The sequence below is a fragment of the Paraburkholderia sp. RL17-380-BIE-A genome (assembly GCF_046028085.1).
In the GTDB taxonomy this organism is placed as follows: Bacteria; Pseudomonadota; Gammaproteobacteria; order Burkholderiales; family Burkholderiaceae; genus Paraburkholderia.
In genome coordinates, this window is sequence record NZ_JARESQ010000004.1 from 115,343 (window position 1) to 460,191 (window position 344,849).

Annotated in this window: 304 protein-coding genes, 7 tRNA genes, 1 other RNA gene and 4 pseudogenes; 128 read left to right on the forward strand and 188 right to left on the reverse strand. The window is 63.6% G+C overall.

What is annotated here, in order from left to right; genetic code table 11:
* Positions 1-277: 277 nt before the first annotated feature.
* Positions 278-865 carry a BPSL1445 family SYLF domain-containing lipoprotein gene (locus tag P0D68_RS07965; protein ID WP_408184687.1) on the forward strand — a complete coding sequence of 196 codons (588 nt, stop codon included), beginning with the start codon at positions 278-280 and terminating at the stop codon, positions 863-865.
* Positions 866-1,171: 306 nt separating this feature from the next.
* Here the strand turns inward: P0D68_RS07965 and P0D68_RS07970 are convergent, their stop codons facing one another.
* The 11 genes from P0D68_RS07970 to mltG all read right to left on the reverse strand — a co-directional run bounded on the left by P0D68_RS07970 (position 1,172) and on the right by mltG (position 13,159).
* Entirely contained in the window at positions 1,172-2,239 is a 1,068-nt protein-coding gene (locus P0D68_RS07970) for a glycosyltransferase family 4 protein (protein WP_408292786.1), read from the reverse strand.
* A 230-nt stretch (positions 2,240-2,469) separates the two neighbouring features.
* Complete coding sequence (locus P0D68_RS07975; protein ID WP_408292788.1) at positions 2,470-3,651, reverse strand: AAA family ATPase; 1,182 nt, start codon at positions 3,649-3,651, stop codon at positions 2,470-2,472.
* 115 nt (positions 3,652-3,766) lie between these two features.
* Entirely contained in the window at positions 3,767-5,179 is a 1,413-nt protein-coding gene (gene otsA / locus P0D68_RS07980) for an alpha,alpha-trehalose-phosphate synthase (UDP-forming) (RefSeq protein WP_408184686.1), read from the reverse strand.
* 418 nt (positions 5,180-5,597) lie between these two features.
* Positions 5,598-6,821, reverse strand: coding sequence for a mechanosensitive ion channel family protein (locus P0D68_RS07985; protein ID WP_408292791.1), 1,224 nt, complete (start codon positions 6,819-6,821; stop codon positions 5,598-5,600).
* A 383-nt stretch (positions 6,822-7,204) separates the two neighbouring features.
* The gene (locus P0D68_RS07990; RefSeq protein ID WP_091794320.1) at positions 7,205-7,561 is read right to left on the reverse strand and encodes a Rap1a/Tai family immunity protein; all 357 of its coding nucleotides are present in this window, start codon (positions 7,559-7,561) and stop codon (positions 7,205-7,207) included.
* 541 nt (positions 7,562-8,102) lie between these two features.
* Positions 8,103-8,837 (reverse strand): ankyrin repeat domain-containing protein, encoded by a 735-nt coding sequence (locus tag P0D68_RS07995; RefSeq protein ID WP_408292794.1) that lies wholly within the window; start codon positions 8,835-8,837, stop codon positions 8,103-8,105.
* A 67-nt stretch (positions 8,838-8,904) separates the two neighbouring features.
* The gene (locus P0D68_RS08000) at positions 8,905-9,696 is read right to left on the reverse strand and encodes a TatD family hydrolase (protein ID WP_408292797.1); all 792 of its coding nucleotides are present in this window, start codon (positions 9,694-9,696) and stop codon (positions 8,905-8,907) included.
* A 34-nt stretch (positions 9,697-9,730) separates the two neighbouring features.
* Positions 9,731-10,264, reverse strand: a complete 534-nt coding sequence (locus tag P0D68_RS08005) for a GNAT family N-acetyltransferase (RefSeq protein ID WP_091794327.1) — start codon at positions 10,262-10,264, stop codon at positions 9,731-9,733.
* A 135-nt stretch (positions 10,265-10,399) separates the two neighbouring features.
* On the reverse strand, positions 10,400-11,434 hold the full coding sequence (locus P0D68_RS08010; protein WP_408292800.1) for a DNA polymerase III subunit delta': 1,035 nt from the start codon (positions 11,432-11,434) through the stop codon (positions 10,400-10,402).
* 94 nt (positions 11,435-11,528) lie between these two features.
* The gene (gene tmk / locus P0D68_RS08015) at positions 11,529-12,149 is read right to left on the reverse strand and encodes a dTMP kinase (RefSeq protein WP_408293623.1); all 621 of its coding nucleotides are present in this window, start codon (positions 12,147-12,149) and stop codon (positions 11,529-11,531) included.
* Entirely contained in the window at positions 12,149-13,159 is a 1,011-nt protein-coding gene (gene mltG / locus P0D68_RS08020; protein ID WP_408293626.1) for an endolytic transglycosylase MltG, read from the reverse strand. The genes tmk and mltG overlap by 1 nt, the downstream gene beginning before the upstream one ends.
* 78 nt (positions 13,160-13,237) lie before the next feature.
* Here mltG and ygfZ point away from each other — a divergent pair, with 78 nt between their 5' ends.
* Both ygfZ and P0D68_RS08030 read left to right on the forward strand, forming a co-directional pair.
* Positions 13,238-14,311 (forward strand): CAF17-like 4Fe-4S cluster assembly/insertion protein YgfZ, encoded by a 1,074-nt coding sequence (ygfZ, locus tag P0D68_RS08025; RefSeq protein ID WP_408292803.1) that lies wholly within the window; start codon positions 13,238-13,240, stop codon positions 14,309-14,311.
* Between the two features lie 88 nt (positions 14,312-14,399).
* Complete coding sequence (locus tag P0D68_RS08030) at positions 14,400-15,245, forward strand: NRDE family protein (RefSeq protein ID WP_408184680.1); 846 nt, start codon at positions 14,400-14,402, stop codon at positions 15,243-15,245.
* A gap of 46 nt (positions 15,246-15,291) precedes the next feature.
* Here P0D68_RS08030 and P0D68_RS08035 read toward each other — a convergent pair whose 3' ends face one another.
* From P0D68_RS08035 to P0D68_RS08060, 6 genes are all read right to left on the reverse strand, one after another.
* The gene (locus P0D68_RS08035) at positions 15,292-16,251 is read right to left on the reverse strand and encodes an alpha/beta hydrolase (RefSeq protein WP_408292806.1); all 960 of its coding nucleotides are present in this window, start codon (positions 16,249-16,251) and stop codon (positions 15,292-15,294) included.
* A 112-nt stretch (positions 16,252-16,363) separates the two neighbouring features.
* Positions 16,364-17,257 (reverse strand): SDR family oxidoreductase, encoded by an 894-nt coding sequence (locus P0D68_RS08040; protein WP_408292809.1) that lies wholly within the window; start codon positions 17,255-17,257, stop codon positions 16,364-16,366.
* A gap of 58 nt (positions 17,258-17,315) precedes the next feature.
* The gene (locus P0D68_RS08045) at positions 17,316-18,314 is read right to left on the reverse strand and encodes an NADP-dependent oxidoreductase (RefSeq protein ID WP_408184677.1); all 999 of its coding nucleotides are present in this window, start codon (positions 18,312-18,314) and stop codon (positions 17,316-17,318) included.
* Positions 18,315-18,430: 116 nt separating this feature from the next.
* Positions 18,431-18,916, reverse strand: coding sequence for a PaaI family thioesterase (locus tag P0D68_RS08050; RefSeq protein ID WP_091794342.1), 486 nt, complete (start codon positions 18,914-18,916; stop codon positions 18,431-18,433).
* Positions 18,917-19,286: 370 nt separating this feature from the next.
* Positions 19,287-19,676 (reverse strand): hypothetical protein, encoded by a 390-nt coding sequence (locus P0D68_RS08055; RefSeq protein ID WP_091794346.1) that lies wholly within the window; start codon positions 19,674-19,676, stop codon positions 19,287-19,289.
* 200 nt (positions 19,677-19,876) lie between these two features.
* Positions 19,877-21,367: an aminotransferase-like domain-containing protein gene (locus P0D68_RS08060; protein ID WP_408292813.1), complete on the reverse strand. Its 1,491-nt coding sequence runs from the start codon at positions 21,365-21,367 to the stop codon at positions 19,877-19,879.
* Between the two features lie 178 nt (positions 21,368-21,545).
* Here P0D68_RS08060 and P0D68_RS08065 point away from each other — a divergent pair, with 178 nt between their 5' ends.
* Positions 21,546-21,920, forward strand: a complete 375-nt coding sequence (locus tag P0D68_RS08065) for a hypothetical protein (RefSeq protein WP_091794348.1) — start codon at positions 21,546-21,548, stop codon at positions 21,918-21,920.
* Positions 21,921-21,990: 70 nt separating this feature from the next.
* A complete protein-coding gene (locus P0D68_RS08070; protein ID WP_408292819.1) occupies positions 21,991-22,494 on the forward strand; it encodes an LEA/WHy family protein in 504 nt (167 codons plus the stop codon).
* Between the two features lie 111 nt (positions 22,495-22,605).
* Here P0D68_RS08070 and P0D68_RS08075 read toward each other — a convergent pair whose 3' ends face one another.
* The 3 genes from P0D68_RS08075 to P0D68_RS08085 form a co-directional block, all read right to left on the reverse strand.
* Positions 22,606-23,784: an acetyl-CoA C-acyltransferase gene (locus P0D68_RS08075; protein WP_408292822.1), complete on the reverse strand. Its 1,179-nt coding sequence runs from the start codon at positions 23,782-23,784 to the stop codon at positions 22,606-22,608.
* 223 nt (positions 23,785-24,007) lie between these two features.
* Positions 24,008-26,092: a 3-hydroxyacyl-CoA dehydrogenase NAD-binding domain-containing protein gene (locus tag P0D68_RS08080; RefSeq protein ID WP_408292825.1), complete on the reverse strand. Its 2,085-nt coding sequence runs from the start codon at positions 26,090-26,092 to the stop codon at positions 24,008-24,010.
* A gap of 149 nt (positions 26,093-26,241) precedes the next feature.
* Positions 26,242-27,930 carry a 3-(methylthio)propionyl-CoA ligase gene (locus tag P0D68_RS08085; RefSeq protein ID WP_408292828.1) on the reverse strand — a complete coding sequence of 563 codons (1,689 nt, stop codon included), beginning with the start codon at positions 27,928-27,930 and terminating at the stop codon, positions 26,242-26,244.
* A gap of 199 nt (positions 27,931-28,129) precedes the next feature.
* On the opposite strand from P0D68_RS08085, the gene P0D68_RS08090 reads away from it, so the two are divergent.
* The 5 genes from P0D68_RS08090 to P0D68_RS08110 all read left to right on the forward strand — a co-directional run bounded on the left by P0D68_RS08090 (position 28,130) and on the right by P0D68_RS08110 (position 32,042).
* Positions 28,130-29,686, forward strand: a complete 1,557-nt coding sequence (locus tag P0D68_RS08090) for a protein adenylyltransferase SelO (RefSeq protein ID WP_408292831.1) — start codon at positions 28,130-28,132, stop codon at positions 29,684-29,686.
* Between the two features lie 129 nt (positions 29,687-29,815).
* Complete coding sequence (gene msrB / locus P0D68_RS08095; RefSeq protein ID WP_091794360.1) at positions 29,816-30,238, forward strand: peptide-methionine (R)-S-oxide reductase MsrB; 423 nt, start codon at positions 29,816-29,818, stop codon at positions 30,236-30,238.
* 160 nt (positions 30,239-30,398) lie between these two features.
* Positions 30,399-30,929 carry a septation protein A gene (locus P0D68_RS08100; RefSeq protein ID WP_091794362.1) on the forward strand — a complete coding sequence of 177 codons (531 nt, stop codon included), beginning with the start codon at positions 30,399-30,401 and terminating at the stop codon, positions 30,927-30,929.
* A 1-nt stretch (position 30,930) separates the two neighbouring features.
* Positions 30,931-31,251, forward strand: a complete 321-nt coding sequence (locus tag P0D68_RS08105) for a BolA family protein (protein ID WP_408184670.1) — start codon at positions 30,931-30,933, stop codon at positions 31,249-31,251.
* 11 nt (positions 31,252-31,262) lie between these two features.
* On the forward strand, positions 31,263-32,042 hold the full coding sequence (locus P0D68_RS08110; RefSeq protein WP_091794366.1) for a peptidylprolyl isomerase: 780 nt from the start codon (positions 31,263-31,265) through the stop codon (positions 32,040-32,042).
* Between the two features lie 153 nt (positions 32,043-32,195).
* Here P0D68_RS08110 and P0D68_RS08115 read toward each other — a convergent pair whose 3' ends face one another.
* The 3 genes from P0D68_RS08115 to purL form a co-directional block, all read right to left on the reverse strand.
* The gene (locus tag P0D68_RS08115; protein WP_408292835.1) at positions 32,196-33,488 is read right to left on the reverse strand and encodes a HipA domain-containing protein; all 1,293 of its coding nucleotides are present in this window, start codon (positions 33,486-33,488) and stop codon (positions 32,196-32,198) included.
* On the reverse strand, positions 33,478-33,765 hold the full coding sequence (locus P0D68_RS08120) for a helix-turn-helix domain-containing protein (protein WP_408292838.1): 288 nt from the start codon (positions 33,763-33,765) through the stop codon (positions 33,478-33,480). Before P0D68_RS08120 ends, P0D68_RS08115 begins: the two co-directional genes overlap by 11 nt.
* Before the next feature lie 296 nt (positions 33,766-34,061).
* Positions 34,062-38,147, reverse strand: coding sequence for a phosphoribosylformylglycinamidine synthase (gene purL, locus P0D68_RS08125; protein ID WP_408292841.1), 4,086 nt, complete (start codon positions 38,145-38,147; stop codon positions 34,062-34,064).
* Positions 38,148-38,459: 312 nt separating this feature from the next.
* Between purL and P0D68_RS08130 the strand changes: the two genes are divergently transcribed.
* From P0D68_RS08130 to pgi, 4 genes are all read left to right on the forward strand, one after another.
* Entirely contained in the window at positions 38,460-40,115 is a 1,656-nt protein-coding gene (locus P0D68_RS08130; protein ID WP_408292844.1) for a M35 family metalloendopeptidase, read from the forward strand.
* Positions 40,116-40,381: 266 nt separating this feature from the next.
* Positions 40,382-41,680 (forward strand): FAD-dependent oxidoreductase, encoded by a 1,299-nt coding sequence (locus tag P0D68_RS08135; RefSeq protein WP_408292847.1) that lies wholly within the window; start codon positions 40,382-40,384, stop codon positions 41,678-41,680.
* Positions 41,681-41,839: 159 nt separating this feature from the next.
* Entirely contained in the window at positions 41,840-43,429 is a 1,590-nt protein-coding gene (locus P0D68_RS08140) for an NAD(P)H-hydrate dehydratase (protein ID WP_408292850.1), read from the forward strand.
* 257 nt (positions 43,430-43,686) lie between these two features.
* Complete coding sequence (gene pgi / locus P0D68_RS08145) at positions 43,687-45,309, forward strand: glucose-6-phosphate isomerase (protein ID WP_408292853.1); 1,623 nt, start codon at positions 43,687-43,689, stop codon at positions 45,307-45,309.
* Positions 45,310-45,504: 195 nt separating this feature from the next.
* On the opposite strand, the gene P0D68_RS08150 is transcribed toward pgi, so the two are convergent.
* Positions 45,505-46,191: an ABC transporter ATP-binding protein gene (locus tag P0D68_RS08150; RefSeq protein ID WP_007182003.1), complete on the reverse strand. Its 687-nt coding sequence runs from the start codon at positions 46,189-46,191 to the stop codon at positions 45,505-45,507.
* Positions 46,192-46,219: 28 nt separating this feature from the next.
* On the opposite strand from P0D68_RS08150, the gene P0D68_RS08155 reads away from it, so the two are divergent.
* Together P0D68_RS08155 and P0D68_RS08160 are read left to right on the forward strand one after the other, a co-directional pair.
* Positions 46,220-46,894, forward strand: a complete 675-nt coding sequence (locus tag P0D68_RS08155; protein ID WP_177204985.1) for an arylesterase — start codon at positions 46,220-46,222, stop codon at positions 46,892-46,894.
* Positions 46,895-47,012: 118 nt separating this feature from the next.
* On the forward strand, positions 47,013-47,354 hold the full coding sequence (locus tag P0D68_RS08160) for a hypothetical protein (RefSeq protein WP_091794382.1): 342 nt from the start codon (positions 47,013-47,015) through the stop codon (positions 47,352-47,354).
* A 101-nt stretch (positions 47,355-47,455) separates the two neighbouring features.
* On the opposite strand, the gene P0D68_RS08165 is transcribed toward P0D68_RS08160, so the two are convergent.
* From P0D68_RS08165 to tig, 8 genes are all read right to left on the reverse strand, one after another.
* On the reverse strand, positions 47,456-49,393 hold the full coding sequence (locus P0D68_RS08165) for a SurA N-terminal domain-containing protein (protein WP_408292857.1): 1,938 nt from the start codon (positions 49,391-49,393) through the stop codon (positions 47,456-47,458).
* Positions 49,394-49,479: 86 nt separating this feature from the next.
* Positions 49,480-49,556, reverse strand: a tRNA-Asp gene (locus P0D68_RS08170).
* A gap of 47 nt (positions 49,557-49,603) precedes the next feature.
* Positions 49,604-49,679, reverse strand: a tRNA-Val gene (locus tag P0D68_RS08175).
* A gap of 66 nt (positions 49,680-49,745) precedes the next feature.
* On the reverse strand, positions 49,746-50,018 hold the full coding sequence (locus P0D68_RS08180) for an HU family DNA-binding protein (protein ID WP_091794386.1): 273 nt from the start codon (positions 50,016-50,018) through the stop codon (positions 49,746-49,748).
* 340 nt (positions 50,019-50,358) lie between these two features.
* On the reverse strand, positions 50,359-52,782 hold the full coding sequence (lon, locus tag P0D68_RS08185) for an endopeptidase La (protein ID WP_091794388.1): 2,424 nt from the start codon (positions 52,780-52,782) through the stop codon (positions 50,359-50,361).
* 203 nt (positions 52,783-52,985) lie between these two features.
* Positions 52,986-54,257 (reverse strand): ATP-dependent Clp protease ATP-binding subunit ClpX, encoded by a 1,272-nt coding sequence (clpX, locus tag P0D68_RS08190; protein ID WP_007182009.1) that lies wholly within the window; start codon positions 54,255-54,257, stop codon positions 52,986-52,988.
* Positions 54,258-54,440: 183 nt separating this feature from the next.
* Positions 54,441-55,094, reverse strand: coding sequence for an ATP-dependent Clp endopeptidase proteolytic subunit ClpP (gene clpP / locus P0D68_RS08195; RefSeq protein WP_007182010.1), 654 nt, complete (start codon positions 55,092-55,094; stop codon positions 54,441-54,443).
* A gap of 190 nt (positions 55,095-55,284) precedes the next feature.
* On the reverse strand, positions 55,285-56,631 hold the full coding sequence (gene tig, locus P0D68_RS08200; protein ID WP_091794390.1) for a trigger factor: 1,347 nt from the start codon (positions 56,629-56,631) through the stop codon (positions 55,285-55,287).
* A 557-nt stretch (positions 56,632-57,188) separates the two neighbouring features.
* Here tig and P0D68_RS08205 point away from each other — a divergent pair.
* Positions 57,189-58,334, forward strand: coding sequence for a glycerate kinase (locus P0D68_RS08205; RefSeq protein WP_408292862.1), 1,146 nt, complete (start codon positions 57,189-57,191; stop codon positions 58,332-58,334).
* Positions 58,335-58,396: 62 nt separating this feature from the next.
* Positions 58,397-58,849 (forward strand): MarR family winged helix-turn-helix transcriptional regulator, encoded by a 453-nt coding sequence (locus P0D68_RS08210; RefSeq protein WP_091794395.1) that lies wholly within the window; start codon positions 58,397-58,399, stop codon positions 58,847-58,849.
* Positions 58,850-58,876: 27 nt separating this feature from the next.
* Here P0D68_RS08210 and P0D68_RS08215 read toward each other — a convergent pair whose 3' ends face one another.
* Together P0D68_RS08215 and P0D68_RS08220 are read right to left on the reverse strand one after the other, a co-directional pair.
* Positions 58,877-60,337, reverse strand: a complete 1,461-nt coding sequence (locus P0D68_RS08215; RefSeq protein ID WP_408292865.1) for a DUF3999 domain-containing protein — start codon at positions 60,335-60,337, stop codon at positions 58,877-58,879.
* Entirely contained in the window at positions 60,334-60,570 is a 237-nt protein-coding gene (locus P0D68_RS08220) for a DUF2339 domain-containing protein (RefSeq protein WP_408292868.1), read from the reverse strand. The genes P0D68_RS08215 and P0D68_RS08220 overlap by 4 nt, the downstream gene beginning before the upstream one ends.
* Before the next feature lie 170 nt (positions 60,571-60,740).
* Between P0D68_RS08220 and P0D68_RS08225 the strand changes: the two genes are divergently transcribed.
* On the forward strand, positions 60,741-61,028 hold the full coding sequence (locus P0D68_RS08225; RefSeq protein ID WP_091794399.1) for a hypothetical protein: 288 nt from the start codon (positions 60,741-60,743) through the stop codon (positions 61,026-61,028).
* Positions 61,029-61,117: 89 nt separating this feature from the next.
* On the opposite strand, the gene P0D68_RS08230 is transcribed toward P0D68_RS08225, so the two are convergent.
* A tRNA-Leu gene (locus P0D68_RS08230) sits at positions 61,118-61,204 on the reverse strand.
* A gap of 220 nt (positions 61,205-61,424) precedes the next feature.
* Between P0D68_RS08230 and P0D68_RS08235 the strand changes: the two genes are divergently transcribed.
* A complete protein-coding gene (locus tag P0D68_RS08235) occupies positions 61,425-62,249 on the forward strand; it encodes a squalene/phytoene synthase family protein (RefSeq protein ID WP_408292871.1) in 825 nt (274 codons plus the stop codon).
* Between the two features lie 135 nt (positions 62,250-62,384).
* Here P0D68_RS08235 and P0D68_RS08240 read toward each other — a convergent pair whose 3' ends face one another.
* The 3 genes from P0D68_RS08240 to P0D68_RS08250 form a co-directional block, all read right to left on the reverse strand.
* Positions 62,385-63,590: a DUF1501 domain-containing protein gene (locus P0D68_RS08240; protein ID WP_408292874.1), complete on the reverse strand. Its 1,206-nt coding sequence runs from the start codon at positions 63,588-63,590 to the stop codon at positions 62,385-62,387.
* Between the two features lie 92 nt (positions 63,591-63,682).
* Positions 63,683-65,281, reverse strand: coding sequence for a DUF1800 domain-containing protein (locus tag P0D68_RS08245; protein ID WP_408292877.1), 1,599 nt, complete (start codon positions 65,279-65,281; stop codon positions 63,683-63,685).
* A gap of 262 nt (positions 65,282-65,543) precedes the next feature.
* Positions 65,544-65,864: a hypothetical protein gene (locus P0D68_RS08250; protein WP_091794408.1), complete on the reverse strand. Its 321-nt coding sequence runs from the start codon at positions 65,862-65,864 to the stop codon at positions 65,544-65,546.
* Positions 65,865-66,093: 229 nt separating this feature from the next.
* On the opposite strand from P0D68_RS08250, the gene ompR reads away from it, so the two are divergent.
* From ompR to P0D68_RS08270, 4 genes are all read left to right on the forward strand, one after another.
* Positions 66,094-66,828 (forward strand): osmolarity response regulator transcription factor OmpR, encoded by a 735-nt coding sequence (gene ompR / locus P0D68_RS08255; protein ID WP_006048917.1) that lies wholly within the window; start codon positions 66,094-66,096, stop codon positions 66,826-66,828.
* Between the two features lie 101 nt (positions 66,829-66,929).
* Positions 66,930-68,279 (forward strand): ATP-binding protein, encoded by a 1,350-nt coding sequence (locus P0D68_RS08260; protein ID WP_007182020.1) that lies wholly within the window; start codon positions 66,930-66,932, stop codon positions 68,277-68,279.
* Positions 68,280-68,464: 185 nt separating this feature from the next.
* The gene (locus tag P0D68_RS08265; RefSeq protein ID WP_091794410.1) at positions 68,465-69,013 is read left to right on the forward strand and encodes a peroxiredoxin; all 549 of its coding nucleotides are present in this window, start codon (positions 68,465-68,467) and stop codon (positions 69,011-69,013) included.
* A 78-nt stretch (positions 69,014-69,091) separates the two neighbouring features.
* Positions 69,092-69,616, forward strand: a complete 525-nt coding sequence (locus tag P0D68_RS08270; RefSeq protein WP_091794412.1) for a carboxymuconolactone decarboxylase family protein — start codon at positions 69,092-69,094, stop codon at positions 69,614-69,616.
* A gap of 58 nt (positions 69,617-69,674) precedes the next feature.
* On the opposite strand, the gene ispF is transcribed toward P0D68_RS08270, so the two are convergent.
* Together ispF and ispD are read right to left on the reverse strand one after the other, a co-directional pair.
* Positions 69,675-70,154 (reverse strand): 2-C-methyl-D-erythritol 2,4-cyclodiphosphate synthase, encoded by a 480-nt coding sequence (ispF, locus tag P0D68_RS08275; RefSeq protein ID WP_408468259.1) that lies wholly within the window; start codon positions 70,152-70,154, stop codon positions 69,675-69,677.
* 45 nt (positions 70,155-70,199) lie between these two features.
* Positions 70,200-70,913, reverse strand: coding sequence for a 2-C-methyl-D-erythritol 4-phosphate cytidylyltransferase (gene ispD / locus P0D68_RS08280; RefSeq protein ID WP_091794416.1), 714 nt, complete (start codon positions 70,911-70,913; stop codon positions 70,200-70,202).
* 121 nt (positions 70,914-71,034) lie between these two features.
* On the opposite strand from ispD, the gene mfd reads away from it, so the two are divergent.
* The 4 genes from mfd (at position 71,035) to mscL (ending at position 77,545) form a co-directional block, all read left to right on the forward strand.
* Positions 71,035-74,517 carry a transcription-repair coupling factor gene (mfd, locus tag P0D68_RS08285; protein ID WP_408292883.1) on the forward strand — a complete coding sequence of 1,161 codons (3,483 nt, stop codon included), beginning with the start codon at positions 71,035-71,037 and terminating at the stop codon, positions 74,515-74,517.
* 152 nt (positions 74,518-74,669) lie between these two features.
* Positions 74,670-75,920 carry an acetylornithine deacetylase gene (argE, locus tag P0D68_RS08290; RefSeq protein WP_408292886.1) on the forward strand — a complete coding sequence of 417 codons (1,251 nt, stop codon included), beginning with the start codon at positions 74,670-74,672 and terminating at the stop codon, positions 75,918-75,920.
* 54 nt (positions 75,921-75,974) lie between these two features.
* Positions 75,975-77,009 carry a threonine/serine dehydratase family protein gene (locus tag P0D68_RS08295; RefSeq protein WP_408292889.1) on the forward strand — a complete coding sequence of 345 codons (1,035 nt, stop codon included), beginning with the start codon at positions 75,975-75,977 and terminating at the stop codon, positions 77,007-77,009.
* An 89-nt stretch (positions 77,010-77,098) separates the two neighbouring features.
* On the forward strand, positions 77,099-77,545 hold the full coding sequence (gene mscL / locus P0D68_RS08300) for a large conductance mechanosensitive channel protein MscL (RefSeq protein WP_091794425.1): 447 nt from the start codon (positions 77,099-77,101) through the stop codon (positions 77,543-77,545).
* A gap of 101 nt (positions 77,546-77,646) precedes the next feature.
* Here the strand turns inward: mscL and P0D68_RS08305 are convergent, their stop codons facing one another.
* The 3 genes from P0D68_RS08305 to P0D68_RS08315 all read right to left on the reverse strand — a co-directional run bounded on the left by P0D68_RS08305 (position 77,647) and on the right by P0D68_RS08315 (position 81,899).
* The gene (locus P0D68_RS08305; RefSeq protein ID WP_408292893.1) at positions 77,647-79,620 is read right to left on the reverse strand and encodes a hybrid sensor histidine kinase/response regulator; all 1,974 of its coding nucleotides are present in this window, start codon (positions 79,618-79,620) and stop codon (positions 77,647-77,649) included.
* A gap of 83 nt (positions 79,621-79,703) precedes the next feature.
* Positions 79,704-80,207 (reverse strand): response regulator, encoded by a 504-nt coding sequence (locus P0D68_RS08310; protein WP_408184648.1) that lies wholly within the window; start codon positions 80,205-80,207, stop codon positions 79,704-79,706.
* 81 nt (positions 80,208-80,288) lie between these two features.
* Positions 80,289-81,899 (reverse strand): sensor histidine kinase, encoded by a 1,611-nt coding sequence (locus P0D68_RS08315; protein ID WP_408292896.1) that lies wholly within the window; start codon positions 81,897-81,899, stop codon positions 80,289-80,291.
* A 401-nt stretch (positions 81,900-82,300) separates the two neighbouring features.
* Between P0D68_RS08315 and P0D68_RS08320 the strand changes: the two genes are divergently transcribed.
* Positions 82,301-82,795: a hypothetical protein gene (locus P0D68_RS08320; protein WP_091794435.1), complete on the forward strand. Its 495-nt coding sequence runs from the start codon at positions 82,301-82,303 to the stop codon at positions 82,793-82,795.
* A gap of 288 nt (positions 82,796-83,083) precedes the next feature.
* Here the strand turns inward: P0D68_RS08320 and P0D68_RS08325 are convergent, their stop codons facing one another.
* Positions 83,084-83,209, reverse strand: coding sequence for a hypothetical protein (locus P0D68_RS08325; RefSeq protein WP_408184646.1), 126 nt, complete (start codon positions 83,207-83,209; stop codon positions 83,084-83,086).
* Positions 83,209-85,728: an AsmA family protein gene (locus P0D68_RS08330; RefSeq protein ID WP_408292900.1), complete on the reverse strand. Its 2,520-nt coding sequence runs from the start codon at positions 85,726-85,728 to the stop codon at positions 83,209-83,211. Before P0D68_RS08330 ends, P0D68_RS08325 begins: the two co-directional genes overlap by 1 nt.
* Before the next feature lie 201 nt (positions 85,729-85,929).
* Between P0D68_RS08330 and P0D68_RS08335 the strand changes: the two genes are divergently transcribed.
* A complete protein-coding gene (locus P0D68_RS08335) occupies positions 85,930-86,658 on the forward strand; it encodes an ABC transporter ATP-binding protein (protein ID WP_408292903.1) in 729 nt (242 codons plus the stop codon).
* A complete protein-coding gene (locus P0D68_RS08340; protein ID WP_408292905.1) occupies positions 86,655-87,461 on the forward strand; it encodes an ABC transporter permease in 807 nt (268 codons plus the stop codon). Before P0D68_RS08335 ends, P0D68_RS08340 begins: the two co-directional genes overlap by 4 nt.
* A 31-nt stretch (positions 87,462-87,492) precedes the next feature.
* Here P0D68_RS08340 and P0D68_RS08345 read toward each other — a convergent pair whose 3' ends face one another.
* Together P0D68_RS08345 and P0D68_RS08350 are read right to left on the reverse strand one after the other, a co-directional pair.
* Positions 87,493-88,050 carry a DUF6013 family protein gene (locus P0D68_RS08345; protein ID WP_091794443.1) on the reverse strand — a complete coding sequence of 186 codons (558 nt, stop codon included), beginning with the start codon at positions 88,048-88,050 and terminating at the stop codon, positions 87,493-87,495.
* Positions 88,051-88,433: 383 nt separating this feature from the next.
* Entirely contained in the window at positions 88,434-89,456 is a 1,023-nt protein-coding gene (locus tag P0D68_RS08350) for a zinc-binding alcohol dehydrogenase family protein (RefSeq protein ID WP_408292908.1), read from the reverse strand.
* Positions 89,457-89,621: 165 nt separating this feature from the next.
* On the opposite strand from P0D68_RS08350, the gene P0D68_RS08355 reads away from it, so the two are divergent.
* Positions 89,622-90,575: a LysR family transcriptional regulator gene (locus P0D68_RS08355; protein ID WP_408292911.1), complete on the forward strand. Its 954-nt coding sequence runs from the start codon at positions 89,622-89,624 to the stop codon at positions 90,573-90,575.
* Between the two features lie 230 nt (positions 90,576-90,805).
* Here the strand turns inward: P0D68_RS08355 and P0D68_RS08360 are convergent, their stop codons facing one another.
* The 4 genes from P0D68_RS08360 to P0D68_RS08375 all read right to left on the reverse strand — a co-directional run bounded on the left by P0D68_RS08360 (position 90,806) and on the right by P0D68_RS08375 (position 96,910).
* Positions 90,806-91,108, reverse strand: coding sequence for a hypothetical protein (locus P0D68_RS08360; RefSeq protein WP_408292914.1), 303 nt, complete (start codon positions 91,106-91,108; stop codon positions 90,806-90,808).
* A gap of 43 nt (positions 91,109-91,151) precedes the next feature.
* Positions 91,152-94,382 carry a non-homologous end-joining DNA ligase gene (ligD, locus tag P0D68_RS08365; RefSeq protein ID WP_408293630.1) on the reverse strand — a complete coding sequence of 1,077 codons (3,231 nt, stop codon included), beginning with the start codon at positions 94,380-94,382 and terminating at the stop codon, positions 91,152-91,154.
* 47 nt (positions 94,383-94,429) lie between these two features.
* Entirely contained in the window at positions 94,430-95,440 is a 1,011-nt protein-coding gene (gene ku / locus P0D68_RS08370) for a non-homologous end joining protein Ku (RefSeq protein ID WP_408292917.1), read from the reverse strand.
* Between the two features lie 231 nt (positions 95,441-95,671).
* A complete protein-coding gene (locus tag P0D68_RS08375; protein ID WP_408292920.1) occupies positions 95,672-96,910 on the reverse strand; it encodes a cytochrome P450 in 1,239 nt (412 codons plus the stop codon).
* Between the two features lie 294 nt (positions 96,911-97,204).
* Between P0D68_RS08375 and serB the strand changes: the two genes are divergently transcribed.
* Entirely contained in the window at positions 97,205-98,044 is an 840-nt protein-coding gene (gene serB, locus P0D68_RS08380; RefSeq protein WP_408292923.1) for a phosphoserine phosphatase SerB, read from the forward strand.
* Between the two features lie 107 nt (positions 98,045-98,151).
* Here serB and P0D68_RS08385 read toward each other — a convergent pair whose 3' ends face one another.
* The 18 genes from P0D68_RS08385 to P0D68_RS08470 all read right to left on the reverse strand — a co-directional run bounded on the left by P0D68_RS08385 (position 98,152) and on the right by P0D68_RS08470 (position 117,955).
* Positions 98,152-98,283, reverse strand: coding sequence for a hypothetical protein (locus P0D68_RS08385; protein ID WP_286161944.1), 132 nt, complete (start codon positions 98,281-98,283; stop codon positions 98,152-98,154).
* A 49-nt stretch (positions 98,284-98,332) separates the two neighbouring features.
* On the reverse strand, positions 98,333-98,608 hold the full coding sequence (locus P0D68_RS08390; RefSeq protein WP_408292926.1) for a hypothetical protein: 276 nt from the start codon (positions 98,606-98,608) through the stop codon (positions 98,333-98,335).
* Positions 98,609-98,801: 193 nt separating this feature from the next.
* Positions 98,802-99,986 (reverse strand): cystathionine beta-lyase, encoded by a 1,185-nt coding sequence (locus P0D68_RS08395; RefSeq protein WP_408292929.1) that lies wholly within the window; start codon positions 99,984-99,986, stop codon positions 98,802-98,804.
* 142 nt (positions 99,987-100,128) lie between these two features.
* Entirely contained in the window at positions 100,129-100,770 is a 642-nt protein-coding gene (locus tag P0D68_RS08400) for a hypothetical protein (protein WP_408292932.1), read from the reverse strand.
* Between the two features lie 44 nt (positions 100,771-100,814).
* Positions 100,815-101,999 carry a beta-ketothiolase BktB gene (gene bktB, locus P0D68_RS08405; protein WP_408292934.1) on the reverse strand — a complete coding sequence of 395 codons (1,185 nt, stop codon included), beginning with the start codon at positions 101,997-101,999 and terminating at the stop codon, positions 100,815-100,817.
* A gap of 67 nt (positions 102,000-102,066) precedes the next feature.
* A complete protein-coding gene (locus tag P0D68_RS08410) occupies positions 102,067-103,017 on the reverse strand; it encodes a sugar kinase (RefSeq protein ID WP_408183266.1) in 951 nt (316 codons plus the stop codon).
* 3 nt (positions 103,018-103,020) lie between these two features.
* Complete coding sequence (gene rimO / locus P0D68_RS08415; protein WP_408468267.1) at positions 103,021-104,406, reverse strand: 30S ribosomal protein S12 methylthiotransferase RimO; 1,386 nt, start codon at positions 104,404-104,406, stop codon at positions 103,021-103,023.
* Between the two features lie 81 nt (positions 104,407-104,487).
* Positions 104,488-105,510: a tRNA dihydrouridine synthase gene (locus P0D68_RS08420; protein ID WP_408293292.1), complete on the reverse strand. Its 1,023-nt coding sequence runs from the start codon at positions 105,508-105,510 to the stop codon at positions 104,488-104,490.
* A 342-nt stretch (positions 105,511-105,852) separates the two neighbouring features.
* Positions 105,853-107,442, reverse strand: coding sequence for a hypothetical protein (locus P0D68_RS08425; RefSeq protein ID WP_408293295.1), 1,590 nt, complete (start codon positions 107,440-107,442; stop codon positions 105,853-105,855).
* 144 nt (positions 107,443-107,586) lie between these two features.
* A complete protein-coding gene (locus P0D68_RS08430) occupies positions 107,587-107,991 on the reverse strand; it encodes a GtrA family protein (RefSeq protein ID WP_408183255.1) in 405 nt (134 codons plus the stop codon).
* Positions 107,992-108,927, reverse strand: a complete 936-nt coding sequence (locus P0D68_RS08435) for a glycosyltransferase family 2 protein (RefSeq protein WP_408468270.1) — start codon at positions 108,925-108,927, stop codon at positions 107,992-107,994.
* Complete coding sequence (locus P0D68_RS08440; RefSeq protein WP_408293299.1) at positions 108,920-109,771, reverse strand: class I SAM-dependent methyltransferase; 852 nt, start codon at positions 109,769-109,771, stop codon at positions 108,920-108,922. The genes P0D68_RS08435 and P0D68_RS08440 overlap by 8 nt, the downstream gene beginning before the upstream one ends.
* Before the next feature lie 535 nt (positions 109,772-110,306).
* A complete protein-coding gene (gene phaR / locus P0D68_RS08445; RefSeq protein ID WP_408183249.1) occupies positions 110,307-110,936 on the reverse strand; it encodes a polyhydroxyalkanoate synthesis repressor PhaR in 630 nt (209 codons plus the stop codon).
* Positions 110,937-111,069: 133 nt separating this feature from the next.
* Positions 111,070-111,810, reverse strand: coding sequence for a 3-ketoacyl-ACP reductase (locus P0D68_RS08450; protein ID WP_091794475.1), 741 nt, complete (start codon positions 111,808-111,810; stop codon positions 111,070-111,072).
* A gap of 183 nt (positions 111,811-111,993) precedes the next feature.
* Complete coding sequence (locus P0D68_RS08455; protein ID WP_091800549.1) at positions 111,994-113,175, reverse strand: acetyl-CoA C-acetyltransferase; 1,182 nt, start codon at positions 113,173-113,175, stop codon at positions 111,994-111,996.
* A gap of 176 nt (positions 113,176-113,351) precedes the next feature.
* Positions 113,352-115,181 carry a class I poly(R)-hydroxyalkanoic acid synthase gene (phaC, locus tag P0D68_RS08460; RefSeq protein WP_408293636.1) on the reverse strand — a complete coding sequence of 610 codons (1,830 nt, stop codon included), beginning with the start codon at positions 115,179-115,181 and terminating at the stop codon, positions 113,352-113,354.
* Positions 115,182-115,817: 636 nt separating this feature from the next.
* The gene (gene pgeF, locus P0D68_RS08465) at positions 115,818-116,675 is read right to left on the reverse strand and encodes a peptidoglycan editing factor PgeF (protein WP_408293304.1); all 858 of its coding nucleotides are present in this window, start codon (positions 116,673-116,675) and stop codon (positions 115,818-115,820) included.
* The gene (locus P0D68_RS08470; RefSeq protein WP_408293307.1) at positions 116,672-117,955 is read right to left on the reverse strand and encodes an RluA family pseudouridine synthase; all 1,284 of its coding nucleotides are present in this window, start codon (positions 117,953-117,955) and stop codon (positions 116,672-116,674) included. The genes pgeF and P0D68_RS08470 overlap by 4 nt, the downstream gene beginning before the upstream one ends.
* A gap of 38 nt (positions 117,956-117,993) precedes the next feature.
* Here P0D68_RS08470 and P0D68_RS08475 point away from each other — a divergent pair, with 38 nt between their 5' ends.
* Positions 117,994-118,854: an outer membrane protein assembly factor BamD gene (locus P0D68_RS08475; RefSeq protein ID WP_091794483.1), complete on the forward strand. Its 861-nt coding sequence runs from the start codon at positions 117,994-117,996 to the stop codon at positions 118,852-118,854.
* Between the two features lie 149 nt (positions 118,855-119,003).
* On the opposite strand, the gene rlmD is transcribed toward P0D68_RS08475, so the two are convergent.
* The 6 genes from rlmD to surE form a co-directional block, all read right to left on the reverse strand.
* Entirely contained in the window at positions 119,004-120,422 is a 1,419-nt protein-coding gene (rlmD, locus tag P0D68_RS08480) for a 23S rRNA (uracil(1939)-C(5))-methyltransferase RlmD (RefSeq protein ID WP_408293310.1), read from the reverse strand.
* A 264-nt stretch (positions 120,423-120,686) separates the two neighbouring features.
* Positions 120,687-121,463: a 3'-5' exonuclease gene (locus P0D68_RS08485; protein ID WP_408293313.1), complete on the reverse strand. Its 777-nt coding sequence runs from the start codon at positions 121,461-121,463 to the stop codon at positions 120,687-120,689.
* Between the two features lie 4 nt (positions 121,464-121,467).
* Positions 121,468-122,550, reverse strand: a complete 1,083-nt coding sequence (rpoS, locus tag P0D68_RS08490) for an RNA polymerase sigma factor RpoS (protein ID WP_091794490.1) — start codon at positions 122,548-122,550, stop codon at positions 121,468-121,470.
* An 11-nt stretch (positions 122,551-122,561) separates the two neighbouring features.
* Positions 122,562-123,497: a peptidoglycan DD-metalloendopeptidase family protein gene (locus P0D68_RS08495; RefSeq protein ID WP_091794492.1), complete on the reverse strand. Its 936-nt coding sequence runs from the start codon at positions 123,495-123,497 to the stop codon at positions 122,562-122,564.
* Between the two features lie 5 nt (positions 123,498-123,502).
* Positions 123,503-124,603, reverse strand: a complete 1,101-nt coding sequence (locus P0D68_RS08500; protein WP_408293317.1) for a protein-L-isoaspartate(D-aspartate) O-methyltransferase — start codon at positions 124,601-124,603, stop codon at positions 123,503-123,505.
* Positions 124,600-125,358 (reverse strand): 5'/3'-nucleotidase SurE, encoded by a 759-nt coding sequence (gene surE, locus P0D68_RS08505; RefSeq protein WP_091800552.1) that lies wholly within the window; start codon positions 125,356-125,358, stop codon positions 124,600-124,602. Before surE ends, P0D68_RS08500 begins: the two co-directional genes overlap by 4 nt.
* A gap of 236 nt (positions 125,359-125,594) precedes the next feature.
* Here surE and P0D68_RS08510 point away from each other — a divergent pair, with 236 nt between their 5' ends.
* Positions 125,595-126,569, forward strand: a complete 975-nt coding sequence (locus P0D68_RS08510) for an NADPH:quinone oxidoreductase family protein (protein WP_408183231.1) — start codon at positions 125,595-125,597, stop codon at positions 126,567-126,569.
* Between the two features lie 149 nt (positions 126,570-126,718).
* Here the strand turns inward: P0D68_RS08510 and P0D68_RS08515 are convergent, their stop codons facing one another.
* From P0D68_RS08515 to ffs, 8 genes are all read right to left on the reverse strand, one after another.
* Positions 126,719-127,543: an ABC transporter permease gene (locus P0D68_RS08515; protein ID WP_007182066.1), complete on the reverse strand. Its 825-nt coding sequence runs from the start codon at positions 127,541-127,543 to the stop codon at positions 126,719-126,721.
* A gap of 86 nt (positions 127,544-127,629) precedes the next feature.
* On the reverse strand, positions 127,630-128,442 hold the full coding sequence (locus P0D68_RS08520; protein WP_091794501.1) for an ABC transporter ATP-binding protein: 813 nt from the start codon (positions 128,440-128,442) through the stop codon (positions 127,630-127,632).
* A gap of 118 nt (positions 128,443-128,560) precedes the next feature.
* Entirely contained in the window at positions 128,561-129,598 is a 1,038-nt protein-coding gene (locus P0D68_RS08525) for an ABC transporter substrate-binding protein (RefSeq protein WP_091794503.1), read from the reverse strand.
* Positions 129,599-129,664: 66 nt separating this feature from the next.
* Positions 129,665-130,906 (reverse strand): CaiB/BaiF CoA transferase family protein, encoded by a 1,242-nt coding sequence (locus P0D68_RS08530; protein ID WP_091794505.1) that lies wholly within the window; start codon positions 130,904-130,906, stop codon positions 129,665-129,667.
* A 59-nt stretch (positions 130,907-130,965) separates the two neighbouring features.
* Complete coding sequence (recR, locus tag P0D68_RS08535; protein ID WP_011488245.1) at positions 130,966-131,562, reverse strand: recombination mediator RecR; 597 nt, start codon at positions 131,560-131,562, stop codon at positions 130,966-130,968.
* Between the two features lie 277 nt (positions 131,563-131,839).
* Positions 131,840-132,166, reverse strand: a complete 327-nt coding sequence (locus P0D68_RS08540) for a YbaB/EbfC family nucleoid-associated protein (RefSeq protein ID WP_007182071.1) — start codon at positions 132,164-132,166, stop codon at positions 131,840-131,842.
* 67 nt (positions 132,167-132,233) lie between these two features.
* Complete coding sequence (gene dnaX / locus P0D68_RS08545) at positions 132,234-134,975, reverse strand: DNA polymerase III subunit gamma/tau (protein WP_408293324.1); 2,742 nt, start codon at positions 134,973-134,975, stop codon at positions 132,234-132,236.
* A 242-nt stretch (positions 134,976-135,217) separates the two neighbouring features.
* Positions 135,218-135,316: signal recognition particle sRNA small type (gene ffs / locus P0D68_RS08550), an RNA gene on the reverse strand.
* Between the two features lie 463 nt (positions 135,317-135,779).
* Between ffs and trxA the strand changes: the two genes are divergently transcribed.
* The 8 genes from trxA to P0D68_RS08590 all read left to right on the forward strand — a co-directional run bounded on the left by trxA (position 135,780) and on the right by P0D68_RS08590 (position 144,741).
* A complete protein-coding gene (gene trxA, locus P0D68_RS08555; RefSeq protein ID WP_006048864.1) occupies positions 135,780-136,106 on the forward strand; it encodes a thioredoxin TrxA in 327 nt (108 codons plus the stop codon).
* A gap of 237 nt (positions 136,107-136,343) precedes the next feature.
* Positions 136,344-137,612, forward strand: a complete 1,269-nt coding sequence (gene rho, locus P0D68_RS08560) for a transcription termination factor Rho (protein WP_006048863.1) — start codon at positions 136,344-136,346, stop codon at positions 137,610-137,612.
* Positions 137,613-137,832: 220 nt separating this feature from the next.
* Entirely contained in the window at positions 137,833-138,384 is a 552-nt protein-coding gene (locus tag P0D68_RS08565; RefSeq protein WP_408293326.1) for a MerR family transcriptional regulator, read from the forward strand.
* Positions 138,381-139,937, forward strand: a complete 1,557-nt coding sequence (locus tag P0D68_RS08570) for an MFS transporter (RefSeq protein ID WP_091794516.1) — start codon at positions 138,381-138,383, stop codon at positions 139,935-139,937. The genes P0D68_RS08565 and P0D68_RS08570 overlap by 4 nt, the downstream gene beginning before the upstream one ends.
* A 15-nt stretch (positions 139,938-139,952) precedes the next feature.
* Positions 139,953-140,786, forward strand: coding sequence for a M90 family metallopeptidase (locus tag P0D68_RS08575; RefSeq protein ID WP_408183214.1), 834 nt, complete (start codon positions 139,953-139,955; stop codon positions 140,784-140,786).
* A gap of 238 nt (positions 140,787-141,024) precedes the next feature.
* On the forward strand, positions 141,025-141,291 hold the full coding sequence (locus tag P0D68_RS08580; protein ID WP_007182076.1) for a type B 50S ribosomal protein L31: 267 nt from the start codon (positions 141,025-141,027) through the stop codon (positions 141,289-141,291).
* A 310-nt stretch (positions 141,292-141,601) separates the two neighbouring features.
* Entirely contained in the window at positions 141,602-143,359 is a 1,758-nt protein-coding gene (locus P0D68_RS08585) for an ArnT family glycosyltransferase (RefSeq protein WP_408183211.1), read from the forward strand.
* A 2-nt stretch (positions 143,360-143,361) separates the two neighbouring features.
* A complete protein-coding gene (locus tag P0D68_RS08590; protein WP_408468277.1) occupies positions 143,362-144,741 on the forward strand; it encodes an MATE family efflux transporter in 1,380 nt (459 codons plus the stop codon).
* Positions 144,742-144,930: 189 nt separating this feature from the next.
* On the opposite strand, the gene P0D68_RS08595 is transcribed toward P0D68_RS08590, so the two are convergent.
* Complete coding sequence (locus P0D68_RS08595) at positions 144,931-145,380, reverse strand: carboxymuconolactone decarboxylase family protein (RefSeq protein ID WP_408183206.1); 450 nt, start codon at positions 145,378-145,380, stop codon at positions 144,931-144,933.
* Complete coding sequence (locus P0D68_RS08600) at positions 145,332-145,826, reverse strand: MerR family transcriptional regulator (RefSeq protein WP_091794527.1); 495 nt, start codon at positions 145,824-145,826, stop codon at positions 145,332-145,334. The genes P0D68_RS08595 and P0D68_RS08600 overlap by 49 nt, the downstream gene beginning before the upstream one ends.
* 331 nt (positions 145,827-146,157) lie before the next feature.
* On the opposite strand from P0D68_RS08600, the gene P0D68_RS08605 reads away from it, so the two are divergent.
* The gene (locus P0D68_RS08605; protein ID WP_408293335.1) at positions 146,158-146,733 is read left to right on the forward strand and encodes a ComEA family DNA-binding protein; all 576 of its coding nucleotides are present in this window, start codon (positions 146,158-146,160) and stop codon (positions 146,731-146,733) included.
* A gap of 194 nt (positions 146,734-146,927) precedes the next feature.
* Positions 146,928-147,380: pseudogene (locus P0D68_RS08610) on the forward strand (YidB family protein); the annotation flags it as partial.
* 178 nt (positions 147,381-147,558) lie between these two features.
* Here P0D68_RS08610 and clpB read toward each other — a convergent pair.
* Together clpB and P0D68_RS08620 are read right to left on the reverse strand one after the other, a co-directional pair.
* A complete protein-coding gene (gene clpB / locus P0D68_RS08615; RefSeq protein ID WP_091794533.1) occupies positions 147,559-150,156 on the reverse strand; it encodes an ATP-dependent chaperone ClpB in 2,598 nt (865 codons plus the stop codon).
* A gap of 120 nt (positions 150,157-150,276) precedes the next feature.
* On the reverse strand, positions 150,277-150,777 hold the full coding sequence (locus tag P0D68_RS08620; RefSeq protein ID WP_408183199.1) for an Rrf2 family transcriptional regulator: 501 nt from the start codon (positions 150,775-150,777) through the stop codon (positions 150,277-150,279).
* A gap of 303 nt (positions 150,778-151,080) precedes the next feature.
* Here P0D68_RS08620 and P0D68_RS08625 point away from each other — a divergent pair, with 303 nt between their 5' ends.
* Positions 151,081-151,626, forward strand: coding sequence for a group III truncated hemoglobin (locus P0D68_RS08625; RefSeq protein WP_408293339.1), 546 nt, complete (start codon positions 151,081-151,083; stop codon positions 151,624-151,626).
* Positions 151,627-151,797: 171 nt separating this feature from the next.
* On the opposite strand, the gene P0D68_RS08630 is transcribed toward P0D68_RS08625, so the two are convergent.
* From P0D68_RS08630 to P0D68_RS08655, 6 genes are all read right to left on the reverse strand, one after another.
* The gene (locus tag P0D68_RS08630; protein ID WP_408183194.1) at positions 151,798-152,274 is read right to left on the reverse strand and encodes a molybdenum cofactor biosynthesis protein MoaE; all 477 of its coding nucleotides are present in this window, start codon (positions 152,272-152,274) and stop codon (positions 151,798-151,800) included.
* Between the two features lie 36 nt (positions 152,275-152,310).
* Positions 152,311-152,568, reverse strand: coding sequence for a molybdopterin converting factor subunit 1 (gene moaD / locus P0D68_RS08635; protein WP_091794541.1), 258 nt, complete (start codon positions 152,566-152,568; stop codon positions 152,311-152,313).
* Positions 152,569-152,594: 26 nt separating this feature from the next.
* Positions 152,595-153,836 carry a molybdopterin molybdotransferase MoeA gene (locus tag P0D68_RS08640; protein WP_408293639.1) on the reverse strand — a complete coding sequence of 414 codons (1,242 nt, stop codon included), beginning with the start codon at positions 153,834-153,836 and terminating at the stop codon, positions 152,595-152,597.
* 270 nt (positions 153,837-154,106) lie between these two features.
* On the reverse strand, positions 154,107-155,558 hold the full coding sequence (gene thrC / locus P0D68_RS08645; protein WP_091794543.1) for a threonine synthase: 1,452 nt from the start codon (positions 155,556-155,558) through the stop codon (positions 154,107-154,109).
* Between the two features lie 8 nt (positions 155,559-155,566).
* Positions 155,567-156,898, reverse strand: coding sequence for a homoserine dehydrogenase (locus tag P0D68_RS08650; protein WP_091794545.1), 1,332 nt, complete (start codon positions 156,896-156,898; stop codon positions 155,567-155,569).
* Between the two features lie 154 nt (positions 156,899-157,052).
* Entirely contained in the window at positions 157,053-158,303 is a 1,251-nt protein-coding gene (locus P0D68_RS08655; RefSeq protein ID WP_091794547.1) for a pyridoxal phosphate-dependent aminotransferase, read from the reverse strand.
* Positions 158,304-158,840: 537 nt separating this feature from the next.
* Here P0D68_RS08655 and P0D68_RS08660 point away from each other — a divergent pair.
* The 12 genes from P0D68_RS08660 (at position 158,841) to P0D68_RS08715 (ending at position 172,365) form a co-directional block, all read left to right on the forward strand.
* The gene (locus P0D68_RS08660; protein ID WP_091794548.1) at positions 158,841-159,215 is read left to right on the forward strand and encodes an Mth938-like domain-containing protein; all 375 of its coding nucleotides are present in this window, start codon (positions 158,841-158,843) and stop codon (positions 159,213-159,215) included.
* Between the two features lie 397 nt (positions 159,216-159,612).
* Entirely contained in the window at positions 159,613-161,352 is a 1,740-nt protein-coding gene (locus P0D68_RS08665; RefSeq protein WP_408293344.1) for a glycosyltransferase family 39 protein, read from the forward strand.
* Positions 161,353-161,377: 25 nt separating this feature from the next.
* Positions 161,378-161,749, forward strand: coding sequence for an SMR family transporter (locus P0D68_RS08670; protein WP_091794552.1), 372 nt, complete (start codon positions 161,378-161,380; stop codon positions 161,747-161,749).
* Positions 161,750-161,992: 243 nt separating this feature from the next.
* The gene (locus tag P0D68_RS08675; protein WP_091794554.1) at positions 161,993-163,144 is read left to right on the forward strand and encodes a DegT/DnrJ/EryC1/StrS family aminotransferase; all 1,152 of its coding nucleotides are present in this window, start codon (positions 161,993-161,995) and stop codon (positions 163,142-163,144) included.
* A gap of 6 nt (positions 163,145-163,150) precedes the next feature.
* Entirely contained in the window at positions 163,151-164,194 is a 1,044-nt protein-coding gene (locus P0D68_RS08680) for a glycosyltransferase (protein WP_091794556.1), read from the forward strand.
* Positions 164,191-165,126, forward strand: a complete 936-nt coding sequence (locus tag P0D68_RS08685; protein ID WP_408183178.1) for a formyltransferase — start codon at positions 164,191-164,193, stop codon at positions 165,124-165,126. The genes P0D68_RS08680 and P0D68_RS08685 overlap by 4 nt, the downstream gene beginning before the upstream one ends.
* Positions 165,123-166,169 carry a bifunctional UDP-4-keto-pentose/UDP-xylose synthase gene (locus P0D68_RS08690; protein WP_408183176.1) on the forward strand — a complete coding sequence of 349 codons (1,047 nt, stop codon included), beginning with the start codon at positions 165,123-165,125 and terminating at the stop codon, positions 166,167-166,169. Before P0D68_RS08685 ends, P0D68_RS08690 begins: the two co-directional genes overlap by 4 nt.
* Positions 166,170-166,179: 10 nt before the next feature.
* Positions 166,180-167,073, forward strand: coding sequence for a polysaccharide deacetylase family protein (locus P0D68_RS08695; protein ID WP_408293349.1), 894 nt, complete (start codon positions 166,180-166,182; stop codon positions 167,071-167,073).
* Positions 167,074-167,213: 140 nt separating this feature from the next.
* Positions 167,214-167,675, forward strand: coding sequence for a peroxiredoxin (locus P0D68_RS08700; protein ID WP_073426815.1), 462 nt, complete (start codon positions 167,214-167,216; stop codon positions 167,673-167,675).
* Between the two features lie 356 nt (positions 167,676-168,031).
* Positions 168,032-169,888: a PhoH family protein gene (locus P0D68_RS08705; protein WP_408183164.1), complete on the forward strand. Its 1,857-nt coding sequence runs from the start codon at positions 168,032-168,034 to the stop codon at positions 169,886-169,888.
* A gap of 205 nt (positions 169,889-170,093) precedes the next feature.
* Positions 170,094-171,323, forward strand: coding sequence for an NlpC/P60 family protein (locus P0D68_RS08710; RefSeq protein WP_408468280.1), 1,230 nt, complete (start codon positions 170,094-170,096; stop codon positions 171,321-171,323).
* A 235-nt stretch (positions 171,324-171,558) separates the two neighbouring features.
* Entirely contained in the window at positions 171,559-172,365 is an 807-nt protein-coding gene (locus P0D68_RS08715) for an SDR family NAD(P)-dependent oxidoreductase (protein WP_091800557.1), read from the forward strand.
* Between the two features lie 70 nt (positions 172,366-172,435).
* On the opposite strand, the gene P0D68_RS08720 is transcribed toward P0D68_RS08715, so the two are convergent.
* The 10 genes from P0D68_RS08720 to P0D68_RS08765 form a co-directional block, all read right to left on the reverse strand.
* Positions 172,436-173,446, reverse strand: a complete 1,011-nt coding sequence (locus tag P0D68_RS08720) for an inorganic phosphate transporter (RefSeq protein ID WP_091794568.1) — start codon at positions 173,444-173,446, stop codon at positions 172,436-172,438.
* On the reverse strand, positions 173,446-174,072 hold the full coding sequence (locus P0D68_RS08725; RefSeq protein WP_091794570.1) for a DUF47 domain-containing protein: 627 nt from the start codon (positions 174,070-174,072) through the stop codon (positions 173,446-173,448). The genes P0D68_RS08720 and P0D68_RS08725 overlap by 1 nt, the downstream gene beginning before the upstream one ends.
* 127 nt (positions 174,073-174,199) lie before the next feature.
* A complete protein-coding gene (locus P0D68_RS08730; protein WP_012432804.1) occupies positions 174,200-175,585 on the reverse strand; it encodes a replicative DNA helicase in 1,386 nt (461 codons plus the stop codon).
* Positions 175,586-175,729: 144 nt separating this feature from the next.
* Positions 175,730-176,182, reverse strand: coding sequence for a 50S ribosomal protein L9 (gene rplI / locus P0D68_RS08735; protein ID WP_091794572.1), 453 nt, complete (start codon positions 176,180-176,182; stop codon positions 175,730-175,732).
* Between the two features lie 27 nt (positions 176,183-176,209).
* Positions 176,210-176,485, reverse strand: a complete 276-nt coding sequence (gene rpsR, locus P0D68_RS08740; protein WP_007182109.1) for a 30S ribosomal protein S18 — start codon at positions 176,483-176,485, stop codon at positions 176,210-176,212.
* Positions 176,486-176,487: 2 nt separating this feature from the next.
* Positions 176,488-176,787 carry a primosomal replication protein N gene (gene priB / locus P0D68_RS08745; RefSeq protein ID WP_007182110.1) on the reverse strand — a complete coding sequence of 100 codons (300 nt, stop codon included), beginning with the start codon at positions 176,785-176,787 and terminating at the stop codon, positions 176,488-176,490.
* 50 nt (positions 176,788-176,837) lie between these two features.
* Positions 176,838-177,212 carry a 30S ribosomal protein S6 gene (gene rpsF / locus P0D68_RS08750; RefSeq protein WP_006048823.1) on the reverse strand — a complete coding sequence of 125 codons (375 nt, stop codon included), beginning with the start codon at positions 177,210-177,212 and terminating at the stop codon, positions 176,838-176,840.
* A gap of 305 nt (positions 177,213-177,517) precedes the next feature.
* Positions 177,518-178,480, reverse strand: a complete 963-nt coding sequence (locus tag P0D68_RS08755; RefSeq protein WP_408293359.1) for an anti-sigma factor family protein — start codon at positions 178,478-178,480, stop codon at positions 177,518-177,520.
* Positions 178,470-179,210, reverse strand: a complete 741-nt coding sequence (locus tag P0D68_RS08760; protein WP_408293362.1) for an RNA polymerase sigma factor — start codon at positions 179,208-179,210, stop codon at positions 178,470-178,472. The genes P0D68_RS08755 and P0D68_RS08760 overlap by 11 nt, the downstream gene beginning before the upstream one ends.
* Before the next feature lie 268 nt (positions 179,211-179,478).
* Entirely contained in the window at positions 179,479-180,393 is a 915-nt protein-coding gene (locus P0D68_RS08765) for a LysR family transcriptional regulator (protein WP_408293365.1), read from the reverse strand.
* Between the two features lie 301 nt (positions 180,394-180,694).
* On the opposite strand from P0D68_RS08765, the gene gcl reads away from it, so the two are divergent.
* The 4 genes from gcl (at position 180,695) to P0D68_RS08785 (ending at position 185,377) form a co-directional block, all read left to right on the forward strand.
* Positions 180,695-182,470, forward strand: coding sequence for a glyoxylate carboligase (gcl, locus tag P0D68_RS08770; RefSeq protein WP_408293368.1), 1,776 nt, complete (start codon positions 180,695-180,697; stop codon positions 182,468-182,470).
* Positions 182,471-182,584: 114 nt separating this feature from the next.
* On the forward strand, positions 182,585-183,394 hold the full coding sequence (gene hyi / locus P0D68_RS08775) for a hydroxypyruvate isomerase (protein ID WP_091794583.1): 810 nt from the start codon (positions 182,585-182,587) through the stop codon (positions 183,392-183,394).
* 107 nt (positions 183,395-183,501) lie between these two features.
* A complete protein-coding gene (locus P0D68_RS08780) occupies positions 183,502-184,410 on the forward strand; it encodes a 2-hydroxy-3-oxopropionate reductase (RefSeq protein WP_091794585.1) in 909 nt (302 codons plus the stop codon).
* Between the two features lie 565 nt (positions 184,411-184,975).
* Positions 184,976-185,377, forward strand: coding sequence for a DUF3597 domain-containing protein (locus tag P0D68_RS08785; protein WP_091794589.1), 402 nt, complete (start codon positions 184,976-184,978; stop codon positions 185,375-185,377).
* A gap of 154 nt (positions 185,378-185,531) precedes the next feature.
* On the opposite strand, the gene P0D68_RS08790 is transcribed toward P0D68_RS08785, so the two are convergent.
* The 6 genes from P0D68_RS08790 to P0D68_RS08815 all read right to left on the reverse strand — a co-directional run bounded on the left by P0D68_RS08790 (position 185,532) and on the right by P0D68_RS08815 (position 191,857).
* The gene (locus tag P0D68_RS08790) at positions 185,532-186,575 is read right to left on the reverse strand and encodes an asparaginase (RefSeq protein WP_408293373.1); all 1,044 of its coding nucleotides are present in this window, start codon (positions 186,573-186,575) and stop codon (positions 185,532-185,534) included.
* Between the two features lie 78 nt (positions 186,576-186,653).
* Positions 186,654-187,580: a CysB family HTH-type transcriptional regulator gene (locus P0D68_RS08795; protein ID WP_408183132.1), complete on the reverse strand. Its 927-nt coding sequence runs from the start codon at positions 187,578-187,580 to the stop codon at positions 186,654-186,656.
* A 97-nt stretch (positions 187,581-187,677) separates the two neighbouring features.
* Complete coding sequence (locus P0D68_RS08800) at positions 187,678-188,736, reverse strand: sulfate/molybdate ABC transporter ATP-binding protein (RefSeq protein WP_091794594.1); 1,059 nt, start codon at positions 188,734-188,736, stop codon at positions 187,678-187,680.
* Complete coding sequence (gene cysW, locus P0D68_RS08805; RefSeq protein WP_408293377.1) at positions 188,736-189,773, reverse strand: sulfate ABC transporter permease subunit CysW; 1,038 nt, start codon at positions 189,771-189,773, stop codon at positions 188,736-188,738. The genes P0D68_RS08800 and cysW overlap by 1 nt, the downstream gene beginning before the upstream one ends.
* Complete coding sequence (gene cysT / locus P0D68_RS08810; RefSeq protein WP_091794598.1) at positions 189,770-190,672, reverse strand: sulfate ABC transporter permease subunit CysT; 903 nt, start codon at positions 190,670-190,672, stop codon at positions 189,770-189,772. The genes cysW and cysT overlap by 4 nt, the downstream gene beginning before the upstream one ends.
* Before the next feature lie 144 nt (positions 190,673-190,816).
* Positions 190,817-191,857, reverse strand: a complete 1,041-nt coding sequence (locus P0D68_RS08815) for a sulfate ABC transporter substrate-binding protein (RefSeq protein WP_091794600.1) — start codon at positions 191,855-191,857, stop codon at positions 190,817-190,819.
* Between the two features lie 311 nt (positions 191,858-192,168).
* Here P0D68_RS08815 and lexA point away from each other — a divergent pair, with 311 nt between their 5' ends.
* The 3 genes from lexA to P0D68_RS08830 all read left to right on the forward strand — a co-directional run bounded on the left by lexA (position 192,169) and on the right by P0D68_RS08830 (position 194,050).
* Positions 192,169-192,819, forward strand: a complete 651-nt coding sequence (gene lexA / locus P0D68_RS08820; RefSeq protein ID WP_091794602.1) for a transcriptional repressor LexA — start codon at positions 192,169-192,171, stop codon at positions 192,817-192,819.
* Positions 192,820-192,949: 130 nt separating this feature from the next.
* Positions 192,950-193,294 carry a hypothetical protein gene (locus P0D68_RS08825; RefSeq protein ID WP_408183119.1) on the forward strand — a complete coding sequence of 115 codons (345 nt, stop codon included), beginning with the start codon at positions 192,950-192,952 and terminating at the stop codon, positions 193,292-193,294.
* 96 nt (positions 193,295-193,390) lie between these two features.
* Complete coding sequence (locus P0D68_RS08830) at positions 193,391-194,050, forward strand: DUF2939 domain-containing protein (RefSeq protein ID WP_408293382.1); 660 nt, start codon at positions 193,391-193,393, stop codon at positions 194,048-194,050.
* Positions 194,051-194,135: 85 nt separating this feature from the next.
* Here P0D68_RS08830 and P0D68_RS08835 read toward each other — a convergent pair whose 3' ends face one another.
* Positions 194,136-194,600 (reverse strand): universal stress protein, encoded by a 465-nt coding sequence (locus P0D68_RS08835; protein WP_091794608.1) that lies wholly within the window; start codon positions 194,598-194,600, stop codon positions 194,136-194,138.
* A 283-nt stretch (positions 194,601-194,883) separates the two neighbouring features.
* On the opposite strand from P0D68_RS08835, the gene nodI reads away from it, so the two are divergent.
* Both nodI and P0D68_RS08845 read left to right on the forward strand, forming a co-directional pair.
* Positions 194,884-195,798, forward strand: a complete 915-nt coding sequence (nodI, locus tag P0D68_RS08840) for a nodulation factor ABC transporter ATP-binding protein NodI (RefSeq protein ID WP_408293385.1) — start codon at positions 194,884-194,886, stop codon at positions 195,796-195,798.
* 99 nt (positions 195,799-195,897) lie between these two features.
* Complete coding sequence (locus P0D68_RS08845) at positions 195,898-196,725, forward strand: ABC transporter permease (protein ID WP_408293388.1); 828 nt, start codon at positions 195,898-195,900, stop codon at positions 196,723-196,725.
* An 88-nt stretch (positions 196,726-196,813) separates the two neighbouring features.
* Here the strand turns inward: P0D68_RS08845 and P0D68_RS08850 are convergent, their stop codons facing one another.
* Both P0D68_RS08850 and P0D68_RS08855 read right to left on the reverse strand, forming a co-directional pair.
* Entirely contained in the window at positions 196,814-197,236 is a 423-nt protein-coding gene (locus tag P0D68_RS08850) for a hypothetical protein (protein ID WP_091794614.1), read from the reverse strand.
* 318 nt (positions 197,237-197,554) lie between these two features.
* Positions 197,555-198,517, reverse strand: a complete 963-nt coding sequence (locus P0D68_RS08855) for a LysR family transcriptional regulator (protein ID WP_408293392.1) — start codon at positions 198,515-198,517, stop codon at positions 197,555-197,557.
* Positions 198,518-198,777: 260 nt separating this feature from the next.
* Between P0D68_RS08855 and P0D68_RS08860 the strand changes: the two genes are divergently transcribed.
* Both P0D68_RS08860 and P0D68_RS08865 read left to right on the forward strand, forming a co-directional pair.
* The gene (locus tag P0D68_RS08860; RefSeq protein ID WP_408293395.1) at positions 198,778-200,181 is read left to right on the forward strand and encodes a M20 family metallopeptidase; all 1,404 of its coding nucleotides are present in this window, start codon (positions 198,778-198,780) and stop codon (positions 200,179-200,181) included.
* Between the two features lie 115 nt (positions 200,182-200,296).
* Positions 200,297-201,580, forward strand: a complete 1,284-nt coding sequence (locus tag P0D68_RS08865) for an MFS transporter (protein WP_408293398.1) — start codon at positions 200,297-200,299, stop codon at positions 201,578-201,580.
* 149 nt (positions 201,581-201,729) lie between these two features.
* Here the strand turns inward: P0D68_RS08865 and P0D68_RS08870 are convergent, their stop codons facing one another.
* Entirely contained in the window at positions 201,730-202,782 is a 1,053-nt protein-coding gene (locus P0D68_RS08870; protein ID WP_408293401.1) for an NADP(H)-dependent aldo-keto reductase, read from the reverse strand.
* Between the two features lie 147 nt (positions 202,783-202,929).
* On the opposite strand from P0D68_RS08870, the gene P0D68_RS08875 reads away from it, so the two are divergent.
* Both P0D68_RS08875 and P0D68_RS08880 read left to right on the forward strand, forming a co-directional pair.
* The gene (locus tag P0D68_RS08875; protein ID WP_091794623.1) at positions 202,930-203,142 is read left to right on the forward strand and encodes a DUF3820 family protein; all 213 of its coding nucleotides are present in this window, start codon (positions 202,930-202,932) and stop codon (positions 203,140-203,142) included.
* A 219-nt stretch (positions 203,143-203,361) separates the two neighbouring features.
* The gene (locus P0D68_RS08880) at positions 203,362-203,607 is read left to right on the forward strand and encodes a hypothetical protein (RefSeq protein WP_408293408.1); all 246 of its coding nucleotides are present in this window, start codon (positions 203,362-203,364) and stop codon (positions 203,605-203,607) included.
* Between the two features lie 28 nt (positions 203,608-203,635).
* Here the strand turns inward: P0D68_RS08880 and cysC are convergent, their stop codons facing one another.
* Positions 203,636-204,175, reverse strand: a complete 540-nt coding sequence (cysC, locus tag P0D68_RS08885) for an adenylyl-sulfate kinase (protein ID WP_408183099.1) — start codon at positions 204,173-204,175, stop codon at positions 203,636-203,638.
* The gene (locus P0D68_RS08890) at positions 204,172-205,764 is read right to left on the reverse strand and encodes a tetratricopeptide repeat-containing sulfotransferase family protein (RefSeq protein ID WP_408293411.1); all 1,593 of its coding nucleotides are present in this window, start codon (positions 205,762-205,764) and stop codon (positions 204,172-204,174) included. The genes cysC and P0D68_RS08890 overlap by 4 nt, the downstream gene beginning before the upstream one ends.
* A 346-nt stretch (positions 205,765-206,110) precedes the next feature.
* Here P0D68_RS08890 and P0D68_RS08895 point away from each other — a divergent pair, with 346 nt between their 5' ends.
* The 3 genes from P0D68_RS08895 to P0D68_RS08905 all read left to right on the forward strand — a co-directional run bounded on the left by P0D68_RS08895 (position 206,111) and on the right by P0D68_RS08905 (position 207,778).
* Positions 206,111-206,476 carry a hypothetical protein gene (locus tag P0D68_RS08895; RefSeq protein WP_408468286.1) on the forward strand — a complete coding sequence of 122 codons (366 nt, stop codon included), beginning with the start codon at positions 206,111-206,113 and terminating at the stop codon, positions 206,474-206,476.
* 136 nt (positions 206,477-206,612) lie between these two features.
* Positions 206,613-207,614 (forward strand): tRNA dihydrouridine(20/20a) synthase DusA, encoded by a 1,002-nt coding sequence (gene dusA, locus P0D68_RS08900; protein ID WP_408293417.1) that lies wholly within the window; start codon positions 206,613-206,615, stop codon positions 207,612-207,614.
* Between the two features lie 88 nt (positions 207,615-207,702).
* Positions 207,703-207,778: transfer RNA gene (locus P0D68_RS08905), tRNA-His, on the forward strand.
* A 101-nt stretch (positions 207,779-207,879) separates the two neighbouring features.
* Here the strand turns inward: P0D68_RS08905 and P0D68_RS08910 are convergent.
* Entirely contained in the window at positions 207,880-208,125 is a 246-nt protein-coding gene (locus tag P0D68_RS08910) for a hypothetical protein (protein WP_091794635.1), read from the reverse strand.
* 158 nt (positions 208,126-208,283) lie between these two features.
* Positions 208,284-208,508 carry a hypothetical protein gene (locus tag P0D68_RS08915; protein WP_091794638.1) on the reverse strand — a complete coding sequence of 75 codons (225 nt, stop codon included), beginning with the start codon at positions 208,506-208,508 and terminating at the stop codon, positions 208,284-208,286.
* 311 nt (positions 208,509-208,819) lie between these two features.
* On the opposite strand from P0D68_RS08915, the gene P0D68_RS08920 reads away from it, so the two are divergent.
* Positions 208,820-209,086 (forward strand): hypothetical protein, encoded by a 267-nt coding sequence (locus tag P0D68_RS08920; protein WP_091794641.1) that lies wholly within the window; start codon positions 208,820-208,822, stop codon positions 209,084-209,086.
* A gap of 215 nt (positions 209,087-209,301) precedes the next feature.
* Here the strand turns inward: P0D68_RS08920 and P0D68_RS08925 are convergent, their stop codons facing one another.
* Both P0D68_RS08925 and P0D68_RS08930 read right to left on the reverse strand, forming a co-directional pair.
* A complete protein-coding gene (locus P0D68_RS08925; RefSeq protein ID WP_408293421.1) occupies positions 209,302-209,544 on the reverse strand; it encodes a DUF6566 family protein in 243 nt (80 codons plus the stop codon).
* Positions 209,545-209,655: 111 nt separating this feature from the next.
* Positions 209,656-209,853, reverse strand: coding sequence for a hypothetical protein (locus tag P0D68_RS08930; RefSeq protein ID WP_408293424.1), 198 nt, complete (start codon positions 209,851-209,853; stop codon positions 209,656-209,658).
* 172 nt (positions 209,854-210,025) lie between these two features.
* Between P0D68_RS08930 and P0D68_RS08935 the strand changes: the two genes are divergently transcribed.
* Positions 210,026-210,352, forward strand: coding sequence for a hypothetical protein (locus P0D68_RS08935; protein WP_408293427.1), 327 nt, complete (start codon positions 210,026-210,028; stop codon positions 210,350-210,352).
* Between the two features lie 8 nt (positions 210,353-210,360).
* On the opposite strand, the gene P0D68_RS08940 is transcribed toward P0D68_RS08935, so the two are convergent.
* Genes P0D68_RS08940 through ssuD form a run of 4 tightly spaced genes read right to left on the reverse strand, consistent with a single transcriptional unit; the run spans position 210,361 to position 213,681 of the window.
* Positions 210,361-210,576, reverse strand: a complete 216-nt coding sequence (locus P0D68_RS08940) for a TOBE domain-containing protein (RefSeq protein WP_011488137.1) — start codon at positions 210,574-210,576, stop codon at positions 210,361-210,363.
* Between the two features lie 47 nt (positions 210,577-210,623).
* Positions 210,624-211,625 (reverse strand): ATP-binding cassette domain-containing protein, encoded by a 1,002-nt coding sequence (locus P0D68_RS08945; RefSeq protein ID WP_408293430.1) that lies wholly within the window; start codon positions 211,623-211,625, stop codon positions 210,624-210,626.
* Entirely contained in the window at positions 211,622-212,464 is an 843-nt protein-coding gene (gene ssuC, locus P0D68_RS08950; protein ID WP_091794653.1) for an aliphatic sulfonate ABC transporter permease SsuC, read from the reverse strand. The genes P0D68_RS08945 and ssuC overlap by 4 nt, the downstream gene beginning before the upstream one ends.
* A gap of 56 nt (positions 212,465-212,520) precedes the next feature.
* Positions 212,521-213,681, reverse strand: coding sequence for an FMNH2-dependent alkanesulfonate monooxygenase (gene ssuD, locus P0D68_RS08955; protein WP_091794655.1), 1,161 nt, complete (start codon positions 213,679-213,681; stop codon positions 212,521-212,523).
* 625 nt (positions 213,682-214,306) lie between these two features.
* Between ssuD and P0D68_RS08960 the strand changes: the two genes are divergently transcribed.
* The gene (locus tag P0D68_RS08960; protein WP_408293433.1) at positions 214,307-214,732 is read left to right on the forward strand and encodes a hypothetical protein; all 426 of its coding nucleotides are present in this window, start codon (positions 214,307-214,309) and stop codon (positions 214,730-214,732) included.
* Positions 214,733-214,862: 130 nt separating this feature from the next.
* Here P0D68_RS08960 and P0D68_RS08965 read toward each other — a convergent pair whose 3' ends face one another.
* Together P0D68_RS08965 and P0D68_RS08970 are read right to left on the reverse strand one after the other, a co-directional pair.
* Positions 214,863-215,996 (reverse strand): enoyl-CoA hydratase/isomerase family protein, encoded by a 1,134-nt coding sequence (locus P0D68_RS08965; RefSeq protein WP_408293436.1) that lies wholly within the window; start codon positions 215,994-215,996, stop codon positions 214,863-214,865.
* 46 nt (positions 215,997-216,042) lie between these two features.
* Positions 216,043-216,936, reverse strand: coding sequence for a TetR/AcrR family transcriptional regulator (locus tag P0D68_RS08970; protein ID WP_408293439.1), 894 nt, complete (start codon positions 216,934-216,936; stop codon positions 216,043-216,045).
* A 133-nt stretch (positions 216,937-217,069) separates the two neighbouring features.
* On the opposite strand from P0D68_RS08970, the gene P0D68_RS08975 reads away from it, so the two are divergent.
* Positions 217,070-218,068, forward strand: a complete 999-nt coding sequence (locus P0D68_RS08975; protein ID WP_408293442.1) for an NAD-dependent epimerase/dehydratase family protein — start codon at positions 217,070-217,072, stop codon at positions 218,066-218,068.
* Between the two features lie 197 nt (positions 218,069-218,265).
* Here the strand turns inward: P0D68_RS08975 and P0D68_RS08980 are convergent, their stop codons facing one another.
* Complete coding sequence (locus tag P0D68_RS08980) at positions 218,266-218,559, reverse strand: DUF1488 family protein (RefSeq protein WP_091800569.1); 294 nt, start codon at positions 218,557-218,559, stop codon at positions 218,266-218,268.
* Positions 218,560-218,735: 176 nt separating this feature from the next.
* Positions 218,736-219,014: a hypothetical protein gene (locus P0D68_RS08985; RefSeq protein WP_091794662.1), complete on the reverse strand. Its 279-nt coding sequence runs from the start codon at positions 219,012-219,014 to the stop codon at positions 218,736-218,738.
* Between the two features lie 299 nt (positions 219,015-219,313).
* Here P0D68_RS08985 and P0D68_RS08990 point away from each other — a divergent pair, with 299 nt between their 5' ends.
* Together P0D68_RS08990 and P0D68_RS08995 are read left to right on the forward strand one after the other, a co-directional pair.
* Positions 219,314-219,505: a hypothetical protein gene (locus P0D68_RS08990; RefSeq protein ID WP_091794665.1), complete on the forward strand. Its 192-nt coding sequence runs from the start codon at positions 219,314-219,316 to the stop codon at positions 219,503-219,505.
* Between the two features lie 72 nt (positions 219,506-219,577).
* The gene (locus P0D68_RS08995; protein ID WP_408293446.1) at positions 219,578-219,967 is read left to right on the forward strand and encodes a hypothetical protein; all 390 of its coding nucleotides are present in this window, start codon (positions 219,578-219,580) and stop codon (positions 219,965-219,967) included.
* A gap of 43 nt (positions 219,968-220,010) precedes the next feature.
* Here P0D68_RS08995 and P0D68_RS09000 read toward each other — a convergent pair whose 3' ends face one another.
* Both P0D68_RS09000 and P0D68_RS09005 read right to left on the reverse strand, forming a co-directional pair.
* Positions 220,011-220,343, reverse strand: coding sequence for a DMT family transporter (locus tag P0D68_RS09000; RefSeq protein ID WP_408183291.1), 333 nt, complete (start codon positions 220,341-220,343; stop codon positions 220,011-220,013).
* A gap of 10 nt (positions 220,344-220,353) precedes the next feature.
* Entirely contained in the window at positions 220,354-220,851 is a 498-nt protein-coding gene (locus tag P0D68_RS09005; RefSeq protein ID WP_091794674.1) for a heme-degrading domain-containing protein, read from the reverse strand.
* Positions 220,852-221,089: 238 nt separating this feature from the next.
* Between P0D68_RS09005 and P0D68_RS09010 the strand changes: the two genes are divergently transcribed.
* The 7 genes from P0D68_RS09010 to P0D68_RS09040 all read left to right on the forward strand — a co-directional run bounded on the left by P0D68_RS09010 (position 221,090) and on the right by P0D68_RS09040 (position 226,639).
* Positions 221,090-221,166 (forward strand) — tRNA-Met (locus P0D68_RS09010).
* A gap of 412 nt (positions 221,167-221,578) precedes the next feature.
* A complete protein-coding gene (locus P0D68_RS09015; protein ID WP_408293448.1) occupies positions 221,579-222,124 on the forward strand; it encodes an NUDIX hydrolase in 546 nt (181 codons plus the stop codon).
* 9 nt (positions 222,125-222,133) lie between these two features.
* The gene (gene aat / locus P0D68_RS09020; RefSeq protein ID WP_408183019.1) at positions 222,134-222,871 is read left to right on the forward strand and encodes a leucyl/phenylalanyl-tRNA--protein transferase; all 738 of its coding nucleotides are present in this window, start codon (positions 222,134-222,136) and stop codon (positions 222,869-222,871) included.
* Positions 222,872-222,985: 114 nt separating this feature from the next.
* A complete protein-coding gene (locus P0D68_RS09025; RefSeq protein ID WP_091794680.1) occupies positions 222,986-223,807 on the forward strand; it encodes an arginyltransferase in 822 nt (273 codons plus the stop codon).
* A 79-nt stretch (positions 223,808-223,886) separates the two neighbouring features.
* Positions 223,887-224,948, forward strand: a complete 1,062-nt coding sequence (locus P0D68_RS09030) for a quinone-dependent dihydroorotate dehydrogenase (RefSeq protein ID WP_408293451.1) — start codon at positions 223,887-223,889, stop codon at positions 224,946-224,948.
* Between the two features lie 129 nt (positions 224,949-225,077).
* Entirely contained in the window at positions 225,078-225,872 is a 795-nt protein-coding gene (locus tag P0D68_RS09035; RefSeq protein ID WP_408293454.1) for a cystine ABC transporter substrate-binding protein, read from the forward strand.
* A gap of 107 nt (positions 225,873-225,979) precedes the next feature.
* A complete protein-coding gene (locus P0D68_RS09040) occupies positions 225,980-226,639 on the forward strand; it encodes an amino acid ABC transporter permease (RefSeq protein WP_408293456.1) in 660 nt (219 codons plus the stop codon).
* A 127-nt stretch (positions 226,640-226,766) separates the two neighbouring features.
* Here the strand turns inward: P0D68_RS09040 and P0D68_RS09045 are convergent, their stop codons facing one another.
* The 6 genes and pseudogenes from P0D68_RS09045 to P0D68_RS09070 all read right to left on the reverse strand — a co-directional run bounded on the left by P0D68_RS09045 (position 226,767) and on the right by P0D68_RS09070 (position 232,761).
* Entirely contained in the window at positions 226,767-227,765 is a 999-nt protein-coding gene (locus P0D68_RS09045; RefSeq protein ID WP_408293459.1) for a Gfo/Idh/MocA family protein, read from the reverse strand.
* A gap of 147 nt (positions 227,766-227,912) precedes the next feature.
* The gene (locus P0D68_RS09050) at positions 227,913-228,632 is read right to left on the reverse strand and encodes a FadR/GntR family transcriptional regulator (protein ID WP_408293462.1); all 720 of its coding nucleotides are present in this window, start codon (positions 228,630-228,632) and stop codon (positions 227,913-227,915) included.
* A 334-nt stretch (positions 228,633-228,966) separates the two neighbouring features.
* Positions 228,967-229,533, reverse strand: a complete 567-nt coding sequence (locus P0D68_RS09055; RefSeq protein ID WP_408293465.1) for a flavin reductase family protein — start codon at positions 229,531-229,533, stop codon at positions 228,967-228,969.
* Positions 229,508-229,666 (reverse strand): annotated as a pseudogene (locus P0D68_RS09060) (hypothetical protein); the annotation flags it as partial. The gene P0D68_RS09055 and the pseudogene P0D68_RS09060, both read right to left, overlap by 26 nt.
* A 36-nt stretch (positions 229,667-229,702) precedes the next feature.
* Positions 229,703-231,607: an alpha/beta fold hydrolase gene (locus tag P0D68_RS09065; RefSeq protein WP_408293467.1), complete on the reverse strand. Its 1,905-nt coding sequence runs from the start codon at positions 231,605-231,607 to the stop codon at positions 229,703-229,705.
* A gap of 161 nt (positions 231,608-231,768) precedes the next feature.
* Positions 231,769-232,761 (reverse strand): glycosyltransferase family 2 protein, encoded by a 993-nt coding sequence (locus P0D68_RS09070; protein WP_408293470.1) that lies wholly within the window; start codon positions 232,759-232,761, stop codon positions 231,769-231,771.
* A gap of 336 nt (positions 232,762-233,097) precedes the next feature.
* Here P0D68_RS09070 and P0D68_RS09075 point away from each other — a divergent pair, with 336 nt between their 5' ends.
* Complete coding sequence (locus tag P0D68_RS09075) at positions 233,098-234,558, forward strand: oligosaccharide flippase family protein (protein ID WP_091794695.1); 1,461 nt, start codon at positions 233,098-233,100, stop codon at positions 234,556-234,558.
* A 44-nt stretch (positions 234,559-234,602) separates the two neighbouring features.
* Here P0D68_RS09075 and P0D68_RS09080 read toward each other — a convergent pair whose 3' ends face one another.
* Genes P0D68_RS09080 through P0D68_RS09105 form a run of 6 tightly spaced genes read right to left on the reverse strand, consistent with a single transcriptional unit; the run spans position 234,603 to position 242,609 of the window.
* The gene (locus P0D68_RS09080; protein ID WP_408293473.1) at positions 234,603-235,757 is read right to left on the reverse strand and encodes a glycosyltransferase family 4 protein; all 1,155 of its coding nucleotides are present in this window, start codon (positions 235,755-235,757) and stop codon (positions 234,603-234,605) included.
* Positions 235,754-238,168 carry an NHL repeat-containing protein gene (locus P0D68_RS09085; protein WP_408293476.1) on the reverse strand — a complete coding sequence of 805 codons (2,415 nt, stop codon included), beginning with the start codon at positions 238,166-238,168 and terminating at the stop codon, positions 235,754-235,756. Before P0D68_RS09085 ends, P0D68_RS09080 begins: the two co-directional genes overlap by 4 nt.
* A 13-nt stretch (positions 238,169-238,181) precedes the next feature.
* Positions 238,182-239,339, reverse strand: coding sequence for a glycosyltransferase family 4 protein (locus tag P0D68_RS09090; RefSeq protein WP_091794705.1), 1,158 nt, complete (start codon positions 239,337-239,339; stop codon positions 238,182-238,184).
* The gene (locus P0D68_RS09095) at positions 239,336-240,514 is read right to left on the reverse strand and encodes a glycosyltransferase family 4 protein (RefSeq protein WP_408293642.1); all 1,179 of its coding nucleotides are present in this window, start codon (positions 240,512-240,514) and stop codon (positions 239,336-239,338) included. The genes P0D68_RS09090 and P0D68_RS09095 overlap by 4 nt, the downstream gene beginning before the upstream one ends.
* An 11-nt stretch (positions 240,515-240,525) precedes the next feature.
* A complete protein-coding gene (locus tag P0D68_RS09100; RefSeq protein ID WP_408293479.1) occupies positions 240,526-242,076 on the reverse strand; it encodes an O-antigen ligase family protein in 1,551 nt (516 codons plus the stop codon).
* On the reverse strand, positions 242,076-242,609 hold the full coding sequence (locus P0D68_RS09105; RefSeq protein ID WP_091794713.1) for a GNAT family N-acetyltransferase: 534 nt from the start codon (positions 242,607-242,609) through the stop codon (positions 242,076-242,078). Before P0D68_RS09105 ends, P0D68_RS09100 begins: the two co-directional genes overlap by 1 nt.
* Before the next feature lie 349 nt (positions 242,610-242,958).
* Here P0D68_RS09105 and P0D68_RS09110 point away from each other — a divergent pair, with 349 nt between their 5' ends.
* The 9 genes from P0D68_RS09110 to P0D68_RS09150 all read left to right on the forward strand — a co-directional run bounded on the left by P0D68_RS09110 (position 242,959) and on the right by P0D68_RS09150 (position 255,616).
* Entirely contained in the window at positions 242,959-243,210 is a 252-nt protein-coding gene (locus tag P0D68_RS09110) for an acyl carrier protein (protein ID WP_408182993.1), read from the forward strand.
* Positions 243,207-244,490: an acyl-CoA dehydrogenase family protein gene (locus tag P0D68_RS09115; protein ID WP_408293486.1), complete on the forward strand. Its 1,284-nt coding sequence runs from the start codon at positions 243,207-243,209 to the stop codon at positions 244,488-244,490. The genes P0D68_RS09110 and P0D68_RS09115 overlap by 4 nt, the downstream gene beginning before the upstream one ends.
* A gap of 1 nt (position 244,491) precedes the next feature.
* Positions 244,492-245,556 (forward strand): amino acid--[acyl-carrier-protein] ligase, encoded by a 1,065-nt coding sequence (locus P0D68_RS09120; protein WP_408293489.1) that lies wholly within the window; start codon positions 244,492-244,494, stop codon positions 245,554-245,556.
* Positions 245,553-246,629 (forward strand): DUF1839 family protein, encoded by a 1,077-nt coding sequence (locus tag P0D68_RS09125; RefSeq protein ID WP_408293492.1) that lies wholly within the window; start codon positions 245,553-245,555, stop codon positions 246,627-246,629. The genes P0D68_RS09120 and P0D68_RS09125 overlap by 4 nt, the downstream gene beginning before the upstream one ends.
* Positions 246,630-246,669: 40 nt before the next feature.
* Positions 246,670-249,306, forward strand: coding sequence for a glycosyl hydrolase 2 galactose-binding domain-containing protein (locus P0D68_RS09130; RefSeq protein WP_408293495.1), 2,637 nt, complete (start codon positions 246,670-246,672; stop codon positions 249,304-249,306).
* Between the two features lie 631 nt (positions 249,307-249,937).
* Positions 249,938-250,672 (forward strand): Crp/Fnr family transcriptional regulator, encoded by a 735-nt coding sequence (locus tag P0D68_RS09135; RefSeq protein WP_006048767.1) that lies wholly within the window; start codon positions 249,938-249,940, stop codon positions 250,670-250,672.
* Positions 250,673-250,707: 35 nt separating this feature from the next.
* Positions 250,708-252,093, forward strand: coding sequence for an undecaprenyl-phosphate glucose phosphotransferase (locus tag P0D68_RS09140; protein ID WP_408182983.1), 1,386 nt, complete (start codon positions 250,708-250,710; stop codon positions 252,091-252,093).
* Between the two features lie 2 nt (positions 252,094-252,095).
* Positions 252,096-253,049, forward strand: coding sequence for a glycosyltransferase family 2 protein (locus tag P0D68_RS09145; RefSeq protein WP_408182980.1), 954 nt, complete (start codon positions 252,096-252,098; stop codon positions 253,047-253,049).
* 158 nt (positions 253,050-253,207) lie between these two features.
* Complete coding sequence (locus tag P0D68_RS09150; protein ID WP_408293499.1) at positions 253,208-255,616, forward strand: polysaccharide biosynthesis tyrosine autokinase; 2,409 nt, start codon at positions 253,208-253,210, stop codon at positions 255,614-255,616.
* 352 nt (positions 255,617-255,968) lie between these two features.
* Here the strand turns inward: P0D68_RS09150 and P0D68_RS09155 are convergent, their stop codons facing one another.
* The 3 genes from P0D68_RS09155 to P0D68_RS09165 form a co-directional block, all read right to left on the reverse strand.
* A complete protein-coding gene (locus tag P0D68_RS09155) occupies positions 255,969-256,391 on the reverse strand; it encodes a helix-turn-helix domain-containing protein (protein ID WP_408293502.1) in 423 nt (140 codons plus the stop codon).
* A complete protein-coding gene (locus P0D68_RS09160) occupies positions 256,388-256,687 on the reverse strand; it encodes a type II toxin-antitoxin system HigB family toxin (protein WP_408293505.1) in 300 nt (99 codons plus the stop codon). Before P0D68_RS09160 ends, P0D68_RS09155 begins: the two co-directional genes overlap by 4 nt.
* A 255-nt stretch (positions 256,688-256,942) precedes the next feature.
* A complete protein-coding gene (locus P0D68_RS09165; RefSeq protein ID WP_091794745.1) occupies positions 256,943-258,160 on the reverse strand; it encodes a glycosyltransferase family 4 protein in 1,218 nt (405 codons plus the stop codon).
* A gap of 168 nt (positions 258,161-258,328) precedes the next feature.
* Here P0D68_RS09165 and P0D68_RS09170 point away from each other — a divergent pair, with 168 nt between their 5' ends.
* Entirely contained in the window at positions 258,329-259,657 is a 1,329-nt protein-coding gene (locus tag P0D68_RS09170; protein WP_408468299.1) for a glycosyltransferase family 4 protein, read from the forward strand.
* Positions 259,658-259,739: 82 nt separating this feature from the next.
* Here P0D68_RS09170 and rpiA read toward each other — a convergent pair whose 3' ends face one another.
* On the reverse strand, positions 259,740-260,435 hold the full coding sequence (gene rpiA / locus P0D68_RS09175; protein ID WP_091794751.1) for a ribose-5-phosphate isomerase RpiA: 696 nt from the start codon (positions 260,433-260,435) through the stop codon (positions 259,740-259,742).
* A gap of 246 nt (positions 260,436-260,681) precedes the next feature.
* Between rpiA and P0D68_RS09180 the strand changes: the two genes are divergently transcribed.
* Together P0D68_RS09180 and P0D68_RS09185 are read left to right on the forward strand one after the other, a co-directional pair.
* Complete coding sequence (locus P0D68_RS09180; protein ID WP_459252014.1) at positions 260,682-260,954, forward strand: aggregation-promoting factor C-terminal-like domain-containing protein; 273 nt, start codon at positions 260,682-260,684, stop codon at positions 260,952-260,954.
* A gap of 2 nt (positions 260,955-260,956) precedes the next feature.
* Entirely contained in the window at positions 260,957-261,430 is a 474-nt protein-coding gene (locus P0D68_RS09185) for a hypothetical protein (RefSeq protein WP_408293512.1), read from the forward strand.
* 194 nt (positions 261,431-261,624) lie between these two features.
* On the opposite strand, the gene rlmB is transcribed toward P0D68_RS09185, so the two are convergent.
* The gene (rlmB, locus tag P0D68_RS09190; protein ID WP_011488090.1) at positions 261,625-262,368 is read right to left on the reverse strand and encodes a 23S rRNA (guanosine(2251)-2'-O)-methyltransferase RlmB; all 744 of its coding nucleotides are present in this window, start codon (positions 262,366-262,368) and stop codon (positions 261,625-261,627) included.
* Positions 262,369-262,555: 187 nt separating this feature from the next.
* On the reverse strand, positions 262,556-265,057 hold the full coding sequence (gene rnr, locus P0D68_RS09195) for a ribonuclease R (RefSeq protein ID WP_408182966.1): 2,502 nt from the start codon (positions 265,055-265,057) through the stop codon (positions 262,556-262,558).
* Between the two features lie 338 nt (positions 265,058-265,395).
* Between rnr and P0D68_RS09200 the strand changes: the two genes are divergently transcribed.
* Positions 265,396-265,482: transfer RNA gene (locus tag P0D68_RS09200), tRNA-Leu, on the forward strand.
* A 251-nt stretch (positions 265,483-265,733) separates the two neighbouring features.
* Positions 265,734-265,820, forward strand: a tRNA-Leu gene (locus tag P0D68_RS09205).
* 144 nt (positions 265,821-265,964) lie between these two features.
* Here P0D68_RS09205 and P0D68_RS09210 read toward each other — a convergent pair.
* Both P0D68_RS09210 and P0D68_RS09215 read right to left on the reverse strand, forming a co-directional pair.
* A complete protein-coding gene (locus P0D68_RS09210) occupies positions 265,965-267,296 on the reverse strand; it encodes a chloride channel protein (protein ID WP_408182963.1) in 1,332 nt (443 codons plus the stop codon).
* 155 nt (positions 267,297-267,451) lie between these two features.
* Entirely contained in the window at positions 267,452-267,826 is a 375-nt protein-coding gene (locus tag P0D68_RS09215; protein WP_408182960.1) for an MAPEG family protein, read from the reverse strand.
* Positions 267,827-268,236: 410 nt separating this feature from the next.
* On the opposite strand from P0D68_RS09215, the gene P0D68_RS09220 reads away from it, so the two are divergent.
* The 8 genes from P0D68_RS09220 (at position 268,237) to P0D68_RS09255 (ending at position 280,574) form a co-directional block, all read left to right on the forward strand.
* The gene (locus P0D68_RS09220; RefSeq protein WP_408185997.1) at positions 268,237-269,457 is read left to right on the forward strand and encodes an MFS transporter; all 1,221 of its coding nucleotides are present in this window, start codon (positions 268,237-268,239) and stop codon (positions 269,455-269,457) included.
* A gap of 361 nt (positions 269,458-269,818) precedes the next feature.
* Positions 269,819-270,694, forward strand: coding sequence for a TetR/AcrR family transcriptional regulator (locus tag P0D68_RS09225; protein WP_408293517.1), 876 nt, complete (start codon positions 269,819-269,821; stop codon positions 270,692-270,694).
* A 488-nt stretch (positions 270,695-271,182) separates the two neighbouring features.
* Positions 271,183-273,681, forward strand: a complete 2,499-nt coding sequence (locus tag P0D68_RS09230) for an acyl-CoA dehydrogenase (protein ID WP_408293520.1) — start codon at positions 271,183-271,185, stop codon at positions 273,679-273,681.
* Positions 273,682-273,840: 159 nt separating this feature from the next.
* Positions 273,841-275,256 carry a 3-oxoacyl-ACP reductase gene (locus P0D68_RS09235; RefSeq protein ID WP_408293523.1) on the forward strand — a complete coding sequence of 472 codons (1,416 nt, stop codon included), beginning with the start codon at positions 273,841-273,843 and terminating at the stop codon, positions 275,254-275,256.
* A gap of 2 nt (positions 275,257-275,258) precedes the next feature.
* Complete coding sequence (locus P0D68_RS09240) at positions 275,259-276,179, forward strand: MaoC family dehydratase (protein WP_091794780.1); 921 nt, start codon at positions 275,259-275,261, stop codon at positions 276,177-276,179.
* 166 nt (positions 276,180-276,345) lie between these two features.
* Complete coding sequence (locus P0D68_RS09245) at positions 276,346-277,647, forward strand: acetyl-CoA C-acetyltransferase (protein ID WP_408186001.1); 1,302 nt, start codon at positions 276,346-276,348, stop codon at positions 277,645-277,647.
* A gap of 85 nt (positions 277,648-277,732) precedes the next feature.
* A complete protein-coding gene (locus P0D68_RS09250; protein ID WP_408293527.1) occupies positions 277,733-279,511 on the forward strand; it encodes an AMP-binding protein in 1,779 nt (592 codons plus the stop codon).
* A gap of 37 nt (positions 279,512-279,548) precedes the next feature.
* On the forward strand, positions 279,549-280,574 hold the full coding sequence (locus P0D68_RS09255) for a DUF1571 domain-containing protein (RefSeq protein WP_408293529.1): 1,026 nt from the start codon (positions 279,549-279,551) through the stop codon (positions 280,572-280,574).
* Here the strand turns inward: P0D68_RS09255 and P0D68_RS09260 are convergent.
* The 6 genes from P0D68_RS09260 to P0D68_RS09285 all read right to left on the reverse strand — a co-directional run bounded on the left by P0D68_RS09260 (position 280,571) and on the right by P0D68_RS09285 (position 284,901).
* A complete protein-coding gene (locus P0D68_RS09260) occupies positions 280,571-280,978 on the reverse strand; it encodes a hypothetical protein (protein WP_408293533.1) in 408 nt (135 codons plus the stop codon). The genes P0D68_RS09255 and P0D68_RS09260 overlap by 4 nt on opposite strands.
* A gap of 37 nt (positions 280,979-281,015) precedes the next feature.
* Complete coding sequence (locus P0D68_RS09265; protein ID WP_091794795.1) at positions 281,016-282,593, reverse strand: FAD-binding oxidoreductase; 1,578 nt, start codon at positions 282,591-282,593, stop codon at positions 281,016-281,018.
* A 39-nt stretch (positions 282,594-282,632) separates the two neighbouring features.
* Positions 282,633-283,118: a hypothetical protein gene (locus tag P0D68_RS09270; protein ID WP_408186005.1), complete on the reverse strand. Its 486-nt coding sequence runs from the start codon at positions 283,116-283,118 to the stop codon at positions 282,633-282,635.
* Between the two features lie 243 nt (positions 283,119-283,361).
* Positions 283,362-284,213, reverse strand: coding sequence for an anti-sigma factor (locus tag P0D68_RS09275; protein ID WP_408186036.1), 852 nt, complete (start codon positions 284,211-284,213; stop codon positions 283,362-283,364).
* Positions 284,213-284,743: a sigma-70 family RNA polymerase sigma factor gene (locus P0D68_RS09280; RefSeq protein ID WP_408186006.1), complete on the reverse strand. Its 531-nt coding sequence runs from the start codon at positions 284,741-284,743 to the stop codon at positions 284,213-284,215. Before P0D68_RS09280 ends, P0D68_RS09275 begins: the two co-directional genes overlap by 1 nt.
* 14 nt (positions 284,744-284,757) lie before the next feature.
* Positions 284,758-284,901: a hypothetical protein gene (locus P0D68_RS09285; RefSeq protein WP_177204988.1), complete on the reverse strand. Its 144-nt coding sequence runs from the start codon at positions 284,899-284,901 to the stop codon at positions 284,758-284,760.
* A 352-nt stretch (positions 284,902-285,253) separates the two neighbouring features.
* Here P0D68_RS09285 and hfq point away from each other — a divergent pair, with 352 nt between their 5' ends.
* Positions 285,254-285,787, forward strand: a complete 534-nt coding sequence (hfq, locus tag P0D68_RS09290) for an RNA chaperone Hfq (RefSeq protein WP_408186007.1) — start codon at positions 285,254-285,256, stop codon at positions 285,785-285,787.
* 20 nt (positions 285,788-285,807) lie between these two features.
* Here hfq and P0D68_RS09295 read toward each other — a convergent pair whose 3' ends face one another.
* Positions 285,808-286,035, reverse strand: coding sequence for a hypothetical protein (locus tag P0D68_RS09295; RefSeq protein ID WP_091800581.1), 228 nt, complete (start codon positions 286,033-286,035; stop codon positions 285,808-285,810).
* Positions 286,036-286,368: 333 nt separating this feature from the next.
* Between P0D68_RS09295 and P0D68_RS09300 the strand changes: the two genes are divergently transcribed.
* Entirely contained in the window at positions 286,369-286,566 is a 198-nt protein-coding gene (locus tag P0D68_RS09300; protein WP_091794806.1) for a hypothetical protein, read from the forward strand.
* 245 nt (positions 286,567-286,811) lie between these two features.
* On the opposite strand, the gene P0D68_RS09305 is transcribed toward P0D68_RS09300, so the two are convergent.
* From P0D68_RS09305 to P0D68_RS09370, 14 genes are all read right to left on the reverse strand, one after another.
* Complete coding sequence (locus P0D68_RS09305) at positions 286,812-287,540, reverse strand: DUF2968 domain-containing protein (RefSeq protein WP_408186008.1); 729 nt, start codon at positions 287,538-287,540, stop codon at positions 286,812-286,814.
* 47 nt (positions 287,541-287,587) lie between these two features.
* Positions 287,588-288,979 carry a sigma 54-interacting transcriptional regulator gene (locus P0D68_RS09310; RefSeq protein WP_091794812.1) on the reverse strand — a complete coding sequence of 464 codons (1,392 nt, stop codon included), beginning with the start codon at positions 288,977-288,979 and terminating at the stop codon, positions 287,588-287,590.
* Positions 288,980-288,989: 10 nt separating this feature from the next.
* Positions 288,990-290,780 carry a TadG family pilus assembly protein gene (locus tag P0D68_RS09315; protein ID WP_408293541.1) on the reverse strand — a complete coding sequence of 597 codons (1,791 nt, stop codon included), beginning with the start codon at positions 290,778-290,780 and terminating at the stop codon, positions 288,990-288,992.
* Between the two features lies 1 nt (position 290,781).
* A complete protein-coding gene (locus P0D68_RS09320; protein ID WP_408293544.1) occupies positions 290,782-291,180 on the reverse strand; it encodes a DUF3613 domain-containing protein in 399 nt (132 codons plus the stop codon).
* A 63-nt stretch (positions 291,181-291,243) separates the two neighbouring features.
* Positions 291,244-292,095 carry a tetratricopeptide repeat protein gene (locus tag P0D68_RS09325; protein WP_408293547.1) on the reverse strand — a complete coding sequence of 284 codons (852 nt, stop codon included), beginning with the start codon at positions 292,093-292,095 and terminating at the stop codon, positions 291,244-291,246.
* A gap of 9 nt (positions 292,096-292,104) precedes the next feature.
* Positions 292,105-293,103, reverse strand: coding sequence for a type II secretion system F family protein (locus tag P0D68_RS09330; RefSeq protein WP_408293550.1), 999 nt, complete (start codon positions 293,101-293,103; stop codon positions 292,105-292,107).
* A 2-nt stretch (positions 293,104-293,105) separates the two neighbouring features.
* On the reverse strand, positions 293,106-294,167 hold the full coding sequence (locus P0D68_RS09335; RefSeq protein ID WP_408293553.1) for a type II secretion system F family protein: 1,062 nt from the start codon (positions 294,165-294,167) through the stop codon (positions 293,106-293,108).
* Positions 294,160-295,578 (reverse strand): TadA family conjugal transfer-associated ATPase, encoded by a 1,419-nt coding sequence (locus tag P0D68_RS09340; RefSeq protein ID WP_408293556.1) that lies wholly within the window; start codon positions 295,576-295,578, stop codon positions 294,160-294,162. Before P0D68_RS09340 ends, P0D68_RS09335 begins: the two co-directional genes overlap by 8 nt.
* Before the next feature lie 3 nt (positions 295,579-295,581).
* Complete coding sequence (locus P0D68_RS09345) at positions 295,582-296,823, reverse strand: fimbrial protein (RefSeq protein ID WP_408293559.1); 1,242 nt, start codon at positions 296,821-296,823, stop codon at positions 295,582-295,584.
* 132 nt (positions 296,824-296,955) lie between these two features.
* Positions 296,956-298,371, reverse strand: coding sequence for a type II and III secretion system protein family protein (locus tag P0D68_RS09350; protein ID WP_408293562.1), 1,416 nt, complete (start codon positions 298,369-298,371; stop codon positions 296,956-296,958).
* 42 nt (positions 298,372-298,413) lie between these two features.
* Positions 298,414-299,364 (reverse strand): Flp pilus assembly protein CpaB, encoded by a 951-nt coding sequence (gene cpaB, locus P0D68_RS09355; RefSeq protein WP_408293565.1) that lies wholly within the window; start codon positions 299,362-299,364, stop codon positions 298,414-298,416.
* 91 nt (positions 299,365-299,455) lie between these two features.
* The gene (locus P0D68_RS09360; protein WP_408293568.1) at positions 299,456-299,953 is read right to left on the reverse strand and encodes a TadE/TadG family type IV pilus assembly protein; all 498 of its coding nucleotides are present in this window, start codon (positions 299,951-299,953) and stop codon (positions 299,456-299,458) included.
* Positions 299,950-300,450, reverse strand: coding sequence for an A24 family peptidase (locus P0D68_RS09365; RefSeq protein ID WP_408293571.1), 501 nt, complete (start codon positions 300,448-300,450; stop codon positions 299,950-299,952). The genes P0D68_RS09360 and P0D68_RS09365 overlap by 4 nt, the downstream gene beginning before the upstream one ends.
* 160 nt (positions 300,451-300,610) lie before the next feature.
* Positions 300,611-300,778 carry a Flp family type IVb pilin gene (locus P0D68_RS09370; RefSeq protein ID WP_408293574.1) on the reverse strand — a complete coding sequence of 56 codons (168 nt, stop codon included), beginning with the start codon at positions 300,776-300,778 and terminating at the stop codon, positions 300,611-300,613.
* Between the two features lie 656 nt (positions 300,779-301,434).
* Between P0D68_RS09370 and P0D68_RS09375 the strand changes: the two genes are divergently transcribed.
* From P0D68_RS09375 to P0D68_RS09390, 4 genes are all read left to right on the forward strand, one after another.
* Positions 301,435-302,988, forward strand: a complete 1,554-nt coding sequence (locus P0D68_RS09375; protein WP_408293577.1) for a collagen-like triple helix repeat-containing protein — start codon at positions 301,435-301,437, stop codon at positions 302,986-302,988.
* A 177-nt stretch (positions 302,989-303,165) separates the two neighbouring features.
* A complete protein-coding gene (locus tag P0D68_RS09380; RefSeq protein WP_408293581.1) occupies positions 303,166-304,551 on the forward strand; it encodes a collagen-like triple helix repeat-containing protein in 1,386 nt (461 codons plus the stop codon).
* Positions 304,552-304,834: 283 nt separating this feature from the next.
* On the forward strand, positions 304,835-306,544 hold the full coding sequence (locus tag P0D68_RS09385; protein WP_091794854.1) for a ShlB/FhaC/HecB family hemolysin secretion/activation protein: 1,710 nt from the start codon (positions 304,835-304,837) through the stop codon (positions 306,542-306,544).
* Between the two features lie 258 nt (positions 306,545-306,802).
* Entirely contained in the window at positions 306,803-307,288 is a 486-nt protein-coding gene (locus tag P0D68_RS09390) for a DUF2147 domain-containing protein (protein ID WP_091794857.1), read from the forward strand.
* 206 nt (positions 307,289-307,494) lie between these two features.
* On the opposite strand, the gene P0D68_RS09395 is transcribed toward P0D68_RS09390, so the two are convergent.
* The 5 genes from P0D68_RS09395 to P0D68_RS09415 all read right to left on the reverse strand — a co-directional run bounded on the left by P0D68_RS09395 (position 307,495) and on the right by P0D68_RS09415 (position 315,161).
* Positions 307,495-307,944, reverse strand: a complete 450-nt coding sequence (locus P0D68_RS09395) for a transposase (protein ID WP_091794861.1) — start codon at positions 307,942-307,944, stop codon at positions 307,495-307,497.
* Between the two features lie 160 nt (positions 307,945-308,104).
* Entirely contained in the window at positions 308,105-309,202 is a 1,098-nt protein-coding gene (gene zapE, locus P0D68_RS09400) for a cell division protein ZapE (protein WP_091794865.1), read from the reverse strand.
* Between the two features lie 95 nt (positions 309,203-309,297).
* Entirely contained in the window at positions 309,298-310,728 is a 1,431-nt protein-coding gene (gene lpdA, locus P0D68_RS09405; protein WP_408186025.1) for a dihydrolipoyl dehydrogenase, read from the reverse strand.
* Between the two features lie 150 nt (positions 310,729-310,878).
* Complete coding sequence (gene odhB / locus P0D68_RS09410) at positions 310,879-312,159, reverse strand: 2-oxoglutarate dehydrogenase complex dihydrolipoyllysine-residue succinyltransferase (protein ID WP_408293586.1); 1,281 nt, start codon at positions 312,157-312,159, stop codon at positions 310,879-310,881.
* A 140-nt stretch (positions 312,160-312,299) separates the two neighbouring features.
* Positions 312,300-315,161 carry a 2-oxoglutarate dehydrogenase E1 component gene (locus P0D68_RS09415; RefSeq protein WP_091794874.1) on the reverse strand — a complete coding sequence of 954 codons (2,862 nt, stop codon included), beginning with the start codon at positions 315,159-315,161 and terminating at the stop codon, positions 312,300-312,302.
* A 554-nt stretch (positions 315,162-315,715) separates the two neighbouring features.
* Here P0D68_RS09415 and P0D68_RS09420 point away from each other — a divergent pair.
* A complete protein-coding gene (locus P0D68_RS09420; protein WP_408293589.1) occupies positions 315,716-316,774 on the forward strand; it encodes a hypothetical protein in 1,059 nt (352 codons plus the stop codon).
* Between the two features lie 163 nt (positions 316,775-316,937).
* Here P0D68_RS09420 and typA read toward each other — a convergent pair whose 3' ends face one another.
* Positions 316,938-318,764 carry a translational GTPase TypA gene (gene typA / locus P0D68_RS09425; RefSeq protein WP_091794884.1) on the reverse strand — a complete coding sequence of 609 codons (1,827 nt, stop codon included), beginning with the start codon at positions 318,762-318,764 and terminating at the stop codon, positions 316,938-316,940.
* Between the two features lie 318 nt (positions 318,765-319,082).
* Here typA and P0D68_RS09430 point away from each other — a divergent pair, with 318 nt between their 5' ends.
* The 4 genes and pseudogenes from P0D68_RS09430 to P0D68_RS09445 all read left to right on the forward strand — a co-directional run.
* Complete coding sequence (locus tag P0D68_RS09430; protein WP_091794887.1) at positions 319,083-319,601, forward strand: MarR family winged helix-turn-helix transcriptional regulator; 519 nt, start codon at positions 319,083-319,085, stop codon at positions 319,599-319,601.
* Positions 319,602-319,650: 49 nt separating this feature from the next.
* On the forward strand, positions 319,651-321,159 hold the full coding sequence (locus P0D68_RS09435) for an efflux transporter outer membrane subunit (RefSeq protein ID WP_408293593.1): 1,509 nt from the start codon (positions 319,651-319,653) through the stop codon (positions 321,157-321,159).
* 79 nt (positions 321,160-321,238) lie between these two features.
* A complete protein-coding gene (locus P0D68_RS09440; RefSeq protein WP_091794894.1) occupies positions 321,239-322,477 on the forward strand; it encodes an EmrA/EmrK family multidrug efflux transporter periplasmic adaptor subunit in 1,239 nt (412 codons plus the stop codon).
* 1 nt (position 322,478) lies between these two features.
* A pseudogene (locus P0D68_RS09445) lies at positions 322,479-324,071 on the forward strand (DHA2 family efflux MFS transporter permease subunit); the annotation flags it as partial.
* A gap of 131 nt (positions 324,072-324,202) precedes the next feature.
* Here the strand turns inward: P0D68_RS09445 and truB are convergent.
* The 9 genes from truB to P0D68_RS09490 all read right to left on the reverse strand — a co-directional run bounded on the left by truB (position 324,203) and on the right by P0D68_RS09490 (position 337,202).
* Entirely contained in the window at positions 324,203-325,138 is a 936-nt protein-coding gene (gene truB, locus P0D68_RS09450; protein ID WP_408293596.1) for a tRNA pseudouridine(55) synthase TruB, read from the reverse strand.
* Between the two features lie 104 nt (positions 325,139-325,242).
* Positions 325,243-325,608, reverse strand: coding sequence for a 30S ribosome-binding factor RbfA (rbfA, locus tag P0D68_RS09455; protein WP_042324072.1), 366 nt, complete (start codon positions 325,606-325,608; stop codon positions 325,243-325,245).
* A gap of 333 nt (positions 325,609-325,941) precedes the next feature.
* Positions 325,942-328,905, reverse strand: coding sequence for a translation initiation factor IF-2 (infB, locus tag P0D68_RS09460; RefSeq protein ID WP_408293599.1), 2,964 nt, complete (start codon positions 328,903-328,905; stop codon positions 325,942-325,944).
* A gap of 93 nt (positions 328,906-328,998) precedes the next feature.
* Positions 328,999-330,474, reverse strand: a complete 1,476-nt coding sequence (nusA, locus tag P0D68_RS09465; RefSeq protein WP_091794906.1) for a transcription termination factor NusA — start codon at positions 330,472-330,474, stop codon at positions 328,999-329,001.
* Positions 330,471-330,929: a ribosome maturation factor RimP gene (gene rimP, locus P0D68_RS09470; RefSeq protein WP_064269683.1), complete on the reverse strand. Its 459-nt coding sequence runs from the start codon at positions 330,927-330,929 to the stop codon at positions 330,471-330,473. The genes nusA and rimP overlap by 4 nt, the downstream gene beginning before the upstream one ends.
* 536 nt (positions 330,930-331,465) lie before the next feature.
* Entirely contained in the window at positions 331,466-333,325 is a 1,860-nt protein-coding gene (gene rluB, locus P0D68_RS09475; protein ID WP_408293602.1) for a 23S rRNA pseudouridine(2605) synthase RluB, read from the reverse strand.
* A 64-nt stretch (positions 333,326-333,389) separates the two neighbouring features.
* Positions 333,390-334,598 carry an SMC-Scp complex subunit ScpB gene (scpB, locus tag P0D68_RS09480; RefSeq protein WP_408293605.1) on the reverse strand — a complete coding sequence of 403 codons (1,209 nt, stop codon included), beginning with the start codon at positions 334,596-334,598 and terminating at the stop codon, positions 333,390-333,392.
* 370 nt (positions 334,599-334,968) lie between these two features.
* Positions 334,969-336,195: a pyridoxal phosphate-dependent aminotransferase gene (locus tag P0D68_RS09485; RefSeq protein WP_408293645.1), complete on the reverse strand. Its 1,227-nt coding sequence runs from the start codon at positions 336,193-336,195 to the stop codon at positions 334,969-334,971.
* Between the two features lie 104 nt (positions 336,196-336,299).
* Positions 336,300-337,202: a LysR family transcriptional regulator gene (locus P0D68_RS09490; RefSeq protein WP_408293608.1), complete on the reverse strand. Its 903-nt coding sequence runs from the start codon at positions 337,200-337,202 to the stop codon at positions 336,300-336,302.
* Positions 337,203-337,611: 409 nt separating this feature from the next.
* Between P0D68_RS09490 and P0D68_RS09495 the strand changes: the two are divergent.
* Both P0D68_RS09495 and P0D68_RS09500 read left to right on the forward strand, forming a co-directional pair.
* Positions 337,612-338,007, forward strand: a pseudogene (locus P0D68_RS09495) (transposase); the annotation flags it as partial.
* Between the two features lie 302 nt (positions 338,008-338,309).
* Positions 338,310-338,564 carry a hypothetical protein gene (locus tag P0D68_RS09500; RefSeq protein ID WP_408186033.1) on the forward strand — a complete coding sequence of 85 codons (255 nt, stop codon included), beginning with the start codon at positions 338,310-338,312 and terminating at the stop codon, positions 338,562-338,564.
* 384 nt (positions 338,565-338,948) lie between these two features.
* Here the strand turns inward: P0D68_RS09500 and P0D68_RS09505 are convergent, their stop codons facing one another.
* Positions 338,949-339,272, reverse strand: a complete 324-nt coding sequence (locus tag P0D68_RS09505; protein WP_091794922.1) for a hypothetical protein — start codon at positions 339,270-339,272, stop codon at positions 338,949-338,951.
* A 266-nt stretch (positions 339,273-339,538) separates the two neighbouring features.
* Between P0D68_RS09505 and P0D68_RS09510 the strand changes: the two genes are divergently transcribed.
* The 3 genes from P0D68_RS09510 to P0D68_RS09520 all read left to right on the forward strand — a co-directional run bounded on the left by P0D68_RS09510 (position 339,539) and on the right by P0D68_RS09520 (position 341,282).
* Entirely contained in the window at positions 339,539-340,258 is a 720-nt protein-coding gene (locus P0D68_RS09510; protein WP_408293612.1) for a YdcF family protein, read from the forward strand.
* Positions 340,259-340,505: 247 nt separating this feature from the next.
* The gene (locus P0D68_RS09515; RefSeq protein WP_408186035.1) at positions 340,506-340,745 is read left to right on the forward strand and encodes a hypothetical protein; all 240 of its coding nucleotides are present in this window, start codon (positions 340,506-340,508) and stop codon (positions 340,743-340,745) included.
* Positions 340,746-341,024: 279 nt separating this feature from the next.
* The gene (locus tag P0D68_RS09520; protein ID WP_007182306.1) at positions 341,025-341,282 is read left to right on the forward strand and encodes a hypothetical protein; all 258 of its coding nucleotides are present in this window, start codon (positions 341,025-341,027) and stop codon (positions 341,280-341,282) included.
* An 86-nt stretch (positions 341,283-341,368) separates the two neighbouring features.
* Here the strand turns inward: P0D68_RS09520 and P0D68_RS09525 are convergent, their stop codons facing one another.
* Positions 341,369-341,659, reverse strand: a complete 291-nt coding sequence (locus tag P0D68_RS09525; RefSeq protein WP_091794931.1) for a putative quinol monooxygenase — start codon at positions 341,657-341,659, stop codon at positions 341,369-341,371.
* 546 nt (positions 341,660-342,205) lie between these two features.
* Here P0D68_RS09525 and P0D68_RS09530 point away from each other — a divergent pair.
* A complete protein-coding gene (locus P0D68_RS09530) occupies positions 342,206-343,525 on the forward strand; it encodes an EAL domain-containing protein (protein ID WP_408186815.1) in 1,320 nt (439 codons plus the stop codon).
* Here P0D68_RS09530 and arfB read toward each other — a convergent pair.
* Complete coding sequence (gene arfB, locus P0D68_RS09535) at positions 343,522-343,926, reverse strand: alternative ribosome rescue aminoacyl-tRNA hydrolase ArfB (RefSeq protein ID WP_091794934.1); 405 nt, start codon at positions 343,924-343,926, stop codon at positions 343,522-343,524. The two genes, P0D68_RS09530 and arfB, sit on opposite strands and share 4 nt — an antisense overlap.
* A 151-nt stretch (positions 343,927-344,077) precedes the next feature.
* On the opposite strand from arfB, the gene P0D68_RS09540 reads away from it, so the two are divergent.
* Positions 344,078-344,719, forward strand: a complete 642-nt coding sequence (locus P0D68_RS09540; RefSeq protein WP_408293617.1) for a VC0807 family protein — start codon at positions 344,078-344,080, stop codon at positions 344,717-344,719.
* The last annotated feature ends 130 nt before the right edge of the window (positions 344,720-344,849 follow it).

The following is a 344,849-nucleotide window of genomic DNA, read 5'->3' on the forward strand; positions in this document are numbered from 1 at the left end:
GTCGATGCGCTCACGGGTACCCTTCCATTGAGCCCAATCAAATCAGGCACGATTTCCCCGGAACCATTCCAACGCGCGGCGCGCGCGGCTACGCCGCAGGCTCCCGCAGCAGTCAAAATTACAGCACGACGTCTTACGATTTGCCCGAAACCCCCGTCACACAAGGCTCTTGGCCTGCCAAGGAAGCGCGCCATTTGTGCTTGCGTGTGATATAACTCAAAGGCAACCCGGCAATATCAAATGAGGTTGCGCCCCGGAACCATGACGGAGAAAAACGATGCAAAGACGAAACTTCATGTTGAAGACTACCGCTGCGCTCGCTTTCGGAGGCCTTGCACTCGCTGGTTGTACGACGAACAAAGGCAACCCTGACACACCCGCCACCGACGCATCCAAACGCCAGTCGATCGACGCTAGCGTCGAAGGCACCATGTCGCGGCTCTTCACGACCGTGCAAGGCTCGCGCGAACTGGTCTCGAAGGCGCGCGGCGTTCTCGTTTTCCCGTCGGTACTTCAGGTGGGCTTTATCGTCGGCGGTCAGTACGGCGAAGGCTCGCTGCGGGTCGGCGGCGGCACGGTCGGCTACTACAGCACGATTTCCGGTTCGTTCGGCTTTCAGGCAGGTGCGCAATCCAAGGCGATCATCTTCCTGTTCATGACGCAGGATGCACTGGATAAATTCCGCAATGCCGACGGCTGGTCGGCGGGCGGCGACGCCTCGGTCGCGCTGGTGAAGATGGGCGCAAACGGCGCGATCGACACCAACACGGCAACGGCGCCGGTCGAGGTGTTCGTGCTCACCAATGCCGGCCTGATGGCCGATGTATCACTGCAAGGCACCAAGGTCTCGCGTCTGAAGATCTAACGCGCGCGGTCCGATTGCCGGTCTGCGGGGTGTGCGTCTGATCCGCCGGGTTCCGTGAGCAGCGGTGGCCGGATCAGACGCAATCCCACGCGGACCGCCTGTGCATTGCAAACAACGCGGCACGCGCCGCGCCGGTGAGCTTTTGTGGGCCGAGGTTCAGCGCGGGCGTACCGCATGGCCTGACGCACAAGTCCCGGCCGTCCGCGGCGCCTCGCTGTTCCGAGTGATGCGGCAATAAAAAGCGGCGGTGCGCACCACGCATCGCCGCTCTTTTTTATCCCGCCGCGTTGGCTGAATCCCTTCGGATCAGCTTCCCGACGTATCGATCACCTTGAAGCGCGAACGCTTCTGCGCGCGAATCACCGACTGATACGCGTTCACATACTGTTGAGCCATGCGGTGCGAGGTGAAGCGCTCCTCGAAGCGCTGCCGCACGCCCGCACGCGGCATCTTGTGCAGACGATTGACCGCCGCCACGGCGCCGATCTCGTCTTCCACGATAAAGCCCGTCACGCCGTCTTCCAGCACTTCCGGCACCGAGCCGCGGTTGAACGCGATCACCGGCGTGCCGCATGCCATTGCTTCGATCATCACGAGACCGAACGGCTCGGGCCAGTCGATCGGAAACAGCAACGCGTGCGCACCGGACAGGAACTCGGCCTTCTGATGATCCGCAATCTCGCCGATGAACTCCACATAGGGCAAATCCAGCAACGGACGGATGTCGCGTTCGAAATACTCGCGGTCGGCCGCGTCCACCTTCGCCGCAATGCGAATCGGCATACCGCAACGGCCGGCAATCCGGATCGCCGTGTCGACCCGCTTTTCCGGCGAAATCCGGCCGAGAAACGCCAGGTACTTCTGCTCGACCGGTTGCGGCGTATAGAGCTGCTCAGGCAAGCCGTGATACACGGTGGTCAACCACTTGGCCTGCGGCAGCGGATGGCGCTGCGCGTTCGAAATCGAGATCACGGGCGCCGTGTTAAAGGTGTCGAATACCGGCTGTTGCTCCGGCAAGTCGAGCCGGCCGTGCATGGTCGTTACGAACGGCGTTTCCTGACGCTTGAAAACCGAGAACGAGTAATAGTCGAGGTGAAAATGCAGAACGTCGAAGTCTTCGGCCTGGCGGCGCACCAGTTCCATCAGCAGCATATGGGGCGCGACGCGATCGCGAATGCCCGGGTCGAGCCGCAGCGCGCGCGGCCAGACGGCTTCGAGCTTCGCGCTGGTCACGGAATCGCCGCTTGCGAACAGCGTCACGTCATGGCCGAGTTCGACCAGCGCCTCGGTGATGTACGACACGACGCGCTCCGTGCCGCCGTAAAGCTTCGGCGGCACCGATTCGGTCAGAGGGGCGATCTGCGCAATCTTCATATTGTGTCTCCGTAAGCTGACGGGCTTGCGCCTTGGGCGGTGCACGTCAGCGGCGCTGCGTATGACAGCGCCGATACCTCCGATCAATGCAATGGTCGCGCTCGGGCGCGATGCAGGACCGGCATCGATGCATTATTCACTACGGGACAACAAAAAACCGCCAATCTTGCATTTTCTCGGCGCTGTTACATCCAGCTTACATGCGGCGCGCCGCCGATACGATTGTGCGGTTATCTCGCCGGCCATTTCCACGGCGGCAAATCTCGATCGTCCGGGTCGGCGATACGGGTCGCGCCGAAGTGTTTCTCCAGCACGATCGACTGGCTCGCCTCCTCGCGCTCGAGCGACGCGATCAGCCGCGCCGCGTGCGACACCACCAGCACCTGCGAATGCGTGGCGGCTTGCGCGATCAGGCGGGCGAGCGCCGGCAGCAAATCCGGATGCAGGCTCGTTTCGGGTTCGTTCAGCACGAGGAGTTCGGGCGGACGCGGCGTCAACAGCGCCGCGACCAGCAGCAGGTAGCGCAAGGTGCCGTCCGACAGCTCCGCGCCTTTCAGCGCTCGCAGCAAGCCATGCTGCTGCATCACCACTTCGAAGCGGCCGTCCTGGGTCGCGATGTCGAGGCGCGAGCCTGGAAAGGCGTCGTCGATGGCGGCGTCGAGCGCGGCCGGGTCGCCGATCTCGCGGATAGTTTGCAAGGCCGCGGCGAGGTCCGCGCCGTCGTTCGCGAGCACCGGCGTGTGCGTGCCGATCTGCGGCAGACGCGCGGGCGCTTCGGCGTCGGTGCGGAAATGGTCGTAGAAGCGCCACGAGCGGATCTGCTCGCGCACCGTGACCATCTCGGGCGCGGTGCGTGGATCGGAGAACTCCGTCATCATGCTGTCGAAGCTGGCGACGGGTTGCGGAATGGTTTGCCAGTCGCCACGCTCATCGCGCGTGCGCAACGCCGGGCCGTGCCGGTCCACCAGCAAGGCTGAAGGCCGCAGCACCGGGCCGCTCCAGATGCATTCACGCTTGATGACTGGATCAAGCGTGAACTTGCTGGGAATGGGAGGTGACGGCCGCTCTGGCGCCGGCAGACCGAGATCGATCGCATAGCCGAACTGGTCGCCGGCAAAGCCTAGCCGCAGACTCACAGGCTCGTTGCGCCGCGTGCCCTCGACCGGAAACTCGCCGGCCAGCACCGCCCGCGAAAAGCGCTCAGGACCAGCCCACAACGTGGATGGCAGGCCGCCCTCGCGCGCCAGCGAAGTAATCACCCCGCCGCGCGCCGTCTCCGCCAGCAACCGCAGCGACCGATACACGCTCGACTTGCCGCTGCCATTGGCGCCTGTGATCACGTTCAGGCGGCCGAGCGGCACGATCAACTCGCGCAGCGACCGGTAACCCGCGACAGCCAATGTGGTCAACATGCGTCCGCCTGACGTTCAGCCGCGTATGCGTGCGCGCTCCATGGCGCCGCTACGCGCCCGCACGCGGCGAAACGTCCGCTCGACGAGCGGGCCACGCACTGGTCGATACATGCCGTCATTTATGCCCGCCGCCCTTGCCCGGCTTCTGCACCGGCACGCTGCGCAGATCGCGCAGGAAGGTATCGCGCCAGACACCCAGATCGTTCTTGCGCAGCGCCGCCATGTTGATCTCGTGGCGCCGCTGACGCGCGTCGAGCGGCATCTGCAACGCGCGCTGCAACGCTTCGCACATGCCGATTGCGTCGTGTGGATTGACGAGCAGCGCGCCCGTTAGCTCCGCCGCCGCGCCCGCGAAAATCGACAGCACCAGTACGCCGGGGTCGTCGGGATTCTGCGCGGCGACGTATTCCTTCGCGACCAGGTTCATGCCGTCGTGCAGCGGCGTCACAAAACCGATCTGCGATTCACGAAATAGCGACATCAGCTTCCAGCGGTCGTACTGCTGGTTCAGATAGCGAATGGGCGTGTAATCGAGTCCCGAGTAACGGCCGTTGATGCGCCCTGCTTCGTACTCCAGATCCTGGCGAATCTTCTGGTAGGTGGCGACGTCCGAGCGCGTGGGCGGCGCGATCTGCACCAGCGTGACGTTGCCGCGCCATTCCGGCGAGCGCTCCAGCAGATGCTCGAAGGCGCGGAACCGCTCGACGAGCCCCTTCGAATAATCCAGCCGGTCGACGCTCATGATCAGCTTGCGGCCTTCCAGGCTCTGCTTGAGGTCGAGCACGTGCTGACGGCTTTCGTAGCGCTTCGCCTGCTCGGCGATTTCGTCGGGGAACACGCCGATCCGGTACACGCCGGTGCGCAGCTTGCGGCCGAATGCTTCGACCACGCCGTCCGCGCCCACCGTACCGCGGGCGTGGCGCGTGACGTAATCCTTGAACGCGAGTTCGTCGGTGGCGGTCTGGAAGCCCAGCAGGTCGTAGCACGACAGCGACTTCACCAGTTCTTCATGCGGCGGAATGTTGAGCAGGATCTGCGGCGCGGGAAACGGAATATGCAGGAAGAAGCCGATGCGGTTCGTCACGCCCTCGTTGCGCAGCGCCTCGGCGAACGGGATCAGATGGTAGTCGTGAATCCAGATCACGTCGTCGGGTTCGAGCAGCTTGATCAGCTTGTGCGCGAGCCACGCATTGACGCGCCGGTAGCCCGCGTACTCCTCGCGCTCGTAGCGTGCGAGGTCGTTGCGGTAGTGGAACACCGGCCACAGCGTCGCGTTCGAAAAGCCGCGATAGTACTGGTCGTAATCCTTGCGCGTCAGACCCACGGTCGCGAAGGTCACCGCGCCGTCCTGCTCCAGCGTCGGACCCGCGTTGGCGACGGTCTCGCTGACCACGTCGCCGCTCCAGCCGAACCACACGCCTCCGGCATCTTTCAGCGCACCGAATACGCCGACCGCGAGGCCGCCGGCCGATCCTTTGGTTTCCGTCGGCGTTGCGACGCGATTCGACACGACGATGAGTCGGCCCATGTTGCATGTCCTCCTTGGTTCGCGCGGCGCGCTCGCGTATCGATCATCGGGTCTTTCGCGATGTCTCGTCTCGTGCGCCATCGCGCGAGGAGAACCCAAAACACAATGAGACACGCGAAGCCGCGCCGGCTTCGTGAGTGAGTGGACGGTTCGACCGCTTTAGTGCCCGATCAGTTGCATTCATCGGCGTCGGCGTGCCACAGTCTGGCGGTTTCGTGGTCAAAGCCGTGGTTAGAGCCGCGATCGAACCTGCCGCCGGACTGCTGTCAAGCCGCCGTCAAAACGCCCTCAAGCCGCATGTTTGATCGCCTGTTTGATCGCCTGTTTGATCGCCTGTTTGACCGCTTGTCTGACCGCTTGTCTGGCCGCATGCCTGATTCGCTGTCTGATCGCTGTCAAGCCCGCCGTCAGACCGCCGTCAAACTTTTTCCTTCACATGCTGCGGCAGTTCGCCCGCCGGCGGCCTCGCGGCGCGACTCGCCACCGGATCGGCCTCGGTGTGCGCGGCCGTGCTGCCGGCCGGCGTCTGCGTGCTGCGCGGCACCCAGTCGAGCGCTTCGCCTTTGCCGGCTTCGAGTTCCGCCGACACTTCCGCGCGCGCCCGCGGCAGGTACTGCGGGTAGTGCTTCTGAATGTAGTCGAGCAATCCCTCGCGCACCCGGCAGCGCAAATCCCAGTTCAGGCCGGAATCGAGCGAACTGACGAGGGCGCGCAATTGCATCGAGCGCTCGGTGCCGTCCGTCACCTGCAACACCTGCACGCGGCGATCCCACTCGGGCGCGTCCTCGACGATGCGCGCGAGTTCTTCGCGCAACGGCGCGAGCGGCATGCGGTAGTCGACGTAGAGAAACACCGTGCCGATGATCTGCGAACTGCTGCGGGTCCAGTTCGAAAACGGGTTTTCGATAAACCATTGCAGCGGGACGATCAACCGACGTTGATCCCACAGACGCACCGATACATACGTGCCGGTGATTTCCTCGATACGCCCCCACTCGCCCTGAATCACGACGACGTCGTCGAGACGGATCGGCTGCGACAGCGCAATCTGCAAGCCGGCGATCAGATTGCCGAGCACCGGCCGCGCGGCGATACCGGCGACCAGTCCCGCCACACCCGCGGACGCCAGCAGGCTCGCGCCGATCTGCCGGACATTGGGGAACGTCATCAATGCGCCGCCCACGCCGACGATCACGATCACGAACATCACCGAACGCGCGAGCACGCGCGCCTGGGTATGGATGCGGCGCGCCTGGAGGTTGTCGGCGGTATCGAGCGGATGGGCCTGAATGATCGCCTCGCCGATCGCCGCCGCCGAGCGCACCGAGAGCCAGGTGATCGCGCCGATCAGCGCGATTGCGGCGGCGTCGCGCAACGGCGTGATGAAGGTCAGCGTGTCGGGCGCTTCCCAGCCCACTGCCTCCAGCGCGAGGATCACGAGCATGAATAGCGCAGGCCTGTCGATATAGCGCAGCACCACGCTGGTGAGCGGATAAGGCCGCGCGAGCCGCGTCACGATACGCGCGCCGACCCGATGGATGCCCACGGCCAGCACCACCGCGATCACCGAGACGATCAACGCGCCGAGCCACGTGTGCAGCGGCGCTTCGGCGATACGGCTGAGGTCGTCGAGAGTAGGCATGAAGGGGAATGTCCTCCTGGCATGAGTGCTGAGCTGGGCCGGCGCGGAATCGGCCACCGGCATGGCCGCGGTGTGGCTGCGGAGTGGCGAAAGGCGCCCGGCTGCCGGGCGGCGCCGGTCGCCAGGTGCCGCTGAAGCGGACGCGAGGCCGCACGACTGCACGGCCTGCCTACTGACATCTTAGATTGTTCTTCCGCGCGATCCGCGAAAGGTGGCGAGGCCAGCCGCCTCTGCAAGCGGACAGCCGGCGTTGAGACCGAATCTCAGGTGGAGCGGTGAGAACCGCTCCGAAGTGCCCACGGCTGAAAAACCGGAAAACCCTCATGGGCCGAAACGCCCAACACGCCGGATGCCGACGCGCAGGGCATCAGCCGTGCTTCATTTCAACTGCCGCTCTTGCAGGGAAACGCTTTACCGAGCCCGAGCGAGATCGCCGTGCTGGCGTTATAGCCGGCGACGATCGGATTCTCAGCGATATATTTGCGCACCGCGTCGGTCAGCTGCGCCGAGCGCGCGTCCTGCGGCAGGCAGAAGTACTGGCCGACGCGCGGGCCGGTCGTGCCGCCGATCGCGTCGATGGTGTTGAAGATGCCGTCAGCGGCGCCTTCGATATAAGCGGCGCACGCGCTACGCGATGCCACGTCCGTCTTGGTGCACAGCTTGTTGAGGTCGCCTCCCGTAAACGCGGCTGCCGATAGCGGTACGGCGAGCGCGCTGGCGAAAATCAAAGCCCGCAGCATGGTGTTCCTTTCCAGGGTCGTTTATCAGGCGGTCTTTCGCCGCATCCAAAGGGCGCGCACATGTGGCGCGCCAAAGTCGACATTCTGCACTGTTTTGCGAAGCGCAAGCGTGCGCGCCACCGCTATCTTCAGGCACTTTTTTTAAGCCGGGTGAGTTGGCGGCGGCAAGTGCTCCGGCACTTGCGTGCTCCAGCGGTACCACGGCAGCGTTTCGCGGGCTGCGCCCGTCGCGGCAGGCAGACCGAGCGGGCTTTTGACAGGAGCTCAGATGGCTGTCAGTGCGGGTGGGCCTTCGATTGGCGCTTCAGGCGGCAGGCAGAGCGCGTGGACCTTCGACCCGCGCTCCGGGCCGCCGACAGAGCGCGTAGATCTTCGACTCGCGCTCCAATTCGCCCGCCAGAGCGCATACACCTTCGGCTCGCGCTCCAGACTGCCGACGGAGCGCATACACCTTCGACTCGCGCTCCAGCCGCCGGCAGAGCGCATAGACCCTCTACCCGCCCCAAGCCGCCGGCAAACCGGCCGCCGCGAGCCGCGCGCACTATTTCTGTTGCATCTGCTGCAGGCGCGCGGTCAACCCTTCGACCACGTCCGGCTCCTTGTAGGTCTTCGCGAAATCGAGCGCCGTCATGCCGATCTGGTTCTTCACCGTCAGGTCCGCGCCGTTGTCGAGCAACAGCTTCACGGTCGACACGTGGCCGCCGCGCGCGGCCATCATCAGCGGCGTGGTGCCGTTCGGCGAGCCGGCGTCGACGTAGGCCGAATGGTCGAGCAGCACCTTGACGATGTCGTCGTTGCCGTTCGCCGCCGCGTAGTGCAACGGTGCCCAGCCCTTCTTGTTGACCTCGGCGTCTTTCGCGATCAACTGGTTGACGAAGGCGAGATCGCCGTTCAGCGCGGCCATCATCATCGCGTTCTCGCCGGCCTTGTCCTGAATCTCGATGTTGGTCTTCGGATTGGCGAGCAGCGCAGCGCCGACTTTGTCCGATTTCTCGCGCGCGGCCAGCACCAGCAGCGGAATGCCCTGGTTATCCACGCTGTTCGGGTCCATGCCCTTGGCGAGCAACTTGTTGACGCCGTCCACGTCGTCGAACTTCACCGATTTGATCAACGAATCGACCGGCGCCGCCTGGGCCGGCGACACCGCCAGCGAAGTCAGCGCGGCACAAACGAGCGCAGCGGCGAACGTGAAGCGCGAGACGCCGCGCCGTGCCGAAGCCAGCGCGCCACGCGTTGTCACGCCTGCGTAAGTGTCCTGCTGGGCACTCAACGACATCGAAATTTCTCTCATATTTAACTTTAGGAAAATTCCCTATCCTCTTGATATTTATCGACTTTACGCCTCACGCACCAACCGGCGCGGGAATCTTGAAAAGGCGGAAGAAGTTTTGCGTGGTCGCCTCGGCCAGCGCCGCTTCCGGCATGTCGCGTTGTTGCGCGATGAACCGTCCGACATAACTTACGTACGCTGGTTCATTAGGCTTGCCGCGATACGGCACGGGCGCGAGATACGGCGAGTCGGTTTCGATCAGCAAACGCTCCAGCGGCACGCGGCGCGCGACGTCCTGCACGTCCGTCGCGCTCTTGAACGTGACGATGCCCGACAACGAGATGTAAAAATTCTGCGCAAGCGCCTGTTCGGCGACATGCCACGGCTCGGTGAAACAATGCATCACGCCGCCCGGCTCGCCTGCGCGCTCCTCGGCCATGATGCGCAGCGTGTCTTCCGACGACGATCGCGTATGGATGATCAGCGGCTTGTTGGCGGCGTGCGCCGCCCGGATATGGGTGCGAAAGCGCTCGCGCTGCCATTCCATGTCGGCGATGGTGCGGCCTTCCAGCCGGTAGTAGTCGAGGCCGGTCTCGCCGATCGCGACCACTTTGGGATGCGCGGCCAGTTCGACCAGTTCGGCGACGCTCGGCTCGCGCATGTGCTCGTGATCCGGATGCACGCCGACCGACGCGTACACGTTGTCATAGCGGCTGGCGATATCCAGCACGGAAGGCAGCGTTTCGAGATCAACGGACACGCACAGCGCATGCGTGACCGAATGGCTGCGCATGTTCTCGAACACCTGCGGCAGGCGGTCGGCGAGTCCTTCGAAGTTGATATGGCAATGCGAGTCGACAAACATGGGGGTGTCCTGCGTAGGGCTGGCTCGAAGGGAATCAGGCGGCGGCCGGAGCTGTCGCGGCGGCGTCGAGGCGTTTGCCGAGAATCACCAGATCGCGCTCCACGCCGTCCAGCACGGCCACGCGCGGCAACGAGCCCCACGTGTCGAAACCGAAGCCGCGGAACAGGCGCAAGCTCGCGTCATTGTGGCCGAAGATGAAGCCAAGCACGGTATCGATGCCGAGCGCCGGCGCCGCCGCTAGCGAAGCCGCCAGCAATTGCTTGCCGAGACCCTTGCCACGCGCGCTTTCGTCGAGATAGATGCTGACTTCGGCGGTGCGCAGATAGGCCGGGCGGCCGTAAAAGTCCGAAAAGCTCAGCCATGCGATCACGCGGCCGGGCTGTTGCGAGTCTTCCACCACCCACAACGGACGCTTGTGCGGGCCATGCGCGTGAAACCAGGTCAGCCGGCTTTCGACGCTGACCGGCTCGAGATCGGCGGTGACTTGCCGCGACGGCACCGTCGAGTTGTAGATGGCGACGATAGCGGGCAGATCGTCGAGCGTGGCATCGCGGTAGGAAAGGCTCATGGTGCGTTGAACGTGAGATGGAAGCGGATAATGGACGAACGGCGGACGAACGGCGCAGGACGAATGGCGGGCCGGCGCCGGCTGTGAGGCGCGGCGCGCCAGCGGCCGAGAACGCGCCCCGCACGCAGCGGCGGCTTACGCGAACAACTCGCGATAGCCGATAAACAGCTCTTCGAACACCAGCCGCGCATTCAGCGGATGGTTCTCGACGGCGCGTTGGCGCGTCACAGTGCGCATGAAGCGCGCGAACGCGCTGGCGTCGGCCTGCGACGCGCAGCGCGTCAATGCCGCCGAGGCTTGCGGGAAGTAACGGGGCGCGCCCGCCGTGCGCTGCGCCAGCAAATCGTACATCCAGCGCTGCAGCCAGCCTAGCACCAGCGGCACAGGCAGCTTCTGCAACGCCTCGCCGCAGGCGAAGGCGTCGCACTGCGGGCCGGCGGCCAGTTGCTTGAGCGTCCAGTCGCGCAGCGTGCGGTTCTCGTCGCTGGCGAGCGCGAGCGCCGTGAGCGGCGCGCCGCCGGCTTCGGCGAGCAGCGCGGGCGCCTCGGCCACGCCTTGCGCGGCAAGCCACTTCGTCGCCACGTCCGGCGCGGGCATGGTCATCGGCCACTGGCGGCAGCGGCTGATGATGGTGGGCAACAGGCGATCGATACGCGCCGACACCATCAGGAACACGACTCCCGCCGGCGGTTCTTCGAGCGTCTTCAGCAGCGCATTGGCCGCGGCGATATTCAGCCCTTCCGCCGGATACAGCACGACCACGCGCGCGCCGCCGCGGTGCGAGCCCACGCCGACGAAGTCGAGCAAACCGCGAATCTGCTCGATCTTGATTTCCTTGCTGGGCGTGCGCGTCTTCTTGCCTTCGTCGGCATCGGCCTTGTCGGCTTTTTCGTCCGCGGCGTTGTTCAGGCCCGCTTCGGCGGCCAGCGCCTCGGGTACGACGATCCGGTAGTCCGGATGATTGCCCTGCGCGAACCAGTTGCAGGCCACGCACGCGCCGCACGGCTCCCCGTTGGCCTGCTGAGCCTCGCACAGCAAGCCCTGCGCGAGATGCTGCGCGAAGCGCAGCTTGCCGATGCCCGCCTGCCCATGCAGCAACAGGGCGTGCGGCCAGTGGCCGCGCAATTGCTGCAGGCGGTTCCAGTCATCGGCTTGCCACGGATAAATCATTGTTTCTCTTTTTGATCAAACGGTTGCAGACGTTACATGCAGTACCGCATGAACTCTGAAAACCGATATAAACCACGGTTATATTCTTTTTAAATCAAAGAACTGCGATCAATTCTTCAAGTCTTCTCTGAATCTGCGTAATGCTCTGCGCGGAGTCAATGATAGCGAACCGGTACGGCGCTTCTTCGGCGCGGCGCAGATATTCGGCGCGGGTGCGATTGAAAAATGCCGCCGATTCGCTCTCGAAGCGATCCGGATCGCGTGCCGCACTGCGCCGCTCGCTGGCGATTTCGGGCGCGAGGTCGAACAGCACTGTCAGGTCCGGCTGGAAACCGCCCTGCACCCAGCGCTCCAGCGTTTCCAGCTTGTCGCGCGGCAGTCCGCGGCCACCGCCCTGATAGGCGAAGGTCGCATCCGTGAAACGGTCCGACAGCACCCAGTCGCCGCGTGCGAGCGCAGGCTCGATCACTTCGGCCAGGTGCTGGCGGCGCAGCGCGAACATTAGCAGCGCCTCGGTTTCGAGGTCCATTTTCTGATGCAGCACGATTTCGCGGATCTGCTCGCCGAGCGGCGTGCCGCCCGGTTCGCGCGTCATGACGACCGCGCGGCCGGTGCTTGCCACTTTCCGTTCGAGGCGCTCCCGAAACCAGCTGAGGTGGGTGGTCTTGCCCGCCCCGTCGATGCCCTCAAACGTTATGAATTTGCCCCGCGCCATCATTGCCCTCGAATGTATTTGTCCACGGCCTTGTTGTGATCGCCGAGGGTGTCGGAAAAGATACTGCTGCCGTCGCCGCGCGAGACGAAATACAGCGCGGTGCTGGGTGCCGGGTTCAGCGCCGCCTGCAGCGACGCCACGCCGGGCAGCGCGATGGGCGTTGGCGGCAGCCCCATGCGGGTGTAGGTATTGTAGGGAGTGTCGGTCTGCAGGTCTTTCTTTCTGATGCGTCCGCTGTAGCTGTCGCCCATGCCGTAGATCACGGTCGGGTCGGTTTGCAGCGGCATACCCACGCGCAGCCGGTTCGCGAACACCGCGGCCACCATGGGCCGGTCGGACGGCTTGCCGGTTTCCTTTTCGATGATGGACGCCATGGTCAGCGCGTCGTACGGCGTCTTGTACGGCAGATTCGCCGCGCGCGCGGTCCACGCCTCGTCCAGACGCAGGCGCATCAGACGGTAGGCGCGGCGGTACACGTCGAGGTCGCTGGTGTTTTTGTCGAACAGGTAGGTGTCGGGGAAAAACAGTCCCTCGCCATTGCCGATCGACGCCTCCGGTGCGTTGATCGCGTTCATCAGGTCGGCGTCGCTCATCCCGGCCGTGTCGTGCTTGAGCGCCGGATTGGCATCCAGCTCGGCGCGCATGCGCTTGAAGGTCCAGCCTTCGATAATGGTCGCCACGTATTCGTTGACGTCGCCGCGGGCGATTTTCTGCAGCACCTCATACGGCGTCACGCCCGTCTTGAACTCGTAGTTGCCCGACTTCAGCTCGCTTTGCAGTCCGAGCAGCCGCGTCATGATGACGAACAGCTCCGCTTCGACCGGCACGCCGCCGCGATTGAGTTGCAGCGTGACGCTGCGCAAGCTGCTATGCGGCTTGACCGTGACATCGAGTTGCGCAGGGGTCAGATCGAGTGGGCTGGTGGCCCAGTGGTATCCGCCAGCAATTGCGGCTGCGGCCAGCACAACGACGAGTGAGCCGGCAATGAAACATTTCTTGAACAGGGACATGCGAAACGTGGCAGGGTTGGACTGCATATAATACTTGTTTGCCTTAGCCAAAGTCAGAATTGACTGTTCCCGGAATCCATGAACACACCGCTCGCTACCGCTTCAGGCACGCCTCCAACCACAGCTCCTACGGCAGCCGCCGCCACACCGGCAAGTCTTCCCGCGCTGCCGCGCCCCTCCGCCGATGAATTCGACGCGCTCGTTCAGCAAGGCGCGTATATGCCGCTCACGCAGTTCGGCGTGATCGACGCCACCGGCGACGACGCGGCAAGCTTCCTGCACGGCCAGTTGACCAACGACACCCAGCACCTCGACGCCGCCAATGCGCGCCTGGCCGGTTACTGCTCGGCCAAAGGGCGTCTGCTGGCGTCGTTCCTCACGTGGCGCAGCGGCGATACGATCCGCCTGCTGGTGTCGAAAGACGTGCAGGCCGCGGTGCAGAAGCGGCTCTCCATGTTCGTGCTGCGCGCCAAAGCCAAACTCACTGACGCGAGCGGCGAACTGGCGGTGATCGGTCTTGCCGGCGACGTGCGCAAGGCGCTCTCGAATGTGTTCGACGCGCTGCCGGACGGCGTGCACGTGAAAGTGGACGGCGCGGCGGGCTCGCTGATTCGCGTACCGGACGCGCTCGGGCGCCTGCGTTATCTGTGGATCGGCCCGAAGGCGCAGATCGAGTCGCACCTGCCCTTGCTGGACGAGAAGCTCAAACGCGTCTCGCCGGCCGTGTGGGACTGGCTCGACATTCGCGCGGGCGAGCCGCGCATCACCCAGCCGGTGGTCGAGCAGTTCGTGCCGCAAATGGTCAATTTCGACGTGCTGGGCGCGGTGAATTTCCGCAAAGGCTGCTATCCCGGCCAGGAAGTGGTGGCGCGCAGCCAGTATCGCGGCACGATCAAGCGGCGCACTTCGCTCGCCAATGTGGCTGGCGAACTCGACACGGTGCGCGCGGGCGCGGAACTGTTCCATTCCGACGATCCGGGCCAGCCGTGCGGCATGGTGGTGAACGCGGCGTCGGCGCCGGAAGGCGGCGTCGATCTGCTGGTCGAGATCAAGCTCGCGGCGCTGGAAAACGGTTCGGTACATCTGGGCGCGGCGGACGGCCCGGCGCTGCGCTTCCTTACGCTGCCCTACGGGCTGCCCACCGAAGTCTGACATTCTCGCGGGGAACGAAGCGGCGCAGTCAGGCGCCGCTTTTTACTGGCCTTTTCAACTGCAACGCCTCCACCGGGAGACGCCCCCGATGTGCCTGATCGTGTTCGACTGGCGACCCGACGCGGTCGACGGCCCGCTCTTCACGCTTGCCGCCAATCGCGACGAGTTCTTTCGCCGCACGGCCGAACCGGTCGGCTGGTGGCACGACGCGCCGACGGTGCTGGCCGGGCGTGATCTGCAAGGCGGTGGCACGTGGCTCGGCTCGTCGCGCGACGGCCGCTTCGCCGCGCTGACCAATTACCGCGCGCCGCACGAAATGCGCGCCGACGCGCCGACCCGCGGCACGCTCGTCAGCGACTGGCTGAGCGGCGCCACGCGCGACTCGAATGGCAACCCGCACGGCACGCCGCTCGCGTACCTGCGGCACGTCGCGCAAACCGGCGACATCTATAACGGGTTCAATCTGCTGGTGGGCGACTGGACGCGCCGCGAACTCGCCTGGTACTGCAACCGTTCCGAGCGCGCGCCGACGCTGCTCGAACCCGGCACGCACGGCATCTCGAACGCGGTGCTCGATACCGCGTGGCCGAAGCTCGTCAAAAAGCGCGCCGAACTGGGCACGCTGCTCGCGCGCAACGCGATGCCGCCGCTCGAACGCCTGATCGACCTGATGCGCGATCCGCGCCTCGCCCGCGACGACGAACTGCCGTCCACCGGCATTCCGCTTGAACGCGAACGGGCGCTGTCGGCTGCATTCATCGAAACGCCGGAGTACGGCACACGCGGGACGACCGCACTGCGCGTGACCCTGCACGGCGAAGTGATCAGCGTGGCCGTCGCCGAGCGCAGCGACGACAACGGCTCGCATCGCATTGCGCGGCCCGGCGACTTCGAGCGCAGCTTCGCCTTCAATATCGAACGCGAGATCGCGTGACCAGGGTCCGGTGGCTCGTTGGCCGCCGACAACCCGGTGAACGCCCTCAGTCGGAATCGAAAGCCGCGCGCAAGGCCGCGGCGGCATCCGCATGCGCCTGCGCGACGTCCGGCACGAAACCGCCCATCTTGAAGAACTCGTGGATCATGCCCGGATAGCGCTTGAGCGTGACCCGGTTACCCAGCGCGTGCAATTTCTCCGCGTAGGCGTCGCCCTCGTCGCTCAAGGGATCGTATTCGGCGGTGGCGATCCATGCAGGCGCGACGCCGCTGAATTCGGGCGCGCCAAGCTGGCCGTCCAGCGGCGCGAAACGCCAGTCGTCACGGTCGCTGCGCGCGCGCACGTAGTGGTCGAAGAACCATTGAATCGTGTCGCCCGACAGCAGAAAGCCGTTGGCGAAGCGCGAGTGCGAATCGGTTTGCTGATGGCCGGTCGTGCCCGGATAGATCAGCAATTGCAGCGCGAGCTCGATACCGGCGTCGCGTGCGAGCACCGCGCAGACCGTGGCCAGCGTACCGCCCGCGCTATCGCCGCCCACTGCCAGCCGGCCGGCGTCCAGCCCGTATTCGGCTGCGTGCGCGTGCAGCCAGCTCAAGGCGTCGAAAGCGTCCTCGACGGCAGTGGGAAATTTGTATTCCGGTGCGAGGCGATAGTCCACGGACAACACCGCGCAATTGCCGTCGCGCGCGAACATCCGGCACAGCGCATCGTGCGTATCGACGCTACCCACCGTGAAGCCGCCGCCGTGGTAATACACGAACGCCGGCGCGGGCTCGGCCCAACTCGGCTCGACCGGATGGTACAGACGCGCACGAATCGTCGCGCCGTCGCGTGTCGCGATTTGCAGATCTTCGATCGCGAACATCGGCGCGCTCGCGATCTCCAGAATCGGCGCGCTTTTTTCGTACGAGGCCCGCGCGTCCTGCGCGGTCATTTCATGGAGCTTCGGGCGCCTGGCCCGCTCGATCATATCGAGCACCTGCTCGATCTTCGGATTCAGCGGCATGGTGCGTCTTATGGCGCATAAGCGCCGAAGGTTTGAAATAAACCGGCGCGGTTCAAAAAGAAACCGGCGCCCTGGATCTCAGCGGGCGCCGGCGATATGGCAAGCGTCCCGTCTAGCCGGCGTTGTTCACTTCCGGCTTCAGCGACATTGGATCAGTGGGATTGCGCAACTGCTCGATATCCTCGTGGCGCAGCTTCACCGTTGCCATGATGCCCGGATGCGTGACGATGTAAAAACGCCGCGCCGCGATCGCTTCGAAGGTGATGTCTGCGACGTCGTCGGCACTCAGCTTGCCTGACTGCACCGCGCGCTGCAGCTGCTTGCCCGCGGCGATCTGCGAGCGGGTCGGGCCGCTGTCGTTGCGCAGATCAGCAGGCCGCGCGCGTTCCGCATTGGCGATGCCGGTCGGCACGAAGGCCGGGCACAACAGCGAACAGCCGACCTGGCCGCCTGCCGTTCCCGCCTGCGCGGCCTGCGCCAGCTGCAGGTCGTGATACAGCGTTTCGGTGAGCGACACCACCGCGTGTTTCGACGCGTTGTAGATGCCCATGGCGGGCGGCGACAGCAAGCCCGCGACGGACGCCGTGTTGACGATATGCGCGGGCTCGTTCTGCGCCAGCATGATAGGCGTGAACACCCGCACGCCGTGCGCGACGCCCATCACGTTCACGCCGAACACCCACGACCAGTCGTTCGCCGAGCTTTCCCACAGAAAGCCGCCCGCGCCTACGCCTGCGTTGTTGAACAGCAGATGCACCTTGCCGTAGGCGGTCAGTGCAGCTTGCGCGAGCGCTTCGACCTGCGCCGCGCTCGCGACGTCGGTCGGCACGCCGATCGCTTCGGCGCCGCCGGCGCGCAATGCGTCGACGGTTTGCGCGAGCGCGTCGGGATTCACGTCGGCCAGCACGAGCTTCATGCCGAGCGAGGCGCCCTTCTGCGCGAATGCGCGGCCGAAGCCGCTGGCCGCACCGGTGATCACCGCCACCTTGCCTGCGAAATCGAACATCGTGTCACTCCATTGGATTGAGCGGCGCCTTGCGTGGGCTGCCCGACTGCCGCCGCGCTCAGATCAGCTTGACGAGTTGCTTGCCGAAGTTCCTGCCTTTGAGCAGGCCAATGAACGCCTCAGGCGCCGCATCGAGTCCTTGCGCGATGGTCTCGCGATAGTGCAGCTTCTTCTGCGCAACCAGCGTGCCGAGTTGCGTGAGCGCTTCGGGCCATACGTCCATATGCTCGCTCACGATGAAACCCTGCACCAGCAGACGCTGCGTGAGCATCAGCGACGGATGCTTGAGCGGCAACGGCTGGCCGTCATAGCCCGCGATAAACCCGCACAGCGCGATCCGGCCGAATGCGTTCATACGCGCGAGCGTCGCGTCGAGCACTTCACCGCCGACGTTCTCGAAGTAGCCGTCCACGCCGTCCGGCGTCACCGCCTTGAGGTCCTGATAGAGATTGCCGGCCTTGTAGTCGACGCACGCGTCGAAGCCGAGCGTCTCGGTGACATAGCGGCACTTGTCCGCGCCGCCGGCAATGCCGACTGCGCGCGCGCCGGCCAGCTTCGCCAGTTGGCCGACCACGCTGCCCACCGCGCCGCTCGCCGCGCTGACCACCACCGTCTCACCCGCTTTCGGCGCGATGATGCGGTTCAGGCCGTACCACGCCGTGACGCCGGGCATGCCGACCGGGCCGAGATAGGCCGATAGCGGCACATGCGTGTCGTCGACTTTCTGCAGGCCCGTTCCGTTCGACGTGCCGTATTCTTGCCAGCCAAACATCGCGACGACTTTGTCGCCGACTGCGAACTTCGGATTTTTCGACTCGACCACTTCACCCACCGTGCCGCCGATCATCACTTCGTTCAGCGGCTGCGGCGGCGCATACGACTTGCTGTCGTTCATGCGGCCGCGCATGTAGGGGTCGAGGGACAGGTAGTGATTACGCACGCGCAATTCGCCTTCGGCCAGCGGCGCGAGCGGCGTTTCGACGAGGCGGAAATTGTCGGGGGTCACGGCCCCCTGCGGGCGCGATGCCAACACGAGTTGGCGGTTGATCTGGGTCATGGCGATCGTCTCCATAAGTTGCCGATGGGATCGGCGGATGATTCGAACGGCTTACACGAAGGCGGAGCCAGGAGGCGCAGGCGCCTCCCTGACACGCGCGCGGTTCAAGGCGGCGCTCAGCCGTCGCTCGGACCGGGTTTCGCCGACGGGTCGCTGCGCAAACGCTGTTGCCTCACTTCGCGGCCGACGGCGAGACGCCGCATGTATTTGAACGTGCCGAGCGCCTTGGCGACGAAGTGGCCTTCGCTGTCGCGAATCTCGCCTTCGCAATAAGCCATGGTGGTCGAGCGGTGCAGCACGCGGGCGGTGGCACGTAATTCGCCGCGGCCAGGCTGCATGAAGTTGACCTTCATTTCGACCGTGACCACGCCCACGCCGTCGCCCGCGAGACTGCGCGCGGCCATGGCGAGCGCGATGTCGGCGAGCGTCATGGTGACGCCGCCGTGGGCGACGTCCCACGTGTTCATATGATCCGGCTGCAACGGCAGCGCGACTTCGCTAGCGCCGTCCGCGGCCGACACTAACTGCGCGCCTAACCGGTCGACGAACGGGCTCTCGAGCAGGGTTTCGGTGCTCGCTTTGGATGAAGGCGAATCGGTCATGGCTGTTTTCGAATTTCGTGGACAGTGCGTTCATGCGGTTGATGCAGGACGCGAGAATGCCTTCGGCCGAGGCAAACACTAAGCCTATCAAACTTACACCTTCGATGGAGCTTTATCAGGAGGTCGGGCCGGCAGGTAACGGCACAGGCGATGCCGGTAATGGCTCGCTCGCGAGCATTGCGCTTCGCTGTGAATTGCGCCGGCAGGATCGAAACGAAGGACGATTGGAGGGGTGGTGACCCGATTGGGCTCCGCGAGTTGCGCCAGGCGGGTACGGAGTTTATCGACGATAAATCAGAAAGTGGCTGCCAGACGCGCAGACACACCATCGAGGTGGGCGCGCGAATGCGACGCCCACCGGTTCAGCGATCTAGTGGCTGAAGTCAGCCCCCAACCAACCCGCTGCAGTGGTTTTAGCATGAGTGACGGCGCCTTGTGCGTCGGGGAAAATGCCAAGCTCGTCCCACCGTTCTTCCGCCGCGAAAGGCCCCTTGATTCCAAGCGCCTTCTGAATGCTCAACTGCGCCGCATACCTGCCGTCCTCGAGAGGCCGGGCCGTTGCCACCACTTTGTGCGGGAGTCCTTGCCGCACGGGTTGAATCAGTTCCAGAGGACCACCTGCCGCGCCCACATCGATCAGCTCGTTGCGCGTGTTGCAGTCGGGGCAATAGAAGAAAAACGCGTTGTTATCCCGATTCGGTTTGACCTGTTTGCGGGCCAGCACAGCTCGACACTCGACGTTTTCGCAAATGAATGGCATATCGGTCTCCGTGATGATTTTCGAATCGTGGCGCGGTGCAGATCGCCATTGGCCTCCGGGAAACGATCTGCCAGAAGCCGCCGGGGAGCAATCAGCAGATGACCGGATTGCTAATGGCGGGGAGATGCCACTAGCCGGGCAATATGCTTTTTCAGGTACTTGTCAATTGTACGTCGGCGCCACGTCCGTGCCGCGCCGGCTCACTCTGCGTGCGTCGCCAGACGCGCAGCCAGCCGCCCTAGCCTGCGCACGGCATCGTCGGCGCGATCGAGATCCGTGCTTGGTGAACTGAGCCGGATGAAATGATCGAAACGCCCCGCGTTCGAAAACACCGTCCCCGGCATCACGCGAATGCCGTCGTTCAACGCCGCCTCGAAGAGCGCCGCCGACGACATCTCTCGCGGCAATTCGATCCAGAAAAACATCCCGCCGGCCGGCGGGGTGAAGCGCGTGCCATCCGGAAACGAAGTGGCGATCGCCGCCGCCATCCGTTCGCGCTGAAGCCGCAGCCGCTCGCGCAGACGCCGCAAATGCCGCTCATACGCGTTCGTCTCCAGAAACTCGGCGAGCACGACTTGCGACAGCTGTTCGTTGTGACGCGACTGCGCGAACTTCAGCATGCCGATACGTGGATGCCAGCGGCCGCCATTGATCCAGCCGACCCGCATGCCGGGTGCCAGCACCTTGTTGAACGACGTGCAGTGGATCACGGTGCCGTCCGTATCCCAGGCCTTCAACGATCTGGGCGGCTGTGCCGCGTCGGCCAGCTCGCGATATGGATCGTCCTCGATCAGCGCAATACCGGCTCGCGCGCACAGTTCGACGAGCCGCGCCTTGTGGGCGTCGGGCATTACGCTGCCGAGCGGGTTCTGCAGGTTCGGCACCACGACTACGGCCTTGATGTCGGGATGCGTGTGCAGCGCGAACGCCAGCGCTTCGATGGCGAGGCCGGTGGTCGGACTGGCGGGAATTTCGAGCGCGCGCAAGCCGAGGCTTTCCAGCGCCTGCAGCAGACCGAAAAAGCACGGCGATTCGACCGCGACGGTGTCGCCGGGTTGAGTCACCGCTCGCAATGCAAGATTCACGGCTTCGATACCGCCGTGCGTCATGATGATGTCGTCCGCGCCGATCTGGATGCCGGCGTCGAGCGCGCGGCGCGCAATGATCGCGCGCAAGGCCGGATCGCCCTGGTCGTGCCCGGCGGCGGTCAGCAAGGTGGGCCGCTTGCGCAGTGCACGCAGCGCGGCTTTCTGCAATGCATCGGTGGGATAGAGATCGGGCGAGGCGGTCGCGCCGCCGAGATTCAGCGCGTCCGGATGTCGCTGCAATCTCGACACGATCGCGGAAATCGCCGAATGGATGCCGACGAACTGCGCGGCGCCCGGCAGCACCGCCAGATCGGGCTCGGACGCGGCCGGCAACGCAGCCGTGGGCGGCACACGCACGAAGTAACCGGCGCGCGGACGGGCGTCAATCAGCGCGGCGCGTTCCAGTACGCGGTAGCTCTCGGTCGCGGTCGCAAGACTGACGCCGTGCCGGCGCATGAATGCGCGCATCGACGGCATTCGGTCGCCCGGGCGCAGCACGCCGCTGCCGATCGCGCGGCGATATTGATCGGCCAGCTGCCGGTACAGCGGCTGGTTATCGGGCAGCGGGTCCGCAGCCTGCCGGGTCAGAATGGATTGAATCATCCGCCGATGGTGCGGACAGTTCGCGCGTCGCAACAGATACACATCCGCACGATTCCAGCCGATACAGCGCACTAAACCGCGTTGCTGTACCGGTTCACATTGCTGATGGCTGCGGCTGTTTTCATTTGAGCGGACTCAATAAGCTGAGTGGCATGAAAACGCTTTGAAGGAAACGGCCATGTCTCTTCGTCAATGTCGCTCCGATCCGGCGCGCCGCACTGCTTCTCGTCTCGCCGCAGGTCAAATGGCCGTGCATGAGTTGCGCGCCGGCACCTCGATTGTCGCCGTCGAAGGCGATCTTCAGCTCGCGTTCCGCGATCACGCTCTCGCGTGGCTGGGCGACGCCGTGCCTGTCACGTCGATCACCTTGCACGAGGGCGAGTGCTTCGTGACGCCGCAACGCGGCGTCGTGTCGATCAGCGGCGTGCGTGCGAACGCTGCCGCGTTCGTCGTGCAGCCCTCGCGCGCTCTTCACGACGGCCGCAGTCTGATCCGTCAAACCGCGCGCCATCTGGCCAGTCTCGTCAAAACACGCCTGCGGCGCGCAGCCTGAAACGCCGCTCGGCGGCCAACACGGCCCGGTACAATGCATGATCCAAGCCGCTTGTTTCGAGGTGCAGGTCATGTCCTTCTTCCGCGCGCTGCTGTTAGGCCGTTCCATTCGTCTGGCCACGGTCCTCGCCATCGTCACGCTAACGCTCAACGGCTGCGCGGGCCTGTTCGGCGGCGATCCATTGCGCGTGAACGTGGCCGGTATCGAACCAATCGACGGCCAGGGTCTGGAGATGCGCTTCAACGTAAAACTGCGCGTGCAGAATCCCAACGATTCCACGATCAGCTTCAACGGCGTGTCGCTCGATCTCGAACTGAACGGCAAGCCGTTCGCAAGCGGCGTGAGCGATCAGGCCGGCAGCGTGCCGCGCTTCGGCGAAACGGTCGTCAATGTGCCGTTGACCGTGCCGGCATTCGCCGCGGTTCGCCAGGCGTTCGCCTTCGCGGGCGCGGCGCAGTCGGGGCAAATTCCGTACATTCTGCGCGGCAAGCTCGCGGGTGGCCTCACGGGCACGACGCGATTCGTCGATCAAGGCACGTTGAGCCTGCCGTCGACCGGCATGGCGTTGCCGTGATACGGGTAATCGGGGTCTACACCGCGCGCGGATAAAAAAACGAGTGCCGCGGGTTCGTCGCCGTCGCGCCGAACCACACGGTACTCGCCGTTCTTTACCGCTCGAACGGGATCACACCACTTCGAACAAACCCGCCGCGCCCTGCCCGCCGCCAATACACATCGTCACGACGACGAGCTTCGCGCCGCGCCGCTTGCCTTCAATCAACGCATGGCCGGTCAAACGCGCGCCCGATACGCCATACGGATGGCCCACCGCAATCGCGCCGCCGTTCACGTTCAGGCGATCGTGCGGAATACCGAGCTTGTCGGCGCAATACAGCACCTGCACCGCGAACGCTTCGTTCAGCTCCCACAGGTCGATGTCCTCAACCTTCAAACCCGCCTGCCTGAGCAGCTTCGGCACCGCGAACACCGGGCCAATGCCCATCTCGTCCGGCTCGCAACCGGCCACCGCGAAGCCGCGAAAAATCCCGAGCGGCTGCAAGCCTTCGCGCTCCGCCACCTTCGCGTTCATCACCACGCAAGCCGACGCGCCATCCGAGAACTGGCTTGCGTTGCCCGCGGTGATCACGCCGCCCGGCATCGCGGTACGAATCTTCGACACACCCTCGAGCGTCGTGTCGGCGCGAATGCCCTCATCGCCGCTGACGGTCACTTCTTTCGTGAAGAGACGGCCGGTCGCCTTGTCGGCAACACCCGCGAGCACCGTCAACGGCACGATCTCGTCCTTGAACTTGCCGGCTTCGAGCGCGGCGGCCGCGCGCTGTTGCGAACGCACGCCATATTCGTCCTGGCGTTCCTTTGAGATCGAGTAGCGTTTCGCCACATTCTCCGCGGTCTGCAACATCGACCAGTAGATTTCGGGCTTGTTCTGGCTGAGCCAGCCTTCGGTCATCATGTGCCGGTTCATCTCGTTCTGCACGCACGAGATCGACTCCACGCCGCCCGCCACATACACGTCGCCTTCACCGGCGATCACGCGTTGTGCGGCAAGCGCGATAGTTTGCAATCCAGACGAACAGAAACGGTTCACCGTCATACCCGGCACGCTGACCGGCAAACCCGCGCGCAGCGCGATCTGCCGCGCGATGTTCATGCCCGTCGCGCCTTCCGGGTTGGCGCAGCCCATGATCACGTCCTCGACGCGCGCCGGGTCGAGCTTCGCGCGCTCGACGGCAGCGCGAGTGACATGGCCGCCGAGCGTCGCGCCGTGCGTCATGTTGAAACCGCCGCGCCATGATTTGGCGAGGCCCGTGCGGGCGGTCGATACGATTACGGCGTCAGTCATGCGTGTCTCCTGTGTCGACCAGAGTTAGCGCTTTAGCTGTCGCCGGAGTTCGCGCTTTAGCGCGCCGCTCCAGCCCCATGCAAAGCTCGTCACTCCGGTCTCGCGCAGCGCGCTTTGGTCCCATACGAGTTGGTGGATACTTGCAAATTGCAAATGTCGTTAGTGGCGCTGACCGGCGCATCGCCGGCCAGCGCCGCGTCAGTCATTTCACTCGCGCCGTGATTCAGCCGTTGAATCCGCGTCCCTCGGCCGCCAGTGCCGCGATGCGCGGCGCCAGTTGCCAGGCATCGCCGTTCGGCTGCGCGGCATAGCGGCGAATCGCGCGCTCGACGTTGTAGAGGCCGACCGTGTCCGCGTACAGCATCGGGCCGCCGCGATAAAGCGGAAAGCCGTAGCCGGTCAGATAGACCATGTCGATGTCCGACGCCTTCGACGCGATACCCTCTTCGAGAATCTTCGCGCCTTCGTTCACGAGCGCGAACACGAGGCGCTCGACGATTTCCTCGTCGCTGATCTTGCGGCGCTCGGCGTTGGCTTCCTTCGAAAACGCAACGATCATCTCGTCGACCACTTTCGACGGATACGCGGTGCGATCACCCGCCTTGTAGTCGTACCACCCGCCGCCCGTCTTCTGACCGAAGCGCCCCGTCTCGCAGAGCCGGTCGGCGATCTTCGAGTAGTGCATCTCAGGCTGTTCCTGATAGCGGCGCTTGCGGATCGCCCAGCCGATGTCGTTGCCGGCCAGATCGCTCATGCGGAACGGACCCATCGCGAAGCCGAACTTCTCGATCGCGCGATCCACCTGCGCGGGCAGCGCGCCTTCTTCGAGCATGAAGAGCGCCTGGCGGATGTACTGCTCGATCATCCGGTTGCCGATAAAGCCGTCGCACACGCCCGAGACAACCGCGGTCTTCCTGATCTTCTTGGCGAGTTTCATGACGGTGGCGAGCACGTCCTTCGCCGTCTCCTTACCGCGCACCACTTCGAGCAGCTTCATCACGTTGGCCGGGCTGAAGAAGTGCATGCCGACGACGTCCTGCGGTCGCTTCGTAAAAGCGGCGATCTTGTCGACGTCGAGCGTCGAGGTGTTCGAGGCGAGGATCGCGCCTTCTTTCGCCACTTCGTCGAGACGCTTGAATACCTGCTCTTTCACGCCGAGTTCTTCGAACACGGCTTCGACGATCAGGTCGGCGTTTTTCAGGTCGTCATAGGAAAGCGTGGGCGTGATCAGCGCCATGCGCTGGTCGAGCGCTTCGGGCTTGAGCTTGCCCTTCTTGACGGTCGCTTCGTAGTTCTTGCGGATCGTGCCGAGGCCGCGGTCCAGCGCTTCCTGCTTCGTTTCCAGCAGCGTGACCGGAATGCCCGCGTTGATGAAATTCATCGCGATGCCGCCACCCATCGTGCCCGCGCCGATCACGGCCACCTGCTTGATATCGCGCACCGGCGTATCGGAAGGCACATCGGGAATCTTGCTCGCCGCGCGTTCACCGAAGAACGCGTGACGCAACGCGCGGCTTTCCGGCGTCTGCACGAGTGCGATGAAGCAGTCGCGTTCGAAAGCGAGGCCCTTATCGAAGCCGTTTTGCACGCCCGCTTCCACGGCGTCGATACATCTCTGCGGCGCGGGGAAATTCTTCGCGACCGCCGCGACGCTGTTGCGCGCGAACTGAATGAAGCCGGCGGCGTTCGGATGCTCGATCTTGCGCTCGCGCACCTTCGGATGCGGGCCGGCTTTGGCACCCACCTTGCGGGCGAACGCGAGCGCGGCTTCGGCCAGATCGCCTTGCGCGAGTTCATCGAACAGACCGGAATCGGCGAGTTTCTCCGACATGACGGGCGCGCCGGAGACGATCATGTTGAGCGCGGCTTCGAGACCGATGGCGCGCGGCAAACGCTGCGTGCCGCCCGCGCCCGGCAGAATGCCGAGCTTCACTTCCGGCAGCGCGATCTGTGCGCCGGGTGCGGCGATGCGGTAATGCGCGCCGAGCGCCAGTTCCAGCCCGCCGCCCATCGCGACGCTGTGAATCGCGGCGACCACCGGCTTCGCGCTGCCTTCCACGGTCTTGATGACGGTGGCGAGCGTCGGCTCCTGCATCGCTTTCGGCGTGTTGAATTCGGTGATGTCGGCGCCGCCCGAGAAAGCTTTGCCCGCGCCAGTCAGCACGATCGCCTTGATGGCCGGATCGTTCTGCGCGCGCTCGATCCCGTCGACGATGCCCGCTCGCGTCGACAGGCCGAGGCCGTTGACGGGAGGATTGTTCAGCGTGATGACGGCCACGCCGTCATGGGTTGTGTAGTCCACTGCCATCTGCCTGCCTCCATGCGATCCATGCAATAAGGCGTCGCTCAGGCGCGCCGCCCTTCCGGTTCATCGAGTCGGAGTGTCGATCCGATTCATTGTCTGATTTTCCGGGGTCAGCAGGCAGAATACACAAAAAAGCACGCTCGTTCAATTTGTCAGGAGACGGGGTTTCCCCTGGCAAGCGGCGTGAGCGGGCAGTCCTTTTCGTCTTCGAGCGCGGACGGCAGAACATGGTCGCGGAAGATGTCGCGCAGCTTGAGTTTCTGCAGCTTGCCGGTCGCCGTGTGCGGCAGTTCGTCGACGAAGGCGACGTCGTCGGGAATCCACCATTTTGCGACCTTGCCGTCGTAGAAGGCGATCAGCTCCTCGCGCGTCACGTCGAAGCCACGCCGCTTGACGACCACCAGCAGCGGCCGCTCGGTCCATTTCGGATGCGCGCACGCAATGCACGCAGCCTCGGCCACGGCCGGATGCGCGATCGCGACGTTTTCGATGTCGATCGAACTGATCCATTCGCCGCCGGACTTGATTACGTCTTTCGAGCGGTCCGTGATTTGCAGAAAGCTGTCGCGGTCGATGGTGGCGACGTCGCCGGTCGGAAACCAGCCGTCGATGAGCGGCGAGTCGTCCTTGCGGAAATACCGGTCGATCACCCACGGCCCGCGCACATGCAGATCGCCGAACGCCACGCCGTCCCACGGCAGATCGCGGCCGTCTTCGCCGACGATTTTCATATCGACGCCATAGAGCACGTGTCCCTGCTTCTCCAGCAACTTGCGCTGCTCTTCCAGCGGACGCTGACTTTGTTCCCACGTCAGCTTCGCGAGCGTGCCGAGCGGCGACATTTCGGTCATGCCCCACGCGTGGATCACCTGCACGCCGTAGTCGTCTTCGAACGTGCGCAGCATGGCCGGCGGACACGCCGAGCCGCCGATCACCGTGCGATTGAGCGACGAAAAGCGCACCTTCGCTTCACGCAGATAATTGAGCAGGCCGAGCCACACGGTCGGCACGCCGGCTGAATACGTGACGCGTTCACTTTCCATCAACTCGTACAACGACTTGCCGTCGAGATCCTTGCCGGGGAACACGAGCTTCGCGCCGGTCAGCGGCGCCGAGTGCGGAATGCCCCACGCGTTCACATGGAACATCGGCACGACGGGCAGCACGCAGTCGCGCGCGGACAGACTCATGGCGTCGGGCAAGGAGGCGCCGAACGCATGCAGCACCGTCGAGCGATGCGAATACAGCGCGCCCTTCGGATTGCCGGTGGTGCCGGACGTATAGCACAGGTACGACGCTTGCCGTTCGTCGAGCGGCGGCCATTCGTAATCGCCGTCCTGCGCGGTGACGAGCGTCTCGTAGCTGAGCGCCGGGGTCTGCATGGCGGGCCGATGCGCTTCGTCCGCGAGCGCGATCCAGCCGCGCACTCTCGGGCATTGCGGCGCGAGGACATCGATGAGCGGCGCGAACGTGGTGTCGAACAGCACGTAGGCGTCGTCCGCATGATTGATGATGTACGCGATCTGATCGGGAAAGAGACGCGGATTGATCGTGTGACAGACCGCGCCGAAGCCGGTCGTGCCGTAATACGCTTCCAGATGCCGGTAGCCGTTCCATGCGAGCGTGGCGATCCGCTCGCCGGGTTCGACGCCGAGTGCGATCAAAGCCTGCGCGAGCTGCTTCGCGCGCTTTTCGCAATCACGATAGGAATAACGATGCAGGTCGCCTTCGATCCGCCGCGATACGATTTCAGTGCTGCCGAAATGCCGCGCGGCGTGCGCGAGCAACGAAGGCACGGTGAGCGGCACGTCCATCATCTGGCCAAGCAGCGGCGTCGTCATAAAGGGGGGTCTCCTCGGCTTGATTGTTTCAATCGGTTTGCAGCTCGGGGGGCGCGCCTCAGCCTCGACGCGCCGTCAGCAAAATGCAGAGGAAATGCGGCAAACGGCTCCTGCAGGCTCGATGCGGCAGGGATACAGGGCCGGCCAGCAGCTCCGCGGGCGCGGACTTACAATATCGGTTAATCCAGAGGCGCTCAACATGTCGTTTTCCCCAAGCATTGCAGGGTTATCCGGGCCTTTGTCGGCTCTTTCCGACTCGCTCACCAATGTGCCCGAGAGCGCGTTCGCGCGGCTCGGCAGCGTCTTTATGACGCGTCTGCCCGCGGCGCCGCTCAGCGCGCCGTACGTGGTCGGGTTCTCCGCTGAAACCGCCGCGCTGCTCGGATTAGAGCCCGGTCTCGAGAACGATCCGGGCTTCGCCGAGCTGTTCTCCGGCAACGCCACGCGTGAATGGCCGGAGCAGGCGCTGCCTTACGCATCGGTGTATTCAGGCCACCAGTTCGGTGTGTGGGCGGGCCAGCTCGGCGACGGCCGCGCGCTTGGTCTCGGCGAAGTCGAACATAACGGCCGGCGCTTCGAGCTGCAGCTCAAAGGGGCGGGGCGTACGCCCTATTCGCGCATGGGCGACGGCCGCGCGGTGTTGCGTTCGTCGATCCGGGAGTATCTATGTTCGGAAGCGATGCACCACCTCGGCATTCCGACCACGCGCGCGCTGTGCGTGATCGGCTCCGATCAGCCGGTGCGGCGCGAGACGGTCGAAACGGCCGCCGTGGTCACGCGTGTGGCGCCGAGCTTCGTGCGCTTCGGCCACTTCGAGCATTTCTATTCGAACGATCGCACCGACGCACTGCGTGCGCTCGCCGATCATGTGATCGAGCGCTTCTATCCGCATTGCCGCGAAGCCGACGATCCGTATCTCGCGCTGCTGAACGAAGCGGTGATGTCGACCGCCGACCTGATGGTCGAGTGGCAGGCGGTCGGCTTCTGCCACGGCGTGATGAACACCGACAACATGTCGATCCTCGGTCTCACGATCGACTACGGTCCATTCGGTTTCATGGACGGCTTCGACGCCGGCTACATCTGCAACCACTCCGATTCGCAAGGCCGTTACGCGTACAGAATGCAGCCGCAGATCGCTTACTGGAACCTCTTCTGCCTCGCGCAAGGCCTGTTGCCGCTGCTGGGCGAAAAGCATGAGGAAAGCGTGCGCGGCGACAAGGCGATTGAAGACGCGCAGCGCGTGCTCGGCGGCTTCAAGGACCGTTTCGCGCCGGCACTGGAGCGGCGCATGCGCGCGAAACTCGGCCTCGAAACCGAACGTCCCGGCGACGACGCCCTCGCCAATCGCCTGTTCGAAGTGATGCACGCCAATCGCGCTGATTTCACGCTGACCTTCCGCAATCTGGCGCGCGTATCGAAGCACGACGCGAGCGGCGACGCCACGGTGCGCGACCTGTTCCTCGATCGCGCCGCCTTTGACGCCTGGGTGAACGACTATCGCGCGCGGCTGTCCGAGGAAACACGCGACGACGCCGCCCGCGCCATTGCAATGAACCGTGTGAACCCCAAATTCGTACTTCGCAATCATCTGGCGGAAACGGCAATCCGCCGCGCGAAAGAGAAGGATTTTTCCGAAGTGGAACGACTGGCGGCCGTGCTGCGCCGTCCGTTCGACGAACAGCCCGAGCACGAAGCGTATGCCGGGTTGCCGCCGGACTGGGCGAGTTCGCTGGAAGTGAGCTGCTCGTCGTGACGCGACGCATACCGGCTGATTTCGCGCGATTCCAGCCGATCGCAGCCGATTGTGTGTAGACACGCAGCGAGCGGAATCCGCCTGAGCATCTAGCCGCCCCCAAAACAAGCCCGAGACAGGAACCCGACCATGAACAAGCCCGACGAACTCAACACCGACGCCCCCGCCGTGCAGAAAGACGACGCCGAATGGCGCAAGCAGCTCTCCGACATCGAATATCAGGTGACGCGCCACGCGGCCACCGAGCGCCCGTTCACAGGCCGCTATCACGACCACTGGGACCGCGGCATCTATGACTGCGTCTGTTGCGGCACGCCGCTGTTCGAATCGGACACCAAATTCGACGCCGGTTGCGGCTGGCCGAGCTACTTCAAGCCGATCGACGGCGAAGTGATCGCCGAGAAAACCGACCGCTCGCACGGCATGCTGCGCATCGAGGTGCAATGCAAGAACTGCGGTGCGCATCTGGGCCACGTATTCGAAGACGGACCCGCGCCGACCGGCCTGCGCTACTGCATCAATTCGGCTGCGTTACAATTCGAGCCCAAGTAACGCAGCGCGGAGTCCGGCACGTTGCCGACCGGCGTCTGCTCGATCGCGCGCACGCCGGCCGCGACACCCTTCATCCGGCTTGCGAGCCGGTCGATCCGGTCGACCCGTTCCGCACCGCGTCCCTATTCTCCGATTCGCTCTCCGATTCCCCGACCAGATAATGAAATTCCTGTTCGATCTGTTCCCGATCATCCTGTTCTTCGTCGCCTTCAAGATCTGGGGCATTTTCACGGCGACGGCAGTGGCGATCGTCGCCACGCTGGTGCAGATCGCATGGGTGGCTTTCCGCCACCGTAAGGTCGACCCGATGCTGTGGGTGAGCCTCGGCGTCGTCACCGTGTTCGGCGGCGCCACGCTCGTGCTGCACAACGACACGTTCATCAAATGGAAGCCGACCGTGCTGTACTGGGCTTTCTCGGTCGCGCTGATCGTCTCGCAACTGGCCTTCAACAAGAACCTGATCGAGGCGATGATGGGCAAGCAGATCACGCTGCCGCATGCGATCTGGGGCAAGCTGAATGTGGTGTGGGCGATCTTTTTCGTGCTGCTCGGACTCGTCAATCTGTTCGTCGCGTACAACTACACGACCGACCAGTGGGTCAATTTCAAGCTGTTCGGCGCAACCGGCTGCCTCGTCGTGTTCATCGTCGGACAGAGTTTGTGGCTGTCGAAGTATATGAAGGAAGAATGACATGACGAGCAATGCCGATGTATTCATGCACGCCACCACCGCCGAGCGCGCCGCGCTGATCGAGGCCCGCCTCGTCGCCGCCCTCGCGCCGGTCACTTCCATCCAGATCACCGACGACAGCGCGCAGCACGCAGGCCACGCCGGCGCCTCGGCCGGCGGTCATTTCAGTGTCACGATCGTGGCTGCCGCATTTGCCGGCAAGGCCCGCGTGGCGCGGCATCGCATGGTGTATGATGCGCTGGCCGATGCCATGCAGCGCGGCATTCACGCCCTTGCAATCACGGCGTACACGCCCGAAGAATTCGCTTTGTTGCCCCGCTAGGAAAATTTTCGATGACCTTGAAGAAAACCCGCCTCTGGGTATTGCTGGCTGCATTTGCGGCCGCACCTGCATTCGCACAGAACATCGCCGTCGTGAACGGCACGCCGATTCCGAAAGCGCGTGCCGACGCGCTGATCGATCAACTGGTCCATCAAGGCCAGCAAAATACGCCGCAACTGCAAACGGCTGTCCGCGAAGAGCTGGTGAACCGCGAGATCCTGATGCAGGAAGCGCTGCGCCGTGGCCTGCCGAACCGTCCGGACATCAAGGCCCAAATCGCCGTCGCCCAGCAAACCGTCGTGCTGCGCGCGCTGATCGAAGATTTCGTGAAGAACAACCAGCCGACCGACGCCGAAGTCACCGCACGCTACAACGCGCTGATCAAGGACGCAGGCGGCAAGGAATATCACCTGCACCACATTCTCGTGGACAACGAACAGCAGGCCAAAGACCTGATCGCGAAGATCAAGGCCGGCGCGAGCTTCGAAGACCTGGCCAAGCAATACTCGAAGGATCCGGGATCGGGCAAGAACGGCGGCGATCTGGACTGGTCGGACCCGAAGGCCTACGTACCTGAATTCGCGGACGCGGCCACGCATCTGCAGAAAGGCCAGATGACCGACACGCCGGTGCATACGCAATTCGGCTGGCACATCATCCGTGTCGACGACGTGCGCAGCATTACGCCTCCGCCGCTCGAACAGGTGCGCCCGCAGATCGTGCAACAGATCCAGCAGGAAAAACTGCAAGCGTTCGAAGAAGGTCTGCGTAAGAACGCGAAGATTCAGTAAGCGGAGTTGGCCGCTGGATCAACGTGGCGCTTCGCATTAGCGCTTCTGCTGAACAGCGGCATTCGAGTCTGCGCAAGGCGCTGTTCGGTCAATGACTGAACAGCGCTTTTTCATTTGGGATTGGGATTGACCGTCCCGGCGTAACCGCCGCACTTACTTGCGCAAGGCTGCGCTCATCTCCGCAAGCGGCATCGCCACGATCGAGTCGAGCAGCCGGACTTCGCCGGCATGCGGCCGCGCGATCTCGTCGACGGCGCGCCGCGTGTCGGCCACACGTGCGTCGAGCGTGACGAGCATGTCATCCAGCAGCTTTTCCGAGCCCTTTGGCGCGAGACGAAGCGCCTCGCCGAATGCAAGCATGTTCTTTCTGGACATGTCTGCGAACTGCGTGGCGTCGCCCACGGGCATGGTCAGGTCGCAGCGCGGCCAACGGTCACGCTGTTGCGGCTGGTAGGTCGGCGTATGGTAGACGACCGTGCTCACCAGATCGTAAAACGGAGCCAGCATGTAGCCGCGCGGGCTGACAAAGAACGAGAGGTTCTTCAGATGCGAGTCGGCGTTGCCAATCAGCACGTTGAAGACCGCCCATCGAAAAACATCGAGACGCGCCATTGCCCGAGTGCTCGTTTTTTCGATGGCATCACTGAGTACCTGCGCCGTCGCGTTCTGATATTTGAAGCTGCGGTCGTAGTTCAACAACTGCATGGCGTCGACGGTATGCAGTCGCCGAGCCGGCTCGCTGGTCGTGTCACGGTCAAAGCGATCGATCACGTAACAGGCCGAAGGCACGCGCAAGAAATGCGTAGGCGGTACGCGCACACCCATTGCGCGGGCAAGACGCATGCAGAAAAATTCGTTGATCGCCGAGTGGGGATAGCCCGTGCTTCGCATGTCGGGCTTGAGCAGATGCATGGACGGCTCACTGCCCACAGGCTCGAAGAGCGCGTAATCCGGCGCGTCGCCTCGCAAGGTCAGAAGCAGCTTCTGTTGGGCGCCCGCCGCGGACATGCGTTTAGGTGCCGTGGCGGTAAGCGCATGCTGCGGCATGACCTGGATGCGCGCCTCCAGATTCGCGTATGACAAAGGCTGCAGACCGCTCGATGCCTCCTGTTCACCCTCTGCAAGCAGCGTCAAGGCACCCGCCGATTCACGGCCGTAATAAGCAAGCAGCCCCCACGCATCGCTCGCATCGACTTTGGCTTCGCGAGCGAGCGCAATGCGCATTTCCTCTTCCGGCAACAGGTTGTCGAAGAACCATTGCACAGGCCGCTGGCTCGAGGCGTCTATGAAAGGCTGGGCATTCAGCGGGAATGCGGGTGAAAGCGCAAACGCGTCCTCACGACCCAGCCAGTCCTTGTCGTAGGTAAATGACCAGATACCGTTGTCATCGCTGACGGTGCCCACGCGCAGGCCGTTCGCATAGGCGACGAGCGTTCTAGCGGCCATGCGTAGTCCGCCTGCGATGAAGCGCCTTGGTGGCCGAGCCTGGGGGAATGTCCACGGAAACTTGCGCGCGCAGCCTGATGCCCAGTTCGCTGAGGAGATGCAGCACCTTGCCGATCTGCGCTGTGGGCTTACCGGCCTCGATATGCGTGATGAACTTGGGCGACAGACCCGTCGCAATGGCGACGTCGTCGCGTGTCAGCCCTTGGGCGAGCCTCGATGCCCGGACAAGATCGCCGAGCGCCGTCATGTCGTCAATGAAAACGTCGGATTGCGGCACTGTCACCCCTTTGTACGTTCGTACCCGCTCGGGAACATTATGCCACGGTACAAGGGTGTCGACCTGATTTCGTACCCGAGCGGGTACGAAATGGCGTATTAGCGGTTTATGCGTCGATTTCGTACCCGATCGGGTACGAACAGCAGAAGATTGTGGAGCGCACGCCTTTCACGTACCAGAGCGGATACGCGGCGGGTGTCGCTCGTCTTTCTCACTACTGCGGCAAAACGGGCGGCGCGGGCCCTGACCGGCTTGCTCGCGCCACGGCGGCGCAGCCGCCGCGGCGCGTCACATCATCAACCCAGCCAGCGGCGCGCGTTCTGGAATACGCGCATCCACGGGCTCGCGTCAGTGCCGCCCTCGCCCCAGCCTTCCGGATGCCAGCTCATCTGCACCGCGCGATGGACGCGCTCCGTGTGCGGCATCAGCACCGTGAAGCGACCGTCCGGCGTCGTCACCGACGTGATGCCGTTCGGCGAACCGTTCGGGTTGAACGGATACTGCTCGGTCGCCTGACCACGGTGATCGACATAGCGCATCGCCACCGCGACCTTCGACGCATCGCCTTGCTGCGAGAAGTCCGCGTAGCCTTCGCCGTGCGCGATCGCCACCGGAATGCGCGAGCCTTCCATGCCGTTGAAGAAGATCGACGGGGATGCCTGCACTTCGACCAGCGAGAAGCGCGCTTCGAATTTCTCCGACTTGTTGCGCGTGAACTTAGGCCAGGCTTCAGCGCCCGGAATCATCGAGGCGAGGCTGCTCATCATCTGGCAGCCGTTGCAGATGCCGAGCGCGAATGTGTCTTCGCGGCCGAAGAACGCGGCGAACATGTCGGCCAGTTGCGCGTTGAAGCGGATCGCCTTCGCCCAGCCTTCACCGGCGCCCAGCGTGTCTCCGTACGAGAAGCCGCCGCACGCCACCGCGCCGGCAAAATCCGCCAGATTGGCGCGGCCGGTCAGCAGGTCGCTCATGTGCACGTCGTGCGCGTCGAAGCCGGCGCGGTCGAATGCGTAAGCCGTTTCGAGGTGCGAGTTGACGCCCTGCTCGCGCAGAATCGCCACACGCGGACGCGCGCTCCTGCCGATGAACGGCGCGGCGACGTCTTCCGTCGGATCGAAGCTCAGCACCGGCGTGATGCCAGGATCGGCCGCGTCGGCGAGCGCCTCGTATTCGGCGTCGGCGCAAGCCGGGTTGTCGCGCAGCCGCGAAATCCGCCAGCTCACTTCGCTCCACGTGCGATGCAGTTCGGTACGCGGCGCTTCGTAAATCTTCTTGGCGTCGCGATAGATTTCGATCGTGTCGCGCTCGTTGAGCTTGCCGATCACATGCGAGCACGCCGACAGGCCGTGTTCGCGCAGTGCGCCCAACACCGCGTCACGCTCGGTCGCGCGCACCTGAACGACAGCGCCGAGTTCCTCGGTGAACAGCGCGCGGATCGTGCGGTCTTCGCGGCGGCCGCTGGTCTGCTTCGCCCAGTCCTTGGCGTCGCCGTAATCGGATTCATGGGTCGGATCGAGCACCAGCATGTCGACGTTCAACGACACGCCGACGTGGCCCGCGAACGCCATTTCGCACACCGTCGCCCACAGGCCGCCGTCCGAACGGTCGTGGTAGGCGAGCAGCTTGCCGTCCTGGTTCAGGGCCTGGATCGCGGCGAAGAAACGCTTCAGGTCTTCCGGATCGTCCACGTCCGGCACCGTGTCACCGACCTGCTGCGTGACCTGGGCGAGAATACTGCCGCCCAGGCGATGCTTGCCGCGGCCGAGGTCGATCGCGATCAGCACCGATTCGCCCACGTCGCTCGCGCGGCGCAGTTGCGGCGTGAGATGGCGGCGCACGTCTTCGACCGGCGCGAACGCCGAGATGATCAGCGAGACCGGCGCGACCACTTCCTTCGCGACGCCGCGGTCTTCCCACTTGGTGCGCATGGACAGCGAATCCTTACCGACCGGAATGCTGATGCCGAGCGCCGGGCACAATTCCATGCCGATCGCCTTGACCGTGTCGTACAGCGCGGCGTCTTCGCCCGCTGCGCCGCACGCGGCCATCCAGTTTGCCGACAGCTTGAGCTTGTCGAGCGACGCGATCGGCGCCGCCGCGATGTTGGTCACCGCCTCGCCGACCGCCATGCGGCCCGACGCCGGCGCGTCGATCACGGCAAGCGGCGTGCGCTCGGCCATGGTCATGGCTTCACCACGGAAGCCCGCATAGTCCATGGTGGTGATTGCGACGTCGGCCACCGGGACTTGCCACGGGCCGACCATCTGGTCACGCGCGGTCGTGCCGCCCACCGAGCGGTCGCCGATCGTGATCAGGAACGACTTGCTCGCCACCGTGGGGTGACGCAGCACGCTAGTCGCCACATCCGACAGCGCGAGGCCGGTGACGTCGACCGGTTCGAGCTTCTGCTCGACGCGTTTGACGTCGCGATGCATGCGCGGCGCCTTGCCGAGCAGCACTTCCATCGGCATGTCCACCGGTTGGTGCGCGGTGTCGTCGTTCTGTTCGGAGTCGATCAGCTTGAGTTGACGCTCGGCGGTGGCCGTGCCGATCACGGCAAACGGGCAGCGCTCGCGCTGGCACATGGCTTCGAAGGCCGGCAGATCGGCCGGCGCGATGGCCAGCACGTAGCGTTCTTGCGCCTCGTTCGACCAGATTTCGCGCGGCGACAAGCCGCTCTCTTCCAGTTGAATCTTGCGCAGGTCGAAGCGCGCGCCCTTGCCGGCGCCGTCCACCACTTCCGGGAAGGCGTTGGAGAGACCGCCCGCGCCGACGTCGTGAATGCTCAGGATCGGGTTCTTCTCGCCGAGCTGCCAGCACGCATTGATGACTTCCTGCGCGCGGCGTTCGATTTCCGGGTTGCCGCGTTGGACCGAGTCGAAGTCGAGTTCAGCGGTGTTCGTGCCGGTCGCCATCGAACTCGCCGCGCCGCCGCCCATGCCGATGCGCATGCCCGGACCGCCGATCTGGATCAGCAGCGAGCCTTCCGGCAGATCGTGCTTGTGCGTGTGCTGGTCCGAAATATTGCCGATGCCGCCGGCGATCATGATCGGCTTGTGATAGCCGCGCACCAGACCCGCGACATTCTGCTCGTAAGCGCGGAAATAGCCGCCCAGGTTGGGCCGGCCGAATTCGTTGTTGAACGCGGCGCCGCCGAGCGGGCCGTCGATCATGATCTGCAGCGGCGAAGCAATGCGGTCGGGCCGGCCATACGCTTCGTGCTTGTCGTCCGGATTGCGGTGCGCGAGCGGCTGTGCGGCATCGCGCGCGTTTTCCCACGTCTCGACGCCGTCCGGCAGTTCCAGATTCGACACCGTGAAGCCCGCCAGACCCGCCTTCGGACGCGCGCCGCGGCCGGTCGCGCCTTCGTCGCGGATTTCGCCGCCCGCGCCGGTCGCGGCGCCCGGGAACGGCGAGATCGCGGTCGGGTGGTTGTGCGTCTCCACCTTCATCAAGGTGTGCGTGAGTTCGGTGCTGCGGCGATAGTGCTCCGGCAATTCGCTCGCGCCGAGGTCGGCGGGCGTGCGCGGGAACCAGCGCTCGGCCATGCCGCCCGCCATGATCGCCGAGTTGTCCGAGTAGGCGACGATCGTGCCTTGCGGATTGAGCTTCTCGGTATTGCGGATCATGTTGAACAGCGAGATGTCCTGCTTTTCGCCGTCGATGGTCCAGTCCGCGTTGAAGATCTTGTGGCGGCAGTGTTCGCTGTTGGCCTGCGCGAACATCATCAGTTCCACGTCGGTCGGGTTGCGGCCGAGCTTCGTGAACGCGTCCACCAGGTAGTCGATTTCGTCCTCGGCGAGCGCGAGGCCCAGTTCCGTGTTCGCCGCCACCAGCGCGCCGCGGCCCTGGCCGAGCACGTCGACGGTTTGCAGCGGCTTGGCCGGCAGTTCGTCGAACAGGTGCAGCGCGTGGTCACGCGACGGCGACACGCTCTCGGTCATGCGATCGTGCAAGGCCGCCGCGACGGCCGCGCGGGCTTCGTCGGAGAGCGCCTTCTTGCCGCCCAGCAGGCCGCTTTTCAGCGTGACCGTGTACTCGACGCCGCGCTCGATGCGACGCACCTGCGTGAGGCCGCACAGATGCGCGATATCCGTTGCCTTGCTCGCCCACGGCGACACCGTGCCGAAACGCGGCACCACGAGGAAGGTCTCGGCCGTGCCGCGCTCTTTGGTTTCTTCGAGCGGATCGCCGTAGTGCATCAGCGCTTCGATCTTCGCGTTGTCTTCAGCGGAGAGCGGCGTCTGGGCGTTGACGAAGTGCAGGTATTGCCCGCGCACGCCGGTGATGTTCGGATCGATGCGCGTAAGCGTTTCGAGCAGGCGGGTTTGACGGAAATCGGAAAGGGCCGAAGCGCCGGGGAAACACGAGAAGTGGGCCATGGACTTGACGTTGCGTCGCTAATGATGCCGATGAGTGATGCCGATGAATCGCGCGTGAAGGCGACGTGAGGCGGAACGGAAGTCCGAGATTATACCCCGGGAACGGGCTTCCGGCGGCCACGCGGCGTGTCCGGGCGGCCGGCGGCCGCGTGCTTGCGAATGTGTTCTTCCGATACGACATCCCGTCGACATGCCGATGCTTTAATCGACGCGCAAGTGGGGCAATTCATTCGCCCGGACGCGTCGGCGGGGCCGCGTGATGCGCGAACCCACCCGCGGCGCGAACCGCAAACTCATCTGAACAGGCATGTCATGAACGTGAACCGCTATGGCAGTACCCATCAGACTTCGCATCCGCTGGCCTTGATGCAGCCGCCGCGGGGCATGGCCGCAGCACCCGCGCGGCAGGCGCCTCGCATCCATGCGCCGGACGAGACGCTACGTGCGCCGATTGGCAATGCGCCGGACTGGACTCCACACGGCAAGACGGACGACCGGGCACCGAGGGTTGGAGGCGGGGCTGAGCCGCTTGAGCGCATCGCCGGCACGGCGGTGCCGTATACGCTGGACGGTTCGGGTGAGCGGGTCCGGGACACCAAGGACGCCAAAGGCAATCCGGTTCGCGACACGTGGGACGCGGATGGCAAGCACACTCGCGACAGCGTGGACGTCAAAGGTGCCCCTATTCATGACACGTGGGACTCGGATGGCAAGCACACTCGCGACAGCGTAGACGTCAACGGTGCCCGCATTCGCGACACATGGGACTCGGACGGCAAGCACACTCGCGACAGCGTGGACGTCAACGGCGAACACATCCGCGAGAGTTGGGACGCCAACGGCGAACACATCCGCGAGAGTTCGAACGAAAGCGGCAAACATGTTCGCGACAAATGGGATTCGAGCGGCAACCATATACGCGACACGTGGGACGCGAACGGCAACCACATCCGTGACGTCTGGGACGTAAACGGCAAGCACAAACGCATCGCCTGGCACGAAAAGCCCGACAACATACCTCCTTCGACGGACGCCGAGGGTCTCACGCCCGAACCTGCGGGCCACACGATGCCTCCACCCGTGGCCGGCGGCGCTCCGGCGTCATCGCCACTCCCGGGTAATGGCGACGGCGGCAGCGAGCTGCCGGCAACTGGCGGCGGCCAGCCCTCAGCGCCAATCGGCAACGGTGGTGGTCAACCCTCCGCGTCTATCGGCAACGGTGGTGGTCAACCCTCCGCGCCTATCGGCAACGGCGGCGCCCAACTCCCCGCGCCCATCGGCGATGGCGGCGGCCAGCCCTCCGCGCCTACCGGCGATGGCGGCGCCCAACTCCCCGCGCCCATCGGCGATAGTGGCGGCCAGCCCTCCATGCCCACAGGCGGCGACAGTGGCGACATCCAGGCGCCCGACAACAACAGCGGCAATACCGACTACGATCAACCCGCCCCCGGCTCCGCGCAGACCCCGGCGCTGATCGGATTCACGCCGGCGCAAGGCGGCATAGTGAACCGCGCCTATCAACACGTGAAGCGCATGATCGACAGCGCGCTCGACAAGCTCGAATCCGGTCATCCGGACAGCAACTTTGCGCGCTGGTTCGGCAGCCCGACTCAGCGGAACGTGCAGAAAGTCGAACAGGTCTTCACCCGCATGCAGCACGCCATGTCGCACGACCGGTTCACCTTCGTCCTCGGCGCTGCGCACGACAACTCGGAGCTGGCGCACGTGCAATCCAGTGCGCCGCATCAGATCAACCTCAAACCGCATTTCTTCGATCACGCGTTCGGCGCCAACACGCCGGAAGCGACGATCGCCCATGAATTGAGCCATTTCCCGTACATCGGCAACACCAAGGATCACCTGTATGGCCCGGCCGCCGTCGCCGGCCTCGCGGCACGGAACAGCGACATAGCTACCGACAACGCCGAAAACTACGGCATGTTCATTCGCGCGCAGGCAACGGCATGAGCCTCTGAGCAGCACCGGCACTCGCCGCGGCCGCGACGGATCACGAAGGACGACGACGCGTCCCGTGCGCTCCGGGGCCCTCGCCGTTCCGCCCGCCGCGGCCGGAGCCCGCGCCGCGCGCGTGGCAGGCGGGCCGGTTTGACTGCTATCATTCGCCCTTTCACCAGATCGGCGCGGACGGCCCGAGCAGGCCGGGCAGCGCGCCGCATGTCACGCTCAATGGGAATACGCCGCTTCGGCGCCCCGTCGGCAAATCGAATCAGAACATGGATGTCATCGTCATTGGCGGCGGGATTGCGGGCGTCGCCACCGCTTATCAACTGCGCGCGGCCGGCCACCGGGTATGCGTCGTCGAGCGCCACGCCACTGTCGCGCAGGGCGCGACCTACGGACACGGCGGCACCGTCCTGCCCACCCCGCTGGACGTCTGGTTCGGCCCGACCTTCATGGCGAGCCGTCAAAACGCCAAGAACGGCGTAGTCAATAAAACCGGTTTCAACGGACCGGCGCGCCAGCTGGTCAAACAACTCGCCGAACTACAGGACCCCGACGCTTTCGGCCATCAATTCGGACTGCTGCGACCGCTGATCGAGCTGTCGCGCGACACCATGGCCGACATGGAAGCGCGCTTCGGGCTCGAGTTCGAACAGGCAAGCGGCGTGCTCTATCTGGTGCGCTCTGAACAGGAGTGGCAACAGACGCGGCCGGCCCTCGGCCTGCTCCGGCTCTTCGAAGTGCCGCACCACGAGTTGACACCCGAGCAATGCGCCGCGTTCGAGCATTCCGTACGCACGGAGCCGGAATTCGCGGGCGGCGTGCTGTTCGACCAGGAGCGCACGGCCAACTGCCCGCTGTTCACGAAACTGATCAAACAGACGCTGGATACCCAGGGCGACGTCCAGTTCATGCTGGGCAGCGAAGTCTCCTCGATCCGCCTCGAAGGCCAGCGCGCCGCGGTCGAGTTGGCGCCGCGGCCGGGCGCGGCATCCCGCTCGCGCGAAGTGGATGTCATCCACGCCGACGCCGTGGTCGTGGCCGCGGGCCACGGCAGCCTGCCTCTTCTCGAGCGCCTTGGCTTGCGGCTGCCGCTGCATCCGCTGCGCCTGCACACGCTGGTCGCACCGATCGCGCATGAGGAATGCGCGCCGCACGTCGCCATCGTGGACGCGGTGAAGCGGATCGCGATCAGCCGGATGAACCATCGCCTGCGAATCGCGGGCGGCGCGGTTTTGCAAAGCGCCGGCCAGATCGACAAGCCGCTGGGCGAAGCCGTGACGAAAGAAGCGCTCGCCCTGCTCGGCCAGGCCACGCACGACTGGATTCCGGGCGCGGCGCGCATCTCCGCGGCCTTGCCGTGGGAAGGCGCCAAACTGCTGTCGCCGGACGGCTTGCCGGTGATCGGCAATGCGCTGCATCCGCGCCTTTTCGTCAATGTCGGTCACGGCCCTGCGGGCTGGGGCCTCGCCTGCGGGGCCGGCAAACTGGTTGCCGACCTGATTTCGGGCGGCACGCCGGACGTTCCCGCGGACACGCTGGCCGCATTGCGCGCGGACCGCTTCCACTGAACGAGGTGGGCGCGCGCATGAGCGGGCCGCTTCCACTGACTGTGAGGCGGGCGCGCGCATGAGCGCGCCGCAAGAGGCGCCCGCCGGGCGCCTATCGGCACTACCATAGCGATTCCCAAGCTTTCTCACCTGGCTCCAGGTGAACCGCCGAGCCCCGCCATGACAGATGCCGACCACACGCCGCCAACGCTCATCAGCCCGCACAACCGCGCATTGCCGCTACTGACGCTGACTGATCTGCGAATCGCGGAATCCCAGGCGGCGACAGCGTTGCCGCAGCACACGCTGATGTCGCGCGCCGGGAAATCCGCCGCGAGCTTCCTGCAGGAGCAGATCACCCGCGACACCTCGATCGGCAAATCCAGACAGAAGGTGTGGCTCATCGCGGGGCCGGGCAATAACGGCGGTGATGCGCTGATTCTCGCGACGGAACTGCACGAAGCCGGCATTGCCGTCGAACTGTGCATGCCGGTCGAAGTAAAACCGGACGACGCCCGCTGGGCTCTCGATACGGCGCGCGCGGCGGGCGTCGCGATCACCGCAACAGTGCCCGCCTCGCTCGACGGCTATACGTGGCTCGTGGACGGCATGTTCGGCATCGGTCTGACACGTCCGCTCGAAGGTGTCTTCGCGGACGTCGCGCGCCGCCTCTCGCAACGAACAAAAACGCGCCCCCGCAAAGGCGGCGTGCTGGCGCTCGACGTGCCGAGCGGACTCGACAGCGACACCGGCACGGTCGTAGCCAATGGCGACGGCGCCGCCGTCCATGCCACGCATACGATCACCTTCATCGGCGCCAAGCCGGGACTCTTCACCGCGCAAGGCCGCGACCTCGCGGGCGCGGTCACCGTCGCGCCGATCGGCGTGGACACCAGCGGCCGTACGGCCGTCCAACTGAACGCGCCCGAACTCTTCTCCGCCTATTTGCCGCCGCGTGATTTCGCGACCAACAAGGGCAGCTTCGGCAGCCTTGCCGTGGTCGGCGGCGACACCGGCATGTGCGGCGCGCCGATTCTCGCTTCGCGCGCGGCGCTTTACAGCGGCGCGGGCAAGGTACACGTCGCGCTTCTGGGCGAAGGCGCCCCGCCCTACGACCCGCCGCACCCCGAACTCATGCTGCATGCGATCGACGCTCTACCACTCGATCAGATGGACGCGCTCGCAGTCGGCTGCGGCATGGGTCATCGCGACCGCGCCACCCAGGTCATGCACGACGTGCTGCGCCTCGACGTGCCCAAGCTGTTCGACGCGGACGCGTTGAACCTGATCGCGAAAGATCCCTCGCTCGCCGCCGAAGTCACCGCGCGCGGCGTACAGGGCGATCCGTGCATCCTCACGCCGCACCCGCTCGAAGCCGCGCGCCTGCTCGGCACCGACGCGCCGGGCGTGCAGCGCGACCGCCTCACCGCGGCACGCGCGCTTGCCGCACGCTTTGCCAGCGTCGTGGTCCTGAAAGGCACCGGCACGGTCGTCGCGGCACCGGACGGCCGTCTCGCGATCAATCCGACCGGCAACGCCGCGCTCGCGACGGGCGGCACCGGCGACGTGCTCGGCGGCATCATCGGCGCGCTGCTCGCGCAACATCTGCCGCGCTACGAAGCGGCGCTTGCGGGCGTCTATCTGCACGGCCTCGCCGCCGACACGCTGAGCGCACAAGGCCACGGTCCCGCGGGCCTGACCGCGGGCGAACTGGCGCCGATGGTGCGCACCTTGCTGAACCGTCTGTTCTATCCGGCAGCGGAGTCCTGAAAGCGTTCGTCCCAACCTATGGGCGCACCGTCCAAAGCGCTGCCGCCCGTCACGCAACGCCGTTATACTGACTGACTGCGCCGCGCGTCGGAGCAAGCACGGGTGACGACTAAGTTTCCCCGAAATTTCGGCCGAAGCTTCGCCGCCACCCGCGGCGAACCCGGCCGCGCGGCCTCGCTCTAACAGCATCGTTGCATCATCCTCGGCAGCGCTTCACGCGCGCGCCTTTCTTCGTGCCCCTTGGTTAGACGGACGCTATGACCCAGAACTCGCTCCCCTCCTGGTCCTCGCTGCAAACGCATTACGAGAAGATTCGCGATGCGCACCTGCGCGACTGGTTCGCCCCCGAGAACGATCCCGCTCCTACCCGTGCCGAGCGCTTTGCGTTCGCGGGCGGCGGTCTCGCGGCCGATTTCTCGAAGAACCGCATCACCGACGAGACGCTGAAACTGCTCGTGCAACTCGCGCGCGAAGCCGGCGTCGAAAAACGCCGCGACGCCATGTTCGCGGGTGAAGTCGTCAACCCGACGGAAGGCCGCGCCGCGCTGCACACGGCGCTGCGCGCCACGGATCCGAAAGCGCCGTTCTACGACCAGATTCAGGCCGAGCGCGCCAAGATGGCCGCGTTCTCCGATCAGGTGCGCAGCGGCGAGTGGAAAGGCTATACCGGCAAGCGGATTCGCTACGTGGTGAACATCGGCATCGGCGGCTCGGACCTCGGGCCGAAGATGGTCGTGCACGCGCTGCATCATCTGGCCACACCGGAGATCACCACGCACTTCGTGTCGAACGTCGACGGCGCCGATCTGTACAACGTGATGCAGCAGATCGATCCGGAAGAAACGCTCGCGATCATCGTCTCCAAGACTTTCACCACACTCGAAACCATGACCAACGCGCGCTCGCTGCGCGACTGGTTCGTCGAGAAAGGCTGCCCGGAAAGCGCGCTGGCGAAACACTTCGTCGGCGTGTCGGCCAATCCCGCGGAAGTGGTCAAGTTCGGCATCGCGAAAGAGAACGTGTTCGAGATGTGGGACTGGGTCGGCGGGCGCTATTCGTTGTGGTCGGCGGTGGGGCTGTCGATCATGATCGCGATCGGACCGCAGCAGTTCGGCGAACTGCTCGCGGGCGCCGACGAGATGGACCAGCATTTCCGCGACGCGCCGCTCGAAAAAAATCTGCCGGTGCTGCTCGGCATGATCGGCATCTGGTATCGCAACTTCTTCGGCTCGCAAAGCTACCTGGTCGCGCCGTATTCGGAAGCACTGCATTTCCTGCCCTCGTATCTGCAACAGCTCGAAATGGAGAGCAACGGCAAGTCCGCGCGCCTCGACGGCGCGATGGTCGACTATCCGACCGCCGCGGTGACGTGGGGCGAACCGGGCACGAACGGTCAGCATGCTTTCTTCCAGATGCTGCACCAGGGTCCGACGATCGTGCCGATCGATTTCATCGCCGTGTTGACGCCAGAGCATCCGCTCGTCAGCCATCATCCGAAGCTGCTCGCTAATTGCTTTGCGCAAAGTGAAGCGTTGATGCTCGGCCGCACGCTCGAGGAAGCGAAGAAAGTGGCCGGCGCGGACAAGCCGGAGCTGGCGCCGCACCTTGTGTTTCCGGGTAACCGCCCGACCAGCACGCTGCTGGTCGATGCGCTCACCGCACGTTCGCTCGGCGCCTTGATCGCGTTATACGAGCACAAGGTGCTGGTGCAAGCCTCGGTGTGGAATATCAACCCGTTCGATCAATGGGGCGTCGAGTTGGGCAAGATCCTCGGCAAGGTGGTCGAGGCTGATCTGACCGCGCCGAGCGTCGATGAAAAGAAGCATGACTCGTCGACGTCCGCGTTGATCGCGCGGGCACGCGCGGCGTTGAAGAAGTGACGGTGAGCGGCACGGCGCATCGCGCCGTCGAGTCGGTGATGGGCCGGTGATGAATTTGCGCTGAATGTGTTTCGACTCTGCGCTAAAGCTGTTCAGTGCGCTCACCTGCCGACACAGTAGCTTCCGCAATGAAAAAGCGGGCCCCTGTGGCCCGCTTTTGCTTTGGCAGCGACGCCCGTTGCGCCCACGGCTCGCTCACACGAGACGCCCCGCCTCGATCGTCACCGTCGTATCGCAGCGGCGCGCCAGTTCGATGTCATGCGTGACGAGAATCAACGTCGCGCCGTTCGCGCGGTTCATTTCGAACATCAGATCGATCACCGCGTGACCAGTGGCCGCGTCGAGACTGCCGGTCGGTTCGTCGGCGAACAGGATCGCCGGATGCGTGACGAACGCACGCGCGAGCGCCACACGTTGTTGCTCGCCACCCGACAGCAGCTTGGGGTAGTGACCGGTCCGCTTGCCGAGGCCCACCTGCTCCAGCAAGCCACGCGCACGCGTCGCAGCTTCGCGGGTGCTGATGCCGCCCTGCAGTTCCAGCGGCAAGGTGACGTTTTCGAGCGCCGTTAAATGCGGCATGAGTTGAAACGACTGGAACACGAAACCGACGGAGCCGCTACGCAATGCGGCCCGCTCGTCTTCGTTCAGCTCGCCGAGTTCTCGGCCGAGCAGCCGAACCGAGCCCGAACTCGCGCTGTCCAATCCTGCGAGCAAGCCGAGCAGCGTAGACTTGCCCGACCCGGATGCACCGACAATCGCCACACTGCTGCCGGCAGCGATAGCAAGATCGATGTCGTCGAGAATCGTCAGTTCGCCCGTTGCATCCTTAACCTTCTTGCACAAACCCCGCACTTCAATGACTGGATCAGTTTTGTTTAGCATGGTGAAGCGTAGGTTGAAAGTGCGTGCCATGACGTCTCGCGCCACGGCGCTGACGAAGGCTTGCGGCTGCACCGTGATGGCCGCCACCCTGTTTTCAGCGAGCTTCGCGGCCCGGGCCGCCAATGCGCCCGAACCGGTCAAGCCGGTGATCGTCGTGCTCGGCGACAGCATCTCCGCCGAATACGGCCTGCCCCGCGACACTGGCTGGGTTGCGTTGATGCGCCAGCGCCTCACCGACGAGCGAATCGATTATAGCGTCGCCAATGCGAGCATCAGCGGCGACACCACGAGCGGCGGACGCGCCCGCTTACCCGCGCTCATGCAGCGCCTGAAGCCGAGCATCGTGATCGTCGAACTCGGCGCCAACGACGCATTGCGTGGCGTGCCGCTTTCCACCACCGAAGACAACCTGCGCACGATCATCGAGCAGGCTCAGCAAGGTCACGCGAAAGTCGTACTGATCGGCATGTATGTGCCACCCAATTACGGCCCCGACTACACGCAAAAGTTCCACGGCCTGTACGGCGAGTTGTCGAAGCAACTGCGCGTGCCACTTGTGCCGTTTCTGCTTGCCGGCATCGCCGACAAACCGGAGATGTTCCAGGCCGATCAGATTCATCCCACCCAGCAGGCACAGCCAGTGCTACTTAACAACGTGTGGCCCGCAGTCAAGCCACTCCTTCGCACAAGTTCGCCGCGCTGAAAAGCCTGCTAACAACTTGTTTCCAGAACTTCGGGAACGCGGATCGGTAAGTTCTCTCTGACACTTTCGTAATCCCGTGTAGCCCGGCTCGATTTTGAGCGACTTTTGAGGAGATAACGTGAAATATTTACCGTTAATCGCTTTGACCGTGGCAATTTCCGCCTGTGCCGCTCAACCGCCTGCTGGCGTTCAGTCCGTTGGGCAAAGCCAGCAGCCGCCTAAGGCTGTTGCCACCTGCATCGCGCAAAAATGGGCAGACAGCTCGCAGCAACAAGTCGTGTCGCAAGACACGCTGGCTAACGACCAAGCCATGGATGTGTATGTTCCGGGTCAGCAGCCGCCTAACGGCGCCGCCGCTGTCGTACGTCCTTCGTACACCGGCAAGGGCACGTGGGTCGGCTTCCGCGCCAATGGCGCCGCGGGCAGCGACGCCACGAGTGCAATCAGCGGCTGCCTGTAACGCGCTGCTGCCAACCGTTTGACGAGCTTGCACTCGTCAAATGAAAAAGCCCCGCCATAGCGGGGCTTTTTTGCGTTCGCGCGTAGGCTTACGCGTGGGCGTTACTCGCCGCTTGCTTGCGCATTGCTGCTGTCGAGCGAACCGTAGAACTTCACCTTGGAACGCGCGCGCACCGCTGCGACATACGCCTCTGCTTCAGATTGCGCATCGACCTGCGCGATCTGTTGCTGTGCTGCGGCCAAACGCTGCGGATCGACCGTCGTGCCGGCTACCACCGCGTTCACACGATAGATCGCATAGCCGTCGTCACCCAGATCCACACCGACATAAGCGGGCAATTTTTGCGCGTCCGCCTTGTAGATTGCACTCAATGCCGCCGGCGGCACGCCCTGCGCGTCGTTGCGCGATACCTTAAGCGACGACGAGAATCCCGTGGTCGCCTTCGACTTCTCGAACTCGGCGAGTTTGGCCACGCCGTCTTTGTGAGCCGCGTCGTTCGATTGAACCGCGATCACCTTTTGACGCACGGCGTCCTTGACGGCCTCGAGTGACGGCACCGCTGCCGCCTTGTAGTCGGTCACGCGCGCCGCGATCAACGTATTGCCGCCGACGTCGATGGCCTGCGTGTTGTTGCGCGCCGTCACCGCGTCGTTCGCGAACACCGCGGCGAGGAACTTCGCGTTGTTCAGCAGGCTGTCAGGTGCAAGCTTCGGGTCCGGCTGCGGCGTGACGGTAGCGGTTTGCAATTGCAGCTTGTACTTGTCGGCAGCCGGCTGGAGGCTCTTCGCCTTTTCGTAGACGATCGACGTGAAGCCTTCTGAATCGTCGCTGAAAGCCTTGCTTGCCAACTGCGTCTTCAGGTCTTTCGAGATCTGATCTTTCACTTCGTCGAACGGCTTCGTAACGGCCGGCTTCACGTCTGTCACCTTGACGATGTGATAGCCGAAGTCGGTCTGCACGATGCCGCTGACTTCGTCTTTCTTCAGCGCGAATACAGCGTCGTCGAACGCCTGGCCGCCCGCGATCATGCCGCGGCCGAAGTAGCCCAGATCGCCGCCCTTCGACGCCGAACCCGGATCCTGCGAATTCTGCTGTGCGATCTGCGCGAACTGGTCCGGATGCGCCTTGATCTGCGCGAGCAACTCGTCGGCCTTCTGCTTCGCCTTGGCCTTGTCGGCCGCGCTCGCGTCTTTCGGCGCTGCGATCAGGATGTGGCTCGCACGCACCTGACCGTCGGTACGGTAGTGCGCGATGTTGTCGTCGTAGAACTTTTTCAGGTCGGCGTCGCTCGGCTGCACGGAAGCGGCGAGCGTTGCCGGCGACATCACGAGATACTGGATCGTGGCGGTGGCCGGCGTGGCGAATTCATTGCGATGCGCGTCGTAATACGCTTGCAGTTGAGCGTCGGTAGGCTGCACCTTCGCCGCGTAATCGCGCGGATGGAACGCGATGCCCTGCACTTCGCGCTGCTGTTCCGCGAGTTCGGTCAGATGCTGCGCGAGCGTCTTCGACGTGAACGCACTGCCTTGAATGCTGGCCGGCAACTGTTGCGTCGCGATGCTGTAGCGCACGCGTTCGTCGTACTGGTCGGGCGTCATGCCTTGCATGGCGAGCAGCTGCTTGTAGCGGTCGACGTCGATCGTGCCGTCAGGATTCTTCAGCGACGAGATCACCGGATCGTTGAGCAGCACGCGACGCACGGCGTCGTCAGATGCGGTCAGGTGCAGGCGCTGCGTTTCATCGGCCAGCACACGCTGTTCGATCAGGCCGTCGAGCATCTCGCTGCGACGCTCCGGCGTGTCGAACGACTTCATGTCGAACTGAGCGCCGAGCATCTGACGGGCACGGTCGAGTTGCTGACGCATCGCGTTATCGTATTCAGCGCGCGTGATCTTGTGACCGTTGACGCTCGCGACGTTTGCACTTTCGTCAAAGAAGCCGCGAAAGCCCTGAATACCCACAAAACCCAACCCCGGCACAATGACGAGGATGAGCATAAACATCATCAGGCGTTTGTGATTGCGGAAAAAATCGAGCATGCGTGAGGAGTGCCAAAAACAGAACGCCCGATCTTACAACAGCGGGCAATAAAAAAGGCGAACCGGAGTTCGCCTTTCGAGGATACTGGCGGAGTGGACGGGACTCGAACCCGCGACCCCCGGCGTGACAGGCCGGTATTCTAACCGACTGAACTACCACTCCTTATGCAGCAACTGCGCTGCGCTGAAACATTCAGCCGAATCTGAAACTGGTGGGTGCTGAGAGGCTCGAACTCCCGACCTACGCCTTGTAAGGGCGCCGCTCTACCAACTGAGCTAAGCACCCGTTTCACGATTCAGTGCTGCCGCTGCGTGACTTCTGTCTACCGACTTCCCTCAAGCAGCGAGCCCATTAGTTTAGCGCATCCTTCAGAGCTTTGCCAGGCCTAAATTTAGGAACCTTTGCTGCCTTGATTTTGATGGCGGCGCCGGTGCGCGGATTGCGCCCGGTGCGCGCGGTACGCTTGCCGACCGCGAACGTGCCGAAACCGACCAGCGTGACCGAACCGCCCTTCTTCAACGTACCTTTGACACCACCGATCACCGCGTCGAGTGCACGGCCTGCCGCTGCCTTCGAAATGTCGGCTTCCTGTGCAATGTGATCGATCAATTCCGTCTTATTCATCCCAACCCCCGAGAATGTTATGGCGATCGTGACGGCGCTCTATAGCGCCTGATATCACGCGGCCGGCGGCCAACGCCGGGCGCAATCATTAGAATTGGCCGAAACCCTTGTGTCAAGCGGGGTTGAGCCTGATTCGAGTGGTTTTCAAGCGGGCTTTTTATAACCGGATGTTGCCGCAATTCGATGCGCACACAACCAATCGGCCGACGCATCAAGGCTTTGCTCAATAGATGGGAAAACGTGTCTCACGAAACTACTCGCCGACATTGAGCGAACAATAAAAAACCCGCGGCCGTGACCGCGGGTTTTGTTCCAGCAAGCAGCTTCGTTGCAGAGTGCGTTAGTGCTTCACGACTTCAGTTGCTGCGGCGTCTTTGCCAGGCTCCGCTGCAACCGGCGCAGCAGGTTTCGGCTCTTCATCCGGCAACGCCGACGGCACACGTTCGAGCGCAAGTTCGAGCACCTTGTCGATCCACCGGACCGGCACGATTTCGATTGCGTTCTTCACGTTGTCCGGAATCTCCGTCAGATCCTTAACGTTTTCTTCCGGAATCAGCACCAGCTTGATACCACCGCGATGCGCCGCCAGCAGTTTTTCCTTCAGGCCACCGATCGGCAGAACTTCGCCACGCAGCGTGATTTCGCCCGTCATTGCGACATCGGCACGCACCGGAATACCGGTCAACACCGACACCAGCGCGGTCGTCATCGCGATACCGGCAGACGGACCGTCTTTCGGCGTCGCGCCTTCCGGCACGTGGATGTGAATGTCCTGCTTCTCGAACGCTTCGTCCTTGATGCCGAGACGACGCGAGCGCGAACGGACCACCGAGCGTGCCGCTTCGACGGATTCCTTCATCACGTCGCCGAGCGAACCCGTACGGATCACATTGCCCTTACCCGGCATCACCGCGGCTTCAATGGTCAGCAGATCGCCGCCCACTTCCGTCCACGCAAGACCCGTGACCTGGCCAACCTGATTTTCCTTCGCAGCCAGACCGAAGTCGTACTTGCGCACGCCAAGGAACGTGTCGAGGTTGCTGCCGTCCACCTTCACCGCGCCTTCCGCCTTCTTCAGCAGAAGCATCTTCACGACCTTGCGGCAGATCTTCGAAATTTCACGCTCGAGCGAACGTACGCCCGCTTCACGCGTGTAGTAACGAATGATGTCGCGGATCGCGGTTTCCGTCACATCGACCTCGCCGTCCTTGAGGCCGTTGTTCTTCTTCTGCTTGGGCAAAAGATAACGTTGCGCGATGCTGACCTTCTCGTCTTCCGTATAACCCGACAGACGGATCACTTCCATCCGGTCGAGCAACGGCGGCGGAATGTTCAGCGAGTTCGACGTCGCCACGAACATCACGTCCGACAGATCGAAATCCACTTCAACGTAGTGATCGGCGAACGTATGGTTCTGTTCCGGATCGAGCACTTCCAGCAGAGCCGACGACGGATCGCCGCGGAAATCCTGACCCATCTTGTCGACTTCGTCGAGCAGGAAGAGCGGATTGCGCACGCCGACCTTCGTCAGGCTTTGCAGAATCTTGCCGGGCATCGAACCGATGTACGTACGACGGTGGCCGCGAATCTCGGCTTCGTCGCGCACGCCGCCGAGCGCCATACGCACGAACTTGCGGTTCGTGGCGCGAGCGATCGACTGACCCAGCGACGTCTTACCAACACCCGGAGGCCCAACGAGGCACAGGATCGGCGCTTTAACCTTGTCGACACGTTGCTGGACCGCGAGATACTCGAGAATGCGTTCCTTCACTTTCTCGAGACCGAAGTGGTCTTCGTCGAGCACGCGCTCCGCATTCGAGAGGTCGTTGTTGACCTTGCTCTTCTTGCGCCACGGCAGGCCGATCAGCGTGTCGATGTAGTTACGCACGACGGTCGCTTCAGCCGACATCGGCGACATCAGCTTGAGCTTTTTCAGCTCGGCGTCGGCCTTCTTCTTGGCTTCCTTCGGCATGCGGGCAGCCGTGATGCGCTTCTCGAGTTCTTCGAGGTCCGCACCTTCTTCGCCTTCGCCGAGTTCCTTCTGGATCGCCTTGACCTGTTCGTTCAGGTAGTACTCGCGCTGGCTCTTCTCCATCTGGCGTTTGACACGCCCGCGGATGCGCTTTTCAACCTGCAGGATGTCGATCTCGGCTTCGAGTTGCGCGAGCAGATGCTCGAGTCGCTCGATGACCGGGAACATTTCGAGGATGTGCTGCTTCTGGTCGAGCTTGAGCGGCAGATGCGCCGCGATCGTGTCGGCCAGACGACCGGCTTCGTCGATACCCGACAGCGACGTCAGGATCTCCGGCGGGATCTTCTTGTTCAGCTTCACATACTGGTCGAACTGCGACACGATCGCGCGGCGCAGCGCTTCGGTTTCAGCGCTGTCGGCGTGGTCGGGTTCGAGCGGCATGACTTCGCACGAGAACTGCGTTTCCTGTTCTTCGATGGAAAGCGTTTTCGCGCGCTGCAAGCCTTCGACCAGCACCTTGACGGTGCCATCGGGCAGCTTGAGCATTTGCAGGATGTTAGCAACGCACCCTACTTCGTACATGTCCTTTTCGGTCGGCTCATCTTTCGCAGCCGTTTTTTGGGCGACGAGCATGATGTGCTTGCCGCCTTCCATCGCTGCTTCGAGAGCCTTGATCGACTTCGGGCGGCCTACGAAGAGCGGAATCACCATGTGCGGGAAGACGACTACGTCACGCAGCGGGAGCAGCGGGAGCGTAATGCGTTCCGGCGGAAGGAGTTGGGTTCCTGACATTTCATTTCCCCATGAGTGGAATCAGTTCGTTCGATAGGTGAGGCCAGCAGAAAAGATTGCAAGCCTCCGCGTGTGGGAAAAGTTCAGTGACTCCGAAGGTTCAGTGACTCCATAGTGAAAACAACCATCCTGACCACACGATAAACGAAAAAAGCCGTTCACGTTGCCATGAACGGCTTTTTTTGCAAGAACCCGAAAGCCGATCAGTTCGAACCCGCGACCTTGGGCGCGTCTTCGTAGATCAGTAGCGGTTTGCCGTCGCCGTCAATAACGTTGTCGTCGATGATGACCTTGCTAACGCCTTTCATCTGCGGCAGGTCGTACATCACATCAAGCAACGCCTGTTCCAGGATGGAGCGCAGACCACGAGCACCCGTCTTGCGACGAATTGCCTTACGCGCCACAGCCTGCAACGCGGCCGGGCGAATTTCGAGCTCGACGCGTTCCATATTGAACAGCTTGTGGTATTGCTTCACCAGAGCGTTCTTCGGTTCGACGAGGATTTTCATCAACGCGACTTCGTCGAGCTTGCCGAGCGTGGCCACCACCGGCAGACGGCCGATCAGCTCGGGAATCAGGCCGAACTTGATCAGATCTTCCGGTTCCACTTCGCGCAGCACTTCGCCGGCGTCGCGGTCCTGCTTGCTCTTCACGCTTGCGCCGAAGCCAATACCAGTCTTCTCGGTACGATCGACGATGACCTTTTCGAGGCCGTCGAACGCGCCGCCGCAGATGAACAGAATGTTGGTGGTGTCGACCTGAATGAAGTCCTGATTCGGATGCTTGCGCCCGCCCTGCGGCGGCACCGACGCCATCGTGCCTTCAACCAGCTTTAGCAGCGCCTGCTGTACGCCCTCACCCGAAACGTCGCGGGTAATCGACGGGTTGTCGGACTTGCGGCTGATCTTGTCGATTTCGTCGATGTAGACAATGCCGCGTTGGGCCTTGTCGACTTCGTAATTGCAGTTTTGCAGCAGCTTCTGAATGATGTTCTCGACGTCTTCACCGACGTAGCCGGCTTCCGTCAGCGTGGTTGCGTCGGCAATCACAAACGGAACGTTCAGAAGGCGCGCGAGCGTCTGTGCGAGCAATGTCTTGCCGGAGCCGGTCGGGCCGATCAGCAGAATGTTGCTCTTGGACAGCTCGATCTCATCCTTCTTGTCGAGATGCTTCAGGCGCTTGTAGTGGTTGTACACCGCCACGGCGAGAATTTTCTTCGCGCGCTCCTGACCAATCACATACTGGTCGAGGATTTCACGGATTTCCTGCGGACTCGGCAGATCGGACTTGGACAAGCCCGCCTCGATGCCCGCACCTGCAGCCTCATCGCGGATGATTTCGTTGCACAGGTCGATACATTCATCGCAGATGAACACCGACGGGCCGGCAATCAGCTTTTTGACTTCATGCTGGCTCTTGCCGCAAAACGAGCAATACAACAGCTTTTCGCTGTTAGAACCTTTCTTGTCCGCCATAGATGTGTGAGCCTCCGGACACTCGATTACATAATACGCCGTTTGCCCCCGCCTCGCAGTTTGGGCGCGGCAGGGACTGAGCCAAGGTGACGGCGTTTGCCGCAGGCGCTCGGACGAGTCTTGATTGTTTCACAATCGATCGGCTAACGGTTTTGCCCCAATTCGGGGCAAAACCGCACCAGATCAAGGACGCTTGTGCGCCACCTGGTCAACCAGACCGTAAGCTTGCGCGTCGTCGCCGGACATGAAGTTGTCGCGGTCGGTGTCGCGTGCAATACGTTCGACCGGTTGGCCGGTGTGATGCGCCAGCAGATGATTCAGCCGTTCCTTCAAATACAGGATTTCGCGCGCCTGAATTTCAATATCCGACGCCTGACCGCGAGCACCGCCGAGCGGCTGGTGAATCATCACCCGCGAATTAGGCAGAGCAAAACGCTTGCCCTTCGCGCCCGCTGCCAGCAGGAACGCGCCCATACTGGCCGCGAGACCCATGCACAGCGTAGAGACGTCCGGCTTGATGAACTGCATCGTATCGTAAATCGCCATACCGGCGGAAACCGAACCACCCGGGCTGTTGATGTAGAAACTGATGTCCTTGTCCGGGTTCTCGCTTTCCAGGAACAGCATCTGCGCAACCACGAGATTAGCCGTCTGATCGTTCACTTCGCCGACCAGGAACACAATGCGTTCCTTCAGCAGACGCGAATAAATGTCATACGAGCGCTCGCCCCGGCCGCTCGTCTCCACGACGATCGGCACCAGACCGAGCGCCTGCGCTTCGAGATCCCGCGACGACTGGGAGGTCAACGTGTCCAGCATTTGAGCGCGAAAGGTCATGCAGTGGATCCTTGTCTGAAATATTCTGAATATTACATGCTAGACAGGTGTGGTCGACGACCCCGTATTCAAGTGCGCAATGCGTGCGAGCGGGATGCCTGTGCCTCACACAACGCTCCACACTTTTGCAGCACAAAAAAACGGCGTGCGGGCCGTCGCTCCGACAGCCGGCACGCCGTTGCAGCGACGCTTACGCTTGCGCCGTTGCGCTTGCCAGTTCTTCGAAGCTCACTTCCTTGTCCGTCACCTTAGCCTTGCCAAGGACGAAATCGACGACGTTGGCTTCAACGACGTACGCTTCCATTTCGGCAAGGCGTTGCTGGTTGGAATAATACCAGCGGACGACTTCCTTCGGGTCTTCATAGCTTTTCGCGAATTCGTCCACTTCGGCACGAATCTGCTCCGGCTTGGCTTGCAGTTCGTTGGCCTTGACCAGCTCGGCCAGCACGAGGCCCAGCTTGACGCGGCGCTCAGCCTGTTCCTTGAACATGGCAGCCGGAATCGGTGCGTCTTTGGCGTTCGGCACGCCACGTTGCTCCAGATCCTGACGCGCCATTGCGACGAGGCGTTCCTGATCCTGCTCGATCAGCGCGTTCGGTACGTCGAGTTCCGAAATCTTCAGCAGCGCGTCCATCACCTGGTTCTTGACGATGGCTTGCGTGCGGCGCTTCGCTTCACGTTCGAGATTGTCTTTGATCTCAGCGCGCATCTTGGTCAGGTCGCCGTCTTCGATACCGAGCGACTTGGCGAATTCACCGTCGATTTCCGGCAGATGCGGCCACTCGATCTTCTTCATCGTGATCGTGAATTGCGCGGTCTTACCGGCGACTTCCTTGCCGTGGTAGTCCTCGGGGAAAGCCAGGTCGAATTCCTTCGCTTCGCCGACCTTCAGGCCAGTGGCTGCCTTTTCGAATTCCGGCAGCATGCGGCCTTCGCCCAGCACGAACGCGAAGTCTTCAGCGCTGCCGCCCTGGAACACTTCACCGTCGATCTTGCCGACGAAGTCGACCGTCACGCGATCGCCTTCTTTGGCCGCCGTGTCCGCGCCGCCGTCACCGTGCTCGCCGGATTCGCCGCGAGCGTGGAAGTGCACGCGCTGCTTGCGCAGGATCTCCAGCGTGCGGTCGATTTCCGCTTCGCTGATGGTGGTCGTGGTGCGCTCGATTTCCGCCGTGGCGACGTCGCCCAGCTTCACTTCCGGATACACCTCGAATGTCGCGTCGAACGCGTAGTCGCCTTCAGTGGCGTCGGTCTTCGGCGCGAAGCTCGGCTGACCAGCGACGCGCAGGTTTTCGGCGCGGCTGATGTCGAAGAATTCCTTGCCGACCTTGTCGCTCAGCACTTCGGCTTCCACCTGGCCCGAATACTGTTGCGTCACCATCTTGAGCGGCACCTTGCCCGGGCGGAAACCCGGCATGCGCACGTTCTTCGCGAGTTGACGGATACGCGAGTCCACTTCCTTCTGCACGGCGTCCTTCGGCAGGGAAATCGTGACGCGGCGTTCGAGCTTGCCGAGGTTTTCAACAACGTTAGCCATGGCTTCAATCGTCCTAAAATTATTCGAGCGAATCAGTTATCTTCTCCGTGCCGCTTTTCGATGCTGCGCGGTGTCGCGCAGTGTGGCGATCACGTCTTTAGCATCGATTGCGCGCCTGCGCCGCGGGCTTGCAGGCCACCGGCAGCACGGTTGGGTCCAAAGAGCCGAATATTTTAGCAAACTATTTGCGCGACTAGCCGGGATTCGATGAATGCGCGCTTTTTTATCGGGATTTTGATCGGTTTCCGGCCGCTTTCCGATCTGTTTGATGCCAGTTTCTGCCCCGTTCCGGTGCGCCCCCGGCGGCGTGCCGCCGCCCCTGCGCCACCTGCTCTCACGCGCAAGCCGGGCGCTTTGCGCCACTTCACATCGATCATTCAGCGTCGCCGGACTGATGCGCCGCGCGGTTGCGCGCGCCGCCGCCGACAATGCCCGCTATGCCGTTCGACATATTCAGTCGGCGCGCCCATGCTGATAAGCTAATGGACGCGCTCGGGGCTGCGCCCGCATCGTCATTTCACCCGCCCTCGCAACGACTCCAACCATTCAGAGACACCATGCCGAATTCGCCGTCCTCGCCCGTCGTCGTCATTGCTCCCGATTCCTTCAAAGGCTCGCTTAGCGCGGAACAGGTCGCGCAAGCAATCGCGTCGGGCATCCAGCGCGCCCGCCCCGACGCGAGCGTGCGCATCTGCCCGATGGCCGACGGCGGCGAAGGTACGCTCGACGCCATGCTCACGAGCGGCGGCGAGCGCCGCAAGCTAATCGTGCGCGGCGCGGCAGGGCCGGTGCGCGAAGCGCTCACGGGCCTCCTTGCGGATGGCAGCGCGATTATCGAAACGGCGGAGATCGTCGGCATTACGGATCCGGTGGGAATGGGCGTGCCCGTCGAGGCGCGTAGCACACGCGGCATGGGCGAAGCGATTCGCGCGCTGATGGACGCCGGCGTGCGGCGCTTTTTCGTCGCGCTTGGCGGCAGCAGCACGAACGACGGCGGCGCGGGCCTGCTGGCGGGCCTCGGCCTCAAGCTGTTCGACGCGCAGGACAAGGAACTCGACGCCACACCGGAACAACTCGCGCGGCTTGCGCGAGTGGACGTGTCGCAACTCGACGCGCGCCTGGCGGACACACTGTTCGTCGGCATGTCGGACGTCGACAATCCGCTTACTGGCGACCACGGCGCAACCGCGGTGTTCGGTCCGCAAAAGGGCGTGAAACCCGAGCAGATTGCTTCAATCGACGCAGCGCTTGCCCGCTTCGCCGATCTGCTCGAACCGGCGCTCGGCCGCACGGCGCGCGACCAGCCCGGCGCGGGCGCGGCCGGCGGCCTCGGCTTCGCGCTGCATATGCTCGGCGCGCAGTTCGAACCGGGCGCGGAAACCGTCGCGCGGCAAATCGGTCTGGACGCCGCGCTTGAAGGCGCGAACTGGCTGATCACCGGCGAGGGCCGCTCGGACGTGCAAACGCTGCACGGCAAAGCGCCCTTCATCGCGTGCCGTCATGCGCAGGCAGCGGGCGTGCCCGCCACGCTGCTCTCGGGCGGGGTCGACTCCGCGGCCTTGCCGCGCCTTGCCGAATATTTCAGCGGGTGCTTCTCGCCGGCACCCGGGCCGATCACGCTCGAGCTCGCGATTCGCGACGCGGCACGCCTTCTGGCGGACGAAGCCGAACAGTTGACGCGCCTGAAGTACGGCACGCGTTGACCGGCAGGACGGTTGCGGCAACAATCACAGCGCCGCGACCGCTCACTCACTACGGGAAGACCATGAAGGCACCCAAAGCCGGGCTCGAACAATTCCTCACGTACCGTCTGCATGTTCTCAACAAACTCGCCGAGCGCGGCATCAGCGAACGCTATCAGGACAAGCTCGGCGTCACCTTGCCCGAGGCGCGGGTGATTGCGTCGGTGGGATCGTTCGGGCCGTTCTCGATCATGGAACTGGCAAGGCATGCCAATCTCGACAAAAGCCAGGCAAGCCGCGCCGCTGAAGCATTGATCAAACAAGGACTCGTGAAGCGCGAAGCGAGCGCCGAAGACGGCCGTGTCGTGCTGGTCTCCCTCACGCCCGAGGGCCGCGCGTTGTATCGCAAGGTGATGCCGATCGCGCGCAAGTGGAACGGTGACATGTTCGGCTGCCTCGACGAGCAGGAACAACTCGCGTTCGGCCACGCGCTCGACAAGATCATCGGCACGATGACCGCGCGCGAGGAAGAGTGACCGGCGCGGCATAGGCGCGCGCCGAGTTCAACCGTTGCCGCCTTGCCCGTTTGTGTCACCCGTGGCGGCATCGTGAGTCGTCGCGCTCGCCACACCGGACCCTGCGGACCCACCAGACACACCACCAGACGCCACGCCCGCTCGAACCTGAGCGCGTCGCGCGAGTCGCCAGGCGATCGCCCCGAGCGAACCGACGGCCAGCAGCAGCGCCGCCCATAGCAAATAGCGGCGCATCGCATCCGGATTGTGGCTCGCGGCCTGCGCGCTCGCCGCCTGCTCCGCAGATAGCGCGTCACCCAGACGGGCCGTCGCGGGCACCGCTGAGGCACCCATCAACAGCTCGCTCCGGCTCACCGCTGCGGATGCTGTTGCCGCGCTCCCCACGGCCAGCGTGAACGGTGCGGCGCCACGCGCGGCGAAAGTCAGCGTGGCCGGACGCCAGCCCGCGGCAATAGTCAGCGCTCCGCTGCCGAGCCCACCGTTGCGCGTGTCGACCACCACACGCCATTGCCGATCCGCGTCGGGCGTCAATTCGAGTGAAGGATTGCTCTGCTCCACCGCGCCGTTGTGCAAGCGGAACAGCATCGCACCTGCGACTTCGCGCCACGGCGCCTCCAGCCCCGAGCGGGAATAGACGACGGCAGGCGCGACGGTATTTGGCTGAGGCAGATTCAGCCGCAGCCGGTCGACGGGATACGGGCCACCGGTGTTGAAGAAGTACTCGCCGGGCTTCACGCCCGCGTGGGCGACGATGCCTTCGCGCCACGCCCGCTCCGCGCGTTGCACGGGCTCGACGGCAACCGCCTGCACCTCCATCTCCATCGAGTCGACGTACGGCGCGCCGTCGAGCCAGCGCAAACGCAGGTACCGCGCAGGTGTGCCGCCCAGTTCGATCCTGTCCTGACTCAGCGTGCTGCCGTTGTAGCTGACCTTGAGGAGTTGTGCGTCGCCCGCGGGTTGCCAGTGACGCAAATCATCACTGGCTTCCACGCCCACGCGCCCCTGGTAATTGTCGTCGCGCAGATGCACGAGCAACGCGCTCACGCGACTCGTGCGCGACAAGCGCCCGGTATCGATTACGTCCGTGTCGTGCTGCGCGCGGGACGGCGGCGCCGACGTTGCGCGCAACGAACCATCGCCGGCGATCATCACTCCGAGCGGCGCGCCAGCGCTTTTGGCGGCCGTGGACGGCAACGGAAACCAGCGCGCCGGACGCAGCGTGGGCGGCGTGCGAGCGGGTTCGCGAGGCGCGTCGAGCGAGTACGGCACCGGCTCGCCCGCACCGTTGAAGATGCGCACGTCACCCAGATCGCTGCGCTGGCTTGCCGCGTAGACGGCTGCCGGCAACGTCATGCTGTAATGCGCGGCGCCCTCGTCGAGTTGGAGCGCAAAGCGTTGAGCGAAATCATCCGCCGCAAATGCGGGCGCGCACGTCCATGCCGCGACGATCGCAACACCCCAGCCAGTCAATGCAAAGACATGTTTCATTGTTCAGTTTCCAGGACCATAGCCTTGGGCGGCAACGGCGAGAAGAAGCCGATGAAGCCGATCAACAGCAACATCGACCCGATGCCGATAAACGATGCGGTCCTCTCGATTTCCGTCACGTGGGACAGGTCGAACAGAACCCGCTTGAGCAAAGTCGCCGCGAGCAGCACGGCGCCAATGAGCCAGAACAGCCGGCTCAACCGGCTCACCCGGCGCTTCGCCCAGATCGTCACGGCGAAGCGCGCACACCGTCCAGAATACCGATATTGACGCCTGCACGAGCATGAAGTGACATTGCATCGAGCGCATACGGCAGGCGGCCACGATAAGCCGCCAACCATGTCAAAATTCGGCACCGGCCCTCGAGCCTTCAATCTCCCACATTTCATCCAAGGAAGTTGCAGTGGACATCAACAAACAGGTCGCGGCCCTCACCGCTTCGGAACTCCAGACGGCCGGCGCAAGCCAGGCTACGGCGATCGCGGTCAGTGTGCTGCTGCGTCATCTTCGCTCGCCTGAGCTCGCGAAGCTATTGTCGTCGGCCTTCGAAAATCACCAGGCGGTCATGCTGCAAACGCCGTGGCCCGATCAGATGTTGCAGGCATTCGAATCGACCCGTCGTTTTCTCGAAGGCGCCGCACAAGCGGATCTGCCAGGCACGCAAGCGCCCGCGCAAACGCCGGACGCCTGAGCGCGGCCGAATCGCGCCGGCGGCATCGCCGAAAAAGCAAAAAACCCCGTCAGCCCAAAGACTTGACGGGGTTTTTCACTACGAATAAATGGTGCGAGGGAGGGGACTCGAACCCCTACACCCTTGCGGGCGTCAGGACCTAAACCTGGTGCGTCTACCAATTTCGCCACCCTCGCAGCCGGGCAATGCGCGATGCGTTTGCCCGTTGTCCTGCATACTGTCGACCGCGTCTGAAACACGCGCCCGAAAGCGTAAGCGCGAGATTCTAACCGATTGATTCGCGCTTGTCTGCATTTGCCCGGCATCTGTCGAAGCGGCGCCGATGCTACAATTTTTGGCTTGATGCACGCACGACGTGCCCCCTCTTCGCCTGCCCTTCCCCACATTCCCAATCCAGTGAATTTCGAAGAATATTGCCAGCAGAAAGCGGCGCCGCCCGGATCGAGCACTTACTATGCGCTTCGGCAGGCGCCCGCGGCCAGCCAGCCGCTGTTGACCGCGCTGTTCGCGCTGCGCCGCGAGTTCGAGGAAACGGTCAAGGAGACGAGCGATCCGGCCATTGGCCGCACGAAACTCGCGTGGTGGCAAAACGAAATCGCCGCGCTGGCTTCGGGTTCGCCGTCGCATCCGGTGTCCAAGGCGCTGGCCGCGCATCTGCCCGACGTGAAAGCCGAGTATCCGGCACTGCAAACGTTGCTCGCCGGGTTCGAAATGGACCTCGACCAGGCCCGTTACCTCGATTACCCGAACTTGCGGCGCTACGTGCGAGGCGTGGGCGGCACGTTCGCCTCGCTGGTCGCGCGCGCCACGGCGAAAGACGCCGCTCAGGCGTCGAACTGGTCCGCACCGCTCGGCGAGGCGCTAATGCTTGCGCAATTCGTCGTGGAAACGGGCCATGACGCGCGCCACGGCCGCATCTATATTCCGATCGACGAAATGCAGCGCTTCAATGTCACCGCCGCGGATCTGATCAATCGGAAATACACCGAGGCATTCACGGAGTTGATGCGCTTCGAGACGAAGCGCGCCCGCGATGCACTGCAAAACGCCCTCGGCGCCGTGCCCGCCAACGAGCGCCGCACGCAGCGCACGCTCGTCGCGCAAGCCGCCTTGGCGTCGGCTCTGCTGGATGAAATCGAACGTGACGGCTATCACGTGCTGCATCAACGCATCGCATTGACGCCGATTCGCAAGCTTTGGATCGCGTGGCGCGCAAAGTGACCGGGCGGTGCGTCGGTCTGGCGTCGGAAGCGTTCGGCGTCTCACTCACCTCGTCGCTAGAAAAAGACGTCGGTAGACGGGTTCCCAAAAAACCGTTGCCGAGGTGTCGTCAAAGGGTGTCGACAAAAGCTGCCGTCAAACCCGTAGCAACGGCAGCGGCTCGAACCGCTGCTGCAGAATCGCCGGCGCGTCGAGCCCCCACCACGGCCCGAGCACCGTGGCGTAAAGCTGCCGGAAATCGACGCCGACCGGCAAGTTGCCATTGCCGTCAAGCCGCGCCAGCACCGGCGGGACGCCGTACAGACCACCTCGCACGCGTCCGCCCATGACAAAATGCGGCGCCACGGTGCCGTGGTCCGTGCCGTTGCTCTGGTTCTCACGCGGACGCCGGCCGAACTCGGCATAAGTCATCACCAGGGTATCGTCCCAGCGACCGAGTTCGACGAGCGCCGATTTCATCGACGCCACTCCTTCCGCGAGCTGTTTGAGCAGCACCGCCTGCTGACCCGGCTGATTCTGGTGTGTATCGAAACCGTTCAGCGTCAGGCGGATCACCGCAACGCCGTGGTCGTTTTTTGGTGCGTCGCCGGCCGCGAGCACTTGCATCGCTGCCTTGATCGAACTGCCAAAAGCTCCACCCGGAAACACGGTTTTCAACTGAGGCTGCCCTTGCGTTGGACGCAGCCGGTCGGCGGCTCTCACAATGTCGTTTTCGACGTCGAGAATATGCGCCAGCTCGGGATTGCGCTCGTGCAGCGATACGGGCGTGGCGAGCCGCGAAGCCGCCACGAACTGCGCCGGATTGACCAGCGCGATGGCGCGCGCGCCGTTCGCGAGCGGCCCCATCTCGGCGCTGCCGATCACCACGCCGTCGGCGGCGAACCCGGCGGGCACCGGCATTTGTGCAAACGCGCGGGTGAGCCATCCTTCGCGCAGATACTGGTCGGAACGCGACGCGGTGTCCCAGATCTCGATCGAACGGAAATGCGACAGGTTGGGCTGGGCATAGCTCACGCCCTGCACGATCGCCAGTTGCCGGTCGCGCCACAGCGGCATGAGCGGTTGCAAAGACGGATGCAATCCGGTGCGCTCGTCGAGTTGAATCGCCTGCTCGCGTTTGATGCCGATGTTCTTGCGCAACTGATAGTAAGCAGGATCGGCAAACGGAATCACGGTATTCAAACCGTCGTTACCGCCTTTCAATTCGATGAGGATCAACAGGTTCTCGTAGCCGCGCGCCGACGATGCGCGCGGCTCCGCCGACTGCGCGCCGTATGCGTGCGGCAGCCAGAACGTGACGCTCGAAGCCGCGCACATCGAGAGAAAGCTGCGTCGTTTCATCCTGCACCTCGTTCGATTGTCACGGCGCGGGTCATGTCCGCTTCGACAGTCCCGTTCTTTTTCACCGTTTGGCGCGTGCCTGTTTCAATGGCTCACTTCAATTGATACGCCGGGTCCATCAGCAATGCTTGCAGATAGGCGCCCGCGGTCGAATCGGTCTCGATCGCGTCCACCGGCGTGAGCGGCAAGACCGCGTGCTGCAACTGCAACTCGGCCGACAATCCGGGCCGCGCCGTCGGCGCGGTGTTGTAACGCGCGAGCCATGTTCCAATGTCGAAGCGTACGCCACCTTTGCCACCCTGAGCGGCATGCGCCGTTGCGCGCTGCAGCGGCGCTGTGGTCTGCATGCCGGACATCGCGTCGCTTGCCGCGATCCTCGCGCCCGCCAGATTCGCCGTACGCAGTGGACCCGCGGCCTCGGTGGCGCGGAACAACTGCTCGACGAACTGCTTGCGGGCAAGCAGTGTGGAACTGTTGATCCATGTCGTGCCGCCCGGCCATCCTTTGACGTTCGGCGGATAGAACAGGTTTTCGCCGAGCGTGCGGATTTGCGCGGCAAACGGCGCGGTATTCTCATAGCCGATGTCGAATGCGCGCAGCGTGCCGACCACGAACTCCGCCGGCGACTTCACGAGGACGCCGCGATGATCGTCCTCCCAGAACGCGTCGCTCAGGAAAATGCCGCGCAACGCCACCTTGATGTCGTAGCGGCTCGCGCGGAAGCGCGCCGCGATCGGCGCGATACTCTGCGGGTCCGGCGTATCCGAGACGAACTCGCGCCACAATTTCGTGGTCACGAAGGTGGAGGTCTCTGGCTGCGCCAGCAGAATATCGAGCACCTGATCGCCATCGAACGGCCCGGTCTTGCCAAGCACGGTCTTCTCACCGTCGTCATGCTGGTTGGAGCGCCACACGTAGGCCTGCGTGTCGGGATCGAGACTCCACCCGGTGTACGCGCGCGCCGCCTCGGACACGTCACGTTGCGAGTAATGCCCCTCGCCAAGCGTGAACAACTCCATCACCTCACGTGCGAAATTTTCGTTAGGCTTGCCCTTGCGATTACTCGCGCCATCGAGGTACTGCAGCATCGCAGGATCTTTCGCGACGTCGTGCAGAAGCTCGCCGAAGTTGCCGAGCGCGTTTCGGCGCAACAGCATGTTCTGCAGCGCCATTTGCTGCGGATACTGCACCTTGTCTTGCCCCGACGTGAAGTGGTTATGCCAGAACAGCGTCATGCGCTCGGTAAGCGGCGACGGTGTGGCCAGCATCTCGCGCACCCACCATGCGCGTAATAGTTCGTAACGCTGCCCGCGCAATCGCTGCGCTTCGCGACGCTGATCATCGGTCCATGCCTTGCGCGTTTCGCGTGTCGGTATCGGTTCGAGGACCCAGTCGGGCCGCGGCGTGACCGCCTCGGTTCTGGCGCTCGCGAGCACTGTGTCGACGGCCTGCACTCGCGTGAGTCCGACGTATTGCGCGAGCTCGGCGGCATCTGGTGCGAAGCCGACGCGCGTCAGAAAGAAGCGCGCGTCGTCGGCATCGAGAATGCTCTGCTCGCGTTCGGAAGCCGCACTGTCGCCTGCAGTGGGCGCATGATGAGTGCGATGTCCGACATGCGACGCTGCCGACGGCACGGCGGCGGGCGGCAAACCCACGGCCGCAGCCGGTAAACCGATTGCCAGGACCGTCATGGCAGTGGCCCATGCTGCCAACCTGCGGCGGCAATTACCACCTGTGAGCAATCTCATCATCGATCATCCGGATTGACGGGACACGTTGAACAAGCGGCGGCGCACGCAATGCATGCACGGCGCGCTTCGCATTGACGATTCAACGGCAGACGGGGCGGGAAGTTGACGAGGGAAGTGCAACGAATTTTTTCACGCACGGCGGAACGCGAAAGATGTTGCGGGACGAAGAGTGAAGCGCGTGCCAACGCAGGCACGAAAATAGCTATCGCTTATAGAGTTCGCGGACAGCGTCTTCGATATGCTGCCGTAACAGACGCCGTTCGTCGGGCGTCATATGACCATCACGACGGCGTTGATCGAGATCGGGGGGAACAGCGGTGCGCATAATCACATCCGACGCGGGGCGTTCGGTCGCGGGATCGTGGCGATTGGATCTGCCTGGCTTAGGCGAGCGCTCGCTCGCAGCTCTGTCGGCCGAAGGCTGGGCATGGGCGAGCGTTGGTACCAGTGAGCCTGCAAGCGTACCGGCTACCGCCAGTGCAATCACGCTGAGGCGCACATTCGGCCAAACCCCTCCCTTCATGTTGTTCCCTTCGTGGCGCGGCAACCGGCTACCTCAAATGCGTATACAGACCCCGGTAACGGGCCGGGTACGAGAGTTTTATTCGAGTGAAGTATCCACCGAACAGCCGCATTCAGTAAAGGAGTCTACCTGCCCCCGCTTTACGTCGTGCCACACTGCGGGTAAATTTTGTAACTGACTGTAACCCCGAAAACGATGCAAACGCGCACCACTTTCTAATCGCGCTAAGATGCCGACCATGGAAACCAAAAACCCTTCGAAAATTCTCGTCGTCGACGACGATCCGCGCCTGCGCGATCTGCTGCGCCGCTACCTCGGTGAACAGGGCTTCAATGTCTATGTCGCCGAGAACGCTCCTTCCATGAACAAGCTCTGGGTGCGTGAGCGCTTCGACCTGCTGGTGCTCGATCTGATGCTGCCCGGCGAAGACGGTCTGTCGATCTGCCGCCGTCTGCGCGGCAGCAACGACCGTACGCCGATCATCATGCTCACGGCCAAGGGTGAAGACGTCGATCGTATCGTCGGGCTCGAGATGGGCGCCGACGACTATCTGCCCAAGCCGTTCAATCCGCGCGAACTGGTTGCGCGGATCCACGCGGTGTTGCGCCGCCAGTCGCCTTCGGAGTTGCCGGGCGCGCCGTCCGAAACCACCGAGGTGTTCGAGTTCGGCGAGTTCGCCTTGAATCTCGCTACCCGCACGCTCACCAAGGCCGGCCAGGAAATTCCGCTGACCACGGGCGAGTTCTCGGTGCTCAAGGTGTTCGCGCGTCATCCGCGCCAGCCGCTGTCGCGTGAAAAGCTTATGGAACTCGCACGCGGCCGTGAGTACGAAGTCTTCGACCGCAGTCTCGACGTGCAGATTTCGCGTTTGCGCAAGCTGATCGAACCTGATCCGGGCAGCCCGCGTTTCATCCAGACGGTTTGGGGTCTGGGTTACGTGTTCATCCCCGACGGTGCAGCCTAAGTTTGCTCTCACCTCCAGTGTCGACCAGAGTGGGCGCTTCAGCGCTAACTCTGGTCCCATGCAAGGCCATTGCCTGCTTTGATTTCAGATAAGAAGGGCCCATGCGGATCGACCGGCGCCTCCTGACGCTCGCGTTCGGTGGCCTTTTCTGGCGGACCTTCCTGTTGATCGCGCTGTTGATCGCAGTCAGTCTCGCCGCGTGGTTCCAGAGCTTCCGGGTGATCGAACGCGAGCCGCGCGCGCAGCGCGTGGCGTTGCAGCTCGTCGCCATCGTCAAGCTCACGCGCACCGCACTCCTCTATTCCGATCCCGACCTGCGGCGCGCCCTGCTGCAGGATCTGGAAAGCAATGAGGGTGTGCGCGTGTACCCGCGCGAAACCACCGACAAGTACAAGCTTCAGCCCGACGAGTCGCTGAACCGGCTGATCGAACACGACATTCGCGGCCGCCTCGGCGACGACACCGTGATCGCGCAAAGCGTGAACGACATTCCCGGCGTGTGGATCAGCTTCAAGATCGACGACGACGATTACTGGGTCGCGCTCGACCGCGATCAGCTCGACAATGCCACCGGTTTGCAGTGGGCGGGCTGGGGCGTGTTCGCGCTGGCGTTGTCGCTGTTCGGCGCGGCATTCATCACGAGTCTCGTGAATCGTCCGTTCGCGCGCCTCGCCATGGCCGCTCGCAAAGTCGGCTCGGGGCAATCGCCAGAGCCGCTGCCCGAACGCGGCATGGGCGTGGCCGCGGAAACCAATCGCAGTTTCAACCAGATGGTGCAGGACCTCGAACAGCTCGAGGCCGACCGCGCGCTGATGCTCGCGGGTATCTCGCACGATCTGCGCACGCCGCTCGCGCGGCTGCGTCTCGAAACCGAAATGAGTCCGTCGGATCAGGCCACCAAAGACGCAATGGTCGACGACATCGAACAGATGGACATGATCATTGGCCGGTTCCTCGATTACGCGCGGCCGGTACAACGCGTGCCGGAACCTGTCGACCTTTCCGTGATCGCAGGAGAACTGGCCGCGCGCATGCAGAGCGAAGACAGCATGCGGCTGATTACGCGGCTCGCGCCGTCGGCGGTGATCGAGGCCGATGAAACCGACATGCGGCGCGTGGTCGGCAACCTGCTGGAAAACGCGCGCAAATACGGCCTGAGCGACGGCGACGGCATTCCGCACGTGATTCTCGAAACGCGGGTGTCGCACTCACGGGTTGAACTGTCCGTGGTCGATGAAGGGCCGGGCATTCCAGAAGACCAACTGGCGCTTGTCACACGGCCGTTCTATCGTGTGAATTCGGCGCGCACCCAGGCGAACGGCACTGGACTCGGCATGGCCATCGTTCAGCGCCTCGTAGGCCGTTACCGCGGCGCGCTGCGCTTGCGAAACCGCACGCCAGGACCGGGGCTCGAAGTGACTATCGAGTTTCCGCTGGCCAAGGGTGTCTGAGCGCAACAGCCTCATCCGCCCTTTTCCGCCATCTGCCGCACTGGATAACAACTATTTCGATAATTAGTTAAAAACTATTGGATTAATAGATCAATAGATTTATAGTGAATTACGTGTAACGCGCTCGTCTGCACGAGCTGGTAGCCTCAACATGCTGTTTTTCCAACACACGAAGGAGCACTCGCATGAAAACCGTTGGCGATAAACTCGAAGCGTTCACCGTCACTGCTGCAAAGCCGGGCTTCAACCATCCTGAGGAAAACGGCGTCTCGGCGTTCGAAGACATCACGGAGCAGTCGTTCCCGGGCAAGTGGAAGATCATTTATTTCTACCCGAAGGACTTCACGTTCGTGTGCCCGACGGAAATCGTCGAGTTCGGCAAGCTGGCCAAAGATTTTGAGGAACGCGACGCGGTGCTGCTGGGCGGCAGCGTCGATAACGAATTCGTGAAGCTGGCCTGGCGCCGCGAGCACAAGGATCTGGACAAGCTGAACCATTACGCGTTCGGCGACGTGAAAGGCGAGTTGATCGACCAGCTCGGCGTGCGTGACAAGGAAGCAGGCGTCGCGCTGCGCGCCACCTTCATTGTCGATCCGGACAATACGATCCAGCACGTTTCGGTGAATAACCTGAACGTCGGCCGCAACCCGGAAGAAGTGCTGCGTATTCTGGACGGCCTGCAAACGGACGAGCTGTGTCCTTGCAACCGCGCAGTCGGCGGCGCAACACTCTAAACCGTGCTACCTGTCAAAAGCCCGCTAAGCTTGAACGAGCCGCGGGCTTTTTTATCGACGAACTGATAGGAGATCTCAATGGAATTCCTGGCTTCGATTAAGGCGCGTGTGCCTGACTATGCGAAAGACATCCGGCTGAATCTGGATGGGACGATCGCGCGCTCATCGCTCGAAGGCAATGACGCCGTCGGGGTCGCGCTAGCGGCCGCCTTCGCCGCGAAGAGCACGGTGATCGTCGACGCGATTCGCAATGCCGGCGTGTTGTCGCCGGAAGAGACCCAAGGCGCGCTGACGGCCGCTGCGCTGATGGGCATGAATAACGTCTGGTATCCGTACGTCGAGATGACGGAAAGCGCTGACCTGAAGTCGCAGCCGGCGCAGTTGCGCATGAACGCTTATGCGTCGCACGGCGGAGTGGATAAGCGGCGCTTCGAGATGTATGCGTTGGCGGCGTCGATCATCGGCAAGTGCCATTTTTGCGTGAAGTCGCACTTCGACACGCTGGTCGCCGAAGGCATGAGTTCCACGCAATTGCGTGACGTTGGGCGGATCGCCGCGGTGATCAACGCGACCGCGCAGTGCATTGCCGCCGAAGACAAGTAAGCCTCGATATGCGCGCAGTGCGATGCCGTTCCCGCTGCTGCGCGCGTTCTCAAACCAATCAGTTCTTGACCAGCAGAACCGCGGCCTGAGCCTCAATGCCCTCGCCTCGGCCCAGGTAGCCGAGCTTCTCGTTGGTCTTGGCCTTGACGTTGACGCGCTCGCCCGGCAAATCCAGGTCGGCGGCGATATTGGCGCGCATGCCCTCGATATGCGGCGCCAGCTTCGGCGCCTGCGCCACCACGCTGCTATCGACGTTGGCGATGGAGAAGCCCGCCGCCTTCACGCGCGCGACGCATTCGCGCAGCAAAACCCGGCTGTCCGCGCCTGCGAACTTCGCATCGGTATCGGAGAAATGGCGGCCGATATCGCCCATCGCGGCCGCACCGAACAGGGCATCGGTAATGGCGTGCAGCAACACGTCCGCGTCCGAATGACCGAGCAGGCCACGCTCATAGGGAATCGTCACGCCGCCGATAATCAACGGGCGTCCCGGCACCAGCGCGTGCACGTCATAGCCTTGCCCAATTCTGAAATCCATATGCGTCAAATCCTCAAGTCCGCTCGTTAAATTTGAAATCGCCCGTCATGAAGCCGCGGGTCGGCTGAGAATCGCCTCGGCCAGATCGAAGTCTTCCGGATAAGTCACCTTGAAGTTGCGCAAGCTGCCCTGCACCAGTTTCGGCGCATGACCCAGCCACTCGATCGCGCTTGCTTCGTCGGTCAGGTCGTGACCGTCGGCCTGCGCGCGCAGGATCGCCTCGCGCAACATGCCGATGCGGAACATCTGCGGCGTCTGCGCCTGCCACAAGCCGTCGCGCGCTTCGGTGCGCGCGATCCGGCCGTCGGTCGAGTTCGCGTCGATCCGTTTGAGCGTGTCCGCGACCGGCAAGGCCATGATGCCGCCCACCGCGTCGTCCTTCAGCGCGCCGATCAGCGTGCGGATCAGCGCGGGGGTAATGCCGGGGCGCGCCGCGTCGTGCACCAGCACCCAGTCGTCGTCGTGGGCGCCGAACTCGGCGAGCGCGTGCAGGCCGTTGAGCACCGAGGCCTGGCGCGACGCTCCACCGCTGCGGCGCACGGCGAAACGCAAGCCGCCGAAGCGGCGGGCGTCGAAATGGGCGTCATCAGGGGCGATCACGACGAGGGTTTGCGCAAACTCGCTGCAGGCGTCGAACGCCGCCAGCGAGTAATGCAACATGTCGCGGCCGGCGACAGTGCGATATTGTTTGGGCATCGCGGCGCCGGAACGGCTGCCGGTGCCTGCGCACGGAATCAGGGCAAATAGACGGGAAGTCACGAGTGCGGATGCCGCGAAGTCAAAGTAAAGGACGGATTTTATAATAGGTCCTTCGCATCCACGCCCCGACACGCGTAAACTTGCCGGTCACGTGTGAGCCTGAGGCCGCTTTTTCTCATCTATGCCAGACATCGCCGCATCATCGCAGTACTCCCCGCCCGTCGCGCTCGTCAAGGCCGGCCAGCGTTTCGCCTTCGACGGCACGCACGGCTCGTCCGACGCGCTGCTGATCGCCCGCTACCATCTCGCCTATCGCGAGAAGGTGCCGCTGCTCGCGGTCGTGTGCGAAAGCGCCGTCGATGCGCAGCGTCTGGCGCAGGAAATCGGCTTCTTCGCGCCCGAGGCGCGCGTGCGCCTGCTGCCGGACTGGGAAACGCTGCCTTACGATACCTTTTCACCGCACCAGGATCTGGTCTCGGAGCGTCTCGCCACGCTGCACGATCTGGGCGAAGGCCGTTGCGACATCCTGCTGGTGCCCGCCACCACGGCGTTGTACCGCATGCCGCCCGCGTCGTTCCTCGCGGCTTATACGTTCTCCTTCTCGCAGGGCCAGCGCCTCGACGAAGCCAAACTCAAGGCCCAGTTGACGCTGGCCGGCTACGAGCACGTGAGCCAGGTGGTGCGCCCGGGCGAGTACTGCGTACGCGGCTCGCTGCTCGATCTCTATCCGATGGGCTCGCCCTTGCCCTACCGGATCGACCTGTTCGACGACCAGGTCGACTCGATTCGCGCGTTCGACCCGGACACCCAGCGCAGCCTGTACCCGGTGAAAGACGTGCGCCTGCTGCCGGGCCGCGAATTTCCATTCGATGAAGCCGCCCGCACCGCTTTTCGCAGCCGCTGGCGCGAGACCTTCGAGGGCGACCCGAGCCGCGCGTCGATTTACAAGGACATCGGCAACGGCGTGCCGTCCGCGGGCATCGAATACTATCTGCCGCTCTTCTTCGACGAAACCGCCACGCTGTTCCACTATCTGCCAGAAGGCGCGCAACTGGCGTTCGTCGGCGATCTGGACGCGGCGATCAGGCGCTTTACCAACGACACGAAGCAGCGCTACAACTTCCTGTCGCATGACCGCGACCGGCCGATTCTGGAACCGCAGCGGCTGTTCCTGTCGGACGAAGATTTCTTCACGTTCGCCAAGCCCTTCGCGCGGCTCGCGCTGCCTGCCAACGCCGGCGGCGGCTGGTCCACTCCGTTGCCGAACCTCGCTATCGACCGTCACGCGGAAGACCCGGTAGCGGCCTTGCGCACGTATCTCGACACCACGCCGAATCGCGTGCTGTTCGCCACCGAATCGGCAGGCCGGCGCGAAACGCTGCTGCAGTTGCTCGCCGACAATCACCTGAAACCGGCGTCGAGCGACAGCTTCCAGGACTGGCTCACGAGCGACGAGCGCTTTTCATTGGGCGTCGCGCCGCTCGCCAACGGTTTTGCCGTGCCGGTCGACGGCATCGCGATCATCACCGAGACCGAGCTCTATGGTCCGCTTGCGCGTCGTGCGGGGCGCCGCCGCCAGGAACAGGCGAGCAACGTCGATTCGATGGTGCGCGATCTGTCCGAGCTCAAGGTCGGCGATCCGGTCGTGCATTCGCAGCACGGCATCGGCCGCTATATGGGCCTCATCACCATGGATCTCGGCGAAGGCGAGACCGAGTTTCTGCACCTCGAATACGCCGGCGACAGCAAGCTGTATGTGCCGGTCGCGCAGTTGCACGTGATCTCGCGCTATAGCGGCGCCGATCCGGAAAGCGCGCCGTTGCACTCGCTCGGCTCGGGCCAGTGGGAAAAAGCCAAGCGCAAGGCGGCGCAGCAGATTCGCGATACCGCCGCCGAATTGCTGAACCTGTACGCCCGTCGCGCGCTGCGCGAAGGCCATGCATTCGCACTCGAACCGAAAGACTACGTGAAGTTCGCGGAGAGCTTCGGCTTCGAGGAAACGCCGGACCAGGCCGCCGCGATCGCGGCCGTGATCGGCGACATGACGAGCGGCAAACCGATGGATCGGCTCGTATGCGGCGACGTCGGCTTCGGCAAGACGGAGGTCGCGTTGCGGGCCGCGTTCATCGCGGTGATGGGCGGCAAGCAGGTGGCACTGCTCTCGCCCACCACGCTGCTCGCCGAACAGCACACGCAAACTTTCAGCGACCGTTTCTCCGACTGGCCGGTGCGGATCGCCGAACTGTCGCGCTTCAAGTCGACCAAGGAAGTCAACGCGGCGATCCAGCAGATCAACGAGGGCACGGTCGATATCGTGATCGGCACGCACAAGCTGCTCTCGTCCGACGTGCAGTTCAAGCGGCTGGGCCTCGTGATCATCGACGAGGAACACCGTTTCGGCGTGCGCCAGAAAGAAGCCCTGAAGGCGTTGCGCGCCGAAGTAGACGTGCTTACGCTCACGGCCACGCCGATCCCGCGTACGCTCGGCATGGCACTCGAAGGCCTGCGCGATTTCTCCGTGATCGCCACCGCGCCGCAAAAGCGCCTTGCGATCAAAACCTTCGTGCGCCGCGAAGAAGACAGCGTGATTCGCGAAGCCATGTTGCGCGAGTTGAAGCGTGGCGGCCAGGTGTACTTCCTGCACAACGAAGTCGAGACGATCGAGAATCGCCGGCAAATGCTCGAAGCGTTGGTGCCCGAAGCGCGTATCGCGGTCGCGCATGGTCAGATGCATGAACGCGAACTCGAACGCGTGATGCGCGACTTCGTTGCGCAACGCGCCAACGTATTGCTGTGCACGACGATTATCGAAACCGGCATCGACGTGCCGAGCGCCAACACGATCCTGATTCACCGCGCCGACAAGTTCGGTCTCGCGCAACTGCATCAGTTGCGTGGCCGTGTGGGCCGCTCGCACCACCAGGCGTATTCGTATCTGCTGGTCCACGATCCGCAAGGGCTCACCAAGCAGGCGCAGCGCCGCCTCGAAGCGATCCAGCAGATGGAGGAACTCGGCTCGGGCTTCTATCTGGCCATGCACGACCTGGAAATTCGCGGCACGGGCGAAGTGCTCGGCGACAAGCAATCGGGCGAGATTCACGAGATCGGCTTCCAGCTTTATACCGACATGCTGAACGACGCCGTGAAGGCGCTCAAGGAAGGCAAGGAGCCCGACCTCACCGCGCCGCTCGCCGCGACCACGGAGATCAACCTGCATGCGCCGGCAATTTTGCCAGCGGACTATTGCGGCGATGTGCAGGAGCGTCTGTCGCTCTACAAGCGGCTGGCTAATTGCGAACACAACGATTCGATCGACAGCATTCAGGAAGAGTTGATCGACCGTTTCGGCAAGCTGCCGCCGCAAGCGCACGCGCTCGTGGAGACGCATCGTTTGCGGCTTGCCGCGAAGCCGCTGGGCATTTCGAAGATCGATGCCGGCGAAGCCGTGATCGGCTTGCAGTTCATTCCCAATCCGCCAATCGACGCGATGCGGATCATCGAGATGGTGCAGAAACACAAGCACATCAAGCTCGCGGGCCAGGACAAGCTGCGTATCGAAACGCGCAGCCCCGATCTTGCGGTACGTGTTGCCACGGTCAAGGAAACCTTGCGCGCGCTCGGCACTCCGAGCCGCGGCACGGCCGCCAGTGTCGCCGCACGCTGAGGCTGCGGACCGCGACGGCCTGGCGCCGCGTTGAAAAACCGTGGTACGTGTAGCATTTTTCGTTCATGCTGCGGTGCGCAAACGCGCACCGCAGCGTACGGACGGGCTTTTTTTTGGGTATGATCGAAAGACTCAAATGCCGGAGTCTTGTCATGTCGCACGTCGCTGAATCAGCGCAGTCTTCCCCTTCTCCCGACTCTGTTTCGAATCCCGCCTCCTCTGCGTCACTACCCGCTTCACTGCCTTGGGTCACCCGTCTCGTGTCGATGGACACGGTCAGCCGCAATCCGAATCTCGGCCTGATCGAAATCGTGCGCGACGAACTGCGCGCCGCTGGTATCGAGGCCACGCTCACGCACGACGAAAGCGGCAAATGGGCCAACCTGTTCGCGACGATTCCCGCACACGACGGCGAAACGAACGGCGGCGTGGTGCTGTCGGGTCACACGGACGTCGTACCCGTGGACGGCCAGAAATGGGACAGCGATCCGTTCAAGCCGGAAATTCGCGGCGACAAACTCTACGGCCGCGGCACCTGCGATATGAAAGGCTTTATCGGCGCGGCGCTCGCGCTCGTGCCGGACATGCAGCGCACCAAACTCGCCAAGCCGATTCACTTCGCCCTGTCGTTCGACGAGGAAGTGGGCTGTGCGGGCGCGCCCCTACTGATTGCCGACCTGATGAAGCGCGGTGTGAAGCCAGACGGCTGCATTGTCGGCGAGCCGACCAGCATGCGGCCCATCGTGGCACACAAAGGCATCAACGCCTACCAGTGCTGCGTGCGCGGTCAGGCCGCGCACTCGTCGCTCACGCCGAAGGGGTTGAACGCGATCGAATACGCCGCGCGTCTGATCTGCTACATCCGCGACATGGCCGACCAGTTCCGCGAGCAAGGCCCGTTCGACGAACTGTACGACGTGCCCTTCACCACCGCGCAAACCAGCACGATCGTGGGCGGCAATGCGATCAACACGGTGCCGGCCGAATGCAAGTTCCAGTTCGAATTCCGCAACCTGCCCACGCTCGATCCCGAGCCGATTTTTGCGCGCATCGATCAATACGCGCGCGAAACGCTGCTGCCGAAAATGTTGCGCGAGCATCCATCGGCGGCGATTGAGATTACAAAGATTGCCGCTGCGCCCGGCCTCGATTCGTCTGAACAAGCCGCCATCACGCAACTGGTGCGCGCGTTGACCGCCGATCAGGACAAGCGCAAGGTCGCTTACGGCACGGAAGCCGGTCTCTTCTCGCTGGCGGGGATTCCGAGCATCGTATGCGGTCCGGGCAACATCGAACAGGCGCACAAGGCCAACGAATTCGTCGCGCTGGATCAGCTGGTGGCGTGCGAGCGCTTCCTGCAGAAATTCATTCACAGCATGTCGGTCGACGCCCACGCGCACTGAAACCGAGCCGCCTGAAAACAGTCTTACTCATACCGACTTTCGTACACCCACGCCATGTCAACTGCCGCGCCGCAACACACCGACCATACGATCGACGGCGAGCCGATCCCCACGCTCGACGACATCGCCGCGCAGCACTTTGCGTTGACGCCGTGGGTGACGCGAACGCCGGTATTCGACAGGGTGGACTTTCCGTCGCTGGAAGGCACGCTGGTGAATTTCAAGTTCGAACTGCTGCAGGCGGGCGGCAGCTTCAAGGCGCGCGGCGCGTTCACCAATCTGCTCGCACTCGACGAAGCCCAACGCAGCGCGGGCGTCACGTGCGTGTCGGGCGGCAATCATGCGGTGGCGGTCGCGTATGCGGCCATGCGCCTTGGCATCAGCGCCAAGGTCGTGCTGTTTCGCGCGGCCAATCCGGCGCGCGTGGCGCTGTGCCGGCAGTATCGCGCCGAGATCGTATTCGCGGAGAACATTGCCGAGGCATTCGAACTGGTCCGCCGCATCGAGGCGGAAGAAGGCCGCTATTTCGTGCATCCGTTCAACGGCTATCGCACGGTGCTGGGTTCGGCCACGCTCGGCTACGAGTGGGCCACGCAAACGCCCGATCTCGAAGCGGTGATCGTGCCGATCGGCGGCGGCGGCCTCGCCGCCGGTGTCGCGACGGCCATGCGGCTCGCGAATCCGAACGTGCATATCTATGGCGTGGAGCCGGAAGGCGCGGACGTGATGGGCAAGAGTTTCGCCGCCAATCACACGGTCAAGATGGGCCAGATGCACGGCATTGCCGATTCGCTCATGTCGCCTCACACCGAGGAATACAGCTACGAATTGTGCCGCCGTCATGTCGATCAGCTCGTCACGGTATCCGACGACCAGTTGCGCGCGGCGATGCTCACCTTGTTCGGACAACTGAAGCTTGCCGTCGAACCGGCCTGCGCGGCAGCCACCGCCGGCTTGCTCGGCCCGCTGCGCGAACAGTTGCAAGGCAAGCGCGTGGGCGTTCTGTTGTGCGGCACCAATACCGACCCGGTCACATTTGCAGCGCATATCGAGCGCGCGCGGCATAGCGAGTCACTGTTTCCTCAATAAAGAAACAAACGTCGCGTTCCTGGCCAAAAGACTAGCCTATCCTTCTCAGGTTGGTATCATTCGAACATCGACTTCTGGGAGGAACCTCTATGAGCATGGTCAAGGAATTCAAGGAATTTGCCCTCAAGGGCAACGTGATGGATCTCGCGGTCGGTGTGATTATCGGCGGCGCGTTCTCCACCATCGTCAATTCGATTGTCAAAGACCTGATCATGCCGGTTGTCGGGGTTGCCACCGGCGGCCTCGATTTCTCCAATAAGTTTGTTCGCCTCGGCGACATTCCTCCCAGCTTCAAAGGCAGCCCCGAGTCGTATAAAGACTTGCAAACGGCGGGCGTCGCCGTATTCGGTTATGGCTCGTTCATTACCGTACTGATCAACTTCCTGATTCTCGCGTTCATCATTTTCCTGATGGTCAAGTTCATCAACAATCTGCGCAAGCCGGCTGAAGCCGCACCGGCAGCACCGCCGCCGACACCGGAAGACGTGCTGCTGCTGCGCGAAATCCGCGATTCGTTGAAGAACTCACCGCGTTAAACGTTCCGGCACGTCAGCCGCCGGCAAAGCAAAAGGCCTGTTGCGAGTCAATCGCAACAGGCCTTTTTCATATCGTGAGCCGATGCGCGCGGCGCGCACCCTCAAATCTCTTTCTGCTCCTTCCGACTGACCGCGCCTTCGATCATCGTCTCGAGCTGGCTGAAATTGACAGGCTTGGTTAAATGCGAAGTAAAGCCGGCACTGAGGCAACGACGCACGTCTTCGTCGGTGCCGAAGCCGGTCAACGCCACCGCGGGCGCGTCCGAGTGTTCGCGGAACGCCTTGATGAAGTCGAGGCCCGTGCCGTCGGGCAAACCCACGTCGCTGACAACCAGATCGAAATTCTGCACTTGAGTAGCGGCCAGCGCGTCGTCCACCCGGCCCACCGTCGTCACCTCGTGGCCGAGGCTGCGAATCAGTTGCGCCATGACCTCGGCGGTGTCCACGTGATCTTCGATCAGCAGGATGTTCAGCAAACCGGCTGGATGCACCGCGTCCGGCACCACGACGGGTGAAGTCACCTCCGGCGGCATGGCCGTCGGCAAGGTGATCGTGAAGGTTGCGCCGCAATGTGCGCCGGGGCTTTGCGCGGTCACCGTGCCGCCGTGCACGTCGGTCAGCGCCTTCGTGATCGCGAGCCCGAGGCCGAGGCCGCCGAACTGCCGCGTCATGTTCTGGTTGCCCTGCTCGAAAGCATTGAACAGTTTGCCGATCTGCTCCGGCTCGATGCCGATCCCCGTATCTTCGACCGAGATCTGCACATGCATGCGTTCGTCGCGCGTGCGTACGTAAATATGGCCGCCGTCCGGCGTGAACTTGGCGGCATTGCGAATCAGGTTCCACAGCATCTGTTGCAGCCGGGCGCGATCGGCCAGCACGTAATGATGCCGGGCGTTCTTGTGAACATGCACGTCCTGCTCCTTGACCTGGATCTCGCTGCGAAACAGTTCGAGCACGCTGTCCATCACGTCGTGCACGTCGACGGTTTCCAGCGTGAGGCGCAATTTGCCGTTCGCCACTCGCGTCAGGTCGAGCAGGTCGTCAATCAGCCGCGCTTCGAGTTCGACGTTGCGGCGGATCATGCGCACGCTCGCGCGCGCCTGATCGGGCAGCCCCGGAATCATCTCCAGCACGCTGGCGCCCGCGAGCACCGGCGTGAGCGGCGTGCGCAATTCATGCGACAGCATGGCCAGAAAGCGGTCCTTGGCGCGGTTCGCTTCTTCGGCAATCTGGCGCGCGGCCTGCTCCGACGCGAGCAGCCGCTCGCGCTCCTCGATCGCCTCGCGCTGCGAATGAATGTCCGTGCAACTGCCGAACCATTTGCTGATGTTGCCTTCGGCGTCGCGCATCGCCACCACCCGGGCGTCGAACCAGCGGTATTCGCCGTCGTGGCGGCGAATCCGCAGCTCGTGCCGGTAGTCGCCGGCGTTGCCCGACACCGCCTTGAGCCAGCTCCGGCGAATCGCTTCGCGGTCGTCCGGATGCACGGCGTCGAGCCAGGCGAGACCATGCGAGCTGCCTTCGGCAAGGCCCGTGTAGTCGTACCACTGCTTCGACAGAAAATCGCAGTCTCCCGCGGCGTTGCAGGTCATGACAAGGTGCGGCAACGCCTCCGACAAGGTGCGGTAATGCTGCTCGCGATCGCGCAACAGCAAAGCTTCGTCCGACGCTCGCTGCAGACGCACTTGCGAGAGCACCCGTTCGACGGCTTCGGGAAGGTAATCGAGGTAATCGCCGGATTTCGGCACCACGTCCGACACGCCCGCGCGCAGCGCTTCAATGACGCGCGATTCGTCGGTAAAGCCGGTCACGAGGATGGCGGGAATCCGCACGCCTTCCGCGCGCAACCGGCGAAAGAAGTCGAGGCCGGTCTCCGGCCCGCTGAGTTGATAGTCGAGCACCAGCAAATCGGGGCCGCCGCCCGCGAGCCGCTCACGGGCCGCGTCGACGCCGGCGCAGATGGCGACCCGGCAGCCGGCGCGCTCGAGCGACTTGCGCGCGAGCCGCAGGATGCCTTCGTCGTCATCGACGACGAGCACGTAGGCGGCATGCTGCGTGGACACGTCTTCGGTCATGCGGAGTCTTCTCTGGCTAGGATCTTCAAGTGGTCTCTATCTTGTCACGAGCGGCTTTCGGCCACCTTCATGCGAGTGTTGCATTACGGCGCCGCGAGGCGCTGCCCGGACGGCAGTTTGACCACTTGCAGGAAAAACCCGAGGCGGCGCACGGCTTCGATGAACGCATCGTATTCGACCGGCTTCGTAATGTAGACGTTGCAGCCGAGTTCGTAGCAGCGCGCGATTTCCCGCGGATCGTCGGTGGTGGTCAATACGATCACCGGCACGGCGGCCGTCTGTGGCGATTCTTTGAGACGTCGCAAGACTTCGAAGCCGTCTACCCGCGGCATTTTCAGATCGAGCAGGACGACGAAATTCATCAGATCTTCGCGGGCGGGGCAAGATTTGCCCGCCTGGTCGACGCCGGCACTCGCGGCGGCGTCCGCCGGCGCCGGGCCGAAGAAATAATCGAGGGCCTGCTGGCCGTCGTGAAAGCGCACGAAACCGTTCGAAATGCCGGCACGGCGCAAATTGCGCTCCACGAGCGTGGCGTGGCCGTCGTCATCTTCGATCAGAACGATGCTGACCGTTTCCCCGTGACTCATATGCTCTCCGTGCTGAACGATGCGTGGATGCCCGCCCGTGATTATCTTCGCTGCCGCCGCGTCTGCGCGCTCATGTCATGTTCAAAGGCGTGCGGGCTGTTCCGGCAATACGACGAAAAAGGTCGAACCCGCGCCTTCCGCCGATTCGACCCACACCCGCCCGCCATGCCGCTCCACCATGCGCCGCACCACCGCGAGGCCGATGCCGTCGCCTTCGGCGACGTCGCCGTGCAGGCGCTGAAATGCCCTGAACACTTTCGACATATACGCAGCCGGAATGCCGAGGCCGTTGTCGCGCACATAATACGTGCGCATGCGCACCGCGCGCGGCTCCGTGTCCTCGACCGGCTCGGGTTCCAGCGCGCCGACTTCGATGCGTCCGTTGCGCGCCGGATCGAGATAATTCAGTGCATTGCCGATCAGGTTGCTGAAAATCTGCTCGATCGCGCCCGGGTCGCCCCATGCGGGCGGCAGCTCGCGCACGGTCACCACGGCCGAGCGTTGGCCAATCACGCCTTGCAGCGCGTCGACCACCCGGCCCACCACGCGCCCGACGCTCACGCGCTGCCACTGATATTCGAGCCGGCCGGCGCGCGAGATCCGCAACAGCGCGTCGATGATGGCGGCGGCTTGCGTCACCGCGGTGCGCAAATAGTGCAACGACTCGCGCACGTCGCCATCGAGAATATGCACCATGCGTTTATGCTCGGCTTCCGGCAACCTGGCCGCCTCGACGACGCTATCCAGTTCGTTACAGGAGACCTGCAACTCCTTCGAGAAACCTTGCAGATTCACCAACGGCGAGCGCAGATCGTGCGACACGCTGTAGATGAACATTTCATTGTCTTGCGTCTCCTGACGCAACTCCTCATTGACGCCGGCCAGTTCACTCGCGCGCGCTTCGAGCCGCGTTTTCAACGTGGCCTGCTCAGCCTCGGCCTCGCGCAGACGCGTGCCGGTCTGATGCAGCACCCTGTCGAGCGCGGCGATTTCATCGCTGCCCGATAACGGCGCGGCGAGCGTGCGCCCACTGCCCAGACGCTCCGCGTTACCGGTCAACACTTCCAGCCGGCGGCCGATGCTGCGCGCAAACACCACTGCGGTGGCCGCCCAGATCAGCATCGAGCCCAGCACGGCGCCGATCAGCGCGTATTGCTGACGCGCCCGCCGTCGCGCGAGCGCCGCCGAGCGGTCCGCGTCGAGCCGCGACGCTTCGTCGCCGAACGCCGCGAGTTCCTCGCGAAATAGCGCGATCTGCTGCGGCAACGCGCCGGTCTCCAGCGCGGCGAACGAATTCGGCGCGTGCCCCGCATGCAGCGCCTGCGAGATCGCGACAGTCTGCGCGCGATAGGCGTCGATCGCCCGCTGCATCTTGTGCACGCGCTCGACCTGTTGCGGCGCATCGGCAACCAGCACTTCGAGCTTCGACAGACGATCGCCGAGATCGACCCAGACGGTGTGACGGTCGATCAGCGATGCGTCGCCGATCACCATGGCGGTGCGAACCCGCGCCGCCTGACGCAACAACGGATCGACAATGGCCGACGACTGATAAAGGATCTGCTTGCTGTTGGTAACCCACTGCGCGGCCTGCGCTGTCTGCTCCTGGGTATCGAAGACGACGCCGAGAAGCGCCAGCTCGACCGCGCTTGGCACGGCGATCAGCAGCAGACCCTTCGTGAATAGTTTCATGTTCGCCCGAAGGGTCGCAAAGGGTCGCTCCGGCCGCGGCGCTCGCAAAGCCGGCCATGCCGCGCCGCGCTGGCGGCCTTGGCGGTGACGGGATCGGCGAGCATGGCGCAGTGCAGCCGGACGGGCCATTATCGACGTGAATTGGAGATATTTCAACGTAGCGGCAAGATGCGCTCGCCCACACAAAAATGACTTTTTTATTGGTATGAGATGTTTTTTCCGCGCCTCGTGCGTCTATGATGGAAACAGATGTGCTGGGAAGCGAAAGCGCGCGGCGAGGCGGTTCGGCATGATTCGTGCGGGAGGCGGTGGGGCGGCGCAGTCGTCGAATCACCGTGAATCCGGCCTTGTCGTATGCTATAAAAGATCGACGTGCGGCGCGCGAAGCCGGGAGTGGTCGCATGAGGACGCTGCGTTTCTTGCAATTCTTTTTCAGGCGAATTTTTATGTCCTTCCCGAAAAAGCGTAGACGCGCGAAGGTGGACGGCGATGAGTCGTTCCTCGCGGTACTACGGCATTTCAAGCCGTTCGGTCAGCTCGACACCAAAATTGCGCGCGCTCGCGCGCAAGACGAGCCGGTCCTTTATGCGCACGTGCTGCCTGGGCTCGACGTCCTCTTGTGCAGTGTCCGTGGCGCACAACCGCCCTATCCGGCTCCCGCCGAATTGCGGCGCCGCTGCATCGAATCCATTACCAATGCACTGGAGCAACCGCTCGACGGGCTCGAGAACGGCGGTTACTGGTATGAGGCGGATGGCTTCGGTTTCCTGGTGTTCGCCAGCCGGGCTCGCGGCAAGATTCTCACGGAATTCGGCGCGACCCGCATTGGCGGCGCCCGTCGTGGGGTTCGCCGTCAGGACGCGGCCGGGGATGCGGCTCCGCGATCGCTGCGATAGACGGCTGCGCCCGACCTCAACGGTGGACAATCAAGTTCGCAACGCCAGCGCCTGATCGTGGATTAGATCAGGTGCTGGCGTTGTGTCGTTCCGCGTTGTGTCGTTCTCCGCTGTGTGCCGGTTGCGTCGTTCTCCGCTGTGTGCCGGCTGCGTCGTTCCGTCACGTGGTCGCGTTACGACATTCCGTGACGTCATGACGTGACGCTTAAGTCGCCTCATTGCCGCTTCTCATTCGACCCGCGCAACGAGCCGGCCCAATCGCGTCCACGCATGCCGCACTCGCCGATCTCATTTCGTCGCGATGTCATCCATGCGGCCGCGCACTGGCGGCACGCTGATCAGCCACAGAAAAATCAACGACAGGCCGCCGCCCAGGCTCCAGCTCAACCACTCCGCAGGCAGAACGAAAGGCATCAGCTCCCCTTGTATGCAGCCGCGCTAGCCGGCGACATCACCGCCGGCTTCTTATCCGCGGCAGCGGGCGACGATGCGCCACCCGAAGACTTGTTGACCGGCGCGCCATCCAGAGAAATAGCGGCCTTCGGCTGCTGCTTCACGCCCGGCGGCGGCGCCGTCGGCGCCTGCCGGACCTGCGCCAGCAACTGGTTGCATGGCAACGGCTTATTGTTGCTCGGCGCGAGCAACGGAATCAGCGCCGCGAACGGATTGATCAAGCCGAGACCGACGGCCGCGCCGCCGCGCAAAGCGAGCGCGGCAGCGTTCACGCCAACTTGCGGATCCTTGAAGGTGCCTTTCACATAGAGCGGCGAGCGCAGCGAGAATACCCGGAAGCCCTTGGTATGCGGATGCACGCCCAGGTCCATCGACTCGTCGCGCAGATTCACATTGCCGTCGATGTCGATCACCGCGTCGTCCGTATCGAGCGCGAAGACACGCGAATCGAGCACGCCATTGGTGGCGACAAAATCGGCGGCCGCGCAGTTGATCTTCACGTCGCGATTGCCGAACAGCTTTTCATACACGACGTTCGCCACGTTCAAGCCGGCCGCTTCCATCAGCAGGCGGCTTACCGTGCCGTCCGTCACCAGCGCCTTCACCTCGCCGTTCGAGGTGGCCGCGAGCGCGGCCGGCGAATTGCCCGTCGCCGTCAGCGCGGCGTCGCCGTTGATTTCGCCGAGCGCGTTCTGCATCGTCTTGAAGTTCGGGAACAACTGCTTGAGCTTGAGATGCCGCGCCGATGTGGCGAAACGGCCCTTCAGCGGCGTCGCACTGCCGTCCAGATGGACGTCCGAAGCGAGCGTGCCGCCCGCCACGCCGAACTTCAACGGCTCCAGCGAGAGCACGCCGTCGGTCATCACGATATGCGTGTACAGATCCGTGATCGGCAGATTGACGTCCTTGACGATGCGCCGGCCGGTGAACTTCACGTCGGCGTCGATCGCCTTCCAGCGGTCGGTGCGGAATTCTTCGACCGGCAGCGCCTTGTGGGAAGGTTGCGCCGTTGCGTCGCCGCGCTTGGCCTTGCTCGCGTTCGAATCCGCGCCGATCACCGGCGCCAGATCCGAGAATTGCAGCAGATGCGAGACCAGTTCGCCCTGCAACAGCGGACGCGGTTCACGCGCGGTATAAGTCAACGAGCCGTTCAGATCGCTGCCGCCGACCCGGCCTGTAAAATTTTCATACTTGAAGACGCTGCCGCTGGACTTGAACTGGCCGACGAAGCGTCCTTCGGTCGCATACGGCGGCGTGTCGGGAAGGGTCACGCCCGTCAGCGAATAGAGACGCGCCATGCTGTTGCCTTGCAGCCAGAGGCGCAGATCGACCGCAGCAAGATGCGCCGGGTCGGTGATCGTACCGACGAGACCGACATGCAGATCGCCCGCCTTGACATCGGCCTGCACCGGGAACGGCCGGTTTGCGTCCTGCAACGCCAGCACGCCGCCGACCTTACCGCTGCCCGACACCGGCGTCTTGTTGTAAGTCCCTTTGACGGTCCAGCCGATGGCGTACGGTGGAATCTCCCGTTTCGCTGCTGCCTGAGCCTCGGCACTGCTTGCACCGCTTGTACCGCTTGCTCCGCTCACACCCGTAGCCGGTGCCGACGCCACGACCGCGTTGCTCGCGCCCGCGCCAACGGCAGCGCTGGCGCCTTTCGAGCCGCCCGCGACCATCGCACCCGAGGCGCCCGTGGCCGCCGTCGTACCCGACGCCGTGATATCCGTGGCCGATGCGCCCGAGGCCGCCGCTGCGGAAGCCGCTGCGGCTTCTGATGCCGCTTGCGCATTCGCCTGCGCGGTCAGCTTGTTCGCGCCCGACTTGCCGATCGCTTCCGCCGACGCGCTGCGCGACGCCGCTTCCTGCTGCTTCATCGCCTCACCGATCGGAATCGGCTGACCGAGCGTATCGACGACCATCTGCAAGTCGACTTTCTTCTGCTGATCGGACAACGCAATGTTGCCCTTGGCGAAAGCGATATCGTGCAGATCGAGTTTCCATTCGGAAGGCCCGCTGGACGAAGCCAGTTTGAAGGTCCAGTTGTTGCGCCCGTCGAGCAGGCGCTCCAGGTCCACAGAGGGATTCACGAGGTTGATCGCGGGAATCACGATATCGTGCGCGAGCAGCGGCAATACCTTGACCTGGAAGTCGATCTCGTCGAGCGTGGCGAATTGCGGCTGCCTGGTCCAGTCCGGATTGCCGACGGTAATGTTGGCCGCCGAAAAACGCGGCCAGGGCACCCAGCCGCGCCAGCCGGTCTCGCCCACCGGATGCCGCCAGCCCACTTTGAGGTCGCCGTTAATGGCGAACGGCCTGCCGATCGCCTGCGTGACTTTGTCGTTGATATAGGGCCTTGCCCGGTTCCAGTCGAAAGTCAGGATGAAAATGGCCAACGCCACAATCAGAATGACGATGATCGCCAGCAACCATGCGATGATTTTTCCGATCCGTCTTCCGATCGTGCTCGACACTGCCATTGATAGGCTCCGCTGTTGGTTCCAGGTTGATCACCGACCAGCACGTTGCGTGCCCGCTGCGTGGCCGTCAAGTGCTAGTGCATTGCCGTTTTATCATGCTGCACCGCCGGCCGCGCATTCACTGCGGGAACGGTTGCTAACGAGTCATTACCCCATCACCGCGAGCTTCGACCTCATGCATTGCCTATTACGGTCCCACTTATGACCGACGTCCCTTTGGTTTTCGCTGACGGCATCGCGCGGCGCGATGCCGTGCGCGGCCAGACGCTGCTGCAACCAACCACCTTCGCGTTGCATGCGGGCGACCGCGTCGCGGTCACCGGGCCGTCCGGTTCGGGCAAGAGTGTGTTCCTGCGCGCCCTCGCCCTGCTCGATCCGCTCGATGCGGGACGCATCATGTGGCATGGCGCGGCGGTGGAACGCGCCGCCATACCGCGCTACCGGCGCAACGTCGCGTATATCCGGCAGCGGCCCGCGCTGCTCGACGGCAGCGTGGAAGACAACCTGCGCTATCCGTTCGAACTGCGCGCCTATCGCGACGTGCGTTTCGATCGCGCGCGCGCCGCGAGCCTCGCCGCTCAGGCCGGCCGTGGCAACGACTTTCTCGACAAGAGCGCCAGCGAACTGTCCGGCGGCGAGGCGCAGATCACCGCGCTGATTCGCGTGTTGCAACTGGCGCCCGAGGTCCTGCTGCTCGACGAACCCACCGCCTCGCTCGACCCGGAGTCGTCGCGCGCGATCGAAGGTCTGGTGCATGCCTGGTTCGACGCCGATCCTCTACGTCATGCGTCGATCTGGGTATCCCACGATCCGGCGCAAGCCATCCGCATGAGCGAGCGGCACCTGGTCATGCGCGCGGGCGTCCTCGGCGAAACGGCGCGGCAGGAAGAGCCGACCGAGCGTCACGATCATCCGGAGTTCGGCCAATGACATTGCAAAACCTGAGTCTCTGGGATGTCGCGATTGCAGCGTTGCTGATCGTCGTGAACGGAGTCGTCTCGGTCGCGTTGAAGCTCGATCTCGAACGCAAGCTGGCATGGGCCGCCGTGCGCACCGTCGTACAGTTGCTGGCGATCGGCTACGTGCTCGGCTGGGTGTTCCGTTACGACCGTTGGTACGTGGTGCTGCCGCTCATGATGCTGATGACGCTGATCGCCGGCTTCGCGGGCGCGCAGCGCGGCAGCCGCACCTATCGCGGACAACGCGCAGACAGTGTGCTGTCGATCTGGATCAGTTCGTGGCTGGTGGCCGCGGTCGGGCTGTTCGTCGTGATCCGCATTCACCCGTGGTACGAGCCGCAGTATGCGATTCCGATTCTCGGCATGATCCTCGGCAATACGCTGACCGGCGTGTCGCTCGGTATCGAACGGATGACCGAGGAGTTGACCGCGCGGCGCGACCGCGTCGACATGGCGCTCGCGCTCGGCGCGACGCGTTGGGAAGCCGCGCAGGCGCCGGCGCGGCAAGCGGTGCGCGCGGGCATGATGTCGACGCTCAATCAGATGGCCGTGGTCGGCGTGGTGAGCCTGCCCGGCATGATGACCGGCCAGGTGCTGGCCGGCCAGTCGCCGCTACAGGCCGTGCGTTATCAGATCGTGATCATGTTTCTGATCGCCGCGTCGTCGGCCCTCGGAACGGTGGGCGCGGTACTGCTCACGTACCGCCGGCTCTTTTCGGCGGAGCACCGGTTTCTGTCCGCGCGGCTCGTGGAGCGGACCGCGGCGCGGCGTTAAGCGCGCCCGCCTGCTTTTGCGCGCGCCCCACTCAACGCTTCGCGCTGATCGCGATTTCCGTGCCGTCGCTGAGCGTGAGCGTTTTCGTGCTGCCGTTGACAGGCATCGTGAATCGCACGATCTGACTGACGCTGACGTCGTTCGGACACTTGAGCGTTTTGCCGCCGCTCGTCACTGATTTCACGCCGTGCGGTGTCTGTGCCTGGAAGCTCAATTGCACGGTTGCGGTGCCGTCAGCGGCGACGACCGGCGCAAAACGGATCTGGGTCTGGCGAATCATCGCGCCGTTGGTATCGAGCGGCAGCGACGCGTAGTTCGGGCATGCATCCGTGGCGGGAACCGGGCCGCCAGGCGGCACAGTCTTCCACGTGAAGTCATCCGATTCGCCGGAGCGGATCGTGCGGGTTTCCTGCGAATTGCCGAACTGCTTTGACGTGACGCGAACCGTGTAGCGGATCGGGCCGTCGAGGGCGGACTGGGACGTGACCGTGATCGGCGTGGCCGCGTGGGCCGCCGGCACCAGCATGCCGGGCGCGAGCACGCAAGCGAGAGAAGCGACAACTGAAACGGCGGAGAGTCTGAAGCTCATACTGTCACCTCGTTGTTGTGCCGCTGCGCGCTCGCTTCAGCACGACTGCCCACGCACCGCGTGACTGGATGAAGCCGGTCGATGCCTGGCCAGCCGGGGCTGCGAGACACGCAGCTGTTTTAGCATGATGCCCCGTCAGTCTAACGCCAAGCGAAGCCGCGCGCGCTGCCCGCGAATCGGGTGTTAACCCGCTTGCGGCAACGCGTTTTCTGCGCGCGTGGCCGCACAGGCACGCGCGAGCGCACGCCGCGCCGTTCTGCTACAAATCGTCACGCACGCCGCGAGAACGCGCCGCTTGACCTACCTCAAATGAAAACGGCCGGCGCGCATGGCTGCGACGCCGGCCGTATGAGCGAGGCTTGCTGGTTCAGGCGCAGTGCGGCTTAGTCTGCAAAGCCCGTCAGCACCAGCTTGCCGATGGCCCGCCCTTCTTCGAGCAGTTGATGCGCGCGGCGCAGATTCGCCGCGTTGATGGCGCCGAGGTCCTGACCGACCGTTGTGCGCAACGTGCCCGCGTCGACGAGACGCGCCACTTCAGTCAGCAGTTTGTGCTGCTCGATCATGTCGGGCGTGCCGAACATCGAACGGGTGAACATGAATTCCCAGTGGAACGCGGCGCTCTTCGCCTTCAGCAGTTCGACCGGCACCGGTTTGCTGTTTTCCACAATCGTGCAGATGCCGCCTTGCGGCTTGATGACTTCGGCCGCCGCGGGGAAGTTCTTGTCGGTGTCGTTGAACATGAGCACGTAATCGACCTCGTCGATCCCCAGCTTTTTCAATTGCGCGGGCATATCGCCGAAGTGATCGACGATGTGATCCGCGCCCAGTTCCGTCGCCCATTTCGCCGATTCGGGCCGCGATGCGGTCGCGATCACCGTGAGCTTCGCAAGTTGCTTCGCCAGTTGAATACCGATCGAACCGACCCCGCCCGCTCCGCCGATAATCAACACGGTCTGCCCCTCATCCGCGCCTTGCGGCGACACGCCGAGGCGGTCGAACAGGGCTTCCCAGGCGGTGATCGCGGTCAACGGCAACGCGGCCGCGTGCGTGAAATCGAGCGACGCGGGCTTGCGCCCGACGATGCGCTCGTCGACTAGGTGGAATTCGCTGTTGGCGCCCGGCCGCGTAATGCTGCCCGCATAGAACACAGGATCACCCACTTTGAACAGCGTCACGTCCGGACCGACCGCGACGACCGTGCCGGCGGCATCCCAGCCGAGTACGCGCGGGGCTTTCTCGACGGTGTCCTTCGGGGCGCGCACCTTGGTGTCGACCGGATTGACGGAAATGGCCTCGACCTTGACCAGCAGATCACGACCGGTGGCCTCGGGCTTGGGGATACCCACATCGACCAAGGCTTCGGCTTGATCAATGGGCAAGTAGCGATAGAGACCGACAGCTTTCATACATGCTCCTGTTCGTTTCAGACGAAATGGGAGGATCGCGATCCTTGCGCAGAGCCTGTCGCGCCGCTGATCAAGGACTTCGATCCCAATGGCGTGATCCTAAGCCGGTTCTTACTTCTTTAAAACCGCGATAATGACTTAAACATCTTTTGGAAATTCAGAAGAATGAATCTGACTGCTCATCCCATGCGTGGCGCTTCAGGCGATCGGGAGCGGCTCGATCTGCTCGATGTCGCCCTGTTCGTGCGTGCGGCTCTGCTGGCCAACGTATCGGCGGCTGGGCGCGAATTCGGTTTGTCGGCCGCGGTGGCCAGCTCACGCATCGCGCAGCTGGAAAAACTGCTCGGCGCGCGCCTGCTGCACCGGACCACCCGCCGCATCAGCCTCACGCAGGATGGTGAAGTCTTCATGTCGCGCGCCGAAGCCCTGCTCGACGCGGCCGGCGCCGCGCGCGCCTCGGTTGGCCGCGCGCAGGCCGAGCCGCAAGGCCGCTTGCGCGTTTCGATGCCGTCGTCGTTCGGGCGGCAACACGTTTCGCCCGTGATCAGCGAATTTCTGCGCCGCTTTCCCGGCGTGAGCGTCGATCTGCGATTGACGGATCAGGTAATCGATCTCGTCGATGCGGGGATCGACGTGGCGATCCGCGTCGGCGTGCTGAAGGATTCGTCACTGGTGGCGCGGCGCCTGGCAGTGAATCGCCGGGTGCTGTGCGCGGCGCCCGCTTACCTTGCCGCGCGTGGTACGCCGCACCATCCTTCGGAGCTTGCGGAACACGAGTGCATGATTCTGTCGGACCAGCGCGACTGGGCCTTCGAAACACCCGCCGGCGCGCTCGAGGTTCGCGTGAGCGGACGGCTTGTCACGGACAACGGCGAAGTGATCCGCGACGCGCTGCTGGCCGGTTTCGGCATCGCGCTCAAATCGACCTGGGACGTGGCGCCGTTTCTGCGCAGCGGCGAACTGGTCAGCGTGCTGGATAGCTATCCGCTGGCCGAGCGCGTGGCCATCTGGGCGGTGTATCCGAGCCGTTCCTTCGTGCCGCCGAAGACGCTCGCCTTTATCGAATTCCTCGCCGCCCATTTCGGCGATCCGCCTTATTGGGATAGGGAACCGGGTTGAGCGGAGGGGCTTTGCGGGAAGGTAATGGCGCGGCTCAACTGAGCGAACGGCCGTGGATGTGGCGGGTGGCGCGGTGGCGCGGTGGCATGTGGCACGGCGGCGTTTTGCCGTTTTGCCGTTTTGCCGTTGTCCCGTTGTGCCGTGGTCCCGTTGTGCCGTGGTCCCGTTGTGCCGTGGTCCCGTTGTGCCGTGGTCCCGTTGCGCCGTAGTTCCGTTGCGCCGCTGTCCCGTCAATGCTTGCCGCGCCCGCCCCCGGCTTCTTTGCCATCGGAATTGACGTCGGCGTGCGCGTCGTTCTGCGTCTTTTCCTGATACTCGTCGCCGCCGCGCCGGTCCGTATCTTTCAGCCCGCGTTCGAGGTCGCGATGCGCCTGCTTACCGACACGGCGCGGGCCGTCCTCGTGCTGGGATTCCGGATGCTGGTCGGTTTCATGCGGCAGCGGCGCGGCAGCCTCCTGCATCGAGCGAGGTTGCTTTCTAGCATGCGGATCGGCCTGCTTGTCGCCGTCCGAGGATTGCGGTGAGGTCTTCATGATGTGCTCCTTTTTGCGTTGAATGAGGTTTGCTGAAGCGCCCTTACTGCGCGCCGTCCAGTCGCTTCTTCATGGCTGCGGTAATGCGCTGGCGTGTTTTCGAGTAGTCCGCCCACGGGTCGCTTTTCAGATAGGCCAGACGCTCGTGCAGATTCTCGATGGTCCACTGATCGCCGCCTGTGGAAGTGGCGACTTCGTCCCACGTCAGCGGCACCGATACGCCCAGCCCCGGACGCGCACGCGCCGAAAATGCGGCGACCGTACTCGAGCCGCGGTTGTTGCGCAGGTAGTCGACGAAGATCTTCTGCTTGCGATTCTGCGCGCCCATCTTCGCGCTGAAGTACTTGGGCAGCGTCGCCGCCATGTGCTGCGCGACGGCTTGCGAAAAATCCTTCACTTCGTCCCAACCGGCCTGCTTCGCGAGCGGCACGACCACGTGCAAGCCTTTACCGCCGCTTGTCTTGCAGAAAGACGTGAGGCCGAGTTCTTCGAGCAGCGAACGCGTCAATTGCGCGGCTTCGATCATGCGCTCCCAACCCAGCGAGGCGTCGGGGTCGAGGTCGAACACCATGCGGTCCGGTTTTTCGATATTCGAGGCGACGGCATTCCAGGTGTGAAATTCGACGGTGCCCATCTGCGCGGCGCCGATCAGCGCCTTGAGCGTGTCGACGGTAATCAGCGGTGGATGCCCCGGATCGAGGCCCGGGTGCTGGGTGACATTCGGAATCGACAGCTTCTGGCTGTGCTTCTGGAAGAACAGTTCACCGCCGATGTCCTCGGGCGCGCGCACCAGCGACACCGGACGGTCCTGCAAATGCGGCAGCATCCAGTTGGCCACAGATTCGTAGTACTGCACGAGATCGATCTTGCGCGTGCCGGTGCTTTTGTCGATAACACGCTCGGGATGCGAGATGCGGACGCCGCCGACTTCGGAGGGGATCGAAGGGGTGTTTGGTTTTGCTGCTGCGTTTGTCCTGGTGGCCGTGTCTTTGGCGGCGGCGGCTTTGGTGCTCGGGGCTTTGGTGCTCGGGGCTTTGGTGCTCGGGGCTTTGGTGCTCGTGGCTTTGCTGCTCGTGGCTTTGCTGCTCGTGGCTTTGCTGCTCGTGGCTTTGGTGCCCGTGGCTTCGGTGCCTGTGGCTTTGGTGCTCGCGGCTTTGGTGCTCGCGGCTTTGGTGCTCGCGGCTTTCGTGCTCGCGGCTTTCGTGCTCGCGGTTTTCGTACCCTTGGCTTTCGTACCCTTGGCTTTCGTACCCGCGGCTTTCGTACCCTTGCCTTTCGTACTCGTGGCATTCATACCCACTGCCTTAGCACCTACGGCCTTGGTGGCCGTCGTTCTCCCCTCGTTCGCACCACTCGCTTCGGACGCCACCGAAGTGCCCGCGGCAGTCTTGCGCGCCGCGCGCTTCTTCGGCACGCCGTCAGAACCAGATTCGGTTTGCTGTTCCACGTCGGCTCCCCTGCGAGGTGATTCCTTGACGATCTGACGCGCCGGCTTGTCGTTGCGCAGACTCACGAACGAAGCCTGACGCACGATGCCATCGCTCGTCCACTCCGCGAAATTGCATTCGGCGACCAGCACCGGTTCCACCCAGTGCACCGGTGTACGGCTGCGCTCGCGCGGCGCTGCGGCAAACGGCATGCGCTGGGTCTCGTGCGCATCCAACTCTTTCTTCACCGAGCGCAGCAGCGCCGCGTCGAAACCGGTGCCTACGCGCCCCGCGTACTGCAATTTGCCGTTGCCGTCGTAGATGCCGAGCAGCAGCGCACCGAACGCCGCGCGGCTGCCGGACGGTTCCGAATAGCCGCCGATCACGAACTCCTGACGTCGGCGGCACTTCAGTTTGATCCACGCCGATGAACGCCCCGACATGTAGCCACTATCGCGCCGCTTGCCGATGATGCCTTCCAACGCCATGTCGCACGCGCTCCTGAGCAGGTCGTCGGCGCTGAAGTCGAAATCATTCGAGAAGCGCAGCACGCTGTCGTCGACCTCCTCCAGCAAGGCGCGCAAAATTGCACGACGCTGTTCGAGCGGCACGCCGCGCAAGTCGTAACCGTTCAGAAACGGTATGTCGAATAGATAGATGACTATGTCTTGTGGACGATTCGAATCGAAGGCATTCTGCAGCGCCTGAAAATTCGGCACGCCGTTGGGGTCCAGCACGACGGCTTCGCCATCGAGCCACGCGCTGTCGATGTCGAGTTGTTCGAACGCCTCGACCTGTTTGCCGAACTTCGCGGTCCAGTCGTTGCCCGCGCGAGTGAACACCTTGACCGAATTTCCCTTGGTCTTCCTGTCGATTCTGACCAGCACACGATAGCCGTCGAACTTGATCTCATACGACCAATCATCGCCGGCGGGCGCCGCGTCGACGAGCGTTGCGAGTTGGGGTTTGAAGCTCGCCGGCAGGCGGGCCGGCACCGCACCCTCGATCGACGGCGAGGCGGCGAGTTCGCGCAGCGATCGCGCGCTGCGCGTCGCTACGATGTCGGGTCGCTTGGGGTCGGCAAGTTCCGATGAAGCGGACTTCGCGCCATTCTTGCCGCCTCGTTTCGCGGTGGATGCCGCGTCCGGTTTCGCGGTGGATTTCGCGGCCGCAGCGGGTTTGCCTGCCGCCTTTTCTGTTGTGCGCTTCGCTGGCACTGTTCTCGACGTTCTGGCACCTGTGCCCGAGGCGGCGCTGCCGTCGAGCACGCTGCCTGGGCGCTTCTTCAATATGTCGTAATCGCTTTCAGCGCGCGCTTCGTCATCGCGTTCCTTGATCAGAAGCCATTGCTCCTTGTCGCCGCTGCCGCGCATATGGCTGCGCACCAGCGTCCAGCCGCCGCGCAGCTTTTCACCGTGCAGCAGGAATTTGAGTTTGCCGGCCGCGTACGCGCGCGTCGCCTCGGCCGTCCCGCCAACCGGCTCCCACGTGCCGCGATCCCATACGATCACGCTGCCCGCGCCGTAATTGCCTGGCGGAATTTCTCCTTCAAACGACCCGTACTCGACCGGATGGTCTTCGACATGCACCGCGAGCCGCTTCACCGACGGGTCGAGGCTCGGCCCTTTCGGCACCGCCCACGACAGGAGCGTGCCGTTCAGCTCGAGCCGGAAGTCGTAGTGCAAACGACGTGCGTCGTGCTCCTGAATCACGTACGAGAGCGCATCGGCGGATGACTGTCTGGTCGTCTTCCGGCTGCCTTGTTTGCGGGCCACGCGCATGCCCGACGGCTCCGGCGTTTCGTCGAAGCGACGCTTGCGGGTGTAGGTATCGAGTCTGTCGTTCATGACGATGGTGGCGTTGCTCGCAAGCGGCGTGGACGCGAGGCTGACAATCAAGCCGCCGCGCGACGCTTGCGCGTGGCCGGCGTCGAAGCAGTCTTGGCGCTCGCACGGCTGCCTGCGCTGCTGCGCGTTGTTGCCGTACTCGCGGAGCGCGCGGCGCGCGGTTTCTTTCGGGCCGGGGCCGCCGTTTCGGCTTCGCTATCGGCGTCGTCTTCATCATCGTCCGCGGCGCGCTTGCGACTGGTCGACGCCGGCTGCTTGCTCTTGCCACGTCCCAAGCTGCGTTTGAGCAGATCCGACAGATCGAGAATATCGGCGGACTGACGCGACTCGTGCGGCGCTTCGACCTCGGTGATTTCCTCGGTCTTGCCTGCGCGAATCTTGCGATCGACGAGCGCCATGATGTCGTCGCGGAAGGTGTCGTGATACTGCGACGGATCCCATTTGTCGCTCATATCGTCGATCAGCTTCTTCGCCATGTCGAGTTCGCGCGTTGACACTCCCGCGGCTTTCATGCCCTCGGGCGGCAGCTTGAATTCGTCGAAGTCGCGCACTTCGGCAGCCCAGCGCAATGTGTTCAGCGCGAGCACCGGACCGACCGGTATCAACGCAGCAAGATGCTGCTTGTTATGCAGCACGACGCTCGCCACGCCGATCTTGCCCGACGCCTTCATGGCTTCGCGCAACAGCGCATAGACTTTTTCGCCCTTACGGTCGGGGGTGAGGAAATACGGCGTGTCTAGATAGAGAAACGAAATGTCCGGAGCATCGACGAACGCGAGGATATCGACCGTTTGCGTCGACTCGGGGTTCGCTGAGCGAATCTCGTCGTCCGACAGCACGACGTACTTGTCTTTCTCGTACTCGAAGCCGCGCACGATGTTATCGCGCGTCACATCCTTGCCGGTGCGCTTGTTGATCTGCTTGTAGCCGATCGGATCGATGGTGCGCTTGTCGAGCAGATTGAAGCCGACCTTCTCCGATTGCGTTGCCGGATACAACTGCACCGGCACGTGAACGAGGCCGAAGCTGATTGCGCCTTTCCAGATCATGTGTGCCATCGTGCGCTCCCGTGGGCCTAGGACCTGAAGCGAAGCAGCAAGCGTGCCACGGCATTCCGGCCAAAGCCAGCAGGCGCCGACGGCTGGGCGCTCTCACACTCAGGCTGTAAGTCTTGCGTCAATCCGGCAAAAGCTACGCCGTTCCGGGCTTTGCGGTTTAAGGCTTTTGCCGGGCCAAGGCTTCTGCCAGCTCAACGCGATTCAAGCCAGCTCAACGCGATTCAAGCCAGCTCAAACCGCCTCAAGCTCGATCGGCACCGCGGCAAAGCCTCGAAATCGCACTCGGCCGCCGCGCGTCGGCTCGCCGCTCAGTCGATACGCCGGAAAACGCTGCACGAACCGGCCAATCGCAATGCGCGCCTCGAGCCGCGCGAGCGACAACCCGGCGCACTGATGAATGCCGAAGCCGAACGCCAGGTGCCGGTTCGGATCACGGCGGATGTCGAAGCGATCCGGATCCTCGAACTGTTCCGGATCGCGATTGGCCGCGCCGATGCACAGCGTAACCGGCGTGCCGCGCGCCACCGCGATGCCGCCGATCTCGGTGTCGACGGTCGCCATGCGGTTGCCCAGCTGATTCGAACTCTCGAAGCGCAGACATTCCTCCACCGCCGTTCCGATCAGCGACGGCTCGCGCAGCAACGCCGCACGCTCTTGCGGCCATTGCGTCAGCGTGACGAGTCCGTTGCCGATCAGATTCGTGGTCGTCTCATGTCCCGCGTTCAGAATGAAAATGCAGTTTTGCAGCAACTCCGCTTCGGACAGCTGCTCGCCGCCCTCTTCGCCCTGGATCAGGCGCGTCAGTACGTCATGTTGCGGATCGCCCGGCTCGCGGCGGCGTCGCGCGACCAGATCGCGCAGATAGTCGACGAATTCGCTCACCGCGCGATTGCCCCGCTCGAGTTGCGCCTCGGTGAGCGACGGCTCGAGCGCGCCGAGTATCGCGAGCGACCAGTCACGCAACGGCTCGCGCTCCGCGTGCGGCACGTCCAGCAGATTGCCGATGATCTCGACCGGAATCGCCGACGCGAACTCGGCGATCAGATCGATCCGGCCGCGTTTGGCGGCGGCATCGAGCAAGCCGTCGACGAGGCGCACCAGCCCCGGCTCCATGGCCGCGATGGCGCGCGCAGTCAGCGCACCGGCGATCAGCTTGCGCACGCGAGTATGGCGTGGCGGATCGTTGAAGACAAGACTCGTGGTGTGATGCGTGTAGAGCGGCGAATCGCCGTATTTCGGCTTGAATTCGACGGTCTTGTCGGAGCTGAAAGTCTTAGGATCCCGGTAAACCGCCTGCACGTCGCGAAACCGCGTTAGAAACAGCGAGCCGTCCGGCATGCGCTTGACCGGTTCGTGGGTTCGCAATGCGTGATAAACCGGATAGGGATCGGCATAGAAAGCGGGATTCAGGTGGCGCAGATCGAAGTCGCGCGCAAGAGTGGATGCGTCGCCGGCGGTCGCCTGGGGCATGCGTTGTCTCCGTGGTAGTGCGCCTCGTTAAGGGTGCCGGTGCATTCGCGGGCCGGCCATTGCGCCTCGCGAAGGCGCGAATGGGACGGCCGGTGCGTGTAATGGCTGCGAGGCGTCGTTCGATGCGCCAGTATGAACCGCGCGCCGGAGGATTGCACGGCGCAATGCACGGTGGCGCCTCCGGCAGTTCCAGCGGAGCGCGAGAGGCGATGCCGACCGGCGAACCGTTACAATAACGGGATTTTCCGCGCGCCCCGCGCGCCCGTCCTTTCCTGCGTCATTGCGTCGTCGTCCATGAACCTCGTCATTCAAAGCCCTGCGCCCCTTTCCGCCGACCATCAAAAAACGCTCGTCGCGCTCGCGCGCGGTTCGCACGCCAGCGTCATCGACGCCAACGCGATTCGCATTGCCGACGCAAGCGTCGCTCAACGTGGCGACCTCGACGTCTATTGCGGCACCCATCAACTGGACTACGCGTTTGTCGAAGCCGGCCGCCAACTGCGCGACTTCGGGCTGGTGGCGATGGACATGGATTCGACGCTGATCACCATTGAATGCATTGACGAAATCGCGGACTTCTGCGGATTGAAAAGCGAAGTGTCCGCGATCACCGAGGCCGCAATGCGCGGCGAAATCAAGGACTTCAACGAAAGCCTGACGCGCCGCGTGGCGCTGCTCAAAGGGCTCGACGCAAGCGCGCTCGAACGGGTGTACGAAGAGCGGCTGAAACTTTCGCCGGGCGCAGAGCAGATGCTGGCGGGCGCGAAGGCGGCTGGTTTGAAAACGCTGCTGGTGTCGGGCGGATTCACGTTCTTCACCGAAAAACTGAGGGCGCGTCTCGGTCTCGATTTCACGCGCGCGAACACGCTTGAAATCGTGGACGGCAAACTGACCGGCAAGGTGATCGGCGAGATCGTCAACGCCGATGTCAAAGCCCGCACGCTTCGCGAAACATGCGCGCAATTGGGCGTTGAACCAGGCCGCTCGATTGCCATGGGCGATGGCTCGAACGATCTGAAGATGATGGCTGACGCCGGTCTCTCCGTTGCGTTCCGTGCGAAGCCGGTGGTGCGCGAAGCGGCAAGCGTAGCGTTCAACCATGTGGGGTTGGACGGGTTGCTGCGGCTGTTCTGATACCTTTTCGAAGGCTGTTCTGATACCTTTTCGAAGGCTGTTTGAAGGCTGTTCGAAGGCTGTTTGATGCGCTGGCCGATGCAATGGCGGCCGGCGCCAGCATGGCTCTATTTTTTCACAATGCCCGTTGAGAGCGTCAACATAAGGCTAATCGCATCGAGGCTTGCGATGATCGTGATCCACATCAAAAAGCGCGGGTAAATTTTCTCGGACACCAGCCACAACGAGAATTTCTTCATGATTGCCTCCTTGAGAGGATCAGTATCAATGCTGCACTATCTAAAAAATCTAGATCAGCTGCACATGTAGGGATGCTAATAAAGCTGCGGCAATCACCGTGAAGAAAACGGAGAGGACGATCTCGGTGGGCGAAAAGCTTCCATCAGTAAATAAGCTGTTTCGCCGCGGCATCGCACACCAGAACAGTTGACCGTCTTTCACCGAGCCGGCAATCAGCGCCTTTGCCACGCGCCAACCGTGCGCGGGCGCGACAAGGGTTAGCGTAAAGATCGGGCCGATGATCAGCACGCCGAGATTCAGCAACATCCAGAAGAAAAGATTCATCGAAGCTCACCATGGTGCGGCAACCTTGAGTTGGAATGCACGCCATCGTAGCGTCGGGATATCATGCTGAACATTCAGCCGAATGGTTAGGCTTACTGGCTATCGTGACAACAAAAAGTGACAACAAAAAAGCCCGCCGGAAACATGTCCCGACGGGCTCACTGATCCTGAGAAAAAACGTCGCCTGAAACGTTCAACCCAGCGCGACCAGCGACTGCTCGATATCCGCACGCAGATCCGCTTCGGTTTCGAGACCGATATAAAACCGCACCAAGGTGCCGCGATGCGGCCATTGCCCCGCGGTGCGCATCGACGCGACGTCATACGGCATTGCAAGGCTGTGCGCGCCGCCCCAGCTCCAGCCGAGCGAGAACAGTTCGAGCGATTCGCAGAACGTGTCGATTTGAGCCGGGCTGTAGCGGCCGTCGAACACAACTGAAAAGAGCCCGCCCGCGCCCGTGAAGTCGCGCTTGAAAAATTCGTGCCCCGGACAGTCCGGCAGCGCCGGGTGCAACACGGCGGCAATTTCCGGCCGCGTCTTCAACCATTTGGCCAATCCGAGCGCCGCGCGGTCATGCTGCTCGAAGCGCAACTGCATGGTCGGCAGACTGCGCAGAATCAGCGAACAGTCGTCCGACGAGACCCCGATGCCCATGCGCATACGCGCCGCCTTCAGCTTCAGGTGCAGTTCGCGATCGACGGTAATGGTGGCGCCCATCAGCACATCGCCACCGCCCGACTGGTATTTGGTCAACGCCTGCACCGAAATATCGACGCCATGATCGAACGGCCGGAAACCGAGCCCCGCGGACCACGTATTGTCGATGGCGGTGACGACGTTTCGTGCGCGTGCCACGGCGGTGATAGCGGGCACGTCGGCGACTTCCATCGTCACCGAGCCGGGCGCTTCGAGCCAGATGAGGCGCGTAGTCGGCCGGATCAGATCGGCAATGCCCGCGCCGATCATCGGATCGTAATAGCGCACCGTGACGCCAAAATCGCGCGCCAGCCAATCGCCGTGATCGCGGTTCGGCGAATAGACGTTATCGGGAATCAGCACGTCGTCGCCTGACTTGACGAGGCCGAAATACACATTCGAAATCGACGACAAGCCCGACGGCTGCAACAACGCGTGATTGCCGCCCTCGATGGTCGCGAGGCGCTGCGCCAGCGCAAGCGAAGTCGGCGTGGCATGCAGGCCGTAGCGCCATTGCGCGTCGTTTTTCCAGTCGAGCGCACGCATGGTCGCGAGATCGGGAAACACGACCGTCGAAGCCCGCGTGACCGGCATCGAGAATGATTCGAAGCCCGGCGTAAGCTGGTCTTCGGCACGCACGATACGGGTTTGCAGATCGCGTTGGAGTTTGGATTGGGTCATGGTGTGTTTCGGAGAGAATCTGACGGAAACGGAGGGCACGCGAATTCGGGGCGCGCCGCACACGCAAGATTAGCCGAGCCGGTTGGATTTCGCTTATCGGACAGCGCGAGTCGGCGGGCCGAGGAAGCCCGCGTGGCCGGGTTCACTCGCCGGTTTGCAAGTTGCTGACGCCGCCGACGGCGTGGCCGCCAACGGCAGTTGCCGGAGCCGGAGCCGTGGATGCGCCTGCGGCAGGCTGGGTCGCAGCCTTGTTCGCCGCGCTCGCCGGCGCGCCGGGCGGCGGCACCGCCTGCCCTGCCGCCAACGGCTTGAGATCGAATGGCTGCGGGTCGGAATCGTCGACGTTCATGCGGTCGCCCGCCACCGAGCCGTCTGCCGCGAACTTGCCGACCCAGTTGCCGGTGATATGGGTGCCGTCGTTCGATTCCTCGACTTCGAGCGTGTCGCCGTCGCGGTCGCCGGCGATCAGGATCACTTCGCCGGTGTCCGTGTACTGATACTCGCCGTGCACGCCGGCAGGATCGTCGGATTTCGGGCCGAGCTTCAGCACGATCTGGCGCGAGCCCAGCATGCCGGCGTAGCGCGGGAACTTCGCGAATTCAGCACTGGGCTTGAGCGGCAACTGGATCGGCGCGGGTGCCGCCAACTCCTTCACCGCGTCGCTTTCCGCCCATGCCTGGGCGGGCATCACCACCGTCGCGCCCGCACACAGCAACGCGGCAACGGTCGCTATTGCCCAACCGCGCCGACGCATCGCACCCTTCATCGCTTTCAGTTCCCGCATCCGTTCATTCCTTATTGCTCGATACTGCCGCTACGCGCAGCGCTTCATATCCGTTCGAAGATCGCCGCAATACCCTGCCCGCCGCCAATGCACATCGTGACCAGCGCATAGCGGCCGCCGATCCGCTGCAATTCATACAGCGCCTTGACGGTGATGAGCGCGCCAGTCGCGCCGATCGGGTGCCCGAGCGAAATGCCCGAGCCGTTCGGATTGACCTTGGCGGGATCGAAGCCCAGCTCCTTGCTGACCGCGCAGGCCTGCGCGGCGAACGCTTCGTTCGCCTCGATCACGTCGAGGTCGGCGACCGTCAGGCCGGCCCGCTCCAGCGCGCGGCGCGTGGCCGGCACCGGGCCGATGCCCATGTACGCCGGATCGACACCTGCATGCGCATACGACACGAGGCGCGCCAGCGGCTTGATGCCCCGCTGTTCAGCGACGCCGCGCTCCATCAGCACCACGGCCGCGGCGGCGTCGTTAATGCCCGACGCGTTGCCGGCCGTCACTGTGCCGTTCTCTTTCACGAACACGGGCTTCAGCTTGGAGAAATCTTCGGCCGATGCGTTCATGCGCGCGTGCTCGTCCGTGTCGAACACGACGTCGCCTTTTTTCGACGGGATCGTGATCGGCAGGATCTGTTCCTTGAAGTAGCCTTTCGTGATCGCGTTGGCCGCGCGGCGATGCGATTCGAGCGCGAGCGCGTCCTGCGTTTCACGCGAGATCTCGTACTTGCGCGCGACGTTCTCGGCGGTCACGCCCATGTGGATCGCCTGGAACGGATCGTTCAGCGCACCGACCATCATGTCGACGAGGCGCGCGTCGCCCATGCGCTGACCGAAGCGCGCGGCAGGCATGGAGTACGGCGCGCGGCTCATGTTTTCCGCGCCGCCGCCGATCGCGATGTCGGCGTCGCCGAGGAGCACGCTTTGCGCGGCCGAGACAATGGCCTGCAGGCCGGAGCCGCACAGGCGGTTCACGGTCAGGGCCGGCGCGTGTTGCGCGACACCGCCGTTGATCGCCGCCACGCGCGCCAGATACATGTCTTTCGCTTCGGTATGCACGACGTTGCCGAACACCACATGGCCGACTTCGTCGCCCGACACGCTGGCGCGGGCCAGCGCGTCACGCACAACGCGTGCGCCGAGATCGGTTGGCGAAAAATCCTTCAGACTGCCGCCGAAAGCGCCAATTGCCGTGCGCACACCGCTAACCACCACTACGTCTCGTTGCATCGCTCGCTCCTTCTTTAGTCTCTCAGGATGATTTTGCCTCGGCGGGCCCGCGTCGCAACGCCCGTGTTCAGCCCGCCAGAAGTTGTTCGACTGTTGCGCGCGAAGGAATCGGCGCCACCGCGCCGTAACCTTGCGTGGACAGCGCCGCCGCGACGTTCGCATAACGTGCCGCCGCAAACGGATCGTCACCCGCCACGATCCGCGCGATGAACGCGCCGCCGAAGCAGTCGCCCGCGCCGGTTGCATCGACCGCGTTGACGACGTGGCCCGGCACCACACGCCGTTCGTTCGGCGTGGCGATATATGAGCCTTCCTTGCCGAGCTTGAGCGCGACCACGCGCGGACCGTGCGACAGCAGGAAATCGACGATCTCGTCACGGCCGGTCAGACCCGTGAGTTCCGTAACATCGTCCCAGCTTGGCAGGCAGATGTCGGTCTGGCGAATGGCTTCGAGCATCACCGCGCGCGCCCGCGCGAGCGGCCACAGCTTCAGGCGAAGATTGGTGTCGAAGCTCACGCGCACGCCATTGGCGCGCGCATGCGCGATCGCTTCGAGCGCCGCATCGCAAGCGCTCAGGCTGATCGCGAGGCTGATGCCGGACAGATGAATCACCTTGGCCGCGGCAATCGCCTCTAGCGGCAGATCGTGTGGCGCATAACGGCTCGCGGCCGAACCGGCGCGCAGATAGTCGAACGCGTGGCCATTCGGACCGTGGGACACGAAATACACGCCGGTAGGCGCGTGCGGATCGACCCGCACCAGCGAGGTATCAACCTGTTCACGTTCCCACAGATCGACCAGCAAACGCCCGAAATGATCCGCACCGACCGCGGAGACGAAACCCGTCCGCGCGCCTTGCCGGGCGGCTGCGATACAAAAATTCGACGTATCGCCGCCGAAGCCTTGCAGGTAGTTCGGCTCGTCTTTGGCCGACTGGTTGAATTCGATCATCGCCTCGCCGAGCGCGAGGATGTCGGGGCGCTGAACTTCCGGCGTTGCAGGCATGCTTGCCGCCATTGCTTAAACCTCGCCCCACAGGTCGTGACCGTCGGCGCCGGTGATCTTCACCGACACGAAGTCGCCGACCTTGTAGCGCTTGGACGCCTTGACGGCCGGCGCGATATACACGACGCCGTCGATCTCCGGCGCGTCCGCCGCGGTGCGGCCGATGCCGCCGTCCGCGTTGATCTCGTCGACCAGCACCTTCAGTGTCTTGCCGACCTTCTTCGCGATACGTTTGGCCGACACTTCTTCGGCGACTTCCATGAAACGCGCGCGGCGCTCTTCGCGCACTTCGTCGGGCAATGCGCCGTCGAGTTCGTTGGCCGTTGCGCCTTCGACCGGCGAGTACGCAAAGCAGCCGACGCGGTCGAGTTCCGCTTCGCGGATGAAATCGAGCAACGTCTGGAACTGCTCTTCGGTCTCACCCGGAAAGCCGGCGATGAACGTGCTGCGGATGGTCAGATCCGGGCACATCTCGCGCCACTTCTTCACGCGCTCCATCACCTTCTCGGCGTTGGCCGGGCGCTTCATGCGCTTCAGGACTTCCGGATGCGCGTGCTGGAACGGCACGTCGAGATACGGCAGCACGTGGCCCTTGTACGGGCCTTCGGCCATCATGGGGATCACTTCGTCCACGCTCGGATACGGATACACGTAATGCAGACGCACCCATGCGCCGTATTGCGCGGCGAGTTCGCCGAGCGCGCCGACCAGGTCGGTCATGCGCGTCTTGATCGGCTTGCCGTTCCAGAAACCGGTGCGGTATTTGACGTCGACGCCATACGCGCTCGTGTCCTGCGAAATCACCAGCAGTTCCTTCACGCCCGACTTGAACAGATTTTCCGCTTCGAGCATCACGTCGGCGACGGGACGCGACACCAGGTCGCCGCGCATGGACGGGATGATGCAGAACGTGCAGCGGTGATTACAGCCTTCGGAAATCTTCAGGTACGCGTAGTGGCGCGGCGTGAGCTTCACGCCGGCGGCGGGCACCAGGTCGACGAACGGATCGTGCGGCTTCGGCAGATGGGTGTGCACGTGCTGCATGACTTCGCCGAGCGCGTGCGGACCGGTCACGGCCAGCACCTTGGGATGCACTTCTTCGATCAGCCCCGAGCCGCTCGCGCTCTTCTTGGCGCCGAGGCAGCCGGTCACGATCACCTTGCCATTTTCGTTGAGCGCTTCGCCGATCGCGTCGAGGCTTTCCTGCACCGCTTCGTCGATGAAGCCGCAGGTGTTGACGACCACGAGGTCCGCGCCGTCGTACGTGCCGGAAATCTCGTAACCTTCGGCGCGCAGTTGGGTGATGATCTGCTCGGAATCAACCAGGGCTTTCGGGCAGCCGAGCGAGACAAAGCCAACCTTCGGCGTGGCATTCGGGGCAATCGGGGGGGTGGCAGACATGGGGAACCGCTTGAAGACGTTAAACCCTGAATTGTAGCGGTTCGCCACGGCTGCCGCTCGTAAGTCTTTGAATTTCCGCCTTCAAGCGGCCGCGGCGTGCGCCGGATCGAGCCGGCCGGCAGACTCGGACTGATGTGGCGCGATTAATTTATCGAATCCCAAAGCGCGCTCGATCATCGCCAGAATTTCGTGCGAATCCTGCACCCGGCGGATCGCCGCATGCAGTTCGGCCGCCTGCGGCCAGGTGCGCTGCAGGTAGCTGAGCCATTTTTTGACGCGTCCGTGCTCGTGACGGGAGGCGACGCGGGCCTGTAATTTCCTCAGATAACCGGCCATATGACGAAGCACCTGATGCCATTCTCCTTCGGATGGGCACCGGTCCATCAGGCCGCGTATCCTGAGCGCCAGGAACGGGTCCGATACGGCGCCCCGCCCGAGCATCACGTCCGCACAACCGCTGACAGCGCGGCAGCGCTCCCAGTCGGCCACCGTCCAGACTTCTCCGTTCGCGATAACCGGCACGTCCACGGCCGAATCGATACGCGCGATCCACTCCCAGTGAGCCGGCGGCCGGTAGCCGTGATCGCGCGTCCTCGCATGCACGACGAGCGAGGCGGCGCCGCCTTCGGCGAGCGCGACCGCGCAATCGATCGCCAGCGACGTGTCGGAGACGCCAAGGCGCATTTTGGCCGTCACGGCGATGCCGGCAGGCACCGCGGCCCGAACCGACGACACGATCCGGTTCAGTTGTTCAGGGTCGGCCAGCAGCATGGCACCGCCGCCGTGCTGATTGACCACCTTGGCGGGACAGCCGAAGTTCAGGTCGATGCCGTGCGGTGACAAGGTGGCCGCATGCGCGGCATTCAGCGCCATCCATTCGGGATCGCTGCCGAGCAACTGGATCACCATCGGCGTACCGGCGCGGGTGTAAGCGCCGTCGAGCACTTCGGGGGCTTCCCTTTCGTAGACCCGGCCGGGAAGCAGAGAGCCCGTCACCCGGACGAACTCGGACACGCATCCGTCGAATCCGCCCATGCCGGTCAGCACGTCGCGCAACACGTAGTCAGCGAGCCCCTCCATGGGGGCGAGGAAGAGCCGGCTCATGGGGAAACGGGCGCCGGGAGGTGGTGGGTGTCGCGATAAACGGCGAGGCTGTCATCAAACATGAAATGGACCATTGGAACCGGCGCAGCCACGATGGGCAGCGCCAAGCGGCTGTTTGTGATTCTGGCGGGGATGCGGATTCGCGCGGTGCAGTCAGGCGAGTGCCGGGATGACGCCCGGGCGATTCGAAACCGGCCAGCCATTTTACCCGCCCGTCGGCAGAACCGCCGACCGGCCGGGAGACACGCAGAGCGGTTGGAAGGCATGCTGAGCGGCCGGAGACACTGTAAAAGCCCGCGTCGATACTCGCGACGCCGGCCGACCGCACTCTTCTACCCGAATCTACTGAAGCCGAAACACGCTGACCGGACTGCCGTATCGACCGGGGATCGCCGCCGTCGTATGGACTAGCACGTAATTGCGGCCGGTCAACTCCTTGAGCCGTGCCTCGGTCATCGGATAGTTGCGCAAACCCTGATCGGGTGGTGATTGTTCATCCATCGACACGACGACATCAGGCGGCACCTGTAAAGTCTGCTCGAGCATTTGCGTCCTGGTCGCTTCAGGCAACGACGCGAGGATATACGGCCAGCACATATTCATCGAATAAGCGCTCGGCGCGCCCTGCGCGACCAGCACATGAGGCAACGCGCTCCAGTTGAAGACCTTGTCTGCGGGTTTGATGAAGCGCATGACCTCGGCCGTGGAGCGGTTGATCGGCGCCGTGGCGCTCTTCAAATCGTTGACCGCTCTCATCCCGACGTAACTGTGGATCAGCCCCGCGACGATCAGGAACGCGACGCCCGACGATGCAACAATTGTCCGCTTGCCCGACATCGACACCAGCAAGCCCGCGACGACGGCAACGGGTGCGAGCGACGCCAGAAAATAGTGCGGGAAAAAAGTCAGGGCGAGAACCGCCTGGAGCCACGCGCCGATCATCCAGAAGACCGCGAGTACCAATGCGACCCTGCGCGTGCTCCAACCTTCCGCTCGCGTGTTATAGACACGCGCTGCCGCCAGTGGCGTCAGGATCACCATCGCGATGGCCGTCCATACACGATGCGCCGACAGAAACCCTGCCAGATTCAGCGACCACAACGGCACCAGATAGGACTCTTTGAGGTTCTCGACGAACTGGCTGAGCAACACCGGGGAAAGACCCGCACGAAATAGCACCGTGCCCAGCAGATAGTTGTGAAACGTCTGCGTCAACATCAGATGCAGCGCGAAACCGCCCAGACAGATCAACGCACCCGCGCAGCCGCCTATCACCCACGAAAATCCAAGGCGACTACGCATGATCGCCAGCCACGAAACGACGACGAGCGCGACAGGTACAAGCGACGTCTGCTTGACAAACCACGCGAGAAAGACAAAAACGCCGATCAGAAAACCATGCGCAAACCACTGTTTCGTAGGGACGCGCAACAGCAAGGCGAGCAGTGCGAGCTCCGGAAGAGACTGATAGAGCGCGATATTCAAACCGTCGTCGGTGACTCGCACATCCAGCGCGAGGACGAGGTAAAGCATCGAAAAGGCGAGCGCAGGTAACGCAGCGATTGCGTTCGGCAACGGGTTTCGGCGTGGCAGCCGCGTGTCGCGCGAGGGCCACGCCACGACCAGGAAAATCAGAAACGCGGTCACCGCCATCCAGAACGCTTCGGCAATTCGTGTCGACTCGACGATGCCGAACGCACTGGCAAAGAGCCGGATAAACGGACTCCAGAAAATTTCCACCAGCGGATTCTTGGTTTCAAACGAGGCCCAATAAGGCGGCTCACCGTGTGCAATATTGTTCGCCATAAAGACGAAATGCGCGCCGTCGCGCTGCATGACCGCATGAATATTGGCATGCAGATAAAACGCGGCTACTGCCGATATCAGCAGCAAGACCAGCAGACGCCCGATCGCCTGCCTGGATGCACTCACCTTTGACCCTTGATGTGTCGACCCGAATTCCACGGGAGCATGGGCGATTTTTGGATCGATCTTCAACGAAGTTCCTTTGTTTTTTGTGTGCATGTCACCCGGTAAAGGCACCGTCTCGCGAACGGAGATGCAAAGACGCTGTGGTCAGGCCGAGGGCTCGTCACCCGTCTGGCGGGCCGCATCAAAAGTCCAATAACGGTTGATCAGAAAATTGCACACGGGAACAATCGCGATCACATAAAGCTGCGCGCTGAAGTAATTGCAGTGAGCATAGTTGACCAGAGCGAACACCATGCCCGTATTCAGGCACAGCCCTCCGAGCGATACGACGACGTAGCGCCAGAATCCCGCTACGCGGGAGCGTCTCGACTGAAACGCCCAGCCATAATTCAGGCCGTAAGAGATCAGGAGCGCCGCGCAAAAGCCGGCGACGGCCCCCGCAACCGGCCGCCAGCCAAGCAGTTCGACGCAGGCGGCGAGAATAGCAAGGTGGGCGAGTGTCCCTAAGCCACCCGCCACGATGTATCGAACGAACTGCCGGGTAATCATTCACGCCTTCCATTCGGCAATCACGTAGCGCGGTCTTTGTTTGACCTCCTCGTAAATGCGCGCGACATAAATGCCGATCAAGCCCATACCGAGCATCGAGACGCAGCCCAGGATCAGCAGCAATAAAATCACTGTCGTAAATCCGTCGACCGCATTGCCGGTCAGCTTATGAAATAGCGTCTGCGCGCCGAGTATGACCGCCAGAATCGCGAAGGCGAAGCCGGCGCCGATCAGCAGGTAAAGCGGCGCGGAAGAAAACGATGCGAAGGCCGTCATCGCCAGGCGGATCAGTTGCAGCTTCGACCAGCCGCTTTCACCCCCGGCTCGCTCGTCTACGTCGTACTGGATCTGCACGCGACGGAAACCCAGCCACGCATTCATGCCGCGGAAAAACAGATTGCGCTCGCCCATTCCTCTCCAGGCGTCGACGACGCGCCGATCCATCAGCTTATAGTCGGACGCGCCGTGCAGATCGAACCCGGTGAGCCTGGAGAACATGACGTAGAACATCCGGCTACTCAAGCGCGCGGAAGCACTCTCCGTGGCGCGCGAGCGCTTCACCGCCTCCACCACTTCGGCACCCTCGCGCCACTGCTCGACCATCTGCGGAATGAGTTGAGGAGGATGCTGCAGGTCGCCATCCATGACGACGACCGCATCGCCGCTGACATGTTCGAGACCGGCCGCCAGCGCCGCTTCCTTGCCGAAATTTCGGCTCAGACGCGCCGCCTTGATTTGCGGAAATTGCGCGCGTTGCTGCTGAATGACTTCCCACGTGTTGTCGGGAGAACCGTCATCGATCAGCACCAGCTCGTAACGCATAGAGATACCGTCGAGAATCGCGATGATTTCCTTGATGGACTCGGCGAAGTGGCTCGCTTCCCTGTAAAGAGGGATCACCAGCGAAAGCAGCGATTGGTCGTCGCCCTTACGCATTATTTTCACCAATGCACGCTACAGTCGTAGCCGGAAGCCACATGTTGTATTGACCCAGCGCGCCGGAGAGCTTGACGCCGAACTTAGACGCGATCAGCGGCAATGGGAAGGCATGCGGATACGGCACGTCCTCGACACTGGACAGCCCGCACTCTTTCATCAAGCGGCTCAGGGTGTGCGCGTCGAAGTAAAGGACATGTTCGGGAAACTTGAACGAAGGCCACCTGTTTCCCATGATCTTTCTCCAGAAACTGCCGAAATCCGGCGCGGCGATCAGCAGGCTGCCACCGGGTTTGAGTTTCTTCACCAGCGCCTCGACAAAATCCCTGGGGCGGTACACGTGCTCGATGACATGCGTGGCTATCACACAGTCGAACCGTTCGTCTTGCGGAACCGCCTCGACGCCTCCGTGACAGATCTGATCCGCGAATTGTCGCGAATGCCGGACCGCATTCGCGGAATAGTCCGTCCCGACCCGATGGCTGAAAAAGGGCCGTGCCTCGTCGAGCAGATAGCCGAAGCCGCAGCCGATTTCGAGTAGCGAGCCGCCCGTTTTCCCCCGCTTTTCCAGATGAGTCAACAAGCGCCGGAAGGTGCGGCGTAGCGCCTCCTCCTGGTCGGAGTAACTCTCGTACCCGTCGCCGTCGCCGCCGGTGAAATAGTCGTCATTCTGATAAAGCGAGAGCATCTGCCGCTCGGACGCACGCGGCGCCAGGTAAGCCATGCCGCACTGCGTACAGTTGCAAACCCCATACGGACCGCCGTCCTGTTCGGCATAGATCCGCTTTCGCTGCGAGCTTCCGCATAAAGGACAGTCGGGTATCTCCAGTTCGAGATCGGTCATATGAGAGAAAACACCAAAGTGCACGTCGATAAAACAGGGTTGCCGCCGGCGACGTGGCCGGAGCCGGCGTGGTCACAATTGGACCAAACGCGCATTGTAAAGGACGCTGTAAGGATGGCTCAAAAAACGTGGCATCGGCGAGCCGAGTCGAGGCATCGCACAACGCAATGATCGATCCGCCGACGGGTGCATGACCCGCGTGCATCATTCGCACGCGCGGGCCGTCCCGCGGTCAAGCTCGGTTTTGAATTGAGTCGATCTGACTGCTCGGCGGGCCGCCAAGTTCGAGGACACGCCCCTTCGGTCTTCAGAGCGTCGACTGAATCGGTGCCGCGAGCGGAGGTGGCGATAGCGACAATGACAGACTGCGCGGCGAAAAGCTGCCGCGCCTGGGATGGACGAACGGTTCGCACGGGTAGGAACGTCGTCTCGCGCACAACCGGCCGCTGCTATACAACGCCGGCTGGCATGCACTACCGTTTGCCCGTCTGCGCTTCGCGAGCAAACAGCCACCTCAACCGGGCCTCCTGCGCCGTTACTTCTTCTCCGGCTCCGGATTCCCCTGCGGGCTGCCTTGCGGATTGGCCGGCGCACTTCCGGTAGTCGCCACGTTGACCGGACCACCTGGCGTAAACGGGAAAGTAGCGAACATCGACTTCGCCTGATTCTGCATCTGCTCCTGCATCTGCACGAACATGTTCTTCGACTGTTCGATGTAGCTGGTCATCATGCCCTGCATCATCGGCGCCTGCATGTTCATGAACTGCGACCAGACCTCGGGATTCATGGCCTTGCCTTCGTACAGATTCTTCGACTGGTCGGCGAGCTTCGCCTGAATGTCGATGAAGGCCTGGATGTTCTTTTCCAGATACGTGCCCATCATGCCCTGCATCGCATGACCGTAGAAACGGATGATCTGCGAGAGCATCGACGACGAGAACATCGGCAAGCCGCCGCTTTCCTCTTCGAGAATGATCTGCAACAGGATGGCGCGCGTCAGATCCTCGTTGCTCTTCGCATCGATGACCTTGAAATCCTCCTGATCCAACACGAGCTGTTTGACGTCCGTCAGCGTGATGTACGTGCTTGTCTCGGTATCGTAGAGCCGACGATTCGGATATTTCTTGATCAGTCGTTCGGCTGTTTTCTTTGTAGTAGTGGTCATGTAACGCCTTTGAGCGCAAGTCGAGCGCGGAAACGGCGTCATACCGGCTGCGCAATCTGGTCATTGCGCAATCGAGACGCCGCCGAACCATCTGAGCCGAAGCACGCCGCCTCGTGAGCGGCGCGCCCTTGACTCAGCCCATATGCAATCCGCCGTTCAGCGAAAAATCAGCACCCGTGGAGAAACCCGATTCTTCCGATGCCAGCCATGCCACGATCGAGCCGATTTCCTGCGGCTGACCCAGACGGCGCACCGGAATCGTCGCGATGATCTTTTCCAGCACGTCGGGGCGGATCGACTTGACCATATCGGTGCCGATGTAGCCCGGCGACACGGTGTTGACCGTCACGCCCTTGGTGGCCACTTCCTGCGCCAGCGACATCGTGAAACCGTGAATGCCGGCCTTCGCGGTCGAGTAGTTGGTCTGGCCGAACTGGCCCTTCTGGCCGTTCACCGACGAAATGTTGATGATGCGGCCAAAGCCACGCTCGACCATGCCGTCGATCACCTGCTTGGTGACGTTGAAGAGGCTGGTCAGGTTGGTGTCGATCACCGCCGTCCAGTCTTCGTGGGTCATCTTGCGGAACACGACGTCGCGCGTAATGCCCGCGTTGTTCACCAGCACGTCGATCTCGCCGACTTCGGCCTTGACCTTGTCGAACGCGTTCTTGGTCGACTCCCAATCGCCGACGTTGCCTTCGGACGCGATGAAATCGAAGCCCAGCGCCTTCTGCTCTTCGAGCCACTTCACCCGGCGCGGCGAATTCGGGCCGCAGCCCGCGACGACCTTGAAGCCCTCTTTGTGCAGCCGCTGGCAAATGCTCGTGCCGATGCCACCCATCCCGCCCGTTACGTACGCAATTCGCTGTGTCATAAACTACACTCCGTTATCGTTTTCGAGGCACCGACCGGCCGCCTCTTCCCTCGTCTGTGCTTCATCTCCGCAGCCGCCGGGCGACCGGCCGACGAGGCCACCGCTGACCGCGCGCGTGACGCGCGCGGCAACGCTCCGTTTGCCACGTGACCGACGCCTGTGGTGTCGGTCACGCGGCGATACTCAAGCGCGCTCAAGCGCCAGCGCCACACCCATGCCGCCGCCGATACACAGCGACGCCAAACCCTTCTTCGCATCGCGCTTCTGCATTTCGTGCAGCAGCGTGACGAGAATCCGGCAGCCGGACGCGCCGATCGGATGGCCGATCGCAATCGCGCCGCCGTTCACGTTGATCTTCGACGTGTCCCAGCCCATCTGCTGATTCACTGCACATGCCTGCGCGGCGAACGCTTCGTTGATTTCCATCAGGTCCAGATCGGCCGGCGTCCAGCCCGCGCGTTCGAGACAACGGCGCGAAGCCGGCACCGGGCCCATGCCCATCACTTTCGGATCCAGACCCGAGGTGGCGTACGCCTTGATGCGCGCGAGCGGCTTGAGGCCGAGCGCCTCCGCCTTCTTCGCCGACATCACCAGCACCGCCGCCGCGCCGTCGTTCAGACCCGACGCATTGGCCGCCGTGACCGAACCTTCCTTCGAGAAAGCCGGCTTCAGGCTCGAGAGCGATTCAGCCGTCACGCCATGGCGCACGAACTCGTCGGTGGCGAAACGCAGCGGCTCGCCCTTGCGTTGCGGAATCTCGACCGGCACGATTTCGTCGTCGAAACGGCCCGCTTTCTGCGCGGCTTCCGCCTTGTTCTGCGACAGCGCCGCGAACGCGTCCTGCTGCTCGCGCGTGATGCCGTATTCCTTGGCGACGTTTTCCGCCGTCACGCCCATGTGGTACTGGTTGTAGACGTCCCACAGGCCGTCGACGATCATCGAGTCGACCAGCTTCGCGTCACCCATGCGGAAACCGTCGCGCGAGCCCGGCAGCACGTGCGGCGCCGCGCTCATGTTTTCCTGACCGCCGGCCACCACGATATCGGCGTCGCCCGCGATGATCGCGTTGGCCGCGAGCATCACGGCCTTCAGGCCCGAGCCGCACACCACGTTGATCGTCATGGCGGGCACGGCGTTCGGCAAGCCCGCCTTGATCAGCGACTGACGCGCCGGATTCTGGCCCGAGCCTGCCGTCAGTACCTGACCCAGGATCACTTCGCTCACCTGCTCGGGCTTCAGCCCTGCTCGCTCGAGTACCGCGCGAATCACCGTGGCGCCGAGATCGGGCGCGGCGATCTTCGCCAGCGATCCACCAAATTTGCCAACTGCCGTACGGGCGGCCGATACGATCACAACATCAGTCATTTCCATATCCTCCGGGCGAGTCGGCCAAATGCGCCGCAGCCCGTCAAGTTAAAAATCTCGTTGCTTCTGCTTATGCGCCAGGATCACGCGTCAACTCAGCGCGCCAACTCAGCGCGCCAGCTCAGCCGGACGCTCGCTCACAGCGCAAAGGACCGCGCTGTGAAGCAAGCTCGAACCTACTCCCGTTGCCGTACATAGCGTCCGGGCGCCGGCTCGATCACCGGGAATTCCGCCGAGCCTGCAGAGGCCCGCGGCTTCACCTTCTTGCCGCCGTGCTGATCGAGCCATGTGGTCCATTCGGGCCACCAGCTGCCAGGCACTTCGGTCGCCTGATCGATCCATTCCTCGGCATTCTCCGGCAGCGTTTTGACGTCGCCTTCCAGCATCCAGAAATTGCGCTTTTTCTTCGCGGGCGGATTGATCACGCCGGCAATGTGGCCCGATGCGCCGAGCACGAACTTCAACGGCCCGCTGAGCAGCGGCACCGACGCGTACGCCGTTTGCCACGGCACGATATGGTCCTCGCGTGACCCGTAAATGAAGGTGGGCACGTCGATCTTCGACAGGTCGACCGGCTCGCCGCAGGTGGTCAACGCACCCGGCTCGCGCAGACGATTTTCGAGGTATGTATTGCGCAAATACCAGACGTACATCGGGCCCGGCAGGCTGGTCGAGTCGCTATTCCAGTAGAGCAGATCGAACGGAACCGGCGTGCGCCCTTTGAGGTAATTGTCGACGACGTAGTTCCACACCAGATCATTCGGCCGCAGGAACGAGAACGTGTTGGCGAACTCGATGCCGCGCATCAGCCCTGGCGCCGTACCGTTCTTGCCGCCGATCGTCTGCTCGCGCATCTGCACATGCGCCTCGTCGACGAACACGTCGAGCACGCCCGTGTCCGAGAAATCGAGCATGGCGGTGAGCAGCGTCATGGACGCAGCCGGATGTTCGCCGCGCGCCGCGGCCACCGCCAGCGCCGTGGCGAGCATCGTGCCGCCCACGCAGAAGCCGAGCGTATTGATCTGCTCGCGACCGCTGATTTTGCTCACCGTCTCAATGGCGGTGAGCACGCCTTCGCCGATATAGTCGTCCCACGTCTTATGCGCGATGGATTGATCCGCGTTGCGCCACGAAATCAGGAACACCTGATGCCCAGAATCGAGTCCGTGGGCAACCAGCGAATTCTCCGGTTGCAGATCGAGAATGTAGAACTTGTTGATGCAAGGCGGCACGATGAGCAGCGGCCGTTCGCGCACGGTCGCCGTGCGCGGCTTGTACTGGATCACCTGCATCAGGTCGTTTTCGAACACCACCGAGCCTTCAGTGTTCGCGAGATTGTCGCCGACCACGAAACCCGATTCGTCGGTCTGCGAAATCTTGCCGCGCTGCAAGTCGGTGAGCAGGTTCATCACGCCCTGGCGCAAGCTCTCGCCCTTGCTGTCCAGCAAGGTCTTTTGCGCTTCCGGATTCAGGGCGAAGAAGTTGCTCGGCGACGCCGCCGCGGTCCACTGCTGGACAGCGAAACGGATACGCTCACGCACCTTGGGTTCCGTGTCGAGCGCGTCGACCATTTCCTGCAGATAGCGCGCGTTCAACAGATACCAGGCGGCAGTGAATGCGTAGGCCGGCGCCGCACTCCATGCGTCGGAACTGAAGCGGCGATCCTTGAGTTCGGGCGCTTTGGTTGCGGACGTGGTGGCTTGCTGGATCAACTCCATTGCCTCGCGCGAATAGTCAGCCTGCAGCTTCTGCAGTCGCTCGGAGGGAATGGCTGCGCTCGGTATGTTCAAACCGGCGAAAGACGGCATGGCCGGCATTGCTCCGGCCGCCAGTTTGCTGAAGTCCGGCATGCCGGGAAACGACGGCATTTGCGGCAGACCCGCTTGCGGCATCTGGAACGGCATGGGCAGCGGCATTTGAGGCATTGGGAACGGCATGCCGTTGCCGCCGGGTGGCGTGCCAAGCGAGCGCCAGGCGCCCATCCAGGCGTCGAACAGCTGCTGCATCCCAGGGGCCGGCGCTGCACCGCTCGTACCGGCCTGCTGCGTGTTCTCCGTCGAGGAGTCCGTCTTGGGGGAAGCTGAGGTATGTGATGCTGCCATGCCTGCTTTTGACCGGTAAGTCCTTGCGGACGGGTTGAGAGGCAGGTTCGTGCGCACGTGAGCAATTGCTCGCGACCTCGTCACGCCCTGTCCCTTGTACGAGGATCCGTGAGGAACATTCTTGCTCCCCATCGCAAGGCATGTCAATGCTTGTTCCCGATTTTGCCGCAGTGCGATAGTTTTTTAATTATCGTTTTCCCTGTGTAGCAGATCGCGCTTTTAGGCCATGGGTGATTCAACGCAGCCGCGAACGAAAAAAGCTCCCATATTGCATAGGTTTATGCGCACTTATCCGTTCGTCTGCGAACAGTTTCTGCGGCAGATTCACGCATCGCAGGCAATTCCGGCAGCGCAGCAAAAACACATGCGGCGTCTCCCAATAAACCCTCATACGCGTGCTCGTAAGAATGCCGCGGCAATGCTCTGACGTAGCCTGCCGGCACGATGACGTCGACCTCGCCGAACGTCATCCGCGTGCGCTGGTGTGTGTCTGCTGCATTGACAGCAAGATCGCCGCGAGGGGCGGCGTCGCGAGGCGGGCTAGTCCGCGATCGACTGCGCCTGATCGTCCAGCCAGATGAGTGCGGCCATGCGGCCGGTCTCGCGGTCGCGGCGATAGGAGTAGAAACGCTCGCGCAGCGTGACCGTGCAGAGGTCGCCGCCGACAATCTTTGTCACGCCGAGCCGCTGCAGCCGCAAACGCGCCAGCGCCGGGAGATCCGCGAGATATTTGCCCGGATTCTGCGGATGCTCGACGAATGCGTTTGCCGTGGCATCGCGTTGCGCGCCGCCCACGCCGTTCATGAACGCGTCACGCACATCTGGGCCGACTTCGAAGGCGTCGGGTCCGATCGAGGGACCGAGATAGGCATGCAATGCACTCGCCTGCACCTGCGCGAGTTCGGCGACGCGCTGTGCAGTCTGTTCGACGATGCCCGCAGCCAGTCCGCGCCACCCCGCGTGCGCCGCGCCGACCGCGCGGCCCGCCTCGTCGCACAACAGCACCGGCATGCAATCGGCCACCATCACGACGCACACGGTGGCGGGACGATCCGTGACGCTCGCATCGGCGCGCGTCGGCCCACCGCTCACGCGTGCCGATGCGATCACCTCTTCCGCGCGCACGATGCCGGCGCCGTGAATCTGTTCGAGCCACGCCGCCTCGCTCACGCCGGCCAGCTTCAGCAGACGCTCGCGATTGGCGGCGACCGCGGCCGGGTCATCGCCGGACTTCATGCCCAGGTTCAGGCCGCCGGGCAAATCCGCGCCGTTGTGCCAACGGCCGAACGGCGGTTCGCTCACGCCGCCGTTACGCGTGGTGACGAGCGCGCGCACGCGCGGCGACACATTCCATGCGGGTTGCACGACATCGGCAAAGCTCAGCTCGGGCGCACTCATGCGTGATCGTCCTCGTCGTGTTCGTGGTCGTGGTCATCTGCACTGTCGCGTTCGTCGTGGTCGAGTGCGCCTTCATCGCCGTCCTCGTCGAACGACGCGTCGTAGTCGTCTTCTTCGTAGTACGTCTCGTCGAACTCGCCCGCGTCGTCGCGGCCGAGACCGAGCGCCGCCGACAGCGCCTGCATGTCTTCCGGCACGTCGGCACGCCACTGCATCGTGCGGCCGGTCTGCGGATGAATCAGGCCGAGGCGCCATGCATGCAGCGCCTGGCGCGCGAAACCGCCAGGCAGCGGCGTGACCGAACGCTTGCCGCGCGCGCGCCCGTAAATCGGATCGCCGAGCAGCGGATGGCCGATGTGCGCGCAATGCACGCGAATCTGATGGGTGCGGCCGGTCTCGAGATCGCAATGAATCGCGGTCACCGGCTGGCGCTCCCAGATCGCCGAATCGACACGCCGGAAATGCGTGCGCGCGGGCTTGCCCGACGCGCTCGTCACCACCGCCATGCGGGTGCGTTCGCGCGGATCGCGGCCGATCGGCGCGTCGATCGTGCCTTCTTCGGGCATGTTGCCCCACACCAGCGCGAGATAACGGCGCTTCACCGTGCGCGCTTGCAACTGGCGCACGAGGTCGGTCTGCGCCTCGAGCGTGCGCGCCACCACCATCAGGCCGGAGGTTTCCTTGTCGAGACGGTGCACGATGCCGGCGCGCGGCAGGCCCGCGGCAGCGTCTCCATAGCGATACAGCAGTCCGTTGAGCAGCGTGCCGCTCCAGTTGCCGGCGGCCGGATGCACGACCATACCGGCCGGCTTGTTGATGACCACCAGCGTGTCGTCTTCATAAACGATCTCGAGCGGCACCGGTTCAGGCGTGAACGCGAGCTGCTCGGGCAGCAGATCGGGCACGAGTTCGATGGTCGCGCCGAGCGGCACCGGCTGGCGGATTTTCGCGGGCTTGCCGTCGATCCGCACGCGCTCGGCTTCGATCCAGCTCTGCAGACGGTTGCGCGAGAACTCAGGGAAGACCCGCGCGAGCACCTTGTCGAGGCGCTCGCCGGCCAGTTCGTCGGGCACGACGACGCTGCGCGGCGTCTCGTCCGTCACGCGGTTCGCGACCGTCGGCACAAGGCTGGACACGGCCGCGGCGCCGAGCGCGTCGCTGCCGAGATCGTCGTCGAGGGAATCGACGCCCAACGCGTCGGAGGGGTCAGCGCTTACGCTATAATCTTTGTTGCTATTCCCGGCGCCGGTTGCGGCACCTGGAGTATTTGAGCGGGTCATTGAGTCTGGGTCACCTGGACGTAAAGCTAGACTGGAAAATGCGAGCCTTGAACACCATCACTAAAGCGGCGATCAATTTGGCGGCCATCAAGAAGGCGGCCCGGAAAGTGGCCGGATACATTGCGTGTGCCGCAGCCGTCGCGGTTGTCGCGGCTTGCCACGGCCTGCCGGAGAAGACCGACGAAACGGCAACGTGGAACAACAACAAATTATATACGGAGGCGAACGACGCCTTGTCCGGTGGTGATTACGGCAAGTGCGCCAAGTACTTCGAAATGCTCGAGGGGCGCGATCCGTTCGGCCACTTCGCCCAGCAGGCGCAGATCAATGTCGCTTACTGCAACTGGAAAGACAATGAAAACGCCGCCGCCGACCAGGCGATCGACCGCTTCATCCAGCTGCACCCGGATCATCCGGACATCGCTTATGCGTACTACCTGAAGGGCATGATCCACTTCAACGACGACCTCGGTCTGTTCGGCCGCTTCTCCGGTCAGGACATGAGCGAGCGCGATCCGAAGTCGCTGCGCGAATCGTACGACGCCTTCAAGATCGTCGTGGACAAGTACCCGAACAGCAAGTATGCGCCGGACGCAGCACAACGCATGCGCTATATCGTGAACGCGCTGGCGTCGCATGAAGTCCACGCGGCGGATTATTACTACCGCCGCGGCGCTTATGTCGCCGCGATCAATCGCGCGCAACTGGCACTCACGCAATACAAGAACGCGCCGGCTATTGAAGACGCACTGCATATCATGATGCTGTCGTATCAGAAGCTGAATCAGCCGCAACTGGCCGACGACACGAAGCGCGTGCTGGCCGGCACCTTCCCTGACAGCCCGTACATCACGGGTCATGCAAGGCCGGGTACGGAAAAGTCGTGGTGGCAGTTCTAAGCCGCGCCGCGTACTGAAAAGCAGCAGGAATAAAAAACGCCACGACTTCGGTCGTGGCGTTTTCGTTTGTGCGCTCCTTTTCGCCTCTGCCTTACGCTACCTTAGGCCGTCGCGCTGCCGCGCAGCGCCGACGCAACCAGGCGCGCCCGTCAGTCCCGCTCGAACAGCGCGATCGACTCCACATGCGACGTGTGCGGGAACATGTTGACCACGCCCGCGCCCACCAGCCGGTAGCCTGCTTCGTGCACGAGCAGACCGGCGTCGCGCGCGAGGGTCGCCGGCGCGCACGACACGTAGACGATGCGCTTCGGCAGCGGCCCGTTGCCGCTCTGCGCGATCTCAGCCAGCGCCTTGGCGACGGCCAGCGCGCCTTCGCGCGGCGGGTCGATGAGGAACTTGTCGAAGTGGCCGAGCGCGCGGATGTCGTCGGCGGTGACTTCGAACAGGTTGCGGCACGCAAACGACGTATGCCCCGCCACGCCATTCAGTTCGGCATTGGCGAGCGCACGCGAAGTCAGCACCTCGCTGCCTTCGATGCCCATCACTTCCTTCGAGATCCGCGCGAGCGGCAGCGTGAAGTTGCCGATCCCGCAAAACAGATCGAGCACGCGATCGGTGCGCGCCGGCGCCAGCAGACGCAGCGCGCGGCTCACCAGCACGCGGTTGATGGCGTGATTCACCTGGGTGAAGTCGGTCGGCTTGAACGGCATGCGAATGCCGTACTCCGGCAGCGTGTAGTCGAGCTCCACGTCGAGCGGATAGAACGGCGTGACCGTGTCCGGGCCGCCTGGCTGCAGCCAGAACTGCACCTTGTGCTCGTCGGCGAAATCGCGCAGCACCTGCTCGTCCGCTGCTGTGATGGGTTCGAGATTGCGCACCACCAACGCCGTCACCGACGAACCGACCGCCAGTTCGAGCTGCGGCATGCGGTCGTAGATCGACAGCTTGCGAACCATGAAGCGCAGCGGCATCAGCATGGCCGACACGTGCGGCGGCAGCACTTCGCAGGTTTTCATGTCGGCGATGTAGCTGCTCTTCTTCTCGTGGAAGCCGATCCGCATGCCGCCTTTTTCCGGCAGGAAGCGCACTGCCAGACGCGCACGGTAGCGATAACCCCAGGACGGACCGTGAATCGGCCGGAACACCGTTTCCGGGCGGAGTTTGGCAAGATGCTGGAGATTGTCTTCGAGCACGCGCTGCTTGACGGCCACCTGCGCGCGAATGTCCAGATGCTGCATCGAACAGCCGCCGCAGATATCGAAGTACGTGCATTTCGGCTTGGTGCGGATCACGCTCTCGCGGAATACCTGGACCACTTCGGCCTGCTCGAATTTCGGCTTGCTGCGATGTGTCGAGTAGCTCACGCGTTCGCCCGGCAGCGCGCCTTCGACGAAAATCACCTTGCCGGGCGAGCCGTCTTCGGTCTCGGTGCGGCCAACGCCGCGCGCTTCCATATCGAGCGAAACGATTTCAATGACCGGCTCGTTGCCGGTAACGACGTGTGCCGGCGCGGGCGGAGGCGTCTTGTGGCGCTTCGGCGCGCGGCGTTGGGGGGCAGTTCGGGACACCTGCTACTTCCTGACAAACTTGGGGGAAAGGCGAGATTGTAGACGAAGCGCCGCGCGTGGCCATCATCCGGCGCGGCGGGAATGGCCGCCAGACACATTAGCCACGATAACGGCGGTGGCGGCGGGAGACGGTGACGAGCGCCTCGCACCGCCTTGTACCTTGCGAGCCTCTCGTGCCTTTCGTGCCTTTGGAGCGAACGGCTGCGGCGGCCTCGCTGCTCTCTCCGCCCGGCGGAACCCCGTCATGGTTCGTCCGCGAGCGGCTTACTGATCGAATGCCGCCAGATATTCGGCCCATTGCGGCGCCGTTTCCAGCGCCAGCGCGTTCTTGACCAGGTTGATCTCGTCAGCATACTCCGCGGGTGAAAACGCGCCGCGGATCAACTGGAAGCGGCAATAGAGCAAGTACGTATTGACGACGTCGGTCTCGCAGTAATTGCGGATTTCCTCGATGCGCCCTTCCTGGTAGGCGTGCCACACCTGGCTGCCGTCCATGCCCATCTTGCCGGGGAAGCCGCACATCTTGGCGAGCGCGTCGAGCGGCGCGTTGGCGCGCGCCTGGTACATGGCGAGCACATCCATCAGATCCGTGTGACGCGCGTGATAGCGGCTGATGTAGTTGTTCCACTTGAACTCGCGGTCGTCCTCGCCGAGATCCCAGAACTTCTGAGCGGGAATGCCGTTGACGAGCGCCCGGTAGTTCAACACCGGCAGGTCGAAGCCGCCGCCGTTCCACGACACGAGCTGCGGCGTGTACTTCTCGATCACGCGATAAAACGACTGCACGAGCGCCGCCTCGCCGTCTTCCAGCGTGCCGAGCGAGCGCACGCGGAAGCCGTTGTTATCGCGGAACACGCAGGAAATTGCCGCAATCCGTTGCAGATGATGCGGCAGGAAATCGCTGCCGGTCTTTTCGCGGCGCGCGGCAAACGCATGCTCGGCGACTTCGGCGTCGCTCAGGTCGGCGGGCAAATCTTCGAGGCGGCGAATGCCGGCGACATCGGGAATGGTCTCGATGTCGAAAACAAGAATCGGTGTCATCAGGTTATAGAACGGCGTCCTTCCGAACACCGTTGGAGGCAAAGAAGCGCTTCAACCGCACGAGCGCTTCCTGTTGGATCTGGCGCACACGCTCGCGCGTGAGGCCCATTTCGTCGGCCAGCTCTTCGAGCGTGGCGGGTTCGATGTGATTCAGGCCGAAGCGGCGCTCGATCACATGGCGATGCTTGTCGGACAGCCGTGCCAGCCACGCGCGCGTGAGCGTTTCCAGTTCGCGGTGCTGCACTTCGGCATCCGGCGACTGGCTCTGATCGTCTGACAGCAGATCGAGCAGGCTGCTCGCGGGATCGAGATCGAGCGGCGCGTCCAGCGAAGCGGTGTGCTCGTTCAACGCGAGAATGTCCGTCACTTCGTCGGTGGTCTTGCCGGTCAGATAGGCAATGTCGTCGATGCTGGCGTCGCGGCGCTCGGCGGCTTCGCCGGAGTTCATCGAATTCTTTTCCAGATGGCGCTTGGCGCGCAGCACCTGATTGAGTTCACGGATCACGTGCACCGGCAAACGGACGGTGCGCGCCTGGTTCATGATCGCGCGCTCGATACTCTGGCGAATCCACCAGGTCGCATAGGTAGAAAACCGGAAGCCGCGCGTCGGATCGAATTTCTCGATCGCGTGCATCAGTCCGAGATTGCCTTCCTCGATCAGATCGAGCAACGGCACGCCGCGGTTCAGGTAACCCTTCGCAATGCTGACAACGAGCCTTAAATTGCGCTCGATCATGACCTGCCGCGCCTCGAACTCGCCTGCCTTGGCAAGACGCGAATACTTCTGCTCTTCCTCGACAGTCAGAAGCGGCTTGACGCTGATACGGTTCAGGTAGTGCTGGATCGTGTCGGCCGTCAGCTCGGCTTGCAACAGCGCGCGGAAATCGTCCGCGTCCGGCGCGGCTTCGCTCGCGCTTTCGCGGGCGTCACCGCCTTCGTCCGCGCCGCCCTGGCGTTCGTCGAGATCGCGCTCTTCCGCGATCTCCTCTTCCACTTCCGAAGCGCCGCTTTCATCCACCGAAGCGGACATAGCGTGGCTGATCGTCTCAGACTCGGCTTGCTGCGGCGGGCGCTTCGATTTCGGCATGGTCGTATCGCTTATTGCGGCGGCAAATACTTCAGTGGGTCGACAGGTTTACCCTGCCGGCGAACTTCGAAATGCAACATCACGCGGTCGGAATCGCTATTGCCCATCTCAGCGATCTTCTGCCCCTTCGTCACCGCATCCCCCTCTTTTACCATCAAAGAGCGGTTGTGTGCATACGCGGTGAGATAAGTTGCATCATGCTTGATGATAATGAGATTACCGTAACCACGCAGCCCATTTCCGGCATAAACCACGCGACCATCCGCCGACGCCTTCACCGCATCACCCGCGGCGCCGCCGATATTCACGCCCTTGTTGGTCGAGTCGTTGAAGGTGCCGAGCAGCGGCCCACGCACCGGCCAGGCGAACGCCACGTTGCCGGATGCACCGGTGTTCGAGTCGCTCGCCGCGCCCGGGTTGGCCGGCGGCGCCGACGACGCGTTGTTGGCGGCCGACCCGTAGAGCGGCGGTGCCGCGACACCCGCGGTCGCACCCGTGGCCGGCGCCGTGCTGCCGAGCGGCGCGCTCTGCACCGAAGCGCTGCCGCCGATCGGCGCGGTCGAGACACCCGGCGTGAGCGCCGCGGTGTTCGCACCCGGCGGTACGACACGCAACAACTGGTCGACTTCGATCTGATTCGGGTTGGTCAGATTGTTCCAGGCCGAAATGTCGCGGTAGTTCTGGCCGTTCTCCAGCGCGATCCGATACAGCGTGTCGCCCGGCTTCACGCGATAGTAGCCCGGCGGCGGCGGACCGAGCGGCACGGCCGGCTGCGCTGCTTGCGTGCTGAGCGTGCCGCCGCCGGAGCGGTCGACGACCGGCGCCTGGTCGAGCCGGGATGCACAGGCCGTCATCAACAGGGACAAGGCGAGCACGCACACGCTGCGCTGGGTTACGGTCATGGGGGCATTCAGTCTGGTTCTTTGCATCGCGCGCAACATACTCATCGGTGTCAAATCACTCCGGATTTTAAGGGTACAAAGAAAACGCGATCAAGCCGCGACTCGCGCCACTGCGCGGGTCCGAGGCGCTCGACCAGAGTCAGCACCTGGTTCTGGCCGTCCTGCGAGCCGACCGGCGCGACCAGACGGCCGCCGATCGCGAGTTGTTCAAGTAAGGCTTGCGGTACGTCGAGCCCCGCCGCGGCGATCACAATCGCGTCGAACGGTCCCGCCGACGGCAAACCGAGCCGCCCATCGCCGTAGTGCAGGCGGATGTTCGGAATGCGCAGCGGGCGCAAGTTTGTCTTCGCGCGCTCCGACAGCGGCTTGATACGTTCGATCGAGTACACCTCGCGCGCGACCTGGCTCAGTACGGCCGCCTGATAACCGCAGCCGGTGCCGATTTCCAGCACGTTATTCAGCGCGCGGCCGGCGGCGGCCAGTTCGATCATGCGGGCGACGACCGAGGGCTTGGAAATCGTCTGGTGATGGCCGATCGGCAATGCGGCATCTTCATAGGCTTGAGCCGCCAGCCCCGGATCGACGAACATGTGGCGCGGCACCACCGACATCGCGTTCAACACGCGCTGATCGGTCACGCCGTTCGCACGCAGGCGTTCGACCATCCGTTCGCGAACCCGTTCCGAAGTCAGCGCCAATGCGCCGCTCATCGCGCCGCTCAACGCGACGTTCGGCGCGGCACTGCGCTCGGTCGAGCGGGTGGCAGGCTTGGCCGGCGCCGGCTGCGACGCGGGGCGCGCAGTCGAATTCGGCACGGCGACCTTGGCCTGCGCTTTCATTGGCGCTTTCACCGGTGCGCTCGCCGGCGCTTTGGCGGAAGACGCGGCCAGCGGCTTTGGCGGCGTTGCCGCCGAGGGCTTGGCTTGCGGCTTCGCGTGCGCTGCGGTCTGCGCCCTCGCCTGTTGCTTCGATTGGGATTGACCCGTGGAACCAAGCGACGCGTTCTTCGCGGCTTGCGGACGTGCGTTCAGCGCCGCGCTCGCAGCCAGCGTCGCCGCGCGTATTTCGCCCGGGCGCCCTTCGGCCCGGCGCGGTTCCCGCACCAGGTCCTCGAGGCCGAGCGGAAAGCGCTTGGCGCGCTCGTTCGTCATGAAGCGCCGCTGCCGGCGCGCACCCAGTCGCGCGCTGCGGGCAGCATTTGCGTGTGGGTCAAGTCGAGCTGCAGCGGCGTGATCGACACATGGCCGTTGGCGACGGCGTGAAAGTCGGTGCCTTCGCTCGCGTCGCGCGCGCTGCCCGCCGGCCCGATCCAGTAGATCGGTTCGCCGCGCGGATTGGTTTGCCGGATCACCGGCTGCGACGGATGCCGCTTGCCGAGACGCGTAATCTGCCAGTCGCCGAGCTGCTCGTAGGGCAAATTCGGAATGTTGACGTTTAGAAGCGGATGTCCCGGCAACGGCTGCTCGAGATAATGGGCGACGATTTCGGTGGCGACGCGCACGGCGTCTTCGAGATGCACCCAGTCTTTATCGACCAGCGAGAACGCGATGGCCGGCACACCGAACATGATCCCCTCGGTGGCGGCGGCGACGGTGCCGGAATAGAGCGTGTCTTCGCCCATGTTCTGACCGTTGTTGATGCCCGAGACCACCAGGTCCGGCGTATGGTCGAGCATGCCCGTGAGCGCGATGTGCACCGAGTCGGTGGGCGTGCCGTTCACGTAGTAGAAACCATTGGCCGAACGCAGTACCGAGAGCGGCCGCGAGAGCGTCAAGGAATTCGACGCGCCGCTGCAATTCTGTTCGGGTGCCATCACGGTGACGTCAGCGATCGGCTTGAGCGCTTCGTAAAGCGCGGCAAGGCCGGGCGCCAGATAACCGTCGTCATTGCTGAGTAGGATTCGCATGCGGCGATTGTAACCGAGGAAAGAAGACGCGCGAACGACACGGCGGCCCATGCGCATGCGGTATGCAATGCGCACGCGCGGGAATCGCGCTTACCCCGCGCGAGTCGTTTGCCGCACGCGCATCGATCACCCGACAACCGTCCCGATGAGCGCAGGCAAGACAGTAAAAACGCACGATCGTGCTGATTGCTTTAGACTCAGAATACTTGCGAACCCCTGATCGACATGGAGACACGATGCGCGCGATTCGCTGTAATCAATATGGGCCGCCGGAAAGCCTGGTCGTCGAAAGCCTGCCCGACCTCGAAGCACCGCCGGGCCACGTCGTAATCGACGTCAAAGCCGCAGCCGTCAACTTTCCCGACGTGCTGATCATCGAGAACAAGTACCAGTTCAAACCGCCACTGCCCTTTACGCCCGGCTCGGAAGTCGCGGGCGTGGTGCGCGCGGTGGGCGCGGACGTCACGCAGTTCAAGCCAGGCTCGCGCGTGGTCGCCTTCACCGGTCAGGGCGGTTTCGCGGAACAGGCGCTGGCGCCGGTCAGCGCATGCGTGCCATTGGCGGACGGTGTTCCGTTCGAACTGGCGGCGGCCTTCACGTTGGCGTACGGCACCTCGCATCACGCCGTGGTCGATCGCGGTGCATTGCAGCCCGGCGAGACGATGCTGGTGCTGGGTGCGGCGGGCGGCGTTGGACTCGCGGCCGTGGAGATCGGCAAGGCGCTCGGCGCGCGCGTGATCGCAGCGGCATCGAGCGACGAGAAACTCGCGACCTGCGTCAAGCACGGCGCGGACGCCACCATCAACTACAGCACCGAGGATCTGCGCGAGCGCATCAAGGCGCTCACCGACGGGAAAGGCCCGGATGTGATCTACGACCCCGTCGGCGGCGTGTATGCGGAGCCGGCGTTTCGCAGCATCGGCTGGCGTGGGCGTTATCTCGTGGTTGGCTTTGCGAACGGCGAGATTCCGAAGCTGCCGCTCAACCTGACGCTGCTCAAAGGCGCAAGTCTGGTCGGCGTGTTCTGGGGTGACTTTGCGAAGCGCGAGCCGCAGCATAATCATGCGGCGTTCCAGCAGATGACCCGCTGGATCGCAGAAGGCAAGCTTAAACCGTATGTGTCGGCGCGTTATTCACTCGAAGAAACCGGGCGCGCGCTGCGTGACATGGCTGAACGTCGCGTGATCGGGAAGGTAGTGGTGACGCCTTAGTCGAAGCGGAGAGTGCGCTTGAGCGAAGCTTGATCGGGCGGCTCGTTCAAGCGGCTCCTTCGAGCGCCCAGAAAAAACGGCGCGCGGGCATCCACCCCGCGCGCCGTTTTCGTTCATGCATTGCGCCGCATAACTTGGCGCTCGCGGAGCTACAGCTTTTCCGTATCGCCCGTCTTGGGCTGCCACTTCATCAAGCGCCGCTCGCCCATACCGACGATGGCATCCAGAATCAGCGCGAACGCGGTCAGCACGAGGATCCCGGCAAACACGGTATTGATATCGAAGGTGCCTTCGGCCTGCAGAATCAGATAACCGACGCCGCGCGCCGAGCCGAGATACTCCCCCACCACCGAGCCGACGAACGCCAGCCCCACTGAAGTATGCAAGCTGGAAAACACCCAGCTCATCGCACTCGGCAAGTAGACGAAGCGCAGCAACTGCTTGCGGTTGGCGCCGAGCATGCGCGCGTTGGCGAGCACGACCGGACTGACTTCCTTCACGCCCTGATAGACGTTGAAGAACACGATAAAAAACACCAGCGTGACGCCGAGCGCCACCTTGGACCAGATGCCGAGGCCAAACCACACACCGAAGATCGGCGCGAGAATCACGCGCGGCATCGAGTTGGCGGCTTTGATATACGGATCGAATAGCGCGCTCGCGAGCGGCGACAACGCGAGCCACAGGCCTACGCCGAGTCCGAGCGCCGTGCCGAGCGTAAACGCGAGCACGGTTTCGACCAGCGTGATCCACAGGTGCAGATAGATCTCGCCGCCCGTGAACCATTCCCAGATCCGCTGCAGCACCTTCTGCGGCTCGCCGAAGAAGAACGCCGCTTTGTTCGGGTCGTCGAAATAGAACGCCGGCAGCAGCGTGGGACTGGTCAGCACGTACCAGAGCACGAAGCACAGCACGAGCAGCAGCCATTGCCAGATCACCAGATTCGCCCGGTTCGGGCGCAACGTCTTCCACATGACTCGGTTTGCCTTCGACGATTAATGGACACTAACCAGGGACGCCAACCCATGACGCCAATACGTGACGCAATGACGTGACGCGCCTAAACAGCCGTGAGCTGCTGTTGATAGCCTTTGAGCACCTCATCGCGCAGCACGCTCCAGATCTGCGCATGCAATTCGACGAAGCGCGGATGCGCGCGGATTTCCGCCACATCACGCGGACGCGGCAGATCGATCGTGAATTCGCCGATCGGATGCGTGCCCGGCCCCGCGGACAGCACCACCACGCGGTCGGACATGGAGATCGCTTCGTCGAGATCGTGCGTGATGAACAACACCGCTTTGCGTTTGGCCGCCCACAGGTCGAGCAACTCGTTTTCCATCAACTGACGCGTCTGGATATCGAGCGCGGAAAACGGCTCGTCCATCAGGATGATGTCGGGATCGAGAATCAGCGTCTGCGCCATCGCGACGCGCTTGCGCATGCCGCCCGATAGTTGATGCGGATAACGATCGCCGAAACCGCCGAGACCGACGCGTTTTAACCACTCGTCGGCTTTCACGCGTGCTTCAGCGGGCGGCACGCCATGAAAAGCGAGGCCGGCCATGACGTTGTCGATGGCCGAGCGCCACGGCATCAGCGCGTCGGCCTGGAACATGTAACCGGCGCGCCGGTTGATGCCCTGGAGCGGCTCGCCGAACACGCTGACCGTGCCCGACGACGGACCCAGCAGGCCCGCGCCGACATTGAGCAGCGTGGATTTACCGCAGCCGGTCGGGCCGACCACCGAGACGAATTCGCCCGGCGCGATGCGCAAGGTAGTGTCCTTCACCGCGGTGTAGCGCTGCGCGCGATTGTCGCGCGCAGCGAACGTGCAGGTGATGTTGTCGAGCGCCAGTGCGGCAACTGTCATCGTTCAGCTCGCTTCGAAGATCGGATTCGGTGTGTGATCGCGTCATGGCAAACGGGCCCGCGGCGAGCGCGGCGAAGGTGGTGGCCGCCGCCTCGCGGCCCGCTCGCCCTCACCCGGCTCACGCCTTGACGGTGCTCAGCGCTTTCTTGACGAAGTCGTTGGTCCACGTCTTCGACAGATCGATCGGCTTGCCCTGGACGTTCGGGTCGAACGCCTGCAACGTCTTCAGCGAGGTCGCGGGGCCGTCCGCCGGCATCAGGCCGTCGGGCGACATGGCTTCCTTCACGTGCTGCCACGCGTCCAGATACACCGCGCGATCGCCGAGCAGATAGCCTTCCGGCACCGTGTTGATCAATTCGCTGCCGGTCGCCGTTTGCAGCCACTTGAGCGCGCGCACCATCGCGTTGGTCAGCGCCTGCGTGGTATTGGGATTCTTCGTGATGAAACTTTGCGACGCATACAGGCAACCCGCCGGCATGTCGCCGCCGAACACGCTGCGCGTATCGGCGAGCGTACGCGTATCCGACACGACGCGAATCTCGCCGGTGCGTTCGAGCTTGGTCATCACCGGGTCGAGATTGGCGAGAGCGTCGATCTGCCCCGACTGCAACGCGGCGATCGCGCCGGCGCCCGCGCCCACGCCGATGAAGGCGACGTCTTTCGCGGTCAGCCCGGCTTTCGCCAACACAAAGCTCGCCATGATCGAGGTCGACGAACCCGGCGCGGTCACGCCGATTTTCTTGCCCTTCAGATCGGCAATCGATTTGTAGTTCGGCATGGTCTTCTTCGAGACCGCCAGCACGATCTGCGGCGCGCGTCCCTGCAGGACGAATTCGCGGAACATCTGTTTTTGCGCCTGCAGCAGCAAGGTGTGCTCGAACGCGCCGGACACCACATCCGCGCTGCCGCCAACCGCCGCCTTCAACGCCTGCGAGCCGCCGGCGAAGTCGGAAATCTCGACCTCGAGCCCTTCGTCCTTGAAGTAGTTGCGACGCTCGGCGATGGTGAGCGGCAAGTAGTAAAACAGGTTCTTGCCGCCGACCGCGATCGCCACCTTGGTGGTTTCAGGTTTGCCCTGCGCGAAAGCGAGCGGTGTGGCGGCGAGCGAGGCGCCCGCGAGCGCGGCCGTACCGGCGAGAAAGCTTCTCCGTTGCATGGTCTCGAGTCTCCAAACTTTTGTTGTCCGTTGTTTCGGCTTTATTGTTTGCCGCGGCGTGCACACTCAAACTATTTGTTGCGCGTGCAACCTTGCAATGTGGTCAGAATCATAACCTAGCGACTGCAGGACTTCATCGGTATGTTCACCCAGTTCCGGGCCCAGCCAGCGCGTCTCGCCGGGCGTTGCCGAGAGCTTGGGCGTGACCGACGGCAGCGTGATTTCCTGGCCGTCCTGCCACTTGAAGCGCTGGATCATCTGGCGCGCCATGAACTGCGGATCGGTGAACATGTCCGCCACGCTGTAGATGCGGCCCACCGGCACGTCGGCCGCATTCAGCACGGCGAGGGCTTCGTCGATGGTGCGCGTGGCGAGCCACGCGGCGATCGCACCGTCGATTTCCTGGGTGCGCGGCACGCGGCCGTCGTTGTGCGCGAGCGCCGGGTCGTTGGCGAGATCCTCGCGGTCGATTGCGATCATCAGGCGCTTGAAGATCGGATCGCTATTGCCGCCGATCACGATGCTGCCGTCGCGGCACGGATACGTATTGGACGGCACGATACCCGGCAGCGACGCGCCGGTGCGCTCGCGCACCATGCCGTACACGCCGTATTCGGGCACCACGCTCTCCATCATGTTGAAGACGGCCTCGTAAAGCGCGACATCGACCACCTGCCCCTTGCCGCCGTTCACCTGCTTGTGATGCAGCGCCATCAGCGCGCCGATCACGCCGTGCAGCGCGGCAATCGAATCGCCGATCGAAATGCCGATGCGCGGCGGCGGCAAATCCGGATAGCCGGTGATATGACGCAAGCCGCCCATCGATTCCGCGATTGCACCGAAGCCAGGCCGGTCGCGATACGGACCGGTCTGGCCGTAGCCGGACAGGCGCACCATGACGAGTCCGGGGTTTTCCGCGGACAGCACGTCGTACCCGAGACCGAGTTTCTCCAGCAAGCCCGGCCGGAAATTTTCGACGACGATATCCGCTTCCTTCGCGAGGCGCCGCACGATCTCCTTGCCCTCTTCGGCCTTCAGATTGATCGTGACGGATTTCTTGTTACGCGCCTGCACGGCCCACCAGAGCGACGTGCCGCCGACTTCCGGATAGAGCTTGCGCCATTTGCGCAGCGGGTCGCCGCCTTTGGGATCTTCGATCTTGATGACGTCGGCGCCGAATTCGCCGAGAAAGCGCGCGGCGAACGGACCGGCGATCAGCGTGCCCAGTTCCAGCACCTTGACGCCGGCGAGCGGGCCGGTTTTGTTCTGAGGCGCGGCGCTCGCGTTTGATTCAGGGGTGACGCTCATGTGTCTCCTTGGTTCTGGTCCTGGCGCGCGCCGCGTTGCGTTCCCGCCGATGCCTCGGGCTACATCGAGCGGCGGTCGAGCATTGCGCGGGCAATCGTGCCGGCGTCGACATACTCGAGTTCGCCGCCCACCGGCACGCCGCGTGCGAGACGCGTGACGGCGAGTCCGCGCGCCTTGAGCGTTTGCCCGAGGTAATGCGCGGTCGCCTCGCCTTCGTTGGTGAAATTGGTTGCGAGCACGACTTCCTTGACGACGCCATCGGAGGCGCGTCTGACGAGCCGGTCGAAATGAATCTCCTTCGGACCGATGCCGTCGAGCGGACTCAGGCGTCCCATCAGCACGAAATAGAGCCCGCGATAGGTCATGGTCTGCTCGAGCATGATCTGATCGGCGGGTGTCTCGACGACGCACAGCAACGTGGGATCGCGCTCCTCGTCGAGACAGACCTCGCAGATCTGCGCTTCGGTGAAGGTGTTGCACTTCTCGCAGTGCTGCAGATGCTCGGTGGCGAACAGCAGCGAGCGGCCGAGTTTTTCGGCGCCGTCGCGGTCGTGCTGCATCAGATGGTACGCCATGCGTTGCGCGGACTTCGGCCCGACACCGGGCAGCGCGCGCAGCGCTTCGACGAGCGCCGACAAGGCGGAGGGTTGTTTCATGCGGATCGGCGTCGAAGTGAGTAGTGCCCGGCTATACGGGTGGCGATACAGGTAATTCGATCGGCTTCAATCATTCCGACGACGGCCCGAACCGGTGCGCGCGAGGTGCATCTCGGCCAGGCCGCGGCCAGTTGGATCAAACCGGCACACGCGCACAGCGCGAGCGGCGCTGGCAGCCGCTACGGCACCGACAGCACGCATCGCTCGCGCTTTGTGGCGCGATTCACGCCACGGCAACAGCAGTCGCGGCGCGGACACCGCCTTGCGGCGGCGTCGGTCAGAACGGCAGCTTGAAGCCCGGCGGCAGCGGCAGGCCCGAGGTCATGCCGCCCATCTTTTCCTGGGCGGTGGCTTCGGCCTTGCGCACGGCGTCGTTGAATGCAGCGGCGACGAGGTCTTCCAGCATGTCCTTGTCGTCGGCGAGCAGGCTCGGGTCGATCGACACGCGGCGCACGTCGTTCTTGCAGGTCATCGTCACCTTCACGAGACCGGCGCCCGACTGCCCCTCGACTTCAATCAGCGCGAGTTGCTCCTGCATCTTCTTCATGTTTTCCTGCATCTGCTGGGCTTGCTTCATCAGCCCGGCGAGTTGGCCTTTCATCATGGACATGCTCCTTCTTGATAGCGTGAAATTCGGAAATCGGGCGCGTAATGGCGTATCGCGCGGCGAATCAGTGGACCGACGGCGCGCCGTTCGAGCCGGCGTCCGGAGTAATCGGGCGGATCGAGCCGGGCACGATGCTCGCGCCGAACTCGCGGATCAGTGACTGCACGAACGGATCGGCACCGATCTCGCGCTCCGCTTCCTGCTGACGCTGCGCGCGCTGGGCGGCGTCATGCGCGGCGGCCGTGCGGCGCGCGGGACCGACTTCGACCAGCACGTCGACAGTCTGGCCGAGCCTGTCGGCGAGCGCGGTTTTCAGTTTGGCGACCTGCGAGGCTTCGGCATACTGCGGCACAGGCACGTTCAGTTTGAGCGTGTTGCCTTCGAGCGCCATCAGTTCGCTGTTGAACGCAAGCTGATACGAAATGCCCTTGAGCGGCAGGTCGACGGCGAGCGCCGGCCAGTCACCCTTGAAGCCCAGCGCATCGAGCGGCACGGCGGGCGGCAGCGGACGTTGATCGACAACCGGCGCCGGCGTGGGCGCGGCACTCACGCGGACGTCGTCCGGGCCGCTGTCGAACACCGGCATGTAACCGTCGTCCGGCAGGCCGTAATAGCCTTCGTCCGCGGCCGTGAGCGGCATGTATTCGTCAGGCGGCATATCGTCCCACGGCGGCACCGACGAGCCGTTCTGCTCGGCGCCACTACGCTGGGCCGGTGACGCGGACGCTGACGGCCGAGCCGCAGGCGCTGCAGGCGCGGCGTCCTGCTGCGGCGCACGGCGCGGCGTGCCCGGCGTCGGCACGGGAACGACCACGCGCGGTGCGGCCGGTTTCGGCGTGGCCGGCGCGGCGGGCTTCGCGGCAGAGGCTCGGCCACGATCCGAGGACACCTTCAAACCGGCGCTGCGCAAGACGTCGAGAGCGGCGCTCGCGCCACCTGCGCGACGTGGCGCGGCGTCGGCTGCGGGCGGCGGCTCTTGCGACGGCGCCGCCGCGGCAGCTTGCTCCGTGCGCGCGAGCGCGGCGGCTGCCGGTGCGCTTAGTGAAGAGGCGGGTGCTGCGTCATCGGGCGCTGCGGTCGCGGAGACTTCATTCGAAGCGGGTTCGTTAAGGCCCGCAGCTGCGGAAAAATCATTCGAAGCCGCACCGTTGAATCCCGCGCTTGCGGAGACTTCATTCGAAGCCGGATCGCCGAGACCAGTGCCCACGGAAACGTCATTCGCGACCGGATTGGCGGGCGCGTCGTCCCACGGCGCCAACGCGGGTGCTCGGGCGGTCACTGACGTCGGCGCCGAATTCGATTCGTCAACACCCGCCGCCGACTCGGCAATGACTGCCGGTTCCGCGGCAGGCGATTGCACTGCTGACGTGCCCTGAACGGAATTGGCTGGCGCCGCTTGAATCCCACCAACTGCCGCCCGCGCTTCAACTGGATTATTGGCGTGCTCCGCAGCACGCGTTGCGGATTCGACCGATGCGTGAACCGCAGGGCCCTTGTCAGCCGGCGCAGCGTCGCGAGACTGTGTTTCACGAACGGGCGCGGCAACGTTCAATTGCGCCTCCCGCGAAGCTCCCGGCACGGCGCTCGAAGCCGTGACCGCCGGCGAACCCGACGCGCCGCGTTCAGCGGCCACTGCCGGCGCACCAGTGCGCCTCGCCCCACCCGACCCTGCCTGGCCAGCCGCGCGCGAGCCACCCACCGCCCCACCGCCGCCGCCCGTAGGCGCCGGTTCAAACGCCAGCATGCGCAACAGCGTCATGGTGAAGCCGGCGTATTCGTCGGGAGCGAGACCCAGTTCGCTCCTGCCGATCGTCGCGATCTGATAGAACAACTGCACCTGTTCGGCGCTGAGCGCTTCAGCAAAGCGGCGCAAATCGCTCGCCTCGGGCCACTCGTCCAGCACCGACGACGGAGCGAACTGCGCCCACGCGACCCGATGCAGCAGACTCGCCAGATCCTGCAACGCCGTCGAAAACGACAGGCTGCGCAACGCCATCTCGTCGGCCACCGCGAGGACCGCAGCGCCATCGCCATCGGCAAGCGCGTCGAGCAGACGAATCAGGTAGCTCTGATCGAGCGCGCCGAGCATGCCGCGCACCGCTTCTTCATTCACCTGATTGGCCGAATAGGCAATCGCCTGATCGGTCAGCGAAAGCGCGTCGCGCATCGAGCCGTCGGCCGCGCGCGCGAGCAGGCGCAGCGCCTGGGCGTCGTACGGCACCTTCTCTTCGCCGAGAATGTGCTCGAGATGCGAGACGATATGGCCGGCGGGCATCTGCTTCAGATTGAATTGCAGACAGCGCGACAGCACCGTGACCGGAATCTTTTGCGGGTCCGTGGTGGCGAGAATGAACTTGACGTGCGCAGGCGGCTCTTCCAGCGTCTTCAGCATCGCGTTGAAGGCGTGATTGGTGAGCATGTGCACTTCGTCGATCATGTAGACCTTGAAGCGCGCATCCACCGGCGCATACACGGCGCGCTCCAGCAGCGCCGCCATTTCGTCGACGCCGCGATTACTCGCCGCGTCCATCTCCACATAATCGACAAAGCGGCCCTCGTCGATCTCGCGGCACGCACGGCACACGCCGCACGGCGTGGAGGTCACGCCGGTTTCGCAATTCAGCGCCTTGGCGAAGATGCGCGACAGCGTGGTTTTGCCGACGCCGCGCGTGCCGGTAAACAGATAGGCATGGTGCAGACGGCCACCGTCGAGCGCGTGCGTGAGCGCGCGCACCACGTGCTCCTGTCCGACGAGCGAAGCGAAATCCTTCGGCCGCCATTTGCGTGCGAGAACTTGATAGGTCATCCGGAAATTGTATCAGTAACAATGCCGCGCAAAACCGATTCGCGACAGCGCACGAACGCATGCTGCCACTTGATTGAAACTGCCTAATGAACCGATAGAAAAAAATAGACGAGGCGCGCGAAGAATCACCACTCAGCATGGCGGCATGCGTCGGCACTCAGGGTAAAACAGGAGATGGAAAGTTTTGCGGCAGAACCCGCACAGAACGAACAACTAGAGAACAACGAAAAACAAAAAGGAAGGGTGACGAGCCTGACCCTCGGCACTGGTGGAAAACGGCTGTGGCTGCTTCGTTCCCGACCTGACCAGGTTGACCGCACCTCCATGCGAGGAGGCCCGTCACGAAACATTCTATCATCGCTTGGCCCGTCGCGCGACTGTTAATACGACCAAAGTGCGAATGGCGCGCTGAATCGCAATCTTCGCACCATATATAGACACCCCGGGCGCAGGTCGAGGCCGGCGCCGACAATGCCACTTGAGTTTGGCGCCCGGGCCACCACATAGGTGGCGTCATGGTCGATGAAACACGGTGGCACTTCATCGGCAGCCGTTGGCCCCGCTGCCCCTGATGAGTACTATCGCCCCCGGCAACGCATAGCGAATTAAGCTAAACTGCCATACGGATGACCCGCGAGAGCGAGCCTTCTGCATATTCCGTAACAGGTGTTCACCGTGCTCACCTTTTCCGGCGTGTGTCGGCAAGGCTTCGATTGCGGCAAAGCGAACGGAAGTTTCCTTAGGTTTAGACGTATCGTGGCGAGCAATTCAGGCGGGCCTCGAACCGATAGAGGTATTCATACAATGAGCGAACAAATCAAGCATATTAGCGACGCATCGTTCGAACAGGACGTCGTGAAATCCGATAAACCCGTGCTGCTCGATTTCTGGGCTGAATGGTGCGGCCCGTGCAAGATGATCGCGCCGATCCTCGACGAAGTCGCGAAGGATTACGCCGATCGCCTGCAAATCGCCAAGATCAACGTCGACGAGCACCAATCGACGCCGGTCAAGTTCGGCGTGCGCGGCATTCCTACGCTGATCCTCTTCAAGAACGGCGCTGTTGCCGCACAGAAAGTCGGCGCATTGTCGAAATCGCAACTCACCGCGTTCCTCGACGGCAACCTGTAAATGCGGCGCATCGGCACGCTCGGGGGCCTCTGAGGCCCGCGGGCGAGTCGCGTTGAGCGTGTTGTCAGCCGGCAACACGCTCAACAAGAAAGATGCCATGCCGTCGCACTGACGGAAATTGGCGTGTGCTATGCTAGAATCCGCAAAACGTCGAAAAGACGTGTAAGTCCTTGAGCGGTTCCGCTCACTCTCCTCCCAGATTTCATTTCGTCGCACCTTCTCCTGCGGGTTCTCCGTATGCATTTATCCGAGCTTAAGACTCTGCACGTGTCCGAATTGATCGAGATGGCCAATGGCCTCGAGATCGAAAGTGCGAACCGCCTGCGCAAGCAGGAATTGATGTTCGCCATTCTAAAAAAACGAGCCAAAACGGGCGACACGATCTTCGGCGACGGCACGCTCGAAGTGCTGCCGGACGGCTTCGGCTTCCTGCGTTCGCCGGAAACCTCGTACCTCGCCAGCACGGATGATATTTACATCAGCCCGTCGCAAATCCGCCGCTTCAACCTGCATACGGGCGACACGATCGAAGGCGAAGTACGCACGCCGAAAGACGGCGAACGCTATTTCGCGCTGGTGAAGGTGGACAAGGTCAACGGCCAGCCGCCGGAAGCCTCGAAGCACAAGATCATGTTCGAAAACCTGACGCCGCTGCACCCGAACAAGGTGCTGCTGCTCGAACGTGAAATGCGTGGCGAGGAAAACGTCACGGGCCGCATCATCGACATGATCGCGCCGATCGGCAAAGGCCAGCGCGGCCTGCTGGTCGCATCGCCGAAGTCGGGTAAGACCGTGATGCTTCAGCACATCGCTCACGCGATCAAGCAGAACCATCCGGATGTCGTGCTGTTCGTGCTGCTGATCGACGAACGCCCGGAAGAAGTGACCGAAATGCAGCGCTCGGTGGCGGGCGAAGTGATCGCCTCCACGTTCGACGAACCGGCTGCCCGTCACGTTCAAGTCGCCGAAATGGTGATCGAAAAAGCCAAGCGCCTCGTCGAAATGAAGAACGACGTGGTGATTCTGCTGGACTCGATCACGCGTCTCGCGCGCGCTTACAACACCGTCGTGCCGGCCTCGGGCAAGGTGCTGACGGGCGGTGTCGACGCCAACGCGCTGCAACGTCCGAAGCGCTTCTTCGGCGCCGCGCGCAATATCGAAGAAGGCGGCTCGCTGACCATCATCGGCACGGCGCTGATCGAAACCGGCAGCCGCATGGACGACGTGATTTACGAAGAATTCAAGGGCACCGGCAACATGGAAGTGCACCTGGAACGTCGCCTTGCTGAAAAGCGCGTTTATCCGTCGATCAACCTGAACAAGTCCGGCACGCGCCGCGAAGAATTGCTGATCAAGCCGGAAGTGCTGCAAAAGATCTGGGTGCTGCGCAAGTTCATTCACGACATGGACGAAGTCGAGTCGATGGAATTCCTGCTCGACAAGATCCGTCAGACGAAGAGCAACTCCGAGTTCTTCGACATGATGCGCCGTGGTGGTGGCAGCTAAAGCCTTGGGCTGATTTAGCCGCACTAGCCGCATCATCTGCATCGCATCAAAAGCCGCTCGCCGCAAACGAGCGGCTTTTTTTTGTCCGCCTTTCGCCGCTCCGGCGCGGCACACTCACCCAACCGGCTCTCGGCCATCAACCCCGCCGAGCCGGCCAACATGTACGTGAACGTACACGTTGAAGTACAATGCCAGCAGTCCGTCTTATTCACCACATGCCATGTCGAAGGACTCACCCACTCTGCTGACCGTGCGCGACGCCGCCGAACGCCTCGGCGTCACACCGCGTACGCTGAAATACTACGAGGAACGCGGCCTCGTCTCGCCCACGCGCAGCGAGGGCCGCTACCGGCTCTACGACGAGGAAGACCTTAAGCGCTTCGGCCGCATTCTGCGTTTGCGCTCGCTCGGTTTCTCGCTGCACGGCATTACCGAGATGCTCAAGCAACCGCTCGAACCCGTCGACGGTCGCCACCGCTACTCGACCGAATCGCTGCAGCAGATTCACGACGCCATCGCCCAACAGGTTAAAGCGCTCGACGCGCGCATCGAAAGCATGCGGCGCGAACTGAAGGAAGCGCAGAAGCTGCGCGCCGAACTGAGCCCCGACCTCGACTATCTCCGGCGGCGCCTCGCCGGCGAGAATGCCGACGCGTTGCTCGAGCAGCGCCGCAACGCACGCGCCAGGGGGAGCGGTACGCCGCACGCAAAGCGCGGCAAGACCCCGGGCGAATCCACGCCGGGCGACTCCTCGCCGGGCGAATCCTCATGAGTACGACGTCGTGCCGGACACCGCTGTTCAGTGTCGAGAAACTGCGCGGCGATTTCTTCCCCTGGGTGCTGGCCGTCGTCACCGGCCTCGACTATTTCGACAACTCGATCTTCTCGTTCTTCACGAGCTATATCGCCGGCGGCGTCAATGCATCGCCCGACGAACTCGTCTGGGCGTCGAGCGCCTATGCGGTCGCGGCGGTGCTGGGCATTTTGCAGCAGCAATGGTGGGTTGAGCGCTTCGGCTACCGGCGCTACGTGACCGGCTGCATGGTGTTCTATTGCGCCGGCGCGGTGGCAGCGGCGTTGTGCGAATCGTCGATCGAACTGGCGTTCGCGCGCGGCATGCAGGGCTATTTCATCGGGCCGATGATGGGCACCTGCCGCATCCTGATCCAGATGAGTTTCAAGCCGCAGCAGCGGCCCGCGGCCACCCGCGCGTTCCTCGTGCTGATCGTCCTGAGCAGTGCGCTCGCGCCGCTGATCGGCGGCCAGTTGATCGCGCATTTCGGCTGGCGCGCGCTGTTCGCGTGCACGGCGCCCGTGGGCTTGCTGTTCGCCGTTCTGGCCTTGCTCGCGCTGCCCGACTCCGGCAACCGCCTGCCCGAAGAACGCGGCGCCGCGCATTTCTGGCCGTACCTCATTTTCGCGTTCGCACAAGGCGCCCTGCAGATCGTGATGCAGCAGGTGCGCTTCCAGTTGTTCAGCGCCTCACCCGGGCTGATCCTGCTGACCGTCGCCGGGATCGTCGCGTTGGGCTGGTTCGCCTATCATCAGTGGCACCATCCGGCGCCGCTCGTGCGCCTCCATGCACTGCGCGAGAAGGTGTTTCAGGCCGGGCTCGTGCTCTACATGTTCTACTACTACATCTCGACCGTGTTCGGCTTTCTGATCTCGCGCTTTCTCGAAGGCGGTCTTGGCTATCCAGTCGAAAACACCGGGCAACTGGTCGGCGTGACGTCGCTGATTTCGGCGAGCGCTCTGTTCGTCTACCTGCGCTATGCGAAACTGCTGCCGCGCAAGAAGTGGATCATCGTGCCGGGTTTCGCGGTGGCCGCGTTCGCCGCGGCGTGGATGACGCGCATGTCGCCCGGCGTCGGCGAAGCGGCGTTGATCGTCCCGCTGTTGTTGCGCGGCCTGCTGCTGTTGTTCATCGTGCTGCCGGTGGCTAATCTGACTTTCCGAATTTTCGCCATTGAAGAATTCACGCACGGCTACCGGTTGAAAAACATCGTGCGGCAGGTGACGATCTCGTTCGCGACCGCTTCCATGATCATCGTCGAGCAGCATCGGCAGGCGCTGCATGAAACCCGCCTCGCGGAGTTCGTGAATCCGTACAATCCGCTATTCCAGAACTCGCTCGCCGCGCTCACGAGAGGCCTGGCCGCCGCCGGCCGCTCACCGTCCGAAGCGCACTCGCTGGCCATCGTGGAAATCAGCCGTACGGTCGCGCAACAGGCCAGCTTTCTCGCCTCGCTCGACGGCTTCTACTTCCTCGCCGGCGTGGCGATATGCGGCGGCATTTTCGCCGCGTGGCAAAAACAGATCGACTAGAGGTTGCATCAGGCCATGCTCTCGAAACTCACTCAATGGCTCGGCACACGACGGCGCGAGCGCGCGTTGCGCGACTACGCGATCGACGACTCGCTCTGGCAAGCCACGCTCGACGGCCTGCCGTTTCTCGCGCATCTCGATGCGCCAGACCTCGTGCGTCTGCGTGAACTGACGAGCCTGTTCCTTGCGCAAAAGGAATTTTCGACCGCGCACGAACTCGAGCTCACCGACGCAATGACCGTGGCGATTGCCGCTCAGGCGTGCCTGCCGGTGCTGAATCTGAGCCTCGATCTGTATCGCGGCTGGGTCGGTGTGATCGTCTATCCGGGCGAATTCGTGATCCGCAAGACCGTCGAGGACGAAGATGGCGTAGTGCACGAGGTCGAGCAGGACGCGAGCGGCGAAGCGTGGGAAGGCGGCCCCGTGGTGTTGTCATGGGAAGACGCGCAAATGACGGACGGCACGGACGCCTACAACGTCGTGATCCACGAATTCGCGCACAAGATCGACATGCTGAATGGCGAGGCGGACGGCCACCCGCCGCTGATGCGCCGCTGGCACGCGCCGCTCGATGCGCAGGCGTGGGCCGACGTATTCGACCATGCGTACGACCACTTCTGCGCAAAAGTCGACGCGGTGCCGGAGCGTCGCTGGGCGAGATTCGAGCGCGATTCGCTGATCGATCCGTATGCGGCGGACCATCCATCGGAATTTTTTGCCGTTTGCAGCGAGGCGCTGTTTGTCAAACCGCAGGCGTTCGAAGCCGAATATCCGGAGCTTTACCGGCTGCTGGCACGATACTACCGGCAAGATCCGGCGCGAGTCGGCGTGACGTTCCCTGCAGGCTGACGCGCAACGCCCGCCAGACAAGGCCCGGCCGCCGTAGCGCTCCACGGCCGCGATCCGGCAGGAACGCCGCGAAATCAGCGCACACGGCTCGCAAAAGGCTGGCACAAAAGTCGTCAAGCGACTGATTTTCTGGCATAATCGCCGTTTTTCGACCATAGGCAAGTGGCTCGCGCCTAGATGCGGTCCGTTCAAAGACGGTCGCACGCGGGTTGGCTACCGCCAGATTAAAGGAAAGACCATGAAAGAAGGCATTCACCCGGATTACCGCGAAGTTCTGTTCATCGACGTGTCGAACGACTTCAAGTTTGTGACGCGCTCGACAATCCAGACGCGTGAAACCGCCGAATTCGAAGGCAAGACCTACCCGCTCGCCAAGATCGAAGTGTCGTCGGAATCGCATCCGTTCTACACCGGTCAGCAAAAGATCATGGACACGGCAGGCCGCGTCGAGAAGTTCCGCAACAAGTTTGGCTCGCGCGCTACCGGCAAGGTCGCAGCGAAGTAATACCCGCCTCCTCGCCAGTTCAGCCGGCTCGGCCAATTCAGCCGGTCGGGCGAGCAGCGAAGCAGGAGCAAAAAGGGCAGCGCGAGCTGCCCTTTTTTGTCGCCTTGCCGATTCGTCGTCAATGGTCGAAAGCGAGAGCGGCGCACTGCCGAACCCGTGTTACCGCCTGTCGAATCACGTTGCGAGCCGTTACCGGCCGTGACGCGCATCGCACGGCACGACTACAATGCCGGATGCTCCAAATTGGCCATTCCAGCCGGACATGCCGTCCGGTCCCGGCTGCACCGCTTATCCGATATCCACACACCGCATGAGACCTGCCGTTCGCCTCACTGCCTCAGCGACCAGTGCGTTGCCGCGCTGGCTGCTGCTGACCATCTGTATCGTCTACGCATCGTTCGGACTGTTCGGCCGCGATCCGTGGAAGAACGAGGATGCAGCCGGCTTCGGCGTCATGTGGACCATGGCGAACGGCAGCGCGCACGACTGGCTTCTGCCGAATCTGGTCGGCAAATACCTCACTGAAGACGGCCCGCTCGGCTACTGGTTCGGCGCCAGTGCGATCCGCGCGCTCGCGCCGTGGGTCGATGCGAGCAACGCCTCGCGCGTCTTTACCGGCCTGCTGTTTTGCGCGGGCTGCGCGTTTGTCTGGTATGCGGCTTACCTGCTCGGCCGGCGCGCCGAAGTTCAGCCATTCAAATACGCATTCGGCGGCGAGCCGGAACCGCGCGACTACGGCCGCACCCTCGCCGACGGCGCGCTGCTGATCCTGCTCGCGTGCTTCGGCCTCGCCGAGCGCGGCCATGAAACCACGCCGCAGCTCGCGCAGTTCTGCGGCATCGCGATGCTCGTGTACGGGCTCGTGCGCATGATCGACAAGCCGATTCAAGGCGCGCTGATCTGGGGTCTCGCCATCGCGTTCGTGACCCTGGCCAGCAGCCCGGTGCTGGTCGGCGCGCTGCTGCTCGGCACGCTGGCGATGACCCTGATCGTGCGCGAAACGCGCTCGCGCTGGCTGCTGCTGGCGGGCCTGCCGGTGGCGCTCGTGCTGTCGGCAGCATGGCCGGTCGCCGCGCTCGCCACCTTCCCCGACGACGCCGTCTGGTATCTCAATCAGTGGGTGCACGTCAGCCTGAGTTCGTTCGCCGGGCCGCCGGGCTCAGTCGCCGGCTACGCGCTGAAAAACCTGCCGCTCTTCACGTGGCCGGCGTGGCCGCTGGCACTCTGGGCGTGGTTCAGCTGGTCCGGCCTGCGCCGCGCGCCGCATGTGGCGATTCCGCTTTCGGTGATCGGGCCGCTGTTCGTGCTGGTCGTTTTGCAAAGCCACCAGTCGAACCGGCTTTACATGCTGTTGCTGCCGCCGCTAGCCGTGCTGGCCGCGTTCGCGCTGCCTACGCTCAAGCGCGGCGCGATCAACGCGATCGACTGGTTCGCCCTCCTGAGCTTCACGATTCTCGGCAGCTTCGTGTGGCTGGTTTATATCGCGGGACTGACCGGTTTTCCGCATCCGCTCGCGCGCAACCTCGCGCGTCTCGCGCCGGGCTTCGCGCCGCAGTTCAAGATTCTGTCGTTTGTGTGCGCGGTCGCCGTGACAGTCTGCTGGTTCGTGCTGGTGCAATGGCGTCTTGCCCGTCACCCGAAAGTGTTGTGGCGCAGCGTGGTGCTCTCGAGCGCCGGCACCACCTTGATGTGGGTGTTGCTCATGACGCTGTGGCTGCCGGTCGTCAACTACAGCCGGACCTATAAAGACGTTGCCGAACAGATCTCCGCCCATCTGCCGGACGACTACACCTGCATTTCGCCGGTGCGCCTCGGCAATGCGCAGATCGCGACCTTTGCCTACTTCGGCGATATGCATTTTTCCTTCGACCAGGACTGCGACGTGATCCTGCGCCAGGATACGCAGGACTACGGCGAACCGAGCGCGATGTCCGACTTCGTCTGGAAGCTGGTGTGGGAAGGCCGCCGCGTGGCCGACCGCGACGAGCGCTTCCGCCTGTACGTGCGCATCGACCGTCCGAAGCCGCCAGTCGTCAAACGCCGTAACTGGCACAAGAAGTCCAACTGAGCATGCTCGCCGATGTACGGAAAATCGCCGCATTAGCATGGCCGGTCCTGATCGGCCAACTCGCGATTATCGCGTTCGGTGTGATCGACACGGCGATGGTCGGCCGTTTCTCGGCAGTCGATCTGGCCGCGCTCGGCCTCGGTTCATCGATCTATATTTCCGTCTACATCGGCCTGACGGGTATTCTCACCGCACTGCAGCCGATCACCGCGCAACTCTACGGCGCGCGCCGCTACAGCGAAATCGGCGAGGAAGTTCGCCAGGCCCTGTGGCTTGCGCTGGCGCTGACCGTGATCGGTTTCCTGATTCTGTTTTTTCCCGGCCCGGTGCTGCAACTGGCGCGCGTGCCCGACGCACTGCACGACCGCACGGTCGCCTATCTGCGGATTCTGGCCTTCGGCTTGCCGGCCGGTCTCGCCTTTCGTGTCTACAGTTCGGTCACCAATGCGGTCGGCAAGCCGCGGCTCGTGATGATCCTGCAAATCGGCGCGCTGTTGCTCAAGGTGCCGCTCAATACGTGGTTCATCTTCGGCGGGTTGGGCGTCCCGGCGCTGGGCGGCCCCGGGTGCGCGCTCGCCAGCACCTTGATCAACTGGGCGCTTGCCGTGCTCGGATTGATCCTGCTGACGCGCGTCGATGTATTCACACCGTTCGCCATCTTCTCGCGCTTCTGCTGGCCGGTCTGGCGGCGCCAGGCGGCGCAACTGCGGCTAGGCATTCCGATGGGCCTGTCGTACCTGATCGAAGTCACCTCTTACACGTTCATGGCGCTCTTCATCGCGCGCTTCGGCACGACGACGCTCGCCGGCCACCAGATCGCCGGCAATATCGGCGCGGTGCTGTACATGACACCGCTGTCGATCGGCATTGCTTCGTCGACGCTGGTCGCGCAGGCGCTCGGCGCGCATCGCCCGGAAGCGGCGCGCACGCTGTCGCGTCACGGCATCATGATGGCCGTGGCGATCGCCTGCTGTTACGGCGCGATCGTGCTGGCGCTGCGGCCTTATATCATCGAAGGCTATACGCCGAATGCGCAGGTCGTGGCCGCGGCGTTGCCGCTGGTGTTGATCGTCGCGTGCTATCACGTGTTCGATGCTTTGCAGATCACCACCGCGTTCGTGCTGCGCGCCTACAAAGTGGCGGTCGTGCCGACCGTGATCTACGCGGTAGCGCTGTGGGGCGTCGGGCTCGGTGGCGGCTATGCGCTCGGCTTCAACGTGACCGGCACAATGCCGGAATGGCTGACTGGCGCGCGCGGCTTCTGGGTGGCGAATACGCTGAGCCTGGCGATTGCCGGCATTGGCCTGCTGATTTACTGGCGGGTCGTGAGCAAACGGCATTTGCATGCCGATGCGGCGCTTCGGGTCGATTCGGCCGCGTGACAGGACGCTCGCAGGCCGTAAGATCGCGAGGCTTCTCGCTGCTGAACCTGTAGCGCACTGGTCGACCGCAAACGCGCTGTTGAGCGGGTTATCAATAATTGACTGTTAGTTGCGTTGCCAGCGCAAGAAAACGGCTGCGCAAAGCAGCCGCCTGCCCTACCCTTGGCATCGCCGCCCGCAGGCGCGAGCTCAACCAGCGAGCGCGTCTGCCTCCATCGCCTGCCCCGCCCTCACAGCTTGCGAGTTAGGCATCGTCCGATCATGCCGCTCGAAAATCTCATGCGCGGCGAACAGCGCATTCAGCGCCGCCGGAAAGCCCGCATAAAGCGCCATCTGCATGAACACCTCGACGATCTCCTCGCGCGTGCAGCCGACGTTCAACGCCGCCTCGATATGCACCTTCAACTGCGGCTGCGCGCAGCCTAGCGTGGCGAGCGACGCAATCGTCGCGATCTCTCGCGCGCGCAGATCGAGTTGCGGGCGGCTGTAAATATCGCCGAAGCCGAATTCGATCAGCAGACGCCCGAAATCCGGCGCGATCGGCGCGAGCGCGGCGATCACCTGCTCGCCGGCCGAGCCGTCGATTTCCTTCAGTTTGTCCCAGCCTCGGGTGTAGCGGTCGTTGTGTGCGTGGTCCATGGTGAGTCCTCTTCCGAATGTGAATGCGAGTGGGTTTCGCCGGTCTGTCGTGTCGAGCGATCCACGGCGGATGCACGCCCCGCCGCCTCGTAGTACGCAATCTTGTCGACGATCGCGCCGAGATTGACCTGCAACTCGGCGATCCGCGCCAAAACCGCATCCCGATGCGCCACCAGCATGTCACGGCGCGCGTCCACCGTCGGCTGGCCTTGCGCGCGCAGCGCCGCGAACGCCTGCATGCCGGCTATCGGCATGCCGGTAGCCTTGAGCCGCATCACGAACAGCAGCCAGTCGAGATCGGCCGGCGAATACAGGCGATGCCCCGCCTGCGTGCGCCCGACAGCGCGAATCAAGCCCGCCTGTTCGTAGTAGCGCAGCGTATGCGTCGAGACGCCGATCGTTTCAGCGACCTGCCCGATGGTGAGTGCTTTCGAGATATTCGACATGACGGAACTCAGGTTAGGACTTCGAGTGCACTCTAAGTCAAGCGCGGCATGCTGTCATTTGTCTGCGCTGTCATTTTTTATGGCGTGTGGATTTGATCGATAAACTCACCAGAGCCTAATCACCAGGCAAAAGGTTTAAATCTCGTTCACATTGATTTACTTGTCATGAATCGATCGGTATAAATCGTCCGCGTTCGCAAATAAGGGCGCGCAATTTGTTCTATGCTTAAGCGCAGCGCGTGCTACACAACGCGTCGTCCCCAGTCGTTACGAGTTGTCTCGAGTTGTCCCTTAGTGGCTAACTTTTTTTGCCCTCAATGGAGTGCTTGCCATGCTGAAGAAGCTTTTAATGCTTTGCCTTGCTTTGGCTTTGTCGCTGTCGGCCGGTTTTGCGGCGGCCGTCGAAGTGAACTCCGCCGATCAGGCGGCGCTCGAATCGGTCAAGGGTATCGGCCCGGTGCATGCGAAAGCGATCATCGACGAACGCACCAAGAACGGCCCGTTCAAGGACGCCGATGATCTCGCCACGCGCGTCAAAGGCATCGGCACCAAATCGGTGACCAACCTCGAAGCGGCCGGCCTGACGATCAACGGCTCGTCCACCCCGCCGACCGGCGCCAAACCCGCCACCAAGGCGGGCAGCACCGCCACAAGCAAGGCAGCGCCGGCCGCCACTACCGCGGCGCCAGCCACGGCCGCGACCACGACGCCCGCCGCACCAGCAGACGCTTCGGGTGCGAAGACGTCCAAGTCGAAGAAGAAGAGCAAGGCCGAGGCGGCAGCGGCTTCCGCGCCGGCCAGCGCGAGCGCGGCGGCGCCGGCTGACGCTTCCGACGCCAAGGCCTCGAAGAAGAAAGCGAAGAAGGGCAAGGCCGCATCGGCTGCGGCGGCCTCGGGTGGTGCCTGAACAGAACAGTTCGCGGACCGGACGCGCATGAGACGGAGTACGAAACAGGATTGAGCGTCGGCGGCGTAACGGGCTGCGTGCTTCGCGTGTGATCTCGTGCGACGAACCCACCGGCCCGTCCCGCCGCCTCCCGCCTTCCTTCCACGGCGCCGCGCAAACGCGCGGCGTTTTCACCCGCCGACCCGTCAAGCGCGTGTCGGCATTCAAGAGAGACCGTCATGAGCCTACTCGACACACTCGGTTCCCTGGTTGGCAAATCCCCCGAAGGCGGTGGCCAGCAAGCGCTGGTTGCTGCCGCACTCGAATTCGTGAATAACCAGCCGGGCGGCCTGAACGGCCTGATCGACCGTTTCAAGGAAAAAGGCCTCGGCGACGTGGTTGCCTCCTGGGTCAGCAACGGCGAGAACCAGCCGATCGCGGCCGATGCGCTGCACAGCGTGCTCGGCTCCGAGACCGTCACCAACCTCGCGGCAAAAGCCGGCGTGCAGCCGGATCAGGTCACCGGCCTGCTCTCGCAGATTCTGCCGCACGTCGTCAACGCGGCCACGCCGGAAGGCGAAGTGCCGGCCGAGGGCAAACTGAACGCCACCACTGTGCTCGGCGCGCTCGGCGGCCTGTCGGCGCTGTTCGGCAAGGGCAACGCTTAACCGCTGCTTAAACACACAGGCGTAAGCGCGCCGCACGCCACACGCCACGCAAGGCCGCCAGCGCAGTGCGGTCAGCGGGCAAAAAAAAACGTCAACGAAGTCACCTTCGTTGACGTTTTTTATTTCGACGGGAGCGGCTCGACCGCTGCCGCTCCGCCGTTCACAGAGCGCGTCTCGCTTAGTGCACGACGCGTTCGAACACCAGTTTGCCGTCTTCCAGTTCGACCGGAATCACGTCCTTCGGACCGAACTTGCCAGCCAGAATCAGCTTGGCGACCGGGTTCTCGATCTCCTGCTGGATGGCACGCTTCAGCGGCCGTGCACCGAACAGCGGATCGTAGCCGACCTTGCCCACGTGCTCGAGCGCCGCGTCCGACACCACCAGTTGCATGTCGAGCTTGGCAAGCCGCTCGTGCAGACGCTGCAACTGGATCCGCGCGATCGACTGGATGTTCGAACGGTCGAGCGCATGGAACACCACGACGTCGTCGATCCGGTTCAGAAACTCGGGCCGGAAGTGCAGCTTCACTTCTTCCCAGACCGCGTCCTTCACCGCCTCCTGCGGCTCGCCGACCATCGACTGGATCACCTGCGAGCCGAGGTTCGAGGTCATCACGATCACCGTGTTCTTGAAGTCCACGGTGCGGCCTTGGCCATCGGTCATGCGGCCGTCGTCGAGCACTTGCAGCAGCACGTTGAACACGTCCGGATGCGCCTTCTCGATTTCGTCGAGCAGGATCACGCTATACGGCTTGCGGCGCACGGCTTCGGTCAGATAGCCGCCCTCTTCGTAGCCGACGTATCCCGGCGGCGCGCCGATCAAACGTGCGACGCTGTGCTTCTCCATGAATTCGCTCATGTCGATACGGATCAGATGATCTTCCGAATCGAACAGGAACGACGCAAGCGCCTTGCACAGTTCGGTCTTGCCCACACCGGTCGGGCCGAGGAACAGGAACGAACCATACGGCCGGTTCGGATCCGACAGACCCGCGCGCGAGCGGCGGATCGCATCGGCCACCGCGCTGATCGCCTCGTCCTGGCCGACCACGCGCGCGTGCAGCTTCTCTTCGATCTGCAGCAGCTTTTCACGCTCGCCCTGCATCATGCGCGACACGGGAATGCCGGTGGAACGCGACACGACTTCAGCAATTTCTTCCGCTCCGACCTGCGTGCGCAGCAAACGCGGACGCGTCGGATTGTTCTGCTCTTTCGCCTCGGCCTGCGTCACTTCCTTCAACTGCGCTTCGAGACCCGGCAGCTTGCCGTACTGCAACTCGGCGACCTTCTCCAGCTTGCCTTCGCGTTGCAGGCGCGTGATTTCCGCGCGGGTTTTCTCGATCTCTTCCTTCAGTTGCGCGCTGCCCTGCACCGCGGCTTTTTCCGCGGTCCAGATTTCTTCGAGGTCCGAATATTCGCGATCCAGCCGCTCGATTTCCTCTTCGATCAGTTGCAGGCGCTTTTGCGACGCTTCGTCTTTTTCCTTCTTGACGGCTTCGCGCTCGATCTTCAACTGGATCAAACGACGGTCGAGCCGGTCCATCTCTTCCGGCTTCGAGTCGATTTCCATCTTGATCTTCGAAGCGGCTTCGTCGATCAGGTCGATAGCCTTGTCCGGCAGGAACCGATCCGTGATGTAACGATGCGACAGTTCAGCCGCCGCGACGATCGCCGGGTCGGTGATATCCACGCCGTGGTGCAGTTCGTACTTTTCCTGCAGACCGCGCAGGATTGCGATAGTGGCTTCCACCGTCGGCTCGTCGACCAGCACCTTCTGGAAGCGGCGTTCGAGCGCGGCATCCTTTTCGATGTACTTGCGGTATTCGTCGAGCGTGGTCGCGCCAACGCAATGCAGCTCACCGCGCGAGAGCGCTGGCTTCAGCATGTTGCCCGCGTCCATCGCGCCTTCGGCCTTGCCTGCGCCGACCATGGTGTGGATTTCGTCGATGAAGACGATGGTCTGGCCTTCGTCTTTCGCGATGTCGTTCAGCACGGCCTTCAAACGCTCTTCAAACTCACCGCGATACTTGGCGCCGGCCAGCAACGCCGCCATATCGAGTGACAGCACGCGCTTGCCCTTGAGCGTTTCCGGCACTTCGCCGTTGACGATACGCTGCGCCAGACCTTCGACGATCGCGGTCTTACCCACGCCCGGTTCGCCGATCAGCACGGGGTTGTTCTTGGTACGACGCTGCAGGATCTGGATCGAACGACGAATTTCGTCGTCGCGGCCGATCACCGGGTCGAGCTTGCCGGCCCGCGCGCGCTCGGTCAGGTCCACGGTGTATTTCTTCAGCGCTTCACGCTGGCTTTCGGCGTCCTGGCTATGCACTTGCGAGCCGCCGCGCACGGCGGCGATCGCGCTTTCCAGAGACTTGCGCGACAAGCCGTGCTGACGCGCGAGACGGCCAGCTTCGCCTTTGTCGTCCGCGACGGCGAGCAGGAACATCTCGCTCGCGATGAACGTGTCGTTGAGTTTTTGCGCTTCCTTATCGGCCTGGTTCAGCAAACCGGTCAGCTCGCGGCCGATCTGCACATTGCCGTCGGTGCCCTGCACTTGCGGCAGACGCGTGATCGCGTCGCCGAGCGCCGTTTGCAACGCCTGCACATGCACGCCGGCACGCGAGAGCAGCGAGCGTGCCGAACCATCCTGCTGCGCGACGAGCGCCGACAGGACGTGAACCGGTTCAATGTATTGATTGTCATGGCCGACGGCCAGACTCTGCGCATCCGCCAGGGCTTCCTGGAATTTAGTGGTAAGTTTGTCGATTCTCATCAAGAGACCTCCAATTTCGATTACCACCAAAATGAGGCGTTTTATCCAGGTTTCAAGCGCTTTTTTGCATCAGACAGCGAATATTTAACGTTTGGACGCAAGAGAACTGCCTCACCGTTTTCAGGCAAGCGGTGCGGAATTGCCACCGGCCGGCGCGACCGGCACGATCGGAATCACGCTGCTCAAGCCGAGCAGCGCGGACAGCGGGCCATGCGGCTGCGCCACCTCACCAATGGTATGTCGGTCCAGCTCGGAGAGAAAGGCATTACGCGCCGCTTCGAGCGCGCCACGCAACCGGCACTGCGGTGAAATGACGCAACTGCGGCGCTCACCTTGCTGGTCTGGAAAACAGCCGACGAGCGCAAAGTCGCTTTCGGTCGCGCGCACGATTTCGCCGACCGTCAGCGCGCTGGTTTGCTCGGTAAGCCGCAATCCGCCGTTGCGCCCGCGCACCGTTTCGATCCAGCCGAGTTCGCCGAGCTGCTGCACGACCTTCATCAAGTGGTTCTTGGAAATGCCGTACGCGTCCGAAATATCCTGGATCGTCGATAACCCTTCGCCGCGAACAGCGAGGTATAGCAAAACGCGTAGTGAGTAATCCGTATAGTCGGTCAGTCTCATAGGTGCAGGTATCACGATGAGCGCAAGCCGCGATCCGGGGATAACCGCGTCGATGCAAGGGTTGCCGTGGGCCGTCGCTTCGCCCTAAGATGCAGGCGCTACGCATATTTTCTTGTTCTGCGCAGATAGGCGGTGCGTATGTTTCGGCAGTAATGGTAACGTTTCCTGCGTGGGGCATTCTTACGAAAAGCGGGGTATTCGCGGCCTACTTCCTTTCGTTTGGACTCCGTTTGAGGCCATTCCTGACGTAGTGCGGCACCGTGTGGCGACGCACAATCGAGAACCGCACCTTTTGGAATTTGCATGAACCCGTCTTTTCCCGCCGCGCCGGTCGTTGAACGCGCCATCGAGCCCACCGAGGCGAATATCCGCGAACTGGTCTACGCCTTTTACGATCGCGTGCGCGCCGATGCGCTGCTGGGTCCGGTCTTCGACGCAACGCTCGCGGGCCGCTGGGACGATCACCTGCCCAAGATGTGCACCTTCTGGGGCAGCCTCGTGCTGGGCGCGAAGCAATATCGCGGCAACGTGCAGCAGGCGCATCAGCCGCTCGAGGGCATCGAGCCGCAGCACTTCAGCCGCTGGCTGTATCTGTTTCTGGACACGGTGCAGTCGCGTTATCAGCCCGCCGCCGCGGTCCGCTTCATGGAGCCGGCGCTGCGCATCGCGCAGAGTCTGCAGTTGAGCCGTTTCGGCTGGGATTACGAGATCCCGGAGGAACAACAGGCGCTGCTGGAACGCGTTGCGCCCAAACGTCGTCCGCACGATGTTGACGAGGCAGCTCACGCGGCGCGCCCGCCAGGTGAGCCGTTTCCAACGCGCATTGTCGGCCGGTCGCGGGACGAATGACGCAGACGCGCGCGAGGCTGCCGTTCTAAACCCGTGCAGCGGGCCGGCAGGCATCGGCCAAGCCTGAACCGTCAGGAGCGCCGGCGACCGGCGTGAGCGGCGTCAAAACGCTTGCTGTTCACAGACTCGCGGCCCCGCTGACACCCGGATTCCACCGGCGCGCACCCGCGCCTAGTCCTCGGACCGATTATCCGATTCGATACCCCAGCGGGCGAGCGCCGCGTCGTCGGTGACACGTGCATCGACCCAGCGCTCGCCAGCCTCGGTCTTTTCTTTCTTCCAGAACGGCGCTTGAGTCTTCAGATAATCCATCACGAATTCGCAGGATGCGAAGGCATCCCCGCGATGCGCGGCCGTCGTCGCCACCAGCACGATCTGGTCGAGCGGATACAGCTTGCCGACCCGATGCACGATCAACACCTCGGTGCCCGGCCAGCGTTCGCGCGCGCTGACGATGATCGCCTCCAGCGATTTTTCCGTCATGCCGGGATAGTGTTCGAGCTCCATCGTCTCGATCGCGCTGCCGTCGTTCAGATCGCGCACGGTGCCGACGAAGCAGGCGACCGCGCCGATTTTCGGATTGCGCGCGCGTAATCCGGCGACCTCGGCGGTGAGGTCGAAGTCTTCCGTCTGGACGCGAACGGGCATCTGGGCCTCCTAAGCAGTTGGGAGCGGCGCGGCGGATCAGCCGCCGGTAACGGGCGGAAAAAACGCGACTTCGCAGCCCTCGGTAACGCGAGTGCCCGCGCCGGTCATGACATGGTTGCAAGCCATGCGCAGCGCGCGGCCCTCGGCCAGGGTGTCGGACCAGATGCCGCCGCGCGCGCGCAGCCAGGCGCGCACGTCGCCGACGGTTGCAATGCCGTCGGGCAGATCGACGGTTTCGTCGGCCAGATCGAGCGCTTCACGCACGCTCGCAAAATATCGAAGTTGAATCTTCATCGGGATGCCACCGGCGACCGCCGGCCTCAGTTCAGCAGTTCGGAAAAAGGAAGGAAGCGCACCGTCTCGCCGGCGCTGATCGCGTGATTCGGCGGATTGTCGATCAGGCCATCGCCCCAAACGGTCGAGGTCAGCACGGCTGAACTCTGATTCGGGAACAGATCGAGCCCGCCCGCCGGGTTGATACGCGCGCGCAGGAATTCGTTGCGGCGGTCGGCCTTGCTCTGCGTGAAATCCGCGCGCAGCGACAGTGCTCGCGGCGCAACCGCCTGCACGCCGGCCAGACTCAGGATGAACGGGCGCACGAACAGCAGGAAGGTCGCGAAACTGGACACCGGGTTGCCCGGCAGGCCGATGAAAAAGGTTTCAGCCGAATCCGGCGCCGCCGCGGTTTCGTCACGCCGCGCGGCACGGCGCACCGCGCCGAAGGCGAGCGGCTTGCCCGGCTTCATGGCGATTTGCCACATCGCAAGACGCCCTTCTGCTTCCACAGCCGGCTTCACATGATCCTCTTCGCCCACCGACACGCCGCCGCAGGTGAGGATCAGGTCGTGTGCTTCGGCGGCTTCACGCAAGGTCGCGCGGGTCGCGTCGAGCTTATCGGCGACGATGCCGTAGTCGGTGACTTCGCAGCCGAGTTTTTCCAGCAGCCCACGTAGCGTGAACCGGTTCGAGTTGTAGATCGCGCCGGGCTTCAGCGGTTCGCCCGGCATGGTCAGTTCGTCGCCGGTGAAGAAGACGGCTACCTTGACGCGCCGCCGCACGACGAGTTCCGCGCACCCGACCGAGGCCGCAAGCCCCAACGCCTGAGGCGTGAGCCGCGTGCCCGCCGGAAGGATGACCGAGCCACTGCGGATATCCGCGCCCTGCACCGTAATCCATTCACCGGGCTGCGGGCTGTGCAGGATCGTGACTTCGGCGCCGCTGGCTTCGGTTTGCTCCTGCATCACGATCGCGTCGGCACCGGGCGGCACGGTGGCGCCGGTAAAGATACGCGCGGCCGTGCCGGGTGTCAGGGGCTCTGGCGCGTGGCCGGCCGGAATGCGTTGTGAAACCGGCAAGCGGCCGGTGGCTTGACCGGCCAGGTCCGCGCTGCGGATCGCGTAGCCGTCCATTGAACTGGTGTTCATCGGCGGGACGTCGAGCGGCGAGGTGACGTCGGCCGCGAGAACACGGTTCAGCGCATCCAGCGTGGGGATCGACTCTGTGCCGGCAATCGGGCTCGCTGCGCTGAGCAGGGTCGCCAAGGCTTCGGCGGTGGCAAGCATCGGCGCGCGGGGCGTGGGTGTGGACATCTCTGGTCTCGAAGCCGCAGGTTAAAAGAATATTGTAGCGGTCGAAGCAGGAAGTCTGGGCTAAGGGGCGTTATGAGCGGATTTCTGGTGTTTGAGCGCTTGCCGCGGGGTTTCGCGGCAAGCGCCTTTGACATGCGGCGCATGAAGCGCGCCGACAGACTGGGCGCGCCCCAGGCGGTGTGGCGCGTCACGGCAATGGCGGCTGACTTATGCGCTGAATCATGCGCCGCCTGATGTGCCAACTTACGCGCCTACCTTCGCGACGATAAAGTCCTTCACGCGCTGCGCGTCCGCCGGCAGTACTTCGAAACGCTGCGGCAGCGATTCGAGGCCCGAGAACGCCGCGGGCCGCTCCGGTTCGCGCAGCAGCGCTTCGCGAATCGTCTCGCCGAATTTGATCGGTTGCGCCGTCTCCAGCACGATCATTGGGATGCCCGGCTGCAAATGCTCGCGCGCGACCTTCAGGCCGTCGGCGGTGTGCGTGTCGATCATCGTGTCGTAACGCTCGAACACGTCGCGGATTGTCTCCACGCGCGATTCGTGGCTGCTGCGGCCCGACACGAAACCGAACTCCTGCACGCGCGCAAAGTCGCCGCTCGCGGCGAGGTCGAAGCCGCCCTTCTCTTCGACGTCACGGAACAGTTGCAGCACGCGCGCCGGATCGCGGCCAAGCAGATCGAACACGAAACGCTCGAAGTTCGAAGCCTTGGAAATATCCATGCTCGGGCTGCTGGTGTGATACGTCTCGGCCGCCTTGCGCACGCGGTAAATACCGGTGCGGAAGAACTCGTCGAGCACGTCGTTTTCGTTCGTCGCCACGACCAGCTTCTCGATCGGCAAACCCATCATGCGCGCGATGTGACCCGCGCACACATTGCCGAAATTGCCCGACGGCACTGTGAACGACACCCGCTCGTCGTTCGACTTCGTGGCCGCGAAGTAGCCCTTGAAGTAGTACACGACCTGCGCAACCACGCGCGCCCAGTTGATCGAGTTGACCGTGCCGATCTTGTACTTCGCCTTGAACGCGTGATCGTTCGAGACGGCCTTGACGATGTCCTGAGCGTCGTCGAACACGCCTTCCACCGCGATGTTGAAGATGTTCGGGTCCTGCAGGCTGTACATCTGCGCGGTCTGGAACGCGCTCATTTTCTTGTGCGGCGACAGCATGAACACGCTGATGCCCTTCTTGCCGCGCATCGCGTATTCCGCGGCGCTGCCGGTGTCGCCCGAGGTCGCGCCGAGAATGTTCAGCGTCTGGCCGTGCTTGGCGAGCGCGTATTCGAACAGGTTGCCGATCAACTGCATGGCCATGTCCTTGAACGCGAGCGTCGGCCCGTTCGACAGTTCCAGCAGCGACAGCGGCGCGCCCTCTTCAACGCCCAGCACCTTCAACGGCGTGATCTGCGCGGCGCTTTCGTCGTCGCGCACGTTGCAGTATGTTGCCGCCGTGTAGGTCTTGCGCGTGAGCGCGCGCAGGTCTTCGGCGGGAATGTCGTCGATGAATTTGGACAGGATCTCGAAGGCGAGGTCCGCGTACGGCAGCGTGCGCCAGCGCGTCAGTTCGTCAGTGGTGACGCGCGGATATTCGGCGGGCAGATACAGGCCGCCGTCTTTGGCGAGACCGCCCAGCAGGATGTCAGCAAAGGAGTGGTGCTCGCCGGCGCCGGCGCCGCGGGTGGACAGGTAGTTCATAGTTCGGCCTAGTTCAGCGCTTCCATGCGCAGCTTCGTGACTTGCGAGACAACGGTCTTCAGCGCTTCGATCGTTTTGATCGCGGCGTTGACGTGCTTTTCGACCGTTTCGTGCGTGATCAGGATGATGTCGGTTTCGCCCTTGCCGTTCGCGTCGACCTGCTCCGATTCCTTCTGCAGCAGCGCGTCGATCGAAATGCCGGTGTCGGCCAGAATGCGCGTGATGTCGGCCAGCACGCCGGTCACGTCCGCCACCCGCAGACGCAGGTAGTAGCCGCTCGTGACTTCGTCGATCGGCAGGATCGGGGTGCTCGACAGGCTGTCCGGCTGGAACGCCAGATGCGGCACGCGATGCTCCGGATCGGCCGTGTGCAGACGCGTCACGTCGACCAGATCGGCCACCACCGCGGAAGCCGTCGGCTCGGCGCCCGCGCCCTTGCCGTAGTAAAGCGTGGTGCCGACCGCGTCGCCATGCACGACGACCGCGTTCATTGCGCCTTCCACGTTCGCCAGCAGGCGCTTTTCCGGAATCAGCGTGGGATGCACGCGCAATTCGATGCCCTTGTCGGTGCGGCGCGTGATACCGAGCAGCTTGATGCGGTAGCCGAGTTCCTCGGCATATTTGATGTCGATCGCCGCGAGCTTGCTGATGCCTTCGACGTAAGCCTTGTCGAACTGCACCGGCACGCCGAACGCGATCGCGCTCATGATGGTCGCCTTGTGCGCGGCGTCCACGCCTTCGATGTCGAAGGTCGGGTCGGCTTCGGCGTAGCCGAGTTCCTGCGCGGCTTTCAGCGCGGTTGCGAAGTCGAGCCCGCGGTCGCGCATTTCCGAAAGAATGTAATTCGTGGTGCCGTTGATGATGCCCGCGATGTACTGGATTCGGTTGGCCGTCAGACCTTCGCGCAGCGCCTTGATGATCGGAATGCCGCCCGCCACCGCCGCCTCGAACGACACCATCACGCCGTTGGCGCGCGCCGCCTCGAAAATCTCCGTGCCGTGCACGGCCAGCAGCGCCTTGTTGGCGGTTACCACGTGCTTGCGGTTCTTGATTGCGCGCAGAACGAGGTCGCGCGCCACGCCCGTGCCGCCGATCATCTCGGCCACGATATCGATCGAGGGGTCGTCGACCACCGCGTTGAAGTCATCGGTCAGCGCCACCGTGCCGGCCTCAGTGCCGAGCGCGGCTGTCGCCTTGGCGGGATTGCGCACGGCAATGCGCGCGATCTCGATGCCGCGGCCCGCGCGGCGTTTGATTTCTTCCTGATTGCGACGCAGTACCGTGAAGGTGCCGCTGCCTACCGTGCCGAAGCCCAGCAGTCCAACTTTGATCGGTTCCATGCAGCGTGTGTTTTCGAGTAGGTGATTAAAAATAAACGGGTCGCGGGACTGGCGCGTTCCGCACGGCGCGGCGTCAGCCCGCATTGCCTGTGAGCGCGCCGCGCGTTGCGCCCTGGCGCCCTGGCGCCCTGGCGCCCTAGCGCCCTATTGTGCGCTAGGCCGTGTGACGTTTGCGGTAACCGTCGAGGAAACGCGCGATCCGGTTGATCGAATCCGCGAGGTCGTCCACGTTCGGCAGGAACACCACGCGGAAGTGATCCGGCGTTTTCCAGTTGAAGCCGGTGCCCTGCACGAGCAGCACGCGCTCTTCCAGCAAAAGGTCGAGGATGAACTGCTGGTCGTCCTGGATCGGATAGATCTTCGGGTCCAGCCGCGGGAACATGTACAGCGCCGCTTCGGGCTTCACGCAACTCACGCCGGGGATCGCCGTCAACATGTCATACGCGAGTTCGCGCTGTTTGTACAGGCGCCCGGTCGGCACGATCAGGTCGTTGATGCTCTGGTAGCCGCCGAGCGCGGTCTGGATCGCGTATTGGCCCGGCACGTTCGGGCACAGGCGCATGGAAGCCAGAATGCCGAGCCCTTCGAAGTAGTCTTTCGCGTGGCGGCGGTTCTCGCCGGCGGTCAGGCCTGAAATGAACATCCAGCCGGCGCGATAACCGCACGACCGGTAGCTCTTCGACAGGCTGTTGAACGTGACCGTGAGCACGTCTTCGGAGAGCGCCGCCATCGACGTGTGCTTCTTGCCGTCGTAGACGATCTTGTCGTAGACCTCGTCGGCGAAGATCACGAGGCCGTGCTGGCGGGCGATCTCGATCAGGCCGAGCAGCAGTTCGTCCGAATACAGCGCGCCGGTCGGGTTGTTCGGGTTGATGACCACGAGCGCGCGCGTATTCGGCGTGATTTTCGCGCGAATGTCGTCGAGGTCAGGCATCCAGCTATTCGATTCGTCGCAGATGTAGTGCACCGGCGTGCCGCCCGACAGGCTCACGCCGGCGGTCCACAGCGGATAGTCCGGCGCGGGCAGCAGCACCTCGTCGCCATCGTTCAGGAGGCCCTGAAGCGCCATCACGATCAGCTCGGACGCGCCGTTGCCGATATAGATGTCGTCCAGCTCGACCCCGTGCACGCCCTTTTGCTGCGTGTAATGCATGATCGCCTTGCGCGCGGCGAACACTCCCTTGGAGTCGGAATAACCCGACGAACCCGGCAGGTTCAGGATCATGTCCTGAATGATTTCGTCCGGCGCGTCGAAGCCGAACGGCGCGAGATTGCCGATGTTCAGCTTGATGATGCGGTGGCCCTCTTCCTCGAGCCGCTTCGCATGTTCGAGGACGGGCCCGCGAATGTCATAGCAGACATTCAACAACTTGTTGGATTTGAGTATCGGTTTCACGGCGGGCACTTCATCCTGGTTGATGGCTTGGGCAAACCGGCGCGCGCAAACAGCAAAATGGGCCGGGCGGGTTCGCCGATAGGGGGAATTCGGGCGCGGCACGACCGGCGACGGCAAGCGGCGACCGGCGCCACGCGAATCGGGCCGAATCTCAGCGCCGGTTCGTCTAGCCGTTGTCGCGTCGAGCTATCGTCGAGCCCTTGCGCAGGCCGCTTCGCGAACTCTTCTCGCGTTGACGCACGCAGACAGAACCGACGAACAGCGGCCGAAAGCGGGTAAAACCAAGGCGGGTAGCCGGTGGGCCGCACCCGCCGACTCAGCGCGGCTTGTGGCGGCATATGAGCGAGGGGCGCCGCAAGGCGGCTAAAAAGTTATAATTTAGCGGATTTTGGCCGACTTCCGCAATGCACCAACCGCATCGGCAAGCCTTTTCGGCCGCTTCTGCCCCATTCGCGTGCCCCATTCGCGTCGAATCGCCCCGCCTGGGCCCCGCCCGGTCAGGCCGTCAACACGCATGATGTCTCACGACGACTTCGGAAAACCAATTTGAAATTACATCAGGATTCGAGCGGCGCCCTCAATACCGTCACCGGCTACGGCGCCGACTATGTCGAAATCAATCTGGTGCGCCATTCGGGCAGCCTTCTCGTGCTGCCGGACGCACCGGTCATCCCTTGGCCCGTTTCCTCTTTCGAGCAGTTGAGCGCCGAGCACTTCGCCATGCTGGTCGACTCCGCGCCGGAAGTGGTCGTGTTCGGCAGCGGCGAGCGGCTGCGCTTTCCGCATCCGCGCCTGACAGCCGCGCTGACGGCGAGGCGCATCGGCGTCGAAACGATGGACTTCAAGGCCGCCTGCCGCACCTACAACATTCTGATGGCCGAGGGCCGCAAGGTCGCGGCCGCGTTGCTGATCGAAGCCTGAAACCGTGCCGCGAGGCCGCCCGGGAGCAATTCGCCGCAGCCTGCTGCGGACCTTGTTCGAGGCCTTGCGGCCTCGGCGCTGACTGCACGCCCTGGCCGCGTCAGGGGCGATAACGTACACTGCGCGCCATCGAACGAAGGCAGCACCGGCAGCCTGAGCGCGACCGCGCGTCGCGTCAGCGCCCCGTCGACGGAAGCTGAAGAAGCCACCGCTGTCGAAGTTTGCTGCGGTTGGAAGCAACTCGAACGCCGCGTCGGGAGTCTGATGCACGCGCCCGGAAGACGGGCGCCCGCAGAGCGCGGGTCGCTTCGCTGATGGCCGCGCCGCATGGCCGGTCGCCATTTCCGAACAACATCGCTTCGCCGCCTGTGCGGCGTCGCCATAAAGGTTGAAATCCATGAACGATACGCCGACGAGGCTACCGCTCAACCGCACCACGGTTCTGCTGCTGGTGCTGGCCCTCGCCGTGATCTGGTTCGTGCCGCTCGGCTGGCGCCACCTGCTGCCGAGCGACGAAGGCCGCTACGCCGAGATGGCGCGCGAGATGTTCGTCACCGGCGACTGGATTACGCCGCGCTACAACGGCTACAAGTATTTCGAAAAGCCACCGCTGCAGACCTGGGCGAACGCGCTCACGTTCGCGTGGTTCGGCATCGGCGAATGGCAGGCGCGGCTCTATACCGCACTGACGGGCTTTGCCGGCGTGCTGCTGGTCGGCTTCACCGGCCAACGCGTGTTCAACACGGCAACCGGCGTGTTCGCCGCGATCGTGCTGGCGACCTCGCCGTACTGGAACCTGATGGGCCACTTCAACACGCTCGACATGGGCCTGTCGTTCTGGATGGAATTGACGCTGTGCGCGCTGCTGCTCGCGCAGCGCCCCAACCTCCCGAGCGGCTGCGTGCGCGGCTGGATGTGGGTGTGCTGGGGCTCAATGGCGCTGGCGGTGCTGTCCAAGGGACTCGTCGGCGTGATCCTGCCGGGCGCCGTGCTGGTGCTCTATACGCTGATCGCGCGCGACTGGGCGGTGTGGAAGCGTCTGCATCTGATCGGCGGGCTGATCGTCTTTTTCGCGATCGTCACGCCGTGGTTCGTGCTGGTGCAGCAGCGCAACCCGGAATTCCTGAACTTCTTCTTCATCGTTCAGCAGTTCAAGCGCTATCTGACGCCTGAGCAGAACCGTCCGGGACCGTTCTACTACTTCGTGCCGGTGCTGCTGGTGGGTTTCCTGCCGTGGCTTTCGGTGACGCTGCAAAGCGTGCGCCACGCATGGCGCCTGCCGCGCCAGCCGAACGGCTTCGCGCCGGTCACGCTGATGCTGACGTGGACCGTCTTCATCTTCCTGTTCTTCAGCGCGTCGCATTCGAAGCTGCTCTCCTACACGCTGCCCATCGCACCGCCGATCGCGCTTCTGATCGGCATGTATCTGCCGCTCGTCACGCGCGACCAGTTGCGCCGTCATCTGGCCGGCTATGCGCTCTTTCTCGTCGTGGCAGCGTTTGCCGCGTTGTTCCTGCCGCGCTTTGGCAGCGCTCGCAATCCGGCCGAACTGTATGCCGAGTACCGCACGTGGGTGCTGGCGGCGCTCGGCGTCGCCTTTGTGCTGACACTCGCGGCGCTGTGGTTGAACCGCCGCAGCCGGGCCGGCAGCCTCGGCGCGATCGCCACCTTCGGCGCGGCGTGGCTGCTGCTCGGCACCATTGCCGGCACGGGTCACGACGTGTTCGGCCGCCTGAGCTCCGGCGCGCCGCTCGCGCCGGCCATCAAGGCGGAGATCGCGAAGCTGCCGGCCGACACGCCGTTCTACTCGGTGGGCGTACTCGACCACACGCTGCCGTTCTACGTCGACCACACGATGATCATGGTCGAGCATGCGGACGAACTGGCGTTCGGCGTGTCCGTCGAACCGCAGAAATGGATTCCGTCGGTCGACGCCTGGATCGAACGCTGGAAGGCCGACCGCTACGCGCTCGCGCTGATTCCGCCGCCGACCTACGACCGGCTTCTCAAGGAAGGCCTGCCGATGCGGGTGATCGCCCGCGACTCGCGCCGCGTGGTGGTGGAAAAGCCGCTCGCGTCCGACGCGCCGGCAGCTGACGCACCCGCATCCGTGCCAGTGGAAAAAGCACAACAATGACCCCATATCAGGATCTGCCCGTTCGATGAACCCGATTTCCCTCTTTTGCATTCTTGCCGGCGTCACGTTGAACGCTGGTGCGCAGTTGCTGCTCAAAGCCGGTACGAATGCCGTTGGACACTTCGAATTCACCCGTGCGAACATCCTGCCCATTGCCTTTCGCATCGCAACCCAGCCGCCGATCATCGGCGGGCTGGCCTGTTATGTGATCAGCGTGGCCGTGTGGATCGTCGGGCTGTCGCGGGTGGACGTATCGATCGCCTATCCGATGCTCTCGCTCGGCTACGTCGTCAATGCGTTCGCGGCGTGGTATCTGTTCGGCGAAGTGCTGTCGGTACAGAAGCTGATTGGCATCGGCATCATCCTGATCGGCGTGCTGGTGTTGGCTCGCAGCTAGTCATCCCGGCCCGCCGCGCCGTGCCGGTCACAATCTATTGCTGTTTATTGCCGGGCCGCCTGTGCGCATGAAGGCGGCAAAGATACCGTAAGCGGTCGTTCCGGCCGGCTAAGCAATATGTAAGGTTGATCCTGGTATGCTGCGCGGTTGCGCCCTTTTTAGCCGCGGCCCCGGTTGCGCACACTATGTGGTTTAGTTCGCGCCCTTCGGGGTTGCGCCCCCTTTCAATCGAGCGAAGCTTTCATGAGCCAGTCAACACTCCCGTTTCTGCCCTTTGTCAAACCCGAGATCGATGAGGAAACGATTCAGGGCGTCGCCGAGGTGCTGCGCTCCGGCTGGATCACCACCGGCCCGCAAAACCAGAAATTCGAAGCGGCGCTCTCCGAATTCTGCGGCGGCCGGCCGGTGCGCACGTTCAATTCCGGCACGGCGACGCTGGAAATCGGCCTGCGCATCGCCGGCGTGGGCGAAGGCGACGAGGTCATCACGACGCCGGCCTCGTGGGTCTCCACCAGCAACGTGATCTATGAAGTCGGCGCGACGCCGGTGTTTGCCGACATCGACCCGGTCACCCGCAACATCGACCTCGATCTGCTCGAAAAAGCCATCACGCCGCGCACCAAGGCGCTGATTCCGGTGTATCTGTCGGGCCTGCCGGTCGACATGGACCGTCTCTACGCAATCGCCCGCGCCCACAAGCTGCGCGTGATCGAAGACGCCGCGCAGGCGTTCGGCTCGACCTGGAACGGTGAGCGCATCGGCAAGCTGGGCGACATGGTCTCGTTCAGCTTCCATGCGAACAAGAACCTGACCTCGATCGAAGGCGGGGCGCTCGTGCTGAACAACGAGGAAGAAGCCATCCTTGCGCAGAAATACCGCTTGCAAGGCATCACGCGCACCGGCTTCGACGGCATGGACTGCGACGTGCTGGGCGGCAAGTACAACCTGACGGACGTCGCCGCGCGCGTCGGCCTCGGCCAGTTGCCGCATCTGGAGCGTTTCCTTGCGCAGCGCAAGAAACTCGTGCGCGCGTATTTCGCGGGTCTGGAGGGCGGCGCGGCGAAGAAACTCGGGCTCGGCCTGCCGTTTGCTGACTTTGAAAACAGCAACTGGCACATGTTCCAGGTCACGCTGCCGCTCGAGAAGCTCTCGATCGACCGTGCCGGTTTCATGGGGCAACTGAAAGAGCGTGGCATCGGTTCGGGGGTGCACTACCCGGCCATCCACCTGTTCTCGCTGTACCGCGCGCATGGCTTCAAGGAAGGCATGTTCCCGCATGCGGAGCGCTTCGGCGCGACCAACGTCACGCTGCCGCTGTTCACGCTGATGAACGAAGGCGACGTGGAGCGCGTGTGCCGCGCGGTCAATGAAATTTGCGAACAATACGGAAAATAAGCGGAAATGATTTATTCGGAACATCGCGCCGTCGCACCGGAAGTGTCGATCATCATCCCGGTGTACAACGAGGAAGCCGGCCTGGCTGCGCTGTTCGCGCGCCTCTATCCTGCGCTCGACGCGCTCGGCACCGGTTATGAAGTGATCTTCATCAACGACGGCAGCCGCGACAAATCCGCCGCCCTGCTTGCCGAGCAGTTTCGCGCGCGTCCCGACACGACCCGCGTGATCCTGCTGAACGGCAACTACGGTCAGCACATGGCGATTCTGGCGGGCTTCGAGCAATCGCGCGGCGAGATCGTCATCACGCTCGACGCCGACCTGCAGAATCCGCCGGAAGAGATCGCCAAGCTGGTCAACAAGATGCGCGAAGGCTACGACTACGTCGGCACGATTCGCCTGCAACGCCAGGACAGCCTGTGGCGCCGCAAGGCCTCGCGCGCGATGAACCGGTTGCGCGAGCGCATCACCCGCATCAAGATGACCGACCAGGGCTGCATGCTGCGCGCGTACAGCCGGCACATCATCGACACGATCAATCGCTGCGGCGAAATCAACACCTTCATTCCGGCGCTTGCGTACACCTTCGCGCAGAATCCGGTCGAAATCGAGGTCGCGCACGAAGAGCGTTTCGCCGGCGAATCGAAATACTCGCTGTATTCGCTGATCCGCCTGAACTTCGACCTCGTGACCGGCTTCTCGGTCGTGCCGCTGCAATGGCTGTCGTTCATCGGCGTGATCCTGTCGCTCGGGTCCGCGGCGCTGTTCGTGCTGCTGCTGATTCGCCGCTTCATTATCGGTGCGGAAGTGCAAGGTGTGTTCACGCTGTTCGCCGTGATCTTCTTCCTGCTCGGCGTGATCATCTTCGCGCTCGGCCTGCTCGGCGAATATATCGGCCGGATCTACCAGCAGGTGCGCGCACGCCCACGCTATCTCGTGCAGACCATTCTCGAACAGCGCGACGGCACGACCGTGGCCGAAGCGCCGCGCCAGGCGGTCGTGCAGGCCGTGCAGGCCGCGCCGCTCGTCGATCAGGGCCCCAATCCATGAAGCCACGCGCCGTCGTATTCGCGTATCACAACGTCGGCGTGCGCTGCCTGCAGGTGCTGCTCGCGCGCGGCGTGGAGGTGGCGCTCGTCGTCACGCACGAAGACAGCCCGACCGAAAACATCTGGTTCGGCAGCGTCGCCTCGGTCGCGGCCGAGCACGGCATTCCGGTGATCACGCCGCACGATCCGAAGAGTCCCGAGCTGCGCGCCGCGGTGAGCGCCGCGCGCCCGGACTTCATCTTCTCGTTCTACTACCGCCACATGTTGCCGGTCGACGTGTTGGCGCTCGCCGCACGGGGCGCTTACAACATGCACGGCTCGCTGCTGCCCAAGTACCGCGGCCGCGTGCCGACCAACTGGGCGGTGATTCACGGCGAAACCGAAACCGGCGCGACGCTGCACGAAATGGCCGCCAAACCGGACGCGGGCGCGATCATCGCCCAAACGCCGGTGCCGATCCTGCCCGACGACACCGCGAGCCAGGTGTTCGACAAGGTCACGGTGGCCGCCGAGCAAACGCTGTGGCGCGTGCTGCCGTCCCTGCTGGCGGGTGAAGCGCCGCATCTGCCGAACGATCTCGCGCACGGCAGCTACTATGGCGGGCGCAAGCCGGAAGACGGCCGCATCGACTGGACGCAATCGGCGCAGCAGGTCTACAACCTGATTCGCGCGGTCGCGCCACCCTATCCCGGCGCCTTCACGGATGTCGGCGAGCAGCGTTTCGTCGTGACGCGCGCGCGCCTCGCCGCGCCCGGCGCGCTTCGCTCGGATTTGCCGCCGGGCCTGCACGTAAGCGATAATGGCATTTTCGCGATATGCGGCGACGGCCGCGCGATCGCCATCCACGAATTGCGGCGCCAGCACGACGGCAGCGAGACTGTCGTCACTCCGGCCGAATTTGCCCAGCTCATCCAAACTCCCCGTTACTCATGAAAAAAGTCCTGATCCTGGGTGTGAATGGCTTCATCGGCCATCACCTGTCCAAACGCATTCTCGAAACGACCGATTGGGAAGTCTTCGGCATGGACATGCAGACCGAGCGTCTGGGCGACCTGGTCAATCATGAACGGATGCACTTCTTCGAAGGCGACATCACGATCAACAAGGAGTGGGTCGAATATCACGTCAAGAAGTGCGATGTGATCCTCCCGCTGGTCGCGATCGCCACGCCCGCCACGTACGTCAAGCAGCCGCTGCGCGTGTTCGAACTCGACTTCGAAGCGAACCTGCCGATCGTGCGTTCGGCGGTCAAGTACGGCAAGCACCTCGTGTTTCCGTCGACCTCCGAGGTCTACGGCATGTGCACGGACGAGCAGTTCGATCCGGAAGAATCGCAACTGTCGTACGGCCCGATCAACAAGCCGCGCTGGATCTACGCGTGCTCCAAGCAGTTGATGGATCGCGTGATCTGGGGTTACGGCATGGAAGGCCTGAATTTCACGCTGTTCCGTCCGTTCAACTGGATCGGCCCGGGCCTCGATTCGATCTACACGCCGAAGGAAGGCAGCTCGCGCGTGGTCACGCAGTTCCTCGGCCATATCGTGCGCGGCGAGAACATCAGTCTCGTCGATGGCGGCGCGCAAAAGCGTGCGTTCACGGATATCGACGACGGCATCGGCGCGCTGATGAAGATCATCGAGAACAAGGACGGCGTGGCAACGGGCAAGATCTACAACATCGGCAACCCGACCAACAATTTCTCGGTGCGTGAACTCGCGCACAAGATGCTGACGCTCGCCGCCGAATTCCCGGAATACGCGGAAACGGCCAAGCAGGTACAGCTGGTCGAAACTTCGTCGGGCGCTTACTACGGCGCCGGCTACCAGGACGTGCAGAACCGCGTGCCGAAGATCGACAACACCATGCAGGAACTCGGCTGGGCGCCGAAGTCGACCTTCGACGAAGCGCTGCGCAAGATTTTCGAAGCGTATCGCGGCCACGTCGGCGAAGCGCGCGCGCTCGTCGAACAGCAATAAGGGCTGATCCTTGGCTCGTATCGTCCTGAAGATCGACGTCGACACGCTGCGCGGCACGCGCGAAGGCGTGCCGAATCTCGCACGTATCTTCGACCGCTTCAAGGCGCGCGCCACCTTCCTCTTCAGCCTCGGGCCCGACCACACCGGTTGGGCGATGCGCCGCGTGTTGCGACCGGGCTTTCTGCAGAAAGTGTCGCGCACCTCGGTGGTCGAACACTACGGCATCAAGCAGTTGATGTACGGCGTGCTGCTGCCCGGTCCGGACATCGGCGCCAAGGCCTCGGCGGAAATGCGCGCGATTCACGAAGCCGGCTTCGAATGCGGCATTCATACGTGGGATCACGTCTACTGGCAGGACAACGTGCGCTCGAAAGACCGCGCATGGACCATGGCGCAGATGCAGCAAAGCCACGACCGTTTCGTCGAGGTGTTCGGCGCGCCGCCGGTCACGCACGGCGCGGCGGGCTGGCAGATGAACGGCCACGCGTTCGAGCAGATCGACGCGTGGGGCATGCACTACGCGTCCGACGGACGCGGCCACTCGCCGTATCTGCCGGTGGTCGACGGCCGCACGCTCACGCATGTGCAAATGCCGACCACGCTGCCCACGCTTGACGAAGTGCTCGGCGTGGACGGTGTCGAGCCGCACAACGTCGCCGCATGGATGTTGAAGCACACGGAAAACAATCCGCACGATCAGGTGTACACGCTGCACGCAGAACTCGAAGGACAGAAACTCGCGCCGATTTTCGAACAGCTTCTGGAAGGCTGGCGCGCGCAGGGCCACACCTTCGCGACGATGGGCGACTATTACGCCACGCTAGACCGCAGCACGCTGCCATCGTACCCTGTTACGTGGGGCGAAATTCCAGGGCGCTCCGGCGAACTGATTGTCCAGCCCTGACTGGTCAACCGGCAGCCGGCCCTGACGACCCGACCGCCGCGCGAGAACATGCCGCGCGCCGGCCGCCCCTCCCCCAAAAGTCTCGATGCCAGGCCGCCGCCGCAATCATCCGGCGCCGGCCATAACAACCGGAGAAGCACGTGCCCATCGCAGTCGACCAACCCATCCCCGACTTCACCGCCCCCGCTACCGGTGGCGAGATCACGCTGTCCAAGCTGCGGGGCAAGAAGGTGGTGCTGTATTTTTACCCGAAGGACAACACGCCGGGCTGCACGACCGAAGGTCTGCAGTTCCGCGATCTCTATCCGAAGTTCAAGAAGGCCGGCGCGGAAATCCTCGGCGTGTCGCGCGACAGCCTGCGCTCGCATGATAACTTCAAGGCAAAGCTGGAACTGCCATTCCCATTGATCTCGGATCCCGAGGAAACGCTGTGCGCGCTCTTCAATGTCATCAAAATGAAGAAAATGTATGGCAAAGAAGTACGGGGAATCGAACGCTCCACGTTCCTCATCGACGCTGAAGGCGTGCTGCGCCAGGAGTGGCGCGGCGTGAAAGTGCCCGGGCATGTCGACGATATTCTGGAGGCTGTACAAGCGCTTTGAGGCGCGTTATATTGGGTTGCAATGAGTGCCTGTACACCCCAACTTTTTCGCCGCTGCGCCAGACTTGACGGCTGTTTCCCGTTTTTTCCGGGTCCCGTCGGAGTCGCGAGGTGCAACGCGAGCACTGTAGGCGAGCCGCTTGCCCCGTACGCCGGGGCGGCGGCTTTTTTAATTGCGCGAGAGCCATCGTTCACTCGGCCACGCGCTTCCGTTAAGGAGCCGATCGAAGACCAGGCGAACCGGCATCTCTAGACCGAATGCGCGCCTCCGGGCGCAAACTGCGTGCGCATCCACTGGCACCGGCAGAATGCGACAGGCGGCGCACGATATGTGACCCGAATAATTCGAGGGAAACCATGCCTTTGCCTACCCCCCCCAGCAAGCTCGGCAATCTCCTGCCGCCTGACGAATACAAGGCCAAAGCCGCCAGCCCGGCGCGCTCCGCCGCGAAGAAACAGACGGCCGTTGGGGAATCCGCAGAGTCGGCCGACTACGGCCGCGCGAACGTCGCCACGCCAATGGCGCACGCCGCCAACGCCGCGACCACTTTGCGGCCTGTGCCGACATCGTCGGCGGCCCCGGCTGCGTCCGCCTCCGCGGAACAGGCCGCGCCCACTCGCGGCCGCAAATCGAAGCAAACGGCCGCCCTGTTGCAACCGGTTCCCGCTGCCCGTCCGCAAGCCGAGCCGGCTGCGCCCGCGCAGCCGGTCGTCGCACGTGCGCCGAGCGCGAAGCAGGCTGAGGCGAGCACACCCGCAGCCGCTGCGCCGAGCACACGCGGCACCGGCCGCAAACGCGGTGCGGCCGCCGAGCCGGTCGAAGTCCAGAAGCTCTTCGTGCTCGACACGAATGTGCTGATGCACGATCCGAGCTGCCTGTTCCGTTTCGAGGAACACGACGTCTATCTGCCTATGATGACGTTGGAAGAACTCGACAACCACAAGAAGGGCATGTCGGAAGTCGCGCGCAACGCCCGCCAGGTGAGCCGCACCCTCGACGCGCTGGTGGCGAACGCCGGCAACATGTCCGACGGCATCTCGCTGGCGCGTCTGGGCAGCCGCGAGGCGTCCGGGCGTCTGTACTTCCAGACCAAGCTCGCCGCCATCGAACCGGTGGAAGGTCTGCCGGAAGGCAAGGCCGATAACCAGATTCTCGGCGTGGTGCGCGCGTTGCAGCGCGACCGGATGGATCGCCAGGTCGTGCTGGTGTCGAAAGACATCAACATGCGTATCAAGGCGCATGCGCTCGGCCTGCCCGCCGAAGACTACTTCAATGACCAGGTGCTCGAAGACAGCGATCTGCTGTATTCCGGCATCCGCGCGCTGCCGCAGGATTTCTGGACCAAGCACGCGAAGGGCATGGAAAGCTGGCAGGACACCAAGACCGGCACCACGTACTACCGCGTGACCGGTCCCCTGTGCGCCTCGATGCTGGTCAACGAGTTCGTCTATCTGGAGCCGCAAAACGGCGAACCGGCGTTTCATGCGCTGGTGCGCGAGCTGAACGGCAAGACGGCGCTGCTGCAAACCTTGCGCGACTACGGCCACCACAAGAACAACGTGTGGGGCATCACGGCGCGCAATCGCGAGCAGAACTTCGCGCTGAACCTGCTGATGAATCCGGAAATCGACTTTGTCACGCTGCTGGGTCAGGCCGGTACCGGCAAGACGCTGGTCGCGCTCGCCGCCGGTCTCGCGCAAGTGCTGGACGACAAGCGCTACAACGAGATCATCGTGACGCGCGCAACGGTGCCGGTCGGCGAAGACATCGGCTTCCTGCCGGGTACGGAAGAGGAAAAAATGCAGCCGTGGATGGGTGCATTCGACGACAACCTCGAAGTCCTGCAGAAAACCGACGACGCAGCCGGCGAATGGGGCCGCGCCGCAACTCAGGAACTGATCCGCTCGCGCCTGAAGGTCAAGAGCATGAACTTCATGCGTGGCCGCACGTTCGTGGACAAGTATCTGATCATCGACGAGGCGCAAAACCTGACGCCGAAACAGATGAAAACGCTGGTCACGCGCGCGGGTCCGGGCACAAAGATCATCTGTCTCGGCAACATCGCGCAGATCGATACGCCTTACCTCACGGAAGGCAGTTCGGGGCTCACGTACGTGGTCGATCGTTTCAAGGGCTGGGCGCACAGCGGGCATGTGACGCTGGCGCGCGGCGAGCGTTCGCGCCTTGCCGACTACGCGTCGGAAATTCTCTAAGTTTCAATTAGTTAGCTTCAAACCGAAGCCGCTTCCGGAACACTCCGGAAGCGGCTTTTTTCTTTGCGATACGTTCCTGACGGGCAACACTTAGCGCATGAACTTCATGTAATTTATGAAGAATTCTTGCCGGAGCGAGGTTCCAAGGGCTACCATCCCGACATCGTCCGCCATTAAACGAGCGTTTACCGCTCTCCTCGTCTTCATGCGCCGACTCGCCCTATCGCTGCTGACCGTTCTGCTGCTCGCCGCCTGTGCCGGCGCGCCGCAGAAAACGTCGTCGCGTGGGTCGGGCAGCCAGGTCGTGGTGGCGAACGGCGCATATCATGCTCCGCCGCCCGGCTTTCCGAACTTCGTCGATCACAGCATCGGCCGTGAGGAAATCTCGATTCAGGCGATGAGCCTCGTCGGCATTCCGTACCGTTGGGGCGGCAATACGCCGGATAGCGGCTTCGATTGCAGCGGGTTGGTTCGCTATGTGGTCTCGCGCGCGGCTTCCGTGAATCTGCCGCGCACGACGGCGGATATGAGCGGGCGCGGCGAATCGATAGAACCGGACGAGATCGCGCCCGGCGATCTGATTTTCTTCAACACGACAGGCCGCGCGCATTCGCACGTTGGCATTTATGTCGGCAAGCTGCGCTTCGTCAACGCGCCGTCTACCGGTGGTACGGTGCGGCTCGACTATTTGACCAATCCATACTGGGCCAAGCGCTTCGACGGCATTCGCCGCGTGGCCTCGCCGGCTGCGACACCCGCACCGTTCGATACGCCGAGCTATCAAGCCGCCGCGCCACAGCCTGAGCGCGTCGCGCCGGTGGCGCAGTCAGCGCCGGCCTATGCGGTCGCGGGCGCGGGCGCGACCGCGACCGTTGCACCGGCGCCGGCGAAGGCAGCGGCGCAGCCGCCGGTCTATGCCGCGGGCGCACTGCAACCCCAGTCGCAGTCGCAGTCGCAGTCGCAGCAGATCGTCCGCGTTACGGCGGCACCTCGTGCGCCGTTGAGCGCGGAGGCTCAACCGGTCACTGGGGCGGCACAAGCCGACCCGTTCGAGCCGCCACCGCCCGGCATGAGCGCGGCTCAGATGCAGGCGCGCGCGGCGGGCGCCGTGTCCCCAACGCCGATTCCGGCCGCTCAACAAGCCAATGCATATAACGCCAGCGGCGCCGCACCGGCCCAACAACAGCTGACCGCTTCGCGGACGGCTCCGCAAACGGCAACCGCCCGCGCGCCCGATCCTATCGACGCCGCCGCCGACGCGTTCGAGCCGCCGCCGCCCGCTTCCGTCGCCGCGCGGCAGGCCCGGCAGGCGCAGCAAGCCGATGAGAACGGCAGCGTGCAGATCATGCGGGCTTCGACGGCCTCGCGTGGCATGCCCGCTCCGACGCAAACCAACGACGACCCGATCGCCCGCTTCGCCAACGGCAACTTCTGACGCCACGGCACGGGGCGTGTCGTGAGCGAGCTTCGCGCTCGGCATGCGAACGAATTCGGATATCGCAGCCGCCTTGGCGCCCACACCTCGTCATATAGCGCGGCCATTGACGCACGCGTTAAACAGCCGCCGCCCAGCGACTCGCAATCACACGCAGCGCCATCGACCTGCGCATCACAACCATCCCGCCAATCTGCTATCGTCGTCGGTATTCTTTCGACAACGGGTGATGACGATGGATCTCGGACTCAAAGACAAGGTGGTGTTGATTACAGGCGGCAGCAAGGGAATCGGCCTTGCCTGCGCCCGTGCGTTTGCGATCGAGGGCGCGAAAGTCGCGATCGTATCGCGCGACCCCGCCAACCTCGCGCGCGCTTACGAACAGTTGAAACAGGAAGGCCTGCACGTACACCGGACTCGCGCCGATCTGCACGAACCGCACAGCGCCGCCGATATCGTCGAGGAAGTGAGCACCGCCGTCGGCCCGATCGACGTGCTGATCAACAGTGCCGGCGCCGCACGCCGCTACGACCCGGAGACGCTCGATGCCGACGCGTTCCGCGCCACCATGGAAGCGAAATACTTCCCCTACATCTATCCCCAGCAGGAAGTGCTGCGCCGCATGGCCGAACGGGTAAAAGCCGGCACGGGCGGCGAGCCCGGCACGATCGTCAATATCATTGGCATGGGCGGCAAGGTCGCGAGCGATATCCATATTGCCGGCGGAGCCGCAAATGCCGCGCTGATGCTTGCCACCGTCGGCCTCGCCCACTATTACGCGCGCTACGGCATCCGCATCAACGCGATCAATCCGGGAGCGACGCTGACCGAACGTGTCGAGGAAGCGGTCAAACTGGAAGCCACGCAGCAAGGCATCGGCAACGCGGAAGCGCTCGCGCGCGGCCAGGCCAAAGTGCCGCTCGGACGCTTTGCCAAACCGGAGGAAATCGCCGACGTCGCGCTCTTTCTGGCGAGCCGCCGTGCAAGCTATGTGACGGGCGCAATCGTCCCGATGGATGGAGGCAGCGCGCCGCTCATCTAGGCGCACGCTTCTTTTCGAACCCTGACAACGTGAACGCGCGGCAGGCGGCGTCGCCGCCCGCGTTGCGCCTTTACAGGAAACGGTGGCCGAGCCACCAGGCAGCTGCGGCGAGCGCCGCGGAGGCCGGAATCGTCAGAATCCACGCCCAGACGATGTTGCCGGCCACGCCCCACCGCACCGCGCTGAGCTTTTGCGTTGCGCCGACACCGACGATCGCGCCGGTAATCGTATGCGTGGTGGACACGGGAATGCCGAGCCACGAGGCGGTAAACAGCGTGATCGCCCCGCCCGACTCCGCGCAAAAACCGCCGACCGGCTTGAGCTTGGTAATCTTCTGGCCCATCGTGCGGACGATCCGCCAGCCGCCGAACAGTGTGCCGACGCCCATGGAGAGATAACATCCGCCGATCACCCACAACGGCGGCGCGTCCGCCATTGACGACGCGTAGCCCGTCGCGATCAGCAGCATCCAGATGATGCCGATGGTTTTCTGCGCGTCATTACCGCCGTGGCCGAGGCTATACAAACCCGCGGACACCAGTTGCAGGCGCCGGAAACGCCGGTCGACCTTGCTCGGCGGCGTGCGGAAGTAAATCCACGACACCGCCAGCATGAAGAACGAGCCGAGCACGAAGCCGAGCAGCGGCGAAATGAAGATGAAGGCCACCGTCTTCATCAGCCCGTCGAAATTGAGCGAGCCCCACCCCGACTTGGCGAGCGCCGCGCCCACGAGGCCGCCGATCAATGCATGCGACGAGCTCGATGGAATGCCGTAGTGCCAGGTGATGATGTTCCAGCCGATCGCGCCGACCAGCGCACCGAAAATCACGTAATGGTCGACGATGTTCGGATCGATCGTGCCCTTGCCGACAGTCGCGGCAACTTTCAGATGGAACACGAAATACGCGATGACATTGAACGCCGCCGCGAAGGCGACAGCCTGTTGCGGCTTCAGCACGCCTGTCGAGACGACCGTGGCGATCGAATTCGCCGCGTCGTGAAAGCCGTTCATGAAGTCGAAAATCAGCGCGACGGCGACCAGGCCGGTGACGACCCAGATTGCGAGTTGTATCGATTGCATTATGCGTTTTCCAGCACGATGCCTTCGATGATGTTCGCTACATCTTCACACTTGTCCGTGATCGTTTCGAGCAATTCATAGATCGCTTTCAGCTTGATCAGGGTCTTGACGTTGTCTTCTTCGCGGAACAGTTTCGACATGGCTGCGCGCAGCACGCGGTCGGCTTCCGATTCCAGACGGTCGATTTCCTCGCAGGCCTTCAGAATCTGGCTTGCCTGCTTCATGTCGGACAGCAGGCTGACGGCGAATTGCACGCGCTCGGAGGTTGCCGTGCAAATATGCGCAAGCTGGCTCGCCTCGGAAGTCACGGCCTGTACGTCGTACAGCGAAATAGCGGTGGCGACGTCCTCCATCAGGTCGAGGATGTCGTCCATCGTGGTGATCAGCTTGTGGATCTCGTCACGGTCGAGCGGCGTGATGAACGTCTTGTGCAGCAGGTCGATGGTTTCGTGCGTGAGCTTGTCAGCGGCCTTCTCGGCTTTCTGCACGTTTTGCTTGTGGGTTTCGGCGTCCTGCAGGTTGTCGATCAGCAGCTCGAGTTCACGGCTTGCCGAGACGATGCACGTTGCGTGCGCATTGAAAATTTCAAAGAACTTGCCCTCGGTGGGCATGAATCGACCGAACATTGGGATCCCGAAAATTGGTCACATAATGGCTGACATAAAACCGCCACATTGTACCGTCGGGAGGCCCGCGCCGCACTTTTGAAAGCGCCGTTACAACGACGCGTCAGTTATCGCTTCCCTTCTTCGCTCAATCACTGTAGAAATTCTGTGCGCCGGCAAAGTTATCGAACTTCGTGAATTGACCGTGGAACGTGAGTCGAACAGGACCGATCGGACCGTTACGCTGCTTGCCGATGATGATCTCGGCTGTGCCTTTGTCCGGACTGTCCGGGTTGTAGACTTCGTCGCGGTAAATGAACAGGATCACGTCGGCATCCTGCTCGATAGCGCCTGATTCCCGCAAGTCCGACATGATCGGCCGTTTGTTCGGACGCTGCTCGAGACCGCGGTTGAGCTGCGACAACGCGATCACCGGTACGTCGAGTTCCTTGGCGAGACTTTTCAGCGAACGCGAGATTTCCGAGATTTCGGTCGCGCGGTTTTCGCCCGACGACGACCCGCTCATCAGCTGCAGGTAGTCGATGATGATCAGCCCGAGCTTGCCGCATTGGCGCGACAGCCGCCGCGCTCGCGAGCGCAGTTCCATCGGGTTCAGGCCGCCGGTTTCGTCGATGAAAATCTGCGCTTCACTCATCTTCTGCACGGCATGCGTGAGCTTCGGCCAATCCTCGTCGGTCAGGCGCCCGGTCCGCATGCGGTGTTGATCCAGCCGCCCGACCGAGCCGAGCATACGCATGGTGAGTTGCGAACCCGGCATTTCCATCGAGAACACCGCGACCGGCAAGCCGTACTCTACCGCCACGTATTCGCCGATGTTCATGGAAAACGCCGTCTTACCCATCGACGGACGACCGGCGACGATGATCAGCTCGCCGCCGTGCATACCGGAAGTCATGCGGTCCAGATCGACAAAGCCGGTCGGCGTGCCGGTCACGTCGCTCGGATTCGCGGTGTGGTACAGCGTGTCGATCCGCTCGACGACTTCGGTCAGCAGCGGCCCGATTTCGAGGAAACCCTGCGTACCGCGCGCCCCGTCTTCGGCGATCGAAAACACTTTCGATTCGGCTTCGTCCAGCAACTGCCGGACTTCTTTGCCCTGCGGGTTGAAGGCGTCGGCCGAAATTTCGTCGGCGACGGACACCAGCCTGCGCAACACCGCGCGATCGCGCACGATTTCCGCGTAGCGCCGGATATTGGCCGCGCTCGGCGTGTTCTGCGCGAGCGCGTTCAGATACGCCAGACCGCCGACCTCTTCCGCCTTGCCCGAAGTGCCGAGCGCCTCGTACACGGTGATCACGTCGGCCGGACGCGTGGCCGCGATCAGCTTGCCGATGTGCTCGAAGATGATGCGGTGGTCGTAGCGGTAAAAATCGCTCTGCGACAGAAAATCCGCGATACGGTCCCATGCGGCGTTATCGAGCAGCAGGCCGCCCAGCACCGATTGCTCGGCCTCGATCGAATGCGGCGGGACTTTTAGCGACTCGAGTTGGGGATCTTTGGACGGTGCGTTCATGGAGAGGAATTATCGGGCAAATCGAGGGCGCGCGGGCGGCTGCGGGGAGCAGGAAAAACAAAAAAACGGGCACAAAAAAAACAGGGGCCGGTTACCCGGCCCCTGCCTTTCGCCAGCGACATCCTGGCAAATACTAGCTGATACTTAGACGTGTTCGCCGATCACAGCCACCGTCACATCGACGAGAACGTCGGTGTGCAGCGAGATCTGAACCGGGTGCTCGCCAACCAGCTTCAGCGGGCCTTCCGGCAGACGCACTTGCGCCTTTTCCACTGCGAAACCTTGCTTGACCAGGGCTTCAGCGATGTCCGCGTTCGTCACCGAACCGAACAGACGGCCGTCGACGCCAGCCTTCTGATTGATCTGCACCGTCGAGCCACCCAGCTTTTCGCCTTGGGCGGTAGCAGCCGCCAGCTTTTCAGCGGCGATCTTTTCGAGTTCTGCGCGGCGCACTTCGAATTCAGCCAGGGCTTCCTTCGTTGCACGGCGAGCTTGCTTGTTCGGGATCAGGAAGTTACGTGCGTAACCGTCCTTGACCTTCACGATATCGCCCAGGTTGCCCAGATTGACGACTTTTTCCAGAAGAATAATTTGCATTCGGAGACTCCTTATCGCGTCGTCGGGTTAGGCCTTGTGCTGGTCGGTGTACGGCACCAGCGCGAGGAAACGTGCGCGCTTGATTGCCGTGTCCAGCTGGCGTTGATAGTGCGACTTCGTACCCGTGAGACGCGCCGGCGTGATCTTGCCGTTTTCGCCGATGAAGTCCTTCAGCGTTTCGAGGTCTTTGTAGTCGATGTGATCGACGCCAGCGGCCGTGAAACGGCAGAACTTCTTGCGCTTGAAGAGCGGATTTTGTTGCTGACGACGCTTGTCGAATTTCTTACCAGTCGGGCGGGGCATGTTCAGTCCTTTCCAATGTCCTGCAATGCTGTGATGTGAAATACCAGAGTTCTTGCGTTGCGGTGCTTTTTTGCCAGAAAACCTGTGAAGAGCGTTTCCACGCCCATCTGACAGCTTTCGAGCTTACCGCTCGCCTCGCCTGCGGCTACCGCCTGCATGGTCAGTTCGACTTGCCGGGCAATGCCGGCCTCGACGACTTCCGTGCGGTGGTGCAACGTGCAGCCTGCAATCGGAACGCCGGCGGGGGTGTACCGCACCGGTTCGCGTTCGACGACGCTGGCCGTGAGTTGCAGCCGATTCATGTAACCTTGGTCGAGAGCGACGCTTGATCTGATAGCTTAAATAGTGTGTCTTAAGCCTGCGCTTCGGACGGTTGCGTAGCAGCCGACTTCTTGGCTTCTTCGCGCTGCACTTCCTTCATCATCGGCGACGGGCCGGTTTCGGCCTTCTTCATCTTGACGATCAGGTGACGCAGAACAGCGTCGTTGAACTTGAACGCGTGTTCCAGCTCGTCGAGCGTGGTTTGGTCGCATTCGATGTTCATGCAGACGTAGTGAGCCTTCGCGAGTTTCTCGATCATGTAGGCCAGTTGGCGACGGCCCCAGTCTTCGATACGGTGGATCTGGCCACCGTGCGAGGTGATCGTGCTCTTGTAACGCTCGATCATGGCGGGCACTTGCTCGCTCTGATCGGGATGCACGATAAAGACGATTTCATAATGACGCATACACACTCCTTGTGGATTAAAGCCACCCGGGCGTCGGAACCGGTGTGGCAAGTGAGAAGCCAAAGAGTGTAACCCGATTAGGGCCGGGTTGCAAGATATCCCGTTGTTGCGGCGCGTGAATCGGGAGTGTTTTCAAGGGTTTAGGCTGTGACACCACAAAGCCGGACCCGACATTTCGTGCCGGGAAGCCTGAAACCGGTGGCCAGCCCTTGCACGTGACTCGATGGCCCGCCAGCGCGCGCCGCCCGGCGGTCCCCGATCGCGCGTCGGGGCCGAAACAGGCGGCCAAAGCCGCCGTCCGCCTTCTACGAGCCGGTTTCCGTACGCTCGCTGCCGCTTTGCAGGCGCGCCTTCAGCGCTACTTCCAGTCCCTTCAGCGCGTCGGGCGCCGCGTCGGAGATCGCCCACCAGGTCATGCCTTCCGCGTCCCAGTGCGCAATCGAGTAGCCTTCGCGACCGAGCGTGGCCGGTGCCGCGCCATCCGTGTCCCGGCCCGCGCCGGCCTGCGGAAAGACATATACGTCGATCACATGCTTCTGGTAACGGTACACCAGCACAGCCACCCGCTGATGCGCGAGGTAGTCCAGACGCCCGCCTTCCAGCGCGAAGCCGCTTGCCGCCAGGTCCTCGACCGGCGGCGAATAATCGAGCCGACCGTTGAACCACGGCTTGACCGTATGGCGATCCGTCGAAATCACGTCGATGTCGCGACCGGACACCTGCGCCCGCACGTGGCTTTCCACCAGTTCGTTGGCAAACGGCCCGAAGTCCGCCGGCCGGCGCAGGTTCAACGCCACGCCCGCGGCCACCGCGCACAACGCGAGAACCAGCGCCGCCAGCCAGCCGCGCGCAAAGACGCCGCCTGAACCGACTGAGCCAACCGGACCGCCTGCGCCACCCGCCCGCGACGGCCAGCCGAACCCGCCTTGCGGGGCGCGCCAGCCGTCCAGCCAACGTTCAAGCCAGCCGCGCCGCGCAGGTTCGCGCGGCGGCGTCGTGGCGCTCGGCACACTTACAGCGGGCGGCTCGGTGGCCCCAGCCGGCTCGTCGACGCTCGGCAACCCCGCCACGATCCGCTCGCGCAGCGACTGCGGCGCACGATGATAAGGGGCCGCCCGCAGCGCGCCGCTCAAGGCCCGCAGGTTTTCGCTCTCGCGCCGGCAAGCTGTGCAGCTCTCGATATGCTGCTGAATGCGCCGGGCATCCGGCGCGGGCAATTCGTGATCAGCGTTCGCGTCGAGGAGCGGCCGCGCTTCGTTACAGTCCATCTGGCGTCTCCTGAGCGTTGTTGCCGGCGGCGGTGCCGCCAGGCGTGTTGAGTGGCCGGCCATTGGCGGACGCCCGCAACGGGGTCACGCTCGCCGTGGCCGCTTTGCTTGCGCCGGGCGCCGCCGCGCACATCGACGGCCGGTGCGGCGCCGCCGCGCCCCCCTGCTTCTCCGTCAGCAGCGCGGCGAGCTTGCGGCGCCCCCGCGCGAGCCGGGACATCACCGTGCCGATCGGCACGTCCGCCACCAGCGCGATCTCCCGATAGCCCATCTCCTCCAACTCCCGCAGCATCAGCACTTCCCGATATTCGACCGGCAACTGCGCGAGCGCCTCGTGCACGAGTTTCGAATCCTCGTCGCGGATCAACAGCGCCTGAGGGTCCGTGCCGCCCACCGTCCAGCCGTCGAAGGTCGCGTCGTCCATCGTGTCGTCGAACTCCACCGTTTCGTGCGACGACGCCCGCCGCCGCCATTCCGTGTACCAGGTGCGGCGCACGATCGCCAGCAGCCACGGCCGCGCCGAGTCGCCGCGAAAGGTGTCGAAAAAGCGGAACGCGCGCATGAAGGCTTCCTGCACGACATCGTCGGCATCGTTGGCGTTGCCGCTTAACCAGCGCGCAAGGTTGTACGCGGCGTCGAGGTGCGGCAGCGCCATCTGCTGAAAGCGCCGGCTCCTCGCTGCGTCGGTCTCGCCGTGCGCGCGGGCAGGTTCTGAATCGGTCTGGACCACCTCGGCCCTCCAGGGCATTGCGGGCTGTGCGATGTTGCTTGTCGTGACACTCTGTACAGCACATAACCGGGCATCCGCCGAGTTTATTCCCACGCCGCGTGCAATTCGCAAAAAATCCGGCCGTTCTGCCCGGGTGTCGGACCACAGGACCGCCGCCGTGCCGGGCCGCCGGCTGGCTCTGCTGGCTCCGCTGGCTCTGCTGGCTCTGCTGGCTCTGCTGGCTCTGCTGGCTCTGCTGGCTCTGCTGCCTCTGCCGCGTCTGCCGCGTCTAATAAGCCGGCCGGTTCCAGTAATCCTCGCTGGCGTACACGTCTTTCAGATAATCGATGAAGTACCGCACCTTGGCCGGCACATACCGCTGTTGCGGATAGACCGCGAGAATGTCGTAGTCGGGCAGCGCGAATTCGTCGAGCACGGTTTCCAGTTCGCCACGCGCCAGTTGTTGCTGGATTTCCCACGTGGAGCGCCAGCCGAGCCCAAGCCCTTCCGACACCCAGCGGTGCAGCAACTCCCCGTCGTTGCAGTCGAGCGTGCCGCCCACGCGCACCGTCGCCAGTTTGCCGTTACGGCGGAAATACCAGCCGCGGTTCTGTCCGCCTTGCAGATTGAACGCGAGACAGTTGTGCTGCGGCAGGTCTTCGAGCGTTTTCGGCCTGCCGTGCCGGCGGAAATAGTCCGGCGTGCCGCACACCACGCGCCGGTTCGACGCCAGCTTGACCGCGACGAAATTCGGATCGACCGCGCCGCCGATGCGGATCGACAGGTCATAGCCCTCGCGCACCAGATCCACCACCCGATCGGTCAGATTGAACGACACCTGCAATTCCGGCTTGTCGACGAGAAACGCCGGGGCGAGCGGCGCGACGTGCTTGCGTCCGAACGCAGCCGGCGCCGACACGATCAGATGGCCGTTGATCGCGCGCCGCCCGGCGCTCAGTTCGTTTTCCGCCTGATCCCACTCGGTGAGAAGCCCGCGGCAGCGCTCCAGAAACGCGGCGCCGTCTTCGCTCACCACCAGCCGGCGCGTCGAGCGGTACATCAGCTTCACGCCCAGGCGCTTTTCCAGCGCGTCGATACGACGGCCGAGAATCACCGGCGACACGCCCTCCTCCAGCGCCGCCGCCGCAAGGCTGCCGGCATCCGCGACGCGCACGAAGGTTTCGATCTGTTTGAACCGGTCCATCGTTGTCTCCTATGTCGATCGGAGTTAGCGCTTCAGCGCTTACTCCGACCCCATGCACCGCGGTCGATCGGAGTTAGCGCTTCAGCGCTTACTCCGATCCCATGCACCGCGGTCGATCGGAGTTAGCGCTTTAGCGCTTACTCCGATCCCACGCACCACACCGGGCGCCGGCCCACCAGCCATTCCATACTTTTTGTTTCGAAATAAGCGACCCGGACTGATCTTATCAAACCTTTAGGTCAGGCCTAAAGTGCAATCAACCCGTTTATTTCGCCCATTCCCAGACATTCAGGAGACATTCATGGCCAAGATGAGAGCCGTCGACGCAGCCGTGCTGGTGCTCGAAAAAGAAGGCATCGACACCGCATTCGGCGTCCCGGGCGCAGCGATCAACCCGTTCTACTCGGCCATGCGCAAGGCAGGCAACATCAGCCACGTACTGGCCCGCCACGTCGAAGGCGCGTCGCATATGGCCGAAGGCTATACGCGCGCACAACCGGGCAACATCGGCGTGTGTATCGGCACGTCGGGCCCCGCCGGCACCGACATGATCACCGGCTTGTACTCGGCGCAGGCCGACTCCATTCCTATTCTCGCTATCACGGGCCAGGCGCCGCGTGCGCGTTTGTACAAGGAAGACTTCCAGGCCGTCGATATCGAATCGATCGCCAAGCCGGTGACCAAGTGGGCCGTCACCGTGCGTGAGCCGGCGCTGGTACCGCGCGTGTTCCAGCAGGCTTTCCATCTGATGCGCTCGGGCCGTCCGGGTCCGGTGCTGGTCGATCTGCCGATCGACGTGCAGCTCGCCGAAATCGAATTCGACATCGACACGTACGAACCGCTGCCGGTCTACAAGCCCAAAGCTACACGCAAGCAGATCGAAGCCGCGCTCACGCTGCTCAACAATTCGGACAAACCGCTGATCGTCTCTGGTGGCGGCGTGCTGAACGCAGCCGCTGAAGACCTGCTCGTCACGTTCGCTGAAACCGTCAGCGTGCCGGTGATCCCGACGCTGATGTCGTGGGGCGCGATTCCCGACGACCATCCGCTGATGGCCGGCATGGTCGGTCTGCAAACCTCGCACCGCTACGGCAACGCGACGATGCTCGCCTCCGACTTCGTGCTCGGCATCGGCAACCGCTGGGCGAACCGCCACACGGGCAGCGTCGAGGTGTATACGAAGGGCCGCAAGTTCGTGCACGTCGACATCGAACCGACGCAGATCGGCCGCGTGTTCGGCCCGGATCTGGGCATCGTGTCGGACGCGAAGGCCGCGCTCGAACTGTTCGTGGAAGTGGCGAAGGAATGGAAGGCCGCGGGCAAGCTGAAGGACCGCAGCGCATGGGTCGCCGACTGCCAGGAACGCAAGCGCACGATGCATCGCAAGACGCACTTCGACAACGTGCCGATGAAGCCGCAGCGCGTCTATGAAGAAATGAACCAGGTGTTCGGCCGCGACACGTGCTACGTGAGCACGATCGGTCTGTCGCAGATCGCCGGCGCGCAGTTCCTGCATGTGTACAAGGCGCGCAACTGGATCAACTGCGGCCAGGCCGGCCCGCTCGGCTGGACGATTCCGGCGGCGCTCGGCGTGCGTGCGGCTGACCCGCAACGTCCGATCGTGGCGCTCTCGGGCGACTACGACTTCCAGTTCATGATCGAAGAGCTGGCAGCCGGCGCGCAGTTCAAGCTGCCGTACGTGCATGTGGTGGTGAACAACTCGTACCTCGGCCTGATCCGTCAGGCACAGCGCGCGTTCGACATGGACTTCTGCGTGCAGCTCGGCTTCGAGAACATCAACGCGCCGGAAATGAACGGCTACGGCGTGGACCACGTCGCAGTCGCGGAAGGTCTGGGTTGCAAGGCGATCCGCGTGTTCAAGCCGGAAGAGTTGAAGCCCGCGCTGCAGAAAGCGCAGGCGATGCTCTCCGAGTTCAACGTGCCGGTGATCGTCGAAGTGATTCTCGAGCGCGTGACCAACATCTCGATGGGCACCGAAATCGACGCGATCAACGAGTTCGAAGAACTGGCTGCCACGCGCGAAGACGCACCGACCGCGATCAGCATGCTCGACTGAACTGCCGTACTGCATCGCATATCGCAACGATGAGCATCACGTGAGCGCGGTTCAGCCACACCGAACCGCCTCACGAAAGCTATTCCACTGACCGACCAGAGAGACAGACGCACCATGCCGAAATTTGCAGCGAATCTCACCATGCTGTTCAACGAAGTCCCGTTCCTCGACCGCTTTGCGGCCGCGGCGGACGCGGGCTTTCACGCCGTCGAATTTCTGTTTCCGTATCCGTATCAGATCGCCGAATTGAGCGAGCGTTTGCAGCAGAATCGCCTGAAGCTGGTGCTGCACAACCTGCCCGCGGGCAACTGGGAAGCCGGCGAACGCGGCATTGCGTGCCTGCCGGATCGCGTGAGCGAATTCCAGGAAGGCGTGGGCCGCGCGATCGAATACGCGAAAGCGCTGAAGGTGCCGCAACTGAACTGCCTCGTCGGCATTCCGACGGCCGGCGTCGATGCGGACAAGGCGCGCTCGACCATTGTCGAGAACCTGCGCTTCGCCGCGGGCGAATTGAAGAAGGCCGGCATCAAGCTGCTGGTCGAACCGTGCAATTCCTACGACATTCCGGGCTTCGCACTGAATCGTTCTGCTGAAGGCCTGGATGTGATCCGCGCAGTCGGTTCGGACAATCTGTTCCTGCAATACGACATCTATCACATGCAACGGATGGAAGGCGAACTCGCGGCGACCATCAGGAAGAATCTGCCGCAGATCGCGCACATCCAGCTCGCCGACAATCCGGGCCGCAACGAACCGGGCACCGGCGAAATCAACTACCCGTTCCTGTTCGATCTGCTCGACTCGCTCGGCTACGACGGCTACGTCGGTTGCGAATACAAGCCGCGCACGACCACGACCGCCGGCCTCGGCTGGATTCAAAGCGTGGCCGGGCAAACCCGCGGCGCAGCCCACGCCGCCGCCTGAGCGCCGCATCGCTGCATTGATCGCCGGTACAGGCGCTTTAAGCCCCGAAAGACGCCCCGAAGGACGTCCTCTCGCGGGACACCCAACAACACTGGAGATTTAGACACATGGCAAAGATCGGTTTTATCGGCCTCGGCATCATGGGCGCGCACATGGCGCGCAACCTCATCAAGGGCGGCCACTCGCTGTTCGTGAATGGCGCGTATCCGGTGCCGGAAGATCTGAGCAAGACGACGAGCGTCGTCGCGAATTCGACCGCTGTTGCGCAGGCCGCCGACATCGTCATCATCATGGTGCCGGACACGCCTGACGTCGCCAACGTGCTGTTCGCCGACGACGGCGTTGCCGCCGGCCTTTCGCAAGGCAAGCTCGTGATCGACATGAGCTCGATCTCGCCGCTCGACACGCAAGCGTTCGCGAAGAAGATCAACGCGCTGGGCGTCGACTATCTGGATGCGCCGGTCTCCGGCGGCGAAGTCGGGGCGCGCGAAGCGACGCTGACGATCATGGTGGGCGGTCCGGAAAAAGCCTTCGCCACGGCCAAGCCGCTGTTCGAACTGATGGGCAAGAACATCTCGCTGATCGGCGACAACGGCGCGGGTCAAACCTGCAAGGTCGCCAACCAGATCATCGTCGCGCTGAACATCGAAGCCGTGGCCGAAGCACTGCTGTTCGCGTCGCGCTCGGGCGCCGATCCGGAACGTGTGCGCAAGGCTTTGATGGGCGGCTTCGCCTCGTCGCGGATTCTCGAAGTGCACGGCGAGCGCATGACCAAGCGCACGTTCAACCCGGGCTTTCGCATCGAACTGCACCAGAAGGATCTGAACCTCGCGCTCGACGGCGCGCGCAAGCTCGGCATCGCTCTGCCGCATACGGCGAGCGCGCAGCAACTGTTCAGCGTGTGCGCGGCGAATGGCGGCAAGGCCTGGGATCACTCGGCGATGGTGCGTGCCCTCGAAATCATGGCCAACTATGAAGTCGCGCAAGCGCCGGGCAGCGAAGCCAAGGCAGCTTGATTGCGCATCATGCAGTAACACGGACCGCCCTGATGGTTGCATTGTCAACGTCATGGCGGTCGCAGGTGGGGCGCCCGGTTCGTCGTGCGATAGGCACGGCGGAACGGGCAAATCGTGCCGCTCTGGGCTGAGAGCGGCAAGTGGGGTCCGCAGCGGCACCCGGCGACGCCGGGGAAGCCTTGGTCGGTCAGACGTCGTCGTCGGGTGTCCGGCTGTCGGATTTCATGCTTTACCGATGCTTATGCTTTTTCGGCCAAACTCTCGCAGCGGGTGCATCATGCGCGCCGCCTGCCAGCACCTCTCTTTGCCGGGCCACGCGCGCCGGCCCGCAAGTCCGCTTGCATTTGCTTGCAACTCCGTCCTTCCGGCTCAACCTTTTTTGACACATCGCTCCGCGCTTTTCTCCTACACTCGTTAAGTCTGGTTGCGGGCGGTTCAGCGTTCAAGTGCGGCTTGTCGATCATGGCAACGCGTGTCCTCTGCTTCATTCGCCCGATTCCCAACCAGTTTTCAACCCGTGAGCGGAATGTGCTTGCGCCAGTAACCTATCTGCAAAGGATTCAGAATGAGCATCTTCGGTGACATCGTACATAAGCTCTTCGGCAAAGCGAAACCGGACCAGCCTGCGCCCGCGGTTGAGCCGACACCGGATCCGGCAGCGGCGCAAGCTGCCGCACCGGCGGCTGCACCGGCGCCCGCGCCGCTCGCCGACGTCGACGTTGCTGTCGTGATGGACCAGTTCGTGAGTGAGAGTGGACAAACGTTGAACTGGCGCACGTCGATCGTCGACACGCTGAAAGCGCTCGGCGTGGACAGCAGCCTCGAACATCGCAAGGAGCTCGCAAAAGAGCTGAAGTTCACTGGCGACACGAACGATTCCGCAAGCATGAACATCTGGCTGCATAAACAGGTCATGCTGGCGCTGGCGGCGAACGGCGGGAAGTTGCCTCCGGATCTGGCGGACTGACGGACTGGCGGCGTCGCCTATGGTCGGCTAAAGCAAAAAACTTGAACTGAAACGACAACGCGGCGCTCGGGTCGATGACCTGGGCGCCGCGTCGTCATTCAAGCGTCATATGCGGGACACGGTTCTGACTTTGAACCGGACCGCCCGCGCACAATCAATACTTGTCGAAAGTCTTCTGCAGCGCCACGGGTCCCGTGCCGCCCGCGGCCAGCGCCAGCATCAGCAGCACGCGCGCCTTGTACGGATTTAGCGAACCCGCGCTGACGAAACCGAGCGCGTCGTCGGCGGCCGCGCCGTTGCGCATCACATGCCCCGAGCCGACACGCGAGGCACGCACCACCGCCACGCCTTGCGAAGCGGCATCGGCCAGCGCCTGTTGCACCGAGGTATGAATCGAGCCGTTGCCGGTGCCCGCCACGACGATACCGCGCACGCCAGCGGCAACCAGCGCATCCACGGCAATCCGCGTCACGCCCGCATAACTCACCACGATCTCCACATGCGGCCACTTCGAGCCGATCACGAATTCGGTCGCGAGCGTATGCGGACGCACCACGCCGCGCTGGAATTCGACGCGGCCGTCCTGCACCCAGCCCAGTGCGCCGATTTCAGGCGAATGAAATGCATCGACCGCGTAGGTGCTCGTCTTCACCACATCGCGCGCGCTGTGAATCTTGTTGTTGAAGGCCACCAGCACGCCCTGCCCGCGCGACGCCGCGTGCGCCGCGACCGTCACGGCGTTCAGCAGATTCAGCGGACCGTCGGCGGACAGCGCCGAGGCCGGGCGCATGGCCGCCGTCAGCACGACCGGCTTGTCCGACTTGACGGTCAGATGCAGCAGATAAGCGGTTTCTTCGAGCGTGTCGGTGCCGTGCGTGATCACCACACCGTCAATGTCGCTGTCGGCGAGCAGCGTGTTGATGCGCTGCGCGAGCGTGGTCCACAGCGGCATCGCCATGTCCTTGCTGTCGACGCTGGCGATCTGCTCGGGCGCGATGCGCGCCACCGTGGACAAGGCCGGCACCACGGCCAGCAATTGCTCGACACCGACCACACCGGCCTGATAGCCGGACGTATTGGTGGCGTCCGCAGCCGCGCCGGCGATCGTGCCGCCGGTCGCGAGCACGGCGATGCGCGGCAACGGCGGCGTGGCGCCTTCGTCTGAAGGCGTAGCGGAGGAAGAAGTCGAAGTGTTCATGGCGGCGATTGTAAGCGATGCGCCGCGCGCCGCCATGCATGGATAAACAAATGGCCCTTCACCGACCCGGCGCATCCATCAAACCGCTTCTCGCAATTGCGCGGCGATCTCCGCTTCGTTCAACTGCGGCGCGAACATCTCGATCAACCGGTAGGCATACGCGCGCAGGAACGCGCCTTTGCGCAAACCGACCCGCGTCGTGCTCGCTTCGAACAGATGTTGCGTGTCGAGCGCGACCAGTTCCGTGTCGCGCTTCGGATCGTAGGCCATTGCCGCGACCACGCCGATACCCATGCCGAGTTCGACATAGGTCTTGATCACGTCGGCGTCGATTGCGGTCAGCACGACATCGGGCAGCGCCCCCGCTTTCGCGAATGCCTGGTCGATATGCGAGCGGCCCGTGAAGTCCTGGTCGTACGTGACGATCGGGAATTCGGCGATCTCGTCGAGCGTCAGATTCTGCCGGCCCACCAGCGGATGGTCCTTCGGCACGACCACGACGTGATGCCACGAATAGCACGGGAACGTGACGATATCCGGGAAGCGGTCGAGCGCTTCGGTGGAGATGCCGATGTCCGCTTCACCGTTGATGATCATCTGCGCGATCTGTTGCGGGCTGCCCTGGCGCAACGCCAGATGCACCTTCGGGAACACCTCGGTGAATTGACGGATCACCTTCGGCAACGCATAACGCGCCTGCGTGTGAGTGGTCGCCACGACCAGGTGGCCGCTATCCTGATCGGCATACTGGCGCGCGACGCGGCGCAGATTCTCGGCGTCGAGCAGCATCCGCTCGATCAGCTGATGCACCGCCTTGCCCGGCTCGGTGAGGCCCGTCAGACGCTTGCCGCGTCGAATGAAAATGTCGACGCCGAGTTCGTCTTCGAGATCCTTGATCTGTTTCGACACGCCTGACTGCGAGGTGTACAGCACGTTCGCCACCTCGGTCAGGTTCATGTTCTGACGCACGGCTTCGCGCACGAAGCGCAATTGCTGGAAATTCATCTGTATGTCTCCGGTTTGTCCAGAGTTGAGTTATTTGAGTTTGATTGAAACACCGAGTCGTGTTGCCGCGCGACTGACTGCACCGCGCTCACTGCCCTCATTGCGCCGGGAACACGCGCAAGGCACGCGGCACCGCGGTCACGCCGTCGCCGATAGAGAGTTGCAGATCGCGCCACGCTTCCCGATCGAGCTCGGCTTCGAGCAGGTTGCCCTCGCGGCCCGCGAGTTCCACGCGCACCGAGCCGCCCAAGGTCACCACGCGCCGCACGTCGACCACAATGCCTTCGCGGTGGCCCGATGCCTGCGGATACAACTGCAGATCGTGCGGACGCACATAAGCGAAGGCCGGACCGCTGAAATCGGCCTTGATCGACACCGGAAGCGCCGCGCCGTCGACCACGAAACCGCTCGCGTCGACCTTGCCGTGCAGACGGTTCGCGGCGCCGAGAAACTCGTAGACGAACGAGGTCTGCGGATGGTCATACACGTCCTGCGGACTGCCCACCTGCTCCACGTGCCCGCGATTGAGCACGACGATACGGTCCGCCACTTCGAGCGCTTCTTCCTGATCGTGCGTGACGAAAATCGTCGAGATATGCAGATCGTCGTGCAGGCGCCGCAGCCAGCTACGCAACTCCTTGCGCACCTTCGCATCCAGCGCGCCGAACGGTTCGTCGAGCAGCAGCACTTTCGGTTCGACCGCCAACGCGCGCGCGAGCGCGATACGCTGCCGCTGGCCGCCCGACAATTCCGACGGATAGCGTTGCGCGAGCCAGTCGAGTTGCACGAGCTTCAGCAGTTCATGCACCTTCTCGCGGATCACCGCTTCCGAGGGACGTTCCTTGCGCGGCTTCACGCGCAAGCCGAACGCCACGTTCTCGAACACCGTCATATGACGGAACAGCGCGTAATGCTGGAACACGAAGCCCACTTCCCGCTCGCGCGCGCCGACCGTCGCCACGTCCTGGCCTTGCAGCACGACCTGGCCGCCGTCCGCGTATTCGAGCCCGGCAATCACGCGCAGCAAGGTGGTCTTGCCACAACCCGACGGCCCGAGCAGCGCGACCAGCTCACCCGGCGGAAAGTCGAGTGTGACGTTATCGAGCGCGACGAAATCGCCGAAGCGCTTCTGCAGGTTACGAACGGTGATACCCATTACAGCTCTCCTTGCTTGAGCGGGTGTTGCTGCGATGCATGCGTTGTGTGGGTTGCGGGTGTTGCGCCCACCGGCGTGGTAACCGGACCGGCGTACGCGGGCACATCTCGCGCGGCCGACAGTTCCGCCGACATATGGCGTTCCGCGAGCAGCTTCAGGCCGAGCGTCACGAGCGCGAGCAGCGCCAGCACCGACGCCACGGCGAACGCCGCCGAGAAGTTGTATTCGTTGTAGAGAATTTCGACGTGCAGCGGCATCGTGTCGGTCTGGCCGCGAATATGGCCCGACACCACCGACACGGCACCGAACTCGCCCATTGCCCGCGCGTTACACAGAATCACGCCATACAGCAGGCCCCATTTGACGTTCGGCAGCGTGACGCGGCGGAAAGTCTGCCAGCCCGACGCGCCGAGCACGTGCGCGGCTTCTTCTTCGTCGTTGCCTTGTGCCTGCATCAACGGAATCAGCTCACGCGCGACGAACGGGAACGTCACGAAGATCGTCGCCATCACGATGCCCGGCACCGCGAAAATGATCTGGATGTTGTGGTCCTGCAGCCACGGGCCGAACCAGCCCTGCGCGCCGAACATCAGGACGTAGATCAAGCCCGAGATCACCGGTGAAACCGAGAACGGCAGATCGATCAGCGTGGTCAGGAGCGCCTTGCCGCGGAATTCGAACTTGGCGATACACCATGAAGCCGCGAGACCGAACACGAGGTTCAACGGCACGGCGATGGCGGCGGTGATCACGGTCAGCTTGATCGCCGAGAGCGCGTCCGGGTCGGCGAGCGATTCCAGATAGAAACCAAGACCCTTGGCCAGCGCCTGATAAAAGACGGCGACGAGCGGCACCACCAGAAACAGCGCGAGGAACAGCAGCGCGATGGCGGTCAGAATCCAGCGCACGAGCGGCGGTTCGGTGACAGGGTCGGGACGGCGCGCGACATTCAGTGGCGCGCGCGGCGCCACCGCAACGGCAGCGGCGTTGTTCGCAACACTCGCGGCGGATACGTCATTTACGGTTCGCCGGCTCATTGCACACCTCCGCCGATTGCGGCAACGCTCGCCACACTGGCGGCCGGCACCGGGCCCGCGCCACCGCGGCCCGTGCGGCGCTGCAAATACCACTGCAGGGTATTGATCAGCAGCAGCATCAGGAACGACACGACCAGCATCACCACCGCGATAGCCGTGGCCCCCGCGTAGTCGTATTGCTCGAGCTTCGTGATGATGAGAAGCGACGTGATTTCCGACTTCATCGGTACATTGCCGGCAATGAAAATCACCGAGCCATACTCGCCGAGCGCGCGCGCGAAAGCCAGCGCGAAGCCCGTCAACAGAGCCGGAAACACGGCCGGCAGCACCACGCGGCGAAACGTCAGCCAGCGCGAAGCGCCCAGGCACGCGGCCGCTTCTTCCTGTTCGCGTTCGAATTCTTCGAGCACCGGCTGCACCGTGCGCACGACGAACGGCAAACCGATGAACGTCAGCGCGACCAGCACGCCGGCCGGCGTGAAGGCGATTTTCAGGCCGAGCGGTTCGAGGAACTGTCCGATCCAGCCGTTGCCCGCATACACGGCCGCAAGCGAAATGCCGGCCACCGAAGTGGGCAGCGCGAACGGCAGATCGACCACGGCGTCGACGATGCGCTTGAACGGAAACGTGTAGCGCACCAGCACCCACGCCACCAGAAAGCCGAACACCGCGTTGATCAGCGCGCCGCCGAGCGCGGAGAAGAACGTCAGGCGATACGACGCGAGCACGCGCGGCGAACTCACCGCGCGCACGAACTGGCTCCAGTCGAGCGTCGCGGTCTTCAGAAAGGTCGCCGCAAGCGGAATCAGCACCACGAGGCTCAGATAAGCCACCGTGATGCCGAGTGTCAGGCCAAAACCGGGCAAGGCGCTCGGTTTTCGGAAGGTCAACGTCGTCATGCTCGTTACTCGTTCAGGTTGATGCTCGTGTTTCCGGCCGCCGGGCCCTGGCTGGCCAAAAGCGCGCCCCTTGGGGCGCGCTCCGGAGTGACGCGTTGCCGCATCGCTTTGCTGCCTATGCCGGTGAAGGCAACGGCTCGATCGTTACTGCGGTTGATAGATCGAATCGAACACGCCGCCGTCGGCAAAGTGCGTCTTCTGCGCGTTGGTCCAGCCGCCGAACGAATCGTCGACCGTGTACAGCTTCAGCTTCGGAAACTTGGCGGTCAGCTCGGCCGGCACCTTGTTCGATCGCGGACGGTAGAAGTTCTTTGCCGCGATTTCCTGGCCTTGCTCGCTATACAGGAAGTTCAGATACGCTTCGGCGAGCTTGCGCGTGCCGTGCTTGTCCACCACCTTGTCCACCACCGCAACCGGCGGCTCGGCCAGAATGCTGACCGACGGCACCACGATCTCGAACTTCTCCGGTCCGAACTCCTTCAGCGACAGGAAGGCTTCGTTTTCCCATGCGATCAGCACGTCGCCGATACCGCGTTGCACGAAGCTGGTGGTCGCGCCGCGCGCGCCCGAATCCAGCACGCCGGCGTTCTTGTAGAGCTTGCCGACGAATTCCCTGGCCTTCTGATCGTTGCCGCCCGGCTGATGCTCGGCGTATGCCCATGCCGCGAGGTAGTTCCAGCGTGCCCCGCCCGAGGTCTTCGGATTCGGCGTGACGATCGACACACCCGGCTTGATCAGGTCGTCCCAATCCTTGATGTGCTTCGGGTTGCCCTTGCGTACCAGAAACACGATCGTCGACGTGTACGGCGACGCGTTATCCGGCAAGCGCTTCTGCCAGCCCTTGTCCAGCAAACCCTTGTTGGCCAGCGCGTCGATGTCGTAAGCGAGCGCGAGCGTCACGACGTCGGCCTGCAGACCGTCGAGCACCGAACGCGCCTGCGCGCCGGAGCCGCCGTGCGACTGCTTGAAGGTGATCGTCTCGCCGGTCTTCGCCTTCCATTCCTTGCCGAACGCCTGGTTGACGTCCTGATACAGCTCGCGCGTCGGGTCGTATGACACGTTCAGCAGTGTCGTGTCGGCAGCGTGCGCCTGCGCCATCACGCCGAGCGCGCTCGCCGCGCCCAATGCGAGCGCCGCGATGAGTTTCTTCGTTTTGCCTGCCAGCCCCGTACCTTGGTGATTCATGTCAACTTTCTCCGCGTTGTGCGCTGAAACAGCGTGTGGTGTCTTTTTGCGTCGCGGTCACGTGCACATGAACGCCAACTGGAGGCCAGTCTATCGAAGGGCTTTCATCATTAAAAATAATGTTTCTTCATTCTTTAATACGCAAAAGTGGTAATGACAGCTGGATAAGGCGTTGCGGCACGAAAACGGGTGTTGGAGCGTCGTTTGACGACGCTGCAACGCCACCCCTCGGCACGAACTTAAAGTAAAGCTTGAATTGCGCGGAATACTGTATAAAAATACAGTCACCTGTTCATACATACAGTGGCGCCATGACCAAACTCACCGCACGACAGCAGCAGGTTTTCGATCTGATCCGCAGGGCTATCGAACGCACCGGCTTTCCGCCCACCCGCGCGGAGATCGCCGCCGAACTGGGCTTCAGCTCGGCCAACTCGGCAGAAGAACATCTGCGGGCGCTCGCCCGCAAGGGCGTGATCGAACTCGCGGCCGGCGCGTCGCGCGGCATCCGCCTGCTGGCGGGCCCGGAAGATTCGCCGCACCAGTTCACGTTGCCGCACGCCAGCATCATGCAACTGTCGCTACCGCTGATCGGGCGGGTGGCCGCGGGTAGCCCGATCCTCGCGCAGGAACATATCTCGCAGCACTACGCGTGCGACCCGGCGCTGTTTTCGAGCAAGCCCGATTACCTGCTGAAGGTGCGCGGGTTGTCCATGCGCGACGCGGGCATCTTCGACGGCGACCTGCTCGCGGTGCAAAAGAGAACGGAAGCCAAAGACGGCCAGATCATCATTGCCCGGCTTGGCGACGACGTCACGGTCAAGCGCCTGAAGCGCCGGCCGAACGGGCTCGAGTTGATCGCCGAGAACCCCGATTACGAAAACATCTTCGTTGAAACCGGCAGTGCGGAATTCGCGCTGGAAGGTATCGCCGTGGGGCTGATTCGCCCCGGCGAGTTCTGAACGGTCAGGTTCCAGGCGGCTTGTTTCCCAGCACTTCGATCCAAGCCCCTTCTTGCCCGTTCGACAGAGTAGAAAGCCGCGCCAACGCCGCATTAACGCCGCATTAACGCTGCATCGTCTGGAGAGTCTCATGGAACGTCTTGCCCGCCTGCTGCCTTTTCGCCAGTTCGGTCGTCTGCGCCATCTTCGCAAGCTGGTGCCCTGCTCATTGATCGAGGCGTCCACGGCCAGCACGCCGTCGCTGTTCGATGCGCCGGACAGCGTGTCGAGCCTGCCATCGTCGTTGCCGGCGTTTGCCCGCGTGTCGCTGAACTCGGGTCTGAATACGGCCGAACCGGCCCGTCGCGCACCGGTGCGGGTCTATCACGGCCCGTCGCGGCTCATCATGGTCGGCACGGTAGACGCTGTGTGCCGCATGATCGACCGCTGCATTGCCGACGAGGCAAACGTCCACGGGGCAGTATTCGAGTCTTGATGGAAGGTATGGCGGGCGGCGATATCGCATCGCATGGGATCGTTTTCGTGTGGCCGCGGTCCACGTTAGATCACACCTGATGGAGAGTCCCATTCGATGGCAGTTTCGAAACGCATTAAAGGCGGCGCCACCCGGCCGCTGATCGTCACGCTGATCGTGATTGTGCTAATCGCGGCGCTCGGGTTTGCGTACGCGTCACCGTATCTCGCGCTGAACAATCTCAAACGCGCCGCCGATGCGCGCGACACGCAAACGGTCAATCAATACGTCGACTTTCCCGCGTTGCGCGAGAGCCTGAAGCAGCAGGTCGCCGGGCTGCTCACGCGGCGGCTCGACGCGCACAGCAACGGCAATCCGCTGGCCGCCATTGGCGCGATGATCGGCGTCGCGCTGATTGGCCCGCTCGTGGATGCCTATGCCACGCCAGACGGCGTGGCGGCCTTGCTGAACGGCATGCCGCCGCGCGGCGATCCGGGCGAACGGCCGCCCGCACCGCCTGCAGCGAACACGCCGGCGGATGGCGCCGCGGCCTCATCCGCACCGGCGGCGCCTACGGCGCCTGCCATCGGCAACGCAGGCAACGGCAACACTAACGCCACGCCGGCGCAACCGCCGCAAACCACCGCGGGCTATCGCGGCCTCAACGAGTTCGTCGTCAGATACCAGCACGGTGCTGGCGACGCGCGTTACTCGGCGATTTTTCAGCGCGAGGGTGTCTTCACATGGAAGCTGGCCGCGGTCAACCTGAACGAGTGATCGCCTGGGGTCGTCGGGCCGAGGCGACCGGCCCGTTGAGCACGCTCGCGGTAGCGCTGCACCCAGCCGCGATTTCCAGCCGCTATCAGGCCGCCGCCTGCTGCTGCTCCTGGGCCGAAGAACACGCCACCAGAATGCTGCACGAGACGCGGTCGAGCAGCGGCGTATTGCCCGCGCCCATCCACCAACGTGACAAACCGGTGCGGCAGCGGTGGCCAACCACAACCAGGTCGACGTGCAATTCATTGGCAAGGTTGGCGATCTCGTCGATCGGATGGCCGAACGCGAAATGCCCTTGTGCGCTCACGCCTCGCTCGGTGAGCCAGTCCACGCCTTCCTGAAGGATGTCGCGGGCAGTCTTTTCGAAGCTGCCGCAAGCCACGTCGGTCAGCAGGCCCGCGCTTTGCGCAATGCTCGAACGCATATCGACGACCGACAACAAGTGCGTTTCCGCTTTCAGATCCAACGCCAGATCGGCGCCGCAACGCAATGCTTTGCGGCCTTCGCGCGAGCCGTCGTAGCACAGCAGGATTTTCTGGTAGCTCGCCATGATTTTTCTCCCTTCGCGCGGGACGCGCGATCTGAATGAATCATGGTGCGCCGCAATTCAGGTTGCAAGGGATGGAAAACGCTAACTGTGCGGTAACGGCACACAAGCCACGCTCTAAAGAGGTGCGCGCGCCAACAGGCTTGCTTGCGCTCGTTGCCGCAGTGCGGGAAACCCGTGCGGGAGCGTCGGGCGCGCACCAACGCCGAGCCGCCGATGCCCTAGAATAGGCGGCCTTCCCGGCCATTAAAATCATCCATGTCTGTTCCGGAGACTCGTTCGATCCATGCCTGAAGCCGCCATCGAATTTCACGAGGTCAAAAAAAGCTACGGCGAAAAGACCGTCGTCGACGGACTGTCGTTCCATGTCGACGCCGGGGAATGTTTCGGCCTGCTCGGCCCGAACGGCGCGGGCAAAACCACCACGTTGCGCATGCTGCTCGGCATCGCCTCGCCGGATGCGGGCACGATCCGCCTGTGCGGCGAGCCGATTCCCAGCCGCGCGCGCGTGGCGCGGGCGCGCGTCGGCGTGGTGCCGCAGTTCGACAATCTCGATCCCGACTTCACGGTGCGCGAGAACCTGCTGGTGTTCGGCCGCTACTTCGGTTTGAGCGCCGCGCAATGCCGTGCGATGGTGCCCTCGCTGCTCGAATTCGCGCGCCTGGAGAGCAAGGCGGATGCGCGCGTGAGCGAACTGTCCGGCGGCATGAAGCGGCGCCTCACGCTGGCGCGCGCGCTCGTCAACGATCCCGACGTGCTTATCATGGACGAACCGACCACCGGCCTCGATCCTCAGGCGCGGCATCTGATCTGGGAGCGGCTGCGCTCGTTGCTCGCGCGCGGCAAGACCATTTTGCTGACCACGCACTTCATGGAAGAAGCCGAACGGCTCTGCCACCGGCTGTGCGTGATCGAGGAAGGACGCAAGATCGCCGAAGGCGCGCCGAGCGAATTGATCGCCTCCGAGATCGGTTGCGATGTGATCGAGATCTTCGGACCGGATCCGGTCGCGTTGCGCGATGAACTGGCGCCGCTCGTCGAGCGCACCGAGATCAGCGGCGAAACGCTGTTCTGCTACGTCAACGACGCTCAACCGGTGCATGCGCGGCTCAAGCAGCGCGCGGATCTGCGCTATCTGCACCGGCCGGCGAATCTGGAAGACGTGTTCCTGCGGCTCACCGGCCGCGAGATGCAGGACTGAAGAAGCATGTGAAGAAGCATGAATAGCGGCATCGCACGCAACGCGCTACAGCCATAACGACGAAGCACGTCCCCTCGGGGACACCGCACGAGACACGCAATGGACGCACGCACCTACGACTCCCCGGGCGAGACCCCGTCGAAACAGGAAACCTTCGCCGCTTTTCCCGCGAACGCAACCAACTGGATCGCCGTGTGGCGCCGCAATTATCTGGTGTGGAGAAAGCTCGCGCTCGCCTCGATGTTCGGCAATCTTGCCGATCCGATGATCTACCTGTTCGGCCTCGGTTTCGGGCTGGGGCTGATGGTCGGCCATGTCGAGGGCGTGTCGTATATCGCCTTTCTCGCGGCGGGCACCGTGGCGTCGAGCGTGATGATGTCGGCGAGTTTCGAGTCGATGTATTCGGGCTTCTCGCGCATGCATGTGCAGCGCACCTGGGAGGCGATCATGCACACGCCGCTGACGCTCGGCGACATCGTGCTCGGTGAAGTGATCTGGGCCGGCAGCAAGTCGATGCTGTCCGGCGCCGCGATCATGCTGGTGGCCGGCGCGTTGGGCTACGCAAATTTTCCGTCGATGCTGCTGGCGTTGCCGGTCGTCGTGCTGACCGGCCTCGCATTCGCGAGCATCGCCATGGTCGTCACAGCGCTCGCGCCTTCGTACGACTTCTTCATGTTTTACCAGACGCTGGTGTTGACGCCGATGCTGTTGCTGTCCGGCGTGTTCTTTCCGGCATCGCAATTGCCCGCCGTTGCGCGCGGCGTCACCGAAGTGTTGCCGCTGGCGCATGCCGTCGACCTGATGCGGCCGGCCATGCTGGGACGTCCAATCGAACATGCGCTGTTGCATGTGGCCGTGCTGGCGGCGTATGCGGTAGGCGGGTTTGTCGTGGCGGCGATTCTGTTTCGCCGCAGGATGATGAAGTAGGCTTCGGCTTTCGATAACCATAGGCGCCGAGGCCGGGTCGCTCAGTGTCGATCCCAACGTATCAGCGCCTGCCGCGACCCGGACCGGCTCAGTCCTCGTCGTCGGTCCATGGAATGTCCACGTCGGAAATGAACGCCACCGTGGCGAACGGCCCGCCGTCCTGACGGCCGATCTTGCCGTCGGCACGCTGCCATTCGACGCGGAACATCGTGCCCGGCTCATCGGCGATCAGTCGAACCGTGCGAACCTCGTCCGGATCGGCTTCTTCCACCGGACCGTCGAGCGAGATCTGCAATTCCTGCGGCCACAGCCCGTCGGCCGGATCATAGATCTTGTCGCCGTCGGGAATCAGGGTAAAGGCTTCCACGCCGATCGTCGCCGAGGCCTCCACGATCATCTTGCCCAACGCGCGCAGCAATGCCGTCGCTCGCGCCGAATTCGCCTGACGGATTGCAAGATCCCCGCGCGTCAGCGCCTGCTCAAGTTTTGGGTTTGTTTTTTGTTGCGCCATTCGATGTCCTGAGTTCCTATCGCTCTGTTGTGGACGGCGCGCTGCATCGAGCGCGCGCCGCTCTCCATTTTTCGGGCTGAATCCTACCACTGGTGTGCGCTGCAGCAATCCCTGCCGCGCAGTCCGGCGCTTTCAGCCGGCCCCGTCCACCACAGTTTAGGTCGTGATTCGTGATCCGGCAGGGACATTTGCCTTTCAATCGGCGCTGAATGGATCGCTATCGCACGCACGCCATCCCTTCGCCCTAACGTTCGCGGCCGGCCGCAAACGTAGCCTTGCCGCCTGGAAGCCCGGCGGGCTATCCGTGCCTTTGCGCGTTCAGCGCGGGGGCGTGGTTCGCTTTCGAACGGCCTTCATGGCAGTCCCCTGCGCCGGCTTCGCACCCGCGATTTCCGTGATCAGATAGTCCCTGAAGGCTCGCACCGACGGCGGTAACTCACGCCCCGCCATGGTCTGAACCTGAATGCTGCGCTGGCGCATTTGGGGATGCGTGAGCGGCATCACGACGAAGCCGTCGTCCGCGTAACGGTCGCGCACGGACAGCAGACCCGTGAACATGATCGCGCCGGACTTCTGCGCGTAACGGTACATGGCGCCGCTATTGTTGCAGGTGAGATCGGGCTCGAGCAGGATGCCTTCGAGCGCACAGGTAATGTCGATCAATTGACGAATCGTCGTGCCGGGCTCGGGCAGCACCAGCGGATAGCGCTGCAAGTCGGCGAGCGACACTTTCGCGCGCGCGGCCAACGGATGATCGGCGCGCAGCAGCGCCAGCACCGGCGCGCGCTCCGTGTGCTCGACCTTGACGCCTTTTTCCGGCGCGAGGCTGAAGGTCAACGCAAGATCGGCGTCGCCGTCGCGCACCCGGCGGGTCGCCGCGTCCGGTGACATGACCGACAGCGTGAAGTCGATGCCCGGATACTGAACGCGAAAGCCCGCCATCGCGGTAGGCAGGAAATCGGCGGCGAATCCCTCCGAACTGGCCAGCTTGATCATGCTGCCGTGCATGGTTTCGAGCCCGCCGATCTCCTTCATCACATGCTCCGCCTCGAGCAGACTGCGCTGCGCGTACGCAAGCAGGCGCTCGCCTGCTTCGGAAAGCGCCATGCCGCGCGGCCGCCGCTCGAATAGCGCGACGCCGAGGTCGCCTTCGAGTCGCACCACCTGGCGGCTGATTGCCGACACGGCGACATGCAGACGTGCGGAGGCGTCGCTGATCGAGCCGGTGCGCGCGACTTCGACGAAATAGCGCAGCGCGATGCCATGCAGCGAAAGTGCCATGAGTGATGCCTCATTCAACGGTAGGCGCTGCCAGGCCGATGGCCGCCGGCAGTTTTACTGCTTGCGCTGAGCTTTGCCTTTTCGGCAACGCAAGCTTCGAAAGACGATCATTGTGACAAAAAAAACGGCCTCCTAGAATCGATTCGACGCTGCAGACCGTGGCCTGTCTCAATCGCCCCGCAATCGACCCGCAATCGCCCCGCGATCGAGCCCGAGACCACGCGCCGCCCGCCCCACATTCGCCCGCATTGGAGACACCTATGAGCCGCACCGAGGCCATCGAGCACGCCACACACCATTTCGAATCCGGCGCCTTTCTCGAAACGCTGAACCGCCGCGTTGGTTTTCGCACGGAAAGCCAGGAGAGCGATCGCGCCGCCGCGCTGCTGTCGTATCTGACCGACGAAATCACACCCGAAGCGGTGGCCCTCGGTTTCAGCACACGCATCGTCGCGAACCCGGTGGACGGCTTCGGGCCGTTCCTGATCGCGAGCCGCCACGAGGCCGACGACCTGCCGACCGTGCTGATCTATGGACATGGCGACGTGGTGCGCGGCTACGACAGCCAGTGGCGCGCGCCGCTGACACCGTGGGCCGTGACCGTCGAAGGCGAACGCTGGTTCGGCCGCGGCACCGCCGACAACAAAGGTCAGCACACCATCAACCTCGCCGCGCTGGCGAGCGTGCTGGCCGCGCGCGGCGGCAAGCTCGGCTTCAACGCAAAGCTGCTGATCGAGATGGGCGAGGAAACCGGCTCGCCCGGACTCGACGAAATCTGCCGCGCGCACCGTGAAGAACTCGCCGCCGACGTGCTGATCGCCTCCGACGGCCCGCGTCTCGCCGCGCGCCGCCCTACCGTGTTCCTCGGCTCGCGCGGCTCGGTGAATTTCAAGCTGTCGTTGAATCTGCGCGACGGTGCGCATCATTCCGGCAATTGGGGCGGTCTGCTGCGCAATCCGGCCACCGTGCTGGCGAATGCGTTGTCGAGCCTCGTCGATGCGCGCGGCGTGATCGCCGTCGAGGGTTTGCGTCCGCCGCCGATTCCCGAGGCGGTGCGCCGTGCGCTCGCCGATATCACGGTGGGCGGCGGCCCGGGCGATCCGGCGGTCGACGACAACTGGGGCGAGCCCGGCCTGAGTGCGCCTGAGCGCGTGTTCGGCTGGAACAGCTTCGAAATACTTGCGTTCAAGGCCGGCAACCCGGAGAACCCGGTCAATGCGATTCCTTCGGCGGCGTTCGCGCATTGCCAGCTGCGCTTCGTGGTCGGCACCGATTGGGACAATCTCGAACGGTATCTGCGCACGCATCTGGATGCGCACGGTTTTTCCGAAGTGCAGATCGAAGTCGAGCGCGGCGCGCCGGCCACCCGTCTGAACCCGGACGATCCATGGGTCACGTGGGCGATTGCGTCGCTCGAACAGACCACCGGCAAGAAGACCGCCGTACTGCCGAACCTCGGCGGCACGCTGCCCAACGAAGTCTTCGCCGACACGCTCGGCCTGCCGACCCTGTGGGTGCCCCACTCGTACCCGGCCTGTTCGCAGCACGCGCCGAATGAGCACCTGCTCGGACCAGTCGTGCGCGAAGGTCTGCAGATCATGGCGGGCCTCTTCTGGGATCTCGGCGAAAACTCCCCGCGCGCGACAACCCGCGGCGCGATCTGAGCGACGCCTGAGCATCTGAGCAGCACCCGAGCAGCATCTGAGCAAAGCCCGAGCGACATCCACGCGCTCGGGCCCGGCACGCCGTTATCCGTTTATCTCACGAGGCACGTCCACGATGAGCACGTCCACTTTGCAAGCCAGCGCCGCGCGGCCTTCCGCCGCGAAGGTCCATCGCATCATTCTCGCGGCGTCGATCGGCAACGCGCTCGAATGGTTCGACCTCGTCGTCTACGGTTTCTTCGCGGTGACTATCGCGAAGCTGTTCTTCCCGGCACGCACCGAAGCGATCTCGCTGATGCTCACGCTCGGCACCTTCGGCATCTCGTACCTGATCCGGCCGCTCGGCGGACTCGTGCTCGGCTCACTCGCCGACCGCGCCGGACGCAAGGCGTCGCTGCTGCTCTCTATCGCGCTGATGATGATCGGCACCCTGACGATCGCCGTGATGCCGCCGTACGCTGCGATCGGGCTATGGGCGCCTGCCGGCATCATGCTCTCGCGCCTCGTTCAAGGTTTTTCGGCAGGCGGAGAGTTTGGCGCATCCACGGCATTCCTGGTCGAACATGCTCCCGAGCGACGCGGCTTCATGGGCAGCTGGCAGTTCGCGAGCCAGGGCATGGCGACGCTGCTCGCCTCCGGCTTCGGCGCGCTGCTGACAAGCCAGCTCACCGCGGCGCAACTCGAATCGTGGGGATGGCGCGTGCCCTTCCTGTTCGGCCTCGCGATTGGTCCGGTCGGTTTCTATATTCGCCGTTACGTGGACGAAGGCGCCGAGTTCAATGCGGAGCCGAAAGCCCGCACGCCTCTGCGCGACCTGTTCGGCACGCAGAAAGTCCGCATGCTGCTCGCGGTCGGCTCGCTGGTCATTTCGACGGCGGCCAATTACATGATCCTGTACATGCCGACCTACGCGATCAAGCAATTGCACCTGCCCGCCTCCACCGGTTTCGCGGCGACGCTTGCCACCGGCGTCGTGCTCACCGTGCTGACGCCTTTCGCGGGTCACCTGTCCGACAGCCTCGGGCGCATCCGCATCATGGCGGCGGCCGCCGTGCTGATGCTGATGACGGTTTATCCGGCCTTCGTCTATATGAACGCGCATCCGTCATTCGTGACGATGCTGCTCGCGCTGATCTGGATCGGCGTATTGAAGGCGACGTATTTCGGCGCGCTGCCCGCGTTGATGTCGGAGATCTTCCCGACGCAGACGCGCGCGACTGGCCTGGCGGTGAGCTACAACATCGGCGTGACGGTGTTCGGCGGCTTCGCGCCGTTCGTGATTACCTGGCTGATCGATGCTAGCGGCAACAAACTGGCGCCCGGTTTCTATCTGATGTTCTGTGCAGTGGCGAGTTTGCTCGCGCTTTATGCCGTACGCGCAAAGTTGAAGATTCGCTGAGCGTGCGTCGAGGTGTGACGCAATTGCAGAAGCGGATCAATTGGCAAGCTCCCGGCCAACTAGCCGGGGCAGCCAGATAACGCAGCGATTCGAGCGGAACTGCATGTTCCATCAAACCCGACTCGAATCGCAGCGCCGGTAATCGCACATCAAGGCGCGGGATTCGGCTGCAACTCATGCAGCGCATCGATTTCCGCGAGCACTTCCGGCGAGAGTTTCACGTCGACGCTGGCGATGTTTTCCTTCAGCTGATCGAGCGAGGTCGCGCCAATCAGATTGCTGGTCACGAACGGCCGGCTGTTGACGAACGCGAGCGCGAGTTGCGCGGGCGACAACCCGTGGCGCTTCGCGAGTTCCACGTAACGCGTGGTGGCCTGCACCGCTTGCGGCTTGCTGTAGCGCTGGAAGCGCTCGAACAGCGAGATGCGGGCGCCGGCCGGACGCGCGCCGCCTTCGTACTTGCCCGACAACCAGCCGAAGGCCAGCGGCGAATAAGCCAGCAACCCGATGTTGTCGCGATGCGCGTATTCCGACAAACCGGCTTCATAAGTGCGATTGAGCAGGCTATACGGATTCTGAATGCTGACGATGCGCGGCAAGCCGAGCTTTTCGGCCGCGCGCAGAAACTGCGCGACACCCCACGGCGTTTCGTTCGACACGCCGATGTGGCGCACCTTGCCCGCCTTGACGAATTCGGCGAGCACGGACAGGGTTTCTTCGATCGGCACCGTATAAGCGTCGTCGACCCACGGATACGCGGGGCGGCCGAACGTCATCGTGCTGCGATCCGGCCAGTGCAGTTGATACAGATCGACGTACTCCGTTTGAAGGCGCTTCAGGCTGTCGTTAAGCGCTTCGGTCAGATTCTTGCGGTCGAACTGGTTGCCTTCGCCACGAATATGGCGCGGGTTATGCGGTTGACGCGCGGGGCCCGCGATCTTGGTGGCGAGCACGATTTTCTCGCGTGCGCCGCGATGCTGCGCGAGCCATGTGCCGATGAAGCGCTCGGTCGAACCTTGCGTCTCGGCACGCGGCGGCACCGGGTACATTTCAGCGGTGTCGATCAGGTTGACGCCGTGATCGAGTGCGTAATCGATCTGCGTATGCGCTTCCTGCTCCGTGTTCTGCTCGCCCCATGTCATGGTGCCGAGACCGATCAGGCTGACCTGCACATCGGAGTCGCCGAGTCTGCGGTATTCCATTGAACTTGTCCTGTTATTTGGTTGAACGAAAAGTGCTGACATTACCACGCCGGCGCGATACCTGCAGGGCACGCTAAAATGCATGCTCCAACGGGCGCTGCCCGCTTTCTCCACACGCAACGTTTCTCCGCGCCCCGACCTTGTGCAATGAATCCCGAACACCTCGAACTGCTGGTCACGCGTGTCATGCCTTACGGAAAATATAAGGGCCGCCTGATTGCGGACTTGCCCGGTCATTATCTAAACTGGTTTGCCAGTCAGGGCTTTCCGCCGGGAGAAATCGGCCGGCTGCTGGCCTTGATGCAGGAGATCGATCACAACGGCCTGAAGTCGCTGCTCGATCCTCTGCGCAAACGCTGATCGCTTCGCGGTGAAAGCCGCGTGAAGTGTCGTGAAGCGCGGTTGAAAGTTGCCGCGCAGGCATCGTGCAAGTAATGCAAGCCTGTACAAATTTATACAGAGTTTTGCTTGTACCTTGCGCACTGGATGGACTTTAATCCACGTAGGTCTTCGCGCGTTTTGCCGTGGTTCGCGCCGTGGTTCGCCCCATCATTCGCATCTCATCCTGCCTGCCCGTCCATGTCTGATTTCAGCTTGTCCGCGCTGCTTGAATTTATCGGCCACGACCTTTCGCCCGTGCGTGCCGTCATCGCATTCTTTCTGATCGGCTACCTCGTCGTCGGACTACCCGTTCATTTCCGCCAGGGCGCCGCATCGCGCGACATCTGGGGCACCGCGGCCGGCGTGACGATGGCCGCGATCTACGCGGCGTTCATCATCGGCGTGTACCCGGCCCTGCATCATTCGGGTAGTGTGTTGCGGTAATACGCTGGGGCGTCAGGACAAAAACGCGCTACCCGCCCAGACGGCCCGTCGCGGCCAGATACGCGAACACGTGGTCTACGCATTCGTCGACCGGCATCCGGTCGGTTTCGATCACCACGTCGGACGCGAGCGGCGCTTCGAACGGATCGGAAATACCTGTGAAATGCGCAATTTCGCCGCGTCGCGCGCGTGCATAAAGCCCCTTGGCATCGCGCGCTTCGCAGACCTTCAGCGGGGCCTTCACGAAGACCTCGACAAACCCTTCGCCGACAATTTCGCGCGCCGAGCGCCGATGCCGATGCTCCGGCGAGATCACGGCGGCAATCACGACAAAGCCCTGCTGCATGAAGAGCGCCGCGACGTGCGCGACCCGCCGCAGGTTTTCGGTGCGGTCCTCAGGCGTGAAGCCGAGGTCGGCGTTCAGTCCACGCCGCAGCACGTCGCCGTCGAGCACGATCGCGGCATGCCCTGCCTGCTTCAGCCGCTCGAGCAAGCCGTTGGCCAACGTCGACTTGCCGGCGCCGGAAAGTCCCGTCATCCAGATCACGGCGCCGCGGGATGCGCTCATGCGCGACGCTCCGAGCCGGGTGCCGCGACCTCGTCAGCCTCATGTCCGTGCGCCGGAGCCAGCTTCGGGCCGAGACCGTCGAACAGCGGTTGAAGCAAGGCCTGTTGTGGCTGCCACCGTTGCAATGACGTCCTGTAAAGCGGACGGCGCACCTGCGCGGAACTGGCTGTGTTCACCTGACGCCTGTTCTGATGAAACGACAGGCAGCGCTCGTCCCAGTCGAGCCCGCAATGCGCGAGCAGGCGGCGCACATTGCCTTCGAAATCGTCGACCAGTTCTTCATATTTGACCTCGATCATCACCCCTTCTGGGAGCACGCGTTGCCAGTGGGCCATCAGGGCATCATAGGCGCGGTAGTAGCGGCCCAGTTCGCCGAGATCATAGCTGAATGGCACGTCATGAAAAATCCGTGAGAAGATCGACAGGCACGTTGGCACAGGCGCGCGGCTGCTATGAACGAAGCGGGCGTTCGGCAGCGCCAGATGAATCAGGCCGAGGTTGATGAAGTTGAACGGATATTTGTCGGTGAAGTGCGTGTAGCGCGAGGTCGGCGCGGCGTCTTCGCTCTGTGCAGGGTCGTGGATCTCCGGCGACGCGCCGCGCATGCGACGCAAATAGTCCGCGCCGAGCGCGCGCAACGGCGCGGCGCCGACCTCCCCTAGTGCCTCGATATCGATCCGCAAAGGATCTTGCGGATCGCGGCGGATGCAGCTCACCAGCGCTTCGCCGAATTCCGTGCGCTCACCCGCGCCCAATACCTGAGGATGGCTCGCGAGAATCTGTTCGATCAAGGTCGAACCCGAGCGCGGCATGCCGACGATAAAGATCGGCGCTTGTGACGGATCACCCAGGCCGCGCTTCGCGTCCAGCACCGCCGAAGTCGTCAGCTCAGGCAGATGCGCGAACAGGCCGAGCGTCTCCGCCTCGTTGTAGCGCACGCCGGCGCGGTGCAATGCGTTGCCCTTCAGGAAATGATCGAACGACGCGTCGTTGCGGCCCAAATCGGAGAGCGCCTGGCCGTACGCGAAGTGAATCTCCGCCTGATCGGCCGGCGTCAACGAAGCGGCGTTACCGGCAAGACTCTCCATCGCGATAAATACCGGATCTTCGCTGGTGAGGCGCTTGGTCTGCACGAAATTGCGGTAATACAGCGGCACCCGCGGCGCGGCCTCGATCGCCCGGCGATAGGCGGCGTGAGCTTCGTCGAAGCGGCCGAGCGCCTGCAGGCAATTGCCCATATTGTTGTGCGAACCGTCGGCTAGCGGATTCAGGCGGGCCGCCTCGCGGTAAGCATCCACCGCCTGCTCGAGCCGATGCATCCGCTCGAGCGTCCATCCGAGTCCGTGATGCGAATCCGTGTCGCGCGGATCGAGCGCAATTGCCGCTCGATAGGCGAGCACGGCTTCGGGAAAGCGGCTCAGGGCGGCGAGCGTCGCCGCGATGCGCTGGTGCGCGAGCACGTCGCGAGGCGCGAGCGCGCGCGCGTTTTCGAAACGTTGCAGCGCGGCGTCGAGTTCGCCGCGGGCAGCAAAGGCGTCGCCTGCGGCGCGCCATTCTGATGCAGTGGCCGGCTGGGGATCGTGCGTCATTAAAGGGTGGATCTTCGCAGGCTTCGCTTCGAGCGATCCTGACGGTAAGCGGGTGCGGTCTTTTCATCCGGCCGGCAAATTGGCATCGGCTGGATTCGAGTTAATTGTCTGAAGGGAACTTAACAGGCGCGCCCTACAGTTGCGTTGCGAAAATTTAACTAACTGTTACAGCGGGGTGAATGGGTAAGTTTTCGAAACGTGTCGCCGCGCCTTAAGCAGTGGTCTCCAATTACAACGCGTGATCATTGGACGCGCTATGTCGCGCGCAAACCGTAATGTGCGGACACAAATGCTGCTGAACTCCTGAGCGTGCGCGGTTTCTCACTCTTACCCGAAGGAGAAAATCGTGAGCAGGCTCATTGCATCAATGGCACTGTTGGCGGTGATGGCCAGCCTGACCGGATGCGTCGTCGCACCGGCATACGACTACGGCTACGCGCAACCTTATTACCCCGGCTACGGCTACGCTTACGGACCACCGTATGCGCCGGTTTACGGCAGCGTCGGCATCTACGGCGGCTGGGGTGGGTCCTGCTGTTACTACCATGGCGGCGGATGGCATGGCGGCCATGGGTGGCACGGCGGGGACGGAGGGCACGGCGGCGGCTGGCATGGCGGAGGTTACGGCGGCTACCACGGCGCAGGTAGCGGCAGCGGCGGCGGAAGCTCTTGGGGCAGCAGCGGCGGTCACGGAGGAGGACATGGACATTGACGTGGCCCGCACCTGACTCGCGGGCCAGTCAATGGCACGGCTTCTGGACAGCACGGCTCGCGAGTGTCTTGCCCGGACGGCGATTTCACGCGTTGCGGTAAAATCGGTGTTTTGAATCAAGCCGTCTGGCCGCCCCATGTCTTCACCTCGAACTCCCAGTCCCCGCCGCGTCTCGGTTGCACCCATGATGGACTGGACTGATCGTCACTGTCGCTCCCTGCATCGCGTGATCTCTCGCCATACCTGGCTTTACACGGAAATGGTGACGACCGGCGCGCTGCTGCATGGCGACGTGCCGCGCCATCTCGCGTTCACGCCGGCAGAAGCGCCGGTTGCTCTGCAACTCGGCGGCAGCGAACCCGACGATCTCTCGCGCGCGGCGAAACTCGGCGAACAATGGGGCTATGACGAAATCAATCTGAACTGCGGCTGCCCATCCGAGCGCGTGCAACGTGGCGCATTCGGCGCGTGCCTGATGAACGAGCCGCAACTCGTCGCCGACTGCGTCAAGGCCATGCGCGATGTGGTGTCCGTGCCGGTGACGGTCAAGCACCGCATAGGCGTGGATGCAGTCGAGGAGTACGGTTTCGTGCGCGACTTTGTCGGCACGATTGCGAACGCCGGCTGCAATGTGTTCATCGTGCACGCGCGCAACGCGATTCTGAAGGGTTTGAGCCCAAAGGAAAATCGCGAGATTCCGCCGCTGAAATACGAGTACGCGTATCAGTTGAAGCGCGACTTTCCGCAGTTGGAGATCATCATCAACGGCGGCATCAAGACGCTTGATGAAGTGGAGACGCATCTTCAACACGTCGACGGTGTCATGCTCGGGCGCGAGGCGTATCACAACCCGTATGTGCTGGCCGATGTCGATGCGCGCTTCTATGGTTCGACAGAAACGCCGCTCACTCGCGAGCAGGTCGAAGCGAAACTGATCGAGTATTGCGCGGCCGAAATGGCGCGCGGCACGTATCTCGGCGCGATTACGCGCCATGCGCTCGGCCTCTATCGCGGTGAGGCGGGCGCGCGTGGGTGGCGCCGTGTGCTGTCCGATAGCAAACGTCTCGCCGCGCGCGATCTGAGCATCTTCGATGAGGCAAGGCAGCATCTGCGCGAGCCTGCCGAAATTTTTGAATAAAGGACTAGGCAAACGAGATTCTTGTTCGTATAATCTCGTTTCTTCATCGACGAGCCAGGTTTTACGGCAAGTCAAGCAGATGTCAGTGGTGGCTGTAGCTCAGTTGGTAGAGTCCAGGATTGTGATTCCTGTTGTCGTGGGTTCGAGCCCCATCAGCCACCCCAAAGAATTCAAGTAGTCAAGTTTTACGAACGGCGTTGTGAGAAATCACTACGCCGTTTTTGTTTTGGCCTTTGCGGTTTTCCTTCGCGGTTTGAATCCCGCTTCACCGCGTTGCGTCCGACACGTTGGCTCCGCCCTCATCCCTTTCGGTCGAAAGCCGCCCCGTGTTGCGCATGGCCGATAGCACGTCCTCGATCTTCGCGTCCTCGAGCGGGCGCCGACCGGCGCGCAGGCGTCGAGCGTTTGTCAAATCAATGGCACGTTGCAAATCGGAAGTTTCGGCGGCGATATACACCGCGATCCCGTAGCCGTATCGCTCGGCGAGTTTGTAGTCAAAGAAGTATTTCATGCTTTCGTTTTCGGCAGCCGCACCGAAAACTTTACAGGAACGCCGCCAACGTTTCAGCGAGCCGCCCGCTGCGAGGCGTCATCCTCTATACGCTTGTCGGCATCGCCCTGCTGTCGTGGGAGGCGGTGCGTCCGCAAAAATCGCCGAACCGTCAGCCGTCAGTGCTGACTCGCGTTCAGCAACATCCAGATCTGCTTGTGCGGCTCGCCGGTCAGAATGCGAGCGAACACCGCGTTGCAGCGCACGCAGGTGTAGTGCTCCTCCACTCGCACGTCTTTCACCGCCCCACGATTATTCAGCGCCAACCTGTCGTGCGGGCTACTGGCGGCCGGTTGGCCATACAGGTCAGCGCAGGCAGCGCATGGTTGAATCCATAGGTCCATCAGAGTGCTCCCCCAAGCAACGGATCCGATCGAATTCGATCGAGCCGCGCTTCATTCAATGCATTTAACCTCGTTGCGCCGCGGGTCTTTATTCCTCAAAACCCTTGCCGCAAGGGGTCGGACCATCGCTCACGCTTATCCCGCCTGCCTTGCGCCGATTATTCCAGAATAGAGAACAGTAATTTCAAGTTATCGATACAAATTCTCGATAGTAGGGGTATACACTGCATTCCATCGACGTTGCAGACACACCTCACCGGCCCCTGCGACGCCTTCCTGAAATGAAGTCGTAACGTTATCGGAGTCACACCATGAAGACCAAGCTCATCGCCGCCCTGCTGGTTGCTGTTTCTGCCTCGATCGCCGCTCCCGCTTTTGCTAGCGGCTACGGCCCGGCACCGTTCTATCGTCCGTCGGTCGGCGCACCGGCTTCGCAACAAGGCCAGAACGCACAAACCGTCGCGGCTGAACGCGCTAACGCTGAATCGAATGCCTACGGCGGCGTGAACAACGTGTCGTCGCAATCGGGCGCCAAAGAGCCGGTTTCGGGCCCGCAATCGGTTTTCTTCGGCCACTAAGCAGTTGCCGTTGAACCGGCTGCCTCACGAGGGCGGCCGGTAAACTGGGCGCCGCGCATGCAGTATCGATGCCGGCGCCCAGTTGCGTTTACCTTGCGTCACACAAGGCCCCGCAAGCAGCTCCACAAGCCGCTGCAAACTACCTTTAGAACAGCGCCGCCGATATCACGCCAGCGCGCCTCGGCGCAACGGTCTGCCACCAAACCGCTTGGCCCCTAAATGGCAAACCCCGCGTCGATCACTTCGCGCGCCGCCCGCAAGGCCGCCTCGGCCGCGGCATGCTCGGTGGACCATAGGCTGTCGATATGCACGAGCCGCCAGTCGACCACCACCGCGCCGTTGCGCAACACCCGAAAATGCGCTTTGACGCCCGTCAGCACCTGCTCGACGGCGACCTCGATGTCGTAGTCCTGATAGCGCTCCTGGTAGTCCCCCATATCGAGGCCCTTCGGCTCCATGGTCTCCTCCGTGATACCTGCGCGAATCTGACGGCCAGACTCGTCCGGCGAGCACGCCAGCGGCTCGCGGAACGATTCGGCCCGAGCGTCAGGCCGATACCGCCTCGACGATCAATCGCAATCGCCCGAAAGGTATTGCCGGCCGTTGCAGGTGATCTCGACTTCGCCGCCGCTCGCTTCGGCAACCAGACCGCCCGCCAGCAATTCGGCGGTCACGGACTGATCGAGTTTCGGCGCCGGCTGTCCGACACCGACGTCGTTCAGACGCCGCAAGGCCTCGACCGATTCGGGACTCAATGACTTAGACATGGCTGTCTCCGTCTACATGCTCAATTCATCCTAGCAAGTTTCGGGGACGTATGCAGGTGCCGCGTCGAGGCACGCGGGTTGCGTCGCGCAAATGATTCCGCAAGCACGACGGCGTCGACACCGGCAACCGGCAACCGCAACCCGGCAGGCGGCACCGCCAAGGAGGACGATCATGGAGCGAAACAGATGGGCCGCGCTGATAGCGGGCGTCGCGCTGGCAATAGCCGGCGCGCGCGGAGCGGTGACATTCGCGCAGACGGCGAAGCCGGGACAAGGGCAACAATCAGGACAACAACCCGCACAAAAACCCGCGCAGGCCGCGGCGCCGGACGCCAATTCGTCGATGGTCAGGCCGCCTCAGTCCGCCTCAGGCTTGAACGGCTCAAGCGGCCCAAGCGGCTCGATCAATCCTGACAATATGCCGATCAAGCGCCCCGAGAAGCCGACCAACGACAAGATGATGCACGAGCCGCCCGCCAGCGGCGCGAACGCGAAATAGCGCAAGCCTCACAGGCGCGCGATCGAGACCTCCGTCGACTTCACCAGCGCGACCACTTCCGAGCCGACCTTCAGATCGAGTTCGTCGACGGAGCGCGTAGTGATCACCGAGGTAACGATACCGAACGGCGTATCGACATCGACTTCGGACACCACAGGTCCGCGGATGATTTCCTTGACCTTGCCTTTGAACTGATTGCGTACGTTGATTGCGGAAATGCTCATTTCGAGTGGCTCCAGAGAAGCGATTGAGAACAGTCAGTCCAGGAATATCAGACGGCCCAGCGGACGTCTGTCGGCCGCCTCGCGCGGCCTTCGTCACGTGTGTCGTACGCACGGTCGGACAGCGCGTCGTCGTTCGGCGCCGTCTTCAGTACGCGTTGCAACACATGCTCTTCGAGCGCGGCGAAACCGGCCGATGCGCGCGCCCGCGGACGCGCCAGCGGCACCGGCTGATCGAGCGCAATGCGCCCTTCTTCGATCAGCAGAATCCGGTCGCCGAGCGCCACGGCTTCATGTACGTCGTGCGTCACCAGCAGCGCGGTAAATCGATGTTCGCGCCACAGGCGCTCGATCAACGCGTGCATTTCAATGCGCGTCAAGGCGTCGAGCGCGCCGAGCGGTTCATCGAGCAACAGCAGTTGCGGCCGATGCACCAGCGCCCGCGCCAGCGCCACGCGCTGACGCTGGCCGCCGGAAAGCTGCGCGGGCCAATCGTTGGCGCGCTCCAGCAAGCCGACTTCGGCGAGCACGGCGCGGGCGTCCTCACGCGCGCTGCGGCCCAAGCCGAGCATCACGTTTTGCAGCACGCTCTTCCAGGGCAACAGACGCGCGTCCTGAAACATGATGCGGGTGTCGAGCGGGCCGCCGTCTTCGGTGCGCTTTTCGAGCACGCCCGAAGTAGTCTTTTCCAGACCGGCGACGAGCCGCAGCAAGGTGGATTTGCCGCAGCCGCTGCGGCCGACGATCGCCACGAAACTGCCGCGCTCGATCGACAGATTGAAATCGGCCAGCACCTCGCGCTCGCCATAGCGCTTGCCGACGCCGCGCAACTCCACCGAATAGTCCGCCGCGCGGCGCACGTCGTCGCGCGCGAGCGCGCCGCCATGCAGCCGCGAATCGGCGCGCGCCTGTCGATGATGCGCCGCATCGGCATGCTCGAAGTCCGCGGCTTCGTTCGCGTCATGTTCGACGGTACGGGCTTGCACCAGTTCGGCTTCGAGGTCGCTGCCGGCGATCCCGCCGAACGACGCCGACAAGGTCGTTGCGTTCATGGCTTCGCTCCTCGTTGGTAGGCCGGGTGCCAGCGCAGCGAGACGCGCTCGAGGCTCTTGGCCAGCACATCGGCGAGTTTGCCGAGCGCGGCGTAGAGCAGAATGCCGACCACCACCACGTCGGTTTGCAGGAATTCGCGTGCATTCATCGTCATATAGCCGATGCCGGATTGCGCGGAAATGGTCTCGGCGACGATCAGCGTGACCCACATCAGCCCGAACGCGAAGCGCACGCCGACCAGAATCGACGGCAACGCGCCCGGCAAAATCACATGCCGGTACAGCGCAAAACCCTTCACGCCATAACTGCGCGCCATTTCGATCAGATTGGCGTCGACCGAACGGATGCCGTGGAAAGTGTTCACATAGATCGGGAAAAATACGCCCAACGCAACGAGAAACACCTTCGCTTCCTCTTCGATGCCGAACCACAGAATCACGAGCGGAATCATCGCCAGTGCCGGGATGTTGCGGATCATCTGCACGGTCGAATCGAGCGCGACCTCGGCGGGCTTGAACAGCCCCGTGGCGAGTCCGAGCACGAGTCCGATGCCGCCGCCGATCGCGAAACCCGACACCGCGCGCCACGTGCTGACCTTTACGTCCGCCCACATTTCACCGGACTGGATTAGCGACCACGCGGCCTTCACGACCGCGAGGGGTTCGGGTAGCACGCGCGTGGACAGCACGCCGCTGCGCGCGGCGAACTCCCACGCCAGCAGAATCGCGAGCGGCGCGAGCCACGGCGCGAGATGCGCGCCGATCCGGCGCAACGTATTGAAACCCGCGCCGCCAGTTGCGCCTTCGTCCCGATCCGTACTTACAGTGGATTGAGCCATGCTTGCCTTCCTCATTGCTTATCGATGATCGCGCGTGCCGTTTGCAGCACCTGCACTCAGCTCGAACTCGCCGCCTTCGGCAGATAGTTGTTGCCGACGATCTCGCCGAACGGACCCGACAGCGGCCCGTTCGAGACTTTGTTCAGCCGGTTCGGCAGCAGCGGAAACACGAGTTCGGCGAAGCGATACGACTCTTCGAGATGCGGATAGCCCGACAGAATGAAGGTGTCGATGCCGAGGTCCGCGTATTCCTTCATGAGCGCCGCCACCTGCTCCGGGTTGCCGACCAGCGCCGTGCCCGCGCCGCCTCGCACGAGGCCAACGCCCGCCCACAGGTGCGGATAGACCTCGAGCTCCGCGCGGCCGCCGCGCTTGCCGCCGTGCAGTGCGGCCATGCGGCGCTGCCCTTCGGAGTCCATCTTCGAAAACGAAGCCTGGGCACGCGCAACGGTGTCGTCGTCGAGCTTGCTGATCAGCTTGTCGGCGGCGGCCCACGCTTCTTCTTCGGTCTCGCGCACGATTACGTGCAGACGGATCCCGAACTTGATCTCGCGGCCGTGCGCCGCGGCGCGCGCGCGAATGTCGGCGATCTTCTTCGCCACTGCGGCGGGCGGCTCGCCCCACGTCAGATAGGTATCGATATGCTCGCCCGCCATGTCGTGCGCGGCCGGCGACGAGCCGCCGAACCACAGCGGCGGATGCGGATGCTGTACTGGCGGATACAACGCCTTGCCGCCCTTCGAGCTCAGATGCTTGCCCTCGAAGTCGATCGCGTCGTTGGTATGCGCGGCGCTCAGCAGCTTGCGCCAGATGTGCAGGAATTCGTCGGTGATTTCATAGCGCGTGTCGTGGTCGACGAACACGCCGTCGCCTTCCAGTTCCGCCGCATCGCCACCGGTCACGACATTGATCAGCAGACGCCCGTTCGACAGACGGTCGAACGTCGCTGCCATACGCGCGGCCAGACCCGGCGACGAGATGCCCGGGCGGATCGCCACCAGAAACTTCAGCCGTTTGGTCGCGGCGATCAGGCTCGACGCGACGACCCACGCGTCCTCGCATGAGCGGCCCGTCGGCAGCAGCACGCCCTCGTAGCCGAGCGTATCGGCTGCGACGGCGATCTGCTGGAAGTAGTCGTAATCGGCTGCGCGTGCGCCTTGGGACGTACCGAGATAGCGGCTGTCGCCGTGAGTCGGAATGAACCAGAACACATTCATTTGCTGCTCCTGCATGATCGAAACTGGATTGAATGGAAACGGTGCGTCGAGTGCCGGCGCGCGCGGCCGCGCGCATCCATCCGGCACACAGCCGGACGGTGCAGCGCAAGGAGACGGAAAAACGCGGTATCGGCGCCGGCTAGCGGCGGCAGCGGACCCGCCGGCGCGCGTGCGCCATGTGGCAGGTGAAGATCGGCATCAGGCAGGACATCGCGACGGCTTCCCTCGACCAAACGTGCGCGTCATGCGCGCGTCGATTAAACGGCGACGGCGGCAAACGCCGTCTGTATGGTGAAAGAGTCTATGGATCGGGCCGCGGCTTTTGAACGATTTTTTTTAGCTTAGGTTTTCCACTTTCGTGATTAGCCCGACGCTAAAGCATACGGATGGCGCGCTTTGTGGATGCCTGGTGGACGCTTGGTGGACGCCTTTTTGGAACCGAGTTGCGGCGAGCAAGCGCGTGTCACGCTCGCTAACGCGCCGGGCCGCGCGACGTGTACCGCCCTCCCGCCAGCCCCGGCGCGAAGCGACAGGTCTGGGGCCGCTCTATATAATGGCGCACGTTTCCAATAATCCGGTGCAGGCCACGCGACACCACGCCGCCTGTACCCTGGCGGTGCAATGCATGCAAAAACTCATCCTGCCGTTCGTCGCCGGTTTTCTGGCTTCCCTGTTCTTCCACGAATCGACACTGGCGCTGCTGCACGCAGCCGGGATGATCGACCCGACCGGTTTTTCGACCGCGCCGTTTCTACCGCTCGGGCTGCCTGAGTTCATCGCCAACGCGATCTGGAGCGCGTTCTGGGCCGTGCTGATGGCTTGGCTCCTGCGCGTCGCGCCGCATCGTCGCGCACCCTGGGTGCCGGCCTTCGTGTTCGGCGGCATCGCATTGACGGCGGCGAGCGTGTTCGTCATCGATCCGCTGCGCGGCATCTGGCCGAGCGGCAATATGCTGCCGCGCCTCGCGGTCGGTTTCGCGGCGAATGCCATGTGGGGCTGGGGCGCGCTGGTGTTCATGCGCGCCTTCATGGCAAGCGAAGATGAGGAGTGAGTGTGGACAATGAGTGTGGACAATGCGCGTGGGCAATGAACGGCCCCTGCAAGCTCGCCGCACGTCACGCACCACGCTGACATGCCGCTCGCAACGGCGGCATGGCTTTCCGGCGTTTCAGGCTTAGGGCTTAGCCGCGCAAATCCCGCAACGGGTGTTCGCTGGCCGGCCACGGGCTCTCGAACATCTTCTCGACCTCGGCGGCGCTCACGTCTTCAATGCGCGCAAAGCGCCAGCGCGGCGCGTTGTCCTTGTCGATGATGCGCGCGCGAATGCCTTCGATCGTGTCGCCCTGCAGAAAGCTCGAGCGCGTCAGATCGAGATCGCCGCGCAGCACGTCCGCCATCGAACCCTCGGCGCGCGTCACCACTTCCAGCGACACCGCCATCGACAACGGCGAACGTTCGCGCAATATCGCGATCGTCTGTTCGGCCCAATCGGCGGCCTCGCCGCTGTCGCGCTCGCTTTCGAGCGAGGCGAGAATGCGCGCGACATCCGGCAACGCGAAGTGACGGTCGATCAACGCACGCGCCTGTGCGAGCGACGAGGCCTCCGGCTGCGGCACGACCTGGTACGCAAGCGCCTCACGCTCGATGCACGCCACTACGTCCACGCCTCGCTCGAACAGTTCGCTGCGCAAGGTATCGATCAGCGCGGGCAATGCCGCGTCCTCGATATAGGCGTCGGCCAGACCGGCGTATAGCGCATCGGCCGCGTCGATCGTCTCGCCTGTCACGGCAAGATAACGCCCGATCGCGCCAGGTGTGCGGGCCAGAAACCAGCTCGCGCCGACATCGGGAAATAGCCCGATGCGGGTCTCGGGCATCGCCAACCTGGTCGAGTTGGTGACGACGCGCAGGCCGCCGGTACGATGCGCGCCCTGTGAAATACCCATGCCGCCGCCCATCACGACGCCGTTCATGAACGCGATATACGGCTTGGGATAAGTGAAGATGGCGTGATTGAGCCGGTATTCCTCGCTGAAAAACGTGTCGCGCGCGTCCTGCTCGCCGCGCTGCGCCGTCTCATACAGAAAGCGGATATCGCCGCCCGCGCAGAACGCGCGCGGGTGCTGGCTGCGCACCACGACGGCGAGCACATCGGGATTTTCGCGCCACTGGTCGAGCGCCGCGTGCATTGCGCGAATCATGCCGGTCGACAGCGCGTTGAGCGCCTTCGGCCTTTCCAGTTCGATGAAGCCGATGCGGTTGGCTACGTAGGTCGCGACTTCGTCGCTGATGGCGGGCGAGGCGGGAATGGACATGGAGTGCTAGGCGCAGCGGCGCGGTATGAGGTGGAATTGAACGGTATCACGCACGCGTGGGTTTGCGCCTTGAAGCGGGCGCAGGCTCGGGCGTGGGAACCTTGGCCGTCGCCGCTTGCGCCGGCTTCCTGGCCGGCGTCTGCGTGGCAGGTTCATTGTCTTGCTCCGCCGGCGACTCCGCGCTCGCGCCAGAGGGCTTTTTCTTGCGTGTGCCCGCGGTCGTCGCGATGCGCTGCGACGGCGCGTTGTTTGGCGTCGCATCCGACACGCCCAGCCAGGTATCTAAAGCGACGCCCACGACCGTGTCGAGCGGCGCGGTCGGAAACACGGGACAGGTGAGGTTCAGTGCAACGATACCGTGCAAGGTCGCCCAGAACGCCTCGGCCCATACCGCCACATCCGTCGATGCCGGCAGCCCGCCCGCCGCTTTGAGTTCCTCCAAAGCGGAGATCATGATGTGCAACGCGGCCTCGCCGGGGTCGTCCTCGGGTTCGGCCGAATCACCACCCGCCGCGTCCGCTGGCGTGACTGCCGCGCCCTCGTCCGGCACCGCCCTGCCCTTGAGCGCGCCGCCCAAAGCCGCGCCGGTGTAGCTCGGATCTTCCATGAAGATCAGCCGGTAGGTTTCCGGATGCGCGACCCCGAACGCCACATAAGCCCGCCCGAGCGCCTTGAGCCGCTCAGCCGGATCGGCGATGCCCGCGAGCGGCACGAACGTCTCCAGCAATTGCGCGTAGCCTTCCGCGCACAGTGCCTGCGCGATCTCGTCGCGGCTCGCAAAGTGCAGGTAGAGCGTGGCCGGTGAATATTCGATGGCGTCGGCGATCTTGCGCATGGACAGCGCGGCAAAGCCTTCGCGCATCACGATGCGGCGGGCGGCATCGAGGATGCGTTCGCGCAATGCCTGCTTCTGGCGGTTCTTTCGTTCAGCGATTCCCATGGCGAACATTTTCCGGTTGACAAACTGAAAAGTCAAATTAAACTGAACACCGTTCACTAAACGGCGTTCATTAAATTTTCATTCGTCAATCCATTCATGCAGGCGCGATGCGGCGCCGTTTCGAGGAGTCGTCATGCAAGCCATAGGCAAGGTGGGTTTATTCGGAGCCGCGGGCGCGGCCGGTCAGATCATTGCAGCGGCGCTCAGTGCAGCGGGCCGCGACTACCGCGTGGTCGGCCGCTCCCGCGAGGCGCTCCAGGCCGCGTTCGGAAACGATCCGCATGCGGAGATCGTCACGTGGAATCCGGACGACCCCGCTTCGATTCGCGCGGCCGCGCAAGGTCTGCAGACAGTGATCTATCTTGTGGGCGTGCCGTACGACCAGTTCGCCGCTCATCCGCCGCTCATGGAGCGAACCCTTGCCGGCGTGAAGGCGGCAGGCGTCGAGCGCTTCATTCTGATCGGCACCGTGTACCCGTACGGCCGCGCGCGCGGCAATCCGATCAGCGAAAATCATCCGCGTGAGCCGCACACGTTCAAAGGACGGATGCGCCTCGCGCAGGAAAATCTGGTGCTGGCAGCGCATGGACAGAACGGCCTCTCGACCCTCGTGCTGCGCCTGCCCGACTTCTACGGCCCGGGTATCGAGCGCAGTCTGCTGAACGGCGTGTTCGAGGGCGCGGCGAACGGCAAGCGCGCGCAAGTGACCGGACCAGTGGATGTGCCGCATGAATTCATCTATCTGCCGGACATCGGGCCGGTGGTCGAAAAGCTCACGCGCACGCCGCAAGCGTATGGGCGCTGGTGGCACCTTGCCGGCGCGGGCACGATCACGCAGCGCGAAGTGGCGCGGCAGGCCTACGCGCTGGCGGGCCGCGAGCCGAAACTGCTAGTCGCCGGCAAAACGCTGCTGCGCCTGCTCGGCCTGTTCAATCCGTTGATGCGGGAACTGGTGGAGATGAACTACCTGATGAACGAACCGGTCGTGCTCGACGATTCGGCGTTGACGGAACTGATCGGCCCGATCGCCAAAACGTCTTACGAGGAAGGTATCCGCCATGCGTTCGATGCGGCACGCGAGGCGGCAGGCTCTAGCGCTGGGGCAAACAGAAGCGCGGCGAACGCGGTTTGAACGAGGGCGATGATAGCTGTGGAGGAAACCGTGAGCGGTGTTCGCGCGGCCAGTTGCCAGCCGGCTAGCGGCCGTTTATGCCAACGCATGACGGATCGCCTCGGCCCGCACCGCCGATCAGCCGCACGCGGCAGCAGTCCGGAGCAGTCCGGAGCGTTCGGCAGCACTCTATTCCAATGAGTCGCACTCACGCGGCATCAACCGCCCACACCGCTCACGTTGCCCGGCGGAAAATGGCCGCTTTTCAGCAGCACGGGCGTGCCGTTACTGATCTGCAAGTGCTCGCGCGCCACCGCTTCGATGCGCGGACGGCCGGCGTCGAACGCGCGCATCCACCCTTCCAGGTCTTCGGAGTAGGCGCCGAAATGATCTTCGAGCGCTTCGACCGAAATCGCGCACGGCACCGGTTCGCCGTCCACCAGCGCGGGAAACACAACGGTCAGATTGGAGTCGCGGTAGGCAGGCGCGTCCGCGGGAAACCGAATTTCCATGGTCGCCTCATCAGAAAGGTCCGGCAGGAAACCAGCGCCGGCGAGAGAGGGCCGGCCCCGGACAACGTCGATATGGTACTCGCGCGGCCGGACCGCGGTCCAGCCTGCGGCGGCGCTTTCTTCAGCAGTTTCGACGTTGCTCCCGGCGATGCCTTGCTGCCCTGGAAACACCGCCATCAAGCGCCTCCCAGCAGGCGGTCGACGTAATCCCGCGCGGCCTGCTCGACAAAGACGAGCGCCTCCTCTTCGCTGCCGAAGCGCTGGCCGTCGCCGAGATCGAGCAAGGTTTCCATGCGGTGAGGATCGTCCGGACCGTGTTCGGTGAGACTCACCGAGCCGACGTAAGTCCCGCTCGCACCGCCCGCAGGCGTGGCCGGAGTATCGGCCGCGTGCACGAGACGCGCGGTGGCGCTGATGTAGTAACCACGATAGGGGCCGCTGACCCGTTCAGCCATATTCGTTCTCCTCGTTGCAATTCATGAGCGGATGCCGCGTGGGCGTGTGTCCGGGACGCCTGCTCGCTTTGACCCCGTGTCTGAGCGCCGCGTCGACCCTTGCGCGCCTCGTCCATACGGAACAAGCGTCGGCGCGCCGCGGCCAACCACTATGTAAGGCGCCTCGCGAGCCGATTAGTTCTGTACAGCCAGCCAGCGAGGCGCCCAATCGCACTTGTGCGGCCCACGCCGGTCGAACCACATAGTCGGCACGATCCGTGCAGCCGCGACGACGCCCTTTTCAAGTCAGCGAGCGCAATATGGGAAAATATTTTCTGCAGAACCACGAACTGCCCGAGCCGGATGCGGCAAACACATGGTTTGCCTACGCCGAAAGCCACGGCATCGACATTCCGAAAGCCATCAGCATCTGGGAAGACGCGGCCACGGAAACAGGCGCTGAAAGCCGCCGGCTGGTCAGCGCAGCGGGCATTACGATCGAAACGCCCTGAGCTTGCCCTCAACGAACAGACGCTTCTCGTCTGCGTGGCAAGCCCACTATCACTCTGAAAGGAAACATCACGATGCATTTCATGACGCAACTGCGCCGCGCCGGCCGCCTCAACCGCCTTCGAACCAGCGCAGCGCTTACCCTGGTTCGCCGGACGTCGCTCGCGGCGGCCTTGCCCGCAGCCGTGCTGTTGGGCACGGGGCTGGCCGGCTGCGCATCGTCGAACACCACATCGCTGATCAATCTGCCGAACGGCCAGACCGGCTTCGCCGTGAATTGCAGCGGCGCCGACGCCGCTTCCAGTTGGGCCTCGTGCTACGTGCAGGCCGGCAAGGCATGTGGCGCGACGGGCTACGACATCGTGTCGAAAGACAATGACGAAGGCGGCGCTGCGGGCGGCAGCGTCACCAACGTCGTCTCGGCCAACGTAAAGAACCGTTCGATGATCGTGCGCTGCAAGTGAGCGCCCGTGGCGCCTGTGGGTGCGCGATTCGGTGCGCGATTCCTCAGTGCGCCTGCATCTTCGAAAACATGTTCAGCACGGCGACGCCGGCAATGATCAGACCGAGCCCGATAATCGCCGGCACGTCGGGCACCTGCCGGTACAACACCACCGCGACCAGCGTGATCAGCACGATGCCGGCGCCGGACCACACCGCATAGACGATGCCGACCGGCACGCTCTTGAGCGTCAGCGACAGGCAATAAAACGCCACGCCATAGCCGAGCACGACCACCACCGAAGGCACCAGCCGCGAGAAGCCCTCCGACGCACGCATCGCGGAGGTCGCGATCACCTCGGCCACGATCGCGATGCCCAGCAATGCATAAGCAGGCAGCCGCATCGCCTCAGGCCTTTGCAAGCGCGAGCTTGCTGTAGTCGTGACCGAGGTGCGCGCACAGCGCTTCCACCACCAGTTCGTGGTCGGCGCGCTGCGGCAAGCCGGACACCGTGATCGAACCGATCACGCCCGCGCCCGCCACCGTTAGCGGAAACGCGCCGCCGTGCGACGCATATTCCGTGGCGGGCAAGCCGTGCTTGTCGGCGAGCGTGCTGCCGGCCTGCTGCATCTTCAGACCGATTGCGTACGAACTGCGGCGGAAATGCGCGACCGTGTTGCCCTTGCGGCGCGCCCAGTCGACGTTGTCCGGCGTCGCGCCGCCGAGCAGACTGAAGAAGAGCGGCTGACCGAACGTGCGCACGTCGATCGCGGCGGGGATGCCACGCGCCTTGGCGACCTCGTGCAGGTAGGCGCCGACTTGCCATGCGCGGTCGGCATCGAAGTGGGGAAACACCAGAGCGTGTTCCTGAGCGGCAATCACCTGCAGATCGTGAGCGATATCCATGGGGTTCGGATCAAAGGTAGAGATGAAGCGTGCGCCGCGTGCATGCAGGGCGGCGTCGCGAGAAGAATCTGAATTCTAGCGTAGCGCCTTACGCCGGCCTTCCGGCATGCGACGCGCACAGTGCGTGCCGCGACCTTGGCAAGCTCACGCCAGCCGCATGATGCATTGGATTGAAGCCGGTTCTTAAATAGCTATTGCATCCGCGTCCAACTTCTTCTATAATCTTTTCTTCGACGGACGCGGGGTGGAGCAGTCTGGCAGCTCGTCGGGCTCATAACCCGAAGGTCGTAGGTTCAAATCCTACCCCCGCAACCAAGTGCATTCAGCGTGTTCAACGTGGTGCGCAAAAAGGTTCGAGACGTCGAAACAAAACATTGAAGGCTTGCCCAACCGGCAGGCCTTTTTTGTTTTCTTTCAAAATCTTTCATGAAGTGTTGCGCGCTCCGCGCGGCTCACACGTCTTTCCCGCGTCCGCACTCGCATTTCATCAGCGGTTCGCGATCACTACTTGCACAGCCCACATCACGATAAGCCCTCACGGTTCAAGTCTCGGGCTCAAGATATTCTGCACCCCAAATTAAATATACCGCCTCCTGTGCCGCAGTCTTCGGCATGCCCCTTGCCAGCTAACCCAATCGTCGCCGAATACCGCGCATCGCTATTTTCCGACGTGAGTAAAATCGCGCCCCAGTGATAAACTCCTATCACCCTTTCCTGTCCCCTTCCTATGAAATTCTGTTCTGTCTGCGGCCACGGCGTCAGTCTGAGCATTCCGCCGGGCGACAACCGCGAGCGCTTCGTCTGCGTCAGTTGCGGCACGGTGCATTATCAGAATCCACGCAACGTGGTCGGCACCGTCCCGGTCTGGGACGACAAGGTGCTACTGTGCCGTCGCGCGATCGAACCGCGCTACGGCTACTGGACGCTGCCCGCGGGCTTCATGGAAATGGGTGAGACGACCGCCGAGGCGGCATCGCGCGAAACGCTGGAAGAAGCCGGCGCGCGCATCGAGGTGCAGAGCCTTTTTTCGCTGCTGAACGTGCCGCACGTGCATCAGGTGCATCTGTTCTATATGGCGCGCCTGCTCGATCTGGACATTGCCGCCGGCGAGGAAAGTCTCGAAGTGAAGCTCTTCGAGGAGCACGAGATCCCCTGGGACGAGATTGCCTTTCCCACCGTTGGCCAGACTTTGCGTTTCTTTTTCGCCGACCGTGCCGCCGGCAGCTTCGGCCTGCACACGGGCGACATCTTCCGCTCACTGCGCGAAGGTTGAGCGGCGCGCATGGTTCCCTGGCTCGGCCCCGACGATCCTTTTCCGCCCGTCGAGCGTGCGCTCGGCGCGACCAGTGGCGCGCCCGGCCTGCTCGCCGCCAGCGGCGATCTGCTGCCGTCGCGACTGATCGACGCCTATCGGCGCGGCATCTTCCCATGGTATTCGGACGGCCAGCCGGTGTTGTGGTGGAGTCCCGACCCGCGCATGATCCTGCGCCCGGCCGAATTCAAAGTGTCGCCGTCGCTGCGCAAAACGCTCAGGCGCGTGCTGCGCGAGGACGCGTGGGAAATCCGCGTCGACCATGATTTCGCCGCCGTGATGCGCGCGTGCGCTCAGGCGCCGCGACGCGGGCAGCGCGGCACCTGGATCACCGCGGACGTCGTCGAAGCCTATTCGTCGCTGCATCGGGCAGGCGACGCGCACAGCATCGAAACCTGGTTCGAAGGCAAGCGCGTGGGCGGTTTGTACGGCGTGTCGTTCGGCAAGATGTTCTTCGGCGAATCCATGTTCGCGGACGTCACCGACGCGTCGAAAATGGCGCTGGCCGCGCTTGTCGGACACTTGCGCCGTCACGAAATAGAAATGATAGACTGCCAGCAGAACACGTCGCATCTGGCGTCGCTGGGCGGCCGCGAGATAGCGCGCAAGGCGTTCATCGCGCATGTTCGCGCGTCGGTCGAGGCACCGCCGATTCCCTGGCGCTTCGACAAGACCGTGTTGCTCGAGATCGTCGCGCCAGCGGCGTAGGAAGAATCAGGCCGAATCCGGATCCGCCGCCCACCGAGCCGCGGGTCACGCCGCGGGTGGTTAACCGCAAGGCGCCGGGTTTGCATTACCAGAGACGCTTCGAGAGCTGCCAACGTGACTCATCCCAACGAGCTGCCTCTTTCCCCGCTTTCGGCGCTGCAATTTTATGCAACGGCGCCCTACCCCTGCAGTTACCTGGATGGGCGTATCGCGCGCTCGCAGGTCGCCACCCCCAGTCACCTGATCAACTCCGACGTCTACACCGACCTCGTCAAGGCCGGCTTCCGGCGCTCGGGCGTGTTCACCTACCGGCCGTATTGCGACGGTTGCCGCGCCTGCGTGCCAGTGCGCGTGCCGGTCGACCAGTTCGAGCCGAACCGCACGCAGCGCCGCGTCTGGAAGAAACATGGCGAGCTGATCGCCACCGTCGCACCGCTCCATTACGACGAGGAACACTACGCGCTCTACATGCGCTATCAGTCGGCGCGGCACGCGGGCGGCGGCATGGATCGCGACAGCCGCGACCAGTACGAACAGTTCCTGCTGCAGAGCCGGATCAATTCGCGGCTGGTCGAATTCCGCGAGCCGCTGCCGGACCGGCCGGATGCGCCGGGCATTCTGCGCATGATCAGCATGATCGACATTCTCGGCGACGGGCTCTCGTCGGTGTACACGTTTTTCGAGCCGGGTCTGCCCAACACGAGCTTCGGCACCTACAACATCTATTGGCAGATCGAGCAGGCGCGCAGCCTGAAGCTGCCTTACGTGTACCTCGGCTACTGGATCCGCGAAAGTCCGAAGATGGCGTACAAGGCGAATTTCCGCCCGCTCGAAGGTTTGATCGACGGCGCCTGGCGGGTGCTCGATCCCACGGGCATCGACCTGCCGCCGGTCGATCTGGCGATTCACGGCAGGCGCCCGCCGTTCAAGCCGTAAGCCCGCTTTGGCCGATCGCGGCGCACTCGCGCAAGCCGGCCTCATTAATGCGTCAAGGTAACGCCTCAAAGCCGGTAAAATGGCGGGTTCCCATTTTTCGGCCGCCCGGCTTCGTCCCGTGTTCAGTTCCCTCTACCCGCTCGTACGCGCCCAACTCTTTCGCATGGACGCGGAAGATGCTCACCACCTGACCCTGCGCATGCTCGGCGCCGCCGGCCGCACCGGCCTCGCCGGCGCGCTCGCGCCGCACGTGCCGGATGCGCCGCGCACCGTGATGGGGCTGACGTTCCGCAATCCGGTCGGGCTCGCCGCGGGCCTCGACAAGGACGGCGCCTGCATCGACGGTCTCGCCGCGCTCGGCTTCGGCTTTATCGAAGTCGGCACGGTGACGCCGCGCGCGCAGCCGGGCAATCCGCGCCCGCGCATGTTCCGTCTGCCGCAGGCGAATGCCGTGATCAACCGGATGGGCTTTAACAACGCCGGCGTCGACCAGTTCGTGAAGAACGTGCAGGCCGCGCGCTACCGCGGCATTCTCGGCCTGAACATCGGCAAGAACGCCGACACGCCGATCGAACGCGCCGCCGAAGACTACCTGTACTGCCTCGAACGCGTGTATCCGTTCGCCAGCTACGTGACGGTCAATATCTCGTCGCCGAACACGAAGAATCTGCGCCAGTTGCAAGGCGCGGGCGAACTCGACGCGCTGCTCGCCGCGCTCAAGGACAAGCAGCAGCGTCTGGCCGACATGCACGGCAAGCTGGTGCCGCTCGCGCTGAAAATCGCGCCGGACCTCGACGACGAACAGATCAAATCGATCGCCGACACGCTGCTGCGCCACCGCTTCGAGGGCGTGATCGCCACCAACACCACGCTGTCGCGCACCGCTGTGACCGGCATGCAATACGGCGACGAAGCCGGCGGCCTGTCGGGCAAGCCGGTGTTCGATGCGTCGAACGAAGTGATCCGCAAGTTGCGCGCGGAAGTCGGCGAGACGGTGCCGATCATCGGCGTGGGCGGGATTTTCTCCGGCGACGATGCGCGCGCCAAGATCGCGGCCGGCGCGTCGCTGGTGCAGCTCTATACCGGCTTCATCTACCGCGGACCGGCGCTGGTGCGCGAATGCGTGCAAGCACTGCGCTGAACGCGCACGCGTGCGCAGCATGGCAGCCGCGCCAGTAATATAGACATAAACAAACGATATTTTGGTTTCGATAGTCTGCTTTGTTATGCTTTCGTCTGCTAAAACGCCAGACGTAAAAAAAGGAACTCGATGAAATTTGGCTTGTTGAAAAAGATTCTGGTCGCCGGTCTGATCGGCGCGTCGTTCACCGCCGTGACCGCCCACGCCGACGACCTGCTCGATCAGGTCAAGCAGCGCGGCACGCTGCGTATCGGCCTGGAGGGCACCTTCCCGCCGTTCAATTCGAAAGCGCCGTCGGGCGAACTGGTCGGCTACGACGTCGACATCGCCAAGGCCGTGGCCGCGAAGCTCGGCGTGAAGCCGGAATTCGTCACGACCGAATGGAGCGGCATCATCGCCGGTCTGCAGGCGGGCAAATTCGACGTGATCGTCAACCAGGTGGGCATCACCGACGCGCGCAAGCAGGCGCTCGACTTCTCGCCGGCCTACACGTACTCGGCCGCGCAACTGATCCAGCGTAAGAACGACACGCGCCAGTTCAAGTCGCTCGACGATCTGAAGGGCAAGAAGCTCGGCGTCGGTCTGGGCACGAACTACATGGACATGGCGAAGTCGGTGCCGGGCATCGACGTGAAGACGTATCCGGGCGCGCCCGAGTACCTGCGCGATCTGGCCGCCGGGCGTCTGGACGCGGCGCTCAACGACCGCCTGATGCTCGCGTACCTGATGAAGAACTCGCAGTTGCCGCTGCGCACCGGCGCGAACGTCGGCGCAGGCAACCCGTCCGGCATCCCGTTCAGGAAGGGCAACCCGAAATTCGCCAAGGCGATCGACGACGCGATGACCCAACTCGAAGCCGACGGCACGTTCTCGAAGATCTCGGACAAGTGGTTCGGTATCGACGTCACGAAGCCGGTCAAGTAACACGCGCTGACTGAAACGAAGGGCGGCATCGTCGGCGATGCCGCCCTTCGCGCTTTGACGGCAACGTTTATGATGTGCGCTTTTGCGCGCCAACCCGACCACCGCTCATGTCCACCACTTCCCTGCTCGTTGAATCGCTGCCCGTGCTCGCGCAAGGCGCCGTCCTGACGATCAAGTTCGCGGTTCTGTCGATGTTCTTCGGCCTGCTTGCCGGCGCCGTGCTCGCCTTGATGGGCGTGAGCCACAGCCGCGTGCTGAACTGGATCGCGCGCATTTACGTGAGCGTGATGCGCGGCACGCCGCTGCTGGTGCAGATCTTCGTGATCTACTACGGCTTACCGAGTTTCGGCATTTCACTCGACCCCACGCCCGCCGGTGTGATCGCCCTGTCGGCGAATGTCGCGGCGTACCTGTCAGAGAGCATGCGCGGCGCGATTCTCGGGATTCACCAGGGTCAGTGGCTCGCCGCCTATAGTCTCGGTCTTTCGCGCCGCCAGACGCTGCGCTATGTGATCGCACCGCAGGCCTTGCGCATTGCCGTGCCGAGTCTGTCGAACAGTCTGATCAGCCTCATCAAGGACACCTCGCTGGTGTCGGTGATTACCGTGACCGAACTGCTGCGCAGCGCGCAGGAGATCATCGCCTCGACGTATCAGCCGCTGCCGCTGTATCTCGCGGCGGCTGCGGTTTACTGGGTGCTCTGCCAGGTACTCGAAAGCGTGCAGCGCTGGTACGAACGTCGCCTCGCGCTGCCCTCGCGCCACTGAAGAACCGGCGCGCCACCACGGCGGCGCACCGAAGCGCCGGGATGCACAGGGCGCACCCAGAAGGCATCCGCCCGGATAAGCGCCGGATAACGCGGCGCCTGCGGGTCGCTGCGTGCCCAGCCCGCGCTCACTCCCCGGCGAACTTCAGCCCGAGCGCCGCGCGCGCCGCGTCGGCCATCGCGATCATCTGCAACGACTTGGCATGCGGCATCACCGGGCTTTCGAGCTGCCCCGCCCGGATCAGTTCGCAGAAGTGCGCCGTCTCGTAGTTCAGGCCACCGCCTTCGAACGGCTCGTCGAGTTCGACCACGCGTCCATCGGCATAACGGATCGTCGCGCGCGACGGGTTCCACCACGGCTCATGAATCGTGACGTGGCCATGACTCGCCATCAACAACGCATCGCCTTTGCCGTGCAGATCGAGCCCGCAGAACAGCTGGGCGATGCCGCTCTCGTGCCGGCTGTTCAGGCTCGCAAAGGTATCGACGCCGGTCTTGCCGAGCCGCCCGAGCGTCTGCACCTCATGCGGCGCGCCCAACCAGTCGACAGCGAGAAACATCTCGTAGATCCCGATATCGAGCAGCGCGCCACCCGCATGCTCGAACGACAGCGACGGGTGATCGTCCGGCACGCCCGGCACTGAGCAACCGGCCCGCACCAGCCCCACCGTGCCGATCGGGTCGGCGCTTAGATGCGCGCGCAACTTTCTGTACAGCGGATAGAACGGCGGCTTCATGGCTTCCATGAAGAGCCGTTGCGCGGCGCGCGCGGCGTCGAGCACGCGCTCGAGTTGCGGCTGATTGATGGTGGCGGGTTTTTCGCACAGTACGTGCAGACCGGCTTGCAGCGCGGCGATCGCGTAGCCGGCGTGACTGTCCTGGACGGTGGCGATATAGAGCGCGTCGATACCGCTTGCGAGCAGCGCCTCGAAACTCGCGCAAACCTCGCCGCCGAACTCCTCGGCGAAAGCCGCGGCCGGTTCCGCGCGGCGTGACCACAGCGCGGTCAGTTGCGCCTGTGGCACATGAGCGAGACCTTGAGCGAAGCGACGGGCAATGCGGCCCGTCCCGACGATTCCCCAGCGGACGATGCCGTCCGGCGAGGCTTCCTGCGTTGCGATTGTCATCGTTCCTTCGAGTCCATGCAGTTCAGAACAGGCGCTATTGTCGCGCATGCCACACGCTCTCGCGTAGGGCTGAACTCGCGCCTTTTCGTGCTGCGCAGTCTCACAAGGAAAAAACCAGAATCCGGCGTGCCGCCGCGGCGGTCGCGCTCAGCCGTGCGCCGGCGGGTCCGCAGAAAACTGGCTGCCGACTTCTTCCGCGGTGTAGTCGATCATGGCGAGCGAGGCGATTTCCGCTTCCTTCGGATCGCGCCGTTCAATCGCTTCGACCACGCGCTGATGCGAACTCACCGCCGTTTCCCACAGCCCGTCCCGGTCGGTGACGATGGGGTTCACGGTCGATAGCGCGCCGCGAATGATCGCCGCCATCTGCTTGAAGAACTGGTTCCCGCTCGCCACCACGATACGGGTATGGAACAGTTCGTCGGCTTCCTGATAGCCCGGCTCGCTCGGCCGAATACCGCGGAATGCCTCGAACGCCTCGCGAATCGCGGCGATATCCGCCGCGCTGCCGCGTGCGGCCGCCTGCGCCGACGCGCGCGGTTCGATCAGGATGCGAAACTCGATCACGTCGCGCAGAAACAGCGGATCGGGTTTCGCGCGAAAACGCCATTGCACGACGTCCTCGTCGATCATGCGCCAATCGCTCATCGGCCGGATGCGCGTGCCGATTTTTGGCCGCACGTCCAGCATGTCGCGCGCGAGCAGCATCGACAGCGCCTCGCGCATGACGGTGCGGCTGACGTCGAACTCCTTCGACAGCACATCCTGCGGCGGCAGTATGGCGCCGTACTTCTCTTCGACGATGCCCGTGACCAGTCCATCCATGACCTTGCTCACGAGCGATCGATCTTTGTTTGCGTGTTCCATCACACTCTCCCCGAAGCGGTGTTTGCCCCCGCGTAGCCTGTTGATCGAGCGGCCCTGTGTGTCGTTTTATTGGTGTGACAATGTTGTTCTACGATACGTTGCTAGCTTCAAAACGCTTGCGCCAGTTGGGACACTTCCTGAGAGGGTTATCCCTCTGAAGAATTGTTTCTTCCGTGAAACGCCGCATATCTTGACGGGCCATAAGCTTGCGTTTCAAGCGTGCCTGCGTCGTGAAATTTGCATAGTGCGAAGACGCACGTTGCGAGACGAATTGTCTGATCTGCAACGATCGAGGCGGATATGGACTGGCGGAAAGCGACGGTTGGCATTCGCATCAACGCGTAGTCGCCGCGAGCGGCGGCGAGTTCAGTGCGCCATCCTGAGCCGACACGGATCCGTAGCGTCCGCCGAAAAAAATCAGGGGCGCGTGCTCATCCAGCGAGAACACCAGCACCTCGCCGACGAACAACGTATGGTCGCCGCACGGATGCCGGTCCACCACGCGCGCCGCGAAACGCGCCGCCGCGTGTTCAAGTAGCACGACATCCGGCAACCCCTCGACCGCCGCGAAGCGCGGCGCGAGCCAGCTTTGCGGCTCACCGGCGAAGTGGCGGCTATGCGGCTCCTGCGCCTCGGACAACACGCTCACGCCGAACAACGCGCTGTCCATCAGACGCTCGTGCATGCGCGCCCGGTGTCCGACCGAGACGACGACGAGCGGCGGCTTGAGTGAACCCGACATGAAGGCATTGGCGGTCATCGCGTGCAGACTGTCGCCGCTGCCGGTCGAGATCACCACGACCCCGGTCGCGAAGCGCCCCAATGCACGGCGAAAGCGCTGCTCGTCGAAAGCGGCCTGCGCGGGCTGCGGCGTTTCAGCGTGACGTACCCTTGCCTGCATGGCCGTTCTCCTGATCGCGACCGTACTGATCGTCGAAACGGACGATGTCGTCTTCACCGAGATACCCGCCCGATTGCACCTCGATTATTTCCAGCGGAATCTTGCCCGGGTTGTCGAGCCGGTGCGTGACGCCGTGTCTACACGTCAGCCGACAATTCAGGCGCAGGCATCACGCTTGCCCGAATAAACGAAACGCGCGCGCACGCTTGACAAGCCATTGCGTGGCCCGCGCGCGTCGCCCACCGGCGCGCCTCGCGAGCGGCTCGCGGGCGGTGACGGCGTCGGGCACGCGCCGCTCATTGAAGGTGTCGCGATAGAACGTTTCGAAATACGACATCACGTTTTCCTGCGCGCTGGCCGACAGGATCGCGTGATCGGTGTGCTCGCAAAACGCCGCGCGAATGTGCCTGAAGCGCTGCAGCCGCGCGCCACGCACGCCGAAATGGCGCTCGAGTTCTTCGACGCCTTCGTCGAGCACTCCGAAGAGGAGCCGTGTCTCGACACCGTGCGCGTCCACTGCGGCCAGGAGGCTCCGTTCTTCCTGTGCACCGAGTTCAATGCCGCAAATACGTTCGATCCGATCGGCAAGCGTCGCGCCGAACCGTGCCGCGAAGCGTCCCGCGAGTTCGCGCGCGACCGGCCATCCGCCCGTCTGTCCCTTCAGCACGCGCAGCCATTTGCGCGGCTCGCACATCGAGCGCAGATAGCTGCGTGTCGAACCAAAAGCCGCGACCGCGACGGTCGGCTTGCCATGCGCGTCGCAGATGTTCTGCCACGTGAACTTCTGCAAATTCACCAGCACCGCGCCGAGCGCCGCCGGTTCGCGTGCCGCCGCATGCAGGCCGACGTAAGCGCCTGCGCAGATGCCGAGCAGCACCGCGCCGCGATGGCCCTGCGCTGTCAGCCAGCGCGCCGCACAGGCGGCGTCGTCGACGCCCGACTGCGCGTACAGCGCGTCGAGGCTCAACGCATCCAACGATGGCATGCTGTCGCCCAGACCACCGAGATCGACTCGTAGCGAAGCAATGCCTTGTCGCGCGAGACGCCGGGCAAAGCGCACGCCGAGCCGCGCATTGCCGATTCGCGAGACGGCACCTGTATTCAGCAGCAGCGCCGCTGGCGCAGAAACGGCGCCGTGAGCTTCAGGCCGGCAATAGATGCCGAACAGCCTGCCGCCGTCGAGCCATATCGGCGTTTCAACCACGCCGGACTCGACCACGTGGGTTGTCTCGCGATTAGAAGTGTGTGGGGCGCTGCCATGGGTATCGCTGATCGTGCCCGCGCGCCCGGATGCAATCGCATGAGCCGCGCCATCCGCCAACCAGTTCTCTATCGACTGAAACGCGGACTGCGGAATCTCACTATCGAGCGACTCCATCATGAACCTGCTGTACTCATCGAAAGGCTGCCGTTCAACGTCGACGCCTTGCTCGCGGTAATGCGCAGCCAGCGCGTCGACTCGCGCGGGGTCCAGCGAATCGAGCATGAGCACGCGACCGGCCGGCCGCGGTGCGTCGCGGTTCAGATCGACAGCACGCAGACTCTCCAACGTATCCTGATAGAGGCGAAAGCCGTACGCCTCGACGAAAGCGTCGGTATCCGGCTCGGGCACGCAGTCCATCGCAGCCGGAATCGACAGCCATTGACGATAATGCGCGCGCAGCTCGCGCTGATAGTTCTTGCCCGACAGGACCGGCGCGAGCAGCACAAGGCCGTCCACCCCGCCGAGTTCCTGAGCGGCGAGCGCCGCGAGCGTGCCGCCGAGCCGCAATCCGCACAACGTCACGCGTTCGACACCGGACGATTCGCGCAGCAATGCCACGGCTTGCCTGATGCTGTCGATCCACGCGCGCCAGCGGCCGGGTTCACTCGCCTCGCCTGCCGAATCGCCCGTGCCCGGATAATCGAAACGCAGCACCGTCGTGCCGCGCGCGGCGAGCCGCTCGGCCAGCCTGCGCATGCCGCGATACGTGCACAGTGCGTCGTAGCCGAACGGATAGCACAACACCACCCCGTCCGGCCCACTCGCCGGATGCAACCAGCCGAACTGGCCATCGAAGACTACTGGCCTCACGCTATGCTCCTCACGGGGTCCTCCCTTTCAACGCATTACAACAAACGTCACATGACTCATATGTACGTCCTGCCACATTGTCTCGGAGTCCGATTCATCGGCGAATGCGCTTGATCCCGCTCGATCCACCCGATGCGGGTGATCGGAAACGGCCAGCGTAGTCAGTTGCCGTGCGGCGCACGCAACGCGAACGTCGAGCGCGCGGCGAGCAGCAAGTGATAGAAGAACCGCGCGCGCAGTCTGTCGCGCATCGGGTAATGCTTCGACAGCAGCACACGCCACGCGGCAGCGGGCTCGCCGGCTCGCGCATAGGCGGAGGCCGCGCGCGGCGCCACGCGGCGCAATGCATCATCACGCGCGGCCTGTGCCGCTGCCGGCACATGGCTCTCGCGCAGTTGCGCAAACGCGTGCATCGCGGGCAACGCATGCGTTGAAATCGACAGCGCCGTTTCGCGCGATACCGAGACGCACTCGTTCACGAAGCAGATCGCCGTTGCGTCGACGCTGAGCCGCAAGCCGAAATCGAAGTCGCACGCTTCGCCGACTTCGGCGGCCGGGCGATATCCAATGCGGCGTGCCGCCAACGTATCGACCAGAAAGCCGTTGTTCGGGAACATCTGGTCGATGCCGGCTAGCGCCGGTATGGGCAAACGGCCGGCACGCTCGGGCACGCGCCGGTAATCGCGATTCAGGCGTTCGCTGGCTTCGGGGCGCGGCGTGCCGTCGTCGGCGATCACGCGCTGCTTGCCGAACGCCGCTGTCAGATCGGGGTAGGTTCGCCAGCATGCATCGAGACGATTCAACGCATGCGGTTCCAGCAGATCGTCGTCGTGCAGGAGCACGAGCCGGGCGCCGCGAGCACGCGCGAACAGGCGATTCACATTGGACGCCTGACCGAGCCGGGGCACGTTGCGTTCGTAACGAATGGGCCGGTCGCTGCGCAAGCGGCAGCGTTCCACGACATGCCGCGCGCTGTCGTCGGTCGAGTCGTCGCCGATCACGATTTCGAACTCGCCATAAGTCTGCGCATGGCAACTGTCGATGGCCTGCTCGAGCAACGCAGGCCGGTTGCAGGTGGGAATGCAGATGGAGATGAGCCGCGCATCCAGTTCACTCGCGCCGCTCCCGCTCTGTTCGTCGATGCGCTCAGCCATGGATGCCCCGCAAACCGCTCGCGCCCAGGTCCCGTTGCATTCTGGCCGACGAGCGGCGCTCGAGTCCGGCACGTTTCATTGTCAAACCCCGTTCGATGATTACGCGGCAACAACACAGCCGCGCGGCATTACCTTCTGATGATTTGCATTTAACCTCGCCGGATGGCAAGTATCTGTACGGGCACACACATAGACACGCCAGGGGCCAGGGCAATATCGAAACCTGCGACGGGCCGACACCGTCGTGTCAAGCGCGCTGCAGAGTGCGACTGCGCACCGACAGCGGCCAGAACGGACCACACCATTGCAGGAATTCAGACGCCGGAAAAGCGCACCATGGAAAGAAGTATCGTCAGGAACATCGTCATCAATTTCGCCGGGGCGATCGCTCCAACGTTTATCTCCCTCGTCACCGTGCCCGCCTATATTCACCTGATGGGCGTCGAACGATACGGCGTGATCAATCTGGTGTGGACCCTGATCGGCTACTTCAGCGTGCTGGATCTCGGCACGAGTCTCGCAACCGAAAATCAGATATCCAAAGCGCGCGCCGCCACGGACGATTCGATCGAGCGCATCTTCTGGAGCGCGTGGTTCATGAATCTGGGCACCGGCATTGTGGGCGGCCTTCTCATTTACGTGGGCACGGTTGTCTATATCACGCACGGCGTGAAGATCGAACCCGCCTTCCAGCGCGAAGTGATGGCGAGCCTGCCGTGGATCGCCGTGGCCGTGCCGATCGCCAACGTCTCATGGGTGTTTGCCGGCGCCATCAACGGCGTGGAGCGCTTCACCAGCTTCAACATCAACCAGACACTGGGCACGGCGCTGTTCCAGTTACTGCCGCTAGCGGCGATCTTCTGCTTTTCGCCCTCGCTCGCGGTGGTGATTCCGGCGGCGGTAGTGGCGCGCCTCGTGGCCGGCCTGATGCTCGGCGCGGCCGCATTTCGCGCGCTCGGGATTCGCCGCGTGCGGATGCCGCAATGGCATGTGATGACCGAACTCTTCCGCTATGGCCGCTGGATGCTGATGTTTTCCGGCGCCAACATGATTGCGTCGACACTCGACCGGGTGCTGGTGGGCGCGCTGCTCGGCGCGCGCTACGTGACGTATTACGCAACGCCGCAGAACCTGATTACGCGCCTGAATCTGCTGCCCATCGCGATGGTGCGCACACTGTTCCCACGCCTGTCGGCCGTGTCCCGCGCGGATGCGGACGCATTGGCGCATAGCGCCCTCGCGTTTCTCAACGGCGCGTTCACGCCGTGCGTGATCGTCGCGCTATTCGCGCTCAAGCCTTTCCTCCTGCTCTGGCTGGGGCCGACGGTCGCGGCCGCCGCGCCGGTTGCCAGCGTGCTCGTGCTCGGCGTGTGGCTGAGCGGCCAGTGCGGCATTCTGGGGATCCTGATCCAGGCGCAGACCAGCCCGGCCGCCGTCGCCACGGTGAGCTGGCTCGAATTGCCAGTATTCGCCGGCGCGCTGTGGTGCGGGATTCACTGGTTCGGGATCATGGGCGCGGGTGTCGTCGTCACGCTGAAAGCGCTATTCGACTACGCGGTGCTGCTGGTGTTCGCGCGGCTGCACGTGTGGTCCATCGTACGCAATATGCTGGCCCACCTCGCGTTCCTGCTAGTAGCAGTCGCGCTCGCCGATTCGATCAGCGCGGTGCCGACGCTCATCGTCGCGGCACTCGTGCTGGCCCTCGCGAACCTGGGGCTATCGTTGCACGGGTCGAGCGAGCTTCGCGGCTTGGTCGGCAAGCTCTGGGCGCGCTTTACGCCGTCCACCACCAGCTAGTCCATAGGACTGAAGCGGACCGCTGCTGAGCGCGGCCCGCTCTTTCAGATCGAGCTCGAGTGCGTGACAGTGTCCGGCACTACTCGTGCAACCGCCGTCATACCGCGTGTGGCGATGCTCGCAAAGCGGCGCGGCTGGCAGCTCGCCAAAGTCCGTTCGTAGATCGACAGATAGCCGTCGCTCACCTGCTGCACGCTGAATTTGTCGAGCTTGCAGAGCGCGCGTGCGGACAGCGCCGCATGCGCATCGTGCGCGCTCATCAGATGCCCGAGCGCCTGCGCCAACGCAGTCGGGTCCTGCACCGGCACGAGCACGCCGGCTTCGCCGCCGTCGAGCATCTCGGGAATGCCGCCCACGCGCGTCGCCACGATCGCCCGACCCAATTCACGCGCTTCACACAGCACGAGGCCGGCCGCCTCGTGGTGCGAGGCGAGCACGAACACGTCGGCCTGCGCGAGATACGCACGCGGGTCGGCGACAAAACCTTCGAAACGCACCTGCGCGGCGACACCCAGTTGCCGAGCCAGCGCTTCCATGGCACCGCGATCCGGACCGTCGCCGACGAGATACAGGACCGCGTGCGGCACGCGCTCGCGCAGCAACGCGAAGGCATGCAGCAGATCGCCGATCCCCTTGCGCTCATACATGCCCGACACCGTGACGACGCACGGATGCGCCAGTTGCGGTTGCGCGGGCACCGGCGTGTCGGCGAGGCGCGGCGTGCCGATCGTGCCATTACGCACGACACTCAGGCGCGCCGGCGCAATGCCGCGCCGCGCCATCGCCGCGGCCACTGCATCGCTGACCGCCACCACGTGATCGCCGACGCCCATCAGCGTGGCGCTGCGCTGAAACTCGTTGTGCACCGTGGTGATCAGCACGTAGCGCCGCCGCAGCGCGCTCACGCGAGCGATCAGCGCGCCGGTCATCATGTGCGCGTGCACGACGTCGGGATCCACCTGCGCGACCAGCCGTCTGAAGCCCGCCACCATGCTCGCGACACGCGACGGTCTGGGCGATTGCGGCAACAGCACGTGACGCACGCCGTGCCGCGCCAGTAGCGCTACAAAGCCGCCGCCCGCCGAGGCCACCGTCACGTCGTGGCCGGCGCGCGCCTGCAGGCAGGCAAGGTCGACCATCACGTTGACGATGCCATTGCCGACGCATTGCGCGTGATTGGCGAGGTGAATGATTTTCATGGAGTCCGCGCGACAGTCGTTGAATGAGGGGCAGCCGCGGCAAGCGGCGCCGAGGGCGGCGTAAAGCGGTACATCAGCGCCTTGCCGTAGGCGTCTTCTTCCACCAGCACGAGGTATTCGCCCGAGGCGAGGCGATGCGCGGTCATCGGCATGGGCACATCGACCCAGCCGCTCGTCGAGCCGACTTCCTTGCCCGGCGAGAGGCGGCCGACGTCGCGTCCGCTCGCGCGGTCGTACACACGCACCACGGCGCCGCGCGTTTCGACGGCGAACACGTAGTCGCCCGCCACGGTAAAGCCGCTGATCGACGACCAGTCCGGCGCGCCGCGATCGGGCAAGCCGATCACATAGCGCAGCACGGGCTTGCCGCTCTTCCAGTGGTCGTAACGAGCCAACTGCGAACCCGCGCCATTCCAGTTCTCCTGAACGAATGGATGCGCGGGTGTCGAGCCGGAGACGAACATGCTGTCTTCGTCGGGGAAATAATTCAGGCGTGCGACCCGGTAAAACGGCGCGGGCGGCGGATACTGCCGCATCGCCGAGTAGCGGTAGATCGGATTGCCGACGCGATCGAAGCCCTGCAGCGGAAAGCAGCGAATACCCTGCGATTCGGTGCCCTGCCAGATATCGCCGCGGCTATCCACCCACCAGCCGCGCATTGGCGGCGCGTCGGCGTTGCGAATGTTCTGGTCGAATGCCTGTGGAGAGAAGTCGCCCTTGCCCGTCGTATCGCGCCAGATCCATTCGCCTTGCCGCGGCTGATTGGGCGGCCACGCGCCGTCGATATGCGACTGCGCGAAAAGCCCAGCGGGAATCGCGGTCTCGCGGTCGTCGGCGAAACGATAGATCCGCAGATACGAGGAGTACATGTCGGTCGTAAAGAGCAGACGGTGACCGCGCACGTCGCGCACCATCGGCATGCCCCGCTGGCCGCCGAGATACAGATGAAAATATGGATCGTACGGATAGCGGAAACGGTCCGCGGTGTAGCCGGCATACGCCCACTCCTGCCCGAGTGGCCGCGAAAGATCGAGCGTGAAGCGCTTGCTGCCGCTGTACACCGAAGGCGGCTCGCCATCCACGAACTGCGCGCCGTCGACGAATAACAGTCCCTGCAGACTGAAGCGCTGTTTGCCATCGGGCGTATAGCTTTCGAGCAGCGCGCCGTCGTAGGTGCTCGGACCCGTGCCGAACGGGCGCGGACCCGCGCCGTTCATCGACACATAGACGTTGCCGCCGCGGTCCACGCCCACTCCCGTCAGCCCGTTGAAGCGCCGTGGCCCCGGCGCGCCGGCCCGGCCCGCGTAGATGCCGCCCTCCTGTCCGAAGCTCGCCGACAATTGCATGCCCGCTCCCTGCTGAGTCGTGGCGCCGGGGACCGCCGTGAAGATCAGGATCTGCTGGCGCACGCCGTTGTCGGCGATCAACAGGCGCCCGCGCGCGTCGACCGTCAGGTCTACGGGCACCACGCCGTCGGGCATTGCGAGTTCGCCTAGACGGGCGCCATCGCGTGCATGGTGAACGACGCGCCGCGCGCTGTCCGTGCGGCTGTTCTCAATGGCCCACAACGAGCCGTCGGAAGCGAGCGCAAGCCGGCCAGGCTCGGGCACCGGGAACGCACCGACCGCTTGCATGGTTTGCGCGTCGTACACCTGCACGCGGTTATCGAGCAGGTTCGAAACGAACAGCCGCGTGTCGTCCGCGGCGAGGCCGCGGACCGCGTAATCCGTCTTGTCGGAATAGGTGGAGATCAGCAGATACGCGAGCCGGCTGCCGGCGGGAAACTTCACCTGGCCGGCGAACGGCACGCCGTCGCGTAGGTCGGCCCGGCTGCGGCGTGCCACGCCCGTCCACACTTCGCCCTCGCGCGGGGTGGCGCGGTGTTTCGCCTCTTCGTTGCCGAGGCTCACCATGGTTTGCGCGACGTACACGTACTCGCTGTTCACGGCGATCGCGTCGCCGCCCATCATGCCCCAGCCATGCGACTCGCCGCCGTGCCGCACCAGCTCGCCGTTGCGGTACTGGCCGAGTTCGCCGCCGCCTTCGTCCCAGGGCGCGTTCGTGAATACGTCGCCATCCGGCGTGACGGCGAGCGCCTGCACGTCGATCTGCATCCAGCGATGATCGGCATAACCCCACGTATTGCCGATCCACGAGGTTCGGTAGGATAGCGAAGGATGGGCGGACGCCGCCTGTACTTCGGCGGCGGGCCGGCTGGCCGCGGCTGCGGCGACGGTCGTTGCAGTTGCGGTTGCGTTGGGAGTGGTAATGGCTGCCGCCGCCTCAGTGGTCAGCGCCGGCCCGTGAATCGTCCATCCCGAACCAGCCGCGCCGATCACCACCAGCACAGGCAAGGCCACGGCGATTACGCACACCAGGCGCTCGAAGGTTTTGCGTGCGGTGCTTCGCATGATCACGGGCGCATCAGAATGCGCTGATCGCTTCGCGATAGACGCGCGCAACCTGCGCGGCGACCACCGGCCGGTCGAAATGCGCGCTCGCATACGCACGGCACGCCTCGGCATCCGGCACCACGCGGCGCCCGAGCAGGACGTCGGCAATCCCTTCTCCGAGCGAGCGGAAACCGCTCGACGGCAGCACCAGTTCGGACGACAGCGGCGCCACCGCTTCCGGCAGTCCGCCGACCGGCGTCACCAGCACCGGCGTGCCCGCGGCGAGCGATTCGATCGTGGTGAGCCCGAAGCCTTCGAGCGACACCGTCGGCACCACCGAAAGATCGGCGGCCCGATACCACAGCGGCACTTTCTCGTCGGCCACGAAACCCGCCAGCCGGACATTGCGTTCGAGCCCGCGCGAAACAATGCGCGCCTGCAACTGAGCTTCCAGCGGCCCCTTGCCGGCAATGATGAGAAGTACGTCCGGGATCATCGGCTTGACGAGCGCCATGGCGTCGATCAGGTCTTCGAGGCCCATGCGCGACACCAGACGCCGCATGCAAAAGAGCAGCGGCCTGTCCTGCGGCAAACGCAAACGCCCGCGCGCCTCGCGCCTGGTCGCCCGCGTATTGAAGTGCGCCACGTCGACACAGCCCGGCACGATACGAATGCTGTCCTCACGCACGCCGTAGTTTTCGTGAAGCAGCCGGCCAAATGCCTGCGAAAGCACGATATGCCGCGTCCCGCTGCGATAGACGAAGCGCTCCAGCGCGACGCGCATGGCGCGCGACCAGCCGCCGCCACCGCCTGGAAACGATTCGGCCGCCCACGGTCCGTGAAAATGCACGACCTTCGGCACGCGCCGGAACACGCCGACAGTAGGCGCCGCGTATAGCGCGAAATGCGAGGCGACCACATCGGGCATCTTCGCGGCGCGCAGCGCGCGCGACTGCACGCGCGAACCCCACAGCCGCGTGCCGAGTTGCGACTGCGCGCCGGCAAAAGCCAGCACGCGGCCGCCCGACGCATCGAACACGCCCGGTGTGCCCGCCACCATGCCGCGCACATTGACGCCCTGCTCGGGCAGCGTATCGATCAATGCCTTGAACATGCGGTCGAGCCCGCCCGGCCGCTCGTTGAACCAGTGCATTCCGATTTGCAGTGATTCGATCGACGTATCGCTCATAGTTCCGCCGATGCGGTCGTGCACGCCGCCGGCAGCTCGCGCGCCGCGCGCCGCGCATGCACCTGTTCGTAGACGGACAGATAGCGCTCAGCCATCGCCTGCCAGCTCAACGTGCCGGCCACCGCGCGCGCGGCGAGCCCAAGGCGTCGCGCGTAATCCGGCTCTCTGGCGAGATGTTCGATCGCCACGGCAAGCGCGGCGGCGTCGTTGGGATCGTCGAGCACGATACCGCTGCCGCGCGCGATCACTTCCGCGCCGCCCGCGGTGCGCACGGTGATGACCGGCAATCCGGCGGACAACGCCTCCAGCAGCACGAGCCCCATCGGCTCGTAGCGCGAGGGAAACACGAACGCATCGACCGAGCGCATCAGCGCGGGCATGTCCATCACCATGTCCGTGAAGTGAACCCGCTGCGTCAGTCCGAGCGATTCCACCAGCGCGGGGTAAGGACTGTTGTGCAGAATCCCAGCGACCGCGAGATGCACTTCGGGGGACGTGCGTACGAGCGCATGCAGGACGGTGTCGAGATTCTTGCGCGACATGCGCAGGTCGCCGGCGAACAGCAGCATGAACGGCGCTTGCGGCAGATTGAAACGGGCCCGCTCCGGTGTACCGGGCGTGAACTCGCCGACATCGACACCGTTGTGTATCACCTGCACCCGTGCCGAGCCGATGCCCAGCGCGCGAACTTCGCCGGCCACTTTCTGCGAGACCGGCACGATCACCTCGGCATGCCGGAACGCCCACTTTTCACACACGATATTCAGCAACGTGTAGACAACCTGATACGCGTGATACAGGTTATGCAGCAGCCTGAACGGATAGAAGCCGCAGCGATACCAGCCGTCGTGGACGAAGTGCGCGGCGTTGACATCGGCACGCGCCCACGCAATGAAGCCGTTCACATGCACCACGTCGAATTCGTCGCGATGCGCGCGAATCCATGCGCCGCAACGCCACGCGAACATCTGGTACTGAAGCAGCTTGGTCGGCAAACCGCTGGTGGGAACCTGCACGAAATGCACGTGAGGGTGCTGCACCAGTTCAGGCGCGGCCTCGGCGGCGAGCAGCGTCACCGCATGACCGGCGGCGAGCGCCGCCAGCACGATCTCATAGTTGACCCGCCCCTGCCCGTCGTTTTTTCGCACGACGTGGGTGACGATCAGAATCCGCATCCTTGTGTCCTTCATCTGGATATCTTGTTGTGCCGTAGTGAAGCAACGGCGGCCGCGCCCTGCCGTTCACGCGCATAACGCAGCGAAATCACGGGCAGCGTCACACCGAGAAAGAAAAACATTCCCGACACGGAGGTCAGCGTATTGATGAAAATCATCATCGAGAAAATCGCCACCGCCACGCCCACACCGGAAATCGCCAGCAGGTCGGTCGGATGCAGCCGGCTCGCCCGGTACGCGCGCCAGAGCAACACGAATACGCCGGTGGCATAGAGCAGCGTGCCCGGCCACCCCATCACGAACGGGACTTCCATCAGGCCGCTGTCGAAATCGACCCTCGCCGCGGATGATTTGTCGTCGGAGAGCTTGGTGCCGAGGCCAATCGTGCCGAGCCCCTGTCCTGCGATGTCGGTAAACGCCGAGGAGAAAAAGCTCTTGTAGAACTCGGCGCGCGCCTGATAGCTGTTGTCCTCGCCGAGGTTCTGCATCGTGCTGAAGCGCTGGATCACCGGTTCGGCGACCTGATCGATCATCATCAGCGGCGCGGCCATCACGGCGAGCCCGAGCACGCCGGCCATCAACCGCATGCGGCTCCTGCCATCGAGCATGAGGAACGAATACACGATCGCGATCGCAAAACCGCCCCACGTGCTGCGCGCGCTCGTGAGCAGCAGCACGGGAATGCCCACGCAGCCCAGCACGATGCGCGCCTTGCCGCGCGCCGCGAGCGACATCAGCAGAATCGTCATGAGCGTGACCGCGAACGGGCCGCACGAATTCATCGTGCTGCTCACACGCATGCCGAACGGCACCGGTTGCCCTTCGGATTGCATTTTCGAAGCGATCAGCCAGAACGCGTCCCAAGGCATCGGCGAAACGAATTCGAGCAGGCCGTACACGCTCATCAGGAGTCCGCCATAAACGAATGTCTTCAGCAACACGCGGTGATAGTCGGGATAGTGGCGCCATGTGACGGTGAGATAAAACGCCACCATCACGGGATACAGCCAGTTGATGAGCGTGTAGGTCGCGGCAGCGGGACCGACCTGCGCCATGCCGACCACATACGCGTACAGCAGCGCGATCACGATCAGCACGAGCGGCGCCGCGCGGCGCTGCCCCAGCAGCGAGACGTGCTTGAGCAGGGTCAGGCCTGTGAGCGCGACCGCGAGCAAAGGCGCGATCATGATCGGGCTTTGATCGTTGAACGAGCCGTTGACGAAGTCGGCAAGACGGCGCACTTCCGGCGTCAGGAAAAACAGCCAGCAGACGAAGCCGAGGTAATGCGCGGGCGAGCGCCAGTAGAACAACAATGCAATGCCGAATGCGCCGAGCGGAAAGAAGTATTCGACCACCCTGCCCTGATGCAGCGCGACCAGGCCCAACGTCACCGCAAATAGCAGTAGCGGCAGGCGCAGTGGATGGCGCAGGCCCCTCGCCCGCGCACCGGCGGCCGGCGCGGCAAAAGCAGGTGCCGCGCCCGGCGAAGTACGTGGTATGTCCGGCGTCGGTCTCGCGAGTGCAAGCTGTGCGCTGGAAGGCGTGACGAGCATTCGCCCCATCACAGCAACTCGAACGTATTCACGAGCACGGCGGCGCCGCGCTCGCGGCGGCGCACGCCGAAGAGCGGCTGGCTGACGCGCGCCTGACGTGTGAGGCCGATGAATGGCACGCCATGTTCGAGATAAGGTCCTTCCGTCTTTCGAAAGCCGAATTGCTCGTAGAAGCCGCGCAAACCGAGCGGCGCACTGACACGCGTGGCATGTCCCGGCCAACGTTCGGCGATTGCCTGCAGCACGCGTTCGAGCAGCAGTTCGGCGGTGCCGTCGCCGCGTCGCAGCGGACTCGTCAGGACCTTGTCGATGGTGATCTCCGGGTCTTCCGCGTCGCCGGGCTGCACGCGTGCGTAAGCGAGAATCGGCATGGAGCGCGCCATGTCCTCAACCGCGAACACGTGCAACGCATTTTCGTCGCGGCCGTCGGCGTCCAGACAGACATGCGACTGTTCGACTACGAACACCGCGCTGCGCGCCCGCAGGATCAGATACAACTCGCGTGCCGAAAGCTGATCGAATTCCAGCGTTTTCCAGTTCATCACGTTCCCCAGCGGTCAATAAGTTCAACGAGACCGGCTTTACGCGCCGGCTTCGACGGCCTGGCTGCCTGCGCCGGTCCGTTCTGATGGCTACACGGTACGTCCGCAAACCGCGTGTTTCCGTGCGCCATCGCACTGACGCTGGGCTTTGACAATTCTTAAATACGGGACATCGGGCACGGCGTGGCAAAGCGCCGCCTGAAACCGCACGCAATCACTGTGACCGCGCCGCAGCTGGCAAATCGACCACGCCGGCAAGCGCCGCGCGCAATCGATACAAAAAACGATCACGTGCGTTCGATCGATGTCCGCGACATTCGAGACCGTTGAACAACTGGGGGACCACACCATGAAAACCGCATTGCGACGCATCCTTTCCGAATCGGCCCGCCTCGACGTCGCGCCGGAGAGCCTCGCCGACGACGCCGACCTGTACGCCGCGGGCTTGTCCTCACTCGCGACCGTGCATCTGATGCTGGCCATCGAAGACGAATTCGGCATTGAAATTCCAGACCGTTTGTTGACGCGGCGGCTTTTCTCGAGCATCGATTCGATGGCCGCCGCGGTAACCGAGCTGCAACAGGCGAAGGCGGCAGCATGAACGCCCCGCTGCTGGATGCGGCGGCTTCGCTCGCCCCTACCCAGGTGCCGGCCCTCAACGAAGGCGACCCGCCGGCCGTGCTGAGCGCGGTCGAAGCCGAACCCGGCTGGCGCGCGGCGGCGCAACGCTGCGCCGCAGTGGCCGCGCAGTTCGCGGATTCGGTGGATCGTGAGGCACGCTTTCCGCGCGAAGCGTTCGACGCGCTCAAACGCGAGCGCCTGCTTTCGGCCATGGTGCCGGCCGCATTCGGCGGCGCGGGGCTGTCGCTCGCGGACGTCGGCGCGATCTGCGAAACGCTTGCGCAAGGCTGTGCGTCCACCGCGATGGTGTATGCGATGCATCAGATCCAGGTGGCCTGCATCGAGGCGCATGGCAGCGACTCGGCGTGGCACCGGCAGTTGCTCGCGCAACTGGTCGAGAACCAATGGCTGCTGGCTTCGGCCACCTCCGAAGAAACCATCGGCGGCAACATGCGCACCAGTGCATGCGCAGTCGAGCTCGACGCTGCGCGCTTTCGCATCGAAAAGCTCGCACCGACGATCTCTTACGGCGCGCACGCCGACGGCATTCTGGTCACGGCCCGCCGCACCGCCGAGTCGGCTGCGGCGGATCAGGTGCTGATCGTCGCGTTGCGCGCCGACACGCAATTGGAAAAGCGCGGCGGCTGGGATTCGATGGGCATGCGCGGCACCTGCAGCGAGGGCTTCCGGCTCGTCGCCACGGGTCTGGCCGAACAGATCCTGCCGACGCCCTTTGCCGAGATCGCCGATCAGACCATGCTGCCGGTCTCGCACACGCTGTGGGCCTCGGTCTGGACCGGTGTGGCCAGCGACGCGGTGAATCGCGCGAAAGTGTTCTTTCGCGCGCAGGCGCGCTCGAAACCCGGTGAGATTCCGCCGGCCGGCCTGCGCCTCGCCGAAGCGGTCGGGCTGCTGCAGATGATGCAGGCGCGCCTCGCGGTCGCGCTGGAGGCGGCGCGCGCCGCCCACCAGGCACGCCACGGCGGCTCGCAAGCCGATGCGCCGCTCGCGGCCATGCTCGGCTTCGCCTCCGACATGAACACGCTGAAGACGAGCATCTCCACCACCGCGCTGCAGGTCGTGCAGGAAGTGCTGATGATCTGCGGCATGGCGGGCTACAAGAACGGCACGCCGTACAGCGTGGGACGCCATTTGCGCGACCTGTACTCCGCGCCGCTAATGATCAACAACGACCGCATTGCGCAGAACACCGCGAGCCTGTTGCTCGCGCAACGTCCTGCCGCCCCGGGGAGAGCCTGACATGAACACGATGACCGATACCGCCGCCCTCGCCGCTGCCGCTCAGACAGCGGAAGCGCCGGGCTTTCGCGATGAACTGCTGGCCGCGGGCCTGTTGATCGATACCGGCGAAAACGGCCTGTACGGCCGCAGTCAGATTTTCGAGGACGTGGTGGACCGTCTGAACGTGGCGATCACGCATCTGGGCGCGGACCAGCAGCCCGAAGTGCTGCGCTTTCCGCCCGCCATGCGCCGCACCGACTTCGAAGACAGCGAGTATCTGAAGAGCTTCCCGAATCTGGCCGGCACGATCCACTCGTTCTGCGGCGACGACATGGGCCACCGGCGCCTGTTGCGCGCGCTCGACGACGCGATGACCGAAAGCGACGACGACCGCAGCGACTCCTGGATGGCGCAGCAGAAACCGACCCGCGTGGTGCTCACGCCGGCCGCCTGCTATCCGATCTACCCGGTGATGGCGCGACGCGGTCCGCTGCCCGCCGGCGGCCGCACCATCGACGTGCTGTCGTATTGCTTCCGTCACGAGCCGTCGCTCGATCCCGGCCGCATGCAGATGTTCCGTCAGCGCGAATACGTGCGCCTCGGCAGCGGCGAACAGGTGATGGCATTCCGCCAGATGTGGATCGAGCGCGGCTCGCTGCTCGTGAAACTGCTGCAACTGCCGGTCGAAGTGGATCTCGCCAACGACCCGTTCTTCGGCCGCGGCGGCAAGATCGTCGCCGACAGCCAGCGCGCCCAGGCACTCAAGTTCGAACTGCTGATTCCGGTGGCCGATCCGCGCGGCAAGACCGCTTGCCTGTCGTTCAACTATCACATGGAACACTTCGGCGCGATCTGGAAGATCGAGTGCGACGACGGTACGGTTGCGCATACGGGCTGCGTCGGCTTCGGCATGGAACGCATCACGCTCGCGCTGTTCCGTCATCACGGGCTCGATGTGAACGCCTGGCCGGACGACGTGCGCGCGCTGCTGTGGGGCGATACCGAAGCACGCGTGGCGCACGGCATCGCGTCCATGCAGACAGAAACAGGCGTGGCGGCGCAAGACGCCGGAGAGCGCGTATGAATCCGTCGCTGACACCCGTGCCGAACGGCGCGCACACCGCCTTCCCGCTGACCCGGCGCGTCGATCTGCCCGCCGCGGGCGGCGTTGCCGCGGCCACGCCGGCCGCGCCCGCGACGCGTTTGCGCGAGCATGCGCCACACGCGTTGCATCAAGGCGAGCGCGTGTGGCAAGAAACGAATTGCTACGTGGACCTGTGGATCGAACTGCTGCACGGCTTCGGGCTCGATCCGCGCGCGGCGTTCGGCTTTACCGTCACGCAGGATTTCGAAGGCGATCAGTTCACGTTCTTCAAGTTTCCGCTCGAAGACCTCGAACGGCTCTACGGCACCCAGGTGCAGGAACTGGCCATCTACGATTCGCTCGAAGCGCGCGTGCTCGCGCAGACTTCACGCGGCCATACGGTGCTGGTGGAAGTAGACGGCTATTACCTGCCGAACACGCGCGCCACGTCGTACCGGCGCGAGCATCCGAAAACCACGGTGGGCATCGACTTCATCGATCCCGACGCGCGCCGTCTCGGCTATTTCCACAACACCGGCTATCACCTGCTCGACGGCGAGGACTACGACGGCGTGTTCCGCAAGCTGCCGCAATTCGCGCAGCAGCCCGACCTGCTGTTTCCTTACGTGGAGTTCGCCAAGCAGGCGCGGCCCGCGCTCGAAGGCACCGCATTGGCGGAAGCGTCGGCGGAATTACTGTGTGCGCACCTAGGGCGCCGGCCGCTGACCAATCCGATTTCGTCATGGCGTGCCGCATTTCCCGCGCATCTCGATACGCTGCTCGAACGCGGCGAAAAATTCTTCCACCCGTACTCGTTCAACCTGATGCGGCAGCTCGGCGCGAACTTCGAGTTCCTCTCGAAGTATCTGCTGTGGCTTTCCGCACAAGGCTTCGAGATTCCGGCATCGATTCCGGCCGCGGCGCAGAGCATCGCGTCGGAGTCGATGATCATGCAGTTCCGGCTCGTGCGGGCCATTGCGCGCGGACGCCGCGATCTGTGCGAAGACTGCTTCGACGTGCTCGAAAGCGCTTACGAAAAGACGCTGCCGCCGCTCGCCGCGCTGGTGCTGTGACGCTCCGCGCACGGCTTCGCGGACTTCTCGGGAGCTCGCCGTGGACGCATTGACGATCGACCTGTTGCCTGACAATGGCGATGCGAGCGGCGTACTCGCGAACGTTCATCACGAAGCCGGCGATTCTGGCGATGCCGTTCAAACCGATGCCGCATTGGCGCGGGCATCGCAAACACTCTGGCCGCAGCGCCTCGAGATCGGCTGGGAATGTTTGAGCACGGCGGCGGGCGCATGCGCGTCGCCCGCCGATTTGCCCGCGCACGGCTGGCTCGCCGCGCAAGTGCCGGGCACCGTGGCGAGCGCGCGGCGTGCCGCAGGTCTTCTCGACCTCGCCAATCCGCCGCCGCTCGCCTTCGACGATCACTGGTATCGGCTCGCACTCGAAGGCGCCGGCCAACGCCGCTTGCGCCTGCACGGGCTCGCCACGCTCGCCGAAGTCTGGCTCGGCGGCATCAGGCTTCTCGACTCCGATTCGATGTTCGTCGCACACGATCTCGACATCGAACTGAACGGCAACGCGACGCTCGCGCTGTGCTTCCGCTCTCTCGCGCCGGCATTGGCGGCAAAACGTTCGCGCGCGCGCTGGCGGCCCCGGCTCGTATCGCCGCCCACCTTGCGCAACGTGCGCACCACCCTGCTTGGCCATATGCCTGGCTGGTGTCCTTCGGTGCAGGCGGTCGGCCCATGGCGTCCCGTCGAACTGCTGAGCGACGCGCCCCACGCATTCGACACCGTGGACATAGCAAGCCGGCTCGACGGCGACGACGGCCTTGTTTCGTTGACGCTACGTTTCCTGCATCCGCATCATGATGCGAACTGCCGCGCTTCACTTAAATGCGGGGATGCTGTTTCGTCTTTGCAATGGCGCGATGCATATACACTGACCGGCAGCGTGCGCGTGCCGCACGTGCAGCGCTGGTGGCCGCACACGCACGGCGAACCCACTTTATATGCATTGTCGTTGCAGCTTGATGACGGGCGCGCGATATCTCACGCGTTGGGTCTGGTCGGCTTCCGCAGCATTGAAGTGGAGCATGGCGCGGACGGCATGGGCTTCGCATTGCGCGTAAATGACCTGCCCGTGTTCTGCCGTGGCGCATGCTGGACCAGCGCGGACCTCGTCACCCTGAGCGGTAGTGAAGCGCAATTGCGTCGCGCTTTTACGCTCGCCCGCGATGCGGGCATGAACATGTTGCGCGTGGGCGGCACGATGGTGTACGAGTCCGACGCGTTTTACGCGCTTGCCGACGAATACGGCATGCTCGTCTGGCAAGACTTCGCATTGGCGAATTTCGACTACCCGAACGATGCCGCATTCCGCGCGTCGATCGAGCGCGAGACCACCCAGTTTCTCACGCGCACACGACGCTTCGCTTCGCTCGCGGTATTGTGCGGCGGCAGCGAAGTCGACCAGCAGGCGGCCATGTTCGGCCTGCCGCCTTCAATGCGCGCGCAACCACTCTTTACCGAACAGTTGCCCGCCATCGTCGCGCGTGAGCGCTCCGACGTGCCGTATGTGAGCAACTCGCCATCGGGAGGCGTGTGGCCGTTTTCGACTAACGAGGGTGTCACTCACTACTATGGCGTGGGCGCCTATCAGCGTCCGCTCGACGACGTGCGCCGCTCGCAAGTGCGCTTTGCCGCCGAATGCCTCGCTTTCGCCAACGTACCCGACGACGCCACCTTGCGCGACGCGCTGGGCACGACCCATCTGCATGATCCGCGCTGGAAGGCCGCCGTGCCGCGCGATCCCGGCGCAGGCTGGGATTTCGACGACGTGCGCGACCACTATCTGCAAACGTTGTATGGCGTCGAGCCCGCCCGCCTGCGTTACGAAGACCCCGAGCGTTATCTGGACCTGTCGCGCGCGGTGGTCGCCGAATTGATGGCAGACGTGTTCGCCGAGTGGCGACGCGCCGGCTCGTCATGCGGCGGCGCGCTCGTCTGGCAGCTTCAGGATTTGCGACCCGGCGCAGGCTGGGGCTTGATCGATGCCACAGGACGGCCTAAAAGCGCCCTGCACGGCCTTGCCGGAGCGCTGCAACCCATTCAGGTGGTGATCACCGACGAGGGCCTCAACGGGCTCGACATTCATCTGCTCAATGAGCGCGCACAGCCACTGCACGCGCAACTCGATCTGCTGTGTCTGCGCGACGGCAGCGTCAAGGTCGCCTCCGCAAGCTGCGCTATCGAACTGGCGCCGCATAGCGCACAGCGTCTGGGCGCGGCCGCGTGCCTTGGCCAGTTCTTCGATTTCACGCACGCGTACCGCTTCGGCCCGCGCGCGCACGACGTGACGATCGCCACGCTGCGCGACAAGGCAAGCGGCCGGATCGTTTCGGAAGCGTTTCATCTGCCGGAGCGTCGCATTGGCGAACGGCACGACCTGGGCTTGACGGTCGCCGCGGAGCGTGACGGCGACGGCTGGCGGCTCGTGATCGAAACAAAGCGTTTTGCGCGCTTCCTTCATATCGTTGACACACACTACCGTGCCGCGCACGACTGGTTCCATCTGCCACCGAACCGCCGTTGCGTCGTGCCGCTCATCCCGCTCACACCGCCGGACGGTTTGGTTGCACACGCATCGAATGCCGTGTTTAAAGCTGATGCAACATATGCGGCGCCCGCCGGAGAAGTTCGCGCGGTCAATGCGATATCCGCCACGTTCTACGGCTGAACGTCTCCCTGATCTAGCCACCCCTTCGCGAAGCGCGTAAAACCTCGCGCTGCGCGGATCCATCTGTCTGGTCTGCGGAATCACTGTTGGTTTTTCTCAGACTTTTGCGTCGCCAAAAACCTCATCGGTACGCCACCGCACGCAGCGTGTCGAACACATCTGAATCAAATCCGGCACATCCCGGACGCCGCATCAAAACGCATCCTGATGGGCTGATTCAACCCTGAGACACCAGGCACCAGGCCCCTCCCAGCACCCGCCAGGCCAATCCCAGCAAGGCGTTGATCCGAATCGACAGACCCCGCGAAGCGGCCTCGGAGCGCGAGGCCGTTGTACAGATTTGAAACAAAAAGGCGCGTTTGGCTTCGCGCGCCGCTAAGACTTGGTACGTTACCCCGCACCAGTCCTCGTTTCCTCTATCGCTGGCACGCTCCTCGCTAATAGAAGAGCGCAACACAGCGTCACCGCAGATGAGATCGACAACAACGGCGGCGGCGCATCAGGCCAATACGGGGCCGGTCCTGTTCATCCTTCGCTGCTCGCCAGGCAGCAAGTCGTCTAACAAGGGATGCAGGCATCGGATCAAAAACAGAAAGTCACGCAGAGCGCGACTTTCACGCGAGGACCGATCATGTTGACACTTCAATCCGATTTGCACGGTAACCATTTGCTCGGCGCATTGCCGTCCCACGAATGGCAGGCCCTGGCTCCTCATCTCGAACTGGTTCACCTGCGCACCGAGCAATTGCTGTGTGACTCCGGTCAACGCATTCATCACGTCTACTTCCCGACCACTGCGATCATCTCGATGCTCTCGACGATGGAAGACGGCAGTTCGGTCGAAATCGCCGCGGTGGGCCGCGAAGGCATGACGGGTGTGCCGGTTCTCACGGGTGGCGAGACCATGCCGAATCGCGTACAGGTTCAATGCGCCGGCTTCGCGTACCGGATGAGCGCACAGGCGCTCAAGCAACAATTCGCCCGCTCCGACTTTCTGCGCCGCCTGATGCTGCTGTACATGCACGCTCTGCTCACGCAAGTCGCGCAAACGGCCGCCTGCAACCGCCACCACGCGCTGAACAAGCAACTGTGCCGCTGGTTGCTGATCGAGGTGGACCGTGTCGCGTCGAATGATCTGACCGTGACCCAGCAACTGATCGCCGACATGCTCGGCGTGCGCCGCGAAGGCATTACCGAAGCGGCCGGCAAGTTGCACGACGAAGGCCTGATTCACCATAGCCGCGGCCACATCAAGGTGCTCGACCGTAAAGGACTCGAAGCACGCGCCTGCGAATGCTATGGCCTCGTCAAGCGCGAATTCGACCGCCTTCTACCCCGTCTGCGCCAGGCTGAAACTGTCGAGTAAGCGCTGGTTCGTCCGACTAATGGGTAGAGTCAAACATGTTCAGGAATACTGCGCGATTCCTCGACGCACTCTTCGTGATTGCGGGAGGACTGCTCGCTCACTGGATGCGGTTCTCGACGCCGAGCGCGGTGTCGGACACCGAGCGTCTTCTGATCGCCTTCAACTGCGTGCTGGTTCTGCTGCTGTTTCCCGGCTTCGGGGTTTATGAAACCTGGCGCGGCAAACCTTTGTCCTCCATGCTGGCAAGAGTTGCCGCCGCATGGATAGTGGTGGTCGCCACCGCGCTGATCCTCGCGTTCACGCTGCATCGTATGGATGCCGTGTCGCGTTTGTGGTTCGGCTACTCCACGCTGATTTCCGGCGCGCTGATCATCGCGGCCAAGTGCCTCGTGCATGTGGCATTACGCTTCGTGCGCAGCCGCGGGATGAATTACCGCACCGTCGCGATAGTCGGCGCACCCGGCTTCGCACGCACGCTGCTCGCACATCTCGAACATGCGCCGCAAGCCGGCTTCAAACCGGTCTGCCTGTTCGACACCAGCCTTGAAGCGGCCGGGAACTACGGTGCGCGTCCGCACCGTCTGCCGGTACTGACCGATCTGAACGCGTTCGCCGCCAAGGTGCGCGAAGAACACGTCAACGAAGTGTGGCTCGCGTTGCCGCTTTCCGAAGAACACACGATTTACCGGTTCACGCGCATGTTCCGGCATGACTTTGTGAATCTGCGCTTCATTCCCGATGTGCGCAGCCTCTCGCTTTTCAATCACGCGCTGGTCGATGTCGTCGGTTTACCGACGCTCAACCTGAGCGCGACGCCCTTCTCGCCGCCGCAGATGTGGCCCAAGCTGATCTTCGACCGCCTGTTCGCGGCAGCCGCGCTGTTCGCGCTCGCGCCGGTGTTCGTGGTGCTCGCGATCGGCATCAAGCTCGGCTCGCCTGGGCCGGTGTTCTTTCGCCAGATTCGCAAAGGCGTGGACGGTCAGCCGTTCGCGATCTACAAGTTCCGTTCGATGACCGTGCATCACGAAGCGCAGGGCCAGCTCACCCAGGCCTCGCGCAACGACGCGCGCATCACGAAGCTCGGCGGCTTCATGCGCCGCACGAGCCTCGACGAACTGCCGCAGTTTCTCAACGTGCTGCTCGGCCAGATGTCGGTGGTCGGCCCGCGTCCGCATGCGGTCGAACACGACGATCTCTACAAGGATCAGGTGTACGGCTACATGTACCGTTACCGGATCAAGCCCGGCATCACCGGCTGGGCGCAGGTTAACGGCTATCGCGGCGCCACCAGCAAGGTGGAAAAAATGGAAGCGCGCGTCAAGTTCGATCTCTTCTACATCTATAACTGGTCGTTCTGGTTCGACATGAAGATCGTGTTCATTACGATCTTCAAGGGCTTTGTCGGCCGCAACGCATACTGATCATGCCAATACGGGAACCGTTCGTGAAAGTCTCCGTGATCGTGCCGACCTACCGGCGCACCGCCGACCTGGCGCGCTGCCTCGCGGCACTCGACGCGCAGGAGCGCCGCGCCGACGAGGTGATCGTGATCGCCCGTCACGACGATTACGCCACGCTCGACTGGCTACGCACCCGCGAGGCCAACCGGCCCGATCCGCGCCGCTCGGTCGTACTGGTGCGCAAGCCCGGCGTGGTCGCCGCATACAACCTCGGCATCGAGAGCGCGAGCGGCAACGTGCTCTGCTTCACCGACGACGACGCCGCGCCGCATTCCGACTGGGTCGCGCGGATCGCGCGCGCCTTCGAACGCGATGCGACGCTCGGCGGCCTGGGCGGGCGCGACATCGTGCATGAACGCCACGGCATCCTGCAAGGGCAGAAGCCGCGCGTGGGCCTCGTGCGCTGGTATGGGCGGACTATCGGCAATCACCATATCGGCCACGGCAAGGCGCGCGAAGTGCAGGTGCTCAAAGGCGTGAACATGTCGTTTCGCCGCGAGGCGATCGGCGCGTTGCGCTTCGACGGCCGCTTGCGCGGCACCGGCGCACAGGTTCACTGCGAGATGGCCTTCAGTCTCGACATAGAGCGGCGCGGCTGGAAACTGATCTACGACCCGGCGCTCCTGGTAGAGCACTTCCCGGCGCAGCGCAGCGACGAAGACCAGCGTTTCACATTCAACGACGCGGCGTTCTATAACGCGTCGTTCAATCTCCGACTCATCATGTGCGAATACCTGACGCCGCCTGGCCGATGGGCGTTCGTCGCTTACTCGACGCTGATCGGCGATCGCGCGGACCCGGGGTTTCTGCGCGCATTGTCACTGGCATTCGAGCGCGGAGGCGTAGCGCTTGCGCTGCGCAAATGGCGAGTCGGCCTACGCGCAATGCGCGGGGCATGGCAGGAAGCGATGCGCTGACGCTCAACGCAACTGATCAACGCAACTGATCGACACACCGGTTTCTCGCGGGGGGACCACAACATGACTATCAGAACGATGGCCGTCGGGCTCTCGGCAGCATCGCTTTTCCACACACCACAGTTGTTCAGAACAATCGCTCGCAACGGGGTATCACTATGAGTACATACGACATGCTGGAACCGGGACCGGCGTCCAGCAGCGACGAAGACGCCGTGATGCGCGACCTCTTGCGCATGGTCATGGATCAGATCTGGTGGGTGATCGGCATTGCCGCGAGCGTGATTCTCGCCGCGGTGCTCTACACGAAGGTCGCCACACCGATCTATTCCGCCGACGCGCTGCTCCAGGTCGACGCGCAAAGCAACAACAACGGCAGCACGCAGTCGCAAAATTCGCCGACGCTCACGCCGTCGGTCGGACCGATGCGCACCGACGCGGAAATCGAAATCATCAAGAGTCGCGCGGTGGTCGAGCCGGTGGTCGAACAGTTCAAGCTGAACTTCACCACGTCAGAAAAGACCATGCCGGTGCTCGGCAAGATCTCGGCGCTGTTCGCGCGGCCGGGCCATCCGCTCGGTGCGGCGTTCGGCCTGGATTCGTATGCGTGGGGCGGCGAGCAATTCGAGGTCCAGTCGATCGCCGTGCCGAAGTCGCTCGAAGGCGCGCGCCTCACGCTGCGCGTGCTCGAATACGGCCGCTATGAACTGACCGATGCGTTCGGCCAACAGATCCTCACCGGCGTCGCCGGCCAGGAAGCCGAAGGCGGCGGCGTCACGCTGTTCGTGAAGACGCTGGTGGCGCGTCCGGGCACCGAGTTCTATGTGACGCGCTACAACCAGCTCGACGCGGTCACCGGCTTGGCCGCCGGTTTGCAGGTCACGGAGAAAGGCCGCGACACCGGCGTCGTGCAACTGTCGTACACGGGCACCGACCCGCACGCGATCACCGACATCGCCAACGCGGTGGCCCACTCGTATCTGAAGCAACGCACCGAACGCGCGCAGGAAGAAGCGAGCCGCATGCTGACCTTCCTGAACGGCGAATTGCCGCGCCTGCGCGAAGAAGTGAAGCGGACGGAAACCGCGTTGTCGGAGTATCAGTCGAAAGTCGGCTCGTTCTCGTTCCAGCCCACTCAGGAAGCCGGTGTGTACCTCGCCGGTGGCCTCGACTATGACAAGCAGCTCGGCACGTTGCGCATTCAGCGCGCGCAACTGTTGCAGCGTTTCACCGAAGCGTCCCAGGAGGTGCAGCAGGTCGACGCGCAAATCGCCGCGATGACGCGCGAGAAGAAAAACTTCGAGGATCACTTCGCCTCCTTGCCGAGTTCCGAGCGCAACGCCATCGCTTTGCAGCGCGACGCGAAAGTGGCCGGAGAAATCTATGTGACGCTGCTGAACAAAACACAGGAGCTTTCTATCTCGCGCGCCGGCACGATCGGCAACGTGCATATCATCGACGAAGCTTTGCTGCCGTCCCAGCCGGTGCGGCCGAAGTCGGCGCTGATCATTTCGGCCGGCACGGTGCTCGGCGTGATCGGCGGGATTCTGTTCGCGTTCTGCCGCCGTACGTTCTTTACCGGCGTGTCCGACCCCGAGTTCGTCGAACGGCGCTTTCATCTGCCGATTTTCGGCTCGATCGCCTTCAGTCCGGAACAGGCGCGCAGCGACCGGCAATTGAGCGCGATGCGCCGCGCCGCCCTGCCCGGACCGCGCTCCACGCCGACCGAAGTACGCGCGGTCGCGCACGAGCCGTCCGGCGTCATGCGCCTGCTGCGCTCGCGTTCGGCGGCCGACAGTCAAGCCCAGGTGGCGGTGGGCACGCAGACCGTCATCGGTTCGGGCAAGACGCCGATACGGCCGCTGCTGGTCAAGACGCATCCGTACGACACGACGGTGGAAGGCTTGCGCGGGCTGCGCGCCACGCTGCAATTCGGCCTGCTTGACGCGCCCAACCGGATCGTTGCGATCACGAGCCCGGCGCCCTCGGACGGCAAGAGCTTCCTGTGCGCGAACCTCGCCGCGCTGATGGCGGAATCGGGCAAGCGCGTGTTGCTGATCGACGCCGATCTGCGACGCGGCCGGCTCGCCCACTATCTTGGCCGCTCGCCTAACGGCGGCCTGACCGAACTGCTGACCGGCCAGGCGGATCTGGAAACCGTGGCGCGCGCGACCGGCGTGGATGGCCTGCACTTCATCGGGTCGGGCGCTTATCCGCCGAATCCGTCGGAGATTCTGACCTCGCCGCGTTTCAGCGAAATTCTCGCGCGCTTCGAGCAGGAGTTCGATCTGGTCATTGTGGATACGCCGCCGCTGCTGGCGGTGGCCGACGCCGCGGTGGTCGCCCATATCGCCGGGTCCACGGTGCTGGTGATGCGCTCGGGCGCGCACACCGAGGGCCACGTGGCCGACGCGCTGAAGAAACTGCGGCGCGCGCGTGCGCGGGTGGTGGGCGGCGTGATGAATGCCGTGCCGCTCAAGAGTCACAATCGCAACGGCACGTACGACTATGCCTATGCGTACACCTACTCTGCCGGTGACCCGCCTGACATTCATGCGCCGAGCTGAAGCGCGTTGAGGGTTGGGCGCTGGACAAAGAAAGGGCTGCGCCGCATGAAGGCGCAGCCCTTTTGTATTTGCGCGGGGTATTCAGACCAAGACGACGCGCGAGCTCAGAACGCGCTGCTTGCGTGGGTCTATTCTTGCGCGTGGATCGAGGATGCGGGCGCGCACGCGCTTCTTACGCGAAGGTGCTTCGCATGCTTCGCGTGATCGAAACAGGAACAGCGCCAATGCGCCGAGCACCGACACCGGCGGTTAACAATGCCGCCGGTGCGGCGTGGACAGGCTGAGGTGAATGGACGAGAAAAGGCTTGCCGGCCGGCACAGCGCACAGCACGAGGCCGACGCTGCGCGGTGTTTACAGGAACGCGCTGACGTCGGTATGAAAACGCACGGCCAGCGCCTTGGCCACCTTCTTGCTGATGGCGCGGCGGCCCGCGAGGATATCGCTCACCACGGTAGGCGACGCGATACCTATCAGGTCCTTCTGCCTCAAGCCATGCGTTTCCAGCAAATGACGCAACACCTCGCGCGGCTCCGCTTTGGGAATCGTCACGTTGCGCGCTTCCCAGTTTTCGATCAGATCGGTCACGATCGCGAACAGATCGGACAGCGGATCTTCCTCGTTGCCATTCAGATGATCGGCAAGCGAGTTGGCGAGCCGCACCATGGTCTGGTAGTCCTGCTCGTTACGAATGGGTGTGATCGGCAACTGGGTTCGCAGTGCCGCCCAGGTTTGAGCGATGTCGGGAAAGGCTCCCGGAAGGCGATCGGCATTCATGAGTTTAGATTCTTCCTCGTCCAATGGTCGTACTCCGCATGCGTCATGACATGACGAACGAATAACGACTGCCTGTTGTAGTGAATCGCCGCAACGATCCGGAACCGGTTGCCGCCTACATCGAAAACGGTGTATTGAGGCGGCACGTAGTCCACGCCGGCGAACGTCTGCTTCAGGTCGTTATAGCCATACGCGAGGCATGCCTGCGCCAGTGAATACCAAGTCAATAGCGCACTGCGCGCGCCCGGATGTCTCTTTATGAAGTCCAGCAACGCTTTCTTTGAAATGACCCGCATCGGATTTCCTCGCACGTTTTCGCGCGCTGAACATGCGCGCTTCACCTGCAAGGCTAAACGGAGCGAATCGACACCGATAGCCGGCCGGACGGCATAGTCCGAACGGCTATTTACAGCTCACTGCGGTACCACGAACAGCATTTTATTCGCATACCGCGAAGTTCGCAATATGCGAATAAAGAGACAGCCCGGCGCTTCTCCGGGCCGTTCCCCCAACCCATACCGGCCCAGCTGACGAGCTCACGTTCGAGCCCGTCAGCGGCCCCAACTGCTTTTCGGCGCCGGTTCGGCGGGCCACCGGATCTCCTGGGTGGCCAGATCGGGTTCGGCCCGCTCGACCATCCCGACGCGATGGCGCAGCCCGGCCGCCGCGATCGTGCGCGTCACCTCCGCCATGAACGCGCGCCGGAATACCGCCGCCGAAAAACGCTCCGCGTTCGCGCGGCACGCCGCCGGCGTGATCTGCTCGCACTGACGCTCGAAGCGGGCGATCGCGTCGAGCATCGACACCACGGTCTGGCGCGCGAAATACACGCCGGTGGGATGCGCCTCGCCGATCGGCACCACGGTTTCGAGCGCACCGCCTTTGCCGAATGCAATGACCGGCGTGCCGCAGGCCTGCGCTTCGAGCGCGACGATGCCGAAATCCTCTTCCGCGGCGAATACAAAGGCTCGCGCGCGTTGCAGATGATCCTTCAGGACCTCGAACGGCTGATAGCCGAGGATCGTCACATTCGAACGCGCCTTGGCGCGAATCGCCGCCATCTCCGGCCCGTCGCCGATCACGATCAGCTTGCGGTGCGGCGTGGCGTTGAACGTCTCGACAATCAGATCGATGCGCTTGTAAGGCACCATCCGTGAAGCGGTCAGATAAAAGTCTTCCTTGCGCGTGCACAGCTCGAATTCGTGTACGTCGACGGGCGGTGGAATCACGGCCGCATCGCGCCGATAAGTCTTCATCATGCGGCGCGCCACGAACTGCGAGTTGGCGATCAAACGGTCCACGCCGTTGGCCGAGTGCGAATCCCAGCCGCGCAGGTAATGGAGCAGCGCGCGCGCGGCCCACGACTTCAGTCCATGCGTCAGATTCGCTTCGCGTAGGTACTGATGCTGCAGATCCCACGCGTAGCGCATCGGTGAATGCACGTAGCTCACATGCGTCTGATCCGGGCCGACCAGCACGCCCTTGGCGACCGCATAGGAACTCGTAATGATCAGATCGTAGCCGGACAGATCGAATTGTTCGACGGCAAGCGGCATCAGCGGCAAATAGGTGCGATAGTGGCGTCGTGCGAACGGCAAATGCTGAATGAATGAAGTCGTCACGGGCTTGCCGCCCAAAGGTCTACGGTCTTTAAGGAAATCGACAAGACTGAAAAGATCCGCGTCGGGAAAGCACTCGATGATCTGCTCAAGCACCTTCTCCGCCCCGCCCGGCGCGACCAGCCAGTCGTGCACGATCGCCACTTTCATGATCACCCCGTTTTTTAATTAATGCCTCTTGGGCCTGGTAACGAGTGTATGTGGCGCATCGTTAGCTGTGCGTGCGCGTGCCCACATTCGGCGCGCGACTGTAGACGAATAATCAAGCATCGCCATTCGCCTATTGCGAACCTGCGCGTTCCATTACTTCGCCTTCCTATGCGCCCGACCATCGACGCCACGCCTCTCGCCCCTCTTGCTCCACGCTCCCCGCTTGCGCATTCCTTGCCGCGGGTTCAGCCCGCGCTGATCGATCCTGCTGGCGCGTCCGCACCTGCGTCCGCATCTGCATCTGCACCTGCCTCGCCGACGGCAATTGGCGCAACGCCCGCGATACCGCGCGTGCTGTTCGTCGATCAGAGCGGACAGCTCGGCGGCGCTGAATTCGCGCTGCTGCAACTGGCGCACCATTGCGCTGCGCGCAGCGAAGTCGTGCTGCTTTCCGATGGTCCGTTTCGCGCGCGCCTCGAAACACTCGGCGTGCGCGTCCAGGTGATCAACGACGCGCTGGTTTCGAACGTCGAGCGGCAAGCGTCCGTGTTGAGCTGTCTGCGCGTCGTGCCCGGCATCCTGCGTCAGGTGCGTGCGATCGCAACGCGCGCACGACAGTTCGACGTGCTGTTTCTCAACACGCAAAAAGCGCTGGTGCTCGGCGCGCTCGGCAAACCGCTGCATCGCAAACCGGTGATCTGGTATCAGCACGACATTCTCACGCGCGAGCATTTCGGGCGCGTACAGTTGAGTGTCGTCAAATGGCTCGTGCGGATCGCGGTCGATCACGTGGTGGTGAATTCGCAGGCGTCGGCGCGCTCGCTCGCGGCGTTGACTGGTATCGCGGCCGGCTCGGCGCCGGTCGTCTACAACGGCATCGACGCCGCCGCGTTCAGCCGGGTGAACGGCAGCGACATGGCCGCATTGCGGCGGCGTCTCGGCCTGCCGGAAGAGGCATGGATAGCGGGCCTGTTCGGCCGCCTCGCACCGTGGAAAGGCCAGCATATCGCGCTCGACGCGCTCGCGCGCCTGCCGGACGCGCATCTCGTGCTGGTGGGCGCACCGCTGTTCGGCGAGGAAGCCTACGCGCAGCGCCTGCGCGAGCAGGCCGCGGCGCTCGGCGTGACGGATCGCGTGCACTTTGCGGGCTTTCAGGACGACGTGCCCGCGTGGATGAAAGCGATGGACGTGATCCTGCACACATCCACCGAACCCGAGCCGTTCGGGCGGGTGGTCGTCGAAGGGATGGCGGCGGGACGCCCGGTGATCGCCTCGGCGGCCGGGGGCGTGACCGAGATCGTGCGGCACGGGCGCAATGGCTGGCTGGTGAAACCGGGCGACGCCACCGCGTTGGCTGACGCGATCGGCGCGTTGCGCGCCGATCCGGCCTTGGCGCAGCGCCTTGCACAACAGGCGCTGACCGACGCACAAACGGAATTTTCAGTGGAGCAGTATTTGCAGCGGATGACGCAAGAAATCAGGCAAGCCGCCCGCTAACGCTTGTCGTTGCGAACTCCATGCCCGACACCGACGCGAGCCGGTTGACCCAGGCTCGCGCGCGGCACTCAGACAGCGTTGCTCAACCCTTGCTGTACTGAATCGTCTCGACGCCGGTATCCGTGCCGAGCATGCACAAATCCGCGCCACGGGTGGCGAACAGGCCCACCGTCACCACGCCCGGCCATGCGTTGATATGGGTTTCCAGCGTGCGCGGGTCGCTGATGCGCAAACCCTTGACGTCGATGATTTCATTGCCGTTGTCGGTAATGAACGGCACGCCCTCTTTCGTGACGCGCACCACGGGCACGCCGCCAAGCGCCGTGACGCGGCGGCCGATCGCGGTACGCGCCATCGGCACCACTTCGATCGGCAGCGGGAAATTGCCGAGCGTCTCGACCAGCTTGCTCGCGTCCGCGATGCACACGAACACGTCCGACACCGACGCGACGATCTTCTCGCGCGTCAGCGCGCCGCCGCCGCCCTTGATCATCGCGCCGCTGTGGTCGATCTCGTCGGCGCCGTCCACATACACCGGCAGCGAATCGATTTCGTTGAGGTCGAGCACCTTGAAGCCGTGCGATTGCAGCCGCGCGGTGGTGGCGAGCGAACTCGACACCGCGCCGCGATAGCGCGTCTTGTCGGCGGCCAGCGCGTCGATGAAACAGTTCGCGGTCGAGCCGGTGCCGACGCCGATCACCGAGCCTTCGGGCACGTTGGCGTTCACGTAGTCGGCGGCGGCCTGGCCGACCAGTTGCTTGAGTTCGTCTTGAGTCATGGGAGAGGCAGGCGAGCAGTAAAAACCGCTAGTTTACCGGAGTGGCGCGCGAGCGCCCGTCGGGAATACTTCTTCGGCGGGGGCTGCCGCACTGCGTCCAGCCGGTGGAACCGAGTGGATAGGGCAAGTTGACCGCATGAGCAGCATGCACACAATCATCGCGAGACAAAACACAAGAAAAAAGGTTGGGTAGCGAAAGACCCGACAACTTTGCCAGTTTCGTCGCAAAATGCCCTACGGTCGGCTATGTCGCTAGAGGGGGTGCCACTGACGGATTTTAACGATCTCCTTTGGATCATGGCGCAGGAGTCGGACGGCGTTGTCAATGCACGCAATACTGAATCAACTGCGCGGGGCCTGTTTCAACTGCTACGCCCGCAGTACAGCTTGAATCCAAACGGTGAAAAATCGTTCGGCAACGCCATCGAAGAATGCCAGGGCGGAATTCACTACATCTTCGGCCAATATCACACGGCGCAGATGGCCAGGAAGTTCTGGGAAAAACACCACTGCTATTGAAAATGAAAAAGCTATTTTTTGCGTTTCTTGCGTTGTCGGCTTTCTCTATCCGGCAGTCCTACGCTGATGAAGCGGCGCCCCAATTTAACGATTTTCCCGCCACAGACGTATTTAATGGCAAACCGTCGAAAGTCAGAATTATCTCTTCCCGAGATAGAAAATTCGCCACTCGACTACGCGAGTTAAGTGGTCAGCGTCCGAATTTTGCGGGGCACTATACGCTCGCCGGTTGGGGATGCGGCGCGTCCTGCATTCAAACGGTCGCAATTGATGCGAAGACAGGAAAGGTGGCGTGGCTTCCCTTTACCGTGTGTTGCTGGGACAGCGATATAAGCGAACCGATCGAGTTCAAACGCGACAGCAGCCTGATCATCGTCCACGGAAGCCGGAATGAGGCAGGCGCCGGTGTGTACTATTACCGCCTGGACAGCGCCGGATTCACGCTGGTAAAGGCCGTTGAAAAAGTTGCGTCGTAATCGAACGGGACAGGGCGGCCGGGAAAACGAAGCACTGACGAAACCGCGCGTGTTTGCGGCACTCGAGCCAGCACACGCGCGTCGTAACCCGGCTTGCATTTGCCACTCACTCGCCGGACAGTTGCAGACCACTTCAATCGCTACTGTCCGGAAAGCGGCTGCTTGAACTTGCGCAAGCTCTTGCTTTATCGGCGTTACTTCTTCACCGACCGCTGACGCACCGCTTCGAACAGACAAACCCCGCTTGCCACCGACACATTCAGGCTTTCGACCGTGCCCGCCATCGGGATCTGCATGACCACGTCGCAGGTGTCGCGCGTGAGGCGGCGCATGCCCTCGCCTTCGGCGCCCATCACCAGTGCCACCGGACCGTCCAGTTCCGTGTCGTAGAGGCTCTTGGTGGCCTCGCCGGCCGTGCCGACGACCCACACCCCCGCGTCCTTCAACTCACGCAGCGCGCGCGCCAGATTCGTCACCGTGATGTACGGCACGGTGTCGGCCGCGCCGCTCGCCACCTTCGCGGCCGTCGCGTTCAAACCGACCGCGCGATCGCGCGGTGCGATCACCGCGTGCGCGCCGGCGGCGTCGGCAACACGCAGACACGCGCCGAGGTTGTGCGGATCGGTCACGCCGTCGAGCACGAGAATCAGCGGCGAACCGTTGATGCCGTCGAGCAACTCAGCCAGATTCTGCGCGAGCGGCATGTCACCCGCGCGCGCGACCACGCCCTGGTGGCGCTCGGTGTGCGCGAGGCCCCACAGACGCGTTTCGTCGGCGGCGATCAGGCGCACGCCGGCTTCTTTCGCCGCGTGCAGGAATTCGGTCATGCGGCGGTCTTTGCGCGTCGCGTCGTAGTAGACATCTTCGACCGTCGACGCATCATGCCGGATACGTGCCGTCACTGCGTGGAAACCGTATAGAACCTTGAGACGTGCCATAACTGATACAACCTTTGATTGAGCGCGCATGCAACGCGCGCTGCTGTGATGAATATGAACCTGTGCGAATCTGTTTACCGCGCCTGCTTGCCGCAGTCGGATGCCCGAGCTGCGATTAAATGCAGACCGCGCGCAACCGGCACGTTGCTACGTGCCCGATGCGCGCGGTTCAAGCAGTCAGGCGACTTCAGCGCTTCTTGCGTGCCTGCGGTTTCGACGCCGATTTGGTCGCGGCGCCATGCTTCTTCGCCGCGCCGCGCGCCGCGCGTGCTTCCTTCACCGCTGCGGTTTGCGCGGGCGCAGGCTTCTTGCGGCGCGCGCCCGGCGCGGCCGCGCCACCTTCCGCCGGCGGCAACGCACGCACGCGTGCACCGCCGTTTTCACCGGATGACTTGTCGGCCGCCGGCCCGCGCACCAAAGGCGGCTTGATCGGCGTGTCGCGCACGAGCCGGAAGTCGATCTTGCGTGCGTCGAGATCCACGCGGCTCACCTGCACCCGGACACGATCCGACAGACGATAACGAATGCCGGTGCGCTCGCCGCGCAACTCGTTCTTGATCTCGTCGTACTGGAAGTAGTCCGAGCCGAGTTCCGTGACGTGCACGAGGCCTTCAATAAACAGCGAGTCGAGCTGCACGAAAATGCCGAACGACGTGACGCCATTCACCATGCCGCCATACTCTTCGCCGAGTTTGTCGCGCATGAAGTAGCACTTCAGCCACGCTTCGACGTCGCGCGAGGCTTCGTCGGCGCGGCGTTCGTTGGCCGAGCAATGCAGACCGAGCTCTTCCCAGATCGCCACGTTGTTGCCGCGCACGCGGCCGCGTTTTTCGTCGTCGGCCTGCTGCATGGCGCGAGCGCGCGGCGAGAGCGCCGTATTCAACTCGACGCCTTGCGGCGGCTCCGGCTGATATTTGCGGCCCTGCAGGATCGCGTAGATCGCGCGGTGCGTGAGCAGATCGGGATAACGGCGAATCGGGCTCGTGAAGTGCGCATACGCCTCGTACGCGAGACCGAAGTGGCCGATGTTGTCCGGGCTGTAGACGGCCTGCTGCATGGAGCGCAGCAGCATGGTTTGCAGCATCTGCGCGTCGGGCCGCTCGCGGATCTGCGCCATCAGCGCGGCGTAATCGCTTGCGTGCGGCGTCTCGCCACCGTTGAGTGTGAGGCCCATGCCGCGCAGGAAGGTGCGCAGATTCTCGAGCTTTTCCGCGGTCGGTCCGGCGTGTACACGGAACAGCCCCGGATGTTTGTTGCGCTTGAGGAAGTCGGCCGCGCAGACGTTCGCGGCCAGCATGCACTCCTCGATCAGCTTGTGCGCGTCGTTGCGGGTGCGCGGAATGATCTGTTCGATCTTGCCCTGCGCATTGCAGACGATGTACGTCTCGGTCGTATCGAAGTCGATCGCGCCGCGTTTCTGGCGCGCGGCGAACAGCGACTTGTACACGCCGTACAGATTCTGCAGTTGCGGCAGCAGCGCGGCGCGGCGCGCGGCCTCCGGACCCTTGGTGTTCTTCAGGACCGCGGCGACTTCCGTATAGGTGAGCCGCGCCGCCGAGTGCATCACGCCGGGATAGAACTGATACGCCTTCACTTCGCCGCGCGCGGTGACGATCATGTCGCACACCAGCACACAACGGTCGACGTTCGGATTCAGCGAGCACAAGCCGTTCGACAGTTTCTCCGGCAGCATGGGGATCACGCGGCGCGGGAAATACACCGAGGTGCTGCGCTCGATCGCGTCGGCGTCGAGCCCGCTCTTCGGGTGCACGTAGTGCGAGACGTCCGCGATTGCAACGATCAGCCGGAAGCCCTCGCCACGGCCCACCTGAACCGGCTCGCAGTACACGGCATCGTCGAAGTCGCGGGCGTCTTCGCCGTCGATCGTGACGAGCGGCACGTCGCGCAGATCGATGCGATGACGCGCGTCGACCGGACGCACTTCGTCGGGCAAGCGCGAGGCTTCGTCGAGCGCGGCCTGGCTGAATTCGTGCGGCACGCCGTATTTGCGCACCGCGATTTCGATTTCCATGCCGGGGTCGTCGATATCGCCGAGCACTTCCACCACGCGGCCGAGCGGCTGCGAATGACGGCTCGGGAAATCGGTCAACTCGACCACCACCACCTGGCCGACCTTGGCCTTCTTGGTGTTCTGCGTGATCAGAATGTCGTGGCCGATGCGCTTGTCTTCAGGCGCGACGATCAGCGCGCCGTTCTCGTTGAGCAGGCGGCCGATCACGCGCTTGTTGGCGCGGTCCGTGACCTCGACGATGTGCCCTTCCGGCCGGCCGCGCCGGTCATAGCCGACGATGCGCGCGAGCACGCGGTCGTTGTGCATGACCTTCTGCATTTCGCCGGTGGGCAGGAACAGATCGTCCTGACCGTCGTCGCGAATCAGAAAACCGTAGCCGTCGCGATGGCCTTGCACGCGGCCCGCAACGAAGTTCGACGGATGAGTCAGTTGATAGAGATTGCGCTGATCGAGCCGGATCTGGCCGTCGCGCTCCATCGCGCCTAAGCGCTTGAAAAATCCTTCGCGCTCCTGGCGCTTGATCGACAGCGCTTCGGCGATGTCGTTCGCGGCAAGCGGCGCTTCACTCGTGCGCAGGACGCCCAGGATTTCTTCGCGGCTTGGAATCGGATACGGAAATTTGCTCAAGGGCTTATCGATGATTTTTTCTCGTTGCATGGACGTCGGTCGGCGATGTGGCTCGGTCTAGGAAGCGATGACGGTGCGCTTCGGTTGCGCTTGAACCGCGCTTGAATTGCACCTGCAAATGCACAGAAAAGACTGCTCGGGTCCGGCTCGTTCAAGGCTGAGTCCGACGGGCGTGTGCACCGTGCCAACGAACTACTGCGAGGCATTCTAACACCCGTATTGCGCGCCAAGCGGCCCCAACAATAGTCGTTGGGCAGTTGCTGTGAAGCGCTTGCAGGCACGTCGTCGCCATGTTTAAGCAAGTTTTGAGAAACGCTTGACAGGCCCTAATCTGTCGCTATAATGGCGTTCTTTGCTGTTCATCACCTGCCCAGGTGGCGAAATTGGTAGACGCACTAGGTTCAGGTCCTAGCGGTGGCAACACTGTGGAGGTTCGAGTCCTCTCTTGGGCACCAGATTCAAAAGTAAAGCCGCTTACGAGCGGCTTTACTTTTTGTGTGAGACCTGGTGATCCGCTTCCGGTTGATCGGAGTGGATTGCGTGGTTAAGAGGTAGTTGGAGGTAGTCTGCAGGACGGTTGTTGAGCGGTGAAGTATCGCTTCGCTGCACGACTTATCCGGGCGGTTGAGTGAAGCGAAGTTAGTTTGCATGTAGGGATTGACACGCTGCATCATCACGCTAAAATAGCGGTCTAGCTTGAAGACGTGCCCAGGTGGCGGAATTGGTAGACGCACTAGGTTCAGGTCCTAGCGGTGGCAACACCGTGGAGGTTCGAGTCCTCTCCTGGGCACCACCCCTCTTCAAGTGAAACGAAACACCCCGTTGAGCCTTTGCGCTTCGCGGGGTTTTTTGTTTCTGGCGACGCTTCTTGATGCCTGCCCAACTTCGCCTGCGGCAGAGTGACATTCAACATGCCACCCGGCCAAAGGCTGAATCCTCATCGCGCTTTACCTGCCCCGCTCCAGTTCAAGCCAAAGCTCGACTGCAACGCCGGCACCCACTTCGCACACGCGCGAAACCCCAGCAGTGCGCCGCCCACGGCGAACAGAACGGGAATCAGAAAATCCTGGCTCACGCGGGTGAATTCGAACATCAGCACCACGGCCGTGATCGGCATTTGCATCGAGGCGGCGAGAAATGCCGTCGCGCCGACCACCGCGAATGCGCCCAGCGACGCCCCCGGCCACACGACGCTCCACAATCCGCCGAGCACGATCGCCAGCAACGCACCGTTCGCAAGCCCCGGCGTGAGCAAGCCACCCTCCGCGCCTGCCCGCAGACTGCTCGCGGTGATCACCACCTTCAGCACCAGCAGCATCGCGGCAAGACTCACGGTCAGGCCACCATCGAATGCCAGTCCCGCGGGGCCCTTGCCATTGCCGAGCAACTGCGGGAAATGCATTGCCAGCACGCCGATCATCGCAAAGTTCAGCAGCGACAAAACCGGCAGGCGCCAATTCTTCGGCGCGGCCGCACGCGAGCGTTGCATCAGTTCCGCGAAGCTCCACGCCGCCGCGCCGAAAATCGGACCGCACACCACGGACCACACCACGAGCGACGAACTCAGCGTCAGCGAAGGCACGAGGTATTGATGCTCGTTGCCGAGCCCCACCTGAGCGACCAGCGCGGCCACCGACGAAGCCACGATGGCCGGCACCAGAACGGGCCAGCCGAAGCTGCCCAGCAACACTTCGAGCACGAACACCGCGCCGCCGAGCGGCACGTTATAGACGGCGGCCAGCCCGGCGCCCGCGCCGCACGCCACCATGATCCGGCTCTGCGCGACCGACAGGCCCGCCCGCCGCGACAGCCAGCCGGCCAACGCCGAGCCGATTTCACGCGGCGCCACTTCACGGCCGAGCGGCGAGCCCAGCGCAACGGTGACGATCTGGAGCACGGCATGGACCGTCGTGCTTGCTACAGGCATCTGCGGATCGTCGGACTTGACGGCCTGGCGAATGCTCACGAGCGGCCGGCCGAACCGGTACAGCGCCCACCAGCCGAGCCCGGCCACGAGTCCGCAAACCGTCAGCACGAGCAGCCGGCGTTCAGGCGAGGCGCCGCTTACGCCCTGCAGAAAACTCTCCGCGCTGATCACGTGCGTCACGCTGTAGCCGTAAGCGAGATGCTGAATGCCATGCAGCAGCAACGCGAGCAGCATGCCGCCGAGACCGGCGCCGAGACCCGTGAGCAGCGTGACGGCGGCGACTACGGCAAACGGACTCCGCTCGCGGCGTACTGGCTCGGAAGTGATTGATTTGAATGACATGGCGCGTGGGCGACGGCGAAACAAGTGGAATGCCAACCATGTTATTCCGCGACGCAACATGAATCAAATTGATTTTTTAGCTCGACTGATTCACTGCGCGCATATATAAGACGGACCAACCCGCCGCGCGAAAGCCGCGGCGCCTTCACGCTTGCCTAGCGAGCCGACACAAAGAACATCGACACCACGCACGCGACACCGACGAACCAGACCAGCGACCTGAGCGACGCCAGGTTAGCCACATACAGCACGCCGTGCAGCACCCGTGTGACCACGAAGGTGATCGCCAGCCAGTTGATCCACGTGCTCGATCCGCCTGCCTGTCCGGCTACGACGATCGCGGCGGTAAACATGGCCAATGCCTCCCACGCATTCTGATGCGCCGCATGAGCTCGCGCGCGCCAGCCTTCCAGGTTAGCAAGATAAGCACGCGGCGTGCGATTGTCGTAGCGTTTGCTGACCTTCGCCAGCATGGTCCACGGGAATGGCAGCAGCGCCACGATGAGCAGGCATATATGCGGAATCGTCATTGGTTAGTCTCCCTTGTATGCGCGGCGCGAATGCCGCGCGAGCCGCTGTTATACCTGCCGGTGCGCGCCGTCGCCAACCGTAATTCCAGGAGTGTCACCTCTACCTGCAAGCGAATTACCTTAAGTCAAACTGACCGGATTACCGCAATGACAGCCGAAAAACATTACAGATTACGCATTCTATTGCACACACCATTAATACAATAATTACATTTACCCGACGCATAAACATGTACCGCCATTCCGCGTGAAATTGGCTCCAGGGATTAATACCGATAAACGCGCGTTCATTCATGCAAGCGTTTAACAGTCGGCGTACACTCGCTCGAAGCCTATGCCACGGGGGCGTACGGGGCTGCACAGCCGCCCGTGGCCGATCACGGGATATCGGGGACTCAGGAGAACAATCAATGAGCTGGACACGGGAACAGAGAAACGTCACGATCGCCGCCTATCTGGGCTGGACACTCGACGCATTCGATTTCTTTCTAATGGTGTTCGTATTGAAAGATATCGCGGCGGAGTTCAATACAAAAATCCCCGAAGTCGCCTTCGGCATTATGTTGACCTTGATGATGCGTCCGCTCGGCGCATTGATTTTCGGCTGGCTCGCCGACAAGTACGGCCGCCGTCCCACGCTGATGGTCAACATCGCGTGCTTCTCGCTACTGGAATTGCTCTCCGGCTTTTCACCGAATCTGGCCACCCTGCTCGTGCTGCGCGCGCTGTTCGGCATCGCGATGGGCGGCGAATGGGGCGTCGGTGGCGCATTGACCATGGAAACCGTGCCGCCGAAATCGCGCGGCATCGTCTCGGGTCTGCTGCAAGCCGGTTATCCGAGCGGTTATCTGCTCGCCTCGGTCGTGTTCGGCGTGTTCTATCAATACATCGGCTGGCGCGGCATGTTTTTCGTCGGCGTGCTGCCGGCGTTGCTCGTGCTGTACGTACGCGCGCATGTGCCGGAATCGCCCGCCTTCAAGACGCTCGAAAAGAAAGCGCGTCCTGGTCTCGTCGCCACGCTCAGGCAGAACATCAAGCTGTCGCTGTACGCGATCGTTCTGATGACCGCGTTCAACTTCTTCTCGCACGGCTCGCAAGATCTGTATCCGACCTTCCTGCGCGTGCAGCATCAGTTCGACGCGCATACGGTCTCGTGGATCACGATCACGCTGAATGTCGGCGCGATTTGCGGCGGCCTGTTCTTCGGTTCGTTGTCCGAGAAGATCGGCCGCAAACGCGCGATCTTCATCGCCGCATTGATCGCGTTGCCGGTGCTGCCGCTGTGGGCATTCTCGAGCACGCCGGTGCTGCTCGCGCTCGGCGCCTTCCTGATGCAGATCTCGGTGCAGGGCGCATGGGGTGTGATTCCGGTACACCTGAACGAAATCTCGCCCGACGAAATTCGCGCGACGTTCCCCGGTCTCGTGTATCAACTCGGCAATCTGATCGCGTCGGTCAACGGCCCGTTGCAGGCGAGCGCTGCTGAAGCGCACGGCAACAACTACGCGCTCATCATGGCGGTCGTGATCGGCATCGTGGCGGTGGTGATCGCCGCGCTGATCCCGTTCAGCCGCGAGCGCCGCGGCATCGACATGACGCAGTCCGCCAAACAGGTGGCGGCACAGCTTTAAGCGTTCGAACTAAACAGCTATTTTGCCGGCGCGTTATCAGGCACAATAGCCTGCAAAGGCGGCTCGAACCGCTGCGACGCAAAGCACGCGTCAGCAAACAGAAGCAGGGCCAAACACAGGTAGCAAAGCAATACGAGGCCGTTCCGATTTTCATCGGAACGGCCTTTTTTATTTCCGCGCGGTTTGACGCACTGCGCGCAGGGAAAGCTCGACCTTCGTCAGGTCTTCTAGAGGAGTTAGTCGACACCGACCCCTTGCTCGCACGCATCATTCCTTCTTATCCTGAAAAAAACGGCTGTTTCAAATCGACATTTGAATCGCTTGTTTGCGGGCCGGATGCCCGGCAACTGGGAGACGCAACATGGCAGTTCGCACAACAGGCCGGCATGCCGGCGATACGAAGTCCCGCATCCTCGACGCCGCCGAAACGCTTTTTATCGAATGCGGCTACGAGGCCATGTCGCTGCGCCAGATCACTTCGCGCGCCGAAGTGAATCTCGCGGCAGTGAACTACCACTTCGGCAGCAAGGAGTCGCTGATCCACTCGATGCTGTCACGCCGTCTCGACCGTCTCAATCAGGAACGGCTCAAGCTGCTCGACCGCTTCGACGCCATGCTCGGCGAGCGCCTGACCTGCGAGCATGTGCTCGGCGCAATGTTCATTCCGGCGCTGCGCCTGTCACGTGAACCGCGCGTGGGTGGCAAGGCGTTTCTGCGTTTGCTCGGCCGCGCTTATACCGACCCGTCGTCGTTCATTCGCGACTTTCTCAACGGGCATTACGCTTCCGTGGCGGTGCGCTTTTTCGATGCGTTCCAGCGCGCGCTGCCGCATCTGCCGCGCGAGGAACTCGGCTGGCGCCTTCACTTTGCGATCGGCGCGCTCTCGGGCGTGCTGGCCGGCACCGACACGGACAGTCTGCTTTCCGAGTTTTCGCAAGGCAAGTCGATGAACGATCTGCAGCTCATCGCACGTCTCGCCTCGCTGATGGTGGCCGCGCTCAAGGCACCGCTGCCCGACGGCTCGCAACTGGCCGTGTTCGCCGCGGTGCTGGGCGACGCGACTGAAGGCGGCTCGGAATGCGCGACTGGAGACGGCACGGAAAGCGCGGCGAGCGCGGCACGCGAGTCGGGCGAATCGGCGTCGGCGTCGCCCTTTCCGTCCGTATCGGAAGGCGAACGGCATGGCGGCACTATGGAAGCGGGCGCGTTTCAGCAGGCGTTGCACGGCACGGCATAGCGTTGAACCGGCGCGGACGGCACTGTCGTGAGCCGTCCGCACGGAGCGCCCATGCAAGGCAATAACCGGATCGCCGCCGCACCATGCAAGCAACCCACGCAACGTTAAGCATGCCGCAGCATCGAAAGAATCCTCGACCGGCAATCCCTACAGAGCCGGTCAGCATCAGAGAAGCAACACGTTCCCGATACACACTCAGCAGGAAGGCGACCGGACATCATGAACGCTGCATACCTGAGCAACGACCTGACCAGCAACCTGACCAGCAACCTGAGCGGGACGTCTAAGTCCCGCACCTAAGCGTCGCCGCGCTGTCGAACTACAAACGCGACACGCCAACGAAGCAGGCTCGACAGGAAAGCGAAACGCAGGCAACACCCGGACGCGCGACAAAGCATCCCGCTCGCCGGAAACAAAATCATTAGAACGCGCACCATCCGCGCCCCGTGGATGCGTTCGCACGCACCATCGAAACAGGAGGAAACGTCATGCCGTGGTTCATCCTAGTGCTCGTCATCGCCGCTTTCGCGCTCGTCTACGTTCAGGCACGCGCCGTCTGGTGGCTTGCCTTCATGATCGTCTGGGTCGCGGCCGCGCATGTGAGCGGCGCGGCGGGACCGCTGGCCACGACGCTGCTCGCCATCGTATTCGTCCTGCCTGCTCTCGTACTCGCGCTCAAGCCGCTGCGCCGCGCGTGGCTCGCGAAACCGGTGCTCGACATCTTCCGCAAGATCCTGCCGGAGATGTCGCCGACCGAGCGTGATGCGATCGAAGCCGGCACGGTCTGGTGGGACGCCGAACTGTTCTCGGGACGCCCGCACTGGGACAAGCTGCTCGGCTACGGTCCCGCCACGCTGACAGCGGAAGAGCAGTCGTTCCTCGACGTCGAATGCGAGCAGCTGTGCGATCTTGCGAACGACTGGGAAACCACCATGGTCTGGCAGGATCTGTCGCCGACCACCTGGCAGTTCATCAAGGAGCGCGGCTTTCTCGGCATGATCATTCCGAAGCAGTACGGCGGCAAGCAGTTCTCCGCCTACGCGCATTCGCAGGTCATCATGAAGCTCGCCACGCGCTGCTCGGCCGCCGCCGTTTCGGTGATGGTGCCGAACTCGCTCGGCCCGGCCGAGTTACTGATGCACTACGGCACCGACGAGCAGAAAAACCACTATTTGCCGCGCCTCGCACGCGGCGAGGAAATCCCCTGCTTCGCGTTGACGAGCCCATACGCGGGTTCCGACGCGGCGGCGATTCCGGACGTCGGCATCGTCTGCAAGGGCGCATTCGAAGGTCGCGAGACTCTCGGTTTTCGCGTGACGTGGGACAAGCGCTACATCACGCTCGGACCGATCGCCACCGTGCTCGGCCTCGCGTTTCGCGCGCTCGATCCCGACCATCTGCTCGGCACGGACAACGAACCCGGCATCACCTGCGCGCTGATTCCGACCGACCATCCGGGCGTGAACATCGGCCGCCGTCACTGGCCGCTCAACGCGGTGTTCCAGAACGGCCCGAACTCGGGCAAGGACGTCTTCATTCCGCTCGACTGGGTGATCGGCGGGCGCGCCCAGATCGGCAACGGCTGGCGCATGCTGATGGAATGTCTGGCCGCGGGCCGGGCGATTTCGCTGCCGTCTTCGAATGTGGGGATGGCGAAAATCGCCGTGCGCGGCACCGGCGCTTACGCCGCGGTTCGTCGCCAGTTCCGCACCGCCGTCGGCAAGTTCGAGGGCGTGCAGGAAGCGCTCGGCCGCATGGGCGGCAACCTGTACGTGATGGACGCCGCGCGCCGCCTGTCGGCGCATGCGGTGGATCTCGGCGAAAAGCCCTCGGTGATTTCGGCGATCGCCAAATATCACATCACCGAGCGCGCCCGCATGGTCATCAACGACGGCATGGATATCGCCGCCGGCAAGGGCATCTGCATGGGGCCGTCGAACTTTCTCGCGCGCGCCTACCAGCAGGTGCCGATCGCGATCACCGTGGAAGGCGCGAACATTCTCACGCGCTGCCTCATCATCTTCGGCCAGGGCGCGATCCGCTGCCATCCGTATGTGCTGAAGGAAATGGCCGCCACGCGCGAAACGGATCGCGCCCGCGCGCTGCGCGATTTCGACGCGGCGTTCTTCGGCCACGTCAGCTTCACGCTGTCCAACGTGGTGCGCAGTTTCGTGTACGGCGTGACGGGTGGCGCGTTCATCGTCAAACCGCGCACGGCGTATGCACCGCTGCATGCTTACTATCGTGCGGCCACGCGCCTGTCCACCGCGTTCGCGCTGCTCGCCGATGTCTCCATGTTCGTGCTCGGCGGCGACCTGAAACGCCGTGAGCGCATCTCCGCGCGTTTGGGCGACGTGCTGTCGCAGCTTTACCTGATCTCGGCCACGCTCAAGCGTTTCGAAGACGAAGGCCGTCAGGAAGAAGACCTGCCGCTGGTTCGCTGGGGCGTCGAGGATTCGCTGTACAAGGCGCAACATGCGCTCGACGGCGTGCTCGCCAACTATCCGAACCGCCTCGCCGCCGGCCTCGTGCGCGTGCTCGCCTTCCCGTTCGGGCTGCCCCACCGCGAACCGTCCGACCGCCTCGGCAGCGAAATCGCGGAACTCATGCAGACACCTGGCGCCGCGCGCAACCGTCTGGTGTCCGATTCGTACGTGCCGCATCCGGATGTCGACGCGCTCGGTTACGGCGAGCTGGTGTTCGAGCTGAACCCGCGCTTCACGCAGATCGACCAGAAGCTGCGTGAAGCGGTCAAGCAAGGCCTGCTCGAACCGATGCCGCAGAGCCTGCCGCACCTGGCCGCATGGACCGACGCGGCGCAGCGAAAAGGCCTGCTCGACGCCGACGAGCGCCGCGTGCTGGACGATTACGCGCGTTATGGCGCGCAAGTCGTGAAGGTGGACGACTTCCCCGCCGACTTCGACATGCTCGCCAACCTGCAAAAGCGCAAGGAGACCCTGGAAAAGGCGCTGGAGCTCGCGGCCTGAGCCCTGCGCCGGCCTGAAAAAAACATCCGGGCAAGGCGCGCCGCGTGCGCCGAACTCGGTGCACACTGACACACGTTCGACGCCCCCGATTCCCCAAAGACGAACCCCTTTGAGGCGGGCGGCTTCCTTCGAGGCGTGGCCAGCGGAGCAACCAATAATATGAACGACTCTTATCTGAACTTCGTCAATTCGCCGTTCGGCGCGCGTCTTGCGCGCTCGCTCGGCCTGCCCAAGCCCGAGGTGCTGCGCCGCTTTCGCGCCGACCAGCCCGAGTTCGGCGGCCTGGTGGCGATCGGTGCGGGCCGTGAACCGCAGTTGCTCGACGCGCTCGCAAATCTCGTGGCCAGCATCGGCGTGACGAGCGTCGCGCATGAGAGCGCCGGGCTATGGGTGCCGCTCGCCAATCGCCACGGTCTCATGACGGGCCGTTTCGAACCTGCCGACTCTGCATCGCAAGGCAAGCTCGCGGCCCTGCTGTTCGACGCGAGCGGAATCGAAGACAGCACTCAGCTCGAACCGCTGCACGGCTTCTTTCACGACACGCTGCGCTCGCTCGGCAAGTGCGGGCGCATCATCGTGCTGGGACGGCCGCCGGAAAGCTGTGCGACGCCACGTCAGTGGACCGCGCAGCGCGCGCTCGAAGGCCTCACGCGTTCGCTCGGCAAGGAAGCCCGGCGTGGCATCACCGCCAATCTCGTCTATGTGGAGCAAGGCGCCGAGAACGGCGCGGAAGCGACGTTGCGATTCTTTCTGTCACCACGTTCGGCTTATGTGTCGGGTCAGGTCGTACGCATCGCCGCTGCCGGCGCGGGCCATGAGGCCATGCCGGCGTTCGACTGGCAGCAGCCGCTCGCGGGCCGGCGCGCGATCGTGACGGGCGCCGCGCGCGGCATCGGCGCCTCGATTGCGAGCGTGCTGGCGGCCGAAGGCGCGCACGTGATCGGCATCGACATTCCTTCAGCGCGCGAGGCGCTCGACGCGACCATGCGTCAGCTGAACGGCACCGCGCTCGCGTTCGACATCGCCGCACCCGAAGCGCCCGCGCAAATCGCCGCCGCGCTCGACGAACAGGGCGTGGATATCGTCGTGCACAACGCCGGCATCACGAAGGACAAAACCATCGCGAAGATGACCGACGCCGCGTGGCAAAGCGTGATCGACATCAACCTGTCCGCGCAGGAGCGGATCGACGACGCGCTGCTCGCCGCCGGCATTCTGCGCGACGGCGGCCGGATCATCGGCGTGTCGTCGATCAGCGGCATTGCCGGCAATCTCGGCCAGACCAATTACGCCACCTCGAAAGCCGGCGTGATCGGCCGGGTGCAGAGCATGGCGCCGTCGCTGCGCGCGCGTGGCATCACGATCAATGCGGTGGCACCCGGCTTCATCGAGACGCAGATGACCGCGAAGATTCCGCTGACCATCCGCGAAGCCGGGCGTCGCATGAATTCGATGAGCCAGGGCGGCCAGCCGGTCGACGTCGCGCAGACCATCGCGTGGCTCGCGCATCCGGGATCGGCCGGCGTGAGCGGCCAGGTCGTGCGCGTGTGCGGTCAAAGCCTGATTGGAGCGTGATCATGAGCGAGCCGGGGCACCCGTTCGGCGGCGGTCATGCATCGAACACGGCGCGGCCGAAGACCGTCGTGATCGAGACCTTGCCGGCGCCCGCGAAGCTCTATGCGCGCGCGTTGTCCGGCGTCGTCAAACGCGGGCGCGAGACGCATCTGCCGCCGCTGCGCCTCGTGCGTCCCGCCGTCCCCCTCGACCCCGGCCCGATCTGGCGCTATGCGCGCGTGTGCGGCTTCATCCCCGAGCACGGCGTGCCGCTCACGTATCCGCACCTGCTCGCTTTTCCCCTGCATCTGCTGATGCTGACCGACCCGGCGTTTCCGTGGCCGGCGCTCGGGCTCGTGCATCTGGCCAACCACGTGCGCCTGCGCCGGCCGCTCGCCTACAAGGACATGCTGCGCGTCGAGGTGGAATTCGGCGCGCTACTGCGCCACGACAAAGGCCAGGCGTTCGTGCTGCATACTCGCATGTACCGGCGCGGCGAAGCCGTGTGGGACGGCGACAGCGTTTATCTGAAGCGCGGCGTGCCGGCGAGCGGCAGTGCGCTCGATCCGCTCGAACTCGGCCCCGAACCGCTGCAACGCATCGCGCGCTGGCAACTCGCATCGCAACTGGGCCGCGACTACGCCGGCGTATCGGGCGACTACAACCCGATCCATCTGACCGCTTTGTCGGCGAAGGCGTTCGGTTTTCCGCGCGCCATCGCGCATGGCATGTGGACGCTGGCGCGCGCCGCCTCCGCGCTGCAACCGCCCAAGCCGCTCGCGGAAGCCACGCTCAGCGCCGAATTCAAACTGCCGATGCTGCTGCCAGGCGAAGCGTCGCTGTGGAGCGCGTCGCCTTCGCTGATCGAACGCGACATCGAAGTGCGCGACATCAGCGGGCAAAAGCCGCATTTGCGCGGCCGCATGCAGTGGAGACTGCAATGAGGTGCGCGCGGTGTGCATCGAGTCATGGAATCAGCACCGGCTGAAATCGTTGTTCTATCAGGACGGTCAGCACGATCACCACGATCAGGATCGCCGCAGTCGATCATCGCAGCAGTCGCACCATTCGCCCATTCAATAACCAGGGAACGACCCGAAGGAGCCGAGCATGTCCAACCCGCAGCCAGCCGTACGCCGCGTCGCCATTGTCGGGGGCAACCGCATTCCGTTCGCCCGCTCGAACACCGCCTACGCGACCGCGTCGAATCAGGACATGCTGACCTTCACGCTGCAAGGCCTGATCGACCGCTACAACCTGCACGGCGAACGGCTAGGCGAAGTCGCGGCGGGCGCCGTCATCAAGCATTCGCGCGACTTCAATTTGACGCGCGAATCCGTGCTGTCCACCACGCTCGCCAGGGAAACGCCCGCCTACGACGTGCAGCAGGCCTGCGGCACCGGACTCGAAGCCGCGATTCTCGTCGCCAACAAGATCGCGTTGGGACAGATCGAGGTGGGCATTGCGGGCGGCGTCGATACGACTTCCGACGCGCCGATCGGCGTCAACGAGCGGATGCGCAAGATTCTGCTCGAGGCGAATCGCGGCAAAAGCGCCGGGCAACGCGTCGGCGCGCTGACCAAGCTGCGGCCCGGCATGTTTTTCAAGCCGCTTCTGCCGCGCAACGGCGAGCCGCGCACGGGCCTCTCGATGGGCGAGCATTGCGAGCTGATGGCCAAGCGCTGGAATATTTCGCGCGAGGCGCAGGACGTGCTCGCCTACGACAGCCACCGCAAGCTCAACCAGGCGTACGCACGCGGCTTCGTCAACGACTTGATGACGCCGTACCGGGGACTCGCGCGCGACAACAATCTGCGCGCCGACCTCACGCTCGAAAAACTCGCGAGCCTGAAGCCCGTGTTCGACCGCGACGCCGGCACGCTCACCGCCGGCAATTCGACGCCGCTCACCGACGGCGCCTCCGCCGTGCTGCTCGCGAGCGAAGACTGGGCAGCGCAGCACGGATTGCCGGTGCTCGCGTATCTGAGCTGGTCCGAGACCGCGGCCGTCGACTTCTTCGACAAGAAAGAAGGCCTGCTGATGGCGCCCGCGTACGCCGTGCCGCGCATGCTCGCGCGCGCCGGACTGAGTTTGCAGGACTTCGATCTGTACGAAATCCACGAAGCGTTTGCCGCACAGGTGTTGTGTACGCTCACGGCGTGGCAGGATGACGAGTATTGCCGCACGCAACTCGGTTTGCCAGGCGCGCTCGGGGCAATCGACCGGGCAAAATTGAATGTGAACGGCAGCTCGCTGGCAACGGGTCATCCGTTTGCCGCGACAGGTGGACGCATTGTCGCCGGCCTCGCGAAAATGCTCGCGCAACTCGACAAACCGGCCGGCACCGCGCGCGGTTTGATTTCGATCTGCGCGGCGGGCGGCCAGGGTGTGGTGGCGATTCTGGAGCGGTGAACGGCCGTAGGATCAGCATACAAATAGATGAAGCCCTAGCTTCAGCGATTATTCCGCATCAAGCTTTGCATGGGAGGAGACGATCATGACGCAGCCCACTCAAACCCCTTTCCCGCTCGCCACGGATTCCGCGGCGCCGAGCGCGGCAACCCACGCGCCCAACACCGACGGCATCTGGTACGCGTCCTATCCGGCGGACGTGCCGCACGACATCGACGTCAACCAGTACGAATCGGTCGTGCAGTTCTTCGACGAATGCATTGCGCAGTTCCGCGAGCGCGTGGCGTACGTGAGCGTGGGCGCGAACCTGACCTACGGCGAACTCGGCCGCAAGGCCAGCGCGTTCGCCGCGTATCTGCAAAGCGTCGGCGTGAAACCTGGCGAACGCGTGGCGATCATGTTGCCGAACACGTTCCAGTACCCAGTGTCGCTGTTCGGCGTGCTGAAAGCCGGCGGCGTAGTGGTGAACGTGAATCCGCTCTATACGGTGCGCGAACTCGCGCACCAGTTGAAAGACAGCGGCGCGCAAACCATCATCGTATTCGAGAACTTCGCGAAGACGGTCGAAGACGCGCTGCCCGGCACCAAAGTGCAGAACGTCATCGTGACGGGTCTCGGCGATCTGCTCGCCGACGGCCTGAATCTGAAGGGACGCCTGCTCAACTTCATGCTCCGGCACGTGAAGAAGATGGTGCCCGCGTACAACCTGCCGAAGGCCGTGCCGCTCCTCGAGGCGCTGTCGATCGGCTACTCGCGGCCGCTGACACCCGTGCACCCCACGCATGCGGACATCGCGTTCCTGCAGTACACAGGCGGCACGACCGGCGTCGCCAAGGGCGCGATGCTCACGCACAAGAACATCATCGCCAATCTGCTGCAGGCGAAAGCGTGGTCCGAAGGCCAACTGACCGGCGACATCGAAACCGTGCTCACGCCGCTGCCGCTCTACCACATCTATTCATTGACCGTGAACGCGCTGATCTTCATGGGGCTGGGCGGGCGCAACATTCTGATCGCCAATCCGCGCGACATGAAACGCGTGATGATGATCATCCGTCACGAGAAATTCACCGGTATGACGGCCGTGAATACGCTCTACAACGCCTTCCTCGAAAACGAGGAGTTCTGCAAGCGCGACTTCTCAAATCTGAAGCTCGCCATGGCGGGCGGCATGGCCACGCAGAAATCGGTGGCCGAGCGCTTCAAGGCGGTGACCGGCAAGCCGATCATCGAGGGATATGGGTTGACCGAATGCTCGCCGATCGTGTCGATGAATCCGGTCGATCTGAACAACATGCGTGACTTCGAAGGCTCGATCGGTTTGCCCGCGCCGTCCACCCACGTGCGTTTCAGGAAAGACGACGGCAGTTGGGCGAACATCGGCGAGGCGGGTGAATTGTGCGTGAAGGGGCCGCAGGTGATGAAAGGCTACTGGAACCGCCCGGACGAAACCGCCAAGGTGATCGACGACGACGGCTGGCTCGCCACGGGCGACATCGGCGTGATGGATTCGCGCGGCTATATCCGCCTGATCGACCGGAAGAAGGACATGATCCTGGTGTCGGGCTTCAACGTCTATCCGAACGAAATCGAAGACGTGATCGCCGCGCATCCGGACGTGCGGGAAGTGGCGGCCATCGGCGTGCCCGACGCCGCACAGGGCGAACGGGTGAAGGTGTTCATCGTCAAGCGCAATGCTTCGCTGACGGCCGAACAGGTGATTGCCCACTGCCGCAAGAACCTGACAGGCTATAAGGTGCCGAAGCTCGTCGAGTTCCGCGACGAGCTGCCGCAAACCAACGTGGGCAAAATTCTGCGCCGCGCGCTGCGAGACGAGGAACTCGCGAAGCAAAAGCCTGCCTGACTGGGATTGCGCCTCGCGTCACCTTACGGAGAGATTCATGAAGCACCGCATGTCCGCACGCTCATGCCGCACGTCGGCCTTCATGCCTCTCCCCCGTGTTTCGACGCAGGCCGCCGGTATACGGGCGTCGCTCCATGCGCCGTTGCAAAGCGCGCCGTCGCGCAGACTGCTGCTCGCGGCGCTCGTGGCGAGCGCGGTCGCGCTGGCCTCGCCTCACGCATTCGCGCAAAACGACGATACACCGCCCGCGCTCGATACCGTCAGCACCCTCAAGGCGCCGGCCACGCCGTCCTCGCAGGTCGGCAAGCTCACGCTGGATCAGCAGGTCAAATGGCTGCGTGCCGCACAGCAAAGCGGCGCCATGGAAAAGCTCGACGACGCGCAACTGGTCGCGCTATTCCAGTCGCTCGATCCGCTCGCGTTGCCGCGTTATATCAAGGAAGGGCCGAACGGTTATCCGTCGTACGAGTTCACCATGTTGCGTTCGGAACGCATTCACGGCCAATGGCCCGATAAGCCCGATCACATGCTGGTGCGCCTCGCGCGCGACCCGCTGCGAATCTACGCAAAGTGGCTGCCTGACGGCGCGCACGCGGGCCAGGAAGTCATCTACGACGAGTCCAGGCGGACCGACGAAATGTACGGACACCTGGGCGGCATCCTGAACGTGATGCCGTTGTGGACCTCGCTGCACGGCGTCCTCGCCCGCGCGCAGTCGAACCATGACGTGCGCGATCTCGGTACCGAATACATCGCGAATCAGTACCTCGCCGAGGGCAAGAAATACGCCGAGGCCGGCTTGCCGCGCTCGACCACGATAGACGTGAAAACCATCGACGGCGTGCGCGTGGCGGCCTTCACCTTCGAAACGCCGAACGGCCAGCCGCAGTTCTACGCGAAAAAAGAAACGCTCGGCCTCGATCTGCGGCACCCGTATTTCCGCTCCGTCGAGTCTTACGACAACAACGGCAATATCTTCGAGCGGATCGTGTTCGAAACCATCACGCCGAAAACCTTCGACGATTCGACGTTCGATCCGAAGAACAAGGCGTACAGGTTCTAGCGCGGCGCGAACGCGAAGGCGACATGGACCGGTTGCGCGTGGGCGCCCGTCCCGTGCTCGTCACTCCGTTCGACCCGGTGTCCCGCACGGGTCGCGAATTCGCTAAGGACGAAGAAATCCGAGGCGCGCGTGAGGCCGATCAGCCTCGCCGCCGATCGCGCGGACGTCGCGCCGAGCAGCGGTGCGAGGGTCGTGTACCAGAGCACGCCAATATCGTCGCCGGTTTCGAAAATCGGCCACTGCCTGTGCGCGGCATATTCGGCGAGCGCGACGCCGTGCGCGAGCGTCGAATCGACCACCGCCACCATGTTGCTACGCGCCGCGCCATGCGCGAGCCACGGCCACGCGCTGCCCACCACGCTCGGCAGGCAGGCGCCGGTCATCATGAAAGTGCGCCGATGCATGGTTCGCTCCTGTCGTCATATCGGGCGACACGCGCCCTCAGGTGTAGCCTCGCCGGTCGCGCCACGCAGCCGGCCAGATGCCCTGCTTGCCCGGCGCGAGAATGCCGTTCGGGTCGAGCGCGTCCTTGATCGTTTCCGAGAGGCGCAGCAAGGCGCCGTCGTTGAAGCTGTATTGGGCGGCGGCAAAATCCATATACGCGAGATGCGCGCGATATTCGCCGTAGCCGGCCGCGCGCGCGTCGCTCATCAGCGAACGCAAAAGCGCGCCGGCCTGCTCGACCTGGTTCGCGTCGTCGCGGTCGAAAATCGCCGCGAAGATGTGATGCAGATGGCGCGCGCCCGCCGTAAAACCGCCGTAGTAATCAAAGCCGTACTCCGCGGCGCGCGTCTTGACCATCGTGTATTGACGCAACGCGTCGCGCCCGGTCGCCGGGCACACCGGCGCGAAGTCGACATGCGCGCCCGCGCCGCCGCGCCAGTCGAGCATGCGAAACGCGCTCATCGCGGGAATGCCGGCGAGATTGCGGTCGCCGCCCGCCGTGGGCTGCGCATCGCCCGCATAGCGCGTGGCGGAGAACCGCGCCTGCGGCATGCGGGCAAACGCGCGCTGCACGATTGCATAACGCGCGTCGATCAATTCAGGCGTACCGTATAGCGCGAAATGCAGATTCCAGCGGCCCACGTTCAGCTTGTCGAGCATGGCGGCCACCGCGCGCTCGGGCATCGCGCCCGGCCCGTCATACCACTGCGCGCGTGCCGACAAACCGGCCGCGCGGCGCAGGCCGCCTTCGATCACCGCATGATTGCGGATCGTTTCATCGAGCCGCAGCGGACGCAAAGTCTCCACGATCGCTTCGAGGTCCGCTTCATGGCGAAACTGGATTTCGCCCAGCAGATACGCGGGCGGCGCGGGCATCAGCCAGACGCCCAGCTTGGTGACGATGCCGTAGTTCGACTGCATGAACATCGCGTCGAACGAGGGGCCGAAGCCCGGTTGATACAACTGCCACGCGGTGCCGATTTCGATCCCGCCCATTCCCGTGCGCAACACGTCGCCATTGGCCAGCACCACTTCCATGCCGCATTGCGCCGCCGCATGATCGCCGTAATCCGTATAGCCGAAGCCGCGCTCGAGCGTATTGCCGACCACACTGCCCCAACCGGCCGCGGGCGGATCGACCCACAGCTTGTAGCCTTTCTCGCGTAAATACGCGTACAGATCGAAATAGCTCACGCCCGGCTCGACCAGCGCGTATCCCATCGTCTCGTTCACTTCGATGATGCGGTTCATCCGGTGCAGATCGAGCACCACCGAACCGGCGAGGCGAGGCGCCGCTCCGCCATAGGCGAAGTTGCGCCCGGTCGAGACGGTCCACAGCGGAATGCGAAATTGATTGGCAATCCGCAATATCGCGCGAATCTCGTCGACGGAGCCGGGCAAGAGCGCGGCACTGGCCGAAAACGCCTCGCGCTCGCCGGGCGCGAACGGATCGAGATATGCGGCGAGTCCGTCCGCCGAGGTGACCACCTGCGGCTCGCCGACAATCGAACGCCAGGCGGCGAGCGCGCGATCGAACTGCGCGGCGGATACCTTCGGCGGCAAGCTGCGAATCAAAGCATCTCCTTGGTCGCCGCGCGCGCGAGCGGCGGCGGGTTAGCGGCGCATTCCACCGCCGCCATGCGACATGCCACCCCACGAGCGGGTGGGCGGCGCACCGCGCCAACCGCCATGGCCACCCACGCCATACGGTCCGCGCACGCCGTGCATGTAGCGCACATGATCCATGTGATGAAAATGATGAAAGCGGTCGACGAACACGAACGACACGCCGACACCGAACACGACCGGTGGCCCCCAGTACCATGGATCGTAGTAGTAGACCGGCCCATCCGCCAAGGCCTGCGCAGCGGCATCGTCTTCGACGATCTGCCACGTGCCATCCGCTTGCAGGCACGCGCGGCCGGTGATCTGCTGCATGACGCCGTCGATTTCCGCCTGCCCCACCACGAAACGGCACGTCGACGTATCGGCTGAAACCGGATCCGCTTGCGCCTCGACGGGTGCCGCGCATGCGGCGCAAAAACACAGGCAGGCTGCGGCGCTAAACAGCCGGCTGCCGAAAAGATGAAATGTGAACATGATTTTGCTGCCTCGACGCACCGGCGTTGCGACCCGCAAAAAACGTGTCGGCGCCGTGAAGACACCGTCGGTTTGCCTTGCTCGAAACCGTGCCGCGCATGCGCACACGAGGACGACACGATCCAGCACCGAGTAAACGAAACGCCGCGCAACGCTATTCCGCTTGCGCCGCTGCAACGCCGGCGGTTTCGGTTACCGCGTATTGCAGCGCCGCGCGACGGCGTTTCGCGTCTGCGAACACCGCTACTGCCAAGACTCCGGTTTGCCGCCGAGCGCGCTGCACACGTCGATGGCGATGGTGCGCAGTTTGCCTTCTGCGATCGGCCCGGAGAGCGCATAGCCCATGCCGTCGTTGATCCAGTAGAAGGTGCGCCGGTTGCCTTCGCGCAACAGCCGGAACGCGGTTTCGTCGCGCGAAGTGCCAGTGACGTAAAGCGTGAGCCGCGCGCCGCTGCCGTTCTCGTACATGAATTGCGCGGCCGGTCCCGCTTCGCCGGGCAACAGCCGCCCGCCCACCAGCGAATAGCCATACTCCTGCAACGACGGCACCGAGAGCGGCCGGTTCAGCCGCTTGGAGAGCCAGTTGATCAGATGCTCTTCTTCGCTGGCCGCGACCTCCACCGGGTGACGACGCTCCGGCGTGTACACCGCATAAGCGATGTCCGCACGCTGGGCGAAGCTCGGCGGCTGGCCGCCCAAACCGCCCCACGCACCACCCGTCAGACGCGGCGCGAGCGGACCCAGAGCCAGCGCGAGCCCGGCGCCTGCCGCCAGCCAGCAGGCCGCGACGCCCACTCGCTGCCACCATGGCGTGTTCCGGCGCAACACGATGAAGGCCGGTTCGTCGGCGGCATCGTCCGCGCGGCGTTGATTGCGCTCATCACGCTCGCTGCGCGGCGGCGCGCCGCACAAAGCCCGCAACGCGGATTTCTGCGCGCGCCAGGCGGCCACGCGCGCGGCGGCCTGCGGATGCTGGTGCAGTTGCGCCTCGATCGCGGCGCGCTCCGTGCCCGGCAATTCATCGTCGACAAACGCCGACAGCGCTCGCAGGTCGAGCCCTTCGGGCAAGCTGGAATCGTAGTCGTCGTTATTCATCACGGGTTTCTCACTACTTTCAACGGCGGAGATTTACGCGCCGGGCCTTGAGCCGGCCCCTCCGTCAGCAACGCGCGCATATGTTCGCGCGCGCGCGACAGCCGCGACATGACCGTGCCGATCGGCACGCCGAGTGCGCGCGACGCTTCCTGATAAGACAGATCCTCCACGCAGACCAGCAACAGCACTTCGCGCTGTTCGACCGGCAGACAATACAGCGCGCGCTGCAGATCGCGCAGCACGAGCCCGTCGACTTCACCCTGAGGCGCTTCGAGATTGCGCCACGGCGCGCTCTCTTCGTCGACGGCAATCTCGCGGCGGCCGCGCAACTGGTCGATGTAGAGATGCCGCAGGATCGTCAGCAGCCACGCGCGCAGATTGCTGTCCGGCCGGAAAGCCGCCCAGCGCGCGAGCGCGCGCTCCGCCGTATCCTGCACGAGGTCGTCGGCCCAGGCGCGGTCACCCGTCAGTGCGCGCGCGTAGCGGCGCAACTGCGGGAGCCACGAAATCACTTCAGTTTCGAAACTCACCCGGCGCGAGACGTTCAGTAGCCGCCGCCGCTGCCCGTGCCACCACTCGTGCCAGAGGCGCTGCTATCGGTCGCGGACGTGCACGCGCTCGTCGCGAGCGTGCCGCCCGCGAGCGCCAGCAGGACGAAAACGGCGGAGAGAATGCGGGATAGTTTCATGGTGAGTCTCCTCATGGGCGCCGGGACGCCTCGCGCGAACCGTGCAACCGATCGGCCGCGCGCACGATGCAGCGCCGCCATGCCTGATATAACGCCGGCAGCCGGTGGTTTATTCCGCTGAAGGCGCCGCCCTGCGCTATCTTTTTCCGCCATCCGCGCCGCGAGGGCCTGCGGGTGGCGGAAGAATGCGGCATTCGTCCGCAGATTCGTAACTCAACGTTACAGTCAATAGTTATCAGATGCTTATGTGTCCACAAGCCGTTATAGTGGACGCAGTTCGCCCGCCGACGCGTTCCGCCCCCACACAGGGTAGAATCGCGGCGAACAACCGTCTTTCTAACCTGAATTGTCCATGGCTTCCGCAGAATCGCATCCGCAAAACGACTTCATGAACGCCGCGCGCAAAGAACGAAAGCGCGTTGAGATCTACCTTGTCAATGGCATCCGCCTGACCGGGTGCATCGAGTCGTTCGATCAGTATCTGGTGATGCTGCGCACGCCTGTCGGCCTGCAAGGCATCTACAAGCGCGCGATCTCGACGATCCAGCTCGACACCGGCACGCGTCCGGCTCCGCGCGCGGGGCGTCCGTCGCACGGCGAACACACCACGCGCGGTCCGCACGGTTCGCGTGAACCGCGCGATCATCGTGAGCCGCGCGAACCGCGTGAACCGCGCGAGTCGTATGGCGCGCCGTCTTCGGACCGGCCTGCGTCAGATCGTAGCAGCAGCACGTCGGACGGCCCCGTGGTCGTGACGCGCCGCCGTCGTTTGTTCGGCACGGGCGGCGACGGTGGTAATCATGGCGGCGGCCACCATGGTGGCGGCAGTCACGGTGGCAACGGCGGTGGTAATGGTGGTAACGGTGGTAATGGCGGCACCGAGTAAGTTGCCGCAACAGCGCTCGGCTACTCCGTTGAATGGCCGAGCCGCTGCAAGATCTTTTCCAGGCGCATCACCTGCAGTTCCGTCAGTTCGAATCCACATTTGACCGCCAGCACACGGCGGCGCCAATAGCAGGCGTCCAGCATGCGCTGCGCCGGTTGCCTCGTTGCCCAATCCAGATGTTCCAGTTCTGCTTCCACGACGTGTGACGCGTTGAGGCGCTGTGCGCACGCAGTTTTTTTCCGGTTCATGGTTCTCGCTGCCTAGTTGTTCACGGGTTCCTGGTTGCGCTCCTCCCGAGCTCGACACTGCCGGTTCGCGACATGCGTTGCGGTCTTCCGGCCAACACGATCGGCGATTGATTTTGTTTTTCCCGCGCCGCTTTGCGTCGACACACGGAAAACGAGCTGATGCGCATTGGTTTTAAGTTTTTATTGACGACGCCGCTTCGCCTCCCCGCTCGTTCGCCTCGCGCTTTTGAAGCAGACGCTCACGGCGCGAAGTCCTAAGCCATTCGGCCGATATTCGCCGGCGCCCGCTTTGCGCTATGCTGGATTGCCGACTCTCTTCTCACGGAGCACGTCATGACCAGCAAGAAGCAACACGAAACTCACAAAGCCGAAACGAAAACGCCCGCCGAATCCGCTGAGTCCGCGGACAACAGGCTCGATGAGGCACTCGAGGAAAGTTTTCCCGCCAGCGATCCGATCGCCGTGGACACGGGAGACCCGCATCACGTGGAGGACAAAGAGGCGTCTCCGGAGGGAAAGAAGCGGCGCTAGAAATTGCCGCACTGATGTATCACGTGGGCACAGCGAGATGATGTCGTGGAGGTTGGGCTCTCCTGCGCAGATGCGGTGAGCCAGGCGTGGCCCCTTGAGCGCGTGCTCGTCAGATGAGGTATCGCAGAGGTCGCATGCCGAGGGTGGCATGCGCTGCTTGCGCAGCAAGCACAGCGGGCAGGTGTCGGGCGGCATCTCCAATCCCGCGCCGCCCTGCCCAGCCGACAGTCCTCAGAGCATCGCCTTCAGTGCGAGGGCAAACCGCTTTCCAACTGGCGTTGCAGCTCGCGCACCTGACGCTGCGCGGCACGCAACTGATCTTGCGCGGAAGCTTTCTGCTGAGCGAGCGCCGTGGCTTCGGCGCGCGTTTGCTGCTGCTGGCTCGCCACAATGGTCTGCTGCTGACGCGCAACATCCAGGTCCGCCTGCAGGCGGTTCGCACGGTCCTGCGACAGCGCGATCATCCGCTCCGTGAACGCCTTCTGCGCCTCGAGTTGCGTGCGGCGAATCTCGACGTCCGACAGTTGCACCGTCTGACGCACGAAATCCTTGTAGATCATGTCGGCACGCGCCGCGTCCTGCGTCTTGATGACCCGCCAGAAGTTTTTCTGCTGGAACAGCGCCACGTAGTACGTCATTTCCTTGCCGTAAAACAGCAAGCTCGCGCCGTAACTACCGTTATAGGTGGTGCGCAATTCGCTCAGATCCGAGCCGTGGATCATTTGCTGCAATTCCGCCACGTTGCCCGCGGCGGATTGCTTCGCTTCGTCGGGCGTGAGCGCGGAGGTCTGGGCCTGTCCCGCCTGTGAAGTTGCCGGCAACGCCGCCATCGTGCCTGGCTGGGAAACAACGCCGCTCACGGCGCCAGCACTCGCGCTGCTGTCCGGCAGAGCCTGCGCATTGACACCCCGCGCTGCCCCCATCGCGATGACTGCGGCGAAGGCAATCTGTCGTAGTTTCGACTTTCGGTCCATGTAATTCCTGCTTGAACAGTTTTTGTTTTAGTACAACCGTCTCATTATTACTCACTTTCGCGTGTTTCGGGCTCTTCGTCAAAAATTTGGTACTTGCGCATCTTCTCCCACAGCACCTTCCGGCTGATGCCGAGATAGAGCGCCGTATCCTGGCGACGCCAGCCGTTTGCGTCGAGCGCGGCCAGCACGCGGTTACGCTCGGCCATGTCCCATTTGCTGCGGTCCACCAGCACCTCGGCGACGCTCTCCGCCGGCACCGGCTGGCTGGTGCGCGCCAGCGCGAGAAGGCGTTGCAGGCGCGCCGCATCCCACGCGCCGATCTGGCGCACGGTTACGCCAATGCGCTCGGCCAGGTTGCGCAGCTCGCGCACATTGCCGGGGAAATAGGTGTCGGCCACGGCATCGGCGAGCCAGTACGGCAGGTCGGGCAAAGCAGCCAGACGCTCGGCGCCGACGATCTGCGCGATGAACGCCTTGAAGATCGCAATCTTGTCGACGGCGCCCCGCTCTTCGAGTGACGGGATCTTCAGCTCGATCACGGCGAGGCGGTAGTACAGGTCGGCGCGAAACGTGCCGTCCTTCACCAGTTGCGGCAGCAATTTGTTGGTCGCCGCCACCAGCCGGAAGTCGAGCTTCACCGGCGTCGCCGAACCGATACGCGTAACCGCGCTGTCTTCGAGCACGCGCAGCAGCTTGACCTGCTGATAGAGCGGCAGATCGCCGATTTCGTCGAGGAACAGCGTGCCGCCGTCGGCCTGCTCGAAATAGCCTTTATGCGCGACCACCGCGCCCGTGAACGAGCCTTTGGAGTGCCCGAAGAACAGCGACTCGAACAGCCCGTCGGGAATCGCGCCGCAGTTCACCGCGACGAACGGGCCTTGCCCGTAGCGGCTATGTTTCTCGTGCAGCAGTTGCGCGATGCGCTCCTTGCCGACGCCGGTTTCGCCGTGCACCAGCACGCTCGTGTCGCAGTCGGCGAAGGTATCGACTTCGTGCAGCAGCGCCTGCATGCACTCCGAGTTCGCGATCATCGCGTCGGACTCGTGCGTCTTCGCGCTATGCGCGCGCATTTGCAGCACGAGCTTCATGACCATGCCGCGCAATTCGGCGCAGGTGAAGTCGAGCGGCAGGATATGCGAGTACTCGGACGGATAGGTGGCCGGATCGTGTTCGCGCGGCGCGGCGCCGACCCACACGACGGGGATGCCGTGCGCCGCCTGCCAGTCGCGCAGGATCAACGCGCCGCTGTCGATCACCGAGACGCTGATGATCGCGAGCGACGGCCGCAGCGCGGTCCGTTCGGGCGAGATCGCGATATCGTCCGCACGGATCACTTCGACATCGAAGCTCGCCATGCAGCGCGCGACCCGGTCGACGATGTCGGCCTTGCCCTCCCAGACGTAGATATCGAGTTCCTCGATTTTGGTGGTGGTTCTCATCTTGGATAGGCTAGTTGACCAGTTGCGCGACGCCGCACGTCAGCGACATGTTGTGGACCGTGGCCGTGCCGACCTGAACGCCCAACAGGGAAAGTGTCGGGACGAGGACTGCGTCGAGCAGGTTGAAAACGGGTTGGAGCGCCGTCGACAATACGGGCGCGAGGGCCGCGAGCAAGGGCTTGGTGACCGTTGTCAGATCAAGCCCCGCAGCGGTCACTTGCAGCAGGTTAGGCAACGCCTTGAGTAGCTGCGCGGTTAGCGTCGACGCGTCGCTTCCGACGGCATTGGAATTGACGGTGATCGACGAGTCGAAACTGCCGGATGAACCGTTGAAGGTAACGGGCTGCGGCGAGGGCGGCGCCAATGGCAATTGGCCGGTCCCACCAAGCGCGATCTGCGTGAGGTCGAACGTGCCGGTCAGAATGGTCCACACCGTAACGTCAGCGATGTTGATCAAGCCGCCGCAAGCCGCGTTTGCCCCGAGGCAGACCGTAGCAATACTCGGAGCGACCTGAATCGTGGCCTTGGTCGCCGCCTTGGTCGATTCGCAGCCGACCGAGCTGAGTGAGGCAGTGCCATGCGCACTCGTCAACGAAAGCATGATCGGGGTATTGAGAGCGGCGATGCTGATCGAGCCGATGCCGAGATTCAGGCTGATCGGCGTGAACATCACCGGCAACAGATTCACACTCGCGTTGATCACCGCCGTGCGCGCTTGAGTCCGATACGTCCCGTCGGCCGACGTACCGCCCTCGCCCACGGCCAGCACAGGCGGATTGATGATCTGCAGCGAAATGGCCGCCACGCCCGCCAGCCCAGCCGCCACATTGATCACCGGCGCGTTGCCCTGGCTGCCGTCCGGGCTGCGCTGCGCGATCTGCGCGGCGACCAGTAAAGCATCGAACGCGTTGATCGTCGCGCTCGCCGCGGCATTCGGATTAGCGAGGCCAAGCGCGAGCAGTCCGGGGGCGGATTTGCCGCCGTCGCCGATCGCAATGTTCTGCCCGCCCGGAATGGCCACGGCCACCTTCTGCAGAATCGCTGCGTTGATGGTGTCGCCGCCCGCCTGCAGCGCGTTGACCATCGCGACCATCAGTTGCTGAAAACTCACCGTGGTGCCGAGCAGTCCCTTCATCGTCGCGGCACCCAGCGCCACCTTCAGATCGTCCAGCTTGACGTGCGCCGTCGCGAGACTCTGCGTGTCGCCCACGCTCAGCGACACGCTGGTTTTCAGCAGACCGCCGAGGATCGCGTTCAACAGCGCCGACTGTTGAGTATTGATCGTCGCGATGCCGGTGCCGAGCGAGAACGCGTCGATGTTGGAGGCGAACGCGGTGGCCGTCGCCGAGACGTTACGGTTCGGTCCAACGAAGAAGTACGGTACGCGTTGAGTCGTCGTCACCTGCACCGCATTGAGCGGGTTGCCGCTGGTGCCGAAGTACGTGCTCGAACTCGTGTCCCAGCGGCCGCACGTGGTGGTGATAGTCGTGGTGCTGCCGGTCGTGAAACCGTTGGCGCTCGCATTCTGCTGCGCGGCGGTGGTAGCCGTCGCGCAACCGCCCGAGGAGGCGATCATCTGAACCGCCGCCATCGCGGCCAGATCGGCCGTGCGCTGCAATTGCCTGCGCGCAAAATACACATTGCCGACATCGATCGCGCCGAGCGCCGCGATCGCGAGGCTCAGCCAGATCGCCGCGACCACCGCGACCGCGCCGTGCTGACCGCGCGCGAGCGCGCGCCGCGCGTGCAGCGGACGTGCGTTGCGCGCAGCAAGGCGCATGGCGAAAGGCAACTTGCGCATGTCAGTTCGAGCCACCGCTAGTTCCGCCGATGCCGCTGTTCACGTCCATCGCGCCGCTGCCCCCGCTGCCGCTATTCAATGCGGAGCCGTACAGATCGGGAATCTTGCTCTTGAACGATTCCATATACCGACGGTAGGCCAGCCCGGCTTCGGCGCCGAGCATTGGCAGCGCCGGCGCAGCCTGCGTATTGCTGCTCTGCAGGTCGAGCCAGGCACGGGCCGCGTGACCCACTTCGCTGGCCTGCACCACCGGTTGCACAGCCTGAACCGGCTGTTCCGTTTCGCTCGTCTGCGCGCTCGCGGGAACGGCCGCGCCCAGCAGCATACCGGCCATTGCGGCCATCGCGGCCATCGCCAGCCACCGGCTCGGCATCGACGCCCGCCAACCCCGCTTCGTCATTCTGTTTCTCATTGTTGCTCCATGATTGCCTGATGCCTCAGCACGAAGTCGCCACGCGCCCGCTCATTGCGAGAAACGCTGCAACAGGCGCGGCGCGGGCTCGATCCCCTGCGCGCTCGCGACCGTGCGCGTGCCCGTACTCCCCGCGCCCACCTGCGGTTGCGCCGGCACGCCGCGTTGCGCGCGCCCTGCCGCAGCCACCTTCGCCGCGTCGCTGCGAATCGCGGCGCGCACGTCCGGCGCGAGTTGCTGCTGATTCATCACGGCCAGCGCCTGCGCCTGGTCGCCATTGGCGAGCAGATAGAGCGCCACGTTGCTGACGATCTTCGGATTGGTCGGGTCCAGTTCGGCCGCCTTCATGAGCGGCACGCGCGCACCGTCCACATCGCCGTCGCGCAAACGCGCATAGCCGAGGTCGGACAAGGTCGCCGCATCGGTCGGCGCGAGCTGGACCGCCTGCTGAAATTCCTGCGCGGCGCGCGTGAAGTCGCCGGCCGCGCCAGCGATCAGACCGAGGCCGCGATAGCCACGCGTGGCGAGCGGCGTCTTCAGCAGTTGTCCGTAGACGGCCACGGCGGCGGCAGGCTGATCGGTCATACGCAGCGCGTCGGCGCGCAGCAGAATCGAGTCGGGGCTCGCGCCGTACTGCTTGTCGTACGCATCGATATGCGCGAGCGAAGCGAAGTACAGTCCCTGGGATTGCATCCGGTCGATCAAGCCGAGGTACATGCCGGGCGTATCCGGCGCGGGATCCTTATTGGCCTGCTGGGCCAGCACGGCGCGCTCGGCCTGCGGTCCGACGCCGTAACCCACAAGGTCTTTAGATGCGCACGCGCCGAGCAGCGACAGCGCGGCCAGCGTCGCGGCGCAACGGGCGCCCGGTTTGACGGAATCGAACGAGAGACTGTAAGTCATGGCAAATCCTCAGTGCTTCGCTGCGCCCAGCGAATGCTGGACAGCCAGCACGCCAGGTCCGGCCGTGACGATCATCAACGCGGGCAACAGCGTCACGATCATCACGCCTGTCATCTTCACGGCGAGCCGGCCGATACGTTCGCGCAGCATCGCGCGGCGCGTCTCCCGCAGGCGGTCGCCGAACTGCTTGAGCGGTTCCTGCACGGCGCCGCCGTGCCGGTCGACCTGCACCAGCAAGCGCATCACCGCGCGCAGATCTTCGTTGTCGTAACTCGTCGCGAGCCGGTTCAGCGACTGCTCGCGCGTGCGTCCCGCGGCGAACTGACGTTGCGCGATCTCCAGCTCGCCGGCGAGCACCGGCAACATGCCGCGAAAGTCGTTGACCACCACCTGCAGGCTCTGATCGAGCGACAAGCCCACGCCTTGCAGGAGACGCAGCAAATCGACCAGCAACGGCAACTCGTCGACCACAGCGTTGCGGCGCTTGCTGGCACGCCGCCGCAACACGACCTTCGGCAACATGAAGCCCGCCATCGCGGCGATGATCACCAGCGCCATATAGCGCGGCCCCTCCAGCTGACCGCGCGCCAGCATGGCGACCAGCACGGGCAGCACCAGCGCACCCAGCAGCCGCGCCACCAGAAAGAGGCCGCGCGTGCGCGTATCCACGAAACCGCATTGTTCGAGCAGCCGGCGATCTTCTTCCGCGACGACCTGGCGGCCGAACGGCGTGTCGAGCCAGCGAATCCCGGCATGCGCAAAGCGCTCCAGCAAGCCTTTTAGACCCGTGGGCCGCGCGCTGCGCGCTGCCGCCTTCGCGCCACCCTGTGCGCCTTCTCCATTGCGTGCCGCCGCGGCGGCGAGCAGCGCGCGCTCGTCGAGCGCGTGGCGCAGCGTGCGTTCGCTGCGCCGCGCCGCCGCCACGCGCGTCAGCACGAGGCCTGCGATCAGCAGCAAGCCGAGCGCCGCCAGAGCGAGCGCGAGTGCGACGAGTTGTTGAGTCTGCATCGTCAATTCCTCAGGTTCGCGAGGCGATACAGCAGATAGGCCCCGCCCAGCTGCAATGCAAACGCCAGATAGACCAGTTGCCGGCCGGTCGGGTCGAACCACATCGAGGCGAAATACTTAGGATTGGAGAGGATCAGAAAACCGCCGATCCCGACCGGCAGCATGGCCAGCACCCACGAAGAAAGCCGCGTTTCCGCCGACATCGCCACCAGTTCGCGCTCGGCGTGTTCGAGGTCGCGCATGAACGAGGCCATCCGTTCGAGCATGACGTCGGCGCGGCCGCCGTATTTGACCGACAGACGCAGCACGGCGCCGACCAGTTCGAGTTCGCGCACGCCATAGATCAGCGCGACCTGGGAGAGCGCGCGATCGATCTCCACGCCGGTGCGCAGCATTCGCGACACGTAGTCGAGGCATTCGCGCAGCGGCGCCTCGGTGGTTTGCATCGCGGCCTGGAAGGCCGCGGGCACGCTGTTGCCGAGCGTGATCAGACGCACGATGCCGTCGAGAAACAGCGGCAACTGCCGCACGATCTGCTGACGGCGTTTGTTCACGCGCAGCGTCAACAGAAAATAGAAGAACATCACGCAGGCGATCAACGCGGCGCCGGCCGCGAGCACGCCGCCTGCCAGCGCGGCCCAGCCGCACAGCAGCAACACCACGGTGCCCGCGAGCGCGGCCGGCGCTTTTGCATTGGCAATGCCCGCACGCGCCATCGCGTGCCGCACCATGAAACGCACGCGCGCCTGCAGATAACGCCAATACTCGAGCCAGCCAGCGTCGGCAGACGGTGCCTGCGGGGCGATCACGGCCTGCGTCGCGACGGCGCGCGCGGGGCCGCCGCGCGCACCGCTTGCCGGGCCGCCGCCCATCCCACCCGCAGCGACGCCGGCCGCCATGGGGGACGCACCAAACGAACCCCCATTAGGCGAAGCCATGCGGCTGTCGATATAGCGTTGCGCGCTCACCTGGCCTTTGCGTTGCGCGCCGCGCTGCCAGAGCAGCAATGCGAGCGCCGCGCAGAGCAGCGCAAGCGCCGCGAAGACCAGCACCGCGCTAGACATTGAAGCCTCCGCCAAACCCGCCACCACCACCGCCGAAGCCGCCACCGCCAAATCCGCCGCCGCCCGATCCGCCAAAGCCGCCACCGAAGCCCGCGTTGCCGAACGCATTGTTTGCCTCGCCGCCGCCCAGCGCCTGGCGGAAACGCGCCAGCTTCGGCGAATGCGGATGAATGCCGAGCGAGACCCAGTTGTCGAGCTCGTCGCCTTCGGCGGTCAGGATCGGCTCGTAGCGATACAGTTCCTGCGTGGCGATGATGTTGTCGGACAGCCCCGTCACTTCCGTGATCGAGAGGATCCGACGGCGGCCGTTGGAGAGCCGGCCGATCTGCACGATGAAGTCGATCGCATTGGCGATCTGGCGGCGCAGGCTCGACTCGGTGCCCTGGAAGCCCGCGAAACCCGCCAGCATTTCGAGCCGGTACAGACATTCGCGCGGCGAGCTCGCGTGTACGGTGCCCATCGAGCCGTCGTGGCCGGTGTTCATCGCCTGCAGCATTTCAAGCACCTCGCCGCCGCGCACTTCGCCGACGATGATGCGGTCCGGCCGCATCCGCAAGGTATTGCGCAGCAGGTCGCGAATCGTCACGACGCCCGCGCCGTCGAAGCCGCCCGGCCGGCTTTCCAGCCGCACCACGTGCGGATGGTTCAGCGACAGTTCGGCAGTGTCCTCGATGGTCACGACCCGTTCCGGTTCGGGAATATGAAACGCCAGCGCATTGAGCAGCGACGTCTTGCCCGAGCTCGTGCCGCCCGACACCAGCACGTTGCAGCGCGCCGCCACCGCGGCTTCGAGCAACGCGCCGATCTCCGGACTGTAGGTGCCGTTGCCGAGCAGATCGTCGGGCCGCATTGGATCTTTGCGGAATTTGCGGATCGAGACGATCGGCCCGTCGATCGAGAGCGGCTCGATCACCACGTTCACACGGCCGCCGTTCGGCAGACGCGCATCGACCATCGGATTCGATTCGTCCAGACGCCGGCCGATCGGCGCGAGAATGCGCCGCACGATCCGCAGCAGATGCGCGTTGTCGGCAAAGCGCACCTGGATGCGCGTCAGAATGCCGTGGCGCGACACGTACACGTCGTTATAGCCGTTGATCAGAATGTCTTCGACGGCCGGGTCGGCGAGCAGATCCTCGATCGGACCGAAGCCCGCGAGTTCCTTGGTCAGCGCCTCCGCGATCAGGCGCACTTCGCTCTCGTTGATCGGTATGCGGCGCAGCCTGACGAAGCTGTCCATCTCCAGATCGACGAACTGGTTGATTGCGTTACGCGACCAGCGGCCGAACTCGGAGCCGAGTTCCTCGATACGCGTGAGCAGATGTTCGTGCGCCGCGTTCTTGATATCCTGGAACTGCTGGCTATGCGCGAACGAAGGCGCGTCGTCGGCAAATTCGATTTCTTTTGCCATCGTCTATGACCGCTTGTGAGTGGTTGGAATGAGGCGCTTGAGCGCGCCGAGAGCCGATTTGCCGCGTGCCTGCGAAGCGGTGCGCTCGGCGCCGCCGAGCCGCTCGATCAACGGTTCGAGCGCGCGCACATACGGATCGCGCGCGGCGACATCGACCAGCAGATGCCCCTGATTGACCGCCTGCCCTAGCGCGATACGCCGCTCCGGCAAGGTGGCGAGCAATGGAATGTCCAGACGTTGCGCGATCTGCGCGGCGGCGAGACCGAGATCGGCGTCGAACTTGTTGACGATCAGCTGCACGTTCGAGGTATCCACGCCCTCTTCGCGCAACGCGTCGAGCACGCCGACGGCCGATACGATCGAGGCCACGCCCTGATCGCACAGCAGCCAGGTTTCATCGGCGGCCTGCACGACATGGGCGATGAACTCGCCATTGGTGAAGCCGCCGAGATCGACGATCTGCTGGTCGAAGAACGCCCGCAGGCGGCTCAGCAAACCGATCGACGACGAGTACGAGACCTCGCGCATGTCCGCCAGATTCGGCGGCAGCGTGGTGAGCGCGAGGCCGCTCGCGTGGTGCGACAGCGCGGTATGCACGAAAGTCTGATCGAAGCGGCGCAGGTTGCGCACGGCTTCGACGAAATTGAATTCGCTGCGCGTATTCAGGAGCAGCGAGGCGTCCGCGGCAGGCAGGCCGAGATCGAGCAAGGCGGCTTGCCGGCCCTGCGCGACGTCGCGCCGTTGCAGCATCACCGAGAGATTCGCGGCGAGCGTGCTCACGCCCATGCCGACGCGCGCGCCCAGCAGCGCGGTGACATGACCGTGGCGGCTAACCGGCTCGACGAGGTTGTCGAGCACCTGGCGCGTGATTCGCAGAGCATCTTCGCGGGGCGCCGTCAGATCGATGAAGTCGCGCACGCCGGCACGCAACGCGGCCAGCGCGCTTTCTGGTTCCGCGAGCGAGCCCAGCGCGACGATCTGCATGCTGGGATAGGCGGCGCGCACCGCGCTCGCGGCAGCGCTCGCTGCCGCGGCGCGGCCGCAGGAAAAATCGACGAACACCAGCGACGGATTCAGCGTCGCGATGCGCTGTGTCAGCATCGACGGATCGAGCGTGGCCACTTCGACCACACCGGCGCCCACCAGCGTATCGGCGAGCCAATGCACGTGTTCGTCGGTTAGCGACGCGAACACGAAATAGTCGGTGACCGCCCGTTCAGTCAATGAATGCGTTCTCGCGTTCATGTTGGACTTCCTTATGCGGCATTGGCGACAAAGCCCCCGCGTCGTACTGCTTGCCGGCGGACGCGCGCGGTTCGCGCGCACGCCGGCTCACCCCTGTATTCATCCGGCGCACTGCAAGAGCGCCTGCCGGCTTCACTTCGAAAATCCCGGCGACGAATCGCGCGCCGCCACGCCGCCGATCAGCGAGCGCCACACCGGCCCATTGCGCTGCTCGGACTGCTCGCCCGGCGTCGACGGCAAGGTCGCGCCCTTGGCGAGCGGCGAGACCAGATGCGGCGTCACGATGATCACCAGCTCTTTCTCGTTCTGCTGGTAGTTCAGCTGTTTGAAGAACGTCCCGATCACGGGAAGGTCGCCGAGCAACGGCACCTTCGAGACATTCGACGCCGTCTCGCGGTCGATCAGCCCGCCGATCACGAAGCTCTCGCCATCGCCGAGTTCGACGGTCGTATCCGCCCGCCGCGTGATGAACGCGGGCACCGACACGCCGCTGATCGTCACCGCGTTGGCGAAGTCCAGCTGGCTAGCCTCCGGCGCCACTTTCAGGGCGATGCGTTGCGGGCTCAGGACGGTCGGCGTGAGCGTGAGTCCAATGCCGTACGGCTTGAATTCGATCGAAGTCGTACCGAGCGCCTGCGGCACCGGAATCGGCACCTCGCCGCCGGCGAGGAAACTCGCGCTCTGGCCTGACAACGCGACCAGAGTCGGCTCCGCGAGCACCCGCGCGAGGTTGTTGCTCTCGAGCAGACTCAGGTTCGCGAACAACCCGTGCGTCGCGGAGTTGAAAATCAGGTTGAACGCCGACGAGATCGGCGTCACGCCGGTCAGACTCGGCGCCTGGCCCGCCGTCGCCGACACGGAAGTCAAAGCCGACGGCGCGAACGAACCAAATGTGAAGCCGTTGTTCTGCTTGAAGAAGTTGAAGCCCACTTCCTTCAACACCGAACGGCTGAACTCGACCACCCGCACGTCCACCTGGACGACTGCGCGGCTCGCCACCCTGGACGTGTCGAATACCGAACCGTCCTTGCCGAGCGAGCCCTCGGCCGCGACCACGGCGCGCTGGTGAGCCTCCATCGTCGCGGACGTGCCGGACACCACGGCCGTGCCGCCGAGCACTTTCACAGCCGGCGTGTCGGGTCCCAGCAACGACGCGGCGGCCGGCGTGGTCACGTCGACCGTGTATTGCAGCGGCGCTTCGCGCTCGCGCGCCCACAACATCAGGTTGGTCGTCCCCGCGGCCTTGCCGACCAGCAGCACGCCGCCGCGCTTGTCGCCCTTGATGATCAGCACGTCGGCCACCGACGGGTCGCCAATCGCGACACGTTGCAGCGTGTGGCCGACGGCGATTTGCTGCTGCGCGCCGACCGTCAGCGCAATAGTCTGCCCAGACGCGGCGGTCGCTGGCTGGGCCGATTGACCCGCTTGTGCCGCTTGTGCCGCTTGTCCGCGCTGCACCGGCCCTGCTGCATCGGTCGCCGCCGATACGGCCAGCAAGACCATCCCCAGCCACGCCGTCTTGCGGAAAACAAAAATCCGTTCTGTCATGTAGTTATGGACGCGACCGGCCGCCCGCTCCCTGAAACTGCTTTACCAGGCGACCGTCTCGGCGCGCCCACCCCGTATCACTTCGATACCGCTCTTTGTACTGTTGGTATTGCCGGCCACGCGCGTCGGCAGCACGCGCGGAAGCGGCGGCAGCCGCGCGGCGGCGCCGGCGCCGCCAGCGTTCACGCTGCCCGACAAGGTGTCGAGCGCCACGCCGGCTGCGGCGCGGGTCGAATCCTGAAGCGGCGCGCCAGTGCCCGCCTGGGCCGCGGTCTTCAGCACGCCCGGATAAGCCGGCAAAACGCTTTGATCGACTACTTCGGCATCCTTCGGATTACGCAACGCGAAGATCAGACGGCCGGCGCTCTCGGCGAGCGTTAGACGATCCACATCGGCGACCGGCACGGCGAGCACCGCCGTGCGAACCATGCCGTTCGGATCGCCCGCGCTGTCGCCGCTCGCGGTGGCGTTGCCGAACGCCAGCACGCGCACTTTCGACATCAGCAGACGCGCCTGGGTCCGGTCGATTTCGCCGCCGTTCCCCATGCTGCCGCCGTCGCGCTTGAGCGTAAAAAATACGTCGACGAAATTGCCCGGCCGCAGACGGTTGCCGACCGCGTTGCCTTCGTCCACCCTTACGGCGAGCGCGCGCTCGCCCGGTTCGACGCGCTCCGCGAGTCCCGACGACAACTGGCTTTCCAGCACCGGCGAGTCCGCGCCGATCTCCGCGTTCGGCACGCGGCCGGCCAGTTGCGCCGGCTCCGTGAAGGCGCCGTTCGGATTGATCGGCAGCGATTGCACGCGCAGATCGTCGGGGGTAATGGCTTTGCCCGCCGTCAGCGTGCGGGTCGCCACCACCACCGGAAAACTCGCATGCGTGGCGGGCGTGACGGCCACGGGCGCCGGGCGGCGCGACAGTGTCCACGCGAACAGCCCGAGCACGAGCGCCACCACGATCAATACACCGGCAAAAATTCTGGTCAGATTCGGCATGACGATTGGCTGCTTCGGTTAAACGATGCGGTGCCGTGCGCGCGTGCAATCACGCATTCACGGACGACGAGGCATGGAGCCGGCGCGCGCGTCACTGGATATTCTCCGGATTGAGTTGTACGGTGGCGCTGCTCGACAGCGACTTCGGCACCACGATTCCCAGCAGCGGCAGGATCGGCACGATCGGATTTGCCTGATAGTTATAAGTGAGCAGCACGTTCACGCATTGCATGGCGCCGCCCGGCCCGCACGTCGCGGAAGACGGCGTGCATTGCATGGCCTGCACCAGTTTCGAGGCCACCAGCTTGGCCGCCGCGCAGGCCGCGTTGCCGCGGTTGGTCAACGCGGTTTGCAGCGACGTGTTGCTCTGCCAGTTCAAGGCCGCGCGCGCGCCCTCTTCCGCGGCCAACGTCAGATTCTGCTGGGCCACGAGGATCAGGCTGAACGTGATGATCGCGTACAGGATCGCGAAGAAGAGCGGGAATACCAGGGCGAATTCAATCGCCGTGGCACCGCGCTGCGCCCGCGCTCCGCGCTGATGGATTCGCTGGTGTTGCAAACATGCGCGCTGCATCGTGGCGGGCTTCATCGCAGCCCCCCTGACATGCCATGCAGCACGAGCCAGCCGCTCGCGGCCACGGTGAGACACGCGGCGTACGGCGTGGATGCTTTACCGGCCAGTTCGAAGGTTGCGCCGGATCGACGGACAAGACCCATGAGCCGCGTGCGCGTCTTGATCAGCAGCCAGAGCGCATGCACGCCGGCTGCGAGACTCGCGGCCATCCACAGACCGGGCAACGCCTGCATACCGCACCATGCACCCAGCACGGCGAAGATCTTGACGTCGGCGGCGCCCATGACACCGAGCGCAAAAAACGGCAGCAACGCAGCGAGACCAATCAGTGCCCCCATACCCGCGTGAGCAGGGGAAATCCCGAAAGGCCCGCATTGAAATAGCGCGCAGCCGAATGCCGCGGCTAAACCCGCCACGACAATCGAATTGGATATACGCCGCCAGCGGCAATCGCTAATTGCGACTGCCGCGGCCCAGGCGATAAATAACATAATGCCAACGAAAACATTCATTTCGCGCTCGACAGGCAAAGCTACGCCCTGCGAATTGCAATGCAATTCGCATTAATCATTCAGCGATGCGTAATACGTCAGCGAAACGAGCGGCCGCCGGAACGACGACCGCTACGCCCAACCACTTCGCACGACGCTTACGGTTTGCCCTTGATGATCATTACGTGGTGATCAGGCTGGCGACTTTCGTCATCACAGCCGAGATATTCGAGCCGACAGTCCCCACCGCCCCAGCGATGACGAGCACGACAAGCCCCGCGATCAGGCCATATTCAATGGCGGTCACGCCTTTGTTGTCGTTCAGAAAACGTTGTGTGAATTTTTTCATGTGAACCCTCGGACTTCATTTATTTCATTCGTGTACGTGCTGCATCGGTCGGTGGAGTACCCGAGTGCGCGAACCGTTGGTCTCTCATTCCCGGTTCTCTTGTTGCACCGCAGTAGCTTCACTTTGCAGCCGCCGTCAGTAAAACGGATGCTTATGAGCTGTCTGTTCGATAACCCACCTCCCTCGTCAATCTCCGATGCTTTCGGGTTTTATAGCCGAACAATGATATTTAAGCAATTGTTCGCTGCCCCGATGCTCGTCACGTGTGCGTTTTATCCGCTCGATCAGATTAACGGCAGTCCGTGCGTTGCAGCACATAGGTATAACCATGAGTTAGATTCGCTCCACTAATTATTTGTTTGAACAGAACGTTTCAAGCGCGCGGACCCGTTTCGCGCATCTGCGTTACGTCGTACAGCGTAACGGCGCGCGCGGCTCGTTACGTTACGCCGCCTGCGTAACCACCCCCGCGCATCGCATTTTGCGAGCCCATTCTGATTCAGCGCGCATTCCATCAACTTCTCGCAAAGCCTTATCGGATAAGGCGCGGCGCGACACCTCGAGAAAATCCTCCGCATCGCTCAAGCGAAATGGCACGGCTCGTGCAGAGATAGGCACGCAGCAACATCCAACAACACATGCGATTCGAGGGCGACATGAACATTCAAACGACCAACACGACGATACGGGCAACCCTGATTGCGGCCAGCGTAGCCGCGATGCTTTCTCTCGGTGCTTGCGGCGGCTCCGGCAGCCTGAGTTCCGGCACCGGCAGCAACGGTAGCGGCTCCGCGGGAGGCACACTGTCCACCTCGGGTGGCGGCAGTGGTTCGATGGGTTCGGGCGGCTCGGGCTCGGGCTCGGGCACCACCACCGGCAGCAACGGCTCGGGAACGTCGGGCACGGGAACAGGCAACGGAACGGGAACGGGGACGGGGACGGGCACCACCGCGGTCGCCAACGCGCTCGGCACGGTGGCGGGCAATACGGGCGGCGTGGTCAGCGACGTGGGCTCGACGGTCGGCAGCATCGGCACCGTGATCGGCTCGCAGACCTTGCCCGGCGTCAGCTCGCAAACCACGCAGGCCGCCGGCGGCATCGTCCAGCAAGTCGGCGCGGCCGTGTCCACGCTCGGCGGCGGGGTGTCGCAAGGGCTCGGCCAACTCGGCACCGGCGGCAACGCGGTCGGCACGACGGTCTCGAGCCTGGGAGGGGTCGTGGGTCATGTCGGCGGCGCGGTGACGGATGCGGGCAACCTCGTGACGAGCCTCGGCAGCGGCCCGCTCGCTCCGCTGTCGGCGATCACCTCGCCGCTCGGCGGCGTCGTCAACACGCTCGGCGGCGCGCTCACCAATGGCGGCAGCACGCTCACCACCGCCCTCTCGACGGGCCCGGTCCAGCAAGTCACGCAAACCCTCAGCACCGCAATCACGCCGATTACGTCGATGGTCGCCGCGACCACGCAGACGGTCGGCAACACCACCGGCCTCGGCGCACCGCTGAACGGCCTGCTCTCGGCGGTCGGCGGCGGGCTCGGCAAAGCCGGCGCGCTATTGACCGCGACCGGCGGCAACCCGGTCACGGCTGCACTCGGCCACACGGTGACCGACACCGGGACGACAGTCGCTTCGGTGGGCGGCCTGCTCACGGGCGGCAGCGGCGGCAATCCGCTCGCTCCACTGACCAGTGCGCTCGGCGGCCTGACCGGCGGCACCACCAGCGGTCCGCTCGCTCCGCTGACCAGTGCGCTCGGCGGCCTGACCGGCGGCACCAGCAGCGGTCCGCTCGCTCCGCTGACCAGCGCGCTCGGCGGCCTGACTGGCGGCACCAACAGCGGTCCGCTCGCTCCGGTGACCGGCGTGCTCAGCAGCGTGACCGGCGCAGTTGGCGGCGCAGCCAGCGGCGGCAGCCCGCTCGCACCCGTCACCGGCCTACTTTCGAGCGTGACGAGCGGCCTCTCCGGCGCGGCAGGCGGCAGCAGCGGCCCGCTCGCTCCGGTCACCGGCTTGCTGACGAGCGTGACGGGCGCGCTTGGCAGCGTCACGACCACGGCGAGCGCCACGCCGACTACGACGACCACGGCCGCCTCCACCAGCTCGGGCGCAGGTCTGTCGCTGTCGACCAGCACGGGTAAAGGCACGACAGGCAATCCGCTCGCACCGGTGACCTCGCTCGTCGGCGGCCTGCTCGGCGGATTGGGCAAGAAGTAAACAGGACGTTCGGAAACAGCACAAAAACGTAGCGCGAGACCAAGCCGGAGCGCGGCCCGCCAGCCGTGCTCCGGCACTACCCGAAGCCGACTGAACTGGGCGCGCCGCTCAGAGACCCGTTGCACCGGCGCACTGGAACCAACGCACACGACATCCAGAAGACACGGAGGAGCACACATGTCCACTCAACGTTTTTTTTCTCTCCACGCGACGTGCGCGACTGTGTCGTCGTTGCGCACACCATTGATCGCCGTGGCCGTCGCCGGCCTGCTCGCGGCGTGTGGCGGCAGCACCGTCAGCGCGCCGCCGACCACCTCGAGCACCGGTAGCGGCAGCGGCTCCGGCTCGACCACCGGCGGCACCACCACCACCAAGACCGGCACCACCGGCCTCGCCACCGCGGCCGCACAGACCACCAACGACCTCGGCTCGACGATCGCCTCGCAGACCATTCCGGGCCTGAGCCCGCAGGTCACGCAAGGTCTCGGCAATGCCGTGTCGAGCACGAGCGGCACGCTGAACGCGCTCGCCAATGCCGTGAGCAGCGGCGTCGGCCAGATCGGCACCACGGCCAATCCGGTCGGCACCACGGTTGCCGGACTCGGCTCCGTGGTCGGGTCGACGAGCGGCGTCGTGCAAGGATTGAGCACCGCGGTCGGCGGTCTCGGCAGCGGCAATCTCGCGCCGCTGTCGCCGCTCACGACACCGTTGGCCAGCACCCTCTCCACCGCCGCGGGCGCGCTGAACGCCGGTGGCGCGACACTCGGCAATTCGCTCGGCTCGGTGCCCGTGCAGCAGATCACGCAACCAATCAGCACCGCCATCACGCCGATCGTGACGACGGCCGGCCTCGTCACGCAAACGGTCGGCACGCAGACCGGCCTCGGCGCACCGCTCGGCGGCGTGCTCGCGCAAGTGGGCGGCGCGTTGAGCGCCGCCGGCTCGCAAGTAGGCGGCGCCACGAAGAACCCGCTCGGCGCCGAGCTCGGCACGGTGGTCGGCTCGCTCGGTAACACGGTGACGAACGCTGGCGGCCTAGTCAATCCGAACGGCCCGAACGGCGCCATGCCGATTCCCGGACTGATTACGAGCCTCGTCGGCAGCACGAACGTCAACGTCGCCAATGGGCCGCCCGCCAGTAGCAATCCGTTCGGCCCGCTGCAAAGTTCGCTGGCGAGTCTCGGACTTGGCAGCAATCCGGTCGGCTCGTTATCGACACTGCTCGGCGGCACCCCGCTCGCCGGCCTGACCTCGGCGCTAAGCGGCACGCCGCTGGGTTCGCTGACTTCCGGTCTGAATGGCACGCCTTTGAGTTCGCTGACTTCGACGCTGGGCGGTTCGGGTAGCGCTTCGAATCCGTTGTCGACGCTGACCGGCGCGCTGTCCGGCGTCACGAGCGGCACTTCGGGTAGCAGCGCTCAGCCGCTCGCGCCGGTGACCGCACTGGTCGGCCAGTTGACCGGCACGCTCAGTTCCGCGGCAGGCTCGACGAGTGGCTCGGGCACCGCGACGGGCGGCTTGACGACCCTGCTCGGCGGCTTGCTGCCGGCAACCCATAAGTAGTAAGCCTAACTGTCTTGCGGCTATCGCACGCATCATCTATCCGATGAGACTTGCTCCACGCAAGCTCATCGGATGGAGCCTGAAGCCGCGAATAGCCAATGCGCATAAACAGTCCGACTCATCACGTGCTCCGGTTTTTTTCGGCGAAGGCTCAAGCCCCCCGGAGCATGTGACGTAATACATGCAAGCATGGCAGTACGCATCGAGCCACATATAAGCGTTCGCAACCCGCCCGGCCAGGCAACGCGAGCGCGACACAAGAACGGCACACGAGGAAGATCCGATGAAACTCGGGTATGGCAGCACATGGACCGTCGTAGTCGCCGCGATTGCGGCGAGCACCCTACAGATGCAGGCACACGCGCAGTCCCGCGCGGGCAGCACGGCAGTTGGCGGCAATCCCCTGGATTCGCTGCCGCAGATCAAGGCACCCGACAAAGGGCCCAACGTGACCGTGCAAGTCGCACCGCAAGCCCCCCAACTCGAAGAATTGCTCGCCCGCCACATCACGCCCTCGCGCATTCAGGTCGAGGGCGTGAAGTCCATTCCATTCGACGACGTCGCACAACGCTTCACGCCGCTTGTCGGTAAAGACACGACAATCGGCGATCTGATCCAGGTCGCCAACGGCGTCACGAAGCTCTATCAGGATCGCGGCTTCGCGCTCTCGTTCGCGTTTGTTCCGGCGCAGACATTCGAAGGCGGCGTGGTGCGCGTGACGGTGGTGGAAGGCTACGTGTCCGCGGTCAAGGTAACGGGCAAGGCGGGCGCCGTGGAAGACAAGATCCGCGCGATCGCCGACCACATCACCGCCGACCGCCCGTTGCGGCGCGCCACCTTCGAGCGTTATGTCAACGTGCTGGGCCTGCTGCCGGGCGTGAAGGTCGCGGCCAACGTGCCGCCACCGCAGAACACCGACGGCGCCACCACGCTCGAACTGAACGTGGAGCGCAAGCCGTTCGACGTCAGCACCGGGATCGACTTCAATCACCCCGGCGTACAAGGATTGTTGACCGCCACCGAAAACGGATTGACCTCGTTCGGCGAACAGTTGAGCGTGTCGGCCTTGCTGCCGAAGGGGCGTGACAATGTCACCTATCTCGCCGCGCACGGCGCGGTGCCGATCGGCAGCAATGGCCTGCTCGCGAAGATCGACGCCTCGCACTATCGCGGCAACCCGACCGACAACCCGGGACTGCCCTCTTCGATCGAACGCACGGTCATCAACGACAAGGTGGGCGGCTCGCTGGCCTATCCGATCCTCTTGAGCAACACGCAGAGCGTGATCGGCACGGCGTCGGTCTACGCGTCGCACGACGAGGATCGCTACAACAACCACGACACGGGTGCGCAGATCGGCTTCCGCTCGCAAATACGCGTCATGCAGTTGCAGGCCGACTACACCGGCGTGCAGACCGGCCAGGTACGCCGTGCGAGTGTCAACGTGGCCAAGGCGTTCGACATTCTGGGCGCGTCGAAATCCGGCGACTCGAATGTGCCGGGCTCGCCCGTCACCAATCCGGCGTCGATCAACTTCGTGCGAACCGGCGCCAGCTTTTCGCAAACCAACGAGTGGCCGTTGAAGATCGGCACCGCGGTCTCGCTGACCGGCCAATACAGCGGCGTGTCGCTGCCTACCTCGGAACAGATCTCGTTCGGTGCGCAGCGGTTTGCGCAAGGCTATCAGCCGGGCGAAGCATCGGGCGATTCAGGCTGGGGCGCGATGTTCGAAGTCAATCGCGCTTTCACGCCGGGCTTCACGTATCTACGCACGCTCACACCCTACGTCTCGTTCGACATGGCGCGCGTCTATCTGCATGCGGGTACGCCCTCACCTTCGAAGCTTTCATCGATCGCCTTCGGCTTCCGGATCTCGGACGCGAAGTACTACAGCCTGGATCTGTCGGTGGCCAAAGCGATTGGCGATGCACCGGTGGAAAGCGCGTCACGCAGTCCGCGCATCAACGCGACGTTCTCCTACCAGCTGAACTGATTCGCCAAAGTGCCGCGTCCTGATTAGAGGGTCCACTATCAAACGGCGCGCGCACTTTCACGTATTCTGCGCTGACGATGTCGCGACCGGTGGCGCACGAGCTGCAATCCCAAGTAGCGCACCCAGCCGGACGATGCAGAACCTGAGAGGCCATGCAGACATCAGCAGGCATCACGGCGGCAAAGTACGAAGGCCGCCCGAGATGCCAATAACGCCGCGCGACCATGATCGCGCCGTCTTTAATCAAGGAGGAAGACAATGACGCAATTCACCCACCGTGCTCGCGCAATCGCGCTTCGCTCAGTCAAACATGCCGCGCTCGCCGGCGTCCTGCTCGCCAGCGCCGTGACGGCCATGGCGCAAGCCGACAGCCCGGTCGGCACGTGGCAAACCATCGACGATCATACCGGCCAGCCGAAAGCGCTCGTGCAGATCGCGCAGGACGGCAGCGGTTCGCTCAATGGCAAGGTGATCAAAGGACTCGGCGCGAACGACCAGCCGGACCGCCGCTGCACGGCATGCACCGACGCGCGCAAGGATCAGCTGATTCTCGGCATGACAATCATTAGCGACATGAAGAAGGACGGCGACGCCTGGGACCACGGGCAGATCCTCGACCCGGAAAACGGCAAGCTCTACAAGTGCAAGATGCACCTGGAAGACGGTGGAAACAAACTGGTCGTGCGCGGCTATATCGGCGTTTCGTTGCTGGGCCGTTCGCAGACGTGGGTGCGTCAACAATGATGCGCTGGTAGTTCAGATGTAACGCGGCGAGCTCGGCGCGAGGTGCGCGCCTATGCGCCGAAGCACCTGGCAGCGCCCAGGCCACACCGCGAGAGAAATACAGGGGACTTGAGCGCGGAAGAACCCGAGAGAGACTCACAAGAAACGGCCGACGATCATCATCGTTCGGCCGTTTTCTTTTGTTTGGAGTCGCGCGTTCGAATCCGTCATGCAGCGTGTTTGAAGGGCGAATTGAACACGAACGGCGAGGACGGCAGCGGCTGCGGCGATGCCGGGCTGAACACCGCAGGCGAGACGACCGCCGCTTTTTGTGTTTCGGCACTCTTCTGCTCCGCACTCACGTGCGAGCGCATCCGACCTTCCATGAGCGCGCACAACTCGACGCTCGCCGCGCCGAACAGTTGTTCCATCACCCGTTTGAGTACGCCGGACTCATACCACGCCTTGAAGCGGCGATGGCAGGTTTGATACGACGGGTATCGACGCGGCATGGCGGACCAGGTGGCGCCGCTGTACATGACCCACAGCACGCCGTTCAGTACAGAGCGCGTATTGGCGAGCGGCCGGCCACGCAGTTCCGAGCGCGGACGCAGTTCCGGCAGAAGAGGTGCGATACGTTGCCATTCTTCGTCGTTGATATCACGGTAGGGATTCATGGTTTCTCCTTTGTCAGAACCTCGACAAAAGATAGCCAGTCGTCCGCGGCCGGAGAATAAGACCAATCCGAATCTTGAAAATACGCCGGGTGCAGTTGCCCCGTTCGCCAACGCCGTGCGATCTATCGCGAAAGCACCGCCGGCGGTACCACGCGGTGTGTCAGGTCAGCGACGTATCGACGATCCGCCGTGGCGCGTCGAGATACTCTTTCGACTGCATTTCGACGATACGTGAGACCGTTCGGGTGAACTCGTTCGCCATCGGACCGTCCACATACAGTTGCTCGGGCGGCACGGCGGCGGACATCAACAGTTTCACTTTGTGGTCGTAAAACACGTCGATCAACCAGGTGAAACGGCGCGCTTCCGAAGCCATGCGCGCCGACATCTGCGGCACGCCCGAGAGCACCACGGCGTGAAAGCGGCTTGCCAGTTCCAGATAGTCGTTCTGCGAGCGCGGACCGCCGCACAACGTGGCGAAGTCGAACCACACGACGCCGTCGGCGCGGCGCAGCGCCTTCAGCTCGCGTTTTTCGATATGCAGGATCGGGCTCTCGTCGGGAACGGCGGCAAGGCGACCGAATGCGTCGCGCAACGCCTTGTCGGCGGCGGCGCCAAGCGGCGAGTGATACACCTCCACCTGAGCCAGGGTTCTCTGCCGGTAGTCGATGCCCGCATCGACGTTGATCACGTCGAGCTTTGCCTTGATGAGTTCGATCGCCGGCAACATCCGGTCGCGATGCAGTCCGTCCGGATACAGCGTGTCCGGATCGTAGTTGGAGGTCATCACGAACTGCACGCCGTTTTCGAACAGCTTGTCGAGCAGGCGGTACAGGATCATCGCGTCGGCGATATCCGACACGTGGAATTCGTCGAAACAGATCAACCGGTAGCGCTTCGCGATCCGGCGCGCGAGTTCGTCGAGCGGATCGGCCTGACCTTTCAGATCTTCTAGTTCCCGGTGCACTTCGCGCATGAACTCGTGGAAATGCAGACGTGTTTTGCGATGCAACGGCACGATCATGTAGAAGCTGTCCATCAGGAAGCTCTTGCCGCGCCCTACACCGCCCCACATATACACGCCGCGTGGCAGATCCGGGTGGATGATCAGTTTCTTGAACGCGTTCGAGCGGCGCGACTTGTATTCGGTCCACTCTTCATAGCACCGCTGCAGACGGTCGACCGCCGCGCGTTGCGCCGGGTCCGATTGGTAACCCCGCGTCTGCAGTTCTTTTTCGTAGTATTCGGTGACGTTCATCGTGTTGCCGTTGCTGCAAATAGAAAGGCGGGAGGGAATGAACCCGCCCGCCTTCGTGGTAATGCCGGAGTACTGTCAGTCAGGCGTGCGCGTGATTACATGTTCAGCGCGCGCTTGTCGACGGCCAGTGCCGCCTCGCGCATGACTTCCGACAGCGACGGGTGCGGATGGCAAATGCGGCCGATGTCTTCCGACGCCGCCTTGAATTCCATCGCCACCACGGCTTCCGCGATCAGGTCCGATGCGTTGGCCGAGATGATGTGCACGCCGAGCAGTTCGTCGGTCTTCGCGTCGGCGATCATCTTGACGAAACCATCCGCCTTGTTGATGCCCAGTGCGCGACCGTTCGCCATGAACGGGAACTGACCCGTCTTGATCTCGCGGCCTTCGGCCTTCAGCTGCTGCTCCGTCTTGCCGACCCATGCGATTTCCGGTTCGGTGTAGATCACCCACGGAATGCAGTTGTAGTCGATATGCGGCTTCTGACCGTCGATGATTTCGGCAACCAGCACGCCTTCGTCTTCGGCCTTGTGCGCGAGCATCGGGCCACGCACCACGTCGCCGATCGCGTACACATTCGGCACCGCCGTTGCGCAGTGGTCGTCGACGTCGATGAAACCGCGCTCGTTGGCCTTCAGGCCGATCGCTTCGAGACCGAGGTTGTCGGTGTTCGGCACGCGGCCGATCGACACGATCAGGCGGTCGGCTTCGAGCGTCTGCGCGTTGCCGTCCTTGTCCGTGTACGCGATCGTCACGCCGTTGTCGGTCGTCTTCACTTCGCCGACCTTCACGCCGACGTGGATGTCCAGACCCTGCTTCTTGAACTGCTTGGCCGCTTCTTTAGCCAGCGCCTGATCAGCCGCCCCGAGGAATTCCGGCAGCGCTTCGAGCACGGTCACTTCCGCACCCAGACGACGCCACACCGAACCCAGTTCCAGACCGATCACGCCTGCGCCGATCACGGCCAGTTTCTTCGGAGCCGTGTCGAAGCTCAGCGCGCCTTCGTTATCGGCGACGATCTTGTTGTCGACCGGAATGTTCGGCAGATGGCGCGCCTTCGAACCCGTGGCGATGATCACGTTCTTTGCCGTGACCACTTCGGTTTCGCCTTCGCCGCTCACTTCGATCTGCACGCCGGCGTCCGTCTTGCCGGTGAACTTGCCGTGACCCTTGAGCCACGTGATCTTGTTCTTGCGGAACAGGAATTCGATGCCCTTCGTCATCTTTTCGACGATGCCTTCCTTGCGGGCCAGCATCTTCGAGATATCGACCTTCACGTTTTCCACGGAGATGCCGTGGTCGGCGAGGTGATGCGACGCGTTTTCAAACTCTTCCGACGACGCGAGCAGCGCCTTCGACGGAATGCAACCCACGTTCAGACACGTGCCGCCGAGCTTCAGCGCGCCGGCCGGGTTCTTCCATTTTTCGATACATGCGACGGTCTTGCCGAGCTGCGCTGCGCGAATAGCGGCGATATAACCGCCAGGGCCTGCGCCGATCACGACGACGTCAAATTCTTTGGACATGACAATCCTTTTGAGGGCGGAACGGCGCGCGGCCACGCTTCGTGGCGCGCGGCGTTCCTGTACTGCGGAATGCGAAAGACGTGTTGCTTGCCTGTTGCTTATATGGTGCCGGCTCGCCCTACGACAAGCCGGCACCGGCCGGGCCGGTGATTACAGGTCCAGCAGCAGGCGAGCCGGATCTTCCAGCGCATCCTTCATGGCAACCAGCGACAGCACCGCTTCGCGACCGTCGATGATCCGGTGGTCGTACGACAGCGCCAGGTAGTTCATCGGGCGGATCACGATCTGGCCGTTTTCGACCACAGCGCGTTCCTTCGTGGCGTGCACGCCCAGAATCGCGGATTGCGGCGGGTTGATGATCGGAGTCGACAGCATCGAACCGAACACACCACCGTTCGAGATCGAGAACGTGCCGCCGGTCATTTCTTCGATCGACAGCTTGCCGTCTTTCGCCTTCTGGCCGAATTCGGCGATCTTCTTCTCGATGTCGGCAAGGCTCAGCTGATCTGCATTGCGCAGGATCGGCACCACCAGACCGCGCGGCGAACCGACCGCGATACCGATGTCGAAGTAGCCGTGATAGACGATGTCGTTACCGTCGATCGACGCGTTCACCAGCGGGAACTTCTTCAGCGCGTGAACCGCCGCCTTCACGAAGAACGACATGAAGCCGAGCTTCACGCCATGTTCCTTCTCGAACTTGTCCTTGTACTTGTTGCGCAGGTCCATCACCGGCGCCATGTTCACTTCGTTGAACGTGGTCAGGATGGCGTTGGTTTGCTGCGACTCGAGCAGACGCTCGGCGATACGCGCACGCAGACGCGACATCGGCACGCGTTGTTCCGGGCGGTCCTTCAGCCATTGGTCAGCCGAAGCCGGCGCCTTGACGTCCGGCAGCGACGGCTTCGCAGCCTTCGGTGCTGCGGCCGGAGCCGGTGCGGCCTTGGCAGCAGGAGCGCCCGCAGTCAGCACGTCACCCTTGGTGATGCGGCCGTCGCGGCCCGTGCCGGCGACGTCGCCCGCGCCGAGGCCCTTCTCGGCCATCAGCTTGCCGGCAGCCGGCGAAGCAGCGGTGTTCGCACCCGTTGCGGATGCGGCTTGAGCTGCCGGAGCCGGTGCAGCGGCGGGTGCCGGTGCGGCTTGCGGAGCGGGCTTCACTTCGGCTTCGACAGCAGCGGCGCCTGCCGTGCCTTCGGTGTCGATCTTGGCGATCACCTGATCAGCGACGACGGTATCGCCGTCGTTCGCGATGACTTGCGCGAGCACGCCGGCCGAGGGTGCCGGCACTTCGAGCACGACTTTGTCGGTCTCGATTTCGATGAGAATTTCGTCTTGAGCAACAGCCTCGCCGGGCTTCTTCTTCCACTGCAGCATCGTGGCTTCCGAAACCGACTCGGAGAGCTGGGGAACCTTGACTTCAACAATAGCCATTATGAATATCCTGAATACGTATCGGGTGACGGCGCGCGATCCATGGATCCGCCGACCGCCTGCGAACCTTGACTGCCGCGCTGATCATTCAGATGCGGCACGGGAAAGCGCCCTGCGCTTTCCCGGTTCGGCTCTTGTGATTATTTAGCGATCGACGCGCTCTTGAGGCGGCCGAAAGCGCCTTCGACCAGCGCCTTCTGCTGCTCGTAGTGCTTCGCGTAGTAGCCGACTGCCGGCGAGGCCGAAGCCGGACGTCCGCTGTATGCCAGCTTCTGCCCTTCCTTCATGCCGTCCTTCAGGTGGTGCTCGATGTAGAACCACGGGCCTTGATTCTGCGGCTCGTCCTGCACCCAGACCACTTCGGTCGCGTTGTCGTACTTCTTCATTTCCGCTTCGAACTGCTTGTGCGCGAACGGATAGAGCTGTTCGATACGGATGATCGCGACGTCGTTCGACTTCGATTCACGGCGATGCGCCAGCAGGTCGTAGTACACGCGGCCCGAGCACACGACCACGCGCTTGACCTTCTTCGCGTCGATCGCTTCGTCGATTTCGCCGAGGATCGGCTGGAACGCGCCCTTCGCCAGTTCGGACAGATCCGACACGGCTTCCTTGTGACGCAGCAGCGACTTCGGCGTGGCGACGATCAGCGGCTTGCGGAACAGGCGGATCATCTGACGGCGCAACAGGTGGAAAATCTGCGCCGGCGTGGTCGGTTGAACGACCTGCATGTTGTGGTCTGCGCACAATTGCAGGAAACGCTCGATACGTGCCGACGAGTGCTCCGGACCCTGACCTTCGTAGCCATGCGGCAGCAGCATGGTGAGACCCGAAACGCGGCCCCACTTCACTTCGCCCGACGAGATGAACTGGTCGATCACGACTTGCGCGCCGTTCACGAAGTCGCCGAACTGCGCTTCCCACGCGACGAACGTATTCGGTTCAGCGGTCGAGTAACCGTATTCGAAGCCCAGCACCGCTTCTTCCGACAGCACCGAGTCGATCACCGTGAACTTCGCCTGACCTTCGGCGATGTTCTGCAGCGGCACGTACGTGCCGTCGTTCCAGCGTTCGCGGTTCTGATCGTGCAGCACCGCGTGGCGGTGCGTGAACGTGCCGCGGCCCGAGTCCTGACCGGTCAGGCGCACTGCGTAGCCCGATGCGACCAGCGACGCGAATGCGAGGTGTTCGCCCATGCCCCAGTCGAGCTTCGCTTCGCCACGACCCATCGCGCGACGGTCGTTGATGACGCGCTCGACCAGCGGGTGAACCTTGAAGTTTTCCGGAATCGTGGTGATGCGCTCAGCAAGGCGCTTCAGTTCCGCGAGCGGCACTGCGGTATCCGCGGCGTCGGTCCACTTGCGGTTCAGGAACGGCACCCAGTCCACCGCGTACTTGCTCTTGTAGTTCGAGAGCACCGGGTCGACCGTGTGATGGCCTTCGTCCATGGCCTTGCGGTAGGCCTTGACGTATTCGTCCGCGTCGGCAGCCGTGATCACGCCTTGCTGCACCAACTTTTCAGCGTACAGCGCGCGCGTGCCCGGGTGCTTGGCGATCGTCTTGTACATCAGCGGCTGCGTGACAGCCGGCGTGTCCTGCTCGTTGTGACCCAGCTTGCGGAAGCAGACGATGTCGACGACGACGTCCTTGTGGAACTGCATGCGGAAGTCGATAGCCAGCTGCGTAGCCAGAACCACCGCTTCAGGATCGTCACCGTTCACGTGCAGCACCGGCGCTTCGATCATCTTGACCACGTCCGAGCAGTACAACGTGGAGCGCGAGTCACGCGGGTCCGACGTCGTGAAGCCGATCTGGTTGTTGATGACGATGTGCAGCGTGCCGTGCGTGCCGTAACCACGCGTTTGCGCGAGGTTCAGCGTTTCCATCACGACGCCCTGGCCGGCGAAAGCCGCGTCGCCGTGGATCTGCACCGGCAGCACTTGCAGGCCGCTGTCGTCGCCGCGACGGTCCATACGGGCCTTGGCCGAACCTTCGACCACCGGGTTGACGATTTCGAGGTGCGACGGGTTGAACGCGAGCGACAGGTGAACCGGGCCGCCTTCGGTCGAGACGTCCGACGAGAAACCCTTGTGGTACTTCACGTCGCCGGCCGGCAGGTCGTCGTGGTGCTTGCCTTCGAATTCGGCGAACAGGTCAGCCGGCATCTTGCCGAGCGTATTGACCAGCACGTTCAGACGGCCACGGTGAGCCATGCCGATGACGATTTCCTGAACGCCATTGGCGCCGCCGTGACGCACGACTTCGTCCATCGAGGCGATAAAGCTTTCGCCGCCTTCGAGCGAGAAGCGTTTCTGGCCGACGTACTTGGTGTGCAGGAAGCGCTCGAGGCCTTCAGCAGCCGTCAGGCGATTCAGGATGTGCTTTTTCTTTTCGTTCGAGAAGCTCGGCGTGGAACGGATCGATTCCAGCTTCTCTTTCCACCAGCGCTTCTGCTCCGGATCGCTGATGTACATGTACTCGGCGCCGATCGTGCCGCAGTACGTATCGCGCAGTGCCTTGACGATCTCACGCAGCGAAGCACGCTCGAATCCGAAATACAGATTCGTGGCGCTGAACTCCTGGTCCATGTCGGCTTCGGTGAAGTCGTAGAACGCGGGTTCGAGTTCGGGGATTGCGGGACGTTCGCGGCGCTTCAGGGGATCGAGATTGGCCCATTGCGAGCCGAGGAAGCGATATGCGCCGATGAGGGACTGCACATAGACTTGCTTTCGCGCGGTGGCGAGGTCTTCGCCGCCGGTTGCGGTGCGCGGGATGAAGGCGTTGGCCTTGGCGCGTTGCGCAAACGATTCGACGATCGGGCCATGGGCCACGTCGTTGGCATTGCTGCCATCCGATGCAGGGACGTTCTGCAACGCGTCGAAATAGCTGCGCCAGTTCTCGGGCACTGACGCCGGATTATCGAGATACGCTTCGTACATTTCTTCTACGTACGGAGCATTGCCGCCGAACAGATAAGAGTTCGACTGGAATTGCTTCATCATTTTTACGCTCACCTTTCTTCGAGCTTCTCGAGAAATAGCGGGTTACAGAACCTTCCGCGACACGGCCTGACCGTTTAGCGGATTGCGCGAATCAAGTCTTGCTTGGAAGGACCTAAAACTTTGCACCCGGGGAGCATATCACAGAACGGATAGTGCAGATAGCAGACGGACCGGCCCCAGAGCCCGTCCGGACGGCGTTTGCGCGTCGTTTCGAAAATCCGCAAGAGTGCATGGCGCCATGCGCAACGATCGCCTCCAGACGGGGCGACCGCATGCATAGACACGAAGAGGGAAATCATGTTGTGGGGCGCACCGATATCCGCCGTGGTGCATAAACAAGACGAGGCCGCGGACACCCGCACCTTCTGGTCACCTTCGGATGTAGTGGCTGCTCAATACCCTGCGCGGTGACGTTTTCCACAGACTGCATGCACGCAATACGGTTCCGGCATTGACAGGCCGACGAGAGGATCGCGGCTGATCAAAGGAAGCGATGCGTATCGGTATGCCGTTACTTTCACGGTGTTTTTGCGATTTTCCAAAGGAATGACCTTATGGGACTCACCGTCCAGAGCATGAGCGCAGTGATGCAGAAACAGGTTTCCGACAGCCCGTCTTTCGCACCGAAAAGGCCGGCACCGACACCAGCGGTGTTCCCGGGCCAGATTTTGTCCGGGGACAGGCGCACACCGCGACATGAGCGTTCCGTCGATCCGACACCGGGCGCGATCGGCAACGGACCGACCGACCCTGCGAAACAAGGGCCGGGTGCCGATCAGACACTGGATCGGGACAAACGCGGCCAGGTGCTGGGCGCCTGTAGCGGGTCCTACTTCCGGGAATGCAGAGGCGGAGAGGAGCTTCTCCACGATGCAACATCGCACGAAAGATTCGATCAGGCCTACCACGCCAGGACGAGAACCGGCCCCGATGGGAAGGGCAGTTGCCAAGGCGTTGTTTTCGAAGCCATGCGCCGCGTTGATCGCGCAACCGATGGCGCCTCGGCTCCCGACACCTTGCAGGAAGCGATCAGCCATATGAACAGGGACATGGACACCCTGTCAGCCTCAAACCACGGGGGCATTTATGACCGGATCGACGGTTTCCAGAGAGGATCGAGGCTCCCGCCACTCGCTAACTATCGCCAGTCGTCGAGCACTAATTTCAACCCCGACGGCAGGACTGATCGCTCGACCCGCATCGACGGATTGATCCATTCCTTCGATGACAACACCATGCCTGAAGGCGCCCTCGCATACGTACGTTTAGGCATCCGGCACGCTGACTCGATGGCGTCGGAGCCATACGGACACGCGTTAGCCATACAGCATCTTCCGGGCGGGAGCCAGTACACACTTTTCGATCCGAACAACGGCGCCTTCACGTATAGCAACCTTGCGGATATGCAAAACTCTTTGAGCAATTACCTAGGTACAGCATTCTCAGAGGACGGATACGTGGTCGCCCCGGATAGCGTTAATTTCTATACGCCGCCCGCAGCGCGTGATTGGGGCTCAGCAGCGCCGGTCACCACAGTTGCCCCACCCGGCGTCGTTCTGCCCGAGACCAATGAATTGCTACGACACTTTGGACTCCACCACACCCAACTCTAAACCTCACCTCACACAAAGCACGAATCACGGCCGACAAATGTAACCTGGCCCGGCCGCCGCCCAAATGAAAGAAGCCGTTCCGGACAAGTCCGGAACGGCTTCTTTTTATCCACGCGGCGCCGAGGTCACTAACAGCAGCACCTCAAGCGCACGTGCCATTCACTCAGTCCACCGCGCCCTTACGGCTCGCGCTGCGGCGCTCGTGTTCCTTCAGATAACGCTTGCGCAGACGGATGGATTGCGGCGTGACTTCGACCAGTTCGTCGTCGTCGATGAATTCGACCGCGTATTCCAGCGACATCTGGATCGGCGGCACGAGGCGCACCGCTTCGTCCGTACCCGACGAACGCACGTTGGTCAGTTGCTTGCCCTTGATCGGGTTCACGACCAGGTCGTTGTCACGGCTGTGAATGCCGATGATCATGCCTTCGTACAGCGGCTCGCCCGGCGACACGAACATACGGCCGCGATCCTGCAGCTTCCACAAGGCGTACGCGACTGCCGCGCCGTCGTCCTGCGAGATCAGCACGCCGTTGCGACGCTCGCCGACCGCGCCTTCGCGCACCGGCTGATACGAGTCGAACGTGTGGCTCATCAGGCCCGTGCCGCGCGTGAGCGTGAGGAATTCCGACTGGAAGCCGATCAGGCCGCGCGCCGAAATACGGTATTCGAGACGCGTACGGCCACGGCCGTCCGACGCCATGTCGAGCATTTCGCCCTTACGGCGGCCCAACTCTTCCATCACGCCACCCTGGTGGCCGTCTTCCATGTCGACCGTCAGGTTTTCGTACGGCTCGTGCTTCACGCCGTCGACTTCCGTCATCACCACGCGCGGACGCGACACGGCCAGCTCGTAGCCTTCGCGACGCATGTTTTCCACCAGAATGGTCAGGTGCAGCTCACCGCGGCCCGCCACTTCGAACGTGGTTTCGTCGCCGGTTTCCTTCACGCGCAGCGCGACGTTGTGGTTCAGCTCCTTCATCAGGCGGTCACGGATCTGACGGCTCGTGACGAACTTGCCTTCGCGGCCGGCCAGCGGCGACGAATTGACGAGGAAGTTCATGGTCAGCGTCGGTTCGTCGACGGTGATCATGGGCAGCGCTTCCGGTTGTTCCGGTGCGCAGATGGTCACGCCAATGCCGATTTCTTCGATACCGTTGATCAGCACGATGTCGCCGGCTTCAGCCGAGTCGACCTGCACGCGCTCCAGACCCTTGAACGACAGCACCTGGTTGATCTTGCGGTTCAGGATCGCGCCGTCGGGACCCGAACGGACGGCGACCGCCATGCCGGGCTTGATGCGGCCACGCGTGATACGGCCGACGCCGATACGGCCGACATACGACGAATAGTCCAGCGACGTGATCTGCAGTTGCAGCGGCGCCTCCGGATCGGCCGGACGGACCGGCACGTGTTGCAGCACAGCCTCGAACAGCGGGCGCATATCACCTTCGCGCACGTCCGGGGTCAAGCCTGCGTAGCCGTTCAGACCCGATGCGTAGACGATCGGGAAGTCGAGTTGTTCGTCGGTTGCGCCGAGCTTGTCGAACAGGTCGAACGTCTGGTTGATCACCCAGTCGATCCGCGCGCCCGGCCGGTCCACCTTGTTGATCACGACGATCGGCTTCAGGCCGAGCGCCAGCGCCTTCTTGGTCACGAAGCGCGTTTGCGGCATCGGACCTTCGACGGCGTCGACCAGCAGCAGCACGGAGTCGACCATCGACAGCACGCGCTCCACTTCACCGCCGAAGTCCGCGTGGCCCGGGGTGTCGACGATGTTGATGTGCGTGCCTTCGTACTCGACCGCGCAGTTCTTGGAAAGAATCGTGATGCCACGTTCTTTTTCGATGTCGTTCGAGTCCATCACCCGCTCAGCGATCTGCTGGTTGTCACGGAACGTGGCGGTTTGACGGAGGAGCTGGTCGACGAGCGTGGTCTTGCCGTGGTCGACGTGGGCAATGATGGCGATGTTGCGTAGGGCGCGAGTCATAGGAACCTGGAGACAGTTGAGTGCGCCAGCAGAGCAGCATTGTGTACGAAGCCAACAAAGCCCAAAGCGCACTTTTGGGAACCCAACATTATAGCACGCGTAAATGAAGCTTTCTGGTATTCCCTGATAAGCCCGCCGTCTTCCTCGTAGCGGCGCGCCGGAAATAAAGTGTAAGGGGCGGCAAAACCCTACGCAAAATCGCGCGGACCTTGCCTTGAGATGGAATAGACCTTTGCCTAAGCTGTAATAACACTTGCCGCGTCAACCAACCGCCCACTATAATCCTGCCTAGTCAACCATTGCATTCGCACGAGAATCATGACCGAGCCGTCTTCCACACCCACGCCGGACGTCATCAGTGAGTACCAGTTAGGCGAAAGCGTCGGCTACCTGATCTCGCGAGTGAAATCGACCATGTCGAACCTGGTCAATCAGCGCAGCATGGCCGAGTTGGGCATCACCAGCCAGCAAGGCAGCATCCTGTTCATGGTGGCGAGCGGCAAGTGCCTGCTGGCGGCCGAACTGGCGCGTGAATATGGCATCGACGCAAGCGCCATCACGCGTCTGATCGACCGGCTGGAAAAGCGCGGCCTGCTCACACGGGTGCGCAGCAACGAAGACCGACGGGTCGTGCGCCTCGCGCTGACGCCGGAAGGTCTCGCGATCGCCGCCAGAATGCCGGCTATTTTCACCGGCGTGATGGACAACCTGCTCGGCGGCTTCACCCCGGAAGAAGTGGGTTTTCTGAAGAGCATGCTGCGCCGCGTGCTCCTCAATTCCGGCGACCAAACGGGACTAACCCGTGATGCAGCAAGCAATTTTGACAGTAAATCGTAAGAAATTGCTTGCAGCGTCCATCATTACAATTCACTCAAAGAGTCGAGCGATGAAATCCCTTTCCCTGTCCGCGCCCGCGCTTTCGAGCCGGGCCGCTGTCGCCGCCGCGGTGACGGTGCTCGCCCTCACAGGGTGCGCGAACTACATCGGCATGAAAAGCGACAAGCAGATGTCGTCGCCGGCCCAGTACGAGTCCGCGCAGAGCCTGCCCGCTCAGAGCGGCCAGTGGCCGTCGCTCGATTGGGCCAACCAGTTCGGCGACCCGCAACTGCCCAAGCTGATCGCGGAAGCGCTGGAAGGCAGCCCGTCGATCGCGCAAGCCCAGGCGCGGCTCGCCAAAGCCTCGTCCTATATCGAGAGTTCGCGCGCGGCCCTTTATCCGAAGGCCAACGCCAGCTACTCGTGGACCCGCGAGCTCTTCTCCGAAAACGCGCTCTACCCGCCTCCATACGGCGGCACTTGGTATAGCGAGAACAATGTGCTCGCGAGCGCGTCGTGGGATCTGGACCTGTGGGGCAAGAATCGCCAGCGTCTCGGCCAGGCCGTGTCGCAGGAAAAGGCCGCTGAGGCCGACATGCAGCAGGCGCGCGTCACGCTCGCGGCGTCGGTGGCCAGCACGTACAACCAGCTCGCGCAGCTGTACGCGTTGCGCGACATCGCCGCGCGCGAAATCGCCAACCGCCAGGATATCGGCCGCATCACCAACGGCCGCGTGGCCGCCGGCCTCGACACCAATGTCGAGCGGCAAACCGCGAACGGCAACATCGCGACCACCCAGGCCAATTTGACCGACCTCGACGGCCAGATCACGGTCGTGCGCTACCAGTTGGGCGCGCTGCTCGGCAAGGGTCCGGATCGCGGCCTGCAGATCGCCGAACCCACGCTGACCAAGGGCGACGTCGTGGCGCTGCCGAACAATCTGCCCGCCGACCTCGTGGCGCGCCGCGCGGATATCGTCGCCGCGCGCTGGCAGGTCGAAGCCGCGATGCACGACGTGAAGGAAGCCAAGGCCGAATTCTTCCCGGACGTGAACCTCGCGGCCGGCTTCGGTTTCGACGCGTTCGGCTGGGGCCGCTTCCTCAAGGCCGGCAGCCGCCAGATGCAATTCGGCCCGGCGATTCATCTGCCGATCTTCGACGCCGGCGCGCTGCGCTCGCAACTGAAGGGCCGTTATGCCGACTTCGACCTCGATGTGGCGAACTACAACCAGACGCTGATCAACGCGCTCTCGGACGTCGCGACGCAAGTCTCGTCGATCAAATCGATCGACCAGCAGCAAGGCGACGCACAGCGCGCGCTCGACGCATCGACCAAGGCATATCAGCTGGCGGTGATCCGCTACAAGGCCGGTTTGTCACCGCAGTTGCAGGTGCTGACCGCCGACCAGAACCGCCTCGCCGCTGAACAGACCGTGACCAGCCTGAAGATGCGCCGCCGCGATATGCAGATCAGCCTCATCAAGGCGCTCGGCGGCGGTTTCGACGCGACGCAAACCGGCCTCGTGGTGCCGACCGATACCCCGGCATCGGCCACCACGGCGACCGCAGCGGCTAATTGAGCGCGAATCACGGCCAGAACGAACACTCGCACGAACATCCGAATAAACGACGACGCTTGAGAGAACCCGGAGCACATCAATGAGCACCCCCCAGCAGCCCGCGGCTAACACCCAGCCGGCACAATCGGCGAATAACGGCAAACGCAAGCGCATGATGACGCTGCTCGTCATCGTGATCCTGATCGCCGCGATCGCTTATGGCCTTTACTACTTCCTCGTCGCGCGTTTTCACGAAGACACCGACGACGCGTATGTGAATGGCAACGTCGTCCAGATCACGCCGCAAGTCACCGGCACGGTCGTCGCCGTGAACGCGGACGACACCCAGACGGTGAAGGCCGGCGACCCGCTCGTCGTGCTCGATCCGGCCGACGCCCGCGTCGCGCTGGAACAGGCCGAGGCCAATCTGGCGCAGACGGTGCGCCAGGTGCGCGGCCTGTTCGCCGACGACAATCAATATCAGGCGCAAGTCGCCGTGCGTCAGGCCGACCTGTCGCGCGCCCAGGACGACCTGAAGCGCCGTATGACGGTTGCGCAAACCGGCGCCGTGTCGCAGGAAGAAATCTCGCACGCCCGCGACGCCGTGAAGAGCGCGCAAGCCGCCGTGGACGCCGCCCAGCAGCAGTTGGCGTCGAACCGCGCGCTGACCGCCAACACCACGATCGCCAATCACCCGAACGTGCAGGCCGCCGCCGCGAAGGTCCGCGACGCATACCTGAACAACGCGCGTAACAACCTGCCGGCGCCGGTCACGGGCTACGTGGCGAAACGCTCGGTGCAGGTCGGCCAGCGCGTCTCGCCGGGCACTCCGCTCATGGCGATCGTGCCGCTCGGCGGCGTGTGGGTCGACGCGAACTTCAAGGAAGTGCAGCTCAAGCACATGCGCATCGGCCAGCCGGTCGAACTGACGGCCGACGTGTACGGCTCGTCGGTGGTGTATCACGGCAAGGTGGTCGGCTTCTCGGCCGGCACGGGTTCGGCGTTCTCGCTGTTGCCCGCGCAGAACGCGACCGGCAACTGGATCAAGGTGGTGCAGCGTCTGCCGGTGCGGATCGCGCTCGATCCGAAGGAACTCGAACAGCACCCGCTGCGCATCGGCCTGTCGATGCAGGCTGACGTGAGCATCAAGGACGACAACGGCGGCCAGCTCGGTCAGGCGCCGAACACGGTCTATCAGACCAACGTGTTCGAAAAGTACGGTGACGAGGCCGACGCGGAAATCGCCCGCATCATTTCGGAAAACGCAGGCCCGAACGGCGGCTCGCAGAAGTCGGCCCAGGCCGGCAGCGCGAAGCCTGCCGCCGCGAAACTGATGTAAGCCGAGTGACGAATCAGACAAGGCTTCTTTAATGGCTCAGGCTCAGGCGCAAGTCCCTCACCCGCCGCTCGAGGGCGCGCAACTGGTGATCGGCACCATCGCGGTGTCGCTCGCCGTCTTCATGAACGTGCTCGACACGTCGATCGCGAACGTATCGATTCCGTCGATTTCCGGCGACCTCGGTGTGTCGTCCGACCAAGGCACGTGGGTCATCACCTCGTTCGCGGTCGCCAATGCGATCTCCGTGCCGCTCACCGGCTGGCTGACCGACCGCATCGGCCAGGTGCGCCTGTTCATGGCGTCGATCATCCTGTTCGTGATCTCGTCGTGGATGTGCGGCCTCGCGCCGACGCTGCCGTTCCTGCTCGCTTCGCGCGTGTTGCAAGGCGCGGTGGCCGGTCCCATGATCCCGCTGTCGCAAACGCTGCTGCTCGCGAGCTATCCACGCGCCAAGGCCCCCATGGCGCTATCCATGTGGGCCATGACCACGCTGATCGCGCCGGTGGCGGGCCCGATTCTCGGCGGCTGGATTTCGGACAACATCTCGTGGCCGTGGATTTTCTACGTCAACATTCCGGTCGGCGCGATTGCCGCCGTGGCGACGTGGATGATCTTCCGCAACCGCGATTCCGTCATCAGAAAAGCGCCGATCGACGGCGTCGGGCTCGGTCTGCTGATCGTCTGGGTCGGCTCGCTCCAGGTCATGCTCGACAAAGGCAAGGATCTCGACTGGTTTTCGTCGACCACCATCGTCGTACTGGCGCTGGTCGCAGTGATCGCGCTGGCGTTCTTCATCGTGTGGGAATTGACGGCCGAGCATCCGGTGGTCGACCTCTCGCTCTTCAGCCGACGCAACTTCACGGGCGGCACGGTCGCCTTGTCGATCGGTTACGGGCTCTATTTCGGCAATCTCGTGCTGCTGCCGCTGTGGCTGCAAACCGATATCGGCTACACGGCGACCGAAGCCGGCCTCGTCATGGCGCCGGTCGGCCTGTTCGCCGTGCTGCTGTCGCCGATCACGGGCAAGGTGTTGCCGCGTACCGATCCGCGCTATATCGCGACCTTGTCGTTTCTCGTGTTCGCGCTGTGTTTCTGGATGCGTTCGCGCTATACCACCGGCGTCGATACGTACTCGCTGCTGGTGCCAACCTTGATTCAGGGGATCGGCATGGCCGGGTTCTTCATCCCGCTGGTGTCGATTACCTTGTCAGGGCTGCCGGGTAACCGGATTCCGGCGGCGTCGGGCTTGTCGAATTTCGTGCGGATCATGTGCGGCGGCATCGGCACGTCGATCTTCCAGACCGCGTGGGACCACCGCTCGATCATGCATCATGCGCAACTGGCCGAGCAGGCCAACGCGTACAACCCGGTGTTCGACCAGTCGATCCGCCAAATGGGCGCGGCGGGCTTCAGTCAACCGCAGGCGTATGGCCTGTTCAACTCGATGGCGACGCAGCAGGCCGCGCAACTGGGTGTGAACGATCTGTTCTTCGTGTCCGCTGGTATCTTCGTCGCGCTAATTGCGCTGATCTGGATCACGAGGCCTGAGCGCGCCGGTGGCGACGCGGGTGCGGCGGCCGCGGCGGCGCACTGAGTTTTTTGCGCCGATTGCCACGGCGAACGATATGAAAAAAGGCGGGACCGCTAACGAGCGCTCCCGCCTTTTTTTCTGCACCTTCGATCGGGTATGCGCATCACGCACGCTGCCCACCGTCCAGAAGGCTTTCAGCTCGCCGTAGTGACGACCAACCGTTCCGGCGCCAGCACGCCCTCGCCTTGCTTCGCGACACCCAGCAGACGCCCCTGCGCGGCATACACCCGAACGCGCGGCGCATTCAATGCTTCGCCTGTGATATCCAGTTCGGACAGTTTCAACCGCTGACCGTGCAGGAAGCGGCGCGTCGCGTCTTCGTTCAACTGGACGAGCGGGAAAGTGGACAGCAATGCGTCCACCGGTTGCAGCCACGCGTCGCGCTCGCCTTCCGTTGCATCGGACAATGCGTCGAGCGTCACCGAATTTTCAAGCGTCAGCGCGCCAACGCCCGTGCGTCGCAGCGCCACCAGATGCGCGCCGCAACCCAACGCTTCGCCGATATCCTCGGCCAGCGTGCGCACATAGGTGCCCTTGCTGCAGGTCACGCGAAACGTCACGTCCGGCAACGCGCAACTGAGCAGATCGAGCTTCAGGATCGTCACCTGGCGCGCTTCCCGCTCCACCGTCTGGCCGGCACGCGCATATTCGTACAGTGGCTTGCCGTCACGCTTGAGCGCCGAATACATTGGCGGAACCTGAGTGATTTCGCCGAGGAATGTGGGCAGAACCGCTTGAATCGCCGCCTCGTCGCAGGTCACTTCGCGCGTGTCGATGGCTTCGCCCTCGGCGTCGCCGGTGGTCGTGCGAATGCCGAGACGCATGGTGGCCTCATACGTCTTGTCGGCTTCGAGCAGGTCTTGCGAAAACTTCGTGGCTTCGCCGAAACAAAGCGGCAGCAAGCCAGTCGCGAGTGGATCGAGCGTACCGGTGTGACCCGCTTTTTTTGCCAGATAAAGACGCTTCGCGCGAATCAGCGCGTCATTGCTCGACAGGCCGAGCGGCTTGTCGAGCAACAGGACGCCGTCGAGCGCGCGGCGCGGCACGCGGGGGCGTTGAGATGCGGTCATGTCGGAGGGACGAAATCTTCGATAAATACGGAAAACAGCGACGGAAACAGCGCTGAGCGCAGGGCCACTCAGGCATCGCGGCGAGAGCCTCGGCTACAGCGCGCTCAGTCTTCTTTCGCGCGATTTGCGTTCGCCTCGTCGATAAGACGCGACATTTCGACGGCTCGCTCGATCGTCTTGTCGTAATGGAAATGCAGCGTCGGCACGGTGTGGATATGCAGGCGCTTGAACAGCTGATTGTGCAGATGCCCGGCGGCATGCGTGAGCGCTTCGAGCGTCTGTTGCGGGTCGCCCGTGAGCGTCGTGAAATAGACCTTGGCGTGCGCGTAGTCCGGCGTCAGCTCGACACTTTGAATCGTGACGATGCCGATGCGCGGATCCTTGACCTCGCGCAGCAGCTCGGACAAATCGCGCTGGATCTGATCGGCGATCTGCACGTTGCGATTGGGGGAAGAACGTTTTTTAGGCATGGTGTGATGTGATCCGCTTTAACGGATGCAAAAAATGGTTCGCGCTAGCGCGGTGCGGGCTTTTCTTCCGGGCGGCATTCAGGCGGCCGGGAGAACCGGAAGCTCGACAGCGGGCTGTTACGCGGCGACCGGCGTCAGAGCGCGAAAGAGCGCGGTAAACCGGGAATAAACGCGCGGGAACAAACGCGCGGCAACCAACGCACAGCAGCAAATCACGACAGCAAAGCGTGGCGCCGAAGCGCGGCAATCACGCGGAACAACGTGCGGCGCCAAAAACAACGGGCGGAGCGGGCGTTAAAGCCCGCTCCGCCCCTTTGAGCCGTGCCGCGTGAATTACAGCGAACGCGCGACTTCGGTGATCTCGAAGACTTCGAACTGATCGCCTTCGACGATATCGTTGAAGTTCTTGATCGACATACCGCACTCGAAGCCCTGACGGACTTCCTTCACGTCGTCCTTGAAGCGCTTGAGCGAATCGAGTTCGCCCGTGAAGATGACGACGTTGTTGCGCAGCACGCGCACCGACGACGAGCGCTTGACGAAACCGTCCGTGACCATACAACCGGCCACCGCGCCGATCTTCGGTACCTTGAAGACCTGACGCACTTCGACCGTACCCGTCACGACTTCGCGCTTCTCCGGTGCCAGCATGCCCGACATCGCGGCCTTCACGTCATCCACTGCGTCATAGATGATGTTGTAGTAGCGAATATCGACGCCGTTGGCTTCCGCCAGCTTGCGAGCCTGCGCATCCGCACGGGTGTTAAAGCCGATGATGACTGCCTTCGAAGCCGTTGCCAGGTTGACGTCGGACTCGCTGATGCCACCCACGGCACCGTGCACGATCTGCACGCGGACTTCGTCTGTGGACAGTTTGAGCAGCGACTGCACCAGCGCTTCCTGCGAACCTTGCACGTCGGCCTTGACGATGAGCGGCATGTACGCCACTTCGCCTTCGCCCATCTGTTCCAGCATGTTCTCGAGCTTCGCCGCCTGTTGCTTGGCCAGCTTGACGTCGCGGAACTTGCCTTGACGGAACAGCGCGACTTCACGCGCCTTGCGGTCGTCCGGCATGACGATGACTTCTTCGCCAGCTTGCGGGACTTCCGACAGACCCTGAATTTCAACCGGGATCGACGGACCGGCCGACTTGGTCGGCTTGCCGGTTTCGTCGAGCATGGCTCGCACGCGACCGTAAGCGCTACCTGCCAGCACCACGTCTCCGCGGTTCAGCGTACCCGACTGGACCAGGATCGTTGCAACCGGACCCTTACCCTTGTCGAGCTTTGCTTCGATGACGAGACCCTTGGCCGGCGCTTCGACCGGTGCCTTCAGTTCCAGCACTTCGGCTTGCAGCAGCACGTTTTCGAGCAGATCGTCGATGCCCGCGCCGGTTTTAGCCGACACCGACACGAATGGCGAATCGCCACCGTATTCTTCCGGCACGACGCCTTCAGCGACGAGTTCCTGCTTGACGCGCTCCGGATTCGCATCCGGCTTGTCGATCTTGTTGATCGCGACAACGAGCGGCACGCCGCCTGCCTTCGCGTGGGCGATAGCTTCCTTCGTCTGCGGCATGACGCCGTCGTCGGCAGCCACCACCAGAATCACGATGTCGGTTGCCTTCGCACCGCGAGCACGCATAGCCGTAAAGGCTTCGTGGCCCGGCGTGTCGAGGAAGGTGATGACGCCACGCGGCGTTTCGACGTGGTAAGCGCCGATGTGCTGCGTAATGCCGCCCGCTTCACCCGCTGCGACCTTGGCGCGGCGAATGTAGTCGAGCAGCGACGTCTTGCCGTGGTCGACGTGACCCATGACCGTGACGACCGGCGGACGCGGCAGTGCTTCCGCGTCGGACACTTCGCCTTCGACCAGCATGGCTTCCGGATCGTCCAGCTTGGCCGCAACCGCGTGGTGGCCCAGTTCTTCGACGATGATCATCGCCGTTTCCTGGTCCAGCATCTGGTTGATCGTGACCATCTGGCCGAGCTTCATCATCGACTTGATGACTTCCGACGCCTTCACCGCCATCTTGTGCGCCAGATCGGCGACCGTGATGGTTTCCGGCACGTGCACTTCACGCACGATCGGCTCGGTCGGCGCCTGGAACGTGGTGCTTTGATCCTGATGCTTGCCGCGACCCTTCGGGCCACCGCGCCAGCCACGATCGACACCGCCGCTCGAATCGCCACGCGTCTTGATACCGCGGCGCTTCGCTGCGTCGTCCTGCCAGCCGCCCTTGCCGCCGCCCGGCTTCTTCTTGTCGCCGGCGGAAGGCGTGGTCGTGGCAGCCGGAGCCGCAGCAGCCGGTTTCTTGGCTGCCGGACGTGCCGCTGCTTCACCCGCCGGACGCGCCGGCTTGTGCAGCGTGCCCTTGGCTTCCGCGGCCTTGGCCGGCTCGGCGGGCTTCGGTGCCGGTTCCGGCGCCTTGACCTGCGCCTTGCGCGGCGTGTTCATCATTTCGCGGATCGCACGTGCTTCGGCTTCAGCCGCTGCACGACGCTTGGCGATTTCTTCCTGCTCGGCACGCGCTTTCTCAGCAGCCTGACGCGCCGCGTCTTCCGCCTTCTTCGCGGCTTCGCGTTGCGCGGCACGCTCTGCAGCTGCGCGCTCGTCGTCCTGCTCGTTAACTTTGGCGACTACCGGTTCCGCGGCCTTAGCCACCACCGGCTCGGCCTTCGCGGCCGCCGGTTGCGCGGCTTGCGCCGGCTTCGCAGCCTGTGCCTGCTGCTCGCGAGCCGCCGCCTCGGCCGCTGCGCGCTTCTTCGCTGCTTCTTCTTCCGCACGGCGACGCTCGGCTTCGGCAGCCGCTTCACGCGCCTGACGTTCCGCTTCTTCGCGTTCGAGTTGTTCTTGGCGCGCCTTCAGCTCCTGAGCCTGCTTTTCGAGCAGTTCGGCTTCGTGACGAGCTTCCTCTTCACGACGCTGGAGTTCGAGATCGTCGACGTCGGCCTCGGCCACATGATTCGATGCATCTCCGTTTTCGGCGGAGGTTTCGTCGCGGCGGACGAAAGTGCGCTTCTTACGCACCTCGACCTGAATGGTGCGAGCTTTGCCCGTCGCATCGGATTGCTTGATTTCCGACGTATGCCGTTTCGTCAGCGTGATCTTGCGCTTGTCAGCATCAGTCGAGCCGTGAGACTTGCGCAAGTGGTCGAGCAGACGCGCCTTGTCCGTTTCGGACAAGCTGTCGTCTTCGCTCGCTTTTGTGACGCCTGCTGCCTGCAGCTGCTCAAGCAGCACGCCTGCAGGCATTTTCAGTTCCGCGGCAAATTGGGCTACGTTGTTACTCGCCATTCATTCCTCTTAATGCAAGGACCGATTCCTTGCGGTTAGCATCGGGTCATGCGGCCTGACGGCCGCTTCAATTTAGTGCGCCATGGTCATTTCTCACTGGAACCAGTGTTCACGTGCTTTCATGATCAACGCCTTAGCGGCATCCTCTTCCATTCCGGTCATCTCGACCAGTTCATCCACAGCCAGCTCGGCGAGTTCGTCGCGCGTCTGGATCTGATGTTCGGCCAGCTTGGCGAGCAGGTCGGCGTCCATGCCGTCCAGGCTCTTCAGGTCGAGCGCTACATTTTCGACCTTTTCTTCATTCGCGATCGCCAGCGTCAACAGCGCGTCGCGCGAGCGATTACGCAGTTCGTGAACAGTGTCTTCGTCGAATGCTTCGATTTCGAGCATTTCGTTGAGCGGCACATAAGCGATCTCTTCGAGGCTCGTGAAGCCTTCGTCGATCAGGATGTCGGCCACTTCTTCGTCGACATCGAGACGCGCCATGAACAGGTCACGCAATACGCCGCGCTCCTGATTCTGCTTTTGCGCAGATTCGTCCGGCGTCATGATGTTGATCTGCCAGCCGGTGAGTTCGCTGGCAAGACGCACGTTCTGGCCGCTGCGGCCGATCGCGACCGCCAGTTCGTTTTCGTCTACGACGACGTCCATCGAATGCTTTTCTTCATCGACGACGATCGATTGGACGGCTGCCGGCGCGAGGGCGCCGATCACAAACTGAGCGGGATCCTCCGACCATAGCACGATGTCGACGTTTTCGCCACCGAGCTCGTTGCGCACCGCCTGCACGCGCGAGCCGCGAATGCCGACGCAAGTGCCGATCGGATCGATGCGCTTGTCGTACGCGACCACGCCGATCTTGGCGCGCACGCCCGGATCCCGCGCGGCCGCCTTGATTTCCAGCAGACCTTGCTCGATTTCCGGCACTTCCATCTCGAACAGCTTCATCAGGAATTCGGGCGCCGTACGCGACAGTTCGATCTGCGGACCGCGCGCGGTGCGATCCACCTTCGCGATATAGGCGCGCACGCGGTCGCCCACGCGCAGGTTTTCCTTCGGAATCAGCTGATCGCGGCGCAGCAGCGCTTCGACACGGCCGGTTTCGACGATGAAGTTGCCCTTATCGAGGCGCTTCACCGAGCCGGTCATGATGTGCTCGCCGCGCTCGAGGAAGTCGTTCAGGATCTGTTCGCGTTCGGCGTCGCGCACCTTCTGCAGGATCACCTGCTTGGCAGCCTGCGCGCCGATCCGGCCGAATTCGATCGACGGCACCGGTTCTTCGATGAACTCGTCGAGTTGAATCTCGGGCTTCTGTTCGCGTGCTTCGAACAGCAGAATTTCCTGATCCGGTTCCTGCAAACCGGCTTCGTCCGGCACCACTTTCCAGCGGCGAAACGTTTCGTGCTCGCCGCTTTCACGGTCGATATGGACGCGGATATCCGCATCTTCTTCGAAGAGTTTCTTGGAGGCCGAAGCGAGAGCCGCTTCGAGCGCGGCAAATACCACGTCTTTGTCGACATTCTTCTCGCGTGCCAGCGCATCCACCAGCATCAACACTTCGCGACTCATTGTTTGCGGCTCCTAAAGTCAACTTTCGGAACGAGGCGTGCTTTGTCCATGTCCGCGAGCGTGAAATCGAGCATCGCGGCGCCTTCCTTCCCTTCAAATTCCAGACCGATCGTCTCGCCTTGCGGAGCATGCAGGATGCCCCGGTACGATTTCCGTCCGTCCAATGGCTTTTTCAATGTGATTACCACTTCGCTGCCTGCGAAGCGTTCGAAATCCGCCAGTTTCTTCAGCGGGCGGTCGAGACCCGGCGACGACACTTCAAGCCGCTCGTAATCGATATTTTCGACCGTCAGAACGTGCTGGAGCTGACGCGTGACTTTCTCGCAGTCTTCGATCGCGATGCCGGCCGGCTGGTCGATATAGATACACATCATGCCGCGCCCGGTGCGCTCGAAGTCGACGAGCTCGTAGCCGAGTCCCACGACCGTGGTTTCAATCAGTTCCGTCAGTTGCACAATGCCCTCTTAGATGTTCGCGCAGCGAGCCTGCCGCCTGTTCTGCAAACAACCAATGCGGGCCGCGCGCCAAGCCGGCGCACGTTCGTGCTACCCGAGATGCCGAACCACTGAGAACTGAGCGGCAAAAAAAAATGGGCTAAACGCCCATCATCTTATTACCGGTGGTCGCACCTGAGCCGCACATAAAAAGCCGCACGCCCAGCGACTTCGCGATTGTAGCCATTTTTCAGGACAAACGCAAACCGCAAAGCGCCGCCCAACGCGCATTTCAGCTTGATTTCACGGGAATCTTTCCACGATATGGCGGCCGTTCAGGCCTTTTGCAAGACGGCTCGGGCCGCCTCGGATCCAGCCGGACAAGCCGGGCAAGTGAAATCTGCCCCCACTTCCGTCCACGCTGCGGTTTTATGTGCCGCAAGAAGATCGCAAAGCAACGCGAAACCTGGAGAGCGCGTCGATCGACCACGGCGGCGACTCACGAAAATCGTTGAAAAACGATTCAGCGGCCGGCCGCCATGCATGACTCGCTTACTTTAACGGCCGCGCGAACGGCCGCGCGGCGCGCCACCGCCGCGATTGGCGCCGCCCGGGTTGGCATTGCCGCCACCCGCGCGGTTGGCGTTGCCACCGCGATTGCCGCCCGGCCCGCGGCTACCGCCGCCATTGCCGGGATTGGCACCCGCACCGCCGGGACGCTTTCCGCCCGCCGCACGATTGCCATTGCCCGACGGCGCACGATTACCGTCGACCTCCCGCCCGCCGCGCGGGCCGCCCGCACCGCCGCCCATCGGACCGCCGAGCCCACTCGCGCCGCGGCCGGCACCGCGATTGCCGTAACCGCCACCGCCAAAGCCGCCGCCGCTCGCACCGCCACCGAATCCACCACCCGCCGCACCACGGCGGCCTTGGCCGCGCGGTTGCTGCTGTTCGAAACGGCTATGCGACATCAACACGGGCTCACGGTTGATGAAGCCCATCGACGTCTGCATCGGATCCGGCTGCTTACGCTCCGGCGCTTCACGGCGGTTGCCCTTATCTTCGGTCGGCGCCTTCAGGCCCACCGACGCCATCAGCGCACGCACCTGGTTGTCTTCGAGCTCTTCCCAGCGGCCGCGCTTGAGGCCCTTCGGCAGCGAAATCGGGCCGTGACGGGTGCGGATCAGGCGGCTGACCATCAGGCCGGCCGCTTCGAACATACGACGCACTTCGCGGTTACGCCCTTCGGCGAGCGCGACGTGATACCAGTGGTTCGTGCCTTCCCCGCCGCCGTCACGAATCCGCAGGAAGTTTGCCGGGCCGTCGTCCAGTTCGACGCCGTGCAGCAGCTTCTGGCGCATGCCTTCCGCCAGTTCGCCGACCACCCGCACCGCATATTCACGCTCGACGCTGTAACGCGGGTGCATGAAACGGTTCGCCAGATCGCCCGACGTGGTCAGCATCAGCAGACCTTCCGTGTTGAAGTCGAGACGGCCGACCGCGAGCCACTTGGCGGTTTTCATCGGCGGCAGTTTGTCGAACACCGAAGGACGGCCTTCCGGATCGGCATGGCTGACGATTTCGCCGGTCGGTTTGTGATACAGCAGCACGCGCGGCGGCTTGTTGGCGAGCTTGCGCTTGACCGGTTTGCCGTTGATGCGAACCTGGTCGGTCGGCATGATGCGCTGGCCGATGTGAGCCGGTTCGCCGTTCACCGACACGCGGCCGGCAACGATCAGCTCTTCCATGTCGCGACGCGAACCCATGCCGGCCTCGGCCAGCACCTTGTGCAACTTTGGTGCGTCGTCATCCGCTGCCAGCACGCGCTTGGGCGCGGCGGGCTTGCCACGACGCAGCATCGGCGCGCGCACGCCGCCGGTGGCGCTGTTATCCGCGTCGAACGCGGGCGACGTAACGTACGAGAACAGATCGTCCTGACCGGCTTCCGCCGCAGCCGCCGGCGCTTCACCACCGCGGCGGTTCTGACGCTGGCCGCCTTCGCGCGGCTGACGCTCGCGCTGACCTTCACGAGGCGCTCCTTCACGCGGTGCGCCCTCGCGGCGCGCGCCGCCCGCATTGCGGCGTGACCCCTGACCCTTCGCGCCGGCATCTTTGCGCGGCATACGCACTTGCGCGACGACCTCGCCGTCCGGCGGCGCCTCGCTGACAACCGGCGCCTCTTGCGCGGGGCCGCCTTCGGCGCCCTTCGTCTTCGCGCCGGCGCGGCGCCGGGCGATCAGGCTGCGCGGACCGCGACGCAGGCCGCGGCGCGGACGGTCTTCACCATCTGCTTCCGTGGTCTGCGCCGGGCGCTCGCCCTCGCCTGCCGACGCTTGCGTGGTGCGCGTTTCGTCAGCGCGAGCCGACGGCACGGCGCGCTCGGATTCGGACGAATCGGTGTCGTGGGTATGTGTCAAAACAACCTCAAAATGTCAGGTCGCGCACGCCCGTTGCGGGCGTGGCAAAAAAAGTTCGGTTACGTCAGGCGCTGCGCGACTCAGGTTCGTCGTCGGTCAGAACGCCCGCGTCCTGCGCCGCATCGCGACGATCCTCAGGATCGCCGTGCGCCGCCTTGGTCGGGTTCGGCTCGGCGGCGTGCTCCGTATTGCGGAGTACGCCCGAGTCGTGCGCGGGTATTGCCGGATCGGTCTGGGAGACCGGATCGTGATTCTGTGCGGACCCGGCGGTGCCGGTCTGCGGTGCAACGTTTTCCGCGTGCGCCGTTTCAGCATGATCCTGCGCGGCTGGCTCACCCATTGCGTCCGGATGCAAGCCGGATGCGGGTGCGATTTCCACTGCGCTGTCAGTCGCTTCGGCCGCCTGCGCTGCTTCCATCGGCTCAGCGTGCTGCTTTTGATGCAATTCAGCGAATCCGTCAGCGATTTCCGCTCCGGGCGCCTCGCCTGATGTTTCGAGCTGGTTGGCACCGGCATGGCTAACGGCGTCCGCCTCTACGGCATCGAACTGCGGCGCTTCGCCCACGGCCTTAGCAATAGCCTGAGGTTCACCACTAGCGGCCGAGTCGATAACCTCGCCCGCAGCGGCACTTTCATCTACCACGCCGGAATCCACCGGCTCTCCGAGCGCGCCCTCTTCGCCCGACGCCAACGCTTGCGCGGCGTCGGCGTCAGCGAACTCGATCGCATGCTGGCCGAGCAGATCCGCGTTCAACTGCGCCGACGGGTCCGCGAGCGGCGGCAATTCGTCGAGCGCTTTCAGCCCTAGGTCGTCGAGAAACTGCCGCGTCGTCGCATACAGCGCGGGACGGCCCGGCACGTCACGATGACCGATCACTTCGATCCAGTTGCGGTCTTCGAGCTGCTTGACGACCTGCGTATTCACCGTGACGCCGCGAATTTCTTCGATATCGCCACGCGTGACCGGTTGCCGGTATGCAATGATCGCGAGCGTTTCGAGCACCGCGCGCGAATATTTCGGCGGTTTCTCAGGATGCAAGCGATCCAGATACGAACGCATTGCGGGCTTGCTTTGAAACCGCCAGCCCGACGCCAGCCCGACCAACTCCACACCGCGCCCAGACCAATCCTGCTTGAGGTCTTCGAGCAAATTCCGAACGGTGTCTGCCGACACGCCGTCGGCAAAGAGCTTGCGCAACTCGCCGAGCTTTAACGGCTCCTGCGCGCAGATCAAGGCAGTCTCGAGGACGATCTTCGCCTCTTGGGTATTCATGCAGCTAGGTCAGACCCTGTGGTCAAAGAACCGGATCAAACAGACGATGTGGAACTGAAGACGCGCTCGCCCGATTCTGATCGGTCATATTGATGGGAGCACGCACCGGGGGGAGGCGAAACAGACAATCGAACCAAACCCAGCCGGACGGAGCAGCGATATTCCTGAAAGGAATCGCGTGACTGAGCGCCATATTACGCAAAAACAATCAGTGCGTAAAGATGAAATCCCCCGCGCATTTTCCGGCCTCGCCTTGGCGGGCGTGCTTTAGTGAAAAAGCGGGCTTAATTGGACGGAAACCCGCTTTCTTCGGTTGTTCTTCTCCCGGTTTGCTCAATAGTGTTTTGCGCGGCCACCTTGCGGCAGGCGCTCAGCGGTCAGTCGTGTGGCTCGCGAGGAACCGCTTCAGGCGCTCGACGCCCGTGTCCAGCCGCGCCGTGTCGCAGGCATAGCACCAGCGGACGAAGCCCTCGCCCTGCGGGCCGAAGGCGCTGCCCGGCGCCACGCCGAGCCCCACCTCACGCACCATTGCCTTGCATAGCTCCAGACTGCGCGAGGCTCCCGGCATCGAGAAAAACAGGTACATCGCGCCGGGCGGCGCCTTGACGTCCACCCCCGGCACCGTGGAAAGCGCGCGCACCAGATGATCGCGCGACGCCTTCAGGTCCAGCACCAGTTCCTGCGTGAAGGCTTCGCCCTGCTCGATGGCCGCGATGCCGGCTTGCTGAACGAAGGCCGGCGCGCACGAGGTGTTGTACTCGACGAGCTTGCCCAGATCGTCCATCAACGAGGCGGGCGCGACGATCCAGCCGAGCCGCCAGCCCGTCATCAGCCATGCCTTGGAAAAGGAATTGACGCAAATTACGCGCTCGTCGCGGGTAGCCAGGTCGAGGAACGACGGCGCGGTGAGCGAGGGCGCGGCGTTGGCATTGGCATTGCCGTCCGTATAGTAGAGGCGCTCATAGACTTCGTCCGCCACGATCCAGATACCGTGGCGCCGGCAGTGCGCCAGCACCGCGCGCTGCTCGTCGCGACTCATCACCCAGCCGGTCGGATTGTTGGGCGAATTGATCAGCAACATCTTCGTGTCGGGCGTCAACGCCGCGAGCAGTTGCTCGAGGTCGAGCTGCCAGCCGCGTTCCCCGTAGCCCAGCGCGACGGTTTCGACGTGCGCGCCGAGAATCTTCGGAATCTCGACCAGATTCGGCCAGAGCGGCGTAACCGCGACGACGCGGTCGCCCGCGCCCACCACGAGCTGCGCAGCAAGCATCAACGCATTCACGCCCGCGCTCGTCACCGCGATGTGCTCCGGCGATGTCGCGCCGTGCAGCTTGCTGACGTAGCCCGCCAGCGCGGCGCGCAGCGGCGCGATGCCGAGATTGTGTGTGTAGAACGTCGCGCCCGCGGCGAGCGACGCGCTGGCCGCGTCGCGGATAAAGGCTGGCGTCACGCGGTCGGACTCGCCGAACCAGAATGGCAGCACGTCGTCGACGCCGAAACCGGCGTTGGCGACTTCGCGAATCTGCGAAGGACGCAGGGCGCGCACGGCATCGCGCGCATTGGGGATAGCAGGGAAAGACGAATCCGTTTCGCTCATCGAGACTTCCAGACGGGTGGATGGCATGAATTGAAATGCAGCGGAGGCGACAGTTTAGCTTGGCGCTCCTTCTGGGGGCAGCGAGGCAGGCAGCGTTATCGTTACTAGCTCAAATCCTCCGCCCGCCCCGGCAATTGACGGATCAGCCCCCACACCGCCTCCGCAGCCGGTGAGAGCGAGCGGTCGCGCCGCCGCACCAGTTCGACCGTACGCTCGGCGCGCGGCACCAGCGGCCGGGCCACCAGCGAGGCGCCCGCCGGCAGCGGCAATGCCAGCCACGGCAGCACGCTCACGCCGACGCCCGCCTCCACCAGCCCAAAAACGGTCGCGGAATGCCCCAGCTCCTGCACCACCGTGGCGCTCACGCCATATTCCTGCATCACGGCGTCGATGATCGGCCGGCTGCCCGATGCGTAGTCGAGCATCACCAGTTGCTGGCCTTCCAGGTCCGTCCACGCGACCCGCTGCTGGGCGGCAAGAGGATGATCGTCGCGCGTGACGACGCAGAACGAATCCGTCATGAGCGATTCGCTAAGCAGATCGTCTGCGGCGAACGGGCCGATGATCACGCCGAAGTCGACCTCGCCCGACTTGACCTTGCGGACCACGTCGCTCTGCACGTCGTCACGCAGGCCCAGTGCGACGTAGGGAAACTGCTGGCCGCAGGCGGCCACCACGCGCGGCATGAGCCGGCACGCCACCGTCGGGCTGGCGGCCACCACCACGCGCCCGCGGCGCTGTTCACCAATTTCGCGGATCTCGCGCAGCGCGTCGTCCAGATCCGAGAGCAGACGCGACACGCTCGACACCAGGTTGCCGCCCACATCCGTGAGTTGCACCTCGCGGGTCGTGCGATCGATCAGCTTAAGACCGATCTCGCCCTCCAGTTCGCGCACGCAGCGGCTGACCGCTGACTGCGTCAGGCCGATTTCATCGCCCGCCCGGCTGAAGCTTTGCAGACGGGCGACCTCAATGAAAACCCTTAGCTGTCGCAGCGTGACATTCATTTACCGACCTCATCAATTGCATCATTTGATGCGTATTGTAAGTCGAAATTCAGCACCACAACTGGTTTTAGTCATTGCGCTGCAATGCAGCAATAAGGCGCAAACGCACGCTGGCCGGGCTTGATTGCACAAGATTGGTGATTGTCCCGATTTGCGAGATGGGTTTTTTGGATTCTTATACGCCCCTAGCTAGCGCCCGCGCTGGCCCGCTGTCATGGGGCTTTCAGGCGGTTGGACTCAACTTGGCACACTTCCTGCATTTACATGCACACAAGGGTCGGCGCCATGATTCTGACTGCATAGCAGACCGTGGCAAGCCCGACCCTCCTTGGCACTCGCCTATCGAGTGCATGGAGAGTGCGCGGCGCGGGGCAGCGCACCGGAGTTAGCTTCGCTGAGGTGAAACATGATGCTGTTCGACGATTTGAGAGACAACGAGTGGGCGCTGGTCGAGGCGTTGTTCTGTGCGGAGCCAGCACGGAGCGAACGGCGCGGTCGACCACGCGTGGAAGCGCGCGCGGTTGTCAACGCCGTGCTGTGGGTGCTGTCGACGGGCGAAGGCTGGTCCAAACTGCCGGGCCGCTATCCGTCGCCGCCGACTTGCCGCCGTCGCTTCGACGAGTGGCAAGCCGATGGTACGCTCGCCGAAATAGTTAAGCGACTCGGCACGAGCGGCCGTGAAATTTCGCTGCGCGGCCGTATCGGCGCAACCGCAGCCAAACCGCCGGCACCGCCGAGCCGTGACCGCCTGCGCGGCGCATTCTGGACCAATCCGGAATCGTGGCGCGCTCCGGTCAAGATGGCCTGACGCGAACTGTTTGACCGCCGGGCGCTTGCGGGCACCCGGCGTTTATCCGATCCAGGTCGACGCGCGCCGCTGGTCTGCGCTCGCCGCATCTGTCATGGGCACCGCTCCTCGGCGCGCCCAATGCAGTCGTCCCCTCCTGTACACCCAGCTAACTGTGCGCTGCTTCAGATGTCTGAAGCAGCGCGATAGTTGCGGGTGAAACATCCATTTACTATTACTTACAGCGTGCTTTCGCGACTGCGCATACCTTATACGTATGCAAACAGGCCTTGAGTCGATCGGCTTGACGGGAGCTCAGCATGAAACCAATGTCACTGCTTCTGTGCGGCATTGTCGTTTCATCAATGGCCGCACCGGCGCTTGCTCAGCAGCGCCAACAGGCATGGAACTGGCGGCCGGATCGTCCGGCTACCCTCGAAGCCTGGCAGCAAAGCGATACGCGTGGCCGCGACTTCACGCCGCCGGCGCCGCGCGGAGACTTGCGTGGCGATATCGCCAGTAACGTGCGCACGCGGCCGGAGGCGCCGCGGCAGGATCCGACGCGCCGGCGTTAATTAGTCAGCGCTTGGTCAGCGCTTGGTCGGCGGTCAGCCAGCGTGAGCGCGGAAACGGTTCGCGAAAACGGTTCGTTATGTGCTCGCGCGCCAAGGTGTGCTTTTAGTTAATTGGGGGAACCACCCCGCCGAATGGCAGTCTGATTTAACGCCATTAGCACAGCGTGGCAGTAGTAATTCCGGTACGCCCGTATCCTCGCGATACGGGCTTTTTTTTGCGCGTCTCGGGCGGATGCGAAATGTATGCGCGTACGGGCGCGCAAGACGCCCGACACGGCAGAGTGTGCTGTGCGATTACCCGCTAGAAGCCAGACGGACGCAGAAATGGGATCACCGCCAGCCGCGTCAAGCGGCTGGAAAGGTACGCCTGGCAGCCCGCCGGACTTATGGCCGGACTTCGAGCGCGGCAGTGGGCCGCGTGTCGGCTGTGGCGACGACGTAGTCGTTCATTCGCTGTGCGGTCCAACTGAGCAGGCGCTCGTCGTGTGCAAGCCGCGCGAATTCCGCTCTACCGCGCTCAGTCAGCACGGCAATGTCGACCGGTGCGTGGAAACCCGGAGCCGGTGCGACAGTGCGCTGCCGAACGGTGTCCATCAAGCCCAGTGCGCGAAGATATTGGAAGACGCCCGGTCTTCTGGCCCATGGGACCTGGCGATATTGCGCCCGCCGCAGCGCTTCAAGTACCGCTTCGTTGGAATACGTGGTCATCTCACTTCTTTCTTAAAGTGCAGCTATGACACATCCATGCCCAACACGTCACCGCGCCACCAGTGACGCGCTTGGCACCCGCCCTTGGCTGGAAGCTGGCTGCGATTGTCGCAGTCGAATTCCGCCAGGTGCTGCCTGGTCTCGTTTTCGGAACCCCCGTCTGAACGGCATGTTAGCGTTCTGCCTACGAGCCGACGATGCAACCGCTGCGGCGCGATAGCAAGCCCATAGATTTGTCCCGAAAGACATACGTTACCCCATTTAAATTGATTCTATTCACTTTATTAGCGCTTTTTTTTGCAGCAATCGTGCTATGGAAGCGCGCCAGGCGCCCGCTCGCCGTCTGCACGGTTGCCCTGTTCTGGCTGCTCGCCGCCGGCTGGCTCACCGCGCCTTTGCTGTATCTGGCGCAACCGCGCTGGCAGACCGATACGCCCGCCCGGTTCGCGCCGCGCACCGCGATCATCATGCTCGGCGGCGGCACGACCTACGTGGACGACCACACGCTCGTGCCTCCGCGCGACGTGATCGCGCGCATCTCGGCGAGTGCCGACAACTATGCCGCCTGCAAACGCGCGGCGGCCATATGCCGTGTGATCGTGAGCGGTGGCAATCCGCAGCGGCACCTCGCGACGGAAGCCGATACCTATTTGCCTTATCTGTTGCGTGAGCAGGTGCCGCGCGCGGATATCGTGCTGGAAAACAGCAGCCTCACTACCTACGAAAACGCGCGCAACGTATCCGCCATTCTGGATGGCTCACGTTACGATTCGTTGATCCTCGTTACCTCCGCCTATCAGATGCCGCGCGCCCTGCTCGACTTCCACCGCTTCGGCCTCGCGCCACAACCGATGATCTCGAACGCGCGGCGCGCACGTCTTGGTGTACTGCCTCGGTATGACAATCTGGTGAGTGCGGAGATCGCGTTGCATGAATTGATTGGCATCGCACAATTTCACGTCTATCGCGCAATCGGGTGGTTCTAGAATCCAGATGGCATTGAAAAGCCATTTATTTAGAAATGCGAAGGTTGTGGATCAGTGACGAAACATGATCGTGACTTATTCGCGAAGTCAGTCCGCATCGCGACCGCGCTCCGCGTAACAAGATGTAACGAATTGTCATCGCACTTACAAATCCGTCCGCTGGAGCGGATATTGCTGACTAGAATGCATTGTCTTTCCGTCTGGACAGGCAAGTACTCGGGTCCACAACCACTCTGCGGAGGTAGTAATGAAGAAAGTGTCCCTGGCGATCCTGGTTTCCCTCAGTGCCGTAACGGGCGCGGCTTATGCGCAGGACAACGGCGTCATGATGAGCACCGATCCGGCCAAGGCCGCCGACGTCGAGCAGCGCGCGCAAGATTTGCAAAACCGCCAGCAAGCAATGGAAAGCGCACCGGCCGCACCGATGAAACACCACAAGGGCGCCCCGCATCACAAAAAGGCGCCCAAGGCCGACGCCGGCTCCTAAGCACCGTTCACCCGACTCACCCGCGGCCGCGCCGCGATGGTGAAAAGCCGAAGCCAGCATCGCCGGTTTCGGCTTTTTTGTTGTCTAATGGTTTGGCGAGTGGTCTTCCGAAAGGTCTGGCGGAAAACTTGCGAGCCTCGCAGCAGGCCGGCGCGCCGGCCAGCCCCGAACATGCCGCTTAAGCCCTGCGGCGCGCGCCTGACGGTGTGCTAAAGTCGCGCACCGACCGGCGCCCAGCCGGAATCCCTAACCCGTGCGCACCCTGGTGCGGAGGACAGCATGAGCAACATCCAGCTTGATATCGAATGGACTGAAGCAGCATCTCGCAAAATCGAAAAACTGATGCCGCGCGGCGGTCAGGAGGCGTTTCTGGCGCTGCCGCCCGTCGAGTGCCTGCCGATGGAAGGCGACGTGCTGTTTCTTGGACCGGATGGCAAGCAGCAGCCGTTCATCGTCGCGGAACGGCAGTATCACCACGATGGCGATGCCGACTGGACCATCATCCTGATCCTCGACGTTCCGCAAGCCACGCATTGATCATCAGGTAGTCGTCAAACGGCGAGCGGGTTGCCGGCCGAACCGGCCCGGCAACCCGCTCGCCGTTATGCAACGTGTCCGTCCGTTCAGGCGATCTTCGACACGACGCGAATCTCAGCGTGCTCCACCCAATCCGCCACCGCTTTCCTGTAGGCCGCGATGTGCTCGGATTTCGCATGCGCTGCCAGTGCTTCCTGGCTTTCCCAACGCTCGACAAACACGAACCGGCGCGGCTCCTGCACGTCGCGGTGCAAGTCGTATTGAAGCGCTCCCTGCTCCTTGCGCGTCGGCCCGACCAGACCTTCGAGCGCCTGACGCAGTTGCTCTTCGTGCCCCGGCTTCGCCACCGAGATTGCGACCACCGCGATTTCCGACATGCCTAACCTCCGTTTCATTAAAAGCAGCAGCATACCGGGCGCCCACCAAACCTGCAGGACGCGGCTTCAAGGCGCCGGCTTCGCGGTCCATGCCTGCGCCCTGCTGACCCGATAACGCGCCCACGCATTCAAACGTCTAAGCCGCCCTCGCCTGGAGTTTGGCGGGTGTCCGCTCAGCGCCCTGTTACGCTCGATTTCATACATGCAAAAGATTGCGATGAAGGCAATCGGTTTTGCGCGCGGCGTATGGGCGCAAAACTCGCGCGGCGGGCCGGCGGCATCGTGCTGGATGGGCCTCGGGGAAAGGGTTTGCGGGGCGCCCGACATGTGCGCGAGTACGACCCCGCGTCTGTGATTACCCGCACATTCACGCGAATTGCAAACTGCTAGACTGGTTTTGACTAATCCGCCGGAGTCCAGCATGGCTGGCATTGCTCTCCGCGTTCCCGGGCTTTATCCGACCCGCCCTGCACACGTGGGGGCCGTGCCTCCGTTGCGCGCCGAATCGTCTGACGCGCCCCGTCACCCGCTTACCGCGATGCCGCCATGTCCGCACTCATGCCCGCCTTTATGCCATCCGTCAGCGAATTGACCCTGAGCGGCCTGCTCCCGCATCTGGTCCGGCACGAGTCCGGCTGGAGCGCGACGTGGCGCGCGCTGACTTTGCACAGCGTGTTCCAGCCGGTGCTTTCGGTCACGCACCAGCGCATCGTCGGTTATGAAGGACTGCTGCGCGCCTTCGATCCGGTCGGTTTGCCGGTCTCGCCAGAAGTGCTCTTCTCGGGCACCCGCTCGGCCGCCGACGCTCGTGAACTCGACCGTATCGCGCGCTGCCTGCATGTGGCGAACTTCATGGAGCAAGGCATCAGCACCGGGTGGCTGTTTCTGAATACGCGTCCACAGGTGTTCGAAACCGGCTGGCCGCAGCGCGCGTTCATCGACGAACTGTCGGCGCACTTCGGATTGCCTCAGGAGCGCATCGTGATCGAAGTGCTCGAGCAACCCGCCGACGACGAGTCCGCCGTCGCCAGCATGCTCGCCGCCTCGCAGCCGCGCGACTTCCTGATCGCGATCGACGACTTCGGCACCGGCTTCTCGAACTTCGACCGCGTATGGCGCTTCCGCCCCGACATCGTCAAACTCGACCGTTCGTTGGTCGCGCGCGCCGGCAGGCGCGAAGGCGACGATTCGATGATCAGCCACCTGATCGCGATGCTTCATCAATCAGGCACGCTGGTACTGGCTGAAGGCGTCGAAACCGACGAAGAATTGATGATCCTGATGGAAGCCGATGTGGATTTCGTCCAGGGTTTCTGGCTCGGTCAGCCGAAGAGCTCCGTGCAGGCGGCGTGCGCCGGCGTGCCGGCGCTGATCGAATCGATGTGGAGCAAGTTCGCCGACTACGAGCGCGAGCATGCCGGCCACCAGCGGCTGGGTTTCGAGGGTTTCGCCGAAGCAGTGCTGGCCGCCGCCGAGACCTACAAAACCACCGGCGATCTGCGCCAGGCGGCGCAAAAGGTGTGGCATCTGCCGGAGGCCCGCCGCGTGTTCATCACCGACGGACAAGGCGAACAAACCCTGCCCTCGGTCACGGCCGCCTCTGTGCCGCCGCCTCCGCTGCGGCTCGCGCCGCTCTATACCGACACGCGCAGCAACTGGTCGCGGCGCGCCTACTTCAAGCACGCGCTCGCCGCGCCGGGGCGCGTCGCGATGATGGGTCCGCACTATTCGCTTGCCGACGCTCAGGACTGCTACACCGCCGCCCTTGCATTCGAGCGTGACGGCACGCATGTGCTTTGCGTCGACTTCGTGCCGAGCGCCACCCTCCCCGACGTGCGCCCCGCGGGACGCGGCAGCAAGCGCTAATCGTCCACCCGGCCGCGGCCGGATTTGACCTCGCTGCGCTTGGCCTTGCTGTCGAGGCGCCGCAGGTTCGACGCGCGCGTCGGCCGGGTCGCCACGCGCTGCTTGCGCGTCACGCTGACGCTTTCGATCAGCTGATCGAGCCGCGCCAGCGCCGCCGCGCGATTCATGTCCTGAGTCCGATGCTCCTGCGCCTTGATGATCACGACGCCGTCACGCGTGAGCCGGTGATCGGACAGCGCAAGCAGGCGCATTTTCAACACTTCCGGCAACGACGAAGCGCGCACGTCGAAGCGCAGGTGGATGGCGCTCGAGACTTTGTTGACGTTCTGGCCGCCCGCTCCTTGCGCGCGCACTGCAGTCAGTTCGATTTCGTTCGACGGGATCGGATAGCGGGATGTCATGACACGAGATTGGGCTGGGAGACATGAGTGTACACAGTGCGCCCGAACGCCGATTATCGGCTATCGGGCGCGGCAGCCGATGCGAAAAACTATTTGCATCCGCTCCGCCGCGTCATCGATACTGCGTTTTTCGCTTACGGCGTAAATTAACATGAAGCTTCGTCCGGCTTTTGTGCTCGAACTGGCCGTCAACTTTCTGTTGCCATGGCTCGCCTACCGTCTCGCGTTGCCGCATCTGGGCGAGACCGGCGCGTTGATCGCGTCCGCCGTGCCGCCGATCGTCTGGAGCCTGGTTGAACTCGTGCGGTTTCGGCGCGTCGACGCGCTGAGCGTGATGGTGGTGGCCGGCATCGCGCTCTCGGTCGCGGCAATGGCGCTCGGCGGCAGTCCGCGCATGCTGCTGTTGCGCGAGTCGCTCGTATCCGGCGCGGTCGGCGTGGTGTTTCTGCTCTCGCTGCCCATGCGCCGTCCGCTGATCTTCTATCTCGCACGCGCCACCGTTGCCCGCGAAATGGAGGGCGGCGCCGCGCGCTTCGAAGCGCTGTGGCAGGAGCGGCCCGCGCTGGTCGCCGCGATCCGTCTGATGACGCTGGTGTGGGGCGTCGGCCTGACTGGCGAAACGGCGCTGCGTGCGTGGATGGCGCTCACCTGGCCGATCGAGCGCTTTCTGGTCGTTTCGCCGTTCATCGGCTACGGGATCTATGGCGGGCTGACGCTGTGGACGCTGTGGTATCGGAAGACCATGCGCGGGCGGGTCGACGCGCGCGTGCAATCGGGTGGCGCGCCTAGTTGAGGGCGTTCCACGCGCAATGCGTGGGGCTGCCGTTCTCCCGTTCTCCCGTTCTCCCGTTCTGCCGTTCTCCCGTTCTCCCGTTCTCCCGTTCTCCCGTTCTCCCGTTCTCCCGTTCTGCCGTTCTGCCGTT

Bases quoted from the DNA above. Each gene is read 5' to 3' on its own strand.
- P0D68_RS08485 (WP_408293313.1), bottom strand. From the start codon at position 121,463: ATGACACCGATTCTTGTTTTCGACATCGAGACCATTCCCGATGTCGCC.
- P0D68_RS08270 (WP_091794412.1), top strand. From the start codon at position 69,092: ATGGAATTCCTGGCTTCGATTAAGGCGCGTGTGCCTGACTATGCGAAA.
- P0D68_RS08915 (WP_091794638.1), bottom strand. From the start codon at position 208,508: ATGGACCTATGGATTCAACCATGCGCTGCCTGCGCTGACCTGTATGGC.
- P0D68_RS09165 (WP_091794745.1), bottom strand. From the start codon at position 258,160: ATGAAAGTGGCGATCGTGCACGACTGGCTGGTCGCGCCGGGCGGGGCG.
- P0D68_RS08605 (WP_408293335.1), top strand. From the start codon at position 146,158: ATGCTGAAGAAGCTTTTAATGCTTTGCCTTGCTTTGGCTTTGTCGCTG.
- P0D68_RS08710 (WP_408468280.1), top strand. From the start codon at position 170,094: ATGCGCCGACTCGCCCTATCGCTGCTGACCGTTCTGCTGCTCGCCGCC.
- P0D68_RS09360 (WP_408293568.1), bottom strand. From the start codon at position 299,953: ATGAAGCCCGCCACGATGCAGCGCGCATGTTTGCAACACCAGCGAATC.
- P0D68_RS09100 (WP_408293479.1), bottom strand. From the start codon at position 242,076: ATGGGGCGAATGCTCGTCACGCCTTCCAGCGCACAGCTTGCACTCGCG.
- P0D68_RS09005 (WP_091794674.1), bottom strand. From the start codon at position 220,851: ATGGATATCGCTCACGATCTGCAGGTGATTGCCGCTCAGGAACACGCT.
- P0D68_RS08400 (WP_408292932.1), bottom strand. From the start codon at position 100,770: ATGCGGGAACTGAAAGCGATGAAGGGTGCGATGCGTCGGCGCGGTTGG.
- P0D68_RS09160 (WP_408293505.1), bottom strand. From the start codon at position 256,687: ATGCGGGTCATTTCAAAGAAAGCGTTGCTGGACTTCATAAAGAGACAT.
- P0D68_RS08155 (WP_177204985.1), top strand. From the start codon at position 46,220: ATGACGTCTCGCGCCACGGCGCTGACGAAGGCTTGCGGCTGCACCGTG.
- P0D68_RS08475 (WP_091794483.1), top strand. From the start codon at position 117,994: ATGCGAGCCTTGAACACCATCACTAAAGCGGCGATCAATTTGGCGGCC.
- lexA (WP_091794602.1), top strand. From the start codon at position 192,169: ATGACCAAACTCACCGCACGACAGCAGCAGGTTTTCGATCTGATCCGC.
- tmk (WP_408293623.1), bottom strand. From the start codon at position 12,149: ATGGCGCGGGGCAAATTCATAACGTTTGAGGGCATCGACGGGGCGGGC.
- P0D68_RS09115 (WP_408293486.1), top strand. From the start codon at position 243,207: ATGAACGCCCCGCTGCTGGATGCGGCGGCTTCGCTCGCCCCTACCCAG.
- P0D68_RS09120 (WP_408293489.1), top strand. From the start codon at position 244,492: ATGAACACGATGACCGATACCGCCGCCCTCGCCGCTGCCGCTCAGACA.
- P0D68_RS09170 (WP_408468299.1), top strand. From the start codon at position 258,329: ATGCGCCCGACCATCGACGCCACGCCTCTCGCCCCTCTTGCTCCACGC.
- P0D68_RS09365 (WP_408293571.1), bottom strand. From the start codon at position 300,450: ATGAATGTTTTCGTTGGCATTATGTTATTTATCGCCTGGGCCGCGGCA.
- P0D68_RS08410 (WP_408183266.1), bottom strand. From the start codon at position 103,017: ATGGCGGCAAGCATGCCTGCAACGCCGGAAGTTCAGCGCCCCGACATC.
- P0D68_RS08335 (WP_408292903.1), top strand. From the start codon at position 85,930: ATGACCGACGTCCCTTTGGTTTTCGCTGACGGCATCGCGCGGCGCGAT.
- P0D68_RS09150 (WP_408293499.1), top strand. From the start codon at position 253,208: ATGAGTACATACGACATGCTGGAACCGGGACCGGCGTCCAGCAGCGAC.
- P0D68_RS09515 (WP_408186035.1), top strand. From the start codon at position 340,506: ATGAAGAAAGTGTCCCTGGCGATCCTGGTTTCCCTCAGTGCCGTAACG.
- P0D68_RS08110 (WP_091794366.1), top strand. From the start codon at position 31,263: ATGACCTTGAAGAAAACCCGCCTCTGGGTATTGCTGGCTGCATTTGCG.
- ku (WP_408292917.1), bottom strand. From the start codon at position 95,440: ATGGCACACATGATCTGGAAAGGCGCAATCAGCTTCGGCCTCGTTCAC.
- P0D68_RS07990 (WP_091794320.1), bottom strand. From the start codon at position 7,561: ATGCTGCGGGCTTTGATTTTCGCCAGCGCGCTCGCCGTACCGCTATCG.
- P0D68_RS09415 (WP_091794874.1), bottom strand. From the start codon at position 315,161: ATGATGAAGCAATTCCAGTCGAACTCTTATCTGTTCGGCGGCAATGCT.
- P0D68_RS08005 (WP_091794327.1), bottom strand. From the start codon at position 10,264: ATGAGCCTTTCCTACCGCGATGCCACGCTCGACGATCTGCCCGCTATC.
- P0D68_RS08205 (WP_408292862.1), top strand. From the start codon at position 57,189: ATGCCGAATTCGCCGTCCTCGCCCGTCGTCGTCATTGCTCCCGATTCC.
- cpaB (WP_408293565.1), bottom strand. From the start codon at position 299,364: ATGCCGAATCTGACCAGAATTTTTGCCGGTGTATTGATCGTGGTGGCG.
- P0D68_RS08940 (WP_011488137.1), bottom strand. From the start codon at position 210,576: ATGAGCATTTCCGCAATCAACGTACGCAATCAGTTCAAAGGCAAGGTC.
- P0D68_RS09230 (WP_408293520.1), top strand. From the start codon at position 271,183: ATGCCGTGGTTCATCCTAGTGCTCGTCATCGCCGCTTTCGCGCTCGTC.
- P0D68_RS08920 (WP_091794641.1), top strand. From the start codon at position 208,820: ATGAAGACCAAGCTCATCGCCGCCCTGCTGGTTGCTGTTTCTGCCTCG.
- P0D68_RS09500 (WP_408186033.1), top strand. From the start codon at position 338,310: ATGAAACCAATGTCACTGCTTCTGTGCGGCATTGTCGTTTCATCAATG.
- pgeF (WP_408293304.1), bottom strand. From the start codon at position 116,675: ATGAGTGCGCCCGAGCTGAGCTTTGCCGATGTCGTGCAACCCGCATGG.
- cysC (WP_408183099.1), bottom strand. From the start codon at position 204,175: ATGAGCGCATCCCGCGGCGCCGTGATCTGGATGACGGGACTTTCCGGC.
- P0D68_RS08825 (WP_408183119.1), top strand. From the start codon at position 192,950: ATGGAACGTCTTGCCCGCCTGCTGCCTTTTCGCCAGTTCGGTCGTCTG.
- P0D68_RS08980 (WP_091800569.1), bottom strand. From the start codon at position 218,559: ATGGAAATTCGGTTTCCCGCGGACGCGCCTGCCTACCGCGACTCCAAT.
- P0D68_RS08855 (WP_408293392.1), bottom strand. From the start codon at position 198,517: ATGGCACTTTCGCTGCATGGCATCGCGCTGCGCTATTTCGTCGAAGTC.
- P0D68_RS08245 (WP_408292877.1), bottom strand. From the start codon at position 65,281: ATGACGGTCCTGGCAATCGGTTTACCGGCTGCGGCCGTGGGTTTGCCG.
- clpP (WP_007182010.1), bottom strand. From the start codon at position 55,094: ATGACCTTTCGCGCTCAAATGCTGGACACGTTGACCTCCCAGTCGTCG.
- cysT (WP_091794598.1), bottom strand. From the start codon at position 190,672: ATGACGACGTTGACCTTCCGAAAACCGAGCGCCTTGCCCGGTTTTGGC.
- P0D68_RS09335 (WP_408293553.1), bottom strand. From the start codon at position 294,167: ATGTCTAGCGCGGTGCTGGTCTTCGCGGCGCTTGCGCTGCTCTGCGCG.
- otsA (WP_408184686.1), bottom strand. From the start codon at position 5,179: ATGGGCCGACTCATCGTCGTGTCGAATCGCGTCGCAACGCCGACGGAA.
- cysW (WP_408293377.1), bottom strand. From the start codon at position 189,773: ATGAGCCGGCGAACCGTAAATGACGTATCCGCCGCGAGTGTTGCGAAC.
- rho (WP_006048863.1), top strand. From the start codon at position 136,344: ATGCATTTATCCGAGCTTAAGACTCTGCACGTGTCCGAATTGATCGAG.
- msrB (WP_091794360.1), top strand. From the start codon at position 29,816: ATGAACAAGCCCGACGAACTCAACACCGACGCCCCCGCCGTGCAGAAA.
- P0D68_RS08720 (WP_091794568.1), bottom strand. From the start codon at position 173,446: ATGCAATCGATACAACTCGCAATCTGGGTCGTCACCGGCCTGGTCGCC.
- rlmB (WP_011488090.1), bottom strand. From the start codon at position 262,368: ATGGCACGTCTCAAGGTTCTATACGGTTTCCACGCAGTGACGGCACGT.
- infB (WP_408293599.1), bottom strand. From the start codon at position 328,905: ATGGCGAGTAACAACGTAGCCCAATTTGCCGCGGAACTGAAAATGCCT.
- P0D68_RS08860 (WP_408293395.1), top strand. From the start codon at position 198,778: ATGAGCCGCACCGAGGCCATCGAGCACGCCACACACCATTTCGAATCC.
- surE (WP_091800552.1), bottom strand. From the start codon at position 125,358: ATGCGAATCCTACTCAGCAATGACGACGGTTATCTGGCGCCCGGCCTT.
- P0D68_RS09370 (WP_408293574.1), bottom strand. From the start codon at position 300,778: ATGAAAAAATTCACACAACGTTTTCTGAACGACAACAAAGGCGTGACC.
- P0D68_RS09105 (WP_091794713.1), bottom strand. From the start codon at position 242,609: ATGAACTGGAAAACGCTGGAATTCGATCAGCTTTCGGCACGCGAGTTG.
- P0D68_RS08260 (WP_007182020.1), top strand. From the start codon at position 66,930: ATGCGGATCGACCGGCGCCTCCTGACGCTCGCGTTCGGTGGCCTTTTC.
- P0D68_RS09235 (WP_408293523.1), top strand. From the start codon at position 273,841: ATGAACGACTCTTATCTGAACTTCGTCAATTCGCCGTTCGGCGCGCGT.
- P0D68_RS09490 (WP_408293608.1), bottom strand. From the start codon at position 337,202: ATGAATGTCACGCTGCGACAGCTAAGGGTTTTCATTGAGGTCGCCCGT.
- P0D68_RS09430 (WP_091794887.1), top strand. From the start codon at position 319,083: ATGACCGAGCCGTCTTCCACACCCACGCCGGACGTCATCAGTGAGTAC.
- P0D68_RS08835 (WP_091794608.1), bottom strand. From the start codon at position 194,600: ATGGCGAGCTACCAGAAAATCCTGCTGTGCTACGACGGCTCGCGCGAA.
- P0D68_RS08070 (WP_408292819.1), top strand. From the start codon at position 21,991: ATGTCCTTCTTCCGCGCGCTGCTGTTAGGCCGTTCCATTCGTCTGGCC.
- gcl (WP_408293368.1), top strand. From the start codon at position 180,695: ATGGCCAAGATGAGAGCCGTCGACGCAGCCGTGCTGGTGCTCGAAAAA.
- rnr (WP_408182966.1), bottom strand. From the start codon at position 265,057: ATGCAACGAGAAAAAATCATCGATAAGCCCTTGAGCAAATTTCCGTAT.
- P0D68_RS09220 (WP_408185997.1), top strand. From the start codon at position 268,237: ATGAGCTGGACACGGGAACAGAGAAACGTCACGATCGCCGCCTATCTG.
- P0D68_RS08045 (WP_408184677.1), bottom strand. From the start codon at position 18,314: ATGACCCAGATCAACCGCCAACTCGTGTTGGCATCGCGCCCGCAGGGG.
- P0D68_RS08240 (WP_408292874.1), bottom strand. From the start codon at position 63,590: ATGAAACGACGCAGCTTTCTCTCGATGTGCGCGGCTTCGAGCGTCACG.
- rpiA (WP_091794751.1), bottom strand. From the start codon at position 260,435: ATGACTCAAGACGAACTCAAGCAACTGGTCGGCCAGGCCGCCGCCGAC.
- P0D68_RS08180 (WP_091794386.1), bottom strand. From the start codon at position 50,018: ATGAATAAGACGGAATTGATCGATCACATTGCACAGGAAGCCGACATT.
- P0D68_RS09145 (WP_408182980.1), top strand. From the start codon at position 252,096: ATGCCAATACGGGAACCGTTCGTGAAAGTCTCCGTGATCGTGCCGACC.
- P0D68_RS09255 (WP_408293529.1), top strand. From the start codon at position 279,549: ATGAAGCACCGCATGTCCGCACGCTCATGCCGCACGTCGGCCTTCATG.
- P0D68_RS08870 (WP_408293401.1), bottom strand. From the start codon at position 202,782: ATGGAATACCGCAGACTCGGCGACTCCGATGTGCAGGTCAGCCTGATC.
- P0D68_RS08730 (WP_012432804.1), bottom strand. From the start codon at position 175,585: ATGAACGCACCGTCCAAAGATCCCCAACTCGAGTCGCTAAAAGTCCCG.
- P0D68_RS08360 (WP_408292914.1), bottom strand. From the start codon at position 91,108: ATGAAGACCTCACCGCAATCCTCGGACGGCGACAAGCAGGCCGATCCG.
- odhB (WP_408293586.1), bottom strand. From the start codon at position 312,159: ATGGCTATTGTTGAAGTCAAGGTTCCCCAGCTCTCCGAGTCGGTTTCG.
- argE (WP_408292886.1), top strand. From the start codon at position 74,670: ATGTCGCACGTCGCTGAATCAGCGCAGTCTTCCCCTTCTCCCGACTCT.
- P0D68_RS08890 (WP_408293411.1), bottom strand. From the start codon at position 205,764: ATGACGCACGATCCCCAGCCGGCCACTGCATCAGAATGGCGCGCCGCA.
- mltG (WP_408293626.1), bottom strand. From the start codon at position 13,159: ATGTCCCTGTTCAAGAAATGTTTCATTGCCGGCTCACTCGTCGTTGTG.
- rplI (WP_091794572.1), bottom strand. From the start codon at position 176,182: ATGCAAATTATTCTTCTGGAAAAAGTCGTCAATCTGGGCAACCTGGGC.
- P0D68_RS08440 (WP_408293299.1), bottom strand. From the start codon at position 109,771: ATGACCGATCTCGAACTGGAGATACCCGACTGTCCTTTATGCGGAAGC.
- P0D68_RS08500 (WP_408293317.1), bottom strand. From the start codon at position 124,603: ATGACGAACGAGCGCGCCAAGCGCTTTCCGCTCGGCCTCGAGGACCTG.
- bktB (WP_408292934.1), bottom strand. From the start codon at position 101,999: ATGCAACGAGACGTAGTGGTGGTTAGCGGTGTGCGCACGGCAATTGGC.
- P0D68_RS08875 (WP_091794623.1), top strand. From the start codon at position 202,930: ATGAATCCCGAACACCTCGAACTGCTGGTCACGCGTGTCATGCCTTAC.
- P0D68_RS08315 (WP_408292896.1), bottom strand. From the start codon at position 81,899: ATGAAACTATTCACGAAGGGTCTGCTGCTGATCGCCGTGCCAAGCGCG.
- P0D68_RS08540 (WP_007182071.1), bottom strand. From the start codon at position 132,166: ATGATGAAAGGCCAACTCGCCGGGCTGATGAAGCAAGCCCAGCAGATG.
- P0D68_RS08985 (WP_091794662.1), bottom strand. From the start codon at position 219,014: ATGGCTGAACGGGTCAGCGGCCCCTATCGTGGTTACTACATCAGCGCC.
- P0D68_RS08215 (WP_408292865.1), bottom strand. From the start codon at position 60,337: ATGAAACATGTCTTTGCATTGACTGGCTGGGGTGTTGCGATCGTCGCG.
- P0D68_RS08665 (WP_408293344.1), top strand. From the start codon at position 159,613: ATGAACGATACGCCGACGAGGCTACCGCTCAACCGCACCACGGTTCTG.
- dusA (WP_408293417.1), top strand. From the start codon at position 206,613: ATGTCTTCACCTCGAACTCCCAGTCCCCGCCGCGTCTCGGTTGCACCC.
- P0D68_RS08590 (WP_408468277.1), top strand. From the start codon at position 143,362: ATGCTCGCCGATGTACGGAAAATCGCCGCATTAGCATGGCCGGTCCTG.
- dnaX (WP_408293324.1), bottom strand. From the start codon at position 134,975: ATGACCTATCAAGTTCTCGCACGCAAATGGCGGCCGAAGGATTTCGCT.
- recR (WP_011488245.1), bottom strand. From the start codon at position 131,562: ATGAAACAACCCTCCGCCTTGTCGGCGCTCGTCGAAGCGCTGCGCGCG.
- P0D68_RS09270 (WP_408186005.1), bottom strand. From the start codon at position 283,118: ATGTTCACATTTCATCTTTTCGGCAGCCGGCTGTTTAGCGCCGCAGCC.
- P0D68_RS08435 (WP_408468270.1), bottom strand. From the start codon at position 108,927: ATGCGTAAGGGCGACGACCAATCGCTGCTTTCGCTGGTGATCCCTCTT.
- P0D68_RS09180 (WP_459252014.1), top strand. From the start codon at position 260,682: ATGTCGCTAGAGGGGGTGCCACTGACGGATTTTAACGATCTCCTTTGG.
- P0D68_RS08690 (WP_408183176.1), top strand. From the start codon at position 165,123: ATGAAAAAAGTCCTGATCCTGGGTGTGAATGGCTTCATCGGCCATCAC.
- P0D68_RS08600 (WP_091794527.1), bottom strand. From the start codon at position 145,826: ATGTCGAATATCTCGAAAGCACTCACCATCGGGCAGGTCGCTGAAACG.
- P0D68_RS09035 (WP_408293454.1), top strand. From the start codon at position 225,078: ATGAAATTTGGCTTGTTGAAAAAGATTCTGGTCGCCGGTCTGATCGGC.
- P0D68_RS08800 (WP_091794594.1), bottom strand. From the start codon at position 188,736: ATGGGTATCACCGTTCGTAACCTGCAGAAGCGCTTCGGCGATTTCGTC.
- P0D68_RS09275 (WP_408186036.1), bottom strand. From the start codon at position 284,213: ATGAATAACGACGACTACGATTCCAGCTTGCCCGAAGGGCTCGACCTG.
- P0D68_RS09390 (WP_091794857.1), top strand. From the start codon at position 306,803: ATGACGCAATTCACCCACCGTGCTCGCGCAATCGCGCTTCGCTCAGTC.
- P0D68_RS08880 (WP_408293408.1), top strand. From the start codon at position 203,362: ATGTCTGATTTCAGCTTGTCCGCGCTGCTTGAATTTATCGGCCACGAC.
- P0D68_RS07995 (WP_408292794.1), bottom strand. From the start codon at position 8,837: ATGTCGTTGAGTGCCCAGCAGGACACTTACGCAGGCGTGACAACGCGT.
- mfd (WP_408292883.1), top strand. From the start codon at position 71,035: ATGCCAGACATCGCCGCATCATCGCAGTACTCCCCGCCCGTCGCGCTC.
- P0D68_RS08755 (WP_408293359.1), bottom strand. From the start codon at position 178,480: ATGGACTGTAACGAAGCGCGGCCGCTCCTCGACGCGAACGCTGATCAC.
- P0D68_RS08210 (WP_091794395.1), top strand. From the start codon at position 58,397: ATGAAGGCACCCAAAGCCGGGCTCGAACAATTCCTCACGTACCGTCTG.
- P0D68_RS08090 (WP_408292831.1), top strand. From the start codon at position 28,130: ATGTCGTTTTCCCCAAGCATTGCAGGGTTATCCGGGCCTTTGTCGGCT.
- thrC (WP_091794543.1), bottom strand. From the start codon at position 155,558: ATGAACTACCTGTCCACCCGCGGCGCCGGCGCCGGCGAGCACCACTCC.
- P0D68_RS08620 (WP_408183199.1), bottom strand. From the start codon at position 150,777: ATGAGACTGACCGACTATACGGATTACTCACTACGCGTTTTGCTATAC.
- P0D68_RS08625 (WP_408293339.1), top strand. From the start codon at position 151,081: ATGAACCCGTCTTTTCCCGCCGCGCCGGTCGTTGAACGCGCCATCGAG.
- P0D68_RS09245 (WP_408186001.1), top strand. From the start codon at position 276,346: ATGTCCAACCCGCAGCCAGCCGTACGCCGCGTCGCCATTGTCGGGGGC.
- P0D68_RS09040 (WP_408293456.1), top strand. From the start codon at position 225,980: ATGTCCACCACTTCCCTGCTCGTTGAATCGCTGCCCGTGCTCGCGCAA.
- P0D68_RS08910 (WP_091794635.1), bottom strand. From the start codon at position 208,125: ATGAAATACTTCTTTGACTACAAACTCGCCGAGCGATACGGCTACGGG.
- P0D68_RS09135 (WP_006048767.1), top strand. From the start codon at position 249,938: ATGTTGACACTTCAATCCGATTTGCACGGTAACCATTTGCTCGGCGCA.
- P0D68_RS08130 (WP_408292844.1), top strand. From the start codon at position 38,460: ATGAACGTGAACCGCTATGGCAGTACCCATCAGACTTCGCATCCGCTG.
- P0D68_RS08305 (WP_408292893.1), bottom strand. From the start codon at position 79,620: ATGACCGAAGACGTGTCCACGCAGCATGCCGCCTACGTGCTCGTCGTC.
- P0D68_RS08105 (WP_408184670.1), top strand. From the start codon at position 30,931: ATGACGAGCAATGCCGATGTATTCATGCACGCCACCACCGCCGAGCGC.
- P0D68_RS09085 (WP_408293476.1), bottom strand. From the start codon at position 238,168: ATGCGAAGCACCGCACGCAAAACCTTCGAGCGCCTGGTGTGCGTAATC.
- P0D68_RS09330 (WP_408293550.1), bottom strand. From the start codon at position 293,103: ATGCAGACTCAACAACTCGTCGCACTCGCGCTCGCTCTGGCGGCGCTC.
- rpsR (WP_007182109.1), bottom strand. From the start codon at position 176,485: ATGCCCCGCCCGACTGGTAAGAAATTCGACAAGCGTCGTCAGCAACAA.
- P0D68_RS08310 (WP_408184648.1), bottom strand. From the start codon at position 80,207: ATGAGTCACGGGGAAACGGTCAGCATCGTTCTGATCGAAGATGACGAC.
- clpX (WP_007182009.1), bottom strand. From the start codon at position 54,257: ATGGCGGACAAGAAAGGTTCTAACAGCGAAAAGCTGTTGTATTGCTCG.
- P0D68_RS08580 (WP_007182076.1), top strand. From the start codon at position 141,025: ATGAAAGAAGGCATTCACCCGGATTACCGCGAAGTTCTGTTCATCGAC.
- P0D68_RS08330 (WP_408292900.1), bottom strand. From the start codon at position 85,728: ATGGCAGTGTCGAGCACGATCGGAAGACGGATCGGAAAAATCATCGCA.
- P0D68_RS08075 (WP_408292822.1), bottom strand. From the start codon at position 23,784: ATGACTGACGCCGTAATCGTATCGACCGCCCGCACGGGCCTCGCCAAA.
- phaC (WP_408293636.1), bottom strand. From the start codon at position 115,181: ATGCAGCAGCTGTTCGACGCCTGGATGGGCGCCTGGCGCTCGCTTGGC.
- P0D68_RS08795 (WP_408183132.1), bottom strand. From the start codon at position 187,580: ATGAATTTCCAGCAATTGCGCTTCGTGCGCGAAGCCGTGCGTCAGAAC.
- P0D68_RS07965 (WP_408184687.1), top strand. From the start codon at position 278: ATGCAAAGACGAAACTTCATGTTGAAGACTACCGCTGCGCTCGCTTTC.
- arfB (WP_091794934.1), bottom strand. From the start codon at position 343,926: ATGACATCCCGCTATCCGATCCCGTCGAACGAAATCGAACTGACTGCA.
- P0D68_RS08715 (WP_091800557.1), top strand. From the start codon at position 171,559: ATGGATCTCGGACTCAAAGACAAGGTGGTGTTGATTACAGGCGGCAGC.
- P0D68_RS08455 (WP_091800549.1), bottom strand. From the start codon at position 113,175: ATGACTGATGTTGTGATCGTATCGGCCGCCCGTACGGCAGTTGGCAAA.
- P0D68_RS09080 (WP_408293473.1), bottom strand. From the start codon at position 235,757: ATGAAAATCATTCACCTCGCCAATCACGCGCAATGCGTCGGCAATGGC.
- P0D68_RS09525 (WP_091794931.1), bottom strand. From the start codon at position 341,659: ATGTCGGAAATCGCGGTGGTCGCAATCTCGGTGGCGAAGCCGGGGCAC.
- P0D68_RS08140 (WP_408292850.1), top strand. From the start codon at position 41,840: ATGACAGATGCCGACCACACGCCGCCAACGCTCATCAGCCCGCACAAC.
- P0D68_RS09095 (WP_408293642.1), bottom strand. From the start codon at position 240,514: ATGCGGATTCTGATCGTCACCCACGTCGTGCGAAAAAACGACGGGCAG.
- clpB (WP_091794533.1), bottom strand. From the start codon at position 150,156: ATGAGAATCGACAAACTTACCACTAAATTCCAGGAAGCCCTGGCGGAT.
- P0D68_RS08725 (WP_091794570.1), bottom strand. From the start codon at position 174,072: ATGTTCGGTCGATTCATGCCCACCGAGGGCAAGTTCTTTGAAATTTTC.
- P0D68_RS08515 (WP_007182066.1), bottom strand. From the start codon at position 127,543: ATGTGGAAGACGTTGCGCCCGAACCGGGCGAATCTGGTGATCTGGCAA.
- P0D68_RS08970 (WP_408293439.1), bottom strand. From the start codon at position 216,936: ATGGGAATCGCTGAACGAAAGAACCGCCAGAAGCAGGCATTGCGCGAA.
- P0D68_RS08845 (WP_408293388.1), top strand. From the start codon at position 195,898: ATGGACGCACGCACCTACGACTCCCCGGGCGAGACCCCGTCGAAACAG.
- P0D68_RS08050 (WP_091794342.1), bottom strand. From the start codon at position 18,916: ATGACCGATTCGCCTTCATCCAAAGCGAGCACCGAAACCCTGCTCGAG.
- P0D68_RS08355 (WP_408292911.1), top strand. From the start codon at position 89,622: ATGAATCTGACTGCTCATCCCATGCGTGGCGCTTCAGGCGATCGGGAG.
- P0D68_RS08990 (WP_091794665.1), top strand. From the start codon at position 219,314: ATGGGAAAATATTTTCTGCAGAACCACGAACTGCCCGAGCCGGATGCG.
- P0D68_RS08565 (WP_408293326.1), top strand. From the start codon at position 137,833: ATGTCGAAGGACTCACCCACTCTGCTGACCGTGCGCGACGCCGCCGAA.
- P0D68_RS08340 (WP_408292905.1), top strand. From the start codon at position 86,655: ATGACATTGCAAAACCTGAGTCTCTGGGATGTCGCGATTGCAGCGTTG.
- P0D68_RS08320 (WP_091794435.1), top strand. From the start codon at position 82,301: ATGAGGACGCTGCGTTTCTTGCAATTCTTTTTCAGGCGAATTTTTATG.
- P0D68_RS08250 (WP_091794408.1), bottom strand. From the start codon at position 65,864: ATGAAGGGAGGGGTTTGGCCGAATGTGCGCCTCAGCGTGATTGCACTG.
- P0D68_RS07970 (WP_408292786.1), bottom strand. From the start codon at position 2,239: ATGAAGATTGCGCAGATCGCCCCTCTGACCGAATCGGTGCCGCCGAAG.
- P0D68_RS08150 (WP_007182003.1), bottom strand. From the start codon at position 46,191: ATGCTAAACAAAACTGATCCAGTCATTGAAGTGCGGGGTTTGTGCAAG.
- P0D68_RS09385 (WP_091794854.1), top strand. From the start codon at position 304,835: ATGAAACTCGGGTATGGCAGCACATGGACCGTCGTAGTCGCCGCGATT.
- P0D68_RS08525 (WP_091794503.1), bottom strand. From the start codon at position 129,598: ATGCAACGGAGAAGCTTTCTCGCCGGTACGGCCGCGCTCGCGGGCGCC.
- P0D68_RS09030 (WP_408293451.1), top strand. From the start codon at position 223,887: ATGGCGGGTTCCCATTTTTCGGCCGCCCGGCTTCGTCCCGTGTTCAGT.
- P0D68_RS08395 (WP_408292929.1), bottom strand. From the start codon at position 99,986: ATGACCCAATCCAAACTCCAACGCGATCTGCAAACCCGTATCGTGCGT.
- P0D68_RS08510 (WP_408183231.1), top strand. From the start codon at position 125,595: ATGCGCGCGATTCGCTGTAATCAATATGGGCCGCCGGAAAGCCTGGTC.
- P0D68_RS09440 (WP_091794894.1), top strand. From the start codon at position 321,239: ATGAGCACCCCCCAGCAGCCCGCGGCTAACACCCAGCCGGCACAATCG.
- hyi (WP_091794583.1), top strand. From the start codon at position 182,585: ATGCCGAAATTTGCAGCGAATCTCACCATGCTGTTCAACGAAGTCCCG.
- P0D68_RS08080 (WP_408292825.1), bottom strand. From the start codon at position 26,092: ATGGCAGTGGACTACACAACCCATGACGGCGTGGCCGTCATCACGCTG.
- typA (WP_091794884.1), bottom strand. From the start codon at position 318,764: ATGACTCGCGCCCTACGCAACATCGCCATCATTGCCCACGTCGACCAC.
- ssuC (WP_091794653.1), bottom strand. From the start codon at position 212,464: ATGGCTCAATCCACTGTAAGTACGGATCGGGACGAAGGCGCAACTGGC.
- P0D68_RS08530 (WP_091794505.1), bottom strand. From the start codon at position 130,906: ATGAGCGTCACCCCTGAATCAAACGCGAGCGCCGCGCCTCAGAACAAA.
- P0D68_RS09530 (WP_408186815.1), top strand. From the start codon at position 342,206: ATGTCCGCACTCATGCCCGCCTTTATGCCATCCGTCAGCGAATTGACC.
- P0D68_RS08010 (WP_408292800.1), bottom strand. From the start codon at position 11,434: ATGATTTATCCGTGGCAAGCCGATGACTGGAACCGCCTGCAGCAATTG.
- P0D68_RS09345 (WP_408293559.1), bottom strand. From the start codon at position 296,823: ATGAACGCGAGAACGCATTCATTGACTGAACGGGCGGTCACCGACTAT.
- P0D68_RS09380 (WP_408293581.1), top strand. From the start codon at position 303,166: ATGTCCACTCAACGTTTTTTTTCTCTCCACGCGACGTGCGCGACTGTG.
- P0D68_RS09050 (WP_408293462.1), bottom strand. From the start codon at position 228,632: ATGGAACACGCAAACAAAGATCGATCGCTCGTGAGCAAGGTCATGGAT.
- P0D68_RS09215 (WP_408182960.1), bottom strand. From the start codon at position 267,826: ATGACGATTCCGCATATATGCCTGCTCATCGTGGCGCTGCTGCCATTC.
- P0D68_RS08865 (WP_408293398.1), top strand. From the start codon at position 200,297: ATGAGCACGTCCACTTTGCAAGCCAGCGCCGCGCGGCCTTCCGCCGCG.
- P0D68_RS08640 (WP_408293639.1), bottom strand. From the start codon at position 153,836: ATGCTTGCCACCGCCGAAGCCTTGGCGACCCTGCTCAGCGCAGCGAGC.
- P0D68_RS09225 (WP_408293517.1), top strand. From the start codon at position 269,819: ATGGCAGTTCGCACAACAGGCCGGCATGCCGGCGATACGAAGTCCCGC.
- nodI (WP_408293385.1), top strand. From the start codon at position 194,884: ATGCCTGAAGCCGCCATCGAATTTCACGAGGTCAAAAAAAGCTACGGC.
- P0D68_RS08065 (WP_091794348.1), top strand. From the start codon at position 21,546: ATGTCTCTTCGTCAATGTCGCTCCGATCCGGCGCGCCGCACTGCTTCT.
- P0D68_RS07975 (WP_408292788.1), bottom strand. From the start codon at position 3,651: ATGTTGACCACATTGGCTGTCGCGGGTTACCGGTCGCTGCGCGAGTTG.
- P0D68_RS09140 (WP_408182983.1), top strand. From the start codon at position 250,708: ATGTTCAGGAATACTGCGCGATTCCTCGACGCACTCTTCGTGATTGCG.
- P0D68_RS08595 (WP_408183206.1), bottom strand. From the start codon at position 145,380: ATGGACCACGCACACAACGACCGCTACACCCGAGGCTGGGACAAACTG.
- truB (WP_408293596.1), bottom strand. From the start codon at position 325,138: ATGACCGCATCTCAACGCCCCCGCGTGCCGCGCCGCGCGCTCGACGGC.
- P0D68_RS08965 (WP_408293436.1), bottom strand. From the start codon at position 215,996: ATGTCCATTCCCGCCTCGCCCGCCATCAGCGACGAAGTCGCGACCTAC.
- P0D68_RS09250 (WP_408293527.1), top strand. From the start codon at position 277,733: ATGACGCAGCCCACTCAAACCCCTTTCCCGCTCGCCACGGATTCCGCG.
- P0D68_RS09375 (WP_408293577.1), top strand. From the start codon at position 301,435: ATGAACATTCAAACGACCAACACGACGATACGGGCAACCCTGATTGCG.
- P0D68_RS08925 (WP_408293421.1), bottom strand. From the start codon at position 209,544: ATGGAGCCGAAGGGCCTCGATATGGGGGACTACCAGGAGCGCTATCAG.
- P0D68_RS08830 (WP_408293382.1), top strand. From the start codon at position 193,391: ATGGCAGTTTCGAAACGCATTAAAGGCGGCGCCACCCGGCCGCTGATC.
- P0D68_RS09185 (WP_408293512.1), top strand. From the start codon at position 260,957: ATGAAAAAGCTATTTTTTGCGTTTCTTGCGTTGTCGGCTTTCTCTATC.
- P0D68_RS08265 (WP_091794410.1), top strand. From the start codon at position 68,465: ATGAAAACCGTTGGCGATAAACTCGAAGCGTTCACCGTCACTGCTGCA.
- P0D68_RS08765 (WP_408293365.1), bottom strand. From the start codon at position 180,393: ATGGACCGGTTCAAACAGATCGAAACCTTCGTGCGCGTCGCGGATGCC.
- P0D68_RS08000 (WP_408292797.1), bottom strand. From the start codon at position 9,696: ATGTTTGTCGACTCGCATTGCCATATCAACTTCGAAGGACTCGCCGAC.
- P0D68_RS07985 (WP_408292791.1), bottom strand. From the start codon at position 6,821: ATGCCTACTCTCGACGACCTCAGCCGTATCGCCGAAGCGCCGCTGCAC.
- P0D68_RS08705 (WP_408183164.1), top strand. From the start codon at position 168,032: ATGCCTTTGCCTACCCCCCCCAGCAAGCTCGGCAATCTCCTGCCGCCT.
- P0D68_RS08295 (WP_408292889.1), top strand. From the start codon at position 75,975: ATGTCAACTGCCGCGCCGCAACACACCGACCATACGATCGACGGCGAG.
- P0D68_RS08390 (WP_408292926.1), bottom strand. From the start codon at position 98,608: ATGAATCTTTTCTTCTGGATGTTGCTGAATCTCGGCGTGCTGATCATC.
- P0D68_RS08680 (WP_091794556.1), top strand. From the start codon at position 163,151: ATGATTTATTCGGAACATCGCGCCGTCGCACCGGAAGTGTCGATCATC.
- purL (WP_408292841.1), bottom strand. From the start codon at position 38,147: ATGGCCCACTTCTCGTGTTTCCCCGGCGCTTCGGCCCTTTCCGATTTC.
- rpsF (WP_006048823.1), bottom strand. From the start codon at position 177,212: ATGCGTCATTATGAAATCGTCTTTATCGTGCATCCCGATCAGAGCGAG.
- moaD (WP_091794541.1), bottom strand. From the start codon at position 152,568: ATGAAGATTCAACTTCGATATTTTGCGAGCGTGCGTGAAGCGCTCGAT.
- P0D68_RS08675 (WP_091794554.1), top strand. From the start codon at position 161,993: ATGAGCCAGTCAACACTCCCGTTTCTGCCCTTTGTCAAACCCGAGATC.
- P0D68_RS09540 (WP_408293617.1), top strand. From the start codon at position 344,078: ATGAAGCTTCGTCCGGCTTTTGTGCTCGAACTGGCCGTCAACTTTCTG.
- P0D68_RS09055 (WP_408293465.1), bottom strand. From the start codon at position 229,533: ATGCAGGCAAGGGTACGTCACGCTGAAACGCCGCAGCCCGCGCAGGCC.
- P0D68_RS08650 (WP_091794545.1), bottom strand. From the start codon at position 156,898: ATGGAACCGATCAAAGTTGGACTGCTGGGCTTCGGCACGGTAGGCAGC.
- priB (WP_007182110.1), bottom strand. From the start codon at position 176,787: ATGAATCGGCTGCAACTCACGGCCAGCGTCGTCGAACGCGAACCGGTG.
- ygfZ (WP_408292803.1), top strand. From the start codon at position 13,238: ATGAACACACCGCTCGCTACCGCTTCAGGCACGCCTCCAACCACAGCT.
- P0D68_RS09305 (WP_408186008.1), bottom strand. From the start codon at position 287,540: ATGGACCGAAAGTCGAAACTACGACAGATTGCCTTCGCCGCAGTCATC.
- P0D68_RS09420 (WP_408293589.1), top strand. From the start codon at position 315,716: ATGGGACTCACCGTCCAGAGCATGAGCGCAGTGATGCAGAAACAGGTT.
- P0D68_RS09295 (WP_091800581.1), bottom strand. From the start codon at position 286,035: ATGAACCGGAAAAAAACTGCGTGCGCACAGCGCCTCAACGCGTCACAC.
- P0D68_RS09340 (WP_408293556.1), bottom strand. From the start codon at position 295,578: ATGGCAAAAGAAATCGAATTTGCCGACGACGCGCCTTCGTTCGCGCAT.
- P0D68_RS09070 (WP_408293470.1), bottom strand. From the start codon at position 232,761: ATGGCTGAGCGCATCGACGAACAGAGCGGGAGCGGCGCGAGTGAACTG.
- P0D68_RS08055 (WP_091794346.1), bottom strand. From the start codon at position 19,676: ATGCCATTCATTTGCGAAAACGTCGAGTGTCGAGCTGTGCTGGCCCGC.
- P0D68_RS08115 (WP_408292835.1), bottom strand. From the start codon at position 33,488: ATGGCCGCTAGAACGCTCGTCGCCTATGCGAACGGCCTGCGCGTGGGC.
- rpoS (WP_091794490.1), bottom strand. From the start codon at position 122,550: ATGCCGAAATCGAAGCGCCCGCCGCAGCAAGCCGAGTCTGAGACGATC.
- P0D68_RS08685 (WP_408183178.1), top strand. From the start codon at position 164,191: ATGAAGCCACGCGCCGTCGTATTCGCGTATCACAACGTCGGCGTGCGC.
- P0D68_RS08670 (WP_091794552.1), top strand. From the start codon at position 161,378: ATGAACCCGATTTCCCTCTTTTGCATTCTTGCCGGCGTCACGTTGAAC.
- P0D68_RS08470 (WP_408293307.1), bottom strand. From the start codon at position 117,955: ATGACCCGCTCAAATACTCCAGGTGCCGCAACCGGCGCCGGGAATAGC.
- P0D68_RS09045 (WP_408293459.1), bottom strand. From the start codon at position 227,765: ATGACAATCGCAACGCAGGAAGCCTCGCCGGACGGCATCGTCCGCTGG.
- P0D68_RS09395 (WP_091794861.1), bottom strand. From the start codon at position 307,944: ATGAATCCCTACCGTGATATCAACGACGAAGAATGGCAACGTATCGCA.
- P0D68_RS08035 (WP_408292806.1), bottom strand. From the start codon at position 16,251: ATGCCGCTGAATCCGAAGATCGAGCAGGTGCTCGATATGATCGAGCGG.
- P0D68_RS09505 (WP_091794922.1), bottom strand. From the start codon at position 339,272: ATGACCACGTATTCCAACGAAGCGGTACTTGAAGCGCTGCGGCGGGCG.
- P0D68_RS08430 (WP_408183255.1), bottom strand. From the start codon at position 107,991: ATGATTACCCGGCAGTTCGTTCGATACATCGTGGCGGGTGGCTTAGGG.
- pgi (WP_408292853.1), top strand. From the start codon at position 43,687: ATGACCCAGAACTCGCTCCCCTCCTGGTCCTCGCTGCAAACGCATTAC.
- ispF (WP_408468259.1), bottom strand. From the start codon at position 70,154: ATGGATTTCAGAATTGGGCAAGGCTATGACGTGCACGCGCTGGTGCCG.
- P0D68_RS09125 (WP_408293492.1), top strand. From the start codon at position 245,553: ATGAATCCGTCGCTGACACCCGTGCCGAACGGCGCGCACACCGCCTTC.
- P0D68_RS09300 (WP_091794806.1), top strand. From the start codon at position 286,369: ATGACCAGCAAGAAGCAACACGAAACTCACAAAGCCGAAACGAAAACG.
- P0D68_RS08995 (WP_408293446.1), top strand. From the start codon at position 219,578: ATGCATTTCATGACGCAACTGCGCCGCGCCGGCCGCCTCAACCGCCTT.
- hfq (WP_408186007.1), top strand. From the start codon at position 285,254: ATGGCTTCCGCAGAATCGCATCCGCAAAACGACTTCATGAACGCCGCG.
- P0D68_RS09090 (WP_091794705.1), bottom strand. From the start codon at position 239,339: ATGAGCGATACGTCGATCGAATCACTGCAAATCGGAATGCACTGGTTC.
- zapE (WP_091794865.1), bottom strand. From the start codon at position 309,202: ATGAACGTCACCGAATACTACGAAAAAGAACTGCAGACGCGGGGTTAC.
- P0D68_RS09435 (WP_408293593.1), top strand. From the start codon at position 319,651: ATGAAATCCCTTTCCCTGTCCGCGCCCGCGCTTTCGAGCCGGGCCGCT.
- P0D68_RS08570 (WP_091794516.1), top strand. From the start codon at position 138,381: ATGAGTACGACGTCGTGCCGGACACCGCTGTTCAGTGTCGAGAAACTG.
- ompR (WP_006048917.1), top strand. From the start codon at position 66,094: ATGCCGACCATGGAAACCAAAAACCCTTCGAAAATTCTCGTCGTCGAC.
- P0D68_RS08040 (WP_408292809.1), bottom strand. From the start codon at position 17,257: ATGTTCGATTTCGCAGGCAAGGTGGCGGTGATCACCGGTGCGGCCAGC.
- P0D68_RS09210 (WP_408182963.1), bottom strand. From the start codon at position 267,296: ATGTCATTCAAATCAATCACTTCCGAGCCAGTACGCCGCGAGCGGAGT.
- P0D68_RS09285 (WP_177204988.1), bottom strand. From the start codon at position 284,901: ATGAAACTATCCCGCATTCTCTCCGCCGTTTTCGTCCTGCTGGCGCTC.
- trxA (WP_006048864.1), top strand. From the start codon at position 135,780: ATGAGCGAACAAATCAAGCATATTAGCGACGCATCGTTCGAACAGGAC.
- P0D68_RS08325 (WP_408184646.1), bottom strand. From the start codon at position 83,209: ATGCCTTTCGTTCTGCCTGCGGAGTGGTTGAGCTGGAGCCTGGGCGGC.
- P0D68_RS08420 (WP_408293292.1), bottom strand. From the start codon at position 105,510: ATGAGCCGGCTCTTCCTCGCCCCCATGGAGGGGCTCGCTGACTACGTG.
- P0D68_RS08085 (WP_408292828.1), bottom strand. From the start codon at position 27,930: ATGACGACGCCGCTGCTTGGCCAGATGATGGACGTGCCGCTCACCGTG.
- P0D68_RS08785 (WP_091794589.1), top strand. From the start codon at position 184,976: ATGAGCATCTTCGGTGACATCGTACATAAGCTCTTCGGCAAAGCGAAA.
- P0D68_RS08165 (WP_408292857.1), bottom strand. From the start codon at position 49,393: ATGCTCGATTTTTTCCGCAATCACAAACGCCTGATGATGTTTATGCTC.
- P0D68_RS09310 (WP_091794812.1), bottom strand. From the start codon at position 288,979: ATGAGAACCACCACCAAAATCGAGGAACTCGATATCTACGTCTGGGAG.
- P0D68_RS09325 (WP_408293547.1), bottom strand. From the start codon at position 292,095: ATGACTTACAGTCTCTCGTTCGATTCCGTCAAACCGGGCGCCCGTTGC.
- rimO (WP_408468267.1), bottom strand. From the start codon at position 104,406: ATGTCTGCCACCCCCCCGATTGCCCCGAATGCCACGCCGAAGGTTGGC.
- P0D68_RS08630 (WP_408183194.1), bottom strand. From the start codon at position 152,274: ATGCCCGTTCGCGTCCAGACGGAAGACTTCGACCTCACCGCCGAGGTC.
- P0D68_RS08850 (WP_091794614.1), bottom strand. From the start codon at position 197,236: ATGGCGCAACAAAAAACAAACCCAAAACTTGAGCAGGCGCTGACGCGC.
- rbfA (WP_042324072.1), bottom strand. From the start codon at position 325,608: ATGCCTAAAAAACGTTCTTCCCCCAATCGCAACGTGCAGATCGCCGAT.
- P0D68_RS08960 (WP_408293433.1), top strand. From the start codon at position 214,307: ATGCAAAAACTCATCCTGCCGTTCGTCGCCGGTTTTCTGGCTTCCCTG.
- aat (WP_408183019.1), top strand. From the start codon at position 222,134: ATGGTTCCCTGGCTCGGCCCCGACGATCCTTTTCCGCCCGTCGAGCGT.
- serB (WP_408292923.1), top strand. From the start codon at position 97,205: ATGAACCTCGTCATTCAAAGCCCTGCGCCCCTTTCCGCCGACCATCAA.
- P0D68_RS08585 (WP_408183211.1), top strand. From the start codon at position 141,602: ATGAGACCTGCCGTTCGCCTCACTGCCTCAGCGACCAGTGCGTTGCCG.
- P0D68_RS08385 (WP_286161944.1), bottom strand. From the start codon at position 98,283: ATGAAGAAATTCTCGTTGTGGCTGGTGTCCGAGAAAATTTACCCGCGC.
- P0D68_RS08375 (WP_408292920.1), bottom strand. From the start codon at position 96,910: ATGCCCCAGGCGACCGCCGGCGACGCATCCACTCTTGCGCGCGACTTC.
- P0D68_RS08815 (WP_091794600.1), bottom strand. From the start codon at position 191,857: ATGAATCACCAAGGTACGGGGCTGGCAGGCAAAACGAAGAAACTCATC.
- P0D68_RS09155 (WP_408293502.1), bottom strand. From the start codon at position 256,391: ATGAATGCCGATCGCCTTCCGGGAGCCTTTCCCGACATCGCTCAAACC.
- ssuD (WP_091794655.1), bottom strand. From the start codon at position 213,681: ATGAATGTGTTCTGGTTCATTCCGACTCACGGCGACAGCCGCTATCTC.
- P0D68_RS09350 (WP_408293562.1), bottom strand. From the start codon at position 298,371: ATGACAGAACGGATTTTTGTTTTCCGCAAGACGGCGTGGCTGGGGATG.
- P0D68_RS08135 (WP_408292847.1), top strand. From the start codon at position 40,382: ATGGATGTCATCGTCATTGGCGGCGGGATTGCGGGCGTCGCCACCGCT.
- lpdA (WP_408186025.1), bottom strand. From the start codon at position 310,728: ATGTCCAAAGAATTTGACGTCGTCGTGATCGGCGCAGGCCCTGGCGGT.
- lon (WP_091794388.1), bottom strand. From the start codon at position 52,782: ATGTCAGGAACCCAACTCCTTCCGCCGGAACGCATTACGCTCCCGCTG.
- P0D68_RS09315 (WP_408293541.1), bottom strand. From the start codon at position 290,780: ATGCGCAAGTTGCCTTTCGCCATGCGCCTTGCTGCGCGCAACGCACGT.
- mscL (WP_091794425.1), top strand. From the start codon at position 77,099: ATGAGCATGGTCAAGGAATTCAAGGAATTTGCCCTCAAGGGCAACGTG.
- P0D68_RS08575 (WP_408183214.1), top strand. From the start codon at position 139,953: ATGCTCTCGAAACTCACTCAATGGCTCGGCACACGACGGCGCGAGCGC.
- P0D68_RS09110 (WP_408182993.1), top strand. From the start codon at position 242,959: ATGAAAACCGCATTGCGACGCATCCTTTCCGAATCGGCCCGCCTCGAC.
- phaR (WP_408183249.1), bottom strand. From the start codon at position 110,936: ATGACCACTACTACAAAGAAAACAGCCGAACGACTGATCAAGAAATAT.
- P0D68_RS08975 (WP_408293442.1), top strand. From the start codon at position 217,070: ATGCAAGCCATAGGCAAGGTGGGTTTATTCGGAGCCGCGGGCGCGGCC.
- P0D68_RS09015 (WP_408293448.1), top strand. From the start codon at position 221,579: ATGAAATTCTGTTCTGTCTGCGGCCACGGCGTCAGTCTGAGCATTCCG.
- ligD (WP_408293630.1), bottom strand. From the start codon at position 94,382: ATGAACGACAGACTCGATACCTACACCCGCAAGCGTCGCTTCGACGAA.
- P0D68_RS09320 (WP_408293544.1), bottom strand. From the start codon at position 291,180: ATGACGAAGCGGGGTTGGCGGGCGTCGATGCCGAGCCGGTGGCTGGCG.
- tig (WP_091794390.1), bottom strand. From the start codon at position 56,631: ATGGCTAACGTTGTTGAAAACCTCGGCAAGCTCGAACGCCGCGTCACG.
- scpB (WP_408293605.1), bottom strand. From the start codon at position 334,598: ATGAATACCCAAGAGGCGAAGATCGTCCTCGAGACTGCCTTGATCTGC.
- P0D68_RS09520 (WP_007182306.1), top strand. From the start codon at position 341,025: ATGAGCAACATCCAGCTTGATATCGAATGGACTGAAGCAGCATCTCGC.
- P0D68_RS08945 (WP_408293430.1), bottom strand. From the start codon at position 211,625: ATGAACGCAACGACCTTGTCGGCGTCGTTCGGCGGGATCGCCGGCAGC.
- nusA (WP_091794906.1), bottom strand. From the start codon at position 330,474: ATGAGTCGCGAAGTGTTGATGCTGGTGGATGCGCTGGCACGCGAGAAG.
- P0D68_RS08520 (WP_091794501.1), bottom strand. From the start codon at position 128,442: ATGACAGTTGCCGCACTGGCGCTCGACAACATCACCTGCACGTTCGCT.
- P0D68_RS09260 (WP_408293533.1), bottom strand. From the start codon at position 280,978: ATGCATCGGCGCACTTTCATGATGACCGGCGCCTGCCTGCCGAGCGTG.
- P0D68_RS08935 (WP_408293427.1), top strand. From the start codon at position 210,026: ATGGAGCGAAACAGATGGGCCGCGCTGATAGCGGGCGTCGCGCTGGCA.
- P0D68_RS08495 (WP_091794492.1), bottom strand. From the start codon at position 123,497: ATGAGTATGTTGCGCGCGATGCAAAGAACCAGACTGAATGCCCCCATG.
- P0D68_RS08450 (WP_091794475.1), bottom strand. From the start codon at position 111,810: ATGACACAGCGAATTGCGTACGTAACGGGCGGGATGGGTGGCATCGGC.
- P0D68_RS08350 (WP_408292908.1), bottom strand. From the start codon at position 89,456: ATGAAAGCTGTCGGTCTCTATCGCTACTTGCCCATTGATCAAGCCGAA.
- P0D68_RS09240 (WP_091794780.1), top strand. From the start codon at position 275,259: ATGAGCGAGCCGGGGCACCCGTTCGGCGGCGGTCATGCATCGAACACG.
- P0D68_RS08930 (WP_408293424.1), bottom strand. From the start codon at position 209,853: ATGTCTAAGTCATTGAGTCCCGAATCGGTCGAGGCCTTGCGGCGTCTG.
- P0D68_RS09075 (WP_091794695.1), top strand. From the start codon at position 233,098: ATGGAAAGAAGTATCGTCAGGAACATCGTCATCAATTTCGCCGGGGCG.
- P0D68_RS08790 (WP_408293373.1), bottom strand. From the start codon at position 186,575: ATGAACACTTCGACTTCTTCCTCCGCTACGCCTTCAGACGAAGGCGCC.
- P0D68_RS08060 (WP_408292813.1), bottom strand. From the start codon at position 21,367: ATGATTCAATCCATTCTGACCCGGCAGGCTGCGGACCCGCTGCCCGAT.
- P0D68_RS08030 (WP_408184680.1), top strand. From the start codon at position 14,400: ATGTGCCTGATCGTGTTCGACTGGCGACCCGACGCGGTCGACGGCCCG.
- P0D68_RS08345 (WP_091794443.1), bottom strand. From the start codon at position 88,050: ATGAGCTTCAGACTCTCCGCCGTTTCAGTTGTCGCTTCTCTCGCTTGC.
- P0D68_RS09485 (WP_408293645.1), bottom strand. From the start codon at position 336,195: ATGAGCGAAACGGATTCGTCTTTCCCTGCTATCCCCAATGCGCGCGAT.
- P0D68_RS08100 (WP_091794362.1), top strand. From the start codon at position 30,399: ATGAAATTCCTGTTCGATCTGTTCCCGATCATCCTGTTCTTCGTCGCC.
- P0D68_RS08780 (WP_091794585.1), top strand. From the start codon at position 183,502: ATGGCAAAGATCGGTTTTATCGGCCTCGGCATCATGGGCGCGCACATG.